This window comes from Sphingomicrobium aquimarinum (genome assembly GCF_039655735.1).
GTDB classification, from domain to species: Bacteria; Pseudomonadota; Alphaproteobacteria; order Sphingomonadales; family Sphingomonadaceae; genus Sphingomicrobium; species Sphingomicrobium aquimarinum.
The window spans coordinates 733,972-1,161,294 of record NZ_JBBYXH010000002.1 but is presented as its reverse complement, the minus strand read 5'-3'; the positions used below and the strand labels follow the sequence as shown (position 1 = coordinate 1,161,294).

Here is a 427,323-nt window from a genome sequence, read left to right as displayed (position 1 = left end):
GCGCTCCATGCCGGGCTTGAGGATGACCTTGGTCCATTCGTTCTGCTTGGAACTGAAATTCTCGTAGCCCTTCGCCGCGTTTTCGAGCGGGAGGTGATGCGAGATGAGGAAGGTCGTATCGAGCGTCCCGTCCTCGATCTTCTCGAGCAGCTTCTTCGTGTATTTCTGGACATGGGTCTGGCCCGAACGGACCTGCAGCCCTTTCTCCATCAACGCGCCCAGCGGGAATTTGTCGGTCATCCCGCCATAGACACCGGGGATCGAGACCTTCCCGCCGCGCCGACAGGCGAGGATCGCCTGCTTGAGCGCCGCCGCACGGTCGGCGCCCACGCCGACCTTCTGCTTCACGACGTCGATCATGTTGTCGATCGCGAACCCGTGCGATTCCATGCCGACCGCGTCGATGACACAGTCGACGCCGATGCCGCCGGACATTTCCATCAGGGCTTCGCGGACGTCGACCTCGTGGAAGTTGAGCGTTTCCGCGCCCAGCTTCTTCGCCAGCGCGAGCCGGTTGGGATAATGGTCGATGGCAATGACCTTCGAGGCACCCATGACGATCGCCGATTGGATGGCGAACAGGCCGACGGGACCGCAACCCCACACCGCGACCGTATCATCGGGCTGGATATCAGCATTCTCGGCGCCCATCCAACCAGTGGGAAGGATATCGGACAGGAACAGGACCTGGTCGTCGTCGAGATGGTCGGGAATGACGATCGGACCCACATCGGAGAAGGGCACGCGAACATATTCCGCCTGGCCGCCCGAATAACCGCCGGTGAGATGCGAATAGCCGAACAGGCCCGCCATCGCATGGCCGTAGAGCGTGGCCGACATATCCTGTTTCTCGACCGGGTTCGAGTTGGAACAGCAGCTATATTGCTGGACCGTGCAATGGAAGCACTGCCCACAACTGATCGTGAAGGGCACAACGACGCGCTGCCCCTTTTTCAGGGTACTTTTTGGACCCACGTCGACCACTTCACCCATGAACTCGTGCCCCAGCACGTCACCCGATTTCACGCCGGGAATGACGCCATCGTAAAGATGCAGGTCCGAACCGCAGATGGCAGTCGAGGTGACCTTGAGTATGGCGTCGCGCGGGTTGACGATCTCGGGGTCCGAGACGGTTTCGACACGAACGTCCTTGGTGCCTTGCCATGTGAGAGCGCGCATCATCCATTCTCCTGCTGCAGAGCCGATCGGCGTTCGTCGCGGGTGCGCGCGGAGGTGGCAATCTCGCCGGTCTCCATCAGCATTTTGAATCGCTTGAGGTCGTGGCGCGCTTGAATTTCGGGTTCGCGCAGGAAAAGCTTGGCGATCCCACGTCCAACGATACCGCCGGGCGGATCGTATGCGATGTCGAGACCGACACGCGTCCCGCGGTCGCCTGGAGCGTCTTCGAACGTCACGCGGCCGGAAGTTTCGATGTCCGATCCCTCGACCGATTTCCAGGCAATATGTTCGCCGTCCTTTTCGCTCGAGATTTGCGTTTCGACATTGACGGTCTGGCCCGCGGGTGCGCGAATGAACCAAACGTTGTGCCCGTCCCCCTTGTTCTCGATACGCTCGAGATTCTCCATAAATTGGGGAAGATTCTGGAAGTCGCGAAAATAGTCGAACAACGTCTGGCGATCTTCACCGATCGTCACGCTTCGCCCTACCAACGCGAGATCGCCACCGGTGCGTCTCCGTGCAAAACGGGGAGCGTCGCCCGATCCCGATCCACCTGATTTGAGCTTCGACCTGCCAACCGCAAGTGCTCCGGCTGCTATCGCCAAACCGGCGATCGCGCCGGCCGCCAATCGAAGGCGATGCTCGCTGTCCTTTTCGTCTTTAGCCATCTCGAACTCCTCATCCCGTCCACTGGCCTCAGCGATTGTGAGGGGCGAGGCGTTCCGGAACCTGATAAAGGTTATCCGTTTCATCCGCGGAAGGAGCTCTTTACCTATCGCGCTCGGAGACTGCCGATAGGAGATGCCCGGCACTAATCTCCATCAGGCCGATCGATTGGAACGGAGCGGAATTTCGCTCCGTATATGATTACGTATCGCGAACGATCGTGCGACTTGCTCGTATGCGCGGTGGCACGATCTGGCGCATTACAATGCCCTGACCTCTAAGGAACGACGGATGCCATGAGCACGGAATTCTGGATTGGCGATCTACCTCGCCTTGGCGAGATCATCCTCGGTGCGGTGATACTCTATATCTTTGTGGTTGCTTTCGTTCGCCTCCTGGGGAAGCGCGCTACCGCGCAAATGAATAATTTCGATTGGCTGATCGTCGTTGCAACCGGAAGTGTGCTTGCGAGCGGCATTCTGCTGCGTGACATCAGTCTCATCGGCGCTATCGCAGCGATGGTCGTTCTCGGCCTATGCCAGTATCTCGTCACAAAATTCTTCTCGGCCAATGACGGGAAGCTCGAAAATATACTTCGGGCTTCGCCGCGATTGCTAACGCATCGAGGCGAGTGGCTTGAAGACGCCATGCGAGACGAGCGCGTCAGTCGTGCAGAAGTCTACTCGCGGTTGCGTGAGGAGGGCTTCTACGACATCGACGAAGCGAACTGGGTCATCCTTGAGATGGATGGCCGTCTCTCGATCCTTCCCAAGCGCGACAACGTGGATATTTGCGATGTCAAATGCTTGGAGGGCGTACGGTTCTCGAAGGATGCGATTGAAGAAATTGACCGAGAACTGAGTAGCAAAGGCAACGCAGGGAAGTGACGGGATGATGCGGCCTCAGTACGGCACGCCCAATTGCAACTCGCCTTCCCCGTAAAGATAGTCAGCGTCAAACTCGCAAAACCATTCGAGCCCGTTGCGGTCTTCGATATGAATGGCCGAGTCCTCGATGCGATTGTTCAACAGCCCCGCTTCACGCAACTCTCGGAAGCTCCGGTTGCAATGAATGGCGGTGATGCCGGACGCCTCTGCGAAATCCGTTTGGGTAAGCGGTGTGTCCAAAACGTGACCATCGAACAGCCCCACGAACTCCAAGCGTGTAGCCAACTCGCATATTAAGTGTGCTATTCTCTGCGCAGCATTCAGCCGCCCCAGCTTGAAGAGCCATTCTCGATGTATCGCGGCATCCAGAAGCGTCGAAAACCACATGATACGTGTTAATCGCGGGTGCTTTGCGATCAGCTTCTCGAGGCCCTCATGAGGAAAGGCGACCAACTCGACTTCGCCGACGGAACAGGCATCATGATCGAGATGCTTCGTGGGGAAGCTGTGGAAACCTACCCAGTCTCCCGGAACCTGCATCCCGACGTTCTGACGATAGCCTCGCCGATCGGTTTTGTAGCGAACCGTGAATCCGCTTACGATGAAGTAGCTGCAATGAACAAGCTCTCCTTTGCGGATCAAGCGCTCGCGAGGACCAAGGTGGACGGTTCGGTCGGCGGCATCGGCGATTGCGGTCAGTTCCTCGGTGGTCAGCGCGTGGCGCATTCGACCCCGAAGATAAAGTTCGAAGATCGCGCTTTTGTTGTCCAAACTAGTCCCCGGGAAACTCTGAATGTCGGGCGTTGAACCAAAGCCGACGAACCCCGTCATCGCGAAATGGACTAATAATTATCATCTTCAGGACGATGCTGATTAAGCCCCCAGGCGGCCGAAATCTCTTTCTAACAAACGTCAATACGTTCGATGGGAACGTGAAGGTGTTCCGACCATTGCGTTTGCAGTCGGCAGAGAGCCGATGGGACCTGCCAGGTGTCCAGTCGGATATGCGGCAACAGTGGTATCAGTAGCAAGGATCGAAGCATGAAAAACGTTCGGTTCAGCGGGCGACAGGGATGTTGTCTCGATCGCGAAGGGATTGAGCGGCTGGCCCTATTTGATGCGGAGAGAATTCCGTTGAGAATACAATGCAAATATTTCGGCTGTAGCGAGCGGCAGTTGTCGGAAGCCAAGGCGCAGTGGCTTGGGTGAATGAATGCACCGAGGTCAGCCTGTGGAAACTCGATCGTTAAGAGTTCCTGCGGTCGATCCAGAGGCTAGGATTCAAGCATATGAAGTCTTCGTAAGCGTTCAAATGCAACGTCATGGCGGTTGCACGGCGGCCCCGAACGAAGTCGAGGCTGCTCGGATTGAAAGGGGGCCCTATTCCCAGCTTCGGTCGCTTCCGAGCATCGCGAGAGCAGCGAAGCGATCGGCCGGACCAGATGCTTCCCGCTGGGAACGCGCTCGCTGAATACGGCGTTTAGGACGTACTGGAGAAGGAGCTTAGCGATGGCTGAAAAGCAAGAAACCGACCAGGATGCCACGCATATCCTGGCGAACGACCATCGAAAGGTCGAAGACCTTTTCGAGGAATATGAATCGGCCTCGGACAATCGGAAGAAAACCGAGATCGCCCACCGAATTTGCACGGAATTGAAGGTCCACGCCCAGATCGAGGAAGAAATCTTCTACCCGGCGCTCAAAGGCAAGGTTGATGACGATCTGCTCAAGGAGGCCTACGTCGAGCATGATGGAGCCAAGCTGCTGATCAACGATCTCGCGGACGGGTCCGCGACGGACGAGCACTACGATGCGAAGGTCACCGTTCTCAAAGAACAGATCGAGCATCATGTGAAAGAAGAAGAAAAGCAGAACGAAAACATGTTCCAGCAGGCTCGTGCTGCCGACGTCGACCTCGAGGAGCTTGGTCGACGGCTAATTACACGGAAGGAGGAACTCATGGCCGAGAGTGGAAGGCTGCCTCCCGCAGAAATGACCACGATCAAGTAAGTCGCTTCGGGATTATGCTAAGTCCTAATCAGCTCGAAGAGATGGCCAAGACTTGTCGGAACCTGGCTCTATCGAGTGCCATGGACCAGAACCGACGGGAACTTATTACGCTCGCCGAGCAGTACGAACGCCGTGCAAGGGCCAAGCGGAAGTGGCTCGCCAAGGAAGGTCTCGATCCGGAATCGGCGGAAGCGATGGAGCGTCTGCAAAATCCCTCTTTCAAGATCGATCTTGAATAGGAGTGGTAGGGCCTAGGCACATGCGCACAATCGTTTTCTTGCTGATGTTGGTTCTGGGATCTTGTCACTCGCTTCCGCGCGACGCGGCGGGAACGGTTGAACGGATCGAACGAACTGGAACCATGAGGATCGCGATCGTGTCGGGCACTCGGAAAGTTTCCGACGCGCAGCGCATCGCCGACCGGTTCGCGTCAATGCACGCCGCCAAGTCGATGGTCGGAAGGGCCGGCCGAACCTCTTCTCCGGAAGTTGGACGAGGGAAAGATCGACTTGTTGATCGGTGAGTTCGGTCGGGCCGGCCCCGTGTCGCGTGAAGCGAGCCTCTCCAAAGCGATCGGCGTGCCCGAGCCGAAAAGCCCGACCGAACCTGTGCTTCGGCTTGCCCGAAAGAGGGGCGAAAACGAATTGATCACCGTGACCGATAGGATGGTGATGGAATGATCGCTCAATCCGATATTCCGCAGGAAGTCCGAGAGGGCCTTCGCCGGGGCCGAAAGCTGTGTCTCTGGACCCTATTCTGGCTGAGTTCGATATCGGTGCTGATGTACCTCGTCATGGGACAGTCGCAGGCAATGAAGACGGCATTCCTCGAGGATCTTTTGAGCCTCGTGCCGTCCATCACCTTTCTTTTCGCGGCATCTTTGGAGCATAAGCCGCCGAACTACCTCCGCATCATCTAATTAATCTACGCGCCCGTTGTCGCATCAGCCAAGCCAGCCCTCCGATCCATACAATGAGAATAGCGCTTCTCTCTGCGGTCCCGTTGGGTTCGAGCGGACCGTGGCGAACGACGATCGTAAGGGCGATGCACACGGTGACTGCCGCGAAAAGTTGTTTCAGCATGACTTCCTCCTGCGGAAGCGATGGTACGATCCGGCGCGAATGGCATGAGTGCGGGATGATAATTTGATGATTGCACGAAAAAGCCCGACCCCTCGAGAAGGGCCGGGCATACGCTATACGCGGGCTTGAATGCTTCGCGTATCGACAAAGTTCCTTAACGGTTGCTCTTCCGCTCCACGCCCTAATCAGTAGATCCGGCCTGAGGGGCTGTTGTTCGGACAGGCAGATACGCTTCCGATCCAGATTCAAGCTGGTGGCAACGCGCTCTGTCTCGGGTCTCTAGATCGCCCCGCTTTGAGTTCGAGAGTTGCCGTTCTTTAACGATCGAGCGATTGGCAGCTTCACGACTTCAATCCTCTGGAATTAAGAACTCGTACCGATATTTGGAAAAGACGATCTCAGGTCTGGTCTTTGTCGAATTGCAAATTGGGCGGCGACCCAAGAGCAGACCGTCCGAAATCGGCCCAAGCTGCGACATTCTGAGCGTTACCTCCTTGGCCATTCGGGCCGAGGAGAAATGCAATGGGATACTCACGGTTTGATGCAGCAATGCGGCATCGTCCGGCTTGGAACGCTGGAAAGAATGTCGGAACCAAGCGTCCGCTGACGCAGAAGCAAATTTGGGCGATCCGCTTGCATCTCGACCGCGAAGGCCGGTTGAGGAACCGAACCCTTTTCGATCTAGCCATCGACAGCAAGCTGCGTGGATGCGATCTAGTGAAGATCAAGATCGGTGACGTGGTTGCCGGCGCCGACATCCGAAACCGGGCAACCGTTATTCAGCAGAAGACCAATCGGCCGGTGCAGTTCGAGCTTACCACCGATGTTCGAGCCACATTGCTCGCTTGGCTTGAAAAACGAGGCGGCTCGACTGGCGACTATCTGTTCCCGAGCCGTGTCGATTCAAATGGCCATTTGAGCACTCGGCAGTATTCGCGCCTGGTAGACGAATGGGTCACAGCAATCGGACTTCGCAAAGCGGAGTATGGGACACATTCGTTGCGTCGGACGAAGGCAGCGATGATCTATCGCGCGACAGGCAACATCCGAGCTATCCAGATCCTGCTTGGCCATACGAAGATCGAGAACACGGTCCGCTATCTGGGCGTCGATGTCGAAGACGCCTTGCTGCTAGCGGAGCGAACTGAAATCTAACCGGAGAAGCGGTCGCTCGGCAGGCCTGAACGACCGCTTCCATGTTGCCTCACATGTGCGCGGATCGTCCGTGATTGAGGTGGGAAGAGGAATGTCCGGTTTTGCGCAGGACTACTGACAAGATGACGAAAGACTATGCCTCTTTGAGCGGCCAGACCTCAACTACTCCATGAGCTACGGCGCAAGGTGCCCGCGAGACTGCCGTAACTGCAGCTTCGATGTCCTCGGCTTCGATAATCATGAAGCCTGCTACCGGGAGGGTAGATGACATATACGAAGTTCTGGTAACTGTAACACCGGAATTCTCGGGATTACGGACCTGTATAGGTTTGCCAGCAATTCCCATTACAGCACCTTGATCAGCTAACTGTTCGTCGTGAGCGTGAGCCGCCGCCCGTACCTCCGACGGCGTTCGATCATAGCCCGCTCGATCTCCGTACCCGATTGTCACGAATTTCGGCATTTAAGCTTCTCCTGCAAATGAAGTAATGTCAGCTTTCGTGCATACTGCAAACGTTGCGAACTTCTGCGATTAGGGTCGGCTGTAGAATGTCGGCTTTCTACCGACGCCACACCAGAAGCGGACAGACCGCAATCGGCCCAAATAACGACATTGAACCTTCAGCTACATTACGACCCTTCGCATCGATGCGGAAATCTGTAACGTCGGCGCTTCATAGGGGCGGTTGGAGCTTTGAGCTTGGTCGAAGACCAGAAAGATGGACCGGCAGAGGTCGAGGCCTTTATCGCGCAGTGGCGGGACACGGGCGGTTCGGAGATCGCGAATACGCAGAGCTTTATTAACGGCCTCTGCGACCTCATTGGGGTCGCGCCGCCCGATGGAAGCAAAGCGAACGAGGCGGAGAACAATTACGTCTTCGAGCGCGGCGTTCATCAGGACAATGGCGATGGCACGTCGAGTTTCGGGCGGATCGACTGCTACAAGCGCGGTCATTTCATTCTCGAGGCCAAGCAGGGCAGCGAGGCCGACCGGACCGCCGCCGAGAAGGGTGAGGACGACCTCGACATCTTCGGCCAGACGGCCACTGCACGCGTGAAACGCGGCACCGCCCGCCGTGGCACCGACAACTGGGTAAAGGTGATGCTGCAGGCAAAGGGGCAGGCCGAGCGCTACGCCAAGGCCGTGCCGCTCGATCATGGGTGGCCGCCCATCCTGATGGTCGCCGACATCGGCTATTGCATCGAGGTCTACGCCGATTTCTCGGGCAGCGGGAAGGCCTACGCCCAGTTCCCCGATCGCGCCCGCTATCGCATCATGCTCGATGATTTGCGCGACGAGGAAGTGCGCGAGCGGCTTCGCGCAATCTGGACTGACCCCATGTCGCTCGACCCCACCGCGCAATCGGCAAAGGTCACCCGCGATATCGCCAACCTGCTCGCGACGGTTGCTCGAAGGATTGAAAAGCGCGGACACAATGCCGAGCAAACGAGCGGCTTCCTGATGCGGCTCCTGTTCACGATGTTCGCCGAGGACAGCGAGCTCATCCCGGCCGGCAGCTTCACCGAGCTGCTGAAGGGCCAGCGTGCGCATCCCGAACATCTCGCCGACCAGCTTTCCGCCCTGTGGCGGGTCATGGACGCCGGTGGCTTCTCTCCTGCCTCGGCGTGCCGGTGAAAACCTTCAATGGCTATCTGTTCAAGGACAGCAGCGCGATCCCGCTCGATGCCGAAGAGCTCGAGGTGCTGATCGAGGCCGCCGAGCACAAATGGCAGCACGTTGAACCCGCCATCTTCGGCACGCTGCTCGAACGAGCCCTTAACCCGAAAGAGCGTGCAAAGCTTGGCGCTCACTACACACCGCGCGCTTATGTCGAACGCCTCATCGGCCCGACGATCATGGAGCCGTTGCGTAGCGAATGGGACGCGGTGCGCGCGACTGCCGCTCAGCTTTTGGATGACGGCAAGTCCGACGAGGCGCTAAAGCATGTCGAGGCGTTCCACGCTCGTCTGGCACAGACGCGCGTTCTCGATCCTGCCTGCGGGACCGGCAACTTTCTCTACGTCGCCATGGCGCGCATGAAGGAGCTTGAAGGCGAGGTGCTCGACCTACTCGTCGAACTGGGCTCGCGACAATATGTTGCCGACATCACCGGCCACACGGTCACGCCCGAGAATTTTCTTGGAATCGAGATCAACCCCCGCGCCGCCGCAATCGCCCAGCTCGTTCTGTGGATCGGCTATCTGCAATGGCATTTCCGGGTCAACGGCAAGACGACCGCTCCGCCCGAACCCATCCTGCGCGACATTCGCACGATCGAGAATCGCGATGCGCTGATCGCCTACGACGAAAAAATTCTCGTCCGAGACGAGCACGGCGTGCCCGTGACCCGCTGGGACGGCGAAACGATGAAACTGCATCCTGTCACCGGCAAGAAGGTCCCTGACGAGACAGCACAGGTCGAAGCCTATCGCTACGTCAATCCGAAGCCTGCCGACTGGCCGGAGGCGGACTTCATCGTCGGCAATCCGCCCTTCATCGGAGGAAAGGACGTTCGCCAGCGGCTTGGCGACGGCTATTTCGACGCGCTGTTCAAGACGACGGACGTGCCCGAGAGCGCCGACTTTGTCATGCATTGGTGGGACAAGGCCGCCACGGCAGTTCGCAAGGGCGTTCGGGCATTCGGCTTCGTCACGACCAACAGCATCACGCAGATCTTCAGCCGCCGTGTCGTTGCGAAGCACCTGGAAGCGAAGAAGGGCGTCAACATCGGCTTCGCGATTCCCGACCATCCGTGGGTCGACGAGAAGGACGGGGCTGCAGTTCGGATTGCGATGACGGTCGCGCTATCGCAGGGCCGGAGGGGGAGATCGGCCGGGCGCCGCCTCGCGGTGGTGGATGAAAGCGAAGCGCCCGATCGGGTCGAGTATCACGAGGCGATCGGCATGGTCGGGCCGGACCTGCGGGTTGGGGCAGATGTCACGAGCGCGGGCGAACTTCGATCGAACAGCAGGATCGCCTCTCGCGGCGTTCAGCTGATGGGCGCTGGTTTCATTCTCGATGACGAAGCCGCCGCGGCGATGGGCGGCGTTGACGAGCAAGCTATCATCCGTACGGAGGGCAATGGACCGGAGCATGTCATTTTCGACTATCGAAATGGCCGCGACCTAACCTCGCGGCCGCGCGGGGTAAAGGTGATCGACCTCTATGGCCTGACCGAGGCCGAGGTGCGCGTTCATCATCCAGCGGTCTATCAGCACCTGCTGTCTGACGTGAAACCGCATCGCGATCAAAACAATCGGGCAAGTTATCGGGAAAACTGGTGGCTGTTTGGCGAGCAACGATCCGAACTTCGCAAAGCCTTCAGGGGGCTAGATCGCTACATCGTGACCGTCGAGACGGCAAAGCACCGTGTCTTCCAATTCATGCCCATGACAACCGTGCCGGATAATCGTCTGGTGTGCTTTGCCTTGAGTTCAGCGGTTCATCTCGCGGTTTTGCAATCGCGCATCCACGTGACATGGGTTCTGGAGCTTGGGGGTAGACTTGAAGATCGACCTATTTACACAAAGTCGACCTGCTTCGACGCGTTCCCCTTTCCTAACGCAATTCCGACAGAAATTCGGACTGGAATGGAAGAGAATGCGGAGGCGCTAGATATGCTCATCAAGTCCGTCCTCGCCGACCACGACGACCTCACCCTCACCAAACTCTACAACACGCTCGAAGCGCTCCGCGAAGGTCGCGCGCTGACCGACGCAGAGCGCGACGTCCACGATCGCGGGCTCGTATCACTCATCCGCCAGCATCACGACGAAATCGATCGCCTGGTCGCCGAGGCCTATGGCTGGCCTGCCGATTTGTCCGACGAGCAAATCCTCGAGCGGCTCGTTGCACTCAACAAGGAGCGGGCGAACGAAGAGTCTAACGGCCTTGTCCGCTGGCTGCGCCCCGACTTCCAGGCTCCGGGCTATGAAGCCCCTACGGGCGCCGAACTCGATTTCGGCGACACCGCCCTGCCCGTTCCCGACAACGACCTTGTCTGGCCCGCCACGCTCCCCGAGCGGTTCAGTGCGGTGCAGTCCATCCTTGCCGCTGCTGGGGGCCCCCTAGCCGCGCAAGACATTGCACGCACCTTCAAGGGCAAGCGCGCGACAACCGTCCGCCCCGTCCTCGAAGCCCTCGCAGGCATCGGCATGGCTCGCCGCCTCGAGGACGGTCGCTACGCCGCCTGACGACGTGCGCAGCGGCAGGGCTTCCCGAAAATCCCGATCATCCTAGCTCCTCAGGCCAATCGTCATCTGGGTCGTGGACCGGTTTTCGTTCTTCGCGAATCTGCTTCCTTCGGTCGATGACCGTCTGTCGATCATACTTTGTTAGCAGGCCGACGCTGTAGAGTGGCTCGATGACGTGATCAGGAAACATTGGATTACAAAATATCGCGCAAATGGCTTCCTCTGATTCTGAAGGGCAATCTTCGAGAACGGACGTGAAGACACAGCCGTCGGAAAGATGACGAAAAACCTCATAAAAGTCGTTGGTGGACCGTCCTGGGGATTTCTTGAGCCGGGCCTGACGATCATCGCTACGATCTGCCATCGCGATGATCTCGTCCGCGCGGTCACCTCGCACGAGGATCGGCATCATCTCATGGATGCGATGATATACGGTCGACGCTTGCCGTGTCGAATGCGCAACCTCATTTGCTGCCTCTATCAAGGCATCTTGGTGCGACCCGATCTCAGCAAGGCTGGCGTACCATTCCGATTCCGACATCTCCCGGTCGTATTCATTCGGGATAAGTGGGTCGGAATCAATCTCTCTTTCGTCACGCAAAGCCTCGGCGGGGTCGACGCCGGGCGGGATGGTTCGAGCCCAATCGCCGCTCGCTGGTCGTTCAGACGTTGATGGAATCTCGAACTCGAGATGGTCCGCAATAGCTTCCCGGACCGCTTCGCCAAGGCGCCTTAAAAGGCGATCATCGCCCCCATACGTGTGAAGAGCCTTTTTCTCTTCAGTCGTGAGATTTTTGTCGACGGCGACGGTCACCGCCCACGCGGGACCGACAGCCAATCGGGCATTCGCGCTTCGCTTCATTGCGATTAGAATTAGGCTGCAGAGAATAAGGCGGACGCCTGTCTGCGCTTCGTCGGCGACGCTTGCGAACTTTTTGCGGAGTGTCTCGATCTCTGAATCAAGCCGGAAGCTTGTCAGGGCAAGGAACCGTGCCCGGCTCTTCAACTGGCGCGAGGCCGCATAATCCTGCTTGGCGGTGAGGTCAAAGCTGCCTTCCAAAAGCGTCGCTTGCCAAGCTTCCAAGTCAGGAGCATCGCCGACCAGCGCCATGATGAGCTTCTCGACAAAGTTCTCCATATCATCCCGATCTTGAGGCTCGGTGAAGAATGCCAGAGCACTCCGAAGCTCGTTCATGAGCGCTTCGGTGTCGTCACCCCAATATTTCTCGAACCTTTCGATCTGTTCTGTCGTCAACAGCTTCGACAAATCGATCCCCGCCATCATAAATCCTCCGCCGCGATCATCGCGTACGATTCATCTAGGGCGCTGCGTCAAAACTTTCTCGTGATCGCCGAAAAAAAAGTCGATCTCGCTGCATTCGGCCGTGGTTTCCTTGGTGACAACTTCTCTCGGCGGCGGTGACAGACCTGCGCAAATCGGTGACAAACCTTCCGAACGAAGGTGACAATTCTTGGCGCGGCGATGCCAATCGTTCCGATCGGTGGTGACATCTCGTGCGGTGCAGCTGTGCCAGCTGCATTGGCGCAATACCGTAAAGTTGGTAGGACCGACTTTACTGCGCGTGTAAGTCGGCGGGTACCGACTTTCGCTCGTCGGGCACGAGCTCGGGCCTCCAGCGACGGCAAGCGTCGCACCGGCAGGCGTTGGGGTCGAAACCCTCACGAAGTCTTGTCCGCGCTCTCCCTTAGAATGGCGGCGATGCGCTCGGCCTGGCTGGCGTCCATGGCCTGCCAATGCCAGCGACCGATTCCATGTTCGTCGAACAAACGATGCATCGTCGACACTGTCTCCAATGGCAGGTCGGAGGCTCGCCGCGCTTCCTCGTTGGCCTCGGCTTCGCGCTGGCGTTCGATCGCGATCTCGAGATCGTGCGAAACAACGGCGTAGGTCACCAGCTCGGGAAACATGGCCCGCAGATGTTTCGAAATCGCCAGCCTGCTGGCCATGGCCCGTTTTGTCAGCGAGCGAATGTAAGCCGGCAGTTGTGTGGCGACCAGTTTGGGATGTTTGAGCTTGAGGTCACCATTGCGCCACGACGCCCCCGACCTTCGCTGCGCCATCTGCTCATAACATCGCCGCACCTCGTTAATGCCTTCCTCGATGTCGCGGTCCAACGCCCGAGCGATCGTCGCCACGAATGCTTCGGCCTGCTCGGAGTTGGCAAGGTCGCGCCACCATTGCCCGAGATCGCGCTCCCGCTTCGCTCTTTCGAGATCCTGGTCGTCCATATCTTTGTCCTGCCCTGAGGGTGTTCGAACGGCCGATGCTACCGCCCGGCGGCTTTAGGAAGGGTTGAGAAAGGAAGGATCGATCAAGTCGATGATAGGAAAAAGGATGGGCGCAGTCCGTGACTTGGTCGCTGCGCCCAGTTTCAGGAAGGACCAAGTTCATGACTGCCATCCCGTACGAGCTGCGCGAGCTCGACCTCGAGCCCACGCCGGAGCCGAACATCCTCGCAAAATATCTGATGTACGCCATCGCCTCGAAGGTCGATGGATATCTCGATCAGGATCCGACCAGCCTGTCGCCGCTGCTGGAGCACAATTTCTACCTGCCCGAGGCAAACCTGCTCATCGTCGGCACGAGCTGTTCGCGGCCGCTAGTTACGCGCGAAGCTATGCTAGTGGCCGAGGCCGTCGACGCCAATCTCCTGATCGTTCGCTCCTCGGATACGCCCGGACGGGCCAGCTTCGATGTGAGGCTCCTTGGCGGCGATTGTATCTTCGTCGCCTATCGCCTGTGGATCCCTCGACCGACGGGGACGGGTTATCTCGTGCCAAGTGTCGGCGATGCCCCTTGCCTTCGCCTCGAGCAGACCGGTCTCGAGGTCGAGATGACTCCACCATATGAGACATGGGCAGAGCGCTATATCGGCCTCGAACACGGCGCCGAATATCTCGGGGTAGCCTCGATCGGGTGGTATTGATGGCGAAGCGCTCTTCGAAAGCCGCGACCTTCGACCGCTCGCTCAAGGAATATTGGGATGGGGACGCCGACGACCCCTTCGTCATCGCGCGTTTCAACTGGGAGGAGGGCGAGGGCAGCCGTGAGCCGATCTCGCCTCGGTTCATCGCGAAACGGCGACCGGCCGCCAAGGAAGGCAGCATCGACACCGCCGAGCGCGTCGAGGTGCTCCTCCCCGATGACGCCCCCGACCTCTTGATCGACCCCGACCTGCTCGTGTCGACCTTCGAGGCCAGCTACCCGAAAGGAGAAACCCTCGCCTTCGCGCAGGTCACGATGCAGTTCGCCGACGCACCGAACCTTCATTCGTCCTTCGAGAAGGCGCGAGCGTGGTGCCGCCAAGAATTCTGCGACGAGCGGCAGCTTCCCGTCCTTCTGGTCCTGCATGTGCCATTCCGGCTGGGCAGCGCAAATCCTCCCCACGTCCACGCGATGGTGCTGTCGCGGCAACTCACGCGGCTGGGCTGGGGAAAGGTCGATCGGCTTCTCGCGTCCGATCCGCATCGGCCCGAATGTGCGACTTCATGGTTCGATTTGAGGACTAGTGGGCCGACATAGTTCGGCCTTGAGGCGCTCTCACCGCAAGGCGAGAGCGCCTCAAACTTTTTTCAAACTATTTTCAAAGTGGCCTTGCGCCACCCCCCGCCTACCAAGATAATAAAGGAATAGGGAACATTCGTATCACCAACCAAAGGAGAGAAATCTCAGGAGATAAGAAATGACAAGAAAGAACGGGGGAAGATTTCCTACTGCAGCGCAGATTAGGAACACGATTTTGAGCGCAAAGTCTGCTGGTATCGATATTGGTCAAATCCATATTGGGTTTGACGGGGCTATCACAGTGTCGAGTACTGACCAAACTTCTGATCCTAGAGACGACGATTTCGATAAATGGGAATCGCGTCTATGATCAGAGGCATTCATTTCGTTAGAAAGAAGAATGCGTCGGGCACCGCTTGGTACGTTTATGCGTATCGTGGCGGGCCCTGCGTGATGCGATGGAAAGGACGGAAAAAGCCGAAACTAGGCACTAAGGAGCTCGCTGCCGTCCTGAAGGCGCAGTCAGACCGGGCAGTGCCTAGAGCGCAAACCTTGTCCAATCTGATCGTGAAGTGGGCCGGGACTGGTAGCAAGCCGGGCAGTCCCGAATGGTCGTCGATGGCGGAGAGCACCAAGAAAACTTGGAGATCGGCTCTCAGAAAGATCGAGGACCGTTGGGGGGACGTTCCTCTAACCGTTTTCGATGATCGCCGGATGATCGCGAAGATCGTACAGTGGCGGGATAGTCGTATCGAAACACCCCGGGCAGCGGACCAAGGAGTCACTGTCCTACGAGCCCTTCTCAAATACGGCGTTCAGCTTGGTATACTTTCAATCAACGTCGCGGAAAAAATCCGGAAGGTTTATGAAGGCGGACAGCGAGAGGAAATTGTTTGGACGCACGAAGACATGAATGCCTTCGAAAAGGCCGCCAAAGAGTGTGGGCAGGATTTTTTGTGGGATGCCATACGCCTCTTCGCCATGACCGGACTGAGGCGGTCCGACGGCTGTGCTTTAAAGTTTTCGGACTGCAGCCAGTTCGCGATCATCAAGAAGACGGCAAAGAGCCGTCGGCAACGTCGCCGCTTCGTCTCTCTCCCACGAATTCCGACGCTAGATGCGCTTCTGAACGAACTAGCCGACCGACCACGGGCGGAAGGGATAGATAACGTTATTGTGGATGCCGACGGGTTACCCTGGGTGCCTGACCGACTGTCGAAGGCCATTCATAAGATTCGAGATGCCGCCGGCATCGTTCATGTCGATGAAGAAACGGGCCGAACCCGCAAGAAGCATCTGCACGACGTGCGGGGCACTTTCGCCACATTCTTGATGACTCAAACGGATCTCTCGGACATGGAAATTGCCGACATCATGGGCTGGTCGCCCGAAGAAGTTTCTCGCATCCGCAAAGTCTATGTTGACGACAGCGCGAAGGTCGTGGCAATCGGCCAGCGGATCGCACGCGGTGTAAACTGATACTGTAAACCAGGCCGATTGTGACGAGCGGACGGTTAGAATTTTGGCGGAAAAACGCCAACCGGGCGGGTGTAGCTCAATGGTAGAGCAGGAGCTTCCCAAGCTTAAGACGAGGGTTCGATTCCCTTCACCCGCTCCAGATCTCTTGTCAGACGTCCGTCCTCAATTCTCCAGCGTGTAGGCGACCTGGATCGTGACTTGCTCGCCGATCTCGGCGCCGAGCAGCGCATTGCCGCCGCCACGTTCGGCCATGGGAGGCGGTGGCGGGGGCGGTGGCGCACCGGGCGCGGAGATTCGCGACCCCGTCACCACGATCGGCGAACTGTTGTAGCTGTAGCCTTCACTCATGCTCACCATGCGCGCGGTTCGATAGCCACGAAGCCGCGCATATTGGGCCGCTTCCGCATCGGCGCGCTCGAGCGCGCGGCGGCGCGCTTCGGCGCGTAGCGGGAGGCGGTTCGCAAGGTCGAACTGCGGACCGCTGATCTGGCTGATCTCCAATTCGCCGAGCCGGTCGAGCAGCGGCGCCACCTCGACGTCCATCCCCGTCTCGAAGCTCACGCTCGCGCTGCCCGTATAGCCAAGAAAGGTCGGCGTCCGACCGTTATAATCATAGCGCTGGCCGAGCGAGATGTTCGACACGGTGATGTCGTCGCGTTCGACGTCGATCGCCTCTAGCGCCGCCACCAGCCGGTCGAGCCGCTCGCTCGCTCCGTTCAAGGCCGCGCGCGCCGTATCGGCCTCCTCGCTGACCCCGACCTGGAAGCGCACCACGTCGGGAAGGCGGGTGACCTGTTCGCTGATCTGCAAGGTCAGGACGGGCGTCGCGCGCGCTTCGGCAAGCGATGCCTCGACGGGCTGGGCGTGTGCGGTGGTCGGAACGACGATGAAGGCGGAGCAGAGGAGCAAAGACAGACGCATGGAGATCTCCTTCGAGCGCCGATATTGGCGGCCGATCTTCGACAACTGCGACCTTCCGATCCGGTTCCCCCGCGCGCCGCACGCTCCATCGCACCGACGCGAACGCGTCGTCGCGCTCGGGCATTGGTCAACCCGAAAGAAGGAGAAGACGATGCAGGATCAGGAAGTGCGCGATTTCGAACACAGTTTGTGGGTTGGCGATGCCGCCAACTACGAGGAGAAGATGGACGCCGAGAACGTCGTCGTCGTCGTTCCCGCAGCCCCTTTCCTGCTGCGTGGCAAGGAAGCGATCGACGCGGTGGAGAACACCCCGCGCTGGGCCGAGGCCGACCTACGCGACCTCACCATATCGCGGCCCGAACACGGGCTAATCGTGCTTGCCTATCACGCCAAGGCAAGGCGCGACGGCGACGAGGCCGATTACGAGGCGTGGTGCACCTCGACCTACCGCCGCCTCGACGATGAGAAATGGCGCGTCATCCAGCACAGCCAGATGGTGCCTCCCAGCGCCTGAGCGATGCGCTAGCGCGCCGCCTCCTCGGTGGCGTTACTGGCCGATTGGGCACCACCCGACGACGCGCCCAACGCGTCGATGTCCGGCGTCCCGTCATCCGCCTCGTCCGCCTCCCGGCGCTCCGCCGCGCGACGATCGGCAACCTGTGCCGGCGTGCCGATGGCAATCTCGACGCGGCGGTTGCGCCGTTGCCCGGCTTCGTCGTCGCCGCCGTCGAGCATGAGGTTGGGCGCAACCGGATTATGCTCGCCGAGCGCGACAATGCTGATCCGCTCGGGATCGACGCCTTTCTCCTCGAGATAGTCCGCGACCGTCTGGGCCCGCTCGCGGCTGGCGCGCTCGTTGGCCTCGTCGGATCCGATCGAATCCGAATGGCCGAACAAGGTAATCGGCTCATCGCCCTCGCGCCGCTCACGGGTCATGAAGGCATCGATCGCCTGCACCGTATCGACGTCGAGCGTTTCACTGTCGCCGAAGCCGACCGTCATCTCCATCGGAATGTCGATGTCGGCTTCCATGCCTGTCTCCGCGCGCACATCGTCGCGGATGATCGACTGCGGCGGCTCGCCTGTGGGCGCGACATCCGGATTTTCCTCGGGCGTCACCGCGTCACCGGGTCCATCTCCGCACGCCGACAGAGCGAGGGCAAAAACGGCCGCTACCGACCACGAGACCGTCAACCGCTTGCTCATGACTTCAGCTCCTCTTGTTCATCGCCCGGGTCGGCCATGGCCTGGGGTGCCTGCTCCTCGCCGTCATTCTCGGGAAGAATGATTTCGCGCGGATGTTTGGTGCCGGGCGGCACATAGACCACGATCGTGTCGCCCGGGCGTCCCTCCGGCCGCGAGGCATGGGTGAAGAAGCGCAGTCGTCCCGTCTCGCGCAGCACGAACAAGGGCTCCGCCTCCTCGGGCAGCGCTCCGCGCATCATTTCATTGTCGAGACGAAGCGTCAGCTCGATCGGCATCATCACCCAGCCGCGCGCGACATGGTCGGCAACATCCTCGACGCCGTGTCCGGTGTGGAACAGGGCACGTCCGCGAAGGCTCGCGGGCAAGGCATGGGGATCATCGCCCGACGCATCGCCGAGCTGATAGACCGCGTCGGAACCGATCTCGGGCGCGAATTCCGAGCAGACGAGCGCGTTGTAGGCCTCGTTCGCGGTCGTCGCGACCAGCACCTGGAACTGGTTGAAGTCGAGGTCCTCCTCGGTCGCCTCGGCGAGGATCTCGCCATGGAAGGTCGGCAGCTTTTCCGCCCGCGCGCCGCCCAGCCGCTGCCAACTGGTATCGTTGACCATCACCGGCACCTCGAGGCTGCGCAGAGTCTTTGCCAGCTGCAGCGAAAAGGGCGTCGTTCCAACGATGAGCACGCCGTTGCTCTCGGGACCGTTCAGCTTGAGCAGGCGCGCCAGCGGTTTGGCCGTAAAGCCGTGCGCGACGATCGTCGCCGCGACCACGGCAAAGCTGAGCGTGACCAGCAGCCCCCCGTCACCGAACCCGATTTCGTCGAGCCGAAGTGCGAACAAGCCGGCGATCGCCACCGCGACGATCCCCCGCGGGGCGATCCACGCCACGTAGATGCGTTCGCGCCACGGGATCTTCGAGAAAGCGAGGCTGGCCAGTACGGTCAGCGGACGGACGAGGAAGAGCAGCGCAAGCAGGAACAGCGCAAAGCGCCATTCGAATTGCGCGATATCCTCCGCCGACAGGCTCGCCGACAACAGCACGAATACCCCCGATACGAGGATGATCGTGATATTCTCCTTGAAGGGCAGATAGGTTCGCGCACTCGACAGGTGCGAGTTTGCGAGCACGACGCCCATGACGGTCACGGCCAGCAGACCCGTTTCCTGCTGGATATAGTTGGACAACACGAAAGTGCCGAGAACCGCGACGAAGAGGATCGGAGCTTTCAGATATTCGGGCACCAGCCCGCGGGGAAAGGTGTAGGCAACCGCCTTGGCCATGCCGTAGCCGACCGCGCCCGCAATCGCGCTGGCGACGAGGACACCGAGGATATTGTCGATGAAGCCCGTTCCCTGCTGCTGCTGGAGCAGGAATTCGTAGGTGACGACCGCGAGCAGGGCGCCGATCGGATCGTTGACGATCCCTTCCCACTTCAGGATCGCACGCGGGCGCGGCGCGAGGTTCGTCTGGCGCAACAGCGGAATGATGACCGTCGGGCCCGTCACCACGAGGATGCCCGCGAACAGGATCGCGACCGGCCAGACCAGCCCCGCTACATAGTAAAGCGCAAGACTGCCGAGGAACCAGCCGACCGGTACCCCGATCAAGGTTAGCCGCGGTACGGCGCCACCCGTCTTGTTGAGCTCGTTGAAGCGCAGGCTCAACCCGCCCTCGAAGAGGATGATTGCGACCGCGAGATTGACCGCGGGTTCGACGAGGTCGCCAAACTGCTCCTCGGGATTCACGAAGCCGAAGACCGGCCCCAGCAAAAGCCCCGCCACCAGCATCAGGGCGATGGCGGGAAGGCCCGTGCGCCATGCGATCCATTGCGCGCCGATCCCGGCGAGGCCGATCAAGGCGATGGCGATGACGATACTGTTGTCGCCGGCAGCGAGAAGGAGGGTCGTGATGTCGCTCATTTGCGCATGGAGCGTTACGCACCCCACGAAGGTTCCGCAACCATGCGCCACCCCGTCACTCCCGATGGACGCTACTTCCTCGTACGTGGCCGACTATGGCGGATGAGCGATCCGTCGCTCGCCCCCGACGAACGCGACCGACTGGTGAAGGAATTGATGGCCGCCCGCTCCGCGAAGGGCCGCGCCATGAAGGCAGGAGATGCCGAGGGGCGCGAAGCTGCGCGCCGGCGCGTCGACGCCGCCAAGCACGCGCTTGGCGAACGCGGCGATCCGTGGTGGGATGACGGCGCGCCGGATTTCAACCGCAAGATGGCGCGCAACACGCCGTATGCCGACTGGGCGGCGGCCTTATAGTCCGCCGACGATCGGCTCGTAGCCTGCTTCGCGCAATCGTTCGGCCAGATCCGAAGCGCAGGCCGACGCTTTCGCCTCGACGTCCGAGCGCATCACGAAATTGGAGCCGTATCTGCCGTCCTTGAAGAAGGGGTAGCTCCCGAGCGCGACCCCGTCATGCGCCTTGACCAGCGCGCGCAGCAGGTCGGCCACCTCGCTTTCGGGCGAGAAAGCCCCGACGGTGACCGATACGAGCGGCGCCCCGCCTTCGAGCGTTCCGGTCAACCCTTCGAGCATTCCGGCGGTGATGTGCGGGATGCCTGCCATGACGAACAGATTTGCGACCTTGATTCCGGGTGCTCCCGACACCGGATTGTCGATCAGCTCCGCGCCGTCCGGAACCCGCGCCATCCGCATGCGCGCGGGCGTCGCCTCCTTGCCGATTCTGTCATAATAGGCCTTCAGCATCGCTTCGGCCTCGGGGTGGATCACAACCGGTACGCCCAGCGCCGCCGCCACCGCATCGACCGTGATATCGTCGTGCGTCGGCCCGATCCCGCCGGTCGTGAAAAGATAGTCGTTGCGCGCCCGCAACGCGTTGATCGCTTCCACGATGGCGGGTTGCTCGTCCGCCACGATGCGCACTTCGGAGAGCCGGATGCCCTGCACGTTCAGCCACTGCGCGATCTGCGCGACATTTTTGTCCTGCGTGCGGCCCGAGAGGATTTCATCGCCGATGACGACGATGGCGGCGGTGTAGATGCGGCTCATGACCCGTTCTCATGCGCGCTTGCGTCGCGCCTCACAAGGGCGGTCCTTCGACACGCTCGCAATCCGCGCGCGCCATGGCTATATCGCTCCCATGACCGAATATATCCAGGTAGGCCCCGAAGACCGCGTCGAGCCCAAATCGGGCGTCATCAAGCTCCATGGGCCGGATGGCTTCGAAGGCATGCGCAAGGCCGGCCGCCTCGCCGCCACCATCCTCGATGCGCTCGCCAAGCATGTCGCGCCCGGCGTCACCACCGCACAGCTCGACCGGATCGTCTTCGACATGACGCTGGAGGGCGGCGCGGTGCCCGCCACGCTCGGCTATCGCGGCTACACGAAAAGCTGCTGCACCTCGATCAACCATGTCGTGTGCCACGGCATTCCCGCCGACAAGCCATTGAAGGAAGGCGATATCGTCAACATCGACGTGACCCCGATCCTCGATGGGTGGCACGGCGATACCAGCCGCATGTATTTCGTCGGCGAACCCAATGTGAAGGCGAAGCGCCTCGTGGATGTCACCTACGAGTGCCTGATGCTCGGCCTCGAGCAGGCGCGCCCGGGAAACCGTCTCGGCGACATCAGCCATGCCATCCAGAGCCATGCCGAAGCGCATCGCTACGGCGTGGTGCGTGATTTCTGCGGTCACGGGCTGGGACGCCTGTTCCACGACAGCCCCGAGGTTGTCCACGCCGGACGGCCCGGCACGGGTCCCGAGCTGAAACCCGGCATGTTCTTTACCGTCGAGCCGATGATCAACATCGGGCGCGCCGACGTAAAACTGCTGCGCGACGGCTGGACCGCGGTGACCCGCGACCGGTCCTTGTCCGCGCAGTTCGAACATTCGATCGGCATCACCGAAGACGGCCACGAGATCTTCACCAAGTCGCCCGCCGGGTTCGACCGACCGCCCTACTGATCGTCCGTCATGCTGGGGGGCGCATCGACACCATCGGACACTCAGCGCACCCACCCGCCCGTGGTCCTGTGGGCAGCGCTGCTGGTCCTTCTTTCCTGGCCCGCCTTCACCTTCGCGCTCGGCGACTGGCTGGCGCGTGACGGACTGATGCTGCCGGGCGGGCGCACCTGGTTCGGGCGCGACTTCACCAACCTCTATCTCGGCGGTGAAATGCTGCGAGAGGGCGTGCCGATCTACGATTACCGCACCTACATGGGCGAGCTCCAGGAGCGCGGCATCACGGCGGGGCAGAACAGCAGCTACCCCCCGCCGGTCTATCTTGTCGGCGTGCCGCTCAGCTATCTTCCGTACGGCCTCGCGCTGGCGCTCTGGCATTTCGTCGGCGCGGCGCTGTTCGTGTTCGCCGCGCGCAAGCATATCCCGTTCCATTGGGGATGGCTATTCCTGTTCCCCGCGATGGTATCGATTCCGAACGGCCAGTACGGCCTCTACACTGCCGCCTTCTGGATGTTCGCTTTCGCAGGCTCGGGGGTCGCCGCGGGTTTGCTGACGATCAAGCCGCACCTCGGTATCCTGCTCGCGTTGGCGATGGCGGTGAGGAAGCGCGTCTCGATGATCATCATCGCACTCGGCGTCGCAATCGGGCTTCTTCTCGTCGCCGAACTTGCCTTCGGTCTGAGCGCCGCCTTTCTCGGCGAAGGGCGCGCAATGCAGATGCGGATCCTCCTGACCGACGCCGACATGGGCTATTTCGGCGCCATGCCCTCTACCTACGTGCTGTTGCGCGGCACGCCGTTTGCCTGGCCCGCGCAGATCGCCGTCGCCGTCGCCGCGCTCGTCCTGGTCTGGCCGTTGTTGTGGCGCGCCGACTTCAAGCGCCTCGTCTTCCCGCTCGCCACCGCGACCTTCCTGATCCTGCCGTACAGCTTCAGCTACGACATGGCGGTCGTCGGCCTCGGATTCGCGAGCCTCCTTTGGCGCCACTTCGCCAGACTGTCCGTTCTCGAGCTGACCATCGTCACCTTGGCACTTCTCTCCACGCAGTGGTTGTTCGCCACGCCGCTGTTCCTGCTCGCGGGCCTCACCGTCCAGCGCCGCCGCCTATTGCTTGAACTCGGCGACGGAGAAGCGCAGGAAGCGATCTCATGAAAAAGATCGACGCCATCATCAAACCCTTCAAGCTCGACGACGTGAAGGACGCACTGTCCGACGTGGGGGTATCGGGCATGACCGTGACCGAGGTGAAGGGCTTCGGCCGCCAGAAAGGTCACACCGAACTCTACCGCGGCGCCGAATATGTCGTCGACTTCCTTCCCAAGCTGAAGATCGAGGTCGTGGTCCCCGAAGACCAGCTCGAGCGCACGGTGGAAGCCATCGAGAATGCCGCGCGGACCGGCCGCATCGGCGATGGAAAGATATTCGTCTCGACCATCGACCAAGCCGTCCGCATCCGCACCGGCGATCGCGACGTGGACGCATTGTAAGGCGCCCGCGCGATGACCGACGACCGCGATCCCCGCCTGGCCTCGATGCCGCCCGAGGAATTGCGCCGCATCATGCGCGCCTTGGGGTATCGCACTCAGGCCGATCTCGCGCAGGCCATCGGCGTGTCGCGCTCGTCGGTCAGCCTTTGGCTCGACGGCAAGGTCGGCGTGCCCCGCCCCGTCGCCATGCTGCTACGGATGCTGATGAACGCGCAGCGCCGCGCGCATTAGTTATGGCGCTGAGGCCAGGCCCGCCATCCACGTGAAATATTGACCCGGCACATCCCGCCGCTTGTCGGAACCCTGCCCCCATCCGAAACACTGGTCGCATCGATGGCGCGCTCGAATCGCGCCGCGAGACGATTCAAACCGGAGGGCACCCGTTCCATGAGCACCAAGGCAAAAGATATCCTCGACCGCATCGAGGATGAAGAGATCGATTACGTCGAGCTTCGATTTACCGATCCGAAGGGCAAGTGGCAGCATTTGTCGATGGTCGCCGAAGCGCTCGACGAGGACCAGCTCGAGGATGGCTTCATGTTCGACGGCTCCTCGATCGCCGGCTGGAAGGCGATCAACGAGAGCGACATGATCCTGAAGCCCGACTTCGAGGCCTGCTATGTCGATCCCTTCATGGCCGTGCCGACGCTCGTGCTCTTCTGCAACATCGTCGATCCGGGTTCGGGCGAGCTCTACAGCCGCGACCCGCGCTCGACCGCGACGCGCGCAGAAAACTATCTCAAGTCCACCGGCATCGGCGACACTGTCTATGTGGGGCCGGAAGCCGAGTTCTTCATGTTCGACGACGTGAAGTTCCATAACGGCTATGCCGGTAACGGCTACCAGCTCGACGATGTCGAACTGCCGTCCAATTCGAACACCAGCTACGAACAGGGCAACCTGGGTCACCGACCGCGCGAAAAGGGTGGCTACTTCCCCGTCGCGCCCGTCGACAGCGCTGCCGACATCCGTGGCGAGATGGTCTCGACCATGCTCGAGATGGGTCTGCCGTGCGACAAGCATCACCACGAGGTCGCCCCTGCCCAGCACGAGCTGGGTCTCACCTTCGGCGAACTCGTCGAAACCGCCGACCGGATGCAGATCTACAAATATGTCGTCCACATGGTCGCCAATGCCTATGGCAAGTCGGCCACCTTCATGCCCAAGCCGATCGCCAAGGACAACGGCTCGGGGATGCATGTGCATATGAGCATCTGGAAGGACAAGAAGCCCCTGTTCGCGGGCGACGGCTATGCCGGCCTGTCCGACACCGCGCTCTATTTCATCGGCGGCGTCATCAAGCATGCGCGGGCATTGAATGCCTTCACCAACCCCTCGACCAACAGCTACAAGCGCCTGGTGCCGGGCTTCGAGGCGCCGGTGCTGCTCGCCTATTCCAGCCGCAACCGTTCGGCCTCCTGCCGGATTCCCTACGGCACGGGCGAGAAGGCGAAGCGCGTCGAATTCCGCTTCCCCGATGCGACCGCCAACCCCTACCTTGCCTATTCGGCGCTGTTGATGGCGGGCCTCGACGGGATTGAGAACCGCATCCACCCGGGCGAAGCGATGGACAAGAACCTTTACGACCTGCCGCCCGCCGAGCTGGTCGATGTTCCGACCGTCTGCGGCAGCCTACGCGAGGCACTGGTCGCGCTCGACAAGGATCGCGCCTTCCTCACCAAGGGCGAGGTGTTCTCCGACGACCAGATCGATGCCTACATGGATCTCAAGTGGGACGAGGTACTCAAGTGGGAAACCACCCCGAGCGCCATCGAATTCGACATGTATTACAGCGCCTGATCGCTATTCGATCCGAGCGACAAGGGCCGTGCGGGACCACCGCGCGGCCCTTTTTCATTGTGATCCATTAACTGCCTTCCGGCACCGCTTCTCAACCATTCGCGTTTAATCGCCACTATCGCCTTAGTCTGCGAGCAAGAGGGATAGGTGTCGATGAAGGATTTTCGAGATCGGCTGCGGCTGACGTCCGAAGCGGACCGCGTTGCGGACCCGCTGCTTCGTCCCAAGGATGCCAAGCGGCTCGCCGCGCGCGAGGATGACCTCACGTCGGTCTCCATTCCCCGTCACGAGACCCGCTGGAAGAACATGCGTGACGACGAGCGCCATCGGCTCAAGTCCGAGGATTGCGTCATCACCACGATCGACGAGGAGCGGCGGATCGTCCAACTCGTCAACCTGTCGGGCGGCGGCGCGATGGTCGCGTCGGACTACGTTCCGGCCTATCTGGAACCCATTCTCGTCGACCTCGGCGATGGCGGCGAGATCGAGGCTGCCGTGCGCTGGGTGAAGGACGGTCGCATCGGACTGGAATTTGCCTCGGAGACGCAGATCGGCTGCGATGCTGCGACCCGGGACGCGCTCCTTCTCGATACCATCCGCAAGAGCTTCCCCTCGGCCAACCTCGACGGCATGGCGCACGCACCCTCGGCCTTCACCGCAAAAGAGGACGGCGAGGAGACCCCGCGCCAACCTCGGAACGCGCGACGTCACCCGTTGATCTGGTGCGGTGAGGTCCATTACGATCACGACACCCACCCCGTCCGGCTTCGCAACATCTCGGAGACGGGCGCGCTTGTGGACTGCAAGATGCGGCTTCCGACCGAAGCTTCACTGCTCCTCGATCTCGGCGGTGCCGGCACGATTTTCGCGACGGTCAGCTGGTCGCGCGGCGGTCAGGCGGGGCTGCGTTTCGAGCAGGCGTTCGACGTGTCCAAACTTGCCGAAGCGAAACCGCAGGTGAAAAGCGGTTGGCAGCAGCCGGACTATCTTGCCGCGCATAACCTGCAGGCGCGCGAGAATGGGCCCGAAGCCTCTCCCTGGTCACGGCACTGGCAAGCTCCCAGCATCGAGGCGCTGCGCGAAGACCTCGAAGGCTACATGAAATATTGAGGCCACCGTCGAACCGGTGACGAGCGCCCCTCGCCCGCCGCCCGATCGCGTCCGCTAATAATCCTTTTGATAACGCGCGTTGATGCCCGCGCGCCCGATCGAACTGATCGTCGCGAGGATCGCCAGCCAGTTGGTCACCTGGAACTCTGCCTGCGTTGCGGTATAGCCCTGGCCGTCGGTGATCACCTCCACGTAGAGCCGGCGCGTGATATATTTGCCGGCACCGATCGCGGTCCCCTGCCCTGTCGTGATGTCCGCGGGAAGGATGCGCAGCCGGTCGAGCCCGATGGCGGTGCGCACCGCGTTGATGGGATCGAGCCCGCCGCCACCTGCGCCACCCTGTAGGCTCGCGACCGCCGCGCCCAGCTGGACGACTTCCGCCGCCGACAGATTGGCGACCGACGTCCCGAACAACAGCCGCGACAGGATTTCGTCCTGGTCGGACACCCCGGGACTGGTGAAGCTGATCTGCGGGCTCAACGCATTGCCCGTCACCCGCACCTCGGCATCGATCCCGACCCCGTCGGCGACCGCCAGCACGTCGATGGTGGGGTTGGGCGGCGAGTTGCCGTTGAAGTCGATATCGCCCCGCGCGACGCGGAAGCGCCGACCGGCGAAGCTATACTCGCCGCGCTGAAGGTCCGCCGACCCGGTGATGCGCGGTTCGAGCACGCTGCCCGCCAGATGCACGTCCGTCGTCCAACGTGAGTCCAGCCCGAGCCCTTTGACGATCAACGGCCCGCCCGCGACATCGACGTCGAGCATCCACGGCGAGATGCGTTCGCGCTCGATGACGAGGTCGGGATCGAGGTTGCGCTCGATCACCTCGATCGAGGCCACTTCGGCAACGCGCCCGGCCTGCCCGAGCGCATAGCGCCCCTCGTCGAGCGTGAGGTCGCCCGAGATCGTTCCCCCGTTGCCACGCGAGGTGATCGTGAGCGGTCCCGTCACCGTCGCCGCGATATCATCGCGCGCGAGCAGCCGTGCGTTGCGGGCACGAATGCCGAGATCGATCCCGATCCCGCCCGGAAGGAAGGTGAAATCGCCGCTCCCGGAGAGCCGCCCGTCGCCGGGCGTGGTCCCGCTCATCGACGTCACGATGAGCCGCGAGCCGCGGAATGTGCCGCGCGCATTGAGATTGTTGACGACCGTCCCCGTGACCGGGCTTTCGAGCTTCGCGCCGTCGAGTTGCAGCGCTCCCGAGATTCGCGGACGCAGGATCGACCCGCGTGCATCGAGCGCGACCTTGAGCGGCCCTGTCAGGTCGAACAATTCGACGTTGGACAGTCTCCACAGCGTTCCTGCGGGCCCATCGTAGCGGAACTGGGCGAAGATCGGCGCCGACAGGAGCGCGCTGCCGATATTGCCTGCCGGAAGCGGCGAGAAGCGGATCTGCCCGCGGCCGAGCCGGTTGCCCTCGCTCTCGACCACGACACGGGCGCCCGCCTGGTTGCCCTGCAACTTGGCGTTTACCGCCATGTCGATCGGGCGCGAGGCCAGGAGCAGGCCCGCGCGGCTGAGACCGCGCACCTGGAAGCTCGCATCGCCGTCGCGCCGCACCGGATCGTAGGAGGCGGTTCCGCTCACCGTCCCCGTCAGCCCGAGATCCGGCACCACGAGATCGGCGAGCCGCAGCGGCATCCCCGACAGGGCGATGTCGACGGGGCCGCCGCGCCCAAGGCCCGACACCCGCGCCCGCCCGCGTCCGTAGCGAAGGTCGACATCCGACAAGAGCCATCCGTCAGCGGTCTGGCGGAAGACCGCAGGCTGGACGAACGCGAGGCGCCTGCCCTGCAAGACGCCCGATCCACCGATCGTGATGCTGTCGGGGGTGAAGTCGGCCTTGAGATCGAAATCGAATTCGCTGCGCCGTCCGCCGTCCAGCGAAGCGGTGATCGTGCCGACGAGATTCTCCAGCCGTCCACGACCGGTCACGCTGTCGAACGAGAGTCCCGCGATCGTCGCGCGCTGCAAGGCGAACTCGAAGTCCGCGCTCAAGCCGGCCTCGCGCAGCAGTAGCACGCCGTCGAGCGTTCCCGAGCGTGCCGCGATCGCGGGCGGCCCCGGGAAGGCGGCATTGTCGAACGTGAGATCGAGCCCCACGCGCTGTCCCGCTTGGCCCGGGGGCAATCCGCGCGGCACCGAGAAATCGATCGTCCCGCCGATCTCGCCGCCCGCCAGCCGCAACCGTCCATCGAAGCCGCCGGGCACGATCGCGAGACGACCCGAACCGCTCGACCCCGCGACCGTCAGGTCGGCGATATCGATCGCCGCCTGCCCGCCCGGCGGAATGAGAATGTTGCCGTTGGAGGTGAACGGCCCGAAGCGGCTCCCGCCTTCAGCGGTATAGGCGAACCCCGTCCGGTTGGGATCGAGCCGTAGCGTCACGTCCGACAGGCCGAGCGCCTCGTTGGGACGCGCCAGCAGAAGGTTCACTTTCGGCCGCGAGATATTGCCGTCGATGATCGCGCGCACCGGTCCATAGCGCTCGTGCACGCCCCGCGCCTCGAACCTGAAGGTCCCGTCGCGGCGCCGGATGCCCGATCCCGTGAGGTCGAGCAGCGGACTGTCCAGCCGCAAGTTCGTAAAACGGATGATCCCATCCGGGCCACGCGAAAGATCGGTCCGCACCGTCGGCAGGCCGCCAAGCAGGCTGGCGAAGAAGCTGTTGTCGAGGCGTCGTACTCTCGCGGTCGCACTGCCCTCGAGCCGCACCCCGCCTGCGCCGGGACGCAGGTCGAGATCGGTCGTCACGTCGACGATGCCGAGCCCCGGAATGAGATACTGGTTGAGATTGGCGCTGAGCGCGAAATCGATCTCACCGCTCGCAAAGTCGATCTGAAGGACGCCCGTCCCGTCTGTCTTGTCCGAGCGGAACCGCAGACGTTCGCTCTCGAGTCCGCGGTCGGTGACGCGGAGGATCGATTCCAGTCGCAGGTTGCGCAGGATTTCCTCGAACTGGATGCCGAGGCCGACGACACGGCTCGCGCTGGCGGTCAGCGGCACGCGGCGCGGCGAACGCGACCAGCGCCCCGCCCCGTCGGCCTCGAGGTCGTAGAGGGTCAGCGTGTCGATGCTCAGCTGCGGACTGGACAGGCGATAAGTGTAATCGAACGTCGCGAAGGCGCCGTCGAGCGTGCCGACCAACCGCAGTCGTTCGCCGCCGAGCCCGTCGAGCAGCGCCTCCGGGCGGCGCGCATCGATCCCGAGGTCGAGATCGACGAAACGGTTGGCGCCGAGATCCACGCCGCCGTCGGCGATGATGCGTGCGGCATCGCTCGTCAGCATCGCCTCGCCGGCGATGACCTGGTCCTCGAAGGTCACCGCCGCCTCGACGGCGACCCCGCCGGCGGTCAGCCCCGCAAGTGTTCCTGTCAACAGCGGCGAAGGATCGACACGCCCGTCGAGATTGTAGACCCCGTCGTCCAGCCGGATCGCAAGGTCGACGGCCTGTGTATCCCCGATCGTCCCTTCCGCGCGGCCCGCCCACGCCGTCCAGTCGCCATCGCCGTTGACCCGCAGGGTGATCGCCTCATCCAGCCCGAGAAGCTGCGTGGCCACACCGTCGGCGGGCGATTCGAGCGCCAGCGCGAGGTCGAACCTGTCGGCATCGGGTTCGGCGTCGAGCCGCAGCGCCACGCGATCGCCGTCCGCGATTGCGGCCTGCAGGTCGACGAGGGCGCGTCCCGAACGGATCGTCACCGCACCTTCCACCACGCCTTCGCGCCGTTCGCCCGACACCGCCTCCTCGACCACCAACCGGTCGACGCGCAGGTCGCCCACGTGAATGTCGAAACCGGGCAGGATGGGATCGTCGGGATCGCGCGCGACCGGACACAGTTCGGGAAGGCGCTGGAGCGTCGCCGTATCGATCTTCAAATCGTCGATGTGCAGCGAATTGTAGAGCCATGCCAGCGGCGACCAATCGACTTCCGCTCGGTCGATGGTGAGGAAGGCGCCATCGGGATCGCGCACTTCGACATTGCGCAGCACCATCTGATTGTAGACCGAACCTTCGATCCGCCCGATGCGGATTTCCGAACAGTCCGCATTGTCGAGCGCCGCGATCCGGTCGGCGATGAAGCGGTGTCCCGTCTGGCTGTCGAGCAGCAGGAGACCCACCGCCAGAAGCCCAAGGAGGATGACGAGCAGCGCCAGCAGTTCCTTGCCGAGCCGCTTGCCCGCCCGTCTCCCGAGCGAGCCCTTCTTCGGCTTGTCCCCGTCGCCTCGCGCCATCGTCTAGAACGCCTGCCCGAAACCGACGACGACCGCGATGCGGCTGTCGCCTTCTCGCGGATTGAGCGGGGTGCCGACATCGATGCGGATGGGGCCGAACTGGCTGTAGTAGCGCGCCCCCACGCCCACGCCGACCTGCCAGTCGCTGGTTCCCGGCCACGCTTCGCGGCTCACGCGTCCGGCATCGATGAAGGGCACCACGCCGAACGGACCGAACAGACGCACCCGCGCCTCGAGTTGCACTTCCGAGAGGCTCCGTCCGCCCGTCGGGATATTATATTCATCGCGCGGCCCGAGCGCCTGGTAGCCGTAGCCACGCACCGACCCGCCGCCACCCGCGTAGAACCGACGCGATGGCGCGATCTGGAGTACGTCGGTCCCGCCGATCGTTCCGATCCGCACGCGCCCCGCCGCCACGACCTTGTCGCCGAAGGGTCGGTAGTAGGTCCCCTGGAGCCACGAGCGCAGGTAGCTGTCGGCCTCGCCCTCGAAGCTCACCTCGGGGCTCACGAAGGCGGACACCGTGAAGCCTTCGGTCGGATCGAGCAGATCGTTCGACCGGTCCCATTCGCCCGTCAGCGGTAGGGCGCCGATGAAATAGGTCAGCCGTTCGGGCTCGGGAAGCGGGATGGGATCGCCATTCTCGTCTTCCAGCTTGGGACGGCTGTCGACCTCGCGCGTCGCGATGATCTCGGCGCCCACGCTCCACGTCCATTCCTTCTGCCACAGGAAGTCGCTGAGGCGTTCGACGCGTCCCGAAATCAACGCGGTTTCCGCCTCGTATGCAGGCCGGTCGATGGTCGAGGCCAGCGCCTGCATGCTGAGCCGCTGGTCGCGACGGAGCCAATTGGAGCGGACCATCGAGACCGCCGCCAGTTGCTCCTGCGTGCCCAGCACCCCTTGCAGCGTCAGCGCACCTTCGGGATTCCAGAAATTGCGATGCTGCCATTCGCCCTCCACGCGAAAGCCCTCGCCCGTGCCGAAGCCCACTTCGGCAGCGATCGTCCGCATCTTGCCCGGCTCCAGCCGTACCGCGACATCGACCACTTCGCCGCCCGCACGCGGCTCGGTTTCGATCACCACGCTCGACACCAGCCCCGTCTCGATCAGCGCGCGGCGCAGGTCGACGATTTCGGACTGGTCGTAGATCTCGCCCGGCTCGAACCGCGCGATCCGCTGGACGTGGCGGGGCGGAAACGGCGGATCGCCCTCGACGGTCAGGGAGCCGTAGCGCGCGATCGGCCCCGGGGTCACCGGCTGCACCAGCGTCGCGGTCGACGTATTGTAGTCGACGATCACCTGCCGTTCGCCCACCTCGGCGCTCGCATAGCCGCGCAGCCCCAACTGCTCGGTCAATTCGGCCGTCCCCTCGATGACCTCGGCGGCGATGACCGGGTCGCCCGGCTGCACGCCGAACGCCGCGCGCAGGTCGTCGGAATTCTCTCCCGCCCCCTCGATGCCGGGTAGCGCGACATCGGTGAAGATGAACTGCCTGCCGGGATCGACGGTAAAGCGCACCAGCAGGCTCTCGCCCTGCGGCACGTAGGAAAGGTCGATCCGGGCCGCATAATAGCCACGCGATTCCAGGATCGTGTCGAGGAGCAGCAGGTCAGTCTGCGCCCGCCGGTCGATCTGCGCGGCATTGTCGGCCTCGCCGTCGTTGGTCTCGAGACTGGACAGGATATCGAAGTCGTTCTCGATGCTTTCGGCATCGTCTTCCGGCAAGCCCACCAGCTGCCAGCGGTAGCTTCTGACATCGGCATCGATCAGCTCTTCGGAGGGCAGCTCTTCCTCGTCCTGCGCAAAGACCTCTTCGGCCAACTCCTCGAACTCGGGATCGGCCTCGGTGCCCCGCACTTCGGGCCACGCGAGGTCGAGCTCGGGAAAGTCGGCGAGTGGCTCGTCGGGATCCGCGATCGGCGCGTCATCGGCGGGCGGGACAGGCTGTACGGAACCGCTGTCCTGCGCATGGACAGGCGTCGCCGCGGAGCCCGCGAGCAACAGGGCCACGCCCCCCCGACAAAACGACCTGTACATGCGCAAAGACTAGGCAGGGAAATGCCCGCCTGCCAGCTATTTCGTCAGCGACACGAAATCCTGTCCAGACGTCGGCTAGTGCCGGGTCGCCCCGCCCCCGTCCCCCGACAGCATCTCGACCACGCGCTCGATCTGCCGCCAGCGCGCATATTCGCGCACATTGTCGCGTCGACGGGAGGCTTCTGCGCGCGCTGCCGCCTTGAGCGGCGCCGCCGCGCCATGGTCGCTAAGGAGCGCCGATGCCGCCTCGAGGCTGGCACGATCTGCGATAAAGATGGATGTCATGCCTTTCCTATACCCCCGCGAGGATGAAGGAAGCTGCCATCAAACAGGGTTAACGCGTCAGCCCAGTCGCCGTCCCGCCCACAGCACACGGCCGACGACGTCGAGGTCGCCGAGGCTGAGGCCCGGCCAGTCGGGATAGGCGGCGTTGTCGGACTGGATCGTCACGCTCTTGCCCATCGGATGGATCGCGAGCCGCTTGACCATCAGGGCATCGTCGATCCGCAAGACGTAGATGCCATCGCGGAGCCGCGCGCCCCGATCATCATGATCGACGAGGATATCGTCACCGCTCGAGAGCGTCGGCGCCATCGAATCCCCCTCGACCTTGATCACCGATAGCTGGTCTGCCTTGCTGCCTGTCATCGCGCGCAGCCACTGCCGGTCGAAGGCCATGCGCGCGCCGCCGCGCACCTCGTCGTTGAGGCTTCCCGCCCCCGCCGCCGCCCGGACAGGCGCCTGCGTCACCGTGACGAGGCCGTTCGAACGCTCTGCCTCACCCGGCCCGCCCAGCTCCTCCTCGGATACGTTGAAATAATGCGCGATCAGCCGCCGGTCGCGCTCGGCCAGTTCGCGGGGCGTGCCGCGACGGATATATTGCTGGATATAGGCCGGGTTCTTCCCGACCAGTTTCGACAAGGTCGCAAAGTCCACCCGGTGGGCCCTGCACAATTCTTGCAGCCGTTCGCGCGGTTCGAGCATCATGCCACCGTTATAGATATAGGAATTTTCCTAGACAAGTAGGAAATCGACTGGAAGAACCCCATGAGTGCCGAGTCGAGATGAGAGCAATGGGGTATAACCGTGTATCTACTTCGAGACATTGAAAAATTTCTAAAGACCAAACAGGTTCCTGCGGCGCGCTTCGGGCGTGACTGCGTGGGCGACCCTCGATTCGTCTTCGACCTTCGCCGTGGCCGCGAGCCGCGCCAGCGGACGGTCGAGCGGGTGCGTTCCTATCTGGAGAACAGCCAATGATGCGCCCGCCCCTGTCCCGTGCGGCCACGCATCTGCTGCGCCAGTTGCTCGAGCGTGCAGGCCTACCCCGCGATAAGGTGCTGATTAGGGAATTTCGTTCTACCGATTGGCATTCGCTTACCTACGAAGGGGAACGGCATGAAATCTCCCTGCGTATCCCGCAGCCCGACGCCAAAGTGGCGGCCAACAGGCTGACCCATGGTCTGGCAGATGCAGAGTTCGTCCTTCCGGGGCACGTCGTCGCCGACATCGCCCTTACGAGCGAACCCGCGACCGAGCCAGACGGCTCGATCGCCATCGAGATCGAGGCCCTGACACTCGCAGATGCCTGACAACCGAGCAGGCGGCGGGCGGGCGTGGCCCTGGGGAGGAGCCGCGCCCACCCGTCCTTGACCTTACGCCTCCGACACCGCCTTCGCGATCGCCTCGCAGAACGCGGGCACATCGTCGGGATTGCGGCTGGTGATGAGGTGACCGTCCACGCAGGCTTCCTCGTCGACCACCTCGCCGCCCGCGTTTTTCAGATCGGTCCGGATCGAGGGCCAACTTGTCACGGTCTTGCCCTTCACCACGCCCGCTTCCGCAAGCAGCCAGGGGCCATGGCAGATCGCCGCAACGGGCTTTTCGGCCTCGTCGAACGCCTTGATCAGCGCGATCGCATCCTCGTTGGTGCGCAGATTGTCGGGGTTGATGACCCCGCCCGGCAGCACCAGCGCGTCATAATCGTCGACGTCCGCCTCCGTGATGAGCTTGTCGGGCGTCACCATGATCGTCGGCTCGTCCTTGACCCGGCCCTGGATGGGATTGCGATCGGGGCTGGCAAGATGGACCTGCGCGCCCGCCTCGCCCAGCCGGTCGCGCGGTCCGGTAAGTTCCAGCTCCTCGAACCCGTTGGTCGCCATGATGAGGATTTTCTTTCCGTCGAGATTCTGCACGTTTCACTCCTATGTCTTTCGTCCATGCTCGGAACCGCCAACGCACCGGGGCGCTTAGCTATCCGAAAGGGAGCTGAGCCGTGCGTGACTTGCGGCATTCCAGTGACGAGGAACCCGGTTACACCCGGGTGCGCCGCGGCAGAGGCTGGAGTTATCATGACGAGAAGGGCGACAAGCTCGACGATGGCGACGTCATCGAGCGGCTAAACGCGCTCGCCGTCCCTCCCGCCTACAAGCAAGTCTGGTTCTGCAAGGACGCGGGCGGGCATATCCAGGCCACCGGCATCGACGAGCGCGGCCGTAAGCAATATCGCTATCACGACGATTATCGCGACCTCGCCGAGATCGCCAAGTTCGACTCCATCGTCGCCTTCGCCCAGTCGCTTCCCAAGATCCGCAAGCAGGTCGAGCGCCATCTGCGCCGCCGCAAACTGCAGCGCGAACCCGTGCTCGCCGCCATCGTCCGGCTGCTCGACACCGCCCACCTGCGCATCGGCAACGCCGCTTACGCCAAATCGAACAAGAGTTTCGGCGCGACCACGCTCCAGCACCGCCACGTCAAGAAACTGAAGACGCGCATCAAGCTCAATTTCCGCGCCAAGCACGGCGTGCAGCGCGATGTCACCGTTACCGACGCCGCGCTCAACCGCGTTGTTCGCGAATGCCACGATTTGCCCGGGCAGGCGCTGTTTCAATATGTCGACGATCGCGGCAACACCCGCGCGGTCTCCTCCAGCGACGTCAATGCCTACCTTCGCGAAATCAGCGGCACGGAATTCACCGCCAAGCATTTCCGCACTTGGGGCGCCTCGCGCCTCGCCTTCGAGGAAGTCGAGCAACAGATGAAGGCGGGCGACAAGATCACGCTGAAATCGGTCGTCGATCCCGTCGCCAAGGCCCTGGGCAATACGCCCGCGGTCTGCCGTTCGAGCTATATCCATCCCGCCATCATCGATGCGGTCAAGGACAAGCCGCTCGACCCGCTCGCCGGCACCAAGCTGCCGACGCGGGGCCGCAAGCGCCTCCAGCGCAGCGAAGCGCGGCTCATCGCCTTTCTGGAGCCCGGCGCCCTCAAACCCACCAAGCGCGCGCGGATCGCCCGCTTCCTCAAGGGCCGCGCCCCGGCTTGAAACGGCACCCCGCTTTCCCCTAGTGGCGAGCCATGACGACGACGAACGAAACCATCGCCGACGCCGCCGAGACCGTAGAGGAGCCGCTGATCGGCACCGTCAACTGGATCGCGAGCAACTGGGATGACCTCCTGATTGGCGGCGCAGTCGCGCTTGGCATCATCGCCGTGCTCCTCGTCCTGCGCACGCTCGGCAAGAACTACCGTCGCCGCACCCAGGATCGCACCAGCTGGAAAGGCATCATCGCCGGCGTCTTTGCCAAGACCAAGGTAATTTTCATGGTGGTGCTGGCGATCGATATCGTCATCAACCAGACACGAGTGCCAGAGCGGATCGACAATTTCTTCGATACGCTGATGGTCATCGTCGCCGCGCTGCAGGGCGCGATCTGGGTGCGAGAATTGATCCTCGGCGTCGTCAAGTCCAAGGCCGCGCAGGAAGAGGACGATCCCGACTCGACGCTCGGCAACGCCATCAGCATCATCCGCGTGTTCATCAACGTCGCGGTGTTCGCGCTTGCCGGGCTGTTCATCCTCGGCAATCTCGGCGTCAACGTCCTGCCGCTCATCACCGGCCTCGGCATTGGCGGTATCGCCATCGGCCTCGCCGCGCAGGGCATATTCGAGGATCTCTTCGCCGCCCTCTCGATCGTGTTCGACCGACCGTTCCGCCGCGGCGACCAGATCAGCTACGGCTCGACCTTCGGTACGGTCGAGAAGATCGGCATGAAGACGACCCGCCTGCGCGCCGTCACGGGCGAACAGATCGTCATCGGCAACACACAGTTGCTTGGCCAGGAAGTGAAGAATATCGCGATGGCCGAGCGCCGCCGCATCGAAATCCCTTTCGGCGTCATCTATCAGACCCCGCCCGAAAAACTCGCGCAGATGAAGGCGCTCGTCGAAAGCACGATCCGCGACAACGATGCTATCGAGCCCGTCCGCACGGTCTGCACGGGTTTCGGCGACAGCTCGATCGATTTCATCTTCATCTACGATCATTACACGACCGACTATGAGGAGCTGGTCGGCACCAAGAGCCTCGTCCTCATCGAGATCACGCGCCTGTTTGCCGAACAGGGCATCGAGTTCGCCTATCCGACGCAGACCACCTTCACTGCGGCTCCCGATGGCGAGATGATCATGCCATACCCCAAGGATGGGTTTAAGATCGTAGATGAGGAAGCAGAAGTGAAATCTGCTAAGGGAGCCGATAAAGCAAAGGGATAGCAATGCGTATTCTTGTGTTGGGTTTGGCGGGGTTTGCCATTTTTGGTGCATATCCAGCGCTCGCTTGCCGCGATTATATGAACGCGCCGCCAATGCCTGGCGAAAGCTGGGACGAATTTTCAGCACGCGAGAAAAAGGTTGTCAGCGACCTTTATCAGATCGAGCATTACGAACGAGAGAAGCTCAATTTCGAGGAAGCGGAGACGGTTTATCTTGCAAAGGTAGTGAAGGCTGGAGCTCAGTTCTCCGAGAGTGTGAGAACAGCAGAATTCTACCGTGCCACCGAAGTTGAGCCCGTCACAGTTTTCAAAGGCGATCTGCCCACTACGAACTCTATTCTTCGTACAAACCTAGGGCCGGAATGCTGGGTCGATGGCAATGGATTTGCGGGCGCACTTGGAGAAGGAGATTTTGCAATCATATTCTTAGGCGTCGAAACTCACGGGCACGATGGGGTAGACAGCATTGCTGCCACGGACGCGCGTTATGCTCCCATCGTCAACAGTCTCATGACCTACGTTCTCGATATGGACGGCGGACCGGTCCATTACGACGAAGCTTCTGAAGCATATTTATTTCGACAAGAGGATGGCTCATTCAAACCCGGCGATTTTTAGCCGACTGGTTTCAATCAAAACTGACGCTCTCTCTTGCGCTTTCCGCTTACGTAAGTGTAAGCACGTCCCATGCCCGTCGCCTCGCTCGACACCATCCGCGCCGCCGTCGGCACCGAGATCGGCGTATCCGACTGGATCGCGGTGCCGCAGCAGCGTATCACCGACTTCGCCGACGCGACCGAGGATCGGCAGTTCATCCATGTCGACGAGGCGCTTGCGAAGCAGACACCCTTCGGCGGCACCATCGCCCATGGCTTCCTCAGCCTCTCACTCTTGAGCCGTATGGCCGCCGACGTCATGCTCGTCCCCGAGACGACTAAAATGGCGGTCAACTATGGCCTCGACAAAGTGCGTTTCCTCAAACCTGTCGCGTCGGGGAAAAAAGTGCGCGGCCGGTTCGTTCTGACCGCAATGACCGAAAAAGCCCCAGGCCAGCTACTTCTGACCCACAACGTCACCGTCGAGATCGACGGTGAGGACAAACCCGCGCTGGTCGCCGACTGGCTCGGACTGATTTTCACCTAGCTAATGCCGATTGCTGGTATGGCGCTAGAAAGAGTTAGAAAGCTTCTCCTAATAGGACTATTTTCCTTTCTACCAATCGGTGGACTTGGAGTATTTTTGAACCTTAACGAAAGCAAAGTCTATGGCTATATCCTAATTCTATCGTCAATCATTGCATTGCTATCGATGGTAGCGACGACAGTACTGTCGCTGACCTTATTATGCTCCCGTTGCCATTCGCGATATTTTTCGGTTTTTCCTTTTTTTCTATAGTGTTCGACAGAAGGTGTAGAAATTGCGGATACCGAGATGTATGATTTTTGCAGCCTCCTCATCAGAGGAGTGGACTTAAGCTCCTTTGCCACGACCTCGGTTGGCTTCGCTGGTCCATTAGCTTAGCTATCAATTTCGACGCAATTTGCCTACTAGGTAGGACATCTAGGAGAGAATTCATCATGCGTGACGCCGTCATCGTTTCCACCGCCCGTACCCCCATCGGCCGCGCCTACAAGGGCGCCTTCAACATGACCCATGGTCCGACGCTCGGCGCCTACAGCCTGGCCCCCGCGATCGAACGTGCGGGTATCGAGGCGGGCGAGATCGACGACGTGTGCTGGGGCGCGGTGCTGGCGCAGGGCACGCAGTTCGGCAACATCGGCCGCCTCGTCGCGCTGAAGGCCGGCGCGCCCGTCACGGTGTCGGGCATGACCATCGACCGCCAATGCTCCTCGGGCCTGATGGCGATCGCCACCGCCGCCAAGCAGATCATCACCGACCGCATGAACGTGGTCGCCGCGGGCGGACAGGATTCGATCTCGATGGTCCAGACGCCCGAAATGCGCGTGGCGATGGATCCCTCGCTGATCGAGATGCACAAGAACGTCTACATGCCAATGCTCCAGACCGCCGAGACCGTCGCCCAGCGCTACGGCATCGATCGCGCCGCGCAGGACGAATATGCGCTGAAGTCGCAGCAGCGCACCGCCGCCGCGCAGGAAGCGGGCCGCTTCGACGACGAGATCGTCCCCGTCACGGTCACGATGGGCGTGAAGGACAAGGAAACGGGCGAGATTTCCAAGAGGGAGGTCACGATCGAGAAGGACGAGGGCAACCGTCCCGAGACCACGCTCGAGGGCTTGCAAAGCCTCAACCCCGTCCTCGGCCCCGACACCCACATCACCGCGGGCAACGCCAGCCAGCTTTCCGACGGTTCGTCGGCCTGCATTCTGATGGAAGCGAAGGAAGCCGAGCGCCGCGGGCTGCAGCCGCTGGGCCGCTATGTCGGCATGGCGGTCATGGGCACCGAACCCGATGAAATGGGCATCGGCCCGGTCCCCGCGGTCAACGCGCTTCTCAAGCGCTTCGACCTGAAGGTCGAGGACATCGGCCTGTGGGAATTGAACGAGGCCTTTGCGGTGCAGGTGCTCTACAGCCAGCAGCAGCTCGGCATCCCCGACGACATCCTCAACGTCGATGGCGGCTCGATCTCGATCGGCCACCCCTACGGCATGAGCGGCGCCCGCATGACTGGCCACGCACTTATCGAGGGCAAGCGCCGCGGTGCGAAATATGTCGTCGTCACGATGTGCGTCGGCGGCGGCATGGGCGCGGCGGGTCTTTTCGAAGTCCTGTAGGGCCCGCGGATCGCGAAGCGCCGGTCGGATAGCGACTGGTTGCCCGCGCCACCACGAACAACAAAGAAAAACGGCGCCGGCGGGTCACACCCTCCAGCGCCGTTTCCTCGCATCGCCATGCGACAGTGCCGGCCCGCCCGCGACGGCAAGGCCGGACGCTGTTCGGTGTCAGAAGAGGCCGACCTCGACCGAACCATAGAGCTCCAGATGATCGACAACCGGATCGCCCGAATAGGACAGATCGCCGAACCCCTCGATCCGCCGTTCACTGGCGTGCTTCGTCTCGGAAATCGACCGATCCTGTGCGAGCGCGATGCCGGGTTCCATGAGCGCGGCAGTCGCGCCGAACAATAAGGTCGTACACAGTAGAGCCTTGGGAAGCCGCGTCGTCATCATGTCTCTCCTGATTGATGATGACATTTGTAGTCGATGCGAGCGGCACGCGCAAGATCGCTCGTCGAAGCCAGCCGCCCGTTTGTCGGTCAGCCGCTCTCAGTCGACGACGGCGCCCCGCGCCATGACCCAGTCGACCTCTTCAAGCACCGACACGTCGGTATAAGGATCGCCGTCGAAGGCGATGATGTCGGCGCTCTTGCCCGCCACGACCATCCCGATTTCGCCGCTCATGCCCAGCGCTTCGGCGGCCACGACCGTGATGCTGTCGAGCGCCTGCCCGGGCGTCATCCCCGCGCGCACCAGGAGCGCCAGTTCCTCCGCGTTGCGCCCATGCGCGAACACGCCGGCATCGGTCCCGAACGCGATGGGCACGCCCAGCCGGATCGCCGTGCGAATGGGCTTGCCGACCTGATCCATCACCTGGCGGATCTTGGCGTCGACGACCGGGGTGTACATGCCCTGCTCCATGCCCTCGCGCACGCCTTCGAACGCCAGCAGGGTCGGCACGAACACCGTTCCCGTCGCGCGCATCTGCCTGAGCGCCGCCTCGTCGGCGTAGGTGCCATGCTCGATACTGTCGACGCCCGCGCGCGCCGCTGCCTCGATGCCGCGTGCGCCGTGCGCGTGTGCCGCCACCTTCAGCCCCAGGCTGTGCGCCGTCTCGACGATCGAGCGCATCTCGGCATCGCTGAAATGGGCTTCCAGCCCGCGGCCCTGCTGCGAGAGTACGCCGCCCGTCGCAGTGATCTTGATGAGGTCAGCGCCGTTCTGGCTCGCCAGCCGCACCTTTTCTGCGCATTCGACCGGCCCCGTGCAGTTGAAGCCGGTGTCGAGCGCGGCATTGATCTCGGGGCGGAAGCCGTTGACGTCGCCATGCCCGCCGACGATCGCGATGCTGCTCCCCGCAGCGAGGATGCGCGGTCCCGGGATCAGTCCCTCGGCGATCCCGCGCCGCAGCATATAGCTGCCCTGCGGCCCCCGGCTCCCGACCTCGCGCACCGTGGTGAAACCCGCGCGCACCGTCTTCGCCGCATTCTTTACGCCGACGATCACGCCCCATTCGTCCGGCACCGTCGCCGCTTCCCAATAATCGCCGGAGGGATCGCCCGTCAGATGCGTGTGCATGTCGATGAGGCCGGCCATCACCGTCTTGCCCGAAAGGTCGTGGACGGTGCCGACCCGCGGCGCGTCCAGACCTGCGGTCACCGAAACGATCCGTCCGTCATCGACGATGATCGTCGCCGGTCCGCTCGCCCCCTCGCGCGTGTCGGCGATGAGATTGCCCGCGAGGATCGTGTCCTGCGCGGCGGCAGGCGCGCAAAGCGCGAACAGAGAAACGGCAGCGGCGAGAAACTTGAGCATGGCGAACCCCCTTCGTATCGGCACGGGCGCGATGCTGGCCGCGCCTTCTGCGCTTGGCAAGTGCGCGCGTAACCGGCATTCTCACCGGCATGACTCCGGTCGAACTTGTCGCGCTCGCCGCTTCCACAAGCCTGCTCGCGGGCTGGCGGCTCTATCTCGTGACCTTCATCACCGGACTGGGGATGAAGTTCGGTTGGGTGCCGCTGCCCGAAAACCTCCAAGCGCTGGACGTGCTCGCCAACAATTGGGTGCTCGCCATCGCAGGCGTCGGCACCTTCGCAGAATTCTTCGCCGACAAGGTCGCCTGGGTCGATAGCGCCTGGGATGGCATCCACTCGGTCCTGCGGCCCCTTGGTGGTGCATTGCTCGGGCTCGCGATCGTCGATGCGGGCGATCCCGCCTTCCAGGTCGCGAGCTTCCTATTGGGCGGCGGCGCGGCCTTCATGGCGCATACAGGCAAGTCCAGCGCTCGCACCGTCGTCAATGCGTCACCCGAGCCCGTTTCCAACGTCGTGGTTTCCACCATCGAGGATGTCGCCACCGGCGGCCTGCTCGCGATGGCCATCCTCAATCCCGTCGCCGCTGCTGTTGTCGCCGCCCTCGTCGTCGGCCTGACCTTCTACCTCGTCATGCGGGCGCGCGCGCTCATCGCCCGCGCTTTCGCGCGCCTTTCGCCGGATCGGGATCAGGCGAAGCTGTAGCTTCGCCGGCACCGCTACAGTCGTCTCAGAGGGTTCTGTAATCCTCCGGATCAACACCTCCAAACGCGGCGTCGTAGGTGCGATCCATCGCCTCGAACTCATCTACCATGGCGCGCTCGGCGCTGCGGCGTTTCCCCTGCACCATCCAGCGGATGATCGGCGTGGTGAACGATCCCTGTGTCGGTACGCAGTCGCGGTCGGTCGCGGGTTTGAACCGCGCCCGCTCGATAAGGATGTTGCAGGTCTGCGCCAGTACCAGCGGATCGCCCGCATAGGATACCAGCGTGCAATCCTTGACCCGGCCCTCCGCGTTCACGAGCAGAAAGGCACGGGCGATCCCGCCTTTTCCCGACATCACCGACGACGCCGGATAATCGTCCGAAGTGATGAGCGAGCGAACGTCGCCTTTCGCGCCGTCCGCTCCACCTAGCGGCCCTTCCGAAAGCCCCTCGCCCGCGACATTGTACGTTTCCCGAAGCTGCGACACGCACTTCCCGAGCGCATCCGACACGCCGCCCATTCTCGGCACGTCGATCATCGTGCGCTCGCGACCGTCCTCGAAGGTCAGGCGCGATACGCTCGCCAGTCGGGCGGCATTCACGGGCACGGTGTAGCGTGATACCACCTGTCCCAATTCATCGCTCTTGTAGCTGATGCGCTTCGCCTCGATCTTCTCGCCGTCGAGCCAGACCGTCGCCGTTGCCGCTAGCGCCGGCTGCGAGCGCCCGTCCTTCAGTAGCATGAATTCGGTGCTCAGCCCATGCGCCGCCGGCTTGATGATCATCGTCACATCGTCGCCGTCGATCGCATATTTGCGCGCCGCGAGGCACGCCGCCTCGCCGAAATCGACCTGCCACTTGCTCGCCGGTTCGGCCTGCGCCGCTGCGGCGAGCGCCGCTGCTGCCATCAGAAATGCCATCACCTATCTCCCCTTACGCGAAACCCGAGCGCGGCGAGCCTAACAGGCGATGGTCTGTGGGGCAAAATCCGATCAGGCGTGCGCGGCGATGAACTCCTCGACGACCGGCGCGATACGGTCACGCCACTTGCCGCCGTTGAAGATGCCGTAATGGCCCACATCCTCGGCCATCAGATATTTCTTCTTCTTCTCTGGTAGGCCGGTCGCGAGGCTCAGCGCGGCCTTGGTCTGCCCGAGCCCCGAGATATCGTCGCGCTCGCCCTCGATCGCGAGCAGCGCCGTCTCGTCGATATCGCCTGCATCGACGATCTCGCCATGGTGGGTATACTCGCCCTCAGGCAGCAAATGGCGCTGGAACACCACGTCGACCGTCTGGAGGTAGAATTCCGCCGTCATGTCCGCGACCGAGCGATATTCCTCGTAGAATTCGCGCGTCTTGTCCGCGCTCTGTTCGTCGCCGACGACGAGATGCTTGAACATCTCCCAATGGCTCATGAGGTGGTCGCCCAAATTCATCGTCATGAAGCCGGCGAGTTGCAGGAACCCGGGATACACCTTCCGCCCCGCGCCCGGATACACGTAGGGCACCGTCGCGATGGCATTCTGCTGGAACCAGGCGTGCGGGCGCTGGGTCGCGACCGTGTTGACCGCACCCGGGCTTTCGCGCGTGTCGATCGGCCCGCCCATCATCGTCAGCGTCTTCGGCGTAGCGGGATGATCGTCGCGGTTCATGATCGCCGTCGCGGCATAGGCCGGCACCGAGGGCTGGCACACCGCCAGCATATGCGGTCGCTTGCCCGTCTCCTCGAGGATCGCCTCACAGAAATCGACCAGATAGTCGACATAGCTGTCGAGATCGAAATGCCCCTCGGCGAGCGGCACGTTCTTCGCGTCCTTCCAGTCGGTGATATAGACGTCATGCCCGTGCAGCATCCGCTTGACGGTGCCGCGCAGCAGCGTTGCGAAATGGCCGCTCATCGGCGCCACGATCAGGAGCGGTTCCTGCCCCTCCACGCCCTTCTTGCGGAAATGCAGCAGGTCGCCGAAGGGCTTGCGCAACGTCACGTCCTCGTCGACCGCAACCATCGTGCCCTTCACGTCGGTCTCGGTGATGCCGAACTCGGGCTTGCCGCGCGGCGCGGCCGCATGGGCGAAGACGTCGAGCCCCGCCGCCATTACCGGCGCCAGCGAGCCATAACCCCACATGTTGGCAGGGTTGGACAGCCAGCCCGCGCCCAGCCCAGCCATCTTGCTGGCCCCGGCCATCAGCGAGCGTTGCACCTCGTAGGCGTCATAGAGCATGTGCGAAATTTCCCGATTGTAGTGCTTGGTTCGGGAACGAACGTGGCCCTCCATCGCTCCGCGCGCAACCCCGGATTGTGCAATTGCGAACAACTGTGGCCCCGCCGCTTGGCGTTACTGCCCCACGCTGCTAGGCGACACATCCGACATGAAAGCCGACCCGCCTCCTAAAAAGCCGATTTCCAACCTCGCGATGGTCGCGCGGATGGCGCTTGCCTATCCCTCGCGCATGGCCGCCGCAGCGCTGGCGCTGATCGTCGCGGCTGGCGCGACCGCGGGCGTGCCCTATGCGCTCAAACTCATCGTCGACCGCGGCTTCGGCGGCGAGGGCGACATCGCGCGCTGGTTCCAGTATCTGCTCTTCCTCGTCGTCGTCATGGCGATCGCCACCGCGCTACGCTTCTATTTCGTGAGCTGGCTCGGCGAGCGCGTGGTCGCCGACATCCGCCTCGCGGTGCACCGCAACCTGTTGCGCCTCAGCCCTTCCTTCTTCGAGGAAAACCGCCCCGCCGAGATCACCAGTCGCATCACCGTCGACACCTCGATCATCGAGCAGGTCGTCGGCACCACCATCTCGGTTGCGTTGCGCAACATCGTGCTCGCAGTCGCCTGCGCCACCATTCTCCTGTTCATCGCGCCCAAGCTCGCCGGGCTGATGATCCTCGTCATCCCCGTCATCCTGTTCCCGATGATCTGGCTCGGTCGCAAGGTGCGCGCCGTCTCCGCCACCAGCCAGGACCGGATCGCCAACGTCGGCACCGTTTCTTCCGAAGTGTTCTCGGCGATGAAAATCGTGCTCGCCTTCGGCCAGCAGCGCCGCGAAACCGACCGCTTCGGCACCGCCACCGAGCAGGTATTCGCCGTCGCCAAGAAGCGCATCCTGCTCCGCGCCATCCTCACCGGCATCGCCATCAGCCTGTTCTTCAGCGCGATCACCTTGGTCGTCTGGCAGGGCGCGATCGACGTGCGCGCGGGCCGCATGACCGGCGGCGACATCACCGCCTTCGTCCTCTACGGCGGCCTTCTCGCAGGCGCCTTCGGCTCCTTGTCCGAAGTCTACGGCGAACTGCTCCGCGCCGCGGGGGCCAGCCAGCGTCTCAACGAACTCATGCACGTCGAGCCCGACATCGTCGCGCCCGCGCAGCCCGCCGCCCTGCCCGAACCGCCGCGCGGACGCATTACGTTCGAGAATGTCGATTTCCGCTACCCTACGCGCCCTGAAGTCGCCGCCCTCGACGGCGTGACCATCGACATCCAACCCGACGAAATGGTCGCGCTGGTCGGCCCCTCGGGCGCTGGCAAGACGACCATCTTCCAGCTCGCCCAGCGATTTTACGATCCCGCCGCGGGCCGCGTCCTGTTCGACGGCGTCGATATCGCCACCGTCGATCCCGAAGCGCTGCGCCACCGCATCGCGATGGTCCCGCAAGAGGTGATGATTTTCGCCACCAGCGCGCGCGACAACCTGCGCTACGGGCGCTGGGACGCGCCGGACGCCGACATCTGGGAAGCCGCCGAGGCTGCCCATGCCGCCAATTTCCTGCGTGCCTTGCCGGAAGGCCTCGACACCTTCCTCGGCGAAGGCGGTGCGCGCCTGTCGGGCGGCCAGCGCCAGCGCCTCGCCATCGCCCGCGCGCTCTTGCGCAAGGACGCTCCCCTGCTCCTCCTCGACGAAGCGACCAGCGCGCTCGACGCCGAGAGCGAGGCGCGCGTCCAGGCCGCGCTCGACGAGCTCATGGGCCAGCGCACCACCATCGTCATCGCCCACCGCCTCGCGACCGTGCGCGCCGCCAGCCGCATCCTCGTCATGGACGAAGGGCGCATCGTCGAGCAGGGCACCCACGACGAGCTGCTCGCCACGTCCGGCCTCTACAGCCGCCTCGCGCGCCTGCAATTCTCCGACGCCGCCTAGCGCATCACTGGCACGCTACACATCGCGAGCAAGATGGAGGCGTGACCGAACGCCCGCGCTTTCTTTCATCCGGACGGCGATCCTGGCCGTATCTCCCTTGAATGATGAGAGAAACGTTCAGCCGAGCCTCACGTTGGCTCGTCTAAGGAGAACAGATGTTCGAAAAACCCGCCACTCGCCGCGCCATCATCGGCGCTTCCGCTCTCGGCCTCGCCGGCACCGCCCTCGCCTTCGCGGGCGGTACCAAGGTGAACCGCGACAGCTTCCCGGTGAAGAAGTCCGAAGCGCAATGGAAGAAAGAGCTGGGCGCGGATCGCTTCCGCATCCTGCGCAAGGCGGGCACCGAGCGCGCTTTCTCCTCGCCGCTGAACAAGGAGAAGCGCGCGGGCCTCTACCATTGCGCGGGCTGCAACCAGACCCTGTTCTCTAGCGCCGACAAATATGACAGCGGCACCGGCTGGCCCGCCTTCACCAAGCCCGTCGCGGCGAGCCGGATCGGCACCGCGAAGGACACCAGCCTCGGCATGGTCCGCGTCGAGGAGCATTGCTCGCGCTGTGGCGGCCACCTCGGCCATATCTTCAACGACGGCCCCCCACCCACCGGCAAGCGCCACTGCATCAACGGCCTCGCGCTGCGCTTCCGTCCCGCCTAGGGCTGCGCCATGCTGATCCTTCTGCTCGCCTATCTGGGCGGGGTGCTGACCATCATCAGTCCCTGCATCCTGCCGGTCCTGCCGTTCGTCTTCGCGCGCGCCGACAAGCCCTTCTGGTCGAATGGTTTTCCGTTGCTCGTCGGCATGGCCGTCACCTTTGCGGGCGTCGCCACGCTGACCGCCTTTGCGGGCGAGGCCGCGGGTACCGCCAACAGCGTCGGGCGCTACGTCGCGCTCGCTTTCATGAGCCTGTTCGCGCTCATGCTCATTTTTCCCCGCCTCGCCGACCCCGTTACCCGGCCCCTCGTGCGCCTGGGCGAAAAGCTCAGCCAGCAGAACGAAGGGCGTGGCACGCTCTTCTCGAGCCTCGCATTGGGCGTCGCGACCGGCCTCCTCTGGGCGCCCTGCGCCGGCCCCATCCTCGGCCTCATCCTCTCGGGCGCCGCGCTGTCGGGTGCCAGCCCCCAGACCGCTTTCCTCCTGCTCGCCTATGCATTGGGCGCCGCGACGAGCCTCGCGCTCGCCCTTCTCGTGGGCGGCAAGGTCTTCGCCGCCATGAAGCGCGGCCTCGGCGCAGGCGAGAAGATCAAGAAGGTGCTCGGCATCCTCATCCTGATCGGCACCGGCGCCATCGCGCTGGGCCTCGACACCCGTGTGCTCGCCAACCTGTCTTCGGGCCAGACCTTCCAGATCGAGAACCGCATTGCCCGCCTGCTCGGCATGGACGCGCCCGAACTCACCACCGAGATCGAGGGCGGGCTGCCCGACGAAGGCCCCTTCCCCGGCCTTCCCGGCCCCACCGGCTGGATCAACAGCGAGCCGCTGACCGCCGAAGATCTCGAGGGCAAGGTCGTTCTCGTCGACTTCTGGACCTACAGCTGCATCAACTGCATCCGCGCCGTCCCCTACGTCCGCTCCTGGTACGAGCGCTACGAGGACGACGGCTTCGTCGTGATCGGCGTCCACACCCCCGAATTCGCCTTCGAGCGCAAGCGCGCCAACGTCGAGAAAGCCGTCAACGACGCGCGCATCACCTATCCCGTCGCGATCGACAACGACTGGTCGATCTGGGGCGCGTTCGAGAACCGCTACTGGCCCGCCCACTACCTGATCGATGCGAAGGGCCGCATCCGCTACCATCATTTCGGCGAAGGCAGCTATGGAAAGACCGAAGCCGCCATCCGCACGCTGCTCGCCGAAGCGGGCAAGGCGGATCTCGGCGCCCGCACCACCGGCCCCGACCTGTCCGACACCGAGCGGCAGGCCGACTTCAATGCCGTTGCCAGTCCCGAGACCTATCTCGGCAGCCGCCGCACCGAGAATTTCGCCTCGCCCGGCGGGCTCGTCACGGGCGTACCCTTCACCTTCGAGCAACCTGAAAGCCTTGCACTCAATGAGTGGGCCCTCGGCGGTCGCTGGCGCATCGAGAATCAACGCTCGGTGGCGACCGAAGCCGATGGCACCATCAGCTTCACGTTCAAGGCGCGCGACCTCAATCTCGTCCTCGGCTCGACCGACGGCCAGCCCGTCGACTTTACGATCACCGTCGACGGCGACGCGCCGGGGCAAGACGCCGGTGTCGATGTCGATCCCCGCGGCCGCGGCACTGTCACCGACGAGCGCCTCTACCAGCTCGTCCGCCAGCAGGGCGGCGCTGCGGAACGGACCTTCACCATCACCTTCGAGCGCGCCAACGTCGCTGCCTACGCCTTCACCTTCGGCTAGGCTGACGCCCTTCCAAGGGCGCGTTAGAGCAGGATCGGCCCGAGCCCGTGCGCGGTCATCGCGGCCAACAGCCCTGCTGTTGCCACGACACTGACCAGCGTCGCGACCAGCGTTCCGGTCGGGGCCAGGTCGCGTGCACGCCACGCCCACAGCGCACCGAACACGGCCAGCACGACCCCGGCCAGCGCCAGCAGGCCTGCGACCGCGACGCTGTTCGGAACACCGACCGGCAGCCCCATCGGGTGCGTGGCGAGCCAGCCTTGCACGATCCAACCCGCACTTGCGGCGGCAGCGAGGCCGAGCGCCGCGCCGCCCCAGCTCGCCCAGCGCGCCCGCGCCAGTCCGCCCGTTACCGTCCGCCCACGCCGTGCCTCGACACGCCGCCCGAGCGCAGCTGCCGGGAAGAACAACACTGCCCCCACGACCCCCACGAGGGCGAGCGCAAGGCCCCAGGGCCACCGGCCCGCCTGCACCGCGCTCACCATGCGAAAGGGCGCATCGGTCGAGCGCCAGTCGGTTGCGAAGTCGATCGGGTCGATCTCTTCCACGCACGCCGTATCCAGTTCCCGCTCGGGATCCTCGATGAAGTCGGCGAGAATCGCATCGCCGCAGGCGCCGTTCGAGAAGAGAGCCCCATGGCCCGTGCCCGCGAATTCGACGTAGGTCGCCTTCTCGAGCCGGTCCGCAAGCCAGCGGCTCTCCTGCCACGGCGTGATCGGGTCCGCGTCGCCCGCCACGATGAGCGTTGGAATGTCGGACACCAGCGGCCGGGCCGTCGGGTCGATGTCGAGCGTCAATTGGCCGCCACAACCAATGACGCCCGCCTCGGCGAACCAGGGCTCGCTGCGCGGCGCGTCCTGGTGAAGAACGGCGTTCTCCGCATCGCTTTTCGTCTTACCGTCCGAGCACAGGATGACGCGGTTCATCCCGCTTCCGTAGGTCCGGTCGTAGCCCGGCGCGCCTTGCTGGGCATAGATGCGCAGGGCCTCGATGTTGCGCGTCTCCATCGCTTCCAGGATGATCGGGAGTTCTCCGTAGAGTGCGCGCGAATAGAGCAGCTGGAAGAGCAGCTGCGCCGCCGCCACGTCGTCGAGCATGACCGACCCTCGCGGAAAGGCGGGGGGCGTCAGGCCACCGATAACCAGCGGCTGCTCGCCGAAACTCTCGATAACCCGATAGACGCGTTCGGCCAGATCGGGAAAGGCTCTCGAGCAGGCGTCCTGCGCCGCGCACGCCGCCTGCACCGCTTCGAGCGACTGCTCGAAATTCACGCCCGTCGACCCCGTCATGCTCGGCATTCCGCTATTGGGTACGACGCTGTCGAGCACCGCCGAGCGGACGCCTTCGGGATCGACCGCCATGACGCCCTGCCCGAGCTGGGTGCCATAGGAGACCCCCAGCAGGTTCCACTGTTGGTAGCCCAAAGCGCGGCGCAGATCGCGCACGTCGAGGGCGTTCGACCAATTGTCGTAGGCTTCGACCGCGATCCCCTCGCGCCGCGCCTCGGCAAGACAGTCGGCCATCATCGCCTCGGTCCGCTCATGCCCCTCGGCGCTCGGGATTGCCCCATGCTGGAAGAATTGCGGAATCCCGCGACAGAAATTGCGTTCGGAGACGCCCGTTCCGCGTTGGTCGAAATACACGATTTCGCCAAGTCGGCGGAGCGTCTCGCCTTGCTTGCCCGAGAAATATTCCGCTCGTCCGCCCGCCAGCGCCGCGATCCCCGGCCCGCCCGTCAACCGGACGATCGCATTGCCCTCGGGCGCGTCGGCGAGCGGCGCAATGCGCATCACGGCGAGACGGATGAGATTGCTGTCCGGGTCGCGCCGGTCTTCGGGCACCATCACACTCCCGCAGCTGATGATTTCGCGATCGAAGTCACCCTCGAACGGGCAGGCGCCCGGCGCGAAACGCGGCTGGAAGTCGCGCCATTCTTGATGGATGGATTCGCGCGCCTCGACACGTTGCGGCGCGGCGGTCGTCGGCGCGCCCGGATTTTCTCGTTCCGGCTCCTGCGCGCTTGCCGGCACCAACAATGCGGCGGCGGCCACCACCATCGCCAATGAACGGATCATCATCACCCCACCCCCTCAGACGCCTTCGACGATTCCTTGAGAGTAGCATAGATCAAGTCCATGCGCATGGCCTCGGTCGAGACCAGCCCGCGCTCTCGCATCGAGGCCAGCGCCTAGAAGGCGGTCGAATAGGCCTCGTTGCCGACGAACCCTACCTTCGTCACGCCCGCTCGCTTGGTCGCCGCAATGACGTGATCGACCACGTCATAGGGGGCGTCGCCTTCGGGCTGGAGATGCAGTTCGGGTTCGACCTCGATCTGGGTCGTGAGGTCGAGCAAGGTCTCGAGATCGGCGAACGAGACAGGCTCGCCATTCCATACGATCGTCCCCGCTTCGAGGATCACGATCTTGTTGCGCACCGGGTCGAGCGTCTCGGGAAGCGCGCCGGCGGTCGGCAAGTCGATCTTGACCGCGTGGCTCTGGATCGGGATCGTGATGATGAACATGATCAGGAGCACCAGCATGACGTCGATCAACGGCGTGGTGTTGAGATCGCTCATCGGGGCGGCTTCGGCGGAGTGGGTCTTGGAATGCGGTCCTTGAGTCATCGCCATTCTCCTGCTGGAATGCCGACCATAGATGATAGTATAACATTACGCAAATCGCCGACCCGATAGCTTCCCTCGAGATCGCATGACCCAAACCCCGATACGAAAAAGGGCGACCCCGAAGGGCCGCCCCAAATCATTCGATCCTTCGAACGCGTTCGCGTTCTCTAGAACTCGTTGACGTACGCCTCGTTGCCCACGAAACCCATCTTGTCGACGCTCGCGCGCTTGGTCACCGCGAGTACCTGGTCGACGAGCTCGTACCGCGCATCGGGTTCGGGCTGCAGATGCAGTTCGGGGGTGACCGGAAGCTGCTGCGACAGATCGAGATATTCGCGAAGCTGCACGAGGTTCACCGGCTCGCCGTTCCAGAGGACTTCGTTGCGCTCGGTCACGACGATCTTGTTCTTGATCGGATCGACCGGCGGCGGGGTGTTCGACCCGTCGTCCTGCGGAAGGTCGAGCTTCACCGCGTGCGTCTGCACGGGAATGGTGATGATGAACATGATGAGAAGCACCAGCATGACGTCGATCAACGGCGTCGTGTTGATGTCCATCATCGGTTCGCCTTCATCGCTGAGCGTTGCTGCGGCCATGGGTCGTCCTTTCTATACTCGCTTGGTCCGCGCTTACTGGCGCTGGACCGCGGCGCCGGCGGGCGGTTCGGAGATGAAGCCGACCCGCGCGAAACCCGCACGCTGCATGGTGAAGATCGCGCCGCCGATGCACTTGTAGGGCGTGTCCACGTCGCCGCGGATATGCGCTTCGGGCATGTTTTCGTCGTCGATATTCTCGACGCCGCCGGCATTCTCGATTGCCTGCTCGAGACGCTCGACCGCGCGGTCGAGCAGTTCCTGACTGTCGACGGGCGACACATCCCAGTAGATCTCGCAGCTGCCGTCGGGCGCGCCGCGGACCGAGAGGTTGACGTTCTCGGGCTTCGTCTCGGTCACTTCATACTCGACCTCGGGAAGCGCGACGGGAACGGTTTCCAGCACGACGGGAACCGCGATCAGGAAGATGATGAGGAGAACCAACATGACGTCGACGAGCGGCGTCGTGTTGATGTCGGACATCGGAATGTCTTCATCCGACTGGTCCATTCCTACGGTCATGCCCATGGATGGCGTTCCTTCTTCACTTGTCTCGAACCCCGCATATCGAGGCCGATGATCACACGAATGGCTAGCGAGGGGGCGACGGCGCGCGCCGCCCCTTCACGTGCCGGCTGCTAGCTGCGCGGCGCCGGCTTGACCGGGGTGCCGCCGGCGGTGACCGGCTTGGTGGTGGTGGTCGTCGTCTTGGTCGCACCGGCCGGCGTGGTCGACTTGGTGGTCGACGTGCTCGCCATCAGCGGCTTCACCTTGCCACCGCTCATGAGATAGCCGTGAACGTCGGTCGTGAAGGCGTTGAGATCTTCCATGATGCCTTTGTTGCGACGGATCAGCCAGTTGTAGAACAGCACCGCGGGAACCGCGACGACGAGGCCGAGCGCGGTCATGATGAGCGCTTCACCGACCGGACCGGCGACGGCATCGATCGAGGCCTGACCCGACGCACCGATCTTCACGAGCGCGCGGTAGATGCCGACGACGGTCCCGAACAGGCCGATGAACGGCGCGGTCGAACCGACGGTCGCGAGGAAGGCGAGACCTTCGCCGAGACGGTTGGAGATCGACGTCTTGGAACGCTCGAGCGAACCGATCATCCAGTCATGCTGGTCGATGGGGTCGGTGAGCTTGCCGTGCTGGTCCTGCGCGACGAGCGCATCTTCGACGATCGCGCGATAGGCGCTCTTGCGGTCGAGCTTGCCGGCCGCTTCCTTGAGGCTCGCCGAGTTCCAGAACGAGGCGCGCACGCTGTTGCCCTGGTTGATGATCTTCTGCTGCTGCATCAGCTTCGTGAAGAGGATGTAGAAGGTGCCGATCGACATGATCACGAGGATCGCGAAGACGGTCCAGGCGATCGGGCCGCCCTCCTTGAGTGCGGGGATCAGGCCGTACGGGTTTTCCGTCGCGGCGGCGAGAAGAAGTTCGGTGGTCATAGGTGATGTTCCCTTTGAATATTCGCGTAACGGCTAACTGATGCCCTAGCGACGTCCCTGAATTTTCCAGGTAAATGATTGCGTGTGCGTTCCGGTCGTGGGCGAACCGGTGCTGTCGGTCGCCGGATTGAAGCGGGCACGCCGTTTCATCAGATTGCAGGTCTGATCGTCGAGCGCGCTGTGACCGCTCGAGGAGACAACCTGACACCCGCTGACACGCCCGTTCGTACCGACGGTAAGCGTGACACGCACGGTCCCCTCCTCCTCGTTACGCAGCGAACGCGACGGATAGTCTTCGCCGGTGATGAGGCCGTTGAGGTTCGCCTTCGGCTGGGCCGGCTCGATCCGCGGCGGCGGCGGCGGCGGCGGCGGTGCCGGCGGCGCGGGGGGCGCGGGCGGCGTCGTCGGCGCGCGCGTCGTCAGCGTCGGCGGCGGAGCCGTCGGCTGCGACACCACGGGCGGCGGCTTGGGATTGGTGCGGACCACCGGCGGCGGCGACACGACCGGGGGCGGAACCTCGGTCTGCGGCTGCTCGGGCGGGGGCGGTGGCTCTTCGGGCGGCGGCGGCGGGGGAGGCGGCTCTTCCACGTCGAACACCGTCAAATCTTCGCTCACCTTCTCGGCCATCGACATGGCGAGACCGCTGACGAGCGCGTAACCGATAAAGACGTGCAGCAACGCGACGATGACGATCGGCACCGTCTTGTTGGAGCTCATCTCTCGCTTGTTTGCGTAGGCCATAAAGTCGCGCGTCTCCTAGCTTCACTTCCGATCGCCGGCACCGCCTTCGATCGACCATCCGGAACCGGCCGAGGGTGCCGGAAAATTCTGTTCCGCGTCGCGTGTACTAACGTATCATTCAGCGAACAGCGGGTGTTCCTATCGCCCTCGTTTCCTCGCGGCAAGGGCATTTGTTTTGCGCTCGTCACATTCGAACGCGCTATGCAAACGCTTCAAGGTGTGGGTCCAGAAAAGCTGGCGACTTCCACACCGACGCCGTCCGCGTCCTTATAGATATCGGGCTTCACTGACCGCACCCTTAACGCCTTGACCCCGGACATGGATGCAATCCGGTCGAAAATCTCGCCAATCAGCGTTTCCTGGAGGTTGAAGCGACGCGCTGCCGCGACCTCGACGACGGTCGTGCGCAGCCGATCGTAGTTCCAGGCATGCTGCTCTTCATCCTCGCGCGGCAGCCGGTCGGGGTCGATCCAGACCTCTACCGAGACGAGCAGCCGCTGCGGCGTACCGACCTCGAAATCGTGAAATCCGATGTCGGCCGAAACACTCAGATTGTCGATGAACAGCCGCACGCTGCGCGCCCGATGCGCGATCAGCCCGTCGATTTTCTCCGCGTTCACGATTCGTCCTTTTCAAGATAGGCCACGTCGCGTGGCAGCCCCATCAGGCGCTGCCCGCCATCGAGCCAGAGGCAGGTGCCCGTCACCACATCGTTTGCGACGAGATGGTCGAGGGCCGCCAGCAGGTGGGCGATCTCCACGCCACGTCCGAGCGGATTGAAATCGTGCATCGCCGCGAACTTCTCCGCGTCCATCCCCGGCGAGGGCAGGATCATCGCGGGCGCGATCATATTGACGCGAATACGCCGCGGTCCCAACGCCCGCGCGCTCGTCTCGGTCAACGATTTCAGGGCCGCCTTGGACAAGGTGTAGCTCAGATGATCCGGATGGGGCGCCGCCAGCTTGCTGTCCCCGATGTTCACGATCAGCCGGTCGGGCCCCACCGCCGATCCCGCGTGCGCGTGCGCGAAGGCGGAGGTGAGGAGCAGCGGCGCGCGCACATTGACCGCCATCTGCCGGTCGAAGAGCGCCGCGTCGGGGGCGTCCAGCCCGTCTTCCTCGAACAGCGAGGCATTGTTGATCAGCAGCGTGGGCGGCTCGTCGATCTGCGCGAAGACCCGCTCGGCGCAATCCGCCTCCGCGAGATCGGCCACCACCTTGTGGGCTCCGCTCGCCACCTCGTCATCCGCGCCGCGCACATGGGCATGAACCGTCCAGCCTGCGTCGAGCAGGTGGCGGGTCATTGCTTCGCCCAGCCGGTGGCGGGCGCCCGTGATCAGCGCGCGTTTCTCCATCGCCGTCGCCTTACGGGCCGTGCACGGCTCTAGGCAAGCATGGAGGCGCGGCCTATCTGGGTTGGCGATGCCCGAGACGACCCCGCCCCCTGCCTTCGAAAGCGCCTCGCTCGCAGCGATCGCTCGAGCGCTCGGCGAGGGCAAGGGCCCGCCACCCGTCGAGAAATGGAACCCCGATCATTGCGGCGACAGCGAAATGCGAATCGCCGCCGACGGGCGCTGGTATCACCAGGGCGGGCTCATCTCCCGGCCTGCGATGGTGCGCCTCTTCGCGAGCGTGCTGCGCCGCGAGGCGGACGGCAGCTACGTCCTCGTGACGCCCGTCGAGAAGCTCGCCATCCACGTCGAGCATCTCCCCTTCCGCGCGGTCCGCATGAAAAGCGAGGGCGCGGGCAAGGACCGCCGCCTCGCCTTCCAGCTCAACACCGACGAGACGCTCATCGCCGGCCCCGATCACCCGATCCGTGTCGTCGAAGGCGATAACGGCCCCTCGCCCCGCCTACGCGTACGTGGCGGTCTGGAAGCCGAAATCGAACGCGCGCTCTATTACGAACTTGCCGAGATCGCGATCGCGGAAGGTGGCGACCCGCCCGGCCTCTGGTCGGCGGATGAATATTTCACCCTTGGGTGAACGCGCGTCCCTGCCCGCGCGTCTCCTTAGCCACATGACCCTCGCCGCCGCCCTTCGAGCGCCCGTCCCCACGAGCGAGGCGATGGACGATCTCGATCCGCACGAGATGCCCGACGCGCGCCCGGCCGCCGTCCTCGTCGGCGTCGTCGACCGTTCCGACCCGACCCTGCTCCTCACGCGCCGCAACCCCGCCATGCGCACCCACGCCGGTCAGGTCGCCTTTCCCGGCGGCCGCATCGATGCCGGTGAAACGCCCGTCGAGGCCGCGCTTCGCGAAGCGCAGGAGGAAGTCGCGCTCGACCCCGCGCTTCCACGCATCGTCGGCACGCTCGACCCCTACCTCACCGGCACCGCATTCATCGTCACGCCCGTGCTCGCCATCCTGCCGCCCGACCTGCCGCTGGTCGCCAGCGAGGCCGAGGTCGATCACTGGTTCGAAGCCCCGCTCGACCTGCTCGCCGACCCCGAGCGCCATGTCCGCGAAGAAGCGGTTTGGCGTGGGCGAAAAAGACGCTACTGGCGCATCGACTATGAAAATTATGACATCTGGGGGGCCACCGCGGCCATGATCGTGACACTCTCGCGAAGGCTGGCCGCATGACCCGCTCCCTCGACGTTTCCGCCTTCACCGAACGGCCCGGCATGTACCGGCTGCTCGAGGCGATGCGCGCCGAGGAGGGCGCCATCCGTTTCGTCGGCGGTGCGGTGCGCGATCGGCTGCTGGGCACCGAGGTCAGCGATCTCGACTGCGCCACCATCTTCGAGCCCGCGCGCACCATCGGCTATCTCGACAAGGCCGGCATCAAGGCGATCCCGACGGGCATCGATCACGGCACCGTCACCGCCATTTCCGACGGGACGAAGGTCGAGATCACCACGCTGCGCGCAGACCTGTCGACCGACGGTCGCCACGCCGAGGTCGGCTTTACCACCGACTGGGAAGAAGACGCCGCACGCCGCGACTTCACCATCAACGCGCTCTACGCCGATCCCCGTACCGGCGAGATCTTCGATTATCACGGCGGCCTCGACGACCTCGAGGCGCGCCGCATCCGCTTCATCGGCGATCCGGAGAGCCGCATCCGCGAGGACCATCTGCGGATCCTGCGCTTCTTCCGCTTCCACGCGCGCTTCGCTATCGGCGCTCCCAATGCCGCTGGCTTGGACGCCTGCGCCGCACTCGCCGACACGATGAAGTCCCTGTCGCGCGAGCGGATCGCCGACGAGATCCTGAAACTTCTCTCGCTGCCCAACCCGCTCCCCACGGTGCGCGTCATGGAACAGCGCGGGATTTTCGCGCCCGTCCTGCCGGAGATCACCGCGCCGGGCGTCAATCGCCTGGCCGCGCTGGTGGCTTTCGAAGAGGAAGCCGGTCGCAAGTTCCGCGGCATCCGCCGCCTCGCCGCGCTCCTGCCGCGCGATCCCGACACCGCGCGCGATGTCGCCGCACGGCTCAAATTCTCCAAGGAGCAGCGCGACCGGCTCTCGTCCGCCGCCTGTCCCGCCGAAGGGAGCGCACGCGAACTCGCCTACCGGCTCGGCCCGCTCTACGCGATCGATCGCATCTGCCTCACGCCCGGCTGGCAACCCGATGTGGCGGGCAGCCGCGCCGACGCGGTGCGCTATATCGAGCGATGGGACATTCCCGTGTTGAAGCTGAAGGGCGGCGACCTCATAAAGCGTGGCCTCGAACCCGGCCCCCAGGTCGCGCGCTGTCTGCGTGCCATCGAGAACGAATGGGTCGCCGCCGACTTCGACGACGCCGCGCTCGACGCGATCTGCGAACGGCATCTCGCCGAGGATGCGAGCTGCCGCGAAGGCTAGCTGTTCGGCTGGCTCGGCCCCGTGAAGCGCAATCCGGCTTCGTTTCCGAGCGCCCAGCGAACTTGGGCGGGATAATCGCCAGAGCGTCCGACCCGTAGTTGCACGTCCTCGCCGATCCGAAGAATATCGTCGGTTTCGAGGCGGCACCCGTCCGCCGACAGGTCGAGAACGCGTACGGGAGCATGGCTCCCTTCGCTGTCGATCAGCACCCCTTCGTGATCGACGTCGATCCGCTTGGCCCGTTTTATCTCACCCACCCGCCGACGCATTTCTCGCTCCCCGGTCGCTTGCAGTCCGTTTCCAGAGAAAACGCATAGCGAAATCAGGGTGAAGGAAGCGTAAACGATGGCGGGTGCCGGTCGTCTACAGAAATTCCAGCCCGACCTGCTCGAGCATCAGCCAGCGCACCACCCCGCGCACCGGCGCGCTCTTGCCCACCACCAGCGTCACCACCTCGCCCTGTTCGAGCGATCCGTCGGCATCGAGCCGGCAACCGCCCGGCGACAGGTCGCGCACGATCACGTCGATCTGCCCGCCGTCGCTGTCGGTCAGCCAACCGTGCAACTTGAGATCGGTGCGCACGCTGCGCTGCGGGGCGGCATTACACATGCGCGCGCGTCCCCGGAGAAAAATCGATCTTCCCCTCGCGCAGCGCCTTTTCCTCGCGCGCTCGCCAATAGGTCAGCGCCCGTTTCGCATCGACGGCCTTGGAAAAATAGAAGCCCTGTCCATGTTCGCAGCCCAGCCCGGCGAGCGTCGTCGCCAGTTCGATGCTCTCGATCCCCTCGGCGGTCGTCTTCATGTTGAGCGCATCGGCAAGACCCAGGATCGCGCGAACGATGGCGATACTGTCGCGATCGCCGAGCATGTTCTTGATGAACCGCTGATCGATCTTCAACAGGTCGATCGGCAAGCGCTGAAGGTAGGCGAGGCTCGAATAGCCCGTCCCGAAATCGTCCATCGCCAAGTTGGTATCGAGACCTTTGAGTTCCTCGAACACTTTCTGGGCGCGGCCCGGGTCCTGCACGATCGCGCTCTCGGTCAGCTCGACCGTCAGCCGGTCGCCGCCGACCTTGTGCGTGCGCAACGCCGAGCCGACGACCTGCGAAATATCATCGCGCGCCACCTGGATCGCCGACAGGTTGACCGACATCCGGATGGGCAGCGTCTCGCCCTCCGCCGTGTCCCAGCTCGCCAGCGTTCGGGCCGCGCGGTCCATCGCCCAGCGTCCCAGTTCGAGGATCAAACCGCTTTCTTCGGCGACGGGAATGAATTCGCTCGGCCCGATCTCGCCGCGCTCGGCATGGTTCCACCGCGCCAGCGCCTCGAACCCCGTAACCCGTCCGGTCGCCAGCTCGATCAGCGGCTGATAGGCGAGCGTCAGTTCGTCGCGCTCCAGCGCCCGTCGCAGTTCGGTTTCGATCGAGAAGCGCCGCCGCGCCGCGGTCGCTTCCTCGGCCTTGTAGATCTTGGGCTGGCCGGTGCGCTTGGCTTCCTTGACCGCGAACTGGGCGTTGCGAAACAGCTCCTCGCCCTCATTGCCGTGGTGCAGAAGTGCGATCCCCACCGCACAGTCGATGCGAATGTCGACGTCGCCGAGCGTGAAGGGTTCACCGAGAAGCGCGCGGATCCGTTCGGCCGCGCCGATCGCGTCCATCGCCCCGCCCTTGAGCGAGCACAGCAGCCCGAATTCGTTGCCGCCCGTGCGCGCCAGCATGTCGCCTTCGCGCAGCGCCCCGATCAGACGGCTTGCAAAGGTGATCAACAGTTCATCGCCGACCACCGAGCCCATCGACTGGTTGATCCTCGAGAAGCGCAGCAGGTCGATCAGCAGGATCGCGTGCCCCTCGGCCCGCGCCGCGTCGAGCGCCACTTCCTCGACAGCGTCGGTGAACGCCAGCCGGTTGGGCAACCCCGTCAGCGAGCATTGCACCATCTGCACGCGCAGGTTCTTTTCCGCCTGTCGTTCGGGCGTCTCGTCCTGCGCGGTGAACAGGCAGCGGGGCGCGCCATTCTCGCTCGGCAGCGGCGCGACCTTGAGGCGATAGTGCCGCGCCGTCAGCGCATCGCTGGTGCGGTGCTCCATCTCGTCCGGCGCGCGCGCCGGGTCCGTCAGGAACGCCCGCAGAAAATCCCCGACCTCGGTATCGGCCGCCTGCCTCATCGAGGCGTCGGCGCTGATATCCTGGCCAGCGCGGGCGATGGAGGCGGTGAGGAAGCGGTCGTTACACGCTTCGACCGACAGATCGCCCTCGACGAGATCCACCACCGCCGCGGGGATCGGCAGCGCCGAGAGCAGCGGATCGTTCCCGCCACCCACGCGCGAATGCAGCCGCTCCGAGGAGTGGTCGCAGGCATGTTGTCGGGGCATCGTCGAGGCCATCGCATCGGCCTTAACCGCAAAGGGTTAACGCCGAGTTTGCGCCGCCGAAACGGACCCTATTCGCCTCCGTTTTCGTCTTTCCTGACCGGCGGGACGAAGCGATTGTCCTGCGGGAAGCCCTGCGGCGCCATCCGCCCCGCCGCCCCGCGCGCGACCTTCCAGGGCGTCATGTCGCTCTCGGTGCGCGTGCGCTGCGTCTCGCCGCCCATCGCCCAGGCGATCCCGTCCTCCAGCCGGAAGGCGATCGCATCCGACAGCCCCCCGTCGCGATAGCGCTGGAGCTGCACCCCTGCCCCGCGCGCCAGTTCGGGCATTTCCTCCGCCATGAAGACCAGCATCTTGCGATTCTCGCCGACCACCGCGACCGCATCGGCCCCGTCCGGCACCCGCTTCACCAGCTTCACCCGCGCCCCCTTGCGCAGGTTGACGAGATTCTTCCCCTTGCGCGTTTCCGCCACAAGCGTCTCGCCCGGCGTCAGGAACCCGCGCCCGTCGCTCGCCGCCACCAGATAGCGCGCCTTGGCATCGACCGGCATCGCCGCCACGATCTCGACCCCGTCTTCAAGGTCGATGGTCAGCCGCACCGGCTCGCCGAACCCGCGCCCGCCCGGCAGCTTGTCGGCGGAGATGGTGAAGATCCGCCCGTTCGCTCCCACCAGCAGCACCTTGTCGGTCGTCTGCGCGTGGAAATGATGCTCCGCCTCGTCGCCCTCGCGAAACTTGAGGTCGGGCACGCTGGCCAGGTCCACATGCCCCTTCATCGCGCGGATCCAGCCGCGCTTCGACAGGATCACCGTCACCGGCTCCTTGTCGATCATCGCGGTCCAGTCGACGTCCGCCACCTCCGCCGCCGCATCGACGCTCGTGCGCCGCGGATCGTCCTTATAGTCCTTCTTGAGCGCGCGCAGCTCGTCCTTCAATTTGGCTTTCTGCTTGTCCTCGTCGCCGAGCAACTCCTCCAGCCCCGCCTTCTCCGCGCGCAGGCTCTCCTGCTCGCGTTTCAGCTCCATCTCCTCGAGCTTGCGCAAAGACCGCAGCCGCATGTTGAGGATCGCCTCGGCCTGCCGGTCGGTCAGCTCGAATTCGGCCATCATCACCGCCTTGGGCTCGTCCTCGGTGCGGATGATCTCGATCACCCGGTCGAGGTTGAGGAAGGCGATCATATACCCGCCCACCAGCTCGAGCCGATCGTCGATTTTGCCGATCCGGAACCGCGCCCGGTTGCGCATCACGTCGAACTGGAAGTCGATCCACGACAGCAACGCTTCCTTGAGGCTCATCACCCCCGGCGTGCGCCCATGCTCTAGCACGTTGAGGTTCAGCGAGAAGCGGCTCTCCAGCTCCGAGAGCTTGTACAGGCTCTCCTCGAGCAGCACCGCATCCACCGTCCGGCTCCTCGGCTCCAGCACGATGCGGATATCCTCCGCGCTCTCGTCGCGCACATCGGCGAGGATCGGCAGCTTCTTGTCCCCGATCAGCCCCGCGATCTGCTCGATCAGCTTGCCCTTCTGAACGCCATAGGGGATCTCGGTCACGACCAGCTGATAGGCCCCGCCCTTCAGATCCTCGCGCCCGATCCGCGCCCGCACGCGAAAACTCCCCCGCCCCGTCACATAGGCCTTGAGGATCGACGCCTCGTCGTCGACCAGCACACCGCCAGTCGGAAAGTCCGGTCCCTTCACATATTTCATCAGCGTCTCGTCGCGCGCCTCGCGCGAGCCGATGAGATGCACCGCCGCGTCGCACAATTCGCCGACATTGTGCGGCGGAATGCTCGTCGCCATTCCCACCGCGATCCCCGCCGCCCCGTTGGCGAGCATGTTGGGGAACAGCCCGGGCATCACCTCGGGCTCCTCTTCCTCGCCATTGTAGGTCGCGCGATACGCCACCGTCCCCGCGTCGAGCCCGTCCATCAGGCGCATCGCGGTCTTGGTCAGCTTGGCTTCGGTGTAGCGATAGGCGGCGGCATTATCGCCGTCGACATTGCCGAAATTCCCCTGCCCCTCGACGAGCGGGTAGCGCAGCGAAAAGTTCTGCGCCAACCGCACCATCGCGTCATAGACCGACTGGTCGCCGTGCGGATGATACTTCCCGATCACGTCCCCCACGACGCGCGCCGACTTCTTGTACGCGCCGGCCGGATCGAGCTTCAACTTGCGCATCGCCCACAGCAGCCGCCGGTGCACGGGCTTCAACCCGTCGCGAACGTCGGGGAGAGATCGCGCGGTAATCGTCGAGAGCGCGTAGACGAGGTAACGCTCGGAAAGGGCCGAGGCGAACGGCTCATCGATGATGCTAGAATCAGACGGTTCCATAGGAAGACAGATGCCAAAGCTGGTATCATACGTCGAGGGTCGAGCCGTTCGGGCGAAGGTCGGAAGAAGCGGAAGGGCCCCGGCGGCGCGTTAGCGGCGTTGGGTAGCGACTGGAGGCTCGTCGATAATGAAGGGGTCGGTGGCGGAATTGGTCCTGCAGGGAGGGTTAGCTTGGGTGCCCTAAGGGTGTCGATGAGGATCAACCAACTCGTAAAAACTTCGAGACTCTTTCGCATCATGCTCAGCTTGACCACGAGCTCGATTTTCGATCTAGACAGTGAAGAAAAGGAAGCGTGGAGGCCTTGATGCAACTGACCCCTGACCAAGAAACATCACTTGTAAGTTCCCTCAAAATTGGCGATTACAATCTTCTTCTTGGCGCGGCGGCAAGCCTTGGAACCCTGAACTCTTCCAATCAATCTCTACCACTTGCAAATAGCTACCGAGAGATGCTCTGCGGTATAACTCGCGCCTCACAGTCAACGTCCTTAGCCCGTGTTTTTTCGATGCTAAACGAAGATGAGGTCGAGGAACACGTAACTAAGTTTCTTTCGGCAGCTAATCCTGGTGCGGCCTTGCAGGCGATCCCGCACTTTATTTGGCGTAGAGTTTTTACGCTAAACGTTGATGATGCACTCGAAACAGCTTACAATACGTCTGACAGATATCAGTCTCCAAATGTCATAAATTACGTAGAACCGTACGAGGAATTTAGAGAGAAGCTGACGGTCCCACTAATTCACCTCCATGGTTTTGTCAGAAGACCGGATGACGGTTATATCTTTTCACGTGAATCGTATCACGGCATTATTAAAAGTGCTAACCCTTGGAATGTAACACTTGCACAGTTCCTTGGAACGGAGCCATTCTTCGTAGTTGGTTCTTCACTCGAAGAAGACGATATTGATTATTTTTTAAGCACCCGGACCCCTTCATCGGCTCGCCCCGACAGGGGGCCATCTGTTTGGGTTGAACCATCCGATGGACGGGAAATAGCATTTGAGTGCGAACGGCGCGGACTAGTGCATTTCCGAGGTACAGCGGAAGACTTCTTTGACTATCTTCTGCGTTTGGTTACCGAACGCCCGCGCCCCGAGGACTTCATTCGCAAACGCGAGGTAGACCTTCTTCCATCCGATATCGACCCATCGAGCAAAGCATCTTTCTTCGCCGATTTCGAACTTGCACCAAATGAACCAGTTGATGGCGATAATGATATAAAGTTCTTGCTCGGTAAACAACCGACGTGGTCAGACCTCACTAATGATCTTGATATACCTAGAACAGGCACAACACTCATTCGTGAAAAGGTAGAGCAAATATTCCGAGGTTCTGAAAACGGGAAGATCGTATATCTGGACGATGATACCGGCGCCGGGAAGTCTACTGTACTTCGCCGCGCTGCATTCGACCTTGCAAAGGCCGGTTACCCCGTACTTTACGCCAACGCAGATTCGAGGCTCCGTCCCCACTCGCTTGCAGACATGCTCTCTCAAATCGGAGGCAGATTAGTCGTTGTGATTGACAATCTCGCTGATCAGGTATCCGCAATTCAGCAAGTTCTCGAAAGAATAACGAAAGACGATATTGTTTTTATAGCCTCTGATAGGTCTTACAGGTTCAGACACGTCCGAGAAGTCCTTTCCGGATATAAGCTAAATCGAATTTCACTTTCGAAGCTTTCCGAACGTGACGTGAAAAATATCGTTCGTAATTATATTGTTGCAGGCATATCGTCGACTTCAAGCGAACCCGACGAGAGATTACTTCGCGAACTATCATTCGAACCGATTGCCATCACATGCTGTAGAGTTATGAATGAATTCAGACCACTCGACAGAATCATTGAAACCCTTTTATCGGATGCTACGGCCATCGATAGAAGCAGATATATTGCCACCGCCCTCACGGAACACTGCACGAAAGCAGGTCTGAGCTACAGCCTGCTGGCGGCTGTAGGTGGAACAGCGCAGCTCAACGACCAATTCAATGCGCGTAAGCCTCTTCCACTTACACATGTGCAAGGATCTGGCGGCTCGTACGTCGTACCCCTGAACAGTACGTTAGCTTCACGGCTCCTTTCCAACTTTGCCGAAGAACATCGTGATGAACTGTTTGATATTTACGTCAAGCTCGCTAGAGCCATTGCTCCGCGTGTTAATCGGAAGGCAATAATCAAGAGACAGCCGGAGGCCAGACTTGCTGCTAGACTTTTCGATTATGACCAAGTTGTAGAGAAGTTTCTTGGTGACCGTTCAGAAGAATTCTATGAAGCCGTCCGTGAGGAATGGCGCTGGAATTCACGATACTGGGAACAGCTAGCTCTTATCAATATGAAGAATTACTTCAGGTCCATAGAGAATGGCAGTCCTGACGAAGATTTTCTTAGTACTGCTCTCGCGCACGCCAAGCATGCTGTCTCAATAGAACAACATCCTCTGACCCTTACGACACTTGCCAAGGTCCAGTTTCAGATTGCTGGTCTTGCACCTTACGATAGCGATCTTTATGGCCAGGCCTTCGATAATATTCTGAGAGCGATCTCTCGCGAACGTACTCGTGATCGTCTCAGCGTGCATCCCTTTGTAGTCCTTATGCAAGCTTTGAAATGTCGGCCATCCGAGATACAGTTGACGGACGCCCAGCTTTCGAACGCTCGAAATTTGATCGAGGAAGCAGCAAGAGTCTTCGCTCGCGACCCCGAAATCGCACAGTTGGTGCGGGACGTCGGCGAAAGGGGTCTGTGATTTTTGACTGACGGATTGAGGGCGGCCTGACCCCGTCGATCCTGTCGCGCAAAGGCGCGCAGGCAGACCGTGGCTCGGCTTCGGCGTCGCCTTTCCCCTGGACCGGCTTTGGCCTCAGTCTCCCGCAAGCCTCTCCCGCTTCGCTAAGCTCCCCTCGTGCTCGGCGCACTCACCTCTGTCCTACACGAACCAAAATGGGTTATTTGGGGTCGGGGAAGGTGGAGCATGGGAGCGGAGTATAGGTCGGGACATGGTGGTGGCGGCGCGGCGGGACGGGTTCGGGGCGGAAAGGCAAGCGCTGGTTCTCGATCGATTGCGTGAGCGGGCACGGGTGCCCGATGTGGTTTCGGCGGCGGCGAAGTTCTGCCGCATCTCGCCCACCACCGCCTATAATGCGCTCAACCGCTTCCGCTATTTCGCCGCCGGGTGGGAATAACCCCCAGATAGGCCGGGGGCCTTCCGATGTCGAATGCAATCGAGCTGGCGCGCGCATCGCTCGCCGATGCGCACTACGAACGCAACCTCCTCAGCGCCACCGCTAAAACCGGCGTCGCTGACGCCCCGCCGTCTCCTGAAAAACACAGTTCGCAGAAAGCTCCCCCGTTCGTCGAACCGTCGCTTGAACCGCTCGGCTCGACCGTTAGCCTCCGGCCCGCAAACAGTTTTTCCAGGGACGGAGAATTTCACCATGCGTATGATCGCCACCCTCATGCTCGCCTCGAGCGCGCTCGCCCTCACCGCTACGCCCGCCGCGGCGCAGGAAGCGTGGGGCACCCCTGTCGTCGACGTGCAGCCCGACGAGGCCATCCGCTACGGCGTCCTCGACAACGGCATGCGCTATGCCATCATGAAGAACGGCTACCGCCCCGGACAGGCCGCCGTCCGCCTGAGCTTCGGCTTCGGCGCCTTGAACGAGAGCGACGAGGAACGCGGCCTCGCCCACTTCATCGAGCATATGGCCTTCAACGGCACGACCAATGTCGGCGAGGACGAGATGGTCTCCATGCTCGAGCGGCAGGGCCTTGCCTTCGGCGCCGACACCAACGCCGAGACGGGCTTCGACCGCACCACCTACAAACTCGACCTGCCGCAGGTCGACGAGGAGCGCCTCGACACCGCCTTCTTCCTGATGCGCGAGGTCGCCAGCGAGATCCTCTTCGACCAGGGCGCCATCGACCGCGAGCGCGGCGTGCTGCTCGGCGAGAAGCGCGTGCGCAATACGTGGCAGGAACAGAATTTCTACGACGGCCTCGCCTTCTTCATGCCCGAGGCCCGCTTCCGCGAACGCCAGGTGATCGGCACCGAGGAATCGCTCAAGACCGTGCAGGCGCCGACCATCCGCAGCCTGTACCAGCGCTACTACCGTCCCGAGAACGCCACCTTCGTCTTCGTCGGCGATGTCGACCCTGCCCAGGTCGAAGCGCGCATCCGCGAGACCTTCGCCGACTGGAAGGGCGTCGGCGAAATGGGCGCAGCCATCGAGCGCGGCCGTATCGACCTCGCCCGCCCCGCCGCGGTCGATGTGTTCACTGATCCCGCAATCCCCGAATCCGTCACCCTCCGCATCTTCCGCGAGCATGAGGATCCTGCCGATGTGGCCGCGACCCGCCGCCAGAACATGGTCGAGGGGCTGGCGACCGGCATGTTCAACACTCGCCTCCAGCGGATCTCGACCCGTCCGGACTCGGTCATCCTCGGCGCAGGGATGGGCGAAGGGCGCGAGGAGGACCTGGCGATGACGACGAGTATCAGCGCCACCGTGCGCGACGGCGAATGGGCCACAGGCCTGGCGACGATCGAGCAGGAAGCCCGGCGCGCCATCGAATTCGGCTTCTCGGAGCGCGAACTCGAACGGGTGAAGGCCGAGCAGCTCCAGCGCACTCGCACCTATGTCCAGAATTCGGCGAACCGCAGCCACGCCGCGCTGGCGAGCCAGATCGTGGGGATCATCGATCAGAACGACATTATCGCCGCCCCCCAGACGCTCCTCGCACTGACCGAGCGCTTCTTCCCCGAGATCACGCTGGAGGAAGTCAACGCGGCCTTCGTCGAATTGCTCGACGGCAGCGCCCCGCTCGTTCGGATCGCCAGCAAGACGCCGGTCGCCGACGAGGCGGTCGTGGCCGCGCTCGATACGAGCCGCGCGGTCGCGGTCGCGGCGGAAGAAGAGAGCGAAGCCGTGGAGTTCGCCTATGCCGACTGGGGCGCGCCGGGCACGGTCGTTACCGACACGATGATCGAGGATCTCGGCATTCGCACCTTGACCTTCGACAATGGCGTGAAGCTCAATCTCAAGACCACCGATTTCCAGGACGACAAGGTGAGCTGGAACGTGTCGGTCGACGGCGGCACCCTGCCGCTCGGCGCCGACGGCATCCTCGCAAATCTCTACAGCCAGTTCGCGATCGCGCCCGGCGGCACGGCGAAACATAGTTTCGAGGAGATCGACGAATATATCGCCGGTCGTCCCCTCTCGACCGGCTTCGGAATCGGCGACACCGCCATTGCCGCCAGCGGCACGCTCCAGCCCGAATTCCTCGAGGACCAGCTCGAGATCACGGCCGCTTATCTCACCGATTACGGCTATCGGGCCGAGGCGGACGCCCGCTGGGCCAACATCGTCCCGCTGATCCTGCCGCAGCTGAGCGCGAGCCCTGGCAGTGTCTGGTCGACGCAGGCGCAGGGCGTGCTGGCAAATGGCGATCCGCGCTTCACCTTGCCGGACCAGGAAGCCTTCGCAGCCTATGGCGGAGACGCGCTGCGCAACAGTCTCGGCGCGCAACTTGCAAACGGTGCGATCACCGTCAGCGTGGTGGGCGACATGGACGCGGATGCGGTCATCGCGGCGGTCGCCTCGACCTTCGGCACGCTGGCGCCGCGTGCGCAGAGCATCACCAGCTACGACCCGGCACCCGTCTCGTTCATCGCTCCCGGCAGCGAGATCGCGCTCGCGCATAGCGGCGAAGCCGACCAGGCACTGGCTGCCGCCTACTGGCTGACCGATGACGACGCAAACTTTGAGGACGTCGTGGGACTGTCGCTGTTGCGCTCGATAATGGATCTCGAGCTTACCGACCGCATCCGCGAAGAAATGGGCGCGAGCTATGGTGTCGATGTCATCAGCAGCCAGGATCGCTGGAACGACGGCGTCGGAAGCTTCTCCGCGCTGTCGATCGTCGACCCGGCAGCCGTCGACGACACGCTGGCCGCCTTCCGCGCGAGCGCCGCAGACCTCGCAGCAGGCAAGATCGACGCCGATCTGATGCAGCGCGCGCGTGCACCCATGCTGGAGGAATATGCCAACCAGCAGCGGTCCAACAGCTACTGGCTCGGCTATGCAGGTCTTGCCCAGCGCTGGCCGGAGCGGCTCGAGCGTGCGCGCAACTATCGCAGCGTGCTCGAGAGCCTGACCGCCGCCGACATGCAGTCGCTGGCGGCGCGCTACCTGACGGACGATCGCCTCCGCGTCGTCCGCATCCTGTCGGACAAGGCACCCGCGCAATAGGCTGCGCGCCACCGCGCGGACAGACCGCCGGAGCAGGAAGCCCTTCCCTCGCTCCGGCGGCTTGCCTATATGCCCGCCTCAAGCGGACATCATCGAGAGAGCGGAACAGCAATGGCACGGCGGCGGCAGATCTATGAAGGCAAGGCCAAGATTCTCTACGAGGGTCCCGAGCCCGGCACGATCATCCAGTATTTCAAGGATGACGCGACCGCTTTCAACGCCCAGAAGAAGGGCCAGATCGCCGGCAAGGGTGTTCTCAACAACCGCATCTCGGAACATATCTTCACGGCGCTCGGCGCGATCGGGGTGCCGACGCATTTCATTCGCCGCCTCAACATGCGCGAGCAGCTCATCCGCCAGGTCGAGATCGTGCCGATCGAGGTCGTCGTGCGTAATGTCGCGGCAGGTTCGCTCAGCAAGCGCCTCGGGATCGAGGAAGGCACGCAGCTTCCGCGCACGATCATCGAATATTATTACAAGGACGATGCGCTCGGCGACCCGCTGATCGCGGACGAGCATATCGCCTGCTTCGGCTGGGCGAGCCAGGAAGAGATGAACGACATTTCCGACATGGCGATCCGGGTCAACGACTTCATGAGCGGTCTGTTTGCGGCGATCGGCATCAAGCTCGTCGACTTCAAGCTGGAGTTCGGGCGTCTTTACGAGAACGACTATTCGCGCATCATCCTCGCCGACGAAATCTCGCCCGATAGCGCGCGCCTGTGGGACATGAAGTCCAACAAGAAGCTCGACAAGGACCGTTTCCGCCAGGATCTGGGAGAGGAAGCCGAAGCCTATCAGGAAGTCGCACGGCGCCTTGGTCTGCTGCAACGCGAGGACGGTGACGACGACGGGTCGGTGCTCGATTTCGACAGCGCCAAGAAGAAGCGCGACGGCCAGTAGTTGACCGTCCGCCGCGTCCGGGTCGTCACGCTCAATGCCGCGCTGGGGCCGCTCGATTATCGGTTGCCGGACGGGGTCGACGCAGCGCCGGGAACGCTCGTCACCGTGCCGCTGGGACCGCGCCAGCTGACCGCAGTCGTGTGGGAAGCCGAGCGGCTCCCGACCGAGGAAGTGTCGGACAATCGGCTGCGCTACCTCCTTGACGTCATCGCCGTCCCGCCGCTCTCGGAACCGCTGCGCCGCCTCGCCGAATGGACGGCGACCTATTATTGCTCGCCGCTGGCTGCGGTGTTGCGGATGATGCTGCCAAGCGCCGCCTTCGCAAGCCCGCGCCAGCTTGTCGAATATCGGCTCACCGGTGCGGTGCCGGAGCGGCTGACCGCGACGCGCGAGAAAGCGCTGCGAGAGTTAGAGGGGCGCCAGGGAAGCATCCGCGAGATGGCGGGTTGGGCCGGGGTTTCGGACGGCGTGATCCGCGGCCTCGTCAAGGCCGGAGCGCTCGAAGCCGTGGAGGTGGACGGGGACGCCCCCTTCCCCCTGCCCGATCCCGATCATGCGCGGGTCGAGCTGCGCTCCGAACAGTTTGAGGCCGCCACGCGTCTCCGCAAGGCGATCGGGGAGGGTTTCGCGCCCATCCTTCTCGATGGCGTCACCGGCTCGGGAAAGACCGAGGTCTATTTCGAAGCGATCGCCGAAACGCTGCGGCAGGGCGGGCAAGTCCTGGTTCTGCTTCCGGAGATCGCGCTGACCGAACCCTTCCTCGCCCGGTTCGAGAAACGCTTCGGGACGGCGCCCGTGGCTTGGCATTCGGGGCAGCGGGCCTCGCAACGCCGCCGCGCCTGGCGAGGGATCGCGGACGGATCGGCGAGCGTCGTGGTCGGGGCGCGGTCGTCGCTCTTCCTGCCTTATGCGAATCTCCGGCTGATCGTCGTCGACGAGGCGCATGAGACGAGTTTCAAACAGGAGGACGGGGTCCAGTATCACGCCCGCGACGTCGCGGTCATGCGTGGCCAGTTCGAGGAATTCCCGGTCGTCCTGGCGAGCGCGACGCCGGCCATCGAAACCAAGCATATGGTCGAGATCGGGCGCTACGAGGAAGTCACGCTCACCGAGCGGCACGCCGAGGCGCAGATGCCCGAGCTTGCGGCGATCGACCTGACGGAGGATCCGCCGCTCGCGGGCAAGTGGCTGGCTCCCACGCTGGTGCGCGAGCTCGAAGTCAATCTCGAGGCGGGCGAACAGTCACTGCTGTTCCTCAACCGCCGCGGCTTCGCGCCGCTGACCCTTTGCCGCAACTGCGGACATCGGTTCCAGTGCCCGAACTGCACCGCGTGGATGGTCGAGCACCGGCTGCTGGCGCGGCTCGCCTGCCATCATTGCGGACATGTCATGCCGCCGCCCAAGGCGTGTCCCGAATGCGGGGAGGAGGACAGCCTCGTCGCCTGCGGACCCGGTGTCGAGCGGATCGCCGACGAGGTCGCGCTGCTGTTTCCCGAAGCCCGCGTCGCCGTGGTGACCTCGGACACCATCTGGAGCCCGGCGAAGGCTGCCGAGTTCGTCCGCGCGATGGAGGCGGGCGAGATCGACATCGTCGTCGGCACGCAACTGGTCACCAAGGGCTATCACTTCCCCAACCTAACGCTGGTCGGCGTGGTCGATGCCGATCTCGGCCTCCAGGGCGGCGACCTCCGCGCGGCGGAGCGCACCTTCCAGCAGATCAGCCAGGTCGCCGGGCGTGCAGGACGCGGCGAGAAGCCGGGACGGGTGTACGTACAGACGCACGAGCCCGATCACCCCGTCATGGAAGCGCTGGTCGCGGGCGACGGCCCCGCCTTCTTCGCCGCCGAAACCGAAGCGCGCCGCGTCGCGGCCATGCCGCCGTTCGGCAGGCTCGCCGCGATCATCGTGTCGAGCGAGGACGAGGACGCGGTGAAACGCGCTGCCGACCAGCTTGGTCGGCTCCGCCCCGAAGGCGAAGGCATCGCGGTCTACGGACCCGCCCCGGCGCCGCTGGCGATGCTGCGCGGGCGCCACCGCCACCGTCTGCTCGTCCACGCCGAGCGCAGGATCGACGTGCAGGCGGCGATCCGCGGCTGGCTGGAGCAGGTCGACTGGCCCTCCAAGGTCAGGGTCGCGGTGGACGTCGACCCGTACAGCTTCGTCTGAAAAACCGACGGAAAATCGCCCCTTTTCAATCGCTTCTCCTATGCTAGGTTAAAGGCAACGCGATTCTGTACGGAGGGGAGACTGACTGTGAATATGTTGAAAAAGCTGGCGATGGGAGCTGCCGCCCTCGTCGTCCTGCCGGCATCGGCCTGGGCGGAGTGGTTCGAGATCAGGACCGACCAGTTCATCGTCTATTCGGAAGCCGATCGCGACGAAGCGGTCGAGTTCGCGCAGCTGCTCGAGAAATACGACCGCGCGATGCGGATCACCCAGAACATCCCCTTCGAACCCGCCAAGAGCGATGCGCAGCGCGTCACCGTCTTCCATTGGGGCGACGGGCAGGACATCGCCGAACTGGCGACGGGAAGCCGCCGTGCGGGCGTTCGGGGCTTCTACATGCCGCGCGCGGGCCAGCCGGTCGCCTTCTCGCCGGCCGAGGGCGAGAGCATTCGCCGCGCGGGGAGCCGCCAGCGTTCGGATCGCCGCACGCGGCTCGATCGACAAAGCGTCCTGCTGCACGAATATGCGCACAGCTTCATGCTCCAGCATTTTCCCGCCACCTATCCGCAATGGTATGTGGAAGGATTTGCGGAGTTCTACAGCCAGATCGATTTTCTCGAGGACGGCAGCTTCCACCTCGGGAACCCGCCGCAGTATCGCGGGGACTTCCTCAAACGGGGGCCGCGCTACCATATCGAGCAGATGTTCGACACGTCGTCCAAGGTCGATGCGATGGACCAGGCCAACTGGTATTCGACCGGATGGCTGACGCTCCACTATCTCACCTTCGCGCAGGACCGACAGGGCCAGCTCGCAGACTTCCTCGGCCGGATCCAGAAAGGCGAGCGCTCGCTCGACGCTGCCAAGGCCGCATTCGGTGACCTGGGGCAGCTCAATTCGGACATCCGCAGCTATCTGAAGGGCGATCTGCTTGGCTATAATGTCAAGCCCGCGAACTTCGACGATCCGACGGTCAACGTGCGCGAGCTCAGCGACGCCGAGGAGGCGGTCATCGAGTATCGGATGCGCTCCTGGCGTGGGGTCGATGAGAAGGAAGCCCGGTCGATCCAGAGCGCGCTGGAATCGCGGGCCGACCTGTCCACCGACAGCGTCCTGGTCGCCATGACGCTTGCGGAAGCGGAATTCGACGCGAAGAATTATGACGCTGCCGAGCGCGCCGCGCGGCGTGCGCTCGCGATCGATCCGTCCCACAGCAAGGCTTCGCTCTATCTGGGACGCATCAGTGCCAAACGCGCCGAACAGGCGGACGAGGCCCAAGCAGGTAGCGGGAAGCCCTACTGGACCGAAGCGCGCGCCTTCTTCCTCGACGCGGTGGCCGCGGATCGCAACGATCCGCTGCCGCTCTACGAATATTACCAGTCGTTCCGCGATGCCGACGAGGCGCCCTCGCAACAGGCGCTGATCGCGCTCGAGAATGCCTATATGCTCGCACCCTACGACATGGGCGTGCGGGGGACCCTTGTTCGCCAGCTTGCCGAGGAGGGCAAGGCGTTGCTCGCCGCCGACCTCGTCACGCCGCTGGTGTTCGCGCCGCACAGCAACGAAGACGTCGAGCAGTTGCGCAGCGCGATGGAAATGATCCGCGCCGGTCAGGAACAGGAAGGCGTCGAGCAGATGACTGCCTTCTTCGACCGGATGGAAGCCGAAGCCGAAGAAGAGGAAAAGGACAGCTAAGGGGCTGTCACCCAAGCCGGCTCGAACGGGCCGATGGCTGAAAAGAAAGGGGCGACGATGCGTTCGACGGCATCGTCGCCCCTTTTTCGTAGGCAGGGCCGAACCGGCGAGCGCCTAGCGGGCGCCCTCGGCAGTGCCCGACGCCTCGCCCGCATCTGCGGGATCGGCATTTTTCACATAGGTGTCGAACCAATCGATCATCTCGGCGAGCGTATGGAGCACGCTTTCGCGGCCGCGATACCCATGATCCTCGTGCGGGAGCATGACGAGACGGGGGTGCCGCCCGTTCCGCGGATCGCGGCGAACATGCGCTCGGACTGCTGGTCGAGCGGGCGCTCGGGCGGCACGACGTAAACGCGATCCGCATCGTCGAAGCGGGCGAGCGGCGGGTGCGCGATGCGATCGAGGAATGGAGCAAGGCATTCGACCTGCCCGTGACGGTGCTGCCGGACACGCGATACCTGTGCACCATCGATGAATTCTGCGCCTGGGCGCAGGGGCGCGACAGCCTGCGCATGGAAAATTTCTATCGCATCATGCGCAAGAAGCACGACTTGCTGATGGACGGCGAGGAGCCGGTCAACGGTCGCTGGAACTATGACAAGGAGAACCGCGACAGCGCTTCGCCCGATACCGATTTTCCCGAGCGCCCAATCTTCGAGCCGGACGCGATCACGCAAGAGGTGATCGAGCTGGTGGCGTCGCGGTTCGACAATCATTTCGGAACGCTCGACGCCTTCGCCTGGCCGGTCACGGCAGCCGAGGCCGAGGAAGCGTTGGACGATTTCATCGAGAACCGCCTGCCCTGCTTCGGCGCGACGCAGGATGCGATGCTGACGGGCGAGGATTTCATGAACCACGCCCTGCTTTCGACCAGCATCAATTGCGGGCTTCTCGACCCGCTCGACGTGTGCCGACGGGCGGAGAAGGCGTTCCAGAACGGCGACGCGCCGATCGAGGCGGTCGAGGGCTTCATCCGCCAGATCCTCGGCTGGCGCGAATATATCCGCGGCATCTACTGGTGGGAGGGCGAGGAGTACGCGCAGGAAAACTTCTTCGGCAATCGCCGCCACCTCCCCGACTTCTACTGGACGGGCGAGACCGACATGCACTGCCTTGCCGAAGCCGTGCGCACGACCCGCGACCACGCCTATGCGCACCACATCCAGCGGCTGATGGTGCTCGGCAATTTCGCGCTGATCGCGGGGATCAAGCCGCAACAGGTCCAGGACTGGTTCCTCGTCGTCTATGCCGATGCCTACGAATGGGTCGAACAGCCCAACGTGGTCGGCATGGCACTCTATGCCGACGGCGGCGACATGGCGTCCAAGCCCTATGCGGCAAGCGGCAATTACATCAACAAGATGTCCGATTACTGCAAGAAATGCCGCTATTCGGTGTCGAAGAAGACGGGTGACGATGCCTGCCCGTTCAACCCGCTCTACTGGGACTTTCTCGACCGCAATCGCGACAAGCTCGAGAGCAACCACCGCATCGGCCGCATCTACTCGACCTGGGACCGGATGAGCGAGGAGAAAAGGCAGGAGTATCGCGACAGCGCCGCGAAATTCCTCAAATCGCTACAGCCGCAAACCGTGGATTACGCCGGCACCAGTTGAGCCCGCACGCGGTCGGGACACAGACCGAAGTCGGCGATGTCGTAATGATGGCCCTTGTGCGCTTTCGCGCCCGAGACGAAGGCCGTCATCGCCTGCTCGACCGAAGGTTCGAGCGGCTGCCCGAGCCAGTCGTAGATCTTGGCGACCTCGCCCAACCAGTCGCGGTTCATCGCGTGAAAGTCGACATCATGCGCATCGAGATCGGGGTGACGCGCGCGGAAATCCGACATCCGCGTCGCGCGCAGCCGGGTCTTGCGGAGCCATTCCTCGCCGATCATCGCAGGCGTGATATCCTGGCTCTGCACCCGCGCCTGCTGCCACGCGAGGCTTGCCGAACTGGCCACGACTTCAGCCGGATCGCGCGACAGGAACAGGTAGCGGGCATCGGGGAAAATCGCGTGAAGCTCGTCGAGGTCCTGCGTGAACTGCGGCGCTTTCAGGACCCACGGCTTGTCGTCGCGCTCTCCGCGAACATGGCCGATGGTCTGAAGCGTCCGGCGGAACTCGCGATAGACGGACGTGCGGTCGCAATCCTCGCAATGCCTGGCAAAACTCGGCACCCACCATTGCCCCTCGAACTGCGCACCGAAGATGCTCATCGCGTGCAACCCGAACTCTTCTTCTGCCTGAAACGGGCCGGTGGGATGCACGGCGGCAAGCAACGGGTTGAGCGTGCGCAGGAACAGGAGGTTCGCCGTCGCCGTCAGCGCGCGCCCGTCGATACGCCCGCCGTCGGGCACCGGGATCATCGTCTCATACGTGCGGGTGTGTGCGAACGAAGGGTCGCGGGCGAGGAGTCGGTGGAGGCGCGTGGTTCCCGAGCGCATCTGCCCGACGATGACCAACGGCCGCTCGACCCGCCGCTCGAGGATGGCGGGGTCGCGCTCCCAATGCGCTTCGGCGCGGATCCGGCAGCGTATCTTTCGGACGACCTGCCCATGGGCGATCGCGCGGCCCAACGGCGACAGTCGCGCCTCGTCCTCGAGCGCGTCGCAGAGGACCGCGAGCCGATCCTGCCAGTCGCCGGGGGCCGGCGCGCGCTCCTCCGCGCGGGTCGCATGATCGATGAGATCGTGCGCGACGAGTGTCGGTCGAGGCGTGATACCCTTGTTCCAGACGCTCGCCAGCATCCGGTCGATGAAGCGCGCCGCCTTCAAGGGTTCGCTCGTCTCGGCGCGGCTCGGGGTCGTGCTGGGCATCACTCCCTCTAACGCTCGATACGGCTAAAGGTCGAGGGTGTGCTGAAAATCGCCGATGCGCACGCCTTCGGCTTCCAGCAACCGGCGCTTCCGCTCGAGCCCATGGGCATAGCCGCCGAGCCCGCCGTCCGAACGGATGACCCGGTGGCAGGGGACGAGCACGGCGATACGATTGGCGCCGTTCGCAGCGCCCGCCGCGCGATCCGCGCCCGGCCGCCCCGCCGCTGCCGCGACTTGGGCATAGGTGCGCGTCTCGCCGGGCGGGATGTCCTGCAACGCTCTCCAGACCGATTCCTGAAAGGCCGTCCCATCGAGATCCAACGGCAAGTCGTGACCGGCCGAAGGTGCTTCGATGAGGGCGGCAAGCTGGGCACCCCATGCCGCCAGCCCCTGCGAATCGTGATGCGACCGCGCGGTCGGATACAGCCGCCGCAGCGCATCTTCGTCCTCCTCGAAGCTCACCCGGCAGATGCCCATGTCGCTGGCCGCAAGCAGCGCCTGACCGAGCGCCGTGTCGACGATCGTGTAGCGCAGTTCTTGTCTATCGGTGGACGTCATGCGCCCATCCTAGCAGACGAACCCGCCCTGTCGCCTCGTGTATAGGGCGTGGACCCGAATATGCGGCGACCATGCCTTGCATCCTCGGGCACCCCTTGCTAGGGGCGCGCCAACCCATGCGGGGAGCTCGATTTTTCCTTTTTCCGAGGAAAGGTCTGCAAGCTCTCCTTTTGGCATGCACAAACACTATGAACCGGAGCAGCATCCAGGTGGATATCAGCGGCGGGATGAAGGCCAGCTTGGCGGGACGTTACGCGACCGCTTTGTTCGAATTGGCGCGGGACAAGAATGCGATCGACACGGTCAAGGGCAGCCTCGACCAGGTGGCCGACGCGTTGAAGCAGTCGCCCGATCTCAATGCCCTGATCGATTCGCCCGCCATCTCGCGCGACCAGTCGCTACGCGCGGTCCGCGCTTTGTCGCTCGAGATGAAGCTCGACAAGATGACGTCGAATTTTCTCGGCGTGCTGGCCGAGAACGGCCGCCTCCCCGCTCTGGCCGATGCGATCCGCGTGTTCGACGCACTCGTCGCCGCCCACCGCGGCGAAGCCCGCGCCACCGTCACCAGCGCGCGTGCGCTCACCGATGCGCAGCTCAAGACCCTTTCGGACAAGCTGACCGCCCGCGCCGGTCGCACCGTCCACCTCGACACGCAAGTCGATCCCGCTCTGCTGGGCGGCGTCCGCATCCAGATGGGCTCGCAGCTCATCGACGCGTCCGTCCAGACCAAACTCAACCAGCTCGCCAGCAAGATGGCGGGCGGCACTGCCCTTTAAGGCGCCGCAAGAAAGGTCCTGTTGAAAAATGGATATCCGAGCCGCTGAAATCTCCCGCGTCATCCGCGACGAAATCGAGAATTTCGACGCCGAGGCCCAGGTCACCGAGACGGGCAGCGTCCTGTCGGTCGGCGACGGCATCGCCCGCGTCCACGGCCTCGACAAGGTGCAGGCCGGCGAGATGGTCGAATTCGCTTCGGGCGTGAAGGGCATGGCGCTGAACCTCGAAGCCGACAATGTCGGCGTCGTCATCTTCGGTTCGGACCGCGAAGTCGCCGAGGGCAGCCAGGTCAAGCGTACCGGCGACATCGTCGACGTGCCGATCGGCAAGGGCCTGCTCGGCCGCGTGGTCGACGCGCTCGGCAACCCGATCGACGGCAAGGGCCCCATCGAATATACCGAACGTAGCCGCGTCGAAGTGAAGGCCCCGGGCATCATCCCGAGGAAGTCGGTGCACGAGCCCGTGCAGACCGGCCTCAAGGCGCTCGACGCGCTCGTTCCCGTCGGCCGCGGCCAGCGCGAACTGATCATCGGCGACCGCCAGACCGGCAAGTCGGCCGTGGCGCTCGACACGTTCATCAACCAGAAGCAGGCCAACCAGGGCGACGACGACAGCGAAAAGCTCTACTGCATCTATGTCGCCGTCGGCCAGAAGCGTTCGACCGTCGCGCAGATCGTCCGTGCGCTGGAAGAGAATGGCGCGATGGAATATACCATCGTCGTCGCCGCGACCGCCTCGGAGCCCGCACCGCTCCAGTTCCTCGCGCCCTACACCGGCTGCGCGATGGGCGAATATTTCCGCGACAATGGTATGCACGCCGTCATCGTCTACGACGATCTGTCGAAGCAGGCCGTCGCCTACCGCCAGATGTCGCTTCTCCTTCGCCGCCCGCCGGGCCGCGAAGCCTATCCGGGCGACGTCTTCTACCTGCACTCTCGCCTGCTCGAGCGTGCGGCGAAGATGAACGAGGCCAATGGCGCCGGTTCGCTGACCGCGCTGCCGATCATCGAAACGCAGGCGGGCGACGTGTCGGCCTACATTCCGACCAACGTGATCTCGATCACCGACGGGCAGATCTTCCTCGAGACCGATCTTTTCTATCAGGGCATCCGCCCCGCCATCTCGGTCGGCCTTTCGGTCAGCCGCGTCGGCTCGGCCGCGCAGACCAAGGCGATGAAGAAGGTGTCGGGCTCGATCAAGCTGGAGCTTGCGCAGTATCGCGAAATGGCTGCCTTCGCCCAGTTCGGTTCGGACCTCGATGCCTCGACGCAGAAGCTCCTGGCCCGCGGTGCGCGCCTGACCGAGCTCCTGAAGCAACCGCAGTTCCAGCCGATGCCGATGGAAGAGCAGGTCGCCTCCATCTACGCCGGCACCAACGGCTTCATCGACGATGTGAAGGTCGAGGACGTGACCCGCTACGAGGCCGCGATGCTCAGCTTCATGCGTTCCGAGCATGCCGACGTGCTAACGACGATCCGCGAGACCAAGAAGCTCGAGGACGACACCGCCGACAAGCTCAAATCCGCGCTCTCCGAGTTCGGCAAGCAGTTCGCCTAAGGAGTAACCATGGCCAGCCTCAAGGCACTCAAGGGCCGGATCAACTCGGTCAAGTCGACCCAGAAGATCACCAAGGCGATGAAGATGGTCGCGGCCGCGAAGCTGCGCAAAGCGACCGACCGTGCGGAAGCGGGGCGTCCCTACGCCCAGCGTCTGAGCGGCGTCGTCTCGAGCCTCGCGAGCCGGATCACCGTCGGCCCGCAGAGCCCCAAGCTCATCGCGGGCACGGGTTCGGACGAGCGGCATCTGATCATCGTCGCATCCGGCGACCGCGGGCTTGCGGGGGCGTTCAACACGAACATCACCAAGGCCGCGCGCGTGAAAGCCGAGGAGCTGATCCGGGCGGGCAAGGACGTGTCCTTCTACGTCGTCGGGCGCAAGTCCAAGCCGCTCCTGCGCCGCGTTTTCCCCGATACGATCGCGGGGGAATATGACACGACGCAGACCAAGAACCCCGAATATGCGCAGGCGCAAGCCATCGCCGACGACATTATCGACCGCTACGAAAGTGGTCAGTTCGACGTCGCGCACCTTGCCTATGCGGAGTTCGAGAGCACGCTGACGCAGACCCCGCGGGTCGATCAGCTCATCCCGGTCAAGCCCGCCGACACGGAGGGCACGGCGACCGACGGCGCGAGCGCCGCAGTCGAATATGAGCCGGACGAGGAAGCGATCCTGCGCGACCTGCTGCCTAAGAATGTCGCGATCCAGATCTACCGTGCGATGCTGGAAAACAATGCCGGTTTCTACGGCAGCCAGATGACCGCGATGGACAATGCCACGCGCAACGCCGGCGACATGATCAACAAGCTGTCGATCCAATACAACCGCCAGCGCCAGGCCGCGATCACCACCGAACTCGTTGAAATCATCTCGGGCGCCGAAGCGCTCTAAGAAGCCAGAGGAACAAGAACCATGGCCACCGCCGCAACCGCCGCCAAGGCAACCAATACCACCAACGGCCGCATCGCGCAGGTCATCGGCGCCGTCGTCGACGTCGAGTTCGACGGCGAGCTGCCGCCGATCCTCGGCGCGCTGGAAACCAGCAACAACGGCCAGCGCCTCGTCCTCGAGGTCGCCCAGCACCTTGGCGAGAATATCGTCCGCACCATCGCGATGGACGCGACCGAGGGCCTGACCCGCGGCCAGACCGTCACCGCCACGGGCTCGATGATCGAAGTGCCCGTCGGGCCGAAGACGCTCGGGCGCATCATGAACGTCACTGGCGAGCCGATCGACGAGCGCGGCCCGATCGGATCGGACAAGCACATGCCGATCCACGCGGAAGCGCCGCTCTTCATCGACCAGTCGACCGAAGCGGCCATTCTCGTCACGGGCATCAAGGTCATCGACCTTCTCGCGCCGTACGCCAAGGGCGGCAAGATCGGCCTGTTCGGCGGCGCGGGCGTCGGCAAGACGGTGCTCATCCAGGAACTGATCAACAACATCGCCAAGGGCCACGGCGGCGTTTCGGTCTTCGCGGGCGTCGGCGAACGCACCCGTGAAGGCAACGATCTCTATCACGAATTCCTCGACGCGGGCGTCATCGCCAAGGATGCCGACGGCAATCCGGTGAGCGAAGGCTCGAAGGTCGCGCTGGTGTTCGGCCAGATGAACGAACCGCCGGGCGCGCGTGCCCGCGTGGCGCTCTCGGGTCTCACCCAGGCCGAATATTTCCGCGACGAGGAAGGCCAGGACGTCCTGTTCTTCGTCGACAACATCTTCCGCTTCACGCAGGCCGGTTCGGAAGTGTCGGCGCTCTTGGGCCGTATTCCCTCGGCCGTGGGCTACCAGCCGACCCTGTCGACCGACATGGGCGCGCTGCAGGAGCGCATCACCTCGACCAACAAGGGCTCGATCACCTCGGTCCAGGCCATCTACGTCCCCGCGGATGACCTTACCGATCCTGCACCCGCCACCTCGTTCGCCCACTTGGATGCCACGACCACGCTGTCGCGCGCCATTTCGGAACTCGGCATCTACCCGGCGGTCGATCCGCTGGACTCGACCAGCCGCGTGCTCGAACCCCGCGTCGTGGGCGAAGATCACTACCAGACCGCGCGTGCGGTCCAGGAGATCCTCCAGAAGTACAAGAGCCTTCAGGACATCATCGCCATTCTCGGCATGGACGAACTGTCGGAAGAAGATAAGCTGACCGTCGCGCGTGCGCGCAAGATCCAGCGCTTCCTCTCGCAGCCCTTCCACGTCGCGGAAGTCTTCACCGGCATCCCGGGCCAGTTCGTCCAGCTCGAGGACACGATCCGCTCGTTCAAGGCGGTCGTGAACGGCGAGTACGACCACCTGCCGGAAAGCGCCTTCTACATGGTCGGCGGCATCGAGGACGCGGTCGCCAAGGCCGAGAAGATGGCGCAGGACAGCTAAGACGATGGCGCTTCACTTCGAACTGGTCACGCCCGAAAAGCTCGTCCGTTCGGACGACGTCCATATGGTCGTCGTCCCGGGCGTCGAGGGCGACTTCGGCGTGATGGAAGGGCATGCTCCCTTCATGACGACGCTCAAGGACGGCGCGCTCGACGTCTATGCGACGGCGGGCAGCCAGCCCGAACGCGTCACCGTCTCGGGCGGCTTCGCGGAAGTCGGATCGAACGGCCTGACCGTGCTTGCGGAGAAGGTCGAGAGCTAGGCCGACGATCCATCGGCGTACGAAACACGAAGCCTCCCCTGCCCAGCGCAGCGGGAGGCTTTTTCGTTATCCGCATTAGGCTTTTCTAAAAGTTTGCATTCTATTCACCATTCCACAGCTTCGAATAACGCCGCGAGGAATGGTGAAATGAACGCGTTCGGCAAACGAGGAAATGCAGCATCGCCGCGCCCCAGTTTCGGGGTTGCACGGCCGATGAAGGGCGGCCCCGCCGGGGGCAGCAGCTCCAGCTCCGAGGAACGCGACGAAGATCGCGCCTCCTCGGACGATGACGTCGGCGGCGCATCCGCTCCTTCCCTTGGCGGGGCCGCGAGCCTGTCCGCGATGGACAAACTCAACAAGCGGATGAACAACGAGGAGAAGGAAGAGGAAGGGTCCGGCGGCTTCGAGGCGTCGGTCAACAAGATCAAGGACCAGGTTCTTCCCAGACTGCTCGAACGCGTCGATCCCGAAGCGGCCGCAACGCTCGGCAAGGACGAGCTGGCGGAGGAATTCCGCCCGATCATTTCCGAAGTACTGGGCGAGCTCAAGATCACCCTCAACCGCCGCGAGCAATTCGCGCTCGAGAAGGTGCTCGTCGATGAACTGCTCGGCCTCGGCCCCTTGGAAGAGCTGCTTGCCGACCCTGCCGTCTCCGACATCATGGTCAACGGCCCCGACCAGACCTTCATCGAGCGCAAGGGCAAGCTGACGCTGTCCAAGATCCAGTTCCGCGACGAGGAGCATCTCTTCCAGATCGCGCAGCGGATCGTGAACCAGGTCGGCCGCCGCGTCGACCAGACGACGCCGCTCGCCGACGCCCGTTTGAAAGACGGCAGCCGCGTCAACGTCATCATTCCGCCGCTGTCCTTGAAGGGCACGGCGATCTCGATTCGTAAATTCTCCGACAAGCCCATCACCATCGACATGATGCGCGGCTTCGGCTCGATGAGCGAGAAGATGGCGACGGTGCTCAAGATCGCGGGTGCGTGCCGGATGAACATCGTCATTTCGGGCGGTACGGGCTCGGGCAAGACGACGATGCTCAACGCCTTGTCGAAGATGATCGACCCGGGCGAGCGCGTCATCACCATCGAAGACGCGGCCGAACTGCGCTTGCAGCAGCCGCACTGGCTGCCGCTGGAAACCCGCCCCGCCAACCTCGAGGGCCAGGGGGCGATCACCATTCGCGACCTCGTCATCAACGCGCTGCGTATGCGCCCCGACCGCATCATCCTTGGGGAAATTCGTGGCCAGGAATGTTTCGACCTTCTGGCCGCGATGAACACGGGTCACGACGGCTCGATGGCCACGCTCCACTCCAACTCCCCGCGCGAATGTCTCGCGCGTATGGAGAACATGGTCATGATGGGCGACATCAAGATCCCGAAGGACGCCATTTCACGCCAGATCGCCGATTCGGTCGATCTCATTGTGCAGGTGAAGCGCCTTCGCGACGGCTCGCGCCGCACCACCAACATCACCGAAGTGATCGGGATGGAAGGCGATGTCATCGTGACGCAGGAACTGTTCAAGTTCGAGTATCACGACGAGACTCCCGACGGGAAGATCATCGGAGAATATGCGTCGATGGGTCTTCGTCCCTACACGCTCGACAAGGCCAAGCAGTTCGGTTTCGACCAGCCGTTCCTCGAGGCGTGCCTCTAGATACTAGTGGTTGCCGAAGGCGAGGAAATCGCTTCCTTCGGCCATCGCCATTTTGTTGAACGCCCGCGCGCGCCGCTCGGCCTGCGTGACGCAATCCTCGTCACCCAGCTTCGCGCAGGCATCGGCCGTCGCAAGATATTGCTCGGTCGAACGCCAGCCTGAGCGGTGGACGGTGTCCAGCAAGGCACGCGCCCGTTCCGGTTCGCCCGCCGCGATCATCGCCCGTGCGACACCCACTTTGGAATCGCCGTACGGACGACCGGCATGGTTCGAGCGCGCCGCCGCCATCGCCGCCTCCAGGTCGCTCGCCGATAGTGCGCCGTCGAGGACATGGTCGGCAAAGGCTTCCGGATAATCGCGCGCCTGCGCCATGAAGATCGCTTCGGCACGCCGCGCCATCGCTTCGGCATCGCGGCGGTTGCCCTGCGCCTCCAGCACCGGCGCGAAAGCTGCCATCACGCTCGGCTCGTCATGTTCTGCGAGGATGGCGCGATAGCGCGCTTCCGCAGCGTCCATGTCGCCCCTTGCCGCTTCCATCTGCGCGAGATGGGCCTGCGTCAGCCAGTAGCCGGGGAAGACCGCGTCGGCGCGTTCGAAGAGGTCGGTCGCCGCGTCCCAGTCGCCCCGCTTGAGATGCGCGCCGCCAGCGTAGAGGAAGAGGGTCGACGCCAGTTCGGGCGAAACCTTGCCACCCGATGCCGCCGCCTGTTCGAACGACGCAAGCGCCGCGTCGAGGTCGCCCATCCGCTGGTGCCAGTTGGCGAGGCGGACGTGCAGGCCGGGATGGGAATCGATCGAGAGCGCTTCCTCGTAAAGCCCACGCGCGCGGGCATAATCGCCGCGGTAGAAAGCGACATCGCCGCGGATGCCGAGAATTTCGGATCGCTCGCCCGCCGTCGGGCGTACCGCGCGCGTATCGAGCGCATCGAGCGCCGTCTCGGTGTCATCGAGCCTGTGCATCGCAAAGGCGAGCAGCGCCGCGGACAATTCGGGCCCAGAGCCTTGTGGCGCCAGCGCCCGCGCGTCCTGAAGCTGACGATAGGCACGATCCATCTGCCCGAAGTCGCCGCTGAGCTTGCCGAGCGTGTATCGGGCCATCGCCTCGCGCTCGAGCGCCAGCCAGCTATCCGACTGGAGGTCCACGCGCTCCGCTTCGACGCTCAGCGCCTTCTCGCGCTGCGCCATCGCGCCTGCGTAGCTGTCGGCGCCGAAGCCGTCGGCTTCAAGCGCGGCGAACCCGTATTCGGGCTGCGGGCGGAGAAGGAGGAACAGTCCACCGAGCAGGACGAGGACCAGAGCGGCCTTCAGTGCGAAACGGATCGGTGCTGCAGCGTGCATGACGGGACCTCACGAGAAATGAATGCAATCAGGGAAAAGTGCAGGAAGGGAGCGCCGTGCCGCACGCCCCCTTCCCGCAAGACCGGCCGGGCTTAGTTGGCCTGTGCGCAGGGCGTCAGCCCCGCGGCCTGCAGATCGTCGGCCAGCGCATTGGTGAGGTCGGTCAACACCATCGAGATGTCGTCCACGAACACACCCGTCACATCGTCTGCCGGATCGGCATCGTTATAGGGCACCTTGGTATCGAACGGGATGAGCGCGGTGGAAACCGCCGGCATCCCGATCCGGTCGACGCGCTCATAGGCGCTGTTGGGCGCTGTATTGAAGACGAAGCCCGCTCCGTCGCTGTTCGCGATCGGCGGCATTCCCTGCGGGGCTGCCAGGTACGGGAAGCCCGAACGGAAGGCCACGTCGTTGGACGGCGGGTTCAGCGGCAGCTGCGCCAGCGTCAGCGGACTATGGGTGTCGAGATCGAGGAAGATCACGGCCAGCGTCACGTCGATCACCGGATCGGGCAGACGGCGTCCGTTGGGGAAGCCCGAGGGAGCGTCGAAATTGATGGTGAGCGTATCGGGGACGACCGCGTCGGCAACCGTGAAGCCGGTTCCCGGAATATCCTGCTCGAGACAGGCCGACACGTCAAAACCCGTCGGCGTCGGCGTGGGGGTCGGCGTGGGGGTCGGGTCGGGCATCTGGATGGGCGGATCTTCCATCATTTCATCGTCATTGTCGCAGGCGGCAAGCGCCATCACGAGACTGACGGGGACGAGGAATTTCGAAGCGTTTTTCAAGGAGCGGTTCATTAGATATTCCCTCCCAGACGAAGGCTTTCGGCCCAGACGTCTACTAGATTGTCGCCATTTTCGATGCGGTCCTGCGGGATCTCGATGACGACGGCCGTGATATTCTGGCCGGCGAAGAAGTCCCGCGAACTGTCGAACGAGAGATCGCCCGTGTCGCGCGTTTCCTTGAAGCCCTGAAGATCGAAGAAGAAAGGATCGTCGAACAGGCCGGCTCGCACGCGCACGCCATCGCGCTGAAGATTGCTCTCGACCGGCCCGATGATGTCGCCGGAGACGCCGGGGAGACCACTGACGCGGACGCCATATTGCGTGCCCGGCATGCCCTCGTCCTCACCGAACTGGATCAGGATCGGAACGTCGGTCTGCGTGCGCGGTGCCGCATTGGAAACGTTGATATAGTAACGGACGTCGGGGTCGTAGGTCGCCGGCTGATCGGTGGCTGCCGGCCCTGCGAACGTGAGGATCATCTTGACGGTCCCGTCACCGTAGAAGGTGTAGAGATCGGCGATGTCGGCGGCGCGATCGGGCGTCGCATCCTCGCTGGGATCCGTCCGTTGCGGCGGGTCGAGGTGATCGGCCGCTACGGTCGGCATTTCGGCAAACTGGAAACCGAGGAACAACGCCGCAGCAGCGACCCCTCCACCCAGCATCGTCTTGGTCAGTGGTCGCATGTGCTACTCCTGCGCTTGGAAATTCAGCATCGAACTTCAGCGCCGAGTATCATTACCAAATGTTAATGCGTCAACAGTTAACCAAAAATTAATTCGGGATATCAAAATGGTGGGTTCCGCCGAGCCGACCTGCTCTACCTGCTAGTCCGTTTCGGGATCCCCGCTGGTGCCCGGTTTTCGATAATGACGCAACGATTGAACGCTGGCCACCCCTCGCACGTTCGAACTTCGACGGATCCATCCAACAGGAGAATTTCATGCGCCTAATCGCTCTTCCCGCCCTAGCCTTTGCGCTGGCATCGTGCAGCAGCGTGAGCACGCAGGATATCGCCCGCACCGCCGGACAGGCGGTGCTCGCCGATCTCATCCGCGATGCAGTCGGGCTTCCGCTGCGCGGCGCCAACAATGTCGCGCGCGACCAGTATCGCAACCCGGTCGAAACGCTCGCTTTCTTCGGCGTGCAGCCCGACGATACGGTCGTCGAAATCTGGCCCGGCGGCGGCTATTATGCCGAGATCCTCGCGCCCTATCTCGCCGACAACGGAAGCTATTGGGCGGTAGCCTCGGATCGTGGCCTCAACGGCGTGCGCACGTTCGCGGGCGCCAACGCAGCTGCGGTCGGCACGGTCAATTATGCGGCTTTCCCCGCGTCCGGAACCGATGCGCGCGTGCCGGCCGGGGCTGCCGACGTCGTGCTGACCTTCCGCAACGTTCATAACTGGCAGATGGGCAACGAACCCTATGGCGACGAAGCGTTCCGGCAGATGTACGCGATGCTCAAGCCGGGCGGCACGCTCGGGATCGTGGAACACCGGCTCCCGGAAAGTGCCGACGCCATGCGCGAAAAGACGTCGGGCTACATGAAGACATCGACCGTGCGCGCAATGGCCGAAGCGGCCGGCTTCGAATATGTCGGCGCCAGCGAAATCAACGCCAACCCCCGCGATACCGCCGATTACGAACAGGGCGTGTGGACCCTACCCCCGACCCTGCGTCTCGGCGATACCGACCGCGCACGCTACATGGCGATCGGCGAGAGCGACCGCATGACGTTGAAATTCCGCAAGCCTTCCTGATGGATACAAAGACGGCGCGCTCGGCATTGCTGGCGCGCCGTCTTGCCGCACGCGCTCACATCTCCGCCTCCGGCCATAGGGAATTTGGGCGCTGCGTTACGTCCGACGATCCGACGGCCGCGCAGCGCTTGGCGCACGACCCCAGCATCTTGCGCTGCCTTCCCGGTGCGCGATAAAGTGAGGGAACCGCAAGGCAGGCCGATTCATTGTGAACGAAAGGCGCGCGACCCTTCGTTGCGCCTCGTCAATAATAAGGGGTGCGTACAGGGATGACCGACGAGCATAAGGGCAAGGGGGCCCGGATCCTTCTGGTAGAGGATAGTCCGGTCATTTCGCTGAAAACCGAGGATCTGCTCACCGAGAACGGCTATTTCGTCGTAGGTCCCGCCTACGACATGCCGCAGGCCTACGATCTAGCGCAGCGCGAGCAGGTGGATGCCGCGATCGTCGATCTCAACATCCGCGGCGAGAAATGCTTCGGCGTGCTGACGATCCTCAAGGAGCGCAACATTCCCTTCATCATCACCTCGGGTTATGCCGACTGGTCGATGCCCGAGGAATGGCAGGACAATCCGCGCCTCGCCAAGCCGTTCGACGAGGGCGATCTCTTGAAGATGCTCAAGCGGGCGATGCCTGCCGACTAACTGGCGGTCCGCATCACCAGCTTGTGGAGCAGCATCCCAGCGAGCATCGCGCCGACGAACGCGGCGACCTGGCTGAAATTCACCCCTAGAGACGCGATCGCAGGGCCCGGGCACAGTCCCGACAGCCCCCACCCGATCCCGAACAGAGCCGTACCGCCAATCAATGGCGCATCGAGCGTTCTCGTACCCGGCAGGTGAAACTGCTCCGCAGCGAGCGGAGCCCGCTGCCGCTTCTGGACCCCCCAGGCGACCGCCATCACGAAAAGGGCGCCTCCCATCACGAACGCGAGCGTCGGGTCCCATCGACCGAAGAGGTCGAGGAAACCGCGCACCCGCAGCGGATCCATCATCCCCGAAATGGCGAGCCCGGCGCCAAACAGGCTACCGGCAAGGAGCGTCAACGCATGGCTCTTCACGACCAACCTCCCCCAAGCGCATTGACGACGGCAACTGTCGCGATGCCGGCGCCGATGAAGGTGATGGTCGCGACGATCGAGCGGCGCGAGAAGCGGCTCATGCCGCAGACGCCGTGTCCCGACGTGCAGCCCGATCCTAGCCGCGTCCCGAACCCCACGAGGAGACCGCCGAGGAGAAACAGCGCGCCCTGCGGCGGGAAGCTCGCCTCGATCGGGCCGAGGAGCGCCTGAACGACGAGCGCGCCGATCAGTAATCCCGCAATGAACAGCCAGGCCATCGAGCGCGGCGCGCCACCGTCCGACAACCCCGTCGCGCTGGCGGTCAGCCCGCTCACGCCCGCGATCCGGCCGAGCCCGATCAGCATGATTGCGGCCGACAGGCCGATGAGAAGGCCGCCGATCAGTCCCTCGATCGGCTGTGCATAGTCGAACCCGGGTAGCGTCATCGCGCGATCCTTCAGCGAGCTTTATTGGTCGGCAGCGCCACTTTTCCGCCGCTCCATCCCAGATAGAGAGACCCGCAGACCGGTCAAGCCGAGCCCGTAAGCTGCCGATGATGAAACGCTGTTCGTGGTGAGCGATGCTTGCGAAAAGGCCCGACATCGGGGGGAAATGGTGGGCGTGGCAAGGATTGAACTTGCGACCCCTACGATGTCAACATAGTGCTCTACCACTGAGCTACACGCCCGTGCTGGAAGGGGCGTTTAAGAGGCATCGCCCGCCTTGCCAACCCCTAAAATCGGAAAGATCGTTCGCCCCGCCGCGGCCGGACGAAACTAGAGCCGACCGTGCTGGTCTTCGGTCTGGAAAATGCGATCCACCTCGGCGACGAGATCCTTGAGGTGGAAAGGCTTGGAAAGGAGCTTTGCCTCGGGCGCGGTGCGTCCCGCTTCGAGCGCCACCGCCGCAAACCCCGTGATGAACATCACGCGGATCGCCGGATCGATCGCGCTCGCCTTCTGCGCAAGCTCGATGCCGTCCATTTCGGGCATCACGATGTCGGTCAGCAGCAGGTCGAACTTCTCGCTCTCGAGAAACGGTACCGCTTCCGTCCCGCAGGTGACCGCGGTGACCTCGTAACCGACACGGGTCAGCGCCCGCGAGAGATATTCGCGCATCGACTGGTCGTCTTCGGCAAGGAGGATCTTGGACATGCACGATGTTATGATGCCCACGGCGAAGAATTACTAGATGTCCGCTGCACCTCTCGTCGCACCGTCCCAACATGATACGGCGCTTCGTGATAGGAAAAGACCATGCAACTCGCGCCGCCGACGCTCCATCCGATTCGTATCGACAGTCCGCTGATCCTGTCGGTGCCCCATTCGGGGCGCGTGGTCGGGAAGGATCTTGCGCGGCTCGCAAATGGCGGCGCACCCGCGTTGCTCGGCCTTTCCGATCCCCATGTGGATGAACTCGTGCGTTCGCTCGTCGAGCGCGGACATGGCGCGGTCGTGGCGCAGGCGCCGCGCGCTGCAATCGACGTCAACCGCGCCGCCCATGAGCGGGATCCCGATGTCCACGAGGGCGCGCCTCCTGCCCCGCCCTCGAGCCGTGCCCGACTGGGACTTGGCCTGACCATCGCGCGGACCGCTCCCGGGCGGCCCCTGTGGAAGCGAAAGATCGACGACAGCGTCTTCGCGCAGTGGATGCGGAGCGCCTGGGATCCGTATCACGCATCGCTTTCAGAGCTCGTCGAGGAGGCCTTGGCCCGCTTCGGCACCTGCCTGCTGCTCGATTGTCACTCGATGCCGCCGCTGGCCCGCGGGGAGCCGCGCATCGTCCTCGGCGATCGGCACGGCGCGACCGCCGCTCCATGGGTGAGTGCAGTGGCCGCGGGCGCCTGCCATGACCGCGGGTTCGAGCCCGCGTTCAACACACCCTATGCGGGCGGGGAAATCGTCCGCGCCCATGCGGCCCCCGCGCGGGGCATCCACGCGCTCCAGGTCGAGATCGACCGCAGTCTCTATCTCGATCGTACCCTGCGCGTAGCCGGCCCTGGAATGGGGCGCGGACGCGCGCTGATGGAAACCATTGCAGCGAAGCTCGACGTTGCGGCCCGCGCCGAAGGGTTTCGCATCGCGGCCGAATGAAAAAGGGCCCCGGTGCAGGTTGCACCGAGGCCCTCGATCATCGTGCGTCGGAACGCGAAAAGCCTAGTTGGCCTTTTCAGCAGCCTTCGCGTCGCCGTTGAGCATCTCGTTCGGCACCGGGCCCTTGCCCTGGCTGACCTGGCGACCGAACAGGTCGCGGATCTGGCCGAGCGAGAAGAGGTGGCCGAAGAGAACCGGAAGCATGCCGCTCTGGTTCATCTTGCGGAGCTGATCACCCTTGAGTTCGCGAAGCTTCTCTTCGTTGACCATCTTGAAGCCGCGGTAGATGTACGGCTTGTCCATGCCCTGCGGCTGGATCGAGACTTCGCCGTCCATGAGGATGTCATAGGCCTGCAGTTCCTTGACGAAGGCGTTGGTGCGCTGCGCCGACACTTCGAACTGTTCGCAGAACTTGAGGATGTCGTTGGTGCGCTGCGAGGGCTGATCACCATCGAAGATCGGCTGGCCGTCGGCGTCCTTGCTGACGAGTTCCGAGGTCGGGTCGATGCACAGCGACAGCTCGTCGCTGTCCTGCTTGAGGCGCGCGAGCATGAACGGATAGCGACGCAGATAGGCCGGCAGGTAGACGTTCTTGTCGAGCAGGTCGCCCTTGTCGTCGAAATAGGCGTTCACGCCCTCGTTGAGGCCCATGAGCGCGATCGGAAGCATGTTCTCGCCGGTCGTGAACACGATCGGGAAGTGCCGCTGCAGAAGCGGGATTTCCTCGACCGTCACGGGAACGGCATGCACCTTCGATGCAAACGGCATGAGGTCCATTTTCTTGAAGTTGAGGTCGCCATGCTTTTCCTTGGTGATCGGCTCGAGGCCGTTATACATCACCGGCATCATCCCTTGTTCGGGGTTGGTCGCCATCGTCTCGTTACTCCTGATATATGCGTGTCGCCCGGTGTGCCTCGGCGCTCCATTGCCCGGGGCTTTCCGTTCGACCAAGAAAGCGAAGGCTCGCTCCTAAAGCGATTGCCGACGACATTCAAGCACTTGCACGGCCCGACGCGGCGCCGAAAAATTCATTTACGGTTCAAGGCGCTCATGCCACCCACACCTCCATCATGGAACTGACCAAGTGATGTTGATGGGGCTAAGCCTCGTGCCGCTGCTGGCACTCGCCGACGTGTCGGCCGTCTCGGCGAGCGTGCAGGACGCGCCGCCGCCGCGCGAAGCGACGTCGCAGCCGCAGGTGCGGCGTGTCGTCATTCGCGACCAGCTCATCATCCGTATTCCGGTCCGCGCGCGACAGAGCCGTTCGCTGCGCTATACGCTGTCCGATGGTCCCCAATGCCTCGACAGCGCCGACATCGCGGGGGCGCGGCTGGCGGGATCCCGCACCATCGACTTCATGCTCAAGGATCGCTCGATCATCCGCATGCGAACCGATCGCGAATGCCCCAGCCTCGATTTCTACGGTGGCTTCTACCTCCAACCGCGCGACAATCGCGTCTGCGCGCGGCGCGATGCGATCCGGACGCGGATGGGGTCCAGTTGCCAGATCGAGACATTCCAGCGCGTTCTGCCCTCGGGGTCTGCGCGCTAAACGAACGCCCCCGAGATTTCTTGACCTCGTGCCCGTAAGCGGGCAAGCCCCGCCCGTCTCGTCTGTCTGCGTAAGCGGACGAATTTCCGTAATTTTTCGAAAGCTGTTGAATGGGTTTTGCCGAACTCGGCCTGTCAGATGAACTGTTGAAGGCGATCGACGACGCCGGTTATACCGAACCGACGCCGATCCAGGCGGGGACAATTCCGCCTGTCCTCATGGGGAAGGACCTCATCGGGATTGCCCAGACAGGGACCGGAAAGACCGCCAGCTTCGTGCTGCCCATGATCGACGTGCTCGCGCAGGGCCGCAGCCGCGCGCGGATGCCGCGCAGCCTCATTCTGGCGCCCACGCGCGAACTCGCGCAGCAGGTCAGCGAGAACTTCGACAAATACGGCAAATATCACAAGCTCTCGATGGTGCTGCTCATCGGCGGCGTGCAGATGGGCGATCAGATCAAGGCACTGGACGGCGGCGTCGACGTGCTGATCGCGACTCCCGGCCGCCTTCTCGACCTGTTCGAGCGCGGCAAGATCCTGCTTACGGGCTGCGACCTGCTCGTGATCGACGAGGCCGACCGGATGCTCGACATGGGGTTCATCCCCGATATCGAGAGCATCTGTTCCAAGCTTCCGCGCAACCGCCAGACTTTGCTCTTTTCAGCGACCATGCCGCCGCCGATCAAGAAACTGGCCGACAAGTTCCTGACCGATCCCAAGACGATCGAGGTCGCGCGCGCCGCGACCACAAACAAGAATATCGAGCAGATCCTCGTGCCGGTGGCCCCGGCGAAGAAGCGCTCCAAGCTGCGCGACATCCTTCGCCAGGACGCGGTCGAGACGGCGATCATCTTCTGCAATCGCAAGACGACGGTCCGCGAACTGGCGACGAGCCTCAAACGCGGGCGCTTCCGCGTCGGCGAAATTCATGGCGACATGGACCAGTCCAACCGCATTGCCGAGCTGAACCGTTTCAAGGACGGCGAGATCAACATCCTCGTCGCCTCCGACGTGGCGGCGCGCGGTCTCGACGTGAAGGGCGTCTCGACGGTCATCAACTTCGATGCGCCTTTCCATCCCGACGACTACGTGCACCGCATCGGCCGGACGGGTCGTGCCGGCGCGACGGGCACCGCCTATACGCTCGTCACCAAGGCGGACGAAGAGAATATCGAGAATATCGAGAAGCTCACCCAGCAGAAGATCCGCCGCCTCGGCGAGGACGAGAACCTGGCCGACACTGCCCCCGTAGCCGCTCCGGAAGAAGCCGAGGACGAACCGCGCGAGGAAAAACCGAAGCGCAGCCGGGGTGGCCGACGCAAGCCCGAGGCGAGCGAGGAAAGCGACCGGCCGGAAAGCAGCGATCGCGCGGAGAAGCCGAAGCGCAGCGAAAAGAAGCCCCGCCGCGCCAAGCGATCCGACGAGCGGGATGATCGACAGCAAACCGAGGCTGAAAGCGCGCCGAGCGTCGTTCCTGCCTACAACAATGAATGGAACGGCCCGCTTCCCGACTTCCTCCACGTCGGCGCGACGCGCTCCTAGTCGGAGCTACCGACTTTCGATCGATCGAACAGGCACAGCCGACCTTCGGTGCGCGGCGAAGCCCGCGCCTCGTCAATAACTGACACACCCTCCTTGTCTCGGGAAAGCAAATCGCAGCGGCCGGTCGATAGGGTCATCAGGTAAGGCTCTCCCGCCCCCTGCGGCGGGAGGTTGGACGTTCCTGGCACGAAAGTGAGAAGGGTGCGGGCGCCTGCCTGAACCTCGATACGCTGCTCGTAAGTTCTGAGCCATCGTGAAGCAGCTTCTTCGAGCGCCATATTGTTGGGCAAATCACGAATGACGCTCAGTCCTATCGCGAGCCAAATCGCTAGGATGAAACTAACGAGAATGCGTGTCGCTTGCTTCCCGCTTCGAACGACACACAGACCGAGTGCCATGGCCGCCACACATGCGGCACTCACAAACATGCGTGATTTCGGATCAATCGCAAGCACCCAGGTCAGGCCAATCGCTATCGCTACCGCCCCCACCGCTAGAGCGGTCAAAATCCAGCGATCCAAAGCCGACAGTTCGCGGCGCGAGACCATGAAGGCGAGGAGCGCGGTCCAGAATATCATTCCCACGTTCGGCGTCACGAGCGTATTGAGCCATCCGTCAATCGGCCAGAATACATGGATTCCTGCCTCGCGACGCCAGTTACGGATATAATCGGGATTGAATAGCGGCGAGGCATTCGTGTCGAACCCAGCAGGCAATTCACGCGACGGGATCCCTGTATGACCCATCGCGAGCTGATAGCGATACAAGGGTTCGCCGGTCGCTAAGGTGTAGAACAGGATTTCCGCTGCCACGACGCCGATGAACCCGAGAATGGACCACAGGAGCACGCGGCGCCGGGATTTGTCGAGAACCAGCCAGAAAATCGCGCAGGCGGCGAGAAAGACGAGCGACGTCTCACGCGTCAGGAATGCAAGCCCGCCGAAGGCACCGCCAAGAATGGCCATCGGTCGCGATTGGCGGTCGAACGCCACTGCGGCGGCCCACAGGGCACCCAACTGGAACGCCAATTCGGCGGTATTGGGATCAGGGGTCAGGGCGTAGCTGGTAAAGATCGGCACCGCCGCCATCGCCGCGACCGCTATCCCCCCGGCACGCCGGCCGAACCAGTGGGCGGTCAATCCGCCGAGTGCGACCAACGCGGCGACCCAGCTCCAGAGCGATCCGATACCGACCGCCACTCTCGTGTCCCCAAAGACCTTTATCGAGAGGGCGACCGGGCCGACGATCGGCCACCGGCTCCACCAATGATCTCGCGGCAGGCAGGGAGCGCCCGCTTCTACCCAGCAGCGCGCAGCGGCGAGATAGTGTTGATCGTCCGCGCCGCCGCCCACATAGCCGACGGGGTTGATGAGCACGCAGATGATCGCAAACAAGGCCGCGGCGCCGAGCCAAACGCCGGCGCCAGCCATACCGGTCACACTTTCGCTCTCGTCAGCCATCCTGCTCCCATGGCCTTGTCGTGGTAAAAAGCGCGTTAAGCTTCGCGCGCGCGATACCGCGCCAGCGCTGCATCGGCGTGAGCGTCGAAGCGCTGCTCCTCGATCGCCGAGCGCATCGCCGCCATCCAATCCTGATAGAAATGCAGATTGTGCCCCGTCATCAGCATCGCGCCGAGGATTTCGCCCGAGCGCACGAGGTGATGGACGTAGGCGCGGCTGAAGTCGGTGCATGTGGGGCAGCCGCATTCGGTATCGAGGGGCGCTTCGTCTTCGGCAAAGCGCGCATTGCGGATGTTGATGGGTCCGTCGCGCGTGAAGGCCTGTCCGGTGCGACCCGAGCGCGAGGGCAGCACGCAGTCGAACATATCGATGCCCCGTCGGACGGCTTCGATGAGATCGTCGGGCTTGCCGACGCCCATCAGATACCGGGGCTTGTCGACCGGGAGCTGGTCGGGCGCGAAATCGAGGCATCCGAGCATCGCTTCCTGCCCCTCGCCGACCGCCAGCCCGCCGACGGCATAGCCGTCGAAGCCGATGTCGACGAGCGCGTCCGCGCTTTCGCGGCGCAGCGTCTCGTCGAGCACGCCCTGCTGGATGCCGAAGATGGCGGCGCGAGCGGCAAGATCTCCGCCGCGGTCGAACTCCGCACGGCTACGTCTGGCCCAGGCGATCGAGCGATCCATCGCCTCGCGCTGCTTCTCCGCGCTAACGTCGGGGCGCACCAGCTCGTCGAATTGCATGATGATGTCGCTGTCGAGCAACCGCTGGACTTCGATCGAACGTTCGGGGGTAAGCTGGTGCCGCGAGCCGTCGAGGTGGCTTTGGAAGGTCACGCCCTCGTCGCTGATCTTCGTGAGGTCGGAAAGGCTCATAACCTGGTAGCCGCCGCTGTCGGTCAGGATCGGCTTGTCCCATCGCATGACGCGGTGGAGCCCTCCCAGTCGCGCGACCCGTTCCGCACCGGGGCGCAGCATGAGGTGATAGGTATTGCCGAGCAGGATATCAGCGCCCGTCGCCGCGACTTCGGAGGGGCGCATCGCCTTGACGGTCGCCGCGGTGCCGACCGGCATGAAGGCGGGCGTCTGGATCGTCCCGCGCTGCATGGCAATCGCACCACGCCGCGCCTTGCCGTCGGTCGAGTGGAGGGAGAAGGAAAAGCGGGTCATTCGAAGTCGTACACCAGAGTGAAACGGGTCAGCGTATCGGTTGCCTCGCGCCCGAGAGGCGGATCGCTTTCATGTTCGATGCGCAGGGCCAGCCGCGCGAGAAGATTGCCGCCAAGGTCAGCCTGCAGCCCCGTCTCGCCCAGGAAGGTGGAGTTGCTATCGTCGAGATAGATGTCGACATCCTCGGTCAGCGCCAGGCGCTCCGTGATCTGCCATGCGAATGTCGCGGCGGCGAGACCCGCGATCCGCTGCGTAACCGTTCCGTCGGTCCGATCGGTACGCCGCCACGCAGGACCCGCCTTGATATCGAGCGTCATCGTTTCACGCTCGATCAACCGCGCCCCTGCGCCGCCGGATAGAGAGATGCGATTGTCGATGCCCTGCAGCCGGTCGCGCTCGATCGCCGCGAGGCCGTAGGTGTAGAAAGTGTCGCCGAGGTCGTAATTGGCCTCATAGCCGGCGCGCAATTGTTCACGCGTCGTATCGCCGTCGGAACGGCGCCAGTCGGCATGGCCGTTGAGCTTGTGGCGCCAGTCGATGCCCTCACGGACGAGCTTCACGCCTGCCGTCGCGCCCGCTTCCTCGGTCGATCCGGTGGCGTAGAAACCGCCAAGCTCGCCCTGCCCGGCCCAGCCGCCGAACATCGAGGCTTCCCGCAGGGCCTCCTCGGCTTGCGCTTGCGCAAGAGTGTTCCGCTCTCCGATGCGCGCCATCGCGGCGGCTTCCAGCTCGGCCAGCCGCGCATCATGGCCGGGATAGGCGGCGCGTGCCATCTCGACCACCGCGCCCAGCTTGGCGGCATCGCCGGTTTCGCCGGCTTGCGCGATGAGCGTCTGGACCGCGTCCGGCAGTGGTTCGGCGGGCTGCGCTCCGGCCATGGCGGCCGCCAGCAGCATCGTCGTCGTCATGCGTCTTCCCCTTCTCGCCCCCGCCCATAGTCATAAATGGCGCGCGGCGGAACGGGGCAGTTGGACCGTCCGTTCGTCAGACAACATCAACAGCGTAACGAGGGAGAAGAAGCATGGGCCTTTTCGATATTTTCAAGAAAGACAAGGGCAAGGAACTGTTCGAGGAGAATAGCGCCGCCGAGGAAAAGGCCGAGCGCATCCGCGCCGAGATCGACCGCATGGGCCTCAGAGGCGACATCCAGGTTCGTGTCGAGGGCAACAAGGTCAAGATTTCCGGCAAGGTTCCCGATCAGGCGACCAAGGAAAAACTCATGGCCATCGCCGGTAACACGAGGCACATCGATACCGTCGACGACGACGGCCTGTCGACCGATCAGCCGGGCAACGCCGCCAAATGGCACGAAGTGAAGAGCGGAGAGACGCTCTCGGCCATCGCCAAGGAGCATTACGGCGACGCCAATGCCTACAATCGCATCTTTGAGGCGAATCGCCCGATGCTCGAAGATCCCGACAAGATCTATCCCGGGCAGGTCCTGCGCATCCCGCAGTAAGACGCCCTAGCGCGGCGGCAGGAGCAAGCTGCTGTCGCCGTAGCTGTAGAACCGATAGCCGCCTGCGATCGCATGGTCGTAGGCGGCTTTCATTTGCGGCAAGCCCATCAGCGCGCTGACCAGCATGAACAGCGTCGAGCGCGGCAGATGGAAATTGGTCATCAGCCCGCCGACCGCGCGGAAGCGGTAGCCGGGCGTGATGAAGATGTCGGTGTCGGCCGCGAAGGGCTGGATCCTACCCTGCTCGTCCGCCGCGCTTTCGAGTAGCCGGAGCGCGGTAGTGCCGACCGCGATCAGGCGGCCACCGCGCGCCCGCACCGCGTTCAGCCGCTCGGCGGTCTCGGCATCGATGCGGCCATATTCGGCATGCATCCGGTGTTCGTCAGTGTCATCGGCCTTGACCGGCAGGAACGTCCCTGCGCCAACATGAAGCGTCAGGGTTTCGCGCGCAATGCCCTTGGCATCGATCGCTTCGATCAGCCGCTCGGTGAAATGAAGCGAGGCGGTTGGTGCCGCGACGGCCCCTTCCTCGCGCGCGAACATGGTCTGATAATCGTCCGCGTCCGCCGCGTCGATCGCGCGCTTCGACGCGATATAGGGCGGCAGCGGCATGGTCCCCGCACGGGTCAGCAGCAGTTCGACCGGCTCCTCGCCCTCGAACGACAACAGGATACTCCCGTCGGGATTGCGGGGCCCCGCGATCGCGCTGACATCTTCGCCGAAATCGATCCGGTCGCCCTCGCGAACGCGCTTGGCATTGCGGACGAACGCAATCCAGTCGCGCGGGCCTTCGCGCTTGTGCAGCGTCGCGCCGATCTTTGCCTCGCCGCGCCGCCCCTCGAGCTGCGCAGGGATGACCTTGGTATCGTTGAAAACGAGACAGTCTTCAGGCGCGAGCAGGTCCGGCAGGTCGAGGACGTGTCGGTCGGCGATCGTGCCGTCCTCGACCAGCAACATCCGCGCCGCATCGCGCGGACGCACGGGGCGCAGCGCGATACGGTCTTGCGGAAGCTCGAAGTCGAACGCGTCGACTTTCATCAGCTGTCGCTGTCGGCCTCGACGGGTTGGCTCGCGGCGACCATCGGCGCGGCGGGAACGGGGCCCCCGATGCGTGCCGACACGATCTTGGTGGGGTTGGCAGGCGGTTCGCCCTTGTTGATCGCATCGACCGTGCTCATGCCGCGCACGACACGGCCGAGGACGGTATAGTCGTTGTCGAGCCCGAAGCGGGGCCCCAGCATGATGTAGAACTGGCTGTTGGCGCTATTCTCGGCCTTGGCCTTTGCCGCTTCGTCCGCGCCTTCGGGAGCCCCCTCGCGGGCCATGGCGAGCACGCCGCGAAGATGCGGCAGGCGATTGAATTCGGCGGTGAGGTCGGGAAGATCGCTTCCGCCCTGGCCGTTGCCCATCGGATCGCCGCCCTGGGCCATGAAGCCCGGAATGACGCGGTGGAAGATGAGACCGTCATAGAAGCCATTCGAGACGAGCTGCTGCATGCGGTAAACATGCTGGGGCGCCGCGTCGGGCCGCAGCTGGATCTCGACCACCCCGCCATTGTCGAGCGTTAGCGTCAACCGGTTGGCAGGATCGTTCGCGACTTCGGGCGGCACCACGGCGTGCGTGAGGCTCGGCATATGGGAAGAGATTTCGTCCCTGTTCTGCGCCTGCGCCGGCGTGGCGGCAACCATCAGCGCCGCGAACGAGAAACCCAATGCTTTGAACATGCTGATCACTTCCCTTGAGCGTTTGAACGCGGGTCTAGCGAACCGTCCCCCGCCTTGCCAAGCCCATTAAAAGCGCCTGCCTGAACAGTAGCTTAGCCCCGTGGGCCTTCGGCAGCGACCTTCTCGGCAACAGACGCGGCGACCGCAGGCGAGACGAACTTGTGGATGGGCCCGCCGTAGCGAGCGATTTCCTTCACCAGCCGCGAGGCGATCGGCTGCAACGAGACGTCGGCCATCAGGAAGACGGTCTCGATACTGTCGTCGATCTGCTGGTTCATCCCCGCCATCTGATACTCATATTCGAAATCCGCGACCGCGCGCAGCCCGCGAACGATCATCGAAGCGCCCTGCGCGGCGGCGAAGTTCATGAGCAACGCATCGAAGCTGACAACCTCGATCACGCCCTCGATATCGTGCGTCTCGGCTTCCACCATCGCCATCCGCTCGTCGAGGTCGAACATCGGCGACTTGGAGGGATTGGTCGTCACCCCGATGACGAGCTTGTCCACCAGCCGCGCGGCACGGCGGATGATGTCCATATGCCCTCGCGTGAGCGGGTCGAAGGTGCCGGGATAGACGCCGATCCGTTCTTTCATCGATCACGCTCCACGGCGAAGCGGGCGATGGCACGCAGGAGGTCGGCTTCCTCGCCGTGGTGGGCGAGATGTTCGTTGGCCTGTTCGACCAGCATCGCGGCCTGTTCGCGCGCGCGATGCTCGCCCATGAGGCTGACGAACGTGGCCTTGCCGGCGTCGGCGTCCTTGCCGAGGCGCTTGCCCGCCTTCTCCTCGTCGCCGCCTACATCGAGCAGGTCGTCGGCGATCTGGAAAGCGAGGCCGATGTTGCGGGCATAGCCGCGATAGGGGGTGCGCAGCCCTTCGCCCACCTGGCCGAGGATGCAGGCAGCCTCCACCGCATATTCGATCAGCGCGCCGGTCTTCAGCTGCTGGAGACGGGTGATATCGTCGAGGTCCAGCTGGCCGACCTTTTCGGCCTCCAGGTCCATCACCTGCCCGCCCGCCATGCCGTCGGGACCCGCCGCTTTGGCGAGTTCGGCGATCAGGTCGACCCGGACCTGCGCTTCGGGGTGGGTCGCCTCGTGCGCGAGAAGCGCGAAGGCGAGGTCGTGAAGGCTGTCGCCCGCCAGCACCGCGATCGCCTCGTCATAGGCCTTGTGGAGCGTCGGCTTGCCGCGGCGAAGATCATCGTCATCCATGCAAGGCAAATCGTCGTGGATCAGCGAATAGACGTGGATCGCCTCGATTGCCGCGCCTACCCGCAGGGCGCGTTCGATGGGAACGTTGAACAGGCGCGAGGCCGCCTTGACGAGTAGCGGGCGCATGCGTTTGCCGCCGTCGATCGCCGCGTGGCACATGGCGTCATAAAGCGGGTCGCGCGCGTCGCCGGGCTTGGCGAGCAACTTGGAGAAGAGATTGTCGATCGCAGCGGCGGTCGCGCCCGCTTCGGCTTGAAGATCGACGGGCGCGGTCATCGTCTCAGCCATCGGCGTCGAAGGGCTTCGTGCCGGTGACGTTGCCCGCATCGTCGCGCGTGATCTGCTCGATCTTCTCGCGCGCGTCGGCAAGCCGCTTCTCGCAATGCTTCTTGAGTTCCTCGCCGCGCTTGAAGAGCTCGATCGATTTCTCGAGGCTGGCATCGCCCTGTTCGAGCTGGCGCACGATCTGCTCGAGTTCGGCCAGCGCCGCCTCGAATTCGAGTTGGTCGACGGGGGTGGGAGCGGTTGCGTCTGTCATGCCGACATCCATGGCCGCTCCCACGCGCCCGATCAATCCTTGAACGGGTTCTTGATGCCCGGAACGATCTCGTCGGACGTGTCCGTGTCACCCCGCTCCTCGGCCTCGAGAGCGGCCTGCGCGTCGACGGCAGCCTGCTCGCGTTCCTTGCGGAGCTCATCGATCAGCGCGGCGCGATCATCGTCGATATTGGCATCGGCAGGCGCGGTTTCGGTGCCTGCGGCCTTCTGCGCCTTGGCGACCGCCGCATCCAATTCGCGCTGGCTCGTAAGGCCGAGCGTGACCGGGTCCTTGGGCTGGATATTCGCCATGTTCCAGTGCGTGCGGTCGCGGATCGCGTTGATCGTGGTGCGCGTCGTACCGATGAGATTGCCGATCTGCCCATCCGAAACCTCGGGATGGTTCTTGATGATCCAGGCGATGCCGTCCGGCTTGTCCTGCCGCTTGGACACGGGCGTGTAGCGCGGCCCCTTGGTGCGCGTGATGGCTTCGGGTGCCTTGTGCATCTTGAGCACATAGTCGCCGTCTTCCTGCCCCTTCTCGATTTCCTCGTGCGTCAGTTCGCCCGCGCGAATGGGATCGCGTCCGGTGAGTTTGGTCGCGCTCGTCTCGTCGGCGATCGCCTGGACTTCGAGGATGTGCAGACCACAGAATTCGGCGATCTGAGTGAAGCCCAAGGACGTGTTATCGACGAGCCAGCTGGCGGTGGCATGCGGCATGAGGGGTTTGGGTTGTTCGGCCATTATCTGGCTCCCTTAGAAACAATTGAGGCCGCCCCTTTTCGGAGCGGCCGGACTATGAAATTCGATCTACGCGCTCGGATCGCGATGATCAAGTCGTCAGCACGATCTTCCCGATATGCTCGCCCCCTTCCATCCGCGCATGCGCCTTGGCGGCGTCCTCCAGCGCGAAACTCTCGTCCATCACGGGCTTCAGACGCCCGCCCTCGACGAACGGCCAGGCGGTAGCGCGCAGTTCGTCGGCAACCATGGTCTTGAACTCGAGACTGCGCGCGCGAAGCGTCGATCCGGTCAGGGTCAGGCGGCGGCGCATGATGTTGGTGATCGAGATATTCGCCTCCGCGCCGCGTTGGAACGCAATCGACACGTGGCGTCCCTCGTCGGCCATGCAGGAGAGGTTGCGCTGGACGTAATCGCCGCCGACCATGTCGAGCACGACGTCGACCCCGCGCCCCTCGGTGATGTTCTTGACCTCTTCGGCGAAATCCTCGGTCTTGTAGTTGATCGCCCGATCGGCGCCGATCTTCTCGGCGGCATCGCATTTCGCGTCCGACCCGCAGGTGACGATGATGGCGATGCCATAGAGTTTGGCGAGGAGGATCGCCATCGTGCCGATCCCGCTGGTGCCGCCATGGACGAGCACCGTATCGCCGTCCGCGGCGAACCCGCGCTCGAACAGGTTGGACCAGACGGTGAAGAGGGTTTCGGGCATCGCGGCGGCCTGCGCCAGCGGTAGCACTTCGGGCACGTCGAGCGCCGTTCCCATCGGTAGCACGCAATAGTCGGCGTAAGCGCCGCCCGCAACGAGCCCGGCGACGCGACGGCCGATCATATATTCGGCCCCCTCGCCGGCCGCGATCACCTCGCCCGCAAGCTCGAGCCCCAGCACGTCGCTCGCGCCTTCGGGCGGCGGATAGACGCCCTTGACCTGCAACAAATCGGGGCGGTTCACCCCTGCCGCGGCGACCTTGACGAGCAGTTCGCGCGGGCCCGCCCGCGGCACCGGGAGATCGACACACTCGATGCGCCCCGCTTCGGGCGATACGATGGCGCGCATCGTGTCTGGCGTGTCACTCATCGAAACTCCCCCGTGTCGGCCGGATTCGTCTTATTGACTTGGGGGTGCGCGGGGTCAACGCTGAGAAGCATGGACGACGAAGACGATTTCAAACCCGGCGAACCGATCGTCGAACTGGGACGCGAGGACCTCGATCCGCTGAGCGTCGAGGAACTGGAAGCACGGATCGTACGGCTCAAGGCCGAAATCGAGCGGACGCAAGCGCATATGTCCGGCAAGTCGAGTCACATGTCGGCCGCCGATGCTCTGTTTCGCAAATGACGTTCAGGAAAGGTTGAAGCGGCCCGCCTAACGTCTGCCTTGAAGAGGTCTCCCCCAACCCTCATCTTGTTGGGGTAAGGAGAAAATTTCATGCCAAGTTTTGCCCGCGAACTCGAACAGACGCTGCACAATGCGCTGGGCGAGGCGAGCAAGCGTCGCCACGAATATGCGACGCTCGAACATCTGTTGATCGCACTGGTCGACGACACGCACGCAGCGCAGGTGATGAACGCCTGCGGGGTCGAGCGCGACGAACTGCGCGCCACCGTCAAGCAGTATCTCGACGCCGAACTGGGCGCATTGGTGAGCGACAGTGCCACCGATCCCAATCCCACGAGCGGCTTCCAGCGTGTCGTGCAGCGCGCCATCCTCCACGTCCAGTCCTCGGGCCGCGACGAAGTGACCGGCGCCAATCTGCTCGTCGCGCTGTTTTCGGAGCGCGAGAGCTACGCCGTCTATTTCCTGCAACAGCAGGACATGAGCCGCCTCGACGCGGTGACCTTCATCTCGCATGGCGTCGGCAAGGCCGGCGACGGCACCACCGCCTCGTCCGATAGCGACGATGGCGACGGAGATCCTCAGGCCGAGACCGAACAGAAGGGCGGTTCCAAGAAGGAAAGCGCGCTCCAGCAGTTCACCGTCGACCTCAACCAGAAGGCCAAGGACGGGAAGATCGATCCGCTGATCGGACGCTCGGCGGAAGTAGATCGCACCGTGCAGATCCTGTGCCGCCGATCGAAGAACAACCCGCTCTACGTCGGCGATCCCGGCGTCGGGAAAACGGCGATCGCCGAAGGCCTCGCGCGCAAGATCGTCGAGGGCGACGTGCCCGACGTGCTCAAGGAAGCGGTCATCTTCTCGCTCGATATGGGCGCGCTTCTGGCAGGCACGCGCTATCGCGGCGACTTCGAGGAACGGCTGAAGCAGGTCGTCAACGAACTCGAGAAGCTGCCGCATGCGGTGCTGTTCATCGACGAGATCCACACCGTCATCGGTGCGGGTGCGACGAGCGGCGGGGCAATGGACGCCTCCAACCTCTTGAAGCCCGCGCTGTCCTCGGGTGCGATCCGCTGCATCGGCTCGACGACCTACAAGGAATTCCGCAACCACTTCGAGAAGGACCGCGCCTTGCTGCGCCGTTTCCAGAAGATCGACGTCAACGAGCCGTCGGTCGAGGAGACAATCCAGATCATCAAGGGGCTGCGCTCGAGCTTCGAGGAGCATCACAAGGTCCGCTACCTGCCCGACGCCATCAAGTCGGCGGTCGAGCTGTCGGATCGCTACATCAACGACCGCAAGCTGCCCGACAAGGCGATCGACGTCATCGACGAGGTCGGCGCGATGCAGATGCTGAAGGCGCCGTCCAAGCGCAAGAAGACCATCAATGTCGGCGACATCGAGGCGGTCGTGGCGACGATGGCGCGCATCCCGCCCAAGAGCGTGTCGAGCGACGACAAGCGCGTCCTCGAGAATCTCGAGCAGGACCTCAAGCGCGTCGTGTTCGGGCAGGATCTCGCGATCGAGAAACTGTCGAGCGCGATCAAGCTGAGCCGCGCCGGTCTGCGCGATCCGGACAAGCCCATCGGCAACTATCTCTTCTCGGGCCCAACGGGTGTCGGGAAGACGGAAGTGGCGCGGCAGCTGTCGAGCATCCTCGGCATTCCGCTCCAGCGGTTCGACATGAGCGAATATATGGAGCGTCACGCGGTCAGTCGCCTGATCGGCGCACCGCCGGGCTATGTCGGTTACGACCAGGGCGGGCTGTTGACCGATGCGGTCGACCAGAACCCGCACAGCGTACTGCTGCTGGACGAGATCGAGAAGGCGCACCCCGACCTGTTCAACATCCTTCTGCAGGTGATGGACAACGGGAAGCTGACCGATCACCATGGCAAGACGGTCGATTTCCGCAACACGATCCTCATCATGACGACCAACGCGGGCGCCGCCGACATGGCGCGCGAGAGCATCGGCTTCGGCAACATCACGCGCGAGGACGTCCAAGAGGATGCGGTCAAGAAGATGTTCACGCCCGAATTCCGCAACCGCTTGGATGCGGTCGTTCCGTTCGGCTACCTGCCGCCCGCCGTCGTGGCGCGCGTCGTCGACAAGTTCATCCTCCAGCTGGAAATGCAGCTCGAAGATCGGGGCGTGTCGATCGATCTCGACAAGGAAGCGCGCGAATGGCTCACCACCAAGGGCTATGACAAGCTCTATGGTGCGCGGCCGATGGCGCGTCTCATCCAGGAGAAGATCAAGCAGCCGCTCGCGGAGGAACTGCTGTTCGGCAAGCTGGTCGATGGCGGCGAGGTCAAGGTGCACATGAAGGAGGGCGAGCCCGTCTTCGAGATCGTGCCGACCCCGCCCAAGAAGAAGAAAGCGGCGCCGAAAAAGGCTGCCGCCAAGAAGAAGCCGGCCACGAAGGAGGCCGCGCCAGAGAAGTCGGTCGCCGACGGAACCGACGAGAAGAAGGCGGACTAGCCCTTCCCTTCATCGACCACGCGCTTATGGTCGGGTCACACCATTTCAGACGGAGTGACCCGACCATGATGCGTTTCCTCATCGGCGCCAGCGCCGCTGCCCTCGTTGCCACACCCGCCCTCGCGCAGGACTTTTCCGCCGAGCGGATCGAACATCATGTCCGCACCCTGTCGGACGACTGGTTCGAAGGTCGTGCGCCGGGAACGGCGGGCGAGGACAAGACGGTCGCCTATCTGTCGGGAGCGATGGCAGCGGCTGGACTCCAGCCGGGCGGCGACATGCGCGCCGACGGCACGCGCAAGTGGACGCAGGACGTCGTGCTGACCCGCTCGACGATGGTCGATGATCCGGTTCTCTATCTCAACCTTGGCGATGAGCGCATCGAGATGGTGCAGGAGCAGGATCTCGCCGTGCGCGCGCCGGTAAACGGTAAGGCGCAGGTGCAGCTCGACGATACGCCGCTGGTGTTCGCGGGATACGGCACCCACGCACCCGAGCGCGACTGGTCCGACTTCAAGGATGTCGACGTGGCGGGCAAGATTATCGTCGTGCTCGTCAACGACCCCGATTTCGAGGGCGGCGAAGGCGACTTCGGCGGCGATGCCATGACCTATTATGGCCGCTGGACCTACAAATATGAGGAAGCTGCGCGGCGCGGGGCGGCGGGCGTGCTGGTCATCCACGAGACCGAACCCGCCAGCTATCCGTGGGGCGTGATCGCGAACGGCAACAATCAGACGCTCGACATCGTGCGCGACGACCCGGCTGCCGCCCATTCGGGGCTCCAGGGCTGGATGCATCTCGACGTCGCCAAACGCCTCTTCGAGCATGCGGGCACGACCTACGAAGCGGCCAAGAAAATGGCGCAGAAGAAGAACTTCCGTCCGATGGAGCTGGGCGCGAGCCTCGACGCGACGCTGCTGGCGCAGAGTGATGAATTCGCGGCGAAGAATGTCGTCGGGATCCTGCCGGGCAAGAGCGCCGAGGATGAATATGTCCTCTTCACCGCGCACCACGACCATCTCGGGGTCGGCGAGGCCGACGAGGATGGTGACACCATCTACAATGGCGCGCTCGACAATGCGACGGGCACCGCGATGATGCTCGAACTGGGCCGCGCCTTCGCCGAAACGGGCGGCACCGACCGCAGCCTCGTCTTCCTCGCCGTCGGCGCGGAGGAAAGCGGCCTGCTCGGCGCCAAATATTATGCGGCCAATCCGCTCTACAGCCTCGCGAAGACGGCAGGCGTGCTCAACACCGACAGCCAGGGCGTGTTCGGTCCCGCGCGCGACTTCTCGATCGCGGGCACGGCGCGACTGGGATTGCTCGAACTCTTGATGGAAGAAGGCGTCAAGCAGGACCGCAGCTTCTCCCCCGACCCCAATCCGGCGTCGGGCGGCTTCTACCGCTCGGACCATTTCGCGTTTGCGCAGAAGGGTGTCCCCGCGGTCAGCTTCAAGTCGGGTAGCGCGCTTCTCGAGGGCGGTGCGGATCGCTCGCGTGAAATCGCGGCGGCCTATACGGCAAACCACTATCACCAGCAGAGCGACGAATGGTCGCCCGATTGGAACTTCGAGGGCATCGTCCGCGATGCGCGGCTGCTTTACGCGGTCGCCAGCCGCCTCGGGAACGAAGGGACTTGGCCGAACTGGGCGGAAGGAAGCGAATTCAAGGCGCTTCGTGACGAAAGTGCGGACAAGCGCGATTGATCATTTCGGAGGGCCTCGGCATGGCGATCACCTTTTACACCAATCCGATGAGCCGCGGACAGATTGCGCGCTGGGCGTTGCACGAGGCGGGCGCGGACTATGAGCAGGAACTCGTTGCGTACGGCGAGGAAATGCAGGGCGACTATCGGCGCGATATCAATCCGATGGCCAAGGTCCCGGCGATCGTTCACGACGGCAAGGTCGTGACCGAATGTGCGGCGATCTGTGCCTATCTTGCCGAGGCCTTCCCGGCCGCCGCCCTCGCCCCCCGTGCAGACGAGCGAGCCGCTTACTTTCGCTGGATGTTCTTTGCCGCGGGGCCGGTCGAGGCGGCGGTGACCAACAATGCGCTCGGCATGAAGCCGGAAAAGCCCGAACAATCGCGCACGCTCGGTTATGGCGACTACGACCGCACGATCGACACGCTCGAAGCGCATTTCGAGCGCCACGCCTATGTCTGCGGCGAACGTTTTACTGCGGCGGACGTCTATGTCGGCAGCCAGGTCGTCTGGGGAACGCAGTTCGGGACGATGCCGCAGCGTGACAGCCTCATTGCTTATGCCGAGCGCCTCACGGCGCGCGAGGCATATCGTGAGGCCAAAGCCATCGACACAGAGCTCATCGAGCAGTCACAGCAAGCGGAATAAAAGCGCCGCCCGCGGTCCCAGATCAGATCTCGTAGGGCTCAGGCTTGTCGCGCTCGCCGAGCATGACCGAGATCGAAAGCTCGCCGGTCTCGACGTGGGCCTGCATGTCCTCGCCGGTGAAGGTGACGGTCGGAGTGGCGATCGTCGACCATCGCTCGCCGTCCCAGTCGCGGATCTGCAAGACGACCGTGCGCATCAGACCGCCGTCGTGCACATAGGCGTCGAGCACACGCCTGCAGAAGGTTCGCGCAGCGTCGCAGCGAAGGTCGAGACGCTTGACCTTGTTGGCAGCGATCGGCGCGGAATGGCTGGTGATCGTGTCGCTGTGGCCCTCGTCCACGACGCTGACCGACAGGTGGAAGGGCTGCGCGTTTGCGGCCTCGGGGAGCGGGGTCGCCACCAGGGCGAGTAGGCTGAGGATCATCGCAATATTCCTTCGACAAACAAAAAGGGCCCGGCAATCGTTTGCCGAGCCCTTCGTGATGTCAATTCTTCGTTCTGCGAACTACTCGCGTCCACCCATGAACGACAGCAGGAACTGGAACATGTTGATGAAGTCGAGATACAGCATCAGCGCACCCATCGTCACCGCGCGGCGCGTGGCGTCACTCGAGTGGGCGACGTGCGTATAGATGCTCTTGATCTTCTGCGTGTCGTAGGCGGTCAGACCCGCGAAGACGAGCACACCGATCGCCGAGATGGCGAAGTCGAGCGCGGCGCTCTGCAGGAACAGGTTGATGACCATCGCAACGATGAGGCCGACAACGCCCATGATGAGGAACGTGCCCCAGCCGGACAGGTCCTTCTTGGTGGTGTAGCCCCAGAGCGAGAGCGACCCGAAGGCGACCGCGGTGGCGAAGAAGGTCTGTGCGATCGATACGCCCGAATAGATGAGCGGGATGACCGACATCGAAACGCCGAGCACGGTGGCGAAGGCCCAGAAGGTCGTGCGCTGCGCGCCCGTGCTCATCTTCTGCCAGCGGAAGCCGAGAATGACGACGAAGATCAGCGGCGCGATCGCGAAGAGGAAGCCGAGGCCCGAGCTCCACAGCGACTGAGCAACGCCCGTCAGGTAAAGGCCGAGCGCCACGATGCCCGTCCAGAGCACGCCCGAAGCCATGAGATTGTACACGCTGAGCATGTAGCTGCGCAGGCCCGCATCGCGTGCGGCGCGCGGTACGCTGGTCGTTGCAGCATTGTCGAAGCTGCTGAACCGGGTACGGTCGTCGAACTGGTTGGCCATTTTTCTCCTCTCCGCCCCGGGGCACCCGGGACGCAATTGCCCTGTTGGTCGTGAAGGCAATATCGGGCCTCATCGCTCCGATTTCAAGCAAAACCGGATCGGTGGGGCCGGTCCGTCGGTTGTGGCGGAATGACGCGGGAAAAGCTGGAGAAACGCTGGTTCGAGCTGACGCGGAAGCAGCTCCCCTCGCTGGCGCCAGAGCGCGGCTGGCCGATCCGCTTCGATCATTGTTTCCAACGCGTCCTGCTCGACCATGCGGTCGGGGGAACGTGGCGCGAGGTGATCGCATCCCCCGCCTATCGCAACGCTACCGACGCGCAGCTCGATGCGGCGATCGCGCTTGGCGAGCGCGTGCTGGCGGGGAGCGTCGATCTGGCGGCGCTCGACCGCCAATCGCTCGAATGGCGCGGAAAAGCCCGCTGAAGAATGCGCCTCTTTATCGCCCTTCCCTGCCCCGAGCCGATCATCGACGATCTGGCGCCTGCCATGGAGGGTGGTCCACCGGGATTGCGCTGGGTGCCCGAGGAGCAGTTGCACTGCACCTTGCGCTTCATCGGCGAAGTCGAACGGCCCGTGGCCGAAGATATTGCCGAAAGCCTGTCCGGACTGCGGTCTTCGGCATTCGAGGTGCGCCTCGATGGCGTCGGCATCTTCTTCCATCGCCGGCGCGGCGCCTTGTGGGCAAGACTGGCGCCCAAGGGGCCCCTCGAAGCGCTCCACGAAAAGATCGACCGGGCCGTGGTACGATGCGGCCTGGCCCCCGAGCGGCGTGCCTATTTGCCGCACGTCACGCTGGCCCGCTGGTCGGGTGGCGCGATCGATGCGCGGGCGTGGGCGGAGCGGTGGGCGGGGCTTTCGAGCGCGACACAGGGCATCGACGCGTTCGTGCTTTATGAAAGTCGTTTGCATCGTGAAGGGCCGACCTATGACGAATTGCTCGCCGTCCCCTTAGCGAATTGAAACGGAACGAAGCGCACCGTTCACGGTTGGAAAACCATGTATATGGCGGCATCGTGACCGTGGCCCGTATCGAAGCGATCGCGACCGCCACTCCCTCCCTCGATTTCGAACAGGACTATCGACGCTGGGCGCTCGCGCGTCTCGGCGACACGCGCGAGGGCAAGCTCTACGCGCGCATGGCCGAGCGATCGGGGATCGAGCATCGTTGGTCGGTCCTCGACGAGGAGGACGCGCGGCTCGAGGATGGCTCCGGCTTTTACGGGGGCACGAAAGCACCGGGCACAGAAGAACGGATGGCGATCTACGAACGCGAGGCGCCCAAGCTGGCAATGACGGCAATCGGGAATTTGCCGGAACTGGGCTCGGTGACACATCTTGTGGTGGCGAGTTGCACCGGTTTTGTCGCGCCCGGAATCGACCAGATCCTCGCGCGGCGGCTGGGACTGCCGGCGACGGTCGAACGCGTGCTCATCGGCTTCATGGGCTGTTATGCGGCCGTAACCGCATTGCGCTCGGCGCGGCATATCGTCCGGTCCGACCCTTCTGCGCGCGTGCTCGTGGTCACGGTCGAACTGTCGAGCCTGCATCATCAGCGCACCGTCGATCTGGAGCCATTGCTCGCCGGCGCCCAGTTCGGCGACGGGGCGGCAGCCGCGATCGTGACGGCGGCGGGGCCGGGCATGGAAATCCGGCGGGGGTTGTCACTCGCGCTGGAGGACAGTGGCGATCTCATCACCTGGGATATCGGGAATCACGGCTTCGTCATGCGTCTTTCGGGCGAGGTGCCGGGCCGGATCGCCGCGGCGCTGAGGGCTCCGCAAGTTCAGGAAACGATCCTTGGCGAGCGGGACGTCGCGGACGTGGGGGCGTGGGCAGTCCATGCCGGCGGCCGCTCGATCCTCGATGCCGTCGAGAAGGGCATCGGCCTTGCGCCCGATGCGCTCGAGGCGTCGCGATCGGTATTGCGCGATTTCGGAAACATGTCGTCTGCCACGTTGATGTTCGTGCTCTCGCGGCTGATGAAGGACCGCCCTGCCTCCGGCGTCGCGCTTGCCTTCGGTCCCGGGCTGGCGATGGAGGGGTTCACGTTCGGCTGGTCGGACGATGCTCGCTGAGCGGCGTGTCGCCGAGGAGATGATGGACGATCCCGCGCTGGATGCGGACACCTACCGCGACGTCGTCCACGATCTGGCGCGCGTCAACACGGTCACGCTGGCGCGCCGTCCGACGCTCGATTTCGTGAAGCGCGCGGTGGGAGCGCGCCGGCAGTTCCGGCTGCTCGACGTGGGATATGGAGACGGAGACATGCTGCGCGCGGTCGCGCGGTGGGCCGAGCGCCGCTCCCTTGACGCCGATCTCGTCGGCATCGACCTCAATGTGCGAAGCCTCGCCGCCGCGCGCGAGGCGACCCCCGAGGAGCTCGCGATCGACTATCAAACGGGCGACTATGCCGCGCTTGGCGACGAGCCCTTCGATCTGATCGTCTCGAGCCTCGTCGCGCACCATATGACGCGCGCCGAACTGCTTTCCTTCCTGACGTTCATGGACCGACACGCGCGGCTCGGCTGGTTCGTCAACGATCTGCATCGCAACGCGGTCGCCTACATGGGATGGCCGCTGCTCGCCGCGGCGATGCGCTGGCATCCGATCGTGCGGCACGACGGGCGCGTCTCGATCGCGCGATCGTTCCGCACGTCGGATTGGGAGGCGTTGCTTGCGGAAGCGCGGATCGAGGGGGCGCGGACGAGACGGGTCTTCCCCTTCCGGCTCTGCGTGGAGAAGCTTCGATGAGCGCGCAACCGATCGTTCTCGGCGCGGGCCCGGCGGGATGCGCGGCGGCGATCAGGCTGGCGCGCGGCGGAAGCCGACCCCTGCTCATCGACCGCCATGCCGAAGCCCATGACCCGATCTGCGGGGGATTTCTCAGTTGGCAGACGATCGCGGCGTTACGCGCGCTCGGCTACGATCCCGCCGAGGACGGCGCCGCCCCGGTGCGGCGGCTTGCCCTGCTCGACCGGGACAGGGAGACAGTGGCACCGCTGCCCGCGAACGGCTACGGCCTCTCGCGCCGGGCGATGGACGCAGCGCTGCGTCGGCTGGCGCTCGGCGCCGGCGCCCGCCTTGCGATCGATCACGTGCGCGCCATGGACGGGCGGCGCCTGATCGGCGAGAACCGGAGCTACGAAGGAGACGCACTGTTTCTCGCCAGCGGAAAGACCGACGTCCGTGGGATGCGACGACCACGCTCCGCTGACGACCCGACGCTCGGACTGCGCTTTCACCTCGATGCCGACGAACGGCTTCGCACGCTGCTGTCGGACCGGATTGAACTGCATCTCTTCGAGGGTGGCTATGCCGGGATCGTCATGCAGGAAGGAGACCGCGCAAATGTCTGTCTCGCCGTCCGCAAGTCGCTCCTCGCGAACGCGGGGGGCGATCCGGCGGTGCTCGTCGAGAAACTTGCTGCAACGCATCCCCGTTTCGCGGAGCGGCTGATGCTGTTCAATCGGGCCACCTCCATCGATTCGATCGCGGCGGTGCCCTATGGATGGCGCGCCAAGGCTACATCCCCCAGTGTCTTCCGGTTGGGCGACCAGGCCGCCGTGATTCCCTCGCTTGCGGGCGAGGGCATGGGGATCGCGCTCGCCAGCGCCGCGGACGCGGTTCACGCCTATCGTGACGGTGGGAGTGCAGCGGCACAGGCGTTTCAGCGGCGGTTCGGGCGACGGTCACGTTCGCCGGTAACGGTCGCCTCCGCTTTATGGCGGATCGGCGAGACCGGTAGCGGTGCCAGGTTTCTTCGCGCCGCCGCCAGTGTCCCGATGCTCCCACGCCTCGCCATGCGACTGAGCCGGATCTAGCGCTCGCCCATCTGCTTGATTGTCAGCTTAGCGGAACCCACATCGGGGCTTGGCCCGTTGGCCCTTCGTGCGCTAGGAAGCGCAAAGAACAAAACGAGAATATCGAGGACTTGGATGGCGCTCACCAACATCAGCGTGCGCGGCGCGCGCGAACATAATCTCAAGGGCGTCGACGTGGATATCCCGCGTGAGAGCCTGACGGTCATCACGGGCCTGTCGGGATCGGGCAAGTCGAGCCTCGCTTTCGATACGATCTATGCCGAAGGGCAGCGGCGCTATGTCGAGAGCCTGTCGGCATACGCACGCCAGTTCCTCGAAATGATGCAGAAGCCCGACGTCGAGCATATCGACGGCCTCTCCCCCGCTATTTCGATCGAGCAGAAAACCACCAGCCGCAACCCGCGCTCGACGGTCGCGACCGTCACCGAAATCTACGACTATATGCGCCTTCTCTGGGCTCGGGTCGGCATTCCCTACTCTCCCGAGACGGGCCTGCCGATCGAGGCCCAGCAGGTCAGCCAGATGGTCGACCGCACGATGAAGCTGCCTCAAAAGTCGCGCCACCTCCTACTCGCGCCCGTCGTGCGCGGCCGCAAGGGCGAGTATCGTAAGGAGATGGGCGAGTGGCAGGCCGCAGGCTTCACGCGCGTGCGCATCGACGGCGAAGTCTATGCGATCGACGAGGCCCCTAAGCTCGACAAGAAGTACAAGCACGATATCGAGATCGTCGTCGACCGCATCGTCATCAAGGAAGGCATCGAGCCGCGCCTCGCCGACAGCTTCGAGACGGCGCTCGATCTTGCCGACGGCCTTGCCTATCTCGACCCCGTCGATCCTCCCGAGGACGGCGAGAAGCAGTCGGGCATGAAGCTCGACCATGGCGTCCCCGGTCGCATCGTCTTTTCGCAGCGCTTCGCCTGCCCCGTCTCCGGGTTCACGATCAGCGAGATCGAGCCCCGCCTGTTCAGCTTCAACGCCCCGCAGGGCGCGTGCGCGAGCTGCGATGGTCTTGGCGAGATGATGGAGTTCGACGAGGATCTCGTCGTTCCCAACCATGATCTGACGCTCAAGAAAGGGGCGGTCGTGCCATGGGCGAAGAGCCAGCCGCCTTCGCCTTACTACATGCAGGTCCTGGGCAGCCTCGCGCGCGCCTACGATTTCAGCCTCGAGGACAAGTGGGCCGATCTCGACGAGGCGGCCAAACAGGTCATTCTCTATGGCACGAAGGGCAAGCCCGTGACGCTCCGCTTCGTCGACGGAAAGAAAAGCTACGAGGTGAAGAAGCCGTTCGAGGGCGTGATCGGCAATCTGGAAAGACGCATGCGCACCACAGAGAGCGCGTGGATGCGCGAGGAATTGTCGCGCTATCAGGCGGCGCATGCCTGCGAAACATGCGGCGGCGCGCGTCTCAAACCCGAAGCCAGAGCGGTCAAGATCGCCGGGGAGGATATTTCCAAGTCCGCTCGCCGCTCTGTGGCCGATGCGGTCGATTGGTTCGGGAGCGTGTCAGACACGCTGACCGATCAGCAGCGCGAAATTGCGGGGCCGATCCTCAAGGAGATCAACGAGCGCCTCGGCTTCCTCCACAATGTCGGTCTCGACTATCTCAATCTTGACCGCACGTCCGGGACGCTGTCCGGCGGCGAGAGCCAGCGCATCCGTCTCGCGAGTCAGATCGGCTCGGGCCTGTCGGGCGTCCTCTATGTCCTCGACGAACCCTCGATCGGCCTTCACCAGAAGGACAATGACCGGCTGCTCGAGACGCTGAAGCGCCTCCGCGGTCTCGGCAATACGGTCCTCGTCGTCGAACATGACGAGGACGCCATCCGCACCGCCGATCATGTCATCGACATGGGCCCCGGCGCCGGGGTGCGTGGTGGCGAAGTCGTCTGTTCCGGTACGCTGGAAGAGATCATGGCGTGCGAGGACAGCCTCACGGCCGATTATCTTTCCGGTCGCCGGGAAATCGCCGTCCCCGCAACGCGCCGCATGGGAACCGGCAAGAAGCTGACGTTGAAAGGCGCCCGCGCCAACAATCTTCAGAATGTCACCGCCTCGATCCCGTTAGGAACCTTTACCTGCGTCACCGGCGTCTCGGGGTCGGGCAAGTCGAGTTTCACGATCGACACGCTCTATGCGGCCGCCGCCCGAGCGTTGAACGGTGCACGCATTCTGTCGGGAAAGTACGACCGCATCGATGGGCTCGATCATCTCGACAAGGTGATCGACATCGACCAATCGCCGATCGGGCGAACGCCGCGGTCCAATCCTGCGACCTACACCGGTGCATTCACGCAGATCCGCGACTGGTTCGCCGGCCTCCCGGAATCGAAGGCGCGCGGCTACAAGCCCGGCCGCTTCAGTTTCAACGTCAAGGGCGGACGGTGTGAAGCCTGCAAGGGCGACGGACTTCTCAAGATCGAGATGCACTTCCTGCCCGACGTCTATGTCACCTGCGACGTCTGCCACGGCGAGCGCTACAATCGCGAAACGCTGGAAGTGACATTCAAAGGCAAGTCGATCGCCGACGTTCTCGACATGACGGTCGAAGATGCGGTCGACTTCTTCAAGGCCGTCCCGTCGATCCGCGACAAGATGGAGATGCTGCAGCGTGTGGGGCTGGGCTACGTCAAGGTCGGCCAGCAGGCCACCACTCTATCGGGCGGCGAAGCGCAGCGCGTCAAACTCGCGAAGGAATTGTCGAAGCGTGCGACAGGTCGCACGCTCTATATCCTTGATGAACCCACGACGGGCCTGCATTTCGAGGATGTCCGCAAATTGCTGGAAGTGCTCCACGCGCTCGTCGAGCAGGGCAACACGGTTGTCGTGATCGAGCACAATCTCGACGTCATCAAGACCGCCGATCATATTCTCGACCTCGGACCCGGCGGAGGCGTGAATGGCGGTCAGATCGTCGCCAAAGGCACCCCCGAGCAAATCGCGAAGAGCAAGGACAGCGCCACCGGGCATTACCTTGCCCCCTTGCTGTCTCAACGAAAAAAGGCGCCCGTCAACGCAGCCACGCCGACGGACGCCTCGCTCGCAGAGGCGAAATAGCGTATTATCAGCCCGAAACGGCCTCGTTCTCGCTGCTGGAGAGCTCCGCACTGCCGTTCTGGGGGGCCGCCAGAACCGCGCACGCCATCCGGGCGCCTGAGTCACCGGACGGATCGGTGCGATAGTCATCGGGTCCGGCGTGAACGATGAGAGCGGTTCCGTCTGCGTCGTTGATCGTATTCTGTTCCGACCCGGTGCTGACGCCGCGGGCGAGATAATTGAAGTCGACCATGCCATTGTCGTCCGCGGTCAGGTTCGCAAGGTCGCCCAAGTGGGCCCCGTTGGGGTTGTCGCGTCCATGCTCGTTGCCGGTTGGGTTCCAATGGCCGCCGGCGCTCTGGAAGTCGGGCCCTTCGCACAGACCTGTCTCGTGCAGATGGACGCCATGGGTTCCGGTAGCGACCCCGAGCTCCCGTACAGAGATCGATAGATTGCCGTCCTGCTCGGTGTAGTTGACGTAGCCGACCGCATTTCCATTGCCGTCGAAAAGGTCGACGCGCTGTTCCTCGGAAACCGGAGCTTGCGGTTCGGTCTGCTCCTCCGAAGACTCCTGGCCGCACGCCGCCAATGCCAGGGCTCCGAGGATGAGGGTCGTCTTATAAGTCAATGTTCGATCTCCTAGATTGTCCGTCACGAACGAGTAGGAGCCGAATGGGTTCACCATCGATCTTCACTTCACGAAAAAGGGGCCGATCCGAAGATCGACCCCTCTCTACTTACCAAGGATTTCTCAATCCTCGCCTCGCTTAGCCGCGCTCGGGTTCGGGCGGCGGCGGCGGCGGCGGCGGCGGCGGCGGCGGCGGCGGGCACTGCTCGCTCGCGAGAATCACCGTGCCGTCGGGGCAGGTGATCGTGGCCGGCGGCGGCGGGGGCGGCGGCGGGGGCGGAGGCGGCGGCGGAACCACCACTTCTTCTTCGCCACCGATATTGAACAGCAGGCTCGCAAGGATGCTGTGCGAGGTGATGCTGCCGTCGTTCAATTCGAGGTTCGCGAGCGGCGCAATCGCCTGCGGTGCGTAGTCGAACTCGCCGGTGTTGAAATAACGATACTTCAGGCCGAGATCGATCGAATCGCTCAGCGCGAAGCGGATGCCCGCAAGGGCCTGCCAAGCCCAGGTGCTATCGGTTTCGTCAAAATTGGTGACGCCCGGCGCGTTGATGTCATGCGTGATACCCGCAAGACCGATGCCGCCGCCGACGAAGGCAGCGAAATTGTCGTTGCCGAGGTCGAGCAGGAGGTTGAGCATGCCCGAGTAGATCGTCAGGTCACCCGGATCGGAGATGACGCCGATATCCGTAAGCGACGTCGAGTTGATCCCCGCCGACTTGTAAGAACCTTCGATTTCTGCACGCAGCGCGCCGAAGTCGTATCCGATCACGCCACCGATATCGTAGCCGTTGTCATAATCATTGACGACGCCGTCGATCGCGGCAAGCGTAAGAACATCGGCCGGATCGGTACGATCGTCGACCACATAATCGAGTTCGGCATCTTCGACGATCAGAAAACCGCCTTCGATACCGATGTAGAGCGCGCCATCCTTCGCCAATGCCGGTGTCGCCAGCATGGTGGTCGCGAGGATGCTCGCCAGACCAAATTTCTTCATTTCCTGTCCCCTCAAAAGAGCGTTGAACACCGGAGTGTCGGGGACGAAAACGCCAAGCGGGAATTTAGTTGCGCTCCCGATGTCGAATTATGTTGCGCCTGCACAACAGTATCCACTCCCTTACCGTTCAAGGGTCTGAAATAGGAGGATAAATTTTCAAGTCTCGATAAGGCCGTGTTCCCGCATCGCTCCGAGAATCCCCTGAATCGCGCCCCTCGCTTCCAAATCCGCGAACTGCCCGCCCATCGGTGAATTCACCGCTGGCTGGCGGCCAGCGAGAACCTTTTGCCCATCGACCCGCACTTCGGTGAAATCGCCAACGCCCCGCAGCCATTGCGACCCATCGAAGCGCCAATCGCCGCCGCCGGTACCATCGGCAACATGCATTCCGGCTCGTGGCGTCACGAACCGCCATCCCCCTTCGCTGAAGATCGCCAATGAACTTTCCGCTGCCGCCGCGAAGGCGCCCTGTCCATTCGGGCCGACGAGATAGCAATCCCCGGGAGCAGGGTCTGGGGGCTCCGCGTTGACGGAAATGCCTGCGACCCGTGCATGAAGGAGAGCGTCGATCAGGACCAACGCCTCGTTATGGGTGATTTCCTTCTGCGCCTGCCCCCCCTCGAGCAGCGGCAGGCCAAGTCTTGCAGTCTTGGTCATGTCACTTGTCTCCTATTCGATCGTCATTTGCGCGGCATGGGACAGGGCCTTGTCGCCGATCATCACCACGCTCACGGCCCATGGTTTCGCCCCCACCGTCGTAAGTTGCGACGCATCGAGCTGGATAGCGGACGTCCCTATTTCCTCGACCAACTCGCCCGCCTGACCGCGTATCTTGACGCGATAGGCTTCCCGCCCTTCGCTGAGCGGCGCATCCACATCGTCCATCCATCCAAAGCCGTTGCGATCGCGCCTGGTCCAGTTGAGCGACAGTTCCCCACCCTGTTCTTGCGAAGACAGATGTACCGGAGACAGCGGCCGCGAGGCGGTTCCCTTGAACGTGACCCCATGCTCCTGCGCGTCGTCATCAGCCAGCCCGGCGGGGTTCGCTCGCACCCAGGTGCCGACGCGCTCGCTCTCGACTGCAATCGACACCAAGCGTGCGGCGTCCATCAGAACGAAATCCTCGCGCTCTTCGTGGCGCGCGACTTCGACCTCGCAGCCTCTCCGACCGCGCAGGAACCGGGACAACGCAAAACGCCCTCCTCCCAAGGCCTTGGCGCGTCCGAACTGCAAAAGCTCGGCGCCGATCATCGCCAGGTTCGATCCGGCAAGAAGCGCTTCGTCACTGACAGAAACAAGGTTCGCATCGGGGTCGACGAGTTCGACGATGACCGTGGAACGCGCATCGATGAAGGCGGTCGTTGCCGCCGGCAATATGGTCTCGCATTTTCCCCACACGCTTTCCCGGCCTGCGCTCTGGATCATGTCCCACTGCGAACCCACCGAAAGTTCGATGGGGGTCGCAACCCAGCCCGGGCTCGCATTGGCTGCGGCGAGAAGGAGCTGGCCCGATCCGCTTCCGTCGAGATCGGGTGGTTCGAACAGCGCAATCTGCGTGGGAGCGCGCACGATGTCGGGAGCGCCCACATTCTGTCCAGCATCGACAGGTAGGTCGCCCGTGTCGACCCGCTCTCCGATCCAGCGCGCCGTCATCTTCACCGCAAAACGGTCCAGCTCGACCGACGTTACCTGCCACCGCGAGGTGTCCGCGCCCAATCGCACTTCGTCGCCCGGCTGGACGGTCATCGCCGACGGGAGAATGTCGATCTCGATGGTGCGCCGCGTTTGCCATTGCTTTCGCAAGGTCTCTTCGGCCCAATGACGCGCATCGAGCGCTGACAGGACCATTGGCGCGTCGATCGTAACATCGCGTCGTCCCCCGAAGGCCCGCGCCATGCTCCGACCCGCCTGATAGTCGAGCGAGGCGTCGTAATAGTCGAGCTGCAGCACCGATGGCATCTCGGCATCTGCCCGGACCTTCTCTATCCGATGCGTGCGTGTCTCGTCGAGCGTCGCCTCCAGCTTGTGCGTCTCGATGTCGACCGATCTCCCGTCGCCAAGCAGGAGGCAATTGCCCTGGCTGCGGAGCGGTTGATCGAGCAATTCAAAGACAGGATGCAGCGCATCGCCGACCGACTGCCCATGCACGGCATATCCCTCGATCGCGCGATCCGCCTGCGCCTCGATAAGACCACCCGACGCCTCGGCAAGCAGCGACCCGATCGTGAGACCCTCGCCTGCGAGAATTTCGAAGGTCAGCAACCACGCGAAATGATGTTCGGGTCCCCTCAGCCCATCGGGGCTTTCGCCCGAGAATATCTGCGCGACGCTGCCGCACGGCCAGCGCAGCGTCCCGCTCGTCCGCTCCCACCGCAACGTCACGTCGCGCGATCGCGCGACCGCCAGCAGACCGCTGCGCCCTTCGACCATCACGCTGCGCGCTTCCTCGATGCTCGCCGCCACCAGCGCGATCCGCTGGCGTTTGCGCGCCCCCGCGACCGACAGGATCCATTCGGCCCCCGCACGCGTCTTGCCAAACCCGCGCCCGCCCATCATCAGCCACGTCCGCCAGCCCTCGGTTTCGGGCGGTAGCTGCGAAGCATCGGCCCAGGCCTCGAACCAGCCGTCGAACCGCAGCGCCTCGCGCGCCGACAGTTTCCCCAGCAATTGCGTGCGTTTCTCCGGTGAAGCGAGCGCCAGCCGCTCCATCCACATCGCGGTGAGGCTCAACGCTCCTGCGCCCCGCCGTCCTTCGCATCGAGCGACCCCCGCGCCCGCAATTTATCGCCCAGCCGGTCGAGTTTCTGCGCGATTCGCGCGCGAACCTCGCTGACATTCTCCTCGGCCACCTCATAGTCCGCCTCGCGCGCCGTATCGCGGTGCATCTTCAGGAGGTTCATCGCCAGCGCGTTGGGATATTCATGCACCACGCTCTTGGACCCGTCCTTGTAGGTCGTGACCTTCTCGCTCCCCGAGATCGCCCGCTCCAGCAGCGCCATCTCCAGCTTGGCATAACCCTCGCTCAGCGCCTGTTCCCAACGCTGCCGATAGCCCGCGTCCAACCGACGCCGCTCGTAACAGCGCTGCGGCGAAATCCCTGCCGTCTTCGCCGACAGCTTCACGTTGCAGCTCGCCGCCAGGGTCGAGAAGAATATCTCGTCCTGTTCTGGACTGACCCGCCGCTTGCGCGCTTTCAGTTTCGGCTTCCTGCCCCGATCGAGGTGCAGCTGCACCTTCTTGTCATCGCCCGCCACGCCATTGTCTCCATCACCCCGATGAAGGTTGGTTCCGCTTCGACCTGAAAGCCTTCGGCATTCCCTCGAGCCTCAAGACCGAATCGCCGTGTCAGCAAAAAAAAGGCCGCCCCAAAAAGGAACGACCCGAGGCCTCCCCCTCGAGACCCATTTTTCGACTGTGCCTAACGTGTACCCAAACAGCGTGACAATGTCAAGTGCTTTTTTCCATATTGGTTATTTTTGCGAGCGGCAGGAGGATATCGATCTCCAGCCCGCTCTCGAGCCAGCGTCGCTCGACAGAGCCTTTCAGCTGGCGCACCAGGCTGGTTTCCAAGAGGTCGCTCCCGAACCCGCGCCCCGTCGGCTCCCTGGCCGGTGGACCGCCCCGTTCGCGCCACTCGATCAGCACGTTTTCGTCCCGTTCGTGGATGCACAAGTCGACATGTCCGTCCGGAACCGAAAGCGCTCCATATTTGACGGCGTTGGTCGCCAGCTCATGGAAAATGAGCGCGAAGGGCGTAATGCTCGCCTCGCTGATCTCGATGAGCCCCCCGTCGATCCGTACCCGCTCCCGTCCTTCGTGGTCATAGGGCGCGAACAGGTCGACGAGCACGTGCTTGAGACAGGTGTCGTCGGCGGGTTTCTCCGTCATCGGTCGCACGTAATTGTGTGCCCGCCCCAAGGCGTTGATTCGGTCCCCGATCGTGGTCGCCATCGATTTCATCTCGGGGTGCGACCGGCTCGCAAAGCTCACCAGGCCCGTCACCACCGAGAAGATGTTCTTGATGCGATGGCTGAGCTCGCGCGACAGGAGTTCCTGGCTTTCGATCAGCATCTTGTGATCGTGGATGTCGGTATTGGTCCCGAACCAGCGCAGCACCTCGCCCGCCTCGTCAAGCACAGGCAACCCGCGCGCCAGCGTCCAGCGATATTCGTCGTCGTGCCGCTTGAGCCGATACTCGACCTCGTAGGGCTCCTTGCTCGACACCGCCTTTTCCCAGGCTTCGTTCGCTTTGGCCCGGTCGTCGGGATAGACGGCCTCGACCCACGCATCGCCGTGATGCCCGCCCTCTTCCACGCCGGTATATTCGTACCAGCGTGCGTTGAAATAATCGACGCTCCCCGACGGGTCAGTCGACCAGGCCATCTGCGGCAGCGCATCGGCAAGATTGTCGAACTGCCGCTGGCTCGCGCGCAACAGGCGATCCGCTTCCTCGCGGCCCGAGCTATGCTCGACTTCGCGTCGTCGGGCCTCGAGCCGTCGCATCACCGCCTGCGCGAGGACCATCAGCCCGTCACGTTGAAGCTCGGTAAGTCCTCCATCGCGGGCATTCGGCGAGATCACGCAAAGAGCCCCGAGCGGCGCGCCTTCGGACGACACCAGGGGCGCGCCGGCGTAGAATCGGATGAAGGGCGAATGCGTCACCAGCACATTGTCCGCGAAGCGCGGATCGCTGCGTGCGTCGAGGACCTGCATCACCTCGCCCTCGACCATCGCGTGCTGGCAGAAACTTACATCGCGGGGCGTTTCGGGTACGTCGACGCCCTGCCGCGAGAGAAAACGCTGCCGATCCTTCTCGACCAGCGTCACCAGCGCGATCGGCGATTCGCACAGGTCGCCCGCAAAGCGCCGAAGCTCGTTGAGTTCGACATCGTCATCGAGACTGTCGGGGTCGAAAGAACGGACGATCTCCAGACGCGCAGCGTCACCGTCGATCCCGCAATAGTGCGGCGCGGCGTTCTTGGCGAAGGAAGAAGCTAGTGACGCTGCCATAACGATTTCCTCGCTATCGCCTCATCACTTTGAAGAAAAGCGAAATTTTCGCTCAATATCCCATCAACGCGAGCACTTCCTCGCGGCTGCGCAGATCCTCGCGAAAGGTGCCGAGCATCCGGCTCGTCGTCATCATGACGCCCGGCGTGTTCACCCCGCGAGCCGTCATGCAGGCATGGCTCGCCTCGATGACGACGCCGACGCCGCGCGGTTCCAGATGCTCCCAGATGCAGTCCGCGACTTGCGCCGTCAGCCGCTCCTGCACCTGCAAGCGCCGCGCGAACCCGTGCAGCACCCGCGCCAGCTTGGAAATTCCCACGACCTTGTCCCGGGGCAGATAGGCGATCGCCGCCTTGCCGATGATCGGCGCCATATGATGCTCGCAGTGCGACTGGAACGGGATGTCGCGCAGCAGCACGATGTCGTCATAGCCGCCGACCTCCTCGAACGTGCGGCTGAGATGCACTGCCGGGTCCTCGCTATACCCGCGCGCATATTCCGCCCACGCCCGGGCGACCCGCTTGGGGGTATCGAGCAACCCTTCGCGCTCGGGATCTTCTCCCGCCCATCGCAGCAGGGTGCGGACGGCGTCCTGCACGTTATCGGGAACATCGATCTTCGGGACGGCTCGCACGAGGTCGCCGGCAGTAGGGGTATCGTCGCTCATCCCGCCTGTCTACGCGCCGCCACTGAGCCTCGCAACCTGTCCGAAAAGCGCTGTTTTTGGTGGCCCCGGCAGGATTCGAACCTGCGACCTCTGGTTTAGGAAACCATTGCTCTATCCTGCTGAGCTACGGAGCCGAGACGCCTGCTTACGCACGCGGCCAGATGCTTTCAATCGCCGATCGGCGGAATGGAGCGGCGATGGCGGATCGCCGGCAGACGCGCGCGGACGTCCTCGATCCGCGACAGATCGATCTGCGCGAAACCGACGCCCTCGTCCTCGCCCATGTCGAGCAGCACATCGCCCCATGGGTCCACGACGAGACTGTGGCCATAGGTCGTCCGGCCATCGTCATGCGTCCCGACCTGCGCCGCGGCGACGATGAACATGCTCGCCTCGATGGCGCGGGCGCGTAGCAGGACATGCCAATGCGCTTCGCCTGTCGGCACCGTGAAAGCCGCAGGAACGGCGACGACCTGCGCGCCGCTATCCGCATAGCGCGCGAACAGGGCCGGAAATCGCAGATCATAGCAGATCGACAAGCCTAGAAGGCCGACGGGCGTATCTTGCGCGAGCACTAATCCGTTGCCGCTCCGATAGACCGCGCTTTCGCGCCAGCGATCGTTCGTTCCGACATCGACGTCGAAAAGATGCATCTTGTCGTAACGAGCGACGATCGAGCCGCGGTCATCGATCAGGATCGACCGGTTCGCCCATTTCCCGTCGTCCAAGCGTAGGGCAATCGAGCCCAACGATATCCAGATAGCGTGCGACATCGCCGCGCGGCGTGCCACCTTGAGAAGCGGATCTTCGTCCTCGGGACGGATGGTGCCGGACGCACGATCTCGATCGCGGTCGAGAAAATTGGTCATCTCCGGCGTGAACAGAATGTCCGCGCCACCTTCGGCTGCCTCGGCGACGGCCGCTTCGAGTATCGAGGCGTTGGCGGACGGATCGACCCCGGTCCGCGCCTGGAGAAGCGCTATCCGCCCCATCAGGCGTCGATGAGGGCGTCGAGCTTTCCGTCACGCTCCAGCGAGAAGAGCTCGTCCGAACCGCCGATCAATTTCCCGTCGATAAAGATCTGCGGAACGGTGCGTCCACCATTGGATCGCTGGATCATTTCGGCGCGCTTGGCCTCGTCTCCGCTAATCTCATATTCGGTATAGTCGACGCCCTTCATATCGAGGAGGCGCTTTGTGCGGATGCAATAGGGGCAGGTCGATTTGATATAGATTTCGATATTCGACATGAGAATCCTTCCGGTCTTTGACGGGTAACGCGCGAGCGGCTTCTAATGCACCACGCGGCTCCAGACGATCGCATCGACACTCGACGCACCTGCACTTCGAAGAGCGCGAGCACAGCTGTCGAGGGTCACCCCGGTGGTTCGCACGTCATCGACTAGGAGAATGGCGCGCCCCGCCACCTTATCGGGAGAGGCGCGGAATGCACCTTGCACCGCCCGACGCCGCTGGGCGGCGGTCTTTCGCGCCAGCGGCTGTGTTGCCTTCACGCGGACGATCGCCTCGGGGTCGCTCGTCCAGCCGGTACGAGCCGACAGATCGGCGGCGAGCAGGCCCGCCTGGTTGTAGCCGCGCTTCCATATCCGCCATCGGTGAAGCGGAACGGGAACGAGGAGGCGCTCCTCGCCGCCGATCGCTTCGAGCTGCCGCGCCATCGCGCGGCCCATCACCCGCGCCAGCGCGACACGCCGACTATATTTCAATCGCAGGACCAACCCGCGCGAGATGTCGTCGTAATAGGTGGCGGTCACGAGCCGATCGATCGGTCCAGCCGACGCCAGACAGGCCGCACACCTGTCCTCGCCCACGGTCTCCAGCGGAAGTGCGCATCCTTGACAGTCAAGATTGCCCGCCCATTCGACGGCGGTAAAACAATGTCCGCAAAAATCGCCGACCTGCGACACAATCTCGCCGTAACCCGCGCATCGAGGCGGCAGCACCAGGTCGAGCATTGCGCGCCCGGCCAGGGTCAGACGATCGGACGTCATGGTCATAGGCACTTGTGACCCGCCGACCGCTTTTGCACAAGCGCGCTCATGGCAAAGCTCTACGACGCCCGAACTCGCAATCTGCACTATCAACGCGCGCTTGCTAGCGGCCCCGCAACCTTTTTGCAGGATCGCTGTCTCGACGATATACTCGATCGGCTGGCGTCCATGTCACGCACGTTTCGTCATATACTCCTGGTGGGCGGCTTCGCTTCTTCCGCGATGCGGGCACTGGAACCCATGGGAGCGCGGATCGACCATCTTCTGCCTGCCCATGGAGACCTGTCGGACATCCATGGCACGCCGATCGCGTACGACCCCGGCACGTTCGACCTGATCATCGTGCTCGGGGCGCTCGACACGCTCAATGGACTGGAAGAAGCGCTCCTGCGGCTTCGCTTTCTCCTCAAACCCGATTCGCCGATGCTGGGCGTGGTGCCGGGCGGCGACACGCTGGCGACGCTCCGTCGCGCGCTTCTGGACCTGGACGCCCGCACCGGCGTCACCAGCCCCCGTGCCCATCCGAGGATCGACCCGGCGGGTCTGACCCAGCTTCTCGCCAGTGCCGGATTTCGGATGCCGGTCGTCGATGTCGATCGTCTCGTGCTGCGATATTCGGGATTGACCGATCTTGTCCGGGACCTTCGCGCAATGGCGGCGACGAACTGCCTTGCCGAGCGCTCGAAATCCTATCTCGGCCGCGAAGCCATGGACTTCCTTCAACACCGTTTCGCCGCGGAGCGCCGCGAGGGGAAGACGCCCGAGCGTCTCGATCTGCTGCATTTCATCGGCTGGAGCGGCGAGACCGGCTGAAACACGCTCTCTCTAGCGAGTTAACCTTCTCCGTCCATCACTTCCTTAAGGGTTGGCACCGCAGAATGACGGGGTGGACCAGACCAGAAGGAGGATGGCGGTGGCTATCCTGAAGATATTTCGCAAACTCGGTCGTGACGACCGCGGCGCGACGGCGATCGAATATGGCCTAATCGTCGCGTTGATCGCGATCGCACTGCTACAGGGGCTTAAAGCCCTCGGCGGCGGCGCGGGCGGCATGTGGACCGAGTTGAACAACGAGACCGACGCGGTCCTCGGCGGCTAGCGAGCCGCCGAGGACCACCGTTCGGCTTGAGGCGTGCGCCTAGCGGCGCGTGCCGTAGACGACCAGCTTGACCTTCTGTCCGGGGGTCAGGCGGCTGTTGGAGCTGAGCGAGTTCAGGGTCATGAACCGATCCACCTGATAATTGGGATAGGCCATGCGACCGGCGAGCGATTGGATCGTATCGCCGCTGCGCACCTCTACCACGTCGAGGACGCGGGGACGGATTGCGGAGGCTTCCTGCGCGCTGATGGGACGGAAGCTTTCCACCATGCTGGCGAAGGGACCGATGCCCTGTCCGGCCTGCGTGATCATCGCGAAATGATAGGCCCGATCGTTCGAGAAGCGGTAAGCCATGACCGAGAGGTCGACAGCACCGTTTCCGGAGTTGACCCGCGTCGTGGTGTAGGCTGCGGGCAGGCCGTTGATGGTCGTCTGGCGCGGGGTCGGGATCTGGACGCGTTGCTGCTGCCCCACGAGCCCCTGCACAACGTTGGCGATGTAGGAATTTAGATCGCCGTTGAACTGGCCGAGGCTGAATTGCGCCTGGCCCGAGCTGCCGGCGATCGAGACCGCCCGCGCCCCGTTCTGCATCCGGAAGCCGGTCGGCACCGTGAACTTCAGCCGCAGGTCGGGGTGGGTGAAGGTCCGCCCGTCGACGATGCCCTGCGCAGGATCGTCGTCGACGTACAAACCGTCGATCCGCGAGAGGAACAGGTCGCGGTTGCGCGTACCGTTGCCTGCCAGGGCCGTCTGGCGGGCCAGCTCGGTGGCTCGCGCGGTACGATTCTCCGACAGCGGGTGGGTTCGCGCCCACTCCGGGGTCTGACGACCGCTGTTGCCCTGGACACGCGATTCGAGTGCCGATGCGCGACCGAGCGAATCGAGTACGCCCGCCGCTGCCAGCGGATCATATTGCGCCGCGGACATGTAGCGGATCCCGAGGGTGTCGGACTCATATTCCTGGTCCCGACTGTAGGACAGGGTGTTGAGCTGCGCATATTGCTGCGCGCCTTGCGCGAGGACATTTCCGACCCCGCCGCCGACGACGCTACCGACGACCGCGCCGAGGACCCCCAGCAGCGAATTGTTCTGCGCCCTGGCCTGGCGGCCCTGCGCATGGTCGGCGGCGATGTGTCCGACTTCATGACCAAGAACGAACGCCAGTTCGGCCTCGTCTTCCATCAGCGTCATGAGCTCGCGCGTGACATAGACACGCCCGCCGGGGATGGCGAAGGCGTTCTCGACCGGCGAGTTGAGGACCGTGAACTTGTAAATAGAGGCCGCATTGGGCGTCTGGGAATTGACGGCAACCCGGTCGCCGATCTGCTCGACATAGGATCCGATCGAGCCGGGGACCGCCCCGCCGAACTCTGCAATGATGGCCTGGTTCTGCTGTTCGGCGGACTGCACTTCCTGCTGCGAGACGCGCGGGTCAGCGACAGGGGTGGCGCAGGAAGCGAGCGTCAGCGTGCTCGCAGCGGCAAGAAACGTCGTAAGGCGGGGCATCTTCTTCTCCCGATGAAAGTGGTGGCCGACGAGGCGGCGCTCTTCCTTCCACAAACATCGCAGCGAAACGCTTGGTTCCGCCCCGTAACGACACTCGCGCGCTCAGCCCATCGCCAGGAACTTCTCGCGCCGATCTTCGCGAAGTGCCGCGGCGTCCAACGTGCCGAGCGCGTCGAGTTGATCGCCGATGGCATCTTTCAGCCGCTCGAACGCGACTGCGGGTTTGCGATGCGCGCCGCCAAGCGGCTCGCTGACGACCTTGTCGACGATACCGAGCTTCTGAAGGTCCTGCGCAGTGATCCGCATCGCCTCCGCGGCCTCGGGCGCCTTGTCGGCGGTGCGCCAGAGGATCGAGGCGCACCCTTCCGGAGAGATGACCGAATAGACGGCATGCTCGAACATGAGGACGCGGTTCGCAGCCGCGATGGCGATCGCGCCGCCAGAACCGCCCTCACCGACGATCGCCGCCACCATCGGGACCTTCAGTTCGAGGCACCGTTCGGTCGCGCGCGCGATCGCTTCGGCCTGACCACGTTCTTCCGCTTCGATCCCAGGGAATGCGCCGGGCGTATCCACGAGACTGACGACAGGCAGGCCGAACCGGTCGGCCAGATCCATGAGCCGGATCGCCTTCCGGTAGCCTTCGGGTTTGGCCATCCCGAAATTATGCTTCAGCCGGCTGGCCGTGTCGGCACCCTTCTCATGCCCGATGATGACGACTTTTCGACCGTCGATCCGTGCAAGGCCGCCGACGATGGCGGCATCTTCCGCAAAGCCCCGGTCCCCCGCGAGCGGAATGAAGTCCTCTGCGATGCCGGCGAGGTAATCCTTGAAATGCGGACGTTCGGGATGTCGCGCGACCATGGCCTTTTGCCACGGCGTCAGTTTCCCGTACGTTTCCTTGAGGAGCTTCTTCGCCTTGACCTCGAGCCGGCGGATTTCCGGAGCGATGTCCATGTCGCCGTTGGAGGCGGTGTCGCGCAGTTCGGCAACGCGGGATTCCAGTTCGGCGATCGGTCGCTCGAAGTCGAGATAGGTTGTCATATCGCGCCAGCGAGTAGCGGGCGACAGGCGCCAGCGTCAATCATGTGCGTCGCGCCAGCGGGTGGCGCTGGTTGACGAGGTCGACCAGGCGCCGGCTGTCGACATGCGTGTAGATCTGCGTCGTGGCGATGTCCGAATGGCCAAGCAGCGCCTGCAGGACGCGCAGGTCCGCGCCCCCCGCGAGCAGATGGGTCGCGAAGGCATGGCGCAGGACATGCGGACTGACCCGGTCGGGCGCGATCCCGGCCTCGGCGGCCGTCTCCCGGACGATCTGGAACAGGCGCATTCGCGTCAGATGCGACGAACGCCCCGGGAACAGCCATTTCCCCTCCCCGGCCAACGGTCGCCAGACCTCGACGGCGCGGTGCGCGGCGTCGCTGATCGGGACCATCCGTTCTTTTGCGCCCTTGCCCCGCAAGATGAGCATCGGGTCGCCGGGGCGGATCGCCCGTCGTGGCAAGGCCACGACCTCGCTTGCGCGCAGGCCCGAGCCGTAGAGCAGTTCCAGCAGGGCGCGATCGCGGATGGCTGCCTTGACGCCCTGTTCGGCGCGTTCGTGAACGTTGGCGAGAAAGTGTTCGACTTCTGCAGCAGAAAGGAGACGCGGGAGCGGGCGGGAGATTTTCGGCCTCGGTAACGCGCTCGAAGGATCGTCTTTTCGTAGGCCCTCGTCGACCAGGAATCCGAAAAAGCGCCGCAGCGCGGAGGAGCGCCGAGCGAGCGTCGACGGCGCACAGTCGCGCCACGCCAGCGAGAGCCCTTCGAGACCCTTGGCACCCACCGTAGCGAGCGCCTGGTCCAGATCCTCGATCGCACGGCTCAGGTCGCTCCGATACGCCGCCAGCGTGTTGGCCGACGCGCCCGCCTCGGCCGCCATCATGTCCAGAAACCGGTCGATCAGCGCGCGATCGTCGAGCCTCACACCCGCGCGACCGCTTCCGCAAGGATCATTCGCGCCAGGAATTCCTGGTCGACGGCGCGCAGTCCGGCGGCAATCGCGCGCAGGTAGTGGGGGGGGATCGATGCGACATCGCGCGACTGGAGGGCGCTCGCTGCGAGAAGCAGGACCGTCCCCTGCTCGCCCCGCGATGCGGCGGCAGACAGTAGCCGGGTGAGGCCGGTTTCGCGCATCACGCCGAGGCCCTGCCGTTCCTCGATCGAGGCGACGCGCGCGTCGTCGAGCTTGCCGAGACCGGCGAGGCCGGCGAGAAGCACCGCCGAACGGCGCTTCGACCTGCTGTCGTCACGGCTGATGAAATCACCGACGCGACCGATGTCCAAGTCATTGCCCGGTGCCGCCAGCGCCAACTGCGCCCACGCCAGATCGGACTCCTCCTCGTCCATGTCCTCGAGGGCGGACCGCCACCGAAGCGCCTGTTCGACATATCCTGCCGTCAGAAGCGACGCGACAATGTCGGAAACGTCGGCTTCAAGGGCCGAATTGGGCCGTATCTGCGCGACGGCCAGCGATGTCGCGGCGAGCGAGGCCATGCGTTCGTAGGGCGAATCATCGCCGAGCGACCAGAACGTACGCATGGCTTCCAACCGCTCGCCGAGGCTTGGCGCCACGAAGGCGCGGCGGAGCGTAAAGGCGTCGGTGCCACTAAGGTCTTCTGCCGCCGTGCGATCGTAATCGAGCGCATAGAGATCGACTAGCGCCTCGCCCGAGAACACCCCCAGGCCGGTAGCGGTGCGCGCGAAGGGCAGTCGCTGATCCGATGTCAGCAAGGCCGCGCGCGCAGCCCATGCGCGTAGATTGGGCGCGGCGCCGTCCATAAGGGCTTCGGGCGGAAGAACTCCGGTGCCGGTCGCCAGACCGTATCGCCAGCTGTTGAGCCGTTCGACCGGCTCCCATTCGAGCGTGGTGGCACGGCCCGTTCCCGAGCCCGCGCCGATCAGCTTGTCGACCAACGCGAGATCGATTGTATCCACCGTTCCGCGCCGTCGCGCTCGCGAAATCGAATCGGAGGCAATTTCGGGCTGCGCAGATAAAGCGGCACAGATCGCACGAACCAGCGGCTCGGCACGAGCCTCGGATTCATCGAGGCTCGGCGCGACCGGGCAAAGCGCGGCAGGATCAGACGTCGCCATCGCGGTCTGAAGGGCAACCTGCGCGAGTTTCGGTGAGTAACGCGCCGTGTCGGTTCCCGCGAGCAGCAACCGTGCCGCGTCGGCCTCGCCCATCCGCAGGAGCAGCCAGGCCCGCTCGGCGAGCCAATCCTGCTCATCGAGGGCGCCGGGCGCCGCCGCGTCCGCCAGCAGCGCATTGCGGAGGCCGATATGCGCCCAGCGCGAGGCGAGCGGCACATCGAGCCGGCGCATGAGGATCTTGTGAAAGCGACCGTCCACGCTGCCCCACGGCGCCTCTCCGCCGAGTGAAAATCCGGCATCGACCAGCGAGAAATCTTCTTCACCATTTTCGCCTGCCGGGCCGGCATCGCTGATGCCATCACCATCGCTGTCGGTTGTGCCGGTCGTCGCCTCGACATCGGCACCATCGTCGGGATCACTGTCCGGCGCAGGTGCGCGCGGCTCTGGCGTGGGACGCGGCGGCGCTGGCCGGGGCGCAGGCGTCGGCGCGGGTGTCGGCTGATCGAAGCCCGGCGGCAGCAGCGATTCAGGCGTTTCCTGCGCGCCGAGCGTCGCGCTCAGCCCCGCCGCAGCAACCAGCCCCGTGATCCCTAGAAAGAGTTTATTGCGCTTCGTCGCCACCGAGCTGGACCTCTTGTTCGATCGTCTGCTGCTCGACCTCGCCGGCCTGATTGCCCAGCAGATAAAGCGCTCCGCCAATGAGGAGGATGAGGATGATCAATGTAACGATGACGCGCATGAGTGATGTCCGCAATTTTGGTTTTATGAAGTTCGCCGTGGGAAGGCTTTTGCCTTAGCGAGCCGAGACAGTATAGCCCCAATCCATGACCCACCCCCTCACCGCACGCCTCGATCGGTCGATCGTCCTTGTCGGGCTGATGGGGGCTGGCAAGTCGACCGTGGGGAGACGTCTGGCAAGGCGGCTCGGTCTCCCCTTCATCGATAGCGACGATGCGATTGCGGATGCGTCCGGCCTGACGGCGGCAGAAGTGTTCGAACGATTCGGCGAAGCGGACTTTCGTGATGGTGAGCGCCGACTGGTGGCCCGGCTTGCCGAGGGACCGGTGCAGGTGATCGCGACGGGCGGCGGCGCCTTCGTCGACCCTGCAACGCGCCGGATGCTCAACGCGAACTGCCATACGGTCTGGCTCGACGCACCCGTCGACGTTCTCGCCGAGCGGACAGGCCGTCGCGATTCCCGTCCACTGCTCCGCGGCACGAACCGCCACGAAAAGCTCCAACAACTCCTCGAGACGCGCCGTGCTTTTTACGCCGAAGCCCACCTCCATGTCCGGTCGAGCAAGGCTGCGCACGGCGAGGTCGTGGAAGCGATCGTATCGGCGCTCGACGGGCATCTGTCATGACGCAGATAAATGTCCCGGGGCGAGACGGCACCACCTATCCGGTCCACATCGGGCCGCTCGAGAATTCATGGTCACATGCACCGAGACGCCCGCTCGCTCTGATTACCGACCCGCACGTATGGGCGCTCCACGGCCATCGGTGGAGCTCTATTGCGCCGGTGGAAATCCTGCACGTCCCGCGCGGAGAGGAAGCGAAGGACTGGGCACATCTCCAACAGGTCATCGCCTTCCTGTCGGCGCGCAACCACCAGCGCGGCGAACCGCTCATCGCCTTCGGTGGCGGCGCGATCGGCGACCTGGCGGGTCTCGCCGCATCGCTCTATCGTCGTGGGGTTCCCGTCATCCAGGTGCCGACGACGCTCCTCGCGCAGGTCGACAGCAGCGTCGGCGGCAAAACCGCCATCGATGCCGAGGGACAGAAGAACCTCGTGGGCGCCTTTCATCCGCCCGTCAGCGTTCACGCCGATCCTGTGTTGCTGACGACGCTCGAGCCGCGCGAGATGCGCGCGGGTCTCGCCGAAACGCTGAAATATGGGCTTATCGGCGACCAATCCTTTTACGAGGACCTGACCTCCGGCGGAATCGGGAAGCATATCCTCGATTTGAAACCGGACGCGATTACGAAGGCGGTGGCAACCGCCGTGCGATCGAAGGCCGACGCCGTACGGGGCGATCTTGAAGACACCAAGGGCCGACGCGCGCTTCTCAACCTTGGTCATACCTTCGGCCATGCGATCGAGGCCGTTTCGGGTCTCGGCACGCTTCTACATGGCGAGGCCGTTGCTATCGGCATGGTCCTCGCGGCGCGCTTTTCGGCTCAGGAGGGTCGGTGCGAAAAGACGGTGCCCGAGCGCCTCGTGACCGACTTCCGGCACCTTGGCCTTCCGACATCGATCGGCGACGCCGCGATCGGCGACGGCGCGGCGCTTCTCGAACCGATGCTGGCGGATAAGAAGAACGAGAACGGCAATCTTGCCCTCATCCTGCTCCGCGACATCGGCGCAGCCTTCATGGACCGCGATGTTCCCCAGCCACGAATCAGCGCGTTCCTGAAGACGCTCTAGCGCCTACCTTCTGTCGTCGGGGTCGATCTCGTTTTCGTCATCGCCCTCGACCTCGTCGTCTTCGTCCTGCCGGAACGACAGATCCTTGCCCGCATGGAGGTCGCCGGCCTCGCTCTGCGCTTCGAGGCGCTCGGCATCGCGGCTGCGATAGTCGCGCTCGACGCGGTCCGCTTCGTGGGTCGAATAGCCCAGTTCGGTCAGCGCCGCGTGCCCCATGCGCACGGCGCTCTCGAAGACCTCTCGAATGCAATAGGCGAGGTCGACGCCGTCCATCGCCAACGTATGACGGCGATCATAACTCCTCGCCAGCACCGCGGCCTGCGGGAAGGCCTCCATGATGCCTTCGAGCTTCTCGGCGTTCAGTTCGCCCCCCGCCTTGTCGTTGCAGAAGAGGATCGCCTTGGCATTTTCGCCGCCCGCGGTGCGCAGGAGATCGACCCGCAATCCGTCGCCATAATAGACCTTGTATCCGAACTCCCCGGCCGTATCGATCAGATCGGTTTCCTTGTCGACGAGCGTGACAGACAGGTTCTTCGCCATCAGCATTTGCGAAACGGTCTGCCCGAAGCGGCCATAACCGACGACGATCACCGATCCCTTCGGCGCTTTCTCGGGCCCGTCGCGATCCGAACCCTTTTTCTCCTGCCGCGCTTCGAGCCGGTCGATCAGCATCATCAGGAAGGGCGTCGACGCCATCGTCAGCGTGATCACCGCGCCGAAGAGCGAGACGCCTTCGGGCGCAACCAGCTGCGCCTGATTGGCCTGCGCCAGCAAGACGAACCCGAACTCGCCAGCCTGGCTCAGCAAAAGCCCGAAGCGAAGCGACTGGAATGGATTGAGTCCGAAACCGCGGCCGAGGGACGTGATGATCGCGCTTTTGACGACGATGATGGCCGCTGCGACCGCGACCACCATGAGCGGCCGCGCCGCAATCACGGAAAGATCGAGCATCATGCCCACCGACAGGAAGAAGAAACCGAGCAGGATCGATCGGAACGGCTCGACGTCGCTTTCGAGTTCGTGCCGGTAGGGACTCTCGGCGAGCATCACCCCGGCGATGAAGGCACCCAGCGCGGTCGACAGCCCCAGCGCGTTCATCAGCGCCGCCGACGAGACGACCGTGAACAGGCCAGCGACGACGAACAGTTCACGCTCGCCAAGCCTTCCGATGACACGGAACAAGGGGTTGATGACATAACGTCCGACGAGGATCAGCCCGACGATCGCGCCGACCGTATAGAGCGCAAGCGTCCATCCGCCTGGCCCCTCGTCTGCAGTGGGTGCCCTGCTCAAGGCCGCTATCAGCGTGATCATCGGCACGATCGAGATATCCTGCAAAAGCAGCACCGAGAACGCGCGTTCGCCGTAAGGCTTGTGCAATTCGCCCGTCGACCGGAGCATCGGCAAGACCTGTGCAGTCGAGGACAAGGCAAGCGGCATCCCGATCGCGATGCTCGCCTCGATACTGAATCCGAGCACATAGTGCGCCAGCGCTGCCAGTGCCGCCCCGCAGGTGAGCACCTGCGCGATCCCGAGCCCGAAAATGTCGCGACGCAGGCGCCACAGCCGGGAGGGGTGAAGCTCGAGGCCGACAATGAAGAGCAGCAAGGCGATGCCGAACTCGGAGATCGCCATCACGCTTTCGGCATTGCCGACAAGGCCCAGGACGAAGGGTCCGATGACGGCGCCCCCGACGATATAGCCGAGGGTCGCGCCCAGCCCCAGACGCCGAAAAACGGTGACGAAAACAAGAGCCGCGCCGAGCATGATGGCGCCGTCGAGAATGAGCTGGCCCGTCAGCGCATGCGCGCCTTCTTCCGCGCTACCCGCCGCCAGCAACAGCGTCATCGCACGGCTTCCATCGCGCGCACCAACGCGCGAAAAGGCAGCAACACGGCCCCATGCCGCCCCGGTCGTTCGCGCGCCGGCGCGAGCACCTCGAGGCCCGGCCATTCGGGAAGCACTGCGTTTGCACCCCGCAACCAATCTTCGATCACTACGAGGGAATGTTCGATGTCGGCGCGCGACTTGCCGATGGCACCGTCCATCATCAATACCGTCGCCGCCTGTCCATAGGCGCAGGCGGAAACCTCGCTCCGCACCTTTCCGACCCGATCGCCTTCTCGCACGAGTTCGAGCCGAAGGCGGCTGCCGCAACTCTCCGAACGTAATTCGACGACGGCATCGGGGGTTTCCATCGGCGGCAGGTCGGGGACGCTGGCCGCTAGGCGCAAAATTTCACGGCTGTAGGGGGAAGACCTCATTCCCTGCGCCATGTCGTTCCATCGGGTCCGTCTTCCAGCACGATTCCCTCAGCCGCCAATTCGTCGCGAATCCGATCGGCGGCGGCGAAATCGCGCGCACTCTTCGCAGCTTGCCGTTCCTCGATCCGTCGTTCGATATCGGCGCTGTCCGACGCATCGCCCCGGAACCACTGGTCCTGCGATGATCGCAGGAGGCCCAGCAATGCCCCGCTGGCTTTCAAAACCGAAGGATCGTCGATCCGCCCCAGCCCCGCCAGCGCCAATGGCGTGTTGAGATCGTCGCGCAGCGCCTTCAGCACGTCATCGTCGACGTGGCCCGCATCCGCATCGCCGACCTTCCTGTAGAGGCCATCCAAGGTCACCTTAGCCTGTTCGAGCGCGCGGTCGGTCCACTCCAGCGGTTGTCGATAATGACCGCTCAGCATCGCGAAACGGATCGCCTCGCCGCGATGCCCTGCACTCACCAGTCCGTCGACGGTCACGACATTGCCGGTGCTCTTCGACATGGTCGCCGCGTCGAGATTGAGAAAGCCGTTGTGCATCCAGTAGCGCGCAAGCGGTGCCCCGCCGTGCGCGCAACGGGACTGCGCCGCCTCGTTCTCGTGGTGGGGGAATTTGAGATCCATGCCCCCGCCGTGGATGTCGATCGTCTGGCCGAGCAACGAGCGGATCATGGCCGAGCATTCGGTGTGCCAGCCAGGGCGACCGCGCCCCCACGGACTGTCCCAGCCGGGCTGCTCCTTGCTCGAAGGTTTCCACAAGACGAAGTCCCGCGCGTCCTTCTTGTAGGGCGCCACTTCGACCCGCGCGCCCGCGATCATGTCGTCGAGCGAGCGATTCGACAGCGATCCATAGGCGGGGTCGCTCGCGACGTCGAACAGCACATGCCCGTCGGCCGCATAGGCGTGCCCGCGCGCGATCAGATCCTGCATGAGCGCGATCATCGTCTCGAGATGCTCGGTGGCGCGGGGACTTTGCGGCGGCGTCTCGATCCCGAGCGCGTTCGCATCGTTCAGATACCAGCGCTCCGCCTCGCTCGTGACCGTCTCGATCGGCACGCCGCGCTCGGCAGCCCTGGCCATGATCTTGTCGTCGATATCGGTGAAGTTGCGCGCGTGCACGACGTCGGCATCGGAGAAGTCGTGCCGCAACAGCCGCGCGAGGATGTCGAACGTCACTTCGGGCCGAAAATTGCCGATATGCGCCCGCGCATAGACCGTCGGTCCGCACACATACATCGTGATACGCTTTGGATCGGCGGGGACGAAATCGCGTTTCTCGCGCGCCGCGGTGTCGTAGAGCCGGATCGTCATAGCATCCCCCCGTCACGCTGCGTCTCGACGAAATCCACGGTGGCCCGCGCGCTCGCGTCGAGCAGCGAATAGGTGCGCGCCTCGGCCATCCACTCGGGCCGCTCGGAACCCGGTCCGTAGACGAAATCCGCTGCGAAATTGGCCACCAGGAACAGGATTGTGGCGGTCAGCAAGCCTTTGAGCATTCCGAACAGGCCGCCAAGGAAGCGGTCGACCGGACCGATGATCGATCGCCGCGTCCGCCCACCCAATTTCACCGCGATGAAGCGAACGATGAGATAGGTGGGGATGAATAGGAGCGCGAAAGCCGCCGCCGCCGCGCCCGTCTCATTGTCCATGCGCTCGGCAAGAAATGCCAGCGCCGTGCCGTGGAAGAGCTTCACCGCCATGATGGCGGCGACCCAGGCCAGCAGCGAAAAGATCTCCTGCACGAAACCGCGAACAAACCCGAGAAGCGCGCCGCCGCCTAGGAGCAGGAGAACAAGAATGTCGAGTGCGGTCATCGTGCGCGTCGGGCTAGCCGCATCCGCCCCGCCATGGAAGCCCTATCGCCCCAGCAGCCGATCGGTCAGCCGCCCAAGGCGCTCGAAGCTTTCGATCCGCATTCCGTCTACCGGCTCGACGCCCGAGGGCACCCATCCCTGTTCGAACCCCAGTTTGGCGGATTCCTTGATGCGGAGCGCCGAATGCGCGACCGGCCTTACTTCTCCTGACAGCGCGACCTCGCCGAAGGTCACCGTTCCACCCGGCAAGGGCCGCTCCGACAGCGCCGAAACCAGCGCCGCTGCCACCGCCAGGTCCGCCGCCGGATCCTGCAAGCGGTACCCGCCCGCGACGTTCAGATAGACTTCGACATTGGCGAAACTGATGCCGCACCGGGCCTCGAGCACCGCCAGCAGCATCGCGAGACGTGAGGAATCCCACCCCACCGCCGAACGCCGGGGGGTCGCGCCACTCGCCAGCCGGACGGTCAGCGCCTGCAGCTCCACCAGCACCGGTCGCGTCCCTTCCAGCGCCGGAAAGACGGTAGTGCCGCTGACTTCCTCGCCGCGATCGGTGAGGAAGAGGCTAGAGGGGTTCCCGACTTCCTCGAGCCCTTTGCCTTCCATGGCGAAGACGCCGATCTCGTCGGTGCCGCCAAAGCGGTTCTTGATCGCCCGCAGGATGCGATATTGGTGGCTGCGCTCGCCCTCGAACCCCAACACCGTGTCGACCATATGCTCGAGGACGCGCGGGCCCGCGATGTTGCCGTCCTTGGTGACGTGTCCCACGAGGATCAGCGCGCAGCCGCGTTCCTTTGCGAAGCGTACCAGTTCGTGTGCCGAGGCGCGCACTTGGCTGACCGTCCCGGGCGCGCCCTCGATCATGTCCGAATGCATCGTCTGGATGGAATCGATGACGAGAAAGTCCGGCTCTTCTTCGGCGAGCGTCGTCAGGATATCGCGCACCGAGGTCGCCGCCGCCAGCCGGACCGGCGCGTCTCCCAGTCCCAGCCGGAGCGCACGGCGCCGCACCTGATCGGCCGCCTCTTCGCCCGACACGTAGATGCTGCCCCTGCCGAACGATGCGATCCGCGCCGCGACCTGCAGGAGCAAGGTCGATTTCCCGATCCCCGGATCACCGCCGATGAGGGTCGCGGAACCCGGCACGAGGCCGCCGCCGAGCGCCCGATCGAATTCGGCAATTCCGCTCTCGATCCGCTCGGGGATGGGGATGTCCGCATCGAGCCCGACGAGTTCGAGCCGCCGCCCGCCGCCTCGCAGGTCGTGCTTCTTCGCGAAGGTCGTCACGACCGCACCTGCATCCTCGACCAACGTGTTCCACTCGGCGCAATCGCCGCACTGCCCCTGCCAGCGCGTCGAGACCGAGCCGCACGCCTGACAGACATATCGCTTTTTTGGTTTAGCCATCGTGGATGACGCTCGCAGTTAATGAAGATTGCGGCAAGCCGTTTGCGACTTCCGTCCGAACCCGCCTCGAGAAGGAGAACCGAGGCGCTTTCGTTCGTTGGGGAGATGATAAGACAAACAAGGAGTACGACGATGGCTTTTGCGACCGCCAAGGATGGCACGAAAATTTATTACAAGGACTGGGGCAAGGGCCGTCCCGTCGTGCTGATGCATGGCTGGCCCCTCACCGGCGACACATTCGATGAAATGGGTATGGCCCTCGCGAAGGACGGCTATCGCACCATCATTCCGGACCGGCGCGGGTTCGGCCGCTCGGACAAGCCCTGGAATGGAAACGACTACGACACCTACGCCGACGATGTCGCCGCCATTCTGGACGACGCCGGCATTTCCGAGAAGATCGGCATCGTCGGCTTTTCGATGGGGGGCGGCGAAGTCGCGCGCTTCCAGTCGCGATTCCCGGGCCGTACGGCGGCGGCGGTGCTGATCAGTTCGGTCGTCCCGCATGTCGGCAAGACCGATTACAACCCCAATGGCGTGCCCGAGGAAACGCTGAACGAGATCACCGAGGCGCTGAAGACCGACCACCAGGGCTTCTTCCCCGGCTTCTTCGAGAAATTCTTCGGCGTGGACGAGAATGAGGACGCGGTATCGGATGGCGTCCAGCGTGATGCCTTCCAGCAAACGATGCAGGCGAGCATTCACAACATCCTAACCAGCGCCGATGCGTGGGCGACGACGGACTTTCGTCCCGACTTCGACAATTTCGACGCTCCGACCCTCGTCATCCACGGCACCAAGGACAAGACGGTTCCGATCGACGCCACCGCACGTGTCGTCGCCGACAAGGTGCCGCAGGCCGAGCTCAAGGAGTATGAGGGCAGCCCCCACGCCGTCTTCGCCACCGACAAAGAACGGCTGATCGATGACGTCAAAAGCTTTCTCGACAAAGCCTGCGGAGAGCGCAGCGCAATTCCGCTAAACGCGACCGAAACCGCGTAGCACGCAGTTATGATGTATGACAAAGCGTGGGTGTCCAATGGTCGCCCACGCTTTTCTTTCACGTGCAAACCATTTCATCGAAGGCTTTAGCCACTTCGATTTCAGGCTGCCGCTCTCGGCATGGAGATGGAAAGTCCATGGGAGCCTTTATGGCGTGCCCCCTTCGTCGGCGCGGCCGCAACCTTCGCCTTCCTCGTCATCCTCGTCATGGTCTACAGGCCGGTATTGATGGGACTGACGGTCGCTCTGCTGTGACCTTCGGCATTGCGGTTTTCGAACCGCGTCCCTAGCGCCTCGCGGATGAGCTGGCTCCCCGAACCGTTGCGTATCGCCAATTTCCGCGCCTTCTGGTCCGCACGGCTGTTGGCGACCCTCGCCCAGCTCGCGATGGTCACGGCGATCGAATATCAGGTCTATGCCATCGCCCGCGAGACGATGGATCCGCAGGCCGCCGCATTGCGGCTAGGTCTCATCGGTCTCGTCCAGTTCGTGCCGCTCTTCTTCCTCGCGCCTTGGTCCGGCTGGCTGACCGATCGCGTCGATCGGCGCTGGGTCGCGCGCGGCGCCATCGCGATCGAGATCGGCTGCGCGGGCGCGCTTGCGGCCTTCACCGCCGCGGGCACGATCAGCCTGCCGATCATCTATATCATCGCGGTGTTCGTCGGCGTCGCGCGGGTGCTGATGGGGCCGTCGCTCTCCGCGCTCGGCGCCAATATCGTGCCGCGCGCCATCCTTCCCAACGCCATCGCCCTATCCTCGATCGCCTGGCAGGCCGGTACGATCATCGGCCCGGCCCTCGGCGGCTATTTGCTCGCCGCCGATATCGCGCTGGCCTATTGGGTCGCGACGGCTTTTTTCAGTGCTGCGCTCGTCGGCCTCTTCCTCATCGGGCCGACAGAGCAGAAGAAGGCCGCCTCCACCCGTCATCCCATTGCGCAGATCCGCGACGGGCTCCGCTATGTGCGCGAGAACAGGCTCGTGCTGGGCGCCATCAGCCTCGACCTCTTCGCGGTCCTGCTCGGGAGCGCGACCACCCTCCTGCCCATTTTCGCAACCGACATCTTCGGCGGGGGGCCCGACCTCTTCGGCCACCTGCGGGCCGCTCCCGCGATCGGCGCGACGCTGATCGCGATCGTCTTCGCGATCCGTCCCTTGAGGACCGACGTCGGGCGCAAGATGCTCATAGCGGTCGGCGTCTTCGGGCTTGCAACCGTCGGTTTCGCTTTCTCGCGCAGCGTCGCGCTTACCTTTGCCCTATTGGTCACGATCGGGGCGGCCGACATGTTCTCGGTCTATATTCGCCAGTCGCTGATCCAGCTCTATACGCCCGATGAAATGCGCGGGCGTGTGGGCGCGGTCTCGACGCTCACGATCTCCGCATCCAACGAACTCGGCGACGCGGAGAGCGGCCTGATCGCAAGTCTCCTCGGGCCGACGATGGCAGCGTTCGTCGGCGGCATGGGCGCGATCGTGGTTGTCTTCGTGTGGAACTGGAAGTTCCCCGAGCTGAGACGCGCGAAATCGTTCGACCACAGCGACGCGGCCGAACGGGACCGTTAACCAGTTCGCGCAACTTCGCCGCGCTTCCGCGCCCGATTCCACGGGGGCGCGAACATGGTTAACTTTTTCGAAACCGCCCTCGTAGAAAGTCTCGTTAACCCGGTCTCTTTAAGGCGGCGGGGTTAGAGAGGGTAATATTTGATGGGTCAGCGTCGATTGAGGATTCGCCATGCGCCTGAATTCACGGCCGACGTCGGCATCGTGGAAGCGCTGGCCTTTGACGTCGCCCCGCCGCGCAACGATGGCGATGAGGCGATCGCCGAACAGCGCCAGCGCCAACTCCATCACAGCCCCATCCTGATCGGCATCGCGCATCTTGCGACTCTGGCGGTCGGCCTCTCGATGCTTCCGGCAGCCTTCCACGGCGCGATCATCTTCATCGTCGGCGGCCTTCTCGCGCTGGACGTCCTTGCGGTCGGTCTGCTGATGCTCTCGCGGCGCGTCCGCATTGCGCCTTACATCATCACCCGCGCTCTTTCCGTCTATGTCGCCGCCTGCGCGGCGGCATGGGCACTCTTCAGTGTGAAGCTGCTCGGACAGGCGGAAGGCATCGAGACAGTGGTCGGGTCCGCCATGATCGGCGGCGGGATCATCGCCATGTCGCTCGCCGCCACCACCGCCCCGCCACTCGCCATCGTCATGGGGCTGTCGGGGGCCGCGACCACGCTCCTGCTCATCCACCAGAACATCATCGTCGCCGGGATTGCGGTGATGGCGCTCATCATCTCGGCCTATGCCACGGCCTATTCGCGCACCATCATCGCGACCGCGCGGAAGCGCCTGATTCTCGACCGCCACGCTCACCAGGCGCTGAGGTTTGTCACAGAATTTGAAGCCTCGGGCCGCGGCTGGTTCTGGGAAACGGACGCGACCGGCGTCCTGTCCTACGTCAGTCATCAGTTGGCCGAAGATTTCGATTGCGACCCCGCCGATCTTCTCGGACGCAAGTTTACCGATCTCCTTTCTGTCGATGGCCAGAACGCGGGTTCCTCGCTGAGCGAAGAACGCACGCTGGGTTTCCATCTTTCGGCCCGCTTCCCATTTTCCGACGTGGTCGTTCGCGCGGCGCGCGACGAGGATATTCTCTGGTCGCTCTCGGGGAACCCCATCTTCAACGAAACGAACGGCCGTTTCCTCGGCTTCCGCGGGATCGGGACCGACCTCACGGAGCAGCGCCGCAACGAGCAGGAAATCACCCGGCTCGCCCGCTTCGACAGCCTCACCGCCCTGCCCAACCGCGCGATGATGCGACAGACGCTCGACGAGGCGTTGCGCAACGCCGCGCGCCGGCAGAAGGGCTGTGCGCTGTTCCTCATCGATCTCGACCGGTTCAAGAACGTCAACGATACGCTTGGCCATCCCGTCGGCGACCAGCTGCTGCGACAGGTTGCCGAGAGACTGGTCAGCGTGATGGGCAATCACGGCCAGGTCGGGCGGCTGGGCGGCGACGAGTTCAAGGCCGTGCTGCCTGGGGCGGTCGAAGCCGGGTTGCTCGAGAATCTCGCGCGCCTGATGATCGAACAGGTCTCGCAGCCCTACCAGATCGAGGGACATCGCATCACGATCGGGGCCTCCATCGGGGTCGCGATCGCCGATCCGGGGCGCGCCTGCGCCGACAGCCTCACCCGCAACGCCGACCTCGCGCTCTATGCCGCCAAGGCCGCGGGACGTGGGACGCACTGTTTCTTCGAGCCGTCGATGCATAGCGAGGCAACCGATCGCCAGCGGCTCGAAAACGATCTGCGCGGGGCGCTCGACCGCCGTGAACTGACGCTGCGCTATCAGCCGATCGTTCGGGCTTCGAACGAGGAAATCTGCGGGTTCGAAGCACTGGTGCGCTGGGAGCATCCCTCGCGCGGACCGATTTCGCCCGAACTGTTCATTTCCATCGCCGAGGAATGCGGGCTCATCAATACGCTCGGGACCTTCGTGCTCGAGGAGGCAATCGCGACCGCTTCCCAGTGGCCCGAAACGGTGCGGATCGCGGTCAATCTGTCCCCGATCCAGTTCAACAACCCCAAGATCGCCGAGACAATCGCGACCATCCTCTCGACGCACCAGATGCGTGCCGAGCGGCTGGAGCTGGAAATCACCGAGGGTGTGTTCATTTCCGAAGGCGAGGCCACCGACGAGATCTTCTCGCGTCTCAAGAACCTCGGCGTGCGCCTCGCGCTCGATGACTTCGGAACGGGATATTCGTCGCTGGGCTATTTGAAGACCGCTCCGTTCGACAAGATCAAGATCGACCAGAGCTTCGTACGCGGGGCCTCCAACCCCAAGAGCCGCAATAGCGCGATCATCCGCGCCATCGTCGCGCTTGCGGAGAGCCTCAACATGGATACGACCGCCGAGGGCGTCGAGACGCATGACGACCTCAACCTCATCCGCGAATTGGGCTGCAGCCAGATCCAGGGCTATATTTTCGGTCGCCCCTGCACCGCGGACGTCGCGGCGGAGATGGTCAAGAACGCGTCCATGTCACCGGACGGCCACCAGAATACGCGCGAGCAGCGGCACCGGCTTATGCGTCGCGGACTTGTCGGCCTGCGCGGCGAGCGGGTCGAAGTGCGGCTGCGCAACATTTCCGCGATGGGCGCCCTCATCGAATGTCCCGTCGCGGTGACGCCAGGCGCCACGTTGACGGTCGATATCGTCGGCACGGGTCCCGTGAAAGGGATCGTGCGCTGGGCGCAATCCGGACGCTTCGGGATGCAGTTCGAGGAAGGCTTCGACCTCACCCGTCTGGCACCCGTCCGCAAATCCGCCTTCAGTTCCGCGCACCACTCCTACGGCGGCGAGCGCCAAAGCGCCTAGAAGGCCGCTTCGGGCATCGCCATCAAGGTTTCCGACCCGGCCTCGACCTTGCGGCGAAGACCGCTGGCCTCGGGCAGCCAGCGCTCGGCGAAATAGCGAGCGGTGATAAGCTTGGCGTTGTGGAAGGCTTCGTCCTCGCCCGCCTCGTCCTTGAGACCCGCGCTCTTGCCCGCCATCTTGAGCCACATCCAGCCAAGCGCCGTCAGGCCCATCAGGTCCATGTAGGCATAGGCACCCGCGCCGACATTGTTGGGGTTGGACGGACCGTTCTGCGCGAGCCACATCGTCGCGCCCTGCAGATGACCGAGTGCCTTTTCGAGCGGTTCGGCCACGCCCGCAGGATCACCCGCCTGCTTGGCCGCGGCGATGTCCTCCCCGATCCGCTCGAACAGCAACCGCACCGCGCGGCCGCCGTTCTGCGCCAGCTTGCGCCCGACGAGATCCATCGCCTGGATGCCATTGGTACCTTCGTAGATCTGCGCGATCCGCGCATCGCGGACGAACTGTTCGACGCCCCATTCCCGGATATAGCCGTGCCCGCCGAAGACCTGCTGTGCCTCGACCGCGGTCTCGAATCCCTTGTCGGTCAGATAGCCTTTGATGACGGGGGTCAGGAGGCTGACCAGATCGTCGGCTTCCTGCCGCGCCTCCTCGTCCTGCGCCTTGTGCGTCAGGTCGACATGCAGCGCGCCCCAAAGAACGAGCGCGCGCGCACCCTCCGTAAAGGCACGACCATTCATCAGCATCCGGCGAACGTCGGGGTGCACGATGATGCTGTCGGCGCGCGCTCCTTCCTCGCGATCCTCGGGGCGCAGGGCCTTGCCCTGTTTGCGATCCTTCGCATAGGCGACGGCATTCTGATACGCCGCCTCGCCCTGCGCGAGACCCTGCAGTCCGACGCCAAGGCGCGCGGCATTCATCATGATGAACATGGCGGCGAGACCCTTTTCCTTCTCGCCGATGAGATAGCCGGTCGCCCCGTCATAGTTCATGACGCAGGTGGCATTGCCATGGATGCCCATCTTCTCCTCGATCGAGCCGCAGGAGACGGCATTCTTCTCGCCCAGCGACCCGTCGTCGTTGACGATATATTTGGGCACGATGAAGAGCGAGATGCCTTTCACCGTGTCGGGGCTGTCGGGCATCTTGGCGAGCACGAAATGGATGATGTTCTCGCTGAGGTCATGCTCGCCAGCAGAGATGAAGATCTTGGTGCCGGTGAGCTTGTAGGTGCCGTCGTCCTGCGGCACCGCCTTGGTCTTGATGAGCCCCAGATCCGTCCCGCAATGCGGTTCGGTCAGGTTCATGGTGCCGGTCCACTCGAGCGACACCATCTTGGGCGCATATTTCTGCTTCTGCTCTTCCGAGCCGACCGCGAGAAGCGCCGCAATCGCGCCATGGGTCAGTCCCTGATACATCTCGAACGCCTGATTGGCGGCGACGGCATATTCACTGAAGGCGGTCGAAAGCACATGCGGCAGGTCCTGTCCGCCATATTGCTCGGGAAAGGCGAGCGTCCCCCAGCCGGCGTCGCGATACTGCTCCCAGGCTTCCTTGAAGCCCTCCGGTGTCGTGACGCGCGCATCCTCGTGACGCGTGCAGCCCTCCTCGTCGCCGACGCGGTTGAGGGGAGCAAGGACTTCGGCGGCGAATTTGCCCCCTTCGGTCAGGATCGCGTCGACGATATCGGCGTCGGCGTTCTGAAAACCGGGAAGGTTGGCGTAATTCTGGAGACCGACGATCTGTTCGATGACGAACTTGGTGTCGCGGACGGGGGCTTCATAGACGGGCATCAAACTTCCTCTCGGTCGGTAAGAAGGCGCACAAAGCCTTCCAGTTCTTCAATGGTTTCGTCGATATCGGCTTTCTGCCGGGTAAGTGCGGTAATGCGTTCCCGGCATTTCTCGATGGTCACGACGCGCTGCGTTTTGCGGGCATCGCCGAGATCGTAGAGATCGAGCAGGTCTCCGATTTCCGCGAGACTGAAGCCGACGCGCTTGCCGCGAAGGATCCACGCCACACGGGCGCGGTCGCGCTCCGAATATAGTCGCTGCGTGCCGACACGCTTGGGCGCGATGAGCTTCTCGTCTTCGTAGAAGCGGAGCGCCCGGGCCGTGACCCCGAATTCCCCGCACATCTCGCCGATCGAATAGCTTTTCTCATCCGCCATCATGGGACGAATTCTACTTTACGCTTCCGTAAAGGTCAACAGATGGGATCGCCCGCTCCATCGCGCAGATCGGGCTCGTCATCCCAGTTCTTGACGAGTTCGCGGCCAGCATATGATGCGGAACCGCCGCAATAATAAGCACAGGCCGCGCCGCCATCGCCGAGACGGATCGACTGCCCGAGATCTTCGATCGGAATACGGCACTGCTCGTCGCCCTGCGGTGCGAACGCCATCTCGCCCTCGGCCCCGGTATCGATTGCCCCTTGCGCCATGCAATTGGCACCGTCCTCGCCGTAGATGACGAACGCCGCGCTGTCGTCCGACGACGCGCAAAGGCCGCTGCGTTGGCCGAGTTCGTAGAAGCCGGGCCCCAGTCCCTCCCCCGGTCCGGTCGTCGCCCTCTCGTCGGGTTCGCCGCTGTCGCATGCCGCCAGCGGCAGCAGCGCGGCCATCCACCAAATCCGCATCAATCCTCCCGCAACGCCTCGATCAATTCATCCTTGGTCATATCGCTTCGTCCCTCGATGTCACGCTCCTGCGCCAGATCGTAAAGCTCGTCCTTGGTACGATCTTCGTAGGGGCGCGAGTCACGATCGATATTGTCGTTGGACTTGGCGTTGGAGATCGCAGCAGCCTTGGACTTGGAATAGCCCTCGTCTCGCAAATCCTCGTACAATTTGTCATCCTTGATGCTGTCGCCGTGATCCTTGGCCATTGCCGTCTCCCTTGTCATGCGTGTGGCCATCCAATGCGCGAGCAGCCTGTCCTGCTCCAATCGGCCCGCGAAGGGAGACAAAGCCCGCGAGCGTCCCTATATGGCACTCACACCTGCGGGACGGGGATTCGTTGATGTTCACCACCAACCCTTTTGACGACGACAAATTGCGCGAGGAATGCGGCGTTTTCGGCGTATGGGGCGCCGATGGCGCCTCGAGTGTCGTGGCGCTTGGACTGCACGCGCTCCAGCATCGCGGGCAGGAAGCGGCGGGGATCGTCAGCCACGATGGCGTCAATTTCCATTCGCACCGCGCGATGGGCCACGTCGCGGGCAACTTCGATCGCGACGACATCATCCGCAAATTGTCGGGCCGCGCCGCGATCGGTCATGTCCGCTATTCGACGACGGGCGAGACCGCGCTGCGCAACGTGCAGCCCCTGTTCGCGGATCTTGCGACGGGCGGGTTCGCGGTGGCGCATAACGGCAATCTGTCCAACGCGATGACGCTGCGCGACAAGCTCATCCAGAACGGCAGCATCTTCCAGTCGACGAGCGATACCGAGGTGATCATCCATCTGCTCGCGACGTCGACCAAACCGACCGCGATCAAGCGGCTGGTCAAGGCGCTCAAGAAAGTCGAGGGCGCGTACAGCCTCGTCTGCCTTTTGCCCGACGGGCTGGTCGCCTGCCGCGATCCGCTGGGCGTACGCCCGCTGGTCATGGGCAAGTTCAACGACAGCATCGTCTTCGCATCGGAAAGCGTCGCCTTCGACGTGATCGGGGCGGAATATGTCCGCGACGTGGAGCCGGGCGAACTGATCGTCGTCACCGACGAGGGGATGGAGAGCCTTCATCCGTTCGAAGAGCTGCGCCCCCGGCCCTGCATCTTCGAACATGTCTATTTCTCGCGGCCCGACAGCATCATCGAGGGCACCAGCGTCTATCATACGCGCAAGGCCATCGGCGCCGAACTCGCGCGCGAAGCGCCGGTCGAGGCCGACCTCGTCGTGCCCGTTCCCGACAGCGGCGTCCCCGCCGCGATCGGATTCGCGCAGGCTTCCGACATTCCGTTCGAACTCGGCATCATCCGCTCGCATTATGTCGGACGCACCTTCATCCAGCCGGGCGACGGCGTTCGGCATCTGGGGGTGAAGCTCAAGCACAATGCCAATGCGGCGCTCGTCAAAGGCCAGTCGGTCGTTCTCGTCGACGACAGTATCGTGCGCGGCACCACCAGCCTCAAGATCGTGCAGATGATGCGCGAGGCCGGCGCGCGCGAAGTGCACATGCGGATCGCCTCGCCGCCGACACGGTTCAGCTGCTTCTACGGCGTCGATACGCCCGAGCGCGACAAGCTGCTCGCGGCGCGGATGAACCTCGAGGAGATGGCCAAGCATATCCAGGCCGACAGCCTCGCCTTCATTTCGCTGGAGGGGCTGTACCGCGCCCTTGGCGACCATCGGAACGACAGCGCCCCGCAACGTTGCGACGCCTGTTTCTCCGGCGACTATCCCACCACCCTGACCGACCGCGAGCGCGAGGCCCCGCCCGAACAGCTCGAGCTGGTCGGAGACGAATAGGACTTCATGGCACAGGCATTTATCGACAAGACCGCGCTCGTGACGGGCGCGAGCCGCGGCATCGGCGCGGCCATCGCCGAGGCACTGGCGGCAGAAGGCGCACATGTCATCCTCGTCGCGCGGTCGGCGGACGAACTCGAGAAGGTCGAGGAGCGCATTCACGCTGCGGGCGGCAGCGCCACCATCGCGCCGATGGATCTTCTGGAAGATGGCAATATCGGCAAACTCGGGCAGGCCATCGTGAGCCGGTGGGATGCGCTCGACATGCTTGTTCTCAACGCCGCGACGCTCGGCACCCTGACGCCGGTGCAGGCGATCGACGGCAACGAATTCATCCGGCTGGTCAGCCTCAATCTGCTTGCGAACCAAGCGATGATCGCGGCGTTCGACCCGATGCTACGCGAGTCCGAGCGGGCCGAAGTTGTCGGGGTCACGTCGTCGGTCGGAGCCGCACCGCGCGCCTATTGGGGCGCTTACGGCGCGAGCAAAGCAGCGCTCGACACGCTGCTCAAATCCTATGCGGAAGAGAATGAACATCACGGCCGTATCCGCGTCCACCTCATGGATCCGGGCGCCACGCGTACGACGATGCGGGCGCGCGCCTTTCCGGGCGAGAAGCCAGAGGACGTGAAGGAGCCGTCGGTCGTCGCGAAGGCGCTCGTCGAACGGCTTCAATCGGATGCGCCGACCGGCGAGATCTTCCGCGTCGAAGGCTGAGCCTCGCGGCGGCGCATATAGTCGGCGAGCGCCGCATCGACCGCCTTGCGCGCGGCGCCGTCGACGCCGCTCTCCCATGCCGCCAGATGGACAAGCACGACGTCGGCCCGGCGGCTGACGAATAGCCCCTGACCGTAAAGGCCGCGGTGGAAAAGCCAGTCGGGCGTGATGTCCCAATGGTAGCCATAGCCACTTTCGGAGGCATCGGGGTCGCGCACCGAGAAGGCCTCGCCGCGATACGTGTCGGTCCAGACCGATCCGCCCGCGCCGTCGGGCAGACCGCGCGCAACCCATAGGCCCAGCCGCCCATAGTCACGCAGCGTCATCGACACGCAGCAATCGCCGGTATTGCCCGCATCCGCTCGGCGCATCCAGAAGAGCGGTGCGGCGAGACCCGCGGGCACGGCGATCCTGTCGGCCGCATATCGCGCGAGTGTCTGCCCTGTCGCGCGCTCGACCACCAGCGCCAGCAGGGCGCTGTCGATCCCTTTGTAAACACGGCGGGTTCCGGGGGGATCGATGCGTGTGCGCGCACGTAGCAGGTCCAGCAAATTGTCCGTGCCGTCTGCGCGACCGTAGGGCGTCCACGATAGAAGCCCGTCGCCGCGCTTGTCCGACGGATCGACGTTCCAGCTGACGCCGCTGGTCATTTCGAGCAGGTGCCGCACCGTGACACCCTCGTAGGCAGCGGTGTCGGCAAGTTCGGGAACGTAGCGAATGACGGGATCGTCGATCGACGCGATCACACCGTCCGCGAGCGCTGCGCCCGCGAGGATGCCCGTCAGCACCTTGGCGACCGAGTAGCTCGTCCAGCGCGCATTTTCCGGAAGCTCGGGGCCACGGCGCTCATAGACTATGCGAGTGCCGTCGAGCAGCAGCAGACCGGACAAATCATGTTCTTCGAACAGAAGGTCCATGGCCGGAAAATCTTCCGTGGCTCCTTCCATGAGTGAAAGCGGCGACCCGGACGACGGCACCTCGTCACCCGCATAGCGGCGATCGAACGAGGAAAAGCGCCCCGCTTTTTCCTCGTCCGACCAGAAGAGCGTCTCGGCGACGCTTCCCTCGATTGTCGCCCATTCCGCCGCGTCGAAATCTCCACGCTCCAGCGGTGCGCGCGACGGGCCGCAAGCGAAGAGCAGCAAGGGCAGTAGGAGAAGGAGGAAGCGCATGGGCAACAACCCTAGCGCCATTCTATTTCGAAAGAGTCACCTGCGCGACGTCGATTCCCCCGCCACGAAATCCGCCCTCGCAATAATCGAGGTAGAAGCGCCACAGATCGTGGAAGCGCGGGCTGAAATCGGAGAGGTCACCGCGCGCCACGGCATCATCGTAGCGCTCGCGCCAATCGCCGAGCGTGCGCGCATAATCCTGTCCGAAGCCGTGCCTGTCGCCCCACTGCAGTACGCGTTCGGCAGCCAGTTCCTCGAAGCGCGGCTCGCTCACCAGCATGCCGCCCGGAAAGATGTAGGTCTGGATGAAATCGGCGCTTGTCCGGTAAGCGGGGAAAAGGCGCTCGTCGATCGAGATGAACTGGATCGCCGCCTTGCCGCCGGGTTTGAGGTTTCGCTCGATCGCATCGAACCAGTCGGGCCACCAGCGCTCGCCGACGGCCTCGACCATCTCGACGCTTGCGATGGCGTCGACCTGCTCGCGGCACTCGCGGTAGTCTTGGAGGCGAACCTCGATACGGTCTGCCAACCCCGCCTCGGCGATCTTCGCCTCGGCCCATGCTTTCTGCTCGATCGACAAGGTCAGTGCGACGACCGATGCACCCCGCCGCGCCGCCGCGATCGCCAGACTGCCCCAACCGCAACCGATCTCGAGCATCCGGTCGCCAGCCTTCAGGTCGAGCCGGTCGAGCAGCGCATCGACCTTCCGCCGTTGCGCCGCCTCCAGATCGTCGCCCTCCGCGTAGATCGCCGCCGAATAGCTCATGGTCGGATCGAGCCATGCCGCGTAGAAGTCGTTGCCGAGATCGTAGTGCGCGGCGATATTCTCGCGCGCCTTGACGAGACCATTGTCGCGCAGCCGGTGCGCAGCCGCGTTGAGCCACTTCATCGGCCCCTTGGCGCGTGCCGTGTCGCCGAGGCTGACCGCATTGTCCATGAACAGCGCGCAGAGCGCAGGCACGTCGGGCGAGGACCATTCGCCCTTCTCCCAGGCCTTGTAGAGCCCCACCGACCCCGCCAGCGCGATCCGGACGAGCGCCATATAATTGTGGAGGTGGAAGGTCGCGACATGGCCCGGCGCATTGAAGCCGACGTCGCGTCGTGTCCCGTCGGGAAGCGTGCCATGGATGCCGCCGCGCTCGAGGCGCGCGTCCAGTCGGTCGATCAGCCTGGCAAAGGCAGGCGCGACTGCCCGCGCGAAAAGGCTCCCACCGGTCGCAAATCCGCGATCCCCCGCGACAAGATGATCACCCCGACTGGCCATCTCAACCCGATTTCATCTCCCGATAGGCGCTCAAGGCCCGCTCGCGCGCATCCTTATGCTCGATAAGCTTGCGGGGATAGTCCTCGGGCGCACAGTCGGCGGCGTGGGGGTCGTGGATGACCTCATCGGACAGGTCGGCAAGTTCGGGTACCCATTGGCGAATATAGTCTGCTGCATCGAATTTCTCCGATTGCGAGAGCGGTGCCATGATGCGGCTGAACATGTTGCTGTCGACGCCGCTGCCCGAGATCCACTGCCAGTTCGTGCCGTTCGAGCCATAATCCGCATCGACGAGGCAGTCCCAGAACCATTGCTCGCCCTCGCGCCAGTCGATCAGAAGATGCTTCACGAGGAAACTGGCGACGATCATGCGGACGCGGTTGTGGATCCAGCCGATCGACCACAATTGCCGCATCCCAGCATCGACGATGGGGTATCCAGTGCGGCCCTTGGTCCAGGCGTGGAAATCATCGCGCGCGGTCGAGGAGCGAAAGTCGCGCCACTCGAAATCGTCGTAATCGCGGTAGCTCTTCTCAGGATAGTCGGGGAACTGGTGGATGACATTCTGACCGAAGTCGCGCCAGCCGAGTTCGGACAGAAAGGTGCCGACGCTGCCCCCTGCATCCTTGACCCGATCATAGACACGAGCGGGCGAAATCTCGCCCCAGTGGAGATGCGGGCTGAGCTTCGACGTGCCTCCGGTCGACGGACAGTTGCGCTGGCCTTCGTATCGCGAGGCCTCGTCCTCGAAGGCGCGTAACCGCTTTAGCGCGCCCTCCTCTCCCGGTTCCCATTCCTCGCGCATCCCCCCCGCCCAGTCGGGCTGCGTGGGGAGCAGGTTCCAGTCGTCGAGTTCGTCGCTGTCGGGCCACGCACCGGGCGCGTCGATGGCGTGGGGCCGCGGTGCAGGCTCGGCAGGCGGCATCCGCTCTTTCAGCGCACGCCAGAAGGGCGTGAAAATCTTGTAGGGGTCGCCCGACCCGGTAGTCACCGCCCCCGGCGGCTCGAGATAATTGCCATCGTGCAGACAAAGTTCGACCTGATCGGCAATTCGATCCTCCGCCTCCTTCCACCACGGTTCGTAATGCCGAAGCGCGTGGACGCGCGCCGCGCCCAATTCTTCGCAGAGTTGCGGGATGACATGATCCACCCGCCCACGCCGGAGGATCAGCCGGGAGCCTTTGTCCTCGAGCGATGCGGCGAGGCTCCTGAGGCTGTGATGCATCCACCAGCGCGAAGCACCGCCATATTTGCGGTCGCCTGGCGTTTCGTCGTCGAGCACGAAGACGGGAACGACGGGCCCTTCTTGCGCCGCGCAGGCGAGCGCTGCCTGATCCGATAGCCGAAGGTCTCGCCGGAACCAGACGATGCTCGGCGGCGTGTCGCTCATTCGGCGGGACCGAGGTCGACCGAGAAGTTGCCGAGCGCGCGGGGATCGAGATAGCGTTGGTCGGCGAGCAAGGTCCGTCCGTCCTGTTCGATCACGATCGGCATCCGCGACCAGAAGAGGAAGGCATCGACATCGTCGCGGCCGCGTGCGGCGCGAAGTTGTTCGTTGCCGAGATCGCTCGGGATTGCCCGGCCCGTCAGCAGCACGCCGTCCGGAAATTCGTAGGCGCCGAAGCCGTAGAGATTGCCCCCACGCCAAAGGATTTCGCGGTTCCAGAACTCGAACGGTACCGGGCTGGCGACGACCGATTGTGGCTCGAGACGATATTGTTTGCCGACAAGTTCGCGCGCCTGCTTCTCGGCGACGCCCGTGAAGAAGCCGTTCATCGCGATATAGGCTGAAATGAGGATGAAGGCGATGCCCGCGGGGATCGTATAGCGCCGCGAACCCCTTTTCTCCCACCGCTGGGAGATCGTGAAACCGAGCACCAGCAGTCCCCAGACCCACGGATCGATGATGAAGAGCGTGTCGCCCGCGAACCAGCGGTCGCTGAAGGGAGCAAGCAGGCGGATGCCGTAGCTGTTCAGCCAGTCGAGCGCCGGATGCGACAGCGTTCCGATGAAGGCCAGAAGCAGCAACCAGCTGGGTCGCACTTCCTGCTTGGAGGGGCGCCAGCGATTGTAGAGCAGCATGAGGCCGGTGAGGATCAGGGGAAGGACCAACATCGCGATCGGCCCGTGGGTAATGCCGCGCCGCACCGCCAGATGCTCGATACCTCCGAGCACAGCGACCGCGTCCAAATCGGGCAGGTTCGCCGCGATGATCAGCGTCGGCATGGCGCGGCCGGTAAGCTTCTTCAGCCCCATCTGGCCGAGCAAGGCGCCCGCCAGGCTGTGCGTCACATTATCCATAACGCTGGGGAAGCGAATTAATGCTCACGCGGTTCCTTGGTGACCTGCCACGTCTGCCCCTGGTTGAGCAATTCCTGCAGATCCGGCGCCTTGCCCTCGGAGACCGCCGCATTCTGCTCGATCACCGCGCTGTCGAAGGTCGGCGCGGGGTCCTCGTAGAGAACACCCATCGCCACCGGCATGATGTCGGCAGGCATTTCGGCGAGAAGGAGCGCGATTGCGCGACTCTTGGGATCGTGGACAAGCACCTCGTCACTGTCGCCGGAAACGACCTTCAAGGTCTTGGTTTCCATGTCGAACGCGATGCCCTTCTCGCCCTTGGCGAACAGCATCTTCTCGCCTGCCTCGAGCCATAGCTGCCTGTCGTCGGCAACCTTCCGATCGGTGAAGGGCGCGAAGACGTCGTCGTTGTAGACGATGCAGTTCTGGAAGATCTCCACGAACGCCGCGCCGCGGTGCGCGTGGGCGGCCTTGAGGACGTCGGGCAAGTTCTTCGACACATCGATCCCGCGCGCCACAAAGCGTGCCCCCGCACCCAGCGCGAAACTGGCCGGAAGCGCGGGTCGGTCGACCGACCCGAACGGCGTCGAGGGCGAACGCGTCCCGATCCGGCTGGTCGGCGAATATTGACCCTTGGTGAGACCGTAGATTTCGTTGTTGAACAGGAGCAGCTGGCAATCGAGGTTGCGGCGCAGCAAGTGCATCGTGTGGTTGCCGCCGATGCTCAGCGCATCGCCGTCACCGGTGATGATCCACACGTCGAGCTCGGGATTGGCGAGCTTCACCCCCGTCGCGACCGCGCCTGCGCGCCCGTGGATCGTATGGAAGCCGTAGCTCGCCATGTAGTAGGGAAAGCGGCTCGAGCAGCCGATCCCGGAAATGAAGACGACATTCTCCTTGGCGTCTGCCAGATCGGGCATGGTGCGCTGCACGGCCTTCAGGACCGCATAGTCCCCGCAACCCGGGCACCAGCGCACTTCCTGGTCCGATGCCCAGTCCTTGGCGGTGAGTTTCGTCTGTTCGTTCATTGATCTACCACCAGCCCTGCAAATTACCCACGATATAGCCGACCACGATCAGCATGATGATCAGCGGCCACGGATTCATCGGCTTCATCTTGTCGGGGTCGGGATTGATACGCATCAGACGCGCTCCTCGATAGCGGCGGCGATTTCGGCGATGCGGAAGGGCTGGCCTGCGATCTTGTTGAGCGGCTTCGCGTCGACGAGGAACTGGTCGCGCAGCATCGTCTTCAGCTGCCCCGCGTTCATTTCCGGCACGAGAATCTGTTCGTAGCCCTTGAGCAATTCGCCGAGATTCTTGGGGAAGGGCGCGATGTGGCGGATGTGGATGTGCGACACGTCCTTGCCCGCCTTGCGCGCGCGACGCACTGCCTGGTGGATGGGCCCGAACGTCGAACCCCAGCCGACGATCGCCAGCTTGCCCGCAGTTTCGCCCAGGCACACGTCCTGGTCCGGAATGCTGTCGGCGACATTGGCGACCTTGGTGAAACGCTCCCGCGTCATTTGCGCATGCGCTTCGGGCTGATAGCTGATGTCACCCGTTTCCGGCGCCTTCTCGATTCCGCCGATGCGATGCTCGAGACCGGGCGTCCCGGGCTTGATCCACGGCCGCGCGCCGCGTTCGTCGCGTTGGTAAGGCAGCGTCCCTTCGGCGCTGGCGAACTCCACCGCGAACGGTTCGTGCGAACTAGCATCCGGCACCTTCCACGGCTCGGCGGCATTGGCGATATAGCCGTCGGTCAAAAGCATGACGGGCGTCATGTACTGGACGGCGATCCGCACCGCCTCGATCGCGCACGCATAGGCATCGGCGGGCGAGCGCGCCGCGAGGACGGGGAGCGGCGCATCGCCGTTGCGCCCGTACACGGCCTGATAGAGGTCCGACTGCTCGGTCTTGGTGGGCAGGCCGGTCGAGGGGCCGCCGCGTTGCGAATTGACGATGACGAGCGGCAGCTCGGTCATGATCGCAAGCCCGATGGCCTCGGTCTTCAGAGCGATGCCTGGGCCGGATGAGGACGTCACCCCAAGGCTCCCAGCATAGCTCGCGCCGATGGCCGCGCAGATGGCCGCAATCTCGTCCTCGGCCTGGAAGGTCGTGATCCCGAAATGCTTGAGGCGCGACAGATGATGGAGCAAGGCCGAGGCGGGCGTGATCGGATAGCCGCCGAAGAACATCTTCAGCCCAGCAAGCTGCGCACCCGCGACTAGGCCGACCGCGAGGCTCTCGGCCCCTGTCACGGTGCGATAAAGCCCCGGTTCGGCAGGCGCGGCGTCGAGGTGGCGCTGTCGGACCTGTCCGCCGATCTCCGCCGTTTCGCCATAGGCATGGCCCGCATTGAGCGCGGCGATATTCGCCTCGGCGATCTCCGGCAGCTTGGCGAATTTGGATTTGAGCCACTGCGTCACCGGCTCACGGCTGCGGTCGAACATCCAGAGCGCCAGCCCCAGCGTCCACATGTTCTTGCAACGCAGCGCTTCCTTGCGATTGAGCCCGAACGGCTCGACCGCCTCAAGCGTGCGCGCCGAAATGTCGAATGCCAGCACCTTGTATTTGGCCAGCCCGTCACCTTCGAGCGGATCGCTGTCGTAGCCCGCCTTTGCCAGATTGCGGGCGGTAAATTCACCCGTATCGGCGATCACCAGCCCACCCTCGCGTAGGCTCTCGATATTCACCTTGAGCGCCGCGGGGTTCATCGCGACGAGCACGTCGGGCTGGTCGCCCGCTGTCTCGATCGCCGCCGAGCCGAAATTGATCTGGAAGGCGCTGACGCCGAACGTCGTGCCCTGCGGCGCGCGAATTTCGGCAGGAAAGTCGGGGAAGGTCGACAGATCGTTGCCCGCCAGCGCGGTCGAGAGCGTGAACTGCCCACCGGTCAGCTGCATCCCGTCGCCGCTGTCTCCGGCGAAGCGGACGACGACGGCCTCGCGCTCTTCGGTCTGCGGATCGCTGGGTTCGATTTCGTGGGTCGCGGTGGCCATCACTCTTCCTTAACGTCATCGGATCGCGAAGGCGAGCGATGCGGGTTGCCTTGTGCGCGTGCTACTCGCAATGACCGCCATAAAGTCAACGGGAGAGTTCAGATTTCGGACGACAAATATCGCTTCGGCGCGGGCGTGATGCTCTTGAACGACCATGGTCATGTCTGGGTCGGGCGACGCATCGATAATGTCGACGAGGCCTGGCAGATGCCGCAGGGCGGGGTCGACGAGGGCGAGGACAGCTGGGCCGGCGCGCAGCGCGAACTCGAAGAGGAGACAGGAATCCCTGCCTCGCTCGCCCATCGGATCGACGGCAGTCCGCAGCTCGAACTGAAATATGATCTCCCCGACAGCCTGCGCGGCAAATTATGGGGCGGAAAGTGGATCGGCCAGCGCCAGCACTGGTATCTTCTTCGCTTCACCGGAAGCGATTCCGACGTGAACATCGAAACCGAGGACCCGGAATTCTCGCACTGGCAATGGGCCGAGCCGCGCCTGCTGCCCGACCTGATCGTGCCGTTCAAGCGCGACATGTACCGCGCCATCCTCGACGGGTTTGCCGACTGGATCGGCCCGCGCTAGGAGGCGCTCCATGGAGAGATTGACGAATGAAGAGCGTGTCGTGGTCGAAGCCGCCGCAGCGCGCCACGACGAGGCTTTTGCCATGGCGCAAGGCTGGGCCGCGATCAATTCGGGCAGCCGGAACCTCGAGGGTCTCGCGCGGGTCGCGAACGAGATGAAAACCGCCTTCGCCGCGCTGCCGGGAAACATCGAGATGGTCGATCCCGAGCCGGTCAGCGCCATCAACGCGGCGGGCGAGGAAGTGTCGCTCGATCATGGCCAGCATCTTCATCTCACTGTCCGGCCCGATGCTCCGGTGCAGCTGCTCTTCACCGGCCACATGGACACCGTCTTCGCCGAGGATCACCCGTTCCAGCAACTTAAGTGGCTCGAGGACGGCAAGGTGCTGAACGGTCCCGGCATCACCGACATGAAGGGCGGCATCGCGGTCATGCTTGCCGCCTTGAAAGCGCTGGAAGAAAGTCCTTTCGCCGACCGCTTCGGCTATGAAGTTGTTATCAACTCCGACGAGGAGATCGGCTCGCCATCGTCGCAGCCCCTGCTCCGGAAGGCCGCAAAGGGGAAACGCGCCGCTTTCACCTACGAACCCTCCGCCCTTCCCGACGGAACCTTGGCGGGAGCGCGGTCGGGCAGCGGCAATTACTCGATCACGATCCGCGGCCGCTCGGCGCACGCGGGGCGCAATCCGCGCGATGGTCGCAATGCTCTGGTCGCCGCCGCCGACATGGCGCTGCGGTTGAAGGCGGAGATGGACGACACACTCTCGGTCAATCCCGCGAAGATCGACGGCGGTGGACCCAACAATGTCGTGCCCGACCTCGCCATCCTGCGCGTCAACTTCCGCTGCGTCGATGAAGCCGACCAGGCGCGCGCCGAGAATCTCGTCGCCGAAACCGCCGCACTCATCGCCGGCGAACACGACGTGACCTGCGACGTGCATGGTGGGTTCGGACGCCCGCCCAAGCCGATGACGCCGCCGATGGAAGAGCTGTTCGGACTCGTCAAACAGGCAGGCGCCGACCTCGGGCAGGAGATCGGCTGGAAGGCCACCGGCGGCGTATGCGACGGCAACAATATCGCCGCCACCGGTGTCCCCGTTGTCGACACGATGGGCGTGCGCGGCGGGGCGATCCACAGTCCCGACGAATTTCTCATCGTCGAAAGTATCGGCGAACGCGCAGCGCTGTCAGCGCTCAGCATTGCGAGGTTGATCTCCCAATGAGCTACGTTCTTCGTGCCGCGGACATCGAGGACCTCGATGCGCTCTACGACCTGTCGAAACTGACCGGCGGCGGCTTTACCAACCTGCCCGCCGATCGCGGCGTCCTTGCCGAGCGGCTCGCGAAATCCGACGCCAGCTTCGAACGGCAGGGCGAGAAACCCGCGGACGATCTTTACATCTTCATGCTCGAGGAGTGCTCTACCGGAGCGATCCGAGGTACCTGCCAGATCTTCGGGAAAGTCGGCACCGAGCAGCCATTCTACAGCTACCGGCTCTCGACGCTCACGCAGAAGTCGAGCGAACTCAATACCATCTTCCGCAATCGGATGCTGAGCATCGTGACGGACCTCGAGAGCTCGAGCGAGGTCGGCGGCCTCTTCCTGCATCCCGCCGCGCGTGCCGGGGGGCTCGGGCTTCTGCTGGCCCGCTCGCGATACCTCTTCATCAAGCAGCATCGTCCGCGCTTCGGCGAGAAGATCCTCGCCGAATTGCGCGGCGTGATCGACGACGGCGGTCATTCGCCCTTCTGGGACGCGATCGGTGGACGCTTCTTCGGTATGAGCTTCCCGGAGGCGGACGGTTTCAATGCCGTCCATGGCACGCAATTCATCGCCGATCTGTTCCCCAAGACCCCCATCTACGTCTCGATGCTTCCCGAGGCAGCGCGCGCCGTCATCGGCCAGCCGCACCCATCGGGCCGGGCGGCGATGCGAATGTTGGAGAACGAGAATCTGACCTTCACCGATTATGTCGATATCTTCGATGGCGGCCCCTCGATGGTCGGGCGCACGGACAGGGTCGCCTCGATTGCCAACAGCGACTGGCACGTCGTCGGGAATCCGCTCGAAGAAGGCGGTGAACAGATGATCTGCGCCGTCGGCCGGTTGAAGACCTTCCGGGCCTGTCATGCGCGCGGCCTGATCGAGGACGGGAAGATGCGACTCGACCCCAAGGCGCTCGACATTCTCGACCTTGAAGAAGGAGACCGCGTGCTCGCGGTATCGCGCCGATGACCATTCGTGAGATCAACTTCGACGGGCTGATCGGGCCCAGCCACAATTATGCGGGCCTGTCGCTCGGCAACCTCGCATCGACCGCGCATAGCGGAGACATCTCGCAGCCACGCGCCGCGGCGCTTCAGGGCATCGAGAAGATGCGCTCAAACCTCGACCTCGGCTTGGTGCAGGGCGTTTTCATGCCCCTGCCCCGCCCCAATGATGACTGGCTTGCCGGGCTCGGCGTCGACTTCGGAACCGCACCGCACGCGCTGGCCGCCAATGCGCTCTCCGCATCTTCCATGTGGGCCGCGAACGCCGCCACCGTCAGTCCCGCGCCCGACACGGCCGACGGGCGCTGTCACCTCACGGTCGCGAATTTGAAGACCATGGCGCACCGGAGCCATGAATGGCCCGACACGCTCTCCCAGCTGCGCATGGCCTTCGCGGACGACAGCTTCTCGATACACGCCCCTGTCCCGGTAGCCTTTGGTGACGAGGGCGCGGCGAACTTCATGCGGTTGGCGGACGACCATGGCAGCACGGGCGTCGAGATCTTCGTCTACGGCGTCTCGGGCGGGCCCTATCCGGCGCGCCAGCATATCGAGGCGAGCCATGCGCTCGCCCGCCTGCATCGTCTCGATGCCGATCGCACGCTGTTCGTACAGCAGTCGACCGAAGCGATCTCCGCGGGCGCCTTCCATAACGATGTCGTCGCGGTCGCCAACGAGCGCACGCTGTTCGCACACGAGAAAGCGTTCGAAGACCGGACCGGCACCCATGCCGCGATCGAGGCGGCCTTCCCGAACGTCCAGATCGTGGAGGTTCTGGACGAAGACGTTCCGCTTGCTGACGCGATCTCGAGCTATCTTTTCAACGCGCAACTCGTCACGCCGCCCGATGGGCAGCAGACGCTGGTCGTCCCCACCGAATGCCGCGAGACGCCTTCGGTCTGGACATGGCTACAGGCGCATCTCGCGGGCAACGGTCCTATCCGGCGCGTGCGCGTGGTCGATGTACGCCAGTCGATGGCCAATGGCGGCGGTCCCGCCTGCCTGCGCCTGCGCGTTGCCTGCGATCCGGCAGCGGTCGATCCCCGTTTCCTCGTCGACGGGGACAAGCTCGACCGGATGGCGGCAGTAGTCGCCGATACCTGGCCCGAGGCGATCGATGGACGAGAGCTCCAGTCCCAATCGCTGGTGCGTGTCGTCCGCGATGCGCGCCGCGCGATGCTGGAAGAGATGGGCCTCCTCGAACTGGCGTGACGCGGCCAATTGTCGGATTAACGAACAGGTAACCAAGTGTCGTAAGACATTTTTGGCGGAACGAAGCGAATGGCACACCGTTTGCTTAACCAATGCCGATGCTCAAGAAACCCGCCCGCCTGTTCGTCATCAAGTCGCGCTTCGAGGCGTGCCTCGTCATCTACGCGATTGCGATGGGCGCGATTATCCGTGGCTCGGTTTTCGTTCAGCAATATCCGGGCTGGCTCGGGCAGGCGATGTTCGTCGCCTGCCTCGGGGTGGTCTTCATCGCGGGCGCGAAGCTGTTCGATGCGGTCCGTCCGCATGCCCCTTCCATCCGGCAAGGGCCCTGGCAGGTGCCCGCCCGTCATTACCGCAGTGCGTCGCTTCGCTCGCGTCGTCGTCGCCGTGCGAGCGACGGTCGCGCCCGAATCGGCACCGACCGGACGGCGATTCGTGGGCGCTGAGCGCAGCTTCAAAGGGTCGGCCACAGTATCGCGGCGGACACGTCTCGGAAATTTTCTTCTGAAACGGGAACATTTACGACGTAACGAGCCAGCTAACCGATCGCCCGTTCGTGAGTCGTCGGCCAGCCCTTGGTTTTTCACGTCCTCTTAACCATTGTCATGCGACCTTCCGCTGTGAACGTACCGCGGGAAGGACATGCGGGACCTTAGGGATCGGGGGATCTTGGCCATGAGAGGCGAGTCGAATTTTCGTTTTTACCAGCGCCGCGCGGCGCAGGAGCGCACCGCAGCAGCACGGTCGGTGACCAACGCGGCTCGCGAGCGACACGAAGAACTCGCCCGACATTTTGCCGCACAGGCCGAAGCGATGGGCGCTCAATACGCCTGACTTCACGACAACCGTTTAACCAACGAAAAAGGCCGCGGTCCCGATCGGGAGCCGCGGCCTTTCTCTATAAGTGGCGCGCCCGGAAGGATTCGAACCTCCGACCACCTGATTCGTAGTCAGGTACTCTATCCAGCTGAGCTACGGGCGCTTGGGTTGCCGGGGCAATAGAAGGGCGATGCGGCGCTTTCAAGGACTTTCTGCCCCTTTTTCCATGTCGATTGCCTGAGGCCTTCTCGCGGTCTAGGCGATGACGATGCGCACCGCCGCCATCCTCTCCTGCCTTCTCCTCGCTGCCTGCCAGCCTCGCAACGATGCGCCGTCGCTCGGGCCCCGTCCCGCCGAAGCGATCGACCCGCGCCTGCCGGTTGGCTCGACCGAACCACCGCAGGGCGCACTGACCGTCGCCGATCGAATCGCGTCACTGGAAGTCCGTCTCCGCGAGGGCGAGGCTGGCTTTGCGAGCGCCCTGCCCGCGACACGCGCCGCAGTGGCACGCGCGGGCGCGCCGGGGAGTGAAAGCTGGGTTCAGGCCGAGGAACAGCTGAGCCTGCTCGAACGCGCACATATGCCCGTCGCCATCACCCTCGCAGAACTCGACCGGCTCGTTACCCTCCAGATCGACCAGGATGGATGGGCAAGTCCCTCCGACCGCGATGCCGTCGAAAGGCTGATGACGAGAGCGCGCGCGGTTTACGAACGACAGGCCGACACGCTCGGCGCGATGGCCGCGTCGCTACGCTGAAGCCGCGCCCCGCGCTGTGCCTGCGAGAAAGAACAACAACGTCCCCGCCGCCGCGAAGCCGCCGATCGTCGCCCATTGCGCGAGATCGGTCTGGAACATCGCCCAGATCGATAGAGCAAGTGCGATGGGCGCCGCGATCGCGATGACGGGGTTGAAAGCCGAACGTCCTGCCGCACGGCGCAGACGCGGAAGCGCGAGAATCGAGGCGACATAGGCGATCAGTCGGGCGAGCGTCGAGATGGACGCAAGAACCAGGAACGTGCCCGAAAGCGCGAACAGGATCGACCCTGCGCCGAAGAAAAGGATCGAATTGGCCGGAGTCCCCCAGCGCGACACGGTGCCGAACCAGGCAGGAAGCAGCCCGTCGTCCGCCATTGCGGGCGTCATGCGGCTGGCCGACGTATGACCCGCTGTCATGTTCGCGAGCACGCTCACCACGATGGTCGCGGCAATCAACAGCGCGCCCGTATCGCCGCCGAACAGGCGCGCGAGTTCGACGACGGGCGCATCGGGGCCCGTGCCTGCGATCGGTGAAAGGCTGTACGCCCATTGCAGTGCGAAATAGATGAGCGTCACGATCGCGAGGCTCATCAGAAGCGCTTTGGGCATCGAGCGCTTCGGATCGCGTGTTTCGCCCGCCGGGATGGTCGCATTCTCGAACCCGACGAAGGCATAGAGAGCGGCCAGGGCGATCCCCTCGACGGCGCTGAAGCGCGGCAGTTCGATGGGGCCTGGCGTTGCGGCGGAAACGAGTCCGACACCGATCAGCACGATGAGGGGCGCCAGCTTGAGAAAGGTCATCGCTCCCAGGACGGTCACCACGCGGCGGATACCGACGATATTGAGGATCGTCATCGCGCCGAGCGCCGCGACGATCGCGATATCGTTGGCGATGCCCTCGCCGATCGCCGGCCAGACCGCAGCGGCATAGGCGATCATCACCGTCGTGTTCGCCGCCTGACTGAGAATGCGCGCCGAATAGAAGGTCCAGCCGATCTGGAAGCCCGCGAATCTTCCGTAGGCGTCGGTCACGAACCGCTGCGGCCCGCCCGAGCGATCGGTCATGCGGGTCAGCTCGGCAAAGCAGACGACGATGCTCATGACGAGGGCACCGCCGATGAGCAGCAACCACGGCGCGAAACTTCCGACCGCCTCGTGCAGCACTTCGGGCAGCCCGAAGATGCCCGCGCCGATCAACCCGTTGATGGTGATGAAGGCGACGCCGAGCGTGCCCATGTCGCGCTTGTACTTGCCCCCGGTCATCACACGATCTTACGCGCGACCTCCAGTGCGTGATAGGTCAAAATGCCGGTGGCTCCTGCACGCTTGAAGGCGGTCAGCGCTTCCATCAGCATGGCCTCGCGATCTCCAGCGCCTGCGGCGGCGGCTTCCTCGATCATCGCAAATTCGCCGCTCGTCATATAGGCGAAGACGGGAGTCTCGAGGGCATCGACCAGCCGCGCGACGACGTCGAGGTAGAGCATACCGGGCTTCACCATCACGAAGTCCGCGCCCTCGGCAATGTCGAGTTCGACTTCGGTGAGCGCTTCGTTCCCGTTTGCCGGGTCCATCTGATAGCCGCGCTTGTCGCCTTTCAGCCGGTCGCCCGATCCGACGGCCTCGCGAAACGGCCCGTAGAGCGCGGACGCATATTTGGCCGAATAGGCCATGATGGCGGTGTCCGGATGTCCGGCATCCTCGAGCGCCTCGCGGATCGCGCCGATGCGCCCGTCCATCATGTCCGAGGGGGCGACGATATCCGCTCCTGCCTCGGCTTGCACCACCGCCTGCCGAGCGAGAATCTCGACCGTCGCATCGTTGATGACACGGCCCGCCTCATCGACCAGACCGTCATGACCATGGCTCGTGTACGGATCGAGCGCCACGTCGGTCATCACGCCGATGTCGATGCCGGCATCCTTGATCGCGCGGATGGCGCGGCAGACGAGATTGTCGGGATTGAGCGCTTCGGCGGCGTCGTCGCTGCGATCCTTGTCCGCCGTATTCGGAAACAGCGCGATCGCGGGAATCCCGGCATCCGCCGCCTCGCGCGCCCGCTCCACGATCCGGTCGACCGACCAGCGCGACACGCCACGCAGCGCGCCGATCGCCTGCTCTTCCCCATCGCCTTCACAGACGAACAGCGGCCAGATCAGGTGGCTCGGATGCAGCCGGTGCTCGCGAAGCATGTCGCGCATCCACGGTGCCGTGCGCCGCCGCCGCATTCGGGTTGAGGGATAGTTCAACCCAGGCGCTCCAGTGCGGTACGCAGCCTCTGAGCCTCTTCGGAACGCGCGGTATGATCCTCGCGCGCCTTGGCGACAGCCTCGGGCTTTGCGCGTTCCATGAAATTGGGGTTGTTCAACCGACCTTCGAGCGACTTCACTTCCTTCTCCGCCGCTTCCGCCGCCTTGGCGAGACGCGCACGCTCGGCGTCGAGATCAATGGCGTCGGCCAGCGGAACCGCATAGCTTCGTCCCGCGACGACGATCTGCGCGGAGCCTTCGGGCGCAGTATCGATCGCCTCTCCCCACTCGGCCTTGCCCATTCGATCGAGCGCATCGCCCGCATCGGCTCGGCCGCCGTCGAGCGGATGCAGAACGAGCCGGTTCGACCAAGGGACGTTGAGCTCGGCCCGCAGCGCGCGCACTTCGGAAATCAGCGCGATCGTCCAGTCGACCTCGTTTTTCGACTCCGCATCCACATCCGCTTCCGGCGCCGGCCATTTCGCGACGATGAGATCGTAGGGTCGCTCGCCCATGCTATGCCAAAGCTCTTCGGTCACGAAGGGCATGAACGGGTGGAGCATCACGAGAATCTGGTCGAACGCCCACGCTGCGACGGCCTTGGTCTCATCGTCCATCGCGCCCTTGATGAGCTCGACGTACCAGTCGCAAAAGGTGCCCCATGCAAAGTGATAGACCGCATCGGCCATCCCGTCGAAGCGCAGTTCTGCGAACGCCTTCTCGAGCTTCGCCAGCGTCTCCACGACCTCGCCGATGATCCAGCGATTGACCGACTTCTCCGCCGCGGGCGCCGCGATGCTCTGGCTCGCGCCGATGCCGTTGTGCTGCAGGAAGCGGGCGGCATTCCACAGCTTCGTCGCGAAGTTTCGGTAGCCCTCGACGCGCTTCTCATCGAGTTTGATGTCGCGGCCCTGGCTCTCCATCGCGCAGAGCGTGAAACGAAGCGCGTCGGCGCCATATTTGTCGACGATCGTCAGCGGATCGACGACGTTGCCCTTCGACTTGGACATCTTCGCGCCCTGCGCGTCGCGCACCAGGCCGTGAAGGTAGAGCGTCTTCCACGGCTTCTCTCCCATGAACTCCAAGCCCTGCATCGCCATCCGGGCATCCCAGAAGAAGATGATGTCGAAGCCCGAAATCAGCACGTCGTTAGGATAGTGGCGCTCGAGCGTCTCGGTGCTCTCGGGCCAGCCCAGCGTCGCGAAGGGCCACAGCGCCGAGGAGAACCAGGTGTCGAGCACGTCCTCGTCCTGCCGCAGCACCACGTCGGGGCCGGCTTTTTCCTGCGCCCCTTCGAGCGTATGCGCTACATAGGCATTGCCTGCCTCGTCGTACCAGGCTGGGATGCGATGCCCCCACCACAGCTGGCGGCTCACGCACCACGGCTGGATATTCTCGAGCCAGTTGTACCATGTCTTCTTCCACGTCTCGGGCACGACGTTGATGTCGCCCGAGCGCACCGCTTCCAGCGCGGGCTTGGCCAGCGTCTCGGCGTCCACATACCATTGGTCGGTGAGCCACGGCTCGATCACGACCATGGAACGGTCGCCGTACGGTGCCTGGATCGTGCGATCCTCGGTCCGTAGCAACGCGCCTTCCTGCTCCAGCATCTCGACTACGCGCTTGCGGGCATCGAAGCGATCGAGGCCGATGAGCATTTCGGGGACGAGCCCGTCGGCGGTCTGCACCACCTCGGCCTTGCTCGAGAGCATGTTGAGCATGTCGGCGGGTGCGATCCCCGCGCGCTTGCCGACTTCGAAATCGTTGAAGTCGTGCCCCGGCGTGATCTTCACCGCACCCGAGCCCAGCTCGGGATCGGCGTGCGTGTCGGTGATGATGGGGATTTCACGCCCTGTCAGCGGAAGCTTGACCATTTTCCCGATCATGCCCGCATAGCGTTCGTCCTCGGGATGCACCGCGACCGCCATGTCGGCGAGCATCGTCTCGGGGCGCGTCGTCGCGACCTCGATCGATCCCGAACCGTCGGCGAGCGGATAGAACAGGTGCCAGAAATGCCCAGCCTGCTCCTTCTGCTCGACCTCGAGATCCGAGATCGCGGTTTCGAAATGCGGATCCCAGTTCACCAGTCGCTTGTCGCGGAACATCAGGCCCCGCTCGAACAGCTCGACGAACGTGTGCGTCACGGCGCGGGAGAAGCCCTCGTCCATCGTGAAGCGCTCGTTCTCCCAGTCACAGCTAGCGCCGAGGCGCCGCAGCTGCTGGGTGATCTGCCCGCCGCTTTCTTCCTTCCACTGCCACACGCGGTCGAGGAAGGCGTCGCGCCCGAGGGCGGTGCGCTTCGTCTGTTCTTCGTCGAGCTGACGCTCGACCACCATCTGCGTCGCGATGCCCGCATGGTCCATGCCCGCGACCCACAGCGCATCCTTGCCCTCCATCCGCGCCTTGCGGATGAGGATGTCCTGCAGCGTATCGTCCAATGCATGGCCGATGTGCAGCACGCCCGTGACATTGGGAGGCGGCATGATGATCGTATAGGGTTCGGCCTCGGGACGCTCGGGGCGGAACAGCCCCTCTTCTTCCCAATGCGCATACCATTTGGCCTCGATGGGGCCGGGTTCGAACGTCTTGGCTAGCTCGGTCATGGGAAAGAGCGGGTAAAGCGGCCCGCCCTTCCCATCAAGCTATTCCATGATGTCGAGGCTGCGATCGGTGTCCTCGGCGCTGGTCCAGCGATCCATCCACTCGTGCACCTCGGTCTGCCAGCGGATCCAGTTCTGCCCGTCGAGGATCCAGTGATTTTCCTCGGGGTAGATCAGGAGCTTCGAGGGGATGTCGCGTTCCTGGAGCGCGGCAAAGGCGCCAAGGCCCTGGCCGTAGGGAACACGAAAGTCCTTCAGACCATGGATGACGAGCATCGGGGTCTGCCAGTTGTCGACGTAATTTACCGGGTTCCAGCGCTCGTAGAGTTCTTTCTTCTCTTCGTATGTGCCGCCGAAGTCCCAACGGGGGAACCACTGTTCCTCGGTAACATAATAGAAGCTGCGCATATCGAAGAGGCCGGCGTGGTTGACGAGGCAGTCGAACCGGTCGGACCAGTTGCCGGCAATCCAGTTCATCATATAGCCGCCGTAGCTGCCGCCTGCCGCGCAGATGCGCTCGCCGTCGAGCTGCGGATCCATTTCCAGCGCATGCGCGAGCCCTAGCTGCAAGTCTTCGAGCGGCTTTCCGCCCCAGTCGCCGTTGATGCTGTCGGTGAAGTCCTGGCCGTAACCGGTCGAACCGTGGAAATCGATCGATACGACGCCATAGCCGGGCGCGGAGAACATCCGCGGGTTCCAGCGCGTCGACCAGCTGTTGGCAAAGCTGCCCTGCGGCCCGCCATGAACGAGGAAGGCGACGGGGAGCTTACCCTTCGCCTCTGCCGGCTTGAGACGGAAACCCCAGACAGTATCCCCTTCGGCACCCTCGAAACTGAACTTCTCGTAATCGATCGGATCGAACTCGGCCATCATCGGGCCGGTGAAGTTGGTGAGCTGGGCGATCTTGCCGTTGCGCCAGCGGAAGAGTTCGGTCGGCGAGGCGATGCTGTTCATCGTGAAGAGCACGTCGCCGTTCGCCAGCGGCGCGACGTTGCCGACGTTGCCGTCGCCCGTCAGCCGCGTCCGCTCGCCCGTGCGGGCGTCGATCCGGTAGAGCGGATGCTCGAGCACTTCGCCGACCGTAACGTAGAGATAGCGTCCATCAGGCGACCAGGCGATCGAGCCCACGGAGACGTCCCAATCCTCGGTGAGCGCGCGCGTGACAGTGCTGGGAACGCCATTCTCCAGCTCCTCGATCATGAGCGTGAGCTTGTCGCTTTCGTAGCCCGGGCGCTCCATCGCGACGTAGGCCAGCCGCGTACCGTCGGGCGAGAGGGTCGGCATATTGTCGTAGGCCGGATTGTCGCCGGTGATGTTCTTCGGGCCATTCCCCATGCCGGTGACGCTGTTCGAATAGATGTCGAGATTGGTGGAGGTCGGTTCGGCCGATCCACCCTCGCGCTGCGCGAAATAGACGATCCCGTCGTTGCCGACGCTGATTTCCTCAGTGCCGCCGAACGGACGCGAGGGCGTGTTGCCGGTGAGCCCTTGCCCGATCACCGCGCCGTTTCCGGTCGCCTTGCCGTTTTCGAGCTCGAAGCCGTAGATCTGCGCGACGACACCAGGCTCTACCCAGCTGTCCCAGTGGCGCACGAAAATCTCGTCATATTCGCGCGCGTTGCCCGGCTGGTCGTCGTCCTGCACGTTGGCGCAGGCGATGTCGGTGCAGCGCTGATCGCGTGTGGCGAGCAGCACCAGCTTGCTGGCGTCGGGAGACAGGACGAAATCGTCGATCCCGCCCGCGCTGATGTCGGTGACCTGCGACGCCTCTTCGCCCGGTACCATGCGCCAAAGCTGGTCGGACCCACTCTTGTCGGAGAGATAATAAATCGCCCCGTCGCCGCCGAAGCGCGCCCCCGAGGGCGGCACGAAGCCCGTTCCGCCCGCGAGGTTCCGGATGGTATTCGATTCCAGCTCGACGATCGCGACCGTGCCGCGCCGACCGCTCAAGTCCTCTTTGACGTAGGAAACCGGCACCAGTGCCAGCTTGCCGTCCGGACTGACGGATGCGCCGCCCACGCGCGGCAGCTTGAGCATGTCCTCGGGCGTCATCGGACGCGCGTCGGCATAGGCAGCGGGGACGAGGGCGGTGGCGAGCGCTAGCAGCGCGAGAGTCGTTTTCATGGGAAGCGACGCTAGCGCCGCCGCGCCGTTTCGCAAGCGCTACAATTTGCGTCCGGTAATTCGGCTGATCTCGTTGCGGACATGCTCATCGACGATGCCGGGCAGTCGCTCGTCGAGCCAGCTCTTGAGCATCGGCCGAAGCATCTCGCGAACCATCTCCTCGAGCGGATTGACGCTCGCGCTTGCAGGAGCGTTTGCCGCGACGTCCGCGAGTTCCTCGAGCCGAGAGCGCGTGCTGCTCGTGACCTCGTCGGCCATCAGGCTGGCGACGGCGGCAGGCGGCGTGTCGGGCATGTGACCGGTGCCCGGCTCGGCATCGGCGACGTTGCTCGCATCGAGGTCGAGAACGTCTTCGCTTTCCTCGACTTCGTCGAGGTCCTGCGCGATCGGCGCGACCTTGCGTTCCTGCGGCACGCGCGGAGGCGCATCTTCCGCGATCACTTTCTTGATCGAGGCGAGGATGTCTTCCATCGAAGGTTCATTGGGGCCGGCCATGCCGCTCTCTTTACCAGTTAATCGCGGATTGTCACCAATCAGCGCGGTTCGCCGCGTTCCTCCTCGGACAAGGTGCTGGTCGCGACCGGCTCTGGCGCGCCCGGATCGGCCCAGTCGTTCCACTGGCCCGAGATGGCGCGATAGTTGCCGAGCGGGTCGTAGAGCGCGCCGCCGTCGAGGTTGAGATCCTCGGCTTCGGCCTGGCCCATGGCGTTGAGCAGGCGGAAGCCCGCGACATAGGCGTCGCGCTCCGCCGTGACGAGATCAACGCGCGTGTTGAGCAGTTCCTGATCGGCATCCAGGACAAACAGTACCGAACGTGAGCCGATACTGTTTTCCAGCCGCGCGCCTTCCAGCGCCAGTTCGTTGGCCGAAACCGCGACTTCGTTCGCTTCGATCGCGCGGACTGCCGCTTCGTAGGTCGCAAATGCCGAACGGGTCTCTGCCACCACCCCGCGTTCCGCCGCCACGCGCTGCTCCAGCCGCTGCCCTTCGATCGCGCGGGCCTGGGCGACGAGCGCCGCCGGCGTGCCGCCCTGATAGATAGGGATACGCGAATTCACGCCGATGGTCGTCACCGAGCCGGAATTGGGTAGCGGTTGTCCGCCGACGCCGTCGCCAGCGCCGCCCAGCGCATTGACGTACGTGCCAGAACCGACCGCCGAGACGGTCGGCAAACGCGCGGCGCGCGCGACCCGGGTATCATATTGCGCCGCATCGACTGCCAGACGGGCGGCCTCGAAATCGGCATTCTCGACGAGCGCGATGCGGACCGCCTGATCGGCCGTCTCGGGCAACGGCGGAAGCGGCGGCGGCGGTGCCAGTTCGCCCGGATCGTCACCGATCACCTGGCGATAGGTTTCGACGGCCGAAGCGAGTCGCCCCCGCGCTCCGGCAAGGCGGGCCTGCGCCAGCTGAAGGCGTGCTTCGGACTGCGCAACGTCCGTGCGCGTCAGGTCGCCGATCTCGAAACGGTCGCGCGATGCCTCGAGGTTGGTCCCGAGCACCCGCACCTGATTCTCGTTCAACCCAACGACCGCGCGGTTGAGCATCACGTCCATGTAGGCCGTCACTGCCGCCACGAAGATATCGCCTTCGACCGCGCGCAGCGTCGCGCGAGCCGCCTCGACCCGCGTTTCGGCCGCCGCGATGTCGTTGCTGACCCGCCCGCCCTGAAACAGCGGATAGGAAACGTCCGCGCCGATCGACAGGTTGAGGTCCTGTGTCTGGGTACCCAGCGCACCGCGCCGCGACAGGTCCTGATTGACGCCAGCAATTGCCGCCACGTTAGGCCGCCCGCCTGCGCGCGCGAGCGCAACCCCCGCATCGCTGATCTTCAACGCCTCGCGCTGCGCGGTGAGCGTCGGATTGGTGCGATAGGCATCGACCAGCGCTTCGGTCAGCGTCTCGGTGTCGCCCGGCACCTCCTGCGCATCCTGCGCCAGCGCGGGCGTCGTCCCGAGCATCGCGGCAAGCGTTACAAGGGAAATCATGGTTTTCATCAGAAACGGAACTCCTGCGGGCGATCGAACGCCGCAAGACGCGCTACCTGCGCATCGGCAAAGCTGCGGAAAGCCATGGCTTCGCCGACCTTGCGTCCGATGGCCAGGCGGCTGAGGCCGCCTTCGATCACCGGGGCGGCCACGCGCCCGCCGTCGGCCAATTGCTCGATGAGCGCCTCGGAAATCTGCTCCACTGCGCCCGTGATCAGGATGAGGTCATAGGCCCGATCCGCCGGATGGCCTTTGTCGAGCGCGCCCTTGACCATCGTAACGCCATCGACGCCAGGACCCTCGGACTTGACGCTATCGAGCGCGACGACCTTGGTGCCCAGTCGCGCAAGAACCGCAGCGGCATAGCCGGCATCGGGGCCGACCACGAGCACATGCTCCTCGCTGCGCACATCGGCGCGGTCGATCAACTTGAACAGCACCGTCGGCGCAGGGGCGAAGCGACCATCCCCCAGCGGGATGGCACGATCGCGATACGCCACTGCACGACGCGCGGCCGGAAGATAATCCTCGCGATCAACGCCCTCGATGGCCGCAAGCAGCCGCTTGTCGTTGACGTCGTTGGGACGCAATTGGCTGTCGATCATCGCGCGGCGCGCGGCGCGGGTGTGGGTGGTGACGGGATCGAGAAGGTCGCCTTGGCTCACTGTGTCGTCTTCCTAATACAGTCGGGTGACCTTCGCCTTAACGCTCAAGGCCTTGCAAGCCAAGCTCTTGTGGCATGCGTTCGTCGAAAGATCACGTTGACAGACGACCCCGCCCTCGGGCAACTGGCGCCCACCACCACATTGGAAGGTCCGATGGCGGAGTGGTGACGCAGCGGACTGCAAATCCGTGTACGCCGGTTCGATTCCGGCTCGGACCTCCACTTCTCCCTACTGGTAAGAAGATCGCTGGCGCGTCGGGAACAGCCTTTCGCGACGGGTCGTTCGATCGAGCATGCCCGAGCTTCCGGAAGCCGAGACCAATCGCCGCCGTCTGGAGAAGCACTGTCTTCACCGCACGATCGAGGCGGTCGAGCTTGGCGACGACACGAGCTACATCGAGCTTCCCGGCGATAACGAGCGCGGGCGACTGGTCGGGCGGCAGTTCACCGAGACCCGCCGCCACGGCAAGCTCATCTTCGCTGGATCGAAAACCGGTCCATGGATAGGCGTCCACCTAGGCATGACCGGCAAGCTCCTCCCGTTCGACTCCAGCGAGGACGAAGCGCCCGACTACACCAAGTTCCTGATCCGCTTCGAAGGCAATGCGCGTCTCGCCTTCCGCTGTCCGCGCAAGCTCGGATGGGTGCGCGTCGTCGACGATCCCGATGCGCATGTCGCGGAAATCGGGTTCGGTCCCGACGCGATGCAAATATCTGAAGCGGATTTTCGTGACGTCATCGGCTCGACCAATGGCACCATCAAAGGTGCCCTTCTGGCCCAGCGAAAGCTGGCAGGAATCGGCAACCTGTGGTCGGACGAAATTCTTTTCCAGACAGGCGTACACCCCTCCACGACCGCGTCGGACTTGTCCGATGCGAAGCTCGGCGCGCTCTACGAGGCCATGCACGACGTGCTGACTAGCGTCTGCGATACCGACGCGACCTATTCGAAACTACCGGACGACTGGCTGATCCGGCACCGCAAGGATGGCGCGGACTGCCGCCGATGCGACGGGACCATCGTTAAAAAGAAGGTCGCCGGTCGCTCGGCCTATTTCTGCGATACGCACCAGCCGACTTGAGCCTGTCGCCTTTCCTTTCTAGGCCGACAGCAAGACCGTCCGGCTCCTGAAGGGATTTTTCTGCGTGTCCACCAAGTTCGAAACCCGCCTTGCGCTCTCGCGTCGCCATGCCCTCCAGGCCTTTGGCGCCTCGGCCGTCACCGGTCTGTTGCTGTGCTCGCCCACGCGACTCATCGCCCAGCCCGCTTACCGCCAATATCCCTTCCAGCTCGGCATCGCGTCCGGCGATCCCTCTTCCGACGGGTTCGTGATCTGGACTCGGCTCGCGCCCGAACCCTTCGCCGAGGATTACGGAATGCCGATGGCGGCGGTCGAAGTGCGTTATGAAGTGGCCGAAGATCGCGGCTTCCAGACCATCGTCCGCCAGGGCACCGCGCTCGCGCGTCCCGAACTCGGGCATGCCGTCCATGTCGAGCTGAACGGTCTCCAGCCCGATCGCGACTATTTCTATCGCTTCTCCTCGGGTGACGAGCGCACCTACCGCGGCCGCGCCCGCACGACCCCTGCGCCCGGCGCAAGCGTCGATCGACTCAAGTTCGCGGTCGCCGGCTGCCAGAACTACGAGGAAGGCTATTTCACCGCCTATCGCCACCTTGCGGAGGAGAACCCCGACTTCGTCTACTGCTATGGCGATTACATCTACGAATATCGCGATGCGCGGGTTCGCAGCTGGCAGGGCCCGGTGGAGAGCGTGCGCCGCCATTACGGACAGGAAGTCTTCTCGATCGGCGACTATCGCCGTCGGTACGCACAGTACAAGATGGACGTCGACCTCCAGGCGGCCCATGCCGCCGCGCCTTGGGTTTGCGTGTGGGACGATCACGAGATCGAGAACAATTGGGTCGGCCATATCGACGAGGAGAACATCCCGTCCGCGATCTTCCGCCTGCGTCAGCAGATGGCGATGCAGGCCTATTACGAGCATATGCCGCTACGTCTCTCCTCGCTGCCGGTCGGCGCATCGATGCAGATCTACCGGCACATGCCGTGGGGCGATCTGGCGGACGTCAATTTGCTCGACACCCGCCAGTTCAGGACCGACCAGCCGTGCGACGACATGTGGGGTGCCTCGTGCGACGAGATCCGCGCGCGCGATGCCGACGTATTGGGCGAGCGCCAACTCGACTGGCTCCTCGGCAACATGGGCCGTTCCGAAGCGACATGGCAGGTCGTCGCGCAGCAGATCATGATGATGGACCTCGACCGCAAGCCCGACGAGCCGGGGCTGCAGGTCAATGCCGACAGCTGGGCAGGCTATCTCGTTCCGCGCCGCCGTTTCCTCGAGGAAATCCAGCGCCGGGGCCTCGACAGCACGGTCGTGCTCACGGGCGATGAGCACCAGCACTTCGCCGGCAATCTCTACCGTGACGGCAGCGATCGGTCGGGCGCGCCCATCGCGACGGAATTCGTGGGCACCTCGATCACGTCGGGAGGCGACGGCATGCTCCAACGCGGCGACATGGTGGAGATCCAGGCGGCCAACCCGCAACTCGTCTACAACAATTACCAGCGAGGCTATCTGCTCTGCGAAGTTACGCCCACCCAATGGACGACCCATCACAAGGTGCTCGACCGCGTCAGCGAGAAAGGATCGGCAGTCTCTATCGCGCGCAGCCTCGCCGTCGCGCCGGGGCGGCCCGGCGTGCAGGACGCCTAGGCGACTTTGCGCTTGTCCTCGAAATCATCGATCAGCCGGTCTCGTCCGGCATCCTTGGCGTCGTAGAGCAGCCGGTCGGCCCGTAGCATGGCGGTGTGAACGGTCTCGTCCGCACGCCAGCGGGTGGCACCGATCGAGACGGTCACCTCCACGTCTTTCTTGCCCACTCCTGCGAGGTTGCGAAGCATCCGACGCAGGTCGTTCGACATCAGCGCGACATCCGCATCGCCTTCGCTGCCCACGATTATCGCGAACTCCTCTCCCCCGAGCCGTGCCGTCGTGATGTCCTCATACTCGCTCGCCACCGTATCGAGCGTTTTTCCGATATGTTCGAGCACCCGATCGCCGAAGGCATGGCCGAAGCGGTCGTTGACGGACTTGAAGCAGTCGACGTCGAGCAGCAGCAAATGGTACGCGCTCAGCGCATCGCGGGCGCGCTGGATGCGCCGTGCCTCGACTTCGAAGGAGCGCCGGTTGCGCAGGCCGGTCAGCTGGTCGTAGTGCGCCAGCCTGTCCGCGATCGCCAAGGCCTCGGAAAGCTCGACATTTGCGCGGCTAAGGGAATGGGCGAGCATCGCATTGTCCGCGAAGACCGAGCCGATGTGCTGCTGCTGCCGTTCGACATGCACGGCGAACAGGACCACCATCAGAAAGCCGAGCAGCGCGGCCAACAGCGGAAGAAACCCAAGGGTCGGGCTCACGAAGAGAAAGTAGCCGACCGCGCTTGCGAGAAAGGGCGCGATGAAAGACCATAAGGCGCGTCTCGTTCCCACGATGGTGTTGATGACCGAAGCCACGCCAATCAGTGCGATCGAGAAAAGCGCCTGCGACGCGAGAGTCGCAATTTCGTTTGCGGGGACACACCAGAGCAGAAGCGACCAGCTCACGCCCGCGAACACCAGCGTATTCGACCAGTCCTTCAACGCGACCGCATAATCCCCCTCCCCCTCGACGTCGCGTAGCAAGCGCCTTCCACGGTGATAAACGATGCCAATGGATGCCAGCCGCGCCACCAGTGCGATCAGCAGCATCGGCCAATAGTCGACCACCAGCAGCAGGAGAGAAGCCATTCCCATGACCGCCAGGTTGATCGCAAACGACCCCTGTGCGCGCATGATCATCGCTCGCATCATTTCGCGCTCGGCATTGTGAATGACGGGCACAGGGGTGGAAGATTCTATCATAGAGTGAATGCAATTAACCCGAAACAATGAACGATGTTTTACCGACGGGCCTCTTGTCGAAAGAGTCTGTAAAGCAGGCGTCGCGCTTGATAAGGGCGCCGCCATGAAGATCAACATGTCCCTGCTGCCCGCACTGGCAGCCCTTACCCTCGCCTCCTGCAACGCCGAACCTGCTACGGGAGACTTCGAAGTTTCCGATGCCTGGGCACGCGCGACCGCTCCGGGCCAGTCCAGTGCCGCTGCCTATCTGACGCTCACCAACGAGACTGGAGCCGACGTCCGGCTGATCGGAGTGTCGACGGACATCGGCATGGCCGCGCTCCATCGCACCCAGATCGAAAACGGGATCGCCTCGATGCGTCCTGTCGAAGGAGGTATCAACATCGCCGCTGGCGGCGACGAGCGCCTCGAACCGCAAGGCGATCACATCATGATCATGGGTCTTGAAAAACCTCTTGAAGCGGGGGGAAGCTTCACCGTCACGCTCGATTTCGAAGGTCCTGAAGATCGAGACGTCGTAGTGAACGTCGTGGAACCGGGCGCCCGCTGATGAAGCGTGTGCGCATCTTTCTTTGGCTGGCCGTTGCCTTGGCCGCGCTGGTGGGTGGAGCACTCTATCTCAATGCGCCGCGCCCCGGCGAACTGCCGATGAACGTCTCGCGCCCCGATCCTGACGCGAAGCTGTCGATTGGCGGGTCCTTCGAGCTCGAAGGGCCCGAAGGAGCAACGTTCACGCAGGCCGACCTCGAAGGACGGCCGAGCGCCGTCTTCTTCGGCTTCACCCACTGTCCCGATGTCTGCCCCACGACCCTGTCGACACTCGTGCGCCTTCGCCGCGACCTCGGCCCCGAAGATGCGTTCGACATCCTCTTCATCACCGTCGATCCCGCGCGCGACGGTCCGGAGGAAGTGGGGCAGTATGCCGGCCTTTTCGACAGCCCCGTCATCGGGCTTACCGGAAGCGAGGCCCAGATCGCGCAGGCAAAAAAGAGCTTCGGGGTCGTTTCGCAGCGCGACGGCGAGGGCGAGGATTACGACGTCCAGCACACGGCGACTGTCTTCCTGATGGATGCCGACGGCAATTTCCAGTCGACCATCAGCCCGGAGGAAGCCCCGGCGATGGCCCGTGCAAAGCTCGAGCGACTGATCGGCTAGTCGGGGGTTCGCGCGATCAGCGCGCGAAGCGCGTCGATCGATTCCGGCTCGTCGAACGACGGGGCGTGGCCGACGTTCGGAACGTTGACCAGCCGGGCGTGTGGGAGATGTTCGATCATCCGCTGTGCCACACGCTCCGAGAAAAGATCGCTGAGTTCGCCGCGCAGGATGGTAACAGGTGCATCCTTCAGCCCGTCGAGCAGGTGCCAGGCGTCCATCGGCGCGCTGTCCGAACCGGCCACGACATTCTCGCCGATCCTGAGATCGTAGTTCGATCGCACGCCCTTGCCGCCCTCGTGCAGCACGCGCCGCGCGAAGACTTCCCACATCGCCTCGTCCCACTGCGGGTAGACGTCGGCCATGCCTTCGGAATAGCCCTTCGCCGCCGCCGCATAATCGGGGAAATCGACGCCCTTCGCGACATAGGCACGGATGCGGTCCAGACCGGTGGTTTCGAGCTCGGGCCCGATATCGTTCAGCAATGCAGCCGCAATCCGCTCGGGCTCGATCGAAGAGAGCAGCATCGTCACGATCCCGCCCAGCGAGGTGCCGACGAAGATCGCATCGGCAATGCCGAGCTGGTCGAGCAGCTTGAGCACGTCCTTCACATAGGTTTGCGGCTCGTAGCGCGACGGGTCTGGGTCGAAATCGCTCATACCCCGCCCGCGAAAATCGACCGCGATGACGCGATGCTTCCCCGCGAACGCCGCCGCCACCGGCTCGAAATCGCGATGGTTGCGGGTCAGTCCCGGAAGACACAGGATCGGCGGCCCTTCCAACGGCCCGTCATAATCGCGGTAGTGGAGTTTCAAACCCTCGGGGCTGTTCCAGAAGCGATCGCGGTATTTCGGTTCATTGTCGGCCATTGCCGCTTCCCCCTATCGGTTCGCTTCTCTATCGCCAAGCCATGTCTGCTTCGCCCGATTATCGCCCCGACCCGAAGATCCTCGAACTCGGCCCGGACTTTTACGACGCGGTAGCGCCGGCGACGTTCCCCGAGCATCGCCTGCGCTTCGCCAATCACCGCTGGGCCAAGCGAGTCGGCCTCGGGCATTTCGTCAAAGCGCATTGGGAACAGCATTTCGCCCGTTTCGAGGCGCTGCCCGACAATCTGCCGGAGCCGCTTGCGCTTCGTTACCACGGTCATCAGTTCCGTCACTACAATCCCGACCTCGGCGACGGTCGCGGCTTCCTGTTCGCGCAGCTGCGCGACGATGAGGGACGTCTTCTCGATTTCGGCACCAAGGGCTCGGGCCAGACCCCCTACAGCCGTCAGGGCGATGGGCGACTAACGCTGAAGGGCGGCTATCGCGAGATCCTCGCGACGGAAATGCTGGAAGCGCTGGGGGTGCACACATCCAAGTCGTTCGCGCTGTTCGAGACGGGAGAGTCGCTATGGCGCTCCGATGAACCCTCCCCGACCCGCTCCGCCGTCCTTACACGGCTCGGCCATGGCCATATCCGCATCGGCACCTTCCAGCGATACGCCTTCCACCGCGACACCGACGCGATCGGCAAGCTCGTGCGCTACTGCCTCGAGCATCTCTACGGCGAGGAGCTGTCCGACAGCGTCGCGAACAATGCCGCACGCCTCTTCGCGCTCGTCGGCACCGCCACCGCCCGCCTTGCCGCCTCGTACATGGCCGCAGGCTTCGTCCACGGCGTCCTCAACAGCGACAATATCGCGATCACGGGCGAGAGTTTCGACTATGGCCCGTGGCGCTTCACGCCCTACTGGAACGATGCCTTCACCGCCGCCTATTTCGATGGCGAGGGGCTGTACAGCTTCGGTCGCCAGCCCGAAGCGATCCAGTGGGACCTCGCGCAACTCGGCGGCGCCCTCGGCCTCGTCACGGGGCACGAGCATCTCAACGCCGTCCTCGCCGACTGGGCCGATGAATTCGACGCCGAACTGACCGCAGCGCTTCTCCGCCGCCTCGGCGTGCGGCAGATGTCCAAATCCGACGATACCGCCCTGGCCCGCGGCATCGTCGCGGCACTCACGACGCAGAGCGTGAAGATCGACCGCTTCTTCTTCGATTGGAGAGGCGGCTGTGTGCAGGGCGGCGATCGATACGACGCGGGCGAATTCGAAGCGCTGAAAGCACTGCTCGATGGCCGCGCCAATGCCGCCGCCCGCGAGCATCCCTACTGGGCTGGCGAAGCCCCCTGCTCGCTCCACATCGACGAGGTCGAAGCCCGTTGGGACGCCATCGCGGAAAAGGACGACTGGCAGCCCTTCGAAGCCAAGATCATCGAGATCCGCCGCATGGGCGAGGCGATGCGCGCGGGAATGCCTGCCTAACTGCGACTTGACCGCGTCCCAAGACCCTGCGAGCCACCATTTCCATGTCGATGCAATCAATCGCGCCCGCGACGGGCGATGTCATCTGGAACGGCGAGGAGGGCGATGCCTCCGCCGCGGTCGCCACCGCCCGCAAGCACTGGGCAGACTGGGCCACCACCAGCTTCTCCTTCCGCGCCGAGGCGCTGCGCCGCTTCGCCAATGTCGTGCGCTCGAAGGAAGATACGCTGGCGGGTCTGATCGCATCGGAAACGGGCAAGCCCATGTGGGAGGCACGCACCGAAGCGGGCGCGGTCGTGGGCAAGGTCGATATCTCGATCAACGCCTATTCGGAGCGCACGCCCAACACCAAGGCCGAAGGGGCGATGGGCTCCAAGGTCGCGGTGCGCCACAAGCCGCACGGCGTGATGGCCGTGCTCGGCCCCTATAATTTCCCCGCGCATCTGCCGAACGGACACATCGTCCCCGCGCTGCTGGCGGGCAATGCGGTCGTCTTCAAGCCGTCCGAAAAAACCCCGGCGGTCGGAAAATTCCTCGTCGATTGCTATCACGAGGCGGGCATTCCAAAGGACGTCCTGCATTGCGTCCAGGGCGGCGTCGAGGTCGGCAAGGCGCTGGCTTCCGACGACGGCATCGACGGGCTGCTCTTCACCGGTTCCGCGCGCGGCGGACGGCTGCTTGCGCGCCAGTTCGCCGACAAGCCGCACAAGATCCTCGCGATCGAGGCGGGCGGCAACAATCCGCTGGTTTCGTGGGACGTCGCCGACATCCACGCCGCCGCCGCCATCATCGTGCAGTCCGCCTTCCTGTCCGCAGGCCAGCGCTGCACCAATGCGCGCCGCCTGATCGTCGAGGACGGCCAGCACGAGGCATTGATGGGCGAGGTGCTCAAACTCGTCGACCGGATCATCGTCGGCGCGCCCAACGACAAACCCGAGCCGTTCATGGGCCCGCTGATCGACAATGACGCCGCCGACATGGTGCAGGACCAGTATCTCGATTTGCTGTCGAAAGGCGGCAAGGCGATCCGTCCGCTCGTCCGCGAGGACGAGGAGAAGCCGTTCCTCTCGCCCTCCATCGTCGACGTTACCGACAGCTTCCAGCGTCTGGACCAGGAGATTTTCGGTCCCGTGCTCCAGCTTGTGCGCGTTCCCGATTTCGACACTGCGATCGCGGAAGCGAACAACACGCGCTACGGCCTCGCCGCCAGCGTGCTCACCAAGGACCCGGCGAAATACGACAAGTTCTGGGCCAACTGTCGCTCCGGCGTCATCAACTGGAACAAGCCTACTAACGGCGCGCCCTCGTCGGCCCCGTTCGGCGGCATCGGCCTGTCCGGCAACCACCGCCCCAGCGCCTTCTACGCGGCGGACTATTGCGCCTACCCCGTCACCAGCGTCGAAAGCGACCTCTGCCGCGCCACCATCGCGCAAGGGCTGAGCGATCCGCTGATGCTGGAGGATTAGAGGCGACGCCTTCGACGCCGCCCCTCGTAACCCTCAGTCCATCAACTGCTGCATGAGATACACGAACCGCATCGCCGTCTGCTTGGCCTGCGCTTCAGGGTCGCGGCCCGACGAGTGGCCGCCCGCGGTTTCCTCGTAATAATAATAGGGCTGGCCGTTGGCACTCATCCGCGCTGCTGCCTTGCGGGCGTGCGCAGGGTGGGTGCGATCGTCGGCAGTCGAGGCGTAGTAGAGCGGCTTAGGAAATTCCTTGCCCGGCACCAGGCGCTGGTAGGGCGAGTAGCCCTCGATCCATGCGCGCTGTTCGGGAATGCGCGGGTCGCCATATTCGCCGATCCACGAGGCGCCCTTGCCGATCTCGTGGTAGCGCAGCATGTCGAATAGCGGCACCGCCACGATCGCGGCATTGTAGAGGTCGGGACGCTGGGTGAAGGCCGTCCCCACCAGCAGCCCGCCCTGGCTCCCGCCGTAGATACCGAGGTGCTCAGGGCTGGTCAGACCACTGTCGATCAGCGCTTCGGAGATGGCGATGAAATCGTCCCACGTGCGCTGCTTGCTTTCGCGGATGGCGCTCTGGTGCCAGTCGGGACCATATTCGCCCCCACCGCGCATGTTGCCGAGCACATAGGCCCCGCCACGATCGAGCCACAGCTTGCCGGTCGCGCCGAGATAGCTCGGCAGCATCGAATTCTGGAAGCCGCCATAGCCGTAGAGCAACGTCGGCGTGGAGCCGTCCATCGCCGTGTCCTTGTGACGGATCACGAAATAGGGAATGCGCGCGCCGTCCTTGCTCGTCGTGAAATGCTGTTCGGTGACATATTGGCTTCCGTCGAACCGCGCGGGAGAGCGCTTGAGCACTTCCATGTTCCCCGCATCCCCATCGTAGAAATAGGTCGTCGTGGGATTGAGGAAGTCGGTCGAGTAGACGAGCAGCTCGTCTTCGGTGTCCGAACTCGAGCCGAACCCGAGCGTCGCATTTTCCGGAAGGTCGAGCTTGGCGCTGGTCCAGCCGTCCTCGCCGTACGTGTAGCGGTAGGCGCTGCCGGTCACGTCCTCGAGAACGTTGAGATAGACCGCATCGCGCGTCGCGCCGCCGCCCGACAGGGTCTGCCCCTCGCCCGGCTCCCACAACAATTCCCACGTGACCGCATTGGGGTCGGCGAGGAAAGCGTCGAGATCGGTATGCAGCATCGATCCGGTCTTGAAGTCGCCCCAGGGTTCGCGGAGCGACAGGAGCATCCGGCCGCTCACCGGGCCCGAGAAGCTCGATTTTGCCGGCAGATCGAGCCGCTGCCACTCGCCGTTCTTCATCCAGAACTGCGCGCGTTCATGGAAGGAAAGGCCGCGCTGTGCGGTATAGCCGAGCACGTTGCCGTCCCAGTCGCGAAGTACGCCCGCGCCGGCCGACACGTCCTTGGGCTCGCCGCGAAAGATTTCGACCGCTTCGTCCAGCGACTGGCCGCGCTTCAGGCGCTTGGTGACGTACGGATAGCCGCTCTCGGTCACCGTCCCCTCGCCCCAGTTGCGGGTCACCAGAAGCGTGTCCTTGTCGACCCACGTGATGAACTGCCGATCCTCATCGAACGCGAACCCGCCCTCGACGAACTTGCGCTCGACCATGTCGAACTCGCGGAACGTGCTCGCATCCTTGCCGCCGTCGGACAGGCTGATGAGGCAGTAGCGACCTTCGGGCGCAAGGCAGGTCGATCCGGAATAGACCCAATCGCGCCCCTCTTCCTTCGCGAGAGCGTCTACGTCGAGAATTGTCTCCCATTGCGGATCGTCGGTCCGATAGCTTTCCATCGTGGTCAGGCGCAGCAGGCCCTTCGGATTGGCCTCGTCCTGCCAGAAGTTGAGCAGACCGTAGGGCGCGATCGAGACACCCGGCACGCGGTCGTCGGCGGTGAAGATCGCATAGGCCTCGGCGCGCAATTCCTCGAATCGCGGATCGGCGAACAGGATCGCTTCGGTCTTGGCATTCTCGGCCTCGACCCATTGCATCGCCCGGTCGGACCGTGCCTCCTCGAGCCAGATGAACGGGTCTTCCATCACCATATCCTGTGCCTGTGCTTGGGCCTGAACGGCCGCGGGCATCGCCACGCAGATCGCGCTGGCAGCCATGAGAAAAGTCTTGAGCATGATCGTCCCCTCGTGAATCTCTTGATGCGACCGTGCGGACGGGGCGGAATATTGCCAGCGCATTTTCGACAAACGGCCTATCCGCGCCGTTCGGGGGCGTAGGCCTCGTCCATCGGCGCGTCCTTGAAGCGCGTGGTCTTGGCGTCGAACAGCATCTTCACGCGTCCCGTCGAGCCGTGGCGCTGCTTCGCGACGATCAGTTCGGCGGTGCCGTAGACCCGCTCCATTTCTTCCTGCCAGATGGCGAAATCGGGATGATCCTCGCTCGGCTGGCGCATCATCACGTAATAATCCGGTCGGAAGACGAACCACACCATGTCGGCGTCCTGTTCGATCGAGCCCGACTCGCGCAGATCCGAGAGCAGCGGACGCTTGTCCTCGCGCTGCTCGACCGCACGGCTGAGCTGCGAGAGCGCCACCACGGGCACGTCCAGTTCCTTCGCGAGCTGCTTCAATCCGCGCGAGATTTCCGAAATTTCCTGTACGCGATTATCGTTGGACGAGCGCCCCGAGCCCGACAGCAGCTGGAGATAATCGACGACGATCATCCCGATGCCTTTCTGCCGCTTCAGCCGCCGCGCGCGGGTACGAAGCGCCGCGATGGTGAGCGCGGGCGTATCGTCGATGTAGAGCGGCAGGCTCGCCAGCTCCGCCGACGCGCGCGCCAGCGACTGGAATTCCTGCTTCGTGATCTTGCCCATGCGCAGGCTTTCCGCGCTGATGCCCGACTGTTCGGCGAGCACACGCGTTGCCAGCTGGTCGGCGCTCATCTCCAGGCTGAAGAAAGCGACCGGCGCACCGACGCGCTTCTTCTCCTCGATCCCATCCCTCTCGTCCTGCACCCACCGCTGCGCGGCGGAGAAGCTGATGTTCATCGCCAAGGAGGATTTGCCCATGCCGGGGCGTCCCGCGAGGATGATCAGATCCGACTTGTGCATCCCGCCGACCTTGGCGTTGATCCCCTCGATGCCCGTTGTTATCCCCGAGACGTGTCCGCCCGATTTCAGCGCTTTCTCGGCCTGGAAGATGGCCTCCTTCGACGCCTCGCCGAAGCTCTTGGCCTTGCCTTCCGCTCCGCCCTCTTCGGCGACGCGATAGAGCGCGGTTTCGGCCGTCTCGACCTGGTCCAGAGGCGCGACGTCCTCGGAGGTATCCATGGCGCCCTCGACCATATCGCGCCCGACGCCGATGAGCGCACGCAACAGCGCGAGATCGTAGATTTGCTTGGCGAAATCGCGCGCGCCGATGACGCTCGCCCCCGAACCCGTCAGCTTTGCGAGATAGGCGGGCCCGCCCACTTCCTTCATCGCCTCGTCGCCGTCGAAGAGCGGCTTCAGGGTTACCGGCGTGGCGACCATGCCCTTGTCGTGCATCCGCAGGATCTGCTCGTAGATCCGACCGTGAAGCGGCTCGTAGAAATGGTCGGCGCGCAGGCGCATCTGCACGTCCTCGACCAACCGGTCGTCGATCATCAGCGCGCCCAGCAGCGCCGCCTCCGCCTCGACGTTCGACGGCAGAATCTGCGGTTCGGGAGAGCCCGTGCTCTCGCTCATCTTGATCACTTCGGCCATGATCTCGTTTCTAGCACAACTTTCCCGCCTGTGCGGGGGTTGGAAAATTTGATGGTGGGCAAGCTGTGGAAAACAACGCTACGCAAGCGTCATGAGCATCCTGTCCGACAAATGGATTCGCCAGCAATCCCAAGAAAACGCGATGATCGAGCCGTTCGTCGAGGCCCAGCGGCGCGAGGGCAATATCAGCTACGGCCTGTCGAGCTTCGGTTACGATGCCCGTGTCGCCGACGAATTCAAGATCTTCACCAACATCGACAATGCCGTCGTCGACCCCAAGGATTTCGCCGCGACCAGCTTCGTCGATCGGCAAACCGACGTTTGCGTCATTCCACCCAACAGCTTCGCGCTCGCGCGCACGGTCGAATATTTCCGCATTCCCGACGACGTGCTCGTCATCTGCCTCGGCAAGTCGACCTATGCCCGCTGCGGGATCATCGTGAACGTCACCCCGCTGGAACCCGGCTGGGAGGGTCATGTCACGCTCGAATTTTCGAACACGACCCCGCTCCCCGCCAAGATCTACGCCAACGAGGGCGCCTGCCAGTTCCTGTTCCTCCAGGGCAACGAGCGACCCGAAGTGACCTACGCAGACCGTGCTGGCAAATATATGGGCCAGCGCGGCGTCACGCTGCCCCGCCTCTAGAATGAAAAAAAGCCCCGGCGCGAACCGGGGCTCGATGGGTCCGAAAGACCGGTCTCAGGCCTCGTCGACGATCTCGGCGGCGGGCCCGTTTTTCAGAATGCTTTCGATAGCATTCTTGGCCGACGCCTTCGAGCTGTAGCCCTCGGTCGTCCAGATCTTCTCGCCATTGTACATGAACGCGACGCGCGTCTCGCCGCGCTTGTCCTTCCACATGTGGAACTTGTGCGCCATCGATCATCTCCCGGCTGATGAGTGGGAGCCCCAGCCTGTCGGTCGGGAGGCGGGGCGTCAACCGCCCTTCTTGCCGCCCTTGCGCCGTCCGCCGCCATCCTTCTTGCGGGCACGCGAGCCCGTCCGCCGATCGTCGCGACGCTTCTTGCGCGGCCCGTCCTGACTGTCGCCGCCGTAGCTGCCCTCCGGCAGTTCGAAGCGCAGCGCGCCTGATACCGGATCGGCTTCGACCAGCTTCAATTCGAGCTTCTGCCCACCGACGAACTCGTCGCCGCTCTTGTCGCCGATCAGCGCCTGGCGCTTTTCGTCGTAGCGGAAATATTCGCGGCCCAGCGTCTTGGCGAGCACGAGGCCGTCACCGCCCAGATCCTCGACCGTGGCGAAGAAGCCGAATGGCTGGACGCCGGTGATCCGCGCCTTGACGATCTGGCCCACGCGGTCGGCCAGATAGGCGGCGACATAGCGGTCGACCGTGTCGCGTTCGGCCTCCATCGAGCGGCGCTCGAGCCCCGAGATGATCTCGCCGATCTTGGCGAATTCGGCGGCGTCATTCTTGGCGGTGCCGCCCGGCCCGAGATTGTAGCTCTCGACCAGCGTCCGGTGGACGACAAGGTCGGCATAGCGGCGAATGGGCGAGGTGAAATGCGCGTAGCTGCCGAGCGCCAGCCCGAAATGCCCCAGCGGTTCGATGCCGTAGCGCGCCTGCATCTGGCTCCGCAGGATCTGAATGGTGATCTCGTGGACGTTCTCGTGATCGGGGCCGATCTTGTTGAGGATGGCGTTGAATGTCTTGGGCCGCACGACCTGTCCCAGCGCGAACGAGATATCGAACGTGTCGAGATAGTCCTTGAGGCCGGTCAGCTTCTCGCGGTCGGGCGTCTCGTGGATGCGATACATCACGGGACGCTTCTTCTTCTCGATAGCCTTGGCCGCCGCGACATTGGCGAGGATCATATAATCCTCGACCAGCCGGTGTGCGTCCAGTCGCTCACGCGCCGCCACCGAGGTAATGCGCCCCTTCTCGTCGAGTTCGACGCGTCGTTCGGGCAGGTCCAGCTCCAGCGGCTCGCGGGCATCGCGTGCCTGTTTGAGCACGGCCCACGCCTGCCACAGCGGCTTCAACGCCGTGTCGAGAATTTCCTGCTCGACACCCGTTTCCTCGCCGTCGATCGCGGCCTGTGCGTCCTCGTAGGCGATGTTCGCCGCGATCCGCACGCGCGCGCGGCTGAAGCGCTGCGACTTGATGTTCCCACCGCTGTCGACGGTGATGTGCGCGACCATCGCCGCACGGTCGGCGCCTTCCTTCAGCGAGCAGATGCCCGCCGACAGTTCCTCGGGCAGCATCGGCACGACGCGGTCGGGGAAATAGGTCGAATTGCCGCGTTTCAAGGCCTCGCGGTCGAGCTCGCTGCCGGGGCGCACGTAGAAGCTGACGTCCGCGATCGCGACGACGATCTTGTAGCCCCCGGGGTTCTTTTCGTCATCGTCGGGTGCCGCCCAGATGGCATCGTCATGGTCGCGCGCATCGACCGGGTCGATCGCGACGATCGGCAGATGCGTCAGGTCCTCGCGTTCGCCCAGATCCTGCTTTGCGACCTTCTCGGCCTCCTTGAGCACTTCGTCGGGAAAGCGATTGCGGATGCCGTACTTGTGGATCGCGATCAGCGAAAAAGCCTTCGGCGCGAACGGATCGCCGAGCACCGCATCGACCTTGGCCTTCTTCACCCGGCCCTTGCCGAACGGTTCGGCCAGCACGAGGTCGCCGACGTCCGCGTCGCCGAGGTCGGTCAACTCGAAGACGTCGCGCACCTTTTTGTCGATCGCCGCGAGGAAGAAGCGCGAGCCTTCCTTGCGCACCACGCCCATCAGCATCTCGGCCGAACGAGCGAGCTTCTTCATGACGTGCGCGACCTGGCCGTTACCGCGCTCTTCGGTGCGCGCGAGCACGCGGTCGTTGACCGACAGCGCGCTGCTCTTGCCGCGCTCGAGAATCCGCAGTCGCGGCGGCTTGCCTTCGGCCTGCCACTGCTCGGGTTCGGCGAGCACCTGCCCGTCGTCGGTCGAGACCACTCGCAGTACGGTCACCCGCGGTACGCCACCCATCTTGTGGAAAGCGCGCCCCGGGGAATGGTCAATCAGCCCTTCGTCGGCCATGTCCTTGAGCAGGGCCTTGAGCGCGATCTTGTCGGGTCCGCGAAGCTTGAATTCCTTCGCGATCTCGCGCTTGCCGACGGCGGTGTCGGCGCGCTCGATGAAGTCTAGGATCTGTTGTTGAGTCGGAAGCCCCTGCGGCGTCTTGCGGCGGGGCGATTTGCGTTTCTTTGGTGTATTCATTCGCCCCCCAGATGGTGTCGCTGTGCCGCGAAAGCAAATCTACTCGTCGCCGGCCCGTTCGACGGGCGCGAAATCGCCCCCCGGTACGGCTGAAACGACGGGGCTGTAGAAATGGTCCGCGCTGGCCGCCGCGACGCCGAACATCCAGTCATCGACACGCACGCCCTCGAGCACCAGTTTGCATTGCCCCTCGGCATTGCAGTTCGCCGCATCGGCGCGCGCATGCTCCTTGCCCCAATTGCTCGCGTCGGTGCGGCGCCACACGACCTTGTAATGATGCGCGCTCGGCACCGCATTCCACGTCAGCGTCGTATCGGTCTGCACCGCGCCCGCTGCTTCCACGCCCATCGGCGGCGGCGGGGCCTTCGCCAGTGCCGCCAGCGCCGCGGTGTTGAGCCGTGTGGCCTTCGCCATGTAGGCAAAATCCAGTTCGTCGATCACGTCACCGTAGAAGGTCCCGTCCTCCGTCCGCACGTCCTGATGCTGGTGGTCGTAATCTTCCACGGGGACCGTCACGCGGACCGCCGGATAGCCGGCCTCCAGGAAGCGGATATGATCGCCGCCCCGGCCCCAGCGGTCGGTTCGCCACACCTGCCGCACGTCGAGGCCGACATCCACCTTGTCGGCGAGATCGTCGAGCCACCGCGACAGGTTGCGGCTGGGTGCATCGTTCTCGCCGCCCAGCCGGTGCATCGCGGCGCGCATCGCCTCGTCGTTGCCCTGCCGCCGCGGCCCTTCGGAAAAGACACGGATGACATCGGGCTCGCAAATGCCGTCCGATCCGCAATTGGCGCCGATCATGTCGTTGTTGAGGTTGGCGATCACGTTCCAGCCTTCAGCCTTGGCATAGTCGGCGAGGATCCTCGCGCCCACCAACCCCTGCTCCTCGCCGGTCAGCGCCGCGATGATGATCGTGCCATCGAACCGCTCGTCGGCCAGCAGCCGCGCGACTTCGAGGCCACCAGCGACTCCGCTCGCGCTGTCGTTGGCGCCCGGCGCGTCGGCGGTGGAATTCATGACATCGCTCACGCGGCTGTCGAGATGCGCGGTGAAGATGACGACGTCATTGGGGCGGCTCGTCCCGCGCTTGATGCCGACCGCGTTGCAGACGCGCGTCGCCGTCGGGATGCGCGGCGGCACCGTGACTGTGTCGCACACCTTGACGGGTTCGAGCCCGATCCGCCCCATCTCGCCCAGTACCCAGTCGACGGCCGCGCCCACGCCCCGCTCGGGATCGTCCTGGCTCGACAGCGTGTGCCGCGTGCCGAAGCCGACCATCGCCTCGAGATCGGCGCGCAGCCGCGCCTCGCTGACGTCCGCCGACAATGCCGCGAGCCGTGCGGCATTGTCTGCATGGTGATCTTCTTGCCCCTCATGGTGGTGATCCTGCGCGACAGCCGGAGTGGCAAGCAGGGCGGCAAGCGAAACGGACAGGATGCGCAAGGCGTTTCTCCAACGAGAAGTTCATGCCCCCCGCCTTTCCAAGCGCGTATCGCTCCGGTAGGCAGCGGCCAAATTTTCAGGAGAACCGACCATGCGCAGCATCGACCACTTTATCAATGGCAAGGCCGTCTCGTCCGGCACCCGCAAGCATCCCGTCTGGAACCCGTCGGAAGGCAAGCAACAGGCCGAAGTGGGATTGGGTGACGCCGATCTGCTCGCCCAGGCGGTCGATGCCGCCAAGGCCGCCCAGCCCGAATGGGCCGCGATGAACCCGCAGAAGCGGGCGCGGGTCTTCTTCCAGTACAAGGAGCTTGTCGAAGCCGAGATGGACAGCCTTGCCGAACTGCTCGCATCCGAGCACGGCAAGGTCGTCGCCGACGCGCGCGGCGACGTGCAGCGCGGGCTGGACGTCATCGAATTCTGTTGCGGCATCCCGCATCTCATGAAGGGCGACTACAGCCAGGGCGCGGGCCCCGGCATCGACGTCTATTCGATGCGCCAGCCTATCGGAATCGGCGCGGGCATCACCCCGTTCAACTTCCCCGCGATGATCCCGATGTGGATGTTCGGGCCCGCGATCGCGGCAGGCAATGCCTTCATCCTGAAGCCCTCCGAGCGCGATCCCAGCGTCCCCGTCCGCCTCGCCGAACTGATGGTCGAAGCGGGCCTTCCCGACGGCATTCTCAACGTCGTCAACGGCGACAAGGAGATGGTCGATGCCATCCTCCACAATCCCGACATCGCGGGCGTCAGCTTTGTGGGCTCCTCTGCCATCGCCGAATATATCTACTCGACCGGCACGGCCAACGGGAAGCGTGTCCAGGCCTTTGGCGGCGCGAAAAACCACGGCGTCGTCATGCCCGACGCCGACCTCGACCAGGTCGTCAACGACCTGACCGGCGCGGCCTTCGGGTCGGCGGGCGAACGCTGCATGGCGCTGCCCGTCGTCGTTCCCGTAGGCGAGGACACCGCCGAGCGTCTGCGCGACAAGCTCATTCCTGCCATCAAGGGCCTGCGTGTCGGCGTATCGACCGATGACGAGGCGCATTACGGCCCCGTTGTCACCAAAGAGCATCGCGCCAAGGTCGAAGAGTGGATCGGCAAGTGCGAGGCCGAGGGCGGCGAGCTCGTCATCGACGGGCGCGGCCTCGAACTGCAGGGCACCGACGGCTGGTTCGTGGGCCCCACCCTGTTCGACCATGTCAAATCCGACATGGAGAGCTACAAGGAAGAGATCTTCGGCCCCGTTCTCCAGATCGTGCGCGCCAAGGACTTCGAGGAGGCCGTGCGCCTGCCGAGCGACCACCAGTACGGCAACGGCGTCGCCATCTTCACCCGCAACGGACACGCCGCACGCGAATTCGCCAGCCGGGTGAAGGTCGGGATGGTGGGCGTCAATGTGCCGATCCCCGTACCCGTCAGCTACCACACCTTCGGCGGATGGAAGCGTTCGGGCTTCGGCGATGTGGGACAGCACGGCACCGAAGGTGTCCAGTTCTGGACCAAGCGCAAGACCGTCACCCAGCGCTGGCCCGACGGCACGGCCGATGGCGACAACAAGGATGCCTTCGTCATTCCCACGATGGGCTGATCCCAATGCTGCGGATCTTCGTCGCGGCCGCCGTCCTGTTCTGGGCGTCGGCCGCGACGGCGCATCCCGCGCCCGACACGAAGCGCGTGGCGCTGACTTTCGACGACATTCCGCGGCAGGCCGGCGCGTTCTTCACGCCCGACGAGCGCACCGATAGGCTCATTGCCGCGCTCGACGAGGCGGGCGTCGAGCAGGCCGCATTCTTCGTGAACCCCGGTCGCCTCGCCACCACGGACGGCGCGGGCGGCGAGGCGCGGATCAGTGCGTATGTCGAAGCGGGCCATGTCCTCGCCAACCACAGCTTCAGCCACCCGCATCTCAACACGACGAGCGCCGAAGACTATCTCGCCGACATCGACCGCGCATCCGCCTGGCTCGAGGGTCGCCCCGGCACCCGACCGTGGTTCCGCCTCCCCTACCTCGACGAAGGTGGCAGCGACAAAGCCAAGCGCGATGCAGTGCGCGGAGGGCTCGCCGAGCGCGGCCTCATGAACGGTTACGTCACCGTCCAGCCCCCGCTCTCGCCCATCTGGATGTCGCTCTGGATGATGGACCGAGTGTTTGAGACGCGCGTCGTCAGGTCGGACGACTGAGGCATCGAAATCGTGGCCGAAGCATTGATGCGCTCATGAAGACATTCCTTTTCCCGGTAGCGCTGCTTCTCTCGCTTGCCGCCTGCGACACCTCCGACAGCGATGTTGAGACGCAATCCGACCCGACAAACGACGCCGTCGAAAATTCGGGTGTTAGTGAGGGCGATGCGGACGCCTCCTCTGAAGCGCGCGCCGAGCCCGGCACCATGCCGCTCGCGATGCGCGGTACCTATGCCGAAGCCGCGGTCGGCGACCCCGATCCGTCGGGTCAGGCGTGCGACCCCGCTTATGCCTTCGACAAGGTCATCACCATCCGCGAGGACGGTTATTCGCTGTTCGAGACGGGCGGGCGGATCGTCGAGGTCGATACCCAGAGTCGCAACTCGATCTTCGCGACTTTCGACACCACTTATGCCGACACGCCCACAAGCGCACGCGAGCGTTTCGCGGTCAGCGACGAAGGGCGGACCTTGCGGCGCAGCATCGTCGGCGGCGCCAACGACGGGACGATCCGCTATCGCCGCTGTCCCGATGCTTAGGGTCGCGCCTTTCGCCCTGCTTGCGCTCGCCGCCTGCACCGAATTGCCGGGGGAAGACGAGGGCGGCACGCTCGGTTACGACGAGCCCGCGGAGATCGCCCCGAGCGACACGCGTGGGGGCGATACGATCCGCTACGGCGTGACCGCTGCGGACTGCGACGCCGACAACCGCTACATGACCGAATTCGTCGAGATCTCCGATGCCGGCCTCACCGATCGCGGGACGAGCCATGCCGTGACCGACCGCGAGGGCGACCGCCTGACGCTGGCGAACGGCGAAACCATCCTGCTTGACGAGGACGCGCTCGTTCGCTGGCCCGACGAACCCGCGCAAGCGACGGTTTACCGCCGCTGCGACTAGGCCCCCCTTCCCTTGCCGCCGCTGCGCCGCTAGTCCCGCCGCCATGAACCAGTTCGACCTGACAGACGACCAGCGCCAGATCTTCGAAATGGCGCAGAAATTCACCGCCGACGAGATCACGCCGCACGCCGCCAAGTGGGACGAAGAGCATATCTTCCCCAAGGACACGATCCGGCAGGCGGCCGAATTGGGCTTCGGCTCGATCTACGTCTCCGAGGAATCGGGGGGCATCGGATTGGGGCGTCTCGAAGCCGCCCTGATCATGGAAGCGATGGCCTATGGCTGCCCCTCCACCAGTGCCTTCATCTCGATCCACAACATGGCTGCCTGGATGATCGACCGCTTCGGCGACGATGCGCTCAAGGAGAAGTATCTCCCCAGCCTCATCGGCATGGAGCGAATGGCGAGCTATTGTCTGACCGAGCCTTCCTCGGGCTCCGATGCCGCCGCCTTGAAGACCAAGGCCGTGCTTGAGGGCGACCATTATATCGTCTCGGGTTCCAAGGCCTTCATCTCCGGCGCGGGCGAAAACGAGGTCTATGTCGTCATGACCCGCACGGGCGAGGCGGGCCCCAAGGGCATCACCGCGCTCGTCATCGAAAAGGACATGGAAGGCGTCAGCTTCGGCGCCAACGAGAAGAAGCTGGGCTGGCACTCGCAGCCCACTCGCCAGGTCAATCTCGACAATGTCCGCGTGCCCGTTTCCAATCGCCTCGGCGCTGAGGGCGAGGGTTTCCGCATCGCCATGATGGGCCTCGACGGCGGCCGTCTCAATATCGGTGCCTGTTCCTTGGGCGGTGCGCAGCGTTGTCTCGACGAGGCGGTCGCCTACACGAAGGAACGTGTCCAGTTCGGCAAGGCCATCGCCGACTTCCAGAACACGCAGTTCGTGCTCGCCGACATGGAAACCGAACTTCAGGCGGCGCGCCAGCTGCTCTACGCCGCCGCTGTGAAGGTGACCGAGAACGCTCCGGACAAGACCCGCTTCGCCGCCATGGCCAAGCGTCTGGCGACCGACACGGGGTCGAGCGTCGTCGACCGCGCGCTCCAGCTCCATGGCGGTTACGGCTACTTGCAGGACTATCCGATCGAACGGTTCTGGCGCGACCTTCGCGTCCACTCGATCCTCGAGGGCACCAACCAGATCATGCGCATGATCGTCAGCCGCGACATGTTGAGACAGTGATGCGTCTGGACATGACCACCCTGGTCGTCCCCGACTACGACCGCGCCATCGCCTTCTTCACCGGTCCGCTCGGCCTTGGGCTTCTCGAGGACAAGGACATGGGCGAGGGCAAGCGCTGGGTCGTCGTCGGCAGCGAGACGGGCGGCAAGCTGCTTCTTGCCAAGGCCACCAAGCCCGCACAGCAAGCCGCCATCGGCAACCAGACCGGAGGCCGTGTCGGCTGGTTCGTCCATTGCGACGATTTCGCCGCCGCCCACGACCGGCTGACCGGCGCAGGCGTCGCCTTCGTCGAAGAACCCCGCCAAGAGACCTACGGCACCGTCGCCGTTTTCGAGGATCCCTACGGCAACCGCTGGGACCTCATCGAACCAAAAGAAGTATCATGACCGACCAGATCATCGCCCGCCGCGAGGGCCGCCTCGGCATCCTCTCGCTCAACCGTCCCGAAGCCATCCATGCGCTGACGCAGGAAATGTGCGAGGCGATGAGCGCCTGTCTCATCGAATGGCAGGACGATAGCGACATCGACGCCGTCATGATCGACCATGCCTCGGGGCGCGGTTTCTGCGCCGGCGGGGACGTCGTCGCGCTTTACAAGTCCGGCAAGTCGGACGGGAAGGAAGCGGCCGCCTTCTTCCACGCCGAATATCGGCTCAACCATCTCCTTTTCACCTACGCCAAACCCGTCGTCGCGATCATGGACGGCATCACCATGGGCGGCGGCGTGGGCATCTCGCTTCCCTGCACCTACCGCGTCGCGACCGAGAATACGCGGCTCGCCATGCCCGAAACGGGGATCGGCCTGTTCCCGGACGTCGGCGGCGGCTATTATCTCTCGCGGCTCAACGGGCATGTCGGCGAATTCATGGCGTTGACGGGCGCGCGTCTCGACGGGGCCGAATGCCATTATCTCGGCCTCGCAACGCATTATGTCGCGAGCGCCGATCTGGAGGATTTGAAGGAACGTCTGGTCGCCGCCCCGGCGCGGATGCAGGGCGCGCTCGGCAATGCCTCGTCCACACCGCCGCCCGCGCGGATCGAGGACAATCTCGGTCTCATCGCCAAGCACTTCAGCCACGATAGCGTCGAGGCGATCTGCGAAAGCCTCGAGAATGGCGAAAGCGACTGGGCTTCGGCCGAGCGCGACACGATCGGCACCAAGTCGCCGCTTTCGCTCAAGGTCTCGCTGCGCCTCGTCCGCGACGGCGCGGGGCGCGAGGATTTTGCCGACGAGATGCAGCATGAATATGCGTTGGCGAGCAGGGTCGTGCGCACCCACGATTTCATCGAGGGCGTGCGCGCGCTGCTGGTCGACAAGGACAACGAGCCCAAGTTCGATCCGCCCACGCCCGCCGAGGTGCCGCAGGCGATGGTCGATGACCTTTTCGCTCCGCTCCCCCAAAACCAACAATGGACGCCGCATCCGGAGGCCCAGCAATGAGCTACGAAACCATCCTCGTCGAACAGCGTGACGCCGTCACGCTCGTCACGTTGAACCGCCCGAAGGCGCTGAACGCGTTGAACAGCCAGGTGCTGTCCGAATTGCAGGACGCATTCGCGGCATACGACGCCGACGACAGCCAGCGCTGCCTCGTCCTCACCGGTAGCGAAAAGGCGTTCGCGGCGGGCGCCGACATCAAGGAGATGCAGGACCAGTCCTTCGCAGACATGTATCGCTCAGACTTCTTCAAGGGCTGGGAGCAGGTCACCCGCACCCGCAAGCCGTGGATCGCCGCGGTAGCGGGCTTCGCCTTGGGCGGCGGCTGCGAGGTCGCGATGATGGCCGACTTCATCATCGCCGCCGACAGCGCCAAGTTCGGCCAGCCCGAGATCAAGCTGGGCGTCACCCCCGGCATGGGCGGCAGCCAGCGCCTGACCCACGCCATCGGCAAGGCCAAGGCGATGCACATGTGCCTGACGGGCGAGATGATGGGCGCAGACGAAGCCCTGTCCTCGGGCCTCGTTGCCAAGGTCCTCCCCGCCGACAGCATGCTCGACGAAGCGCTGAAGACCGCCGCCACCATCGCGGGCATGGCCCCCCTCGCCGCGATGGCGAACAAGGAAATGGTCAACGCCGCCTACGAGATGACGCTCGCCGAAGGCATCAACTTCGAACGCCGCCTCTTCCACGGCCTCTTCGGCACCGAAGACCAGAGCGAAGGCATGAAGGCGTTCGTCGAGAAACGCCCGGGGAACTGGAAGGCGCGGTGAGCCGGGCTTCTGAAATCGAGTATAAGTCGCGCCTAGACGCGGAATTGCGCGGCGTCGGCCTTCACACGGCGTCGACGTATGGCGTCCAAGTCGGGTTTAATGAGAACGGAAATACTGAAGCGTGGTGGCTTCACAATCTCAAACCTAACGAAGCTGCAGATACGGGACGATCGAAGGCATATCTACGAACGTATCGCTGGCTCGCAAGTGACAGCAAAATTTGGGCGGTCGGTTTACCCTTGCGGAAGAAGAGGGTTTGGCTTGATCGATCCGTCATGAAGCGGCTGCTCGACCAAAATTTCGTCGAGTTCGTCGAAGGCAAACCTTCTTACTTCGTCATTACTCCAAAGGGCGAAGATTGGATTGGAGATATTTGATGGCAAAGATCGCATTCATCGGATTGGGGAACATGGGCGGCGGGATGGCCGCGAATCTTGCCAAGGCGGGGCATGAGGTCATGGCGTTCGACCTTTCCGACGACGCGCTCGCCAAGGCGCGCGACAATGGCTGCACGCCCGTCAGCGATGCGGTCGCGGCGGTCACGGGCGCCGAAGCGATCGTCACCATGCTTCCTGCGGGCAAGCATGTCTCGAGCGTCTATGCCGAGAGCGTCATTCCCAATGCCGACAAGCATGCGATCCTGATCGACTGCTCGACCATCGACGTCGCCACCGCGCGCCAAGTCGCAAGCCGAGCTGCCGACGCGGGCCTCGCGATGGTCGACGCTCCTGTTTCGGGCGGCATCGCGGCGGCGGATGCGGGGACGCTCACCTTCATGGTCGGCGGCACCGAAGAGGCGTTCGGCAAGGCGCAGCCGATCCTCGACAAGATGGGCAAGGCCGTGATCCACGCGGGGGACGCGGGCGCCGGACAGGCCGCCAAGATCTGTAACAACATGCTCCTGGGCGCCACCATGGCCGCCACCGCGGAGACCTTTGCGCTGGCCGAGAAGCTCGGCCTCGACCTTCAGACCTTCTACGACATTTCCTCGCAGGCCTCGGGTCAGAGCTGGTCGATGACGAGTTATTGCCCCGTCCCCGGCGTCGGCCCCGAAACCCCCGCCGACCGCGACTATGCGGGCGGGTTCGCCGCCGCGCTGATGCTCAAGGACCTCAAGCTTGCGATGGACGCCGCCAAGGCTTCCGGCGCCTATACCCCGATGGGCGGCGAGGCGGAGGAATTGTACGAGCGTTTCGTCGACATCGGCGGCGGACCGAAGGATTTCTCCGCCATCATTAAGATGATCGACGACAGCTGGAAGGGCGACAAGCAGGGTTGATCGGCGGGGCCCCCCGCCCCACATCGTCTTCATGCTGATCCAGACCGAAAAGACGCCCAACCCCTCCACCCGCAAGTTCCTGCCGGGTCGCACCGTCATGGAATCGGGAGGGCGCGATTTTCCGACACCGGAGAGCGCCGAGATCAGTCCGCTGGCCGAGGCGATCTTTGCGACGGGAATGGTCGACGGCGTCTATTTCGGGCGTGATTTCGTATCGGTGAGCGCGGCGCCGACGATCGAGTGGATCGACCTCGAACCCGAGGTGCTGCAGATCCTGATGGATCATTTCCTCACCGAGAGCCCATTGTTCAAGCCCGGCAGCGCGGCCGACATCCATGTCGCGCCCGCTGAGGAATTCGCGGTCGAGGAAGATCCCGCCGACGAGGACATCATCGCGCAGATCAAGGAATTGATCGAAACCCGCGTGCGCCCCGCGGTAGCGCAGGATGGCGGGGATATCGTCTATCGCGGCTACAAGTCGGGCCACGTTTATCTCGCGCTGCAGGGCGCCTGCGCAGGCTGCCCGTCGAGCACCATCACATTGAAGAACGGCATCGAGGGACTGATCAAGCATTATGTTCCCGAGGTGACGAGCGTCGAAGCGATCTGACGACGCGCCTCGCCGCGCGTAGCCTTGCCTTTTCATGAAAAGCGTGTCGTGCTGACGACTCGGCGTCCCATGGCGTCAACAAAGGGAAAAGCGATAGCGGCATGATCCTGGCCATCGAAACCTCGACCGGCATGTGTTCAGCAGCGTTGATCGACGGCGATGTCCTCGTCGACACGCGCGAGGAACGGCTGGGTCGTGGTCACGCCGAACGACTGGTTCCGCTGATCGACGACCTTCTCGACGACCGCATTCCCGCGCGTATCCTGGTATCGGTTGGCCCCGGGAGCTTCACGGGCATCCGCGTCGGTATCGCTGCGGCGCAGGGGCTCTCGATCGGCTGGCAGGTGCCGCTGCACGGTTTCTCCTCGCTCGCCGTGATCGCGGCAACCGCGCTCGCCGAGCGGGAGGTCGAGGGCGTGACCGCTGTCATGCAGGGCGGCCACGGCGAAGTGTTCGTGCAGGGCTTCGATGCCAAGGGCCATCCGTCGGGCGCAGCGCAAAGTCTGCCGCCCGAACACGCCGCCCGCGACCATGACCGCCCGCTGCTCGCCGGCCCCGCCGCACAGGCGCTCGCCGACGCAGGCGCCGGGGGCGAGGTCATGATTCTCGATCCCCTCGCGCGCAATGCCCGCCTGCTCGGTGAAAGCGCTGCACGGCTCGACCCCGCGCCGCTTTACGTGCGTCCACCCGACGCCAAGCCGAAAGCCGCCTGATGGCCACGCAGCCGCGCCCGCACGAGCTCCTGCTGGAACGTGGTTGTTTCGATGATCTCGACGACGTGATGCAGGTCATGGAGAGCGCCTTCGATCCCGCCTACGGCGAAGCCTGGAGCCGTTCGCAATGCGCAGGGATCCTGCCGATGCGCGGCGTCGTCCTCTGGCTTGCGCGTGATCCGAAGGGCCGCGCTCTGGGGTTCGCGCTCTGGCGCACGATCATCGACGACAGCGAACTGCTGCTGCTCGCGGTCGGGCCGAAGTCGCAAGGACAAGGCGTCGGCGCGGCATTGCTGGACCTGTTCATGGCACAAGCCCGAAGCGAAGGTGCCGCTCGACTGCATCTCGAAGTGCGCGACGGCAATCGCGCTGTCCAGTTCTACGAACGTGCGGGCTTTCGTCTTGCTGGTCGTCGATGCGATTACTATCGCAGCGCGGGCGATACGCGACACGACGCGCTGACTTACAGCCTTTACATCGACCCGACTGGCTCTTAATCGGCAGCACATCGTTCGTTTCGGGCGGGACTTTCGCAATCCCGCCAGGAAACGAAGTCCTCTAGCTCGGAAACAGAAGAAATATGGAAGACGAAGATTTCCGCGACGACACGCTCGTCGCTCTGACCGCCGAAATCGTCTCGGCGCATCTTTCCAACAACCTCGTCGCGGTCGGCGACGTGCCCCAGCTCATCGAGAATGTGCATGGGGCGCTCGACAAGTTGCACAAGGGCGGTCAGGAAAAGCAGGAAGAACTGAAGCCCGCCGTTTCGGTGCGCGCCTCGATCAAGCCCGACTATATCGTCTGCCTCGAGGACGGGAAGAAGTTGAAGATGCTCAAGCGTCACCTGATGACGCATTACAACATGACCCCCGATGAATATCGGCAGAAATGGAATCTTCCTGCCGACTATCCGATGGTCGCCCCCAATTACGCGCAGCAGCGGCGCGAGCTTGCCAAGAAGATCGGTCTCGGCACCAAGGCGAAGCGCGGCAAGCGCAAGTAAAACCAGTGTCCTATCAGAAAGGGGCAGCGGCGCTCAGGCGTGCCGCGGCCCCTTTCCTTGTGCGCTCCCAATCGCTACCGCATCGCCCATGCATCGCAAGATCGACATCGAAGCCGTCTGCGCCGAAAAAGGGCTGCGCATCACCGAGCAGCGCCGCATCATCGCCAAGGTGCTGAGCGAGAGCGAGGATCATCCCGACGTGGAGATGCTCCACGAGCGCGCGTCCGCCGTCGACAGCAACATCTCGATCGCCACCGTCTACCGCACCGTGCGGCTGTTCGAGGAAGCGGGCATTCTGGAACGTCATGAATTCGGCGATGGACGTTCGCGCTACGAGGCCGCGTCCGATGCGCACCACGATCACCTCATCGATGTGGAAAGCGGCGAGGTCGTCGAGTTCGTCGACGACGAACTGGAAGAATTGCAGAAGCGGATCGCCGAGAAGCTCGGCTACCGCCTCGTCGACCATCGCATGGAGCTTTATGGAGTCGCCATCGACCGCGACAAGGATCGTTGATAGCGGCCTGATCGGCCTTCGGGTCGCTCTCCTCGGCCTCGCTCTCCTCCTCATCGCGCCCCTGCACATCGTCTTTCGCGCCGTCACCGGACGGGGCGGCATCGCGCGCTTCTTCCTGCGCGTTGCCGGCTGGATCCTGGGCGTGCGCACGACGCGGATCGGGGCGCACCCGGGTCACCGCACGCTCATCCTCGCCAATCATGTCAGTTGGCTCGACATCCTGGTGATGGGAGGATCGATGGGCTGTGCGTTCGTCTCCAAGGCCGAAGTGCAGAACCACTGGCTCATCAAGTGGCTCGCCGACCAGCGCGAGACGCTCTACATCGACCGGCAGGCGCGGCGCGAGGTGGATGCGCAGATCGCGGCAGTGCGACGTCGCTTCGACCATTATCTGCCGCTGTGCCTGTTCCCCGAAGGCACGACCAACGACGGCACGGCGCTCAAGCCCTTCCGCTCGCCGCTGCTCAAGGCGGTCACGCCTGCGCCCGAGGGTGCCAGGCTCGTCCCCGTCGCGCTCGACTATGAAGACGCGGCCGACATCGCCTGGTTCGACGGGGAGCCCGGTACCGACAATGCGCGCAAGATCCTCACACGTCGCCGCCCAATCGACGTGACGATCCATATTCTCGAACCGATCGCGCTGGTCGAGGATCGCAAGGCGATGGCGAACGAGGCGCGCAGGCGCATCGCGGCGGCGCTGGAGTTGGACCTTGGTGCGTCTTCGCCTAAAGGCGAGGCATGACCGACCCCAAAACCTTCCGAATCAAGAGCTTCGGCTGTCAGATGAACGTCTATGACGGCGAGCGCATGGGCGAATTGCTGAGCGACAAGGGCATGCGCGCTGCGAGTGACGGGGAGGATGCCGACCTCGTCGTGCTCAACACGTGCCACATTCGCGAAAAGGCGGCAGAAAAAGCCTATTCGGACGTCGGGCGTCTTGCGAAGGGCGAGAAGAAACCGATGGTCGCGCTGGCGGGGTGCGTGGCGCAGGCCGAAGGCGGCGAGGCGCAGCGGCGCAGTGCGCATATCGACATCGTCGTCGGCCCGCAGGCTTATCATCGCCTGCCCGAGCTCGTCGCGGGTGCGTCGCGGGGCGAGCGGCCGGTCGATACCGACATGCCCGCCATCTCCAAGTTCGACGCGATGCCCAAGCGGCGCCGCGTGGGGCCGAGCGCCTTCCTGACGGTGGCGGAAGGCTGCGACAAATTCTGCACCTATTGCGTCGTGCCTTATACCCGCGGCGCGGAGATCAGCCGGCCGTGGGGCGATATCGTCGACGAGGCGCTCGCGCTGGTCGATGGCGGCGCCAAGGAAATCACGCTCCTGGGGCAGAATGTCTCGGCATGGAGCGGCGAGGACGACAAGGGCCGCGCGGGCGGGCTCGAACTGCTCATTCGCCGCCTCGCCAGGATCGATGGCCTGAAACGCATCCGCTACACCACCTCGCACCCCGCCGACATGGACGAGGGGCTGATCGCCGCGCATGGCGAAGAACCCAAGCTGATGCCCTATCTGCACCTGCCCGTGCAGGCGGGCAGCGACCGCATTCTCAAGGCGATGAACCGCCACCATACAGTCGAGAGCTATCTGAAGCTCGTCGAACGCTTTCGCGCGGCGCGGCCCGACCTTGCCATTTCGGGCGACTTCATCGTCGGCTTCCCCGGCGAGACGGACGCCGAGTTCGAAGAGACGCTGCAGGTCGTGCGCGATGCCCGTTACGCCTCTGCCTACAGCTTCAAATATTCGCCCCGCCCCGGCACGCCCGCCGCCGAGATGGACGGGCAGGTCGCGACGGAAGTGATGGACGAGCGGCTACAGCGCTTGCAGGCGCTGCTCGGCGAACAGAGCCTCGCCTTCAATCGCTCCAAGATCGGGACACGGATGGAAGTGCTGATCGAGCGCAAGGGCAAGCGCGACGGACAGATGATCGGCAAGTCGCCCTGGCTCCAGTCGGTCTTCGCCGAGACGAACGCGCAGATCGGTGATCTTTTGACCATGGACATTGCGGGCGCTTTGCCCAACAGTCTGCATGGAATCACGAGCCCCAAGGAGGCCGCCGCTTAATGGCCAAACGCGACGCTGTCGCCACCGCACCGCAGGATCGAGCACGGCTCGAACTGGAATTCGACCAGCCCTTCCTGCTCGGCCCCCTGTTCGGCGAATATGACCGCCATCTCGTTATCATCGAGGATCGCCTGGGCGTGAATATCGCCGCGCGCGGCAACAAGGTCATGGTCGAGGGCGAGGCGGACGCCGCCGCTCGCGCGCGCGAAGTGCTGCTCGGCCTCTACGAGCGATTGGACCAGGGCCAGGACGTGGATTCCGAGGCGGTCGAGGCCATCATCGGCATGGCCAACCAGCCGCAGCTTGCGGGGATCGTCCATAACGAGGTCAAGGACCCGCCGCGCGTGATGATCCGCACGCGCAAGAAAACGATCGCGCCGCGCTCGGCGACGCAGACCGAATATATGCACGCGCTGGCCAAGTCGGACATGATCTTCGCACTTGGACCCGCGGGCACGGGCAAGACCTATCTCGCCGTCGCGCAGGCGGTGAGCATGCTCATCACGGGCACGGTCGAGCGGCTCATTCTCTCGCGCCCCGCCGTCGAAGCAGGCGAGCGGCTGGGCTTCCTTCCCGGCGACATGAAGGAGAAGGTCGATCCGTATCTTCGTCCGCTCTACGACGCGCTCTACGACATGCTCCCCGCCGAGCAGGTCGAGCGGCGCATCGCCAGCGGAGAGATCGAGATCGCGCCCATCGCGTTCATGCGCGGTCGCACGCTCAATGATGCTTTCATCATCCTCGATGAAGGCCAGAACACCACCCCCGCGCAGATGAAGATGTTCCTGACCCGCTTCGGGATGCGCAGCCGCATGGTCATCTGCGGCGACCCGATGCAGGTCGATCTTCCCGACCAGACCGGCTCGGGCCTCGCCGACGCCGTGGGCAAATTGGAAGGCGTCGATGGCATCGCCACCGTACGCTTCACCGCCGCCGACGTCGTGCGTCACCCGCTCGTCGGACGCATCGTCGAGGCCTACGAGGGCCCCGGCCGATGAGCCTGTCCGTCATGATCGAGGCCGACGGGGAGTGGGAGAGTAGCGGCGCGTCGTTGGACGCGATCGCCGAGCCCGCGCTTGCCGCCGCCGTCGCGGAAAGTGCCTTCCCGCACCTGACCGAGGGCCGCCGCGAGGTGGAAGTCAGCCTCGCCTTCCTCGGCGATGACGCGATCCACGCGCTCAATCGCGAATGGCGGGGCAAGGACAAGCCCACCAACGTGCTGAGCTTTCCGATGGTCGATGCCGTCGAGTTGGCTGCCGAAGACGGCCCGCCGATGCTCTTGGGAGACATCGCGCTCGCTTACGGTGTCTGCACCCGCGAGGCGGCCGAAAAGCATATTTCGCTGGAGCAACATGCGCGTCACCTTGTTGTCCACGGCATGTTGCACCTACTCGGCTACGATCATCAGGATGATGGCAGCGCCACCGACATGGAAGCGCGCGAAACGCGAGCCATGGCGCGCCTCGGCCTACCCGACCCCTATGGAGACATGAACTGATGGCCACGCGGCCCGACGAAGGCTCACGGATCTGGCGCGGGATGCGCGCTCTTTTGTTCGGCGACGAGGCCGACCAGAGCCTGCGCGACCAGATCGAGGAAGCGATCGACGAGGCGGACGCAGAGCCCGCCAAGGTGGGCGACCTTTCGCAGCACGAGCGGATCATGCTTCGCAACCTGCTGCATTTCGGCGACCGGACGGCGGGCGACATCTGCGTGCCCCGCGCCGATATCATCTCGGTCAGCCAGAACAGCGATTTCGAAAGCATCGTCGCGGAATTCGCAGAGGCCGAGCATAGCCGCCTCCCGGTCGTGGGCGACGGGCTCGACCAGATCGTCGGGATGATCCACATAAAAGACCTGTTCGCAGCAAAGGTCGGCCAGAAACCGCGCACGATCGAGGCGATCATGCGCGACCCCCTGTTCGTGCCGACCAGCATGGGGGTCATCGATATTCTCGCCTCGATGCGTACCCAGCGCGTGCACCTCGCGGTCGTCGTCGACGAGTTCGGCGGGACCGAGGGAATCGTCACGATCGAGGATGTCGTCGAGGAGATCGTCGGCGAGATCGAGGACGAGCATGACGAGGAGCAGGTCGCACAGCTCGCGATGCTCGACGAGGGCGTCTGGGAAGCCGACGCGCGCGTCGAGATGGACGAGGTGCTCGACCGCGTCGATCCCGCGCTGGCGTGGGAGGAAGACGAGGTCGATACCTTGGGCGGGCTCGCGTTCCTGCTTGCCGGACGGATCATGGAACCCGGCCAGTCGGTCGAACATCCCTCGGGCTGGCGGATCGAATGTATCGAGGCCGATGCCAAACGCATGACGCGCCTGCGCCTCCACCGCCCCGAACCGACCGCGCCCGAGCCCGACGACGGCTGACATGGACAGGCTGAAGGCCCTCGCGGCAAATGCGAAAGTGGCGCCATGGATGGCGCTCGCGCTGGGCCTGGTCTCGGCGCTGGGCTTCAAACCGCTGGGGATCTGGCCGCTGACGTTGCTCGCGTTCACGGGCCTCCTGTTCCTGATCCAATCTGCGCGCACATGGCGGCTGGCGACCTTCAACGGCTGGATGTTCGGGGTCGGCCAGTTCGTTCTCGGGCTCAATTGGATCGCGACCGCTTTCACCTATCAGGCCAAGATGCCCGCATGGCTCGGCTGGGTCGCGGTGGTACTCTTGTCGCTCTACCTCGCCGTCTACCCCGCGATCGCGGCGCTGGTCGCCAAGCTGCTCGCGCGACGCGCTGCGGTGGCGCTGCCGCTGGGATTGGCGGCGGGCTGGATCCTCGGCGAATGGCTGCGCAGCTTCGTTTTCACCGGCTTTGCCTGGAATCCGGTCGGCGTCGTGCTGGTCGATACGCCACTCCGGCATCTGACCGTCTGGGTCGGGACCTATGCGCTTTCGGGCATTGCCGCGTTGCTGGGAGGCACCGTCTTCTGGCTCGCCCACTTGCGCTGGCGTCCGGCCTTCCTGACGGCAGCAGCGATCATCCTCGCCCTCCTTGTCCCGCGCCCCCAGGTCATCTTCAACGACGGGCTCACCACCTTCGACGTGCAAGCTGCTGGCCCTCCACCTGCAAATGGTCCGGTTGATGGCGACGGCAATCCGATCCCGACGCCGCCAACCTTGCCGCCGACCGAGCCCGAAACTGCGCCGGCGCCCTACCCGCCGCCGCCGCCGCCGGCGGCGTCACCGGCGCAATCCCGGTCCGTATCGCTCCCCGCGATCATCCGCATCGTCCAGCCCAATATCGATCAATCCGACAAGTGGCGCCCCGGGTTCGACCGAATCGCCGCCGACCGGCTCACGGCGCTCGGTTTCGGCCTCGAAGAAAGCGATATCCCCGCAACGATCGTCTTCTGGCCCGAGGCTGCGGTGACCAAGCCGCTCTACGACGAGCGCGCTCAATACGGCGGGAATACGGCAGTCGAGCGGGTGCGCGCCGCGCGTGGCATGGCGGACTTCCAGACGCTGGTGACCGGCGGTGTCGGCATCAAGAGCACCGATGGCCGAACGATCGACACGGCGATCAACAGCGTCTTCGTGCTGACGCCCGAAGCCAGCCTTGCGGCCCGCTACGACAAGGCGCATCTGGTCCCTTACGGCGAATATCTGCCGATGCGGTGGCTCCTCGAACCGCTCGGCCTCTCGCGTCTCGCGCCCGGAAATCTCGACTTCGACCCCGGCCCCGGCCCCGACACCATCCCGCTGCGCCGGACAGCCAAGCGGATGGGCGTGCAGATCTGTTACGAGATCATCTTCTCGGGCAGGGTCGTCGATGCGGACGACCGGCCCGATTTCATCTTCAATCCTTCGAACGATGCCTGGTTCGGCGCCTGGGGTCCGCCCCAGCATCTGGCACAGGCGCGGCTTCGTGCGACCGAGGAGGGGCTTCCCGTCATTCGCTCGACTCCGACCGGGATCAGCGCGCAGATCGCCGCCGATGGCAGCGTCACCGCGCGGATCGGCATGGGCGAGGCCGGGATCATCGACCAGCCGCTCCAGTCGCCGGTCGACGGCGGAACGCTGTTCTCGCGATTTGGGAATGTCCTCGCCCTTGCCATCGCCCTCATTCTGGCCGCGCTATCCGTTGCCCTATCGCGGCGCGAGCGTTAGACCTTCCCGCCAACCCGCCCTCCGGCGCGACGAACAATCGACAGGACCCCATGCGCAAAACCTATCTCTTCACCTCGGAAAGCGTCTCCGAGGGCCATCCCGACAAGGTTTCTGACCAGATTTCCGACGCCATCGTCGACCTGATGCTCGCCAAGGACCCCGAGGCGCGTGTCGCCTGCGAGACGATGACGACCACCCAGCGCGTCATCCTGTCGGGCGAGATCCGCTGCGCGTCGATGTATGACATGAACAATGCCGACTGGGCCGAGAATGGCGGATGGGCGCCCGGCGCTCGCGACGAGATCGAACAGGCGGTCCGCCGCACCGTGCGCGAGATCGGCTACGAGCAGGATGGCTTCCACTGGGAAAGCCTTACCTTCGAGAACCATCTGCACGGCCAGTCGGTGGAAATCGCGATGGGCGTCGATGCGGGAGCGGACGGCTCGAACAAGGACGAAGGCGCGGGCGACCAGGGCATCATGTTCGGCTTTGCCTGCGACGAGACGCCCGACTATATGCCCGCGACCCTCGACTACAGCCACAAGATCCTCGAGCGGCTCGCCGCGGATCGCAAGTCGGGCAAGGCGAGCTTCCTCGAGCCCGATGCCAAAAGCCAGCTGACGCTGCGCTACGAAGACGGAAAGCCCGTTGCCTGCACGGCCATCGTCGTCTCGACCCAGCACGCGAAGGGCTATCATGAGGGGGAGAAGGAAGCCGAGTTGAAGCGCTACGTGCGCGGGGTCGTGACCGACGTGCTGCCCGAAGGCTGGCTGTCGGACGAGACCGTCTGGCACATCAACCCGACCGGGGCCTTCGAGATCGGCGGCCCGGACGGGGACGCGGGCCTCACCGGTCGCAAGATCATCGTCGATACCTATGGCGGCGCGGCGCCGCACGGTGGCGGTGCGTTCAGCGGCAAGGATCCCACCAAGGTCGACCGCTCTGCCGCCTATATCGCGCGTTACCTGGCCAAGAATATCGTCGCGGGCGGCTTCGCCCGGCGCTGCACGATCCAGCTCGCCTATGCGATCGGTGTGAGCGAACCCTTGTCGCTCTACGTCGATACCGACGGAACGGGCACGGTTGCGGACGACAAGCTCGAGCAGGCGATCGGATCGATCAAACGACTGGGCGGGCTGACGCCGCGCGGCATTCGCACGGTCCTGGGGCTCAACAAGCCGATCTACGAGAAGAGCGCCGCCTATGGCCATTTCGGCCGCACCGCGGAGGGCGACCTGTTTCCGTGGGAGCGCACCGACCTCATCGAGGACCTGAAGGCCGCGCTCGACGGCTGAGACGTCAGCAGCCCGCGAGGGAGGCTTCGGTCATGACGCTGAGGCCCTTGGACAGGCGCATGCCGATCACGCGGTCGCGGCCGAGATCCTTGGCACGATAGAGTGCGCGATCGGCCAGCCGCATGGCTTCGGGCAAGGTGGCGCCATCGGTACGGACATAGAAGCCGACCGACGCGGTCGGGCGATAGCCTGCCAGTGGTCCGTCGAAGCCGATCGACCGGATGGCGTCCAGCGCGGTGCAGGCGAGCCGCTCGACCCGTTCCTTGTGCGCCTGATCGACGAACAGGACGAATTCCTCGCCGCCGACGCGAAAGAGATGACCCGATTGGCCCACCGCGTCGGAAAGCGCCCGTGCGACGGCCTCGAGCACGCGGTCGCCGCCCGCGTGACCATAGCTGTCGTTGACCTGTTTGAAATTATCCATGTCGAGCGCGACCACGCCGCCGCAGCGCCACTTCCGCTGCGCTTCGTCGTCGATGAGCCGGTCGAGACCCCGCCGGTTGCCGAGCGAGGTCAGCGGATCAATCACGCTTTGCCGCGCATGGAGAAGGACAGCGTCCATCCCGATCGACACCAGCAGCGCAAGCCCCGACAGGAACCCGAACACCGCCGAGGTGAGGTGGAAAACGACATTGTAGAAATCGTTGAAGAAGCGCCCGGCGCTGTCCTCCTGCACTGTAAGGCCGAAGAGGAAGAAGCGTACGAGATAGGATAAGGCCCCGAACGCGAGCACGATCATCGCCACGCGGTCGAAAACGGTCGGATGCCCCGCGCGTGCAAGCCGCACGACCGTCGCACCTGTCAGCAGGGTCGCGCCCATCTGGACGGACGACACCCGAACGCTTTCGGGCGGGTCGAATCCGAGCAGGGGGATGAACACCACGGGGATGATCAGGGTGAACAGGGCGATCCGCGGCAATTCCAGGTTCCGACGCGCGAGAAAGGCGTTGGAAAGCGCGAGGAGCGTGACGAAATGGAGCGCCAGCGCCAGCCACCGCATCCATTCCGCCTCGGGCTGGCGCAGCACGTCGACCGTGGCGCCGGTCGCCGCGGCGAGAAAGGCGGTCGCACCCCAGGCCGCGGTCGGATTGGGTCGGCGCACCACGGCAAGCCCGGCGAAGATCGCCGCGAGCATGACGAAGAGACCCGGCACGAGCAGCAGGAACACGAAGGAATCGACCATGGATCGCTCTCCTTATCGTGATTCGGCAGGAATGCCATTGCCATTGCGGTCCGAAACGGCGCAAGTGCGCCGCCCGATTGAAGATACCCGGAGGATCGCCTAGAGGCGCGCCCCATGACCTCGACAGGCAAAGGCGATCCGACCACGCTCAACCGGCTTTACGGCCGATCAAGCACACGCAAGTTGCGTCGCGCGCAGCAGGGACTGGTGGAAACCTTGTTGCCACAGATCGCGGTCCCCGAGGACGGCCCGCTGACCGCGACGCGGCTGTTCGGCGAGGATCGACCGCTTCATTTCGAGATCGGCTTCGGCGGCGGCGAGCATCTCGCCTATCGCGCGGACCTGTTGCCCGACCACGGCTTCATCGCCTGCGAGCCCTTTCTCAACGGGGTCGCGCAGGCGCTCACCCATGTGCGCGACAATGTGCTCGCCAACGTGCGCATCGAGATGGGCGATGCGCTGCCGGTGCTGGAGCGCGTGCCCGACGGTTCGTTGAGCTTCGTCTATCTGCTCCATCCCGATCCCTGGCCCAAGGCGCGCCACGCCAAGCGGCGGATGATGAACGACGGGCCGTTGGACATGATCGCGGCCAAGCTGAAGCCCGGTGGGGAATTCCGCCTCGCGACCGATCATCCGGTCTATCTCGCCTGGAGCCTCATGGTCATGCAGCGCGAGAGGCACCGCGCCGCGTTCGACTGGCTATGCGAGGATGCGAGCGGCTTTCTGGAAAAGCCCGGCGGGTGGATCGACACGCGCTATGCCGCCAAGGCTTTGCGCGAAGGGCGACGCCCCTATTATCTGCGGTATCGGCGGCGCTAACCGCGACAGCGGACCCAGCGTTTCGTCTCGCCCTGCGTGAGGGTACCGTCGAAGCTGTTGGTCGCATCGTTCCAGCGCGCCTCGATCCGCGCGAGCAACGTCGTGCGTTCGGCGTCGGTGAGATCGACCAGCAATTTCTCGCGATCCATCCACGACTGCGCCACTTCGACCTTCTGCCACGCGGTATCGCCCGTTTGCGCGCTCGCCCACATGCCGGTCGCAACCGGCGCATGGCCCAAGCCGAGGCTGATGCGAGTCGCCTCGCCCGAGGCGGTTTCGCAGACCAGCTCGCCCGTCGCATGGGCGGGAGCGGCGGCAAGGACGACCGGCGCGAGAAAAAGGAACCCTGTTTTCATCCGGATGCGATAGGCAGCGGGGAATGAACGGCGACTGACCCTTCCGCTCGGCGCGATGCGTGCCTAGCTTGGACGCCATGACCATCAGCGACAATGTCCTCGACGCCATCGGCAACACTCCGCTCATCAAGCTACAGCGCGCTTCGGAAGAAACCGGCTGCACCATCCTCGGCAAGGCCGAATGGATGAATCCGGGCCAGTCGGTGAAGGATCGCGCGGCCAAGAGCCTCGTACTCGACGCGATCGACAAGGGCCGGATCGCCAAAGGCGGCACGATCGTCGATGGCACGGCAGGCAATACCGGCATCGGCCTCACCATGGTCGGCAACGCACTCGGCATGAAGACGGTCATCGTCATCCCCGAAACGCAGACCGACGAGAAGAAGGACACGCTACGGATGCTCGGCGCGCAGCTCGTCGAAGTGCCGGCGGTGCCCTACAGGAATCCCAACAACTACGTGAAGATCGCGGGCCGGCTCGCCGAAAAACTGGCAGCGGAATTGGGCGAAGGCGCCATGTTTGCCGACCAGTTCGACAACAAGGCCAACCGGCAGGCGCATATCGACAGCACCGCGCCCGAAATCTGGGAGCAGACGGACGGCAAGGTCGACGGTTTCGTCTGCGCGGTCGGCACGGGCGGCACGCTCGCAGGGGTCGCAATGGCGCTGCGCGATCGCCGCCGCGACATCCAGATCGGTATCGTCGATCCGCCGGGCGCGGCGCTCTACAATTATTTCACCAGCGGCGAACTGTCGGCGGAAGGCTCGTCGATCACCGAAGGCATCGGCCAAGGCCGCATCACCGGCAATCTCGAGGGACTGGAAGTCGATCACGCCTTCCGCGTCGAGGATCAGGAGAGTCTCGATACCGCCTTCGCGATGCTCGAACATGAAGGTCTCAGCCTCGGCCTGTCATCGGGCATCAACGTCGCAGGCGCCATCCGCATGGCGAAGGAGATGGGTCCCGGCCACACGATCGTGACGATCCTGTGCGACCCGGCATCGCGCTACCAGTCGCGCATGTTCAACCCCGCCTTCCTGCGCGAGAAGGGCCTCCGCGTCCCCGCGTTCCTCGAGCGAACTCACGAAATCGACGTGCCCTTCGAACCGGTCACCGACTGACGCCTTGCGATGGGGCGAGCGCTCCCCATCTGTCTCCTCGAACGATCATCCAAAAGGAGACCCTCATGACGCTTTCGATCGGTAGCACCGCGCCCGACTTCACCGCCCAGACGACGCAGGGCGAACTGTCCTTCCACGACTGGATCGGCGAAGGCTATGCCGTGCTCTTCTCGCACCCCAAGGCCTTCACCCCCGTCTGCACGACCGAACTCGGCTATATGGCCGGCCTCGGCGAGGAATTCTCCAAGCGCAACACCAAGATCCTCGCACTGTCGGTCGATAGCGTCGAGGACAACAAGAACTGGTCGCCCGACATCGAGGAAGTCTCGGGCAACAGCGTCGACTATCCGATCATCGGCGATGAAAATCTCGAGGTCGCGAAGAAGTACAACATGCTTCCCGCCGACGAGAGCGGCACCGCCGAGGGGCGGACCGCGGCCAACAATGCCACCGTGCGCACGGTCTACATCATCGGCCCCGACAAAAAGATCCGCGCCATGCTGCTCTACCCGATGAGCTCGGGGCGCAACTTCGATGAAGTGCTGCGCCTGCTCGACTCGATCCAGCTGACCGAGAACAAGGGCGTTGTGACGCCGGTGAACTGGAAGCAGGGCGATGACTGCATCATCCCGCCGACGCTGTCGGACGAGGATGCGCGCGCCAAGTTCGGCGACTTCAAGACCGAAAAGCCCTATCTGCGCCGCATCCCGCAGCCGCAGTAGGTCTCGGTCCAGTTTCGCGAATAGGGGCGGCGCCATTGGCGCCGCCCTTTTTTTGTCAGCGCTTCGGCGTCAGCTTGAGGAGACGGCCCTGGCTGGCGTTGCGATCGTCCTCGAGCAGATAGACGGCACCGTCCGGGCCCTCGACCACTTCGCGGATGCGCGCGCCCATGTCGTAACTGACCATCGCCGTCGCACGCTCGCCGTCGATCGAGATGACGTTCAGCTCCTGCCCCGAAAGGCCCGGGACCAGCGCGTCGCCGGTCCAGTCACCGAACAGCGAGCCCGAGTAGATGAGCAGGCTGGCGGGGCTGGTGGCGGGGTCCCAGTAGGCGGCGGGCTGCGTGAAACCATCGCCCGGTTCATGGTCGGGGATCGGCACGCCGTTATAATTGTCGCCGTAGCTGCGTTCCGGCCAGCCGTAATTCTGGCCCTTGCGGATGAGGTTCAACTCGTCGCCGTGCTTGGGCCCCATCTCGATATGCCAGAGCTGCCCGTCGGGTGCGAAATCGAGGCCGAGACTGTTGCGATGGCCCCAGCTCCAGATCTGCGCGGCGCTGCCGCCTTCCGCGTAGAAGGGATTGCCCTCGGCCGCGCTGCCGTCGAGGTTAAGGCGCAGGACGTTGCCGAGATTGTTCGATCGATCCTGCGCGGGGTCCTGCTCCTGCCGGTCCCCGCTGGTGACGAACATATATTGTCCGTCGGGCGAGAAATGGATGCGGTGCGAATAATGGCCCCGCCCTTCCGTCTTGTCCTGTCGCCAGAGCACTTCGACCCCGGTCAGGCGACACGCGGTCTCGCTCTCGCAGATGAGCTTGCCCTTGCCGACGACGGCGCCGCGGCTGTTGCCCTCGCCCGCTTCGATCCAGCTCATGTAGAGGTCGCCGCCCTGCCCCATCGGGCTTTCCCAGTCAGGTCCGAAGGCGATGTCGCCAAAGCCGCCCTGCCCGCCATAATCGACCTCCGGCAGACCGCTGACCGTGCCTTCGGTGCCCGAGACCACGTCCTTGAACCAGAGCTGGCCCTTCTTGCCGCTAATGAAGATGAGGTTGGAGCCCGGCATGAACTCCGCGGCCCAGGGTTCGTCATACTGGCCCATCGCCTGAATGGCGAAGGGGCGGGCGTCGCCGGAAACTTTCTCGCCGCGAGTCACGGGCGAGGATTGGACGGCATCGCTGCCGCCGCCTGCCTGCGGTGCACCCCCCACATTCTCCGCGCCCGCATCGGACGTTCCGTTGCAGGCGGCGGTGGCGAACGCGAGGGCGAGGATCGAAAGGCGCATGGTCGGTCTCCTGAGGTTCTCCAACCACGCTAGGTCGCATCTCGGCTTGCGTGAAGGGGGCAATAGGCCTATATGCGCATCTATCCCTGACATCGTGAGATGATAGGGCCGCAGCCGGAGCCGGCCTGCGGCGGCAAAGGGATATGGAATTTTACTCAGGAGCTGTTTTGGCCGACACCGCGCGCATTGCCGAGATCATCGAACCCATCGTCGAAGACATGGGCTTCAAGCTCGTGCGCGTGAAGATGATCGGCGGCGCCGAGGAGCCGACGCTGCAGGTCATGGCCGAGCGTCCCGACACGCGCCAGCTGACGATCGACGATTGCGCCGACATCAGCCGCGCGCTGGACGAGCCGCTCGAAGAGGCCGATCCGATCGACCATGCCTATCGCCTCGAAGTCTCTTCGCCCGGCATCGACCGCCCGCTGACGCGCCTCAAGGATTATGCCGACTGGCAGGGTCATCTCGCGCGCATCACGCTGGAAGCGAAGAAGGACGGCCAGAAGAAGTTCAAGGGCACGATCGACGGCGTCGACGAGGCCTCGCGCATGATCGCGCTGACCGACGATCACAACAAGAGCCACGAAGTGCCCTTCGACATGATCGAGGACGCCAAGCTCCTGTTTACCGAAAAGCTCCTCCAGGAAACCCAGCCGCTCTCCGCCGAGGGCGCCGAAGAGATCAATGAAGAAGAGGGTCACGACAATGGCTAGCACGCCTCCCGCAGCAGCGACCGCCAACAAGGCAGAGCTCCTCGCCATCGCCGATGCGGTCGCGCGCGAGAAACTGATCGACAAGGCGATCGTCATCGAGGCGATGGAGGATGCGATCCAGCGCGCCGCCCGTGCCCGCTACGGCCAGGAAAACGACATCCGCGCCAAATTGGACGGCAACACCGGCGACCTTCGCCTGTGGCGTGTGCTCGAGGTCGTCGAGGAGCCCGAGGACCAGTTCAAGCAGATCGACCCCAAGGCCGCGCAGAAGCTGCAGGACGGCGCGTCGGTCGGCGACTTCATCGTCGATCCGCTGCCCCCGATCGAGTTCGGTCGTATCGCTGCGCAGGCTGCCAAGCAGGTCATCTTCCAGAAGGTCCGCGACGCCGAGCGTGAACGGCAGTACGAGGAATTCAAGGAACGCGGCGGCGAGGTCATCACCGGCGTCGTCAAGCGCGTCGAGTTCGGCCATGTGGTCGTCGATCTCGGACGTGCCGAAGGCGTCATCCGCCGCGACCAGCAGATTCCGCGCGAAATGGTTCGCGTCGGCGACCGCATCCGCTCGCTGATCATGCGCGTGAGCCGCGAGACCCGCGGGCCGCAGATCTTCCTGTCGCGCGCGCACCCCGATTTCATGCGCAAGCTGTTCGCGCAGGAAGTGCCGGAAATCTACGACGGCATCATCGAGATCAAGGCCGCCGCCCGCGATCCGGGTTCGCGCGCCAAGATCGGCGTCATCAGCTACGACAGCTCGATCGACCCCGTCGGCGCCTGCGTCGGCATGAAGGGGAGCCGCGTGCAGGCAGTCGTGCAGGAACTGCAGGGCGAGAAGATCGACATCATCCCGTGGAGCGAGGATCTTGCGACCTTCGTCGTCAACGCGCTTCAGCCTGCCACCGTCAGCCGCGTCGTGATCGACGAGGAAGAGGGCCGCATCGAGGTCGTGGTGCCCGATGACCAGCTCAGTCTCGCCATCGGTCGCCGCGGCCAGAACGTGCGCCTCGCAAGCCAGCTGACCGACAGCCAGATCGACATCCTGACCGAGGCCGACGCCAGCGAGAAGCGTCAGAAGGAATTCGTCGAGCGGACCGAGATGTTCCAGAACGAACTGGACGTCGACGAGACGCTCGCGCAGTTGCTGGTCGCCGAAGGCTTCACCAGCCTCGAGGAAGTCGCCTACGTCCCGCAGGACGAACTTTCGACCATCGAGGGTCTCGACGAGGAAATCGCCGAGGAACTCCAGAGCCGTGCCAAGGAAGCACTCGAGCGCGCCGAAGAGGCCGCGCGGGAGAAGCGCCGCGAGCTGGGCGTCGAGGACGACGTCGCCGAACTGCCGCACATCACCGAGGTGATGGCGGTTACGCTCGGCGAAGCGGGCCTCAAGACGCTGGACGATGTCGCCGATCTTGCGACCGACGAACTCATCCAGAAGAAGAACTCTGGGCCGCGCCGTCGCAACGACACGCGCAAGTCCGACGACAAGGGTGGCGTGCTCGGCGAGTATGGCTTGACCGAGGAGCAGGGCAACGAGATCATCATGGCCGCCCGCGCCCACTGGTTCGATGACGAAGACGAGGCTCCCGCTGCGGACGCCGCGCCCGAAAAGGAGGACGCGGCCGCGGATGGGAACCAATGATCGCCTTCTAGACGATAGCATCGCCGAGGCCGCCCCGCTCGACAAGGAGCGGGGCCCCGAGCGCATGTGCGTGCTCTCGCGCCAGCGGGCGTCGAAGGATGCGCTTGTGCGCCTCGCCCTCGGTCCCGACGGTCAGGTCGCGCCCGACATTCGCGCGCGCGCCACGGGTCGCGGTGCCTATGTCGGCACGACCCGCGCCGAGCTTGCCGACGCCCAGGCGAACGGCAAGCTGCGCGGCGCGCTTTCAAGGGCGTTCAAGACGGGCAAGCTCGATATCCCCGACGATCTTTCGGGCCTGATCGAGGAGCAACTGCGCCGCCATTTCCTCGACCGGCTGGGTCTGGAGGCACGCAGCGGCATGCTGATCACCGGTTCGGAGAAGATCGAAGCCGCCGCACGCAAGGGCGAGGTTCGCCTTTTGCTTCACGCATCCGACGCCGCCGACGACGGCAAATCCGGCCTCGCACAGGCGTGGCGAATGGGCGGCTCTGAAGACATCGGCCACAGGCGGGGCCTTGTTCTGCCGTTCGAACGCACCACATTGGCCATGGCGCTGGGCCGCGGAAACGCGGTTCATCTTGCATTGACCAATGCCGGTGCCGCCACTCGGGTGCTGTCCGCACTGCACCGGTGGCAAGCTTTCCAAGCAGACGATGCTGGGCTAAGTGGCGGTTCCTCCGCCGCTGAAGACACGCCCGGCCAAGAGATGAAGACGAAGGAATAAGATTTGAGCGACGAGAAGAAAAAGCTTGGAACCCGTGCCCCGCTTGGCGTCAAGAAGACGGTCGAGGCGGGACAGGTCAAGCAGAGCTTCAGCCACGGACGCTCGAACACGGTGGTGGTCGAGGTCAAGAAGCGGCGTATCCTGAAGCCGGGCGATGCCAAGCCGGAGGCGCAGGAAGAAGCCAAGGCGCCCGAGAAGAAGGAAGAGGCCAAGTCGGTCTCCCCCACCCCTGCGCGCAAGCCCGCTGCGGCCAAGCCCGCTCCCAAGCGCGAACTGACGCCGGCCGAGCGCCGCGCACAGGTCGAGGAATTCCAGCGCCAGGCCGAACAGCAGCGGATGGCTGCCGAGGCCGAAGCCCGCGCTCGCGACGAGCGTGCGAAGTCCGAAGCCGCGCAGGAAGAAGAGCGCCGCGCCGAGGAGAATCGCAAGGCCGAGGAAGAAGCCGCCAAGCGCGCCGAAGAGGAAGCCAAGCAGACGGCCGAAGACGCCAAGCGTGCCGCCGCGCAGCCGGCCCAGCCCGCTCCTGCCTCAAAAGCGCCCTCGGGCGATGATCGCCGCGCAAAGCCTGCGCGCAAGAAGGACGACAAGGGTCGCCCCACCCCCGATCGCCGGTCGGGCAAGCTCACGGTCAATCGCGCGCTGCGCGGCGACGGCGGTGGCCGTGCGCGCAGCCTTGCCGCGCTGAAGCGCGCCCGCGAGAAGGAAAAACGCGCGCAGATGGGTCATTCGGGCCCGCGCGAGAAGCAGTATCGCGACGTCCAGGTTCCCGACAGCATCACCGTCGGCGACCTTGCCAAGCGCATGGGCGAGAAGGCCGCCGACCTCGTCAAGAGCTTGTTCAACATGGGCATGATGGTCACGGTGAACCAGAATATCGACCAAGACACGGCCGAGCTTCTTGTCAACGAATTCGGCCACAACGTGAAACGCGTGTCGGAAGCCGATATCGACATCGACACCACCGAAGACGTGGATGCGGAAGAAACGCTGAAGTCGCGTCCGCCGATCGTGACGGTCATGGGCCATGTCGATCACGGCAAGACCTCGCTTCTCGATGCCATCCGCGGTGCGGACGTGCAGGCGGGCGAAGCGGGCGGCATCACCCAGCATATCGGCGCCTATCAGGTGACCCCCAAGAAATCGAAGGATCCCATCACCTTCCTCGATACGCCGGGTCACGAAGCCTTTACCGAAATGCGCGCGCGCGGTGCCAACATCACCGATCTCGCCATTCTCGTGGTGGCAGCCGACGACGGCATCAAGCCGCAGACGATCGAGGCGATCAACCACATCAAGGCGGCGAATGTCCCGATGATCGTGGCGATCAACAAGATCGACACCGCCGGCTCTAATCCGCAGAAGGTTCGTGAGGAACTCCTGCAGCACGAAGTCATGGTCGAGGCGATGAGCGGCGAGGTGCAGGACGTCGAAGTTTCCGCCAAGGAAAACACCAACATCGACGGGCTTCTGGAAGCCATCAATCTGCAGGCAGAATTGCTGGAACTCAAAGCCAATCCAGACCGCTCCGCGGACGGCACCGTCGTGGAGGCAAAGCTCGACAAGGGGCGTGGTCCGGTGGCGACGATCCTCGTCAATCGTGGCACGCTCAAGGTCGGCGACGTGTTCGTCGCGGGCGCTGCTGCGGGCAAGGTCCGTGCGCTGGTCGACGATCATGGCCGCCGCGTGAAGGAAGCCGGCCCCGCCTTCCCCGTCGAAGTCCTCGGTCTATCGAGCGTGCCCAGCGCGGGCGACGCCTTCACCGTGGTTGAGAACGAGACGCGGGCGCGCGAAGTGGCCGAATATCGTCAGGGCGTGCTCGACAAGAAGCGCACGACTACCGCGCCGATGAGCCTTGAATCGATGTTCGACAAGAAGGGTTCGGAAACGATCTCCTTCCCGCTCATCGTCAAGACCGACGTGCAGGGCACCGCCGAGGCCGTCGTCAACGCGGTCAACAAGATCTCGACCGACGATATCGAAGTGCGGGTCATCCATTCGGGTGTCGGGGCCATCACCGAAAGCGACGTGACGCTTGCGGCCTCCTCGGGCGCGCCGATCATCGGCTTCAACGTGCGTCCCAATGCCAAGGCGAAGGAAATCGCGAAGCGCGACCAGGTCGAGTTCCGCTATTACGACGTCATCTATCACCTCACCGACTGGGTGAAGGAAGCGATGGCTGGCGAACTGGGTCCGGAGCTGATCGAGCATGTCGTCGGCAAGGCCGAGGTCAAGCAGGTCTTCAAGTCGGGCAAGAAGGACAAGGCTGCGGGTCTTCTCGTGGTCGACGGGGTCATCAAGCTCGGCCTCCACGCCCGCCTGACGCGCGACGATGTCATCGTCTCCAAGACGACCATCGCCTCGCTCCGCCGCTTCAAGGACGACGTCAAGGAAGTCGAAGCCGGGACCGAATGCGGTGCCGTTCTCGAGGACACCAACGACATTGCCCCTGGCGACATGCTCGAGATCTTCGAGGTCGAAGAACGCGAGCGCGTCCTTTAATCGTCATCCCAGTAAACGCTGGGATCATGTGTGTTGACCATTTGCGCTGCGGGCCGCGACGGGTCCCAGCCTTTGCCGGGGCGACGATATGAAGAACCGAGCCACTTCCACCGACCCGAGCGTCCGGATGCTGCGCGTGGGCGAGCAGATCCGCCATGCGCTGGCCGAGGTCCTCACGCGCGGCGATGTTCACGACGAGGCGCTGTCGGCAACCACCGTTTCGGTCACCGAGGTGCGGATGAGCCCCGACCTGAAGCACGCCACCGTCTTCGTGAAACCGCTGCTCGGTCAGAACGAGGCGGCGGTAATGGAAGCCTTGAAGCGCAACGTGCGCTTTCTGCGTGGCGAGGTTTCCAAGCGCGTGGCGATGAAGTTCAGTGCCAGCCTGAAGTTCAAGCCCGACGAGAGCTTCGATACGGGGAGCCACATCGACAGTCTGCTGCGCTCCGACCATGTCGCGCGGGATCTCGGCGACGAGGAAGAATAAGGCCGCGGGACGCCGCCGAGGCTTGGCAAGCACTGCTAATCTGCTATTGCGAACTATTCTCAACAAAGGAACCGATATGCGTCTTCTTATCACCACCGCAATTGCTACCGCCGTCCTCGCCCTTTCGGCCTGTGCCGACAGCGACGAAGCGACGACCGACATGGATGCCACCAACGAAATGGCGAGCGACGACATGGCTGCCGATGCAACCCCCGCCGCCGCCGAGACGGGCGTGACGAACGCCAACGACGCGACCGAAGCGCAGCTTGCCGCGATGGACGGGATGACCCCCGAGCTCGCCGCCGCGATCGTTGCGGGCCAGCCCTATGCCGACGTCGTCGCCTTCAACGAGGTGCTCATGGGTTCGCTCGACGAAGCGCAGGCCGCTTCGGTGCGTGAACGGCTGTTCGTCCCGATCAACCTCAATGACGCCAGCGAAGAGGCGATCCGCCTCGTGCCCGGAATGACCGACAAGATGGTCCACGAATTCGAGGAATATCGCCCCTACGAGGACCTCGCCGAGTTCGATCGCGAGATCGGCAAATATGTCGACGAGGCAGAAGTCGCGCGCTTCCGCCAGTACGTCACGCTCTAGAACGCCTCTGGCTCCACTCGAGCCACAGGCGAACCGAGACGATCACCGCCATGATCCCGACGTGGATCCAGGCGGTGGTCGGATCGAACGCCGACCAGACCCAGTGCAGGAAGACGAGCAGCGTCGCCGGATAGACGAGCCGGTGCAGCCGCTTCCACCCGCGCTTGAGCCAGCGCATCGACGCGTCGTTCGACGTTACTGCCAGCGGCACGAACAGCGCCAGCGCTGCCCATCCCGCCCAGATGTAATCGGTGGATAGCTCCGCAAGCGCCTCGCCCGCACCCTTCTTCCACAGATAGGCGACCGTGTGGCTCGCCGCATAGACGAAGCTCGCCACGCCGAGATCGCGGCGATGGCGCACCAGCCATTTGGCGACCGCGCTCCTGCGCGCCGCGAGGCGGATTGGCGTCACCGCAAGCGTCAGCATCAACAGCCAGGCGGCCCAGTCGCCCGTGTCGCCGATCGCATGGCCATAACCATAGGCATCGGGCGTCAATAGCCAGCGTCCCCCGATCCACAGGCCCGGAAGCGCGAGGATCAGCCAGACGAGGGGACGAATGGCGGCGTGCGAAGCGGCGGTCATTGTCACGTCTTGCACCGCCACGCTATGAAGCGCCATGGCCAAGCTCTATTTCTATTATGCCGCCATGAATGCGGGAAAATCGACAACGCTCCTCCAGGCGGATTTCAACTATCGCGAGCGGGGCATGAACACGATGCTCTGGACGAGTGCGATGGACACGCGCGAGGGCCATGGTCGGATCGGTTCGCGGATCGGGCTGGAAGCGGAGGCTTTCGCTTTTTCGGATGACGCCTCGATCCTTGCCACGGTGATGCGCGAGTGCGGCAAGCGCACGGTCGACTGCCTGCTCGTCGACGAAGCCCAGTTCCTGACCCAGCGTCATGTGCTCGAACTGGTGGAGATCGTCGATGGGCTGGATATCCCGGTGCTCTGCTATGGGCTGCGCACCGATTTCCAGGGGCGCCTGTTTCCGGGAAGCGCGGCGCTGCTCGCGCTTGCGGACAAGCTCGTCGAATTGAAGGCCGTCTGCGAATGCGGCGCGAAAGCCATGATGAACCTGCGCGTCGATGCGGACGGCGTGGCGGTCCGCGACGGACCGCAGGCCGAAGTCGGCGGCAACGACCGCTATGTCGCGCTGTGTCGCAAGCATTTCTTCGCCGCGCTTCGGGAGGCCGAAGGCGTCGAACGCCAGCTGGGACTCGATATTCCGCGACCCGCCAGGGGAGAATGAGCGAGGCGAGATCGGCTCATCGGCGGTTCAGGGCGAAGCTGCTACAAGGCTCTGTAGACCTTGGAGAAACATGATGATCGCCGCCGCCCTCGCCTTGACGCTCGCCCAGCCCGAAATGCCGCTCGTCCCTCTGGCAGGCGTGTCGGACGAAGAGACGTCGATCCGCAGCGCGCTGAAGACCGTCGTACGCGGCAAGCGCGACGTGTTGTTCCTTCAGGACCGTACCTTGCGCTGGTATCGCGTGGCGCTCAGCAGCGGGTGTCTGCGCGCCACGTTCCAGAAGCGACCTGACGTCGCGCCGGCAACGCGCACGATCTGGCTGGACCGCGGCGACCTGCTCGCGATCGAGCCCGGCTTCACCTGTCGCATCACCAGCGTGCGCCGCTCCGAGACGCCGCCACAGTATGACAGCGACAGCATCGTGACCCTCGACTAGCCGCGTGGCGACCGCTAGCGCGGCGCCCATGCATGGCTGGATCATCCTCGACAAACCCGTCGGCATCGGCTCGACGCCCTGCGTGTCGCGCGTCAAGCGTGCGCTTCGCGATGCAGGACTGAAGAAGCCCAAGGTCGGCCATGGCGGCACGCTCGACCCGCTCGCCTCGGGCGCGCTCCCCATCGCGATCGGAGAGGCCACCAAGCTCGCAGGCCGCATGCTCGATGCGTCCAAGACCTACGATTTCACGCTTCATTTCGGCACCGAGACCGACACGCTGGACGCAGAAGGCGCGGTGGTCGCGACCAGCGACCATCGGCCGGACGAGCAGGACGTTATCGACGTGCTCGTTGGCTTCACCGGGACTATCGAACAGATGCCGCCGACATATTCGGCACTGAAGGTCGACGGGAAGCGCGCGTACGAACTGGCGCGGGCCGGCGAAGCGGTCGATCTCCAATCGCGTACCGTGACGGTTTTCGACCTTCGGCTCGTTGCGGCAAGCCGGGACAGTGCCACGTTCACCGCAACCGTCTCCAAGGGCACGTACATCCGATCGCTCGCACGGGACATCGCACTGGCGGTTGGATCGCGCGGGCACGTCACCATGTTGAGACGGACGCGTGCCGGCCCGTTCGGGCTGGAACAGGCGATTTCGCTGGACAAACTGGACGAAATCGCTAAGGCGCGCTCCCTGAACGAGGTGGTTCTCCCGCTAGTGGCGGGGCTGGACGACATCCCGGCCCTCCTCGTGACGCCCGAACAAGCGCAGGCCCTCAAACATGGCAAGCGACTGCAAGGGCACCCCGCACCGCCCGGGCAGCATCTGGCGATGGAGGGTGATACCCCCATCGCGCTGGTCACGGTGGACGATGGCGAAGTCGCCGTCGTGCGCGGGTTCAACCTGTAGAATTTTTTTGACGAAAGGATGACCCGATGTCGATCACTGTTGAGCGCAAGGCCGAACTGGCCAAGGAATATGGTCGCGGCGAAGGCGACACCGGTTCCCCCGAAGTGCAGGTCGCGATCCTGACCGACCGCATCCAGACGCTGACCGACCATTTCAAGGACCACAAGAAGGACAACCACTCGCGTCGTGGCCTTCTCATGATGGTCAACAAGCGCCGTTCGCTTCTCGACTATCTGAAGCGCAAGGACCATGACCGCTACGCCGAACTCATCAAGAGCCTCGGCCTGCGTAAATAACCAGTTTCTCAGGAAGGGCGCCCCACCGGCGCCCTTTCTTCTATTCAAGCGTCTCGCAATCCGGCGAGGCCATCCGTGGGGCACCAACGAAAACCGCCCCGAACCGCCGCAGGCCGGACAGCCTGCATCATGAAGAGGCCCCGCAGCGGCATCCGGCCGGCGGGTGACAACAATATATGTTCGATATCAAAACTGTTGAAACCAAGCTTGGCGATCAGACACTCAAGCTGGAAACGGGCCGTATCGCCCGCCAGGCCGACGGCGCGGTGCTCGCGACCCTCGGCGAAACCGTGGTGCTATGTGCCGTCACCGCCGCCAAGTCGGTGCGCGAGGGACAGGACTTCTTCCCGCTGACGGTCCACTATCAGGAAAAATTCTCGGCGGCCGGGCGCATTCCCGGCGGCTTCTTCAAGCGCGAAGGCCGCGCGACCGAAAAGGAAACGCTCACCTCGCGTCTCATCGATCGCCCCGTGCGCCCGCTCTTCCCCGAAGGTTTCTACAACGAGATCAACGTCATTTGCCAGGTGCTGAGCTATGACGGCGAGAACGAGCCCGACATTCTCGCGATGATCGCCGCTTCCGCCGCGCTCACCATCTCGGGCGTGCCCTTCATGGGCCCGATCGGCGCCGCGCGCGTCGGGTTCGTCGATGGCGAATATGTCCTCAATCCCAAGGTCGACGGCATTTTCGAAGACGGCCGCCTCGACCTCGTCGTCGCCGCCACGCACGACGCCGTGATGATGGTGGAATCGGAAGCCAAGGAGCTGACCGAAGAGGAAATGCTCGGCGCCGTCCAGTTCGCCCACGATGCCTCCAAGTCGGTCGTCAAGGCGATCATCGAACTGGCCGAGAAAGCCGCCAAGGATCCTTGGGAGATCGACATGGGCGACGACAAGTCGGCCATGAAGGAAGACATTCGCGGCATCGTCGGCGACGATATCGCCGCTGCCTACAAGCTCACCGACAAGTCGGCGCGTTCGGACGCACTCAACGCGGCGCGCGAGAAGATGAAGGAAAAATACGCCGAGGAAGATGGCCAGACCCAGATGACGGCCGGCAAGCTCGTCAAGAAACTGGAAGCCGAAATCGTCCGCGGCGCCATCCTCAAGGACGGTGCGCGGATCGACGGGCGCAAGACCAACGAGGTTCGTCCCATCGAGGCGATGGTCGGCCTGCTTCCCCGGACGCATGGCTCGGCGCTGTTCACGCGCGGCGAGACGCAGGCGATCTGCACGACCACGCTCGGCACCAAGGACGCCGAGCAGATGATCGATGGCCTCGAGGGCCTCAGCTACTCGCCCTTCATGCTGCACTACAACTTCCCGCCCTATTCGGTCGGCGAGGTGGGTCGCTTCGGTTTCACCAGCCGCCGCGAGACGGGTCACGGCAAACTTGCCTGGCGCGCGCTGCACCCGGTGCTGCCGTCGGCGGAAGACTTCCCCTACACGATCCGCATCCTGTCGGACATCACCGAGAGCAACGGCTCCTCCTCGATGGCGACCGTGTGCGGCGGCTGTCTGTCGATGATGGACGCGGGCGTTCCGATCGAGCGTCCGGTTTCGGGTATCGCGATGGGCCTCATCCTCGAGGGTGACGATTATACCGTGCTGTCGGACATCCTCGGCGACGAGGATCACCTTGGCGACATGGACTTCAAGGTGGCAGGGACCGAAGAGGGCATCACCTCGCTCCAGATGGATATCAAGGTCGCCGGCATCACCGAGGAAATCATGAAGACCGCGCTCGCGCAGGCGAAGGACGGTCGTCACCACATCCTCGGCGAAATGGCCAAGGCGCTCGACACCAGCCGTACCGAACTGTCGGCGCACGCGCCGCGGATCGAGACGATGCAGATCGCCAAGGACAAGATCCGCGACGTGATCGGCACGGGCGGCAAGGTCATCCGCGAGATCGTCGCGGAAACCGGCGCCAAGGTGGACATCGACGACGAGGGGATCATCAAGATCTCGTCGAGCGACGTCAGCGAGATCGAGGCTGCCAAGGCGTGGATCACCGGCATCGTGGCCGAGCCCGAAGTCGGCAAGATCTACACCGGCAAGGTCGCCAACATCGTCGACTTCGGTGCCTTCGTGACCTTCATGCCGGGCAAGGACGGTCTCGTCCATGTGTCCGAAATCAAGGACGAGCGCGTCGAAAAGGTCTCGGACGTGCTGAGCGAGGGCCAGGAAGTCCTCGTCAAGCTGCTCGAGGTCGACCAGCGCGGCAAGGTCCGCCTGTCGATGCGCGTCGTCGACCAGGAAACCGGCGAGGAGCTGGAAGACACGCGCCCGCCGCGCGAGAAGGGTCCGCGTCGTGAAGGCGGCGGCGGTCGTGATCGTGACGGCGGCCGTGGCGATCGCGGTCCGCGCGGCCGTGGTGGCCGTGACGGGGGTCGCGATGGCGGCGGACGTGGCCGCGGGCCGCGCCATGATCGCGGCGACGATGGCGAAGGCAAGCAGGACGGCAACCCCGACCACAAGCCCGCCTTCCTCATGGGCGACGACGAAGACTAAGCGAGGGCCTCAAAGGCTCCGTCAGGAGAGAGGAAGACCCCCGGTGCCCCAGCGGCGCCGGGGGTTTTTCATTCACGGTGCGGATAGGCTTGCGGCTATAGGTCGTCGTTGAATTTCATCCGGAGAGCCTCATGTTCCGCAAGATCGCCTTCGCTGCCGTGCTCGCCTTCTCGGCCACCGCCGCGCAGGCCGCCGACATCGTCATGCACCGTAGTGAAGGGTGCGGCTGCTGCCTCGAATGGGCGGCGCGCATGAAGGCGGCAGGCCATACGGTCAAGATCGTCAACGACCCCGACCTTGCCGCATTCAAGAAAAAGGCCGGCGTCCAGCAGGGTTTCGCCAGCTGCCACACCTCGCGCGTCGAGGGATATACCATCGAAGGGCACGTCCCCGCGGCCGACATCGCGCGGCTGCTCAAGGAGAAGCCCAAGAATGCCATCGGGCTGGCGGTGCCCGGCATGCCGATGGGCTCTCCCGGGATGGAGCATGGCAACCACGTCCAGCCCTACACGACGCTCCTTCTCATGAAGGACGGCACCACCAAGCTGTGGGCGCGCCACAGCTAGCCGTCAGCCGATCGCCTTGCGTTTGAAGGCGAACCCTGTATGAGCCTCGGATCGGTCGCGCGCTCGCGCACCGTTCTCATTTCCACGTCACGAAAGCTGTAGCGAGGCGCCTGCGCTTCGCCCGACCGATCCATGTTCGACCCCGCCCGCCTCCGCCGCACCTGGCTCGCCAATCCCCGCGCCGACATTCTTGCCGGGATCGTGGTCGCGCTGGCGCTCATCCCCGAGGCGATCGGCTTCTCGATCATCGCGGGCGTCGATCCGTCGGTCGGGCTGTACGCCAGCTTCATCATCGCGATCATCATTTCGCTTGTCGGCGGGCGCCCCGGCATGATCAGCGCGGCCACTGCCGCCGTCGCGGTGCTCGTGGTGCCGCTGGTGCGCGATCATGGCATCCAATATCTCTTCGCCGCGACGATCCTGATGGGCATTCTCCAGTTTGCGGGCGGCCTCCTGCGCCTCGACAGACTGATGCAGTTCGTCTCGCGCTCGGTCATTACCGGCTTCGTCAATGCGCTCGCGATCCTCATCTTCATGGCGCAGCTGCCGCAGCTCATCGACGTTTCGATCCATACCTACTGGATGGTCGCAGCGGGATTGGCCGTCATCTACCTCTTCCCCCGCCTCACCCGCGCCATCCCATCGCCGCTCGTCGCCATCGTCGTGCTGACCGCGATGGCGTTCTGGCTCGATCTTCCGGTGAATCGCATCAGCGACATGGGCGACCTGCCGAGCGAGCTGCCGCCCTTCGGAATTCCGCAGGTGCCCTTCACGATCCAGACGCTGCAGATCATCCTGCCCTATTCGCTCACCATGGCGGCGGTGGGCCTGCTGGAAAGCCTGCTCACCGCTCAGATCGTCGATGATCTTACCGACACGGGCAGCGACAAGGCGAAGGAAAGCCGCGGCCAGGGCATCGCCAATTTCGTGACTGGCTTCTTCGGCGGGATGGGCGGCTGCGCGATGATCGGGCAGTCGGTCATCAACGTGAAGTCGGGAGGCACCTCGCGCCTGTCGACTCTGACCGCCGGTCTCGTCCTTCTCGCATTGATGATGCTGCTCGGCCCGCTCGTGGCGCAAATCCCGATGCCAGCGCTCGTCGCGGTCATGATCATGGTCTCGATCGGCACCTTCAGCTGGTCGTCGATCCGCAACGTCGCGACCCATCCGTGGCACTCCAGCGTCGTCATGCTCGCCACCGTCGTCACCACCGTCGCGACGCACGATCTTGCGCAGGGCGTCCTGGTCGGCGTGCTGCTCTCGGGCATCTTCTTCGCGCACAAGGTCACCAGCCTGTCGCGCATGGAAAGCCGTCTCAGTGCCGACAAGCATACCCGCACCTACGATGTGCTGGGCGAAGTCTTCTTCGCCAGCGCGGACAGCTTCGTCGCCGCCTTCGACTATAAGGAAGTGCTCGAGACCGTCGTCATCGACGTCACCCGCGCCCATTTTTGGGATATCAGCGCGGTGGGCGCACTCGACAAGGTGGTCACGAAATTCCGCCGCGAAGGCACCGCCGTCCAGATCGTCGGCATGAACGAGGCGAGCGCGACGCTGGTCAAGAGCTTCGCCGCCCACGACAAGCCGGACGCCGACGCGGCGCCCGCCCACTAGGATATTTATCGATGCGCATCCTCGCCTGCCTCGACCTCTCGCAATATGCCACCAGCGTCACCGACCACGCCGCCTGGGTGGCCGGGCGCCTCGGCGAAGGGGTCGAGCTGCTGCACGTCATCCAGCACCGCGATGCCGTCGCCAAGCGCAAGGACCTGTCGGGCGCGCTGGGACTGGGCGCGAAATCCACCCTCATGGAAGAACTCGTCTCGATCGAGGAAACGCAGGCTCGACTTGCGCGCGAGCAGGGCGAACAGCTTCTCGCCAACGCCAAGGACCGGCTCGCCGAGAAAAACGTCGCCGAGGTCGAGGCGCATATGCTCCACGGCGACATCGTCGACACGATCATCGAGCGCGAAGCGGCCGCCGACCTCGTCGTCATCGGAAAGCGCGGGGCCAGCGCCGACTTTGCGCGTACGCATCTCGGCAGCAAGATCGAACGCGTCGTGCGCCAATCGGGTCGCCCGGTGCTCGTCGCCAATCGTGAATTCGCGGCCATCGAGAAGGTCCTCGTCGCGTTCGACAACAGCGCCGCCACGCGCAAGGCCGTCGCCATGGCTGCAACCTCGCCGCTCTTCGAAGGCGTTACCGCGCATCTCGTGATGGTCGGGGGCGACGAGCCCGCTGCGCAGTCTGGCTACGACTGGGCTTGCGAGATGCTCGGGGAACGGCTCGGCAGCCACGAGCGGATGACCGGCGAGGTCGAAGGCGCGCTGATCGCCGAGGCCGGGCGGCTCGATGCCGACATGATCCTGATGGGCGCCTACGGCCACAGCACCTGGCGTCAGCTGTTCATGGGTTCGACCACCGCCGCGATCCTGCGCGGTGTCGCGCTGCCGGTTCTGCTCTTCCGCTCGTAGGTTCCTGCTTCAAGACGAGACGGGGATCGTCGGGTCCTCTCGCACCGTTCTTCCGGAAACATCTGGGAGATTTGAGAATGCAGCGCTTCACCGGCAAAACCGTCATCGTCACCGGCTCATCTAGCGGGATCGGCCTCGGCTGCGCCAAACGGTTCAGCGAAGAAGGGGCGAACGTCGTCCTCAACTCGAACGACCCGTCGGAACTCGACGATGTGAAAGGCGACTTTCCCGAGGAGCGCACTCTTGTCGCTTGCGGTGACGTGTCCGATGCCGACGTTTGCGAGCGGATCGTTTCGGACACCGTCGAACGGTTCGGCGACCTTCACATCTTGCACAACAATGCCGGCATCGCTGCGATGGGGCCGCTCGAAGAGATGGACAAGGACGAGATCGACGGCGTGCTCGACGTCAATGTCAAAGGCGTCATCCACATGTGCCGCGCGGCCTTTCCCCACCTCAAGAAAGTGAGGGGCTGCATCGTCAACACCTCGAGCGTCTCGGGGATCGGCGGCGACTGGGGTCTCGCGATCTACGACACGTCGAAGGGCGCGGTCACCAACCTCACCCGGGCGCTCGCGCTGGACTGGGGCCGCCACGGCATCCGCGTGAATGCGGTGAATCCCAGCCTCATCCGCACGGACTTGTCCGAGGACATGTTCGACAACGAGGATCTCATCAGCGCCTTCAAGACGCGCATCCCCCTGGGCCGTACGGGCGTGCCGGAAGATGTCGCAGGCCCGGTCGCATTTCTCGCGTCGGACGACGCCAAGTTCGTCAACGGCATCCAGTTGCCTGTCGACGGGGGCTGTTCGGCTTCGAACGGCCAGCCGCCGATCGGCGAGATGCTATAGCGCACTAAACCGCGTTCACGGGAATCTTGATGTAGGAAACGCCATTGTCCTCGGGCTCGGGCAGTCGTCCGCCGCGGATGTTCACCTGCACGCTCGGCATGATCAGGCTCGGCATCGCCAGCGACTTGTCGCGCGTCGTTCGCATTTCGACGAATTCGTCCTCGCTCACCCCGTCGCGCACGTGAACATTGTCGCGGCGTTGTTGCCCGACCGTCGTCTCCCATGCATATTCGTCGCGGCCCGGCGCCTTGTAATCGTGACACAAGAACAAGCGGGTCTTCTCGGGAAGCGACAGCAGGTGACGGATGGAGCGGTAAAGCTGGCGGGCATCGCCGCCCGGGAAATCCGCACGCGCCGTCCCGAAATCTGGCATGAAGATGGTATCGCCCACGAATGCCGCATCGCCGAAGATGAAGGCCATGTCGGCGGGCGTATGTCCCGGGACATGAAGCGCGATGACCTCGATCTGGCCCAGCGAGAAGCGGTCGCCATCCTCGAACAGGCGGTCGAACTGCGACCCGTCGCGCTCGAAGTCCGAGCCGGCGTTGAAGAGTTTCCCGAACACGTCCTGGACGCGGATGATATCCTTGCCGATCGCCAGCTTTCCGCCGAGCTTTTCCTGAAGATACGGAGCGGCCGAGATATGATCGGCATGCGCGTGCGTTTCGATCAGCCAGGTGACGGTGAGATCCTGCTTCTCGACATATTCGATCATCCGGTCCGCCGACCCGTTCGACGTGCGGCCGGCGGCGGCGTCATAGTCGAGCACCGAGTCGATGATCGCCGCTTCGCGGGTCGCCGGATCATGGACGACATAGGATACGGTATTGGTCGCCTCGTCGAAGAAGCCGGCGATCGACGGGCGCTTGTCCTTGTCGGCGATGGCCGCCTCGATCTGTGCGCGCGCGGTTTCCAATGTCTCCTCAGCGGTCATCTGTCTCTCCCACAAGCTGCCTTCAGTCCATATGAGACGTGGGGCGGCCGCCGGCAAGCGACTGGGAACGATCGGAAAGATTGGGAGCGATACGAAGGGGCGAATGGTGGAGCTAGGGGGATTCGAACCCCCGACCTCTGCAGTGCGATTGCAGCGCTCTCCCAACTGAGCTACAGCCCCGCACCCTTCGTGGAAGCGGCTCTTTAGCCCCGCTCATCCCGCTTTGCAACAACTTGGCGAAGCTGCGGCTCGATTGATCGGATCGAGCCGCAAATGTCGGAACGGCACATCGCAATAACCCGTTGTCTTTCAAAGAGTTGGATAAGTGATTCAGCTCAAAAAATGACGAAAAAGGGAGATTTTTGATGGGCTACGACCGCTATGAAGGCCGCAGGATGAGGAACCGTGACATGGAAGGCCGCCGCAGCCGTCCGACGGGTTACGACCGCGATGACCGCGACTTCTTCGACCGTGCCGGCGACGAAGTTCGCAGCTGGTTCGGCGACGACCGTGCCGCTGCTCGCCGCGAACGCGACGAGCGCGAAGGCTATGCTGGCGACGGATACAAGAACCAGCATTTCGACTTCGAGCAAATCCGCAACACGAACGAAGGGTATCGCCGTCCCTATCGTGGTAGCGACCGCGACTTCTCGCAGGGCCGCTACGATCGCGACGATGATCGTTACGAAACGCGTTCCACCGGCCGCCGTTCGGCCCGCAGCAGCGACTACGACCGTGAAGACATGTACGATTATGATCGCGGCTATACGCAGAACCGGTTCGAACGGGCACAGACCCAGGACGAGTTTACGGGTGAACGCGACTATAACGAATGGCGTACCCGCCAGATCGACGCGCTCGACAACGACTATCGTGAGTGGCGCCAGGAAAATCAGGAGCGGTTCGACAGCGAATTCTCTCAGTGGCGCGAAACGCGTAGTGCCAAGCGTAAGCAGATGGGCGATCTGACGCCCGGCACGACCGTCGTCGGTTCGGATGGGGAAACCATCGGGACGCTGCAGAACATCCAGGGTGACCGGATGATCGTGAAGGGCGAAGGTGACGATGCCGTCATGAACGTCTTCTCGTGCCGCGAATTCGATCGGGCCGAAAATGATCACGTCATGCTGAACATCGACCAGAGCGAAGCGCGCCGCCGTGGCCGCTCGGACGATTTCGATACCGATCGCACCTACAGCGACGATCGTCAGGCTGCACGGATGACCAACCGCAGTCTCGCCGACAATTACTAAATCGCCGATGACACACGGTCGGGCGCCCGCCCGACCGCAAGAAAGGCCCGGTCGCTCGGCCGGGCCTTTTCTTTGTCTGAAGGGCCTCCTACTTCGGTAGCGAGACGAAACTTACAGGAGAGACGATCATGGCCAGAGCTTGGCACCTCATGCAACGACCGAAGGGCAAGCCCACGCAGGCCGATGTGGCGCTGAAAGAGATCGACCTCCCCGAACTCTCCGACGGGATGATCCACGTGAAGAACGACTGGCTGTCGGTCGACCCCTACATGCGGGTGCGAATGGACGACCAGGAAGGCTATTTCGAGAAATTCGCGCTCGACGCGCCGATGGACGGGGGGGCGGTAGGAACAATCGTCGCTTCGAAGGCCGACGGCTATAGCGAGGGCGACAAGGTCCTCCATTTCGGCGGCTGGCGCGACGAGGCCGTCGTCCCGGCGAAAAGCGCCAACAAATTGCCGGACCTCGGCGTCGATCCCTTCCACTTCCTCTCCACGCTCGGTCTGACCGGGGGCACGGCCTGGTTCGGCCTGATGGACGTCGCGCAGGCAAAGCAAGGCGACACGGTCTTCGTCTCCGCTGCAGCCGGCGCGGTCGGCTCGACCGTAGTGCAGATCGCCAAGGCGAAAGGCATGACCGTTATCGGCTCTGCGGGCGGTGCGGAGAAATGCGCGTGGGTCGAGAGCCTCGGTGCGGACAGATGCGTCGACTACAAGGCCGCGCCGATCCTCAAGGGCGTGCACGGTGCGCTAAAGGACTTGGGCAAGAAAGGCCTCGACGTCTATTTCGACAATGTCGGACGCGATCATCTCGATGCCGCGCTGGCGCTCGCCAATCAGAATGCCCGCTTCGCGCTCTGCGGCGCGATCGACGCGGTCAATCACGAGGACCCCTACCCCTTCAGATATCTCGCGCTGGCGATCGGGAAGCGGCTCCGGCTCGAAGGCTTCATCTTCACCGACTACCAGGACCGTATGCCCGAATTCTACCAGCAGATGGTTCCGATGATCCAGTCGGGTGAGGTGAAGAGCCGCGAGACGGTGCGCGAAGGTCTGGACAGCACGTTCTATGCGTTCCTGGGTCTGTTCGAAGGCGCCAATACGGGCAAGATGCTGGTGAAACTGTAGGCGGAGCCTTTGAAAGCCGTCGCGGTTGTCGTTGCGGAGAAGCGTGGACACGGCGTCTGCGCGAAGGCTGATCGGCCCACCCCATGACTGAACGCATCCTGCCCGTCGCGATTATCGGCGCTGGTTTTTCCGGACTGATGGTGGCGGCTCAGCTCGCAAGGCGCGGCGTCGACAGCACGCTCGTCGATCCGCGCCCCATCCACGGACAGGGGGTCGCCTATTCGACGAGCGAGCGCGCGATGCTGCTCAACGTGCCCGCCCGAGGGATGTCGGCGTGGCCCGACCACCCCGAAGATTTCGTAGCCGACGAGGACCCCGCGCGTTTCGCCGCCCGGCAAGAGTATGGCGCCTATCTTGCCGCAATCCATGCCGCGGCGGTGGAAACCGGGCATGTTCGCTCGCTCCATCGCCGTTCGCACCGCATCGAGTGGATCGCCGATCGTTGGCGGATCCATCTTTCCGATGGGAGCACGCTCGATGCGCAGCACGTCGTGCTCGCGACGGGAAATGAACCACCCGATACGCCTTCATGGGCGCATGGCCTTGGCGATGCATTCATCGCCAACCCCTGGTCGAAAGCCGCGCGGACGGTGCTTCGCGACAAGACGACTTGCGATCTGCTGGTTCTCGGCAGCGGCCTCACGATGGTCGATGCGGCGCTGCTCTACGATGCCAGCGGGAAGCGCGGCCGGATGACGGTGCTGTCGCGGCGCGGGCAGATACCACGTGCACATGGTGCATCGCCTCCTGCGCCCGTCGAATACGACGATATTCCGCTAGAACGGATCAGCACGACGCTGCGATGGCTACGCAATCGGGCCGAGGTCTATGGATGGCGCGCTACCATCGACGCCCTGCGCCCCCATAGCGCCAGGATCTGGCAGCGGCTCGATGGGCGTCAGCGGCGTCGTTTCCTGCGCCACGCACTGCCATGGTGGAATGTCCATCGCCACCGCCTCGCGCCCGAGATTGCGAAGCGAATCGACCACATGCGGCGCGACGGGCGGATCGAGCTGATGGCCGGCCGCGTCTTGAGCGCGAAAAAGGCGGACGCCGGAGGGATCGAACTCGTCATCTCGCCGAAAGGTGCGTCATCGCAACTGCTGACGTTACGCGTCGATGCCATTATCAATGCGATCGGACCCAACGGTTCGATGGCCAACCTCTCCAATCCCCTGCTTCAACAGCTCGTTCTCGACGGGATCGTACCCATCGACGATCAAGGGATCGGCATTGCCGTCGACGAGGATCTCTCGGTCGCTGGTCAGCAAGGTCTATGGGCCCTAGGGCCGCCCACGCGTGGCACTTTCTGGGAAGCGACTGCCGTTCCCGACATCCGAGGCCAGGCGGAACGAATGGCCGAGACGTTGACCCGAAAACTGGCGCACTGACGGCGCGGGCGGGCGCGCCCTAGCCGGCGTAATCGCAGTCCGCGGGATTTCCGTTCGACAGCCCGCGGCGCAGCGCGTCCATGCGCTGGGCGCTGGTGCCGTGGGTGAAATTGTCGGGGCTGACGCGGCCCTTCGTGAGCGCATCGTCACCGATCGCGCTCGCCGCGCGCATGCCCTCTTCAAGATCGCCCGGCTCCATCGCGCCCGTTTGCGCGGCCCAGACGCCCGCGTAGCAATCCGCCTGCAATTCGACACCGACCTGCAGCTGGTTGCCCTGACTGCGGCTGACGCGCTGTTGTTGGCGCTGGACGTTCTGAAGCGTGCCTTCGAGGTTCTGCACATGATGTCCCACCTCGTGGGCAATCACGTAGCGCGATGCGAAGTCGCCGGGCGCGCCGAACTGCCGGGCGAGTTGATCGAAGAAATCGGGATCGATGTAGATGCGCTGGTCGCCGGGACAGTAGAAGGGCCCCATGACTTCTTGGCCATAGCCGCAAGCGGTCTGCGTGCCGCCCTCGTACGCCACCAGCTCGGGCTCGCGATAGGATCCGCCGGCACGCTGGAACAGGTCGCCCCAAACGTCATCGGTGCTTTCCAGCGTCCCGCGGAGCAGCGCCTGCTCGCTTTCGGTCAGGGTCGATTCTCCCGAGGAACTGGCCTGTTGGGAGCCGCCGCCACCGGTCAATCCGCCAAGCCCCCCCGACAAGGCGCAATAGCCAAGGCCGAGGATGAGCACGCCGACGATGCCGAATTTGTTGAATACGAAGCGCGCCAGGAGCGCGAAGATACCGCTCGACATGCCGCCGCCAAGACCGCCCCTGCCGCCACGTTGTCCGGTGCGGTCGATGAAATTGTCGCTGTCGCGGTCGCCGATGCGCATGTGTCTCGTTCCCCTGTTCGTTGCAGACCCCAAACGGTCGTCGAGCCCCGACGGTTGCATTGCGTGCGCCTCCGCCGCATTCCTGTCTCCAAAGGAGAAACTGCAAACATGGATTTGAAGGGCAAACGCGCGCTCGTCACCGGATCGACCTCGGGTATCGGACGCGCCATCGCGGAGGCCTTCGCCGATGCGGGCGCGGCGGTGATGATCAACGGCTTCGGCGATGCCGACGAGATCGAGAAACTGCGCGCCGATCTGGCGAAGCGCTCGGGTGTCGATGCGGTCTATTCGGACGCCGACCTCATGGACGCCGAGGCCATCGATGCGATGGTCGCGCAGTGCGTCGATGCGATCGGAAGCCCGCACATCCTCGTCAACAATGCCGGCATGCAGCATGTCGCTCCGGTCGCCGAATTCCCGGTCGAGAAATGGGACGCGATCATGGCGCTCAATCTCTCGGCGGTCTTCCATACGACCCGGCTCGTCGTGCCGATGATGCGGCAGAAGGGCTTCGGGCGCATCATCAATACCGCGAGCGCGCACAGTCTCGTCGCCTCGCCCAACAAGAGCGCCTATGTCGCCGCCAAGCATGGCGTCGCGGGCTTTTCCAAGACGGTCGCGCTGGAGACCGCCGAGGACGGCATCACGGTCAACTGCATCTCGCCCGGCTATGTCTGGACACCGCTCGTCGAGAAGCAAATTCCCGACACGATGAAGAGCCGCGGCCTGACGCGCGAGGAGGTCATGAACGACGTGCTGCTCAAGGCGCAGCCAACCAAGAAGTTCGTCACCGTCGAGGAAGTCGCCGCGCTGGCGCTCTTCCTCTCGCGCGCGGAAGCCGCCTCGATCACGGGGGCGAACATCAGCATGGATGGCGGCTGGACCGCGCAGTAGGAGCGTTCTTTCGATGAAGCAGGCCATGATCGCACCCCTAGCCCTGGCACTGGCTGCCTGTTCGACACTGCCGGGCACGCCAGCCGCCGACACGACGGGGGAAGACGGCTGGCGCGCGGCGGTGATGCAGGCCGATGCCGATCGACTTCGCACGACGCGTTCGACCTTTCTCGCGGCGATCGAGGAAGCCAAAGCGGCGGGGTACGATGGCGAGATCTCGGCGCTCGGCACTGTCGGCAATCCCGACGCGGCGCTGCCGCTCGGCGATTTGCCGACCGGCACTTTTCGCTGCCGCACGATCAAGCTTGGCACCATGAGCGGGGCAGGCACGCTTGCCTATGTGGACTATCCCTTTTTCCAGTGCCGCATCCGGCCCGAGGGAGAAGTGCACGGCTTCGCCAAGCTCACCGGATCGCAGCGGCAGGTGGGTCTCCTGTTTCCCGACGACGCCTATCGCGCCGTCTTTCTCGGCACGCTCGTGCTCGGCGACGAGGACCGCGCGATGCTGTACGGAGCCGACCCCCAGCGCGACGTGGTGGGCGCGTTCGAACGGATCGGCGCCAACGAATATCGCCTGCTGATTCCCGAACCCCGCTACGAATCCAAGCTCGATATCATCCATCTCATTGCGGAGTGACCATCATGCGCCTTGCCCTGTCCGCCCTCGCCCTGATCGTAGCCGCCCCTGCCCCGGCCTCCGCCCAAGCGCAGGACCGGCTGCGCACCGCGATCGGCGAAGACATGCCAGCGCTGCTCGACCATTACCGTCACCTCCACGCAAATCCGGAATTGTCGGGGCAGGAGCATGAAACCGCTTCCTACCTGGCCGACATCGCACGCGAACTCGGCTTCGAGGTGACCGAGAAGGTTGGCGGCACGGGTGTCGTCGCGGTGCTTGAGAATGGTAGCGGCCCCACGGTCATGCTGCGCGCCGACATGGACGGACTTCCGGTCGTCGAGGACACGGGCCTGTCGTTTGCCAGCACCGTTCGCGCCATCGCGCCCCAGTCGGGCGTGGAGACGGGCGTCATGCATGCTTGCGGCCACGATACGCACATGGCGAGTTGGGTCGGCACCGCCATGCAACTGGTGGAACGGCGTGCCGACTGGTCGGGAACGCTGGTAATGATACTCCAGCCCGCCGAAGAGACGGGAGAAGGTGCACGCGCCATGCTGGAAGACGGATTGTTCGAGCGCTTTCCCAAGCCCGACACGGTCATCGCCTTCCACGATGCCGCCGCCGGGCCTGCGGGCTTCGTCGGTGTGTCGCCGGGCTATGCCCTCGCCAATGTCGACAGCGTCGATATCACGTTGCGCGGCGTCGGGGGTCACGGCGCCTGCCCGCACACGACCAAGGACCCGATCGTCATCGCCAGCCGGATCGTGACCACGTTGCAGAGCATCGTCGCGCGCGAGATCGACCCGCAGGCGCCGGCCGTCATCACGGTCGGAAGTTTCCACGCGGGGGCCAAGCACAACATCATTTCCGACGAGGCCGAACTGCTGCTGACCGTGCGCAGCTATTCGCCCGAAGTGCGCGCCCAGCTTCTGTCCGCGATCGAGCGGATCGCCAAGGCCGAGGCGATGGCTGCGGGGGTGCCCGAGGACCGGATGCCCACCGTCACCGTGCGCGAGGAGGAATATACGCCCTCGACCTACAACAGCCCCGAGCTTGCGACACGCGCGCTGGCGCTCTTCGGCGAGCGGTTCGGCGCGCAGCGTGTCGCCGAGGTCCCGCCCGTCATGGGGGGCGAGGATTTCTCGCGCTATCGGCTCGCCGACGAGAGCATCGACAGCCTCATCTTCTGGGTTGGCGGACAGCCGCTGGAGAAATGGCAGGCCGCCGGCGGCGATCCATCAAAGCTTCCGAGCCTGCACAGCCCCTTCTGGGCGCCCGATGCCGAGGCCGTCATCTCGACCGCCACCGAAGCCCTGACCGCACTCGCGCTCGATCGCTTCGCCGCCAACTAGGCGCTCGCCGCATCGAGACGCTCGGACTGCTCTGCGCTCAGTTCCAGTGTCAGGCTTGCGAGCAGTTCGTCCAACTGCGTCAATGAGGTCGCACTCGCGATCGGCGCGGTGACCGTCGGCTGTGCGGCAAGCCACGCAAGTGCGATGGTTGCGGGCGATGCGCCGGTTTCCGACGAGATGGAATCGAGCGCCGCCAGAACCTCGAGTCCCTTGCCTTCCAGATAGCCGATGTTGCGTAAGCCGCGCGGCGACTTGTCGAGGTCGTCCTTGGTTCGATACTTGCCCGCCAGAAACCCGTTTGCGATCGAATAGTACGTAAAGACGCCGAGGCCGTGCCGCTCCGCTGCGCCGCGCAGGTCGTCCTCGTAGCGCGCCCGTTCGACAAGATTGTACCACGGCTGGAGCGCGACCGGCTTCGAGAGTCCGTTGGCCTCGGCCACCCGCATTGCCTCGTCGATCCGGTCGGCGGTGAAATTCGACAGGCCGACGCCGCCGATCTTGCCCGCCTGCACCAAGGCATCGAAGGCGCCCAGGCTGTCGGCCAGCGGCACGTCGGCATCGTCCTTGTGCATGTAATACAAATCGATCCGGTCGGTCCCCAGTCGCTCGAGCGAGGCGTCACACGCGGCCGCGATGACGTCGGGCTCGAGGCCTTCCATGAAACCGACCTTGCTGGCGATCACTACTTCGTCGCGTTTTCCCGAACGTTCGAGCCATTGGCCGATGACCCGCTCGCTTTCGCCGCCTTCATGCCCCGGCACCCAGGCCGAATAGCTGTCGGCGGTGTCGATCATCGACCCGCCTGCGGCCACGAACCGGTCGATGAGATCGAAGCTCGTGGACGCATCGGCCGTCCACCCGAAGACGTTTCCGCCCAGCGCCAGCGGCGCCATTTCCATATCGCTCGACCCGATCGCCCGCCGCTCCATCATCTTTCCTTCCGTTCACCCAATCTTTGTAAATTTCTCCGACACTGCCTCCATGTCGGCAATCCTTACACGACCAGTCTTGCGACGATGAACGCCCAGATCGCCTCGTGGAGCCATGCGGGGGCGGCTGCGCTGTTCGCGCTGCTGGTCGTCTGGCAACTCGTTCGCGCGCCGCGATCATCAGGCCAGCGCACCCTCATCGCGGCCTTCGCCCTGACGAGCCTGTGGGCCTGGTTCGAGCTGGCCTATCCGGGCGATCTCATCACCGATCTGGCAGAAACCTGCCGCAATCTCGTCTGGATCGGCCTGCTCCACAGCCTCGCCACCAGCGCGGAGGAGCGCGACCGGATGCGCGGGCTGACCCTCGTCTACGGCGCGGTCGCGGCGGTGCTTGGCATGTCGCTCGTCGCTGCGACCGTCCATTCGCTGACCGGCTATTTCGAGGACAACCCCGCGAGCCTGGCGGCGATCGCGCAAACGCAGCTCCTGCTGCGTATCCTCGCGGCCGCCGGCGGTCTCGTCCTCGTCCACAATTTCTACGGTCAGGCCGCGCCCGGCAGCCGCCCGACGATTCGCTACGCGATGATCGCGCTCGCCGGCCTGTGGTTCTACGACCTCAATCTTTACACCGTCGCCTATCTCTCCGAACCTCTCGGCGCCGCATTGCACGACTGGCGGGGCGTCGCCGTTGCGCTGGTCGCACCCTTGTTCGCCATCGGGGCGCGTTCGGAGGATGGCTGGCGGATCAAATTGTCGCGGGCGGCGACGTTCCAGTCGCTGTCGCTGCTGGGAATCTGCGCGTATTTCACGGTGATGGCGATCCTCGCCACGGTCTTGAAACCCGCGTCGAGCGACTGGGTCCAGACGCTTGCCGTTCTGCTGCTGACCGTCCTGACCGTGGCGGCGATGGCGATCCTCCCCAATCCGCGCGCGCGCGCTTGGGCCAAGGTCAAGGTCGCGAAACATTTCTTCGAACACCGTTACGACTATCGTCTCGAATGGCTTCGCTTCACCGATACGGTCGGCGGTGTCGGGTCGGAGCGCACCCCGCTCGGGACCCGCATCGTCATGGCTTTCGCCGAGATGCTCGACGCTCCGGGCGGTTATCTCATCGTCCGCGACGAGCACGACATGCTGCGCGGCGAAGCGCAGTGGAACTGGACGGGCGCGATCATCGACAGTCCCGATGCAATCACGCACGATAGCCAATGCGACTTTTGGGAACGCGTCGAGAACGATGCGCACATCCTCGAATTCGACGGATTGAGAGGCGGTTGGAACCGTAGCGGCACCGGCCTGCAGCCGCCCCCCGCCTGGCTGCTCGCCATCAAGGGGGCATGGGTCGGCGTGCCGCTGCTCCACGACCGCCATCTCGTCGGGCTCGTCGTCCTCGCCGCCCCCGAAGCGCGCCGTGCCCTCGACTGGGAAGACTTTGATCTACTGCGCACGGCCGGCCGGCAGGCGGCGAGTGCCTTGTCGGAAAATCTCAGCCAGGACGCGCTCGCAAAGGCGCAGCGCTTCGAGGAGTTCAACCGCCGGTTCGCGTTCATCATGCACGACATCAAGAATCTCGTGAGCCAGCTGTCGCTGCTGTCCCGAAACGCCGAACGCCACGCCGACAATCCCGAGTTCCGCGCCGACATGGTCGCCACATTGAAGGGCTCGGTCGAGAAAATGAACGACCTGCTCGCCCGCCTCGCGCCACAGGCGCAGACGAGGGGCCAGAAGGCGGAGCCCGTCCCAGTCGGCGAAATCCTTTCGTTCGTGCTCGCCGCCCGCCGCGGCGATCACGACTTGCGCCTCCTCGGCAATACCGACCGCTGGGCGATCGGCGATGCGCAGGCGCTCGAACAGGCGCTTGCCCACCTCGTCCAGAACGCCATCGACGCCAGCCCGCGCTCGGCCCCTGTCACCGTTCGGGTCGAGGGCAATGCACATGAAGTCGCCATCCACGTCATCGACACCGGCACGGGGATGGATCCCGACTTTCTGCGCACCCGCCTGTTCGAGCCCTTCGCCTCCACGAAAACCGACGGCTTCGGGATCGGCGCGTTCGAAGCGCGTGCGCTGATCGTCGGCATGGGCGGCCGCCTCGCGGTCGACAGCCAGCCCGGCAAGGGCACCCGCTTCACCGTCACCCTCGCGGCCGCCGAGCCGCTCTCCTTGAGGAAAACCGCATGACCAGATCGACGCTTCCCATCCTGCTCGTCGTCGAGGATGACGAGGGCCTGCAGCGCCAGCTGAAATGGGCGTACGAGGATTACGAAGTCGTCGCGGCCACCACGCGCGTGCAGGCAATCGAGCTCTTGCGCTTGCACGAGCCGGCGGTCGTCACGCTCGACCTCGGGCTGCCACCCGATCCCGACGGCACTACCGAGGGCTTTGCGACGCTGGAGGAAATCCACGCGTTAAAACCCGATACGAAGGTCATCGTGGCTTCGGGACATGGCGCGCACGAGAGCGCGCTCAAGGCCATCGCGCTGGGCGCCTACGATTTCTACCGCAAACCGGTAGACATTGATGAGCTCGGCCATATCGTGAAGCGGGCTTTCCAGCTGCATGAACTGGAAGCCGAGAACCGTCGTCTCGAAAACGAAGCCGGGTCGAGCCGGACCGTGCTGGGATCGATCGTCTCCGCCGCCCCCGAGATGCTAAAGGTCGCGCACACGATCGAGCGCGTTGCATCGGCCGATGTCTCCGTCATGCTGCTCGGCGCCAGCGGGACGGGCAAGGAACTGCTCGCGCGCGCCGTTCACGACCAGAGCCCGCGCAAGGCCGGTGAATTCGTCGCGCTGAATTGCGCCGCCATTCCCGAGAATCTGCTCGAAGCCGAACTGTTCGGGTTCGAGCGCGGTGCCTTCACCGGCGCGGTCAAGACGACGCCCGGCAAGATCGAACTGGCACAAGGCGGAACGCTCTTCCTCGACGAGGTCGGCGACATTCCCCTGCCCCTCCAGGTCAAGCTGCTCCGCTTCCTGCAGGAGCGCGTCATCGAGCGGATCGGCGGGCGAAAGCCGATCAATGTCGACACGCGCATCGTCTGCGCTACCCACCGCGACCTCGACGCCATGACCGCCGACGGCAGCTTTCGCGAAGACCTCTATTACCGGCTGGCGGAAATCGTCGTCCCCATCCCGCCCCTGGCACAACGCACAGGAGACGCCGTCCTCCTCGCGCGTCACTTCGTCAATCGCTACGCCAAGAACCTTGGTCGCAACCTGTCCGGCCTGTCGCCCGATGCGGTCGAAGCGGTCGACTCATACGCTTGGCCCGGCAACGTGCGCGAGCTGGAAAACCGCGTCAAACGCGCGGTCATCATGGCCGACGGCAAGCTGGTTACGGCAGGTGACCTCGACCTTCAGGGCGGTGCCGATCCGGACAGCGAAGTCTCGTCCATCAACCTTCGCGCCGCGCGCGAAATCGCCGACCGCAAGGCCATCCACCAAGCGCTGACGCGCACCGAGAACAACATCTCGGGCGCCGCGAAGCTGCTCGGCATCAGCCGCCCGACGCTCTACGATTTGATGAAGGCGTACAAGCTTAGCGCCTAGTCGTCAGCGGATCCTCGAGGGCCTGCTTCGTCAGAATGACCGGCGTCCCACTTGTCGGTAACGGGGCCACTTACGATAAGGAGCAGCAGAACGATGACCGTCATCAGGGCGGCAAGCCAGATCTCTCCCAGACCACAGGTGAGCCCGATGGCACCGGCGGCCCAAATGGCGGCTGCAGAGCCTGCACCCTGAACGAAATTTCCCTGCCGGAACATCGCCCCCGCGCCCAGGAAACCGATGCCCGTTATAACGCCCTCGATGACCCTTGTGGGGTCAATCTGGGAATTGGGGTCGGATGCGGTTTGCAGCAATTCCATCGATGCGATGAGCAGTCCGCACGCACCCACCGAAATGATGACGAACGGGCGAAAATCGATCGGTTTGTCGCGGACGAACCGTTCGATGCCGATGAGCAGGGGAAGGAACGTTGCCGCGGCGATCCTGATGAGAACGTCGGACCAGTCCATCGTGTCGGGCGTGAAGAGCGAAGTCATACAACTGTAACAACGAAAGTTCGCGCGGGTTGCGTCCTACCCCAGCCCCTCGGCCATCTCCGCCACTTCGAGCCAGCGTTCCTCCGCTGCCTCCTTCTCGCCACGCCGTTGTTCGAGCAACGCGCTGAGCTTGGCGAAGCGGTCGGGGTCGCGCGTGAACAGGTCGGGGTCGGCCATCGCGGCTTCCGCCTTCTCGATCTCGCGCTCCAGCCGCTCGATCTCGGCGGGCAGGCGGTCGAAGTCGCGCTGGTCCTTGTAGCTGAGCTTCGTCGGCGCGGTGGAGGGTGCTTCTTCCTTGGCGGCCTCCGGCTTGGCCTTCTTCGCTCCCGATTTGCGATCCTTGCGCCGCTTTGCCCAGTCCTCATAGCCGCCCGCGACGACATCGACCGTCCCCGAGCCGTCGAGCCCCAGCGTGATCGTCACCGTGCGGTCGAGAAAGTCGCGGTCGTGGCTGACCAGGAGCACCGTTCCCTGATAGTCGGCGATCACTTCCTGCAGGAGGTCGAGCGTCTCCATGTCGAGATCGTTGGTCGGCTCGTCGAGGACCAGCAGGTTCGATTCCCGCGCAAACTCGCGCGCCAGCAGCAGTCGGTGCCGCTCGCCGCCCGAAAGCGTTCCGATCAGCGCCTCGCTCAATTCCGGATCGAACAGGAATTCCTTGAGATAGCCCTTGATGTGCCGCTTGTGCCCGCGCACCTCGATCCAGTCCCCGCCCTCGGCGAGAATGTCGCGCACCTTCTTCTGCGGATCGAGCAGTTTGCGCTGCTGGTCGACGATGATGCCCGACAACGTCTTGGCCTGATCGACCTTTCCCTCGTCGGGCTCGAGTTCTCCCGTCAGCAGCTTTAGCAGCGTCGTCTTCCCCGCGCCGTTCGCCCCCACGATGCCGATCCGGTCGCCGCGCTGGATGGTGAGCGTGAAATCCCTGATGATCGTGCGGTCCCCGAAGGACTTCGAAACGCCTTCGGCATCGATGACGACCTTGGATTTCACCTCGTCCTGGGCCAGCCCCAGCGCACTCGTGCCCTGCATCCCGATCATCGCCGCGCGCTGCGCGCGCAGTTCGAACAGCTGGCGGAGCCGACCCTGGTTGCGCTTGCGCCGTGCGGTCACACCCTTGTGCAGCCACTCGGTTTCCTGGCGCAATTTCTCGTCGAGCTTCTCGAGCCGCCGCCGGTCCTCCTCGAGCACTTCCTCGGTCCACTTGTCGAAACCGCCATAACCGATCTCGGCACGCCTGAGCGTTCGCCGGTCGAGCCAGATGCAGCTCGTCGTCAGCCGCTTCAGGAACGAGCGGTCGTGGCTGATCGCGATGAAGGCGCCGTTATAGCGCGACAGCCATTGCTCGAGCCATTCGATCGCGCCCAGATCGAGATGGTTGGTCGGCTCGTCGAGCAGCAGGAGATCGGGTTCGCTTGCCAGCGCCCGGCTCAGCGCCGCGCGGCGCCGTTCGCCCCCGCTCGCGGTCTTCGCCTCGCGTTCGAGATCGATCCCCATCTGGTCGGCGATAGCCTCGATCGCGTGCTGCGGGGGTGCATCGTCGCCCGACACCGCCCAATCGATGAGCCGTTCGTGACCCTTCATGTCGGGATCCTGCTCGAGCCAGACGATGTTCACGCCGGGCATGACCGTACGGCTTCCGCCGTCGAGTTCGACATCGCCGACCAGCGTGCGGAACAGAGTCGTCTTGCCCGCTCCGTTGCGCCCGATCAGCGCGAGACGGTCCTTCGGGCCGACATGGAGCGTGAGATCTTCGAACAGAACGCCGTCACCATGGTGCAGCTTGACGTCCTCGAGGCTGAGAATCGGTGGTGCCATATTGCCACAGCGCCTAGCCAAAGCGCGGCCATGCGTCACCTTTTCCTTTCTGAACCGCAATAGGGCTGCGCATTCATAGGCTATTCAAAGGTGCGGACGTAGAAAGCGGATACAGAAAAGAGATTGATTTCATGCGTTTGCGTCTTCGCCTTCTCGCCGTCATCGGTACGGCCACCCTCATCGCCGCCCCTGCGGCGGGGTTGCCGTCTTTCGCCCAGTTGCAGGACCAGGACGCCCAGCCGCGTCCCGATCCCGACGAGCGGCAAGGCCGCACTTCGCTCTCCCGCGACCAAGACCGCGCTTTCGACCGCGCCCGCTCCGGCCGCGCCCTCCCCCTGTCGATGATCGAGCGCCAGATCGTGCCGCGCATGCGCGGGTTCGAATATCTCGGACCCGAAGCGCGCGGAGACGTCTATCGCTTTAAGTTTCTGCGCGATGGCCGGTTGCACTGGATCGACGTCGACCAGCGCTCGGGCCGCGTCGTCGATACCTCCTCGCGCCGCTAGCGGACTGCAACCGTTCATGCCATGACGGGTTGATGGCGAAACGAACGGCCAGAAAGCTAGGAACCCGATGCGCATCCTGATTGTCGAAGACGAACCCAACCTCGGTCAGCAATTGCGCTCGACGCTGGAGGGGGCCGGCTATGCCGTCGATCTTTCCACCGACGGGATCGACGGCCATTTCCTCGGCGAAACCGAAAGTTACGACGCGGTCGTCCTCGACCTCGGACTGCCCGAGATGGACGGCCTCACCATCCTGAACAAATGGCGCAAGGCCGAGCGCGACATGCCCGTTCTCGTGCTGACCGCACGCGACAGCTGGTCCGACAAGGTCGCGGGGCTCGACGCTGGCGCCGACGACTATCTCGCCAAGCCCTTCCAGTCCGAAGAACTGATCGCCCGCCTGCGCGCGCTCATCCGTCGTTCCGCGGGCCACGCGTCGAGCGTCCTGGAAGCGGGCGACATTCGCCTCGACACCCGTTCGGGCAAGGTGACCAAGGAAGGCGAGCCGGTCAAACTCACCGCGCAGGAATACAAGCTCCTGTCCTACCTCATGCACCACAAGGGCAAGGTGGTCAGCCGTACCGAGTTGATCGAGCATATCTACGACCAGGACTTCGACCGCGATTCGAACACCATCGAGGTGTTCGTGACCCGGATCCGCAAGAAGCTGGGCGCCGAGACGATCACCACCATTCGCGGGCTTGGCTACAGCCTCGAGGACCCCGAGGACCGTGTCGAGGGATGACCCTGCCCCCTCGGTGACGCCTCCCGCGCTCAAGTCCGAGCAACGCCGCGAATCGCTGACCCGCCGCATGATCGGCATCGCGTTCCTGTGGATCGCGGTGCTGCTCGCGGGCGGCGGATTCGCGCTCGACCGCATCCTCACGCGCTCGATCGTCAACAATTTTGACTCGCAACTGGAGGACGTTCTCGACGCGCTTATCGCCTCGTCTGAGATCGACCCATTCGGCGACCTCGTCCTGTTGCGCGAACCCGCCGACCAGCGTTTTCTCGAGATTTACTCCGGTCGCTACTTCCAGATCGCGGCCAACGGCGAAGTGGATTTCCGTTCGCGCTCGCTTTGGGACCGCCAGCTCGATCCGAGCGTTCGCCACGACGATCTGGACATTCATTTCCGCAACAGTTTCGAGATCGAGGGCGAGCCGCTCCGTGTCGCCGAGCGCGACATCATCCTGCCCGAAAGCGAGACGCGCTGGCGCTACCAGGTCGCCGAGAGCCGCGACCAGCTCGACATGCAGATCGAGGAATTGCGCTCGACGCTCACCTGGTCCTTTGCGGTTCTCGGGCTTGGCTTGCTGGTCATGGCCGCCTTGCAAACCATCTACGGACTATGGCCGCTGCGCCGCGTCGCGCAGGAAGTCGTCGCCATCCGCACTGCGCGCCGTGAGCGTATCGACACCGATTTCCCGCGCGAGATCACGCCGCTGGTCGACGAGATCAACGAATTGCTCGCCCATAACGAGGCGCAGGCCGAGGAAGCGCGGCGACACGCCGGCAATCTTGCCCATGCCCTGAAGACCCCGCTGACCGTCATCACCAATGCCGCCACCGCCGAGGACGCGGAGCTCAACGACATCGTCTGCCGCGAAGCGAGCGTGATGCGCCGCCAGGTCGACCATCATCTCGCGCGTGCCCGCGCCATCGGTCGCCGTGCCAGCGCGCAGGCGCGCGCCAACGTGGCCGAAAGCCTCGACACGATCGAGCGCGCGGTCACCCGCCTCTATGACGGCGTCACGGTCGATGTGGCGGGAGACCGCGATGTCTGCGTCCGCGTCGAGCGGCAGGATCTCGACGAAATGCTCGGCAATCTCGTCGAGAATGCCGCAAAATACGGCGGCGGCCGCGTTTTCGTCACGATCGAACATTCGGCGCCCATGGTGGACATTCTCATCGAGGATGACGGCAGCGGAATTCCCGAGACGGAGCGCGATGCCATCTTCGCGCGTGGGGCGCGGCTCGATACCACCGGCAAACCCGGCACCGGCCTCGGCCTCGCGATCGTTCGCGACGTGGCGCAGATCTACGGCGGGGACGTCGCCCTGTCCGAAAGCGAGGACCTGGGCGGGTTGCTCGCGCGTCTGTCGCTCCCCGCCGCGGCCCTTTCCGTCTCGCCGGCGAACGGCTAGGGGATCGCTCCACGATGACCAGCAACGTCACCCCGATGCGCGAGCGCGCCGCCCCCTCGCTGCAAACCATGCTCAGCCTCGTTGCAGAGGAGATGAACGGCGTCAACGCAATCATCCTCGACCGGATGCAATCCAAGGTCGCGCTGATTCCCGAGCTAGCGGGCCACCTGATCGCAGGCGGCGGCAAGCGGCTGCGCCCGATGCTCACGTTGGCCGCCGCCCGGCTGCTCGACTATCCCGGCACGCGTCATCACAAACTCGCCGCCGCGGTCGAATTCATCCACACCGCGACCCTGCTCCACGACGATGTCGTCGACGGCTCGGCGATGCGCCGCGGCAAGACCGCCGCCAACCTCATCTACGGCAATCCCGCGAGCGTATTGGTTGGCGATTTTCTCTTCTCGCGCGCCTTCGAACTGATGGTCGAGGACGGCAGCCTCAAGGTCCTGAAGATCCTCAGCAACGCCAGTGCCGTCATCGCCGAGGGCGAGGTCGACCAGCTCACCGCCCAGCGTCAGATCGCGACCGGCGAGGACGAATATCTGCGGATCATCGGCGCCAAGACCGCAGCGCTCTTCGCCGCCGCCTGCCAGGTGTCGCCGGTCGTCGCCGAAGCGGGCGATGCGGCGGAATCGGCGCTTGAAGCCTATGGCCGCAACCTCGGCATAGCCTTCCAGCTCGTCGACGATGCGATCGACTATTCCTCCGACGGCGCGACGATGGGCAAGGATCTCGGCGATGACTTCCGCGACGGCAAGATGACGCTGCCCGTCATCCTCGCCCATGCGCGCGGGTCGGCCGACGATCGCGCCTTCTGGAAATCCGCCATGCAGGGCGATCGTTCGAGCGACGAGGATCTCGCCCATGCCGTGGCCCTGATGCGCCAGACCAATGCGCTCGACGACACGCTCGAGAGCGCTCGGGGCTATGCGCGCCGCGCGATCGACGCCTTGTCCATCTTCCCCGCCTCCGCTGCGCACCGCGCGATGGTCGAGGCCGCCGAATTCGCCGTCGCCCGCGCCTACTGATTTTTCGCTCCGTTTCGGATGATCGGTTTGCAAGCGGCGAACCCGTTGGCCGTTAGCGACGGACCCATGCATTTGCCTTCGCTCGCACGCGTCGCGTCCGGCGGTGCCGATCGCTCGCTTCGCCGATATCCTGATCGCCGAGGATCCTGTCGCCGCGACCGAAAAGCTTGGTATCGAGGAAGTGCGCCGCCGCCTGTTGCGCCGTCAGGCCGCGCTTGCTTCGTGCGCGCCGATGGGCGATCCGCGTGGGCGATGCTGCCCGTCGATGCCATTCTGCCCGAGCTGAAGGCCGCACTTGCGGACTCGGCAGAAGCGCTGCTGATCGCACCGCCCGGCGCGGGCAAGACGACCCGTGTTGCCCCCGCGCTGCTCGATGAACGCTGGTGCGAGGGCGAAATTCTTGTCCTCGTCCCCCGCCGCCTCGCCGCGCGTGCCGCTGCCGACTATATGGCGCGCGAACAAGACGAGCGCGCCGGCCAGACCGTCGGCTATGCCACCCGGCTCGACAGTCGGCCGGGCAAACGCATCACTGTCATGACCCACGGCGTCTTTCTCGCGCGCCTGCAGTCCACGCCCGATCTGCCCGGCGTCTCCGCCGTTCTTTTCGATGAAGTCCATGAGCGCAGCCTCGACAACGACCTGGCGCTCGCCCTCGCGCTCGAAGCCCGCGCGGCTCTTCGCGAGGATCTGCGCCTTTGCCTCATGTCGGCAACGCTCGACGTCTCGGCCTTGCGGCCACTACTTCCCGATGCACCGCTGCTCGAGAGCGAGGGCACGTCCTACCCGCTGGCGATCGAGCATATCGGCCGCGACCCCGCCCGGCCCATCGAGCCACAGGTCGCCGCCGCCGTCCGCGCCGCGCTCGCGCAGCACGAGGGCTCCCTTCTCGCCTTCCTCCCTGGCGTCCGCGAGATCGAGAGGACCGCCGATGCGCTCGGGCCCCTGCCCGACGACTGTATCCTTCATCGCCTCCACGGCAACATCGACCCCGCCGCCCAGCGCGCCGCGCTCGCGCCGCCGCCGCCGGGCAAACGGAAGGTCGTACTTTCCAGCGCCATCGCCGAGACCAGCGTTACCGTGAGCGACGTGCGGATCGTCGTCGATGGCGGCCTCGCCCGCCGGCCCCGGTTCGATCTCGGCGCCGGGCTTACCCGCCTCGTGACCGAGCGCGCCAGCCGCGCCGCCATCACGCAGCGCGCGGGCCGGGCGGCCCGGCAGGCGCCGGGCATAGCGATCAGGCTCTGGGAAGCGGCTGCCGAAGCCGCGCTCCCGGCGCACGACCCGCCCGAGATCGTCCAAGCCGATCTCGCGCCCTTGCTGCTCGCAAGTCATCAATGGGGCGAGCGCGACCCGACCCGTCTTCCCTTCGCGACGCCGCCGCCATCGGCTGCGCTCGACGCCGCGACCTCGCTTCTGACGGACCTCGGCGCGCTCGATGGCGGTCGTCTCACCGATCATGGCCGCGCCATCGCTGTCCTCCCGCTCGAACCACGCCTCGCGCACATGCTTCTCGCCGCGGCGGATGCAGGCTTTGCCGGCGATGCGGCGCTGGCCGCCATCCTGCTCGGCGAGCGCGGCCTCGGCGGTCGCGGCGAAGATCTCGAACAGCGCGCCGGTCGCGCCCTCGCCGACCGCAGCCCACGCGCAAAAAAGGCGCTCGACCTTGCCCGCTCCTGGGCGCGGCGCGTCGATCGCGCGTCGCCGCCGCTTGCCGCAAAACGCATCGCCCACGCCATCGCGCTCGCCTTTCCCGACCGTATCGCGCGCCGCCGCTCTGCCTCTGGCGAGCGCTGGCAGTCGGTCGGCGGACGAGGGTTCACGCTCGATCCCGCGAGCCCTCTTGCCGGTGCCGACTGGCTGGCCGTCGGCGAAGTCGCGGGCGCGGCGGCGGGGGCCCGCATCCTCTCCGCCGCCGCCATCGAGGAAGAGGATGTCATTACCCTGTTCGCCGATCGCATCGCGCAGACGAGCGATCTCGCCTTCGACCGCGACAGCCGCTCGGTCCGCGCTCGGCGCGTCCGCCGGCTCGGCGCGATCCAGCTTGCGAGCGCGCCCGATCCAGACCCCGATGCAGACGCCGTCGCCGCGGCCCTGCTGGCCGCCGTCCACACACACGGCCTGAACATTCTGGGGCCCGCCCCTGCGTTCGACGCGCTACGAAGACGCGCCGCCTACGCCCGCGCCGCCGACCCCTCGCTCCCCGATCTGACCGAACCCGCGCTCCTCGCCCGCGCCGAGGAATGGCTCGCGCCCCTACTCATCGGCAACCGGCGCTTCGCGGACGTCGATCTCGCTCCCGCGCTCGACCTGCTCGTCGACTATGCCGATCGCAAACGCATCGATGCCCTCGCACCCGCAAGCTTCACCAGCCCCGCCGGAACCAGCCACGCCATCGACTATGCCGCCGACGACGCGCCCTCGGTCGAGGTGCGCGCGCAGGCGCTCTACGGTCTCACCGCGCATCCGATGATCGGGACCACGCCGCTTCTCCTGAAGCTCACCAGTCCGGCAGGGCGCCCGATCCAGGCAACCCGCGACCTGCCGGGCTTCTGGCAAGGCAGTTGGGCCGAGGTCGTAAAGGACATGCGCGGGCGCTACCCCAAGCACGACTGGCCCGACGATCCCGCCACCGCCCGCGCGGACCTTCGCACCAAGCGCGCACGCGGGAATTGACACCGCCGCGCCCCCGCGCCAAATCGCGGACATGACCACCGCGCGCATCATCGAGGAAGTCCGCAAGACCACCCAGTCGGGCAAGGCGCAGGCCGGCCGCTGGCTTTTGATGTTCGAGCGCGAGCAGAAGATGGTCCCCGATCCGCTTACCGGATGGGCCGGCTCGGGCGATACGGATACGCAGGTGCGCCTCACCTTCCCGACGCTGGAAGCCGCGCAGCGCTATTGCGATGAAAAGGGTATCGCCCATCATGTCGTCAAGGCGCCGCCGCAGCGGCTCAAGCTCCAGGCCTACGCCGACAATTTCAGATAGGGACGCGGCCCACCGCATCCGTCCTTGACCCCCTGCCAGCTTCGTCCATGATGGAAGGCGCCGAAGCTAGGGGGACAACTGCTACCGCATCGGATCGAAATGGTTCTGGGCACCCGCCCCGAGGCCATCAAACTCGCCCCCGTCGCCCGCGCGCTCGACGCCGCCGGACTCAGCCTTCGGATCATCCACACGGGGCAGCATCCCGCCGCCGATTGGCAGCGCGAACTGTTTGGCGGGCTTCCCATCCATTCGCTCGGCGAACAACCGTGCGGCGACCCCTTTTCCTATGTCGGGCGCGTGGCCACCAAATTGCGTCACCGTCGCGACCGACGACCCGCGCTCGTCATGGTGCAGGGCGACACCGCCTAGGCTTATGCGGGCGCGCGCTACGCCGTCCACGGCGCTCTGCCGCTCGCCCACGTCGAAGCCGGCCTGAGGAGCTTCGACCGACGCAATCCCTGGCCGGAGGAAGATTTCCGTATCGCCATCGACCGGGCTTCGGCCCTGCTGTTCGCACCCACGCCCCTCGCCGCCGATCATCTGCGCGCGGAGCGCCTCGGCGGCGTCATTCACGTCACCGGCAACAGCGGCATCGATACACTGCTCGAGACGCTCCACACGCTCCCGCCCGTCCGCAGGCCGAGGCCTTGGACGCGCCGCGAGGGCCACATTCTCGTCACCTGCCATCGCCGCGAACATTGGGGCGAACCGCTCGATCATGTCATGGGGGCATTGCGCCGTCTCGCGGTCGACCACGGGCGCCAGATACAGGTGGTCATGCATCCCAACCCCGAGGTACAGCGACGATGGCGCGCATGTCTCGGCGATGAGAAACGCATCCGCCTTCTTGGACCATTGGAGCATCGCACGATGCTGATCGCGATGCGCGCCGCCGACCTCATTCTGTCCGACTCGGGCGGAATGCAGGAGGAAGCGCCGTATCTGCGGACCCCGCTATTCATTCTTCGCCAGGCCACCGAACGGCCCGAAGGGATCGCCACCGGCAATCTCAAGCTGGTCGGCACCGATGCCGACGCCATCGTCGCGGCAGTCGAACATTTCCATGCAAGTCCGCTCGCGCGATTCATGATGCGCCGACGCGCGGCGCCTTACGGTCGCGGCGACACCGGACAGCGCATCGCCGCCATCACAGCCGATTGGCTCACCGCACGGCTCCAGTCGGTCGCGACTGCGAATGATGACGAGCGCCGTTTGCGCGCACGCTTCGTCGCGCGCTTTCGGCATCATACCACGAAGCGTTTCTAGTGCGGATCCAGGGCCATTCGGGGGCTCCTCCCCGACAGCAGTGCCATCAGCACTCCGCTACGTGAATTCACCTGCAATCGGTCCAATACCGCCTCGCAATGCCGCCGGACGGTGTTCGGACTGATGTCGAGAACGCGTGCAATTTCCTTGTCCGACAGGCCCATGGCCAGATGCTCCGCGACCTCCGACTGGCGCTGCGAAAGCCCTGCCCGAGACCCTAGCTGCAGCAAATCGGCATCGCTGTCCGTAAGGTCGATCAGAAGCTCCGTGCCCCGAAGATCGGGGAGGTTCGGGCCCTGAAGCCGCAGACGTCGCCCACTGCTCGAGCCAACGTCGTCATCATCCCAGGCCTGCGCGGCAGCCGACGCACTTTGCGCGTAGATTTCGCCGTCATTGGCTCTGAGAATGGCCGGATAGGGAAACAGGCGCACGAGATCAAGGAAGGTCTCGCGGTCGAAACTCATCTCGTACAACCGTTCGAAAGCGGAGACGAAGACGGGATGCAGCAGATGAAATTTGGCAACCGTATGGTCGTTGCGATAATTGGGATCGTCCGGCCCATCGTAGCAGAAAACCATGATCGCCTCGCCCACGGGCAATCGCGCCGTCATGCCGATCACGTGGCTGGCGCCTGCCGGAGCGAAGATCTTTGTGAACCACGGCTCTTCGCGCTCCTTGTCTCCGTACAATTCCCAGTCCGGCGCGACATGACTTCCGATCGCGCGTCGATGGCGGTTGATCTGCTCGTACTCGGCGTCGCGCATCAGGAAGTATCCTTCTTCGTCGATACCAAGATAATTGTCGCGGATCTGCTGTTCGATCTGCGGACCAATTCGATGCGGAACGAACACGAGCTGACCATCGAACCAGTTCCCCGACCATGCTGCTTTGGCGCCGAAGAAGTCGGTGCAAAGCTCAAGGATGTGACGAATGGCAGCGATTGATCGATCGCGCGGCAGGTCCAGCAGGCGCGTCTGAATCGTCGTGAATAATTCGAGCTCGCGGTCCGCCAGTTCCATCGCGCCTACTCCTGTCCGCCCAAGCATAGGGCAAATGCCCTATTTCGCAAAATTCCGCGATTTTTCATCATGCTGCGTATCGAAACGGGGAGACAGACGATGCAATCCACCATCATTTATCTGGCCGGTGCGGCACTCACGCTTCCGACAGTCGCCAACGCACAGGACAAGGGACCCTACGTCGGCGTCGATATCGGATATGCGGTGTCGCCCGACCTCGACGTCGCCACCGACACGACCCGCGACGACCCGGGCCATATCTTCCTGACGGACGGAGAACAGCTCTCGGCAGTCGCCGGATACGATTTCGGAGGATTCAGGCTCGAGGCCGAGGCGGGCTGGTCGGATGTCGGTGTGGACGGTTCTCAAGCCCCCCAGAATGATCCGGTGGGATTGGGGACATACTGGGAAGCCGAAGGCTCTATCAAGACACGCCGCTTGATGATCAACGGTCTTGCCGATTTCGGCGGAGCGGGTGGTATCGGGGGCTTCGTGGGAGCCGGCATCGGCGTCGCCGACATGGACCTTTACGTCCGGAACCTGCCGTTCGATCAACCGATCTTCGACGATGGCAATGGCGGCCTTGCGTGGCAGGTGACTGGCGGCGTCGCGATACCGATCGCCAATCGCGTCGGGCTGGTCGCGCGCTATCGCTTCCTCAACGCACCCGACGCCGCTTTCACCAACTTCTTCGGTCGCGAGGAAAGCGACACCTACCGGATGCATAGCCTCTCGGCGGGCGTGCAATTCGGTTTCTGACCACTCGCCGACAAGGAGACGCTCGCATGAAATTGACCCTATTGATGGCGGCAATGGCAGGCCTTGCCTTCGTGCCGACCGGGGCCTTCGCACAGGAATATCCCACGCGCGAACCTGGCACCGGCGCCCCGCCGATCATCGAATTCTGCGATGCCGCGGAACCCGACAGCAATGCGCGTCGCGGCAAATGCATCGGATTCTTCAACATGGAGGAACGCTTCGCTCCATGTCGCTACCTCGCCGACTTCGGCCTTCTCGATCTCTACGGCTACGCAAGTTTCGGCGAATGCGTCGCCGACACGGCAACGCTCGACGATGTGATCGAAGACTGATGCAGAGCGGGCTCAGCCGCCGGCGGGGCCCGCCGACCCTTGCGGCATCGTCTTGATGTAGACATCGCGCTGCGGGAAGGGGATTTCGATCCCTTCTTCCTTAAAGCGCCACCAGATCGCCTTCAGAACGGCCGAACGCACGTTCCCGACGCCTTCTTCGGGGTCCATGATCCAGGCCTGGATCTCGAAATTGACGCTATTGTCGCCGAATTCCTTGAGCCACACATTGGGCTTCGGGCTTTCGAGCACGCGCCCGCAGGCGACGGTACATTCGATGAGAATGTCCTCGACCTGTTTCAAGTCGCTCGAATAGCTGACCCCGACGGGAATCTGGATGCGCACGTTGCGGCTCGAATAGGACCAGTTCTCGACCGGTTCGGTCATCAGCAGCTCGTTCGGGATGAGATGCTCCTTCCCGTCGCGCGTGATGACGCTCACCGCGCGCGTGCCGATCTTGCTGATCGCCCCGAAGCTCTCGCCCACCACGATGACATCGCCCGGTTTGACCGAGCGATCCATCAACAGGATGATCCCCGCGATCAGATTGCCGAAGGTCTTCTGAAGCCCGAAGCCGACCGCAAGCCCGACCGCGCCCGAGAAAATCGCCAGCGAGGACAGGTCGAAACCGACAAGATCGATCCCGATGAAGAAGGCGACCGCGAGGACGAAGATCGTCGCGAGCTTCTCCATCAACAGGCTTTGCGCCGGATCGAGGCGGTTGGCGCGGCGGATGACGCGCTTGAGCATCCACAAGACGAGCTTGGCGCCGATGAAGAGGAAAACGGCGATGACCACGATGGTCAGCACGTCGAGGACGCTGACGCGATAGGTGCCGACGACGAGCGCGATCTCGTCGAGACTTTGCCCGATACGGACGGTCGTATCGACCGCGCCTTCCGCGACGCCCTCGGCGAGATCTTCGGCTTGTTGCTGTGCCATTGCGGCGAACCCTAGCCCGATGTGGCGCGCAAAGTCGAACCCCCAGGCGCGCTATCTAGAGAATATAATTGACCCGCACGTGGTGGACGCTCTTGCCCGCAGGAAGGGTGAAGCGGACGTCTTCGGCGCGTGGTGGCCCCATGCGGATCGCGGGATTGTTCGAGAAACCGAATCCCTCGCGCGGCATGCCGAGCGACTTCTTCATCTTCCCGTCGCCATTTTCGTCATGCATCAGCAAGAGCGACCATTCGCCGGCGCTCAGTCCCGTGACCTCGACCTTTCCGGCGTCGCGAAACGCGGGAACCGACACTTTGACGGACTTGGGATCCTCACGGCAGTCGAGAAATTCATCGACGTTCCGCGTCATGCAGATGCGCAGTTTGCCATGGTCGTTCCGTACGTTGGAGACGTCGACCGTCAGGCTAGCGTTCCGAGCCGAGGCTGCAGACGGGGGCGCGCTCATGGCCGATGCCGGTGCGGCGAGCAGCAAGACGCTCGTCGCGATCGCGAAGCGGAACGGCGAAGTCCCCGAGACCCTTGTCGGTCCCGCAAAGGCGGTCCCAGAAGCGGAAGTATAAGCCATAATTGCACCGATATTTCTGATGATGAAGTTCGTGATGACTGGCGGTAATCAAGTGCCGCCCGAGCGGCCCGTGTACCCACCATTTCGGAAAGATTTCCCAGCCCATGTGATTGGTCACGCCCATGAAGGTCATGACGAAAAGCACGAAGCCCAGCGCGTAGAGGTGGATGGGAACGAGGAAGACGAGCAGCGGAATGACGATCGCGCCGGTCAATGCTTCCCACGGGTGGAAGCTCATCGCCGCCCAGGCGGTCGGTGGGCGGCTGGCATGGTGGACGGCGTGGGCGCGCTTGAACAACGGGGGCCAGTGCATGGCGCGATGGCTCCAGTAGAACCATGTATCATGCGCGAAGAGATAGACGAAGATGCTGACCGGCACCCACCACAAGGGCATCGCGCCCGCATCCTCGTAGATGCGCGTCCAGCCGTATTGGTCCCACCCCCAGGCGACGATGCCCGCCGGCACGCCGTAGATGGCGGCGCTGGCTAGCGACCAGAAAATCTCGGAGCGCACCTGCCGGCCCTGCCCGGCAAGCCGTCCCGGGAAGCGCCGCGCCGTCCACGCGGCGAAGAAGCCGCTGGTGGCGAAATAGCGCACCGCCACGATGAGCGTCATCGCGGCTGCGGACAGGATGATGGCACTCACCATGGCCGCCTCATGCCAGCCAAGTCCTTGCGATACAATGAAGAAGGCGGCATTTCATCGCGCCAGCGGGACCGGCGGAAGCTGAAAGGCGATCGATGCGATGCAGGCCTCGCCCACCGCGTCCGTCGCCACCTTGGCGCCGCCGTCGGTGACGACGCGGCGCGCGTCCTCTGCATCGAGAAGCTGGAAGGAAACGCTCGTTTGCGTGCCATCATCCGAAACCAGTCCCTCGGGGATGCTGGGGACGAAATCGTCAAGCGCCGAGACCCGTGCCGCAAAGGCCGTTTCGTCCATGTCCGAACACCAGTGCGTGCCGTCCGATGGAATCGCGCCGACCAACCACGCCTCGACCAGCGCCTGTGCCGCCTGCGGAGACGGGGCCGGCGCGTCCGGTCGTGACTGGACCGCTGGCGGGGACTGCCGCTCGTCTCCCACGTCCGCGGCTTGCTCGCCTGACGCGCCGCAGGCCGAGAGCATCATTGCCGACATGAGAGTCGCGACCTTCATCCGCGAAGCCTTTCCAACTCGGCGAGAAAATGCGCCGGATCGTCGAGGTGCAGTGCGACGCGTTCCACGCGCCGCTCGCTGCCGAAGACCCCTTCCGTCACTAGGGCCCGCTTCAACGTCAGCGCCACGTTTGGAGCCGAGAGGATCGCGAGATTCAGCGTCTCTTTCTCATCGAGCACGGCCTTTTCGAAGGTCGCTTCGACGATCGCGATGGCATCGAGAGGCACCATGAAATCCACCAGCATTCCGCTTCGCACCCGCACCCCGTCGGCGCCGAGCAGAACCGGATAGAGGCGGATCGCCTTGATCATCGCCACGAACCAGCCGATCCCCACCATCGTCAGCGCGAACACCACCCAGGCGACCGTCTCGTTCCACAGCATCAGCAGCAGGTGGACAACCCCGAGTTCGATCACCTGCAGCCCCAGCAGCACCCACAGGAGTGGCGCAAGCGCCCGATGATAATCGTGGCCGATCGAACCCGCCGGAACGTCCTGCGCGCCACCCCACGAGAAAAGCGCGATCCGCATCGTTGCCAGTTCGCGGCTCCCCGCGCGCACCAGCTTCGGCGGAAGGATGGCAGCGAAGGCCGTCTCCATCGATCGCTCGGCCCGGTAGGCCTGCGCGAAAATCCGACCGCTCCAGCCGACCCAAAGTATCCCTGCCCCTGCGAAAAGCGCCAAAAGCGCCGGCATCTCCAGCAGCGCCTCGCGCACCGGAGCCGACCCACCGAGCAGCACGACCGGTCCCGCAAGCGCGATCGCACCGACAAGAGACCGGAATCTTTGCACGCCCTTTGCGCACCTTGCCTTCGCCAGCGAAGCCAGGCCGATCGCGTCGGCAACGACCCACGCAAACATGAGCGCGGCCAGCGAAGAATGCGTCGCCGCCCAGTCGGAATGCGTTGCGATCCGCGCGCCGAGGATGACGAGCAGCGGAAGCAGGAACATCGGAAGGGCGAGTCGGGCATGTCCGGTCATGAGCCCATCCTAGCCGCCTGCCGCGCGCGCCACTATGACCGCCCGATCACAGTCGACCCGAAATCCGTCGACACGCAACCTGCACGACGGACCTGACGTTGCAGCGAAGTGAACGATCCCTTTTTCAGCATCGCGCCTTATCACGTCCTTCTGTTCGGGTCCGGACTGGCGATCATTGTCGCCTACTGGGTACCGCGTTTCTTTTCCGGGCGCGAGCCGGCCGCCTCGGGCTTGCTGATTCTTGGCGGCTTTCTCGTGTTCGGCCTGCTGCCCGGTGTCCCCGAGGCCTTCAGTCCGGTCGAGCGGCCCGTCTTCTGGGAACGCGCCGCCGAGATGGCGGTCATCATCGCACTGTTCGGAACGGGAATGCGGCTCGACCGGGTCGAGGGACTGCGAAAATGGTCGCCCACGATGCGGCTTCTCGTGGTCGCCATGCCGCTGTGCATCGCGGCCGTCGCGCTCGGCGGCCTGCTCGTGGGCATGACGCTCGCGGGAGCCGTCCTCCTCGCAGCCGTGCTCGCACCGACCGACCCCGTCCTGGCAGCCGACGTTCAGGTGGGTCCGCCGCTCGAAGGGGGCGAGCATCCGGTCCGCTATGCGCTGACGACCGAGGCGGGCCTCAACGATGGCCTCGCCTTTCCCTTCGTTTACCTGGGCATCTTCCTCGTCGTCGCGGACGGCGGCGTGGCAGAGTGGCTCCCCAAATGGTTCGGTCTCTATGTCGTCTACAAAATCGCGATCGGCACGCTCGCGGGGATCGCGGCCGGGTGGCTTCTCGGCAAAGTACTGTTCGGCATTCCGCGCAAGAACCCGCTCGCCGCAAGCAGTTCGGGCGTGATTGCCCTCGCGGGCGTTCTCGTCACCTATGGGGCCACGGAACTGATCGAGGGATATGGCTTCATCGCCGCTTTCGTCATGGGCGTCACGCTCCGCCGCGTCGAATCGGACCACGGCTACCATTCCCGTCTTCACAATTTTTCCGAAGCGCTCGAACATTCGATCACGGCCATCCTGCTGGTTCTCCTGGGCGGCGCGTTGCCCGCGCTTTTCCCGTTCCTGGACTGGCGCCACGCCGCGCTGGCGCTGGCGCTCATCTTCCTGATTCGGCCGCTGACGGGAATGTTGTCGCTGGTAAAAACGGACTTGAGCATGAAGCAGCGCGCGGTCGTCGCTTTTTACGGCGTGCGGGGGATCGGTTCGATCTACTATCTCGCCTATGCGGGCGCCCAGCTCGACCTCGTCGACGAAGGCGTTCTCTGGGCGACCGTCGGATTCACCATCCTGGTCTCCACCATCGTCCACGGTTTTACCGCCGGCATCGTCGTGTCCGCCGCGACGCACGAGAAATGATCGTCGCGTCGCCGGGGCTTGTGACCCGATAAGCGCTCGGCGATAGGTGCCACCAACTTATGGGACACGAACCCGATCTCCTTATCGTCGGCGGCGGCCTCTCTGGCGGACTGGCGGCGCTCGCGCTGGCGACACGCCGTCCCGAACTCGATATCCAACTGCTCGAGCGCGAACCTACGCTCGGTGGCAACCATGTCTGGTCCTTCTTCTCCGCCGATATCGACCCGGAAATGCAATCCGTCGTCGACCCGCTCGTAGTCAAGCGATGGGAGCGCAACAGCGTCCATTTTCCTGCACATGAACGGACGCTCGAGACCCCCTACAACAGCATTACCAGCGAGCGCTTCGACGAGGTGATCGGTGAAGCGCTCGGCGACAGACGCCTTGTCGGGACCGCCACCGAGCTTGGCCCTACCCACGCTACGCTCGCCGACGGCACCCGTCTCGAAGCACGTGCCGTCCTCGACACACGCGGCCTCACCGAACCGCCACGTGGCCTCGCCTGCGGCTGGCAGAAGTTCGTCGGCCAGATGCTCGACATTCCCGGCGGGCACGGCATCGAGCATCCCGTCATCATGGACGCGACCGTCGACCAGTCGGACGGTTACCGTTTCGTCTATCTCTTGCCCTTCGACGACACCCGCCTTTTCGTCGAAGATACCTACTATCAGGACGACCCGCGCCTCGACCGCGACCTGCTGGCGAGCCGCATCGCCGACTATGCGCGCGAGAACGGCTGGGGCGACCATCGCCCCAATCACGAGGAAACCGGTGTCCTCCCTGTCGTCATCGGCGGCGATTTCGATGCCTTCTGGCCGGCTGACGATCCCGTTGCCCGTGGCGGCGTGCGCGGCGGCCTGTTCCAGCCGCTCACCAGCTATTCGCTCCCCGAAGCCGCGCGCTTCGCGGACTGGCTCGTCGACGCGCTCCCGCTCGAGGGCCCCGCGCTTGCCATCGCCACGCGCGCCTACGCGAAGCGACGCTGGCGCTCGCAGCGCTTCTACCGCCTCCTCGGGAGAATGCTCTTCCGTGCCGCGCCGCCGCCGATGCGCGTCAACGTCTTCCAGCGCTTCTACCGTCTATCCGACGGGTTGATCGAACGCTTTTACGCAGGCACATCGACCGCCATCGACAAAGTCCGCATCCTCACCGGCAAACCGCCGGTTCCCATTCCCGCCGCGATCCGCGCGCTTCTCGGAAAGACCCGATGACCCATCAGCCCTACAAAAGCGCCATCGTCATCGGATCGGGCTTCGGCGGCCTCGCACTCGCCATCCGCCTTCAGTCGGCGGGTATCCAGACCACCATTATCGAGGCGCGCGACAAGCCGGGTGGGCGCGCCTATCATTGGGAGCGGGACGGCCATGTCTTCGACGCCGGCCCCACCGTCATCACCGATCCCAATTGCCTCAAAGCGCTCTGGGCCCTCACCGACCGTCGACTGGAAGACGATGTCACGCTCGTCCCCGTCGACCCTTTCTACGCGTTGGATTGGCCCGACGGCACGCGCTTCGACTATACGAACGACGACAAACGCCTGTTCGCGCAGATCGAGGCGCTCAATCCCGACGACGTCGCGGGCTACAAGCGCTTCCTCGCCTATTCCGAAGGCGTCTTCCATGAAGGCTATGAGAAGCTCGGTACCAAGGCCTTCGAGAATGTCGGCCAGATGCTGAAAGCCGCCCCCGCCCTGGCAAAATACCAGGCCTGGCGCAGCGTCTATTCGATCGTCTCCAACTACGTGAAGAACGAGAAACTCCGCCAGGCATTGAGCTTCCACACCTTGCTCGTCGGCGGCAACCCGATGACCTGCTCGTCGATCTACGCGCTCATCCACAAGCTGGAGCGCGACGGCGGGGTGTGGTTCGCGATGGGCGGCACCAACAAGCTCATCGCGGGCATGGTCACGCATTTCGAACGGATCGGCGGCACGATCCGGCTCGGCGATCCCGTCACCCGTATCGTGACGAACGGCGACCGCGTCACCGGGGTCGAAACCGCCAGTGGCGAGCGACTGGACGCCGATACCGTTGCCTCCAACGGCGATGTCGTCGCCACCTACGGCCTGCTCGACCACCCGCGCGGGAAGAAGCAGCACAAGGCGATGGCGAAAAAGCGCTTCAGCCCCTCGCTGTTCGTGATGCATTTCGGGCTGGAAGGCACCTTCCCCGAAATTCCGCATCACATGATCCTGTTCGGCCCGCGCTATGCCGGGCTCCTCAAGGACATCTACAATCGCGGTTCACTCGCGCCCGACCCCGCGCTCTATCTGCACCATCCGACCGTCACCGACCCGTCGATGGCGCCCGAGGGCTGCTCGACCTTCTATGCGCTCGCGCCCGTCCCCCACATGGGCAAGGCCGACGTCAATTGGGACACGGTCGGCGACCATTATGCCGAGACCGTCCTCGACACGCTCAAGGAGCGGCTCCTGCCCGACATCCGCGAGCGGATCCGCACCCGCTTCCACTACACCCCCGCCGACTTCAAGTCGGACCTGTTCGCACACCTCGGCAGCGCCTTCAGCCTCGAGCCCGTCCTGACCCAGTCGGCCTGGTTCCGCACCCACAACCGCGACGACAAAATCGACAATCTCTACTTTGTCGGCGCGGGCACGCATCCGGGCGCGGGTATTCCGGGTGTCGTCGGGTCCGCGGAAGCGACCGCGGGACTGATGATCGCGTGACGAGCCGCGCCGCCCTCGTCGCCAAAGCCGGCGACATGATTGCGGCGGGCTCCAAGAGCTTCCGCGTCGCCAGCCAGCTGTTCGACGAGCGGACCCGGGAGCGCTCGTGGCTGCTCTACAGTTGGTGCCGCGCGTGCGACGACATTACCGACGGTCAGACGCTGGGCCATGACGCCGCCACGCCCGAAGACCCCGCCACGCGCCTCGCCTTCGTGCGTGAGAAGACGACGGAGGCGCTCGCCGGCACGCCGACCGGCCTCGTCCCCTTCGACGCGCTCGGCGCCGTTGCTGCCGAATGCGCCATCGCCCCCGCACTCACGGATCACCATCTAGCGGGCTTCGCGCGCGACGCGGCCGGCTGGCAACCCGAGACCGAAGCCGATCTGCTCGCCTACTGCTACGAAGTCGCGGGCGCGGTCGGGGTGATGATGGCGCAGGTCATGGGCGTCCCCGCCGACGATGAGGACACGCTCGACCGCGCGAGCGACTTGGGTCTCGCCTTCCAGCTTGCCAATATCGCCCGCGACATTGTTGACGACGCGCGGGTCGGGCGGAATTATCTCCCGACCGACTGGCTCGCTGAACGCGGCATCGAGGCCATCGACCCGCAAGCGCCCGAGACCCCCGCCATCGTCGTCGCGATGCGCCGGCGGCTTGCCGCCATGGCCCGGCTCTACGGCATGAGCGCGCGCATCGGCGCCGCCCGCCTGCCCTTTCGTAGCCGCTGGGCGGTCCTCGCCGCCGCACGGATTTACGGGAGGATCGCGGAACAGGCCGACGCCGCCGACGAGCGGCATTTCGACCAGCGCATCACCGTCCCCAAGCGCAAGAAGATCAGGCTTGTGAGCGCGGCGCTTCGCGACACGCTTCGCACGCCCGAACCGATGGACCGCGACAATCTCTGGACGCGCCCTAGGTTCTAGCGCGGACTGCTAGTCTTCATCGTCCTGCTCGGACAGATAGGTCATGAGCTGTGCGAGCGTCTGCTCCATCTGGTCCTGCATCTGCGTGATCAGCTCGTTCTCGCGCATCCCCGCATGATCGAGCGGTTTGGAATAGCTGTCCGAAAAGGCCTGCAGATCCTCTTCGCCGAACACGCCGCGCGCCACCAGCCGGGCGAGGATGACCAGCAGCCCGTTGGTATTGGCGATCGAGGAGGCGACCAGCGCCTCGTCGACCATGCTCAATCGCTGATCCTTGCTCTCGGGCGCTTCGCCGTCCTCGCGGTTTTCTTCTTCACTCATACCGACAATGTGGCGTCTCGCCCGGCGCTAGGGAACCCCAAAATCGGGCCGCTTGGCGCACGGCTTTCGCTCGTCTAGAAGCACTGCCCTATGGAAGCCTCCGACATCCGCGTCGCCATGTTCTCGGGCAATTATAATTATGTCCGCGACGGCGCCAACCAGGCCCTCAACCGCCTCGCCGACTATCTTTTGCGCCAGGGGGTGAACCTTCGTGTCTACTCGCCGACGGTCGACGAGCCCGCCTTCGAGCCGACCGGCGATCTCGTGAGCGTCCCGAGCTTTCCCATCCCCGGCCGCGGCGAATATCGCTTCGCCTTCAACCTTTCCAAATCCGTGCGCGAGGACATGGCGGCCTTCAAGCCCAACATCGTCCATATTTCCTCGCCCGACCTCGTTTCGGTCAATGCCGTCAATTGGGCGCAGAAGCACGACATCCCTGCGGTCGCCAGCGTCCACACCCGCTTCGAGACCTATCTCCAATATTATCATCTGGAGATCCTCGAACCGTGGATGCGCGCGTGGCTCCGCCGTCTCTACAAGAAATGCGAAGCTTTGCTCGTTCCCGCTCCCTCGACCGCCCATGTCTTGCGCGAGCAGCGAATGAACGAGGCGATCACCATCTGGGCCCGCGGGGTCGACCGCGACCAGTTCAATCCCGGCCGGCGCGATCAGGACTGGCGGCGCGGGCTCGGCATCGCAGACGACGAGATGGCAATCGCCTTTTTGGGCCGCATCGTCATGGAAAAGGGCCTCGACGTATTCTCCGAAACCATTCGGATGCTCGAGAAGAAGGGCCTTCCCCATCGCGTCCTCGTGATCGGTGACGGCCCCGCGCGTGGCTGGTTCGAGGATCACCTTCCCGACAATGCCGTCTTCGTGGGCCATCAGGAAGGCCCCGACCTCGCCCGCGCGCTCGCCAGTGCCGACATCTTCCTCAATCCCTCGATTACCGAGACTTTCGGCAACGTGACGTTGGAAGCCATGGCCTGTGCGCTCCCCGTCGTCGCCATTTCGGCCACGGGTACCAACAGCCTCGTTGACCCCGGCACCACCGGCCTCGTGGCACCCCCGGGCGACATCGCGGGTCTCGCCGAGCATCTCGCCGCCTACCAGTCGGACGCTGCCATGCGCGAGGAACATGGCGCCGCCGGCCTCGCGAAGGCCAAGACGATGGACTGGGATTCGATCAACGACACGGTGCTGCAAACCTACAAGCGGGTAATCGCCGCCAACAATGGCTGACCTGTTTGGCAGCGAAGAGCCGTCTGCGCTTGAGACGCCCGCAGAAAACGCGCCTCTCGCCGACCGCCTGCGCCCGCAGTCGCTCGACGCCGTCGTCGGTCAGGACCATCTCACCGGCCCCGATGGCGCCATCGGTCGCATGGTCGCGGCGGGAAAATTGTCGAGCATGATTCTCTGGGGTCCTCCAGGCACCGGGAAAACCTCCATCGCCCGCCTGCTCGCCGACGCCGTGGGTCTTCGCTTCACCATGCTCAGTGCCGTCTTCTCGGGTGTGGCGGATCTCAAGAAAGCGTTCGCCGAGGCCAAGAAAATGGCGGGGTCAGGCCAGCGCACCCTCCTGTTCGTGGACGAGATCCACCGCTTCAACCGCGCCCAGCAGGACGGCTTCCTCCCCTTCGTGGAGGACGGCACGGTCACGCTCGTCGGCGCGACCACCGAGAACCCGAGCTTCGAACTCAACGCCGCGCTGCTCTCGCGCGCACAGGTGCTCATCCTTCACCGCCTCGACGAGCCTGCACTCTCGCGACTTCTCGAAAAAGCCGAGGACCTCGTCGAAGCGAAACTGCCGGTGAGCGACGACGCCCGCGCCGCCCTCGTCGCCAGCGCCGACGGCGACGGTCGCTTCCTGCTCAATCAGGCCGAGACGCTCTTCGACCTGGACCTCGAAGACCCGCTCGATCCCAAGGCACTCGCCGACCTCCTCCAGCGCCGCGTCGCCGTCTACGACAAGGATCGCGAGGGGCATTACAATCTCATTTCCGCGCTTCACAAAGCCGTCCGCGGCTCGGACCCCGATGCCGCGCTCTACTATCTCGCGCGCATGCTCGTCGCTGGCGAGGACCCGCTGTTCCTCTGCCGCCGCATGGTCCGGATGGCGTCGGAAGACATCGGCCTCTCCGATCCCAATGCGCTCGTGCAGGCGCTCGCTGCGAAGGAAGCCTACGACTTCCTCGGCAGCCCGGAGGGCGAACTCGCTCTCGTCCAATGCTGCCTCTACCTCGCCACCGCCCCCAAATCGAACGCTGCCTACACGGCCCAGAAGGCGGCCTTCCGCACCGCCAAGGACACCGGCAGTCTGATGCCGCCGCAGAATATCCTCAACGCTCCCACCAAGCTCATGAAAGAGATCGGTTACGGCAAGGGCTACACCTACGACCACGACGCCGAAGACGGATTTTCGGGGGACGACTACTGGCCGGAGGAAATGGACCGCCAGCGCTTCTACAAACCCGTCGACCGCGGGCTCGAAAGGAAGATCGCCGAACGCATGGCTTTCTGGAACGCCCGGCGTGGCGAGCGGTCCGACAACGGTTCGGTCAAAGGCTGAAATGGGTCCGTCCCATAGCCCTTCGCTTACCGGGGGATCGTCGCTCCTATACTCGGCCAGCGCGAGATATTCTCTACCCAATGCTCGGCTCTAGCCGCCGTCGCCGTCGCCCCGCGCCCCAGCCAACAACAGCTTCTCCACCTGCCGCGAGCGGCTCGAGGCCATCACATGCTCGATGCCTTCCACGGTGATCGCGAGTTCGCTCTGTTCGTTGACCTTCACCCAGCCCTTTTCCTTCAGGAACCAGCTGTGGAATTTGAAGAGTTCCTCGGAACAGTCGAGGTGCTGCTGGATGTAGAAACCGATCCTCCCCGGTTCGTCGGGATGATCGCGGCGCCGCTGATACAGGAATAGCAGGATACGCTGCTGCATCTCGGCATCGCGTAGCGCGGTCGTATCGTCGACCACGCTCGCAGGTGAAGCGGTCGCCCGGTTGCCGAGCCGCGCGCTATGCTCGGCGTCGTACCGCGCCCGACGCGCGGGGTCGCCGAGGACGCGATAGGCTTCGGTGATCGCGCTGAACTGCGCGACGTCGGCCGTCTCGTTATGGTCGGGGTGATACAACTGCGCAAAATAGCGATAGGCCTTTTGCAGCATGTCGGCGCTGCAGCCGGGATCGACTTCGAGCAATGCATAATAATCGACGAAATCGACGTTATCCGCCATGCGTCCTCCCGTCTGCGGACAGCACGACTTCTAGGCCGATCATGGGGTCGATGCCAGCTTCTGTGTGTCGCTGGCGCGGCATGGCGGGGGCGCTAGCCTTGCTGGGAGATCGCGCGCCGAAGATCGGCCTTGATCTGCCGACCCGAAAAATGGGCGTCGACATTGAAGTGACCTTCTTCCTTCAGCTGCTTGCGAATGTCCTCGATGCTGTCGCTGTCCTTGGCGAGCTCGAAGGCCCGACCGATCGTTCCGATACCGTTGTTCATGCAAATCCTTCTCTATCTGCAACGATCCTAGCACATCCGCAGGAAAATCGCAAAAAACTGCCAAAATGATTTTGCGACCCTTCCGATCCGGTCGCGACCCGCCTAGGCTTGGCGTTCGTCACAGCAGGGGACACCAAATGTATCGATCCGACGCGCCCGCCTATTGGCAGGAACAGCTGTACGAATGGGGCCCGCGCCTCCTCTTCGCGCTGCTGATCCTCATCGCCACCCATTTCATCGCCAAGGCGGTCGAATGGGCGATTTCCAAGGCGGTCAAGAAAATCCCCGCCCTGCAGAAAGACCCCGATCTCGACGGCACGTCGATCGGACAGGAACTGGGGCGTCTCGGATATTGGCTGGTCTGGCTCGTCGGCCTGGTTGCCGCGCTGCAACCGCTGGGGCTCAACGAAGTCCTCGAACCCGTCACGCGTCTCACCAACGAAGTGTTCGAGTTCCTGCCCCGTCTCATCGGCGCGGCGGTGATCTTCATCGTGGGACTGATCGTGGCGCGCGTCGTCAAGCATCTCGTCGAGGCGGCGCTCCGCGCGCTCAATGTCGAAGGTTGGGCGCAGAAGGCCGGTCTCAACATGGGCGATCGGACCGTCGCGGTCGACAGCGAAGGCGAGACGGTCGAGGGCGCCCCCACGCCCGCGCGCCACAGCATCGCCCGCGCGCTCGGCATGATCGTCTTCGCGCTCATCATCATCCCCGTTTCAATCGCTGCGATCGACACGCTGGGGATCGACGCATTGTCCGGCCCGCTGACGTCGATGCTCACGATGATGCTCGACGCCATTCCCCGCATCCTGCTCGCTGTTTTCTGGCTCGGCATCGCTTACGTTCTCGCCCGCGCGGCCAAGATGCTGGTCGAGACCGTGCTTCCGGCGCTGGGTTTCGACAATGCCGTGCGCGCGATGGGCGTCTTCGAAAATTCGGCCCAGCCCAGCCGCATCGCTGGGGCCATCGCCTTCATCGCGGTGATGCTATTCGGTGCGATCGAGGCGATGCGTGCCGTGGGCGGCGATCAGGTCGCGGCGCTCTTGTTCCAGATCACCGAGCTTGGCGGCAAGGTCATCTTCGGAACCGTGATCATCGTCGTCGGCATCTTCCTCTCGCGCCTCCTCGCCCGCCTCGTCGGGCAAGGCGCAGGTGAAGGCAGCTATGCGCAGACGATCGTGCGCTACGCCGTGATCGCCTTGTTCACGGCCATCGGCCTTACCTTCATGGGCCTTGCCAACGAGATCGTGATCCTCGCCTTCGGGCTGATCCTCGGCTCGGCGGCGGTGGCGACCGCGCTCGCCTTCGGGCTCGGCGGACGCGAGGCGGCGGCGCGCCAGCTCGAGCGCTGGCAGGCGGAAGGTGATATGCCCCGTCCCGCCAAGCCCGCACCCAAGCGCATCCGCAAGGCCGATCCCGAGGATGACGGCAACGACGGCCAGCCGCCGCTGGTCTGATGCAGTTCGCCGCGACCATCGCCATCGACTGGTCGGGCGCGAAGGGAACAAAGCACAAGGGCATCGCCGTGGCGCAAGCGCGTGGCGGCGATGCCCCGGCACTCGTCCGCCCCGGTCATGCCTGGTCGCGGCTCGAAGTGCTGGAGTGGCTGGGCGAACGGCTGGAGCGCGAGCCTGTGCTCGTCGGCTTCGACTTCAGTTTCGCGCCGCCCTTTATCGAGCGCGAAAGCTATCTGCCCGGCGAGGATGTGCCGGACGACGCAAAGGCCTTCTGGGCCTATGTCGATGCGCATTGCGACGACGAGGACCTTGGCGCCGCCAGCTTGCTCGAAGACCGTCACCGCGCGCATTTCTACTTCGGAAAAGCCGACGGGACCAAGGCCGACTATATGCATTTTCGCCAGTGCGAGCAGCGGCTCAACGCCGCAGGCGGCGGCAAGGCGGCGACGGTGTATGACGCGATCGGCGCGGCGCAGGTCGCCAAGGCGAGCTTCGCCGGGATGCGCCTGCTGCATCGCTTCGACGGCAAGGTGCCGATCTGGCCCTTCGATAAGGTCGTGGAAGACAGAAGCGCGATCGTCGAAATCTACGGTCGGCTCTACATCCGCCGCGCCGGGCGGCCCGGTCGCAAGCTGCGGACGGCAGATGAACTCAACGAGGCGCTGGCAGCGCTCGGCAGCCCACCGGTCACGACCGAGCGAACCCTGACCGATCATGACACCGACGCCCTCGTCACCGCCGCAGGAATGCGCGATGTGCTGCGTCATGCACCGGACCCCTTTGCGCCGCCGGGGCTCACCCCCAGAATTGCGCGAACCGAGGGCTGGACCTTCGGCGTGATCTAGCTAAGAGAAGCGGGCGCGGAGCCGGCTTAGCTCAGCTGGTAGAGCAGCGGTTTTGTAAACCGAAGGTCGCGGGTTCGACCCCTGCAGCCGGCACCGCGCAAACCTTTGGAAAACTGCAGATTATGCCGAACGCAGAACGCGCGAAAGCCGCGCTGGGCGTCGGTTCGTGCGGGCACACAAGGGGGCACAGCCTCGTTCTCGGTTTGGTCTTGCCGTCTTGAGGGGAGAGAATATGGAGGGAGAATACAGCGTCACGCTAATCGAGGACCGCCCGAAAAGTGGGCAGTGGCACTGCGGCCCGAACGCGGCTTGGGTTGAAGTGACGCACCTGCCTACGATGATTAGTGCTCGCGCCTTCGACATGACGCATCACAAGGCAAAACAGGCAGCGCAAGCCTGTTGCGAGATGATGGTCGAGCAATCGCGGCTCACGAAGTGCCAGTTCCCCGAACGCCTAACCGTCTAACGTATATAAGGGAGAGTGGATGGCCCCTGAGTATGGGCGTTCCCCCTTCGGGGTCGCGCTCTCGCCCTACGGGCTAAGCCCCTTCGGGTCTTATCGCTTCGCGCTTCGATCGACTAACGCGAATTGTCGAGAAATCCGCTTGACAGGGTGGACATTCCGCATTAGAAGCGTGACATAAGGAGAAACGCAATGGCTACCGAAAACCTCATCACCGTTCTCAAAAACACCGAAGACGCCACCGACGACGCTGGCATTCGGATGAACCAGATGGCTCGCCGCATTCTTCGCAAGCGCGGCATTTTCGCCATCTAATGGAACGGGAGTTTTGGGCCGCGCCGATTGGTGACAACCGATTGAGCGGCCTGCTCTCCGAATTGTGGGATGCCATTGAGGACTGCGACGACCCCGAACGCCTTTACAGGCTGCATCGTCGTCTAACTTTGGGAATTGTGAACCATGCCAAGCGCCGAGAAAGTGAACTGCGACAAGTGTAATGGGACCGGCTTCTTGGACTATCGCGGCTTTTCCATGGATGCCTGCGTGTGGTGCAGCGGCACGGGAACTATTGAGCAATCCTCAAAGGTTGACGATCTGGCCGATAGCGTCATTTCCGCCGCAAATGCCGCAGGCCCGACGCTACGCCTTGAGCAACACGACGCAATTAGAAATGCCGTTGCTTCGTCACACGGGCGCAGCGGCAAAAGCCTCGATAGCCTCGGAGCCGATGGGCAGGAGGTCGCAACTGTCATTAAATCCTTGACGGTTCAAACGGAAGACCGCCTCGAAGAGTTGCGGCAATGGGCGGATGATAACTGCCCCGAGGGCGTGGCGGGTGCGCCTGACAATGTGCGCTGGCTGCTGTCCTATGCCGAAGACGTTGCGACAACCGACCTTCGCAAGCGTATGAGCGATGCAGTAACGTTGTTATACACGCACGGTGTCATTACCGACAAAATGCGCGCCCACGCGCGGCGCAACCTGTAATCGATCGTTACAAGTTGGAGAGAATGGCAGACTGGCGCGACCACCTTACCGCCGAAGAAATAGCGCGTCTTGGCGAAATCGAAGCCGAGAACCGCGCTCTCTTTGCTGAGCGACGGCGTATCTATGATCGAGCCAGAAAGCGGGCCGAGCGAAACGAGTAGGCGGTGAGACACTGTGCCGAGCCGCACCGCCCGTTAGAACATTAGGGGAACATCGCTAGGCGGTCAAGCGCTGGGCAGCATTTCGGGGCAAATCGACACCCGCCCCACCTCACCGAACTTCGCGTGATAGGTGATCGCGTTCATGTAACGCTCCGAATGCCAGCCATGCCGCGCCGCGTAGGCGTCTCGGGCTGCGAGCGTCGGGTGCTGTATCACCTTGGCTCCCAGCTCGTCCTTCTCAAAAGAATGGTGCTTGTCGCCGGTGTGAATATACCGCTTCTTCGTCTGCCCCCATTCCGGCGCGAACTGCGCGGCAACGAAGCCTCTAAGCTGCTCTGCTCGCTTGAGATGGGAATGATGAAACACCATCATCGTGTCGCCGTGGACATGGCAGTAATAGGGCAGGTCGCTTTGATCGACCGTCACCCGAGGCTCGTCCTCGTATAGCGCGGCGAACATCACGCGAAGCCATACACTCGAGGCCATGTCGTGGTTGCCTTCAGCGAGGATCACATGGACGCGCTCATGTTTCTCCAATAGCAGGCCGATGACCTGGCGGAGAATGCGAACCGCCACCCCCACCATCTTTGGCAATCGCCCATCGGCGTCCAGTAGATGCCCGCTCGTCGGTGTCTCGGGCTTCCAGCTATCGTAATGGAGAAGGTCACCAAGCTGGTTGAAGATTGCCGTCTGTGCTGCGGGGGCCGATCGAATGGCCTCCGCAAAGCATCCGACGATTGTCCGCTCGGCAATCTCCAAATCCCAATCTGCCCCGCCTTCACGGTGCCAAGCAAGCATCCCGACGTGTGCGTCGGTAAGAGTATAGACGGTTGCCAATTCCTGCTCTGTAGATTGTTCAGGACGCGCAACAGGCGCAGCGCGGGGCAGCTTCGCCGCCAACGCCTCTAGCGCGGCTTCGCGGGCCTCCTGGGCCTTCTTCTCGTCACGGCATTCGGTTTCCCAATACCCAATGACACTATCATCATCGCCGCGCCGGAACGTGGAGCGACGGACGACGGAGAAGTTATCGTTCGCCTGTTCCTTGGCCAAGCGGCGGCGGATGGTTGCTTCGGACACGCCGATAGCGGCGGCCGCAGCGACGTTGGAGCCGTGTTCTTCGACTAGCTTTGCGTATTCCATCAGAAGATGCCCAGAACCTTCTTGCGGGGCGTGATGGCTTGACGCTCCAGCTCTTCGCACTTCTCGATGATGTGCATGGTGGCGGCCTGTCGGTCGTTGGCCTGGTCGAGCTTGCCCGTCTGCGCATCAGAAAATGCCACCCACTCGCCCACCGTATCGCCGTAGGGAAGCTCCGCCCCTTCGACCCCGGTCCGCCAGTTATCGGGAATGAGTGTCGCGCAGTTTGCAGCGCTCGCTGTCACGATAGGCGGCCCTCCGGCACAAGCTGTCGAGGCCAGCCCTAGCGACATGAGGATTGACCCTCTCATCAGCGCCTTGTGCATTGCGTATCTCCTTCGCATTGCGGGCGGTGAGGTCTTCACTTTCCGCAGCCTTGTCGTTGGTGGTGTCGATGGTTTCGATGGCCTCGGTCGCGCTTTCGCTACGGGCTTCGGCCTGCTTGCGGTCTAGCTTGGATTGCGCCTCTGCCGAGCGGCGGGCGTCCCATTGCGAGCAAGAGAAGAGGACGAGGATAAGCAGCACGATCGCCAGCCCGAGGATGGCGTAGAGCGGGTTTCTGTAGCTCATCGCTCGAACTCCTTTTGGATCGCGCCCACAAGGCACAGTTCGCGCTCCCCGATGCGCTTGCCTTCACCGTCGCGGCGATATTGCAGGCCAGCAAGGACACGGCCCCCGGCGTATTTATAGCGAGACATGAAGCGACACGCTGCGATCCGGTCGCCCTCGTTGAAGAGGCGGCGAACGCTGGACTTGCCATAGGCCCCGGTGCCGACATTGTAGGCGAAGCTGGTATGCGCCGCCCACTCGTAAGGGCTATCCTCGATCCCCGGCGAAAGCCTCGCGACCTTAGCGCCGAACTCTTCCAAGCCCTTGCGGAGAAGCGCGTTGCATTCGGCGTCGGTATAGCGACGCATCTCGACGCGGGTTTCCCCGAAGCATACGGTTTTCACGCCCACGCTATCGAAATAGGGTGTGTTGCTCTTGCCCTCCCATCCCGCGACGAACGGCGTAGCAATGGCGAGCATGGCTGCGATGGCAGCGGCCGCGCCGCCCTTCTTCACAGTAGACCTATCGACGCTCACAAGCCGCGAGCGCGGGCTATCGTTTGTGTTCTGCACGGGTGCGGCCCTCCAGCTTGGGTTGCGCCTGCCGACGTGACTTGATGCCGCCGAACAGCAGGAAGGCGAACATCAGCGCCCCCAGTCCCCAGCGGACGGGTTCCCACGGCACCAGGCGAATGAAGAATGAAGCGGTTTGCGGCTCGACCAGCAGGAACGACAATGCGCCCGAGATGGCAGTCATGAACTGGATGCTGCGGTGCTCCAGCCAATAGCCGAGATCGGTCATCGCATGGCGGCAACGGTTAATCATCTTGCGATCCTTTCGGGTCGAAGGCGGTGTGTAGATTGTCGGACAGGCGCTCTTCGTCGGAACTGCGCTGAAGCCCCACGCGCTCGGCGGATTGGCGAAGCTGCATGGCCTCGCGTTGGGCCACGTCGCGCTGGAGAATGGCTTCGTCGCGTTCCTTCAAGGCGTGGTCGCGCTCTTCCCGCGCCCTGTCGCCCTCTTGCCGCATGGCGTGAAGTTCGCGGGTCAGTTGCTCGACCTGCGCCTCCAGCGACTTGATGCGGACTTCCATGCTGTCGCGGAGCCACTTCTCGCTCTCGCTGGTGGTCTTGCGACTGGTGAGGACGACCGTGACGATGAGGCCGATGAGCGTTCCGGCAATCGTGAGATCGCCGACATTGCCGAGGCCGTCGAGAACACCCCCCAGCGTCATTTGGCTGCCTCGTCGAGCGCCCGCTTTGCCCGGATCATCGCCCACGCGATGACAAGGTGAAATGCGATACCCGTCAGGCGAAGGATGGCCTCGAACGGCGTTTGGGGTGTCGAGACGCCCGTCTTCAGGACGAACACGCCGACGTTGTAGGCAATATCCAGCGCGACGAAGAAGATCGGCAGGACTAGAATATCATAGACTTGATGCTTGCCTCGAATGGCCCGCACCAGCGCGCCGCGATAGCACCACGCCACCAGAAGAAAGGCGAGCGTTGGCGTGGCCTGAAGAACAGGCATGATGGTTTGCATGAGCGCCCCCGTGGGACGAACGCCCCGCTTTACTTGTGTTGGTTTCGTGGCAAGGTTGGCCGATGCGCTGGCAATGGATCGCGTCTGGCATCATTGCGTTGCAGTTGACCGCTGTTGCGGCGCTGGCGGCGCAGGCACCCCACCTGCCTCCCGTCTCGTCCTACCTCTTGATCGCTGGCGTTTTCGCGGTTGGCCTTGCCTATCTGACCGCGTGCCTCTCGCTGCTGGTTTTCAAGCGTCCTATCCCTTGGCAATGGATCGCACACGCAAGCGCGGGTTTCGCGCTGGTGGCCGTCGAATGGGCGCTTATCGCATGGTTCAAGGGCATGGTGCCGATCGTCGTTGGCTTCACGGCGGATCGATGGCTTGCCGACCTTGACCAAGTTCTGTTTTTCTCCGACCCGTGGACCCTGAGCCATGCCGCCTTGGGGTGGGCATCCCCTGCTATCGACCTCGCGTATGTCACTTGGTCGCCGCTGAAGATTGCCGCCTTGATGGCGCTGATACTACTTCCCCGCACCGCCGACCGGAATCGGCTGATGATCGTATATTTCTTGATCGTTTCAATCGGCACTGCGCTTCAGTATCTCGCCCCCTCTGCGGGTCCGGTTTTCTATGATCGAATAGGGTTGGGCGCACGTTTTTCCGACCTGCCGCTTTTGCCGTGGGTCGAGCGGGCAAGTGACTATCTGTGGAACGACTACCAAAACCCGCAGATGGGCTTCGGGACGGGCATCAGTGCGTTTCCGTCAATGCACGTCGCCATCGCCTGTTGGATCGCGCTTGTCGTTCGATCGCAAGCCCCGCGCTTTCAATGGTTCGCGTGGGTCTATCTGCTCGTGATAACAGTGGGGTCGGTCCATCTTGGCTGGCATTACGCCGTCGATGGCCTTGCAAGTCTTATTCTCGTCGCGGTCTGCTACGGCGCGGTGACGGTTTTTACCTCGCCAGTGGCCCAGCTAAGGCCCGCAGCGCTTTCAAACAGGGTTGTCCAAGTTGAAGCGTCATCGCTTCCCTGAACTACGATACGGGAAGGGCTTCCGCAAACTGCTGGCCAGCCCTGCCACGCTCGAATTTCCTGACAAGAAACTGGCGCTCCGATCGCTCCGACAAAGTCGTAGTATATCCATGCGCCCACCGCCCCGTTCGTATTAGAACACCAGCCATTCCCGTCAGTGAAACGGGCGTCAAAGGCATAGTGCCCTGCATACGAACCGCCTACGGAACTGCTCACTCCAACATTTACTGAATTTACTGCATTGTCGGTCGAACACTGGTCAGCGCCGCCCGGTGTAGCGGCGATTTCGATTTCTCGCAGACCCACGCGGCCGCTAACATTGGTGGCGGCACCATCGGGGAAGAATAGCCTGATGTAACGATACGCAGTGCCTCCGCCCCCACCCGCTGCCGGATAAGGCAAAACCTGAACAACGCTCACGCGGTGCGCTCCAGGTGAACCGCCACCGAGCCGGTGATCGCAGACGCCGACACCTTGAGCTTTGCGCCTGCCTGTAAAGTGATCGGGCTGGTGGTGCTGGCGAAAGTATCGGGGGCCGCCGAGGTGCTTTTTTCGTAGGCAATCGTGCCCGTTCCGGTCGTCGCTTGTTGAGTAACCGTCATCGCGACCGGCGCACGAATGTAGGCATCGGCGTCATCGGTAAAGTTGAAGTCCCACGTCGAAGCAGCGCGGACGGCAGTATCGACCTGCGTAGTCGAGTAAACACCAAGATTGGTGCGGGCGGCGGATGCCGAACTCGCTCCGGTTCCGCCGTTCTCGATAGCAAGGTCCGCGCCCGACCAGTCATCGTTATTCACGGACCCGCCAAGAGATGCCAGATAGTCCGCCGATGCAGTGACAAAGACGCGCTTTGACCCCGCGCCGAAGTTCACCGCACTGCCGCCACTGGAGCTGGCCTCCACGGACGAGCGGGTCAAAACCGAAGACGCGACCGAACCTTGACCAACCTCCCACTGACCCGAGGGGTTGCCGTTCTCATCCACGGCTTCGATGCAGTAGGTGAATGTGCCATCAGGGAAAGCGTCATAGCCCGTCACCGCGCCGCCCAGCGCGAAGGTGCCGGTGCCCGTCGAGGTCGATGTTTCGAGAACGCGATCTTGGATCATGTGCGCTTCCTCACGATATTGAAGAACACCCCGCCGCCCGTAATCCGTTCGCCGCCGGTGTCGCCCTCACCCGGTTCGAGGATGGCATACAGGTTGACCTTGGGAGCCTTGAGGCTGTTGTCCGCCGGAAGCCCGACGACGACGTAGGCGTTGGTTTTCGTGACCTGGATCTGATCTGCCATCAGGCGATGCTCTTCACGCCGAACTGGAGCGTTTGCGCGGCACTGTTGAGCCAACCGGCCGAAGTGGCGGGATCACTCTCCCAAACGTTCTGATAGGTCAGATACCCGAAGTCCTGCGCCTTGCTTGCGCTGAAATAGTTGGTTCCCGAGGACCGCAGGGCCAGTTGAAGGTTGGTCGGCCCCGACGTTCCCCGGTTCGACCGTGCGGACACGATCACCGCGTTGACGATATAGCCGTCGGGGATAGCGTTGGCATGGGTGAACAGCTCCACGTCGCCCGCTGTGTCGCTGTTTACAAAATCGGCATCGGAATAGGAGGGTTCGTCAACACGCGTATAATCGCCAACCCATGCCGTATCGGCCCCCACTCCCGCCGGGGGAATGGTGTTGAGCCGCTTCCCGATCGTGCTTTCGTCGGAAACGATAATCTGGCTCCAGTAGGTTTTGCCTGCGCTATAGAAACGAGCGTAGGCCCCGCCGGACAAACCCGAGAGATCGACCCCCGTTGCCGCCGTGCGTTGGGTGCCGGAGACATAGAAAGTCACACCCCCGCTGGCGCTAAACTCAAAATGAAAGTCGAAGGTGTAGCGGTTATCCTGCGTGGAACCGAGGCTGAACGTCTCGATGGTCGTGAAGCCGCCCATTAGGTTATTATAGGCGAAGCGGATGCCTTCGCGGGCAAAGGTGATGCGGAACGTTTCCTGATCCGAGGTATCGAAGATCGAGATGCTGCGATAATATTGCCCAGCGACGAAGATGGTGTCGTGATACACTTCGCAATGTAGCCAGAAGTCCGTCTCGTTGCCCCACTCCGACGTTGACCAGTAATCCGACGCATCTGCTGCACTAGCAGACGAGGCATCAACTCGCATCCCGACCCGCGCAAATGTCGTGTCGATATACGGAGAACCCCCGCTTTCGTAGGCGTCGGGACCGGAGGGTGTGAGGGCGTCGGCTTCACCGCCTGCAAACAGGATCGCCATTTATAGATCCCCCACCAGCAGGAAGGTGAAGTCTGCCGCCGTCCCCACCGAGGCCGGAGCTACCAGCTTCAGCACGTCGCCCGTGGTGAAGGCGACCGTTGCGCCCGACACAGAGGTGAACGAGGGCACCCCATCGGTATCAAACGTCACCGTTCCGGCACTCGCGCCGTTCTTCTGTATTTCGACGACGTAGGACGCGCCTGGATTGGTTGCGACCGACGCTTGGCTGCCCTCGAAGTCGGCGGGGAATGTCACGTCGCGGTCGAACTCGGCCAGTCGCATCGTTGCTTGGGCACCCGGCGTCCCGACGAAGTCCATCGCGACAAGCAGTTGCTCGCCAACGGTGCTATCCGCCGTGCCGACGATGACATTATCCGCCTCGTCGAGGGTAACGTCGTCGCTGTTCTTGAGAACGAGCTTGTAGGCCACCCCGTTGGAGAGGCGCACGGTTGCCGTCCCTGCGGCATCGAGGATGACGGGGTTGGTGTTCGGCGTGCTTCCCGACAAGTCCTGGTAGGTGGCGAGCGGGGTCGAGGTGCCCGCTTCGTAGGTGTAGAGCTTGCCGCCGTTAAGCACGGAGCCGTATTCGTTAAACCATCGGTCGATGACTTGGATAAAGGACGTTGCCATGCGGCCCTCCGCGATGTAGGTTGGTTATATGTCGGCTCTCGCCATCGCTGCCTTTTGCAAGGCGCTCATATTGGGCGGGTGGGAACTTATTCGGGAACGGAAGCGGCTGCGGTCAGGTGTCCCGCAACGGGCGCAGCGGCCCCTAGTCGTCGTGAAACCGCCTGTGCTTTAGGCCCACGCGGAGCAATCGACCCTTTCAGCGCCTTGCGAGCCGCAGGCGAATACAGCGCCCCGATCATTCCCAATAGGCCAAGGCTCGACGGCTCGACATAGGCCGCGCCACCCGCAAGCGAGCCGCCTACCGCAAGGCGTTCTGGTGTGCCCGAGTTCGGAATGCGATCGGTGAGGGATTTTCCCTGCTGGGCATAGTCCTGCATTAGGCCCTCGCCTTGGAGATACGCCTTCGAGCGCACACGGCTTCCGCTTTTCTGCACCGCACGATCGAACGCCGCAGGCGTAAACTGTCCGGCGTCACCACCGACCCGTCCTGCGGCCTCTTCGATGAGCGCATATTTCGCATAGCCCCGATCGGCGGCGTCCATGAGGTCAACCGCCTCCTTGGGAGAGTGCCGACGCGCTCCGTTGTCGATAGCGGCGCGAAGATCCGATAGCACCTCCGCCAGTTCGTCATCGCCCGTCTTGCTGCGACGGATGCGGTCGATCTGCTTGTTAAGGTCGGTGATGATCGTCTTGTAGGTGTTGCCGTCGATTTCGGCGTTGTTGGCACGGCGCATCACCACGTTCTTCACGATGCCCGCAAAGCGATTGAAGGACGGCTCTGCGAGGTTTGCTGCCTCCGCCCCCAATGCTTCCATGTCCTTCATCAACTGCTCGTCGGGACGCACCACCATGCCCGACCGCGCCTTGTCGTAAACGGCGTTGAACTTGGCTTGCGTGAACTTGTGCGGGCCCGTTCCAGGCGTCATGCCATTGGGCAGCTTTTCACCGATCTCTTCGAGCGCCTGATTGAAGGCCCCAATCTGGAACTGATCGACGCTCTCGGCACGCGCCCCACGAATGGCGGCGCCGACGATAGGAACCGACCCCAGCCCTTCTTCGGTGGCGTTGACAGCGCGGCCCAGCATTTCGCTCAGGCCCCCACGAGCCTCGCCAGCAGCCAAAGCGCGCTGCCCCGGCGTAGGACGCACCCCTTGCTCATAAAGACGCTCTGAGCCGCGTCCCGTAGGCGATATGGCCTTGCTAACACCTCGGATGACCGCTTGACCGCCGAGATTGCCAGCGCCCGCATACAACGCGCCTTCGAGCGCGCCACCCAAACGGCTGCCGTCGTCGGCGTTGCCCGAACCATATGCCGCACCGTAGCCTGCATCGGCAAGCAGCGAGCGAAGGCCGCCCGACTGCATCCCGCGAGCAGCTAGACCCGCTTCCGCGCCGAGCATCCCAAGCGTTGCACCCGTCACCTGTCCCGCCAAAGCGGAGCCGGGGTTGAGGTCGCTGGTAAGGCCGATCGCTTCGCGCACCTGCTCTGCATCGCCACCGAGCGCCCCGACCACATTATCACCGTATCCTGCGGTTAGCGCGTCCGCCGTGTTGGCGAGATACGTTCCGGTCGGGGACATGGCGGCGCTCGTGATGGCCTGATCGACAGGCGTATTGTTAACCAGGCGGTCGTCGATCTGTCCCGTCGAATACATGTCGAGGGGCTGGTCGGGATTGGCGCGGCGGTGACGGATCTGCTTCACTACCGAACGGAAGGTCGAGCCGTCCGTAACTCCGGCGTTGCGGAGATAGCGAATGATCGACGCCTCATCCTCGCCCTGCCCCACAAGGGCAAGGCGGCGGCGATACTCTGCCTCCACACCAGCAAGCGCGGGGTCATCCTCGCGGCGGGTTTCGCCCGTCGCCGCCACCTGCGGCTGCGAAGGTGTTACATCTTCCGCCTGCGGGACTACGAACTCCTCGTCGACGCCGACCACTTTGGCCTGGTCTAGCGCCATGGCTCGAAGCGCGGCGATCTTGCGCTCGATATTCTCGTCGGTGTCCCCCGCCTTCGGGAGCATCGGGCCAAACCGTGCCTCGATCTCGCCAAGGCTGTTCATTTCGCCCCCGGTCGCCCCGGTTGCGTCCTTGATGGCCCCAAGCAAGCGACCCGAGGTATCGTCGAACTCGGCAGGGAACGGGTTCCAAGGAAGGACGGACGCGATATTGCGCTCGCCACCTACGCCAAGGATGCCGCCTTTCGAGCCTTCGCGCTTGTCGCGGTAAAGCTGCTCCAGCTCGTCAACGCCACGCATGAAGGCTCGAACGGCCTGTGCCTGCTTGGCGGTGCCGCCGCCCTTCGCGGCATCCTGCTGCTGCTGATACTCGAACTTGCGCTCGGCAAGGTCCGCGCTCTGTGCGGCGGTAGCTTCGGCTCGATCCGCATTGCGCTGCTGGATCGCAAGACGCTGATCGTCCCGCGCCGCGTCCTGCTGGCGCTCAATGGCCCGAGGACTGTTCGGGTTCGGCGGGATGAAGGTCACGGCGGGCTGCTGCGCCTGTCCCACCGGCACCCAATTACTGCCGTCCCACTGCACCTTCTCTCCGGTTTGGGGGTTCGTTGCGGTGACGGGCTGCATCATCGGGTGCCTCGCTTGCCAAAGTAGGGGATCGAGCCGTGGGGCAAACCCTCGACGTGAACATGATCGTTTTCGATGAGGACTTCCGCCCCCGGATAATCGCGACGAAGCAGCGCGGCCAACTGACCGAACGACTGCCCGCCCTTCGGCACGGCGTCGAACGCCCGCCCGCTCAGATGATGACTGCCCGAGACGCCCCCGACAGCCCTGTTCCCTGCTGCCGTTCGGCGGCCCGAAGTGACGTTGTAACCAAGATCAAAAGGGCTGCGGAAAGCCCCCACCGCCGTTGCCAGCGGTGCCCTCCCCGTCGATCGAGAAGCCCGGAGGCGGGGGAGGCGGTGCGGACTGTTGCGGAGCCGGAGCCGCGCCAGGGCGGGTGTTGTAGACGTTCACGCCGTAGCCCTGATCCGCCACGTATTGCGGCTTGAAGATAAGCGCCATCATCGCTTCTTCGAACTCCGGCGTTCCCGGCTGCTTGCCCGCGTCGATGAGCTTTTGCGCTTCCGCCGACATTTTCTCGGGGCCTGCTTTGGAAAGCGCCGTCGCTACTGCGTTCAATTCACCAATGACGGCGGGGTCGAACGTCTGCGGCAGGCCCGACACGTCGAGGCCCATCTGCTGCGCGGTCCGCATCCGTTGCGCGTAGTTCTCAGCCGTCACGCCCTGCGTCAGCTTGGCGATGGTCGCCATGTTCTCGAACTGCTGCTTGCGGGCATTGGCTTCCGCCGCTTTCGCGTCCTGTTCGCGCTTGTAGGCAAGTTCTTCCTGCCGCTGTTGTGCCATCATGTCCGACAGCTTCATGCGTTGGACACGCTCGAATTGGCCCATCATGTCGGGCTGCTGGATGCCCAGCGGGATACGTGCGTCGATCATCTTATTTCGCCAGCATCATGGCGAGGCCGCCAAGGTTGGAAAACATGCCGTTCATGGCGTTGGCCTGCCCGACATAACCCGAGGCGCGAGCGTTCCCCATGCCCATCATCGTGTTACCGATGCTCTGCGAGGTCTGCGCGCCAAGTGCCCCAAGGCCCATGCCGACCTGCTGGCCGCCCGCCGCGACCGAGGCCGTGCGGTTGAACTGCTGGTTGAAGTCGTCGGCGGCAACGCCCTGCGCGTAGCGTTCAAGGCCCTTCAGGGTGCCGCCCGAGAGTAGGCCGCCGCGTGCCGCTGCGCTGCTCTCGATGGCGCGTTTGCCTTCGTCCATGCGGAATTGATAGCCGGGAGAGGTCGTGTGGTCGTAACCGGGCTGGAGCATCGCGCTGAGCGAGCCGATCGCCTGCCCGCCCGCTTCACGCCAGGGTGCCATGTCGCTGCGGGTCTGGTCATACTGGCGGCGCATTTCGCCAATCGCCATCTCGCCGGACTTCACCTGTGCGTCGGCGGCCTTCTTCGCCCCCTTGCCTCCGAAGATGCCGGACAGCAAACTGGTGCCGCCGATAATCCCTGCGCTTATCGGGTCCATTCGTCTCTCCCCAAAGAAAAACGGCGGACCATCACGCCCGCCGCATCCTCATATTCGTCGCCGGGGTTGAACCCGACCTTCTCATTGAACTTCAGCGCCGCCGGATGGTCGATCGGGGTCTGTCCCCAAATCTCGTTGGCTCCATCGGCAAACATATATTCCAGCATGTAGCGCGCCGATTGGACGCTCTTTCCCCGTGCTTCAGGCAGGGCCATCGTGTGCGCCTGCCACACTCCCGGCTCGCTCTGTTCCAGCACCACCGCGAACCCTTCACCATCCGACAGGAGGCGATACGTCTCGGGGTGGTCGAGCAAGGGGGTGAAATCGGTGTATCCGTCGTTATAGCCTAGCGTCGGCTTCACGGCGGAATGGTTGGCAATCATGTTGTGAACGGTGGCGGTCGTCTCGCGCCGGATCACGGGTTCTGCAAGGCCGCTATGTCGGCTTCGTTCTGCGCCACTCGCGCCTCTAGCGCCGCAATGTCGCTCGCGTTGGTCGAGATATTGCTCTCGGCCGTGGTCAGACGCGCATCGAGGTCTTCGATGGCATCCTCTGCCGCGTCAATGTTGGCCTGCTCCTGCACCACCACGAGGCTTAGCGTCGTCAAATCCGCATCGGCGGCATCAAGCTGCTGCTGTGTCTCGCGCTGCTCCAGTTCGAGCGCCACGAACTCTGTCAGCTTGCGAAGCGTGGCGATCATCGCAGGGTCGAACCCGATCGCCGCCAACCGCGCTTCGTTCAGATACAGGCGCTTGGTCATCGGTTGCCCATCCGCGCTCGAATATCGCCACCCCGAAGGATGACGGGCACTGGATCGGACACGCTCAGCCGGATCTTAAAATCCGTGCCCTTGCCCAGGCGATGGAAACGAACGCGGTTCTTATATTCACCGATGGCCCCGAGCGGTCGCATCAGTTCGCGCCCGTAACTCGCTCCATCAGGCGCCACTTCCAGCATGACTTGCGGGGCGCGGTCGGTCGCCTGCCCCACACCTGTCACGAAGTCGGCAAAGAGTTCGTCGAAAATGATCTGCCGCCCGTTGGCGTGGAAGCTGTCGATGCGGGTGCGGCGGATTTCCTGCCCTGCGTCGTCATGATAGTCGAGGCTCTGGCGATAGACCCGCCCGCTGGCGTAATCCGTCACCAGATGGCCGCCGAGGGCGTAAACATGGTGCTCGGGCCGTGCGCGTTCCTGGTCGCCCGTTGCGGGGTTTAGCCAAGCCTCTTCATGCCATAGCTGCGTGGCGAGGTTGAACACCCATGTCGCCCGGTCGGTGTTGACCCGGTAGAAGGTGTTGCCCTCTTCCTGATACGAGTGTGCAGAAACCGTCGTTGCCGCCTCGATGGCCCGCTCGACCGACGACGTGGAAACCCGCGCCCCGACCGTGCCGTTCATGCGATAGACGACGCCCGCGCCCTGTTCGTCCTTGCCCACCCAATAGACGCTGTTGTCGAGACGGAGTGCTGTATTAGGAAAGGCGCAGCCGTTGAAGCTGACACCCGAGGGGATCGGCTCGAACGGGTTGTCACTATCGCCCGAGTTGTAGAAAATCTCCACGCTCTCGCTGCCGAAGTGGTAGATCTCGTTTTCGGTCGAGACGAGCGCGACAATATCGTCGGGCAGGCTTTCCGCCGTGTAGAGGTTCAGTTCGGGAATGTTCGTGGGGTCGAGCAGTTCGGAATAATAGACCTGCCCGTTCTCGCCTTCGTAAAGAATGCGGTTCTTGTGGTAGACGCAGAAGCGACCACGCGGAGCCGATGTAACCGCCGACACCGTTCGCGTCGTGAGGTCGAGCGCATGATAGCCCGCCCCGTCGCCAATGATGATCGTGGTGTTGTTGCCCGCCGTGAGCGAGGCCAGCGTCACATCGCCGTATTGCGAGGGGATCGTGCCCCATTCGGTGTATCCCGAGACAGTCAGTTCGTAGATCGATCCGCCCGCCACCATGAAAGGCCGATCACCTACCGAGACGACGCCACGGATCGGGGTCTTCGGCAGGGTGGTCAGCAGCGATAGCCCCGGACGCCCACGCAGCGCCGGACGCGCATTGGCGCTTTCGGGGGCGATCGGAAAGAAGTTGATCGAACGCTCGTCGTCCTGCTTGGGAACGATGCCCTTCACCGAGCCGCCAACCAGCACTAGAAATACTCTGCCTTGCCGACACCGTGCCGGGGATCGTTGGTCAGACGGCGCAGTTCGCGCTCGTGATAGCGTTCTTTGATGAGGTCGGGGGTCTGCCCGAACGCGGATACCCGCGAGGCGACCATGCCCGTGAAATCTTCGATGGCATAACCCGGCACGTCGGTCACGGGCCACAGAGCCACGCCGAGGTGTTCGAGCTTATCCTGCACGTTGTCGATGATCGTCTCGATCAACGCGGCATCTTCAGCCGAGGCATTCTGTCCTGCACCGAGGACGCCTAGCTGCTGGAGGACGTGATCGCGAAGCTGTGCTTTGTTCATTCCGGCCTCCGATACATCGCGGCGCTAGCCTCGTAGTCCTTGTTCCGCCCCCTGTTGGGGATGAAACCGTGCCTTGCGTAGAACTCGCGGAGCCGCGCTAAGCTGGTCGCGTTGTCCATCGCCTCGGGCGTCAGCGTTAGTGTCATGCCCGCCTCGTCTGCCGCGCCGACAAGCTCACGCATCGCGGCGTCCGCTGACCCTTGGCCTCGCGCCTCGGGCGGCGTGTTAATCATGTTGAGCATGGCGTAACGCTCGCCATCGCTGGTCACTTCAAGCGAAGTCGGGCCTTCTTGAAACTTGGTATAGCCGGGACGCTGTAGCTCCCAGCCCCGAATGGCCCCATCCTCATTCGCCAACAGGTCCGACAGGCGTGGCCTTTCCATGTTGCGCCACGCCGCCCGTGCTTCGCTTCCAAGCGGAGCCATCGAGAGCAGCGCTGCCAGACCGCCACCAGCGGCCATTGCGTAATCACCCGACGCCAACCCCTCGCGAATGTCGCTTCCAGCATCAGCAACGCCCACAGCGTCACCAATTGGCGTCCAGTCGAGGAAGGACGCCACTCGGTCGCCAATGCGGTTGGCGTGATGCTCGCTAGCCGCCAACGGCGCGAACGTATCGCTCAGCAGGTCCGAAAGCCTGTCTCGAATGGTCGGCTCATAGGCCGTCATCTTCTCGGGGTTTTCCCATGCCGGAATGTCCAGCACGAGCTGCCCGCTTAAATCTGTATATCCGGCCTCGCGCATATCGGCAGCGAAGGCTTCGCGGATCTGGTCCTTGGTGTAGTTTTCGGGAAGGTCTTTCGAAATAACCCGCCCATCAGGCAGGGTGACGGACCAAGGCTCCATGTCGCCCCCCTCAGAAAGAGAGAAGGGGCCAGCCCGAAGACCAGCCCCTCCCCTGTTTACGCGTCCGCTGCGGTAGCAACGTAACCCGTGACAACACCGTGATCCTTGAGGTCGTCGGTATCGCCCGACCCCGTGCCGAACACGATCTTGCCGATGCCGTCGATCGTCTCGACCGCAACGCCCTTCTTGTCGCCATAGTCGAAGGTTTCCTCGACCGAGCGCCAACGCTTCACGCGGGCATGACCCAGCGCCTGAGCGCCACACAGGAAGACCGGCGAAACGTCCGCACCCGAGGCACCGACACCCGACAGGATCGGCATGTCGTCGCACTCGTGGATGAGGATGCCGTCGTAATCGACATCGCCGCCCTGGAAGATCTTCTCGTTCTGCGAGGTGATCTGCACTTCACGCTGCGCCTGCGTAAGCACGCTGTCCGCCTTGAGGTCGCGCATGGCGAGCGGGTGGACGAACGCGACGTAGTAGCGGCGATTGAGGTTCCCGAGACGCACAGGGCGGATCTTCGGGTTGGCCGTCAGCGCCATGCGCTTCATCAGCGAGAGGATGCCCGTGTCGAGCGTCATGCCCGCCGTGACCGTCGCAAGGTCGGTCGAGTGCGTGGTGTAGCCACCGTTGCCACGAGCGTCACCGAAGAGAACACGGTCGGCGTTATCGACGAGCCATGCGTTCTTCTGTGCAGCCGACGCCGAGCCATAGGCCACGCCGTTGATCGACTGGAGCGCCGCGACGATACGGTCGGTATCGAACTGCTTGGCCCATTCCATGAGGTTGGGCCGGGCGGCGTTCCGGAGAGAGATAGCCGAACGCTGCTCTTCCATCTCGGGGACGCGCACCGCATTGCGATACTTGTCCACGTTCAGGACGAACGAGCGGCTTTCCATGTCCTCTTCGTTGCCTTCGAGCGTAGCGGTGCCGGAGACACCCGCGCCAGTCAGCTTGTTGAGGAGTGCGAAGGTAACGGCGTCACCCTTCTTGCCGCCAAGCTGTTCGTTGATCTGGATGATCGACTGCTCGGAGGTGCCCATGTAGGGCTTGAACGGGTGGTTGCCCTGGTATTCGACAAAGAACTTGTCGTCCCACTGTTGGACCGTAAGGCCCGTTGCGGCGGTAGTATCTGCCATGATGAAAGGTCCTTCTGGCCTCCGAAGAGGCACGGGGCCGGGTCGTCATCTCGACGAGCCAAGCCGGTTTACGAGTTGAGAATGCTCTCCAGGCTGGTCGGGCCGGACCACTCGGGTCCTTTGCGAGTGCCGACAGAAGCATCCTGTGCGGTTGAAGTCGGAAGACGGGGCTGAGGCACCTGGGCCTTCAGTTCCGCTTCCAGTTCGGCGCGAATTTGCTGCTTGAGCGCGTCGATGCTGCCCACGCTTTGAAGCTCCAGCGCTGTCCGACCCCGTTCATAAGCGAACTGTGCGGGGTTTTCCGACGCGGCCATCTGCTGGATCAACTGCGGGGTGGCCTGCTGCTGGAACACGGCCAACTTCTCGTCGAAGTCGGGGTGTTCTGCGCGGAAAGCCTGTTCCGACTGGTCGACCTTTCGGATGGTCTGCTGTTGCTCCATCTGCTGCATGAGCGTGGGCGCGAGCTGCTGGAACCGTTGCTCGAGATAAGCATCGGGATCGTCCCAGAAGTCCGGCTTCTGCCCCTGCTGGGGTGCCTGCTGGCGAAAATGCTGCTGCATCCGTTCCAGCTCGGCTTCGAGTTGCTGTCGCTTTGCACGTTCGGCCTTGAGGGCTGCCATTTGTCCGCGTTCTTCGACGCTAAGCTCGGGCGAAGGCCCCGGCTCGGCAGGTTCTTCCTGCTCTTCTTTTACTTCCGTTTCCTGTTTGGCGAACCGTCCGTTTTCGTCGCGGGCACGGGCTTCGGCTTCCGTAGAAACTTCGGCTTCAGGCTGCTGCTCTTCAACTTCCGGCTCTTTGTCATTCAGGATATCGTCTAGGTTCGTTTCCATCTGTTGCCTCGTTCAATCGCCCGTAAAGTCGGCGTCACTTTCATCGCCCGTTGGTCGGCGGCACCTTCCACGTCATCTCGACGTTGAAACTTTATGCGGCGGGCCTTTGCATGACCTGCTCCCGCTTCGTCTCGGCATCGTATGCCTTGATCACATTTTCTTGCGCCCGAAGCTGCTGCTCGACGGGATCGTTGGTGCCCATCGTCGCGCTCGCGGCCATCGCGTTGTTCTTCACGGTTTCGCTTTCAGTCTTTGCGATATCGGCCTGCCCGGCCATGACCTGGAGCTGCGCCATGATCTGCGCGAGCTGCTGCTGCATCGGGTCGGCCTGCTGGCCTTCCTTGATCTTCTCGATGATGGCTTCCTTGTTGCGAAGCGCACTGTTCTCGAACAACGCCTCCCACAGGATGCCCTGCTTGTCGGGCGGTGCGGAGCCGAGCATCTTGGCGAGCGTGTCGAACTGCTCTGCCTGCATCGTCGGCGTATCCATGCCCTCGTCGATGACAATATCCACGTCCAACTCGTTGACCGCGTTGCGTGTCTCCACGACCGTCTCGCCGTGCTGCTGGATGAACATGCCGAGGATGGCCTGCGCCCGCTCGTCGCCCGCCTGGAATGCCTGCATCAGCTCCGGCCCGACGATCTGAGACGCCTTGGCGATCGCTTCCTCGTCGCCCTCGGCCACTTCCTGCGCCAGTTGGGCAATCGTGACCTGCTGGTTCAACCCGACGAAGCGCAGGCGGTTCTCATTATCCGTCACGCGGACCCACCGCTCCTGCTGCCAAAACTGGCGGATACGGTTCCACGTCGCACGATAGACGGCCATCGACAAATGACGCAGGCGGTCAAACAGACGCGCAACCTCGACCATGCCGCCCTGCTGCTGTGCAAGGATGGCGCGACCGCTCATGTCGTTCTCTTGCTTGCCCTGAAGCGCCGCATTGGCCCCGAGCATGTCGATCTCGGCCTTGGCCTCCTGAAGCATCTCGAAGTTACCACGGGCGAGGTCGCTGGTGGGCAGGATCTCGAAGTCTTCTGCCGAAGCCTCGATAATGCCGTCCGGCTTGGCAAGCTCGCGGCGGATTGTTTCTGCGTCCCGCTCCCCGCTCGGCTCATAACGCGCCTGCCGCATGGTGATGAGGTGCAAGCCCTTGGAACGGCGCTTGTTCACCTCGTCCTGCGGGCTGATGAGAACGCGCACCCCGCCGTAGCGGTTGTTGTCGCGGTCCACATACAGGCTCACGGCCTTGATGGGGTTCTCGGGCTGCCCATCCTCGTCGATGTAGGGCGACGGTGCTTCCTCTTCGAGGAACCCGCCCTTGGTCAGAACGGCGCGGGTCCAGCCTTCACCCGTCTTGCAATAGACCTCAATGACGCGGACGCGGCGGCGCTTGTAGTCGCTCCACAGCTTGTCCTTGGGCTTGTCGTCATAGGTTTCCGAATGGCGATCAGCTTCGAGCGTGGCCTGAAGCGCCTCTTTGCCCTCGGGCCACTTCCGCTCGGCTTCGCTTACGTCATACCATGTGACGATGCCCATATAGCTGGCATCGCTGAAGTCATGCTTTGCACTGTGCGGATCGTGAAAGAAGCGATCCCACGGCACGTTGAAGATCGTGGGGTCAATACCGTTGCGGGTTTCCTTGTGGCCGACGAACACCACACCGATGCCCTCAACCTGGAGATTGTCGAACGCTTCCGAGCGCACGTCATCCCAGTTGCTGTCATCGCAGACGTAGCGGATGGCGTCGGTTGCGGCCTCGGCGGCCTGCTCGTCATCGGGGTTGCGCGGGAACGCCTTGGGATCCTTGCGAACCTGCTTCTCCATGCCCGAGAGATAATCGACCTTGCGCTGGATACGGTTGAACGTGACGACAGGCTGCTTGCGCTTCTTGAGGGCCGCTACTTCGGCGTCGGTCCACTGCTTGCCGTCGTAATAGTCGCGGTCCCGCTCCGCCAGTTTGCGGGCGTCACGGGTTGCCTCTTCGGCCGCCTCGAACTTATCGACGAGGGCAGACAGGACCTCCGTCTTGTCCTTCTTCAAGAGGCTTACATCGTTTTCCAACTGCCCGCCTCCTCGCGTTGTCGCTCATACCGATCGCGCTTGGGCTTGGAGGGCTTCGTGCCGGGTTTGTAGCCCGACCGCCGCAGCTCTTCCAAAGCATAGCGTAGCGCGTCGATGGTGTGGTTGTTCTTGTCTTCCAGCGCGGGGAGAATGTCCCCCGTATGCTCGTCCACCTTGAAGGCGTAGAGCGTCAGTTCCTTGATGACCTTCTCGCAGCGCGGGTGGACGATGATGTCGAAGCTCCGAAGGAACTCCACCCCGTCCTCGATGCTGCCCTGTCCCTTGATGGCGGGCTTGATGCGAAAGCCTTGCCGCTTCATGTAGCTGACCGTTTCCGGTCGTGCGCTATCGGCGCGAATGATACTCTTGCGGCTGCCCTCGATCGTCTCGAACAAGGCTGGCGTGTGGTCGATCTCGCAACCGACCTTCCAAGCCTCCGCGTCAACGTAGAGCTTGCGCCCGTCGATGAAGCACCGAACCAGCACCGTGGGATCAACCGCAAAGCCCCAATCGGCCCCAAAACGATGGATCACGTCCTTGGGCGTGTCGAACGCCTCGATCTTCCAGTTGCGGAAGACACGGGCCTCGCTGTTGAGCGAATAGCCGCCGCCCCACACATGATGCCACTTGTCGGGATCGCGGGCCTTGTCGCCCTCCTGCTCTTCCTTCAGTTCCTCGGGCAGCCACGGATTGTCCTGCCAATTCGCCTCGACCACCGTTGCATTGGCAGGCGGACTTTCACCGCGTAGCAGCGTATCGACCGGATCGTCCGGCGCTTTCGGGTTCCACGAGAACCACAGTTCCGAGCCAGCCTTGCGGAAGGTCGGGCGCAGAAGGTCGAGCGAGCGTTGGCTCAGGCTTTGCGCTTCCTCGACCCACGCCACGTCGAAGCCTTCCAGCGACTTGATGCTGTCGGCGGTGTGGTTCTGCATCCCCTGGAAGATGATGACACCGCCACCCGGCGTCCCAATCTCCGCTTCCTTGATATTGAACAGGCTCGAAACACCGAGCGTCCGGATCTTGTCCTCGACCAATAGCTTGACCGAGTGCTTGAGGCTCTTCTGCACCTCGCGGACACAAGCCGCTCTGAAGCCAGCTTGCCCCAAGGCTCTTGCCACCAGCATGGTCGCGAAGTGATGCGACTTTCCCGAGCCGCGCCCGCCATGTGCGCCTTTGTAGCGCGACGGCTTCAACAGTGATGCAAAGACCGGGGCCGTCTCAATCCTTAGCTTGGACAATGGACCATTCGATGCCCGTAAAGGCTATCGGTGCATCGCCCTCATCTCCACCGACATGCTTTACCTTGTCGGAGTATTTGCCCTTGAGCTTGCCAGCCATCCATTTGCGTGTGTCCACCTGCAACCGGAGGAACTGAGCGTCTGTCTTCTGGGCCAGCGGGTGAACGCCATCGGCAAGCGCGAGGCAGTCGTCGAACAAAGCGTCGGCCTGCAATTCTCGCGCGTGCGCGTATCGTTCACGAAAAGCCTCATTAGCCTGTAGCCAGCGACATACGGCAGAAGTGCTTGGCATTGTGTCATCGCGACAGATTGAGCGAAGGCTTTCACCATCGGCTATGCGTTCACACAGAGTGTCGGCAATCTCTTCGTTGTAATCGCTGGGGCGTCCCATCACAGTGTCTCGGCTTCAGCGCCTAGAAAGAAATAAGCGGGGCGAACGCTGTGAAGCATTCTCTTTGCCGCCTGATCGGCACGCGAAAGGCGAACAAGCTTGCTATCGACAGCTTCAAGACCGTCGAACAGCGCCACATCAGCAAGGCCAAACGGAAGGTGCCGCACGCCAAGCCGATACCGATTGTCGGCGTATAGGCACGAGATTTTGGCCATCAGTAATCATCCCCCGAGCAATCGGTGAGGCTGTCCACGACCTTCACGCGGCAGGCGCCCTTTACGATCTCGTCCGAGGACAAGTCGGCGGTCAGGCGTGCCATGTGCGTTCCCGTGCGCTCTGCGGTCATTAAGACCGTGACGTTCGTGCCGTTGATCGCAGGCGTTCCGAACGAGAGGCCATCGCACTGCTCGAACGTGGCCGACGCAATGCTGTTGATGCCTACCGCGCCCGCCAGCTTGAACAGGATCGAACGCACCTCCCCCTTCTCCATGTCGGGAAGGTCGTCGGGCCTTAGTCGCATGTGAAGTCCAGGTTGCCCGCTTCGATCACGGGCGTCATGTTGTTCTGTAGCTGGATCTGTTCGGTCAGCTCGCCCGAGAGAAGCAGTGTCCCCGCGCCCGTCTCGCTCGTGCCAATCCCCACATGGGTTAGCGTCTGAAGCTCGCCCGTGCATTGCGGGAAGGTGATCTGCGAGACATTGGTGCCGCCGCTCGATACCGTGATAGCACTATCGCTGCGCTCGATCTCGATGCGAGTGTAGCCCGTGTAGTTGGTTTCGCTGGTGGCCTGCGTTCCCGTTTCACCGGGGTTGGCCGTGTGAAGGCTCAGCCAGAAGCTCGTCACCCCGCTCAGCGAGGGAATGGCCGTGCCGTTCAGGATAAGCGCGAGGATCTCGTCCTCGAAAGCATTGGTGGCGCTCATTCGGTCCCCCATAGCGTGTAGGTTTCAGGCAGCGCGGTCAGCGTGAACGCCTGCGGGCCTGCGAGTAGGTCGAAGCTCTCATGAACGGCGGCGACCTCGATCGACTTGCCCGCAACCGTAATTTTCGGAACGAGGTTCAACGCCACGCTGGGCGCGGACAGCATCCCCTGGATCGTTGAGGGAATGATCGAGGCTTGAAGCGCGAATGCCGCCGTTGCCCCCCGCACCGCGTAGGCGTTTGGGATGGCGCTCGCCGTAATCGAAATGCTGGTCGAGCCGCCGATCGCGTATTGCGTGAAGATGGTGCCCGACGCGGTAGGCGAAAGCGAAAGCGAGATTGCCGCCGCAAGGCTTGCCGTGACGACGGTGAACTGTTGGAGGCCCGACACGGGGGCCGAAGGGGTCAGTCCAAGCACTAGCGATACATGCTCAGCATTTGGGACAGGCCCATGATGTTGGGCTGGCTGCCGACACCGTTCGAGAAGCCGAGGCCCTGCTGCGGGGCGATCATCGCTTGGGGTGCCATTCCCGCTTGCGGCGCTCGAAGCATTCCCGAAAGCGCGTGCCCCGACATGCCAAGGCGCGGGCCTGTAAGTTGCGGCGCATCCTCATAGGGCGAAGGGTTGCTGATAGCGGCGGCGATCGGCTGCCCGTGACGCATCATCATTTGCCGTCTCCAAAGATCACGGTGCCGGTTTCCTTGTTCGTGTAGGCCTGGCGGGCCGTGTCTTTCAGCAGCTCAGGGTCGGCGCATCCTTGCGCCCAGATCACCCGGTCTTCCGCAATCTGGCGAAGGCAGGCTTCCCGCTCCTGGGGATCTTTGATCCCGTCCACGTCCTCGGCCATGCACATGGCGGCGTAGAGGTAGAGGAACGCCGGATCGTCGATCACACGCCGGAGTTGGTCTTGCCCGCGATGGCCACCAGCGTGGCGAGCTTGGCGTCCACCTGGTCGTTCACCGCTTCGGTCTTGGCCTCGATCGCTTCCGCATCGGCCTTCGCGTCACGACGAAGCGTGATGAGGCCCGTCGCCCCCGCAATCGCCAGCAAGGCAGCAACCATGCTCATCTGCGAGTTGGCAAAGGCAATCAGCACCCCGATGATGGTCGAGAGGCTGATGAGATACGTCTCGTTGCGCTTGAGGAAGCCACGCGCCTGCTCTTCACCGGGAAGGGTCGGGTCTGCCATGTTGCTCTCCTTGGATTTATGCCCCGCACCATCGCCTCAGCTACAGGCTAGCATCGCCGTAAGACGGTCCCTTGTTTCGGGTGCTTTGGGTGGTGGGGGCTTCTGCGCCTCTGTGGTCTTAAGATCCCCGGGTCCGGCGGCAGAAACGAGAAAGGGCCACCCGCGATGGGCAGGCCTTGGTGCGCTCTTAGCGCAACTTCTTCATCTTGTTGCCGACGGCATACCAAATTGTTTCGCCCGCGTCAACCCGTCGCGTAAATTATTTTTCGCGCAAGATCAAGCCGCCCGTTTCTTCTTCTGCGCTCCGGTCAGCTCGCACATGATCTGGAAGCACTGCCCGATATGGCCGAGCCTTACATGGTCGTTTGCTCCCGGCGTGTTGTGCCACTGTGTCGCCTGCCCCTCGAACTCGTTGAGGAATCGCTGCACCCAGTCGGGGATGCCGAGATCGTTGGGGCAGAAACGCCCATCGAACATCAGCCCCATCAGCGTGCGGTGGCGCGGCGATGCTACCCCGATCTCTTTCTCGATCGCATCGAACTTCTCGGCCATCCATTCGTGGCGCGGATGCTCTTCGCCCGTCGTGCGGATCTTCGGCTCCATGTCGGAACCGCCAACGGCCTTCGGTGCGCCCACAGCCGCGAGCCATGCCTGCCGGAACTTGTCATAGTCACGGAAGGCTTCGAGCATCTTCTGCGGCTCATAGTCGAAGTGGTCGAGGTTGCCCGTCAGAAACAGGATGCCTGCCGCGTCCACGCTTTCCTTCCCGTGGCCCCCGCCTTGGTATTTCATGGCGTTGAAACGGGCGATGCGCTTGGCCGTGCGCTCGCTTCCCGTGTCCCGCTTCTCGCGCTCTGCCGTGGTGGTGGCCTTCTTGAGCCGCCCACTCGGCGAGCGATTACCCTTGCGTTTCGGTCGTCCCATTGCTCCCCTCCCTCACCTTCCTCGTTTCCGCTTCCCACTCATCAATCCTTGCCGATACCCCGAAGGGATTGATCTGCGCTCCGGCTTCCCGAGCAAAGCAGGCTGCTTTCAGAACCGCTTCCCGCGCTTGCTCGAAGGGGTTCATGCGTCGTAATCCCTGATGCGGTTCTCGCGGACGTCGAACTTGACCTTCACCGCCCCGCACTCCCCCGGCAGACCCATTCGCACCTTCACGACCGCCAGTGTGGCCTCGTTGACCGTCTTATCGGGGCGGTGATACACCAGCCCATAATCGGCCTTGTTCGACCAGTTGGCGCTGTCTGAAACGTCGTAGAGCGACGGGATCGAGTTGACGCCCTTCATGGGCTTGGTCGGGTGCGCCACGATCCAGAACGCCACGTTGTAACGGCGGGCAAAAGCCTTGATGCGCCGGATGGCCCTGCCGATATACTCGGTCTGCGTCTCGTCCCGCTCGCGCTTGTGTTCCAGCTCGTTCCAGGGATCGAGGACGAAGAGCCGCGCCCCGTCCCGCACTGCCGCAATCCGGCAGGTGTCAAGATAGGTTTCGAGATCCATCTCCATTTCCTCGTCGAGCGCGTTGGTGATGATCCCCACGAAATCGTGAACGCGGCGGCGGGCCGTATCGCGGTGCGGGTGACGTTCGTAATCGAGGTTCGAGCAGCCAAGAAGCGCCTTTGCGATGCCATCGACGAGGATCGGCTTGGGCAACGTTTCAAACGCTGCCACGCAGCACGACACGCCCTTCGACACGGCGTTGGCGATGATGGTGTTTAGGACCGTGGACTTGCCCATGTTGGCATATCCGGTGAACACGGTGAGCGTGCCGAGAACGACCTGCATCTTGCCTTCGAGCGCATCGATCCCCGTCTCCATGCCCTGAACGGGTGGCGCTTCGGGAATGTCGTCGAGCGAGTAGAGGCCGCGAACGGGAAACGGCTTGGCCCCGTTCAACACCCGCGTCACCCCCTCCTGTCCGTCCCGCAGAAAGACCTCGTTTAGATCCTTGCAGCCCTCGGGGTAGGTGACGAACTTGCACCGTTCGGCCCCGAGGATATGTGCCAGGTCGTGTGCGAGCTGGATGCCCGGCCGATCGCCGTCCGTGGCGATGACGAACCCCGCCACTCTCTCAAGATCGCTCTCCGTCTCGTAGAGAAAGCGATAGCGGTTGGAGTTGGCCGGATCGTCCACGGCCTCGGCAGGTGCGCCGTTGGGAACGGACACGGTGTGATCGAACCCGCATTGCATCGCAATCAGCGCGTCGAACTCACCTTCCGTGATGACGACGGATGCCCCCTTTGCAACCGGGTCGGACCGCAGGCACTCCGCGTTCCACAGACACAGCTTCCCGCCGCTGTCCAAGCGATGGTCCTTCTCGCGGGTAAGCCGGAACTTGCGGTTCACCAGCTTGCCGTCGAGGCGATACGGGAAGACGAGCCAGTTGCCCCGCTTGTCCGATTGCGTGGTCACGTTCATCGCTTCGGCGGTATCGGATCGGATGCCGCGTTCGCTCAGCCATTCCGCGTGTTTCGGGTGCAGTGCCCCCGGAGTATCCGCAGTGGTGGCAGTGCCAGACATATCCATTCTCCGTTTCGCTTACCGACAAACACCGCTCCCGTTTTTTCTTCCGCTGGTGGGAGCATTCGGGGCAGGTAAACTTGCCCGCCCGTTGCGGTTGCCAGGTCATATCGGGATGCCGGAGTGACCCGGCCCGTATCCGTTCGCCGCCATGCGCTGGGTCTCGGCGTTGGCTTCGCGGTTGCGCCCAGCCAGATAATTGGAGGTGGGCACGAACCAATTCCGCCGCCGATCCTCGGACTGAGTTGCGAGCCAGTCGTCTCGGCTTTGGAGTTCTGCCCGAAGATCAAGATTGGAGTAGGCCGTGCGCCACGCATCGTAGTCGGACGGCTTCAGTCGAATAACCTTTCCAACGAAGGCGTAAGGCGCGTCTGCGCCCCCCTTCTTATCTTCTTTATCTTCTTTACTTTCTTCTTGTGTGTCCCGCCTTTGTCCCGTCTGTGTCCCGCTCTGCGTCCCGTTCACTGTCCCGTCGTCTTCGGGGCGTGACTGATATTTGTTGAAATTACAGATGGTTAGGATGCGCCCACCCTGTCCCGTTCGCTGGGTCACTGAGTGGGCCGTTTCCAGCACGGAAATGAAACGCTCAACTTTGCCCTTCGACCACCCCCAAACCTTGCCGAGTTGGCGCAAGGAAACGTGCAATTCGCCGCGCTTCACTTCGACCAGACCCTTCGATGTTCGGCGGTGCGTATCCTTCCAGGCAGCGTTCGACAGCAGCCATGCCCATGCGGCACGCTCGCAGTAGGCTTCCTTGCGAAAATGGGCGCTATCTTCCCAACCGCGATGCAGCTTGACGAAGCCCCGGCTCATGCCGCCCACTCCTCATAGGCTTGCACGAAGCGGCGATGCGCGCGTGCGACCTTGAGTTCGTCCATCTCGATCCCGGCGTCCTGAGCGCGTTTAAGGCGTGCGTAGCCATGGAAGGCCAATTCGGCTTCGACCTTGGCCCTAACGATGCTTAGATCGTCTCCTAGAGCCTTCAGGCGGCGTTGGGCGTGCATGACGGTGGTGTGGTCGCGGTCGAACGCTCGCCCGATCCGTGGGAGTGAGTAGCCCGTCAATTCAGCGGCAAGCGCCATCGCCACCTGGCGCGGATAGGCGAAGGCCCGTGTTCGGCGATCGGATAGAAGGTGCCGAAGGTCGATCTCGTAGTGATCGGCAACAACGCGCTGGATGATGGCGAGATCACTCATCGTGCGCCTCCTGCATTGGCAAGACGCTTGCGCCCGATGTTGTCGCGGCGGGTCATCCGCTCGCGGTATGTCCGTATGTCGAGCAGCTTTACCGTGCCTTGCAGCGCGGCATGGATCGCATCATCGTCGGTCATGCCCGAGGCGATCATCTTGCTCATCTGTTCGCGGGCGCGGATGGGAATGTGGTTCATTCGTCAACGACCTCCTTGGACACGCGCACGACAAGGCGATCCTCCGCCATCCAGCGGGCGATCGTTCCGATTGCCTGGTAGGTTTCGTGCTGTTGCTGCCACTCTTTGCGTAGGTCGGCGGCGGTCCAATAACCGTCATCGCCCGACGTGCGCCCGAGGGCTTCGTTCTGGTGATAGGCTATGCGCTCGACGTTGAGGGTTCCTAGCTCGTTGCCGTGGAGCATGAGGGTCGAGACGAGGTGCGGACGAGCAAAGGTCATGCGGCCTCCCGAAATGGCGCGCCACATTCCTTGAGGAACGTCAGCGCTTCATCCGAGCTGGTGACGACGGCAATCGGGCAATCGAGATCGCGCAGTTGCTCGTGAACTTCGGCCTGCGTTTCCGACACCTTGCCGCCTTTGGGGCGCTTTACTTCGAGATAGGCGAAACCACCCCGCCAGTGGCACACGAGGTCGGGCCATCCGGGCTTCATGCCGTCGCCCTTCAACGCGCCAATCTGCTTGCAACGGGCTGTGACGGAGCCGGATAGGTGCGCTCCGTTCGGGCTATGATGATACAGCACGTCGGGCATCGTCAGCCGGATCGCGGCGATGATGGAGCGTTGCACCTGGCGTTCGTTCATCGCGCATCCTCCGCCACGAACTCACAGCCCTCGATCCACAAAGGCGGCGCACTGCGCCCGATCTTCCAATTCATCCCCTTCCATTGAGCGGGGTCGAAGATGCGTTCGTCCAAGCCCGCGAGGTGCGGAAACATGGAGGACGCCCACTGGATGCGGAGCGCCTTGGTGGTGCGCGGGGGCTTGCCGGGGTTACGAGTCAAGATAGCGCTCCCACAAGTAGTTCGCGAGCGCGAAGCCGAAGGCGAATGCCGAGAAGCAAACCGCAAAGAAGGCGAAGGCTTGATCGAACGTCATGGTCGAGGCGCACAGATGATGCTGGTGATCGCCACGGTAAGGACGGCCAACAGAGGGTTGTTGAGGAAGAAGTTTAAGAGCCAGTTCACTTATGGCCGCCGATCCGCGCCACCTTGCTATCGAGCTGCTTGCGTTCGTTCGGCCCCAGCTCGCGCCCGTCCTCGCTGTCGGGATGATGCGCGGCGTCCTTCGCGTCGATATACTCGCGGCAGGCGGCGCTTAGGTCGTCATAGTCGACCCCGTCCGGCGCGTTCACCAGCGCCATGCTGTCCGGCAGAAGCACATTCAGAATGTCGGCGGGGATATGGCCGCACAGCTTGTAGAACTTGCCCATCGGAAGCTCGGCGGGGTCCCGTGGGGTCGATCCGCGCTCGTTGCCGGGAAAGTAGCTGCACAGCGTCGAATAGCTGATCTTGCTGTCGTGCGAGACTTGCTTGAGGCTGATACCCCGTTCGTCGAGCATTTCGCGGACGATGCGCTGCTTGGCGCGCATGATCGTGGAACCGTCACACATGATCTGATTGCGCTCCCGTCATATTGTCGGTGTCATGGAAAAGACGAAGTTTCGCCCCCTGCCCCGCCAGATCGGACCCATCGCGGCGCGATTGATCGACGAGGCCAGCGGCATCCGCACCAAGCGGGTGTTCGCCATCCTCAAGCGTCGGAGGAAGTAGGTGGGCGGAAGCGGCACATTGCTTTGCGCGACAATGGGTCACACCTCCGCCCTGCGCGGGGGAAAGGGATACCCCCGCGTAATCAGCAGCGCGTTCACCGCGCATGAGCCAATCGGTATATTCGGGACGCCAGTTCATGCGGCGCCCCGTTCAGGGAGCGACGTAGCCAGCTCCTCAAAAGTGGCGTCGCCTTGCTTCACAAGGTCAGCCCAATACTGGGCAGGAATGCGGTTTCGACCGATCCACGACCGCACGGTATGAACGGACACCTCGAAGCGATCCGCGAGCGCGGGGACGTTTCCGGCGTCGGTGATAATGTTGGAGTGGCTTCGCATTCGTCATATATGCATTATGCACGCACGGAACGCAAGTGCCTTTTGCACACAACTCAGTCTTATTTGCGCGGCATGGCAAACGAACCAAGCGACCGCCTCAAGAAAGCGCGGGAGAAAGCAGGCTATGACAGCGCCCGAGCGGCAGCCGAGGCAATGGGCGTGTCGGTCTCGACCTATTCGCAGCACGAGAATGGCATCCGAGGCTTCCCCGCAACCAAGGCCGAAAGATACGGCAAGTTCTTTCGAGTGGCCCCTGAGTGGCTGCTTTACGGGAAGGCCGATGGTGCCAAGCACGCACCGCTTGGCCCGCGTCTCTTCGTGAAGGGCACGGTTCAAGCTGGCGCGTGGCTAGAGGCGTGGGAGATCGATGAGGACGCCTGGGAGGTCTATACGGGCCGCGCCGACGTAAGCACTTCGCCCCAGCAGCGGTTCGGGCTGCGCGTAGCTGGCGACAGCATGGACGAGATATATCCGATCGGCACGATCCTCGACTGCATCGCCTACGATCACGATACAGTCATCCCGAATGGCAAGCGCGTCATAGCGCTACGCACTAAGGTCGATGGCACGGTTGAAGCGACGGTGAAGGAGTTCTGGCAGACCGACGACGGTGTGCCGTGGCTGCGCCCTCGATCAACGAACCCGATGTATCAAGCATTCCGCGCCGACGAGCCGGACAGCCCCGATATTGAGCGCATCGAGATTATCGGGCGCGTGGTAGCGTCGATCCGCCCTGAATAAAGCACCGCGTGCAAAAATAAATGCACCCGCGTGCAAAATGCACTTGACCGATGCGAGTGCATAATGCATACACTGTCTCCAACGAAGGAGGCAGTGATGCACAATTCAAACCCGTTCCCCCCGGCGACCCTCGCCACTCTCGAACACCTCACCACCAAGCTGAACGCGTATAACTACGCGGTCGGCCACCCGAACGAGGCCCGCGAGGAAAGCCGCCTGTTCAGCGCGGCGGTCGATGCGGGCATGGATCGCGATCACGACGACCTGCATGGCTGGGTCGCCGAGCGCGTTGCCGCCTTCCTCACCAGCGGAACCTATGACGACTTCGACGACGAGGACTACGGCCTCGGGCGCGATGAAAGCGGTCGGTGGGAGTATGCGGCATAATGTCTCAACATTCAGACATTAACGAGGGCACCGAATACACCCTCACCACCGACAAGCCCTATCGGGTCAACCCCGACGAGATCGACTACCCGCATTGGGTTTCGGGCGACCTTGTTCGCATCAACTATCCGCACGGCACGGAAGCCCTGTGGCTCAACACCGATCTCTGCACCGACTGTAACGAACCGCTTGAACGGGGCGTCTGCCACAACTGCGAGCTGATGTTCACGGAGTGCCACGGCGATCCGTTGAAGCCCGAGCAGGCTGGCTTGGGAGAGGCGGCATGAGCGATCGTCTCCCCGGCACCAGCTACGACAACCCTGTCTGGCACCGCAACTGGCGCATCTATCTCAACGATAATGGCCTGCGCGATCACCATTCGGAATGGTCCTACGTTCACGATGACTTCGACGGGGACGACGGGCGGTATGGCTACGCGGCGTCGGTAGAAGACGCCCGCGAGGCTATCGACGACCTCGAAGAGTTTCGCGCCGAAATCGTGAAGGCGGTGGCCAATGGGTAAGGCTGACACCTACCGAGGCTGGACCGTCTCTTACGATCCCCCGCCCATCCCCATTCGCCACCATGACTGGTGCGCCACCGGCCCCAACTTCGACGCCTCATACGAAGGCTCCGAGGATGGTTGGGTGAGCAATGGCGAGCAGGTCTTTGCTGGCACCCGTGATGAACTGATCGAGCTGATCGATGAGCATATCGAGGAGACGGACAATGGATAAGGGCGATACCGCTAACGCGGCCCGCGCTGCCAGCCTACGGCCTCAGCCTGCTGCGCAGTCTTCGCAAAGTGACATCGCTATCGCGGCGGCGGCTCTAGATGCGTGGCGCAAAGAATTGGCGGTCGACGCGGTGCTTGTTGCGTTCGGGTCATGCGCGCCAGAGCCAGGTGCGATGATAGATCACTACCGCTGCGAAGTTCGTGCGGATGGCAAAATCTTCTCCGCTCGGGCGAAGTATCCGCACGATGCCGCCGGTCTGGCGAAGGCATTGGTCAAAGACCACCGCGAGAAAAAGAAGAAGCGCAAGGTCGGCGAAGCAGATGGCCCTAACAACGGAGGGTCAAATGGCTAATCGTGAAGACCTGCTGCCAATAGCGCGGGAGATTGCTGGGCCGCTCTCACTCTACCCCCTGGGGGAGGTGCTAGCTGGAAAGCACGACGAGATGGGCCTCGTCCAAGCCGCCCTCGCCGCTCTCATGGAAGCTCACAAGCCCAATGAGGATGAGCGGTATCGGGAGGCGCTGGCGGCGGCTGTGGAGGCTTGGGGCTTCAATATCTCGGCCAAGCAAATTCGCGTTGGCGACCTTCATCAAAAAGACAAGGACGCCATCGCCAAGCTCAAAGAACTCTTCATCCTTCGGGAGGACGCAGAATGAGCGCCTCCATCATGGATATGGCTCGCCGGCTTGGCGATATGTCTGGTGCGAACTCCGTATGGACGGAGAAGCTGCCCGCCAAGTTCCCCACGCTTGAAAGTCCGCGATGCTTCACCCGCGAGGAGATGATCCCCGCGCCCGTCAAAGCTGACTGCCCGAAGCTCCAAGCTGCCCGCGAGGCCGCCGCTTCCGTCATGGCCCGCAATATCCGCCCGTCCGTGATGGCAGGCGCGTGGGACGATGAACCCGAAGTGCAATCGGCTCTCGCAGCCATCAACGCATGGGAGAAACGCGCATGACCGGCATGATCCACAAGCGAGGCCGCAACCACTGGTATAGCGATGGACGCCCTGTGGGGTTCGGTATGCCCCTGGAACGCCAGCACTGGCTTGATGACAGCAAGGCTTGGCGGTGGACCACCCTAGCCGCCCTCATCGCCACTTTCGCCATCTTCATTCTTCCGCACTTCGCCCGCTGAAAGGAGCGACACGATGAACAAGGAAACCACCATGGAAGCTGCCACCCTGTATAGCGCAATGGCAGCCGCATTCGCCAAGATCGGTGTGGCGGTCAAGGATGCAAAGAACCCGCATTTCAAATCGACCTATGCCGACCTCGCCAGCGTGGTCCAGGCCATCAAGCCCGCGCTGATCGAACACGACCTGTTCTTCACCCAGCCCGTTACCAATGACGAGCGTGGGGTGACGGTCGAGACGATCCTCTATCACGCCAACGGGGAAAGCCTGTCGTTCGGCAAGCTCACCATCCCCGTGGACGCCAACAAGGCGCAAGCGATGGGTTCGGCCATTACCTACGGCAAGCGATACTCGCTCCAGGCCGCGTTCGGTGTTCCTTCGGACGATGACGATGGCAACGCCGCGCAAGCTGCACCGCCTCCTGCCAAGCAGGCCGCGCCGATCACGGACGATCAACGCGACATGATCGTCACCTTGGCGGAAGGTGCGGGCAAGTCCCTTAAGGACATTTGCGATGCCTACAAGATCGGCAGTCTCAAGGAATTGTCGAGCCAGCAGGCCGAAGCCGCAATCGCCAAGCTGCAAAAGATGGCCCCCGCCAAGGAGCCTGTCGATGCATAGCTTTGACCAAGGCTCCGCCGAATGGTTCGCCTGCCGTCTTGGCAAGGTCACGGCCTCCAAACTGTCGGACGTGATGGCGACGGTCAAAAGCGGGGAAGCCGCCGGACGCCGCAACTACCGCGCTCAGCTCGTTGCCGAACGCCTGTCGGGCCAAGCCGCCGACACGTTCACCAATGCCGCGATGCAGTGGGGAACCGATACGGAAGCCGCCGCCCGCGAAGCCTATGAACGCGAGACACTGACCCCCGTGGTCGAGGTTGGGTTCGCAGATCACCCCACGATCCCGAACTCGGGCGCATCGCCGGACGGGCTGGTGGGCGACGACGGGCTGGTCGAAATCAAGTGTCCCAATACGGCAACGCATATCGACACGCTGGGCGGCAAGCCGATCGACAGGAAGTATCTCCTGCAAATCCAGTGGCAAATGGCCTGCACAGGCCGCGCCTGGTGCGACTTCGTGAGCTTCGATCCTCGGATGCCCGAGACGATGGCCTTGAGCATCCAGCGCGTCGAACGGGACGATACTCTCATTGCCGAAATGGAAGAGGCCGTGACCGCATTTCTTGGCGAGGTCGATACGACCGTGACCGAACTCCGCAACAGATACGAACAGAAGGAAGCAGCATGAGCCAGATTATTCACATCACCGGCAACATCGGCAAGGACGCCGAAACCCGCGATACCCGCAGTGGCTCCGTCACCGGCTTCAACGTCGCTGTGCGCCAGGGCTACGGCGAGAACGAGGAAACCATCTGGTATCGGTGCAGCCTGTGGGGTCAGCGTGGCGACAAGCTGCGCCAGTATCTCACCAAGGGCGCGAAGGTCTACGTGAGCGGTGAGCTTGTCCACGACGAATACGAGGGCAAGCCGCAGTTCAACGTCAACGTGTCGGGCATCGACCCCTTCATGGGCAATCGGAATGAAAGCCCCGCATCGGGCGGTGGCTATGGCAGCGGGGCGGGTCAAGGCTCGTCCCGTGCCACGGATATTGGCGGGGATATGGACGACGACGTTCCTTTTGCGAGCAACGATCCGGCTTGGGAAGGGCGTGTCGGCTGATGCCTCTCCCCGCTCGACTTCAACCCGACCACTACAAGCCCAAGGCACGGCTGCGTTCAACAGCGCACCGTGACTGGGTGCGGGGCCACTATTGCTCCGTCCCCGGCTGTGCGGAAATGCCGATCGAGGTCGCGCATATCAACCGCGCCAGCACGCGGGGCATGAGCCAGAAGTCGAGTGACGCGCAGACCGTTGCCTTGTGCCGAGCGCATCATGACGAAAGCCATCGCGGGGAAAAGTCGTTCGAGAAGAAATACGGCCTCGACCTGATGGCGATGGCGCGGGAGTTCTATCGCGCCTCGCCACACCGCCGAAAGCTGGACGATCCGTGGGGTGAACGATGACCGGACACACCATCATCCTGTCCACGCCCAGCAATCGGGAGCGGGCAAAACGGTTGATCGACAGCGCGCCCGATGGTGTCGTTGCGAACTTCCGTAAGGCCACCCGCACGACCGACCAGAACGCCCGTATGTGGGCGATGCTGGGCGATATAAGCCGCGCCAAGCCCGAAGGCAGAGAGTTGGCCCCCGAAGTGTGGAAGGCGCTCTTCATGCACTCCTTGGGCCACCAGGTGCGCTTCGAGCATGGGTTGGACGGCGAAGGGATGGTGCCGATCGGCTTTCGGTCCTCGCGCCTAACCAAGCAGCAGATGAGCGATCTGATGGAGCTGATCGCGGAATACGCCGCTCGGCATGAGGTGAGCTTGCAGGATGAAGCAGCATGACCCGGCCTAGTCGATCGAAGCCCGTAGGGCCGAGACGTGAAACAGGCTCGGTCGAAGACGAGAGCGCGGTCCCCGTAGGGGAAGGCCCCAAAGGAGGTCCGATGACACATAATAAACTGATCGAGGGGCTGCCCCGCGTGTGGCGCGGTCATTTGTGCGCGGCTTCGGATAACGAGTTTGTCGAAAGCCTGCGAACGCTTTGCGACGAGAAAAGCGTGCCGTCAGGGGGCGCTCGGACGGGTCGTTTCGAGGACGTGCATTGCAGCAAGTGCATCGCCGCACTCCGCGCAAAGGACACTACCCATGCCAACTGAACCCATCACCATGACGCCCGAACAGAAGCAGGCGAAGGCGGCCGAATACGCCGACAAGCGGGGCTGGGCCAAATACACGGATTCGTGGATGCGGAACAAGGCAGAAGCGTTCGACGTCCTCGACAAGCTATTCCCCGACCCCACCCCCGACAGCGAAACGCGACACGGCGATCTTATTTCTGACGCGCTGGAAGAAACCGGCCTTATGGTGTCGCACGGATGGTGGTCACATATGGGCGAACCGGAGCGAAAAGCCTTCCTCGCCGCCCACACCGAACGCTTCCTTGCCAAGACCGATCCGGTGCTGGTGGAGGTGATGGAGGCTTTGTCGGGCCTGTATCCCCCGAACTGTGGCGACCGATGCCCCTCCCACCCCCACCGAAAGGCACCGACGATGACCAATGAACGCGATGGCCTGGTGTTGGATCGGATGTTTCCCGAATGCCCCTACCCTCACGACCACCTTCTGCACGATGCTTGGTGCGAAGGATACTCGGCGGCGAACAAACGCGCAGTCGAGGCCTCGACAAAGATGCTCGACGCACTGGCAGACGCGAAGGTCGAACGGGATGAAGCCATAGCCCGTGCAGAGAAGGTGGAGGAATTGGTATGAACCAGTCTGTTGAAACGCGGATCGCGCAACGCGAAGGTGGCGTATCGGAAGATGCTGTGGAGCGGGGTGCTAAGGCTATGTGGCTTCACTACGTAGCGGAGAACACGGCATCTGTTCACGAGGCCGACTGGAACGCTGTCGAGAAAACGTCGAAAAATCTTTGGCGAGGTTATGTTCGCGCCGCCCTCGCTGCTAACCCACAGGTAGAGAGAATGAGAGAGGCGTTGGAGCGACTGGTTGCAAAAGTCGATGCGCTGCCAGTTGAGGACATGGTGCACGTCGAACCTGACGGCAGCCCCACGCTGCTAGGCTATGCCATGCAGGCGCAGGGCGAATGGGATGACGTAAAACGCGCTGCCAACGATGCCCGCACAGCTATCGAAGGAGGGTTAGATGAGTAATCCCGACAAGGGTGGGGCGATGCCTACAGGCCCGCGCTCTCGTAAACCGAGCCTGTTTCACGTCTCGGCCCTTCGGGCGTCGATCGCTATCGCGGAGAGAGGGTGATGAGCCTTCAGAGCGAAATCGAAAGACTACGCGAGATCTTAAAGCCCGCCTTCGACCGCCAGCACGCAATCGAAGAACGTGAGTGCCCGCAACGCGTAGAGCTTCTGCGGAAAATGCAGTGCAATATCAGTTATGCTGGCGGCAACTGCCCCGTTCAAATCGAAGGAACAGTAAAGGGGGAACCGTTCTACTTTCGGGCGCGTGGCGAGCATTGGTCGCTCGGCATCGGTGGCGATCCTGTGGGCGAACCCGAATGGTATCACGAAGAAGGATACGGGAATTGGCCAAATGCGGGATGGATGCCCCTACACGAAGCATATGACTTTCTGGCGAGCGCCATCGGTGCATGGGAAGCCGCTTCGGCAACGCCGATGGCCCCAACCCCAGCCATCCAGAAGGCACGCGACTAGCTATGGCGAGCCGAGCGTCTTTTCCTGCACCTGAGCGCGTTGGTAGCGCCGAGGCTGCGCGGATTGCGGGGATCCCACAGCGGACCCTGCAAGACGCGGCCTCGCGCGGCCTTGTGCCTGGTGCCGGTAAGCCGCTTGGCCGATGGACATTCGACGTTCGGCTATTGCGGCGGTGGGCGCGATCAGGCAACAAACCTTCCCCATGGCCAACCTCTACAAGCGCGGTGAAGTATGGTGGGCGCGTTTCAAGCTCAACGGCCATGAATATAGACGAAGCCTACGAACGCCTGTTCGAGCGGAAGCGGAGCGCAGGCTAAAGTCATGGCGCAGGGAAATCGAGCGAGAGTCTTACGGCGAAAAGACCGCAAAGACTTGGAACGACGCGATGATCCAGTGGAGCTTGCGGGGATGCGATGTGTCACCTCGCACTCGCGAGCGCTACATCACCAGCATCAAGCAATGCCGAGAATGGTTGGACGGGAAGCGCATCAGCCAAATCGACACTTCGCTTTTGCGCGAGATGATTGGAGAGCGAAGAAAGCAGGGGGTGACCGTTGCGACGATCCGGCGCGATCTTACGGCAATATCGAGCGTGTTGGCCTTTGCCATGGACGAGGACTGGATCGAAGAAAACCCAACGCTGACAGTGCGCCACAGACGCATGAAAGAGAAGCGCGATCCGATCGTCCTACCAGACAACGCCTCGATCGAAGCGGTGAAGGCTGCAGCCCCGCCACGGTTCGCCGATGCGATCGAGTGGGCGCGGCGGTCGGGGATGCGCCAGGGCGAGATATTCGGCCTGCAGCATTCCAACCTGAAACGATCGGCAATCGAGATCATCGGCAAGGGCAACAAGCTGCGCGTCATTCCCTATACGCCGGAGCTGCAGGCCATAGCCGATCGGCAGCCTCCCTATATCGGCAGCCCATTCGTCTTTTGGCACGGCGAAGGGCAGCGTTGGGCATCGCCCGAAAGCCGGTTCGGGAAAATCAGAAGGGTGGCACAGCGGCGGGCACAGCAGGAAGGGCAGGATTTCCGGCCGTTTCGCTTCCACGACCTACGCCACCTCTATGCGGTAGAGTTCCTACGCGATCGGCGTGGCAGCATCTACGAACTGCAGCAGCTTCTCGGTCATTCGAGCATCCGCACGACCGAGGTGTATCTTGCCCATTTGACGCCCGAACAGAAGCAAGCCGCTATGCATGGGGTGGCACGTTAGGGGGCACAGGAACAGCGGTTCGACATTGCGTTTGTCGCGGAATTGTGCCAGAAAAGACGGGACAAAATAAGAACGGCCTGCGGCTTTGTAAACCGAAGGTCGCGGGTTCGACTCCTGCAGCCGGCACCGCGCAGCTTTTCCAAGCGTTCCCGAGGTGCCCCATGTTCGCCGGTCTCGCACGCAATCCCGCCAGATTTGCATTCCCATGCGTTCCCGCGCACAACCTCGTCATGCGCGACAAATGGGGGCACAGTGGGGGCACGGACCCCAGATGGTTGGGGGCACGGCCTTGTTGACCGATACAGCCTGCCGAAACGCGAAGCCGCGTGAGAAGCCCTACAAGCTCTTCGATCAAGGGGGGCTCTTTCTCTACGTCGCGCCCTCGGGCCTGAAATCGTGGCGATGGAAATACCGGATCGGCGGCAAGGAAAAGCAGCTCGTCTTCGGTCGCTATCCTGGCATGGGCCTCAAGGATGCCCGCCGCCTGCGCGATGAGGCCGACGAGGTGCGCCGTGCCGGCCGCGATCCCAAGCACGAACAGGAGGCCGCGAAGGCCCGCGTGCAGATTGGGCAGGAAGCGACGTTCGAGGCGCTGGCCCGCCAATGGCACGATGGTATGTCCGCGCGCTGGCGCGATCGCCATGCAAAGGGCGTAATGCGGACGCTCGAGGCCGACGCCTTTCCGTTGATCGGCCCGCGTCCCATCGGCGATCTAAAAGCGCCCGACGTGCTTTCCGTGCTGCGGCGCATCGAGGACCGCGGCAGCGGCGACCAGGCGCACCGGATGCGTCAGCGCATCGACGCGATCTTCGCGATGGCGATCGGCATGGGGCTCGCGGAAACGAACCCCGCGGCGATGGTCGGCAAGGCATTGAAGCCGGTGACCTTCCGACGGCACCCTGCGCTCCGCACGATTGAGGAAGCACGCGAGCTTATCCTTGCGGTCGAAGCGGCACCCGCGCAGCCGCAGGTCAAACTGGCCTCGCGGCTTCTGGCGGTCAAGGCTGTGCGATCCGAGGCCGTTCGCTATTGTGAGCCGAACGAGCGCGAGTATGCGGGAACCGAGAAGGCGCGCTGGCGCATCCCCGCCGAGCATATGAAGGGTCGCAGGGCGCAGCGCGAGGATGACGACTTCGAGTTCGTGGTTCCCCTGCCCCCGCAGGCCGACGAGATATTCGACGCGGCAAGCAGGCTAGCGGGCAACGCCAAGCTGCTGTTCGGCAGTCCGCACGGCATCAATCGCCCGATGAGCGACAGCACGTTGAGCGCCCTCTATCGTCGCCTGCCGGAATGGGCGGGCAGGCATCGCCCCCACGGTTGGCGCTCGACCTTTTCCACGATCATGAACGAATGGGCGCTCGAGCATGGGCGGCCGGGCGACCGCGAGGTGATCGACCTGATGCTCGCGCACAAGCCGCAAGGGGTCGAGGGGATCTATAACCGAGCGGCCTACATGCCACGGCGGCGCGAACTGGCAGCGATCTGGGCGGATATGCTGCTCGACGGCCTGCCGCCAGCGTCGTCGCTGCTCGAGGGTCGGCGGTGTTAGCTGTCAGCTTTGCGCCCTACAATCCGCCATTCCGGGCATGACGCCTCGTTCCCGAAAGCTGCCTTTCGAAACCGGGATGTCCGACGGCAATTGTTCAACAGTTCTGTCGCCCACGAACTCTCGAGAAGATGAGCAACGCGAGCCCGGCGAACGCCCAACCGCCGATGACATCGGTCGGCCAGTGAACGCCGAGAACAATGCGGCTCAACCCAACGGCGGCTGCTAGCACCACTGCAATGATGATCGCTAGCCGCGACTTCTTCATGAGGATCGCGATTGCGAGAAATGTTACAGCCGAGTTGGCCGCATGTGCGCTCGGAAAACTGGCAGAATATTCTATCATCCACTGCTCAAAATCCGGACGGTCGCGATTGAATAGAATTTTTTGAAGCGCCACCAGGATACGAACCACAACGATCGTCGCGACCAAGGCAAATGCATCCAATCTTCGACCTTGCGAAAAAAGCAATCCCGTCGCCAGCCCCCCGATCGGAACGAGTACCAACCAGTCACCCAGCCAGGTGATCGCCCATGCCAACTTCACTAGCGAACTCTGCTCGCCGGGATGAAGTGCTAGGAATATTCGACGATCCAGATCGGATTCCGCGCCGCCGAGGAACAGCGCCAGAAGCCACAGTACTGTCAGGAAGCTCGCCAAGGCCCATGGATGCGCGCTTGTTGGAATCCGGACGCCCCTCTTGGTCATGGCACTCCCATTAAGGATCAGGCAGCCTCTTCACCTTGGACAGGCTGAATCACCTTAGCGATCCGCAACCATCGAACATGACCGGCCCTGTCCGGCCACTCGATCGCGGCGCCCTCCTGCATGCCGATCAATCCTGCTCCGACCAAAGTCATCACTGACAAGCGATTTTCTTCCAAGTTAGCCTCGCCCGGCCAGACCAGTTCGACGGTCCGACTTGCGCCGGAGCCTTCGTCGACAAATTCGACACGAGAACCCATGGTCACGATATGGGCAGGAAGCTCTTCACGCGTGTGAATTATGGCACGATCGATCTCTTCAAAAAGCTTTGTGGTCATTTCAGGGGAGCGAGCTTCGGCGGCCATCGCCAATTCTGACAAGGCATCGGCTTCGCTGTCTACAAGGTGGATTTCCGGCTTTTCGCCGCCAATTGAATTCGACATGGTAATATCTCGCAATAAGGGCCGGTTTGATAGCGCGGCCAGGGCTGATGAAGGTTCGGGAGCCTCGTCCCGAACTCGCCTATTGCGATCGAGACGAGGCGCGCGCCCGTGCGGGCAGCTGACCTGCATGAGCGAAGTGACGCTTCTGAGAACGCGGAAATACCATTCTCAGTATGTGCGCCGAAATCTCGGTTTCGTCAAATTATGGTAAGCTTTCGTCTGCCCGGATAAATCCCAGCGACATTCGCGTCTCAGAGGGCTATTATTCTGCAATGTTCAATTTTCATTCTTTCGCACGGCGGCAAAAGCCGGATCTGGCTATCGATCTGGGAACCGCCAATATGCGCATGGTGACCCGAGGCGAGGGGTGCGTGTTCGACGAACCGTCACTCTGCTATTTTCGAGATCTTGATGGGCGTTCTCGGTTCATTGCGGCTGGAAAAGCAGTCCTTGCGATGGTGGACCGGGTCCCCAGGACGTTCAGTGTTCGTCGTCCTCTGGCGAGGGGTGTCCTCCAGGATATCGAAGCAACCAGCGCGCTTCTGGCACACGGCCTCGCGTCAATCTCGGGAAGAACTCGTCGATCCCGTCCTCGCGCTCTAATCGGTCTTCCTGCCGACGCCACCAAGGCGGAAGCGAATGCTTTGCTCGCTGCCGCGGACGATGCCGGATTCGGTCGGATCGAATTGATCCGCGAACCCTTCGCTGCGGCGATCGGGGCCGGACTGCCCGTGGGCGAGGCTCGCGCATCGATGATTGTCGAATGCGGCGCGGGCACGACCGAGGTCGCAGTTTTCTCGATGGATGGGCAATGCAACCATCGTACGGTTCGCCTAGGTGGCGAGAGCTTGGACGAAGCTCTAACGGAATTTTTACAGACGAACCATCAATTTCTGATTGGGCGGCTAACGGCGGAAAACCTGAAGAGAGAACTCTCGTCCCGGAGTGGCGAGACTTCGCAGGATGAAGATGCTGTTTCAGTAAACGGTCGCGATCTACGGACCAGGCTGCCAGGGACGCTTACTTTGAAAGCATCGGCATTCGACCAAGTTTTCAAGAAGCATTTTGACCGGTTCGCCGAAGCTACCCGATTTGTGCTTAGCGAGCTGTCGCCAGACCTCGCCGCAGATTTGCTGAGCGAACGAATAGTCGCCACTGGCGGGGGGATATGCGCGCGTTTTCTAGCCGATGCGATCACGCGCGAATGCGGTGTTCCGGTGACGTTGGCCGAAGATGCTTCAGGTTGCGTTGCAAGAGGTCTTCAGCAGCTGATGGAAAACTGAGCGCGGCCTTACTAGCCCACTTCTCATAATCACAGGAGAAAGAACGTGGTTGCGCGAGCGCTCGGTGACCTATGGTCGCGCGCCTACGTTTTGCTGACCCTCACCGCTCTGTTCTGGGCCGGCAATGCGATCGTAGCGCGTGCCGCGCGCGATCTTGTCCCGCCTGTAGCACTGTCGTTCTGGCGATGGGGCATCGCGCTCCTCATCGTACTCCCTTTCGCTTGGCAGTATCTGAAGCGCGATTGGCCTCTCATTCGCGAAAACTGGAGGATTCTCACCGTCCTGGGGTCCCTGGGGATCGGTGCTTTCAACACGCTGCTTTACACCGGACTTCAGGAAACGACCGCGCTCAACGCGATGTTGCTGCAATCCGGTCAACCGGCGCTCATTCTGTTGGTGGGTTTGCTCGCCATGGGCGACAGGACCTCATGGCGCCAGATCGTCGGGGCGGTCGTTGCATTGGTTGGCGTTCTGTCGATTATCGCTCGCGGCAACGTTGGCGCGCTCGCCGACCTCCAATTCAACGCGGGCGATTTGATCATCGCTTCTGCCGTATTTCTGTGGTCGATTTACGCTGTCATGCTGCGACGCAGGCCCTCGATCCATCCGTTAAGCCTCTTTGCCGTGACGCTCGTTATTGGCATCGCTGTTATCGCTCCTTTCTATGCTGTCGAGATCCAGTCCGACAGGTTGATAAAAGGACAGCCGGACGCCTTTCTGGCGATAGGCTACGTGGGTATCTTCCCTTCTGTCGTCGCCTATCTGCTCTTCAACCGTGGAGTGGAACTGATCGGTTCGGCTGGAACAGGCATGTATATGAATATATTGCCGGTGCTTGGCGCCGGCCTGGCCGTTATCTTTCTGAGTGAGCGACTTTATGCCTTCCATGCAATCGGCTTCATCCTGATCATGGGGGGCATTCTGTTCGCCGGACGCGGACAACAGCCGCCCGCCGGGACCATCGCTCGAGGAAATCGGCGGAACCCTGCCTCAGAAGGTCGCGCCGAATGAATGGCGACCCAGCGACTGCGCGTCCCATCTTCTGGGTTTCTCGAACCGAACCCGACAACGCCAATACGGCGACCCGTCTACGCGAAATGGGTTTATGCGCCCTGACGGTCCCAGTGCTCAAACCGCGCGCAATTCGAACGGTCTGGCCCCATGACAACCCGGACGCTCTGGTTTTCACATCTGCTCACGGCGTCCGTTTCCATGATTTCAACAGGAAGATGCTCGAGCTTCCCGTGTTCACAGTAGGGGACCGCACCGCTCGCGCGGCAATTGCAGCGGGCTACCGCGATGTGCGATCCGCAAGTGGCGACGTTCGCGCTCTCGAGCATCTTGTCCGCCAAGAAATCCCGGTCGGTCGAACGGTCTTCCATTGTTCCGCTCGACAGCCTGCTGGCGACCTAGTCGGTAATCTGAAGAAGGCTGGCTATGCAGCCAGAAAGATCCTGGTCTACGAGACTCGGGCTGTTCCTATAGGCGAACTCACCGCCGCACTGGTGCCGCTGAAGAGCATTGACGGTATACTGGTTCACTCCCCGCGCGGCGGTCGAATTGTAAGGCATGTCATCGATGGCGTTCCGACCGATTTCGCAGGTTCCATTTATTGCATCTCGCGCGTCGCAGCTGCGCCGTTTGCGGGACTTCCAGACGCTCGCATTCGCATCGCAGACCGACCCGACGAGGATAGCATGCTGCGACTCTTCCAACATTTGAGCCAATGACTCAGCGCCGAGCGTCCGTGGAACGGACCTCATCCATCGCTCATTGGTCGGTTGACGCAAAAACGAAAGGAATTCGCGATGAAGACGTTCACTCCGATATTGCTGGGCTCCGCCATTTTGCTGTCCGCATGCGACAGTGCCGAGGAGCAGGCTGCAGATCGGACCGAGGACAGGATCGAGCAGGCCGCTGAAGAGAGCGCCCGCGAAGCAGGCGACACGCCGGTCGCATTGGGCCTGACCGAACGCCAGCTTCTTGATGCCGATCTGCTCGCATCGGATGGAACCGAACTCGGCGATATCGAATCGGTGACGAAAGACGCCGACGGCAATGCCACCGAACTGCTCATCGAGGTTGAGGACAGCGATCCTGATCGCTACGTGACCATTCCGATCGAAGGTCTCGAACTTGCGCGGCGCGGTAATGATACCGATCTCTCGTCCTCGATGACGATGGACGATATCGCTGCCCTGCCGGACGCGCAGTTGGAGTGAATTTTGACGCCTGACACTTCCGGTGTTCGAGAAGACGAGCTGGAAGGATTTCATGTCTGAACGATGCAGAACGCGAAGTCGGGGTCATACGCTCTCGGTGCGTGGCGCCCGAAACCAAAACGACAGTTTGCGTGAGCGTTTCGGTGCTAGGAGTTTGAGGAAATCTCCAACGAGTCAATTAGACCCGCGTTGACCGCGATCTCCATGGAGTCATGCCGTCTGGCGAATTGCTCGAGCGGGCCATTTAAACCTCGTCACCTGCACTATTGATGAGGGCACCAAAGCGGTTCCAACAGGTTACTAATAGAAGCCGCGTTCGGAGACAAAACGATGAAAATCACTAAAAGTGCTGTTGCCTTGGTGGCGCTATTGTCACTCAATGCCTGTGTGACCAGCGGTCATGATGAGAGCGCTTCAGATACTGCGCTTGCGGGGTCGGAATGGATCGTTGATGATATCGCCGGTCAGGGATTGATCGAAGACACGCAAGCCACCCTCTCGTTCGGAAATGATGGCCGCGTTTCAGGCGATACGAGCTGCAACCGATATTTTGCCGAATATACGGTCAGTGAAACCGAACTGCGGTTTCAAAATGCCGGCGTGACGAAGAGGGCGTGCGCGCCCGCGGTGATGGAGCAGGAAAGTCGCTTCCTGGCCATCTTTAATGCCGTCGACAGCTATCGAATCGATGATCGTGCCCACACTCTCGTTCTCTCGACCCCCACAGGGGCGACGATCACGGCGCGGCACCCCAATCGATAGCTTTACCGTTGCGCCAAGTTCCCTCCGTCGGCGTTCACCTGGGGTTTCCGCTCCGTTACGTTTGGTTGCCTGGATAGGTCACAGACCCGTCCGACTGCATGACGGCGCCACTGCTAAGCACCGCGTCCTGATTCTGTCCGGGTGCCATCAGATGAATGACCCGATGACTCGAGATTAGCCGCTGACCTAGCGAAAGAGGTCGTCGAGATAGGCGGCGAGCCTGACGCCCCCCTGCTGAAGGCGTCGTTCGACAGTCCCGAGATGCTGATACTGATATGACCACCCGAGATTTGGGGCGGTCTCGACGCCCGGGTAGAGGCGATCGCGAATTGCGGCGCTCTCCGCCACCCACATCAGGACGTCTGGCTGCCACCATTCCACCACGAGCTCCGGCGTGAGTTTCGCATCCAGCCAGTTGGCATATTCGCTATAGGAAAGGTTCTGACCTTCGATCATTTTGGTGTCCCAGACCGAGTGAAGATTCGTCTGCTCCCCGAACCAGCGGACATCGATATCATTGCCGCCACGGTCCTCGCCATTCCCAGCATGAAGCGGCTGATGAAGATCGCCAACGATATGGATGATGAACCGCAACGCGAGCGCCTTTTCCTCCGGCGATGCCGACGGATCGCGGACTGTCGCCGTGAAGCGCTTTAACGCTGATACCGCATCCCCCTCGCTAGGCGCGCCGACGTCGTCGTATTCCATGCCTTTGGGCACGGTGACGTAGTGATAGGGGCCGGCTTCTTTCTGCCAGAAGGTCGTTGGATTTGAGCGCTCGTCGTCTGCCCACGTCGAGGCTTCGGCCAACCCTTCGCTTCCTAGAGTCCGTGCGATCTCTGCGCGGGTTTTCCCGCTGATCTTGTCCTGCGCAATCGCTCCGATAATCCGATGGCCATTCTGCCCCCACGCATGAGCCGGTGGCGCACTTGCGCTAACGGCGATGGATACGCCGACAATCACTCCTATGGCACGCATTCGCGAAGACTCCTGTTCCCTGTATGTTCTCGTCGCGATATGCGGGAGCGATGAGCACCAAACACATTCGGACGACGGCCGACCTCGCACGATTCGGCGCCGGCTTGAAGATCCAATGCCGCGCGTGCGGCGCGGCCCGCACGCTCGACGGCTTCGAGGCGTCATCGCTGTTTGGCGTGACATCTCTGCAGAGCGTCGCGCGTCGCGCGCGATGTGGGCGTTGCGCGACGCGAGATGCGAGCGTTTCCATCCTGCCTCCCGTCTGAAGGTGGGCCGGAAGCGGTCGCTCCGCTATCGGTGACTAAGCGCAGAAAGCCGCCATCCGACTTGCGACGCGAAACCTGTTGCTCCTCGCCCGTTCGTTCGATGTCATATTCGGGGACAATCGCGGTAGGTCGGGATAGGGATATTAAAACCCCACTGCGGCGGTTTCGTGCAACTAAACCGATCTTCCGTTCCCGATCGCAGGATGCTTGTTCAAGGCTTCAATCTCCGACCGAAGTGCTCGGAGTTCACGAAGGATTTCCTCGCGCTCGTCGTGCGCTTCTTCGTCGGTCGCTTCGGACATGGCGTTGACGATCACACCGATGAACAGGTTGAGGACGATGAAGCTGGTTAGAAGGATGAAAGAGACGAAGAACGCCCAAGCATAGGGAAATTGCTCCATGACCGGACGAACGATCCCCATCGACCAGCTCTCGAGCGTCATGATCTGGAACAGCGAATAGATTGACGCACCCAAGCTCCCGAACCATTCGGGGAAAGCGGTGCCGAACATCTTCGTCGCCATCACCGCGCTGATGTAAAAGAGTAGCACGAGCATGACGATTACCGTGCCTATGCTCGGGATCGCGTTGAATAGACCAACGATGACGCGTCGCATGCTGGGAATGACCGAGACGAGGCGTAGCGCCCGCAAAATCCTCAAGGACCGGAGCACTGAAAACTGCTGGGACGCCGGAAACAGCGCCGCGGCAACGATAAGGAAGTCGAACACATTCCACCCACTGCGGAAAAACGACAGTCGGTATGCGAAAAGTTTTAGCGCGATCTCGATCGTAAAAATCGCGATGGCAATGCGGTCGACCAAGATGATCGCGTCCCCGAACCTCTCCATCGCCGCTGCCGACGTTTCTAACCCCAAACCGATGGCGTTGATGACAATAACCGTGATGATGAAACGCTCGAACCGGCGATCCTCGACGAAGGCCTGGATGCGGGAAGATGTTTCAGAACGGCGTGCTGATCGGTGCATCGACCGCATATAGGAAGCCGATTCCGTGACCAATAGAGCCCATCGGATCGACACCCGGATTTTCCGCTCCGCCTCGCAACCGAGTTCCTTCGCCAAGCTGGCACTGCGGTCTTGGGTTTGAGGGGCGCCGTTAGGAGATGCTGCGATCAAGACGCGCGCCGGACTTCGCGACGGCCTTCCATCCATTGCCATATCGTCTGCTCGCCCTGACCGAAATCGGCCAACAGGCGTGCCGCAAGACGCAGGCTTCCCTCTACCGTTTCAGGCACAGCGACATTTGCACCTGTATCGACGAGCTTTTTAGCATGTTCGGAATTGCGCGCTCTTGAGTAGATGCTGATGTTGGGCGCAGCGCGCCTTACCTGCTGGACTAGAGCTTCAGAAGCATCATGGTCTCCTAGCGTGATTACCAGGGCGCTCGCGCGATCTAGACCGGCCTCTTCGAGCATGTCCAGACGCGACGCATCGCCGAGCCTCACCATTGGCCGGTCTCTCAGCCCCCGGATCGACGCAGCATCTTTCTCGATGGCGATGTAGGTGATGTCGTGATGATCGAGGGTCTCGGCAATTTGCTGACCCACCCGGCCATATCCGGCGATGAGGACATGCCCCTCAAGGTCGTGCGCTCCGTCTTCGGGCATGGATAGCCAAGTTGAATTCTCTTGCTTCAGTCGATTGCCGAGATAGCGCGACAGCGAGGCTAGCCCCGGCGTCGTCAGCATGGTGATCCCGACGACAATCAACATGAACTGTCCAATGGCGGGCTCGAGCAGCCCGACCGTGGTTGACAGGCCGATTACAAGGAAGCCGAATTCTCCAGCCTGAGCCAGCAAAACTGCGACTTCGGTCGCCTTGGCCAAAGAAAGCTTCCAGAGTAGGCCAAGCGGCAGGATGATCGCGATCTTGAGCACGATAAGGCCGAGCGCCGATGCGCCGACCCAGAACGGATTGTCGAGGACGAGGCGCCAATCTATTCCCATCCCAACAGACATGAAAAACAAGCCGAGCATCAGGCCCTTGAAGGGCTCGATGTCGACTTTCACCTGATGACGAAATTCTGTCTCGGCGATCAATAATCCGGCGAGAAAAGCGCCCAATGCCATCGATAGTCCCGCCACGCCCGTCAGCGCCGCGGTCCCTACCACGATCAGCAAAACCACCGCGACAAATCCCTCGCGGCTTTTGGTGTCGGCGACGGCGCGCAGGACCCGCCGGATGGCAAGCCGACCGACAAGATAGATCGCCGCCAACGTGACCGCAGCCTCCCCTAGAGCAATGCCTAGGCCAAGCAGGATATTGTCAACCGCCAGTGCGCTGAACACGCTAACGGCGAATAGGATGGGGACGACCGCCAGATCCTGAATAAGGAGGATCGAAAATGCGGCGCGCCCCGATGTCGATCCCAACTGACCGCGACTGATGAGGATCTGGGTGACGATGGCTGTCGATGACAGCGCTAGGCAGGCACCGAGGATCACCGACGTAGCCATGGCATTCCCCCAGGCGATCGCAATGATGCCAATAATCGCTCCGGTAACGAGGATTTGCGCACCTCCCAGGCCGAAAACCAGTCGGCGCATCGACCATAGCCGCGCGAAAGACAGTTCAAGGCCGATGACAAACAAGAGAAAGATAACACCGAGCTCGGCCAGCGCGGTCACTCCATCGAGATCGTCAATGACCAACCATTCAAACGGCTCGTAACGCTGCGCCAGAAGACCTAGCCCGAAGGGCCCGATCAGGCCGCCCAGGATGAAATAACCCAGTACTGGACTGACACGACGCTGGAGGAGTGGCACGGCAATGCCAGCTGCGGCGAGAAAGAGCAGGACCTCTCTTAGATGCGGGATGTGGACCTGCGCTTCCATGGCTTGATGCGACCTCAGTCTTTCGAAAAGCGGACGAGTAGAACGTCGATGCTGGAATGGCGCATGATAGAATTGCTGTTCGACCCGATGAAGAGACGGCTGAAGTCCGATTGTTGCGCCCCCAAAATGATGAGATCGGCGCCGAGCCTTTCGCTCGCTGCGAGAACCTCGTCAGTCACCGATCCGGTCGGCGACAACAGCGCGGATTGCTCCACATCGATCTTGGCCTGCTCTGCCGCTTCGATGAGCTTCTGAACCACTTTGCTTTCTTCTATGACCTGAAAATCCTTGGGTACGATCATCATGTAGCGGCCCGGCAGGCTTGCTCGGACACAGATAAGCTGGAGATTGGTTCCAAATGCTATGTTGATGGCAGCAGCCTTTTTCAGGGTCTGTTTTGTCCCGACCTCGTCATAGACATCAACAGCTACTATCGCTCGCTTGTACATTCTGCCTCCAACAGTCAGTTTGACACACTTCCAGGCACAGGAAGTACCGGACTCCAAACCTGAGACCGGCAGACCGTACCCAAAAGAACGCAGCCAGTAATCTCCATGCGCCCATCTCGCAGCAGCTGTATGCGGCCCTCGACTTCCCTCTTAGCGTCGGGGATGTACAATCGCGCCTTCCACCGGTTTGCACCCTGTGGCCTCACATCCCAAAGAAGCCTGGTCCCCATGAGACGGCCTGAACCGCGGGCCGCATCAGCCTTGGCTTCATCGGAAGCCCATACCACTCGACCGCAATATGACCGTTCGCAGGGCTCCACCAAGATGACAACGCTATTGGCGGGATTGATCCAATGGCCTTCCAGCGGATTCGCCACCAATAGATATGCGGTGGTGGCACACAGGATATAGGATACTATCGACACCAGAGATGGAAGCGCGACATGTTCATTCACAGGACCAGCCGTGTGCTGTCATTCATTGGCACCCAGTGCTCTTACATAGTCTATCACGGCAGCCCGCTCCTCTGGGGTCAGTGCCGATAGATTACGCGACACGACCAACGCCATCAAACCGTGGGATTCGCCGTGACGGGTCACCCCTTCTACTAGCAGACGCTCCAATTCTGCGGTTGAATAGTTCAGCTTTGAAAAGGAAGGCGCGTACGTCCCGCCGCTTAGCAGATCGGGTCCGTGGCATTCGGCACAAGTTACACCAGCGACATAGCGGCCCAGCTCGAAGGAAGGACCCAAGTAGGATGGCAACTTCTCACTAAACTCTGCCACCGCGCTTGAGCTAGTATCGAGTATACCGAGATCCATGAGCTGATCGGTGGTTTCTCCTCCAGTAGGTAGAGGCCATTCCCGTCCCTCCTGTTCCAAGGAGCGAAGGTAGAAAATCAGCGCATCTAGATCGCTTTTCGCGATACGCTGGAGAGTTTTGGCAGGCATGTAGAAAAGCCGCTCGCGCCGCGGGTGGATCCCTTCCCGTATTAATCGTGTGAACTCGACATCGGTAAGGGTAGGCATTGTGCGCGTCAGGTTTGGTGCGAAAATAAACCCTTCTTCGGGATCATCGGCGTAGGAACCGCCTTGTAAGTCAACTCCGTGGCAGCTGGTGCAACCGACCACATCGGCAACTCGCCTGCCATGGGCTAATCGAGCAGCATCGTCAGGCGCGTGGGCGCCCACAAAGGCAGCGGACAATGAGGAAGTGGAGTCGCGATCTAGGGTCGATGCACAAGCCGCAACGAATATGGCCAAGCTTACGACGAGTAATGTTATCGCTTTCATCGCAAACTCCTACTCACGGGCCAAACATATCACGTCTTTTGAAGAACGAAAGAACACGGACCCTTGCGAGACAAGCCACTTTAAATCTTCCATTTACCGGCCTACCCTCGGGGATCGACCACGACCGTATCGAGTGGCAATGAGTCGACCAGTTCGGCGGCCACGCTCCCGATCGTAGCCGCTCGTATTCCGCTTGCACCATGCGAGCCGAGCAAAGCCAGGTGAGCGTTGTATTTTTCAGCCTCGCCCATAATACAATGATATAGTGGTTCCGCTACTACACGGCTCGTCATCGCCGATCGAACTTGGTCGGGTATATCAAGATCCTTGATCAGGCTGGCCATGCGGACACTGGCTTCTTGTTTGAGCTCCTCTTCAACGCGCGGATCATTCACCCAAGCCGACCATGGAAGGTGCAATGAATGGACAATGTGTAGGGTGGAACCTGGAAAGAGCCTTGCTCCAACTTCAATGGCCTGCCGGGACGCATCGGAAAAATCGGTTGGTACGATGATATCTGAATAGTGTTCGAAAGCGCGTTCTTTCACAATCAAGACTGGCCGGTGCGTATTGCGGATCACATATTCCACAGCCGTGCCCAGAAAGTAGTCGCCGATGGAGTTGTAGCGCGCCACGCCCATCACAATCATGGCAGCATGTCGTTGCTCCGCGCACGCAGCTATCGCTTTCGGCGCAATGCCTTCCGGAAAGATGAATTCGGAAAGTGTAGCATTAGGGGGGACGACCTTACCAACGAGTTTTTCTAGTTCTTCACGGCCAGACTCTTCTTTTTCGAGTTCGGGCACGTGAACAAGACAAACATCGCGTTTTAGCGCCGTCCCGAGTGCCAGACCTCGTTCTAGCGCCCGGTCGGAACGAGGGGTCAGATCGCTCGCAACAAGGATCGGGTCGCTCGACATAAGCAATTCTCCTTCGTCGAAACATGAAACCTTTATCCAGCGAACGCATCGCATGTTGATGGAGTTGCGGAAAGATTTTGAAGCTCGGTCATTCTCTCCAATCTCGCCTGTCCTCCGAACGACCGCAATCAGGAAGGGGGCTCACAGAATGGCCACTAAATTCTGGAGATTTATCGACGCCGCCAGACTGTCTGGCGATCGCGAATGTAGTCGAAGACACTTTTTCCTCCCTTGCCGATCAGTTCACCAAGGTCCGACGAAACATTCTCTGCCTGACCAAACCGCAAACCAACGTGCAGCGCGGTCTGAATCATAGCTTGACTCCACGGCTGCCCTGCGAAGCGAAGGTGTGCAAGATAACCGATTATCGACGCTGGCTCGTACGCAATCTGGTGACCTAACGTCGACGATAGGCAGTCGGCGACCTGCTTAAAGGAGACCGCCACCGGCCCTGTCAGTAAATAGGACTTGTTGTAATGAAGTTGGGGCTGCAAAAGACAGCGGGCTGCCGCCTCGCCGATAGCCCGAGCGTCCACGAAAGCGACTTTTCCTTTTCCCGCGGGAACGTATATTCGGTCGCGGCGTCTGATATCTTCGACGTATGCAGTTTCGATGTTCTGTGCGAAAAAACTCGGGCGCAGAATCGTCCAGCCGGATGCGGCTGTTAGATAGCGCTCGACGACCGCGTGAGGAAGTATCGGCAGTTTCTCGGCGCCTGCAACGGACAAAAATACAATGTGCCTCGCGCCCTTGTCTCGGGCTTTTCGAATGAAAGGTCCAAGCGTTGAATCAATGTCGGCAATTTGGGGGGGGCGGAAAGGAATAGCCGGGATACTCCGTCTAATGCCGCATCCCAAGTCGACCGATCATAAAAATCGAACCGGATTTCGTTTTGACCTTCGCCCCCGCGAGTAGCGAGAAGTGGTGTTGCGCCGGAAGCACGCAATGCCTACACAAGGGAACGGCCCACGATACCAGTGCCGCCTGTTACGAGAATGTTCTTAGCTTTGCTCATGCCGATGCGTCTCGATACGAAAAATCTCCAACGGTGCGAAGGCTAGCAACGATGGTTTTGAGATGCTGCATCGATAGAGTACGGTAGCGTCCAATGCCCCCCTATGGTCACTCGTGTGCGAACTTTTTTGCAGAAGTGTTGATCTCAGGATTGCCGGGTCACTTAAGCTTGAGGAACCGAGATCTTATCTGAGCGGCCCTTCAGCGGCTGCCACGTCGCGGGCAGGTTTCCGTGCACAAAATATGAAATCAATGCGCTGTGACGTGTCGAGCGGAGTTGCCTTCTGGTGGACGTGTCCCCGTCAACTGATGTACGATAGCCCATCCCTCAAACTGGATCCAAATCTTCTGCTTGATGACGAAAATTCATTACAACTCCCGAAAAGACTGAACCGGTCATGCAGCTTCCGCCAACTTCAGTTCCGGTCGGCTCCAGATTTCGACCAAGGCACCGACTAGCTCGTCCATCATTTCAGTCGTATGCATCGGGCCAGGGGTGAAACGCAGGCGTTCTGTACCGCGGGACACCGTGGGAAAGTTGATCGGCTGCACATAAACGCCGTATTCGGCGAGCAATATGTCGCTGATGGTTTTCGTGCGGACCGGATCGCCGACCATTAGTGGCACGATATGCGTGGCGTTAGCCATGACCGGTAGGCCGGCCTCACGCATCTTCCGCTTGAGCAGTTTAGCCGAGGCCTGCTGCGCCTCGCGTTCTTCGTTGCTTTCCTTCAGGTGTCGTACCGCCGCCAGCGCGCCCGCGACCACTACGGGGCTGAGTGATGTGGTGAAGATAAATCCGGGGGCATAAGAACGAAGGCAGTCGATGACCCGAGAATCTGCCGCGACATAGCCGCCCATTACGCCGAACGCCTTGCCCAAAGTCCCTTCGATAATATCGATCCGGTGCGCTACCTTGTCTCGCTCAGTGATGCCGCCCCCACGCGCCCCATACATGCCGACCGCGTGGACCTCGTCGATATAGGTCAGCGCGTGATATTCGTCGGCGAGGTCGCAAATGGCGTGAAGCGGGGCCACATCGCCGTCCATCGAATAGACGCTTTCGAATGCGATCAGCTTGGGCGTTCCAGAACCTTCGGCAGCGAGCAATTCCCGAAGATGCATCATATCATTGTGGCGAAAGACGCGCTTTTCGCAGCCTGAATTGCGGATGCCCGCGATCATGCTTGCGTGGTTTAACTCGTCGGAGAAAATCACGCAGCCGGGGAGCAGCTTGCCGAGAGTAGACAGCGTTGCATCGTTCGAAACATAGCCGCTGGTGAACAACAACGCGTTCTGCTTGCCGTGCAAATCGGCCAGTTCAGCCTCCAGCTCGACATGGTAGTGCGTGTTGCCACCGATATTGCGCGTGCCGCCCGCCCCAGCGCCGGCATCTTGCATCGCTTCTTCCATCGCGGTGATGACTTTGGGGTGCTGGCCCATGGCGAGATAATCGTTGGAACACCACACGGTAACCGGCTTGGATCCGTTATGTCCCGCGAAGCAGCGTGCGTTGGGGAAAGAGCCCTTGTCACGCAATATGTCGATGAAGACGCGATACCGGCCCTCCGAATGGAGCTGTTCAATCGCTTCGCCGAAAATCTGGTCGTAGTTCATGATCGCGCCATTGTGTCAGGCTGCCGCGTCAGTGACCGTATTCGCATCACCGCCCATCACAAATATCCAAATGAGCAATGAAACAATCCAGCCTGCGTTGAAGATGAAGAGGGCTAGCCAGACTTGTCGCCGGGACGCTTGTCGCTTGCCGGGACCGCGAACGATGTTGCTCGATCCATCTCCAACAAAGAGACGGGCAAGGTCGCGGAGGTGCAGCATTAGCCAGATTCCCGCTATCAGGCTCGAGGTCGCGAAAATTCCGATAAGGGCAGGGAAAAACCAAAGGGGCATATATTATCCTTTCGGCGGTGGTCTCAAACAGCTGAGCTGAACCGGCGGGGCGAGACTTGACGATAGGGATCGAATAAGGCGGCAATGGTCCGCGTATAAGGCAGCCCCCCGGCGGTGATCGTAAGACGGTCATCACATAGTGTCGCCAAGCCTTTGTCGAGGAAAGGGCGGAGGCCGGCGCGACAGTGCTCGATAAGATCGGATGACAACCGCGCGCTTCCTTTGCATAGCAGCGATTCGATGATATCTCCGCGCGCACGGTCATCCGCCGATCGCGATACCCCGCGGTTCGCAACCAAGTGTCCCGCGCTGGCTCGCATCCTGTAGCGACCACTGTTCTTCTCGTTCTGCGCGAGCAAATGGGGTAAGGAACTGATTGCGGATGCGCCTAGGCCGATCAGGTTCGGGGCCTTGTCATCCGTAAAACCTTGAAAGTTTCGTCGTAGCTCACCCGTCAGCGCGGCATGAGCCAAAGGATCCCCGCCCGACAGGGCAAAGTGATCGAATCCGACCGGGGTGTAGCCACGAGTTATGAAATAGTCGTGGCCCGCCTCTGCCATTGCAAACCGCTCCGATTGATCGGGCAGGCCGCGATCATCGATAGCTTTTTGACGCGGAACGATGTGCGGCACGTGTGCATATCCAAACAGAGCAATTCGGTCTGCACCGAGCAGGCACGTTCGCTCCATACTATCGGTCAAATCATCGCACGTTTGGCCCGGCAGCCCATACATCAGGTCAAAATTGAGCGAATCTATACCGGCGTTTCGCAGCCTATGCACCGTATCTACAATCAGCTCTCCCGATTGAATTCGGCCGATACGTTCTTGGCAATGGGGTGCGAACGTTTGCACGCCGAGGCTCGCCCGCCGGATCCGCACCGTGTTAATTGCCGATGCCCATTCGGAGGACATTGATCGTGGATCGAGTTCGATTGAATAGACTGGATCGACTAATCTGAAGCGGCGCGTCAGTGCTTCGACCAATCTGAGAAAATCAGTCGGCGAGATAGCATTCGGACTACCACCCCCGAAAGCTACACGGCCGATGGTGATGCCAGCTGGTAGCAAGGCGGCTACTGTATCGATTTCCCGGTGAAGCGCGTCCAGATAGGTTTCCAGCCTGCTACGGCGACCTGCTGCGCCCGTGTTGCAGCCGCAATAGAAACAGATCTTTTCACAAAACGGAATATGCACATAGATAGACGCTTCTCCGGAGATATTCTCGAGCGCATCGCGATAATGCGTCGGGTGAATATCACCGAACTCGGCAGCGGTCGGGAAGCTGGTGTAGCGCGGGACGGGGGTCGCGAGCAGATCGGGGTGATAGGGCCACATCGCCGTTCCCTTCGCGAAGATTGTTGAGCCAGTCATTGCGCTCAATCAAATTGCCAAAGTCCGCAAGCGCATGAGCGGATCATGAGTTGCATGGTCATTTCGATCTCCCTGGTCGCAGCGTTTTGCGACGATCGACCGACCCCAATGGATGGTAAAGCGATGGCGCTTTGACCGAAGGGTTCATCGGTCGTCCTCTTCGTCGTCGATCAGGATCCGGTTTGCCGCCCCGTCGAGATCCTCGAACTGTCCATTCCGCATCGCCCAGAAGAATAGCGCGAGACCCGCGCCACCCAAAGCCAGCGCAACCGGGATCAAATAGACCAAAACGCTCATGCCGAAGGGCCTCGCGCAGCGCCCGCCAAACGAAGTGAATTACCAACGACAATCAGCGAACTGAGCGACATCGCAATCGCCGCAATTAGTGGGGTAACCAAGCCCGCGAGCGCTAGGGGCACCGCCAATACATTGTAGCCGATAGCGAAAGCAAAGTTCTGGCGGACGATGCCCATGGTACGGCGTGCCACGGCGACCGCAAGCGCGACAGGCAACAGCGCCCGCCCCAAGAACACCGCATCGGCAGCTTGTTGGCTGACGTCGCTTGCACTTCCGGGTGCAATCGACGCATGGGCAGCGGCCAACGCGGGACCATCATTGATCCCGTCGCCGACCATTAGCGGATGCCGACCTTGCGCTTTCAAGTCGTCGAGCAGTGCCAGCTTGGTACTTGGACGCATCTCCGCGTCAGCTGCGATACCGAGTTTTTTTGCTAGCGCGGCCACAGGCGCCTGCCGATCGCCCGATATGATCCGGCTATCGATACCGCTGGAGCCAAGAGCGGCTAGGGTCTCGGCAACATCAGTCCGCATCGGATCCGCAAAAGGAATGGCGTAGCAGCTCTCCCCGATACGGAGCGCAGTGGATAACCCAACGTCGGGGAGTTCGTTGCGCTCCAGCGCAACACGGCAGCCGCCCCAATCACCGCTTATGCCCTCCCCTCCCGTTTCGCGAAGCAACTCGACCTTGGAGGGGGTGACGCCCTCATTCTCGAGGGCCATTGCAAGGCCTTTGCTCAACGGATGACGACTGGCCTGCGCTAGTGCGAGGGCGACAGACTTCTGTTCGCTCGACATAAGATCGATCTGCGGAACCGGCTCTCCCAGCGTCAAGGTGCCGGTTTTGTCGAACAGCGCGGTATCGACTTCAGCAAGCCGTTCCAGTGCGCTGCCGTCTTTGACGAGCAGGCCGCGCCTCGCAAGGGCGCCTGACGCCACCACCTGAGCGGCCGGGACCGCCAACCCCATCGCGCAGGGGCAGGTAATGATCAGCACGGCAATCGCAATCACCAGCGACTGATGAACTCCGGCCCCTGCAATCATCCACCCCACAAATGCCAGCAGAGCGAGGGTATGGACCGCCGGGGCATAGAGCCGCGAGGCGCGGTCGGCGATGCGAACATAATGGCTTCGCGATTGTCCGGCCTCATCCATCAAACGAGCGATTTCGGCGATGACCGTCTCGGAGGAGGCGGCCGTGACGCGCACGCGAATGGGATTGGCTAGGTTGATGGCCCCGGCATGGACCAGGTTGTCTTGGATCACGGCTTGAGGTTCGCTCTCGCCGGTTAGCATCGCATTATCGATCGAACTTCGGCCCACCTCAATGATTCCATCGGCTGCCAGGGCCTCGCCGGCCGCAACGAGCATGAGCATACCGGGCTCGAGCTCTTCTGCGGTAACCGTTCTAGTCGATCCGTCCGCAGTCAATATGCGCGCGGATTTGCCCATTCGGGATAGCAAAGCCCCAATTCCCGCGCGGGTCTTATTCCGCATCGTCGCATCAAGTGCACGACCGGCAAGTAGGAAAAACAGCAACATGACCGCGCTGTCGAAATAGGCATGGTCACCGCCAGTGACAGTCTCGTAAACGCTCAGCCCGGTCGCGAGCAGAACGCCGATAGAGATCGGCACATCCATGTTCGTACGCCGATGTCGCAGCGCCATCGCCGCACTGGCGAAAAACGGACGACCCGAATAGGCGACGACCGGCAGCGCGATCAGCGCAGAGAGCCAGTGAAACAGTTCGCGCGTAACGCCGCCTGCCCCCGACCAGACGCTAACCGACAACAGCATGATGTTCATCATGCCAAAGCCCGCGACGGCGAGCGAACGCAGGAGAGTGCGGCTCTCGGCGTCATCACGTCCTAATGGATTGGCCTCGACCGCTTGCGCTTCGAAACCAAGTTTTCTGAGCGCAGCCACCAATCCTTCCGAATCCAGCGCTATTTCATGCCGAACAGCGACCCGCTTCGCCGAGAAATTGACTCGCGCCGCTTCTACGCCCTCCAGTGCGTGAAGGCCTCGCTCGATCTTAGCGATGCAACCGGCGCAACGCATTCCAGGTACGGTAAAACGACTATCCGTGAGTTCGGGATGCTCAACCGTATCAAAGGCAGCCTGCGCAATCACTGCAAATGCTCTTCCATCGACCAGGTTTGACCGTCAGGTGAAGCGATGGTGAGCCGGATGATCCAGCGTCCCGGCGTTAAGGGCTCCAATGATACGTGATGGCCCGCTACGGCCTCGATGAACCGAAGCTGGGTCGTTTCCGGCTTTCCGAGCGGCCTGCGGGCGATCGCCTCCACGGAGGAGCCGTCAGGAACCGATTTGGTCTCGACACCGAGGTGGCGGTTGTCGCTCAGCGATAGATCGGCCGTCCATCCCAGGGCTTCCTGTCGCTCGGCAGCTTCGAGCCAGTCGTTAAATTCTTGGCTTGCAACGTAGGAGTTCTGGACGATGACTCCCCCGAAGCCGCGAACGGCCAGCGTGGCCATGAACAGGTTGACCGCGATGATGATTAAGAATCCGGTCACGATGATCACGGCCATGTGCTTGCCGGTGAATTCGCTCTTCATTCGCTGCCTCCCGGCGCGTCAAAGCGCGCTTCGGTTTCGGCGCTTTCGCGCTGCTCGTCGCGTGACGTTACGCGGAAACTGAATTCCTGCGTCCCGACCCCTTCAGGGGCCATGACGTAGGTACGGACCGCGAGTACCTGATCTGCTGGAACCGTCTTGATTTGCGTGCGGGCAGCTGCGTCGCTTCCGCTGGTGTCGGTCCACATGACCGCCCCGGGAAGGCCCTGAAGCGCGACTTCCATGTCGCGCGGACGGCTCTCCATGTTGCGCAATTTGAGCGTATAGGAATTGCGCACCGATCCATCGCTCATCAGGACAAAAGGTGGGTTGCGATCCGGCGAGACCGATAGCCCCACATGGTTGCGCACGCCGAGCGCAAACAGCATGGCAAGACCAATACCGCCCCATATTAGAAAGTAAGCGATGGTCCTGGGTCGCAGCGCGGCTTTCCACGGCGGAGGTGTCGCTTCCCCATTTGCCTCCTTTTCGCAATCCTCAAGAGTGGCATAGTCGATCAGACCGCGCGGTCGTCCTACTTCGGCCATCACTTTGTCGCAGGCATCAATGCAAAGCGCGCAGGTGATGCACCCGATCTGTGGTCCTTCGCGGATGTCGATCCCCGTTGGACAGACGGCAACGCACTGCAGGCAATCGATGCAGTCGCCGAACTTTTCTGGGTTCTTCTTTGCCTTCTTGACGCTGCCGCGCGGTTCGCCCCGCCAATCCTTATAGGTCACGAGAAGTGACTTCTCGTCCATCATTGCCGTCTGAATTCGTGGCCAAGGACACATGTAGATGCACACTTGTTCGCGCATAAAGCCACCAAGCGTGAAAGTCGTCAGCGTCAGGATCGCGACCGTAATATAGGCGGCGGGTGCGGCCTCGCCTGACCAGAAATCGCGCACTAGCGTGGGCGCGTCGGCGAAATACATGATCCACGCGCCACCGGTCCAGAAAGCAATAACAAGGTAAATTGTATATTTTAAAGTCCGCTTCGCAACCTTCTTTGGCCCGAGCGGCGCCGCGTCCAACTTGATGCGAGCGTTCCGGTCACCATCGACGAAGCGGTCGACATGCTGGAACAGGTCGGTCCAGACCGTCTGGGGACAAGCGTATCCGCACCATACCCTGCCCACTGCGCTCGTGACCAAGAAGAGGCCAAGCGCCGCCATGATAAGCAAGCCAGCGACATAGTAGAATTCGTGCGGCCAGATCTCTATGCCGAACATGTAGAATCTGCGATTGGCAAGATCGATCAGCACCGCTTGATCGGGCGCATACGGCCCGCGATCCCAGCGGATCCATGGCGTGCCGTAATATACCGCCAGCGTCACGAACATGACGAACCATTTGAAGCGGCGGAAAGGACCGTCGATCCGCTTGTTGTGAACCTTGGTCCGCTTCTCGAACAATTTGGTCGGCAGATGCTGGCGGGGCGGCTCGTGTGGTTCGTGGCGAAGAGTGGTGGCTTCTGGCTCGGCTACGGCGCCGGATACTGGTTTGTTGGTTTTCGCGCGCCCGTCTTCGACTACGACCGAGTGATCGTTGTTCTCACCTTCACGGCGAGGAGGTGCGCTCGATGCGCGTCCGGGATCACGGTTCTTCATCGACCTCCACCGCTGGATCCTCGGCGACGTCGACAAGTTCCTCGCCGCCGCCAAGCGACCAAACATAGGCCGAGAGCATTTTGATCGTGACCGGATCGAGGCGATCACCCCAATGTGGCATACGGCCCATCTTGGGATCCAGAATTTGCTCTCGGACCTCTTCGCGTGAACCTCCGTAAAGCCAGATGGCATCGTTCAGACGCGGAGCACCAAGGTCACGGCTTCCTTCGCCGGCGGGGCCGTGGCAGGCTGCGCAGAAGTCCTGATAAGTTTGCGCCCCCGCGGCATTGCGAGGCCCTTCGCCACTTAGCGAAAGCACGAAACCCACCAGCGCGTCGAGTTGAGCGGGTTCGAAAGCACCTTCAAATGGCGGCATGGTGCTGGTCCTGGTGTCCTCTACGCCAGGAGCGCGTATGCCATTGACCAACGTATATTCAATCGCCTTGAGATCGCCGCCCCACAGCCAGTCGTCGTCGTTGAGATTTGGGTAGCCCAGCGTCTGGCTTCCCGCGGCCCCTGAGCCGTGGCACTGTGAGCAGTGGACCTGGTATGCCGACCGGCCGCCCACCACCGCTTGGGCGAACAGCTCACTGTTCTCGGGTAAGCGTTCGATCGGAATTCGTGATAATTCCTCGCGCATCGTTACACGGGCCTGATCTACGACGCTCATCTCCTCGGCAAGTTCGCCGCGGCTGCTCCAACCAAGCAAGCCTTCAGTCGCCTTGTCGACCAGTGGCCAAGCTGGATAAAGAATGACGTAGATCACTCCCCACACGATTGTGAGATACAGCGTCCAGAGCCACCACCGCGGCATGGGCGTATCAAGTTCCTCGATGCCATCCCATTCGTGACCGACGGTTTCGGTACCCGTCGGCTCATCAATGCGTTTATTGGCCATCGTTGCGCCCCTCGGTCTCGCCGTCATCAAAAATGGAGCGCGCCGCTTCCCGGTTGCGTTGCTTGGCCCCGGGCCGGAACACCCACAGACACAGACTAAGAAAGAGAAGAAGAAGCGCGACCAGACCGTAGCTGTCGGCAAGATGGCGCAGCTGATCGTAGAAGCTCATCGACCCTTTTCCTCTGCCAACTGTGCTTGGGCGGCCGCTCTGTCTACATCGACCAACGTACCAAGCATCTGGAGATAAGCCACGAGGGCATCCATCTCCGTCACCTGGCTCGGGTCGCCGTCGAAGTCGCGCACCTGCGCTTTGGGATAGCGTTGTAGGAAGTCCTCGACATCACCGCCGCGATCGGGATTGGCCTGGAAAAAGAAGTCTGCCTTCGCCTGCTCGATGTCGCGGTCCGAGTAAGGAACGCCCACCCGGCGCAGCGCGATCAGCATGTCGGCAACGTTGTCACCCTCCAGCCGAGTATCACCAAGGAAAGAGTATTGGGGCATGATGCTCTCGGGCACCACGCTCTGCGGATCTTCGAGGTGCTGCACGTGCCACTCATCCGAATAACGACCACCGACGCGAGCTAAATCGGGGCCGGTGCGTTTCGAACCCCACTGGAACGGGTGGTCGTACATGCTTTCCGCGGCCAGGCTATAGTGGCCATACCGTTCGACCTCGTCGCGGAACGGTCGGATCATCTGCGAGTGACAGGAATAGCAACCTTCGCGCACATAGATGTTTCGCCCCGCCTGCTCCAGCGGGGTGTATGGTCGCATCCCTTCGACCTCCTCGATCGTATTATCGATCCAGAAGAGAGGGGCGATCTCGACAATGCCGCCAATCGTAACCGCGATGAATGCGCCGATCGCGAGGAGGTTGATGTTCTTTTCAAGCTTCTTGTGCTGTGAAGTGAGGCCCATAACACGCGATCCTATTCGGCTGGTTCGGGGGTGGAGGTGCGAACGATCGGGCGATCCGTTTCGGGATCGTAGGCAGGCATGGCGCCCATCGGAGCTTCCTCGCGAAGCCTGCCCGCGATGGTCATCCAGACATTGTAGCCCATGATGATAGCACCGCTGAGATACATGATGCCGCCGACTGCGCGGATGATGTACAGCTCGTGCAACGCAGCCACCGTCTCGGCAAAGCTGTTCACGAGATAGCCGTCGGGGCCATATTCACGCCACATCAGACCTTGGGTAATACCGGCTATCCACATGCTGGCGGCGTAAAAGACGATCCCGAGCGTCGCGAGCCAGAAGTGCCAGTTAATCATACGAAGTGAATACATCCGCTTGCGCTTCCACAGCCGGGGGACCAAGAAATAGACCGCAGCGAAGCTGATCAGTCCGTTCCATCCAAGCGCCCCCGAATGGACGTGGCCGACCGTCCAGTCAGTGTAGTGAGAAAGCGAGTTCACGGCTTTGATGCTCAGCATTGGCCCTTCGAACGTCGCCATGCCGTAGAAGGCGAGAGCCATGACCATCATGCGGATGATCGGATCGGTACGAACCTTGTCCCATGCTCCGTTCAACGTCATCAGTCCGTTGATCATCCCGCCCCAGCTGGGCATCCATAAAATGACCGAGAAAACCATTCCGAGCGTCTGGGCCCAGTCGGGCAGCGCGGTATAATGCAGGTGATGCGGTCCGGCCCAGATGTAGAGGAAGATCAACGACCAGAAGTGGATGATAGACAGGCGATAGCTGTAGACTGGTCGTTCGGCCTGCTTGGGAACGAAGTAGTACATCATCGCAAGGAAAGGTACGGTCAGGAAGAACGCGACCGCGTTATGACCATACCACCATTGCGTCAGCGCATCCTGCACTCCGGCAAATGCCGAGAAAGACAATGAGCCGTTTAACGCGACCGGGACGGCCAGGTTGTTTACGATGTGAAGCATCGCAATGGTGATGATGAAGGATAGGTAGAACCAGTTCGCCACATAGATGTGTGGCTCGGTCCGGCGCGCCAGCGTACCGACGAAGACGATCAAATAGGCGACCCAGACGATTGTCAGCCACAGGTCGACATACCATTCTGGCTCTGCATATTCGCGGCTTTGCGTGACACCGAACAGGTATCCCGAGGCGGCGAGGACAATAAATAGCTGGTACCCCCAAAAGACGAAGCGCGCCAACGAGGGAAAAGCAAGCTTCGCGCGGCAGGTGCGTTGCACCACGTAAAAGCTGCTGGCGATCAGGATATTGCCGCCAAACGCGAAGATCACCGCCGAGGTGTGAAGCGGACGAACGCGGCCAAAGTTAAAATAGGGTTCGAAATTGAGCTGGGGGAAAGCCAATTGAGACGCGATGAAAACGCCGGCGAGCAGTCCGACGAGAGCCCAGAACATCGTGGCCAGCACACCCCATCTGATCGGATCGTCGTCATATCGGGACAGGCCTTCAGGTATGCGGAAGAAGCCGCGAGCCTTTCCCATCGGATCGAAGCGAGTGACCGACATCCACAGGAGAACGAGGGCAACGATGGCAATAATCGTGGCGTGAGCTGCGAAACCGGTGTCGCGGGCCGTACCGGCGAAAATGATCGAGATGATAAAGACGCCGAACCATAGGCCCGCCCGTCCCAAGACTGCTTCCGCCTGCATCAGAGACTCCGAATGGCTTTCCTGCGCTTCTATGCAGCCCTTGGCGGATCTGCATTGATGCAGATCAAATGGCCGAAAGAATCAGCCCAGACAGTCCAATAAAGCGGCACGCTGGCCCAATTGGGCTGTATCCAGAATGCAGATCTCCGACCTTCCTTGGGTGCGAATTATACTGTGACTGCGCAGTACGGTGAGCTGCCGACTGACCGTTTCGATGGTAAGCCCCAGACTCTCGGCGATCTCTCGGCGAGTCATGGGAAGGTGCAGCGAGATCGTCTTGCCGCAAGACTTGCCGATCCTGTCCGCCATCGACAGAAGGAAGCTGGCCATTCTCTCGCTCGCCGTTTTCCTTCCCAAAAGAACCGACTTTTCCCGAGCTCGATCCAACGCCGCGAATGAACTTTCAAGGATGATCCTTGCCGCATCGCTATTCTCGGTCGCTGTCTGCGTCAGTTCGTCGGCTGGGAAAGCGACAAGATGACAGGCCGTCATAGCATGAAGGGAATATTGGGACTGTGAAGACCCCGATAGGGCGAGGAGCTCTCCGCCGAAGGCGAAACAGATGATTTGATCGCGGTCCGTTCCGACATGTGCGACGAGTTTGGCGGCCCCGGAAGAAAGAAAAACAACCCATCTTTCGCTCTGTCCGTTCAACTCGACTAATTCGCCTTTCTTCACGCAGTGAATTCGCGCCAACGTCTGCATTCGCGTCAGCGACGATACCGAGAGATCAGTGGGTAAGATTTCGTTCGCAAAATGCGCGAATGGATCGCTCTGCAACATGAAAAAGATCCTGACATCATCTGACGGGATCCCGATTGCAAGCAGAGGGTATCGGTTCATTGATTCAAGTCAAAGGGCGCGGCCGGGTTCGATGAACTCTTCGCAAATCAAGCCTTAGCAATGCGAACGTAAAACTAAGCTGCGAGGGTTTCCAGCACGTCACGATTGCAGATTGTAACATGCCTCCGGCCGTGCACCTTGATGAGGCCGTCCTCTCGCATTTTGGTAAACTGTCGGCTGACGGTCTCGATGGTAAGGCCCAGAATATCCGCGATCTGCTGACGCGACATCGGAAGTTCGAACTGGTTCGGGCTAGTCTTGCCAAAACCGTCGCAAGTTGCGGCGACAGAACGCTCACCGATTTCCAATAGCAGGGTTGCCAGTCTCTCGGTGGCGTTCAACCGACCTAGAAGCAGTATCCAACGCCGGGTTCGATCGAGTTCGCTTAATGTACGCTCAAGCAGCTTGTGCTCAAGTCTCGAATGCTCAACCGTGAAACGCTCGAAGTCCGAACGCTGGAACACGCACACGACCGTGTCGGAAAGGGCTTCCGCATTGTAGGGTGTCGTGTCGCCGAAAGGACGGCCGAGAAAGTCCGACGGATAGGCCAAGCCGAGAATCTGCTCGCGGCCGTCGATCGTCTGCGTAGAAAGCTTTAGGACTCCGGATACCACATTGGCAACGAACACCGCCTCATCGCCTTCCCACAGTAGAGACTCACCTGCCTTCAGATGCCTTCGCCGTCCGATTTTGTTGAGCGAGGCAATTTCAGCATCATCAAGATCGGCGCAAATCGCCCGATTTCGAACCGAGCAAGCTTGGCAGAAATTGATCTCGTCTTCGGGGGCGGACGCTTCCATCGGCCATACCTAGGCTTCGGGCCTCAGCTTTCCAAGGCATCGTTCGGTTGGTTCGACCGCAGACAAAGCAAGGCCCGACGAAGAACGAGGACATAGAGGCCAAGCCGTGCGATATCTAAAATGATCCACCAGTGATGCAGCGATGAGGGTTCCAGAATGTAACCCGCGATCCGGGCCAGCGTGCGCTCATCCAGTCGCGGCATGATGAGGACCCACTGGACAAACAGGATTGTCCCCGCTCCGGCCACACGCCAACGCGTCCTTCCGCACGCCGTCAGAAAGAGAATTGCAAGCAGCGCGCTTTCGATCACAAGCGAAGCCCAAAAAGTAACTCTCCCTACCGCGAGCAAATGTGCAATCGGCACATTCTCCGCCATAAATTTCACGGGAGTGGCCACGAACGAGAGCGAAAACAGGGTGGCGAAGGCTGAGGCGGCGAGTAGCGCAGTCCACAGGTTGCGTTGAGACGATGTCATGAAATCTCCCTTCGCGCCTCTTCGCATCTCGCAGAACAGAGGATCGGAATATGTCGGAGCAGGAAAAGGCTAAAGGCTCCGAACCACGCAAACCCTGCGATCGTAAGCATGGTCTGCTGTCCTACGGTTGCAAATCCAGCTGCGACCCGGACGATCGCTGCGATGCTCACCAGAAGATAAGAGGCCGAGGTGATGCGGCCTGCCGCGAGCGGTCGCCCGGTATGACCCAGACTGGCGCGGCTCATGACGGCAAGGATCATCGTTGCCATTGCACCGGTCGATAAAGCGTGAATGGCAGCAGATTCTGGAACGGACGCAAATTGGGCAAATCCGAGGAGGAACATACCGATAGGCAACCATAGATAGCCGACATGAAGGATAATCAGCAGCGCGTTGGTGCGGCTTCTCCAACCCTGCCATCTAAACAGCCGGATAAGATGTCCTAACCCTGCAAACGACAGAACCGTACCGGTCAAACATGTTGAAGGCGCGAGCAGCCACAATAGTAAAGCGATAAGAGTCAGACCGAGAACGAGTTTGTCCAGTAGCCCGGGCTGGGTCGGCAATGGTTCGCTAGTGCCTTGAGCCGCCAGCCAGTTTCGCGTGAAACTTGGGATGATACGCCCCCCGATCACCGATATTAGAAAAATCACGAGCGCTATGCCGCTTCGCCATCCGAACGAGCCAATATCGATGTAGCCCGCCATCGCCGTGCGATCGAGGAGATCAGCCAACCCAAACAACGCAATCACCGCAACAACAGGCAGGTTGCGACTAGAGCTCTTAAGAATCTCGCGAGCGAGCAAACTTGCCAGAAGGATATAGAAACCGCCGTCAAGCGCGATCACGAGAATGCTCTGATCCGTTGTGACAATGGGCAAAATTCTTCCAGCTGCCCAGATGCCGAACAACGCGGCTAGCGGTTTCCCGGCAATGGGGAGCCGACCGGTCCAATTGGGCACGGCGGTAAGCGCAAAACCTGCAATCGCAGCGCCGACGAAACCGAACAACATTTCGTGTCGATGCCAGGCCAGCGGATCTTCGATCGCTGTATGCGTGACGACTCCAAAGAGAGAAGCGAGCCAAACGGCCAAAGCGATGATAGCCCAGGAAGCAGCACCTATAAAAAAAGGTCGAAACCCTCCGCGTAAGACGGCGGCGCTTTTCGCCATACGCTTGCGACGATGTTCAAGGCGTTCCGTATTCGATGACATTGCGCGAGTGATCTCTGATGGGGTTGATCGATCCCCTGTACCTAGGGCCTGGGATCAGGAAACGTCCTTCGGCGTCGATCTGTTCGACTTCTTCGCGGACCACGATTTCTCAGCCGACCGCCGAGATGCGCGTGCCTTCAATCAACACGGACCGGCCCTCGCTGATTGTGTCTTCCACAGCATCCAGAAGTGTAACATTGGTCAGCAGTACGTCAGCCCTTGCTGGGATCGAAACGACGACGAAGAGCGTGATAATGGCTAGGATTGTCGTTCTTATTTCTCATTTACCCTCATTGTCAGTTTGTCTTGCATCTCGACTTCTATCGCTAGCGCGCTTCGTAGTGCGTTAGGCGTAGGTGACCGTAGGTGAATGGTCCCTCTGGTAAATGCCAGATCGCGCCACGCAAGGCGCTCCTCCTGAACACCCTTGAGGACATGGGGATTACCTGCGTCGACGTGGCCTTCATCTCGCATGCCGACAAAGACCATATCGCCGGCATCATCGGGCTTCTGTCGAGTGAAACGATCGAACTGCGAAAACTTTACGTCAATCCTGACTCTCAGAAGGACACGAAGATTTGGCGAAGCCTTCGCGCAGCTGTGCGGGCTGCCAAACGACAGGGCAGCTGTGAGGTCATTACGACACTCAGCACTGTAATGCCCGGCTCGGTCCGCATCGGCGAGATCGACGTGACCGTCCTTGCCCCTTCCTCGTCTTTCGTGCTCGGGGGGTCGGGATCTACCGACGATCATGGCCGCAAGGTAACCTCCAATTCAATATCTGCGATCATACGCGTTGGCGACGGAGGTTCGGGCCTCCTGCTGGCCGGCGACATCGATGAGATTGGTCTGGACGACGCACTCGCAAACGGAAGTGACTTGGGTGCGCAAACGCTCGTCTTCCCGCACCATGGTGGCCTGCCTGCTTCTTCCGATGCCGAAGCTTTTGTCGACACGATTATGGAGGCCGTGGAGCCATCCATGGTCATTTTCTCGAATGGCCGGGGTCAGCATGATAACCCCCGTCGCGAGATCGTAGACCCGGTGGCCAAGAGGGGCTGTGCTATAGCCTGCACGCAGCTGGCGAAGGCGTGCGGCAAACCGACTCACCCGGGAGTGGGGCACCTCGAGCCGCATCGTGCCCAGGGACAAGCAAAGAGTGCAAGTTGCGCGGGCTCCATGACAATCGAACTTTCGGGCGAAGGTTGCCGCCCCCAGCCCTTCCATTTGGCGCACCAGAAGTTCGTCGATGAGACTTTAGAAACGCCGATGTGCAGGCTGGTAGCGGCCGATGGGACAAAATCGATTCTTTGAGCATACCTGCCGTTTAGGCCGCACCGGACATTGAGAGTCGGCTCGGGAAAGTGGGCGGGGGCCACCGTGCAAAAGATATTGAGTGCACGGCTGCCGACTTCCTCAACGTGCGCCCATGACAGCTTTCGGGCACTCAGATGATCCGGTGGGATGACCGCTATTGGGGCGCAAAGCCGACGCCATTTTTACCCCCCCGTCAGCTGACCTTCGAAATCCTCTGACGTCATAGCGACCCAATCTCAAATTGCCCAAATAATCCGGTCCGACGAGGTGGCTGACGCGTTCCGACAAGTCGCCTTTTCCAAAGGGCAACGAACGGTAGAAATTTCGGCGATTTGTCGGAATAGCCTTGGAATCATCGGAAATACTACGGACTTCGCGTCAGGAGATAGTCTGTGATCAGGCGTCGATGACAGCGCCACCATACCGCTTCGGAACACATGAGTGCTATGGATTGCTCGGTTCCAATATCTTCCAATTCATTTAGGGCCGACTGGAATTCCTCGCCGAGCGCATAATCCGCATAATTGTGGAAGCTCCTCACCCGCCAGAACGCGTTCAATCCATCGTCGATGTCCGGTTGCTTCTTCCTTCGTCCCCCAAGACGATCGAAATGGCGATACGCGATCTTCTCCTTCTGCAAGAGGGTCGGGAAGCTATCGACATTGAATGCGGGATTGGATCGCGAGCGAGGAAAGGCCCGCACATCCGCGAGCATCGTGACCCCTGCATCCTTGAGCATCGTGACGACCACCTGTGGGTCACGGTTCGAATGTCCGATGGTGTAAAAGGTCGCCATCAGTCTTCGAGTTTTTTCAGCGCGCTTTCTTTATGGGCCGCGACATGGTCGGTCTTGTCGCTTTCGATTTCATACTGAGGTTCGTCCTCAGTCGCATGGTGCGTCCGGCCTTTGAACTCGAATTCCTTTTCGTGGACTTTCGAGATGTGTCCGCTGACCCTGCTCGCTTCGGAATTCCAGTGAACGTGGTCTCCGACCGAATATTTGGCCATGACATTGTCTCCTTTCTGGTTTCGAAGCTCGCGCTTTGCATCGCTAGCCAGCATACGAATGTTTCCGGTTGCGAATTGGTCCAGACAGACGCCTTCCCGCATGAATACCATACGCCTCGACATCATTACCGTTTCGATGGTTCGATCCATAGCAGTTCCAGAATCTAGCTGTCTGAGAGAGCATAACTCTAAAGGGAACAGCGTGAGCGCGGCTTGCTCTTCGAGGCTTGATCCGCCATCTCGTACTGCATGAATATCCAGCTTTCTCAATTGGTTGAACAGGTCCGTGGGTGTAACCACTGCGCAGCATCCCTCCCATTCGGGTCGAGACCAGTCGTTCAGGTTTCATCGACAGCGAAACTGCTAATCGCCAGTCAGGCGCCCGGTTCTAAAGTTCATGCTTCGGGCATTCCGTTCAACGATGCATCTGGTGATCGTTTGCGGGATTGGACCGGTTTGTCGAAAGACCAATTCTACGACATGGATCGAGTAGCAATCCTGCCGATGGCATTCTGTTATCCGGGCCGAGCGGCTGGGGGCGACGCTCCGCCGCGAACCGAATGTGCTCCACTTTGGCGAAAAAGATTGCTCGCCCTCATGCCGTCGATCCAACTGACCCTTCTTGTGGGAGGCTACGCGCATCAAGCGGAATTGGGGTCTGGAAAAGTGCACGACAGAGTAAGAGGCTATCGCAACTATCTCCCTCACTATTTTCCTCTGCCGCATCCGTCTTGGCGCTCTCAAATCTGGATGAACAACAATCCTTGGTTTGAACGGGAAGTGTTGCCTGAATTGCAGACGAGGGTCGCAGTTTTGGCGGAATAGAGCTTAGAATCAGAACTCAACGATCGAGCCAGATAAAACCGCGGCGGCGATAACCATATCGACAGCCGAAACGGAGGTGCGGACGCTTCGGTTGTCGAGGGTCACAAGCAACAATTGCCGACCATCAATTAATGTTCAACGTCGCAGAAAGCGTTGCTTATTTGTTGGAATGCACGTCAGAATTTTGGCTAGAAACATGAAAGGCGGAAATCCTAATGTTCGAGCAGTTTTTGGGACCAGACCATTTCGATATCATGCCCCATCTGGTGGCGATTGTTCTCGCTTACATCCTCGCGTTTCCAATTGGATGGAATCGAGAAAAGTCGGAGAGAAGTGCGGGTCTTCGAACCTTCCCGCTTGTCGCGGTAGCGAGCTGTGGCTTCATTCAGGCTGCAGAATCTATCACGGCAGATACACCTGAAGCCATGGCACGTATCGTCGAGGGCCTCATTACTGGAATGGGCTTTATCGGTGGCGGTGCGATCCTGCGCCTGAAAGATTCGGTTAAAGGAACAGCCACCGCTGCCAGTTTATGGATAACCGGCGCCATCGGAACTTCTGTCGCCCTCGGTAGTCTCGATGTGGCGATCATGCTTTCGATCATAACCGTCGCCACCTTGTGGATCATGGCGCCGTTGAAGCATTTTGGGCATTTCGAGGATGACGACATAACCGGATCGGACGACCACGTCGAACAGCGACCGAAATGAGCATGTTTGACTGCCACCCATCCGAGATGGACATGGTCTCCGTGATGGTTATCGCTCAGGCTATCCAAGGCGAACGCTGATACACGGTCGGTGTCAGGAGGCGCCGAAGATTGCCCAAACGCCCGCAATTGGGATCTCCTGCTGAATGGTAGCAATTGTCCCCCGTCAGGGCCTATGGCACAGATTTGAGGTTGTGATTTAAGGAGGATTTGGGTTTCTGAACCGCATCCGCAAAAGTGCGCGCACGAGCAATGCGATTTTAGTTGTGTTGCTGCACTGAAGGGTTCGTCGCCATGTTTCGGATCGCAACGTTGGCAGAGACCGACCTTCCTCCCACGCGGTCCCAATAGGAAAATGGGAACTTTCGGGGTTGGGCGCCGACTCCCGCAGGCTGTTTCGTTATTCGCTTGCTACGTGCGCGGGAACACCGGCCGTGTGTCTGATTGTGGGGTCGTTAGCCGAACGTCTGCTTCTCGCGTCCTTGAAGCCAAAAGCGGACAGTCCGCCTTCGGCCCAATTAAAGACGTAGACGGCCGCATCACGGCGACGGCTGCCATCACGGCCTATGAAGATACGGAATGAATGGCTGAAGGCCAGCATCGCCCCCAACGTCGTAGCGACCTATCGCGACGATTCGAGAAATGGGGGCACCGATGGGGGCATGAGCGAAGCCGCATAATGCGACTGTCCCTCTATTCCGCCAACGGTAAGCCCCTCTCCAATGCCTGCAGCCGGCACCGCGACCCTCGATCATCGCAAACTCAGAAACTGAGCCGCGCCGTCGCCCGGATATCGCGGCCCGCGAGCGGCGCGAAATCCTTGGTGAAGCTGGCGTGGCGCCGCGCTTCGACGTCGAACAGATTGTTGCCCTGAAGGATGAGCAGCATCTCGCTGTCCTCTCCGAGCGGCTTCCATGTCAGCGAGGCGTTCACCATCGTGAACCCGTCGGTCGGTGTCTCGAAGGTCGCCACCCGGTCCTGCTCGGCGACGAATTCGACTTCGCCCCGTGCCGTCAACGCACCCCAATCCGCTTCCACGCCACCGAGCAAGCGATACGGCGGGATACGCGGAACGGGCGAGCCGTCGGCGAGCTCGGCGCGGATCGCGTCGGCGACGACATCCACGCTGAGATCGAGGTCGCGCCCGCGATAGACGAATGCGGACGCTTCAAGTTCGATGCCCGTGTAGCGCGCGTCCTGCTGGCGGTATGCGAAGAGGGGAAGCTCGTCTTCCTCCAGCCCCGTATCGGCCTCGTAGATGAAATTGTCGAAATCGTTGACGAACGCGGTTACCGCAAAGGCGATGTCGTCGCCCTCGTAGCGCGCAAAGATTTCGCCGCCGATGCTGCTTTCGACCTCGAGGTCGGGATCGCCGAGTTCGTAGGCTTGCGTCGCGATATGCGGACCGTCCGAGAAGAGCTCCTCGGGCGAAGGCGCGCGTTCGGTGTAGCTCGCGTTGGCGCCCACCGTGATCCCGCCGTCGAGTTCGTAATTGACCCCCAGCGCGCCGCTCCACGTCGTGAAGTCGCGGCTCAGGCCGAGCGTCGGTGCCTCATGGTCGGTAAAATCGACCCGCAGCGCGCCTTCGATACCGAGACGGTCGGGCTGATATTCTTCCAGCGCGAACAGTCCGATCGACGTGCTGGTGTTGGGCGGCAGGAACGCTTCGGGGCCGATCGCTTCGAAATCGCGCGTGTAATATTGGGCGCCGAACGCACCGTGGAATCCGTTTCGATCGCGCTGCTTGGCCTGGATGCGGCCCTCGAAACCGTCGGAGTTGAAGATGGTGCCGACTTCGTCGCCCTCGAACTCGGTATGCGTATAGTCGGCATAGGCGCCGCGCACCGTCACGCTTCCGAAAAAGCCGTCGAGGTTGACCTGGAGGCGCGTGTCGAAGCGCTGCTGCCGAAGGTCGATGGTGACCGGCACGCCTTCTTCATGCTCCTCGTCTTCCATGCCCATGCCCTCGTCGTCGCCTTCATCCTCGTGATGATGACCGGCACCGGGGCGTGATGGAATGCCGTAATTGGTGTCGAACAGGCTGTAGGACGCACCGAACTCGATCCGGTCGCCGACATAGCCGGCCCCGAGCGCCGCGGAGAATTGTTCGGACTGGCTGTTGGGCAGTTCCCCGCGCAGGCCCGCAAACTCCTCCAGTTCCTCGGCTTCCTCGAAATGCCCCTCCTCGCGCTCCTCGGCCGCATCGGCGATCAGATCCGCGCGCAGGGTTTCGGAAAGGATGTATCCCCCGGTGCGGACATTCTCGCCCTTGTTCCAGTTGGCATCGGCGTGAACGACGATCTCGTCCGTAAGCGCGACGTCCACTGCGCCGCCGAGCGCCACGCCGTCGTCGGCGGAGCGAAGCTGTCCGAGCGCGTCGACATGAAGCGGGTTGTCGCCGATCGTGCGCGGCATGCGGCGGTCGATGACGTTGACGGCGCCGCCGATCGCCTGCCCGCCGAAGATCAGCACGGCAGGACCGCGAAGCACTTCGATGCGCTCGGTCGTGAGCGGGTCGATCGTCACCGCATGATCGACCGAGGTGTTGGAAACGTCGATCGAGCCGATCCCGTCGTTGAGGACGCGGACGCGTTCGCCCTGGAAGCCGCGCAGGACGGGCCGCGAGGAGCCCGGCGCGAAGCTGGTGGCGGACACGCCCGGTTGACGCACCAACGTATCGCCGATCTGCGTCTCCACATTGCGAACCAGTTCCTCGCCTTCCACGACGCTGGCACCGGCCAGAAGGTCGAGCCCTTCGATGACATGGCCGGTGATGACGATGGGATCGTTGCGCCGCTCGGCCTCCTGCCGCGTTTCGGCGGAGACCTCGGGTTGGGGTTGGACCTGCTGCGGAGCGGGCTGCGTGGTGACGGTGGCCAGCACGGTCGAAGCCAGAAGTTGGGTAAGCATGGACGGCCATTTATAGGTAACGTTGTATCATTTCAATGCACTCGAAGTCCCTTTCTCCGCCGTTGGTCGATAAAAAGGCCCCGACCAGCGATGGCGGGGCCTTCATTGGGCTCGGCTAAGGGCCGCGGCGCTCAAGGATCGATGCCGGCGGCGATGGCTTCCAGCTTGCGGACCCGCTCGCGAAGGTCGGCAATCTCGATCATGCCCCCCGCCGGAGCGAGGTCGCCTTCGAACTGGCAGTCGAGTTCGCGCTGCTTGTAGTCCATCCACCCGGTGAAGGCCTTGAGGCCGGCGACCGAGAGGAGTCCGGTGACGGCGAGAACCGAGGTGCCGATCGCCGCAATGCTGACAGGGTCGGTCATTGCTCATCTCCTTCGCTCTTGATCTTGGCGCCACTGGCCGCCTTGGCTTCATCTGCCTTCTTGGCGTCGACCTTGGCTCGCAGCGCCTCGATCTCGCGCGCGAGTTGGTCGCTGTTCTCGCTGGCGAGATGATGGTCGATCGCCATCATGCGCCGGTCTCGGCTGTCGAGCTTGGTGCGGGCATCATGGACCGATCCATGCTCGGCGCGGCCCAGCGGATTGCGGCGCTTGCGCGACCGCACGCGCCCCGCGTCGGGAATTTCCTTCCGATTGGCGAAATAGAAGGCCGCCGAAACGAGCGCATAGGCGATGAGGGTCGGCTCCCATTCCACCACCAGGAAGGCGAAGGCGAAGGCGAGACGGATGAAGACGACGTCCACGCCGATGACCCGTGCGCTCTCGCTGGCACCGCCGAGCAGCATCCGCTTGTTGGCGTTGAAGAGATTCTTGATGTCGCTCATTGATTGTCCCCTTGTTGGCGCTTGGCGCGCTCGTCCTTCAGTTTCGCCAGCTCGGAGTCGACCTTTTCGGCGGCCTTGAGCTCGGCGATTTCTTCTTCCAGCGACTTGCCACCAAGCGCTGCCGCGTCGGCCGCGCCTTCGGCAAGATCGGCCTGCCGCTCCATTTCTTCGAAACGCGAGAAGGCATCTTCGGTGCGATGACCGTAAAGCATCTCGCTGGTGCGCGTGCGGCTCATGGCGCGCTCGATGCGGGTGGCGATCGAGACCTGGCGTGCCCGGGCTTCGGACAATTTGGCCTGCAGCCGTTGGATATCGGCCTCGTAACCCTTGAGTGCTTCTTCGATGCCGGACATTTCGGCGGCGAGCCCATCGATCATGTCGGTGATCCGGCTCTTCTCCATGAGTGCCTGCCGCGCGAGGTCCTCACGATCCTTCTCGAGGGCGAGCATGGCGCGTCCGTCCCAGCTCGTCGCCATGTCGTCGAGACGGTCGTGGGTGGCGCGCATTTCCTTCAGGTCCGCGATGGCGCGGGCCGCGGTCGCGCGGGTCTCGCTCAGCACATCCTCCATCTCGAGGATCATCATGCGGATCATCTTGGCCGGGTCCTCGCTGCGGTCGAGCAGATCGTTGACATTGGCCGCAATGATATCGCGCGCCCGGCTGAAGATGGGACCGGAGAGAATGGCGCCGACCGCAACGCGGCTTTCGCCTTCACGCCGGGGTGCCCGCACGCTCACGATCGGCTCGAGGGTTCGCACCCTCTCTTTCGGCTTGGCTTCGATGGGAGTGAGATCAGGCATAGATCACCTTCGCGGCGGCCGGCTGCGCGAGATGGTCGGCGGGCGACGTCGCGGCACTAACGGCGATGGTGCTCATCATCAGCGCGGCCCCGAAGGCGATCGCGCGGCGCTTGAAGCTGGTGTCGTTCATTGATCCTGTTTCCCTTTTTTCGCGGGGCTGATCCCGCCTGCCATTCATTATGCAGACAGCGTGCCAAACGGAAAACTTCAACGTTTTCAATGTGGGATGGGCAAGAAGGTCAGAATGAGGTGTGAAATCCCACGCGATGGTGGTGCTTTTCCCCAACCGTGGCGTACGCGGGCCATTGGAGCCACGCCCGCCTTCGTGCGTTGACCGAAATGAAGACAGACAAGCCGCGATCCGCGGAACATTCGATTGGAGAAAAATATGCTCAGGAACATCATCACCGCTGTCGCGGGACGTAAGGTCGCACAGAAGGTTGGCGGAGGGGCTGTCGGGGCTGCCGCTGCCGCTGCCCTCCCGTTCATCGCAAAGCGCGGTCTTGGCCCGCTCGGTGCCGCGCTGACCGCTGGCTGGGCCGTCAACAAGGCGCTCGACTGGCGCCGCAAGGCGAAGGCGCGCCGCGCAGCCTATCCGCAGGGCGATGCCCCCGTCACAGCGCCCAACACGCAGACCGTCAGCCCGAGCTAAAACGGACCGACGGTAGGAATTCGAAAGGCGGCGTGTCCTTCTAGGACGCGTCGCCTTCCTGTTCGTCCTCGAGGTAGGGTTCGACCTTGCCTTTGAGCTTGATGGTCATCGGATTACCGAACCGGTCTCGGCTCTTGCCCGCGGCAATGCGAATCCAGCCTTCGGACAGACAATATTCCTCGACACCGATCTTCTCGACACCGTTGAATTTAATCCCGACCCCGCGCGACAGCAGGTCGCCGTCGAAATGAGGGCTTTTGGGATCCATCGAGAGCCGGTCGGGCAGCTCGGTCTTCTGCGGTTTCTTGTCCTCGCTCATGAGATGCTCCTTGCCGTGGGCATCGGCGCTCGTCAATCTCCACGGGCCCGCATTGCCAAGCGCGCTTCCCCTCGCCCATAACGCGCCGAACAGACTTCACAGGGGAGCCCACCGTCATGTCCATCCGTCTTGCGCTGTTGCTTGGCGCCGCCTTCGTCTCGTCGCCCGCCTACGCGCAGGACGAGGACGCGCCCGTTCCCAACCAGCCGCCGCCCGCCGAGCCGCTGATGAACGAGGGCGAGACCGGCGAACCTTCCACCGAAGCGCCCGAAAACGAGGAATGGGACGTGGCAACGCTCCACGGGCCGGGCGAGATGGTGCCCATCGAAGTGACCGAAGGCACCTGGATGAGCCTCGACGTCTCGCCCAGCGGTCGCGAGATCGTGTTCGACCTGCTGGGCGACCTCTATCTCCTTCCCATCGAGGGCGGGGATGCGGTGCCGATCGCGACGGGGCACCAGTGGGACATGCAGCCGGTCTTCTCCCCCGACGGCAGCGAGATCGCCTTCACGTCGGATCGCGGCGGCGGCGACAACCTTTGGGTCATGAACCGCGACGGCACCGAGCCGCGGCAGGTGTCGGACGAGAGCTTCCGGCTGTTGAACCAGCCCGCCTGGACGCCGGATGGCGATTATGTCGTCGGTCGCAAGCACTTCACCTCTGCGCGAAGCCTTGGTGCCGGCGAGATGTGGCTCTATGCCGCGAGCGGCACGGGAGACGGCGTGCAGATGACCAAGCGCCGCACCGATCAGAAGGACACGGGCGAACCTGCCTTCAGTCCCGACGGGCGTTACCTCTATTATTCCGACGACGCGACGCCCGGCGACACGTTCGAATATTCCAAGGACGTCAACGGGCAGATCTACGTCATCAGGCGGCTCGATCGCGAGACGGGCGATATCGAGACGATCGTCTCGGGCGCGGGTGGCGCCATCCGTCCCACGCCCTCACCCGATGGCAAAAGCCTCGCCTTCGTCCGACGCGTCCGCGCGCAATCGGTGTTGATGGTGATGGATCTGGACAGCGGGCGCATCGTCCCCGTCACCGACGTGCTCGACCGCGACATGCAGGAAACCTGGGCGGTGCACGGCGTCTATCCGCACATCGCCTGGACGCCCGACGGCGAGGACATCGTCTTCTGGGCCAAGGGCGGCATCCACCGTGTCAATGTCGCCAGCGGCGCGGTGCGAGAGATTCCCTTCCGCGTGTCGGGCCAGCGCTGGGTAGAGGATGCGGTGCGCTTCGAGCATCCGATCGGCCAGCCGAGCTTCCAGACCAGGGCGCTGCGCTTCACGCAGATGAGCCCGGCGCGCGACCGCATCGTCTTCGAGGCGCTGGGGCGTCTTTACCTGCGCGATATGGCCTCGGGCCGCAGCCGCCCGCTCACCGACGATGACGGTCGCATGCAGAGCTACCCGACCTTTTCGCGCGATGGACGGCAGCTCGCCTGGGTCGAATGGGACGACGAGGATCTCGCGCGGATTCGCGTCGCGCGCGCGGACGGCAGCAATGCCCGCACGCTGGCGACCGGAAAGGGCCATTTCGTCGAGCCCACATTCTCGCCCGACGGGCGTCATCTCGTCTATCGCAAGACCGGCGGTGGTTATGTCACCAGCCCGCTCTACAGCCGCGAGCCGGGCCTTTACCGCATCGCATTGTCCGGCGGCGAGCCGCAACTCATCAGCGAGGGTGGCACCAGTCCGCAATTCGGTGCCGACTCCAACCGGCTCTATTATCTCGCCGGACGCGACGACAAATTCCTGCTGCAATCGATCCTGCTCGACAGCCGCGAGCGGCAGGACCACCTGTCGAGCGAAAATGCGGGCGATTACAGGATTGCGCCCGACGACAGTTTCGTCGCCTGGACCGAGCGCTTCCAGACCTATGTCATCCCCTTCGCCAAAACCGGCCGCACGCTCGACGTGTCGCCCGGCGGCAGCGCGCTTCCGCAGGTCAAGGTGACGAAGGACGTCGGCGATTGGGTGCACTGGTCCCCCGACGGCGACACGCTCTATTGGTCCGAAGGGCCGACGCTCTATTCGCGCTCGATCGCGACGATCGCCGATCTCGAGGCGCCAGAAGGCGAAACGGAAGAAATCGAAGGCACCCGCGTCGCGGACCTCGCAATCGGCGCCGACACCGACCTCGGGCAGGGCCGCTACGTGCTGTCCGGAGCGCGGATCGTCACGATGCGCGGCGATGAAGTCATCGAGAATGGCGCGGTGATGGTCGAGGACGGCCGGATCGCAGCGGTCGGCGCGCTGGCGGCGATGAGCTGGCCTTCGGACATGCGGGTCATCGATGTGTCCGGCAAGACCATCATCCCCGGCCTCATCGACGCGCACTGGCACGGGCCGATGGGCGCGGGCCTCGTCATCCCGCAGCAGAACTGGGCGCACGCCGCCAGCCTCGCGCACGGCGTCACGACCGTGCAGGACCCGTCGAACAACAGCTACACCGTCTTCGCGGCAGGCGAATATCAACGCGCCGGCAAGATCGTGGCGCCGCGCATCTTCTCGACCGGCACGATCCTCTATGGGGCAACGACGCCTTTCACCGCAAAGATCGACAGCAAGGAGGATGCCGCCTCGCACCTTCGCCGGCTGAAGGCGATCGGCGCGTGGAGCGTGAAGAGCTACAACCAGCCGCGCCGCGACCAGCGGCAGATGGTCATCTCCGCTGCTCGCGATCTGGAAATGGACGTGATGCCCGAGGGGGGCAGCCTGTTCATGCATAACATGACGATGGTTGCCGACGGACACACCACCATCGAGCATGCGTTGCCCGTCCAGATCGTTTATGACGACGTCCTGCAGATGTGGGGCGGCAAGGAGCGTCCCGCGACGGCCTACACGCCGACATTGAACGTCGCCTACGGCGGCCCGTGGGGCGAGATGTGGTGGTATCAGACGACGAACGTCTGGGCCGATCCGATCCTGAACAAATGGATGCCACGCGGCTTCCTCGATGCCGCGGCGCGTCGGGGGACCTTCTTCCCCGAGGAAGAGAACAACCTCGAGCAGGTCGCCGAGCAGGCGAAGAAGCTCAGCGATCGGGGTATCCTCACCAACATCGGTGCCCATGGCCAGCGCGAAGGGCTCGGCGCGCACTGGGAAATCTGGTCCTACGCGCTGGGCGGGATGAGTGAATTGGAGGCGATCCGCACCGCGACGATGAACCCGGCAGTCACGCTCGGTCTCGCGCGCGACCTCGGCTCGATCGAAGCGGGAAAACTCGCCGACATGGTCATTCTCGATGCCAACCCGCTCGAGAATATCCGCAACACCGCAAGCGTCGCGATGGTGATGCAGAACGGCAAACTCTACGATGCGGACCTTCAGGTGATCGCCGGCGGCAGCGGCGGGGTCGAGCCCTTCTGGTTCCAAAGCGACGCGGGGGCGGCCTACACCGCCACGGCGGCCACCGACACCCATACGCATGGGGAACATTAGTCCCGGAAGGCGGCCAATACGAATAGCCTGCCCCCGCCTCCCTTGAGGCGGGGGCATTTGGCGTTTAGGGGAGCCTCCAAGGATCGTCGCCGGACCTTGGTTCGTTCGGCGACAGGAGAGGTTGAGACATGGCAAGAGATGAGCGCGCCAACCGCCCGGCGCTGAAACTGCACGTTCCCGAGCCGTCCTACCGGCCCGGCGAAACGCCCGATTATTCCCACCTCGTCGTACCCGCCGCGGGCGAGGCGCCGCGCCCCGACAGCGCGTGCGACGACAAGGAGACGATCCCGCTCGCCACGCATCTCGTGCGCGTGCTGGACGAAGACCACCGCGCGGTCGGTCCGTGGGACCCGAAGCTCGACCCCGAGGTCCTGCGCAAGATCCTCCGCGACATGGTCACCGTGCGCATCTTCGACGATCGCATGTATCGCGCCCAGCGGCAGGGGAAGACCAGCTTCTACATGAAGTGCACCGGCGAAGAGGCGATCGCGACCAGCGTGGCCGCTGCGATGGACGCCGAGGACATCCACTTCCCCACCTATCGTCAGCAGGGCCTGCTCGTCAGCCGCGGCTACCCGCTCGAGAAGATGATGTGCCAGATCTATTCGAACGCAGGCGACCATATGAAGGGCCGCCAGCTGCCGATCATGTATTCGGACAAGGAGAAGGGGTTCTTCTCCATCTCGGGCAACCTTGCGACGCAATTCCCGCAGGCGGTCGGCTGGGCGATGGCGTCCGCAATCAAGGGCGACAGCCGCATCGCGATGGGCTGGATCGGCGACGGCGCCACGGCGGAAGGCGACTTCCACGCCGCCATGACCTTCGCGAGCGTGTACCAGGCGCCCGTCATCCTCGCCTGCGTCAACAACCAGTGGGCGATCTCGAGCTTCTCCGGCATTGCAGGCGCCGAGCAGGCGACCTTCGCCAGCCGCGCGGTCGGCTACGGCATCGCGTCGCTGCGCGTCGACGGCAACGACGCGCTCGCCGTTTATGCCGCGACCCGCTGGGCCTCGGAGCGCGCCCGTGCCAACAACGGCCCGACCTTCATCGAATTCTTCACCTATCGCGCCGAGGGGCATTCCACGTCCGACGATCCGACGGGTTATCGCCCGAAGGAAGAGAGCGAGAACTGGCCGCTGGGCGACCCCATCGAGCGACTGAAGTCGCACCTTCTCGCCATCGGCGAATGGGACGAGGACCGCCACGCCGGACTAGAAGAGGAACTCTCCGCCACCGTCCGCGCCGCGCAGAAGGAAGCCGAGAAGCTCGGGGTCCTCTCCGACCAGGGCGACGAGGGCCGCGAGACCATGTTCGAGGACGTCTACGCCGAAATGCCCTGGCACATCGCCGAACAGCGCGACGCCGCGTTGAAGGAGGGCAACTGACATGGCGATCATGAACATGATCCAGGCCTTGAACGACGCTCACAAGGTCGCGATGCGCGATGACGAGGACGTCGTCGTCTTCGGCGAGGATGCCGGCTATTTCGGCGGCGTCTTCCGCGTCACCGCGGGCCTGCAGGAAGAGTTCGGCAAGACCCGCGCCTTCGACGCGCCGATCAGCGAGAATGGCATCGTCGCGACCGCCGTCGGCATGGCGGCCTATGGATTGAAGCCCTGCATCGAGATCCAGTTCGCCGACTATATCTACCCCGGCTACGACCAGATCGTCAGCGAAGTCGCCAAGATGCGCTATCGCACCGCGGGCGAATGGACGATGCCGATGGTCATCCGCTCGCCCTACGGCGGCGGCATCTACGGCGGCCAGACGCACTCGCAGTCGCCAGAGAGCCTTTTCACCCACATTGCGGGAATCAAGACGGTCATCCCGTCCGATCCCTATGACGCCAAGGGCCTGCTGCTTGCGGCGATCGCGGATCCCGACCCCGTGCTCTTCTTCGAGCCGAAGCGCATCTACAACGGACCCTTCTCCGGCCACCACGACCAGCCGGTCGCGCCCTGGAGCAAGCACCCGCACGCCGAGGTGCCAGAGGGTCATTATACCGTCGAAATCGGCAAGGCCCGCATCGCGCGCGAGGGCGCCGCTTTGACTGTCCTTGCCTATGGCACGATGGTCCATGTCGCACTCGCCGCCATGGAAGAGGCCGATGTGGATGCCGAGATCATCGATTTGCGCACGCTCGTCCCCTTGGACATCGAGACGATCGAGGCGAGCGTGAAGAAGACCGGCCGCTGCCTTATCGTCCACGAGGCACCGCGCACCTCGGGCTTCGGCGCTGAACTGTCCGCGCTCGTGACCGAGCGTTGCTTCTACCACCTCGAGGCCCCGGTCGAGCGCGTGACGGGATGGGACACGCCTTACCCGCACAGCTACGAATGGACCTATTTCCCCGGACCCGCGCGCATCAAGGCCGCGCTAGACAAGGTACTGGCAGACTGATGGCTATCTTCAATTTCAAGCTCCCCGATATTGGTGAAGGCATCGCCGAGGCCGAGATCGTCGAATGGCACGTCAGGGTCGGCGACATGATCCAGGAAGATGCCCACCTCGCCGACATGATGACCGACAAGGCCACCGTGGAGATGGAAAGCCCTGTCGCGGGTAAGGTCGTGAAGCTTGCGGGCGAGGTCGGCGACCAGATCGCGATCGGCTCGGTGCTGGTCGAAATCGAGGTCGAGGGCGATGCGCCCGAGCAGGAGGATGTCGCTGCCGCTGCCGAAGCTTCTCCCGACGTCGAGGAAGCTGCTGACGAGGAACCCATCGCCGACGGCGCCGAGCCGCTCAACGAGGAGCAGGAAGAAGCCCTTCCCGGTCTCGACACCGACGAGGATGCCGAGCCGCCGGTCCCGCAACCCCGCTCCGAGCCGCAGGGCGAACCGCAGGAGAAGGTTCTCGCCTCTCCCACGGTGCGCAAGCGCGCCGCCGATCTTGGCATCGATCTTGGGAAGGTCAAAACGACCTCCGACCGCATTCGCCACGGCGATCTCGACGCCTACCTGCTCTACAACGGCGGCAGCGTCTCGCACGGAGCCACCGCGCCCCGCGCGGACGAGCAGATCAAAGTCGTCGGCATGCGTCGCAAGATCGCGGAGAACATGCAGGCCGCCAAGCGCCGCATTCCGCACTTCACCTTGGTGGACGAGTTCGACGTCACCGCGCTCGAGGAAATGCGCGCGATGATGAACGACGATCGCGGCGACAAGCCTAAGCTCACGGTCCTGCCCTTCCTCATCGTCGCGATGGCCAAGGCGCTGCCGGACTTTCCGATGCTCAATGCCACCTATGACGACGAGGCCAATGTCGTTACGCGCCACGGCAAGATGCACCTTGGCATGGCCGCGCAGACCGACGCGGGGCTGATGGTCCCTGTCATCAAGGACGCGCACGGCAAATCGGTCTGGCAACTCGCCAGCGACATCAACCGCCTCGCCGACGAGGCCCGTTCCGGCAAGATCGCCCGCGACGACCTTCAGGGCGCGACGATCTCGCTGTCGAGCCTGGGGCCGATGGGCGGCATCACCTCGACCCCGGTCATCACGCCCCCGCAGGTCGCGATCATCGCGGTCAACAAGATGCAGGAACTGCCCGTCATCGAAGACGGTGAACTGGTCGCGAAGAAGAAGATGAACCTTTCGCTGTCGTGCGACCATCGCGTCGTCGACGGCTGGGATGCGGCAAGCTTCCTCCAGCATCTGCGCGGCTTTATCGAGAATCCGATCCGGCTGCTAAGCGCCTGATGGGTCGGACGGGGGCGACCTGAACATTCGCCCTCGTCGCCAGCGCTTGCGGCATTGCGCTCCGCATGGTGCAGGCCGCGTTGCGTCGCTGATGACGCAACTTCGGTTTCTGGCGGAGCGTGAGTGTGGAAATGCGAAAGCGCAGTGCAGCAAGGACTTGACGTCGACCCCTCGCAAAGATTTGGAAACAAGTGGATGGTAAACGCCGCGAGTTTTCGGGCGTGCCGCCCGTACCGAAGGTGAGCGATGGATTTCAGCGTCAATCTTTACGGCGTCATGGCGATGATGATCGTCATTCTGATGGGGGTGGCGCTCCTGCTGCGCGCGACCTTGCTGTCAGGACGTGCTCCCTTGTTTCTCGCCGTCGGTCTCGGGGTCGGCGCATTGAGCACCTGGATGTTCGTGGTCGTACCGCCCCATCCACTTTCCATCGCCTATTTCGCCGTCGCCGATCCGCTTGCAGTCTTCTGCGTTGCGCAGGCGACGCGAATTGCGTTCGGGAAAGCTGTCGCATCGCGCCGCCTCACGATGGCCATCGCGGGTATCGCGTCCCTGTCGATCATCGCCGCCTTCTTGCCGATCGCCCCGCCATTACAGACACTCCCGCTCGGGATCGCCACCTGTCTCGTGATCGCGGATGCGATGCTCGTCCTCTGGCGCTGCGGGCCGGGACTGGTTTCGCGCATCACATTCTTCGCCTGGTCGATCTTCATGGTGACATCGGTCGTCCGGATCCCGGGCTTCCCGGGCCTTCTGGGAGCAGGTGCCGCCTATCCTGATTACGCGAACCCCGCGATGCAGTGGTTCCTTCTGCTTGCGAACAGCGTGGTGGTTCCGGCCATCGTCTTTGCGATCATCGGTCGGCTGATTGCCAATCGGATCGCCGAGCTGCGCGCGATTTCGGCGCGGGATTCGATGACGGGCCTCCTCAACCGCAGCGCCTTTGAAGACGCAATGCGGTCGGCCGAGCGGCAGACGGGGACGCTCGTGCTCGCCGACCTCGACCATTTCAAGCAAGTCAACGATCGATACGGCCATGCCGTGGGGGACGAGGTGCTGTGCGAGTTTGCGCGGCGCTGCGCAGCGCAGGGCATCGCGGGCCGGCTTGGCGGCGAGGAATTTGCCATCGCGCTTCCGAGTGCGACTCTCTTCGAGGCACGCGCGATAGCCGAGCGTCTGCGCGAGGGTTTTGCTGCCTGGCGGCACCCCGCACTCGATGACGACCACCGCCTCTCCGCCAGCTTCGGTCTTGCCGCCTATCAGCGCGGCGAGGGATTCGCCGCGATCCTCCGGCGAGCTGACGATGCGCTTTACGCCGCCAAGAACAGGGGGCGGGACCGTGTCATCATCCACGGCCCCGCGATGACCCCGATGGGCGCAGTGCGCGCCTAGGCGGGCACCGGCTCTTCGGCGGCCACCAGCTGGTCGATTTCGGTCAGCGCCTTCTGAATGCCTTCCGCCCGCGCCTCGTCACCCATCGCAAGGCCGCGCGCCGATGCGAATTCGGGTTCGACACCGAGGAAGTTGAAGAAGGCCTTCACATAGCTGCGGTTATGTTCGAACGCGCTGCCATGCTCGTAATGGCCGCCCGAGGCGATGGCCACGATGACGCGCTTGTCCCCAAGCAGTCCTTCCGAGCCAGTGTCGGTGTAGCGGAACGTCTCGCCCGCGACGGCGACGCGATCGAACCATGCCTTGAGCTGGGTGGGCACGGTGAAATTGTAGGTCGGCGCACCGATCACGACGATGTCGGCCGACTGGAGTTGGCGCAGATGCTCGTTCGCGCTCGGAAAACCACCGGTGAGATGATCGAGCGGGGTCGAAACGAGGTCGAGCCGTTCGACCTCGGCGTCGGGAAATTCACTGCGCAGACGATCGATCGCATGGGCGGTAAGTTCGCGCGTGGCGCTCTGGTCGCCGAGGATCGAACTGTCGATGTGGAGGATCTTCATGACGGGAGACTCGCTTTCTTGGTTACTGTTTGATACCTAAGCGCATATTGATCCCGTCGGTTCCATCGGCAAGACGGCACATTCGTGGAGGATAGGCACATGGCTGTAACCGCTATCGACACATCGATCGAGGACGAGCCGCTCGAACATCTGCACCTCGCCGGGTGCAAGAATGTCGCGCCCGTGCTCAACCGTGTCGGCGACAAATGGTCGATGCTCATCGTCATGGTGCTCGCGACCGGCGACCGGCGCTTTTCCGAGTTGAAACGCGAGATCGACGGCATTTCGCAGCGGATGCTCACCCGCAGCCTGCGCGGCCTCGAGCGCGACGGGCTGGTGAGCCGGACCGTCACTCCGACCATTCCGCCGCGCGTCGACTATGCATTGACCGAGCTCGGCCAGTCGCTGACCGTCCCCGTCAAGGCGCTTGGCGACTGGGCGATCGCGCATATCGACTGCATTCGCGCCGCTCAGGCGCGCTACGACGATAGTGTGGACGATTAGGCGAGATTTTCGGGGGTCGCGCGGCTAACACCGCCTCATGAATACTGCGCTGCTCATCATTGCCGGCCTCGTCGCGCTTGCCTTGGGCGGCGAATTCCTCGTCCGCGGCACCGTCGGGCTCGCCCGCCGTCTCGGCGTTTCGCCCTTGCTCGCCGGGCTCGTCATCGTCGGCTTCGGCACTTCGGCGCCCGAATTGGTCACCAGCCTGCAGGCCGCCACCAGCGGGGTCCCCGACCTCGCCGTCGGCAACGTCGTCGGCTCGAATATCGCCAATATCCTGCTGATCCTCGGCGTCAGCGCGATCATCATCCCGCTGCCCATCGCCCCGCCGGCCTTCTACCGCGACGGTTTCGCGCTCAGCACGGCAACATTGGCCGCGCTCGCGGGTGTGCTGCTGGGCGGTTTCGACCGGCTGTCGGGTATCCTCCTCGCCATGATGCTCGTCACCTACATCATCGCCGCCTACCTCACCGACAAGGACCGGCACGATCCCGAGGCCGAGCGGCACGAGCGCAACCAAGCGCAGAAGCCCGATACCAAGCGCGCGCTGTTCCTGCTGATCGCCATGACCGCAGGCGGCATCGCGGGGGTCGTCTTCGGCGCACAATGGCTCATCGAGGGTTCGGTCACGCTCGCGCGCGGCTTCGGCATTTCCGAGGCAGTCATCGGGCTCACGATCGTCGCGGTCGGCACCAGCCTGCCCGAACTGGTCGCCTGCGTCGCCGCCGCGCTCAAGAAGGAGCCCGATGTCGCCTTGGGCAACATCGTCGGCTCGGGCATCTACAACATCTTCGGGATCCTGGGCATCACCGCCGCGATCGTTCCGCTCCCCGCGCCCGCCGAAATCGCCGCGTTCGACATCTTCGTGCTCACTGGCGTCACGGCGCTGCTGATGCTGTTCCTGCGCACCGGCTGGACAATCAACCGCAAGGAAGGTGCTGTCTTCGTCGTCGCCTACCTTTCCTACCTCGGCTGGCAGTTGGCGAGCGCGCTTTGAGGCCCTAGGGCAGTGACATGACAACGCCCGACATCGCCGCCCTCGAAGCCCTCGACGAACGCCTGCGCTGGCTCGCCAGCTGGACCATCCACCACGCCAACCACGTCCGCCCCAAGGCCGACGGCGTGAAGGTCGGCGGCCATCAGGCGAGTAGCGCGTCGATCAGCGCGATCATGACCGCGCTTTACTTCGACGCGCTGGGGCCGAACGATCGCGTCGCCGTGAAGCCCCACGCCGGCCCGATCCTCCACGCCATCCATTACCTCATGGGCTCGCAGACCCGAGAAAAGCTCGAGAATTTCCGCGGCCTCGGGGGGGCGCAGAGCTATCCCAGCCGCACCAAGGATGCGATCCCCGTCGACTTTTCGACCGGCAGCGTCGGGCTCGGCGTCGCGATCACGCTCTTCTCCTCGCTCATTCAGGATTATCTCACCGCGCGCGACAAGCTCGCCGACAAAGACCGCGGGCGTTTTGTCGCGCTGATCGGTGATGCCGAACTCGACGAGGGGAATATCTACGAAGCGATCATCGAGGGCGCCAAGCACGATGTCCGCAATCTCTGGTGGATCGTCGACTACAACCGCCAGAGCCTCGATGCGACCAGCCCCGACCGGATGTTCGAGCGGTTCGACGACATTTTCTCCGCTTGTGGCTGGCGCGTCGTCGAACTGCGCTATGGCAAAAAGCTGACCGCTGCGCTCGAAAGAAAGGACGGGGCGCCCGTTCGCGAATGGCTGGATACGCTCCCAAACGCCGACCTTTCGACATTGCATTATCAGGGCGGCGCCAAATGGCGCGAGCGGCTCGAGGCCGATCTTGGTAAAAAGGCCGATCCGTTTCTGAAGGCCCATGACGACGACCAGCTCGCCGATCTGATGCACGACCTTGGCGGCCATTGCCTCGAAACGCTCACCGCCGCTTTCGCCGAAGCCGCGAAGGACGACACGCCAACCTTCTTCATCGCCTGGACGATCAAGGGCTACGGACTGCCCTTCGCGGGCCACAAGGACAACCATGCGGGGCTGATGAACCCCACGCAGATCCACGAATGGCGGGGTCGCCTCGGCATCGCCGAGGGCGAGGAATGGGAACGTCTCGCGGGCCTTTCCGACAATATGGCGCCGAAGGTCGAGGCGCTCATCGAGGATGCCCGCATCGCCCGCGAGAAGCGCGCGCGCAGCTTCGGCAGTGTCCCCATCCCCGCGCTCCCCGCCCCCGAAGGCGAGGAGCAGTCGACGCAGGCCGCCTTCGGCCGCATCCTCATGGACCTGTCGAAAACGGGCGGCGAACTGGCCGACCGGCTGCTCACCACCTCGCCCGACGTCACCGTCTCGACCAACCTCGGCGGGTGGGTGAACCAGCGCGGCCTTTTCAAGCGCCGCGACATGGCCGACGTGTTCGCGCAGGCAAAGATACCGAGCGCGCAGAAATGGGCGGCCACGCAGGCGGGCCAGCATATCGAGCTCGGCATCGCCGAATCGAACCTCTTCCTCATGCTTGCTGCCGCGGGGCTGGCGGGCGACCATTTCGACCATCGCCTCTTCCCCGTCGGCACGCTCTACGATCCCTTCATCGCGCGCGGCCTCGATGCGCTCAATTACGGCTGCTACCAGGACGCCCGCTTCCTGCTCGTCGCCACTCCGTCGGGCCTGACACTCGGACCCGAAGGCGGCGCGCACCAGTCGATCAACCCGCCGTTGATTGCGCTCGGCCAGCCGGGTCTGCGCCACTACGAACCCGCCTTCGCCGACGAACTCGCCGCGATGATGGAGGAAGCCTTCCGCCTGATCGACGCCGAGGATGGCGAGAGCACCTATCTGCGTCTCTCGACCCGCCCCATCGAGCAGGTCGAGCGCGATAACGACGACTGGAAGGCCGGTGCGCTCGAGGGCGGCTACTGGCTGCGCGCGCCCGAACCGGGCGCCGATGCCGCCATCGTCGCGATGGGCGCGCTGGTGCCCGAAGCCATCGCCGCGCACGAGGATCTCAAGGACGAACTCCCCGGCCTCGGCCTGCTCGTCGTCACCTCGCCCAGCCTCTTGCACCGCGGCTGGAGCCAGGCGCAGAAAGCCCGCTGGCAGGGCCGCAACGAACCCAGCCACATCGCGCGCCTCCTCGAACCGCTGTCGCGGCGCGCCGGCCTCGTCACCCTGTGCGACGCCGCGCCCGCCAGCCTCTCCTGGCTCGGCGGGGTCGCGGGCCACCGCGTGGCGCCCTTGGGCGTCGATGCCTTCGGCCAGACCGGTAGCCTCGCCGATCTCTACGCCCGCTACCGCCTCGATCCTGCGGCCATTACCGAGAGCGTCGCGGAGCTACTCCTCACATCATCTTAACCCTTTGCGCTTACTTCCGATTCGCATGTCCCGCACACCCGACATGCTCGACCATTCGCTCGCCCACGAAATCGAGGAAGCCCGCAAGCTTCTCGAAATCATGGGCGACGAGCTCGCCGCCGATATTGACGTCATCACCAAGCACTGCACCAGCTTGCAGACGATCGACATCGTCATGCAGATCCTGGGGCATATCTCGAACGTGGTGCGCTCGGGCGACCGCTTCGAGGCGGTCGACGGGATCGGGATGCACGACCTCAAGATGAAGCTGCTTCCCGCCGCAATGGAGGCCGTGCGCACGAAGGCGGCTTGCGAGGAGGCGGCCTAGGGCGTAGCCACTGCCGCCATGTCCGGACGTTATTTCGATGAATGGAAGGTGGGCGACACCATCGCGCACCCCATTACCCGCACGGTCACCGAGACCGACAATCTGCTCATCACCACGCTGACGCACAATCCGCAGCCGCTCCATCTCGACCACGAGGTTGCGGCGCGGACCGAGTTCGGCAAACCGCTCGTCAACAGCTGCTTCACCTTTTCGCTCGCGGTCGGCATTTCCGTGGCTGAGACGACGCTAGGCACCCTGGTGGCCAATCTCGGCTACGATACGCTCAAATTCCCCGCTCCCGTCTTCGTCGGCGATACGCTGCGGATCGAGAGCGAGGTGACGGGCCTCCGCGAGAGCAAGTCACGCCCCAACGCGGGGATCGTCACCTGGGAGCATCGCGCCTACAACCAGAAGGACGAACTCGTGCTCTCCTTTTCGCGCTCGGCGCTTATCCAGAGGTCCGACGCATGAGCGAACAGACGCTTCCCCCGCCGCGCAGCTGGCTGTTCGTCCCCGCGGATAGCGAGAAAAAGATCGACAAGGCGCTCGCCGGCGAGGCTGATGCGATCATCTTCGACCTCGAAGACAGCGTCGCTCCCGCCAACAAGGCGTTCGCGCGCGATCTGCTGAAGTCGCTCGGCGATCGCAACAACGGCCCGCGCTGGTGGGTGCGGATCAATCCGCTCTTCGCGCCGGAACATCGCGAAGACCTCAAGCTGTTCGGCAAGGCCGCGTTCGAAGGGATCGTGGTTCCCAAAGCGGAAAGCGCCGATGATCTCGAACATCTCGCGCATTCCACCGGCAACATCCCCATCCACGCCATCGTCACCGAGACGCCCGCGAGCCTGTTCAACCTGGGCAGCTACGCCGGAACGCAGACGCCGCTCAAAGCGATGAGCTGGGGCGCGGAAGACCTGTCCGCCGCCTTGGGCGCGCGCAGCAAATATGATGCCGACGGCAATCTCGGCTTCACCTTCCGGCTCGCCCGCTCGCTCTGCCTTGCAGGCGCGGTTGCCGCGGGGGCGCAGCCCGTCGACGGCGTTTTCACCGACTTTCGGAACATGGACGGGCTCAAGGAAGAAGCGCGCGCCGCCGCGTCCGAAGGGTTTACCGGCAAGCTCGCGATCCATCCCGATCAGGTCCCGATCATCAACGCGGCGTTCACGCCGTCGGATACGGAGGTCGCCAAGGCGAAGGCCATCGTCGACGCGTTCGCCGCCGCGCCCGAGGCCGGGGTGCTCGACGTCGGGGGACGCATGGTCGATCGCCCGCACCTCGTGCAGGCACAGTCCCTCCTCACGCGGGCGAAGCGGTGAGGGCCTTTACGGCCGCCGCACTGGCACTCGCGCTCTGCGGTTGCCTCAATGCCGTCGATCTGCCCGATCACAGCGCGACGCCGGTGCTGGATCCGATCCAATTCTTCGAGGGGGAGACCTCGGGACGCGGCACCCTGTCGGTCATTACCGGAGAGCGACGCGACATCGCGGTGTCGAGTACGGGTACCGTCCTCGAGGACGGCTCTATCCGGCTCGTCCAGCGCATCGACGACGGCGACGGCTCTCCCGCCACGCGGGTCGTCACCATGCGCGCGCTCGGCGATGGCCGCTACGAAGGAACGGTCACCGACGCGGTCGAACCGCTGACGGCGCAGGTCGAGGGCAATCGCATGACGCTGCGCTACCGCACGCCGGACGAGCGCGTGCGGCAGATCCTGGTCCTTGAGGACGATCGCACGCTGCGCAACCGGCTCGACGCGTACAGATGGGGCTTGAATGTCGCGCGATTGGACGAAACAATCGTCAAGGATTGAGGCCTCCGCCGCGGGGCCGGGGGGAGGAATTTCAGATGACCGATACCGCGAACGCCACGCCCGAGAAGGGCTGGTCGATGGCCCGGGTCGTGACCGCCTCAAGCGCGGGGACGGCGTTCGAATGGTACGACTTCTTCATCTTCGGCGCGCTCGCCAGCACCATCGGGCAGGTCTTCTTCGCGGGCCTCGGCGAGACGGCGGGCGTCATTGCGGCATTGGGCCTGTTCGCCGCGGGCTTCGCCTTCCGTCCATTGGGCGCGATCATCTTCGGCGCGATGGGCGACCGCGTCGGGCGCAAGGCCACCTTTCTCACCACCGTCAGCCTGATGGGGGGCGCGACCTTCGCGATCGGCGTGCTGCCGACCTACGCGCAGGCGGGCATCATCGCGCCGATCCTGCTCATCATCCTGCGCATCTGCCAAGGCACCGCGCTGGGCGGCGAATATGGCGGCGCGGCCATCTATGTCGCCGAGCATGCCGACGACGACAAGCGCGGCGCCGCGACCGGCTGGATCCAGTCCTCGGCCGCCTTCGGCCTCATCGCCGCCTTGCTCGTCATCTATTTCACCCGCACCACCGTGGGCGAGGAAGCCTTCCTCGAATGGGGTTGGCGCATCCCCTTCCTCGTCTCGGTGCTATTGCTGCTCATCAGCGTTTGGATGCGTCTGAAGCTTTCCGAAAGCCCCGCCTTCCAGAAACTTCAGGCCGAGAATGCCGTCACCAAGACGCCGCTGCGCGAAGCCTTCGCCGAGAAGGAATCGCTCAAGAAGGTCCTCACCGCCTTCTTCGCCTTCATGGCCGCGCAGGGGGCGCTCTGGTATTGCGCCTTCTTCTACGTCCAGGTCTTCCTCGAGCGGAACCTGGGCGTGCCGGGCGCCGAGGTGAACTGGATCATCCTCATCGTCACGCTGGTTTCCGCACCGCTCTACGTTTTCTTCGGCTGGCTGTCCGACCGCGTCGGGCGCAAGCCCGTCATGGTCGGCGGAATGCTTCTGGGGCTCGTCTCCTTCTGGCCGGGTTTCCATGCCATCACCGAGGCGGTGAACCCGCGCCTCGCGCAAGCACTGGAGGAGACGCCTGTTGTGGTCGAGACCGACCTGTCCGGTTGCTCCTTCCAGTTCGACCTGCTCGGCAAGGCGACCTATTCCACCCCATGCGACCTCGCGAGCCGCGCGGTGGTGACGAGCGGCGTCAGCTACGAGCGCGTCGCCAGCGCCGACGGCCATACCCGCATCCGCATTGGCGAAGACGCCATCCTTCCCGACGAGGACGGATCGATCGACCCCGTCGAGCTCGAAAGCGCACTTGCCGCCGCCGGTTATCCCGACGGCGCCGATCCCGCCGAGATCGACCATGCAACGCTCTATTTCTGGCTGATCGTCTTCACGGTTGCCGCCACGGCCCTCTACGGCCCGCAGGCCGCCGCGCTCGTCGAGATGTTCCCCACGCGCACCCGGTACACCGCCATGAGCCTGCCCTACCATATCGGCACCGGCTGGGTCGGTGGCTTCCTCCCCGTCACCGCGTTCGCCATCGTCGCCGCGACGGGGAATATCTACGCAGGCCTGTGGTATCCCATCCTCTTTGTCGGCCTGTCGATCGTCTGCTCGCTGCTCTTCTGGCGCGAGCAGCACGGTCGGCCGCTGGACTAGTCGAAGACGGTATAAATCCGGCTCGACCAAGGTGCGAGTGAGACTTCAGTTCCCTTCTCGAGCGTCACTGGAGACGGCCTGACGGCAACGCCTTCCGGCAGATCGTGGTGAAATTCGATCCACCTGCCCGCTCCCGGGAAATCAGAGAGCGTCACCGTTACTTCCTCGTTCGAATAATTCTGGAGAACGAGGACGCCATCGTCGTCGGCACGTCGCACGAACGAAAACACTTTCGATTCTTCGGAGTTTTTGACGTGAACCATGGGGGCGCCCCACGGCGCATTGTGGAGGACCGGATTGGCGTCACGAAACTCGATCAACCTTTTAAAGATTCGCGCATTTTCATGCTCGCGCCACACGATGGGATCGCGTTCGAAAAACTCCAGCCGCTTATCGAGGCCCGCTTCCTGCCCGTTATAAAGAAGCGGAATGCCCTCGCTGGTAAAAAGCAGGACGAAGGCATTGGGCAGCGCTTCGCCCAGCCGTTCGTAGGCCGTCCCCGCCCAGCTATTCTCGTCATGGTTCGAGGTAAAGATCATCCGCTGCGCGCCCGAAGGCCACATCGAGGCATGTTCGGAATAGAAACCGTAAAGGCTGGTCGCATTACCCGTGCCCGCCGCAATCTGCCGCAACGCCTTCTCCCAATCCCACGCATAGGTGCTGTCGAAGCTCACCATATGCGCGTCGCGGTCGGGATATTCGGCCAGCATCCACACGGGCTTGATCGCTTCCAGATCGGCGCGCACATCTTCCCAGAAGTCGGGCGGGATATAGCCCGCCACATCGGCGCGGTAGCCGTCGATGTCCGCCTCGCGCACCCAGAACTTCAGCGCCTCGCGCATCTCGTTCCGCAGCGCGACCTGCGAATAATCGAGGTCGATGATGTCCGACCAATCCCAGTAGGGCGTCGATCGGAAATTGCCCTGCCAGTTGCGCTCGTACCATTCGGGATGCTCGCTCGCCCACGGATGATCCCAGGCCGTATGGTTCGCCACCCAGTCGAGGATGACCTTCATCCCCTGCGCATGCGCAGCATCGACGAAGCTCTTGAGGTCGTCCATCGTCCCCAGCTCTGCGCGGACCGCCTTGTAATCGGTCACCGAATAGGGCGAGCCGAGCGTGCCCTTGCGATTGACTTCGCCGATCGGGTGGATCGGCATCAGCCATAGGATATCGACCCCCAGCGCCTTCAGCCGCGGCAGCTCCGCTTCGGCCGCCGCCAACGTGCCTTCGGGCGTGAACTGGCGCGTGTTGATCTGATAGATGACCGCATCGCGCGACCATTCGACATGGTCGCGGCCGGTATAGGGTTCGACGGTCTGTGCAAGGGCGGGCAAGGGCGTCGTCAGCGCAGCAAGAGCGATCAAGAAACGCATGGGTCCTACTCCTTCAGTGCGGCGGCCTCGCGGGCCCGTTCGGCCACCTTCTCCAGATCTTTCTCTCCCGACGGCAGGATCCAGCTCCCGCCGACGCACAGGACGGCATCGTGCGCGAGCCATTCGGCAGCGGTGTCGGCCCTGACACCGCCCGTCGGGCAGAATTTCGCGGCGGCGAGCGGTGCGCTGATCGCCTTTAGCGCGGGCAACCCGCCGTTCGCCTCGGCGGGGAAGAATTTGAAATGGTCGAGCCCCATCTCCATGCCGCGCATGATCTCGCCGGCCGTCGCCACGCCGGGCAGGAGCGGCACGCGCTTGTCGTGCGCGGTCCGAACCAGCGTTTCGGTCAGCCCCGGCGACACGATGAACTGCGCGCCATAATCGCAGGCTTCGAGCAGCTGTGCGGGGCCGAGAACGGTTCCCGCCCCGACGATCGCGCCCTCGACGCTCGCCATCTTCTCCATCGCATCCAGGGCATTGTCGGTGCGAAGCGTGACTTCGATAACGGGCAGTCCGTTTTCGACCAGCGTCTCGGCCAGTGCCACCGGATCGGGTCCGTCATCGTCGAGGACGAGAACGGGGATCACCGGCGCGATCGTCATGATGTCGTGGATGTTCATGCCCCATGCTCCTTCACGAAGGCGACTGCTGCGCCGTAGAGACCCGGCTGCTCGTGCGTGACGAGCTTGACGGGGATCGTCTGCATCCGCCGCTCGAAGCGTCCCTTGGCGACGAACCGCCCTGCGAAACCCGAGCGCTCGAAGCGGTCGCGAATGCGATAGCCGAGGCCTCCCGCCAGCACGACCGCGTTGGAACCGTGCGCCAGCGCCAGATCGCCCGACACCGCGCCCAGCGTCAGGAAGAAGCGATCGAGCGCGGCGGCGGCAAGCGGGTCGCGTCCCTCCAGCGCTGCGGTCCACAGTTCGATATCGTCCATTTCGCGCACGGGCTTGCCCTCGAGAGCGCCCAGCGCCTCGTAGATGTTCACGAGGCCCGACCCGCAGGCGACACGCTCGATGGAAACCCGCACGTACCGCTTGCGAAGCCGCGCGAGCATCCGGTCTTCAAGACTGTCCAGAGGCGCGAAATCGACATGGCCACCCTCGGTGGCGATGACGTGCATATGCCCTTCGGGCGTCTTCAGAAGCTGCGCGACGCCGAGCCCAGTTCCCGGGCCCACGACGCTGGTCACCCCATGTTTGGGAAACGGCCCGTCCGGCCCGGTGATGTGCAGGAAGTCATCATCAGGAAGCGCACCCACCGCGTGGGCGATCGCGGCGAAGTCGTTGACGATGGTGAACTGCCGCACCCCCAATTTCTCGGTCGCGAGCGCGGGTCGGATGACCCAGGGGTTGTTGGTCAGCTTCAGCACTTCGCCGTCGACGGGCCCGGCAAAGGCGACCGACAGCGCATCGGGTTCCGGCCCGTCGTTGCGCTGGCAAAAATCCTGCCACGCGGTCTGGAAGCTGGCGTGATCGTTGGTCCCGAGCGTCACCGGCTCGGACAGGCTGACGACCTCATGACCGTCCATCTCGGCAATGGCGAAACGGGCGTGCGTGCCGCCGACATCGGCGACGGCAATCCGGCGGCTCACAAGGCATTCTCCATCGCATGCAGCATCGCCGAGCCGCCCTTTTCGGCTTCGTCGGCATGATCGCGCAGCAGCGCGAACAGTTCGCGCCCCGTCCCCACCGGCGGCGGTGGGACCTCTGCGGGTTCGCGCGCGGCAAGGTCCGCGTCGGTCGAGAGGCTGCCCGTCTCCGCGCATACCCGCACCACGTCCCCGTCGCGAAGGCGCGACAACGGCCCGCCACCCTTCGCTTCGGGCGAGCAATGGATCGCCGCGGGCACCTTGCCCGACGCGCCGCTCATCCGCCCGTCGGTGACGAGCGCGATGCGATGGCCGCGATCCTGCAGCACCCCCAGCGGCGGGGTCAGCTTGTGGAGTTCGGGCATCCCGTTGGCCCGAGGTCCCTGGAAGCGCACGACGACGACTGTGTCTTGGTCGAGCTCGCCCGCCTCGAAGGCGTCGACCACCGACTTCTGGTCGGCGAAGATCCGGCACGGCGCCTCGATGGTCCAGCGCTCCTTGTCGACCGCGCTGGTCTTGAAACAGGCACGCCCCAGATTGCCCGACAAAAGCCGCATCCCGCCATCGGGCTGGAAAGGGTCTGAAACAGGCTTGAGCATCGTATCGTCCGAACTCGTCGTAACGGCTTCCCACTCTATTTCCGTGGACGCCGTCTCGCCCCCGACATGGATCCGATCCGCCTCGCGCGCTTCGACAGGATTGGTCGCGTAGGCCGAAAAGTCATCGGCCCCCGCCGATTGATGGTCATGCACCAACCCCGCCTCGCGCAGCGTATGCGTGACGAAGGCCATCCCGCCCGCGGCATGGAAGTCGTTGGTGTCGCCCGACCCGTTGGGATAGACGCGCGCGATCAGCGGCACGGCATGGCTGATGTCCGCCAGATCCTGCCAATCGAACGTGATGCCCGCCGTCCGCGCGATCGCGGGCAGGTGGATCATGTGGTTGGTCGAACCGCCCGTCGCCATCAGTCCGACCGCGGCATTGACGATCGCGCGCTCGTCGACCGTGTCGCACAGCCGCGCCTTGTTCGTCGCCAATTCCGCCACCCGGTGGACCGCCGCACGCGTCAGTTCCTGCCGGAGCTTGGTGCCGGGATTGGCGAACGCCGCGCCCGGAATGTGCAGCCCCATCATCTCCATCATCATCTGGTTGGAGTTGGCGGTGCCGTAGAAGGTGCAGGTCCCCTGCCCGTGATAGCTCGCGCTTTCGGCGGCAAGCAGCTCCTCCTTGCTCGCCTTGCCTTCGGCGTAGAGCTGGCGAACCCGCTGCTTCTCCTTGTTGGCAAGCCCCGAGGGCATCGGCCCCGCGGGTACGAGCAGCACCGGAAGGTGCCCGAACCGCAGCGCGCCCATCAGCATTCCCGGCACGATCTTGTCGCAGATGCCGAGCATCGCCACGCCCTCGAACATGCCGTGGCTCAAGGCGATCGCGGTACCCATGGCGATATTGTCGCGGCTGAACAGAGACAGGTCCATGCCGGGCTGGCCCTGTGTCACCCCGTCGCACATCGCCGGCACACCGCCCGCGACCTGCGCGGTGGCCCCCACCTCGCGCGCCCAGACCTTCATCTGTTCGGGATAGCGATAATAAGGCGCGTGCGCGGACAGCATATCGTTGAATGCCGTCACGATCCCAATATTGGGCCCCGAAAAGGTGCGGATCGCCTTCTTGTCGTCTCCACTCGCGGCAAAGCCATGGGCGAAATTGCCGCACGAAAGGCGACTGCGGTCGATCCCCCGCTCCCCTTCCTCGTCCATCAGCTTCAGATAGGCCGCGCGGGCCGTCTTCGACTTCTCGATGATGCGGTCGGTAACCGCGGCGATGCGGGGGTCGAGGTTCGGCATCTCTTCCTTCAGGGCGCCCAGTGGATATCGACGGGAAGTTCGCTCTCTGCGAGGACGCGCACGATCGGCAGCTTGGAAGACTGTCCGTCCTCGAGCCCGGCTTCGAGAAGCTCGCGCTTCTCCTGCCCGGTGATCGATACGGTGATTGCCCGCGCCTGCAGGATCGCCGCGCGTGTCAGGCTGACGCGGTCGACGGGCGCCTCGGGGGGCATGGGGTCCGGGCGGATGCCCATGGCGAGCTTCGTCTTGGGCGCGTCCATCGCGGCCTCGAGGTCGGGACCGGGGAAGAGCGAGGCCGTATGACCATCGAGCCCCATTCCGAGCCAGACCACGTCGGGCGGCCACTTGAGACTCTTCAGCCGCGCGTCGGCGGCCTGGCCCGCCATGACATAATCGTCATTCTCCGCCGCAATCGGGTAGATGCGCGCGCCGGTCGAGATCATCGCCTGCGCGATGGAGCGGATATTGGACAAGTCGCTGTCGACCGGGACCAGCCGGTCATCGCCCGGAATGATGGTCACCCGCTTCCACGGCAGGTCCTTTTGCGCGAGCTTCTCGAACACCGGCTGCGGCGTGGAGCCGCCGGGAAAGGCGACGAGGCTCTCGCCGCGCGCATCAAGGGCGCTCTCGATGATGAAGCTGATGTCGCCCGCGACGGCAGCCGCCATCTCGTCGCGGTCGTCATATTCCCACCATTCGGCTTCAATCATTCCAGGCTCTCCCGTCGGTGTTCATCAGATCTGCGGAGGCCTTAGGACCCCAACTGCCCGATTCATAGGGGGCGGGCCGCATCCCCGCCTCGAGCCAGCTCGCGCGCAGCCGGTCGATGAACGCCCATTGCGCCTCCACCTCGTCGCGCCGCACGAACAGCGTCGGGTCGCCCTCGATGAGGTCGAGCAGCAGCCGTTCGTAAGCGATGCGCCGCCGGTAATCGCTGAACGCCTGGTCGAGCGTGACGTCCAGCGGCACTTCGCGAAGGCTCATGCCCCCACGGTCGAGCCCCGGCGTCTTGGTCATCAGCTTGAGGCGGATATTCTCCTCGGGCTGGATCGAGATGATCAACTCGTTGGGCTGCGGCACCGCGTTGACGTTGGAAAAGATCGAATGCGGCACGCACTTGAACTGGATGAAAATCTCGGTCTTGCGCTCGGCCATGGACTTGCCGTGCCGTAGCGTGAAGGGCACGCCCGACCAGCGCCAATTGTCGACGTGCGCCTTCAGCGCGATGAAGGTTTCGGTGTCGGTGTCCTTGCCGAGCTCGTCCGCGTAGCCGTCATACTGGCCAAGAACCACGTCCCGCTCGACCATGTCGGGCGTGATCGGCCGAAGCGCGCGCAGCACCTTGACCTTTTCCGCCCGCACCGCATCGGCGTCGTAATCCGCCGGCGGTTCCATGGCGACGAGCGCCAGCATCTGCAGCATATGGTTCTGCAGCATGTCGCGGCTCGCCCCGCTGTCATCATAATATTCCGCGCGCCCTTCCAATCCCACGGTTTCCGCCACACTGATCTGCACATGGTCGATATGGCTCGCGTTCCATACCGGCTCGAGCAACGAATTGGCGAAGCGGAAGGCGAGGAGGTTCTGCACCGTCTCCTTGCCGAGATAATGGTCGATGCGGAAAGTGCGCCGCTCGGGGAAAGCCGCTGCGACGGCGTCGTTGATCTTGCAGCTCGACGGCAGATCCTCGCCGATCGGTTTTTCCAGCGCGAGGCGCACCGTCTCGCCCGCGAGACCCACCCGTTCGAGATTTTCGATCACGGTGGTGAACAGGCTCGGCGCCGTCGACAGGAAGATCGACACGCCCTTGTTGATGGGGATGCGGGCAGCGAGCTCGTCATATCCCTCTGGCGTCGTCGCATCGACGCTTACGTAGGACAGACGCTTCACGAACTTGCGCGCGATGATCTCGTTGTAGAAATCCTTCGGGAGCCGCTCGCGCAGCGCCGCGATCGCGGTCTCGCGAAATTCCTCGTCGGACAGCGACGAGCGCGCGGTGCCGATGATCTGCACATCGTCAGGCAGCAGTTCGTCGGCGAACAGGCCGTAGAGCGAGGGCAACAACATCCGCCGCGACAAGTCGCCCGTGGCTCCGAACAGTAACAGCGTCGACGAGCGCATCAGGCCCCCTTTTCCAGTTCCGCCAGCATCTCGTCGTGCGAGCGATAGTGCGTTTCGCAGGCGTCGAGGAACCGCTCGATCCGGTCCATGTCGATCGTGGGATCGTTCACACCCGCTGCCCTCAATCGCCGATCTGCGGGAAAATTTCCATAGCCCGCGAAAAGACAGTGCCAGCTCACCGCATTGTAATAGTCCGCGATCTTGAGCTGGCGCACCGTGCCGTCAAGATCGCGACCGGTGAACCAGGCCGTCATCAATTGTTTGAGCGTGACCGAAAGTTCGTCGTGGCTCGCGCAGTCGCGCCAATATTGCGTGTCGCGCCGCGTCTGCAAGCGGTAGTGCGCCACGATATAATCGCGAATGCCTTCGTAGCGTTCGGCGATCTCGGTGTTGAACGCGGCGCGCGTCTCGCTTCGAAGCCCGCCTTCATCGACCCGTTCGATGAACCGCTCCACCGTCGCCAGAACGAGATGCAGCGCGGTGGCCTCCAGAGGTTCGAGAAAGCCCTGTGCGAGCCCGATCGCGAGGCAGTTGCCTGCCCAGCTTTTCGCCACCCGCCCGCAGCGCATCTCAAGGTGCCGCGCCTCGACATCGTCTCCGGCCCCGAGCGCCGCGCGCAGTTCCGCCTCGGCCGCCGCCGGCTCGAGGTAATGCGAGGAATAGACATAGCCGTTGCCGGTGCGATGCGTGAGCGGGATCGACCAGCGCCAACCCGCTTCCATCGCCACCGCCCGCGTCGCGCATCCCGGGCCGCCGTCGGCAACGTTCGTCGGCATCACCACCGCGCGGTCGTTGAACAGATTGTTGGCGAACGCCAGGTGCCCGACGCCCAGCGCCTGCTCGATGATCATGGCGCGAAAGCCCGATGCGTCGAGGAAGAAATCTGCCGTGTGCCGCTCGCCATCCTCGCCGACCAGCGCCGTCACCGCTCCGTCAGCAACCTCGACACGCCCGATCGTCGTATCGCGCCATTCGACGCCGCGGCCCGTCGCGACGCGCTTGAGTACCTGCCCCACTTCGTGCGCATCGAAATGATAGCCGTAGCTTGTCTCGAAGGGCCAGTCCGCATCGGACTCCGGCCCCCGCTTGGCATTCGCAAGCCAACCGGGAAGCAGGAAAGCATCGGGATGCGCCTGCACGTCCAGCCCTGACCGTCGCAATTGGGTCGCGCGGAAGAAGTCGTGCACAGTATGCACGTCGAGCGCCGACGGGAATGGGTGGAAATACCGGTCGTATCGCGGATCTGCCGACCAGCCCTCGAACGCAATGCCATGCTTGTAAGTCGCATGCGCGGCGGGCATCCATTCGGCCTCGCTCACCCCGATCGTTTCGAAGAAATGCTTGAGCTGCGGCGTCGACCCCTCGCCGACCCCGACGATCCCGATCGCCTTACTCTCGATCACGGTGACCCGGCAATCGGGCCAATGATGCTGGAGCAGACAGGCCGCCATCCAGCCGGCGGTCCCGCCGCCCAGAATCGTGATCGAGGCCGGATGCATGCCCGGCGGTCTAGCGCACCACCGGCGTGAAGCGAACCGCGAACCCACCGCCCGGCGCCATGTCGAGGCTCATTTCGCGGTCGCCCGGGCGGATCGTGCGTGACCATGTTTCCATCTTGAAGCGCGCATCGCCTTCGAGACTCGCTCCCTCGCCATCGACCCAGCCAAAAGCTGCGTAGGTCGTCTCATGGTCGAGAAAGTCGAGTGACACTTCCACCGTGCGCCCGTCCTCGTTCGTCCCGCCAGCCAGATACCAATCCTCGCTGTTCCGGTCCTGCCGCGCGGTAACGACATAATCGCCGATCTCGCCCTGAAGCACGCGGCTATCCTGCCAGTCGACCGGCACGGTACGGATGAACTCGAGCGCCAGTCCCGCTTCGGCATAATGTTCGGGCAGATCCGCGACCATCTGGATCGGCGAATAGACCAGCACATATTCGGCGATCGAGCGCGCCAACGTCATCGGTAGCGGCTGCCCGCGCCCCTCGAGGCTGACGATCCCCGGCGTATAGTCCATCGGCCCCGACAGCATCCGCGTGAACACCATCGTCGGCACATGAGCCGCGCCATTGTCGGGCACGCCCCAGGCGTTGAACTCCATCCCCCGCGCCCCCTCGCGGCTGACCCAGTTGGGGTAGGTACGCCGTAGCCCCGTATCCTTCACCGGCTCGTGCGGATTGATGACGATCCGCCGCTCGGCCGCCTCCTCGACGACCTTGAGATGGTGCCGCTGCATCACCTGGCTCTCGGTGCATTCGCGCGTTTCGCGTCCGTCCTCGTGGACGTAGCGCAGGTTGCAGGCGTCGGTGACATAGCCGGTCTTGATCGCCTTCACCCCGCGCGCAGCCATCAGGTCGAGCGCGTCCTCGAGCTGTGCCTCGTAGTTGCCGACATCGCCCGACGTCTCGTGATGCCCGATGATCGGCACGCCCTTCTCGGCGGCGTAGCGCGCCACTTCCTCGAAGTCGTAATCGGGATAGGCCTCGGTGAAGCTGAACTCGGAACCGTTGAAGAACCAGTTGCCGTCCCAACCGATATTCCACCCCTCGACCAGCACGCCCGAAAAGCCGTTTTCGGCGGCGAAATCGATGTAGCGCTTGGCGTTTTCGGTCGTCGCCCCGTGCCGCTCGCCCGAGCCCCATGTCTCCTCGTCGAGATGCAGGCTCCACCAGATGCCGACATATTTGTGCGGCGTGAACCAGTCGGAGATGTCCGCGATCTTGTTGGGTTCGTTCAAGTTGAGGATCAGGTCGCTGTTCGCCAGCCCCGCCGCATCTTCGCTCACCAGGATCGTGCGCCACGGGGTCGAGAAGCCGTTCGCGCGTTCCACCCGCGCCGCGCGCGATCCCGTCGGCGCCAGCGTGGCGCGAAGGTTCGTGCCGGTGGTGCGCTTCACCCACATGCCCGCGAAATCGGTGAGCGCCGCTTCGTGGATCGCGAGATGCGTGCCGTCCTCAAGCTTCATCGTGAAGGGGGTATGGACGAGGCTCACCTCGCGGATCGGGGTTTCCTCGTAGAGATATTCGTATCGGTTCCACTCGCCCGCCGGAATCCACCAGGCGGCGCCCTGCTGCGCGACGTTGAATTCTGTCAACTCGTCCGCGATGCGGATCGTGTCGCCCAGCGAGGGATGGTCGAACGTGTAGCGAAAGCCGATTCCGTCATCGAACACGCGGAACGTAACCCCGAATTGCCGCTTCTCGTCGCTGTCCTCGGTGAAGGTTACCGACAGTTCGTGATGACGATCGGTCACGAACCGCCGCTCGCCCCACGGCTGCTCCCAGCGGCTCTCGTGGCGTTGCGTTTCGGCGGCCGTCAGCGCCAGCCGCCGCTCGAGTTTGTCCTGGTCCGCCATCAGGAAGCCCAAACGGCTCTCCCCGATCAGCGCCACGCCATCGCGGCTGACCGTATAGAAAGGCCGTCCCTCATCATTGACGTCCACGCTCACCGACAGCCTGCCGTCGGGCGAGGTCACGACTTCCTGCGCGGCGGCGGGCATGGCGGTGGTCCCGAGCAAGGCGGCGGCGAACGCAAAACGGATCATCGGTCGATCTCCAGGATGATGGCGGAATGGGGGGGCATCATGTCCGCTTCCACTCCGCCGAATTCGACGAGGGGGCGGCCGCCAGCCAGGTCGCCGCGCGGAATGGTGCGATCGGTGAGGTTGAAGAGGCAATGCAGCCTCTGGCTGTCCGTCTCGCGCTCGAAAGCCAGCAGCGCGCCGTCTTCCTTCAACAGCCGGATCGAGCCTGTTCTGAGGGCCTCGTGCGCCTTGCGCAGGGCGATGACCGACTTGGTCCAGTTGAGAATGCTCGACGGGTCCTCGCGCTGCCCCGCTGCATGAAGCGGGCGATGGGCATCGGCAACCGGTAGCCAACCCTCGCTTCCGAAGCCCGCATTCGCGCTCGCGTCCCAGACCATCGGCGTGCGCGCGCCGTCGCGTCCCAGCGTCAGCGGCCAGTTGGCGATCGCCTCGGGGTCCTGCAAATGCTCGAACGCGACCTCGGCCTGCGGCAGCCCCAGTTCCTCGCCCTGGTAGACGATCGGATTGCCGCGCAGGCTCATGAGCAGCAGCATCGCGACCTTGACCATCGCCTCGCGCTCCTCGCCCGCCCACCAACGGGAGGCGAAGCGCGGCGCGTCATGGTTCGAAAAGGCCCAACTCGGCCACCCCTCGTTCGGCGCGCCCGACCAGCTACGGATCGCCGTGCGCACGACCTCGGCGGTCAACTCTTTCGCGTAGAGATAGTCGAAACCGTAGGCACTGTGCAGCCGCGCATTGCCCTGCGTGAAGTCCTTCATCTCCTGCGGCGCCTGCTCGCCGCCCACCTCGGCCATCGTGTAGATGCCGCCATGATCGTCGACGAGCTGGCGGATGCGCTTCAGAAAACCGATCAGCTCGGGTTGCGACTGGTTGTGATAATGGTGCTGGAAATCGAAGCTCCGGGTCGGATTGACCGGATTCTCGACCGGCGGATTGTCGGTCAGTGCGCGGTCGTGCATCGCGAAGTTGAGCGCATCCAGCCGGAAGCCGTCGACGCCCCGTTCGAGCCAGAAGCGCGCCACGTCGAGGATTGCCTGCTGAACGTCGGGACTGTGGAGATTGAGGTCGGGCTGCTCTTTCAGGAAATTGTGCAGGTAATATTGCCGCCGTCGCGCGTCCCACGTCCAGCTCGGACCGCCGAACACGCTCTGCCAATTGTTGGGCGGTGAGCCGTCGGGCTTGGGGTCGGCCCATACGTACCAGTCGGCCTTCGAATTGGTCCGATCCTTCCGGCTCTCTTCGAACCATTCATGCTTGTCCGACGTATGCGAATAGACTTGGTCGATCAGTACCTTCAGCCCCAGCGCATGCGCACGCGCAACCAGTGCATCGAAATCTTCGAGGGTGCCGAAGATAGGATCCACGCCGCGATAATCGGCGACGTCATAACCGAAGTCGACCATCGGCGAGGTGAAGAAGGGACTGATCCAGACGCAGTCGCATCCGAGCTCGGCGACATGGTCGAGCTTCTCGGTGATGCCCTTGAGGTCGCCGATCCCGTCACCATTGCTGTCACGGAAGGAGCGGGGATAGATCTGGTAGATGACCGCTCCCTTCCACCAAGGAGCGCTCTTATCGGCCTCGGCCTGACCCAGCATCGAAGGATCGCGCTCGCTCATCGTGCCTCGCAGATCGCGTAGGACAGGGGGGCGAGCGCGTAGGAGAGGCTGCCGGGCGCCGACACCTGCGCGGCGCAGTCGCCGCGAAGTGCAGCGAAGGAGGTGCTCGTCATGTCGACTTCGACCTGCCCCTCGATCGCTTCGGTCGAGGTGTTGAACAAGAGGAGTGTTTCCGTCCCGCTCTCCGGATCGAAGCGCGAGACGGCGAACAGGCCGGGCGTGTCCTGATAGAAGCGCGTCATCTGGTCCCCGCGCCGGAGCGCCGCGCTCGCCGTGCGGATCGACGCCAGCGCCTTCAGCTCGGCATAGAGCGGATGGGCCGGGTCGAAATTGTCGTCCGCAACGCTCGCGTCGCTGCCGATCAGGTCGTTGTCGTTATATTCCGCGACCCGGCTCGGGAACAGCGTCTCGCGCGCCAACTGGTCGTTCCCGTCCGACACGAATCCCTGCTCGTCGCCATAATAGATGGTCGGGCTGCCTCGCAGCGTCATCAGCATCGCATGGCCGAGCATCACCCGCGCAAGCAGCTCGTCCTGCGAAATGTCGGGCATGTCTTCCTTCATGAGACCCGAGAAGCGACCCATGTCATGATTCCCAAGGAAGGTCGGCAGCGCCTTGGCCGCCTCCGTGCCGCCGCGATAGAGCGTGTCGCCCGCAAACAGCCGCGCCATCACGCCCGTCCCCTTTCCGCGTCCCAGTACCTCGCGCACGGCTGCCTGGAATGCGAAGTCGAGCACGGCGGGAAAGCCGTCGCGGCGCGTATATTGCGCGATGTAGCCGTTGTCGGGAACGTCTGCGTAAACCTCGCCGAACATATGGAAGTTCGGGATGCCCGCCGCTTCGGAACGCGCTTCCATCGCGGGCACGAACTGCTGCCAGAATTCTGGGTTTACGTGCCGCGCCGTGTCGATGCGAAATCCGTCGATCCCGAAGCGGTCGATCCATGAGCCGAAGATGTCAATCATCCCGCCGACCACGAGCGGATTCTCGGTGAACAGATCGTCGAGCCCCACGAAATCGCCGTAAAGGCTGTCCTCGCCGTAGAAGACCGTGTCGCCGCGGTTGTGATAGTAGATGGGGTCGTTGAGCCAGGCGGGGACCTTCACGCCCTCCTCCCCCGGTGGCACCATCACGTCATAGGCGTAATCGGGATCCGTCAGCTTCGCGAAATTCTCGATCGTCTGGACATTGTCGCCGAGGAATCCTTCGTTGATCCGCGCGCCTTCCACGCCGCCGCGCGTCGAATAGGGATAGTCCGCCTTCGAGCGATACGAATAGTCGCCCCCGTCGCGATACTTGATCACGTCGGCCGTATGGTTGGTGATGATGTCCATATAGACCTTCATGCCGCGTCCGTGCGCCGCATCGACGAAGGCCTTGAATTCTTCGTTGGTCCCGAAATGCGGGTCGATCGAAGTGAAGTCCGTGACCCAATAGCCGTGATAGCCCGCACTTTCCTGTCCCGGCGGCCCCTGTACGGGCTTGTTCTTGAAAATGGGCGCAAACCAGATGGCGGTGATGCCCATGTCCTGAAGATAATCCAGCCGCGAGGTGAGCCCTGCAAGGTCGCCGCCATTGTAGAAGCCGCGCGCGGTCGGGTCGTAGCCATGCTCGAGCCGCGAGCCTGCGATGCCGCCACGATCGTTCGACGGATCGCCATTGTCGAACCGGTCGGGCAGCACGAAATAGATGATCTCGTCCTGCGGCAGCCGCTCGCGATACTCCTGCGCGGCGACGGGGCTGGCGCACAGCATCGATGCTGCAAGGAGGAACGGGAACTTCATGCAGCTTCTCCTGTCGTGGCGAGCATTTCCTGCAGCGCTTCGAGATGACGCGGCAGGCGTTTGACATGGTCGATGCAGCCGCGCTCGATGTCTTCCAGTTGCCGCCCCAGATCGTCGGTCGCGAGGCTGTCGGCGATCTGATTGTAGCGCGTCGCCTCGACGCCCTGCCCCGCAAACACCTGGAACCAGCCGACCTCTGTGAACAATTCCTCATGCTCGCGGTGGATGTGCCCCGCCCCGCGCCACAGCGCGAGCTTTTCGGCGAGGCTGTCCGGCACGTCCATCGTCCGCAGCGCATCCCAGAACGGCTGCCCCTCGCGCCCGTTGGCATGATAGTGAAGGATGAGAAAATCGCGGATGCGGCTCCATTCGAAATCGGCCTGCGCGTTGAAATGGTCCGCCGCCGCCGAAGCGCGCGTCTCGCCCGGCAGCAGAGCGAGTAACCGGCTGATCGCGCTCTGGATCAGGTGGATCGAGGTCGATTCCATCGGTTCGAGGAATCCCGCCGACAGGCCGATCGCGAGGCAATTTCCGACCCACTGTTTCTTGCGCTTGCCTGTAGTGAAGCGAATAGGGCGCGGATCGGCCTGCGCCTTACCGTCGAGGTTGGCAAGCAGGGTCGCCGCCGCTTCGTCGTCCGACAGATGCGCGCTCGAATAGACATAGCCGTTACCGATGCGGTGCTGGAGCGGAATGCGCCATTGCCACCCCGCCTCCCGCGCGATCGCCTTGGTATAAGGCGTAAAGTCGCCGCCGCTCGAACATGGCACCGCAATCGCGCGGTCACAGGGCAGCCAACGCGTCCAGTCCTCGAACCCGGCCTCGAGCGCGCCCTCGATGAGCAGCGCGCGAAAGCCCGTGCAATCGATAAAGAAATCAGCTTCCAGCGATCGCCCGTCCTCGAGCGTCAGCGCGGCAATGTCGCCCGTTTCGCCGTGGCGGCCGACCGATGCGATCCGGCCCTCGTGTCGGATCACGCCACGGGCTTCGGCATAGCGCCGCAGATAAGCCGCATAGAGGCCGGCATCGAAGTGATAGGCATAAGGCAATTCGGGCCCATTCGCCGCCATCCCCCCCGGCTGCACCCGCATCGTGCGCGCCGCCAGTTCGTTCATCGAATAGCGCTGGAGCGGCTTGGCGATCCCTTCAGCCTTCGCGCGGAGCCAGTAATGATGGAAAGGGACGACGCCCATGCCCCGCCCGATCGCGCCGAAGGCGTGCATATAAGCGCTGTCCGGAGCGCCCCAACCGTCGAACTCGATGCCGAGCTTGAAGCTGCCCTTGGTCGCGGCGAGGAACTCGGCCTCGTCGAACCCCAGCGCGGCATTGAACAGGTGGATTTGCGGGATGGTCGCCTCGCCCACCCCGACGGTGCCGATCGCCTCGCTTTCCACCAGTGAGATGCGATATCCTGGCGGTGCGAAGCGTGCGAGGGCAGCCGCGCTCATCCAGCCCGCGGTTCCCCCGCCAGCGATCAGGATGTGCATGCTGCCCTCACGCGCCATGTTCGACCCCCTGGATCGTCTCGCGTCGCAAATGGTCCGATGACGAGCGGGGTGCCGACGCTGCGGCACCCCGCTCATCGATCAGAAGCGGTAAGAAGCACCCAGAAGGTAGGTGCGCCCGTAGCTTTCGTAATCGATGACCTGCAGCTCGTCACCATTCTGATAGCTGATGAACGGCTCGTCGGTGATGTTCAACGCCTGGAAGGTGAGCGACAGCCCTTCGACCGCCGTGCCCTCGCCGAAACGATAGCCGATCTGCGCGTCGAAGATCGATTCCGCCTTCGTGGTGCGGAAGGTGCGGCTGGCCGAGATGCCGATGAATTCCGCGAGGAACTCGGTGCGGTAGCGATGGCTGACGCGCGCCTCGAATCCGCCGCGCTCGAAGAAGGCGGTGGAGTTCACGACCCAGTCCGACAGGCCCGGCACGTCGATCGTGTCCTCGGTGCCGTCGATCGTCAATTCGCTCTCGGTGTAGGAGACGCTGGTCTGGAAGCCGAACCCTTCGAGCGCCGGGGCCATCAGTCCGAACGGCACCGCAACGCTCGCCTCGACGCCGAAGATATGGCCCGAGGCACCATTGTCCGGCCCGCTCACGAGACCGAGGGTCGTGGTGCTGTTGGCGATCGCCAGTTGTTCGGGCGACAGAACCGGAAGCAAATAGGCGAAATCGCGAACGACCGACGCATTGGGGTTCACGAAATCGTCGAGCCACTTGTAGTAGGTGGCCGCCGCAAAATAGCCCTCGCCGCCGCCGAAATAATATTCGTACGAAGCATCCACGCTGTCGGCGATATAGGGCCGCAGCTGCGGGTTGCCGCCGCCGCCGCCGAAGATCGAGGTGAGCGGGCCCTGCGGCAGCTCCGAGACGCTGGCATTGGACGAGGCGTTGAGCTGGTCCATGCGCGGACGGGCCAACGTGCGCGCGGCGCCGAAGCGCAGCTTGCTGTCCTCGCTCAGTTCGAAGTTGAGCGAAACGCTGGGCAGGAGATGCGAATATTCATCGCCATCGGTGACCGGCGTCGCGACCGCACCGATCCCGCCCGGCGAGTTGAAGCCCGAGCTTTCCTGGTCGGTGAGCACGTACTGGAGCCCGAAGTTGCCGGTCAGCGGCACGCTTCCGAGCATGGTGTCGATGTCGGCGCGCGCATGGAGCGTCCAGACCTGCTCGTTGACGGTCCAGTCACCCGGATAGGGAAGATCCGAGCTCTGGATGTCGGTGAGCGTGTAGAAGCCGCTGTCGAGCAGCGCGAACGGGTCGTAGATGACTTGGTTGCCCAAGCCCAGGAACCCGAGCGAGTCGGTCGGTTCGAGCAGGGCCTCGGTGGGGATGGCGACCTGCCGGATCGCGCCCTGATCGAGATAGGGCGATGCGCCGCCGATGCTCAGGAAGTTCTGGAGGATATCGCGCGACTTGTTGCGATCCGACCAGGCGACGCCCGCGACGAACTTCTCGAGGAAGGTGCCGGGCAGCTTGTAGCCCGCTTCGGCGCGCAGCGTCGTGAGATCGTCCTTGGTGCGGGTGTCGTTGATGAAGCCCGCCTGCACCAGTCCGCGACCACCGCCCCAACCGCGCGGATCGGTGATGAAGATCGTGCTCGTATCCGCATAGTTGGCGGTGTTGGAGAAGATGAACGGGAAGCCGTCGTCGCTCAGCTGATAGCTGACCGTATCCTGCACCGCACCGTCCGGCGCTCCGTATCCGAAGCCCGAATAGCTCTCGATCTGCTCGAGGCGCCGGTCCGAGTTGGAATAGGACGCGTCGAGATTGAGCAACACGTCCTCGCCGTCGTAGGCGACGTTCCAGCCCGCCGCGAACGTCTGGGTGTCCTTGCGATCGTAGTCGTTGCGGATGACCGGCTGAACGCCAGTGAAGGTCGCGCCCTGCGCGATCGTTCCCGGTCCGCTGACGACCTCGCTGACGGCGCGGGCGCCGCCCCATCCGGGGTTCAGCGGGAATTCGATGCCGCGCTGGGGAATGTTCTCCTTATAGTCGGCGAAGAAGACGTCGAGGGCAGTATTCCAGTTGTTGCCCGCGTCATATTCGAGCGTCCCGAACAGGCCGAGACGGTCAAGGTCGACCGACCGCGCGAACGGCTTCATACCGCCGAGGATGAGCTCGCCCGCCGAATCGTCAGGATAATTGGGTCCGGCCGCGTCGCCCTCGCCGATTCCGGGATAACCCCAGGCGTTGAAGCGCTTGACCTGGCTCGGGCTCGACTGGAGCGCCGCGCCGACCGCAAGGCCGACCGTGTCGTCGGCGAACTGGTCGACATAGGTCGCCGTCGCGCGATACCCCCATGCCTCGATGTCGGGGTTGAGCGAGCCTTCCTCGTTCCACTCGATGCGGCCGCTCACGCTGACCACGGTATCGATCGCGTCGAGCGGACGGATCGTCCGCAGATCGACCGTGCCCGCGAGACCCTGGCCGATGAGGCCGGCATAGGGAATCTTGTAGACGATCCCGTTATTGATGAGCTCGGCCGGATACTGGTCATATTCCACCGCGCGGTTGTCGCCCGAGGATACCAGCTCGCGCCCATTGAGAAGCGAGGTCGAATAGTCGGGGCCGAGGCCGCGAACCGACAGGCTCTGCGCGCGTCCGTCGATACGCTGCACCGCGAGGCCCGGAAGACGACCGAGAGTCTCGGCGATCGACACGTCGGGCAGCTTGCCGATGTCTTCGGCCGAGAAGGCTTCCGCGATCACCGGGCTGTCGCGCTTCATATCGATCGAGTTCTCGAGCGCCTGGCGGAAGCCGGTGATGACGATGGCCGAATTGGGCTGCTCGGCCTCCTGCTCCTGTTCGGGCGTCGTGTCGCTTTCATCGACCGTCTGGGCGAGCGCCGGGCTGGCGGCGAGCGCCATCGCGATCGTGCTGGCGGTGGCGACGAAGCGCGTGTTGAGCGGCAATTTCATGATGAGTGTCCCCTTGTATCCTCTCCCCGCCGTCACTGCGCGCAAGCGCACGCCATGACGAAACCATGACAGGCTGCAACGCGCTTTTCCAAAAGTCGCTATACATACGTATGCAGCCCGCTTAGCCTCTTCGCGGAGCCAAAGGAGAGTGGCTTCGCTGCAACGCACGGGGTCCATGACCGGCAGGAAACCGACCAGTTTCGATATTGCGGCACTCGCGGGTGTTTCGCAGCCGACCGTCAGCCGCGCGCTGTCGGGCAACAAGGCGGTGTCCGAGGAGACCCGCGCCCGCGTCGTGGCCGCTGCCGAAAAGCTGAACTACAAGGTCGATCGGCATGCTTCGAGCCTTCGCTCGGGCGGGGCCTCCAAGACGATCGCGCTGCTGTTTTTCGAGGATCCCACTCCCGACGACAGCCGCATCAATCCTTTTTACCTCTCGATGGTGGGCGCGCTCACGCGGGCCTGCGCGAAGGCGGGGTACGATCTCCTCATCAGCTTCCAGCAGCTTTCCGCCGACTGGCACACCGATTTCGAGGACAGCCGCAAGGCCGACGGCATCATCCTTCTTGGCTACGGCAACTATCTCAAGGCCAAGCCGCGCCTCGCCCAGCTGATCGAGCAGGGAACGCATTTCGTACGCTGGGGTGCGACCGAGGAAGGGCAGATCGGCACCACCGTCGGCAGCGACAATCGCGACGGGGGCCTCCAATCGGGTCGCCACCTCGTTGCCCGAGGCGCCACGCGTATCGCCTTCCTGGGCAATGCCGACAAGGGCGCTCCCGAATTTCTCGAACGCTACGAAGGACTTTGCGCTGCGCTCGGCGAAGCGGGACTCGAACCGGCGGGCCAATATGATGCGATCGCCACCGAGGAAGCGGGGCGCGCCGCCATGGCCGAATTGCTCCTCGACGGACTTGAAGTCGACGCCATCTTCGCGGCCTCCGATCTTATCGCTATCGGCGCCATGGGACTGCTGGAGGAACGGGGAATGCGCGTGCCCGATGACATCGCCCTCGTTGGGTTCGACGACAGCCCCGCCGCCCATTTCCTCAATCTCACCTCGGTCAATCAGGACACCCGGGCGGCCGCCGAAACGCTCGTCGATACGTTGCTCGCCAAACTCGAGGACCGCGCCCCCGACAGCGTCGTCCTTCCCGTCGAACTGGTCGTCCGCGACAGCGCCTGAGCGCGCGATCCTGCATTCGTATGCAGTGCCAAGTGCGATTGTCATCGCCCCACCAACCTGCCAGCGTTCGTCCCATCGTCAGGGGAGAGGCGTCATGAACGATACTGCGGTGCAGACACAAAAACCTCGCCAGAACTGGCGCGGGCTCGTCAATATCAGCTTCGGTTTCTTCGGTATACAGATCGGCTTCGCACTCCAGAATGCGAACATGAGCCGTATCTTCCAGACGCTGGGCTCATCGCTCGACGACCTGCCCGCACTGTGGGTCGCGGCGCCGCTCACCGGACTGCTCGTCCAGCCGATCATCGGCTACATGTCCGACCGCACCTGGCTTGGACGCCTCGGCCGACGTCGTCCCTATTTCCTCGCGGGGGCGATCCTCGCCGCGCTGTCGCTTTTCCTGATGCCGTTGGCGCACGTCCTAATCATGGCGGCGATCCTGTTGTGGGTGCTGGACGCCAGCCTGAATATCTCAATGGAGCCGTTCCGCGCCTTCGTCGGCGACATGCTGAACAAGAATCAGCACACCGCGGGCTATGCCGTGCAGACCGCCTTCATCGGCGTCGGCGCAGTCGTCGGCTCGCTGTTTCCCTCGCTGCTCGATGCGTGGGGCGTGGCCAACACCGCGCCCGACGGCACCATCCCCGACACGGTCCGATACAGCTTCTGGTTTGGCGGGGCGGCCCTTTTCCTCGCGGTGCTCTGGACCGTCATATCGACCGACGAATATTCGCCCGCGCAGATGGCCGCGTTCGACGGCGCGCCTGACGAAGACTCGGCCAGCGGCACCATCCGCGCACTGGCGGCAAAGAATCAGTCGGGCGCCTTCGGCTGGATCGGGGCGGGCGCGCTCCTCAGCCTCGTCGTGATGAGTTTCGATCTGGAGAAGGAAGTCTATCTCCTCGCCGCATTGCTCGCGGCCTACGGCGTCGCCTCGCTCATCGCCATCGCGATGGCGCGCAAGGGCGAGAAGTCGAACATGCTCAGCCAGATCGTCGGCGACTTCTCAGGCATGCCGAGCCTCATGAAGAAGCTCGCGTTGGCACAATTCTTCAGCTGGTCCGCGCTCTTCATCATGTGGATCTACACGACGCCAGTAGTCGCGCAGCGCTATTACGGTACGCTCGACAGCGCGTCCGCCGCCTTCCAGAATGCGGGCAACTTCGTCGGCAACCTGTTCGCGGTCTATAACGGCGTCGCCGCCATCGCCGCGCTCGCGCTCCTGCCCGCCATGTCTAGATCCATCGGCAAAGTAAAGACCCACATGGTCTGCCTGCTCTGCGGCGCGATCGGATACCTCACCTTCCTGCTCTTTCCCAACCGCTTGTGGCTCTACGTTTCCGAGATCGGCGTCGGCATCGCCTGGGCCTCGATCCTCGCCATGCCCTATGCGATCCTCGCGTCGAGCCTGCCGCAGCGCAAACTCGGCATCTACATGGGGCTGTTCAACGTCTTCATCGTCGTCCCCCAGCTGATCGTCGCGACGCTGATGGGAACGGTATTGAAGGCGTTCTTCCCCAACGACCCCATCTGGACGATGCTCTTCGCCGCAGCCGTCATGTCGCTCGCGGCGCTGTCGATGTTGCGGATCAGCGAAAGCGAGACGACGGGGGACGCGGTTGTCTAGCCGCCCGTATTGCGCTGCATGTAACCGTACCAATCGACGTAAGGTCGGCCTTGAGCATCGCGCGCGGGCTCGAAGCGGACGCGCTGCTCGACTAGCCGACAGGTCATCGCATCGATCTCCGGATCGCCAAACCCGCGGTTGACTTTGCAGTCGGTCGCCCTCCCGTCGATCTGCACCCGCACCGCGACCATCACCGCGCCGCCGCGCGGCCAGCGCTTGCTCATTTCTCGCGGATAATCATCCTTCGTTAGTGTCGTGCGCGGGATGACGCTCGGCCGCGACCCCTGCCCTCCGCCGCCCGTTCCGTCGCCCGAACGCCCCGAGCCGGTGCCGTTTCCGACACCGCCCGCACCCGTCCCGCCGTCATCGACCTCGCCCGCGCCCTGCGTGGAATCGCTGCCGTCGCCCGCCTCGGTCGCGCTGGTGATCGTCGGCGGCACGGGAATGGGCGGCGTGTTCTCGGGCCGCACGACAGGCGTCGCCTGACTGCGCACCTGTTCGGGTGCCGCCTCGCCTTCCTCTTCGGGTGTCGCTTCCTCGGGCTCCTCGATCTCGACGACCGGCGGTGGAGGCGGCTCGGGCGGCGGGGGAATGTCGACGTCAAACGTCTCCAGCGCGTCCTCGGTAAGGCCCGGCACCTCGATTCCCCCGAAACTCAGCGCAAGCGCCGCCACGCCGACGTGCAGCAGCACGACGACCGCAATGCTGCCCCAGCGCTCCGACGGCTTCTGTTCGACCCGATACATGCGGCGACCAACGCGAATGTCGGGCTAAGGGTTCGCCCCATCCGCGTGCCGCATCAACGCGTCCACGACCGCGTCCGCGGCTTCGTCCGCGCTCATCGCCGTCGTGTCGATGCGCAATTCGGGCGCTTCGGGCGGTTCGTAGGGGCTGTCGATGCCGGTGAAATTGGCGATCTTCCCGGCGCGCGCTTTCGCGTAGAGCCCCTTTTCATCGCGTTCCTCCGCGACCGACAGGGGCGTGTCGATGAAAACTTCAAAAAACATGCCCTCGTCCACCATCTCGCGCACCATCGCCCGCTCGGCGCGGAAGGGGCTGATGAAGGCTGTCAGCACGATCAGCCCCGCCTCGGTCATCAGCCTGGCGACCTCACCAATGCGTCTGATATTCTCGATCCGATCGGCGTCGGTGAACCCGAGATCGCGGTTCAGCCCCAGTCGCACATTATCGCCGTCGAGCAGGAAAGTATGCCGCCCCCGCGCGCTCAGTTTCTGCTCGACGAGATTGGCGATGGTGGACTTGCCCGCCCCCGACAGCCCCGTGAACCACAGGATCGCGGGACGTTGCCCCTTCAACTCCGACCGCATCGCACGATCCACGTCGAGCGCCTGGCGCTGGACATTGGTCGCGCGCCGAAGGGCAAAGCGGATCATTCCGACGGCCGCCGTCGCGCGGCTTTCCTTGTCGATGAGGATGAAGCGCCCCAGCGTGCGCCGCACCGCGCCATCCTCATCCTCGAACGGCTCGAACACGAGGTCCCGATCGGTGGCGAACTGCACCCGCCCGATATCATTGAGCTCCAGCGTCTTTGCCGCCAGCTCAGACAGGTCGCCGAGATCGAGCTTGTATTTTGGCGGCTGCACGCGCGCGGACACGGTCTGCGTGCCGAGCTTCAGCCAATAGGCGCGCCCCGGCAGCAGCGGCGCATCGTCCAACCACACGAGATCGGCTTCGAACTGATCGGAAGCCTCGGGCGGATCGAGCGCATCGGCGATCACCTCCCCGCGCGAACAGTCGGTTTCGTTCGCAAAGGTCAGCGTGACCGACTGCCCCGCAACCGCCTCTTCCATGTCGCCCTCATAGGCGACGATCCGCTCGACGTGCGCGCTGCGCCCCGACGGCAGCAACCGTACCCGATCGCCCGGCCGGACCGCGCCGCTGGCGATCTGCCCCTGAACGCCCCGAAAATCTGCCGAGGGACGATGCGCTCGCTGCACCGGCATGCGAAATGCGCCGTTCGCATGCGCCGACACGTCCGCCGCATCGAGCGCCTTCAGCAGGGTCGGCCCCCCATACCACCCCATGCGCTCGGCATCGCGCGAGACGACATTGCTCCCCAATGCTCCCGACACCGGCACCGCCACCACGTGCCCAAGCTCGATCCTTGCCGCATACTCTCGAAAGTCCGCCACGAGGTCGGCAAAGCGCGCCTCATCGAACCCGGCCAGATCCATCTTCGTGATCGCCAGAACGAAATGCCGAACCCCCGCGAGCTTGGCCAGCAGCGCATGCCGCCGCGTCTGTTCGAGCAGGCCCTTGCGCGCATCCATGAGAATTACCGCCGCGTCCGCCCGCGAGGCGCCCGTCACCATGTTGCGGGTATATTGTTCGTGTCCCGGCGTGTCGGCGACGATGAAACGGCGGCTGGGTGTGGAAAAGCTGCGATAGGCGACGTCGATGGTGATGCCCTGCTCGCGTTCCGCCGACAGTCCATCGACCAGCAGCGCCGGATCGACTTCGCTGCCCAACGCCTCGATTTCGTCCAGCGGCACATTGCCCGTGTCGAGCAGCAGGCGTCCGATCAGCGTCGACTTGCCGTCGTCGACACTGCCGCAGGTGATGAAGCGCAGGAGGTCCTTCGCCATCGGGCTAGAAATATCCTTCCTGCTTCTTGCGCTCCATCGCGCTGGCGCCCTGCCGGTCGATCATCCGCCCCGCCCGTTCGCTGCGCCGATCCTCGCGCATTTCCGCAAGCAGCTTGTCGAGCGTGTCCGCGTCGCTTTCGATTGCACCCGACAAAGGATAGCAGCCGAGCGTGCGGAAGCGCACACGACGCATCTGTGGCACCTCGCCTTCCAGCAGCCTCATGCGCTCGTCGTCCACCATGATGAGTTGCCCGTCCCGCTCGACCACCGGTCGCTCGGCGGCAAGGTAGAGGTCCACGATCTCGATGCCTTGCGCGCGGATATACTCCCAGACGTCCGCCTCGGTCCAATCGCTGATGGGGAAGACGCGAACGCTTTCTCCCTCCTGCCGCATCACGTTGAAGGTCGTGCCGATCTCGGGTCGTTGGCGCTTGGGATCCCAACGATGGTGCGCGTTGCGGAACGAGAAGATCCGCTCCTTCGCCCGCGATTTCTCCTCGTCACGGCGTGCGCCGCCGAAGGCTGCATCGAACCCGTGCGTATCCAGCGCCTGGCGCAGTCCTTCGGTTTTCCACAGATCGGTATGCGCCGCGCCATGCTCGAACGGATTGATCCCCCGCGCCTCGGCATCCGCATTCTTGTGAACGATCAGTTCGACATCATCCGCGGCCGCGATCCGGTCGCGCATGTCGTACATGGCGCGGAATTTCCAGGTCGTATCGACGTGCAGCAGCGGAAAGGGCAGCGGTCCCGGATGGAACGCCTTGCGCGCGAGGTGCAGCAGGACCGCGCTATCCTTGCCGATCGAGGTGAGCAGCACGGGCCGCTCGCACTCGGCTACGGTCTCGCGGAAGATGTGGATCGCGTCGGCTTCGAGCCGTTCGAGGTGGGACAGGGCGCGCATCACCCGCACCTCTAGGTCGCCCGCCCTCGCCGGACAAGCATCCGGAGCCCGTATGGAAAAAGCCCCCGCTTCCGAGATGAAAGCGAGGGCCCTTCAAACTTGCGTTTAGCCGCGTTCGGGTTCGACCGACGGCGGCGGCGGCGTGGGTGCCGGCGGGGGCGGCGGGCATTGTTCGCTTGCCAGGATCACCGTGCCATCAGGACAGGTGACCGTCGGCGGGGGCGGCGGCGCGGGCGGCGGCGGCGGCACCACTGCGGGCGCCTCCATCACTTCGCCGCGATCTCCGAGCGGCAGCTTCAGCGTCAGGCGGCCCGCATGATGATCGCGCACGCCCGAGAATTCGCCATTGTAGGACCCCATGATTGCGAGGCGCCCCAGACGGCCGCCGAAGCCGCCACCAAGGATCACACTTGCCTGATCATCGTCGAGCGATGTGAGATTGGTCGCACAATTGACTGCGGGAACGAGCGCGCAGCTCGTCGGGCGCAGCGTCACGAAATCGTCGCCCGACTGCATCCGGTAGCCGACGCGAAGGTCCGCTGCATAACTGCCGATGTCGAACAGCAGTTCGGCGCCCACCGTGCCGGCAAGCAGGTCGGCGCCGGCATCGGGAATGAGATAGACCCCGTCATCGATCGTGTCCTGGTCGACATTGCTGTAGTCGAGGTGGAGATACGGCACGACCTGCGTCACCGGGCTGACGTCGATCCGGTACCCGAAGTGCGCGCCCGCGGTCCACTGGTTGGCATCGTAGACTGCGACACCCGGGACGCCGGCTCGGAAACTCTCGTTCTCGAGAAACGACATGGTGCCCAAGAGCCGCGCGTAGAGGCCCGAATGCTGCTGGAAGTCGGCGAACGCGGCCAGCTGCAGCCCCTCCAGTTCGTTGTTCGACAGGTCGTCGAAGTCGAACTGGTGTTTGAGATAGCCGGCCAGCACGCCGATCTGGCTATAGTTGCCGATATCGAACGCCAGCCCCGCAAGTCCGATGCCATGGTCGCTGTCATAGCCTGCCGCGAGGAGGTCGCCGTCGAGCTTGGACGCACGAAAATCGCCGCCGGCGAGGATCCGCAGATTGCCCGCGCAGCCCGCGATGTCATCGACGAGCAGACGGTCGCAGTCGGCGATCTCGGAAACGAGGTTGTTGAGGTGCGGCCCGTAGGTGTTGAGCGACTGCAGCGTCGTCGGATAATTGGCGCCGTCGACGGTCTCGATCGTCTGGGCATGTGCCGAGGCCGCAATGGTCATCGTTGCGGCTGCGGTCAGGAACAGTGCGGTCGACCGTTGGCGGAAACATTTCGTCATGATCATTCACCCTTTCGATTTCGGGGCGCGCGATACGCTCGGAAAGCTTGATTTGCAATTATTGCGTAAACGAAATTTTACCATCCGGCCAATCATGGGCGTCTGCGCCCCGGCAGCAGACCGATCTGCCCGCCGCCTCTTTCCTCCCTTCACGATGGGGAGGCGACCCGAAAGTTTGCCTTCCGCAATCCGCCGCCCTGCGGGGCGCCGAGACACGATTGACAGATAAGTCTACATATGTTGATTGTAACCGATGACCCGGTCGAGACGCCCTTCCCCGCAGCAGCGCAAACTGCTCGCCGCTTTGTCTGAAAACGCTTCGGGCTGGATGCACGGATATGAGCTGATGAAGGCGACCGACCTTTTGTCGGGAACGCTCTATCCGCTGCTCATGCGGATGGAAGACCGCGGCCTGCTCGAATCGCGTTGGCTCGAGCCGGCGGAACCCGGCCGCCCTCCTCGACACGCCTATCGGTTGACCGCCGACGGTCTGACGTTCGCGTTGGCGCAGCGCGGATCGTCCGACACTTCCGACAGCAGGATGCGACCGGCGTGAGCCCTGTTGTCGGGACCTTTCTCTGCAGGCTGATCCTGCGCTGCGCCTCGCGCGAGGATCGCGACTGGGCGCTCGCGATGTGCTGCGAATATGAAGAGGTTCGGCGAACCGGTGGCGGTGTGGATTTTCTGGCCGGATGTCTTCTCGCCATCGCGGGCCGCCTTTTACGGCATGCCGAGGGGCGCCATGCCCTCGCCCGGCACATGGTCGTGCTGGGGATGATCCTACCGGTCGCAATCTTCCAATTTGGCTGCGCGCTTTCCGGCATCCTCCTGATGCGCAACGGCACCGACGCCTATCATGCGGGTCTGGCGCACCAAGGCCTCGGCCAGGCCGCCCGCCTCTATCTGGAATCCGCACCGATCATGACGCTGCTGTTGCTCATCCTCGCACTTGCGCACGCGGCGACCGGCTGGCTCCTGCTCGACAGGAATTGGCGGGGGGTCGCCGTGACTGGGACGGTGACCGCGCTCGTCACCGTCGCCCTCGTCGCAAACATCGCCGCCATCTCGGCAGAGACTTCGGGGATGACGCTGCATGGCGCGCTTCTGGGAGTCGAGATCGTCGTGCTCGCGGCTCTGTACCTTTGGAAGCGGCCCGGCCGACAGCGATGAGAAGCGGCTCCGCGTCCGCCTGCCCACGACCGGAATGAGAGGTAAGATGATGATACTTCAAATGCTGCTCGCCGCCCAAGCGTTGGCCGCCCAGCCAACCCTCCCCGTTGTCGACGGTATGCGTCTTCGGGAAGGCGAGGTCTGCTACGGCATCTTCTCGGGCGACAGAAGGGTCGGAACCACGCGGCAACGCGTCGTTCCCGTGACCTTCTCCGGCGCGCCGGCGTGGCAGATCGTCGTGCATCAAAGGCTGTCCGAAAGTTCCTTCGAGATGCGGGACGTCTTTCTGGTCGATCGCGCAACCCTGCGCCCGATGTCGCTCCTGAGCCGCCGCGGTGCCGACCGCCAGACGCCGGGATGGCAGCAGGTCGCCGTCGATTATCGTGGGGACACGATCGTCGGCATGCGCGAGACGGGCGAAGGACGCGAGCCACTGGCCTTCGAACCGGCGCGACGGGTCTGGGACGGCAACCTTTGGGGACTATTGTTCGCCTCGCTGCCGCTAGCCGACAATGCGTCCTTCGCCGTCCCGATGTGGCAATACGACAAAGGCGCTGGCGAATTCGTGGTGCGGGTGTCGGGTAGCGAGACGGTCCAAACGCGAGATGGTCCGGTCGATGCCTGGATCGTGGAAGCGGGCACCGACCCGGAGCGCCTTGCGCGCTACGAGATCGCGAAGAAAACGCGGATGGAACTTGGCTATTCGGCTGGGCCGATGAGGCAATCGCTCGAAGGAACGTGTGTCTAGCGGATGGCGGAGAGGGTGGGATTCGAACCCACGGTACCCGTGAAGGCACAACGGTTTTCGAGACCGCCCCGTTCGACCACTCCGGCACCTCTCCAGCATCTGCTTGGACATGGGGCGGCGGGTCGCCGGCCCCGGTCGAGGCGCGCCTCTAGCAAGGCATCGCCCGAAATAAAAGAGGCAATCCGCGCGCCCCGCAGATTGCCTCTTCGCAGCCGTTTATCATGAGGTCGGCGCCATGCCACAGGTCGCCCCCTGCCTCCGCGTTTCCAGTTCCATCCTTGGCTTGGTGATCATCGGCGTTCCGAAGCATGAGCAATCTCCCCTGTCTGAGCGATCAAGCGCGCATGCCGAAACGGCGCGCGCATCCAATTCCGAGCAGAAGGAGCGTAGGTCCGCGAGGCGGGATTGGCCCGAGTTATCCATTCCGGATCGGAGCTTTTTCTGCCGTTTCCCTTGGGTTTCTGGGCGGTGGCGTACTGTCGACGGGAAGGGAGCTGAACTTCTCGGGTCGCGGCGGATTGTTCGGGAATGGCTGCAATTCGCAACATGATCGTCGTCGGCGCGGGCGGCGGCATCGGCGGCGCGCTCGCAGACGGGCTCGAGGCCCGCGGCGGCTCCGTCACCCGCCTTGGCCGCGCGAGCGATCCTGCTATCGACTTCGCGCGTCCGGAGACCATCGCCGTCGCAGCCGAGGCGTTGACTGACCACGCCCCCTTCGACGCCGTCATCGTCGCCAGCGGCGTGCTTCACGGCACGGACTTCGGGCCCGAAAAAACCTATCGTGATCTCGACGCGGCGACCCTCGCGCACGTCATGGCGGTCAACACGATCGGCCCCGCGCTCGTCGCGCGCCATTTCATCCCGCTCCTGCCGCGCAAGGCGCGCTTCCACTTCGCCTTCCTCTCGGCGCGCGTCGGTTCGATCTCGGACAATCGGCTGGGCGGCTGGTATGGCTACCGGATGAGCAAGGCCGCGCTCAACCAATTCGTCCGCACGCTCTCCATCGAGCTCGCCCGTACCCACCCCGAAGGCGTGGTCGCTGCGCTTCATCCCGGCACCGTCGATACGCGCTTGTCCGAGCCCTTTCAGGCCAATGTGCCAGAGGACAAGCTCTTCTCGCCAGCGCAGAGCGCCGCCCACCTCCTCGACGTCCTTCAAGGCCTTGGCCCACAAGACAGCGGCGGGCACTTCGACTGGCAAGGCGCGTCCGTCCCCGCCTGATGTCTGCGACATCTTGCGACAAAGGCGTCGGATCCTGCCATCATCGTGCGACACGAGACGCCTAGAAGGGCATCATCGAAAACAAGATTTTCCGAGGAGAGGATCACCATGAAGACATTGACGATGATGCTGGCCGCCACCGCACTCGCCCTTCCTGCCGCCGCTGGCGCACAGCCGCAGATGCGCGGCCCGCAGGGCGACGTGACACTGACCCAGATGCAGCAGCGTAGCGCGGAGCGCTTCGCGGCGCTGGATGGGAACAACGACGGGCGCGTGACCAAGGCCGAGATGGAAGCCCGGCGCGATGCCCGGCGCGACGCCCGCTTCGATCGCCTCGACACCAACAACGACGGCGCGATCAGCAAGGCGGAGATGGACGCCGCCCGCGAGCAGCGCGCCGCCAAGCGCGCGGAACGAATGGCGAATCGCGAGGGCGAAACCTCCAAGATGCGTGGCAAGCGCGGGGCCCGCATGGGCAAGGGCATGCGCGGCGGCGGCTTCGACCGTCTCGATGCCAACAATGACGGTGCCGTCACACTGGCCGAGTTCCAGGCTCCGCAGATCGAGCGGTTCCAGCGCGCGGACGCGAATCGCGACGGCGTCCTGACGCAGGCCGAGCGCCAGTCCGCACGGCAGGCAATGCGCGACCAACGCCGCGCGAATCGCGCCAACCGCTAGGCAGTCGAGGACGACGCGCGGCGGACGGGGACTGGTCAGACCGGCCCCCGCCCGTCATGCGTTTTAACCAGCATCATGCCGCAGCGCCCCCACCTCCTGCTCGTCGAGGACGAACCCGCGATCCGCACGCCCCTCGTGCGCTATCTCGAACGCGACGGTTTCCGGGTGACGCCCTGCGCCGATGCAGCCGCGGCGCGCGAAGCCTTGGGCGCCTACGCTTTCCGCGTTGCCGTGCTCGATATCATGTTGCCGGGCGAAGACGGCCTCAGTCTCGCCCGTTCGATCCGCGAGAAGGGCGATCTCCCCATTCTCTTCCTCTCTGCCAAGGCGGAAGACGTCGACCGCATCGTCGGCCTCGAAATGGGCGCTGACGATTATCTGACCAAACCTTTCAATCCTCGCGAACTGACCGCGCCGTTGAAGGCCATTCTCCGGCGCGCCGAACCGAAGGATCCAGAAGCACCCGGCGCGGTCGTTTATCGGTTCGACGATTTCACGCTCGACACGGTACGCCAGCAGCTGCTTGCTGGCGACGAACCCGTCGATCTCACGAGCGGCGACTATCGCCTGCTTCTGACCCTCGTCGAACGGGCCGGGCGACCGCTGTCCCGCGATCAGTTGCTCGACCTCACGAAGGGGCGCGAAGCCGACCCCTTCGATCGTTCGATCGATAACGCCGTCATGCGGCTGCGCAAGAAACTGGGCGAACGCGGGCCCAACATCGTGCGCACGGTCCACGGCGTGGGGTACAGCCTCGCCGTCCCGGTGGAGCGCGCGTGAACCGCCTGTCGCTCCGCGCACAGATAACGCTCGTCGTCCTGCTCGCGCTGCTCGTCAGTCAGGCGGTCTCGCTGAGCCTCGCCCTCGATAACCGCCGCGACCAGATGATGGAGCGGGCCGTGCGCCCGGCCGCCGAACGCATCGCCATCCTCCTCGCCGACCCCGAACGTCTCGAGCGCCGTGCCGCGATCAGCGACCGACTGGATCGCGTCGGTCCGCTCGGGGAGCGGCGGGCTGCGCGCGGCTTCGAGGGTGAGGGTCGCCGTGGCGGTCGGCGCGCCATGCTCAGCGTCGCTCCGCAAAATCCCCTGCCCGCCAATCCCGTTACGCTCGCGCAGGCCGAGATGGCCTTCCGTACCGCGCTCGCCGAAGCCGGTGTCGACGGCACCGATGCGCGCGCCGTGCGACTTCCCCCGCGTCCGCGCGGTCGGGGCGATGGCGAGGGCCGCATGCTTCTCGCATTGCCGATTGCCGATGGGCGCTGGGTCAGCGTTCCCGCCCGCGCGCCCGCTCCAATCGCCCCCGTGTTCGCGCGACTGCTCGGACTTCACCTCCTCATCGGCCTACTCATCATCGTGCCGACGCTCTTCCTGCTTGCGCGCGTGTCCGGATCCTTGAAGGCGCTTGTCCACGCTGCCGAGCGATTTTCGGGCCAGCCCGATCCGCAACCGGTCCCCGAGAAGGGGCCGCGCGACATCGCCCAGCTGATCGCCGCGATGAATGCCATGCAGGCGCGTATCGCCACCATGATCAGCGAGAAAGACGTCATGCTTGGCGCGATCGGCCATGACCTGCGGACGCCGCTCACCGCGCTTCGTCTCGAAGCCGAAGCCGTCGATGACGCCGAGCGTCGGGCCGCGCTGGTCGACCAGATCGAGCGGCTCCACGCCCAGTTCGAAGCGATCCTCGACCTCGCCCGTGCCTCGCGGAGCATCGCTCCCGACGCCCGCATCGATCCGCATCGCCTTCTCTCCCGCGCCGCCCTGCGCGACGACGTGACCCTCGCCGACCTCCCCCCTCTCCCACCGATCGCGGGTGACGAAGCCTCGCTCGACCGCGCGCTCGCCAATCTCATCGACAACGGTCTTCGGCATGGTACCGGCGTCGCGCTCGACGCCGCCGCTTCCATCGAGGGCCTCGTCATCACGGTCCGCGACGACGGCCCCGGCATTCCAGCCTCGGAGCGCGACCGGTTGCGCCAACCCTTCGAACGCGCCGAGGCCTCGCGCAATCGCGTCACCGGCGGCCACGGCCTCGGGCTCGCCATCGTCGATGCGATCATGCGCCGACACGGCGGCCGCCTCGAACTCGCCGATCGCGCCGACGGCCAGCCGGGCCTCGAGGCGCGGATGATCTTTCCAAGCCGCTTGTAGCGCCCCCGCAAACGCCTACATTGGGCATATGAAGTTTCAGTTCCCCCAGGCGACATTCGGCATCGGCGACGTCGTGCGCCACCGCCTTCTCGACTTTCGCGGCGTCATCTTCGACGTCGATCCCGAGTTCGACAATTCGGACGAATGGTACGAAGCCATTCCCGAGACGATGCGTCCCGCCAAGAACCAGCCTTTCTATCATCTGCTCGCCGAGAACGAGGAGACGAGCTACATCGCCTACGTCAGCCAGCAGAACCTCGTGCCCGACGCCGAGGACGAGCCGATCGAGCACCCCGCCATTCCGGCGATCTTCTCGCGCTTCGAACCCGGTCATTATCACCTGCGCCCCGAACGGCGCCACTAGGGCCGCTTGCGCCCGCTTTTTCGGGCCAAATCGGTTGACAGGCTGGCCACGTTTCCATAGTTGGCCCCATCCCCTCGTGCCGACCGTTCTTCACCGATCGCTTGAGCGCGCGGAAAAACGCTAATTATTGAAGAGAAGAGCCAATGTTCGCAGTCGTGCGCACGGGCGGCAAACAATATCGGGTTGCTGCCGGAGACAAGATCGTCGTCGAAAAGATCGACGGCGAAGCCGGTGACGATGTCACCCTCGATGACGTCCTTCTGGCCGGCGAAGGCTCGGATCTGAAGTTGACCGACGGCCTGACCGTCGCGGCCAAGGTGGTCGCTCAGGCCAAGGGCGAGAAGGTGACCGTTTTCAAGAAGCGTCGTCGCCACAACTATCGCCGCAAGCGCGGCCATCGCCAGCAGCACACGATCCTCGAGATCGTGTCGATCGGTGGCGAGAAGAAGAAGGCCGCACCCAAGAAGGCGGAAGCCAAGAAGGCCGACGACAAGCCCGCGACCGAGAAGAAGGCTGCGCCCAAGAAGGCGGAAGCGAAAAAATCGACAAAGGATGCTGCGCCTGCTAAGAAGGCCGCAGAATCGAAGAAACCTGCCGCGAAGAAGGCTCCTGCGAAGAAGCCCGCGGCCAAGAAGACCGAGAAGAAGTAATGGCACATAAGAAGGCAGGCGGCTCGTCGCGTAACGGCCGCGATTCCAATCCGAAGTATCTCGGCGTCAAGAAGTTTGGCGGCGAACGCGTCGTCGCGGGCAACATCATCGTGCGCCAGCGCGGTACCAAATGGTATCCGGGCACGAACGTCGGCCTCGGCCGCGACCACACCATTTTTGCGCTTATCGACGGCCAAGTCACGTTTCGTGACGGCAAGCTTGGCCGCAAATATGTCCACGTCGAAACGATGGGCGAGGCAGCCGAATAAGACAGGACCCGTCGATAAAGGACCGGTCCACACCAGGACGGTCCGGACAATAAGACACAAGGGAGAAGGGACCGTCCAGCGGTCCCTTCTTTTTTTTGGACCGTCACAAGAGCGTCCGAAACTTCTCCCGGACTAGTCACGAACCCCGTCTACGGGGCGCGCGAGGGAGAAGACATGATGTTCGCGGTGACGGATCGATTGCTGTTACGCCCCGGCTGGGCTGAAGATGCGGAGAAACTCGCGGCGCGGATCGCCGACGAGGGCATCGTCCGCAATCTCGCCAAGGCCCCCTGGCCCTATTCGCTCGATGACGCGCGTGCCCACCTCGCGCGCATGAACGAGGGCCCGCTCCCCACCTTCCTCATCACGCGCCGCGACACGGCGGAGATCGTCGGTGCCTGCGGTTTCGGATACGAGTCTTCCGGCGAGATCGAATTCGGCTACTGGATCGCCCGCCCGCACTGGGGCCAGGGCTATGCGACCGAAGCCGGCCGCGCCGCGCTCGATATCGCCAAGACACTAGGCTGGCCTCGCGTCCTCGGCGGTCATTTCATCGACAATCCCGCTAGCGGGCGCGTTCTTGAAAAGCTGCGCTTCGTCCCCACCGGCCAGCGCGCCATGCGCCACAGCTGCGGCCGTGGCCGCGAAGACCTGTGCGAACTCTACGCGCTGGAACTGGCGGGAGACGGCGAAGTCACGAACGTCGCGGCCTAGTCGTTACCCCGGCGCAGGCTGGAATGACGCTCCTTCAAGCCGCCGACGCGCGTCGCACCTTGCGGCCGTTGCGCTCGAACTTGTGGGCACCGCTCTCCTCATATTCTGCGATGAGGTGGCGGTCGTCCTCGTTCCACGGGTGAAATCCGGGCAGGAAAAAGGCCAACCATGGCCCGATGATCTTGCGAACCATCCCGGGCTTGAGAAACGCATAGTGGAACAAACCCCAGCGCGCCCGCGCGCCGGTGATGCCGTCCTGCGCCAAGAGGTCGAGCATTCCCTTGGTGCGATATTTGAAGAAGGTCCCGGTGACGTTGACCATCAGCGCCGACTTGATCTTCCACCGCTTGAAGCGCGACCAGTCGCGCGTCGCGTGAAGCCACGTGTCATAGGCCACGCCCTTGTGCTCGATCTCTTCGGCGGCGTGCCACTTCCACAATTCGCGGGACGCCTCGTCCGCTCCTTCGAGATGCCGCGGGTCCTCGAGCAACGCCTGCGCGAGGATCGCGGTGAAATGTTCAAGGATCATCGTTACCGCGAGGCTTGCGATCGGGGGCTTGTCCTTCAGGAGGGCAAGCCGATCGTGCACATTCTCCTCCAGCGGTGCGATATTGTAGCCCGCCTCGATCGCGCGCTTGTTGAATGCGTCATGCTCGCGGCTGTGGATCGCTTCCTGCGTCGTGAATGCCTTGATGTCCGCCGCCAGCCGGTCGGGCACGCCGTCCTTGAACGCCCGCACCGAGCGCACGAAGAACGCCTCGCCATCGGGAAAGGTCGCCGACAGCGCATTGTAGAAGGCCGTCGCGAACGGGTCGTTCGAATGCCACCAGCGCGGCGTTGCCTCATCCCGCCCGAACTGGCGGTCGCGCGGCGTGATGGTAAGGTCGGCGGGGGTAAGTGTTGCGGTCGTCACGACAAGGCTCCAAAGACTTCGTTCGACATTGATATGGGTATTACTGACATTTATGTCAATTAGATTGCCGAACCGTAAACGCATGACGCCTGAGGAAAGCCGCGCCGCCGCTGTCGCTGCTGCCCGCGAATTGCTCCGGAACGAAGGCGCCGCCGCGATCACGCTGAAGGCCGTCGCCACCAGGATGGGCCGCACTCATGCCGCTCTCCTCCATCATTTCGGTTCGGTCGACGAGCTGCACGCCGCGCTCGCCGACGAGATCGCGCGCGAGGTCGCCGACAGTATCGCCAGCTCGATCGGTCGCTATCAGGCAGGCCAGACCAAGTTGCGCAGCGTGGTCGAGAACATGTTTTCGGAGTTTCGCGAGCAAAAGTTCGGCGAACTCATCGCGTGGGTCGTCCTCTCGCGGCGACGCGAGGCGTTGGAGCCCGTCGAACGCGCCATTGCGGGCGTCATCGAGCAAATCACGCAGGAGGGCGAAACACGGCCCCTCGATCGTGCGACGCTCGGTCTCGTCTTGTTCGCGGTGGGGGACGCGCTGGTCGGAGACGAAGTCGCCCGCGCCTGCGATCTGCCGCCAAGCGCGGCACATGAAATCGCGATTCGTCAGATTCTTGCCGTGTTGCGCGAGCGGATCTGATCGGACGGCGTCGGTGCCGCGTCTGCACCGACCGCATCCTCCACCGGCTTGCCCTCTCGCCCCCGCCGGCAAACTGGGCTAGGGGCCGCGCATGGCGCATTTCCTCGACCAGGCAAAAATTTTCGTCGCTTCCGGCGCGGGCGGTCCCGGCGCGGTCAGCTTCCGGCGCGAGAAGTATCTCGAGTTCGGCGGCCCCGACGGCGGCAACGGCGGCAAGGGCGGTGACATCATCTTCCGCGCCGTACCCGCGTTGAATACGCTCATCGACTTTCGCTACACCCAGCATTTCAAGGCCCCGCGCGGCAAGGGCGGCGCGGGCCGCAACCAGACGGGCGCGGGCGGGCGCGACCTCTATATCGACGTCCCCGTCGGCACACAGGTGCTTGCCGACGACGAAGAGCGCAGCCTCATCGCCGACCTCGAGAAGGAGGGGCAGGAAGTGCGCCTCCTAAAGGGCGGCCTGGGAGGGCGGGGCAACCTGTCCTACAAGACGAGCACGAACCGCGCGCCGCGCCAGCATCAGCCGGGCGAAGCGGGCGAGGAAGCCTGGGTGTGGCTCCGCCTGAAGCTCCTCGCGGACGTCGGTCTCGTCGGCCTTCCCAATGCGGGCAAGTCGACGCTCATCAATTCCGTCTCCAACGCCAAGGCCAAGACCGGCGCCTACCCCTTCACCACCATCCACCCCAAGCTGGGCGTGGTCGAGCATAAGGGCCGCGCCTTCGTCATGGCCGACATCCCCGGCCTCATCGAAGGCGCCGCCGAGGGCGCGGGGATCGGCGATCGCTTCCTCGGCCATGTCGAGCGCACCAAATTGCTCGTCCATCTCGTCGATGCCGACGGCGGCGATCCTGCCGCTGCCTACCGTACCGTGCAGGGCGAACTCGAAGCCTATGGCGAGGAACTGGAGGACAAACCCCAGATCGTCTGTCTCTCGCGCACCGATACGGTCGACGACGATGTCATCGCCATCGCGCACGAGGAACTGGCGAATATCGGCGTCGAGAAGGTTCTCGAGGTCAGCGCCATGACGGGCACCGGCATGGACGCGCTGCTCGACAGGATCATCGAGCTGCTGCCCGAGAAAAAGGCCGCCACGGACGGCGACGAAAGTGGCTACGGCGACGAGCCCGAGGAGCCGGAATGGTCGCCGGTATAAGGAGCAAATCGTGACACTGGCCGTCACCGGCGCCACGGGCTTCGTCGGCGGTCGTCTGCTCGAACGCGCTGCCGAGCGAGGCCGCGACCTCACCTGCCTCACCCGCCGCCCGCAGGAAGAGCGCGCAGGCGTCACCTGGATTGAAGGCGATCTCCATGACAGCGCCGCGCTCGAACAACTCTGCGAGGGCGCCGAGGCCGTCATTCATATCGCGGGTGTCATCAACGCGCCCGATGCAGAGGGCTTCGAGAAAGGCAATGTCGAGGGCACCAGAAACCTTCTCGCCGCCGCCAAGGTAAAGCGCGTCCCCCGGTTCGTCCACGTCTCCAGTCTCGCCGCGCGCGAGCCCTCCCTCTCGCTCTACGGCGCTTCCAAGGCGCGCAGCGAAACCGCCGTGCGCACGTCGGCCCTAGATCAGGTCATCGTCCGCCCGCCCGCCGTCTACGGCCCCGGCGACCGCGAAACGCTCGAGCTGTTCAAGATGGCCGGCCGTGGTGTCGTCCTGCTTCCGCCCAAGGGGAAATTGAGCCTAATCCACGCCGACGACCTCGCCGACCTCCTCCTCACGCTCGCGGATGGCAAGGGCCGCAGCGGCCTCATTCTGGAACCCGACGACGGCACCGCCGATGGTTGGACCCATGTCGAATTTGCCAAGGCACTGGGGCGCGCGGTCGGCCGCGGCAACGTCACGCTATCGATGCCGCGCCAGGTCCTTGAAGTCGGCGCCCGCCTCGACCGCATGTTCCGCGGCGACAAGGCCAAACTCACTCCCGACCGCGCCGCCTATTTCTGCCACCCCGACTGGGCCGTGAATCCGCTGAAGCGCCCCGACCCGGAACTCTGGCAACCGAGCATCTCCACCGAAAAAGGCCTTGCCGACACCGCCGCCTGGTACCGCGAGCAGGGCTGGCTCTAACCGCAGACCCGCCCGCGTTTCGCCGCATTCCATTGCCATTCGTCCCGCCGAACCTTAGGGATTTTTGCCATGACAGACCGCAACGATGTGAAGACCCGTGTCTTCAAGCTGATCGACGACTTCAACAAGAAGGGCGTCGAAGTGACCGAGGAAACCCGTTTCGCGCAGGACCTCGAATGGGACAGCCTCACCGTGCTCGACTTCGTCGCCGAGGTGGAGGACGAGTTCGACATCCTCATCACGATGAACCAGCAGGCCGAGATCGAGAAGGTCGGCCAGCTCGTCGATGCCGTCACGAAGATGGCCGACTGACGTGAGCGGCACGGGTAGCGACCTTCCGGTCACCGACGCGCCGGCGGGCGGCGATCTCTTCTCCAAGTTCGACCCGCTGATCCAGCAGCGCGAGGAACTGCTCTCGACCGGGGTCACCGATCCCTTCAGCCTCGTCATGGAAGAGGTCGTCTCGCCCACCGTCGCCATGTGCAACGGGCGCGAGACCATCCTGCTCGGCACGTACAACTACATGGGCATGACCTTCGACCCCGACGTCATCGCGGCGGGCAAGAAGGCACTCGACGATTTCGGATCGGGCACCACGGGCAGCCGCGTCCTCAACGGCACTTACGCTCCGCACAAGGATTGCGAGGCCGCGCTCAAGGAATTCTTCGGCACCGAGCACGCCATGGTCTTCTCGACCGGCTATCTCGCCAATACCGGCATCATCTCGACGATCGCGGGCAAGGACGACTATATCATCCTCGACATGGACAGCCATGCGTCGATCTACGACGGCTGCGCCATGGGCAATGCCAACGTCGTGCCCTTCCGCCACAACGACATCGAGGCACTCGAAAAGCGATTGAAGCGCCTGCCGCCCGAGGCAGGCAAGCTCGTCATCCTCGAGGGCGTCTACTCGATGCTCGGCGATGCCGCACCGCTCGCCGAAATGGTCCCCCTCGCCAAGAAATATGGCGCGATGGTGCTGATCGACGAAGCGCATTCGATGGGTTTCATCGGCGAGAATGGCCGCGGCGTTGCCGAGGAACAGGGCGTCTTCGACCAGTGCGACTTCATCATCGGGACCTTTTCGAAGTCGGTCGGCACGGTCGGCGGCTATTGCGTGTCGAACCATCCCAAATTCGAGATCATGCGGCTCGTCTCGCGCGGCTATGTCTTCACGGCATCGCTACCGCCTTCGGTCATGGCTACCGCGGCCACCTCGATCCGCAAGATCATGTCCGCTTCGGACAAACGCGCGCATCTGTGGAAGAACAGCCGTCGGCTTCACGGCGGGCTCAAGCAGCTGAGCTTCACGCTCGGCACCGAGACCCCCCAGTCCGCTATCATCAGCGTCATCATGCCCGATCTCGAGAAGGGCGCGCGTATGTGGGAAGCGTTGCTGCGCGAGGGATTGTACGTCAATCTCGCCCGCCCGCCCGCCACGCCCGCGGGCATGACGCTGCTTCGCTGTTCGCTCTGCGCTCTCCATTCGGACGAACAGGTCGAGGAAATTCTCGGGATGTTCGAACGCGCCGGCAAGGCAGTCGGAGCGATCTAGCTCTTGGAGCCGCGCCAGCCTTGGCGTAAGACGGACGGGCCTATGTCCGATGGTGAACATACAGGAGCTGCAGACTGGCGGCGCGTCAGCTTCGTCTCGGTTGCCTTGCTGGCGATCGTCGCGCTGATCGTCACGATCTGGCTCGTCGCGACCTCGTCGGAAATGCGCGACAGCGCGATGCAGCGCGAGCGCGACGCCTATGATGTCACATTGCTCACCCGAACGCTCGACGCCTCTATCTCGCGCTCCGAAGCCGCGCTCGGCCGCTTCGTCCTCGACGAGGAAACCGAAAGCGGAAACCTCTATTACGACAATTGGCGTCTCGCCCGTCAACAACTCAACCAGCTCTATCGCCTGACCCTGAGCGACGAGGAGCAGTCGCAGCGCGTGAAAGTGCTGGTCGATCTGTTCAACCAGCGCGACACCGAACTTTCCGCCGCAGCCCGCGCCGCTGCCGCCAAGCAGCGCGAAGGTGGAATCAATCTCTATTATGCCGCGGGGCGCGCCGATACGGGACCATTGCTGCGCCGCCAGATCCAGGACATCGCCTCCGCCGAACGCGATGCCCTCGTCACGTCGATCGACCAGACTCGGCTGTTCTCGGCCCGCGCCAATCGTCTCAGCGACTATCTCATCGTCCTGGGAATCATTACCGGGCTGATGGCCGTGTTCCTCGGCGGTTTCGCATTCGAGGTGTTCCGCCAATATGCGACAACCCGGCGCCAGGCCGAAACCGAGACCGAACGCGCTCGCCTGCTCGAGGATGCGGTCGCCGAGCGTACCGCCGAACTGAGCCATGCCAACGAAGCGCTGCGGGCAGAAGCCGAGGAGCGGGCCAGTGCCGAAGCGCAACTGCGCCAGATCCAGAAAATGGAAGCCGTCGGCCAGCTGACAGGCGGTATCGCGCACGATTTCAACAACATGCTCGCCGTCGTCGTCGGCGGCATCGATCTCGCCAAGCGCCGGATCGACGGGCCCCGCGCCGAACTGCTGAACCATCTCGGCAACGCCATGGACGGCGCCACCCGGGCCGCCGCACTGACCCGGCGGCTCTTGTCCTTCGCCCGTTCGGAACCGCTTCTTCCCGAGCGTGTCGATGCGGGCCAGATGATCGAGGACATGCGCGAACTGCTCGATCGCACTCTCGGCGAACGCATCACCATTCGCTACGAGCTCGTCGAGGATCCGCACCCCGTCTTCGTCGATCCGCATCAGCTCGAGAACGCCCTTCTCAACCTCGCGCTCAATGCCCGCGACGCGATGGACGGCGAAGGCGATCTCTTCATCCGTTCCTCCAACGTCACGCTCGAGGACAGCGCGGTCGGCGCGCTCGCGGCGGGCGAGTATCTGCGCATCGCGGTCGAAGACACCGGCGTCGGCATGACCGACGAGGTGCGCGAACGCGCCTTCGAACCCTTCTTCACCACGAAGGCGGTCGGAAAGGGCACCGGCCTCGGCCTCAGCCAGATCTTCGGCTTCGCCCACCAGTCGGGCGGCGAGATCGGGATCGAAAGTGTCGTCGGAGAAGGGACCACGGTCGCCATCTATCTGCCGCGCACCCGGCAGCAAGCCAGCAATGTCCACCTTCATCCGGCCGCACAGGCGCTCTCGGAGGACAGCGACACCGTCTGCATCAATGCCCGCATTCTCGTTGTCGAAGACGACGTGCGCGTGCGAAACGCGACGATGGGCGCGCTGGAGGATCTCGGCTACGAACCCGTCAGCTGCGACAGCGGTGCCGCCGCGCTCGACCTGTTCGAACCGGGCAAGTTCGACCTCGTTATTTCCGACGTGATCATGCCCGAGATGACGGGTCCTGAAATGGTCCGCGAACTCAAGAAGCTCGAACCCGATCTTGCCGTGCTCTTCGTCACCGGTTTCGTCGGCGACGGAGACAATAATGAGGATCTCAAGGGGTACGAACTGCTGCGCAAGCCCTTCACCGTGGGCGGCCTGTCGAAGGCGGTCGCAGACACGCTGCGACGCTCGAACAGCGTGGATGCCCACGGGAATGTCAGCTCGATCGCCTGATCGGATCGGCCCGCCGTTGACACCGCGCGCACGCCGGGGGCAGAGCGACGCCACGTATTGCAGCTTCTCGCACTGGACCCGGAGCCGATGGGCCTGATCGACCGCTATCTGGCCAGAGCCATTTTCGTGCCGTTACTCGGCACGCTGATGCTTGCCGCCATGCTCTTGGTCCTCGACAAGATCCTTCGCCTGTTCGACTTCGTCATCGACGCCGGCGGCCCCGTCAGCGTGGTGTTCGAACTGCTCGCCAACAGCCTGCCCGAATATTTCGCCTTGGGGATCCCCATCGGGCTGCTGCTCGGCGTGCTGCTCGCTTTTCGCGGCCTCGCCTTGTCGAGCGAACTGGACGCGCTTCGCGGCATCGGCGTCGGCTACGGGCGGATGCTGCGGGTCCCGTACCTCTATGCGATCGCCTTGCTGGCGCTCAATCTCTTCATCGTCGGCTTCGTCGAGCCCTATGCGCGCTATAATTATGAGGGGCTACGGTTCGACCTGCGGTCAGGAACGCTCGGCGCATCGATCAAGGTCGGCGAGTTCAATCGGCTGGGCGATCTTACGCTCCGCATCGACCGCTCGGAAGAGGAAGGCCGGAAACTGGGCGGCATCTTCGTCAATCTCGACAGCGACGACATGAACGTGGCGGCGACGGCGGCGCGCGGCGAATTTCTTGCGACCGACGATCCCGACACCATCATCTTCCGCCTGCGCGAGGGACGTCTCATCCAGGACGCGAGCGATTTCGCCAGCCCCCGGACGCTTTCGTTCGAAAGCTACGACTTGCCGATCAGCCTGCCGCGCGTCGGGGCCTTCCGATCCCGCGGGAACGAGACGATCCGCGAACTTTACCTGCCCGAGTTGACCCGCCTCGCCTATTTCACGCCCGGCGCCGATCCCGAGCGACAACTCGCCGCCCGCGCGAATCTGCATTTCCGGCTCGTCGAAGTGCTGATGATGCTGATGCTTCCGCTGCTCGCCATCGCGCTCGCGGTGCCGCCGAAGCGCAGCAGTTCCTCGCTCGGCATCTTCATCGCGATCGTGATGGTGGTGACGTATCACAAGATCAACCAATGGGCGGAGGGCGCGGGCGCGCAGGGGCGCGTCATCCCCGAAGTGGCGCTCTATCTTCCCTTTATCGCGCTCGTCCTGCTGATCGGCTGGATGTACCATGTCATCGCGCACCGCCCCGGTGGACAGCCAATCGGTGCGCTCGAGGCAGCCTTCGCCAAGGTCGGCAAGACCATTCGCAAGCTGTTGCCCGACCCGCGCCGCCGTGCGCTTGCCCGTCGCGCGGAGGGGCGAGAATGATCAATATCGACTTTCTCCCCTCGCGGCGGATCGCCGCTTACATGATCAAGCTGTTCGTCACCCGCAGCCTCGCGGTTCTGATGGCCCTCGTCCTCGTCCTGCTGATGCTCGATCTTCTGGGTGAATCGAGCAAGATTCTCGGGGTCGAAGGCAATAGCGAGGCGGATCTGTGGCGCTATGCGGCGCTCCGGCTTCCCATGCTCGTGACGCGCTTCCTGCCCTTCTCGGTCCTCCTCGGCTGCCTGATTGCCTTCGCCGGGCTCAATGCCAACAGCGAGGTGACCTCGATGAAGGCGGCAGGTCTTTCCGCGCACCAGATCCTCGCGCCGATGATCCTCGCCGCAAGCCTGTTGGCGGGCGCGCTGTTCGCGTTCAACGAGACGGTCACGGTCGACAGTGCACGCGTCATCAACGCCTGGAAGGACAGCGACTACGAGCCGATCGAGCCCGAGACGGGGGTCTTCGCCGACATCTGGCTCAGTCAGGGCGAAACACTCGTCCACGCGCGACAGGCAGCCGGACGCGGCGCGAACTTCCGCCTTACCGATGTCACCTTGTTCGAGCGCGACGACGGGCGGATCGAGCGGATTACCGAAATCGACAATGCGCGGCCCGCAGGCGGAGAATGGCGCTTCGAGGGAATCGCCCGCTACGATGCCGAGATGAACCTCGTCACCGAAGCGAACGAAGGCACCGGGCTTGCCGGCATCGAGCCCGCGCAATTCCGGCTCGCCAAGGTCGACCCCGAAGCGCTCGACATCGTCGCGCTGCGTGACACGATCGATGATCTGAAGGCCGCCGAACTGCCCACCACGGTGGCCGAAGCGGGCTGGTGGCACAAGATCACCGGACCCTTGTCGACGATCCTCATGCCGCTGCTCGCGGCAGTTGCCGCCTTCGGGCTCGCGCGTTCGGGACACCTGCTCGTCCGCGCGGTGATCGGGATGGCGCTGGGATTCGCCTATTTCGTCGCCGACAATTTCGCGCTCGCGATGGGCAATGCGGGGGTCTATCCGCCGCTGCTCGCCACCTGGGGACCCGTCGCCCTATTCGCCGCGCTCGGCGAGGCGATCCTTATCCGTTCCGAGGAGTAGCGCTGCGCCGCGCGAACGACTGGCGCGTCAGGTTCGCGACCAACGGCCATAGGCCCGACGCGCTCGTCTTATGGTACGAGGACGCCTCTTCGAGCTCGACCGACAACAGGCGGTGCGCCTTGCCAAGATTGTGATACGGGACGCCCGGCAGCAAATGGTGCAACGCATGGTAGCGCAGTCCCACCGGTGCCCAAAGCGCGGGCAGCGTCGAGGGCGGCGGTACGTTGACGCTGTCGAGATACTGCTGCGTCACGCTCATCGGTTGCCGCTCGTCATTCTCCCAAAGATGCGCGACCAACGTGCGCAGCTGGTTCATCGCCATCATCCCGCAGGCCGCCCCCATGAAGGTGAGGAACGCGGACAGCGGCAGGATGCCCGTCGCGGTCATTCCGATCAGCGCCCAGGCCCACAGGGTCGCCCCCACTTCCTGCAGCGTGAAGCGCCGTGCCGCGTCGCCCTCCGGCCACGCGCGGCGGAAGTCGGGATTGATCTGCAGGCCGGAATATTTCTCGACCACCAGCGTTCGCAGACGCTTGGAGAAGAAGCTCAACGGCGCGAGCAACGCAAAGCGGAGAAGCAGGAGAACGGGCGCGAAGGCGCCGTAGATCATGAACAGGGGCAGCGTCCACGGGCGCATCGAGGCGAGCGGCAGATATTCCGGATCGTCGATGGTGCCATATTTGGTCTTCGCATGATGCTGGTTGTGAACGCCCTCGTACATGAAGGACGGCGCGAACAGCGGGATGCCGACCAGCAGGTTCCAGGCAGTGCGGAAATGGGGAAGGTCGCCCTTCTTAATATGGGCGATCTCGTGGATGAAGCTGCCCGCGCGGTAGATGGCGAGGATCGCCACCGCCAGCAGGGCGGCCTTGGGCGCAACTGCCGCGGTAAACATCGCGCCGATCAGCGCGCCGTAGCCGACAAGGACAGAAGCGATCAGGTCGAACCAGAAGATCTTCGCATCGGGACGGTTGAGATCGCGGGTGAGGGTCGCGGCCGCCTTGAGCATGGCCTTGTCGTCGGCGATCGGCGCACGCATCGATGGCGCCAGAGGCGCATCCTCGATCATCTCCCCGTCGGCGGGGACAAGAGTTTTCGCTTCGAACATGGTCTTGCTTCCCAAAACAGTGGCGCAAGTGCGCGCCAAATGCGGCACGATCATGGCGCTCCACGACTTGGGAGTTACTTTAGCGAATTCAAGATGAAGCGCGGATGACAAAGTCGTTGTCGCACGCTAGCGCTCGTCATCATGAGCGCCGCCATCGTTATCGAACCTGTTCGCACGTCCGCGCAGCGTCGCGCTTTCATCGACCTGCCTTACCGGCTCTACGCGGACGATCCCTATTGGGTGCCCCCGCTCAAGGACGAGGCGCGCGCCCTGCTCGATCCGCGCAAGAACCCCTGGTTCGGGCACGGGCGGCTCGAACTTCTTCTTGCGACACGGGACGGCAAGACCGTTGGACGCATCAGCGCGCAGATCGACGATCTGTGGACCGAGCGCTATCCGGGTGAAGGGCACTGGGGCCTCTTCGAAGCCGAGGACGAAGAGACGGCGGCTGCTCTCCTCGAGGCAGCACAGGACTGGCTGCGCGGCAAAGGGATGACCCGCTCGCTCGGCCCCTTCAGCATCTCCATCTGGGACGAGCCGGGGCTCCTGGTCGAGGGTTTCAGGGAGAGTCCGCTCGTGATGATGGGTCATCACAAGCCCGACTATGCCGGATGGATCGAAGCCGCCGGCTACCAGAAGATCCGCGATCTCTACACATTCGCGCTCGATATCCGCATCGACATGATCCCGGTCGTCGCCCGGCTCATCAAGGCGGGAGAGAAATCGGACCGCATCCGCGTCCGCAACGCCGACAAGTCGCGCTTCGACGAGGAAGCCGCGCTCATTCTCGACATCCTCAACGACGCCTGGTCGGACAATTGGGGATTCGTGCCGCTGACCGACGCGGAAATCGCCTATGCGGGCAAAAAGCTGAAGCCGATCATCGTGGAGGATCTCGTCAAGATTGCCGAGGTCGAGGGCGAGCCGGTCGCCTTCATGCTGACCATCCCCGACGTCAACGAGCATCTCAAGGATTTGGGCGGACGGCTATTTCCGTTCAACTGGGCGAAGCTGCTCTGGCGGCTGCGTGATCCCTCACGCGTCAGCCGGGTGCGCGTGCCGCTGATGGGGGTGCGCAAGTCGCACCAGCGCGGGCGGCTTGCCAGCCAGCTCGCTTTCATGATGATCGAATATACGCGGCGCACCTGCGTCGAGAAATATGGCGTGCATTTCGGCGAGTTCGGCTGGGTGCTCGAGGACAATGCGGGGATGATGTCGATCGCACAGCTCCCCGGCGCGGGCATCAACCACGTCTACCGCGTCTACAGCAAGCCGCTCTGAGGGCGCGGCCCGTCGCGCGGGATGGCACGCGGCGCAGTCTCCTTTGTTGGTGAAACCAAAGGAGAATGACATGAGCACCATTGAAACCATCGACGCCAAGCCCGCTTTCCCGCGGCTGCACGAGGCCGACCTGCCGGGTTCCGAGGCGAAGCTCGAACCCACCCCCGACTATATGCCCCGCTACCCCGGATCGGGGCGCTTGAAAGGCAAGCGGGCGCTGATCACCGGCGCCGACAGCGGAATCGGGCGGGCGGTCGCCATCCTGTTCGCGCGCGAGGGCGCCGATGTGGCGCTCGTCTATCTCAACGAAGACGAGGACGCGACGAAGACGATCGAACTATGCGAAAAAGAAGGTGCAAAGGCCTTCGGCATGGCGACCGATCTCGGAGACGAGGCAGCTTGCAAGAAGGTCGTGGAACGCGCGGTCGAGGAACTTGGCGGGATCGACATCCTCGTCAACAACGCCGGGGAACAGCATCCCGACCGCTCCATCACCGATATCGACGAGCAGCAACTGCGCCGCACCTTCCAGTCGAACATCTTCTCGATGTTCTTCCTGACCAAGGCCGCACGCCCGCACCTGAAGAAGGGCGATGCCATCATCAACACGACGTCGATCACGATGTACAAGGGTCAGCCGGTGCTGCTCGACTATTCGGCCACCAAGGGCGCGATTACCGCCTTTACCCGTTCGCTCAGCGAGAATTTGATCGAGGACGGCATCCGCGTAAATGCCGTCGCGCCGGGCCCGATCTGGACCCCGCTCAACCCGTCGGGCGGCATGCTGCCCGAAAAGATGGATGATTTCGGCAAGGACACGCCGATGGGGCGTCCCGGGCAGCCCAACGAGGTTGCGCCGTCCTACCTGTTCCTCGCGTGCGAGGATTCAAGCTATATCAGCGGACAGATTCTTCACCCGAACGGCGGAACCATCGTCAACGGATAGGGCTCAGGCGAAATTTGCCCAGACGGGCGCGTGGTCGGAGGCCTTTTCCTCCCCGCGCGCCCATTTGTGGACGCCTGCACCCGTCAGGCGGTCGGCTGCGGAAGGCGAACAGAGCAGATGATCGATCCTGAAGCCTGCATCGCGCGGCCACGCCCCGCGTTGATAGTCCCAGAAGGTGTAGAGCTTGGGTTCGTCGGGATGGAAGGTGCGTAACGCATCGGTCCAGCCCTGCGCCACGATCCGCCGCAGCGCCTGCTGGCTTTCGGGCTGGAACAGCGCGTCGTTCGCCATCGCCGATCGCGAGAAGGTGTCGCGGTCTTCGGGGATGACATTATAGTCGCCCGCCAGAACCGTAGGCCGCTCGCGCGTAAGAAGATCGGCAGCGTGCAGGCGCAGCTGCTCCATCCATGCAAGCTTGTAGGTGAATTTCTCGGTGCCGATCGGGTTGCCGTTCGGAAGATAGATGCTGGCGACGCGCAGGCCTTTGACGTCGGCCTCGATATAGCGCGACTGGTCGGGGTTGGGATCGTCGGGCAGGCCCGTGCGCACCAATTCAGGCATCTCCCCCTTGGCGAGGATCGCGACACCGTTGAAGCTCTTCTGTCCGTGCCAGACCCCCGGGTAGCCCGCATCCTCGAACTCTTTCTTGGGGATGCTGTCGTCCATCGCCTTCAATTCCTGAAGACAGACGATGTCGGGCTGTTCCTTGGCGAGATATTCGGTCAACCGCTCGAGCCGGGCGCGGATCCCGTTGATGTTAAAGCTGACGACGCTGGGCATCAGATCGAGAAGCTCGATCCGCAGCCGCAGCCCGACTGGGCGTTGGGATTGGTCACCTGGAAACTCGCCCCGCCGAGATTCTCGACGAAATCGACCGCCGATCCCTTGAGGAAATCCAAGCTCACCGAGTCGACCAGCAGCGTCACGCCATCGGTCTGGGTGGTGATGTCGCCGTCCTCGGGCGTTCCCAATTCGAATCGATAGGTGAAGCCGGCGCAGCCGCCGCCGTCCACGCCGAGGCGCAGCATGGCGGGCGCACCCTGCTTGTCGGCGATAAGGCGCACACGATGCGCGGCGGCGGGGGTCAGGACGGGATCGCTCATGGTCTCGACGATGTAAGAAGGGCGGGCCGCGCTAACAACCCGCCCTTCAATGGCACGTCCGTTGGGGACGAACTCTTATTCGCTGCCACCGAGCCCGTGCATGGCGTCGGAGGCGTCGGCGTCGCGCAGCGCGACGAGGTAATCGGTCGATTCCATGAAGGGGATGGGGTTCACCGAGCGACCGTCGATGCGCACTTCGTAATGAAGGTGGCTACCCGTCGAACGGCCGGTCGAGCCCATCTTGCCGACCGGCTGGCCGCGGCTCACACGGTCGCCGGCACGAACGTCGATCTTCGACATGTGGGCGTAGCGGGTGATGATGCCGTTGCCGTGATCGACCTCGACGAGGTTGCCGTAGCCGCCCGAATTCCGGCCCGCGCGCTTCACCACGCCGTCGGCGGTGGCAAGGATGGGCGTGCCGATCGGACCGGCAAGGTCGATGCCGGCATGGCGTGCGCGGCGATTCTTGAAGGGGTCGTTACGCGTACCGTAGCTCGACGTCAGGCGCGCGGCTTCCACCGGCTTGGCCGAGGGAACCGCGATGGCGCCGTCGGCGAGGTTGTCGAGGCGCTTCCAGTTCTTGAAGAGCTTGGCGAAGGTCTTGTCACCGCTGTCGGCGGCTTCGAAGGGACCGCCCTGTCCGGTTTCGACCCGGTCGGCGACGCCCAAGGCTTCGAGTTCCTTGACCTGCTCGGCATAACGCTCGTCGAGAAGGCGATTGGCCAGCGTCGCGAGGACGACCTGGCGCTCCTCGATCTGCTTGTGCCAGGCGATCTCGGCTTCGAGCGACAAGGAGGCTTCACGCTCGTTCATCAGCTGGGCCGTGGCGAACCCCGCCCAGCCCGTCAGGCCGAAGAACATGGCAACGGCAAAGATTTGAGAAAACACGGAAACTTTCAGTCGCGTCACGCGCTCACCCTCCCTGAGGAACAGCTCGCGCGTTCGAAGAAGGCCCGTGCCCCGGTTACTCGTTGCTGCCATGTGTCCGCCCACTCCCGCTCTATCTTACCGGCCTGAATACGCAGGCCTTTTTCCCTATCCGGCGGTCCCCACCACCGTTTCCCCGGCAACGTCGAACGTGACGTCGCCCTGATTACGAACCGAACGTGTCGGCCAATCGTTAAAATTTACAAGCGGATGTTCCGGGTTGCGGGACGACATGTTGAGACGAAGCGATGAGTTGAGTTGATGACTGATTTATTTTAAGATGTTGAATGCCGTTAACGCTGAATCACCTTATTTCCGGGTAATTTTCGATCCCGACCTTTCGGACCCTTTCTAAGCGTGCCGCGTCCTCCTAAAAGGAACTCGGGCCACGCCGCCCCAACGCGGCGCGCCTCTCTGAAAGGGAGAGACTGTTCAATGTCGCGACCCAAAGTGCGCCCCGCGCGCCCCTATTTCTCGTCCGGGCCCTGCGCCAAACCGCCGGGCTGGACCCCCGACAAGCTGAACTTGGAAGGCCTCGGCCGGTCGCATCGCGGTGCCTATAACAAGGCTCGCTTGGCGCACTGCATCGCGCTGATGCGCGAAGTGCTCGAGCTTCCCGACAGTCACAGGATCGGCATCGTCCCCGGTTCCGACACCGGTGCGTTCGAGATGGCGATGTGGTCGATGCTCGGGGAGCGTCCCGTCACCGCCATGGGGTGGGAGAGCTTCGGCAAGGACTGGGTCAAGGATGTCGGCGACCAGCTGAAGCTCGACAGCAATCTCGTCACCGCCGACTATGGCGAGTTGCCCGATCTGGCCGCCGTCGACTGGAGCCATGACGTGCTCTTCACCTGGAACGGTACGACCTCGGGCGTCCGCGTTCCCGACGGCAAGTGGATCGCCGAGGACCGCGCAGGCCTGTCCTTTGCCGATTCGACCAGTGCGGTGTTCGCGATGCGGATCCCGTGGGACAAGGTCGATGTCGCCACCTTCAGCTGGCAGAAGGTGCTGGGCGGCGAGGCGGCGCACGGCGTACTCATCCTCGGTCCCCGCGCGGTCGAACGCCTCGAAAGCTATACGCCCGATCGCCCGCTCCCCAAGCTCTTCCGGATGACGAAGGGGGGCAAGATCAACGAGGGCATCTTCACCGGCGCGACCATCAATACCCCGTCGATGCTGTGCGTCGAGGATGCGATCCACAGCCTCGAATGGGCCAAGTCGATCGGCGGGCTCGAGGGCATGATCGCCCGCGCGAACGCCAATGCCGCCGCCGTCGATGCGCTCGTGGAAGATCGGAGCTGGCTGCATCATCTCTGCACCAACCCTGCCCTGCGCAGTGTGACAGGGGTCTGCCTCACTGCAGATGCCGAGCCCGACCGCATCAAGGCGATGGTGAAGCTGCTCGAGGACGAGGATGTGGCGTACGACTTCGGCGCCTATCGCGATGCGCCACCGGGTTTTCGCATCTGGTGCGGGGCGACGGTCGACACCGCAGACGTGGAAGCGCTGGGCCCTTGGCTCGACTGGGCATGGGAGCAGACGCAATGACCGTAAAAGTGTTGATCGCCGACAAGATGGACCCGCGCGCCGCCGAGATTTTCCGCGAGCGCGGCATTACGGTGGACGAGAAGACGGGTCTCTCGCCCGACGAACTCAAGGCCATCATCGGCGAGTATGACGGGCTGGCCGTCCGCTCGGCCACCAAGCCCAATGCCGAGATCCTCGAAGCAGCCGACAAGCTCAAGGTCATCGGCCGGGCAGGCATCGGGGTCGACAATATCGACATTGCCGCCGCCACCGGCCTAGGGATCGTGGTGATGAACACGCCGTTCGGCAACTCCATCACCACCGCCGAGCATGCGATCGCGCTGATGTTCGCGCTGGCTCGCGACCTGCCTGCCGCCGACGCCTCGACGCAGGCCGGCAAGTGGGAAAAGTCGCGCTTCATGGGCGTGGAACTGACCGGCAAGACGCTGGGGCTGATCGGCGCGGGCAATATCGGCTCGATCGTCGCCTCGAGGGCGCTCGGGCTGCGCATGAAGGTCATCGCCTACGACCCCTTCCTGACCGATGAACGGGCGCTCGACATGGGCGTCGAGAAAGTGTCGCTCGACGACCTGCTGCGCCGCGCCGACTTCATCACGCTGCACACCCCGCTGACCGACGAGACGCGCGGAATCCTGTCCGCCGACGCGCTGGCGAAAACCAAGAAGGGCGTCCGTATCGTCAATTGCGCGCGCGGCGGCCTGATCGACGAAGCGGCATTGAAGGAGGCGCTCGACAGCGGGCAGGTCGCAGGCGCGGCGCTCGACGTGTTCGAGACCGAACCCGCGCACGAAAGCCCGCTCTTCGGCACGCCCGGTTTCGTGTCCACGCCGCACCTCGGCGCATCGACGACCGAAGCGCAGGTCAACGTGGCCATCCAGGTCGCCGAGCAGATGAGCGACTTCCTGCTTCTGGGCGGCGTGACCAACGCCATCAATTCGCCCTCGATCAGCGCCGAGGAAGCGCCGCGCGTGAAGCCCTACATGGGACTGGCGACCAACCTCGGGAAGCTGGTCGGGCAGGTGCTCGGCGAAGACGTGACCGCGATCGCGGTCGAGGTCGAGGGCGCGGCGGCCGAGCTCAACATCACGCCGATTTCGGGTGCGGTGCTGGCAGGGCTGATGGGCAGCTATTCTTCCTCCGTGAACATGGTCAATGCGCCGGTGCTCGCCAAGGATCGCGGGCTCGATGTCAGCGAGGTGCGGCACAATCACGAAGGCGCCTATCATACGCTCGTTCGAGTGCGGACGACGCTCAAGGACGGGAGCAAATGCTCGGTCGCGGGCACCTTGTTCGGTGCCGACAATCCCCGGCTGGTGGAAATGTTCGACGTGCCGATCGAGGCCGAACTCGCGGGGCCGATGCTCTACATCGTCAACGAGGATGCGCCGGGATTCATCGGGTCGCTCGGCTCGACGCTGGGCGATGCCGGGGTCAACATCGCGACCTTCGCGCTCGGGCGACGCAGCATCGGCGGCGAAGCCCTGGCGCTGATCGCGATCGACAGCCCGCCTGCTCCCGGCCTGCTCGACGCGCTCCGGCAACTGGATGGCGTGCGCAAAGTCGTGGGACTTCGGTTCGGCTAGCGGACCTGCGCTTCGGCGGGATCGGTGATCGTCGCCATCAGCACGCCGCCGCATTCGAGCCGCAGGATCCCGAGGTCGCCCGAATAGGGCAGCCTGGCCTCGAGATCATAACGGTCGAGCCGGTCGATATTGGCCCCCTCGGGATGGGTGACGATCATGCGCGCGCGTCGCTGGACGGGGTTGCTCTCCATGATGTCGGAATCGAGGACGAAGTCGAACTCGACGCTGGGATTGGTGCCTGCGACGCCCTCGATCCGCACGGCCTTGTCGCGGGCGCCGGGGGCCTCTTCGATCCGTGCCGTCCAGCTGCCGGCCTGCACCACCCCGCACTCGCGCAGCGCCGGATAGTCGAGCTCACGGCTATCGACCGATGCCGCTCGTAGCGTGACCGCCCCCGGCGTATCGGCGAAGCTCGATGGGGGCTCGTCGGGTGCGGCGGCTCCGCTCGGCCCGCCCGTGTCCGTCCCGCAGGCGGCAAGGGCGCACCCGCAAAGAAGGATGAACCCTGCGCCGCGCATCAGCAAAAATCCGACGGGTCGGGCCCGATGCGCCCGCCGGGATCGTCCATGGCGTCGATGTTGGCCATCTGCGCGTCGGTCAGTTCGATCCGCACCGCCTCGAAATTGGCTTCGATATGATTGCGGCTGGAAGCCTTGGGGATCGTGAGCAGGCCGCTCTGGAGATGCCAGCGGATCACGACCGCGGCGGGCGACACGTCGAGATCGCGCGCGATGGCCTTGATACAGGCTTTTTCGAGCGCCTGTGCCTGGCCGAGCGGCGACCAGCTTTGCGTGGCGATCCCGAGTTCGCGGTGCAGCTTCACGAGCTCGCGCTGCTGGAAGCTCGGATGCAGCTCGATCTGGTTCACGGCGGGCGCGAAGCCCGTCTCGTCGATCAATCGGCGCAGGTCCTCCGCGCGGAAGTTCGAGACGCCGATCGACTTGGCGCGGCCGTCTTCGCGCAGCTCCATGAAGGCCTTCCACGTGTCGAGAAACTTGCCCTTGTCGGGGCAGGGCCAGTGGATCAGCACAAGGTCGACATCCTCGCGCCCCAATCGGTTGAGGCTGTGGCCGAACGCCCTCTTCGCCTCCTCGTAGCCCTGGTCATCGTTCCAGATCTTGGTGGTGAGCCAGATATCGTCATGGCCTTCCAGCCCTTTGCCCACGCCCTTCTCGTTGCCGTAGATGGCCGCGGTGTCGACGAGCTTGTAGCCGACGTCGAGGGCCGTCTTCACCGCATCGGCGGCGTCGCGGTCGTCGATCTTGTAGGTGCCGAATCCCAGTTGCGGGATCTGGCGGTCGTCGTTCAGCGTCAGCATTGGCTGGTCGGTCATTGTCGCTCCAATATGTCGGTGTTCAGGAGGGATAGCGCATCTGCCCCCTCCCCCGTTCCCGCAAAGGCCCCGTTCCCGCAAAGGCGCCTTTCCCGCAAAGGCCCCGTTCCCGCAAAGGGTGGACGCCGCCCCACGCTTCGCCTAGCGAGCGGACGAACTGAAAGCGGGAATCTGAGATCGCATGGCCAACGTCACCGTGATCGGCGCCCAGTGGGGCGACGAGGGCAAGGGCAAGATCGTCGACTGGCTGGCCGCACGCGCCGACCTCGTCGTTCGTTTCCAGGGGGGCCACAACGCCGGCCATACACTCGTGGTGGGCGGCACCACCTACAAATTGTCGCTGCTGCCCTCGGGCATCGTGCGCGGCACGCCGAGCGTCATCGGCAACGGCGTCGTGCTCGATCCGTGGGCGCTGAAGCAGGAAATCGAGAAGGTCGAGGCGCAGGGTGTGTCGATCACGCCCGAGACGCTCTGGATCGCCGAGAATACGCCGCTCATCCTGCCCATTCACCGCGATCTCGATGCCCTGCGCGAGGATGCGCTGGAAAAGGGCAAGATCGGGACCACGCGCCGCGGCATCGGCCCCGCCTACGAGGACAAGGTCGGCCGCCGCGCCATTCGCGTGTGCGATCTTGCCAACCTCGACGAAATCGCCCCGATCTTCGAGCGCCTTTGCGCGCACCACGACCATTTGCGCGCGGGCTTCGGGCAGGACCCCATCGACCGCAACGCGCTGATGACGGACCTCCGCGAGATCGCCGGGTTCGTCGCCCCTTATGCGCGCCCCGTCTGGCGCGACCTCGACGAGGCCCGGCGCGCGGGCAAGCGCATCCTGTTCGAAGGCGCGCAGGGTACGCATCTCGACGTCGATCACGGCACCTATCCCTTCGTCACCTCGTCCAACACCGTTTCCGGAACGGTGGGCGCAGGCAGCGGCATGGGGCCCAGTGCGGCAGGAACGGTGCTCGGTATCACCAAGGCCTATACCACGCGCGTCGGCAGCGGCCCCTTCCCGACCGAGCTGGAAGACGAGATCGGCCAGCGTCTGGGCGAGCGCGGACACGAGTTCGGAACGGTGACGAGCCGCCAGCGGCGCTGCGGCTGGTTCGACGCGGTGCTGGTGCGCAAGAGCGTCGCGGTCACCGGCATCAACGGTATCGCATTGACCAAGATCGACGTTCTCGACGGCCTCGACACGGTCAAGATCTGCACGGGGTACCGGATCGACGGCGAGACCTATGACTATCTTCCCGCCAATGCGGGCCTCCAGTCGCGGATCGAACCCATTTACGAGGAAATGCCCGGCTGGAGCGAGACCAGCGCGGGCGCGCGCAGCTGGGCCGACATGCCGGCGGCGGCGATCAAATATGTCCGCCGGATCGAGGAGCTGGTGCGCTGCCCTGTAACCCTGCTTTCGACCAGCCCCGAGCGCGACGACACCATTCTCGTCTCGGACCCCTTCAGTCAATGACGAGCCGCGAGACGACGGGCTTCCTGCCCAAGGATCATGCCGCCGATGCCCATGTCGGCTGGCGCGACAAAGCCTTCGTGGGTCTGCTTGCGCCTTTCCAGGCGCCCTTCCTGCTCAAGTCGCTGCGGGGCGGATCGAAGCGCGAGAAGGCCCGCCTGCTACGACGCCTCGACCTATCCGAGGACGCGCTTCCCAATCTTGGCTCGTGGAAGGCGGATACCGGCTTCCTGCATCTCATCTGCGATATCATCGCCGAGAAGAGGTCCCAGCGCGTCGTCGAGTTCGGATGCGGCGCGTCCAGCCTCGTCATCGCCAAGGCGCTCAAGCAAGCAGGGTGTCCGCCGCACATCAGCTTCGACCAGCACGCCGATTTCGTCGACTCGACCAGTCAATGGCTCGCCGACCAGGATCTCGACGCCGACATCCGTCACGCGCCCCTGCAACCGATCGACGAGGACTGGCCCGGCCTCTTCTACGACACCGGCCCGCTCGAGAACGGCATCGACCTCATGATCATCGATGGCCCGCCCTGGACGATCAATCCCATGACGCGCGGCGGTGCGGCCCGGCTCTTCCGCCACCTGGCGCCCGGCGCGACCGTCCTGCTCGACGATGCCGCACGCCCCGGCGAACGGCTCGTCGCGCGGCGCTGGCGCAGCGAATTTCCCGACATGGACTTCCATCTGTGGAAGGGCGGCGAGAAGGGTACGCTGATCGGTCGCAAACGCGCCTAGGCGGCCCACCGCCAGAGAAGCGCAGCCGCGACGACCCAGAGCGCGATGACGACCGCCGCGCCGGTCCTGCTGACCGGACGCTGCGCGAGATTTACCGCCTCTTTCCGGAGACGCGCGCGCGTTCGAGGGTCGATCATCCGCATGGCCAGCCACACGCCCGCGGGCACGATCAAGAGATCGTCGAGCAGGCCGAGGACGGGAATGAAATCGGGAATAAGGTCGATCGGGCTGAGCGCATAGGCCGCCGTCATCGCCGCGATCGCCTTTGCGCCCCACGACACATCCGGATCGCGTGCCGCCAGCCAGAGCATGACCGCATCCGTCTTGAGCCGCTGCGCCCAGCCGCGCCAGCGCTCAATGACGGACGGCGAACCCGTCATGGCCTTCCGGCTCCCCATCGAGGACGTCGATCGCGTCGACGCGTGCATTTGGCGGTCCGATGCGCAGCCGCTCGATCAGCGCCTGCACGGCGCCGTGCTCGCCTTCGAGGTGCGCTTCCACGCTGCCGTCTTCGCAGTTGCGCACCCATCCCGATACGCCCAGCGCCCGTGCCTCTTCCTGCGTGGTCTTGCGGAAGAAGACGCCCTGCACGTGGCCCGTGATCGAGAGGCGCCGCGCGATCATCCGGCGGTGGCGATGTCAGGCGCGTCCTCGGCCTTCATGCCGACGACATGATAGCCAGCATCGACGTGCAGCACCTCGCCCGTCACGCCGCTGGCGAGATCGCTGAGCAGATAGAGACCCGAGCCGCCGACATCCTCGATCGTGACATTGCGGCGGAGCGGCGAATTATATTCGTTCCATTTCAGGATGTAGCGGAAGTCGCCGATCCCGCTCGCCGCGAGGGTCTTGATCGGGCCGGCACTGATCGCGTTGACGCGGATGCCCTCGGGACCGAGATCGGCGGCGAGGTACTGGGTGCTCGTCTCGAGCGCGGCCTTGGCGACGCCCATGACGTTGTAGTGCGGAATGACCTTTTCCGCGCCGTAATAGGTCAGCGTCAGGATCGAGCCGCCTTCGCTCATCATCTCGCGCGCACGTCTTGCCACCGCGACGAGGCTGTAGGCGGAGATGTTCATCGTCATCAGGAAATTATCGAGGCTGGTGTCGACATATTTGCCGCGCAGCTCGTTCTTGTCGGAAAAGCCGATGGCATGGACGACGAAGTCGAGGTTGTCCCAGCGCTCCTTGAGGGTCGCGAAGGCCGCGTCGAGATTGTCCATGTCGGCGACGTCGCATTCGATGAGGAAATCGCTGCCGAGTTCGTCCGCCAGCGGCCGGACGCGCTTTTCGAGTGCCTCACCCTGATAGCTGAATGCCAGCTCGGCACCTTCGTCGGCGAGCTTCTTCGCGATGCCCCAGGCCAGCGACTTGTTGTTCGCCAATCCCATGACGAGCCCGCGTTTGCCCTTCATGATTCCGCTCATCTAACCATCTTCCCTTTTCTTGGGCGCTTCGTCCTCGCCCGGCTCCTCGACTTCGAGTTCGTGCGCGTGCGGCCCTTCGTAATGCTCGCCCTTTAGCGCCTTGTCGCCCGAGGATGCCAGCGCCGCGTTCAACTCCGCTCCCATCACCACTCCCAGCCCGACGATGTAGAAGAAGATGAGCGCCACCATCGCTCCTGCAAGGCTGCCATAGGTGCGACCGTAGCCGCCGAAAAGCCCGACAGCCTGCGGGAGGATCGCGACGGTCACCAGCCACCACAGGGTAATCGCGAGCGCTCCCGGCCACACCTTGCAATGCTTGCCGCGATAGCGTGTCGGCGTCAGCGCCCAGATGAGGGTGTAGACCGTAACGTAGAGCGTGATCGCAGGGATGATCCGCAACACCGCCACCAGCCCGGCGCCTTCCTGGCTGATCGGCAGCCAGGCGGTGATGAGGGCCTGGATGCTCGACAGCGTGAGGCTGGTCGCGAAAGCGATCATCAAGAGAAGCACCGAGCCCACGATCAGGCCGATCGAGGCCAGCCGATACTCCCAGAAGGGCGCGACCATGCGCACGCCATAGGCGCGGCGCAGCACGTCGCGGATCGTCTCGATATAGCTGCCCGTCGTCCACAGACCCACCAGCGCGCCCAGCCACAGAAGGGGGCCCGGGCGCCGCTCGGCCACTTCGAACAAGGGGTCGGCGAGCGCTTCGGCGACATTGGGCGGGAGACGCGACAGGATCGTCAGGATTGCGCTCTCGCTCGCCCCGCCCTCGCCGAGCAGTACCGCGATCGCGGTGGCGAGGATGATGAAGGGAAAGATCGCGAGCATCGAGATGTAGGCGAGGTTGCCGGCATGGATGAAGCCGTCCGAATAGACCCCGATCGCGACGCGCTTGGTGACGTCCCAAGGTCGATCGCTTTCGCGGAACCGCCGGATGGCGTCAGGCCCGAACTTGGCCTTGAGCGCGGCAAGGCGACGCCGACGCGCTTCGGGCGACTGGGGCGAGCGCTGGCTCAGCCTGAAAGCCCCGCGCGCACGTCGCCCGGGTGCGACCAGTTCTTCACGAAGGCCTTGAGGGCCGCATCGTCCTTGGGAATCGCGATCTCGAGCGTGACCAGCTGATCGCCGCGACCGCCGGTGCGTTTGGAAAATCCCTTGCCTTTGAGGCGCATGACGGTGCCGCCACTGGTGCCGGCGGGAACCGTCATCGTGACCGTGCCATCGACGGTCGGGACCTTGACCTTCGCCCCTTCCACGGCCTCCTTGAGGCTGATCGGCAAGTCGAGGCGGATGTCGTTGCCGTCGCGGCGGAAATGCTTGTGCGCCTGGATCTTCACCGTCACGATCGCATCGCCGGCGCCCGCCGGACCGGGGTCGCCCCGCCCCGCGAGCCGCACCTTCGTCCCGTCCTCGACGCCTGCGGGCAATTTCATGTCGAGGATCTTGCCGTCCGACAGCTTGACCCGTTGCGGCTCGAGCGTGGCAGCGTCGATGAAGGGGACCGTCAGCCGGTAGTTGGTGTCTTCGCCCTTGCGCGGCGGCTCGGCGCGGCGCCCGAACGGGCTGCGACGCTGTTGCTGCTGTTGCTGTTGCTGCTGGCCGCGGAAGAGACCTTCAAACAGGTCGGACAGATCGGCTTCCTCGAAGCCCTGCTGCCCACCACCGGGAAAACCCTGCGCGCGTCCGCCGGGCCCACCGAAGGGGCTGCCGCCGCCACCGCCACCGAACCCGCCGAAGGGAGACTTCTGATTTCCCTCTTCGTCGATCTCGCCACGGTCGTACTGGGCGCGCTTGTCCTTGTCCGAGAGGATGTCATAGGCCTGCGTCACCTTGCCGAACCGTTCGGCGGCCTTGGGATTGTCCGTATTGCGATCGGGGTGGAGTTGCTTGGCGAGGCTGCGATACGCCTTCTTGATCTCGGCTTCGGACGCGCCGCGCTTCAAGCCCAGTTGCTGATATAGGTCCATAAGACAGCTCTAAGCGCAATCCGGCCCGAAATGCCAGCCTTGCGTCACCTCCATCTGCCCCCTACGCGAGGGGCATGGATCCGTTCCCCCTCTTCGACGAATGGTTCGCCGAGGCGAAGGCGAACGAACCGTCAGATCCCAACGCAATGGCGCTCGGCACCGCGTCGCCGGACGGGCTACCGTCGGTCCGCATCGTGCTGATGAAAGCGCATGGCCCGGACGGCTTCGACTTCTACACGAACAAGCACAGCCGCAAGGGCGAGGATCTCAGCGCCAACCCCCATGCCGCCGCGACCTTCCACTGGAAATCGACCTACAAGCAGGTCCGGATCGAGGGGCGGATCGAGGAATTGCCGGCGTCGGCGAACGACGCCTACTTCCATAGCCGGGAACGCGACAAGCAGCTCGCCGCCGCGGCTTCCGACCAGAGCCGCCCGCTGCCGGATCGCGAGACATTTCTGAAGCGCGTCGCCACGCTCGAACAACGCTATCCGACTGGCGACCTTCCGCGACCTGATCATTGGGGCGGCTATCGCATCGTGCCCGAACGCATCGAATTCTGGGAAGGCACGCAGACCCGGATGCATCATCGCCGCCTCTTCGTCCGTGATGGTGACGCGTGGCAGGAAGGACTTCTCTACCCATGAGCGGATTTCACGGACACGAACATGCGCACGACCATCATGGGGAACGCGCCAGCCTGACGAGCCGTGCGGCGTTGTTCTCGGTGTCGGTCGCGCTCTTTCTTGTGGCGCTCAAGCTGTGGGCGAGCTGGTCGACCGACAGCGTCGCGATGCTCGGCAGCCTCGCCGATACCGCGCTCGACCTCATCGCCAGTCTCGTGACCTTTTTCGGGGTGCGCTACGCTGCCATGCCCGCCGACGAGGAACATCGCTTCGGGCATGGCAAGGCCGAGGGAATCGCAGCGCTCTTCCAGGTGATTCTCATTTCGGTGAGCGCGATCGGGATCGCCTGGCGGGCGATCGATCGCTTCGGATCGGGCGAACGGACGCAGGAGCTCGAACTGGGCGTCGGCGTCAGCGCGGTCGCCATCGCGGTGACGCTCGGATTGCTCGCCTACCAGCGCTACGTGATCCGCAAGACCGGGTCGGTCGCGATCCAGACCGATCATGTCCACTACCAGTCGGATCTGCTCCTCAACATTGCGGTGATAGCCGCGTTGCTGCTCGACCAGATCGGGAATTTCCCGCTTGCCGACCCCCTGTTCGGTGTCGCCATCGCGGCATGGCTGTTGTGGGGCGCCTGGCGCGGTGCCAGCGCCGCCATCGACCAGCTGATGGACCGCGAATGGGACGAGGAGAAGCGCGACCGTTTCGTGGCGATGATCAACAAGCATCCAGAGATGCACGGCATTCACGAACTGCGCACGCGCACCTCGGGCGGAGTGGACTTCGCCCAGTTCCACATCTGGCTCGACCCCTCGATGACGGTGTCGCAGGCGCACGACGTCATGGACGAGATCGAGGCGCGCATCCACGCCGAGTTCCCGGGCGTCGACCTCCTCATCCACCCCGACCCCAAGGGGTTGGAAGAACCCGGACAGGACACGACCCCCGAATGATCCTCCCCTTCACGCAGGTCGACGCCTTCGTCGTCGACGGCAAGCCGCTGACGGGCAATCCGGCTGCGGTGATGGTCCTTGAAGACTGGCTGCCCGACCGAATGCTGCAGGCGATCGCGATCGAGAACAATCTCTCGGAAACGGCCTTCCTCAAGCGTTCGGGCGGAGAGGCGGATTGGGACCTTCGCTGGTTCACCCCCGGCTGCGAGGTCGACATGTGCGGCCACGCCACCATCGCCAGCGGACACGCGCTCATCGGCGATGCGGACCGAGTGACGTTCGCCAGCCGTGCCGGGCTGCTTGCCGTCGAGCGATCCCCGGATGGGCTGCGGCTCGATCTTCCGGCGGCGACGGGCATGGAGACTGTCGAGGACGATGGAATTATCGAGGCCTTGCGCGTCCTGCCCCGCGCAGTCCTGCGCGCCAAAGGCGCAGAGGATACGCTTTTCGTGCTGCTCGACGACGAGGCGGCGGTGCGCGCGTGCGCACCCGACTTCGCCGCCCTGGCGCCTTACGAGGAAATGGTCGTGGTGACGGCCCCCGGCGAGACGGCCGACATTGCGAGCCGCGTCTTCGCGGTTGCCTTCGGCATCGACGAGGATCCCGTCACCGGCTCCGCCCATGCCGCGATTGCTCCCTGGTGGGCCGAGCAGCTGGGAACGACGCATTTCACCGCGCTGCAGGCGAGCGCGCGGGGCGGGCAACTCGCATGCGAGGTTGCGGACCACCGCGTCTGCCTGACGGGGCGCTGCGTTACGGTGATTGAGGGCGCGTTCCGACTCTAGGCCGCGGCGACCGCTTCGGCAGCTTGCGTAGCCGAAATCGTCCCGCCGCCCAGCAAGCGTTCGCCCTCGTAGAACACCGCCGACTGGCCGGGTGCCACGCCGAATTGCGGCGCCTCGAACGTTACGCCACCATCCGTGCGGATCGCCGGTACGGGCGGCGCTAGGCTGCGCACCTTGGCCTCCACGCGCGTCTGCTCCTCGCCGATCCAGTTGACGTCCTCGATCCTTGCCGAGGTTACGGCCAGGGCCTCCTTGGGGCCCACCACCACCTCGCGCGCGTCGGGGTCGATGCGCACGACGTAGAGCGGTTCGGGCTGGCCGCCGATTTCAAGACCGCGCCGCTGACCGATCGTATAATGGACCACGCCCGGATGCTCGCCGAGCCGATTGCCTTCAAGATCGACGATCGCTCCGGGCGCCGCCGTCTCGGGGCGCAGCTTTTTCACGAGGCTCGCATAATCGCCGTCGGGCACGAAGCAGATGTCCTGGCTGTCGGGCTTGTCGGCAACCTCCAGCCCCGCCTTCTGCGCGAGCGCGCGCACTTGCGGCTTGGGAAGGTCGCCTAGCGGGAAGCGCAGGAAGTCGAGTTGCTCGAGCGTGGTGCCGTAGAGAAAATAGCTCTGGTCACGGCGCGGATCGCGGCCTTTCCAGAGCTGCGGCTTTCCGTCCGCGCCCACCACGCGGCGCACGTAGTGGCCCGTCGCGAGGCATGTCGCGCCCAGTTCCTTCGCGAATGCGAGAAGATCGACGAACTTGACGCCCTGGTTGCACTGCGAACAGGGAATGGGCGTACGCCCCAACGCATATTGGTCCGCGAACTGGTCGATCACCCCCTCGCGGAATCGCGATTCGTAATCGAGGACGTAATGGGCGATGCCAAGCGTGTCGCAGACGGTCTTGGCGTCGTAGATGTCCTGCCCCGCACAGCAACTTCCCGAGCGCGCCACCGCCTCGCCATGGTCGTAGAGCTGAAGCGTCACGCCGATGACTTCGGCGCCGGTCTCGTGCGCGAGATGGGCGACAACGCTCGAGTCGACGCCGCCGGACATGGCGACGACGATCCGCGCGTCCTGCGCGGCGCAGGGAAGATCGAAGGGGAGAGACATTTCGTCGGCGTCTTTACCGGAAATTCACCCTGTTCGCATAGGCCTTGCGAACCATGACCGAAAAATGAGGACCGCGAGGTTTGGCAAAGCACGACCCCGATTTCGAAAAAGCGGAACAGCTCAAGCTGATCCTGAACCCTGCAGGCGTCGCGGATGCCTACAGCGACAGGCCGCGGACGGACCTCCTCATTCGATTCCTCTCGGGAGAGGAGATCGACGAGGAACTGGACGGGGCGTTCGCGTCCATCTCGCGCGAGTTTTGCGCAGGGAAAGAATGAAGGCGGCATTAACCTACGCCCGAGAGGATTTGTTCAAAGCCCGAAGTTAAACGTGGGGCCGTAACGAGATTGAAGATCAGTTGAGGATGCGAATGCTCGAAAATCAAAACATCAAGCCCGCGCAGGTGATCGGCCCCTTGGGTGAACCTCTGACGCTCGACTCGCTGCCCCCGGCCAGCACCACGCGCTGGGTCGTGCGCCGGAAAGCGGAAGTCGTCGCGGCGGTCAACGGCGGGCTCCTCAGCGTCGACGAGGCCTGCGAACGCTACGATCTCAGCCTCGAGGAATTCACCAGCTGGCAGCGTGCGGTCGATCGCTCGGGGATGCCCGGCCTCAGGGTCACGCGCCTTAAGCATTACCGCGACCAGTACGAACGCCAGCAGCGGCTCTAGGTCTTTAAACGAAGTAGCTCGGGTCCCTTCCCAAAAGGTCCCTTCCCAGGACATCCACCCGGCCTACACTTCGCGCGGCCCCGTCTTCTCCCGGACGGGGCCGCTTTTTTTGCGGTCGTGTCATCATTTTATTGGTGTCGCGACCGGAACAATCGACCCCCAAGCTGTTTTGATCTCCCAGACTGCCGCGTTAGACGGCAGGAATTAAGACAGGGAGAACATCATGGGCTTCATTCTTTTGATCATCGTCGGCGGCATCCTAGGCTGGCTTGCCAGCATGGTAATGCGCACCGACGCCCAGCAGGGTATCCTGCTCAACATCATCGTCGGGATCATCGGCGCGTTCCTGGGCGGCCTGCTGCTCTCGCCGCTGCTCGGCGCCGGCACCATCACCGGTGGCGACTATTCGATCGGCAGCCTGCTGGTCTCGCTTCTCGGCGCGATCGTGCTGCTCGCCATCGTCAATCTCGTGCGTCGCGGCCGCGTTCGCTAAGCACGGATCGATTGCAAAAAA

The 427,323-nt window shown here is 63.5% G+C and carries 450 protein-coding genes and 8 tRNA genes; 234 read left to right on the top strand and 224 right to left on the bottom strand.

Annotated features, from left to right (window positions below):
• Both WJS89_RS12020 and WJS89_RS12015 read right to left on the bottom strand, forming a co-directional pair.
• The coding region (locus tag WJS89_RS12020) for a zinc-dependent alcohol dehydrogenase (RefSeq protein ID WP_346341218.1) at window positions 1-1,179 on the bottom strand (1,179 nt) is incomplete at its 3' end.
• The gene (locus WJS89_RS12015) at window positions 1,179-1,991 is read right to left on the bottom strand and encodes an SRPBCC family protein (protein WP_346341173.1); all 813 of its coding nucleotides are present in this window, start codon (window positions 1,989-1,991) and stop codon (window positions 1,179-1,181) included. The genes WJS89_RS12015 and WJS89_RS12020, both read right to left, overlap by 1 nt.
• 150 nt (window positions 1,992-2,141) lie before the next feature.
• On the opposite strand from WJS89_RS12015, the gene WJS89_RS12010 reads away from it, so the two are divergent.
• Complete coding sequence (locus WJS89_RS12010; protein ID WP_346341172.1) at window positions 2,142-2,732, top strand: DUF421 domain-containing protein; 591 nt, start codon at window positions 2,142-2,144, stop codon at window positions 2,730-2,732.
• Between the two features lie 15 nt (window positions 2,733-2,747).
• Here the strand turns inward: WJS89_RS12010 and WJS89_RS12005 are convergent, their stop codons facing one another.
• Window positions 2,748-3,563: a Crp/Fnr family transcriptional regulator gene (locus WJS89_RS12005; RefSeq protein ID WP_346341171.1), complete on the bottom strand. Its 816-nt coding sequence runs from the start codon at window positions 3,561-3,563 to the stop codon at window positions 2,748-2,750.
• A gap of 678 nt (window positions 3,564-4,241) precedes the next feature.
• Between WJS89_RS12005 and WJS89_RS12000 the strand changes: the two genes are divergently transcribed.
• From WJS89_RS12000 to WJS89_RS11980, 5 genes are all read left to right on the top strand, one after another.
• Window positions 4,242-4,742, top strand: coding sequence for a hemerythrin domain-containing protein (locus WJS89_RS12000; protein ID WP_346341170.1), 501 nt, complete (start codon window positions 4,242-4,244; stop codon window positions 4,740-4,742).
• Between the two features lie 80 nt (window positions 4,743-4,822).
• Window positions 4,823-4,981, top strand: coding sequence for a hypothetical protein (locus tag WJS89_RS11995; protein WP_346341169.1), 159 nt, complete (start codon window positions 4,823-4,825; stop codon window positions 4,979-4,981).
• A gap of 249 nt (window positions 4,982-5,230) precedes the next feature.
• Entirely contained in the window at window positions 5,231-5,422 is a 192-nt protein-coding gene (locus WJS89_RS11990; protein ID WP_346341168.1) for a hypothetical protein, read from the top strand.
• Complete coding sequence (locus tag WJS89_RS11985; RefSeq protein ID WP_346341167.1) at window positions 5,419-5,661, top strand: hypothetical protein; 243 nt, start codon at window positions 5,419-5,421, stop codon at window positions 5,659-5,661. The genes WJS89_RS11990 and WJS89_RS11985 overlap by 4 nt, the downstream gene beginning before the upstream one ends.
• Window positions 5,662-6,346: 685 nt before the next feature.
• The gene (locus WJS89_RS11980) at window positions 6,347-6,979 is read left to right on the top strand and encodes a tyrosine-type recombinase/integrase (protein ID WP_346341166.1); all 633 of its coding nucleotides are present in this window, start codon (window positions 6,347-6,349) and stop codon (window positions 6,977-6,979) included.
• Window positions 6,980-7,112: 133 nt separating this feature from the next.
• On the opposite strand, the gene WJS89_RS12475 is transcribed toward WJS89_RS11980, so the two are convergent.
• Complete coding sequence (locus WJS89_RS12475; RefSeq protein ID WP_431994014.1) at window positions 7,113-7,442, bottom strand: YciI family protein; 330 nt, start codon at window positions 7,440-7,442, stop codon at window positions 7,113-7,115.
• Window positions 7,443-7,673: 231 nt separating this feature from the next.
• On the opposite strand from WJS89_RS12475, the gene WJS89_RS11975 reads away from it, so the two are divergent.
• Window positions 7,674-8,615 carry a type IIL restriction-modification enzyme MmeI gene (locus WJS89_RS11975; RefSeq protein WP_346341165.1) on the top strand — a complete coding sequence of 314 codons (942 nt, stop codon included), beginning with the start codon at window positions 7,674-7,676 and terminating at the stop codon, window positions 8,613-8,615.
• Entirely contained in the window at window positions 8,612-11,173 is a 2,562-nt protein-coding gene (locus WJS89_RS11970; protein WP_346341164.1) for a class I SAM-dependent DNA methyltransferase, read from the top strand. Before WJS89_RS11975 ends, WJS89_RS11970 begins: the two co-directional genes overlap by 4 nt.
• Window positions 11,174-11,210: 37 nt before the next feature.
• On the opposite strand, the gene WJS89_RS11965 is transcribed toward WJS89_RS11970, so the two are convergent.
• Window positions 11,211-12,455, bottom strand: coding sequence for a hypothetical protein (locus WJS89_RS11965; RefSeq protein WP_346341163.1), 1,245 nt, complete (start codon window positions 12,453-12,455; stop codon window positions 11,211-11,213).
• A gap of 398 nt (window positions 12,456-12,853) precedes the next feature.
• The gene (locus tag WJS89_RS11960; protein ID WP_346341162.1) at window positions 12,854-13,330 is read right to left on the bottom strand and encodes a hypothetical protein; all 477 of its coding nucleotides are present in this window, start codon (window positions 13,328-13,330) and stop codon (window positions 12,854-12,856) included.
• 254 nt (window positions 13,331-13,584) lie between these two features.
• Between WJS89_RS11960 and WJS89_RS11955 the strand changes: the two genes are divergently transcribed.
• The 4 genes from WJS89_RS11955 (at window position 13,585) to WJS89_RS11940 (ending at window position 16,317) form a co-directional block, all read left to right on the top strand.
• The gene (locus WJS89_RS11955) at window positions 13,585-14,121 is read left to right on the top strand and encodes a hypothetical protein (RefSeq protein WP_346341161.1); all 537 of its coding nucleotides are present in this window, start codon (window positions 13,585-13,587) and stop codon (window positions 14,119-14,121) included.
• Window positions 14,121-14,717, top strand: coding sequence for a hypothetical protein (locus WJS89_RS11950; RefSeq protein ID WP_346341160.1), 597 nt, complete (start codon window positions 14,121-14,123; stop codon window positions 14,715-14,717). Before WJS89_RS11955 ends, WJS89_RS11950 begins: the two co-directional genes overlap by 1 nt.
• Window positions 14,718-15,251: 534 nt before the next feature.
• Window positions 15,252-16,178 carry a tyrosine-type recombinase/integrase gene (locus WJS89_RS11945; protein WP_346341159.1) on the top strand — a complete coding sequence of 309 codons (927 nt, stop codon included), beginning with the start codon at window positions 15,252-15,254 and terminating at the stop codon, window positions 16,176-16,178.
• 65 nt (window positions 16,179-16,243) lie between these two features.
• Window positions 16,244-16,317: transfer RNA gene (locus WJS89_RS11940), tRNA-Gly, on the top strand.
• 23 nt (window positions 16,318-16,340) lie between these two features.
• Here WJS89_RS11940 and WJS89_RS11935 read toward each other — a convergent pair.
• A complete protein-coding gene (locus WJS89_RS11935) occupies window positions 16,341-17,099 on the bottom strand; it encodes an SIMPL domain-containing protein (RefSeq protein WP_346341158.1) in 759 nt (252 codons plus the stop codon).
• On the opposite strand from WJS89_RS11935, the gene WJS89_RS11930 reads away from it, so the two are divergent.
• Entirely contained in the window at window positions 17,098-17,613 is a 516-nt protein-coding gene (locus tag WJS89_RS11930; protein ID WP_346341157.1) for a DUF4440 domain-containing protein, read from the top strand. The two genes, WJS89_RS11935 and WJS89_RS11930, sit on opposite strands and share 2 nt — an antisense overlap.
• An 8-nt stretch (window positions 17,614-17,621) precedes the next feature.
• Here the strand turns inward: WJS89_RS11930 and WJS89_RS11925 are convergent, their stop codons facing one another.
• Together WJS89_RS11925 and WJS89_RS11920 are read right to left on the bottom strand one after the other, a co-directional pair.
• A complete protein-coding gene (locus WJS89_RS11925; RefSeq protein WP_346341156.1) occupies window positions 17,622-18,305 on the bottom strand; it encodes an OmpA family protein in 684 nt (227 codons plus the stop codon).
• Entirely contained in the window at window positions 18,302-20,221 is a 1,920-nt protein-coding gene (locus WJS89_RS11920; RefSeq protein ID WP_346341155.1) for a cation:proton antiporter, read from the bottom strand. Before WJS89_RS11920 ends, WJS89_RS11925 begins: the two co-directional genes overlap by 4 nt.
• Window positions 20,222-20,263: 42 nt before the next feature.
• Between WJS89_RS11920 and WJS89_RS11915 the strand changes: the two genes are divergently transcribed.
• A complete protein-coding gene (locus WJS89_RS11915; RefSeq protein WP_346341154.1) occupies window positions 20,264-20,575 on the top strand; it encodes a hypothetical protein in 312 nt (103 codons plus the stop codon).
• Here WJS89_RS11915 and WJS89_RS11910 read toward each other — a convergent pair.
• Window positions 20,570-21,325: a competence/damage-inducible protein A gene (locus tag WJS89_RS11910; protein WP_346341153.1), complete on the bottom strand. Its 756-nt coding sequence runs from the start codon at window positions 21,323-21,325 to the stop codon at window positions 20,570-20,572. The two genes, WJS89_RS11915 and WJS89_RS11910, sit on opposite strands and share 6 nt — an antisense overlap.
• 91 nt (window positions 21,326-21,416) lie before the next feature.
• Between WJS89_RS11910 and map the strand changes: the two genes are divergently transcribed.
• The 6 genes from map (at window position 21,417) to WJS89_RS11880 (ending at window position 26,638) form a co-directional block, all read left to right on the top strand.
• Window positions 21,417-22,244 carry a type I methionyl aminopeptidase gene (map, locus tag WJS89_RS11905; RefSeq protein WP_346341152.1) on the top strand — a complete coding sequence of 276 codons (828 nt, stop codon included), beginning with the start codon at window positions 21,417-21,419 and terminating at the stop codon, window positions 22,242-22,244.
• 60 nt (window positions 22,245-22,304) lie between these two features.
• Window positions 22,305-23,393 (top strand): glycosyltransferase family 87 protein, encoded by a 1,089-nt coding sequence (locus WJS89_RS11900; protein WP_346341151.1) that lies wholly within the window; start codon window positions 22,305-22,307, stop codon window positions 23,391-23,393.
• Window positions 23,390-23,728 (top strand): P-II family nitrogen regulator, encoded by a 339-nt coding sequence (locus WJS89_RS11895; protein ID WP_346341150.1) that lies wholly within the window; start codon window positions 23,390-23,392, stop codon window positions 23,726-23,728. The genes WJS89_RS11900 and WJS89_RS11895 overlap by 4 nt, the downstream gene beginning before the upstream one ends.
• Window positions 23,729-23,740: 12 nt before the next feature.
• Window positions 23,741-23,959: a helix-turn-helix domain-containing protein gene (locus WJS89_RS11890; protein ID WP_346341149.1), complete on the top strand. Its 219-nt coding sequence runs from the start codon at window positions 23,741-23,743 to the stop codon at window positions 23,957-23,959.
• A gap of 156 nt (window positions 23,960-24,115) precedes the next feature.
• Window positions 24,116-25,528, top strand: coding sequence for a type I glutamate--ammonia ligase (gene glnA / locus WJS89_RS11885; protein WP_346341148.1), 1,413 nt, complete (start codon window positions 24,116-24,118; stop codon window positions 25,526-25,528).
• A gap of 153 nt (window positions 25,529-25,681) precedes the next feature.
• On the top strand, window positions 25,682-26,638 hold the full coding sequence (locus WJS89_RS11880; RefSeq protein ID WP_346341147.1) for a hypothetical protein: 957 nt from the start codon (window positions 25,682-25,684) through the stop codon (window positions 26,636-26,638).
• A gap of 54 nt (window positions 26,639-26,692) precedes the next feature.
• Here the strand turns inward: WJS89_RS11880 and WJS89_RS11875 are convergent, their stop codons facing one another.
• The 4 genes from WJS89_RS11875 to WJS89_RS11860 form a co-directional block, all read right to left on the bottom strand.
• Complete coding sequence (locus tag WJS89_RS11875; RefSeq protein ID WP_346341146.1) at window positions 26,693-30,874, bottom strand: translocation/assembly module TamB domain-containing protein; 4,182 nt, start codon at window positions 30,872-30,874, stop codon at window positions 26,693-26,695.
• Between the two features lie 3 nt (window positions 30,875-30,877).
• On the bottom strand, window positions 30,878-32,884 hold the full coding sequence (locus WJS89_RS11870) for an autotransporter assembly complex protein TamA (protein WP_346341145.1): 2,007 nt from the start codon (window positions 32,882-32,884) through the stop codon (window positions 30,878-30,880).
• A gap of 102 nt (window positions 32,885-32,986) precedes the next feature.
• Entirely contained in the window at window positions 32,987-33,196 is a 210-nt protein-coding gene (locus WJS89_RS11865) for a hypothetical protein (RefSeq protein WP_346341144.1), read from the bottom strand.
• A 57-nt stretch (window positions 33,197-33,253) separates the two neighbouring features.
• On the bottom strand, window positions 33,254-33,898 hold the full coding sequence (locus tag WJS89_RS11860) for a S24 family peptidase (protein WP_431994013.1): 645 nt from the start codon (window positions 33,896-33,898) through the stop codon (window positions 33,254-33,256).
• 269 nt (window positions 33,899-34,167) lie between these two features.
• Between WJS89_RS11860 and WJS89_RS11855 the strand changes: the two genes are divergently transcribed.
• Entirely contained in the window at window positions 34,168-34,503 is a 336-nt protein-coding gene (locus WJS89_RS11855; RefSeq protein ID WP_346341143.1) for a hypothetical protein, read from the top strand.
• 63 nt (window positions 34,504-34,566) lie between these two features.
• On the opposite strand, the gene WJS89_RS11850 is transcribed toward WJS89_RS11855, so the two are convergent.
• Window positions 34,567-35,106 carry a type 1 glutamine amidotransferase domain-containing protein gene (locus WJS89_RS11850; protein ID WP_346341142.1) on the bottom strand — a complete coding sequence of 180 codons (540 nt, stop codon included), beginning with the start codon at window positions 35,104-35,106 and terminating at the stop codon, window positions 34,567-34,569.
• 80 nt (window positions 35,107-35,186) lie between these two features.
• Here WJS89_RS11850 and WJS89_RS11845 point away from each other — a divergent pair, with 80 nt between their 5' ends.
• The 5 genes from WJS89_RS11845 (at window position 35,187) to WJS89_RS11825 (ending at window position 40,220) form a co-directional block, all read left to right on the top strand.
• Complete coding sequence (locus WJS89_RS11845) at window positions 35,187-36,236, top strand: DNA topoisomerase IB (RefSeq protein WP_346341141.1); 1,050 nt, start codon at window positions 35,187-35,189, stop codon at window positions 36,234-36,236.
• Between the two features lie 32 nt (window positions 36,237-36,268).
• Window positions 36,269-37,465, top strand: a complete 1,197-nt coding sequence (locus WJS89_RS11840) for a mechanosensitive ion channel family protein (RefSeq protein ID WP_346341140.1) — start codon at window positions 36,269-36,271, stop codon at window positions 37,463-37,465.
• 2 nt (window positions 37,466-37,467) lie between these two features.
• Window positions 37,468-38,082 carry a hypothetical protein gene (locus tag WJS89_RS11835; RefSeq protein ID WP_346341139.1) on the top strand — a complete coding sequence of 205 codons (615 nt, stop codon included), beginning with the start codon at window positions 37,468-37,470 and terminating at the stop codon, window positions 38,080-38,082.
• Window positions 38,083-38,151: 69 nt separating this feature from the next.
• Window positions 38,152-38,607 carry a MaoC family dehydratase gene (locus tag WJS89_RS11830; protein WP_346341138.1) on the top strand — a complete coding sequence of 152 codons (456 nt, stop codon included), beginning with the start codon at window positions 38,152-38,154 and terminating at the stop codon, window positions 38,605-38,607.
• Window positions 38,608-39,041: 434 nt separating this feature from the next.
• A complete protein-coding gene (locus tag WJS89_RS11825) occupies window positions 39,042-40,220 on the top strand; it encodes an acetyl-CoA C-acyltransferase (protein ID WP_346341137.1) in 1,179 nt (392 codons plus the stop codon).
• A gap of 168 nt (window positions 40,221-40,388) precedes the next feature.
• Here the strand turns inward: WJS89_RS11825 and WJS89_RS11820 are convergent, their stop codons facing one another.
• Together WJS89_RS11820 and WJS89_RS11815 are read right to left on the bottom strand one after the other, a co-directional pair.
• Window positions 40,389-40,616, bottom strand: coding sequence for a hypothetical protein (locus WJS89_RS11820; RefSeq protein ID WP_346341136.1), 228 nt, complete (start codon window positions 40,614-40,616; stop codon window positions 40,389-40,391).
• 96 nt (window positions 40,617-40,712) lie between these two features.
• Window positions 40,713-41,978: a metal-dependent hydrolase family protein gene (locus tag WJS89_RS11815; protein WP_346341135.1), complete on the bottom strand. Its 1,266-nt coding sequence runs from the start codon at window positions 41,976-41,978 to the stop codon at window positions 40,713-40,715.
• Window positions 41,979-42,031: 53 nt separating this feature from the next.
• Here WJS89_RS11815 and WJS89_RS11810 point away from each other — a divergent pair, with 53 nt between their 5' ends.
• A complete protein-coding gene (locus WJS89_RS11810; RefSeq protein ID WP_346341134.1) occupies window positions 42,032-42,679 on the top strand; it encodes a DUF4126 domain-containing protein in 648 nt (215 codons plus the stop codon).
• 25 nt (window positions 42,680-42,704) lie between these two features.
• Here the strand turns inward: WJS89_RS11810 and WJS89_RS11805 are convergent, their stop codons facing one another.
• Together WJS89_RS11805 and WJS89_RS11800 are read right to left on the bottom strand one after the other, a co-directional pair.
• A complete protein-coding gene (locus WJS89_RS11805) occupies window positions 42,705-43,598 on the bottom strand; it encodes an energy transducer TonB (protein WP_346341133.1) in 894 nt (297 codons plus the stop codon).
• A 72-nt stretch (window positions 43,599-43,670) separates the two neighbouring features.
• Entirely contained in the window at window positions 43,671-44,900 is a 1,230-nt protein-coding gene (locus tag WJS89_RS11800; protein WP_346341216.1) for a polyhydroxyalkanoate depolymerase, read from the bottom strand.
• Between the two features lie 148 nt (window positions 44,901-45,048).
• Here WJS89_RS11800 and WJS89_RS11795 point away from each other — a divergent pair, with 148 nt between their 5' ends.
• The 3 genes from WJS89_RS11795 (at window position 45,049) to WJS89_RS11785 (ending at window position 49,190) form a co-directional block, all read left to right on the top strand.
• The gene (locus WJS89_RS11795) at window positions 45,049-46,812 is read left to right on the top strand and encodes an ABC transporter transmembrane domain-containing protein (RefSeq protein WP_346341132.1); all 1,764 of its coding nucleotides are present in this window, start codon (window positions 45,049-45,051) and stop codon (window positions 46,810-46,812) included.
• 155 nt (window positions 46,813-46,967) lie between these two features.
• Window positions 46,968-47,465 (top strand): peptide-methionine (R)-S-oxide reductase MsrB, encoded by a 498-nt coding sequence (gene msrB, locus WJS89_RS11790; protein ID WP_346341131.1) that lies wholly within the window; start codon window positions 46,968-46,970, stop codon window positions 47,463-47,465.
• A gap of 9 nt (window positions 47,466-47,474) precedes the next feature.
• Window positions 47,475-49,190 carry a cytochrome c biogenesis protein DipZ gene (locus tag WJS89_RS11785; RefSeq protein WP_346341130.1) on the top strand — a complete coding sequence of 572 codons (1,716 nt, stop codon included), beginning with the start codon at window positions 47,475-47,477 and terminating at the stop codon, window positions 49,188-49,190.
• A gap of 23 nt (window positions 49,191-49,213) precedes the next feature.
• On the opposite strand, the gene WJS89_RS11780 is transcribed toward WJS89_RS11785, so the two are convergent.
• The 8 genes from WJS89_RS11780 to WJS89_RS11745 form a co-directional block, all read right to left on the bottom strand.
• Window positions 49,214-51,268, bottom strand: coding sequence for an alpha/beta fold hydrolase (locus WJS89_RS11780; protein WP_346341129.1), 2,055 nt, complete (start codon window positions 51,266-51,268; stop codon window positions 49,214-49,216).
• A gap of 110 nt (window positions 51,269-51,378) precedes the next feature.
• Window positions 51,379-51,819, bottom strand: coding sequence for an ExbD/TolR family protein (locus tag WJS89_RS11775; RefSeq protein ID WP_346341128.1), 441 nt, complete (start codon window positions 51,817-51,819; stop codon window positions 51,379-51,381).
• Window positions 51,820-51,980: 161 nt separating this feature from the next.
• Window positions 51,981-52,409, bottom strand: coding sequence for an ExbD/TolR family protein (locus WJS89_RS11770; protein ID WP_346341127.1), 429 nt, complete (start codon window positions 52,407-52,409; stop codon window positions 51,981-51,983).
• A gap of 33 nt (window positions 52,410-52,442) precedes the next feature.
• The gene (locus WJS89_RS11765) at window positions 52,443-52,928 is read right to left on the bottom strand and encodes an ExbD/TolR family protein (protein WP_346341215.1); all 486 of its coding nucleotides are present in this window, start codon (window positions 52,926-52,928) and stop codon (window positions 52,443-52,445) included.
• 116 nt (window positions 52,929-53,044) lie between these two features.
• Window positions 53,045-53,857: a MotA/TolQ/ExbB proton channel family protein gene (locus tag WJS89_RS11760; protein WP_346341126.1), complete on the bottom strand. Its 813-nt coding sequence runs from the start codon at window positions 53,855-53,857 to the stop codon at window positions 53,045-53,047.
• A 45-nt stretch (window positions 53,858-53,902) separates the two neighbouring features.
• Window positions 53,903-54,598: an energy transducer TonB gene (locus WJS89_RS11755; protein ID WP_346341125.1), complete on the bottom strand. Its 696-nt coding sequence runs from the start codon at window positions 54,596-54,598 to the stop codon at window positions 53,903-53,905.
• A gap of 212 nt (window positions 54,599-54,810) precedes the next feature.
• The gene (locus tag WJS89_RS11750; protein WP_346341124.1) at window positions 54,811-55,218 is read right to left on the bottom strand and encodes a dihydroneopterin aldolase; all 408 of its coding nucleotides are present in this window, start codon (window positions 55,216-55,218) and stop codon (window positions 54,811-54,813) included.
• The gene (locus tag WJS89_RS11745; RefSeq protein WP_346341123.1) at window positions 55,215-55,952 is read right to left on the bottom strand and encodes an SDR family NAD(P)-dependent oxidoreductase; all 738 of its coding nucleotides are present in this window, start codon (window positions 55,950-55,952) and stop codon (window positions 55,215-55,217) included. Before WJS89_RS11745 ends, WJS89_RS11750 begins: the two co-directional genes overlap by 4 nt.
• Window positions 55,953-56,019: 67 nt before the next feature.
• Between WJS89_RS11745 and WJS89_RS11740 the strand changes: the two genes are divergently transcribed.
• From WJS89_RS11740 to WJS89_RS11730, 3 genes are read left to right on the top strand one after another with little or no spacing between them, the layout of a single operon-like run.
• On the top strand, window positions 56,020-56,583 hold the full coding sequence (locus WJS89_RS11740) for a DUF1285 domain-containing protein (protein WP_346341122.1): 564 nt from the start codon (window positions 56,020-56,022) through the stop codon (window positions 56,581-56,583).
• Window positions 56,584-56,617: 34 nt separating this feature from the next.
• Entirely contained in the window at window positions 56,618-57,184 is a 567-nt protein-coding gene (locus WJS89_RS11735; protein WP_346341121.1) for a CoA pyrophosphatase, read from the top strand.
• Complete coding sequence (locus tag WJS89_RS11730; protein WP_346341120.1) at window positions 57,181-58,407, top strand: CCA tRNA nucleotidyltransferase; 1,227 nt, start codon at window positions 57,181-57,183, stop codon at window positions 58,405-58,407. The genes WJS89_RS11735 and WJS89_RS11730 overlap by 4 nt, the downstream gene beginning before the upstream one ends.
• On the opposite strand, the gene WJS89_RS11725 is transcribed toward WJS89_RS11730, so the two are convergent.
• From WJS89_RS11725 to parC, 4 genes are all read right to left on the bottom strand, one after another.
• Window positions 58,404-58,664: a PilZ domain-containing protein gene (locus WJS89_RS11725; RefSeq protein WP_346341119.1), complete on the bottom strand. Its 261-nt coding sequence runs from the start codon at window positions 58,662-58,664 to the stop codon at window positions 58,404-58,406. The two genes, WJS89_RS11730 and WJS89_RS11725, sit on opposite strands and share 4 nt — an antisense overlap.
• Window positions 58,665-58,770: 106 nt before the next feature.
• Window positions 58,771-59,016, bottom strand: coding sequence for a PilZ domain-containing protein (locus tag WJS89_RS11720; protein WP_346341118.1), 246 nt, complete (start codon window positions 59,014-59,016; stop codon window positions 58,771-58,773).
• Window positions 59,009-60,778: a putative bifunctional diguanylate cyclase/phosphodiesterase gene (locus tag WJS89_RS11715; protein ID WP_346341117.1), complete on the bottom strand. Its 1,770-nt coding sequence runs from the start codon at window positions 60,776-60,778 to the stop codon at window positions 59,009-59,011. The genes WJS89_RS11720 and WJS89_RS11715 overlap by 8 nt, the downstream gene beginning before the upstream one ends.
• A 68-nt stretch (window positions 60,779-60,846) precedes the next feature.
• On the bottom strand, window positions 60,847-63,105 hold the full coding sequence (gene parC / locus WJS89_RS11710; protein WP_346341116.1) for a DNA topoisomerase IV subunit A: 2,259 nt from the start codon (window positions 63,103-63,105) through the stop codon (window positions 60,847-60,849).
• 305 nt (window positions 63,106-63,410) lie between these two features.
• Here parC and WJS89_RS11705 point away from each other — a divergent pair, with 305 nt between their 5' ends.
• The 7 genes from WJS89_RS11705 (at window position 63,411) to WJS89_RS11675 (ending at window position 75,740) form a co-directional block, all read left to right on the top strand.
• Window positions 63,411-65,852, top strand: a complete 2,442-nt coding sequence (locus tag WJS89_RS11705; protein ID WP_346341214.1) for a P-loop NTPase — start codon at window positions 63,411-63,413, stop codon at window positions 65,850-65,852.
• A gap of 256 nt (window positions 65,853-66,108) precedes the next feature.
• A complete protein-coding gene (locus WJS89_RS11700; protein ID WP_346341115.1) occupies window positions 66,109-66,288 on the top strand; it encodes a hypothetical protein in 180 nt (59 codons plus the stop codon).
• A gap of 252 nt (window positions 66,289-66,540) precedes the next feature.
• Entirely contained in the window at window positions 66,541-69,357 is a 2,817-nt protein-coding gene (locus WJS89_RS11695; RefSeq protein WP_346341114.1) for a M16 family metallopeptidase, read from the top strand.
• 111 nt (window positions 69,358-69,468) lie between these two features.
• Window positions 69,469-70,260, top strand: coding sequence for a phosphoribosylaminoimidazolesuccinocarboxamide synthase (gene purC / locus WJS89_RS11690; RefSeq protein ID WP_346341113.1), 792 nt, complete (start codon window positions 69,469-69,471; stop codon window positions 70,258-70,260).
• Entirely contained in the window at window positions 70,261-72,426 is a 2,166-nt protein-coding gene (locus WJS89_RS11685) for a primosomal protein N' (RefSeq protein WP_346341112.1), read from the top strand.
• A gap of 87 nt (window positions 72,427-72,513) precedes the next feature.
• Window positions 72,514-74,121, top strand: coding sequence for a hypothetical protein (locus WJS89_RS11680; protein WP_346341111.1), 1,608 nt, complete (start codon window positions 72,514-72,516; stop codon window positions 74,119-74,121).
• Window positions 74,122-74,438: 317 nt separating this feature from the next.
• Window positions 74,439-75,740 (top strand): cryptochrome/photolyase family protein, encoded by a 1,302-nt coding sequence (locus WJS89_RS11675; RefSeq protein ID WP_346341213.1) that lies wholly within the window; start codon window positions 74,439-74,441, stop codon window positions 75,738-75,740.
• Here WJS89_RS11675 and WJS89_RS11670 read toward each other — a convergent pair.
• On the bottom strand, window positions 75,722-76,939 hold the full coding sequence (locus WJS89_RS11670) for a sulfotransferase family protein (protein ID WP_346341110.1): 1,218 nt from the start codon (window positions 76,937-76,939) through the stop codon (window positions 75,722-75,724). The two genes, WJS89_RS11675 and WJS89_RS11670, sit on opposite strands and share 19 nt — an antisense overlap.
• Window positions 76,940-76,963: 24 nt before the next feature.
• Window positions 76,964-77,497, bottom strand: a complete 534-nt coding sequence (locus WJS89_RS11665) for a methylated-DNA--[protein]-cysteine S-methyltransferase (RefSeq protein ID WP_346341109.1) — start codon at window positions 77,495-77,497, stop codon at window positions 76,964-76,966.
• 188 nt (window positions 77,498-77,685) lie between these two features.
• Here WJS89_RS11665 and WJS89_RS11660 point away from each other — a divergent pair, with 188 nt between their 5' ends.
• The 6 genes from WJS89_RS11660 (at window position 77,686) to WJS89_RS11635 (ending at window position 84,140) form a co-directional block, all read left to right on the top strand.
• Window positions 77,686-78,273 carry a F0F1 ATP synthase subunit delta gene (locus WJS89_RS11660; RefSeq protein WP_346341108.1) on the top strand — a complete coding sequence of 196 codons (588 nt, stop codon included), beginning with the start codon at window positions 77,686-77,688 and terminating at the stop codon, window positions 78,271-78,273.
• Window positions 78,274-78,301: 28 nt separating this feature from the next.
• On the top strand, window positions 78,302-79,831 hold the full coding sequence (gene atpA / locus WJS89_RS11655; protein WP_346341107.1) for a F0F1 ATP synthase subunit alpha: 1,530 nt from the start codon (window positions 78,302-78,304) through the stop codon (window positions 79,829-79,831).
• 9 nt (window positions 79,832-79,840) lie between these two features.
• Window positions 79,841-80,725: a F0F1 ATP synthase subunit gamma gene (locus WJS89_RS11650; RefSeq protein ID WP_346341106.1), complete on the top strand. Its 885-nt coding sequence runs from the start codon at window positions 79,841-79,843 to the stop codon at window positions 80,723-80,725.
• A gap of 21 nt (window positions 80,726-80,746) precedes the next feature.
• Window positions 80,747-82,213, top strand: a complete 1,467-nt coding sequence (gene atpD, locus WJS89_RS11645) for a F0F1 ATP synthase subunit beta (RefSeq protein WP_346341105.1) — start codon at window positions 80,747-80,749, stop codon at window positions 82,211-82,213.
• Window positions 82,214-82,217: 4 nt separating this feature from the next.
• The gene (locus WJS89_RS11640; protein ID WP_346341104.1) at window positions 82,218-82,475 is read left to right on the top strand and encodes an ATP synthase F1 subunit epsilon; all 258 of its coding nucleotides are present in this window, start codon (window positions 82,218-82,220) and stop codon (window positions 82,473-82,475) included.
• A gap of 213 nt (window positions 82,476-82,688) precedes the next feature.
• On the top strand, window positions 82,689-84,140 hold the full coding sequence (locus WJS89_RS11635; protein ID WP_431994012.1) for a TadA family conjugal transfer-associated ATPase: 1,452 nt from the start codon (window positions 82,689-82,691) through the stop codon (window positions 84,138-84,140).
• A gap of 3 nt (window positions 84,141-84,143) precedes the next feature.
• Here WJS89_RS11635 and WJS89_RS11630 read toward each other — a convergent pair whose 3' ends face one another.
• The 3 genes from WJS89_RS11630 to WJS89_RS11620 form a co-directional block, all read right to left on the bottom strand.
• Entirely contained in the window at window positions 84,144-85,478 is a 1,335-nt protein-coding gene (locus WJS89_RS11630) for a tetratricopeptide repeat protein (protein ID WP_346341102.1), read from the bottom strand.
• A 92-nt stretch (window positions 85,479-85,570) separates the two neighbouring features.
• Complete coding sequence (locus WJS89_RS11625) at window positions 85,571-86,281, bottom strand: DUF4331 family protein (protein WP_346341101.1); 711 nt, start codon at window positions 86,279-86,281, stop codon at window positions 85,571-85,573.
• The gene (locus WJS89_RS11620) at window positions 86,281-86,952 is read right to left on the bottom strand and encodes a DUF4331 family protein (protein ID WP_346341100.1); all 672 of its coding nucleotides are present in this window, start codon (window positions 86,950-86,952) and stop codon (window positions 86,281-86,283) included. The genes WJS89_RS11625 and WJS89_RS11620 overlap by 1 nt, the downstream gene beginning before the upstream one ends.
• Window positions 86,953-87,209: 257 nt before the next feature.
• Here WJS89_RS11620 and WJS89_RS11615 point away from each other — a divergent pair, with 257 nt between their 5' ends.
• Together WJS89_RS11615 and WJS89_RS11610 are read left to right on the top strand one after the other, a co-directional pair.
• Complete coding sequence (locus WJS89_RS11615; RefSeq protein ID WP_346341099.1) at window positions 87,210-88,028, top strand: class I SAM-dependent methyltransferase; 819 nt, start codon at window positions 87,210-87,212, stop codon at window positions 88,026-88,028.
• Between the two features lie 269 nt (window positions 88,029-88,297).
• Window positions 88,298-88,672 carry a response regulator gene (locus WJS89_RS11610; protein ID WP_346341098.1) on the top strand — a complete coding sequence of 125 codons (375 nt, stop codon included), beginning with the start codon at window positions 88,298-88,300 and terminating at the stop codon, window positions 88,670-88,672.
• Here the strand turns inward: WJS89_RS11610 and WJS89_RS11605 are convergent.
• From WJS89_RS11605 to cpdR, 4 genes are all read right to left on the bottom strand, one after another.
• Window positions 88,669-89,088, bottom strand: coding sequence for a DUF6691 family protein (locus WJS89_RS11605; protein ID WP_346341097.1), 420 nt, complete (start codon window positions 89,086-89,088; stop codon window positions 88,669-88,671). The genes WJS89_RS11610 and WJS89_RS11605 overlap by 4 nt on opposite strands.
• On the bottom strand, window positions 89,085-89,534 hold the full coding sequence (locus WJS89_RS11600; protein WP_346341096.1) for a YeeE/YedE family protein: 450 nt from the start codon (window positions 89,532-89,534) through the stop codon (window positions 89,085-89,087). The genes WJS89_RS11605 and WJS89_RS11600 overlap by 4 nt, the downstream gene beginning before the upstream one ends.
• A 167-nt stretch (window positions 89,535-89,701) precedes the next feature.
• Window positions 89,702-89,776 (bottom strand) — tRNA-Val (locus WJS89_RS11595).
• An 88-nt stretch (window positions 89,777-89,864) separates the two neighbouring features.
• Window positions 89,865-90,242, bottom strand: a complete 378-nt coding sequence (gene cpdR, locus WJS89_RS11590) for a cell cycle two-component system response regulator CpdR (RefSeq protein ID WP_346341095.1) — start codon at window positions 90,240-90,242, stop codon at window positions 89,865-89,867.
• Window positions 90,243-90,344: 102 nt separating this feature from the next.
• Here cpdR and WJS89_RS11585 point away from each other — a divergent pair, with 102 nt between their 5' ends.
• Window positions 90,345-91,181, top strand: coding sequence for an N-formylglutamate amidohydrolase (locus WJS89_RS11585; RefSeq protein ID WP_346341094.1), 837 nt, complete (start codon window positions 90,345-90,347; stop codon window positions 91,179-91,181).
• Between the two features lie 63 nt (window positions 91,182-91,244).
• On the opposite strand, the gene WJS89_RS11580 is transcribed toward WJS89_RS11585, so the two are convergent.
• Window positions 91,245-92,054, bottom strand: coding sequence for a SapC family protein (locus WJS89_RS11580; protein WP_346341093.1), 810 nt, complete (start codon window positions 92,052-92,054; stop codon window positions 91,245-91,247).
• 214 nt (window positions 92,055-92,268) lie between these two features.
• On the opposite strand from WJS89_RS11580, the gene WJS89_RS11575 reads away from it, so the two are divergent.
• Both WJS89_RS11575 and WJS89_RS11570 read left to right on the top strand, forming a co-directional pair.
• The gene (locus WJS89_RS11575; protein WP_346341092.1) at window positions 92,269-92,733 is read left to right on the top strand and encodes a hypothetical protein; all 465 of its coding nucleotides are present in this window, start codon (window positions 92,269-92,271) and stop codon (window positions 92,731-92,733) included.
• A gap of 110 nt (window positions 92,734-92,843) precedes the next feature.
• On the top strand, window positions 92,844-94,274 hold the full coding sequence (locus WJS89_RS11570; protein ID WP_346341091.1) for a DEAD/DEAH box helicase: 1,431 nt from the start codon (window positions 92,844-92,846) through the stop codon (window positions 94,272-94,274).
• Here WJS89_RS11570 and WJS89_RS11565 read toward each other — a convergent pair.
• Genes WJS89_RS11565 through WJS89_RS11555 form a run of 3 tightly spaced genes read right to left on the bottom strand, consistent with a single transcriptional unit; the run spans window position 94,271 to window position 97,808 of the window.
• Window positions 94,271-95,734, bottom strand: coding sequence for an ArnT family glycosyltransferase (locus WJS89_RS11565; RefSeq protein ID WP_346341090.1), 1,464 nt, complete (start codon window positions 95,732-95,734; stop codon window positions 94,271-94,273). The genes WJS89_RS11570 and WJS89_RS11565 overlap by 4 nt on opposite strands.
• Window positions 95,735-95,769: 35 nt before the next feature.
• On the bottom strand, window positions 95,770-96,900 hold the full coding sequence (gene tgt / locus WJS89_RS11560; RefSeq protein ID WP_346341089.1) for a tRNA guanosine(34) transglycosylase Tgt: 1,131 nt from the start codon (window positions 96,898-96,900) through the stop codon (window positions 95,770-95,772).
• Complete coding sequence (locus WJS89_RS11555) at window positions 96,897-97,808, bottom strand: DUF481 domain-containing protein (RefSeq protein ID WP_346341088.1); 912 nt, start codon at window positions 97,806-97,808, stop codon at window positions 96,897-96,899. The genes tgt and WJS89_RS11555 overlap by 4 nt, the downstream gene beginning before the upstream one ends.
• Window positions 97,809-97,921: 113 nt before the next feature.
• Here WJS89_RS11555 and lysM point away from each other — a divergent pair, with 113 nt between their 5' ends.
• A complete protein-coding gene (gene lysM, locus WJS89_RS11550) occupies window positions 97,922-98,359 on the top strand; it encodes a peptidoglycan-binding protein LysM (protein WP_346341087.1) in 438 nt (145 codons plus the stop codon).
• A 6-nt stretch (window positions 98,360-98,365) separates the two neighbouring features.
• Here lysM and queA read toward each other — a convergent pair whose 3' ends face one another.
• The 7 genes from queA to WJS89_RS11515 form a co-directional block, all read right to left on the bottom strand.
• Window positions 98,366-99,397 (bottom strand): tRNA preQ1(34) S-adenosylmethionine ribosyltransferase-isomerase QueA, encoded by a 1,032-nt coding sequence (queA, locus tag WJS89_RS11545; protein WP_346341086.1) that lies wholly within the window; start codon window positions 99,395-99,397, stop codon window positions 98,366-98,368.
• Window positions 99,397-100,083, bottom strand: a complete 687-nt coding sequence (locus WJS89_RS11540) for a peptidylprolyl isomerase (protein ID WP_346341084.1) — start codon at window positions 100,081-100,083, stop codon at window positions 99,397-99,399. The genes queA and WJS89_RS11540 overlap by 1 nt, the downstream gene beginning before the upstream one ends.
• 92 nt (window positions 100,084-100,175) lie before the next feature.
• On the bottom strand, window positions 100,176-100,679 hold the full coding sequence (coaD, locus tag WJS89_RS11535; protein WP_346341083.1) for a pantetheine-phosphate adenylyltransferase: 504 nt from the start codon (window positions 100,677-100,679) through the stop codon (window positions 100,176-100,178).
• Window positions 100,676-101,587, bottom strand: coding sequence for a polyprenyl synthetase family protein (locus WJS89_RS11530; RefSeq protein WP_346341082.1), 912 nt, complete (start codon window positions 101,585-101,587; stop codon window positions 100,676-100,678). The genes coaD and WJS89_RS11530 overlap by 4 nt, the downstream gene beginning before the upstream one ends.
• On the bottom strand, window positions 101,580-101,837 hold the full coding sequence (locus WJS89_RS11525) for an exodeoxyribonuclease VII small subunit (RefSeq protein WP_346341081.1): 258 nt from the start codon (window positions 101,835-101,837) through the stop codon (window positions 101,580-101,582). The genes WJS89_RS11530 and WJS89_RS11525 overlap by 8 nt, the downstream gene beginning before the upstream one ends.
• A gap of 32 nt (window positions 101,838-101,869) precedes the next feature.
• Complete coding sequence (locus WJS89_RS11520; protein ID WP_346341212.1) at window positions 101,870-102,556, bottom strand: cell cycle transcriptional regulator TrcR; 687 nt, start codon at window positions 102,554-102,556, stop codon at window positions 101,870-101,872.
• A gap of 112 nt (window positions 102,557-102,668) precedes the next feature.
• Window positions 102,669-103,655, bottom strand: a complete 987-nt coding sequence (locus WJS89_RS11515; protein WP_346341080.1) for an NAD(P)H-quinone oxidoreductase — start codon at window positions 103,653-103,655, stop codon at window positions 102,669-102,671.
• A 69-nt stretch (window positions 103,656-103,724) separates the two neighbouring features.
• On the opposite strand from WJS89_RS11515, the gene WJS89_RS11510 reads away from it, so the two are divergent.
• The 4 genes from WJS89_RS11510 (at window position 103,725) to WJS89_RS11495 (ending at window position 108,753) form a co-directional block, all read left to right on the top strand.
• Window positions 103,725-103,916, top strand: a complete 192-nt coding sequence (locus tag WJS89_RS11510; RefSeq protein ID WP_346341079.1) for a DUF1192 domain-containing protein — start codon at window positions 103,725-103,727, stop codon at window positions 103,914-103,916.
• A 90-nt stretch (window positions 103,917-104,006) separates the two neighbouring features.
• Window positions 104,007-106,397, top strand: coding sequence for an ATP-dependent Clp protease ATP-binding subunit ClpA (gene clpA, locus WJS89_RS11505; RefSeq protein ID WP_346341078.1), 2,391 nt, complete (start codon window positions 104,007-104,009; stop codon window positions 106,395-106,397).
• Between the two features lie 65 nt (window positions 106,398-106,462).
• A complete protein-coding gene (locus WJS89_RS11500; protein WP_346341077.1) occupies window positions 106,463-108,106 on the top strand; it encodes a M28 family peptidase in 1,644 nt (547 codons plus the stop codon).
• A gap of 20 nt (window positions 108,107-108,126) precedes the next feature.
• Window positions 108,127-108,753 (top strand): glutathione S-transferase family protein, encoded by a 627-nt coding sequence (locus WJS89_RS11495; protein WP_346341076.1) that lies wholly within the window; start codon window positions 108,127-108,129, stop codon window positions 108,751-108,753.
• Window positions 108,754-108,775: 22 nt separating this feature from the next.
• Here the strand turns inward: WJS89_RS11495 and WJS89_RS11490 are convergent, their stop codons facing one another.
• Complete coding sequence (locus tag WJS89_RS11490) at window positions 108,776-109,177, bottom strand: hypothetical protein (protein ID WP_346341075.1); 402 nt, start codon at window positions 109,175-109,177, stop codon at window positions 108,776-108,778.
• A gap of 81 nt (window positions 109,178-109,258) precedes the next feature.
• On the bottom strand, window positions 109,259-109,996 hold the full coding sequence (locus WJS89_RS11485) for a Bax inhibitor-1/YccA family protein (protein ID WP_346341074.1): 738 nt from the start codon (window positions 109,994-109,996) through the stop codon (window positions 109,259-109,261).
• A gap of 129 nt (window positions 109,997-110,125) precedes the next feature.
• On the opposite strand from WJS89_RS11485, the gene WJS89_RS11480 reads away from it, so the two are divergent.
• From WJS89_RS11480 to uvrA, 6 genes are all read left to right on the top strand, one after another.
• Window positions 110,126-110,419: a GCN5-related N-acetyltransferase gene (locus WJS89_RS11480; protein WP_346341073.1), complete on the top strand. Its 294-nt coding sequence runs from the start codon at window positions 110,126-110,128 to the stop codon at window positions 110,417-110,419.
• A gap of 3 nt (window positions 110,420-110,422) precedes the next feature.
• Entirely contained in the window at window positions 110,423-110,956 is a 534-nt protein-coding gene (gene thpR, locus WJS89_RS11475; RefSeq protein WP_346341072.1) for an RNA 2',3'-cyclic phosphodiesterase, read from the top strand.
• Between the two features lie 26 nt (window positions 110,957-110,982).
• On the top strand, window positions 110,983-112,071 hold the full coding sequence (locus WJS89_RS11470; protein WP_346341071.1) for a type III polyketide synthase: 1,089 nt from the start codon (window positions 110,983-110,985) through the stop codon (window positions 112,069-112,071).
• A complete protein-coding gene (locus WJS89_RS11465; protein WP_346341070.1) occupies window positions 112,061-112,747 on the top strand; it encodes a methyltransferase domain-containing protein in 687 nt (228 codons plus the stop codon). Before WJS89_RS11470 ends, WJS89_RS11465 begins: the two co-directional genes overlap by 11 nt.
• Window positions 112,744-113,817: an NAD(P)/FAD-dependent oxidoreductase gene (locus WJS89_RS11460; RefSeq protein ID WP_346341069.1), complete on the top strand. Its 1,074-nt coding sequence runs from the start codon at window positions 112,744-112,746 to the stop codon at window positions 113,815-113,817. Before WJS89_RS11465 ends, WJS89_RS11460 begins: the two co-directional genes overlap by 4 nt.
• A gap of 114 nt (window positions 113,818-113,931) precedes the next feature.
• Window positions 113,932-116,874, top strand: coding sequence for an excinuclease ABC subunit UvrA (uvrA, locus tag WJS89_RS11455; protein ID WP_346341068.1), 2,943 nt, complete (start codon window positions 113,932-113,934; stop codon window positions 116,872-116,874).
• A gap of 7 nt (window positions 116,875-116,881) precedes the next feature.
• On the opposite strand, the gene WJS89_RS11450 is transcribed toward uvrA, so the two are convergent.
• The 11 genes from WJS89_RS11450 to WJS89_RS11400 all read right to left on the bottom strand — a co-directional run bounded on the left by WJS89_RS11450 (window position 116,882) and on the right by WJS89_RS11400 (window position 126,175).
• A complete protein-coding gene (locus tag WJS89_RS11450) occupies window positions 116,882-117,481 on the bottom strand; it encodes a superoxide dismutase family protein (protein ID WP_346341067.1) in 600 nt (199 codons plus the stop codon).
• A 139-nt stretch (window positions 117,482-117,620) separates the two neighbouring features.
• Window positions 117,621-118,481 carry an outer membrane protein gene (locus WJS89_RS11445; RefSeq protein WP_346341066.1) on the bottom strand — a complete coding sequence of 287 codons (861 nt, stop codon included), beginning with the start codon at window positions 118,479-118,481 and terminating at the stop codon, window positions 117,621-117,623.
• Window positions 118,482-118,637: 156 nt separating this feature from the next.
• On the bottom strand, window positions 118,638-119,138 hold the full coding sequence (locus WJS89_RS11440) for a DUF2793 domain-containing protein (protein ID WP_346341065.1): 501 nt from the start codon (window positions 119,136-119,138) through the stop codon (window positions 118,638-118,640).
• Between the two features lie 12 nt (window positions 119,139-119,150).
• Window positions 119,151-121,211 (bottom strand): GTA baseplate fiber-binding domain-containing protein, encoded by a 2,061-nt coding sequence (locus WJS89_RS11435; protein WP_346341064.1) that lies wholly within the window; start codon window positions 121,209-121,211, stop codon window positions 119,151-119,153.
• Window positions 121,208-121,735 (bottom strand): hypothetical protein, encoded by a 528-nt coding sequence (locus tag WJS89_RS11430; RefSeq protein ID WP_346341063.1) that lies wholly within the window; start codon window positions 121,733-121,735, stop codon window positions 121,208-121,210. Before WJS89_RS11430 ends, WJS89_RS11435 begins: the two co-directional genes overlap by 4 nt.
• Before the next feature lie 193 nt (window positions 121,736-121,928).
• On the bottom strand, window positions 121,929-123,491 hold the full coding sequence (locus WJS89_RS11425) for a PAS domain-containing protein (protein WP_346341062.1): 1,563 nt from the start codon (window positions 123,489-123,491) through the stop codon (window positions 121,929-121,931).
• 52 nt (window positions 123,492-123,543) lie between these two features.
• On the bottom strand, window positions 123,544-124,158 hold the full coding sequence (gene folE / locus WJS89_RS11420) for a GTP cyclohydrolase I FolE (RefSeq protein WP_346341061.1): 615 nt from the start codon (window positions 124,156-124,158) through the stop codon (window positions 123,544-123,546).
• 57 nt (window positions 124,159-124,215) lie between these two features.
• Window positions 124,216-124,292: transfer RNA gene (locus WJS89_RS11415), tRNA-Arg, on the bottom strand.
• A gap of 33 nt (window positions 124,293-124,325) precedes the next feature.
• Window positions 124,326-125,150 carry a carbon-nitrogen hydrolase family protein gene (locus WJS89_RS11410; RefSeq protein WP_346341060.1) on the bottom strand — a complete coding sequence of 275 codons (825 nt, stop codon included), beginning with the start codon at window positions 125,148-125,150 and terminating at the stop codon, window positions 124,326-124,328.
• Window positions 125,150-125,407, bottom strand: coding sequence for a glutaredoxin 3 (grxC, locus tag WJS89_RS11405; protein ID WP_346341059.1), 258 nt, complete (start codon window positions 125,405-125,407; stop codon window positions 125,150-125,152). Before grxC ends, WJS89_RS11410 begins: the two co-directional genes overlap by 1 nt.
• A 42-nt stretch (window positions 125,408-125,449) precedes the next feature.
• Entirely contained in the window at window positions 125,450-126,175 is a 726-nt protein-coding gene (locus WJS89_RS11400) for a ComF family protein (protein ID WP_346341058.1), read from the bottom strand.
• 42 nt (window positions 126,176-126,217) lie between these two features.
• On the opposite strand from WJS89_RS11400, the gene WJS89_RS11395 reads away from it, so the two are divergent.
• The gene (locus tag WJS89_RS11395; protein WP_346341057.1) at window positions 126,218-126,982 is read left to right on the top strand and encodes a methyltransferase domain-containing protein; all 765 of its coding nucleotides are present in this window, start codon (window positions 126,218-126,220) and stop codon (window positions 126,980-126,982) included.
• A gap of 100 nt (window positions 126,983-127,082) precedes the next feature.
• Complete coding sequence (locus tag WJS89_RS11390) at window positions 127,083-127,268, top strand: Flp family type IVb pilin (protein ID WP_346341056.1); 186 nt, start codon at window positions 127,083-127,085, stop codon at window positions 127,266-127,268.
• 39 nt (window positions 127,269-127,307) lie between these two features.
• Here WJS89_RS11390 and WJS89_RS11385 read toward each other — a convergent pair whose 3' ends face one another.
• From WJS89_RS11385 to WJS89_RS11365, 5 genes are all read right to left on the bottom strand, one after another.
• On the bottom strand, window positions 127,308-128,774 hold the full coding sequence (locus tag WJS89_RS11385; RefSeq protein WP_346341055.1) for a M48 family metalloprotease: 1,467 nt from the start codon (window positions 128,772-128,774) through the stop codon (window positions 127,308-127,310).
• 102 nt (window positions 128,775-128,876) lie between these two features.
• Entirely contained in the window at window positions 128,877-129,818 is a 942-nt protein-coding gene (locus WJS89_RS11380; protein WP_346341054.1) for an acetyl-CoA carboxylase carboxyltransferase subunit alpha, read from the bottom strand.
• A gap of 40 nt (window positions 129,819-129,858) precedes the next feature.
• Window positions 129,859-130,698 (bottom strand): tyrosine recombinase, encoded by an 840-nt coding sequence (locus WJS89_RS11375; protein WP_431994019.1) that lies wholly within the window; start codon window positions 130,696-130,698, stop codon window positions 129,859-129,861.
• Window positions 130,699-130,736: 38 nt separating this feature from the next.
• Window positions 130,737-132,530 (bottom strand): hypothetical protein, encoded by a 1,794-nt coding sequence (locus WJS89_RS11370; protein ID WP_346341052.1) that lies wholly within the window; start codon window positions 132,528-132,530, stop codon window positions 130,737-130,739.
• Entirely contained in the window at window positions 132,511-132,648 is a 138-nt protein-coding gene (locus tag WJS89_RS11365; RefSeq protein ID WP_346341051.1) for a hypothetical protein, read from the bottom strand. Before WJS89_RS11365 ends, WJS89_RS11370 begins: the two co-directional genes overlap by 20 nt.
• 85 nt (window positions 132,649-132,733) lie before the next feature.
• Between WJS89_RS11365 and WJS89_RS11360 the strand changes: the two genes are divergently transcribed.
• Together WJS89_RS11360 and aroB are read left to right on the top strand one after the other, a co-directional pair.
• Window positions 132,734-133,273, top strand: a complete 540-nt coding sequence (locus tag WJS89_RS11360; RefSeq protein WP_346341050.1) for a shikimate kinase — start codon at window positions 132,734-132,736, stop codon at window positions 133,271-133,273.
• Complete coding sequence (aroB, locus tag WJS89_RS11355; protein ID WP_346341049.1) at window positions 133,270-134,337, top strand: 3-dehydroquinate synthase; 1,068 nt, start codon at window positions 133,270-133,272, stop codon at window positions 134,335-134,337. The genes WJS89_RS11360 and aroB overlap by 4 nt, the downstream gene beginning before the upstream one ends.
• Before the next feature lie 3 nt (window positions 134,338-134,340).
• Here aroB and WJS89_RS11350 read toward each other — a convergent pair whose 3' ends face one another.
• From WJS89_RS11350 to radA, 5 genes are all read right to left on the bottom strand, one after another.
• Complete coding sequence (locus WJS89_RS11350; RefSeq protein WP_346341048.1) at window positions 134,341-136,185, bottom strand: monovalent cation:proton antiporter-2 (CPA2) family protein; 1,845 nt, start codon at window positions 136,183-136,185, stop codon at window positions 134,341-134,343.
• On the bottom strand, window positions 136,182-136,535 hold the full coding sequence (locus WJS89_RS11345) for an iron-sulfur cluster assembly scaffold protein (protein ID WP_346341047.1): 354 nt from the start codon (window positions 136,533-136,535) through the stop codon (window positions 136,182-136,184). The genes WJS89_RS11350 and WJS89_RS11345 overlap by 4 nt, the downstream gene beginning before the upstream one ends.
• A gap of 62 nt (window positions 136,536-136,597) precedes the next feature.
• Window positions 136,598-137,914, bottom strand: coding sequence for a cysteine--tRNA ligase (gene cysS / locus WJS89_RS11340; protein WP_346341046.1), 1,317 nt, complete (start codon window positions 137,912-137,914; stop codon window positions 136,598-136,600).
• Complete coding sequence (locus tag WJS89_RS11335; RefSeq protein WP_346341045.1) at window positions 137,911-138,417, bottom strand: CvpA family protein; 507 nt, start codon at window positions 138,415-138,417, stop codon at window positions 137,911-137,913. Before WJS89_RS11335 ends, cysS begins: the two co-directional genes overlap by 4 nt.
• A 42-nt stretch (window positions 138,418-138,459) precedes the next feature.
• Entirely contained in the window at window positions 138,460-139,824 is a 1,365-nt protein-coding gene (radA, locus tag WJS89_RS11330) for a DNA repair protein RadA (protein WP_346341044.1), read from the bottom strand.
• Window positions 139,825-139,956: 132 nt separating this feature from the next.
• Here radA and WJS89_RS11325 point away from each other — a divergent pair, with 132 nt between their 5' ends.
• From WJS89_RS11325 to WJS89_RS11310, 4 genes are all read left to right on the top strand, one after another.
• Window positions 139,957-140,826 (top strand): alpha/beta fold hydrolase, encoded by an 870-nt coding sequence (locus WJS89_RS11325; protein WP_346341043.1) that lies wholly within the window; start codon window positions 139,957-139,959, stop codon window positions 140,824-140,826.
• A gap of 120 nt (window positions 140,827-140,946) precedes the next feature.
• Window positions 140,947-141,081: a hypothetical protein gene (locus WJS89_RS11320; protein WP_346341042.1), complete on the top strand. Its 135-nt coding sequence runs from the start codon at window positions 140,947-140,949 to the stop codon at window positions 141,079-141,081.
• A gap of 45 nt (window positions 141,082-141,126) precedes the next feature.
• Window positions 141,127-142,386 carry an MFS transporter gene (locus WJS89_RS11315; protein ID WP_346341041.1) on the top strand — a complete coding sequence of 420 codons (1,260 nt, stop codon included), beginning with the start codon at window positions 141,127-141,129 and terminating at the stop codon, window positions 142,384-142,386.
• Window positions 142,387-142,527: 141 nt separating this feature from the next.
• Window positions 142,528-145,200: an EAL domain-containing protein gene (locus WJS89_RS11310; protein WP_346341040.1), complete on the top strand. Its 2,673-nt coding sequence runs from the start codon at window positions 142,528-142,530 to the stop codon at window positions 145,198-145,200.
• Here WJS89_RS11310 and WJS89_RS11305 read toward each other — a convergent pair.
• The 4 genes from WJS89_RS11305 to WJS89_RS11290 are packed head-to-tail and all read right to left on the bottom strand — an operon-like array spanning window position 145,197 to window position 148,085.
• Window positions 145,197-146,993: an acyl-CoA dehydrogenase C-terminal domain-containing protein gene (locus tag WJS89_RS11305; protein ID WP_346341039.1), complete on the bottom strand. Its 1,797-nt coding sequence runs from the start codon at window positions 146,991-146,993 to the stop codon at window positions 145,197-145,199. The genes WJS89_RS11310 and WJS89_RS11305 overlap by 4 nt on opposite strands.
• On the bottom strand, window positions 146,993-147,373 hold the full coding sequence (locus tag WJS89_RS11300) for a MerR family transcriptional regulator (RefSeq protein WP_346341038.1): 381 nt from the start codon (window positions 147,371-147,373) through the stop codon (window positions 146,993-146,995). Before WJS89_RS11300 ends, WJS89_RS11305 begins: the two co-directional genes overlap by 1 nt.
• Window positions 147,374-147,405: 32 nt before the next feature.
• Complete coding sequence (locus WJS89_RS11295) at window positions 147,406-147,837, bottom strand: hypothetical protein (RefSeq protein ID WP_346341037.1); 432 nt, start codon at window positions 147,835-147,837, stop codon at window positions 147,406-147,408.
• Window positions 147,837-148,085, bottom strand: coding sequence for a DUF7218 family protein (locus WJS89_RS11290; protein WP_346341036.1), 249 nt, complete (start codon window positions 148,083-148,085; stop codon window positions 147,837-147,839). The genes WJS89_RS11295 and WJS89_RS11290 overlap by 1 nt, the downstream gene beginning before the upstream one ends.
• Window positions 148,086-148,219: 134 nt before the next feature.
• Between WJS89_RS11290 and purF the strand changes: the two genes are divergently transcribed.
• Together purF and WJS89_RS11280 are read left to right on the top strand one after the other, a co-directional pair.
• Window positions 148,220-149,668 (top strand): amidophosphoribosyltransferase, encoded by a 1,449-nt coding sequence (purF, locus tag WJS89_RS11285; protein WP_346341035.1) that lies wholly within the window; start codon window positions 148,220-148,222, stop codon window positions 149,666-149,668.
• A 6-nt stretch (window positions 149,669-149,674) separates the two neighbouring features.
• Window positions 149,675-150,385, top strand: coding sequence for an SDR family NAD(P)-dependent oxidoreductase (locus tag WJS89_RS11280; RefSeq protein ID WP_346341034.1), 711 nt, complete (start codon window positions 149,675-149,677; stop codon window positions 150,383-150,385).
• Here WJS89_RS11280 and WJS89_RS11275 read toward each other — a convergent pair.
• The 6 genes from WJS89_RS11275 to WJS89_RS11250 form a co-directional block, all read right to left on the bottom strand.
• Entirely contained in the window at window positions 150,340-151,557 is a 1,218-nt protein-coding gene (locus WJS89_RS11275) for a serine hydrolase domain-containing protein (RefSeq protein ID WP_346341033.1), read from the bottom strand. The genes WJS89_RS11280 and WJS89_RS11275 overlap by 46 nt on opposite strands.
• A gap of 22 nt (window positions 151,558-151,579) precedes the next feature.
• Entirely contained in the window at window positions 151,580-152,821 is a 1,242-nt protein-coding gene (locus WJS89_RS11270; protein ID WP_346341032.1) for a class I SAM-dependent methyltransferase, read from the bottom strand.
• Window position 152,822: 1 nt separating this feature from the next.
• Complete coding sequence (locus tag WJS89_RS11265; protein WP_346341031.1) at window positions 152,823-154,211, bottom strand: cryptochrome/photolyase family protein; 1,389 nt, start codon at window positions 154,209-154,211, stop codon at window positions 152,823-152,825.
• Window positions 154,208-155,122, bottom strand: coding sequence for a metal-dependent hydrolase (locus WJS89_RS11260; protein ID WP_346341030.1), 915 nt, complete (start codon window positions 155,120-155,122; stop codon window positions 154,208-154,210). The genes WJS89_RS11265 and WJS89_RS11260 overlap by 4 nt, the downstream gene beginning before the upstream one ends.
• A 17-nt stretch (window positions 155,123-155,139) precedes the next feature.
• Window positions 155,140-156,150: a 2-oxoacid:ferredoxin oxidoreductase subunit beta gene (locus WJS89_RS11255; protein ID WP_346341029.1), complete on the bottom strand. Its 1,011-nt coding sequence runs from the start codon at window positions 156,148-156,150 to the stop codon at window positions 155,140-155,142.
• Window positions 156,151-156,264: 114 nt separating this feature from the next.
• Window positions 156,265-158,124 (bottom strand): 2-oxoacid:acceptor oxidoreductase subunit alpha, encoded by a 1,860-nt coding sequence (locus WJS89_RS11250; protein WP_346341028.1) that lies wholly within the window; start codon window positions 158,122-158,124, stop codon window positions 156,265-156,267.
• A 102-nt stretch (window positions 158,125-158,226) separates the two neighbouring features.
• On the opposite strand from WJS89_RS11250, the gene WJS89_RS11245 reads away from it, so the two are divergent.
• The 6 genes from WJS89_RS11245 (at window position 158,227) to WJS89_RS11220 (ending at window position 163,022) form a co-directional block, all read left to right on the top strand.
• Window positions 158,227-158,706, top strand: coding sequence for an RNA pyrophosphohydrolase (locus tag WJS89_RS11245; protein WP_346341211.1), 480 nt, complete (start codon window positions 158,227-158,229; stop codon window positions 158,704-158,706).
• A 10-nt stretch (window positions 158,707-158,716) separates the two neighbouring features.
• The gene (locus tag WJS89_RS11240; RefSeq protein WP_346341027.1) at window positions 158,717-159,928 is read left to right on the top strand and encodes a hydrolase; all 1,212 of its coding nucleotides are present in this window, start codon (window positions 158,717-158,719) and stop codon (window positions 159,926-159,928) included.
• Entirely contained in the window at window positions 159,925-160,941 is a 1,017-nt protein-coding gene (locus WJS89_RS11235; protein WP_346341026.1) for an arginine N-succinyltransferase, read from the top strand. The genes WJS89_RS11240 and WJS89_RS11235 overlap by 4 nt, the downstream gene beginning before the upstream one ends.
• The gene (locus WJS89_RS11230; protein WP_346341025.1) at window positions 160,938-162,188 is read left to right on the top strand and encodes an N-succinylarginine dihydrolase; all 1,251 of its coding nucleotides are present in this window, start codon (window positions 160,938-160,940) and stop codon (window positions 162,186-162,188) included. Before WJS89_RS11235 ends, WJS89_RS11230 begins: the two co-directional genes overlap by 4 nt.
• Before the next feature lie 98 nt (window positions 162,189-162,286).
• Window positions 162,287-162,634: a hypothetical protein gene (locus tag WJS89_RS11225; protein ID WP_346341024.1), complete on the top strand. Its 348-nt coding sequence runs from the start codon at window positions 162,287-162,289 to the stop codon at window positions 162,632-162,634.
• A 223-nt stretch (window positions 162,635-162,857) separates the two neighbouring features.
• Window positions 162,858-163,022, top strand: coding sequence for a hypothetical protein (locus tag WJS89_RS11220; protein ID WP_346341023.1), 165 nt, complete (start codon window positions 162,858-162,860; stop codon window positions 163,020-163,022).
• A 71-nt stretch (window positions 163,023-163,093) separates the two neighbouring features.
• On the opposite strand, the gene WJS89_RS11215 is transcribed toward WJS89_RS11220, so the two are convergent.
• Window positions 163,094-163,170, bottom strand: a tRNA-Arg gene (locus WJS89_RS11215).
• Window positions 163,171-163,269: 99 nt separating this feature from the next.
• Here WJS89_RS11215 and WJS89_RS11210 point away from each other — a divergent pair.
• Window positions 163,270-163,764 (top strand): hypothetical protein, encoded by a 495-nt coding sequence (locus WJS89_RS11210; RefSeq protein ID WP_346341022.1) that lies wholly within the window; start codon window positions 163,270-163,272, stop codon window positions 163,762-163,764.
• Here the strand turns inward: WJS89_RS11210 and WJS89_RS11205 are convergent.
• The 7 genes from WJS89_RS11205 to WJS89_RS11175 are packed head-to-tail and all read right to left on the bottom strand — an operon-like array spanning window position 163,756 to window position 173,387.
• Window positions 163,756-165,027, bottom strand: coding sequence for an APC family permease (locus tag WJS89_RS11205; protein WP_346341021.1), 1,272 nt, complete (start codon window positions 165,025-165,027; stop codon window positions 163,756-163,758). The genes WJS89_RS11210 and WJS89_RS11205 overlap by 9 nt on opposite strands.
• The gene (hemB, locus tag WJS89_RS11200; RefSeq protein ID WP_346341020.1) at window positions 165,027-166,010 is read right to left on the bottom strand and encodes a porphobilinogen synthase; all 984 of its coding nucleotides are present in this window, start codon (window positions 166,008-166,010) and stop codon (window positions 165,027-165,029) included. The genes WJS89_RS11205 and hemB overlap by 1 nt, the downstream gene beginning before the upstream one ends.
• Window positions 166,007-168,613 carry a valine--tRNA ligase gene (locus tag WJS89_RS11195; protein WP_346341019.1) on the bottom strand — a complete coding sequence of 869 codons (2,607 nt, stop codon included), beginning with the start codon at window positions 168,611-168,613 and terminating at the stop codon, window positions 166,007-166,009. Before WJS89_RS11195 ends, hemB begins: the two co-directional genes overlap by 4 nt.
• 39 nt (window positions 168,614-168,652) lie before the next feature.
• Entirely contained in the window at window positions 168,653-170,734 is a 2,082-nt protein-coding gene (locus WJS89_RS11190; RefSeq protein WP_346341018.1) for a S9 family peptidase, read from the bottom strand.
• Between the two features lie 39 nt (window positions 170,735-170,773).
• Window positions 170,774-171,229, bottom strand: coding sequence for a DUF2497 domain-containing protein (locus WJS89_RS11185; protein ID WP_346341017.1), 456 nt, complete (start codon window positions 171,227-171,229; stop codon window positions 170,774-170,776).
• 38 nt (window positions 171,230-171,267) lie between these two features.
• Window positions 171,268-172,731 carry a TolC family outer membrane protein gene (locus tag WJS89_RS11180; RefSeq protein WP_346341016.1) on the bottom strand — a complete coding sequence of 488 codons (1,464 nt, stop codon included), beginning with the start codon at window positions 172,729-172,731 and terminating at the stop codon, window positions 171,268-171,270.
• On the bottom strand, window positions 172,731-173,387 hold the full coding sequence (locus WJS89_RS11175) for a protein-L-isoaspartate O-methyltransferase family protein (RefSeq protein ID WP_346341015.1): 657 nt from the start codon (window positions 173,385-173,387) through the stop codon (window positions 172,731-172,733). The genes WJS89_RS11180 and WJS89_RS11175 overlap by 1 nt, the downstream gene beginning before the upstream one ends.
• A gap of 147 nt (window positions 173,388-173,534) precedes the next feature.
• Between WJS89_RS11175 and WJS89_RS11170 the strand changes: the two genes are divergently transcribed.
• From WJS89_RS11170 to WJS89_RS11160, 3 genes are all read left to right on the top strand, one after another.
• Window positions 173,535-173,608 (top strand) — tRNA-Cys (locus WJS89_RS11170).
• Between the two features lie 71 nt (window positions 173,609-173,679).
• Window positions 173,680-174,468 carry an Fpg/Nei family DNA glycosylase gene (locus WJS89_RS11165; RefSeq protein WP_346341014.1) on the top strand — a complete coding sequence of 263 codons (789 nt, stop codon included), beginning with the start codon at window positions 173,680-173,682 and terminating at the stop codon, window positions 174,466-174,468.
• A 64-nt stretch (window positions 174,469-174,532) separates the two neighbouring features.
• Entirely contained in the window at window positions 174,533-176,125 is a 1,593-nt protein-coding gene (locus WJS89_RS11160; protein WP_346341013.1) for an alkaline phosphatase D family protein, read from the top strand.
• Here WJS89_RS11160 and WJS89_RS11155 read toward each other — a convergent pair.
• Entirely contained in the window at window positions 176,122-177,288 is a 1,167-nt protein-coding gene (locus tag WJS89_RS11155) for a GGDEF domain-containing protein (protein WP_346341012.1), read from the bottom strand. The two genes, WJS89_RS11160 and WJS89_RS11155, sit on opposite strands and share 4 nt — an antisense overlap.
• Window positions 177,289-177,412: 124 nt before the next feature.
• Between WJS89_RS11155 and WJS89_RS11150 the strand changes: the two genes are divergently transcribed.
• Window positions 177,413-177,859, top strand: coding sequence for a copper chaperone PCu(A)C (locus tag WJS89_RS11150; protein ID WP_346341011.1), 447 nt, complete (start codon window positions 177,413-177,415; stop codon window positions 177,857-177,859).
• The gene (locus WJS89_RS11145) at window positions 177,859-178,464 is read left to right on the top strand and encodes an SCO family protein (RefSeq protein ID WP_346341010.1); all 606 of its coding nucleotides are present in this window, start codon (window positions 177,859-177,861) and stop codon (window positions 178,462-178,464) included. Before WJS89_RS11150 ends, WJS89_RS11145 begins: the two co-directional genes overlap by 1 nt.
• Here the strand turns inward: WJS89_RS11145 and WJS89_RS11140 are convergent.
• Window positions 178,461-179,330: an alpha/beta fold hydrolase gene (locus tag WJS89_RS11140; RefSeq protein ID WP_346341009.1), complete on the bottom strand. Its 870-nt coding sequence runs from the start codon at window positions 179,328-179,330 to the stop codon at window positions 178,461-178,463. The two genes, WJS89_RS11145 and WJS89_RS11140, sit on opposite strands and share 4 nt — an antisense overlap.
• 41 nt (window positions 179,331-179,371) lie before the next feature.
• Between WJS89_RS11140 and WJS89_RS11135 the strand changes: the two genes are divergently transcribed.
• Complete coding sequence (locus tag WJS89_RS11135; RefSeq protein WP_346341008.1) at window positions 179,372-180,769, top strand: protein adenylyltransferase SelO family protein; 1,398 nt, start codon at window positions 179,372-179,374, stop codon at window positions 180,767-180,769.
• A gap of 38 nt (window positions 180,770-180,807) precedes the next feature.
• The gene (gene astD, locus WJS89_RS11130) at window positions 180,808-182,235 is read left to right on the top strand and encodes a succinylglutamate-semialdehyde dehydrogenase (RefSeq protein WP_431994018.1); all 1,428 of its coding nucleotides are present in this window, start codon (window positions 180,808-180,810) and stop codon (window positions 182,233-182,235) included.
• 33 nt (window positions 182,236-182,268) lie between these two features.
• On the opposite strand, the gene WJS89_RS11125 is transcribed toward astD, so the two are convergent.
• Window positions 182,269-184,374, bottom strand: a complete 2,106-nt coding sequence (locus WJS89_RS11125; RefSeq protein WP_346341006.1) for a prolyl oligopeptidase family serine peptidase — start codon at window positions 184,372-184,374, stop codon at window positions 182,269-182,271.
• Window positions 184,375-184,451: 77 nt separating this feature from the next.
• Window positions 184,452-185,945, bottom strand: a complete 1,494-nt coding sequence (locus tag WJS89_RS11120; protein WP_346341005.1) for a replicative DNA helicase — start codon at window positions 185,943-185,945, stop codon at window positions 184,452-184,454.
• A gap of 91 nt (window positions 185,946-186,036) precedes the next feature.
• Here WJS89_RS11120 and dcd point away from each other — a divergent pair, with 91 nt between their 5' ends.
• Window positions 186,037-186,591 carry a dCTP deaminase gene (gene dcd, locus WJS89_RS11115; protein WP_346341004.1) on the top strand — a complete coding sequence of 185 codons (555 nt, stop codon included), beginning with the start codon at window positions 186,037-186,039 and terminating at the stop codon, window positions 186,589-186,591.
• Between the two features lie 54 nt (window positions 186,592-186,645).
• On the opposite strand, the gene WJS89_RS11110 is transcribed toward dcd, so the two are convergent.
• From WJS89_RS11110 to WJS89_RS11100, 3 genes are read right to left on the bottom strand one after another with little or no spacing between them, the layout of a single operon-like run.
• Window positions 186,646-186,822, bottom strand: coding sequence for a YegP family protein (locus WJS89_RS11110; RefSeq protein ID WP_346341003.1), 177 nt, complete (start codon window positions 186,820-186,822; stop codon window positions 186,646-186,648).
• 57 nt (window positions 186,823-186,879) lie between these two features.
• Window positions 186,880-189,156 (bottom strand): ribonuclease R, encoded by a 2,277-nt coding sequence (gene rnr / locus WJS89_RS11105; RefSeq protein WP_346341002.1) that lies wholly within the window; start codon window positions 189,154-189,156, stop codon window positions 186,880-186,882.
• A 39-nt stretch (window positions 189,157-189,195) separates the two neighbouring features.
• Entirely contained in the window at window positions 189,196-190,599 is a 1,404-nt protein-coding gene (locus tag WJS89_RS11100) for a M20/M25/M40 family metallo-hydrolase (RefSeq protein ID WP_346341001.1), read from the bottom strand.
• Window positions 190,600-190,690: 91 nt separating this feature from the next.
• Between WJS89_RS11100 and WJS89_RS11095 the strand changes: the two genes are divergently transcribed.
• From WJS89_RS11095 to metK, 22 genes are all read left to right on the top strand, one after another.
• Window positions 190,691-192,190: a CoA-acylating methylmalonate-semialdehyde dehydrogenase gene (locus WJS89_RS11095; protein ID WP_346341000.1), complete on the top strand. Its 1,500-nt coding sequence runs from the start codon at window positions 190,691-190,693 to the stop codon at window positions 192,188-192,190.
• Window positions 192,191-192,195: 5 nt separating this feature from the next.
• Window positions 192,196-192,783 (top strand): polysaccharide deacetylase family protein, encoded by a 588-nt coding sequence (locus WJS89_RS11090; RefSeq protein ID WP_346340999.1) that lies wholly within the window; start codon window positions 192,196-192,198, stop codon window positions 192,781-192,783.
• 35 nt (window positions 192,784-192,818) lie between these two features.
• A complete protein-coding gene (locus WJS89_RS11085) occupies window positions 192,819-193,322 on the top strand; it encodes a hypothetical protein (RefSeq protein ID WP_346340998.1) in 504 nt (167 codons plus the stop codon).
• Window positions 193,315-193,683, top strand: a complete 369-nt coding sequence (locus WJS89_RS11080) for a hypothetical protein (protein WP_346340997.1) — start codon at window positions 193,315-193,317, stop codon at window positions 193,681-193,683. The genes WJS89_RS11085 and WJS89_RS11080 overlap by 8 nt, the downstream gene beginning before the upstream one ends.
• A gap of 43 nt (window positions 193,684-193,726) precedes the next feature.
• On the top strand, window positions 193,727-194,869 hold the full coding sequence (locus WJS89_RS11075) for an acyl-CoA dehydrogenase family protein (protein WP_346340996.1): 1,143 nt from the start codon (window positions 193,727-193,729) through the stop codon (window positions 194,867-194,869).
• 11 nt (window positions 194,870-194,880) lie between these two features.
• Window positions 194,881-195,255, top strand: coding sequence for a VOC family protein (locus WJS89_RS11070; RefSeq protein WP_431994011.1), 375 nt, complete (start codon window positions 194,881-194,883; stop codon window positions 195,253-195,255).
• Window positions 195,252-196,310, top strand: coding sequence for an enoyl-CoA hydratase/isomerase family protein (locus WJS89_RS11065; protein ID WP_346340994.1), 1,059 nt, complete (start codon window positions 195,252-195,254; stop codon window positions 196,308-196,310). The genes WJS89_RS11070 and WJS89_RS11065 overlap by 4 nt, the downstream gene beginning before the upstream one ends.
• The gene (locus WJS89_RS11060) at window positions 196,307-197,080 is read left to right on the top strand and encodes an enoyl-CoA hydratase (RefSeq protein WP_346340993.1); all 774 of its coding nucleotides are present in this window, start codon (window positions 196,307-196,309) and stop codon (window positions 197,078-197,080) included. Before WJS89_RS11065 ends, WJS89_RS11060 begins: the two co-directional genes overlap by 4 nt.
• Entirely contained in the window at window positions 197,077-197,457 is a 381-nt protein-coding gene (locus tag WJS89_RS11055; protein WP_346340992.1) for a hypothetical protein, read from the top strand. The genes WJS89_RS11060 and WJS89_RS11055 overlap by 4 nt, the downstream gene beginning before the upstream one ends.
• A complete protein-coding gene (gene mmsB, locus WJS89_RS11050; RefSeq protein WP_346340991.1) occupies window positions 197,457-198,359 on the top strand; it encodes a 3-hydroxyisobutyrate dehydrogenase in 903 nt (300 codons plus the stop codon). Before WJS89_RS11055 ends, mmsB begins: the two co-directional genes overlap by 1 nt.
• 31 nt (window positions 198,360-198,390) lie before the next feature.
• Window positions 198,391-198,969, top strand: a complete 579-nt coding sequence (locus tag WJS89_RS11045) for a NifU family protein (protein ID WP_346340990.1) — start codon at window positions 198,391-198,393, stop codon at window positions 198,967-198,969.
• Window positions 198,970-199,070: 101 nt separating this feature from the next.
• On the top strand, window positions 199,071-199,682 hold the full coding sequence (tsaB, locus tag WJS89_RS11040; protein WP_346340989.1) for a tRNA (adenosine(37)-N6)-threonylcarbamoyltransferase complex dimerization subunit type 1 TsaB: 612 nt from the start codon (window positions 199,071-199,073) through the stop codon (window positions 199,680-199,682).
• Window positions 199,682-200,179, top strand: a complete 498-nt coding sequence (locus WJS89_RS11035; RefSeq protein ID WP_346340988.1) for a GNAT family N-acetyltransferase — start codon at window positions 199,682-199,684, stop codon at window positions 200,177-200,179. Before tsaB ends, WJS89_RS11035 begins: the two co-directional genes overlap by 1 nt.
• A gap of 83 nt (window positions 200,180-200,262) precedes the next feature.
• Window positions 200,263-200,685, top strand: a complete 423-nt coding sequence (locus WJS89_RS11030; protein WP_346340987.1) for a Ros/MucR family transcriptional regulator — start codon at window positions 200,263-200,265, stop codon at window positions 200,683-200,685.
• 88 nt (window positions 200,686-200,773) lie between these two features.
• On the top strand, window positions 200,774-201,202 hold the full coding sequence (locus WJS89_RS11025) for a Fur family transcriptional regulator (protein WP_346340986.1): 429 nt from the start codon (window positions 200,774-200,776) through the stop codon (window positions 201,200-201,202).
• Complete coding sequence (locus WJS89_RS11020; RefSeq protein ID WP_346340985.1) at window positions 201,168-201,944, top strand: lysophospholipid acyltransferase family protein; 777 nt, start codon at window positions 201,168-201,170, stop codon at window positions 201,942-201,944. Before WJS89_RS11025 ends, WJS89_RS11020 begins: the two co-directional genes overlap by 35 nt.
• Entirely contained in the window at window positions 201,941-203,266 is a 1,326-nt protein-coding gene (gene miaB / locus WJS89_RS11015; protein ID WP_346340984.1) for a tRNA (N6-isopentenyl adenosine(37)-C2)-methylthiotransferase MiaB, read from the top strand. Before WJS89_RS11020 ends, miaB begins: the two co-directional genes overlap by 4 nt.
• Window positions 203,266-204,264, top strand: a complete 999-nt coding sequence (locus tag WJS89_RS11010) for a PhoH family protein (protein ID WP_346340983.1) — start codon at window positions 203,266-203,268, stop codon at window positions 204,262-204,264. The genes miaB and WJS89_RS11010 overlap by 1 nt, the downstream gene beginning before the upstream one ends.
• Window positions 204,261-204,764, top strand: a complete 504-nt coding sequence (gene ybeY / locus WJS89_RS11005) for an rRNA maturation RNase YbeY (RefSeq protein ID WP_346340982.1) — start codon at window positions 204,261-204,263, stop codon at window positions 204,762-204,764. Before WJS89_RS11010 ends, ybeY begins: the two co-directional genes overlap by 4 nt.
• Window positions 204,764-205,645, top strand: a complete 882-nt coding sequence (locus WJS89_RS11000) for a hemolysin family protein (RefSeq protein WP_346340981.1) — start codon at window positions 204,764-204,766, stop codon at window positions 205,643-205,645. Before ybeY ends, WJS89_RS11000 begins: the two co-directional genes overlap by 1 nt.
• Window position 205,646: 1 nt before the next feature.
• On the top strand, window positions 205,647-207,380 hold the full coding sequence (lnt, locus tag WJS89_RS10995; protein ID WP_346340980.1) for an apolipoprotein N-acyltransferase: 1,734 nt from the start codon (window positions 205,647-205,649) through the stop codon (window positions 207,378-207,380).
• Between the two features lie 50 nt (window positions 207,381-207,430).
• A complete protein-coding gene (metK, locus tag WJS89_RS10990) occupies window positions 207,431-208,675 on the top strand; it encodes a methionine adenosyltransferase (protein WP_346340979.1) in 1,245 nt (414 codons plus the stop codon).
• A 4-nt stretch (window positions 208,676-208,679) separates the two neighbouring features.
• On the opposite strand, the gene WJS89_RS10985 is transcribed toward metK, so the two are convergent.
• On the bottom strand, window positions 208,680-209,858 hold the full coding sequence (locus tag WJS89_RS10985) for a GGDEF domain-containing protein (protein WP_346340978.1): 1,179 nt from the start codon (window positions 209,856-209,858) through the stop codon (window positions 208,680-208,682).
• A 114-nt stretch (window positions 209,859-209,972) separates the two neighbouring features.
• Between WJS89_RS10985 and trmB the strand changes: the two genes are divergently transcribed.
• Complete coding sequence (trmB, locus tag WJS89_RS10980; protein WP_346340977.1) at window positions 209,973-210,677, top strand: tRNA (guanine(46)-N(7))-methyltransferase TrmB; 705 nt, start codon at window positions 209,973-209,975, stop codon at window positions 210,675-210,677.
• Here the strand turns inward: trmB and WJS89_RS10975 are convergent.
• Entirely contained in the window at window positions 210,674-211,033 is a 360-nt protein-coding gene (locus WJS89_RS10975; RefSeq protein ID WP_346340976.1) for a hypothetical protein, read from the bottom strand. The genes trmB and WJS89_RS10975 overlap by 4 nt on opposite strands.
• A 77-nt stretch (window positions 211,034-211,110) precedes the next feature.
• On the opposite strand from WJS89_RS10975, the gene WJS89_RS10970 reads away from it, so the two are divergent.
• Together WJS89_RS10970 and WJS89_RS10965 are read left to right on the top strand one after the other, a co-directional pair.
• Entirely contained in the window at window positions 211,111-212,154 is a 1,044-nt protein-coding gene (locus tag WJS89_RS10970; RefSeq protein ID WP_346340975.1) for a cysteine synthase A, read from the top strand.
• A gap of 65 nt (window positions 212,155-212,219) precedes the next feature.
• Window positions 212,220-212,876, top strand: coding sequence for a peroxiredoxin (locus tag WJS89_RS10965; RefSeq protein WP_346340974.1), 657 nt, complete (start codon window positions 212,220-212,222; stop codon window positions 212,874-212,876).
• A 55-nt stretch (window positions 212,877-212,931) separates the two neighbouring features.
• Here the strand turns inward: WJS89_RS10965 and WJS89_RS10960 are convergent, their stop codons facing one another.
• Entirely contained in the window at window positions 212,932-214,155 is a 1,224-nt protein-coding gene (locus WJS89_RS10960) for a PQQ-dependent sugar dehydrogenase (protein WP_346340973.1), read from the bottom strand.
• A gap of 143 nt (window positions 214,156-214,298) precedes the next feature.
• Between WJS89_RS10960 and rimP the strand changes: the two genes are divergently transcribed.
• The 6 genes from rimP (at window position 214,299) to WJS89_RS10930 (ending at window position 220,809) form a co-directional block, all read left to right on the top strand.
• Complete coding sequence (gene rimP / locus WJS89_RS10955) at window positions 214,299-214,868, top strand: ribosome maturation protein RimP (RefSeq protein ID WP_346340972.1); 570 nt, start codon at window positions 214,299-214,301, stop codon at window positions 214,866-214,868.
• The gene (gene nusA / locus WJS89_RS10950) at window positions 214,861-216,504 is read left to right on the top strand and encodes a transcription termination factor NusA (RefSeq protein ID WP_346340971.1); all 1,644 of its coding nucleotides are present in this window, start codon (window positions 214,861-214,863) and stop codon (window positions 216,502-216,504) included. Before rimP ends, nusA begins: the two co-directional genes overlap by 8 nt.
• Window positions 216,491-217,228, top strand: coding sequence for a DUF448 domain-containing protein (locus WJS89_RS10945; protein WP_346340970.1), 738 nt, complete (start codon window positions 216,491-216,493; stop codon window positions 217,226-217,228). The genes nusA and WJS89_RS10945 overlap by 14 nt, the downstream gene beginning before the upstream one ends.
• Window positions 217,229-217,231: 3 nt before the next feature.
• On the top strand, window positions 217,232-219,727 hold the full coding sequence (gene infB, locus WJS89_RS10940) for a translation initiation factor IF-2 (protein WP_346340969.1): 2,496 nt from the start codon (window positions 217,232-217,234) through the stop codon (window positions 219,725-219,727).
• Between the two features lie 88 nt (window positions 219,728-219,815).
• Window positions 219,816-220,214: a 30S ribosome-binding factor RbfA gene (gene rbfA, locus WJS89_RS10935; protein WP_346340968.1), complete on the top strand. Its 399-nt coding sequence runs from the start codon at window positions 219,816-219,818 to the stop codon at window positions 220,212-220,214.
• 76 nt (window positions 220,215-220,290) lie between these two features.
• Window positions 220,291-220,809 carry a ComEA family DNA-binding protein gene (locus tag WJS89_RS10930; protein ID WP_346340967.1) on the top strand — a complete coding sequence of 173 codons (519 nt, stop codon included), beginning with the start codon at window positions 220,291-220,293 and terminating at the stop codon, window positions 220,807-220,809.
• Here WJS89_RS10930 and WJS89_RS10925 read toward each other — a convergent pair.
• Window positions 220,799-221,428, bottom strand: coding sequence for a protein-methionine-sulfoxide reductase heme-binding subunit MsrQ (locus WJS89_RS10925; protein WP_346340966.1), 630 nt, complete (start codon window positions 221,426-221,428; stop codon window positions 220,799-220,801). The genes WJS89_RS10930 and WJS89_RS10925 overlap by 11 nt on opposite strands.
• Between WJS89_RS10925 and WJS89_RS10920 the strand changes: the two genes are divergently transcribed.
• The 9 genes from WJS89_RS10920 (at window position 221,427) to budC (ending at window position 230,108) form a co-directional block, all read left to right on the top strand.
• On the top strand, window positions 221,427-222,062 hold the full coding sequence (locus WJS89_RS10920) for a thymidine kinase (RefSeq protein ID WP_346340965.1): 636 nt from the start codon (window positions 221,427-221,429) through the stop codon (window positions 222,060-222,062). The two genes, WJS89_RS10925 and WJS89_RS10920, sit on opposite strands and share 2 nt — an antisense overlap.
• A gap of 70 nt (window positions 222,063-222,132) precedes the next feature.
• A complete protein-coding gene (locus WJS89_RS10915) occupies window positions 222,133-222,498 on the top strand; it encodes a hypothetical protein (RefSeq protein ID WP_346340964.1) in 366 nt (121 codons plus the stop codon).
• Between the two features lie 28 nt (window positions 222,499-222,526).
• Window positions 222,527-223,408, top strand: coding sequence for a tRNA pseudouridine(55) synthase TruB (truB, locus tag WJS89_RS10910; protein ID WP_346341210.1), 882 nt, complete (start codon window positions 222,527-222,529; stop codon window positions 223,406-223,408).
• A gap of 26 nt (window positions 223,409-223,434) precedes the next feature.
• Complete coding sequence (gene rpsO / locus WJS89_RS10905) at window positions 223,435-223,704, top strand: 30S ribosomal protein S15 (RefSeq protein WP_346340963.1); 270 nt, start codon at window positions 223,435-223,437, stop codon at window positions 223,702-223,704.
• Window positions 223,705-223,880: 176 nt separating this feature from the next.
• Entirely contained in the window at window positions 223,881-226,217 is a 2,337-nt protein-coding gene (gene pnp / locus WJS89_RS10900) for a polyribonucleotide nucleotidyltransferase (protein ID WP_346340962.1), read from the top strand.
• Between the two features lie 131 nt (window positions 226,218-226,348).
• Complete coding sequence (locus WJS89_RS10895; protein ID WP_346340961.1) at window positions 226,349-226,783, top strand: DUF411 domain-containing protein; 435 nt, start codon at window positions 226,349-226,351, stop codon at window positions 226,781-226,783.
• A 132-nt stretch (window positions 226,784-226,915) separates the two neighbouring features.
• Window positions 226,916-228,397: a SulP family inorganic anion transporter gene (locus WJS89_RS10890; protein WP_346340960.1), complete on the top strand. Its 1,482-nt coding sequence runs from the start codon at window positions 226,916-226,918 to the stop codon at window positions 228,395-228,397.
• 11 nt (window positions 228,398-228,408) lie between these two features.
• Window positions 228,409-229,257, top strand: a complete 849-nt coding sequence (locus WJS89_RS10885) for a universal stress protein (protein WP_346340959.1) — start codon at window positions 228,409-228,411, stop codon at window positions 229,255-229,257.
• Window positions 229,258-229,334: 77 nt separating this feature from the next.
• Window positions 229,335-230,108 carry a meso-2,3-butanediol dehydrogenase gene (budC, locus tag WJS89_RS10880; protein ID WP_346340958.1) on the top strand — a complete coding sequence of 258 codons (774 nt, stop codon included), beginning with the start codon at window positions 229,335-229,337 and terminating at the stop codon, window positions 230,106-230,108.
• 4 nt (window positions 230,109-230,112) lie between these two features.
• On the opposite strand, the gene WJS89_RS10875 is transcribed toward budC, so the two are convergent.
• Both WJS89_RS10875 and WJS89_RS10870 read right to left on the bottom strand, forming a co-directional pair.
• On the bottom strand, window positions 230,113-231,042 hold the full coding sequence (locus WJS89_RS10875; protein ID WP_346340957.1) for an MBL fold metallo-hydrolase: 930 nt from the start codon (window positions 231,040-231,042) through the stop codon (window positions 230,113-230,115).
• A 104-nt stretch (window positions 231,043-231,146) separates the two neighbouring features.
• A tRNA-Ala gene (locus WJS89_RS10870) sits at window positions 231,147-231,222 on the bottom strand.
• A gap of 215 nt (window positions 231,223-231,437) precedes the next feature.
• Between WJS89_RS10870 and WJS89_RS10865 the strand changes: the two genes are divergently transcribed.
• From WJS89_RS10865 to WJS89_RS10855, 3 genes are all read left to right on the top strand, one after another.
• The gene (locus WJS89_RS10865; protein ID WP_346340956.1) at window positions 231,438-232,295 is read left to right on the top strand and encodes an SWFGD domain-containing protein; all 858 of its coding nucleotides are present in this window, start codon (window positions 231,438-231,440) and stop codon (window positions 232,293-232,295) included.
• A gap of 128 nt (window positions 232,296-232,423) precedes the next feature.
• On the top strand, window positions 232,424-233,422 hold the full coding sequence (locus WJS89_RS10860; protein ID WP_346340955.1) for an NADP-dependent oxidoreductase: 999 nt from the start codon (window positions 232,424-232,426) through the stop codon (window positions 233,420-233,422).
• A gap of 83 nt (window positions 233,423-233,505) precedes the next feature.
• Complete coding sequence (locus WJS89_RS10855) at window positions 233,506-234,813, top strand: FAD/NAD(P)-binding protein (protein WP_346340954.1); 1,308 nt, start codon at window positions 233,506-233,508, stop codon at window positions 234,811-234,813.
• Window positions 234,814-234,832: 19 nt separating this feature from the next.
• On the opposite strand, the gene ypfJ is transcribed toward WJS89_RS10855, so the two are convergent.
• Window positions 234,833-235,693, bottom strand: a complete 861-nt coding sequence (ypfJ, locus tag WJS89_RS10850; RefSeq protein ID WP_346340953.1) for a KPN_02809 family neutral zinc metallopeptidase — start codon at window positions 235,691-235,693, stop codon at window positions 234,833-234,835.
• A 108-nt stretch (window positions 235,694-235,801) separates the two neighbouring features.
• Between ypfJ and WJS89_RS10845 the strand changes: the two genes are divergently transcribed.
• The 3 genes from WJS89_RS10845 to WJS89_RS10835 are packed head-to-tail and all read left to right on the top strand — an operon-like array spanning window position 235,802 to window position 238,558.
• A complete protein-coding gene (locus WJS89_RS10845; protein ID WP_346340952.1) occupies window positions 235,802-236,587 on the top strand; it encodes a 3-hydroxybutyrate dehydrogenase in 786 nt (261 codons plus the stop codon).
• A 13-nt stretch (window positions 236,588-236,600) separates the two neighbouring features.
• Window positions 236,601-237,224, top strand: coding sequence for a DUF4893 domain-containing protein (locus tag WJS89_RS10840; RefSeq protein WP_346340951.1), 624 nt, complete (start codon window positions 236,601-236,603; stop codon window positions 237,222-237,224).
• A 5-nt stretch (window positions 237,225-237,229) separates the two neighbouring features.
• Window positions 237,230-238,558, top strand: a complete 1,329-nt coding sequence (locus tag WJS89_RS10835; protein ID WP_346340950.1) for a M20 metallopeptidase family protein — start codon at window positions 237,230-237,232, stop codon at window positions 238,556-238,558.
• Here WJS89_RS10835 and WJS89_RS10830 read toward each other — a convergent pair.
• Entirely contained in the window at window positions 238,555-239,490 is a 936-nt protein-coding gene (locus WJS89_RS10830; protein WP_346340949.1) for an aldo/keto reductase, read from the bottom strand. The genes WJS89_RS10835 and WJS89_RS10830 overlap by 4 nt on opposite strands.
• 84 nt (window positions 239,491-239,574) lie before the next feature.
• Here WJS89_RS10830 and prsK point away from each other — a divergent pair, with 84 nt between their 5' ends.
• Together prsK and prsR are read left to right on the top strand one after the other, a co-directional pair.
• Complete coding sequence (prsK, locus tag WJS89_RS10825) at window positions 239,575-241,668, top strand: XrtA/PEP-CTERM system histidine kinase PrsK (RefSeq protein ID WP_346340948.1); 2,094 nt, start codon at window positions 239,575-239,577, stop codon at window positions 241,666-241,668.
• A complete protein-coding gene (gene prsR / locus WJS89_RS10820) occupies window positions 241,665-243,038 on the top strand; it encodes a PEP-CTERM-box response regulator transcription factor (RefSeq protein WP_346340947.1) in 1,374 nt (457 codons plus the stop codon). Before prsK ends, prsR begins: the two co-directional genes overlap by 4 nt.
• On the opposite strand, the gene WJS89_RS10815 is transcribed toward prsR, so the two are convergent.
• Together WJS89_RS10815 and WJS89_RS10810 are read right to left on the bottom strand one after the other, a co-directional pair.
• Complete coding sequence (locus tag WJS89_RS10815; RefSeq protein ID WP_346340946.1) at window positions 243,035-243,532, bottom strand: MgtC/SapB family protein; 498 nt, start codon at window positions 243,530-243,532, stop codon at window positions 243,035-243,037. The two genes, prsR and WJS89_RS10815, sit on opposite strands and share 4 nt — an antisense overlap.
• 36 nt (window positions 243,533-243,568) lie before the next feature.
• Entirely contained in the window at window positions 243,569-245,350 is a 1,782-nt protein-coding gene (locus WJS89_RS10810; protein ID WP_346340945.1) for an ABC-F family ATP-binding cassette domain-containing protein, read from the bottom strand.
• A 131-nt stretch (window positions 245,351-245,481) separates the two neighbouring features.
• Between WJS89_RS10810 and WJS89_RS10805 the strand changes: the two genes are divergently transcribed.
• The 8 genes from WJS89_RS10805 to wecB all read left to right on the top strand — a co-directional run bounded on the left by WJS89_RS10805 (window position 245,482) and on the right by wecB (window position 253,283).
• The gene (locus WJS89_RS10805; RefSeq protein WP_346340944.1) at window positions 245,482-245,856 is read left to right on the top strand and encodes a hypothetical protein; all 375 of its coding nucleotides are present in this window, start codon (window positions 245,482-245,484) and stop codon (window positions 245,854-245,856) included.
• A gap of 67 nt (window positions 245,857-245,923) precedes the next feature.
• Window positions 245,924-246,601, top strand: a complete 678-nt coding sequence (locus WJS89_RS10800; protein WP_346340943.1) for a response regulator transcription factor — start codon at window positions 245,924-245,926, stop codon at window positions 246,599-246,601.
• 67 nt (window positions 246,602-246,668) lie between these two features.
• Complete coding sequence (locus WJS89_RS10795; RefSeq protein WP_346341209.1) at window positions 246,669-248,003, top strand: ATP-binding protein; 1,335 nt, start codon at window positions 246,669-246,671, stop codon at window positions 248,001-248,003.
• A gap of 14 nt (window positions 248,004-248,017) precedes the next feature.
• The gene (locus WJS89_RS10790) at window positions 248,018-249,031 is read left to right on the top strand and encodes a polyprenyl synthetase family protein (protein ID WP_346340942.1); all 1,014 of its coding nucleotides are present in this window, start codon (window positions 248,018-248,020) and stop codon (window positions 249,029-249,031) included.
• Between the two features lie 103 nt (window positions 249,032-249,134).
• Window positions 249,135-249,317 (top strand): hypothetical protein, encoded by a 183-nt coding sequence (locus WJS89_RS10785; RefSeq protein ID WP_346340941.1) that lies wholly within the window; start codon window positions 249,135-249,137, stop codon window positions 249,315-249,317.
• Window positions 249,284-251,704, top strand: a complete 2,421-nt coding sequence (gene hrpB / locus WJS89_RS10780; protein ID WP_346340940.1) for an ATP-dependent helicase HrpB — start codon at window positions 249,284-249,286, stop codon at window positions 251,702-251,704. The genes WJS89_RS10785 and hrpB overlap by 34 nt, the downstream gene beginning before the upstream one ends.
• 31 nt (window positions 251,705-251,735) lie before the next feature.
• Window positions 251,736-252,017 carry an NADH dehydrogenase ubiquinone Fe-S protein 4 gene (locus WJS89_RS10775; protein WP_346340939.1) on the top strand — a complete coding sequence of 94 codons (282 nt, stop codon included), beginning with the start codon at window positions 251,736-251,738 and terminating at the stop codon, window positions 252,015-252,017.
• Window positions 252,018-252,422: 405 nt separating this feature from the next.
• On the top strand, window positions 252,423-253,283 hold the full coding sequence (gene wecB / locus WJS89_RS10770; RefSeq protein WP_346341208.1) for a non-hydrolyzing UDP-N-acetylglucosamine 2-epimerase: 861 nt from the start codon (window positions 252,423-252,425) through the stop codon (window positions 253,281-253,283).
• Here wecB and WJS89_RS10765 read toward each other — a convergent pair.
• On the bottom strand, window positions 253,280-254,302 hold the full coding sequence (locus WJS89_RS10765) for a helix-turn-helix transcriptional regulator (protein ID WP_346340938.1): 1,023 nt from the start codon (window positions 254,300-254,302) through the stop codon (window positions 253,280-253,282). The two genes, wecB and WJS89_RS10765, sit on opposite strands and share 4 nt — an antisense overlap.
• A 99-nt stretch (window positions 254,303-254,401) precedes the next feature.
• Here WJS89_RS10765 and WJS89_RS10760 point away from each other — a divergent pair, with 99 nt between their 5' ends.
• Entirely contained in the window at window positions 254,402-255,061 is a 660-nt protein-coding gene (locus tag WJS89_RS10760) for an outer membrane protein (RefSeq protein WP_346340937.1), read from the top strand.
• 26 nt (window positions 255,062-255,087) lie between these two features.
• Window positions 255,088-255,393, top strand: a complete 306-nt coding sequence (locus WJS89_RS10755) for a hypothetical protein (RefSeq protein WP_346340936.1) — start codon at window positions 255,088-255,090, stop codon at window positions 255,391-255,393.
• 12 nt (window positions 255,394-255,405) lie between these two features.
• On the opposite strand, the gene WJS89_RS10750 is transcribed toward WJS89_RS10755, so the two are convergent.
• Genes WJS89_RS10750 through WJS89_RS10730 form a run of 5 tightly spaced genes read right to left on the bottom strand, consistent with a single transcriptional unit; the run spans window position 255,406 to window position 259,048 of the window.
• A complete protein-coding gene (locus WJS89_RS10750) occupies window positions 255,406-256,332 on the bottom strand; it encodes a mechanosensitive ion channel family protein (protein ID WP_346340935.1) in 927 nt (308 codons plus the stop codon).
• 55 nt (window positions 256,333-256,387) lie between these two features.
• Window positions 256,388-256,795: a DUF2141 domain-containing protein gene (locus WJS89_RS10745; protein ID WP_346340934.1), complete on the bottom strand. Its 408-nt coding sequence runs from the start codon at window positions 256,793-256,795 to the stop codon at window positions 256,388-256,390.
• Window positions 256,755-257,564, bottom strand: a complete 810-nt coding sequence (locus WJS89_RS10740; protein WP_346340933.1) for a sterol desaturase family protein — start codon at window positions 257,562-257,564, stop codon at window positions 256,755-256,757. Before WJS89_RS10740 ends, WJS89_RS10745 begins: the two co-directional genes overlap by 41 nt.
• Window positions 257,565-257,615: 51 nt before the next feature.
• On the bottom strand, window positions 257,616-258,068 hold the full coding sequence (locus tag WJS89_RS10735; protein ID WP_346340932.1) for a hypothetical protein: 453 nt from the start codon (window positions 258,066-258,068) through the stop codon (window positions 257,616-257,618).
• Entirely contained in the window at window positions 258,065-259,048 is a 984-nt protein-coding gene (locus WJS89_RS10730; protein ID WP_346340931.1) for a hypothetical protein, read from the bottom strand. The genes WJS89_RS10735 and WJS89_RS10730 overlap by 4 nt, the downstream gene beginning before the upstream one ends.
• Before the next feature lie 108 nt (window positions 259,049-259,156).
• Here WJS89_RS10730 and WJS89_RS10725 point away from each other — a divergent pair, with 108 nt between their 5' ends.
• Genes WJS89_RS10725 through WJS89_RS10710 form a run of 4 tightly spaced genes read left to right on the top strand, consistent with a single transcriptional unit; the run spans window position 259,157 to window position 264,007 of the window.
• A complete protein-coding gene (locus WJS89_RS10725; protein WP_346340930.1) occupies window positions 259,157-260,398 on the top strand; it encodes a cation:proton antiporter in 1,242 nt (413 codons plus the stop codon).
• Between the two features lie 59 nt (window positions 260,399-260,457).
• Window positions 260,458-261,609 carry a lycopene beta-cyclase CrtY gene (crtY, locus tag WJS89_RS10720; protein WP_346340929.1) on the top strand — a complete coding sequence of 384 codons (1,152 nt, stop codon included), beginning with the start codon at window positions 260,458-260,460 and terminating at the stop codon, window positions 261,607-261,609.
• Entirely contained in the window at window positions 261,606-263,084 is a 1,479-nt protein-coding gene (locus WJS89_RS10715; protein WP_346340928.1) for a phytoene desaturase, read from the top strand. The genes crtY and WJS89_RS10715 overlap by 4 nt, the downstream gene beginning before the upstream one ends.
• A complete protein-coding gene (locus WJS89_RS10710) occupies window positions 263,081-264,007 on the top strand; it encodes a phytoene/squalene synthase family protein (protein WP_346340927.1) in 927 nt (308 codons plus the stop codon). Before WJS89_RS10715 ends, WJS89_RS10710 begins: the two co-directional genes overlap by 4 nt.
• Window positions 264,008-264,016: 9 nt before the next feature.
• Here the strand turns inward: WJS89_RS10710 and WJS89_RS10705 are convergent, their stop codons facing one another.
• Window positions 264,017-264,328: a hypothetical protein gene (locus WJS89_RS10705; RefSeq protein WP_346340926.1), complete on the bottom strand. Its 312-nt coding sequence runs from the start codon at window positions 264,326-264,328 to the stop codon at window positions 264,017-264,019.
• A 90-nt stretch (window positions 264,329-264,418) separates the two neighbouring features.
• Between WJS89_RS10705 and WJS89_RS10700 the strand changes: the two genes are divergently transcribed.
• Together WJS89_RS10700 and WJS89_RS10695 are read left to right on the top strand one after the other, a co-directional pair.
• Window positions 264,419-265,570 carry a glycosyltransferase family 4 protein gene (locus WJS89_RS10700; protein WP_346340925.1) on the top strand — a complete coding sequence of 384 codons (1,152 nt, stop codon included), beginning with the start codon at window positions 264,419-264,421 and terminating at the stop codon, window positions 265,568-265,570.
• On the top strand, window positions 265,563-266,897 hold the full coding sequence (locus tag WJS89_RS10695) for a replication-associated recombination protein A (RefSeq protein ID WP_346340924.1): 1,335 nt from the start codon (window positions 265,563-265,565) through the stop codon (window positions 266,895-266,897). The genes WJS89_RS10700 and WJS89_RS10695 overlap by 8 nt, the downstream gene beginning before the upstream one ends.
• 90 nt (window positions 266,898-266,987) lie before the next feature.
• Here WJS89_RS10695 and WJS89_RS10690 read toward each other — a convergent pair whose 3' ends face one another.
• Both WJS89_RS10690 and WJS89_RS10685 read right to left on the bottom strand, forming a co-directional pair.
• Window positions 266,988-267,563, bottom strand: a complete 576-nt coding sequence (locus WJS89_RS10690) for a J domain-containing protein (RefSeq protein ID WP_346340923.1) — start codon at window positions 267,561-267,563, stop codon at window positions 266,988-266,990.
• Between the two features lie 92 nt (window positions 267,564-267,655).
• On the bottom strand, window positions 267,656-267,829 hold the full coding sequence (locus WJS89_RS10685; protein WP_346340922.1) for a hypothetical protein: 174 nt from the start codon (window positions 267,827-267,829) through the stop codon (window positions 267,656-267,658).
• Between the two features lie 137 nt (window positions 267,830-267,966).
• Between WJS89_RS10685 and WJS89_RS10680 the strand changes: the two genes are divergently transcribed.
• From WJS89_RS10680 to WJS89_RS10660, 5 genes are all read left to right on the top strand, one after another.
• Window positions 267,967-269,283, top strand: coding sequence for a mechanosensitive ion channel (locus WJS89_RS10680; protein WP_346340921.1), 1,317 nt, complete (start codon window positions 267,967-267,969; stop codon window positions 269,281-269,283).
• Entirely contained in the window at window positions 269,283-270,128 is an 846-nt protein-coding gene (locus WJS89_RS10675) for a hypothetical protein (RefSeq protein WP_346340920.1), read from the top strand. Before WJS89_RS10680 ends, WJS89_RS10675 begins: the two co-directional genes overlap by 1 nt.
• 20 nt (window positions 270,129-270,148) lie before the next feature.
• Window positions 270,149-270,221, top strand: a tRNA-Thr gene (locus WJS89_RS10670).
• Between the two features lie 562 nt (window positions 270,222-270,783).
• The gene (locus WJS89_RS10665; RefSeq protein ID WP_346340919.1) at window positions 270,784-270,906 is read left to right on the top strand and encodes a hypothetical protein; all 123 of its coding nucleotides are present in this window, start codon (window positions 270,784-270,786) and stop codon (window positions 270,904-270,906) included.
• A 144-nt stretch (window positions 270,907-271,050) separates the two neighbouring features.
• Window positions 271,051-271,578, top strand: coding sequence for a hypothetical protein (locus WJS89_RS10660; RefSeq protein WP_346340918.1), 528 nt, complete (start codon window positions 271,051-271,053; stop codon window positions 271,576-271,578).
• Window positions 271,579-271,802: 224 nt separating this feature from the next.
• Here the strand turns inward: WJS89_RS10660 and WJS89_RS10655 are convergent, their stop codons facing one another.
• Genes WJS89_RS10655 through WJS89_RS10625 form a run of 7 tightly spaced genes read right to left on the bottom strand, consistent with a single transcriptional unit; the run spans window position 271,803 to window position 274,967 of the window.
• On the bottom strand, window positions 271,803-272,879 hold the full coding sequence (locus WJS89_RS10655) for a hypothetical protein (RefSeq protein WP_346340917.1): 1,077 nt from the start codon (window positions 272,877-272,879) through the stop codon (window positions 271,803-271,805).
• Entirely contained in the window at window positions 272,879-273,121 is a 243-nt protein-coding gene (locus WJS89_RS10650; RefSeq protein ID WP_346340916.1) for a hypothetical protein, read from the bottom strand. The genes WJS89_RS10655 and WJS89_RS10650 overlap by 1 nt, the downstream gene beginning before the upstream one ends.
• A complete protein-coding gene (locus WJS89_RS10645) occupies window positions 273,078-273,446 on the bottom strand; it encodes a hypothetical protein (RefSeq protein WP_346340915.1) in 369 nt (122 codons plus the stop codon). The genes WJS89_RS10650 and WJS89_RS10645 overlap by 44 nt, the downstream gene beginning before the upstream one ends.
• Window positions 273,443-273,961 carry a lysozyme gene (locus WJS89_RS10640; RefSeq protein ID WP_346340914.1) on the bottom strand — a complete coding sequence of 173 codons (519 nt, stop codon included), beginning with the start codon at window positions 273,959-273,961 and terminating at the stop codon, window positions 273,443-273,445. The genes WJS89_RS10645 and WJS89_RS10640 overlap by 4 nt, the downstream gene beginning before the upstream one ends.
• Window positions 273,962-273,977: 16 nt before the next feature.
• Entirely contained in the window at window positions 273,978-274,250 is a 273-nt protein-coding gene (locus WJS89_RS10635; protein ID WP_346340913.1) for a hypothetical protein, read from the bottom strand.
• Window positions 274,243-274,659 carry a hypothetical protein gene (locus tag WJS89_RS10630; RefSeq protein ID WP_346340912.1) on the bottom strand — a complete coding sequence of 139 codons (417 nt, stop codon included), beginning with the start codon at window positions 274,657-274,659 and terminating at the stop codon, window positions 274,243-274,245. The genes WJS89_RS10635 and WJS89_RS10630 overlap by 8 nt, the downstream gene beginning before the upstream one ends.
• Window positions 274,656-274,967, bottom strand: a complete 312-nt coding sequence (locus tag WJS89_RS10625) for a hypothetical protein (protein WP_346340911.1) — start codon at window positions 274,965-274,967, stop codon at window positions 274,656-274,658. Before WJS89_RS10625 ends, WJS89_RS10630 begins: the two co-directional genes overlap by 4 nt.
• Window positions 274,968-275,029: 62 nt before the next feature.
• Here WJS89_RS10625 and WJS89_RS10620 point away from each other — a divergent pair, with 62 nt between their 5' ends.
• Window positions 275,030-275,986, top strand: coding sequence for a phosphatase PAP2 family protein (locus WJS89_RS10620; protein WP_346340910.1), 957 nt, complete (start codon window positions 275,030-275,032; stop codon window positions 275,984-275,986).
• Between the two features lie 415 nt (window positions 275,987-276,401).
• Here the strand turns inward: WJS89_RS10620 and WJS89_RS10615 are convergent, their stop codons facing one another.
• From WJS89_RS10615 to WJS89_RS10455, 34 genes are all read right to left on the bottom strand, one after another.
• Window positions 276,402-277,091, bottom strand: a complete 690-nt coding sequence (locus WJS89_RS10615; protein WP_346340909.1) for a hypothetical protein — start codon at window positions 277,089-277,091, stop codon at window positions 276,402-276,404.
• Window positions 277,088-277,273 (bottom strand): hypothetical protein, encoded by a 186-nt coding sequence (locus tag WJS89_RS10610; RefSeq protein ID WP_346340908.1) that lies wholly within the window; start codon window positions 277,271-277,273, stop codon window positions 277,088-277,090. Before WJS89_RS10610 ends, WJS89_RS10615 begins: the two co-directional genes overlap by 4 nt.
• Window positions 277,273-278,256, bottom strand: coding sequence for a hypothetical protein (locus tag WJS89_RS10605; RefSeq protein WP_346340907.1), 984 nt, complete (start codon window positions 278,254-278,256; stop codon window positions 277,273-277,275). The genes WJS89_RS10610 and WJS89_RS10605 overlap by 1 nt, the downstream gene beginning before the upstream one ends.
• Window positions 278,257-278,886: a hypothetical protein gene (locus WJS89_RS10600; protein WP_346340906.1), complete on the bottom strand. Its 630-nt coding sequence runs from the start codon at window positions 278,884-278,886 to the stop codon at window positions 278,257-278,259. It lies immediately after the preceding gene.
• Window positions 278,887-278,972: 86 nt separating this feature from the next.
• Window positions 278,973-281,468, bottom strand: coding sequence for a hypothetical protein (locus WJS89_RS10595; protein WP_346340905.1), 2,496 nt, complete (start codon window positions 281,466-281,468; stop codon window positions 278,973-278,975).
• Window positions 281,465-281,746 carry a D-Ala-D-Ala carboxypeptidase family metallohydrolase gene (locus WJS89_RS12470; protein WP_431994010.1) on the bottom strand — a complete coding sequence of 94 codons (282 nt, stop codon included), beginning with the start codon at window positions 281,744-281,746 and terminating at the stop codon, window positions 281,465-281,467. The genes WJS89_RS10595 and WJS89_RS12470 overlap by 4 nt, the downstream gene beginning before the upstream one ends.
• Window positions 281,721-282,338: a hypothetical protein gene (locus WJS89_RS10590; protein ID WP_346340904.1), complete on the bottom strand. Its 618-nt coding sequence runs from the start codon at window positions 282,336-282,338 to the stop codon at window positions 281,721-281,723. The genes WJS89_RS12470 and WJS89_RS10590 overlap by 26 nt, the downstream gene beginning before the upstream one ends.
• Before the next feature lies 1 nt (window position 282,339).
• Window positions 282,340-282,927 carry a hypothetical protein gene (locus WJS89_RS10585; RefSeq protein WP_346340903.1) on the bottom strand — a complete coding sequence of 196 codons (588 nt, stop codon included), beginning with the start codon at window positions 282,925-282,927 and terminating at the stop codon, window positions 282,340-282,342.
• On the bottom strand, window positions 282,915-283,289 hold the full coding sequence (locus tag WJS89_RS10580; protein WP_346340902.1) for a hypothetical protein: 375 nt from the start codon (window positions 283,287-283,289) through the stop codon (window positions 282,915-282,917). The genes WJS89_RS10585 and WJS89_RS10580 overlap by 13 nt, the downstream gene beginning before the upstream one ends.
• 53 nt (window positions 283,290-283,342) lie before the next feature.
• A complete protein-coding gene (locus tag WJS89_RS10575) occupies window positions 283,343-283,687 on the bottom strand; it encodes a hypothetical protein (RefSeq protein WP_346340901.1) in 345 nt (114 codons plus the stop codon).
• Window positions 283,684-285,066 (bottom strand): packaged DNA stabilization protein, encoded by a 1,383-nt coding sequence (locus tag WJS89_RS10570; protein WP_346340900.1) that lies wholly within the window; start codon window positions 285,064-285,066, stop codon window positions 283,684-283,686. The genes WJS89_RS10575 and WJS89_RS10570 overlap by 4 nt, the downstream gene beginning before the upstream one ends.
• A complete protein-coding gene (locus WJS89_RS10565; protein WP_346340899.1) occupies window positions 285,066-285,389 on the bottom strand; it encodes a hypothetical protein in 324 nt (107 codons plus the stop codon). The genes WJS89_RS10570 and WJS89_RS10565 overlap by 1 nt, the downstream gene beginning before the upstream one ends.
• Window positions 285,386-286,234 (bottom strand): GNAT family N-acetyltransferase, encoded by an 849-nt coding sequence (locus tag WJS89_RS10560; protein ID WP_346340898.1) that lies wholly within the window; start codon window positions 286,232-286,234, stop codon window positions 285,386-285,388. The genes WJS89_RS10565 and WJS89_RS10560 overlap by 4 nt, the downstream gene beginning before the upstream one ends.
• Window positions 286,235-286,290: 56 nt before the next feature.
• Complete coding sequence (locus WJS89_RS10555) at window positions 286,291-287,373, bottom strand: N4-gp56 family major capsid protein (protein ID WP_346340897.1); 1,083 nt, start codon at window positions 287,371-287,373, stop codon at window positions 286,291-286,293.
• 68 nt (window positions 287,374-287,441) lie between these two features.
• Window positions 287,442-288,203, bottom strand: coding sequence for a hypothetical protein (locus WJS89_RS10550; RefSeq protein ID WP_346340896.1), 762 nt, complete (start codon window positions 288,201-288,203; stop codon window positions 287,442-287,444).
• Window positions 288,204-288,294: 91 nt separating this feature from the next.
• Window positions 288,295-290,265 (bottom strand): portal protein, encoded by a 1,971-nt coding sequence (locus WJS89_RS10545; protein ID WP_346340895.1) that lies wholly within the window; start codon window positions 290,263-290,265, stop codon window positions 288,295-288,297.
• The gene (locus tag WJS89_RS10540; protein ID WP_346340894.1) at window positions 290,250-291,458 is read right to left on the bottom strand and encodes a PBSX family phage terminase large subunit; all 1,209 of its coding nucleotides are present in this window, start codon (window positions 291,456-291,458) and stop codon (window positions 290,250-290,252) included. Before WJS89_RS10540 ends, WJS89_RS10545 begins: the two co-directional genes overlap by 16 nt.
• A 25-nt stretch (window positions 291,459-291,483) precedes the next feature.
• Window positions 291,484-291,894: a terminase small subunit-like protein gene (locus WJS89_RS10535; protein ID WP_346340893.1), complete on the bottom strand. Its 411-nt coding sequence runs from the start codon at window positions 291,892-291,894 to the stop codon at window positions 291,484-291,486.
• Window positions 291,894-292,109, bottom strand: coding sequence for a hypothetical protein (locus WJS89_RS10530; protein WP_346340892.1), 216 nt, complete (start codon window positions 292,107-292,109; stop codon window positions 291,894-291,896). Before WJS89_RS10530 ends, WJS89_RS10535 begins: the two co-directional genes overlap by 1 nt.
• A complete protein-coding gene (locus WJS89_RS10525) occupies window positions 292,109-292,414 on the bottom strand; it encodes a hypothetical protein (RefSeq protein WP_346340891.1) in 306 nt (101 codons plus the stop codon). Before WJS89_RS10525 ends, WJS89_RS10530 begins: the two co-directional genes overlap by 1 nt.
• Window positions 292,405-292,815 carry a phage tail fiber protein gene (locus tag WJS89_RS10520; protein WP_346340890.1) on the bottom strand — a complete coding sequence of 137 codons (411 nt, stop codon included), beginning with the start codon at window positions 292,813-292,815 and terminating at the stop codon, window positions 292,405-292,407. Before WJS89_RS10520 ends, WJS89_RS10525 begins: the two co-directional genes overlap by 10 nt.
• The gene (locus WJS89_RS10515) at window positions 292,812-293,231 is read right to left on the bottom strand and encodes a hypothetical protein (RefSeq protein WP_346340889.1); all 420 of its coding nucleotides are present in this window, start codon (window positions 293,229-293,231) and stop codon (window positions 292,812-292,814) included. Before WJS89_RS10515 ends, WJS89_RS10520 begins: the two co-directional genes overlap by 4 nt.
• Entirely contained in the window at window positions 293,231-293,482 is a 252-nt protein-coding gene (locus WJS89_RS10510; RefSeq protein WP_346340888.1) for a hypothetical protein, read from the bottom strand. The genes WJS89_RS10515 and WJS89_RS10510 overlap by 1 nt, the downstream gene beginning before the upstream one ends.
• The gene (locus WJS89_RS10505; RefSeq protein WP_346340887.1) at window positions 293,479-293,706 is read right to left on the bottom strand and encodes a hypothetical protein; all 228 of its coding nucleotides are present in this window, start codon (window positions 293,704-293,706) and stop codon (window positions 293,479-293,481) included. Before WJS89_RS10505 ends, WJS89_RS10510 begins: the two co-directional genes overlap by 4 nt.
• Window positions 293,703-294,002, bottom strand: a complete 300-nt coding sequence (locus tag WJS89_RS10500; protein WP_346340886.1) for a hypothetical protein — start codon at window positions 294,000-294,002, stop codon at window positions 293,703-293,705. The genes WJS89_RS10505 and WJS89_RS10500 overlap by 4 nt, the downstream gene beginning before the upstream one ends.
• A gap of 276 nt (window positions 294,003-294,278) precedes the next feature.
• Window positions 294,279-294,926: a hypothetical protein gene (locus WJS89_RS10495; protein WP_346340885.1), complete on the bottom strand. Its 648-nt coding sequence runs from the start codon at window positions 294,924-294,926 to the stop codon at window positions 294,279-294,281.
• Window positions 294,927-295,067: 141 nt separating this feature from the next.
• Window positions 295,068-296,522 carry a toprim domain-containing protein gene (locus tag WJS89_RS10490; RefSeq protein ID WP_346340884.1) on the bottom strand — a complete coding sequence of 485 codons (1,455 nt, stop codon included), beginning with the start codon at window positions 296,520-296,522 and terminating at the stop codon, window positions 295,068-295,070.
• Between the two features lie 105 nt (window positions 296,523-296,627).
• Complete coding sequence (locus WJS89_RS10485) at window positions 296,628-297,335, bottom strand: hypothetical protein (RefSeq protein ID WP_346340883.1); 708 nt, start codon at window positions 297,333-297,335, stop codon at window positions 296,628-296,630.
• Window positions 297,332-297,718, bottom strand: coding sequence for a helix-turn-helix domain-containing protein (locus tag WJS89_RS10480; protein WP_346340882.1), 387 nt, complete (start codon window positions 297,716-297,718; stop codon window positions 297,332-297,334). The genes WJS89_RS10485 and WJS89_RS10480 overlap by 4 nt, the downstream gene beginning before the upstream one ends.
• On the bottom strand, window positions 297,715-297,909 hold the full coding sequence (locus tag WJS89_RS10475; RefSeq protein WP_346340881.1) for a hypothetical protein: 195 nt from the start codon (window positions 297,907-297,909) through the stop codon (window positions 297,715-297,717). The genes WJS89_RS10480 and WJS89_RS10475 overlap by 4 nt, the downstream gene beginning before the upstream one ends.
• A complete protein-coding gene (locus WJS89_RS10470; protein ID WP_346340880.1) occupies window positions 297,906-298,169 on the bottom strand; it encodes a DEAD/DEAH box helicase family protein in 264 nt (87 codons plus the stop codon). Before WJS89_RS10470 ends, WJS89_RS10475 begins: the two co-directional genes overlap by 4 nt.
• Complete coding sequence (locus WJS89_RS10465; RefSeq protein WP_346340879.1) at window positions 298,166-298,531, bottom strand: VRR-NUC domain-containing protein; 366 nt, start codon at window positions 298,529-298,531, stop codon at window positions 298,166-298,168. Before WJS89_RS10465 ends, WJS89_RS10470 begins: the two co-directional genes overlap by 4 nt.
• Entirely contained in the window at window positions 298,528-298,731 is a 204-nt protein-coding gene (locus WJS89_RS10460) for a hypothetical protein (RefSeq protein WP_346340878.1), read from the bottom strand. Before WJS89_RS10460 ends, WJS89_RS10465 begins: the two co-directional genes overlap by 4 nt.
• Before the next feature lie 179 nt (window positions 298,732-298,910).
• The gene (locus tag WJS89_RS10455; protein ID WP_346340877.1) at window positions 298,911-299,339 is read right to left on the bottom strand and encodes a hypothetical protein; all 429 of its coding nucleotides are present in this window, start codon (window positions 299,337-299,339) and stop codon (window positions 298,911-298,913) included.
• A gap of 34 nt (window positions 299,340-299,373) precedes the next feature.
• Here WJS89_RS10455 and WJS89_RS10450 point away from each other — a divergent pair, with 34 nt between their 5' ends.
• Window positions 299,374-299,499 (top strand): hypothetical protein, encoded by a 126-nt coding sequence (locus WJS89_RS10450; RefSeq protein ID WP_346340876.1) that lies wholly within the window; start codon window positions 299,374-299,376, stop codon window positions 299,497-299,499.
• A 134-nt stretch (window positions 299,500-299,633) separates the two neighbouring features.
• On the opposite strand, the gene WJS89_RS12465 is transcribed toward WJS89_RS10450, so the two are convergent.
• Window positions 299,634-299,834 carry a helix-turn-helix domain-containing protein gene (locus WJS89_RS12465; RefSeq protein ID WP_431994009.1) on the bottom strand — a complete coding sequence of 67 codons (201 nt, stop codon included), beginning with the start codon at window positions 299,832-299,834 and terminating at the stop codon, window positions 299,634-299,636.
• Between WJS89_RS12465 and WJS89_RS10445 the strand changes: the two genes are divergently transcribed.
• The 21 genes from WJS89_RS10445 (at window position 299,757) to WJS89_RS10350 (ending at window position 309,850) form a co-directional block, all read left to right on the top strand.
• Window positions 299,757-300,575, top strand: a complete 819-nt coding sequence (locus WJS89_RS10445; RefSeq protein ID WP_346340875.1) for a LexA family protein — start codon at window positions 299,757-299,759, stop codon at window positions 300,573-300,575. The two genes, WJS89_RS12465 and WJS89_RS10445, sit on opposite strands and share 78 nt — an antisense overlap.
• 96 nt (window positions 300,576-300,671) lie before the next feature.
• Window positions 300,672-300,962, top strand: coding sequence for a hypothetical protein (locus WJS89_RS10440; protein ID WP_346340874.1), 291 nt, complete (start codon window positions 300,672-300,674; stop codon window positions 300,960-300,962).
• Entirely contained in the window at window positions 300,962-301,249 is a 288-nt protein-coding gene (locus tag WJS89_RS10435; protein WP_346340873.1) for a hypothetical protein, read from the top strand. The genes WJS89_RS10440 and WJS89_RS10435 overlap by 1 nt, the downstream gene beginning before the upstream one ends.
• Window positions 301,246-301,485, top strand: coding sequence for a hypothetical protein (locus WJS89_RS10430; protein WP_346340872.1), 240 nt, complete (start codon window positions 301,246-301,248; stop codon window positions 301,483-301,485). Before WJS89_RS10435 ends, WJS89_RS10430 begins: the two co-directional genes overlap by 4 nt.
• On the top strand, window positions 301,478-301,699 hold the full coding sequence (locus tag WJS89_RS10425; RefSeq protein WP_346340871.1) for a YuzB family protein: 222 nt from the start codon (window positions 301,478-301,480) through the stop codon (window positions 301,697-301,699). The genes WJS89_RS10430 and WJS89_RS10425 overlap by 8 nt, the downstream gene beginning before the upstream one ends.
• On the top strand, window positions 301,692-302,051 hold the full coding sequence (locus WJS89_RS10420; RefSeq protein ID WP_346340870.1) for a hypothetical protein: 360 nt from the start codon (window positions 301,692-301,694) through the stop codon (window positions 302,049-302,051). Before WJS89_RS10425 ends, WJS89_RS10420 begins: the two co-directional genes overlap by 8 nt.
• Window positions 302,044-302,355 carry a hypothetical protein gene (locus tag WJS89_RS10415; protein ID WP_346340869.1) on the top strand — a complete coding sequence of 104 codons (312 nt, stop codon included), beginning with the start codon at window positions 302,044-302,046 and terminating at the stop codon, window positions 302,353-302,355. Before WJS89_RS10420 ends, WJS89_RS10415 begins: the two co-directional genes overlap by 8 nt.
• Complete coding sequence (locus WJS89_RS10410; RefSeq protein WP_346340868.1) at window positions 302,352-302,654, top strand: hypothetical protein; 303 nt, start codon at window positions 302,352-302,354, stop codon at window positions 302,652-302,654. The genes WJS89_RS10415 and WJS89_RS10410 overlap by 4 nt, the downstream gene beginning before the upstream one ends.
• Window positions 302,651-302,833: a hypothetical protein gene (locus tag WJS89_RS10405; RefSeq protein WP_346340867.1), complete on the top strand. Its 183-nt coding sequence runs from the start codon at window positions 302,651-302,653 to the stop codon at window positions 302,831-302,833. The genes WJS89_RS10410 and WJS89_RS10405 overlap by 4 nt, the downstream gene beginning before the upstream one ends.
• Before the next feature lie 13 nt (window positions 302,834-302,846).
• Window positions 302,847-303,452, top strand: coding sequence for an ERF family protein (locus WJS89_RS10400; RefSeq protein WP_346340866.1), 606 nt, complete (start codon window positions 302,847-302,849; stop codon window positions 303,450-303,452).
• Complete coding sequence (locus WJS89_RS10395) at window positions 303,445-304,080, top strand: lambda exonuclease family protein (protein ID WP_346340865.1); 636 nt, start codon at window positions 303,445-303,447, stop codon at window positions 304,078-304,080. The genes WJS89_RS10400 and WJS89_RS10395 overlap by 8 nt, the downstream gene beginning before the upstream one ends.
• Entirely contained in the window at window positions 304,077-304,511 is a 435-nt protein-coding gene (locus tag WJS89_RS10390; protein WP_346340864.1) for a single-stranded DNA-binding protein, read from the top strand. The genes WJS89_RS10395 and WJS89_RS10390 overlap by 4 nt, the downstream gene beginning before the upstream one ends.
• Window positions 304,511-304,855, top strand: coding sequence for a DUF968 domain-containing protein (locus WJS89_RS10385; protein WP_346340863.1), 345 nt, complete (start codon window positions 304,511-304,513; stop codon window positions 304,853-304,855). Before WJS89_RS10390 ends, WJS89_RS10385 begins: the two co-directional genes overlap by 1 nt.
• Window positions 304,852-305,238, top strand: a complete 387-nt coding sequence (locus tag WJS89_RS10380) for a recombination protein NinB (protein WP_346340862.1) — start codon at window positions 304,852-304,854, stop codon at window positions 305,236-305,238. Before WJS89_RS10385 ends, WJS89_RS10380 begins: the two co-directional genes overlap by 4 nt.
• A gap of 101 nt (window positions 305,239-305,339) precedes the next feature.
• Window positions 305,340-305,552, top strand: a complete 213-nt coding sequence (locus WJS89_RS10375) for a hypothetical protein (RefSeq protein WP_346340861.1) — start codon at window positions 305,340-305,342, stop codon at window positions 305,550-305,552.
• Complete coding sequence (locus WJS89_RS10370) at window positions 305,542-306,165, top strand: hypothetical protein (protein ID WP_346340860.1); 624 nt, start codon at window positions 305,542-305,544, stop codon at window positions 306,163-306,165. Before WJS89_RS10375 ends, WJS89_RS10370 begins: the two co-directional genes overlap by 11 nt.
• Window positions 306,162-306,566 carry a hypothetical protein gene (locus tag WJS89_RS10365; protein ID WP_346340859.1) on the top strand — a complete coding sequence of 135 codons (405 nt, stop codon included), beginning with the start codon at window positions 306,162-306,164 and terminating at the stop codon, window positions 306,564-306,566. The genes WJS89_RS10370 and WJS89_RS10365 overlap by 4 nt, the downstream gene beginning before the upstream one ends.
• Before the next feature lie 105 nt (window positions 306,567-306,671).
• Window positions 306,672-307,082, top strand: coding sequence for a hypothetical protein (locus WJS89_RS10360; RefSeq protein WP_346340858.1), 411 nt, complete (start codon window positions 306,672-306,674; stop codon window positions 307,080-307,082).
• The gene (locus WJS89_RS12480; protein WP_489743265.1) at window positions 307,019-307,399 is read left to right on the top strand and encodes a helix-turn-helix domain-containing protein; all 381 of its coding nucleotides are present in this window, start codon (window positions 307,019-307,021) and stop codon (window positions 307,397-307,399) included. The genes WJS89_RS10360 and WJS89_RS12480 overlap by 64 nt, the downstream gene beginning before the upstream one ends.
• Complete coding sequence (locus tag WJS89_RS10355) at window positions 307,285-308,301, top strand: tyrosine-type recombinase/integrase (RefSeq protein WP_346340857.1); 1,017 nt, start codon at window positions 307,285-307,287, stop codon at window positions 308,299-308,301. Before WJS89_RS12480 ends, WJS89_RS10355 begins: the two co-directional genes overlap by 115 nt.
• A gap of 271 nt (window positions 308,302-308,572) precedes the next feature.
• The gene (locus WJS89_RS10350) at window positions 308,573-309,850 is read left to right on the top strand and encodes a tyrosine-type recombinase/integrase (protein ID WP_346340856.1); all 1,278 of its coding nucleotides are present in this window, start codon (window positions 308,573-308,575) and stop codon (window positions 309,848-309,850) included.
• 94 nt (window positions 309,851-309,944) lie between these two features.
• Here the strand turns inward: WJS89_RS10350 and WJS89_RS10345 are convergent, their stop codons facing one another.
• On the bottom strand, window positions 309,945-310,556 hold the full coding sequence (locus WJS89_RS10345) for a phosphatase PAP2 family protein (protein WP_346340855.1): 612 nt from the start codon (window positions 310,554-310,556) through the stop codon (window positions 309,945-309,947).
• Between the two features lie 17 nt (window positions 310,557-310,573).
• Window positions 310,574-310,996, bottom strand: coding sequence for a nucleoside diphosphate kinase regulator (gene rnk, locus WJS89_RS10340; protein ID WP_346340854.1), 423 nt, complete (start codon window positions 310,994-310,996; stop codon window positions 310,574-310,576).
• 272 nt (window positions 310,997-311,268) lie between these two features.
• On the opposite strand from rnk, the gene WJS89_RS10335 reads away from it, so the two are divergent.
• From WJS89_RS10335 to WJS89_RS10320, 5 genes are all read left to right on the top strand, one after another.
• Window positions 311,269-312,279, top strand: a complete 1,011-nt coding sequence (locus WJS89_RS10335) for a rod shape-determining protein (RefSeq protein WP_346340853.1) — start codon at window positions 311,269-311,271, stop codon at window positions 312,277-312,279.
• A gap of 45 nt (window positions 312,280-312,324) precedes the next feature.
• Window positions 312,325-313,290, top strand: a complete 966-nt coding sequence (locus WJS89_RS10330) for a DMT family transporter (RefSeq protein WP_346340852.1) — start codon at window positions 312,325-312,327, stop codon at window positions 313,288-313,290.
• Window positions 313,287-314,009: a uroporphyrinogen-III synthase gene (locus tag WJS89_RS12460; RefSeq protein ID WP_431994008.1), complete on the top strand. Its 723-nt coding sequence runs from the start codon at window positions 313,287-313,289 to the stop codon at window positions 314,007-314,009. The genes WJS89_RS10330 and WJS89_RS12460 overlap by 4 nt, the downstream gene beginning before the upstream one ends.
• A 78-nt stretch (window positions 314,010-314,087) precedes the next feature.
• On the top strand, window positions 314,088-314,501 hold the full coding sequence (locus tag WJS89_RS10325) for a PRC-barrel domain containing protein (protein WP_346340851.1): 414 nt from the start codon (window positions 314,088-314,090) through the stop codon (window positions 314,499-314,501).
• A 330-nt stretch (window positions 314,502-314,831) separates the two neighbouring features.
• Entirely contained in the window at window positions 314,832-315,263 is a 432-nt protein-coding gene (locus WJS89_RS10320; RefSeq protein ID WP_346340850.1) for an META domain-containing protein, read from the top strand.
• 186 nt (window positions 315,264-315,449) lie between these two features.
• Here the strand turns inward: WJS89_RS10320 and WJS89_RS10315 are convergent, their stop codons facing one another.
• The 23 genes from WJS89_RS10315 to WJS89_RS10210 form a co-directional block, all read right to left on the bottom strand.
• A complete protein-coding gene (locus WJS89_RS10315) occupies window positions 315,450-316,241 on the bottom strand; it encodes a S1/P1 nuclease (RefSeq protein WP_346340849.1) in 792 nt (263 codons plus the stop codon).
• A gap of 439 nt (window positions 316,242-316,680) precedes the next feature.
• On the bottom strand, window positions 316,681-317,592 hold the full coding sequence (locus WJS89_RS10310) for an ion transporter (protein ID WP_346340848.1): 912 nt from the start codon (window positions 317,590-317,592) through the stop codon (window positions 316,681-316,683).
• A gap of 50 nt (window positions 317,593-317,642) precedes the next feature.
• Window positions 317,643-319,364, bottom strand: coding sequence for a cation:proton antiporter domain-containing protein (locus WJS89_RS10305; RefSeq protein WP_346340847.1), 1,722 nt, complete (start codon window positions 319,362-319,364; stop codon window positions 317,643-317,645).
• A 14-nt stretch (window positions 319,365-319,378) separates the two neighbouring features.
• Entirely contained in the window at window positions 319,379-319,813 is a 435-nt protein-coding gene (locus WJS89_RS10300; RefSeq protein WP_346340846.1) for a universal stress protein, read from the bottom strand.
• Between the two features lie 14 nt (window positions 319,814-319,827).
• Window positions 319,828-320,190, bottom strand: a complete 363-nt coding sequence (locus WJS89_RS12455) for a DUF2147 domain-containing protein (RefSeq protein WP_431994017.1) — start codon at window positions 320,188-320,190, stop codon at window positions 319,828-319,830.
• A gap of 96 nt (window positions 320,191-320,286) precedes the next feature.
• A complete protein-coding gene (locus WJS89_RS10295; protein ID WP_346340845.1) occupies window positions 320,287-321,105 on the bottom strand; it encodes a c-type cytochrome in 819 nt (272 codons plus the stop codon).
• A 101-nt stretch (window positions 321,106-321,206) separates the two neighbouring features.
• A complete protein-coding gene (locus tag WJS89_RS10290; protein WP_346340844.1) occupies window positions 321,207-322,025 on the bottom strand; it encodes a universal stress protein in 819 nt (272 codons plus the stop codon).
• Between the two features lie 170 nt (window positions 322,026-322,195).
• On the bottom strand, window positions 322,196-322,753 hold the full coding sequence (locus tag WJS89_RS10285) for a Rossmann-fold NAD(P)-binding domain-containing protein (RefSeq protein ID WP_346340843.1): 558 nt from the start codon (window positions 322,751-322,753) through the stop codon (window positions 322,196-322,198).
• Between the two features lie 682 nt (window positions 322,754-323,435).
• A complete protein-coding gene (gene hemA / locus WJS89_RS10280; protein ID WP_346340842.1) occupies window positions 323,436-324,656 on the bottom strand; it encodes a 5-aminolevulinate synthase in 1,221 nt (406 codons plus the stop codon).
• 15 nt (window positions 324,657-324,671) lie between these two features.
• The gene (locus WJS89_RS10275) at window positions 324,672-324,947 is read right to left on the bottom strand and encodes a hypothetical protein (protein WP_346340841.1); all 276 of its coding nucleotides are present in this window, start codon (window positions 324,945-324,947) and stop codon (window positions 324,672-324,674) included.
• Between the two features lie 23 nt (window positions 324,948-324,970).
• Window positions 324,971-326,284, bottom strand: coding sequence for a radical SAM protein (locus tag WJS89_RS10270; protein WP_346341207.1), 1,314 nt, complete (start codon window positions 326,282-326,284; stop codon window positions 324,971-324,973).
• A gap of 180 nt (window positions 326,285-326,464) precedes the next feature.
• Entirely contained in the window at window positions 326,465-326,617 is a 153-nt protein-coding gene (gene ccoS / locus WJS89_RS10265) for a cbb3-type cytochrome oxidase assembly protein CcoS (protein ID WP_346340840.1), read from the bottom strand.
• Window positions 326,614-328,749, bottom strand: a complete 2,136-nt coding sequence (locus WJS89_RS10260; RefSeq protein ID WP_346340839.1) for a heavy metal translocating P-type ATPase — start codon at window positions 328,747-328,749, stop codon at window positions 326,614-326,616. Before WJS89_RS10260 ends, ccoS begins: the two co-directional genes overlap by 4 nt.
• Window positions 328,746-329,195, bottom strand: coding sequence for a FixH family protein (locus WJS89_RS10255; protein WP_346340838.1), 450 nt, complete (start codon window positions 329,193-329,195; stop codon window positions 328,746-328,748). Before WJS89_RS10255 ends, WJS89_RS10260 begins: the two co-directional genes overlap by 4 nt.
• On the bottom strand, window positions 329,192-330,802 hold the full coding sequence (gene ccoG / locus WJS89_RS10250; protein WP_346340837.1) for a cytochrome c oxidase accessory protein CcoG: 1,611 nt from the start codon (window positions 330,800-330,802) through the stop codon (window positions 329,192-329,194). Before ccoG ends, WJS89_RS10255 begins: the two co-directional genes overlap by 4 nt.
• Complete coding sequence (ccoP, locus tag WJS89_RS10245) at window positions 330,789-331,700, bottom strand: cytochrome-c oxidase, cbb3-type subunit III (RefSeq protein WP_346340836.1); 912 nt, start codon at window positions 331,698-331,700, stop codon at window positions 330,789-330,791. Before ccoP ends, ccoG begins: the two co-directional genes overlap by 14 nt.
• Window positions 331,690-331,869, bottom strand: coding sequence for a CcoQ/FixQ family Cbb3-type cytochrome c oxidase assembly chaperone (locus WJS89_RS10240; protein ID WP_346340835.1), 180 nt, complete (start codon window positions 331,867-331,869; stop codon window positions 331,690-331,692). The genes ccoP and WJS89_RS10240 overlap by 11 nt, the downstream gene beginning before the upstream one ends.
• On the bottom strand, window positions 331,866-332,618 hold the full coding sequence (gene ccoO / locus WJS89_RS10235) for a cytochrome-c oxidase, cbb3-type subunit II (RefSeq protein WP_346340834.1): 753 nt from the start codon (window positions 332,616-332,618) through the stop codon (window positions 331,866-331,868). The genes WJS89_RS10240 and ccoO overlap by 4 nt, the downstream gene beginning before the upstream one ends.
• 11 nt (window positions 332,619-332,629) lie before the next feature.
• Entirely contained in the window at window positions 332,630-334,306 is a 1,677-nt protein-coding gene (gene ccoN / locus WJS89_RS10230; RefSeq protein WP_346340833.1) for a cytochrome-c oxidase, cbb3-type subunit I, read from the bottom strand.
• An 81-nt stretch (window positions 334,307-334,387) separates the two neighbouring features.
• Window positions 334,388-335,089, bottom strand: a complete 702-nt coding sequence (locus WJS89_RS10225; RefSeq protein ID WP_346340832.1) for a Crp/Fnr family transcriptional regulator — start codon at window positions 335,087-335,089, stop codon at window positions 334,388-334,390.
• 134 nt (window positions 335,090-335,223) lie between these two features.
• A complete protein-coding gene (locus WJS89_RS10220) occupies window positions 335,224-335,949 on the bottom strand; it encodes a Crp/Fnr family transcriptional regulator (RefSeq protein WP_346340831.1) in 726 nt (241 codons plus the stop codon).
• Window positions 335,950-335,972: 23 nt separating this feature from the next.
• Window positions 335,973-336,425 carry a hypothetical protein gene (locus WJS89_RS10215; RefSeq protein WP_346340830.1) on the bottom strand — a complete coding sequence of 151 codons (453 nt, stop codon included), beginning with the start codon at window positions 336,423-336,425 and terminating at the stop codon, window positions 335,973-335,975.
• Complete coding sequence (locus tag WJS89_RS10210; RefSeq protein ID WP_346340829.1) at window positions 336,422-337,597, bottom strand: NnrS family protein; 1,176 nt, start codon at window positions 337,595-337,597, stop codon at window positions 336,422-336,424. Before WJS89_RS10210 ends, WJS89_RS10215 begins: the two co-directional genes overlap by 4 nt.
• 408 nt (window positions 337,598-338,005) lie before the next feature.
• Between WJS89_RS10210 and WJS89_RS10205 the strand changes: the two genes are divergently transcribed.
• Window positions 338,006-338,953 (top strand): ComEC/Rec2 family competence protein, encoded by a 948-nt coding sequence (locus WJS89_RS10205; RefSeq protein WP_346340828.1) that lies wholly within the window; start codon window positions 338,006-338,008, stop codon window positions 338,951-338,953.
• A gap of 367 nt (window positions 338,954-339,320) precedes the next feature.
• Here WJS89_RS10205 and WJS89_RS10200 read toward each other — a convergent pair whose 3' ends face one another.
• Together WJS89_RS10200 and WJS89_RS10195 are read right to left on the bottom strand one after the other, a co-directional pair.
• Window positions 339,321-339,752 carry a DUF488 domain-containing protein gene (locus WJS89_RS10200; RefSeq protein ID WP_346340827.1) on the bottom strand — a complete coding sequence of 144 codons (432 nt, stop codon included), beginning with the start codon at window positions 339,750-339,752 and terminating at the stop codon, window positions 339,321-339,323.
• On the bottom strand, window positions 339,752-339,964 hold the full coding sequence (locus tag WJS89_RS10195; protein WP_346340826.1) for a hypervirulence associated TUDOR domain-containing protein: 213 nt from the start codon (window positions 339,962-339,964) through the stop codon (window positions 339,752-339,754). The genes WJS89_RS10200 and WJS89_RS10195 overlap by 1 nt, the downstream gene beginning before the upstream one ends.
• 249 nt (window positions 339,965-340,213) lie before the next feature.
• Between WJS89_RS10195 and WJS89_RS10190 the strand changes: the two genes are divergently transcribed.
• Complete coding sequence (locus WJS89_RS10190) at window positions 340,214-340,789, top strand: uracil-DNA glycosylase family protein (protein ID WP_346340825.1); 576 nt, start codon at window positions 340,214-340,216, stop codon at window positions 340,787-340,789.
• A gap of 215 nt (window positions 340,790-341,004) precedes the next feature.
• Entirely contained in the window at window positions 341,005-341,499 is a 495-nt protein-coding gene (locus WJS89_RS10185) for an MgtC/SapB family protein (protein WP_346340824.1), read from the top strand.
• A 761-nt stretch (window positions 341,500-342,260) separates the two neighbouring features.
• Here WJS89_RS10185 and WJS89_RS10180 read toward each other — a convergent pair.
• From WJS89_RS10180 to WJS89_RS10160, 5 genes are all read right to left on the bottom strand, one after another.
• Window positions 342,261-344,408: a TonB-dependent receptor gene (locus WJS89_RS10180; RefSeq protein ID WP_346340823.1), complete on the bottom strand. Its 2,148-nt coding sequence runs from the start codon at window positions 344,406-344,408 to the stop codon at window positions 342,261-342,263.
• Between the two features lie 131 nt (window positions 344,409-344,539).
• Window positions 344,540-344,770, bottom strand: a complete 231-nt coding sequence (locus WJS89_RS10175; protein WP_346340822.1) for a hypothetical protein — start codon at window positions 344,768-344,770, stop codon at window positions 344,540-344,542.
• Window positions 344,767-345,231, bottom strand: coding sequence for a hypothetical protein (locus tag WJS89_RS10170; protein ID WP_346340821.1), 465 nt, complete (start codon window positions 345,229-345,231; stop codon window positions 344,767-344,769). Before WJS89_RS10170 ends, WJS89_RS10175 begins: the two co-directional genes overlap by 4 nt.
• On the bottom strand, window positions 345,228-346,031 hold the full coding sequence (locus tag WJS89_RS10165; protein ID WP_346340820.1) for a PspA/IM30 family protein: 804 nt from the start codon (window positions 346,029-346,031) through the stop codon (window positions 345,228-345,230). The genes WJS89_RS10170 and WJS89_RS10165 overlap by 4 nt, the downstream gene beginning before the upstream one ends.
• Complete coding sequence (locus WJS89_RS10160) at window positions 346,024-346,161, bottom strand: hypothetical protein (protein WP_346340819.1); 138 nt, start codon at window positions 346,159-346,161, stop codon at window positions 346,024-346,026. The genes WJS89_RS10165 and WJS89_RS10160 overlap by 8 nt, the downstream gene beginning before the upstream one ends.
• Before the next feature lie 258 nt (window positions 346,162-346,419).
• Between WJS89_RS10160 and WJS89_RS10155 the strand changes: the two genes are divergently transcribed.
• Window positions 346,420-346,683 carry a hypothetical protein gene (locus WJS89_RS10155; RefSeq protein WP_346340818.1) on the top strand — a complete coding sequence of 88 codons (264 nt, stop codon included), beginning with the start codon at window positions 346,420-346,422 and terminating at the stop codon, window positions 346,681-346,683.
• A gap of 40 nt (window positions 346,684-346,723) precedes the next feature.
• On the opposite strand, the gene WJS89_RS10150 is transcribed toward WJS89_RS10155, so the two are convergent.
• Window positions 346,724-347,002 carry a DUF3297 family protein gene (locus WJS89_RS10150; RefSeq protein WP_346340817.1) on the bottom strand — a complete coding sequence of 93 codons (279 nt, stop codon included), beginning with the start codon at window positions 347,000-347,002 and terminating at the stop codon, window positions 346,724-346,726.
• 116 nt (window positions 347,003-347,118) lie between these two features.
• Between WJS89_RS10150 and WJS89_RS10145 the strand changes: the two genes are divergently transcribed.
• The 5 genes from WJS89_RS10145 (at window position 347,119) to WJS89_RS10125 (ending at window position 355,544) form a co-directional block, all read left to right on the top strand.
• Entirely contained in the window at window positions 347,119-350,454 is a 3,336-nt protein-coding gene (locus tag WJS89_RS10145) for an amidohydrolase family protein (protein WP_346340816.1), read from the top strand.
• A 128-nt stretch (window positions 350,455-350,582) separates the two neighbouring features.
• Window positions 350,583-351,839, top strand: a complete 1,257-nt coding sequence (locus WJS89_RS10140) for a 3-methyl-2-oxobutanoate dehydrogenase (2-methylpropanoyl-transferring) subunit alpha (RefSeq protein ID WP_346340815.1) — start codon at window positions 350,583-350,585, stop codon at window positions 351,837-351,839.
• A 10-nt stretch (window positions 351,840-351,849) separates the two neighbouring features.
• A complete protein-coding gene (locus WJS89_RS10135) occupies window positions 351,850-352,854 on the top strand; it encodes an alpha-ketoacid dehydrogenase subunit beta (protein WP_346341206.1) in 1,005 nt (334 codons plus the stop codon).
• Complete coding sequence (locus tag WJS89_RS10130; protein ID WP_346340814.1) at window positions 352,854-354,152, top strand: dihydrolipoamide acetyltransferase family protein; 1,299 nt, start codon at window positions 352,854-352,856, stop codon at window positions 354,150-354,152. Before WJS89_RS10135 ends, WJS89_RS10130 begins: the two co-directional genes overlap by 1 nt.
• Before the next feature lie 246 nt (window positions 354,153-354,398).
• On the top strand, window positions 354,399-355,544 hold the full coding sequence (locus WJS89_RS10125; RefSeq protein ID WP_346340813.1) for a GGDEF domain-containing protein: 1,146 nt from the start codon (window positions 354,399-354,401) through the stop codon (window positions 355,542-355,544).
• Here WJS89_RS10125 and WJS89_RS10120 read toward each other — a convergent pair.
• Window positions 355,541-356,104, bottom strand: a complete 564-nt coding sequence (locus WJS89_RS10120; protein WP_346340812.1) for an FMN-dependent NADH-azoreductase — start codon at window positions 356,102-356,104, stop codon at window positions 355,541-355,543. The genes WJS89_RS10125 and WJS89_RS10120 overlap by 4 nt on opposite strands.
• A 99-nt stretch (window positions 356,105-356,203) precedes the next feature.
• Here WJS89_RS10120 and WJS89_RS10115 point away from each other — a divergent pair, with 99 nt between their 5' ends.
• Genes WJS89_RS10115 through WJS89_RS10080 form a run of 8 tightly spaced genes read left to right on the top strand, consistent with a single transcriptional unit; the run spans window position 356,204 to window position 363,728 of the window.
• Entirely contained in the window at window positions 356,204-356,608 is a 405-nt protein-coding gene (locus tag WJS89_RS10115) for a winged helix-turn-helix transcriptional regulator (protein WP_346340811.1), read from the top strand.
• A gap of 37 nt (window positions 356,609-356,645) precedes the next feature.
• Window positions 356,646-357,605: a calcium/sodium antiporter gene (locus WJS89_RS10110; RefSeq protein WP_346340810.1), complete on the top strand. Its 960-nt coding sequence runs from the start codon at window positions 356,646-356,648 to the stop codon at window positions 357,603-357,605.
• 17 nt (window positions 357,606-357,622) lie between these two features.
• The gene (locus WJS89_RS10105; RefSeq protein WP_346340809.1) at window positions 357,623-359,938 is read left to right on the top strand and encodes a transketolase; all 2,316 of its coding nucleotides are present in this window, start codon (window positions 357,623-357,625) and stop codon (window positions 359,936-359,938) included.
• Window positions 359,939-359,963: 25 nt separating this feature from the next.
• Window positions 359,964-360,266, top strand: a complete 303-nt coding sequence (locus tag WJS89_RS10100; RefSeq protein WP_346340808.1) for a hypothetical protein — start codon at window positions 359,964-359,966, stop codon at window positions 360,264-360,266.
• 18 nt (window positions 360,267-360,284) lie between these two features.
• Window positions 360,285-360,737 carry a MaoC family dehydratase gene (locus WJS89_RS10095; protein WP_346340807.1) on the top strand — a complete coding sequence of 151 codons (453 nt, stop codon included), beginning with the start codon at window positions 360,285-360,287 and terminating at the stop codon, window positions 360,735-360,737.
• A complete protein-coding gene (locus WJS89_RS10090; protein ID WP_346340806.1) occupies window positions 360,734-361,582 on the top strand; it encodes an HpcH/HpaI aldolase/citrate lyase family protein in 849 nt (282 codons plus the stop codon). Before WJS89_RS10095 ends, WJS89_RS10090 begins: the two co-directional genes overlap by 4 nt.
• Window positions 361,579-362,076, top strand: coding sequence for a DUF3833 family protein (locus WJS89_RS10085; protein WP_346340805.1), 498 nt, complete (start codon window positions 361,579-361,581; stop codon window positions 362,074-362,076). Before WJS89_RS10090 ends, WJS89_RS10085 begins: the two co-directional genes overlap by 4 nt.
• Before the next feature lie 35 nt (window positions 362,077-362,111).
• On the top strand, window positions 362,112-363,728 hold the full coding sequence (locus WJS89_RS10080; RefSeq protein WP_346340804.1) for an MFS transporter: 1,617 nt from the start codon (window positions 362,112-362,114) through the stop codon (window positions 363,726-363,728).
• On the opposite strand, the gene WJS89_RS10075 is transcribed toward WJS89_RS10080, so the two are convergent.
• The 12 genes from WJS89_RS10075 to WJS89_RS10020 all read right to left on the bottom strand — a co-directional run bounded on the left by WJS89_RS10075 (window position 363,725) and on the right by WJS89_RS10020 (window position 382,027).
• Window positions 363,725-365,104 carry an alpha-amylase family glycosyl hydrolase gene (locus WJS89_RS10075; RefSeq protein WP_346340803.1) on the bottom strand — a complete coding sequence of 460 codons (1,380 nt, stop codon included), beginning with the start codon at window positions 365,102-365,104 and terminating at the stop codon, window positions 363,725-363,727. The two genes, WJS89_RS10080 and WJS89_RS10075, sit on opposite strands and share 4 nt — an antisense overlap.
• A 5-nt stretch (window positions 365,105-365,109) precedes the next feature.
• The gene (gene eda, locus WJS89_RS10070) at window positions 365,110-365,724 is read right to left on the bottom strand and encodes a bifunctional 4-hydroxy-2-oxoglutarate aldolase/2-dehydro-3-deoxy-phosphogluconate aldolase (RefSeq protein WP_346340802.1); all 615 of its coding nucleotides are present in this window, start codon (window positions 365,722-365,724) and stop codon (window positions 365,110-365,112) included.
• Window positions 365,721-366,698 carry a glucokinase gene (gene glk, locus WJS89_RS10065; RefSeq protein ID WP_346340801.1) on the bottom strand — a complete coding sequence of 326 codons (978 nt, stop codon included), beginning with the start codon at window positions 366,696-366,698 and terminating at the stop codon, window positions 365,721-365,723. Before glk ends, eda begins: the two co-directional genes overlap by 4 nt.
• Window positions 366,695-368,539 (bottom strand): phosphogluconate dehydratase, encoded by a 1,845-nt coding sequence (edd, locus tag WJS89_RS10060; RefSeq protein WP_346340800.1) that lies wholly within the window; start codon window positions 368,537-368,539, stop codon window positions 366,695-366,697. Before edd ends, glk begins: the two co-directional genes overlap by 4 nt.
• A gap of 8 nt (window positions 368,540-368,547) precedes the next feature.
• Window positions 368,548-369,249 carry a 6-phosphogluconolactonase gene (gene pgl / locus WJS89_RS10055; RefSeq protein WP_346340799.1) on the bottom strand — a complete coding sequence of 234 codons (702 nt, stop codon included), beginning with the start codon at window positions 369,247-369,249 and terminating at the stop codon, window positions 368,548-368,550.
• Window positions 369,242-370,660 (bottom strand): glucose-6-phosphate dehydrogenase, encoded by a 1,419-nt coding sequence (gene zwf / locus WJS89_RS10050; RefSeq protein ID WP_346340798.1) that lies wholly within the window; start codon window positions 370,658-370,660, stop codon window positions 369,242-369,244. The genes pgl and zwf overlap by 8 nt, the downstream gene beginning before the upstream one ends.
• Complete coding sequence (locus WJS89_RS10045) at window positions 370,660-372,159, bottom strand: tryptophan halogenase family protein (RefSeq protein WP_346340797.1); 1,500 nt, start codon at window positions 372,157-372,159, stop codon at window positions 370,660-370,662. Before WJS89_RS10045 ends, zwf begins: the two co-directional genes overlap by 1 nt.
• 10 nt (window positions 372,160-372,169) lie before the next feature.
• Window positions 372,170-374,203 carry a glycoside hydrolase family 97 protein gene (locus tag WJS89_RS10040; protein ID WP_346340796.1) on the bottom strand — a complete coding sequence of 678 codons (2,034 nt, stop codon included), beginning with the start codon at window positions 374,201-374,203 and terminating at the stop codon, window positions 372,170-372,172.
• Complete coding sequence (locus WJS89_RS10035; protein ID WP_346340795.1) at window positions 374,200-375,822, bottom strand: alpha-amylase family glycosyl hydrolase; 1,623 nt, start codon at window positions 375,820-375,822, stop codon at window positions 374,200-374,202. Before WJS89_RS10035 ends, WJS89_RS10040 begins: the two co-directional genes overlap by 4 nt.
• The gene (locus WJS89_RS10030; protein WP_346340794.1) at window positions 375,819-377,606 is read right to left on the bottom strand and encodes an alpha-amylase family glycosyl hydrolase; all 1,788 of its coding nucleotides are present in this window, start codon (window positions 377,604-377,606) and stop codon (window positions 375,819-375,821) included. Before WJS89_RS10030 ends, WJS89_RS10035 begins: the two co-directional genes overlap by 4 nt.
• Entirely contained in the window at window positions 377,603-379,111 is a 1,509-nt protein-coding gene (locus WJS89_RS10025) for a tryptophan halogenase family protein (RefSeq protein WP_346340793.1), read from the bottom strand. Before WJS89_RS10025 ends, WJS89_RS10030 begins: the two co-directional genes overlap by 4 nt.
• A gap of 81 nt (window positions 379,112-379,192) precedes the next feature.
• Window positions 379,193-382,027 (bottom strand): TonB-dependent receptor, encoded by a 2,835-nt coding sequence (locus WJS89_RS10020; RefSeq protein ID WP_346340792.1) that lies wholly within the window; start codon window positions 382,025-382,027, stop codon window positions 379,193-379,195.
• A gap of 175 nt (window positions 382,028-382,202) precedes the next feature.
• Between WJS89_RS10020 and WJS89_RS10015 the strand changes: the two genes are divergently transcribed.
• On the top strand, window positions 382,203-383,213 hold the full coding sequence (locus WJS89_RS10015; RefSeq protein WP_346340791.1) for a LacI family DNA-binding transcriptional regulator: 1,011 nt from the start codon (window positions 382,203-382,205) through the stop codon (window positions 383,211-383,213).
• Window positions 383,214-383,307: 94 nt separating this feature from the next.
• Window positions 383,308-384,840 carry an MFS transporter gene (locus WJS89_RS10010; RefSeq protein WP_346340790.1) on the top strand — a complete coding sequence of 511 codons (1,533 nt, stop codon included), beginning with the start codon at window positions 383,308-383,310 and terminating at the stop codon, window positions 384,838-384,840.
• On the opposite strand, the gene WJS89_RS10005 is transcribed toward WJS89_RS10010, so the two are convergent.
• The 4 genes from WJS89_RS10005 to WJS89_RS09990 all read right to left on the bottom strand — a co-directional run bounded on the left by WJS89_RS10005 (window position 384,837) and on the right by WJS89_RS09990 (window position 389,655).
• Window positions 384,837-385,586, bottom strand: coding sequence for an energy transducer TonB (locus WJS89_RS10005; RefSeq protein ID WP_346340789.1), 750 nt, complete (start codon window positions 385,584-385,586; stop codon window positions 384,837-384,839). The genes WJS89_RS10010 and WJS89_RS10005 overlap by 4 nt on opposite strands.
• Before the next feature lie 24 nt (window positions 385,587-385,610).
• Complete coding sequence (gene cysC, locus WJS89_RS10000; RefSeq protein ID WP_346340788.1) at window positions 385,611-387,446, bottom strand: adenylyl-sulfate kinase; 1,836 nt, start codon at window positions 387,444-387,446, stop codon at window positions 385,611-385,613.
• A 4-nt stretch (window positions 387,447-387,450) separates the two neighbouring features.
• Window positions 387,451-388,350 (bottom strand): sulfate adenylyltransferase subunit CysD, encoded by a 900-nt coding sequence (cysD, locus tag WJS89_RS09995; protein WP_346340787.1) that lies wholly within the window; start codon window positions 388,348-388,350, stop codon window positions 387,451-387,453.
• A 105-nt stretch (window positions 388,351-388,455) separates the two neighbouring features.
• A complete protein-coding gene (locus WJS89_RS09990) occupies window positions 388,456-389,655 on the bottom strand; it encodes an autotransporter outer membrane beta-barrel domain-containing protein (RefSeq protein ID WP_346340786.1) in 1,200 nt (399 codons plus the stop codon).
• Between the two features lie 253 nt (window positions 389,656-389,908).
• Between WJS89_RS09990 and WJS89_RS09985 the strand changes: the two genes are divergently transcribed.
• Genes WJS89_RS09985 through WJS89_RS09975 form a run of 3 tightly spaced genes read left to right on the top strand, consistent with a single transcriptional unit; the run spans window position 389,909 to window position 391,573 of the window.
• Window positions 389,909-390,211 carry a PadR family transcriptional regulator gene (locus WJS89_RS09985; RefSeq protein ID WP_346340785.1) on the top strand — a complete coding sequence of 101 codons (303 nt, stop codon included), beginning with the start codon at window positions 389,909-389,911 and terminating at the stop codon, window positions 390,209-390,211.
• Entirely contained in the window at window positions 390,208-390,825 is a 618-nt protein-coding gene (locus WJS89_RS09980) for a hypothetical protein (protein ID WP_346340784.1), read from the top strand. Before WJS89_RS09985 ends, WJS89_RS09980 begins: the two co-directional genes overlap by 4 nt.
• Before the next feature lie 46 nt (window positions 390,826-390,871).
• Complete coding sequence (locus WJS89_RS09975; RefSeq protein WP_346340783.1) at window positions 390,872-391,573, top strand: DUF3108 domain-containing protein; 702 nt, start codon at window positions 390,872-390,874, stop codon at window positions 391,571-391,573.
• A gap of 4 nt (window positions 391,574-391,577) precedes the next feature.
• Here WJS89_RS09975 and WJS89_RS09970 read toward each other — a convergent pair.
• Window positions 391,578-391,667 (bottom strand) — tRNA-Ser (locus tag WJS89_RS09970).
• Between the two features lie 434 nt (window positions 391,668-392,101).
• Here WJS89_RS09970 and WJS89_RS09965 point away from each other — a divergent pair.
• The 8 genes from WJS89_RS09965 (at window position 392,102) to WJS89_RS09930 (ending at window position 397,622) form a co-directional block, all read left to right on the top strand.
• Window positions 392,102-392,794, top strand: a complete 693-nt coding sequence (locus WJS89_RS09965) for an SDR family NAD(P)-dependent oxidoreductase (RefSeq protein WP_346340782.1) — start codon at window positions 392,102-392,104, stop codon at window positions 392,792-392,794.
• A 108-nt stretch (window positions 392,795-392,902) separates the two neighbouring features.
• Entirely contained in the window at window positions 392,903-393,472 is a 570-nt protein-coding gene (locus WJS89_RS09960) for an EF-hand domain-containing protein (RefSeq protein WP_346340781.1), read from the top strand.
• 75 nt (window positions 393,473-393,547) lie between these two features.
• Window positions 393,548-394,252, top strand: a complete 705-nt coding sequence (locus tag WJS89_RS09955) for a response regulator (protein ID WP_346340780.1) — start codon at window positions 393,548-393,550, stop codon at window positions 394,250-394,252.
• Window positions 394,249-395,625, top strand: a complete 1,377-nt coding sequence (locus WJS89_RS09950) for a HAMP domain-containing sensor histidine kinase (RefSeq protein ID WP_346340779.1) — start codon at window positions 394,249-394,251, stop codon at window positions 395,623-395,625. The genes WJS89_RS09955 and WJS89_RS09950 overlap by 4 nt, the downstream gene beginning before the upstream one ends.
• A 28-nt stretch (window positions 395,626-395,653) precedes the next feature.
• Complete coding sequence (gene hspQ, locus WJS89_RS09945) at window positions 395,654-395,989, top strand: heat shock protein HspQ (protein ID WP_346340778.1); 336 nt, start codon at window positions 395,654-395,656, stop codon at window positions 395,987-395,989.
• Window positions 395,990-396,132: 143 nt separating this feature from the next.
• Complete coding sequence (rplU, locus tag WJS89_RS09940) at window positions 396,133-396,639, top strand: 50S ribosomal protein L21 (RefSeq protein WP_346340777.1); 507 nt, start codon at window positions 396,133-396,135, stop codon at window positions 396,637-396,639.
• Window positions 396,639-396,908 carry a 50S ribosomal protein L27 gene (rpmA, locus tag WJS89_RS09935; RefSeq protein WP_346340776.1) on the top strand — a complete coding sequence of 90 codons (270 nt, stop codon included), beginning with the start codon at window positions 396,639-396,641 and terminating at the stop codon, window positions 396,906-396,908. Before rplU ends, rpmA begins: the two co-directional genes overlap by 1 nt.
• 174 nt (window positions 396,909-397,082) lie before the next feature.
• On the top strand, window positions 397,083-397,622 hold the full coding sequence (locus WJS89_RS09930) for a GNAT family N-acetyltransferase (protein ID WP_346340775.1): 540 nt from the start codon (window positions 397,083-397,085) through the stop codon (window positions 397,620-397,622).
• Window positions 397,623-397,656: 34 nt separating this feature from the next.
• On the opposite strand, the gene WJS89_RS09925 is transcribed toward WJS89_RS09930, so the two are convergent.
• Entirely contained in the window at window positions 397,657-398,535 is an 879-nt protein-coding gene (locus tag WJS89_RS09925) for a metal-dependent hydrolase (protein WP_346340774.1), read from the bottom strand.
• Window positions 398,536-398,617: 82 nt separating this feature from the next.
• Here WJS89_RS09925 and WJS89_RS09920 point away from each other — a divergent pair, with 82 nt between their 5' ends.
• The 8 genes from WJS89_RS09920 (at window position 398,618) to lptG (ending at window position 407,235) form a co-directional block, all read left to right on the top strand.
• Complete coding sequence (locus tag WJS89_RS09920; protein ID WP_346340773.1) at window positions 398,618-399,175, top strand: TetR/AcrR family transcriptional regulator; 558 nt, start codon at window positions 398,618-398,620, stop codon at window positions 399,173-399,175.
• A gap of 91 nt (window positions 399,176-399,266) precedes the next feature.
• Window positions 399,267-400,331, top strand: coding sequence for a GTPase ObgE (obgE, locus tag WJS89_RS09915; protein WP_346340772.1), 1,065 nt, complete (start codon window positions 399,267-399,269; stop codon window positions 400,329-400,331).
• A gap of 10 nt (window positions 400,332-400,341) precedes the next feature.
• Window positions 400,342-401,247 carry an NAD-dependent epimerase/dehydratase family protein gene (locus WJS89_RS09910; RefSeq protein ID WP_346340771.1) on the top strand — a complete coding sequence of 302 codons (906 nt, stop codon included), beginning with the start codon at window positions 400,342-400,344 and terminating at the stop codon, window positions 401,245-401,247.
• Between the two features lie 69 nt (window positions 401,248-401,316).
• Window positions 401,317-401,559, top strand: coding sequence for an acyl carrier protein (locus WJS89_RS09905; protein ID WP_346340770.1), 243 nt, complete (start codon window positions 401,317-401,319; stop codon window positions 401,557-401,559).
• A gap of 1 nt (window position 401,560) precedes the next feature.
• Window positions 401,561-402,805 (top strand): serine palmitoyltransferase, encoded by a 1,245-nt coding sequence (gene spt, locus WJS89_RS09900; protein ID WP_346340769.1) that lies wholly within the window; start codon window positions 401,561-401,563, stop codon window positions 402,803-402,805.
• A gap of 42 nt (window positions 402,806-402,847) precedes the next feature.
• Window positions 402,848-404,836, top strand: a complete 1,989-nt coding sequence (locus WJS89_RS09895) for an ATP-binding protein (RefSeq protein WP_346340768.1) — start codon at window positions 402,848-402,850, stop codon at window positions 404,834-404,836.
• An 87-nt stretch (window positions 404,837-404,923) separates the two neighbouring features.
• Window positions 404,924-406,141 carry an LptF/LptG family permease gene (locus tag WJS89_RS09890; RefSeq protein WP_346340767.1) on the top strand — a complete coding sequence of 406 codons (1,218 nt, stop codon included), beginning with the start codon at window positions 404,924-404,926 and terminating at the stop codon, window positions 406,139-406,141.
• Window positions 406,138-407,235 carry an LPS export ABC transporter permease LptG gene (lptG, locus tag WJS89_RS09885; RefSeq protein WP_346340766.1) on the top strand — a complete coding sequence of 366 codons (1,098 nt, stop codon included), beginning with the start codon at window positions 406,138-406,140 and terminating at the stop codon, window positions 407,233-407,235. Before WJS89_RS09890 ends, lptG begins: the two co-directional genes overlap by 4 nt.
• On the opposite strand, the gene WJS89_RS09880 is transcribed toward lptG, so the two are convergent.
• Window positions 407,216-408,343, bottom strand: coding sequence for a fatty acid desaturase family protein (locus tag WJS89_RS09880; RefSeq protein WP_346340765.1), 1,128 nt, complete (start codon window positions 408,341-408,343; stop codon window positions 407,216-407,218). The genes lptG and WJS89_RS09880 overlap by 20 nt on opposite strands.
• A 141-nt stretch (window positions 408,344-408,484) precedes the next feature.
• Between WJS89_RS09880 and WJS89_RS09875 the strand changes: the two genes are divergently transcribed.
• The gene (locus WJS89_RS09875) at window positions 408,485-409,624 is read left to right on the top strand and encodes an N-acetyltransferase (protein ID WP_346340764.1); all 1,140 of its coding nucleotides are present in this window, start codon (window positions 408,485-408,487) and stop codon (window positions 409,622-409,624) included.
• Window positions 409,625-409,694: 70 nt separating this feature from the next.
• Window positions 409,695-410,570, top strand: coding sequence for an SDR family oxidoreductase (locus tag WJS89_RS09870; protein WP_346340763.1), 876 nt, complete (start codon window positions 409,695-409,697; stop codon window positions 410,568-410,570).
• Between the two features lie 3 nt (window positions 410,571-410,573).
• On the opposite strand, the gene xth is transcribed toward WJS89_RS09870, so the two are convergent.
• The 3 genes from xth to WJS89_RS09855 form a co-directional block, all read right to left on the bottom strand.
• On the bottom strand, window positions 410,574-411,350 hold the full coding sequence (gene xth, locus WJS89_RS09865; RefSeq protein ID WP_346340762.1) for an exodeoxyribonuclease III: 777 nt from the start codon (window positions 411,348-411,350) through the stop codon (window positions 410,574-410,576).
• Complete coding sequence (locus WJS89_RS09860) at window positions 411,350-411,673, bottom strand: HesB/IscA family protein (RefSeq protein ID WP_346340761.1); 324 nt, start codon at window positions 411,671-411,673, stop codon at window positions 411,350-411,352. The genes xth and WJS89_RS09860 overlap by 1 nt, the downstream gene beginning before the upstream one ends.
• 75 nt (window positions 411,674-411,748) lie before the next feature.
• A complete protein-coding gene (locus WJS89_RS09855; RefSeq protein WP_346340760.1) occupies window positions 411,749-412,582 on the bottom strand; it encodes a M23 family metallopeptidase in 834 nt (277 codons plus the stop codon).
• A 453-nt stretch (window positions 412,583-413,035) separates the two neighbouring features.
• On the opposite strand from WJS89_RS09855, the gene WJS89_RS09850 reads away from it, so the two are divergent.
• Both WJS89_RS09850 and serA read left to right on the top strand, forming a co-directional pair.
• The gene (locus tag WJS89_RS09850; protein WP_346340759.1) at window positions 413,036-414,148 is read left to right on the top strand and encodes a phosphoserine transaminase; all 1,113 of its coding nucleotides are present in this window, start codon (window positions 413,036-413,038) and stop codon (window positions 414,146-414,148) included.
• On the top strand, window positions 414,145-415,731 hold the full coding sequence (gene serA / locus WJS89_RS09845; protein WP_346340758.1) for a phosphoglycerate dehydrogenase: 1,587 nt from the start codon (window positions 414,145-414,147) through the stop codon (window positions 415,729-415,731). The genes WJS89_RS09850 and serA overlap by 4 nt, the downstream gene beginning before the upstream one ends.
• Here serA and WJS89_RS09840 read toward each other — a convergent pair.
• A complete protein-coding gene (locus tag WJS89_RS09840; protein ID WP_346340757.1) occupies window positions 415,728-416,249 on the bottom strand; it encodes a hypothetical protein in 522 nt (173 codons plus the stop codon). The genes serA and WJS89_RS09840 overlap by 4 nt on opposite strands.
• Entirely contained in the window at window positions 416,249-417,064 is an 816-nt protein-coding gene (locus tag WJS89_RS09835) for an aldo/keto reductase (protein ID WP_346340756.1), read from the bottom strand. The genes WJS89_RS09840 and WJS89_RS09835 overlap by 1 nt, the downstream gene beginning before the upstream one ends.
• Window positions 417,065-417,245: 181 nt before the next feature.
• On the opposite strand from WJS89_RS09835, the gene WJS89_RS09830 reads away from it, so the two are divergent.
• Together WJS89_RS09830 and WJS89_RS09825 are read left to right on the top strand one after the other, a co-directional pair.
• On the top strand, window positions 417,246-418,535 hold the full coding sequence (locus WJS89_RS09830) for an adenylosuccinate synthase (protein WP_346340755.1): 1,290 nt from the start codon (window positions 417,246-417,248) through the stop codon (window positions 418,533-418,535).
• Entirely contained in the window at window positions 418,532-419,269 is a 738-nt protein-coding gene (locus tag WJS89_RS09825; protein WP_346340754.1) for a class I SAM-dependent methyltransferase, read from the top strand. Before WJS89_RS09830 ends, WJS89_RS09825 begins: the two co-directional genes overlap by 4 nt.
• Here the strand turns inward: WJS89_RS09825 and WJS89_RS09820 are convergent.
• Genes WJS89_RS09820 through WJS89_RS09800 form a run of 5 tightly spaced genes read right to left on the bottom strand, consistent with a single transcriptional unit; the run spans window position 419,266 to window position 422,666 of the window.
• The gene (locus tag WJS89_RS09820; protein ID WP_346340753.1) at window positions 419,266-419,649 is read right to left on the bottom strand and encodes a YkvA family protein; all 384 of its coding nucleotides are present in this window, start codon (window positions 419,647-419,649) and stop codon (window positions 419,266-419,268) included. The genes WJS89_RS09825 and WJS89_RS09820 overlap by 4 nt on opposite strands.
• Window positions 419,624-419,893: an acylphosphatase gene (locus WJS89_RS09815; protein WP_346340752.1), complete on the bottom strand. Its 270-nt coding sequence runs from the start codon at window positions 419,891-419,893 to the stop codon at window positions 419,624-419,626. Before WJS89_RS09815 ends, WJS89_RS09820 begins: the two co-directional genes overlap by 26 nt.
• Window positions 419,890-420,696: an enoyl-ACP reductase FabI gene (gene fabI, locus WJS89_RS09810; protein WP_346340751.1), complete on the bottom strand. Its 807-nt coding sequence runs from the start codon at window positions 420,694-420,696 to the stop codon at window positions 419,890-419,892. The genes WJS89_RS09815 and fabI overlap by 4 nt, the downstream gene beginning before the upstream one ends.
• Window positions 420,697-421,716, bottom strand: coding sequence for a YihY/virulence factor BrkB family protein (locus WJS89_RS09805; protein ID WP_346341205.1), 1,020 nt, complete (start codon window positions 421,714-421,716; stop codon window positions 420,697-420,699). It lies immediately after the preceding gene.
• A complete protein-coding gene (locus WJS89_RS09800) occupies window positions 421,713-422,666 on the bottom strand; it encodes a DnaJ C-terminal domain-containing protein (protein ID WP_346340750.1) in 954 nt (317 codons plus the stop codon). Before WJS89_RS09800 ends, WJS89_RS09805 begins: the two co-directional genes overlap by 4 nt.
• A gap of 74 nt (window positions 422,667-422,740) precedes the next feature.
• On the opposite strand from WJS89_RS09800, the gene pdxH reads away from it, so the two are divergent.
• The 3 genes from pdxH to WJS89_RS09785 are packed head-to-tail and all read left to right on the top strand — an operon-like array spanning window position 422,741 to window position 425,033.
• Window positions 422,741-423,313 (top strand): pyridoxamine 5'-phosphate oxidase, encoded by a 573-nt coding sequence (gene pdxH / locus WJS89_RS09795; RefSeq protein ID WP_346340749.1) that lies wholly within the window; start codon window positions 422,741-422,743, stop codon window positions 423,311-423,313.
• Entirely contained in the window at window positions 423,310-424,248 is a 939-nt protein-coding gene (locus WJS89_RS09790) for a cation diffusion facilitator family transporter (protein ID WP_346340748.1), read from the top strand. Before pdxH ends, WJS89_RS09790 begins: the two co-directional genes overlap by 4 nt.
• Window positions 424,245-425,033, top strand: a complete 789-nt coding sequence (locus WJS89_RS09785) for a PhzF family phenazine biosynthesis protein (protein WP_346340747.1) — start codon at window positions 424,245-424,247, stop codon at window positions 425,031-425,033. The genes WJS89_RS09790 and WJS89_RS09785 overlap by 4 nt, the downstream gene beginning before the upstream one ends.
• Here the strand turns inward: WJS89_RS09785 and mnmA are convergent.
• Entirely contained in the window at window positions 425,030-426,139 is a 1,110-nt protein-coding gene (gene mnmA / locus WJS89_RS09780; protein ID WP_346340746.1) for a tRNA 2-thiouridine(34) synthase MnmA, read from the bottom strand. The two genes, WJS89_RS09785 and mnmA, sit on opposite strands and share 4 nt — an antisense overlap.
• Window positions 426,140-426,219: 80 nt before the next feature.
• Between mnmA and WJS89_RS09775 the strand changes: the two genes are divergently transcribed.
• The 3 genes from WJS89_RS09775 to WJS89_RS09765 all read left to right on the top strand — a co-directional run bounded on the left by WJS89_RS09775 (window position 426,220) and on the right by WJS89_RS09765 (window position 427,302).
• Complete coding sequence (locus WJS89_RS09775; RefSeq protein ID WP_346340745.1) at window positions 426,220-426,417, top strand: hypothetical protein; 198 nt, start codon at window positions 426,220-426,222, stop codon at window positions 426,415-426,417.
• Window positions 426,418-426,509: 92 nt separating this feature from the next.
• The gene (sciP, locus tag WJS89_RS09770) at window positions 426,510-426,809 is read left to right on the top strand and encodes a CtrA inhibitor SciP (RefSeq protein WP_346340744.1); all 300 of its coding nucleotides are present in this window, start codon (window positions 426,510-426,512) and stop codon (window positions 426,807-426,809) included.
• Between the two features lie 223 nt (window positions 426,810-427,032).
• Window positions 427,033-427,302 (top strand): GlsB/YeaQ/YmgE family stress response membrane protein, encoded by a 270-nt coding sequence (locus WJS89_RS09765; RefSeq protein WP_346340743.1) that lies wholly within the window; start codon window positions 427,033-427,035, stop codon window positions 427,300-427,302.
• Window positions 427,303-427,323 lie beyond the last annotated feature (21 nt).

What these genes read in the sequence shown, in the direction of transcription:
- WJS89_RS12010 (WP_346341172.1), top strand. Translation starts at nt 2,142, where the DNA reads ATGAGCACGGAATTCTGGATTGGCGATCTACCTCGCCTTGGCGAGATC.
- WJS89_RS12005 (WP_346341171.1), bottom strand. Translation starts at nt 3,563, where the DNA reads ATGACGGGGTTCGTCGGCTTTGGTTCAACGCCCGACATTCAGAGTTTC.
- WJS89_RS12000 (WP_346341170.1), top strand. Translation starts at nt 4,242, where the DNA reads ATGGCTGAAAAGCAAGAAACCGACCAGGATGCCACGCATATCCTGGCG.
- WJS89_RS11995 (WP_346341169.1), top strand. Translation starts at nt 4,823, where the DNA reads ATGGACCAGAACCGACGGGAACTTATTACGCTCGCCGAGCAGTACGAA.
- WJS89_RS11985 (WP_346341167.1), top strand. Translation starts at nt 5,419, where the DNA reads ATGATCGCTCAATCCGATATTCCGCAGGAAGTCCGAGAGGGCCTTCGC.
- WJS89_RS11980 (WP_346341166.1), top strand. Translation starts at nt 6,347, where the DNA reads ATGGGATACTCACGGTTTGATGCAGCAATGCGGCATCGTCCGGCTTGG.
- WJS89_RS12475 (WP_431994014.1), bottom strand. Translation starts at nt 7,442, where the DNA reads ATGCCGAAATTCGTGACAATCGGGTACGGAGATCGAGCGGGCTATGAT.
- WJS89_RS11965 (WP_346341163.1), bottom strand. Translation starts at nt 12,455, where the DNA reads ATGGCGGGGATCGATTTGTCGAAGCTGTTGACGACAGAACAGATCGAA.
- WJS89_RS11955 (WP_346341161.1), top strand. Translation starts at nt 13,585, where the DNA reads ATGACTGCCATCCCGTACGAGCTGCGCGAGCTCGACCTCGAGCCCACG.
- WJS89_RS11950 (WP_346341160.1), top strand. Translation starts at nt 14,121, where the DNA reads ATGGCGAAGCGCTCTTCGAAAGCCGCGACCTTCGACCGCTCGCTCAAG.
- WJS89_RS11930 (WP_346341157.1), top strand. Translation starts at nt 17,098, where the DNA reads ATGGAGATCTCCTTCGAGCGCCGATATTGGCGGCCGATCTTCGACAAC.
- WJS89_RS11935 (WP_346341158.1), bottom strand. Translation starts at nt 17,099, where the DNA reads ATGCGTCTGTCTTTGCTCCTCTGCTCCGCCTTCATCGTCGTTCCGACC.
- WJS89_RS11925 (WP_346341156.1), bottom strand. Translation starts at nt 18,305, where the DNA reads ATGAGCAAGCGGTTGACGGTCTCGTGGTCGGTAGCGGCCGTTTTTGCC.
- WJS89_RS11920 (WP_346341155.1), bottom strand. Translation starts at nt 20,221, where the DNA reads ATGAGCGACATCACGACCCTCCTTCTCGCTGCCGGCGACAACAGTATC.
- WJS89_RS11915 (WP_346341154.1), top strand. Translation starts at nt 20,264, where the DNA reads ATGCGCCACCCCGTCACTCCCGATGGACGCTACTTCCTCGTACGTGGC.
- WJS89_RS11910 (WP_346341153.1), bottom strand. Translation starts at nt 21,325, where the DNA reads ATGAGCCGCATCTACACCGCCGCCATCGTCGTCATCGGCGATGAAATC.
- map (WP_346341152.1), top strand. Translation starts at nt 21,417, where the DNA reads ATGACCGAATATATCCAGGTAGGCCCCGAAGACCGCGTCGAGCCCAAA.
- WJS89_RS11895 (WP_346341150.1), top strand. Translation starts at nt 23,390, where the DNA reads ATGAAAAAGATCGACGCCATCATCAAACCCTTCAAGCTCGACGACGTG.
- WJS89_RS11890 (WP_346341149.1), top strand. Translation starts at nt 23,741, where the DNA reads ATGACCGACGACCGCGATCCCCGCCTGGCCTCGATGCCGCCCGAGGAA.
- glnA (WP_346341148.1), top strand. Translation starts at nt 24,116, where the DNA reads ATGAGCACCAAGGCAAAAGATATCCTCGACCGCATCGAGGATGAAGAG.
- WJS89_RS11880 (WP_346341147.1), top strand. Translation starts at nt 25,682, where the DNA reads ATGAAGGATTTTCGAGATCGGCTGCGGCTGACGTCCGAAGCGGACCGC.
- WJS89_RS11875 (WP_346341146.1), bottom strand. Translation starts at nt 30,874, where the DNA reads ATGGCGCGAGGCGACGGGGACAAGCCGAAGAAGGGCTCGCTCGGGAGA.
- WJS89_RS11865 (WP_346341144.1), bottom strand. Translation starts at nt 33,196, where the DNA reads ATGACATCCATCTTTATCGCAGATCGTGCCAGCCTCGAGGCGGCATCG.
- WJS89_RS11860 (WP_431994013.1), bottom strand. Translation starts at nt 33,898, where the DNA reads ATGATGCTCGAACCGCGCGAACGGCTGCAAGAATTGTGCAGGGCCCAC.
- WJS89_RS11855 (WP_346341143.1), top strand. Translation starts at nt 34,168, where the DNA reads ATGATGCGCCCGCCCCTGTCCCGTGCGGCCACGCATCTGCTGCGCCAG.
- WJS89_RS11840 (WP_346341140.1), top strand. Translation starts at nt 36,269, where the DNA reads ATGACGACGACGAACGAAACCATCGCCGACGCCGCCGAGACCGTAGAG.
- WJS89_RS11835 (WP_346341139.1), top strand. Translation starts at nt 37,468, where the DNA reads ATGCGTATTCTTGTGTTGGGTTTGGCGGGGTTTGCCATTTTTGGTGCA.
- WJS89_RS11830 (WP_346341138.1), top strand. Translation starts at nt 38,152, where the DNA reads ATGCCCGTCGCCTCGCTCGACACCATCCGCGCCGCCGTCGGCACCGAG.
- WJS89_RS11825 (WP_346341137.1), top strand. Translation starts at nt 39,042, where the DNA reads ATGCGTGACGCCGTCATCGTTTCCACCGCCCGTACCCCCATCGGCCGC.
- WJS89_RS11820 (WP_346341136.1), bottom strand. Translation starts at nt 40,616, where the DNA reads ATGATGACGACGCGGCTTCCCAAGGCTCTACTGTGTACGACCTTATTG.
- WJS89_RS11815 (WP_346341135.1), bottom strand. Translation starts at nt 41,978, where the DNA reads ATGCTCAAGTTTCTCGCCGCTGCCGTTTCTCTGTTCGCGCTTTGCGCG.
- WJS89_RS11805 (WP_346341133.1), bottom strand. Translation starts at nt 43,598, where the DNA reads ATGGCATTTCTGATGGCAGCAGCGGCGCTCGCCGCAGCGGCGCAGGCC.
- WJS89_RS11800 (WP_346341216.1), bottom strand. Translation starts at nt 44,900, where the DNA reads ATGCTCTATGACGCCTACGAGGTGCAACGCTCGCTGATGGCCGGGGCC.
- WJS89_RS11795 (WP_346341132.1), top strand. Translation starts at nt 45,049, where the DNA reads ATGAAAGCCGACCCGCCTCCTAAAAAGCCGATTTCCAACCTCGCGATG.
- msrB (WP_346341131.1), top strand. Translation starts at nt 46,968, where the DNA reads ATGTTCGAAAAACCCGCCACTCGCCGCGCCATCATCGGCGCTTCCGCT.
- WJS89_RS11785 (WP_346341130.1), top strand. Translation starts at nt 47,475, where the DNA reads ATGCTGATCCTTCTGCTCGCCTATCTGGGCGGGGTGCTGACCATCATC.
- WJS89_RS11780 (WP_346341129.1), bottom strand. Translation starts at nt 51,268, where the DNA reads ATGATGATCCGTTCATTGGCGATGGTGGTGGCCGCCGCCGCATTGTTG.
- WJS89_RS11775 (WP_346341128.1), bottom strand. Translation starts at nt 51,819, where the DNA reads ATGGCGATGACTCAAGGACCGCATTCCAAGACCCACTCCGCCGAAGCC.
- WJS89_RS11770 (WP_346341127.1), bottom strand. Translation starts at nt 52,409, where the DNA reads ATGGCCGCAGCAACGCTCAGCGATGAAGGCGAACCGATGATGGACATC.
- WJS89_RS11765 (WP_346341215.1), bottom strand. Translation starts at nt 52,928, where the DNA reads ATGACCGTAGGAATGGACCAGTCGGATGAAGACATTCCGATGTCCGAC.
- WJS89_RS11760 (WP_346341126.1), bottom strand. Translation starts at nt 53,857, where the DNA reads ATGACCACCGAACTTCTTCTCGCCGCCGCGACGGAAAACCCGTACGGC.
- WJS89_RS11755 (WP_346341125.1), bottom strand. Translation starts at nt 54,598, where the DNA reads ATGGCCTACGCAAACAAGCGAGAGATGAGCTCCAACAAGACGGTGCCG.
- WJS89_RS11745 (WP_346341123.1), bottom strand. Translation starts at nt 55,952, where the DNA reads ATGGAGAAACGCGCGCTGATCACGGGCGCCCGCCACCGGCTGGGCGAA.
- WJS89_RS11740 (WP_346341122.1), top strand. Translation starts at nt 56,020, where the DNA reads ATGCCCGAGACGACCCCGCCCCCTGCCTTCGAAAGCGCCTCGCTCGCA.
- WJS89_RS11735 (WP_346341121.1), top strand. Translation starts at nt 56,618, where the DNA reads ATGACCCTCGCCGCCGCCCTTCGAGCGCCCGTCCCCACGAGCGAGGCG.
- WJS89_RS11730 (WP_346341120.1), top strand. Translation starts at nt 57,181, where the DNA reads ATGACCCGCTCCCTCGACGTTTCCGCCTTCACCGAACGGCCCGGCATG.
- WJS89_RS11720 (WP_346341118.1), bottom strand. Translation starts at nt 59,016, where the DNA reads ATGTGTAATGCCGCCCCGCAGCGCAGCGTGCGCACCGATCTCAAGTTG.
- WJS89_RS11715 (WP_346341117.1), bottom strand. Translation starts at nt 60,778, where the DNA reads ATGCCCCGACAACATGCCTGCGACCACTCCTCGGAGCGGCTGCATTCG.
- parC (WP_346341116.1), bottom strand. Translation starts at nt 63,105, where the DNA reads ATGGAACCGTCTGATTCTAGCATCATCGATGAGCCGTTCGCCTCGGCC.
- WJS89_RS11705 (WP_346341214.1), top strand. Translation starts at nt 63,411, where the DNA reads ATGCAACTGACCCCTGACCAAGAAACATCACTTGTAAGTTCCCTCAAA.
- WJS89_RS11695 (WP_346341114.1), top strand. Translation starts at nt 66,541, where the DNA reads ATGCGTATGATCGCCACCCTCATGCTCGCCTCGAGCGCGCTCGCCCTC.
- purC (WP_346341113.1), top strand. Translation starts at nt 69,469, where the DNA reads ATGGCACGGCGGCGGCAGATCTATGAAGGCAAGGCCAAGATTCTCTAC.
- WJS89_RS11670 (WP_346341110.1), bottom strand. Translation starts at nt 76,939, where the DNA reads ATGCCCAGCACGACCCCGAGCCGCGCCGAGACGAGCGAACCCTTGAAG.
- WJS89_RS11665 (WP_346341109.1), bottom strand. Translation starts at nt 77,497, where the DNA reads ATGACGTCCACCGATAGACAAGAACTGCGCTACACGATCGTCGACACG.
- WJS89_RS11660 (WP_346341108.1), top strand. Translation starts at nt 77,686, where the DNA reads ATGAACCGGAGCAGCATCCAGGTGGATATCAGCGGCGGGATGAAGGCC.
- atpA (WP_346341107.1), top strand. Translation starts at nt 78,302, where the DNA reads ATGGATATCCGAGCCGCTGAAATCTCCCGCGTCATCCGCGACGAAATC.
- WJS89_RS11650 (WP_346341106.1), top strand. Translation starts at nt 79,841, where the DNA reads ATGGCCAGCCTCAAGGCACTCAAGGGCCGGATCAACTCGGTCAAGTCG.
- atpD (WP_346341105.1), top strand. Translation starts at nt 80,747, where the DNA reads ATGGCCACCGCCGCAACCGCCGCCAAGGCAACCAATACCACCAACGGC.
- WJS89_RS11640 (WP_346341104.1), top strand. Translation starts at nt 82,218, where the DNA reads ATGGCGCTTCACTTCGAACTGGTCACGCCCGAAAAGCTCGTCCGTTCG.
- WJS89_RS11635 (WP_431994012.1), top strand. Translation starts at nt 82,689, where the DNA reads ATGAAGGGCGGCCCCGCCGGGGGCAGCAGCTCCAGCTCCGAGGAACGC.
- WJS89_RS11630 (WP_346341102.1), bottom strand. Translation starts at nt 85,478, where the DNA reads ATGCACGCTGCAGCACCGATCCGTTTCGCACTGAAGGCCGCTCTGGTC.
- WJS89_RS11625 (WP_346341101.1), bottom strand. Translation starts at nt 86,281, where the DNA reads ATGAACCGCTCCTTGAAAAACGCTTCGAAATTCCTCGTCCCCGTCAGT.
- WJS89_RS11620 (WP_346341100.1), bottom strand. Translation starts at nt 86,952, where the DNA reads ATGCGACCACTGACCAAGACGATGCTGGGTGGAGGGGTCGCTGCTGCG.
- WJS89_RS11615 (WP_346341099.1), top strand. Translation starts at nt 87,210, where the DNA reads ATGCGCCTAATCGCTCTTCCCGCCCTAGCCTTTGCGCTGGCATCGTGC.
- WJS89_RS11610 (WP_346341098.1), top strand. Translation starts at nt 88,298, where the DNA reads ATGACCGACGAGCATAAGGGCAAGGGGGCCCGGATCCTTCTGGTAGAG.
- WJS89_RS11600 (WP_346341096.1), bottom strand. Translation starts at nt 89,534, where the DNA reads ATGACGCTACCCGGGTTCGACTATGCACAGCCGATCGAGGGACTGATC.
- cpdR (WP_346341095.1), bottom strand. Translation starts at nt 90,242, where the DNA reads ATGTCCAAGATCCTCCTTGCCGAAGACGACCAGTCGATGCGCGAATAT.
- WJS89_RS11585 (WP_346341094.1), top strand. Translation starts at nt 90,345, where the DNA reads ATGCAACTCGCGCCGCCGACGCTCCATCCGATTCGTATCGACAGTCCG.
- WJS89_RS11580 (WP_346341093.1), bottom strand. Translation starts at nt 92,054, where the DNA reads ATGGCGACCAACCCCGAACAAGGGATGATGCCGGTGATGTATAACGGC.
- WJS89_RS11575 (WP_346341092.1), top strand. Translation starts at nt 92,269, where the DNA reads ATGTTGATGGGGCTAAGCCTCGTGCCGCTGCTGGCACTCGCCGACGTG.
- WJS89_RS11570 (WP_346341091.1), top strand. Translation starts at nt 92,844, where the DNA reads ATGGGTTTTGCCGAACTCGGCCTGTCAGATGAACTGTTGAAGGCGATC.
- WJS89_RS11565 (WP_346341090.1), bottom strand. Translation starts at nt 95,734, where the DNA reads ATGGCTGACGAGAGCGAAAGTGTGACCGGTATGGCTGGCGCCGGCGTT.
- tgt (WP_346341089.1), bottom strand. Translation starts at nt 96,900, where the DNA reads ATGACCCGCTTTTCCTTCTCCCTCCACTCGACCGACGGCAAGGCGCGG.
- WJS89_RS11555 (WP_346341088.1), bottom strand. Translation starts at nt 97,808, where the DNA reads ATGACGACGACGATGCTGCTGGCGGCCGCCATGGCCGGAGCGCAGCCC.
- lysM (WP_346341087.1), top strand. Translation starts at nt 97,922, where the DNA reads ATGGGCCTTTTCGATATTTTCAAGAAAGACAAGGGCAAGGAACTGTTC.
- queA (WP_346341086.1), bottom strand. Translation starts at nt 99,397, where the DNA reads ATGAAAGTCGACGCGTTCGACTTCGAGCTTCCGCAAGACCGTATCGCG.
- WJS89_RS11540 (WP_346341084.1), bottom strand. Translation starts at nt 100,083, where the DNA reads ATGTTCAAAGCATTGGGTTTCTCGTTCGCGGCGCTGATGGTTGCCGCC.
- coaD (WP_346341083.1), bottom strand. Translation starts at nt 100,679, where the DNA reads ATGAAAGAACGGATCGGCGTCTATCCCGGCACCTTCGACCCGCTCACG.
- WJS89_RS11530 (WP_346341082.1), bottom strand. Translation starts at nt 101,587, where the DNA reads ATGGCTGAGACGATGACCGCGCCCGTCGATCTTCAAGCCGAAGCGGGC.
- WJS89_RS11525 (WP_346341081.1), bottom strand. Translation starts at nt 101,837, where the DNA reads ATGACAGACGCAACCGCTCCCACCCCCGTCGACCAACTCGAATTCGAG.
- WJS89_RS11520 (WP_346341212.1), bottom strand. Translation starts at nt 102,556, where the DNA reads ATGCCGCATGCCACCGCCAGCTGGCTCGTCGATAACACGTCCTTGGGC.
- WJS89_RS11515 (WP_346341080.1), bottom strand. Translation starts at nt 103,655, where the DNA reads ATGAGTGACACGCCAGACACGATGCGCGCCATCGTATCGCCCGAAGCG.
- WJS89_RS11510 (WP_346341079.1), top strand. Translation starts at nt 103,725, where the DNA reads ATGGACGACGAAGACGATTTCAAACCCGGCGAACCGATCGTCGAACTG.
- clpA (WP_346341078.1), top strand. Translation starts at nt 104,007, where the DNA reads ATGCCAAGTTTTGCCCGCGAACTCGAACAGACGCTGCACAATGCGCTG.
- WJS89_RS11500 (WP_346341077.1), top strand. Translation starts at nt 106,463, where the DNA reads ATGATGCGTTTCCTCATCGGCGCCAGCGCCGCTGCCCTCGTTGCCACA.
- WJS89_RS11495 (WP_346341076.1), top strand. Translation starts at nt 108,127, where the DNA reads ATGGCGATCACCTTTTACACCAATCCGATGAGCCGCGGACAGATTGCG.
- WJS89_RS11490 (WP_346341075.1), bottom strand. Translation starts at nt 109,177, where the DNA reads ATGATCCTCAGCCTACTCGCCCTGGTGGCGACCCCGCTCCCCGAGGCC.
- WJS89_RS11485 (WP_346341074.1), bottom strand. Translation starts at nt 109,996, where the DNA reads ATGGCCAACCAGTTCGACGACCGTACCCGGTTCAGCAGCTTCGACAAT.
- WJS89_RS11480 (WP_346341073.1), top strand. Translation starts at nt 110,126, where the DNA reads ATGACGCGGGAAAAGCTGGAGAAACGCTGGTTCGAGCTGACGCGGAAG.
- thpR (WP_346341072.1), top strand. Translation starts at nt 110,423, where the DNA reads ATGCGCCTCTTTATCGCCCTTCCCTGCCCCGAGCCGATCATCGACGAT.
- WJS89_RS11465 (WP_346341070.1), top strand. Translation starts at nt 112,061, where the DNA reads ATGCTCGCTGAGCGGCGTGTCGCCGAGGAGATGATGGACGATCCCGCG.
- WJS89_RS11460 (WP_346341069.1), top strand. Translation starts at nt 112,744, where the DNA reads ATGAGCGCGCAACCGATCGTTCTCGGCGCGGGCCCGGCGGGATGCGCG.
- uvrA (WP_346341068.1), top strand. Translation starts at nt 113,932, where the DNA reads ATGGCGCTCACCAACATCAGCGTGCGCGGCGCGCGCGAACATAATCTC.
- WJS89_RS11445 (WP_346341066.1), bottom strand. Translation starts at nt 118,481, where the DNA reads ATGAAGAAATTTGGTCTGGCGAGCATCCTCGCGACCACCATGCTGGCG.
- WJS89_RS11440 (WP_346341065.1), bottom strand. Translation starts at nt 119,138, where the DNA reads ATGACCAAGACTGCAAGACTTGGCCTGCCGCTGCTCGAGGGGGGGCAG.
- WJS89_RS11425 (WP_346341062.1), bottom strand. Translation starts at nt 123,491, where the DNA reads ATGGCAGCGTCACTAGCTTCTTCCTTCGCCAAGAACGCCGCGCCGCAC.
- folE (WP_346341061.1), bottom strand. Translation starts at nt 124,158, where the DNA reads ATGAGCGACGATACCCCTACTGCCGGCGACCTCGTGCGAGCCGTCCCG.
- WJS89_RS11410 (WP_346341060.1), bottom strand. Translation starts at nt 125,150, where the DNA reads ATGGGGCGGATAGCGCTTCTCCAGGCGCGGACCGGGGTCGATCCGTCC.
- grxC (WP_346341059.1), bottom strand. Translation starts at nt 125,407, where the DNA reads ATGTCGAATATCGAAATCTATATCAAATCGACCTGCCCCTATTGCATC.
- WJS89_RS11400 (WP_346341058.1), bottom strand. Translation starts at nt 126,175, where the DNA reads ATGACCATGACGTCCGATCGTCTGACCCTGGCCGGGCGCGCAATGCTC.
- WJS89_RS11395 (WP_346341057.1), top strand. Translation starts at nt 126,218, where the DNA reads ATGGCAAAGCTCTACGACGCCCGAACTCGCAATCTGCACTATCAACGC.
- WJS89_RS11385 (WP_346341055.1), bottom strand. Translation starts at nt 128,774, where the DNA reads ATGCCCCGCCTTACGACGTTTCTTGCCGCTGCGAGCACGCTGACGCTC.
- WJS89_RS11380 (WP_346341054.1), bottom strand. Translation starts at nt 129,818, where the DNA reads ATGACAACCTATCTCGACTTCGAGCGACCGATCGCCGAACTGGAATCC.
- WJS89_RS11375 (WP_431994019.1), bottom strand. Translation starts at nt 130,698, where the DNA reads ATGATGGCGGCCGAGGCGGGCGCGTCGGCCAACACGCTGGCGGCGTAT.
- WJS89_RS11365 (WP_346341051.1), bottom strand. Translation starts at nt 132,648, where the DNA reads ATGCGCGTCATCGTTACATTGATCATCCTCATCCTCCTCATTGGCGGA.
- WJS89_RS11360 (WP_346341050.1), top strand. Translation starts at nt 132,734, where the DNA reads ATGACCCACCCCCTCACCGCACGCCTCGATCGGTCGATCGTCCTTGTC.
- aroB (WP_346341049.1), top strand. Translation starts at nt 133,270, where the DNA reads ATGACGCAGATAAATGTCCCGGGGCGAGACGGCACCACCTATCCGGTC.
- WJS89_RS11350 (WP_346341048.1), bottom strand. Translation starts at nt 136,185, where the DNA reads ATGACGCTGTTGCTGGCGGCGGGTAGCGCGGAAGAAGGCGCGCATGCG.
- WJS89_RS11345 (WP_346341047.1), bottom strand. Translation starts at nt 136,535, where the DNA reads ATGGAAACCCCCGATGCCGTCGTCGAATTACGTTCGGAGAGTTGCGGC.
- cysS (WP_346341046.1), bottom strand. Translation starts at nt 137,914, where the DNA reads ATGACGATCCGGCTCTACGACACCGCGGCGCGCGAGAAACGCGATTTC.
- WJS89_RS11335 (WP_346341045.1), bottom strand. Translation starts at nt 138,417, where the DNA reads ATGACCGCACTCGACATTCTTGTTCTCCTGCTCCTAGGCGGCGGCGCG.
- radA (WP_346341044.1), bottom strand. Translation starts at nt 139,824, where the DNA reads ATGGCTAAACCAAAAAAGCGATATGTCTGTCAGGCGTGCGGCTCGGTC.
- WJS89_RS11325 (WP_346341043.1), top strand. Translation starts at nt 139,957, where the DNA reads ATGGCTTTTGCGACCGCCAAGGATGGCACGAAAATTTATTACAAGGAC.
- WJS89_RS11320 (WP_346341042.1), top strand. Translation starts at nt 140,947, where the DNA reads ATGGAGATGGAAAGTCCATGGGAGCCTTTATGGCGTGCCCCCTTCGTC.
- WJS89_RS11315 (WP_346341041.1), top strand. Translation starts at nt 141,127, where the DNA reads ATGAGCTGGCTCCCCGAACCGTTGCGTATCGCCAATTTCCGCGCCTTC.
- WJS89_RS11310 (WP_346341040.1), top strand. Translation starts at nt 142,528, where the DNA reads ATGGGTCAGCGTCGATTGAGGATTCGCCATGCGCCTGAATTCACGGCC.
- WJS89_RS11305 (WP_346341039.1), bottom strand. Translation starts at nt 146,993, where the DNA reads ATGCCCGTCTATGAAGCCCCCGTCCGCGACACCAAGTTCGTCATCGAA.
- WJS89_RS11300 (WP_346341038.1), bottom strand. Translation starts at nt 147,373, where the DNA reads ATGATGGCGGATGAGAAAAGCTATTCGATCGGCGAGATGTGCGGGGAA.
- WJS89_RS11295 (WP_346341037.1), bottom strand. Translation starts at nt 147,837, where the DNA reads ATGCGGATTTGGTGGATGGCCGCGCTGCTGCCGCTGGCGGCATGCGAC.
- WJS89_RS11290 (WP_346341036.1), bottom strand. Translation starts at nt 148,085, where the DNA reads ATGGCCAAGGATCACGGCGACAGCATCAAGGATGACAAATTGTACGAG.
- purF (WP_346341035.1), top strand. Translation starts at nt 148,220, where the DNA reads ATGTTCACCACCAACCCTTTTGACGACGACAAATTGCGCGAGGAATGC.
- WJS89_RS11280 (WP_346341034.1), top strand. Translation starts at nt 149,675, where the DNA reads ATGGCACAGGCATTTATCGACAAGACCGCGCTCGTGACGGGCGCGAGC.
- WJS89_RS11275 (WP_346341033.1), bottom strand. Translation starts at nt 151,557, where the DNA reads ATGCGCTTCCTCCTTCTCCTACTGCCCTTGCTGCTCTTCGCTTGCGGC.
- WJS89_RS11270 (WP_346341032.1), bottom strand. Translation starts at nt 152,821, where the DNA reads ATGGCCAGTCGGGGTGATCATCTTGTCGCGGGGGATCGCGGATTTGCG.
- WJS89_RS11265 (WP_346341031.1), bottom strand. Translation starts at nt 154,211, where the DNA reads ATGAGCGACACGCCGCCGAGCATCGTCTGGTTCCGGCGAGACCTTCGG.
- WJS89_RS11260 (WP_346341030.1), bottom strand. Translation starts at nt 155,122, where the DNA reads ATGGATAATGTGACGCACAGCCTGGCGGGCGCCTTGCTCGGCCAGATG.
- WJS89_RS11255 (WP_346341029.1), bottom strand. Translation starts at nt 156,150, where the DNA reads ATGAACGAACAGACGAAACTCACCGCCAAGGACTGGGCATCGGACCAG.
- WJS89_RS11250 (WP_346341028.1), bottom strand. Translation starts at nt 158,124, where the DNA reads ATGGCCACCGCGACCCACGAAATCGAACCCAGCGATCCGCAGACCGAA.
- WJS89_RS11240 (WP_346341027.1), top strand. Translation starts at nt 158,717, where the DNA reads ATGGAGAGATTGACGAATGAAGAGCGTGTCGTGGTCGAAGCCGCCGCA.
- WJS89_RS11235 (WP_346341026.1), top strand. Translation starts at nt 159,925, where the DNA reads ATGAGCTACGTTCTTCGTGCCGCGGACATCGAGGACCTCGATGCGCTC.
- WJS89_RS11230 (WP_346341025.1), top strand. Translation starts at nt 160,938, where the DNA reads ATGACCATTCGTGAGATCAACTTCGACGGGCTGATCGGGCCCAGCCAC.
- WJS89_RS11225 (WP_346341024.1), top strand. Translation starts at nt 162,287, where the DNA reads ATGCTCAAGAAACCCGCCCGCCTGTTCGTCATCAAGTCGCGCTTCGAG.
- WJS89_RS11210 (WP_346341022.1), top strand. Translation starts at nt 163,270, where the DNA reads ATGACGATGCGCACCGCCGCCATCCTCTCCTGCCTTCTCCTCGCTGCC.
- WJS89_RS11205 (WP_346341021.1), bottom strand. Translation starts at nt 165,027, where the DNA reads ATGACCGGGGGCAAGTACAAGCGCGACATGGGCACGCTCGGCGTCGCC.
- WJS89_RS11195 (WP_346341019.1), bottom strand. Translation starts at nt 168,613, where the DNA reads ATGACCGAGCTAGCCAAGACGTTCGAACCCGGCCCCATCGAGGCCAAA.
- WJS89_RS11190 (WP_346341018.1), bottom strand. Translation starts at nt 170,734, where the DNA reads ATGAAAACGACTCTCGCGCTGCTAGCGCTCGCCACCGCCCTCGTCCCC.
- WJS89_RS11185 (WP_346341017.1), bottom strand. Translation starts at nt 171,229, where the DNA reads ATGGCCGGCCCCAATGAACCTTCGATGGAAGACATCCTCGCCTCGATC.
- WJS89_RS11180 (WP_346341016.1), bottom strand. Translation starts at nt 172,731, where the DNA reads ATGAAAACCATGATTTCCCTTGTAACGCTTGCCGCGATGCTCGGGACG.
- WJS89_RS11165 (WP_346341014.1), top strand. Translation starts at nt 173,680, where the DNA reads ATGCCCGAGCTTCCGGAAGCCGAGACCAATCGCCGCCGTCTGGAGAAG.
- WJS89_RS11150 (WP_346341011.1), top strand. Translation starts at nt 177,413, where the DNA reads ATGAAGATCAACATGTCCCTGCTGCCCGCACTGGCAGCCCTTACCCTC.
- WJS89_RS11145 (WP_346341010.1), top strand. Translation starts at nt 177,859, where the DNA reads ATGAAGCGTGTGCGCATCTTTCTTTGGCTGGCCGTTGCCTTGGCCGCG.
- WJS89_RS11140 (WP_346341009.1), bottom strand. Translation starts at nt 179,330, where the DNA reads ATGGCCGACAATGAACCGAAATACCGCGATCGCTTCTGGAACAGCCCC.
- WJS89_RS11135 (WP_346341008.1), top strand. Translation starts at nt 179,372, where the DNA reads ATGTCTGCTTCGCCCGATTATCGCCCCGACCCGAAGATCCTCGAACTC.
- WJS89_RS11125 (WP_346341006.1), bottom strand. Translation starts at nt 184,374, where the DNA reads ATGCTCAAGACTTTTCTCATGGCTGCCAGCGCGATCTGCGTGGCGATG.
- WJS89_RS11120 (WP_346341005.1), bottom strand. Translation starts at nt 185,945, where the DNA reads ATGGCCGAAGTGATCAAGATGAGCGAGAGCACGGGCTCTCCCGAACCG.
- dcd (WP_346341004.1), top strand. Translation starts at nt 186,037, where the DNA reads ATGAGCATCCTGTCCGACAAATGGATTCGCCAGCAATCCCAAGAAAAC.
- WJS89_RS11110 (WP_346341003.1), bottom strand. Translation starts at nt 186,822, where the DNA reads ATGGCGCACAAGTTCCACATGTGGAAGGACAAGCGCGGCGAGACGCGC.
- rnr (WP_346341002.1), bottom strand. Translation starts at nt 189,156, where the DNA reads ATGAATACACCAAAGAAACGCAAATCGCCCCGCCGCAAGACGCCGCAG.
- WJS89_RS11095 (WP_346341000.1), top strand. Translation starts at nt 190,691, where the DNA reads ATGCGCAGCATCGACCACTTTATCAATGGCAAGGCCGTCTCGTCCGGC.
- WJS89_RS11090 (WP_346340999.1), top strand. Translation starts at nt 192,196, where the DNA reads ATGCTGCGGATCTTCGTCGCGGCCGCCGTCCTGTTCTGGGCGTCGGCC.
- WJS89_RS11085 (WP_346340998.1), top strand. Translation starts at nt 192,819, where the DNA reads ATGAAGACATTCCTTTTCCCGGTAGCGCTGCTTCTCTCGCTTGCCGCC.
- WJS89_RS11080 (WP_346340997.1), top strand. Translation starts at nt 193,315, where the DNA reads ATGCTTAGGGTCGCGCCTTTCGCCCTGCTTGCGCTCGCCGCCTGCACC.
- WJS89_RS11075 (WP_346340996.1), top strand. Translation starts at nt 193,727, where the DNA reads ATGAACCAGTTCGACCTGACAGACGACCAGCGCCAGATCTTCGAAATG.
- WJS89_RS11070 (WP_431994011.1), top strand. Translation starts at nt 194,881, where the DNA reads ATGACCACCCTGGTCGTCCCCGACTACGACCGCGCCATCGCCTTCTTC.
- WJS89_RS11065 (WP_346340994.1), top strand. Translation starts at nt 195,252, where the DNA reads ATGACCGACCAGATCATCGCCCGCCGCGAGGGCCGCCTCGGCATCCTC.
- WJS89_RS11060 (WP_346340993.1), top strand. Translation starts at nt 196,307, where the DNA reads ATGAGCTACGAAACCATCCTCGTCGAACAGCGTGACGCCGTCACGCTC.
- mmsB (WP_346340991.1), top strand. Translation starts at nt 197,457, where the DNA reads ATGGCAAAGATCGCATTCATCGGATTGGGGAACATGGGCGGCGGGATG.
- WJS89_RS11045 (WP_346340990.1), top strand. Translation starts at nt 198,391, where the DNA reads ATGCTGATCCAGACCGAAAAGACGCCCAACCCCTCCACCCGCAAGTTC.
- tsaB (WP_346340989.1), top strand. Translation starts at nt 199,071, where the DNA reads ATGATCCTGGCCATCGAAACCTCGACCGGCATGTGTTCAGCAGCGTTG.
- WJS89_RS11035 (WP_346340988.1), top strand. Translation starts at nt 199,682, where the DNA reads ATGGCCACGCAGCCGCGCCCGCACGAGCTCCTGCTGGAACGTGGTTGT.
- WJS89_RS11030 (WP_346340987.1), top strand. Translation starts at nt 200,263, where the DNA reads ATGGAAGACGAAGATTTCCGCGACGACACGCTCGTCGCTCTGACCGCC.
- WJS89_RS11025 (WP_346340986.1), top strand. Translation starts at nt 200,774, where the DNA reads ATGCATCGCAAGATCGACATCGAAGCCGTCTGCGCCGAAAAAGGGCTG.
- WJS89_RS11020 (WP_346340985.1), top strand. Translation starts at nt 201,168, where the DNA reads ATGGAGTCGCCATCGACCGCGACAAGGATCGTTGATAGCGGCCTGATC.
- miaB (WP_346340984.1), top strand. Translation starts at nt 201,941, where the DNA reads ATGACCGACCCCAAAACCTTCCGAATCAAGAGCTTCGGCTGTCAGATG.
- WJS89_RS11010 (WP_346340983.1), top strand. Translation starts at nt 203,266, where the DNA reads ATGGCCAAACGCGACGCTGTCGCCACCGCACCGCAGGATCGAGCACGG.
- ybeY (WP_346340982.1), top strand. Translation starts at nt 204,261, where the DNA reads ATGAGCCTGTCCGTCATGATCGAGGCCGACGGGGAGTGGGAGAGTAGC.
- WJS89_RS11000 (WP_346340981.1), top strand. Translation starts at nt 204,764, where the DNA reads ATGGCCACGCGGCCCGACGAAGGCTCACGGATCTGGCGCGGGATGCGC.
- lnt (WP_346340980.1), top strand. Translation starts at nt 205,647, where the DNA reads ATGGACAGGCTGAAGGCCCTCGCGGCAAATGCGAAAGTGGCGCCATGG.
- metK (WP_346340979.1), top strand. Translation starts at nt 207,431, where the DNA reads ATGCGCAAAACCTATCTCTTCACCTCGGAAAGCGTCTCCGAGGGCCAT.
- WJS89_RS10985 (WP_346340978.1), bottom strand. Translation starts at nt 209,858, where the DNA reads ATGGTCGATTCCTTCGTGTTCCTGCTGCTCGTGCCGGGTCTCTTCGTC.
- trmB (WP_346340977.1), top strand. Translation starts at nt 209,973, where the DNA reads ATGACCTCGACAGGCAAAGGCGATCCGACCACGCTCAACCGGCTTTAC.
- WJS89_RS10975 (WP_346340976.1), bottom strand. Translation starts at nt 211,033, where the DNA reads ATGAAAACAGGGTTCCTTTTTCTCGCGCCGGTCGTCCTTGCCGCCGCT.
- WJS89_RS10970 (WP_346340975.1), top strand. Translation starts at nt 211,111, where the DNA reads ATGACCATCAGCGACAATGTCCTCGACGCCATCGGCAACACTCCGCTC.
- WJS89_RS10965 (WP_346340974.1), top strand. Translation starts at nt 212,220, where the DNA reads ATGACGCTTTCGATCGGTAGCACCGCGCCCGACTTCACCGCCCAGACG.
- WJS89_RS10960 (WP_346340973.1), bottom strand. Translation starts at nt 214,155, where the DNA reads ATGCGCCTTTCGATCCTCGCCCTCGCGTTCGCCACCGCCGCCTGCAAC.
- rimP (WP_346340972.1), top strand. Translation starts at nt 214,299, where the DNA reads ATGGAATTTTACTCAGGAGCTGTTTTGGCCGACACCGCGCGCATTGCC.
- nusA (WP_346340971.1), top strand. Translation starts at nt 214,861, where the DNA reads ATGGCTAGCACGCCTCCCGCAGCAGCGACCGCCAACAAGGCAGAGCTC.
- WJS89_RS10945 (WP_346340970.1), top strand. Translation starts at nt 216,491, where the DNA reads ATGGGAACCAATGATCGCCTTCTAGACGATAGCATCGCCGAGGCCGCC.
- rbfA (WP_346340968.1), top strand. Translation starts at nt 219,816, where the DNA reads ATGAAGAACCGAGCCACTTCCACCGACCCGAGCGTCCGGATGCTGCGC.
- WJS89_RS10930 (WP_346340967.1), top strand. Translation starts at nt 220,291, where the DNA reads ATGCGTCTTCTTATCACCACCGCAATTGCTACCGCCGTCCTCGCCCTT.
- WJS89_RS10920 (WP_346340965.1), top strand. Translation starts at nt 221,427, where the DNA reads ATGGCCAAGCTCTATTTCTATTATGCCGCCATGAATGCGGGAAAATCG.
- WJS89_RS10925 (WP_346340966.1), bottom strand. Translation starts at nt 221,428, where the DNA reads ATGGCGCTTCATAGCGTGGCGGTGCAAGACGTGACAATGACCGCCGCT.
- WJS89_RS10915 (WP_346340964.1), top strand. Translation starts at nt 222,133, where the DNA reads ATGATGATCGCCGCCGCCCTCGCCTTGACGCTCGCCCAGCCCGAAATG.
- truB (WP_346341210.1), top strand. Translation starts at nt 222,527, where the DNA reads ATGCATGGCTGGATCATCCTCGACAAACCCGTCGGCATCGGCTCGACG.
- rpsO (WP_346340963.1), top strand. Translation starts at nt 223,435, where the DNA reads ATGTCGATCACTGTTGAGCGCAAGGCCGAACTGGCCAAGGAATATGGT.
- pnp (WP_346340962.1), top strand. Translation starts at nt 223,881, where the DNA reads ATGTTCGATATCAAAACTGTTGAAACCAAGCTTGGCGATCAGACACTC.
- WJS89_RS10895 (WP_346340961.1), top strand. Translation starts at nt 226,349, where the DNA reads ATGTTCCGCAAGATCGCCTTCGCTGCCGTGCTCGCCTTCTCGGCCACC.
- WJS89_RS10890 (WP_346340960.1), top strand. Translation starts at nt 226,916, where the DNA reads ATGTTCGACCCCGCCCGCCTCCGCCGCACCTGGCTCGCCAATCCCCGC.
- WJS89_RS10885 (WP_346340959.1), top strand. Translation starts at nt 228,409, where the DNA reads ATGCGCATCCTCGCCTGCCTCGACCTCTCGCAATATGCCACCAGCGTC.
- budC (WP_346340958.1), top strand. Translation starts at nt 229,335, where the DNA reads ATGCAGCGCTTCACCGGCAAAACCGTCATCGTCACCGGCTCATCTAGC.
- WJS89_RS10875 (WP_346340957.1), bottom strand. Translation starts at nt 231,042, where the DNA reads ATGACCGCTGAGGAGACATTGGAAACCGCGCGCGCACAGATCGAGGCG.
- WJS89_RS10865 (WP_346340956.1), top strand. Translation starts at nt 231,438, where the DNA reads ATGAGGAACCGTGACATGGAAGGCCGCCGCAGCCGTCCGACGGGTTAC.
- WJS89_RS10860 (WP_346340955.1), top strand. Translation starts at nt 232,424, where the DNA reads ATGGCCAGAGCTTGGCACCTCATGCAACGACCGAAGGGCAAGCCCACG.
- WJS89_RS10855 (WP_346340954.1), top strand. Translation starts at nt 233,506, where the DNA reads ATGACTGAACGCATCCTGCCCGTCGCGATTATCGGCGCTGGTTTTTCC.
- ypfJ (WP_346340953.1), bottom strand. Translation starts at nt 235,693, where the DNA reads ATGCGCATCGGCGACCGCGACAGCGACAATTTCATCGACCGCACCGGA.
- WJS89_RS10845 (WP_346340952.1), top strand. Translation starts at nt 235,802, where the DNA reads ATGGATTTGAAGGGCAAACGCGCGCTCGTCACCGGATCGACCTCGGGT.
- WJS89_RS10840 (WP_346340951.1), top strand. Translation starts at nt 236,601, where the DNA reads ATGAAGCAGGCCATGATCGCACCCCTAGCCCTGGCACTGGCTGCCTGT.
- WJS89_RS10835 (WP_346340950.1), top strand. Translation starts at nt 237,230, where the DNA reads ATGCGCCTTGCCCTGTCCGCCCTCGCCCTGATCGTAGCCGCCCCTGCC.
- WJS89_RS10830 (WP_346340949.1), bottom strand. Translation starts at nt 239,490, where the DNA reads ATGATGGAGCGGCGGGCGATCGGGTCGAGCGATATGGAAATGGCGCCG.
- prsK (WP_346340948.1), top strand. Translation starts at nt 239,575, where the DNA reads ATGAACGCCCAGATCGCCTCGTGGAGCCATGCGGGGGCGGCTGCGCTG.
- prsR (WP_346340947.1), top strand. Translation starts at nt 241,665, where the DNA reads ATGACCAGATCGACGCTTCCCATCCTGCTCGTCGTCGAGGATGACGAG.
- WJS89_RS10815 (WP_346340946.1), bottom strand. Translation starts at nt 243,532, where the DNA reads ATGACTTCGCTCTTCACGCCCGACACGATGGACTGGTCCGACGTTCTC.
- WJS89_RS10810 (WP_346340945.1), bottom strand. Translation starts at nt 245,350, where the DNA reads ATGGCACCACCGATTCTCAGCCTCGAGGACGTCAAGCTGCACCATGGT.
- WJS89_RS10805 (WP_346340944.1), top strand. Translation starts at nt 245,482, where the DNA reads ATGCGTTTGCGTCTTCGCCTTCTCGCCGTCATCGGTACGGCCACCCTC.
- WJS89_RS10800 (WP_346340943.1), top strand. Translation starts at nt 245,924, where the DNA reads ATGCGCATCCTGATTGTCGAAGACGAACCCAACCTCGGTCAGCAATTG.
- WJS89_RS10795 (WP_346341209.1), top strand. Translation starts at nt 246,669, where the DNA reads ATGATCGGCATCGCGTTCCTGTGGATCGCGGTGCTGCTCGCGGGCGGC.
- WJS89_RS10790 (WP_346340942.1), top strand. Translation starts at nt 248,018, where the DNA reads ATGACCAGCAACGTCACCCCGATGCGCGAGCGCGCCGCCCCCTCGCTG.
- hrpB (WP_346340940.1), top strand. Translation starts at nt 249,284, where the DNA reads ATGCTGCCCGTCGATGCCATTCTGCCCGAGCTGAAGGCCGCACTTGCG.
- WJS89_RS10775 (WP_346340939.1), top strand. Translation starts at nt 251,736, where the DNA reads ATGACCACCGCGCGCATCATCGAGGAAGTCCGCAAGACCACCCAGTCG.
- WJS89_RS10765 (WP_346340938.1), bottom strand. Translation starts at nt 254,302, where the DNA reads ATGGAACTGGCGGACCGCGAGCTCGAATTATTCACGACGATTCAGACG.
- WJS89_RS10760 (WP_346340937.1), top strand. Translation starts at nt 254,402, where the DNA reads ATGCAATCCACCATCATTTATCTGGCCGGTGCGGCACTCACGCTTCCG.
- WJS89_RS10755 (WP_346340936.1), top strand. Translation starts at nt 255,088, where the DNA reads ATGAAATTGACCCTATTGATGGCGGCAATGGCAGGCCTTGCCTTCGTG.
- WJS89_RS10750 (WP_346340935.1), bottom strand. Translation starts at nt 256,332, where the DNA reads ATGGCACAGCAACAAGCCGAAGATCTCGCCGAGGGCGTCGCGGAAGGC.
- WJS89_RS10745 (WP_346340934.1), bottom strand. Translation starts at nt 256,795, where the DNA reads ATGAGCGCGCCCCCGTCTGCAGCCTCGGCTCGGAACGCTAGCCTGACG.
- WJS89_RS10740 (WP_346340933.1), bottom strand. Translation starts at nt 257,564, where the DNA reads ATGGTGAGTGCCATCATCCTGTCCGCAGCCGCGATGACGCTCATCGTG.
- WJS89_RS10735 (WP_346340932.1), bottom strand. Translation starts at nt 258,068, where the DNA reads ATGAAGGTCGCGACTCTCATGTCGGCAATGATGCTCTCGGCCTGCGGC.
- WJS89_RS10730 (WP_346340931.1), bottom strand. Translation starts at nt 259,048, where the DNA reads ATGACCGGACATGCCCGACTCGCCCTTCCGATGTTCCTGCTTCCGCTG.
- crtY (WP_346340929.1), top strand. Translation starts at nt 260,458, where the DNA reads ATGGGACACGAACCCGATCTCCTTATCGTCGGCGGCGGCCTCTCTGGC.
- WJS89_RS10715 (WP_346340928.1), top strand. Translation starts at nt 261,606, where the DNA reads ATGACCCATCAGCCCTACAAAAGCGCCATCGTCATCGGATCGGGCTTC.
- WJS89_RS10705 (WP_346340926.1), bottom strand. Translation starts at nt 264,328, where the DNA reads ATGAGTGAAGAAGAAAACCGCGAGGACGGCGAAGCGCCCGAGAGCAAG.
- WJS89_RS10700 (WP_346340925.1), top strand. Translation starts at nt 264,419, where the DNA reads ATGGAAGCCTCCGACATCCGCGTCGCCATGTTCTCGGGCAATTATAAT.
- WJS89_RS10695 (WP_346340924.1), top strand. Translation starts at nt 265,563, where the DNA reads ATGGCTGACCTGTTTGGCAGCGAAGAGCCGTCTGCGCTTGAGACGCCC.
- WJS89_RS10690 (WP_346340923.1), bottom strand. Translation starts at nt 267,563, where the DNA reads ATGGCGGATAACGTCGATTTCGTCGATTATTATGCATTGCTCGAAGTC.
- WJS89_RS10685 (WP_346340922.1), bottom strand. Translation starts at nt 267,829, where the DNA reads ATGAACAACGGTATCGGAACGATCGGTCGGGCCTTCGAGCTCGCCAAG.
- WJS89_RS10680 (WP_346340921.1), top strand. Translation starts at nt 267,967, where the DNA reads ATGTATCGATCCGACGCGCCCGCCTATTGGCAGGAACAGCTGTACGAA.
- WJS89_RS10675 (WP_346340920.1), top strand. Translation starts at nt 269,283, where the DNA reads ATGCAGTTCGCCGCGACCATCGCCATCGACTGGTCGGGCGCGAAGGGA.
- WJS89_RS10665 (WP_346340919.1), top strand. Translation starts at nt 270,784, where the DNA reads ATGGCTACCGAAAACCTCATCACCGTTCTCAAAAACACCGAAGACGCC.
- WJS89_RS10660 (WP_346340918.1), top strand. Translation starts at nt 271,051, where the DNA reads ATGCCAAGCGCCGAGAAAGTGAACTGCGACAAGTGTAATGGGACCGGC.
- WJS89_RS10655 (WP_346340917.1), bottom strand. Translation starts at nt 272,879, where the DNA reads ATGGAATACGCAAAGCTAGTCGAAGAACACGGCTCCAACGTCGCTGCG.
- WJS89_RS10645 (WP_346340915.1), bottom strand. Translation starts at nt 273,446, where the DNA reads ATGAGCTACAGAAACCCGCTCTACGCCATCCTCGGGCTGGCGATCGTG.
- WJS89_RS10635 (WP_346340913.1), bottom strand. Translation starts at nt 274,250, where the DNA reads ATGATTAACCGTTGCCGCCATGCGATGACCGATCTCGGCTATTGGCTG.
- WJS89_RS10630 (WP_346340912.1), bottom strand. Translation starts at nt 274,659, where the DNA reads ATGACGCTGGGGGGTGTTCTCGACGGCCTCGGCAATGTCGGCGATCTC.
- WJS89_RS10625 (WP_346340911.1), bottom strand. Translation starts at nt 274,967, where the DNA reads ATGCAAACCATCATGCCTGTTCTTCAGGCCACGCCAACGCTCGCCTTT.
- WJS89_RS10620 (WP_346340910.1), top strand. Translation starts at nt 275,030, where the DNA reads ATGCGCTGGCAATGGATCGCGTCTGGCATCATTGCGTTGCAGTTGACC.
- WJS89_RS10615 (WP_346340909.1), bottom strand. Translation starts at nt 277,091, where the DNA reads ATGATCCAAGATCGCGTTCTCGAAACATCGACCTCGACGGGCACCGGC.
- WJS89_RS10610 (WP_346340908.1), bottom strand. Translation starts at nt 277,273, where the DNA reads ATGGCAGATCAGATCCAGGTCACGAAAACCAACGCCTACGTCGTCGTC.
- WJS89_RS10605 (WP_346340907.1), bottom strand. Translation starts at nt 278,256, where the DNA reads ATGGCGATCCTGTTTGCAGGCGGTGAAGCCGACGCCCTCACACCCTCC.
- WJS89_RS10600 (WP_346340906.1), bottom strand. Translation starts at nt 278,886, where the DNA reads ATGGCAACGTCCTTTATCCAAGTCATCGACCGATGGTTTAACGAATAC.
- WJS89_RS10595 (WP_346340905.1), bottom strand. Translation starts at nt 281,468, where the DNA reads ATGATGCAGCCCGTCACCGCAACGAACCCCCAAACCGGAGAGAAGGTG.
- WJS89_RS10590 (WP_346340904.1), bottom strand. Translation starts at nt 282,338, where the DNA reads ATGATCGACGCACGTATCCCGCTGGGCATCCAGCAGCCCGACATGATG.
- WJS89_RS10585 (WP_346340903.1), bottom strand. Translation starts at nt 282,927, where the DNA reads ATGGACCCGATAAGCGCAGGGATTATCGGCGGCACCAGTTTGCTGTCC.
- WJS89_RS10575 (WP_346340901.1), bottom strand. Translation starts at nt 283,687, where the DNA reads ATGACCAAGCGCCTGTATCTGAACGAAGCGCGGTTGGCGGCGATCGGG.
- WJS89_RS10565 (WP_346340899.1), bottom strand. Translation starts at nt 285,389, where the DNA reads ATGAACAAAGCACAGCTTCGCGATCACGTCCTCCAGCAGCTAGGCGTC.
- WJS89_RS10560 (WP_346340898.1), bottom strand. Translation starts at nt 286,234, where the DNA reads ATGGAGCCTTGGTCCGTCACCCTGCCTGATGGGCGGGTTATTTCGAAA.
- WJS89_RS10555 (WP_346340897.1), bottom strand. Translation starts at nt 287,373, where the DNA reads ATGGCAGATACTACCGCCGCAACGGGCCTTACGGTCCAACAGTGGGAC.
- WJS89_RS10550 (WP_346340896.1), bottom strand. Translation starts at nt 288,203, where the DNA reads ATGGAAACGAACCTAGACGATATCCTGAATGACAAAGAGCCGGAAGTT.
- WJS89_RS10535 (WP_346340893.1), bottom strand. Translation starts at nt 291,894, where the DNA reads ATGGGACGCCCCAGCGATTACAACGAAGAGATTGCCGACACTCTGTGT.
- WJS89_RS10530 (WP_346340892.1), bottom strand. Translation starts at nt 292,109, where the DNA reads ATGGCCAAAATCTCGTGCCTATACGCCGACAATCGGTATCGGCTTGGC.
- WJS89_RS10525 (WP_346340891.1), bottom strand. Translation starts at nt 292,414, where the DNA reads ATGCGACTAAGGCCCGACGACCTTCCCGACATGGAGAAGGGGGAGGTG.
- WJS89_RS10520 (WP_346340890.1), bottom strand. Translation starts at nt 292,815, where the DNA reads ATGAGCGCCACCAATGCTTTCGAGGACGAGATCCTCGCGCTTATCCTG.
- WJS89_RS10510 (WP_346340888.1), bottom strand. Translation starts at nt 293,482, where the DNA reads ATGATGATGCGTCACGGGCAGCCGATCGCCGCCGCTATCAGCAACCCT.
- WJS89_RS10500 (WP_346340886.1), bottom strand. Translation starts at nt 294,002, where the DNA reads ATGGCAGACCCGACCCTTCCCGGTGAAGAGCAGGCGCGTGGCTTCCTC.
- WJS89_RS10495 (WP_346340885.1), bottom strand. Translation starts at nt 294,926, where the DNA reads ATGGGACGACCGAAACGCAAGGGTAATCGCTCGCCGAGTGGGCGGCTC.
- WJS89_RS10490 (WP_346340884.1), bottom strand. Translation starts at nt 296,522, where the DNA reads ATGTCTGGCACTGCCACCACTGCGGATACTCCGGGGGCACTGCACCCG.
- WJS89_RS10485 (WP_346340883.1), bottom strand. Translation starts at nt 297,335, where the DNA reads ATGAGCCGGGGCTTCGTCAAGCTGCATCGCGGTTGGGAAGATAGCGCC.
- WJS89_RS10480 (WP_346340882.1), bottom strand. Translation starts at nt 297,718, where the DNA reads ATGAGTGATCTCGCCATCATCCAGCGCGTTGTTGCCGATCACTACGAG.
- WJS89_RS10475 (WP_346340881.1), bottom strand. Translation starts at nt 297,909, where the DNA reads ATGAACCACATTCCCATCCGCGCCCGCGAACAGATGAGCAAGATGATC.
- WJS89_RS10470 (WP_346340880.1), bottom strand. Translation starts at nt 298,169, where the DNA reads ATGACCTTTGCTCGTCCGCACCTCGTCTCGACCCTCATGCTCCACGGC.
- WJS89_RS10465 (WP_346340879.1), bottom strand. Translation starts at nt 298,531, where the DNA reads ATGAACGAACGCCAGGTGCAACGCTCCATCATCGCCGCGATCCGGCTG.
- WJS89_RS10455 (WP_346340877.1), bottom strand. Translation starts at nt 299,339, where the DNA reads ATGTGTGACGGTTCCACGATCATGCGCGCCAAGCAGCGCATCGTCCGC.
- WJS89_RS10450 (WP_346340876.1), top strand. Translation starts at nt 299,374, where the DNA reads ATGGAAAAGACGAAGTTTCGCCCCCTGCCCCGCCAGATCGGACCCATC.
- WJS89_RS10445 (WP_346340875.1), top strand. Translation starts at nt 299,757, where the DNA reads ATGAACGGACACCTCGAAGCGATCCGCGAGCGCGGGGACGTTTCCGGC.
- WJS89_RS12465 (WP_431994009.1), bottom strand. Translation starts at nt 299,834, where the DNA reads ATGCGAAGCCACTCCAACATTATCACCGACGCCGGAAACGTCCCCGCG.
- WJS89_RS10440 (WP_346340874.1), top strand. Translation starts at nt 300,672, where the DNA reads ATGCACAATTCAAACCCGTTCCCCCCGGCGACCCTCGCCACTCTCGAA.
- WJS89_RS10435 (WP_346340873.1), top strand. Translation starts at nt 300,962, where the DNA reads ATGTCTCAACATTCAGACATTAACGAGGGCACCGAATACACCCTCACC.
- WJS89_RS10430 (WP_346340872.1), top strand. Translation starts at nt 301,246, where the DNA reads ATGAGCGATCGTCTCCCCGGCACCAGCTACGACAACCCTGTCTGGCAC.
- WJS89_RS10425 (WP_346340871.1), top strand. Translation starts at nt 301,478, where the DNA reads ATGGGTAAGGCTGACACCTACCGAGGCTGGACCGTCTCTTACGATCCC.
- WJS89_RS10420 (WP_346340870.1), top strand. Translation starts at nt 301,692, where the DNA reads ATGGATAAGGGCGATACCGCTAACGCGGCCCGCGCTGCCAGCCTACGG.
- WJS89_RS10415 (WP_346340869.1), top strand. Translation starts at nt 302,044, where the DNA reads ATGGCTAATCGTGAAGACCTGCTGCCAATAGCGCGGGAGATTGCTGGG.
- WJS89_RS10410 (WP_346340868.1), top strand. Translation starts at nt 302,352, where the DNA reads ATGAGCGCCTCCATCATGGATATGGCTCGCCGGCTTGGCGATATGTCT.
- WJS89_RS10405 (WP_346340867.1), top strand. Translation starts at nt 302,651, where the DNA reads ATGACCGGCATGATCCACAAGCGAGGCCGCAACCACTGGTATAGCGAT.
- WJS89_RS10400 (WP_346340866.1), top strand. Translation starts at nt 302,847, where the DNA reads ATGAACAAGGAAACCACCATGGAAGCTGCCACCCTGTATAGCGCAATG.
- WJS89_RS10395 (WP_346340865.1), top strand. Translation starts at nt 303,445, where the DNA reads ATGCATAGCTTTGACCAAGGCTCCGCCGAATGGTTCGCCTGCCGTCTT.
- WJS89_RS10390 (WP_346340864.1), top strand. Translation starts at nt 304,077, where the DNA reads ATGAGCCAGATTATTCACATCACCGGCAACATCGGCAAGGACGCCGAA.
- WJS89_RS10385 (WP_346340863.1), top strand. Translation starts at nt 304,511, where the DNA reads ATGCCTCTCCCCGCTCGACTTCAACCCGACCACTACAAGCCCAAGGCA.
- WJS89_RS10380 (WP_346340862.1), top strand. Translation starts at nt 304,852, where the DNA reads ATGACCGGACACACCATCATCCTGTCCACGCCCAGCAATCGGGAGCGG.
- WJS89_RS10375 (WP_346340861.1), top strand. Translation starts at nt 305,340, where the DNA reads ATGACACATAATAAACTGATCGAGGGGCTGCCCCGCGTGTGGCGCGGT.
- WJS89_RS10370 (WP_346340860.1), top strand. Translation starts at nt 305,542, where the DNA reads ATGCCAACTGAACCCATCACCATGACGCCCGAACAGAAGCAGGCGAAG.
- WJS89_RS10365 (WP_346340859.1), top strand. Translation starts at nt 306,162, where the DNA reads ATGAACCAGTCTGTTGAAACGCGGATCGCGCAACGCGAAGGTGGCGTA.
- WJS89_RS10360 (WP_346340858.1), top strand. Translation starts at nt 306,672, where the DNA reads ATGAGCCTTCAGAGCGAAATCGAAAGACTACGCGAGATCTTAAAGCCC.
- WJS89_RS12480 (WP_489743265.1), top strand. Translation starts at nt 307,019, where the DNA reads ATGGGAAGCCGCTTCGGCAACGCCGATGGCCCCAACCCCAGCCATCCA.
- WJS89_RS10355 (WP_346340857.1), top strand. Translation starts at nt 307,285, where the DNA reads ATGGCCAACCTCTACAAGCGCGGTGAAGTATGGTGGGCGCGTTTCAAG.
- WJS89_RS10350 (WP_346340856.1), top strand. Translation starts at nt 308,573, where the DNA reads ATGGTTGGGGGCACGGCCTTGTTGACCGATACAGCCTGCCGAAACGCG.
- WJS89_RS10345 (WP_346340855.1), bottom strand. Translation starts at nt 310,556, where the DNA reads ATGACCAAGAGGGGCGTCCGGATTCCAACAAGCGCGCATCCATGGGCC.
- rnk (WP_346340854.1), bottom strand. Translation starts at nt 310,996, where the DNA reads ATGTCGAATTCAATTGGCGGCGAAAAGCCGGAAATCCACCTTGTAGAC.
- WJS89_RS10335 (WP_346340853.1), top strand. Translation starts at nt 311,269, where the DNA reads ATGTTCAATTTTCATTCTTTCGCACGGCGGCAAAAGCCGGATCTGGCT.
- WJS89_RS12460 (WP_431994008.1), top strand. Translation starts at nt 313,287, where the DNA reads ATGAATGGCGACCCAGCGACTGCGCGTCCCATCTTCTGGGTTTCTCGA.
- WJS89_RS10325 (WP_346340851.1), top strand. Translation starts at nt 314,088, where the DNA reads ATGAAGACGTTCACTCCGATATTGCTGGGCTCCGCCATTTTGCTGTCC.
- WJS89_RS10320 (WP_346340850.1), top strand. Translation starts at nt 314,832, where the DNA reads ATGAAAATCACTAAAAGTGCTGTTGCCTTGGTGGCGCTATTGTCACTC.
- WJS89_RS10315 (WP_346340849.1), bottom strand. Translation starts at nt 316,241, where the DNA reads ATGCGTGCCATAGGAGTGATTGTCGGCGTATCCATCGCCGTTAGCGCA.
- WJS89_RS10305 (WP_346340847.1), bottom strand. Translation starts at nt 319,364, where the DNA reads ATGGAAGCGCAGGTCCACATCCCGCATCTAAGAGAGGTCCTGCTCTTT.
- WJS89_RS10300 (WP_346340846.1), bottom strand. Translation starts at nt 319,813, where the DNA reads ATGTACAAGCGAGCGATAGTAGCTGTTGATGTCTATGACGAGGTCGGG.
- WJS89_RS10295 (WP_346340845.1), bottom strand. Translation starts at nt 321,105, where the DNA reads ATGAAAGCGATAACATTACTCGTCGTAAGCTTGGCCATATTCGTTGCG.
- WJS89_RS10290 (WP_346340844.1), bottom strand. Translation starts at nt 322,025, where the DNA reads ATGTCGAGCGACCCGATCCTTGTTGCGAGCGATCTGACCCCTCGTTCC.
- hemA (WP_346340842.1), bottom strand. Translation starts at nt 324,656, where the DNA reads ATGAACTACGACCAGATTTTCGGCGAAGCGATTGAACAGCTCCATTCG.
- WJS89_RS10275 (WP_346340841.1), bottom strand. Translation starts at nt 324,947, where the DNA reads ATGCCCCTTTGGTTTTTCCCTGCCCTTATCGGAATTTTCGCGACCTCG.
- WJS89_RS10270 (WP_346341207.1), bottom strand. Translation starts at nt 326,284, where the DNA reads ATGTGGCCCTATCACCCCGATCTGCTCGCGACCCCCGTCCCGCGCTAC.
- ccoS (WP_346340840.1), bottom strand. Translation starts at nt 326,617, where the DNA reads ATGAGCGTTTTGGTCTATTTGATCCCGGTTGCGCTGGCTTTGGGTGGC.
- WJS89_RS10255 (WP_346340838.1), bottom strand. Translation starts at nt 329,195, where the DNA reads ATGAAGAGCGAATTCACCGGCAAGCACATGGCCGTGATCATCGTGACC.
- ccoG (WP_346340837.1), bottom strand. Translation starts at nt 330,802, where the DNA reads ATGAAGAACCGTGATCCCGGACGCGCATCGAGCGCACCTCCTCGCCGT.
- ccoP (WP_346340836.1), bottom strand. Translation starts at nt 331,700, where the DNA reads ATGGCCAATAAACGCATTGATGAGCCGACGGGTACCGAAACCGTCGGT.
- WJS89_RS10240 (WP_346340835.1), bottom strand. Translation starts at nt 331,869, where the DNA reads ATGAGCTTCTACGATCAGCTGCGCCATCTTGCCGACAGCTACGGTCTG.
- ccoO (WP_346340834.1), bottom strand. Translation starts at nt 332,618, where the DNA reads ATGGGCCTCACTTCACAGCACAAGAAGCTTGAAAAGAACATCAACCTC.
- ccoN (WP_346340833.1), bottom strand. Translation starts at nt 334,306, where the DNA reads ATGCAGGCGGAAGCAGTCTTGGGACGGGCGGGCCTATGGTTCGGCGTC.
- WJS89_RS10225 (WP_346340832.1), bottom strand. Translation starts at nt 335,089, where the DNA reads ATGTTGCAGAGCGATCCATTCGCGCATTTTGCGAACGAAATCTTACCC.
- WJS89_RS10220 (WP_346340831.1), bottom strand. Translation starts at nt 335,949, where the DNA reads ATGGAAGCGTCCGCCCCCGAAGACGAGATCAATTTCTGCCAAGCTTGC.
- WJS89_RS10215 (WP_346340830.1), bottom strand. Translation starts at nt 336,425, where the DNA reads ATGACATCGTCTCAACGCAACCTGTGGACTGCGCTACTCGCCGCCTCA.
- WJS89_RS10210 (WP_346340829.1), bottom strand. Translation starts at nt 337,597, where the DNA reads ATGGCGAAAAGCGCCGCCGTCTTACGCGGAGGGTTTCGACCTTTTTTT.
- WJS89_RS10200 (WP_346340827.1), bottom strand. Translation starts at nt 339,752, where the DNA reads ATGGCGACCTTTTACACCATCGGACATTCGAACCGTGACCCACAGGTG.
- WJS89_RS10195 (WP_346340826.1), bottom strand. Translation starts at nt 339,964, where the DNA reads ATGGCCAAATATTCGGTCGGAGACCACGTTCACTGGAATTCCGAAGCG.
- WJS89_RS10190 (WP_346340825.1), top strand. Translation starts at nt 340,214, where the DNA reads ATGAATATCCAGCTTTCTCAATTGGTTGAACAGGTCCGTGGGTGTAAC.
- WJS89_RS10185 (WP_346340824.1), top strand. Translation starts at nt 341,005, where the DNA reads ATGTTCGAGCAGTTTTTGGGACCAGACCATTTCGATATCATGCCCCAT.
- WJS89_RS10180 (WP_346340823.1), bottom strand. Translation starts at nt 344,408, where the DNA reads ATGCTTACCCAACTTCTGGCTTCGACCGTGCTGGCCACCGTCACCACG.
- WJS89_RS10175 (WP_346340822.1), bottom strand. Translation starts at nt 344,770, where the DNA reads ATGACCGACCCTGTCAGCATTGCGGCGATCGGCACCTCGGTTCTCGCC.
- WJS89_RS10170 (WP_346340821.1), bottom strand. Translation starts at nt 345,231, where the DNA reads ATGAGCGACATCAAGAATCTCTTCAACGCCAACAAGCGGATGCTGCTC.
- WJS89_RS10165 (WP_346340820.1), bottom strand. Translation starts at nt 346,031, where the DNA reads ATGCCTGATCTCACTCCCATCGAAGCCAAGCCGAAAGAGAGGGTGCGA.
- WJS89_RS10160 (WP_346340819.1), bottom strand. Translation starts at nt 346,161, where the DNA reads ATGAACGACACCAGCTTCAAGCGCCGCGCGATCGCCTTCGGGGCCGCG.
- WJS89_RS10155 (WP_346340818.1), top strand. Translation starts at nt 346,420, where the DNA reads ATGCTCAGGAACATCATCACCGCTGTCGCGGGACGTAAGGTCGCACAG.
- WJS89_RS10150 (WP_346340817.1), bottom strand. Translation starts at nt 347,002, where the DNA reads ATGAGCGAGGACAAGAAACCGCAGAAGACCGAGCTGCCCGACCGGCTC.
- WJS89_RS10145 (WP_346340816.1), top strand. Translation starts at nt 347,119, where the DNA reads ATGTCCATCCGTCTTGCGCTGTTGCTTGGCGCCGCCTTCGTCTCGTCG.
- WJS89_RS10140 (WP_346340815.1), top strand. Translation starts at nt 350,583, where the DNA reads ATGGCAAGAGATGAGCGCGCCAACCGCCCGGCGCTGAAACTGCACGTT.
- WJS89_RS10135 (WP_346341206.1), top strand. Translation starts at nt 351,850, where the DNA reads ATGAACATGATCCAGGCCTTGAACGACGCTCACAAGGTCGCGATGCGC.
- WJS89_RS10130 (WP_346340814.1), top strand. Translation starts at nt 352,854, where the DNA reads ATGGCTATCTTCAATTTCAAGCTCCCCGATATTGGTGAAGGCATCGCC.
- WJS89_RS10125 (WP_346340813.1), top strand. Translation starts at nt 354,399, where the DNA reads ATGGATTTCAGCGTCAATCTTTACGGCGTCATGGCGATGATGATCGTC.
- WJS89_RS10120 (WP_346340812.1), bottom strand. Translation starts at nt 356,104, where the DNA reads ATGAAGATCCTCCACATCGACAGTTCGATCCTCGGCGACCAGAGCGCC.
- WJS89_RS10115 (WP_346340811.1), top strand. Translation starts at nt 356,204, where the DNA reads ATGGCTGTAACCGCTATCGACACATCGATCGAGGACGAGCCGCTCGAA.
- WJS89_RS10110 (WP_346340810.1), top strand. Translation starts at nt 356,646, where the DNA reads ATGAATACTGCGCTGCTCATCATTGCCGGCCTCGTCGCGCTTGCCTTG.
- WJS89_RS10105 (WP_346340809.1), top strand. Translation starts at nt 357,623, where the DNA reads ATGACAACGCCCGACATCGCCGCCCTCGAAGCCCTCGACGAACGCCTG.
- WJS89_RS10100 (WP_346340808.1), top strand. Translation starts at nt 359,964, where the DNA reads ATGTCCCGCACACCCGACATGCTCGACCATTCGCTCGCCCACGAAATC.
- WJS89_RS10095 (WP_346340807.1), top strand. Translation starts at nt 360,285, where the DNA reads ATGTCCGGACGTTATTTCGATGAATGGAAGGTGGGCGACACCATCGCG.
- WJS89_RS10090 (WP_346340806.1), top strand. Translation starts at nt 360,734, where the DNA reads ATGAGCGAACAGACGCTTCCCCCGCCGCGCAGCTGGCTGTTCGTCCCC.
- WJS89_RS10080 (WP_346340804.1), top strand. Translation starts at nt 362,112, where the DNA reads ATGACCGATACCGCGAACGCCACGCCCGAGAAGGGCTGGTCGATGGCC.
- WJS89_RS10075 (WP_346340803.1), bottom strand. Translation starts at nt 365,104, where the DNA reads ATGCGTTTCTTGATCGCTCTTGCTGCGCTGACGACGCCCTTGCCCGCC.
- eda (WP_346340802.1), bottom strand. Translation starts at nt 365,724, where the DNA reads ATGAACATCCACGACATCATGACGATCGCGCCGGTGATCCCCGTTCTC.
- edd (WP_346340800.1), bottom strand. Translation starts at nt 368,539, where the DNA reads ATGCCGAACCTCGACCCCCGCATCGCCGCGGTTACCGACCGCATCATC.
- pgl (WP_346340799.1), bottom strand. Translation starts at nt 369,249, where the DNA reads ATGATTGAAGCCGAATGGTGGGAATATGACGACCGCGACGAGATGGCG.
- zwf (WP_346340798.1), bottom strand. Translation starts at nt 370,660, where the DNA reads ATGCGCTCGTCGACGCTGTTACTGTTCGGAGCCACGGGCGACTTGTCG.
- WJS89_RS10045 (WP_346340797.1), bottom strand. Translation starts at nt 372,159, where the DNA reads ATGCATCCGGCCTCGATCACGATTCTGGGCGGCGGGACCGCCGGCTGG.
- WJS89_RS10040 (WP_346340796.1), bottom strand. Translation starts at nt 374,203, where the DNA reads ATGATCCGTTTTGCGTTCGCCGCCGCCTTGCTCGGGACCACCGCCATG.
- WJS89_RS10035 (WP_346340795.1), bottom strand. Translation starts at nt 375,822, where the DNA reads ATGAGCGAGCGCGATCCTTCGATGCTGGGTCAGGCCGAGGCCGATAAG.
- WJS89_RS10030 (WP_346340794.1), bottom strand. Translation starts at nt 377,606, where the DNA reads ATGAAGTTCCCGTTCCTCCTTGCAGCATCGATGCTGTGCGCCAGCCCC.
- WJS89_RS10025 (WP_346340793.1), bottom strand. Translation starts at nt 379,111, where the DNA reads ATGGCGCGTGAGGGCAGCATGCACATCCTGATCGCTGGCGGGGGAACC.
- WJS89_RS10020 (WP_346340792.1), bottom strand. Translation starts at nt 382,027, where the DNA reads ATGAAATTGCCGCTCAACACGCGCTTCGTCGCCACCGCCAGCACGATC.
- WJS89_RS10015 (WP_346340791.1), top strand. Translation starts at nt 382,203, where the DNA reads ATGACCGGCAGGAAACCGACCAGTTTCGATATTGCGGCACTCGCGGGT.
- WJS89_RS10010 (WP_346340790.1), top strand. Translation starts at nt 383,308, where the DNA reads ATGAACGATACTGCGGTGCAGACACAAAAACCTCGCCAGAACTGGCGC.
- WJS89_RS10005 (WP_346340789.1), bottom strand. Translation starts at nt 385,586, where the DNA reads ATGTATCGGGTCGAACAGAAGCCGTCGGAGCGCTGGGGCAGCATTGCG.
- cysC (WP_346340788.1), bottom strand. Translation starts at nt 387,446, where the DNA reads ATGGCGAAGGACCTCCTGCGCTTCATCACCTGCGGCAGTGTCGACGAC.
- cysD (WP_346340787.1), bottom strand. Translation starts at nt 388,350, where the DNA reads ATGCGCGCCCTGTCCCACCTCGAACGGCTCGAAGCCGACGCGATCCAC.
- WJS89_RS09990 (WP_346340786.1), bottom strand. Translation starts at nt 389,655, where the DNA reads ATGACGAAATGTTTCCGCCAACGGTCGACCGCACTGTTCCTGACCGCA.
- WJS89_RS09985 (WP_346340785.1), top strand. Translation starts at nt 389,909, where the DNA reads ATGACCCGGTCGAGACGCCCTTCCCCGCAGCAGCGCAAACTGCTCGCC.
- WJS89_RS09975 (WP_346340783.1), top strand. Translation starts at nt 390,872, where the DNA reads ATGATGATACTTCAAATGCTGCTCGCCGCCCAAGCGTTGGCCGCCCAG.
- WJS89_RS09965 (WP_346340782.1), top strand. Translation starts at nt 392,102, where the DNA reads ATGGCTGCAATTCGCAACATGATCGTCGTCGGCGCGGGCGGCGGCATC.
- WJS89_RS09960 (WP_346340781.1), top strand. Translation starts at nt 392,903, where the DNA reads ATGAAGACATTGACGATGATGCTGGCCGCCACCGCACTCGCCCTTCCT.
- WJS89_RS09955 (WP_346340780.1), top strand. Translation starts at nt 393,548, where the DNA reads ATGCCGCAGCGCCCCCACCTCCTGCTCGTCGAGGACGAACCCGCGATC.
- hspQ (WP_346340778.1), top strand. Translation starts at nt 395,654, where the DNA reads ATGAAGTTTCAGTTCCCCCAGGCGACATTCGGCATCGGCGACGTCGTG.
- rplU (WP_346340777.1), top strand. Translation starts at nt 396,133, where the DNA reads ATGTTCGCAGTCGTGCGCACGGGCGGCAAACAATATCGGGTTGCTGCC.
- rpmA (WP_346340776.1), top strand. Translation starts at nt 396,639, where the DNA reads ATGGCACATAAGAAGGCAGGCGGCTCGTCGCGTAACGGCCGCGATTCC.
- WJS89_RS09930 (WP_346340775.1), top strand. Translation starts at nt 397,083, where the DNA reads ATGATGTTCGCGGTGACGGATCGATTGCTGTTACGCCCCGGCTGGGCT.
- WJS89_RS09920 (WP_346340773.1), top strand. Translation starts at nt 398,618, where the DNA reads ATGACGCCTGAGGAAAGCCGCGCCGCCGCTGTCGCTGCTGCCCGCGAA.
- obgE (WP_346340772.1), top strand. Translation starts at nt 399,267, where the DNA reads ATGGCGCATTTCCTCGACCAGGCAAAAATTTTCGTCGCTTCCGGCGCG.
- WJS89_RS09905 (WP_346340770.1), top strand. Translation starts at nt 401,317, where the DNA reads ATGACAGACCGCAACGATGTGAAGACCCGTGTCTTCAAGCTGATCGAC.
- WJS89_RS09895 (WP_346340768.1), top strand. Translation starts at nt 402,848, where the DNA reads ATGTCCGATGGTGAACATACAGGAGCTGCAGACTGGCGGCGCGTCAGC.
- WJS89_RS09890 (WP_346340767.1), top strand. Translation starts at nt 404,924, where the DNA reads ATGGGCCTGATCGACCGCTATCTGGCCAGAGCCATTTTCGTGCCGTTA.
- lptG (WP_346340766.1), top strand. Translation starts at nt 406,138, where the DNA reads ATGATCAATATCGACTTTCTCCCCTCGCGGCGGATCGCCGCTTACATG.
- WJS89_RS09880 (WP_346340765.1), bottom strand. Translation starts at nt 408,343, where the DNA reads ATGTTCGAAGCGAAAACTCTTGTCCCCGCCGACGGGGAGATGATCGAG.
- WJS89_RS09875 (WP_346340764.1), top strand. Translation starts at nt 408,485, where the DNA reads ATGAGCGCCGCCATCGTTATCGAACCTGTTCGCACGTCCGCGCAGCGT.
- WJS89_RS09870 (WP_346340763.1), top strand. Translation starts at nt 409,695, where the DNA reads ATGAGCACCATTGAAACCATCGACGCCAAGCCCGCTTTCCCGCGGCTG.
- xth (WP_346340762.1), bottom strand. Translation starts at nt 411,350, where the DNA reads ATGCCCAGCGTCGTCAGCTTTAACATCAACGGGATCCGCGCCCGGCTC.
- WJS89_RS09860 (WP_346340761.1), bottom strand. Translation starts at nt 411,673, where the DNA reads ATGAGCGATCCCGTCCTGACCCCCGCCGCCGCGCATCGTGTGCGCCTT.
- WJS89_RS09850 (WP_346340759.1), top strand. Translation starts at nt 413,036, where the DNA reads ATGTCGCGACCCAAAGTGCGCCCCGCGCGCCCCTATTTCTCGTCCGGG.
- serA (WP_346340758.1), top strand. Translation starts at nt 414,145, where the DNA reads ATGACCGTAAAAGTGTTGATCGCCGACAAGATGGACCCGCGCGCCGCC.
- WJS89_RS09840 (WP_346340757.1), bottom strand. Translation starts at nt 416,249, where the DNA reads ATGCGCGGCGCAGGGTTCATCCTTCTTTGCGGGTGCGCCCTTGCCGCC.
- WJS89_RS09835 (WP_346340756.1), bottom strand. Translation starts at nt 417,064, where the DNA reads ATGACCGACCAGCCAATGCTGACGCTGAACGACGACCGCCAGATCCCG.
- WJS89_RS09830 (WP_346340755.1), top strand. Translation starts at nt 417,246, where the DNA reads ATGGCCAACGTCACCGTGATCGGCGCCCAGTGGGGCGACGAGGGCAAG.
- WJS89_RS09825 (WP_346340754.1), top strand. Translation starts at nt 418,532, where the DNA reads ATGACGAGCCGCGAGACGACGGGCTTCCTGCCCAAGGATCATGCCGCC.
- WJS89_RS09820 (WP_346340753.1), bottom strand. Translation starts at nt 419,649, where the DNA reads ATGACGGGTTCGCCGTCCGTCATTGAGCGCTGGCGCGGCTGGGCGCAG.
- WJS89_RS09815 (WP_346340752.1), bottom strand. Translation starts at nt 419,893, where the DNA reads ATGATCGCGCGGCGCCTCTCGATCACGGGCCACGTGCAGGGCGTCTTC.
- fabI (WP_346340751.1), bottom strand. Translation starts at nt 420,696, where the DNA reads ATGAGCGGAATCATGAAGGGCAAACGCGGGCTCGTCATGGGATTGGCG.
- WJS89_RS09800 (WP_346340750.1), bottom strand. Translation starts at nt 422,666, where the DNA reads ATGGACCTATATCAGCAACTGGGCTTGAAGCGCGGCGCGTCCGAAGCC.
- pdxH (WP_346340749.1), top strand. Translation starts at nt 422,741, where the DNA reads ATGGATCCGTTCCCCCTCTTCGACGAATGGTTCGCCGAGGCGAAGGCG.
- WJS89_RS09790 (WP_346340748.1), top strand. Translation starts at nt 423,310, where the DNA reads ATGAGCGGATTTCACGGACACGAACATGCGCACGACCATCATGGGGAA.
- WJS89_RS09785 (WP_346340747.1), top strand. Translation starts at nt 424,245, where the DNA reads ATGATCCTCCCCTTCACGCAGGTCGACGCCTTCGTCGTCGACGGCAAG.
- mnmA (WP_346340746.1), bottom strand. Translation starts at nt 426,139, where the DNA reads ATGTCTCTCCCCTTCGATCTTCCCTGCGCCGCGCAGGACGCGCGGATC.
- sciP (WP_346340744.1), top strand. Translation starts at nt 426,510, where the DNA reads ATGCTCGAAAATCAAAACATCAAGCCCGCGCAGGTGATCGGCCCCTTG.
- WJS89_RS09765 (WP_346340743.1), top strand. Translation starts at nt 427,033, where the DNA reads ATGGGCTTCATTCTTTTGATCATCGTCGGCGGCATCCTAGGCTGGCTT.